We start from the raw sequence: 374,564 nt of genomic DNA, 5'->3' as shown, positions 1-374,564 counted from the left end.
CGCCGCCACCGAGCGGGCACCCGTAGAACCGCACAGCTCGTCGCGGTCCATCTCCGCCGCGATCTCCACAATGCGCCCGTCGATCGCATTGCGCTGACCGGCCAACTCCGCCAACTCCTCAAACAACACCTCAAGACGCTCGGCAGGGCTCACCGCCGCGGGAGGCAACGCGGTCAACGACATAACGCCATCATCGCAGCCGGGTCCGACAAATCTGGGCGCGCATTCCGCACCTTGGTTGGCCGCCAACCCGCTACGACCACGCAAACCCGAATCGTGAGCCAAGTCAGGGCGGTTCTGACCGAGCTCAGGCGATGACGGGCTCGAGCAGAAATACGCTGCGCTTGCCACCGCGCCGAAAGTGTTCTCGATACGACGGCCAGAGCGCGACCAGTTGCGGCCAGTAACGTTCGAGTTCGGCGCCTCGCGCCTCTCGCGCCTCACAGCGGATGACGTTGCGGCCGACCTGAATCGAAACACTGGGATCGGCAGCCATGTTCAGCACCCACGGGTTCACCCGTTCCGATCGGGGGCGCACATTGCACAGCACATACCGGTCGGCATCGCGGAGGAAGAACACCGGAGTGGTACGTGGCTTGCCTGTCCGGCGACCCGTGGTCGTCAACAGCAGAATATTTCGACTTCGTTTTCCCCACCGGAATATCCGTCCGGCGGTCGCACGATAGATCACGCGGTGAACCGGTGCGACGACATTCTTGATACTCCACACCGCAAACCGACTGGCACCCAATGTCACCAGCTGATTGAACAGCGGAATGCGGGATCGCACATGGGACTTACGGCCCACGATCGGGGACCAAAGCCTCCTCAGCGCTGGCGGAGGGGGCCATAGCGTCAATTGCGCGGGTCGGCAACCGCGACCTCGCATCCTGAGCTGGGAGCACAACGATGTCAAACACTCTGGTACCCCCACCGGTCGAGCCCCGCCCCGTCAGCGCGAAGACCGGCCTCGGACTGGCCGCGCTGACAGCGATCGTCGTCGGATCGATGATCGGCAGCGGAATTTTCGCCTTGCCGTCGCAGATGGCAGGCAGCGCCGCACCCGGTCCCCTCATCATCGGCTGGGTGATCACCGGCGTCGGCATGTTGATGCTGGCGTTCGTCTTCCAGACACTCGCAACGCGCAAACCGGACGTCGACGGCGGCGTATACGGTTACGCCCGAGCCGGTTTCGGTAACTACATCGGCTTTTCGTCGGCGTTCGGCTACTGGGTGTCGGCCTGGGTGGGCAACGTCGCATACCTCGTCCTGCTGTTCTCGACACTGGGCTATTTCTTCCCGGTCTTCGAGGGCGGCGCGACCGTACCCGCGATCATCGGCGCGTCGGTCGTGCTGTGGATCGTGCACGCGATGACGCTGCGCGGCGTCCAGACCGCGGCGTTCGTCAACGTCGTGGTGACCGTCGCCAAGGTCGTTCCGATTCTGGTCTTCATCGCCATCGCGGCGGTCGGCTTCAAGGCGGGACTGTTCACCGCCGACTTCTGGGGCAAGACCGTGCAGATCGACGGAGCGCCACTCGGTGACACCATGACGCAGGTCAAGAACATGATGCTGGTGACCGTTTGGGTGTTCATCGGCATCGAGGGCGCAGCCGTCTACTCGCAGCGCGCCGCCAAGCGCAGCGACGTCGGCCGGGCCACCGTGCTCGGCTTTGCAGGCGTCCTTGCCCTGCTTCTCTTGGTCAACCTGCTGTCCTACGGCCTGATGGCACAGGCGGAGCTGGCAGGCGTTGCCGACCCGTCGATGGCCGGCGTGCTCGAGAACGAGGTCGGCAGCTGGGGTGCCGCGTTCATCTCGGTCGGGCTGGTGATCTCCTTGCTCGGCGCGCTGATCGCCTGGGTGCTGCTGTGCGTGGAGATCCTGCGCCTGCCCGCGATGGAGAACGTGATGCCAAAGGCGCTTGCCAAGGAGAACTCGCACGGCGCACCGGCCAACGCGCTGTGGCTGACCAACCTTTGTGTGCAGGCGCTGCTGCTGTGGACGCTGGCCAACGACAGCACGTACACCAACCTGATCTACCTGGCCACCTCGTTGATCCTGCTGCCCTACCTGTGGTCGGCGGCGTATCAGGTACTGCTGGCGGTGCGCGGCGAGACCTACGAGTCGGGCCACGGCAGGACACGCGATCTGATCATCGGTGTCGTCGCACTCGGATACGCCGTGTGGTTGCTCTACGCGGGTGGTTGGCAGTACCTGTTGATCGCGGCCTTGTTCTACCTGGTCGGCACCGGGCTCTACCTTTGGGCCCGCAAAGAGAGCAAGCTGCCCGCGTTCACCAAGAGGGAGCTCGTCGTGGTCGGCGTGGTTGCGGTGACCTCTGTGGTAGCGGTCGCGCTGCTGGCCACCGGAAATCTGGCCGTGCTGTGAGCACCGAATCCCGGTTGGGAGTCTGGTCGGAGGCAGGCAAGCTCCGGCGGGTCCTGGTCTGCGCACCAGGACTTGCCCACCAGCGGCTCACGCCGGAGAACTGCAACGAGTTGCTGTTCGACGACGTGATCTGGTTGCAGCAGGCACGCCGCGACCACTTCGACTTCGTGGCCAAGATGGAAGACCACGGCGTGGAAGTCCTCGAACTGCAGGACCTCCTCGCCGAGGTGGTCGCCACACCGGAGGGCCGGGACTGGGTGCTGGACCGCAAGGTCACCGATGATCTCGTTGGCCTCGGGCTGCGCCAGGGGATCCGCGATTGGCTGGCCGACCTGCCGGCAGATCAATTGGCGGAGTTCCTGATCGGCGGCGTGTCCTACCAAGATGTCACCGACGAGGTCGGGGGGCGCTTCCTGTCGGCACTGCGCGAGCTGGACCCCGCAGGTTTCGTGCTGCGGCCGCTACCCAATACACAGTTCATGCGCGACAACAGCGCCTGGATCTTCGGCGGCGTCACGCTGAACCCGATGTACTGGCCTGCCCGGCGCCAGGAGACGCTGCTGACGACCGCGGTCTACAAGTTCCATCCCGCCTTTGCCGATGAGAAGTTCGACATCTGGCTGGGTGACCCGGAAACCGTTGTGCACGACCATGGCTCGGCGACCCTCGAGGGTGGCGACGTGATGCCGATAGGGCGGGGAACGGTCGTCATCGGCATGGGTGAGCGGTCCTCGCATCAGGCGATCACGCAGGTCGCGCACAACCTGTTCGCGGCAGGGGCCGCGGAACGGGTGATCGTCGCGAGCCTGCCGAAATCCCGCGCGGCGATGCACCTGGACACCGTGTTCACCTTCTGTGACTACGACCTGGTCACCGCGTATGCGCCCGTCGTCGACGGAATCGTGGCGTTCAGTCTGCGCCCCGATGACGGTTCACCCTCTGGCCTGGAAATCCGCCGCGAGCCAAAGGGTTTGATCGCGACCATCGGCGAAGCCGTCGGCGTGGACTTCCGCGTCGTCGCCACCGCCGGTGACATCTACGGCATCCAGCGCGAGCAGTGGGACGACGGCAACAACGTCGTCGCGCTCGAACCGGGCGTCGTCATCGGCTACGACCGCAACATCCTCACCAACACCGCGCTACGCAAGGCCGGTGTCGAGGTCGTCACGATCACGGCCAGCGAGCTCGGGCGCGGTCGCGGCGGCGGCCGATGCATGACGTGTCCCATCCAGCGCGACCCGATCTACACCTGAGAACTTCCAAGTCGAAGGGCAAACCGTCATGGCGTTTAACAACCGAAACCGCAATCTGCTCAGCCTGGTTCATCACACCGAGCGCGACCTGCACTACCTTTTGGACCTGTCTCGCGACCTCAAGCGGGCGAAGTACTCCGGGCTCGACCGACCAGTCCTGACAGGCAAGAACATCGCGCTGATCTTCGAGAAGGCGTCGACTCGGACCCGATGCGCCTTCGAGGTTGCCGCACACGACGAAGGGGCGCACGTCACCTACATCGACCCCACGTCGTCGCAGATCGGACACAAGGAGTCGATGAAGGACACCGCGCGTGTGCTCGGCAGGATGTATGACGCGATCGAATACCGTGGCGCGAGCCAGAAAACCGTCGAGGAGCTTGCCGAATACGCAGGCGTGCCCGTGTTCAACGGCCTCACCGACGAGTTCCACCCCACCCAGATGCTCGCCGACGTCCTCACCATGACCGAGCATTGCTCGAAGCCGTTGACCGACATCTCTTTTGCCTTCGTCGGCGATGGCCGAAACAACGTGGCGAACTCGCTGCTGCTCGTCGCCGCCAAACTCGGCATGGATGTCCGGATCGGGGCACCTCCCGAACTGTGGCCCAACGACGACCACGTATCGCTGTGTGAAGAGTTCGCGGCGGCCTCCGGCGCGCACATCACCGTCACCGACAACCCGTTCAAGGCGGTCAGTGGCGTCGATTTCATCTACACCGATGTCTGGGTGTCGATGGGCGAACCGGTGGAGACATGGTCCGAGCGCATCGAGCACCTCCTTCCGTTTCAGGTCAACAAGGAACTGATCGCGGCGTCCGCCAACCCGCGGGTGAAGTTCATGCACTGCCTGCCCGCGTTGCACAATTGCGAGACGGAGGTCGGCGCAAAGATCGCCGCGCAGTACCCACACCTCTCGAACGGCATCGAGGTCACCGATGACGTGTTCGAGAGCGCGGCGAACATCGCGTTCGAGCAGGCCGAGAACCGCATGCACACGATCAAGGCGGTCCTCGTGTCCGCATTGAGCTAGGAAGCACGGATGCGAATCGTCATCGCCTTGGGGGGCAACGCGATCCTCCAGCGCGGCCAGCCGTTGACTGCGGAGAATCAGCGCACCAACATCCAGGCCGCCGCGCAGCGCATCGCCGCCATCACACCCGGCAACGAGATCGTCATCGCGCACGGCAACGGACCGCAGGTCGGGTTGCTGGCCCTGCAGGCGGCGGCCTACCACGATGTGGCGCCCTACCCGCTCGATGTGCTCGGCGCCCAGACCGAGGCGATGATCGGCTACGTCATCGAACAGGAGCTGGGCAACCTGCTGCCCGCAGATCAGTCACTGGCGACGGTCCTGACGATGATCGAGGTCGACCGCGACGATCCCGCGTTCCGCCATCCCACCAAGCCGATCGGCCCGGTCTACGACGAAGCGACCGCGCAGCGGCTCGCGGTCGCCGGCGGCTGGACCATCGCCCCCGACGGTGACAAGTTCCGCAGGGTGGTGGCGAGCCCAAAACCGAAGCGGATCTTTGAAATCGGCCCGATTCGCAGCCTTGTGGAACGCGGCACGATCGTCATCTGCGCAGGCGGCGGAGGCATACCGACGGTGTACGACGAGAACGGTCGACTTCACGGCGTCGAGGCCGTCATCGACAAGGACCTGGCCTCGGCGCTGCTCGCCGAACAACTCGACGCCGACCTACTGGTGATCGCCACCGACGTCGACGGCGTCTACGTCGATTGGGGTGGGCCCGACCAAGCCAGGCTGGGCTCGGTCACAGTCGAGCAAGTTGCGGATCTGAACCTGCCCGCGGGATCGATGGGGCCGAAGGTCGAAGCGGCGTGTGGATTCGCGCGGTCGACCGGCCGGGAAGCCGTCATCGGTTCGTTGACAGACATCGCAGACATCGTCGGTGGCACCGCCGGCACCAGAGTGCATATGCTGCAGCGGGTTTGAGCCCGCTGCTAGTTGTCCGCCACGAGGTTGAGCACGTCGTCGAACCCGGCCGCCAGGCAGTCGTAGAAGTCGCCGAGGTCGGATATCGCGCCGGTATCCACATTGATCCCCAGCGAACACGTGTCGACATAGGACAGCAAGGTGATGTTCATGGCGGCTCCGATGGTCGGCGAGAACGCGAACGGCATCCGCACCGCGGCGCCCGCGAAGTACAGGCGTTCGGGGAACCCGGGAACGTTACTGGCGACGAAGTCGACATGGCGTAGCGCTGAGCCCACGTACCCGGCAGGCATGATGTTCAACACGCCAGCGATCTGCTGGGTGTAAGCCAGCGATTTCTCTTGGCGTGCCTTGGCGCTCTGTTCGTGAATCAGCCGGATGCGCAGCGCAGGGTCCATGTCGGCCGCGGGCACATCGAACCGCATCAAGGTCGCGCGATTGCCGCCGATCGGGTCTTCTGCCGTCCTGGTGCTGATCGGCATGGACACCACGAAATGGTTCACGGCCTTGCCGTGCTTTTCGTGGTATCGGCACAGTCCCCCGGCGATGGCGGCGATCAGGGCGTCGTTCAACGACCCCCCCGCCACCTTTCCGGCCCGGTGCAGCTTGTCCATCGATACCTGGCTCACGGCCAGTCGGCGAACCGTGCCGCGGTCGGTCATGATCGGTGAGCCTGGATACAGGATCGGCCGCATGGTGCGGGCGATCGAGCCGATCGTCGACACCGCATCCGCGACGGTATCGATGGGACTCCGAACGCTGTCGAGGACCAGTTTCGGCATCTCGTTGAGCGCTCGCACCACCAAGCGTCCACCGTCGAGTGCGATGTCCCGGACGAGCGCAGGCAGACCCGATGTCGCGGGCTCAGTCGGTGTCCGGGCAGCGCCGCGCCGGCTGGACCGCTGCTCCCGGTCGAACAGAATCGCCGACATCTCGACGGCTCCGACACCGTCTGTGAGCGCATGATGCAGTTTGCACAGCAGCGCGGCGCCGCCGTCTGACAAGCCGTCGATCACGGTGGCCTCCCACAGCGGCCTTGCCCGGTCGAAATCCGCCATGGCGGCGACGCGAGCGATCTCGAGCGCGGTGTCCAAGCTGCCCGGTTTCGGGGCGGTGATCCTCCGCAGATGGAACGTCAAATCGAAGTCGGGATCGTCTTCCCAGCGGGGCGGCAGAGGATACGGCGACTCCACCACCCGTTGCCGGAACTTCGGCACGGCATCGGTGAGCAACTCGAATCTGGTGACGACCTCGTCCCAGTCGGGGGCCTGCTCGAGCACGACAAGCGTGACGATGGTCGACCGTAAGCGGGGATCGCCCTCAATCGACCAAACGAAGGCGTCGCTGTTACGAAGAAAATCGGCCATGCCTACGCCGCGACGGCCACATCGATCGACAGGTGCTCGGCTATTGCGTGGGCCGCGGGCCAGTCACCGCTTCGTACCGCCTTCGCCAGCTCCTCGACCATCGGGCTGGACACACCGAGTTCAGCCAGCCACGCGCCTACCGTGGCGGCTATCCCGTCGACGGAAACGCGCGCCGCGCGGCCCTCATGCAGCCGGTCTATCACTCGGTAGGCCGACACCTGCGGCGCGGGCTGATGCACCCGGCCGACCAACGGGATCAGGCGGTTCAGTGACCTCATGGTGGCCTCCTCGTCGAGTCGTACCCCTTGATCACACCAAGATCGCCGCTTCGTCCGTAGGGCCGAACGCACGGATCCGGCTGTTCGTAGGTCCGTTTCGCAGCGGGCCTTAAGTCCCACCAGGGCCGGGCCGTTGGTCGTTGCTCACGCAGTGAACTCGACGGTGCCCCCGGCGACCAGAGTCTGCTCGGCACCACGGCACTCGACCAGCACCGGCGGAGCATCGCCCGGTTCCGCGCTCAAGGTCGCGTCTCGTCCGCTGACTCCCAACCGAAGCCGGTGACCTCGATAGCGGAACGTGAAAGCTAATTTCCCAAGGGATTTCGGCCATAACGGCCCCAGCACGATGCGGTCGCGCCGGACTTCCAGTCCGGTGAAGCATCGTTGCAACAGGTCGATGGTTCCCGCCATCGCCGCCAGGTGGATACCTTCGGCCGTTGTCCCACCTTGGATATCGACGACATCGGAGGCCAGTGCCTGTGCGAAGTACTCCATCGCCTGATGGCGGTTGCCACGGGCCAGCACCCAGGCGTGCACCACCGCGCTCAGGGTCGATCCGTGCGAAGTGCGGGATTTGTAGTAATCGATTGTTTTCGGGATCTGTTCGGGGGTGAAGCGGTATCCGAGTCGGTCGAACAGCTCGTAGAGTTCGTCGGCGGACAGCAGGTAGAACAGCATCAGCACATCAGCCTGTTTGGAGGCCTTGTAGTTGTTGGCGCTGTCGTTCTCGGCCTCCAGGATGCGATCGAGGCGTTGCAGGCTGTCATACCGGGTCCGGTAGCTCTCCCAGTCCAATTCCCTCAACTTCTCGTAGCCCTCGAATTGACTCAGGACTCCGTCGTGGAAGGGCACGAACATTCGCCGGCTCACGTCCTCCCACTTGGCGAGGTCCTCGTCGTCGATTCCAAGTGTCTCCAGCAGGGCGAGCCGGTAGTACAGCGGTATGTGTTCGAGCGCCTCGAGCGCGCGGATGATCACCCAGACCGCGATGACGTTGGTGTAGGCGTTGTTGTCGATGCCGTCGTACTCGCGGCCGGGGTATCCGGAGTGGAACTCGTCAGGTCCGATCACACCGCGAATGACGTACCTGTCTCGCACCGGGTCGAAGGTCGCCAGGCTGACCCAGAACCTCGCGATCTCCGCGAGCATTTCGGCTCCGTGGTCGATGAGAAAGCCGACGTCGCCGGTGACCTGGAAGTACTGCCACACGTTATAGGCGATGGCGAGGCCGACGTGGTGAGCGCGCGCGCTGGCGTCCGGGTTCCACCGGCCGGATCGCGGGTTCAGATGCATCCGCTGGCTTTCCTCGCGCCCGTCACTGCCGGACTGCCAGGGGAACATCGCACCGGCGTAACCTGCCTCGCGCGCTGCGCGGCGCGCTTCGGGCAATCGTCGGTAGCGGTACATCAACAACGACCGGGTCACCTCCGGCAGTCGCATGTTCGTGACCGGGAAGACGAACAACTCATCCCAGAACACATGGCCGCGATAGGCCTCGCCGTGCAGACCGCGGGCGGGCACACCCACGTCCGACTCGGCCGTGTGGGGCGAAAGTGTCTGCACGAGATGCAGTTGTTGCAGCCGAATCACGCGGCGGAGGTCGGCGTCACGTCCCATTTCGATGTAGAAGCGTTCCCACAACTGTGCCCAGGCCCTCCGGTGCCCGCGTTCGAGGTCGGCGTACCCGCCGACGCGGCTGAGCTCGCGATCCGCGGCGGCCACCGGGCCGGATATACCCCGGTCCCTACTCGTGAACACGGTGACGATCTTTTCCAGCGTGACCGATCCGCCGACTCCCACGTCAACGGCGATGCGGTGGCCTACCCGGCCGCCATCATTGACCAGGCGGCCTTTCGCATCACCGTCGCGCACCGTGGTCCGCATGGCGACAGCCACCCGGATCTTCGACTCGACGGTCTCGGCCTCCAACAGCACTGAGTCGCTTGACAGTTCACGCAACCCATCGACCGCCAGGTGTTGCGACGACAGGTCCCGGTACCGGTCGACTCCCTTGTTCTGCACACCACCGTCGATCACCGATCGGAACTCGATCCGCCCCGACCAGTTCTCTGGCTGCACCGTCGTCTCCATGGCAGCGGCGTGCGGCAGGTGCATCGCAACGAACCGACTTTGCCTGACGCGGGTGATCCGCCCGGCCTGATCGGAGAACACGAAATCACGGGAGAGCGTAGCTCGGCGAATGTCGAGAGTAACCAGGTAGGACGAGATGTCGACGTCGTCGATGGCGAACCAAGGGCCGTCGTTGATGCGAAAGGTCAACGGCAACCAGTTCGGCAGGTTCACCAGGCTCTCGTTATCGATTACCGTGCCCGAAACCTCGTCGCTGAGACGGTTGTAGATACCTGCCACATATGTTCCCGGGTAGTGGAATTCACCCGCATCACACTCGGGTGCCGCGCCCCGCACCGCCAGATAGCCGTTACCCATCGTGCACAACGCTTCGCGCAGCTTTTCGTCGGCCGCGTCGTATCCCCCGAAGGTCAGCTTCCATGGATCGTTTTCGGTGTCCTGCTCGGCTGCCAGCTGATCGGCGAGCCGCGTCAGGAAGCGACTGACGGCGTCGGGGTCATCGAGGACGAATCGCGCGGCCGAGCGCCGATCGCCGGACTCGGGATTACGGACCGCCACCCCGATGCCTCTGCGCCGGGTCGCGTCGAACGCGTCTTCGTCGGTGAGGTCATCCCCGATGTAGATCGGCAGGAGCAGGTCGGGGCCATCGATCCGGTCGACAATCCACTCGACCGCCTTTCCCTTGCCCCAGTCGACGTCGGGCCGCAGTTCGATGACCTTGCGTCCACTTGTCACGCGGAGCATGTCGCGTTGCCCGATGATCCTTACAGCAGCGATGACTTCATCGATCCGCGCGGGTGCGACATTGCGGTAGTGCACTGCCACGGTGAATCGTTTGTCCTCGATCAGGATTCCCTCGACGCCGGCCAACCGGTCGCGGAGTTCGGACACCGCTTCGCCGATGACGTGAATCGCTTGCACCCCCGCCTCGTTCTGATGGTGCGTCCCGTCCGGCGCCACCAGCTCGAACCCGTGGCTGCCCGCATACCACACGCCGGGCACCCCGATGCGGCCGCGGATGTCGGCGAGGCTTCGGCCACTGATCACCGCGACCGGGCAGCGCGCGGCGAGAGATACCAGCATCTTCTCGGCGTCAGGAGTCAGCCTGGCGGCGTCGGGGTCGCCGACGATCTCAGAAAGCGTGCCGTCGAAGTCCAACAACACCACGGGCTGCCGCGTTTCGGCCAGCGGCGCGATTTCGCTGTACGACCGAAGCGCATCCGGCATGGCAGAGATCCGTTGATAGCTGCCGCGCACACTCACTGCGACGAGATCATGAACGACGACGTCTGCCCCCCATCGCCGCAAGTCATCGGCGCGCCCGATGCGGTCAACGCCGATGACGAGCCCGAAGCCGCCGTCATGACCTGCGGCCACCCCCGCTTGCGCATCTTCGACGACAACGCACCTCTGCGGGCGCACCCCGAGTCGTTTTGCGGTCTCGTGCAACATGGCGGGGTGGGGTTTGCCTGGCAGGCCCAGTTCCTCGGCCGCCACCCCGTCGACCCGCACCGGGAACAGGTCAGAGAGTCCCGCGCCGTAGAGGATCTGGGCGCAATTGCGGCTCGACGAGAAGACCGCGGTGACGATGTCTGCTTTCTGGAGTTGACGCACGAAATCGACGGTGGACTCGAATACCGGTACACCGTCGGCCGTCAGCTCCATGAACAGCTGCTGCTTGCGGTTGGCGATGCCGCACACCGTCTGATCGCCTTCGTCGTCGGCACTGCCCCACGGAACGGAGATTCCCCGCGACTTGAGGAGATTCGCCACGCCGTCCAACCGCGACATGCCGTCGATGAAGCCGTGGTAGTCGTCGTCGGTGAGCGGGGTGTGGTCCTCACCGACGGACGGCGCCCGACGAGAAAGGAAATCGTCGAACACCGCCTTCCATGCCGCTGCATGAATGGCGGCGGTGTCGGTCACGACACCGTCGAGGTCGAAGATCACCGCGTCGTAAAAGCGCGGGTCGACGAAGACCGGCAGCCTCAAGGCCACTCTCCTTACTTCCGGTGTCCTGCCTTTATGTATGCCAGGAACCCGGTCGTCGGGGAAGGGCACGAGGTCCCACTTCGCGAACTGAGGACCTAGTGCCCTCGGCATTCGGGACCTTCGGCGGCCCGAAGATGGTCGTCGGACGGTACCGGAGCATCGGGCCCCGACAGAGGCTGGACACATGGACTCTCGAAGCGATGTGACATACGTCCGCGACATCTCCACGTTGAGGATCGACGATGCCGAGGAGGCCGGCGGCAAGGGCGCCAACATGGGCGAGCTCGTGGCCGCCGACCTTCCCGTTCCTCCAGGGTTCGTCCTGCTGCGGGACTGCTATCGGGATTCGATGCGAGCCGGCGGTGTCGACACCGAGCTGAACGCACTGCACCGCGAGGCACTTCACGACATGGCCGACGCCGGCCGACTGACCGAGCTGTGCGACTGGATGCAGGCGCTCGTTCAGAAGGCCGGGATCGACGACGCAATGCGGCAACCGATCCTCGACGCTTACCACGCACTCGGCCCGGGCGCCGTGGTCGCGGTGCGCTCCTCGGCAACCGGCGAGGACGGCGCCGACGCGTCGTTCGCCGGAATGAACGCGACCATCACCAACGTCAGCGGCGATGAAGGACTTCTCGACGCGGTGACACGGTGTTGGATGTCGCTGTTCAGCCCACGCGTCATCACCTACCGAGCCAGCCGTGGCTTCACCCAAGATCCCGCCATGGCCGTGGTTGTTCAGCAGATGGTGGATTCCGCAAAGGCAGGCGTCGCGTTCACCGCCGACCCGAGCAATGGCGCCAGGGACCGGGTGGTCATCGAGGGCGCCTTCGGGCTCGGCGAGGTCGTGGTGTCAGGCGAGGTGGAGCCCGACACCTACATCGTCTCCAAAGAGACCATGCAACCGCTCGACATTCGATTGGGCCACAAGGCTTTCAAGATCGTTCGTGGCGAGGACGGCCACGACACCACGGTCGATCTCGACGATGCGCAGGCCGATTCGCGCGTCCTGACCGAGGATGAGCTGCGCACGATTGCCGAGCTGGCGATCGCGACCGAGCGCCACAACGGCTGCCCGCAGGACACCGAGTGGGCGATCTCCAACGGCAAGGCCTACCTGGTGCAGGCCCGGCCGATCACGACGTTGGGCCACACCAAGCCGCCGGCATCCGAAGAGCACGTTGTGCTCGCCCGCGGACTGGCGGCGGCACCGGGCATCGCGTCGGGCAAGGTCCGCGTGCTGCTGACCCCCGACGAAGGAGGCCGGCTGCAGGAGGGCGAAATTCTCGTCGCGCAGATGACGAACCCGGACTGGCTGCCCACCATCCGTCGCGCCGCGGCGCTCGTCACCGACACCGGCGGGATGACTTGTCACGCCGCAATCGTGGCGCGCGAGCTGGGGGTGCCGTGCATCGTGGGTGCCCGCACCGGCACCCGCGACCTCCATGACGGCACGACGGTGACCGTCGACGGAGCCCGCGGCGAGGTGGTGTCCGGCCGCGTTGAGGCACCGGCGAGACTATCTGCGACGGAACGCAGTGCCCCGATTCAGGTGCAGAGCGAGGTCACCGGAACCAAGGTGTACGTCAACCTGGCAATGGCCGAGTCAGCCGAAACCGTTGCCGCGCAGGCGGTCGACGGAGTGGGGCTGCTGCGAGCCGAGTTCATGCTGACGGAGGCGCTCGATGGTCGCCATCCACGCGACCTCATCGCACACGGGGAACAAGGCACGCTGGTCGCGAAGATGGAGTCGTCGGTCGGCCGTATCGCTGCGGCGTTTGCGCCGCGCCCCGTGATCTACCGGGCGACCGATTTCCGCACCAACGAGTTTCGCGGGTTGAAGGGTGGCGACGCATTCGAGCCAGTCGAGCACAACCCGATGATCGGCTATCGCGGATGCTACCGGTACGTCAAGGAGCCCGACCTGTTCGCACTCGAGTTGGAGGCACTGGCCCGAGTCCGCGAAAAGTCACCCAATGTCGGGCTGATGATCCCGTTCGTGCGTACGCGTTGGGAACTCGAGGAGTGCCTGTCGCTTGTCGACGCCAGCCCGCTGGGCCGTCAACGCGGCCTGCACCGCTGGGTGATGGCCGAGGTCCCCTCGGTCATGCATTGGTTGCCCGAGTACATCGGGTTGGGAATCGACGGCGTGTCCATCGGCAGCAACGACCTGACTCAACTGATGCTCGGCGTCGACCGTGATTCCGATGTGTGTGCCGAGTTGTTCGACGAGTCCGACCCCGCGGTGCTCGATGCCATCGGCCAGATCATCAGCACGGCACGCAAGTTCGGCATCACCTCGTCGCTCTGCGGCCAGGCACCGTCGACGAAGCCCGCGTTCGCCGAACATCTGGTCCGGATGGGGATCACCTCGGTCTCGGTGAACCCGGACGCCGCGGACTCCGCGCGGCGCGTGATCGCCGCGGCGGAACGACGGGTCCTCCTCGAGGCCGCGCGGTGAGCGCGAGGTGACGTCCGTTCTTCCAGCGCTAACCCTGCGTCCTGCGCATGTCACGAGTGCACCGCTCGGCGACGTGCTGGCGCGTCTGGACACGTCGGTCGACGGCCTGTCCACCGCGGAGGCTCAGCGGCGGATCGCCGAGATCGGTCCGAATTCCGTTCGGACTCACCGGGTCAGCGCGCTGGCCGTGCTACGCCGCCAGCTCAACAACGCGGTGCTGGCCCTGCTCGCGGGCACCGCGTTGCTGGCGTTCTTCCTCGGCGATGGCACCCAGGCGATCATCATCGGAACAATCCTGGCGGTCAGCATCGGGCTCGGGTTCTTCAATGAGTATCGTGCCGAACGTGCCACGGCGGCATTGCATTCCGGTATTCGCCACAATACTGTAGTCCGCCGTGACGGACGGTTCGACCGGATCGACGTGAACTGCCTGGTGCCCGGCGACGTGATCAGGCTGGAGATGGGCGAGCTGGTTCCTGCCGACGTGCGACTGATCGACGTCAACGGATTGGCGTGCAACGAGAGCATCCTCACCGGCGAATCGGCGGCGAAAGAGAAGTCAGCCGATACCGCAGCCGAAGGCATCGACGATGCGGACGATGTGGCGTTCATGGGCACAGTGGTCTGCTCGGGCGCAGCGACCGCGGTCGTCTATGCGACCGGCGCCAATGCCGAATTCGGCCGCATCGCAGCCGGACTGGGTGAACGCGAGCCCGAGACCGACTTCCAGATCGGGTTGCGTCGCTTCTCCTATCTGCTGTTGCGGGTGGCGCTCACACTCACCATCGTCATCGTCGTCACCAACCTCCTGCTCGGGCGATCGGTGATCGACTCGGCGCTGTTCGGCTTGGCGATTGCGGTCGGAATCACGCCGCAGTTGCTGCCCGCCGTGGTCAGCACCAGCCTGGCGACCGGTTCAAGGCGGCTTGCGAAGCTCAAGGTGCTGGTGAAGCGGTTGGTGTGCATCGAGGACCTCGGCGACATCGACATCCTGATCACCGACAAGACCGGGACCCTGACCGAAGGGCGGATAGAGCTGATCGATTCCGTTGACCCGGCGGGTGTGCATGCGGCCTCCGTGCTGCGGCTGGGTCTGTTGGCAACCGACGTCGATCCGAGAATCGGCGGGGTCAGTGCGAATGACCTCGACACCGCGCTGTGGCGGGACCGGCAACCCATCAGCGACGTCACGCTGGTCGCCACGCTGCCGTTCGACCACATCCGCAGGGCGACGTCGACACTCGTCGATACCGCCGACGGCAGGGTACTGGTGGTCAAGGGAGCGCCCGAACAGGTCGTCGCGCGATGCGTCGACGTCCCCGCCGTTGCGCAGCGCACGCTGTCGGGCCTGTTCGCTGACGGCAGGCGGGTCGTCGCGGTGGCCAGCAAGCCCGCGCACGGGCTTGATCGCCTCACCGCCGCCGACGAAGCCGGGCTGCGCCTTGCTGGATTCCTCGTGTTCGCCGACAATCCCAAGTCGGCGGCCCGAGACTCCCTTGCGCGGCTCGCGGCGCTGGGTATCGAAGTCAAGATCGCCACCGGGGACAACCCACAGGTCGCCGAAAAGGTGTGCGCCGAACTGGATTTGCATTCCAAAGGCACTGTCACGGGAGCCCAACTCGACCAGCTGGACGACACCGAGGTCGATGCTGTGGCGACCGCAAACACGATCTTCGCGCGCATCTCCCCCGAACAGAAAGCCCGACTCATATCCTCTCTGCGGCGGACGGGCCGTTCGGTTGGTTTCCTCGGCGACGGGGTGAACGACGCACTGGCGCTGCATTCCGCCGATGTCGGGATTTCTGTCGACACGGCCGCCGATGTGGCCAAGGACGCCGCGGATGTCGTGCTGTTGGACAAGGATCTCGGGGTTCTCGCGGCCGGTGTTGCCGAGGGGCGGCGCATCTTCGCCAACACGATCAAGTACGTGCTGATGGGAACATCAAGCAATTTCGGCAACATGTTCAGTGCCGCAGCGGCCTCGGCGGTCCTCCCGTTTCTGCCCATGTTGCCCAGCCAGATCCTGCTCAACAATCTGCTCTACGACAGCTCACAACTGTCGATACCCGCAGACCGCGTCGATGATGAACAACTGCATGCGCCCTCGCACTGGAACATCGCGTTCATCCGCAGATTCATGCTGACGTTCGGTCCGATCAGTTCGCTGTTCGACTTCATGACCTTCGGCCTGATGCTGGGCATGCTGCACGCCGGACCGGTCGAGTTCCGCACCGGCTGGTTCGTGGAATCGCTTGCCACCCAGACGTTGATCATCTTCGCGATCCGGACAAGGAAGGTACCCTTCTTCCGCAGCCGACCCGCCTGGCTGCTATCGCTGACGACACTGTCGGTGATCGCGATCGGCATTGCGCTGACCCTGTCCCCACTCAGCGCGAGCCTTGGGTTCACGCCGCTGCCGTGGCAGTTCTTCGCCGCGCTCGTGGGTCTGGCCGTTGCATATCTGGTGCTTGTCGAGTTCACCAAGATGGCCTTCTACGCCGAGCCGATGCGCATTGCAGGTCAACCGCACCGCACCCGCGGCCGCGAGCATCGGCTCCATCGCCGGGCTGCGCGCTTCAGCCATCCCGGCCGGCTTGCAGGTCCCGCCGACGGGCGAGGGACTAGCGCCATCTCCTAAGGGACCAACGACCCTGCCGCGCCCAGCGCAACCCGAATAGCTTCGAGTGGGAAGAAGGACGGCGTCCTATCCGCAATTTCGAGCGTGGACCAAGGAGTCAAAGATGTCAGGGACATCGACCGGGTACGGCATCGTCGTGGGTGTCGATGGCTCTCCGGAATCAGAAGCTGCCGTGCGCTGGGCAGCCGACGAAGCCGTGACGCGCCATGCGCAGATCACCCTGATGCACATCATCGCCCCGGTTGTAGTGACCTGGCCGGTGCGTTATCTGCAGTCCAGCTACACCGAGTGGCAAGAGGGAAATGCGAAATACGTCATCGAACAAGCACAGAAGACACTCCGCGCGGTCATCGGAGATAACCCGCCCCTGACCGTGCAGCCCGAGGTACGTCATGACAGCGTCGTGCCGGGGCTGGTCAAGGCCTCGCGCGAGGCCGACATGGTCGTCGTCGGCTGTCGAGGTTTGGGGCCCGTCGGCGGCGCCCTGCTGGGGTCTACCAGCCGCGGGCTTGTGCACCATGGGCGGTGCCCCGTTGTGGTCACCCACGCCGACGGCCTGCGTGTCCCCGACCGCGCGTTGCCGGTGCTGCTCGGAATCGACGGCTCGCCGGCATCCGAGGGCGCAACCGCGCTTGCTTTCGACGAAGCTTCACGCCGCGGCGTTGACCTGATCGCCCTGCACGCATGGAGCGACGTCGGCGTCTTCCCGGTCCTTGGAGCGGATTGGCACGAATACGAACAGGAAGGACACGAGCTGCTGGCCGAACGCCTCGCGGGCTGGCAGGAGCAGTACCCCGATGTGCACGTTTGGCGGCGGATCGTATGTGATCGACCTGCCCGATGGCTCATCGACGAGGCGAAGAAAGCCCAGCTGGTGGTGCTCGGAAGCCGGGGCAGGGGCGGGTTCACCGACATGCTGTTGGGGTCCGTCAGCACCGCCGTCGCGGAATCGGCGAGACCTCCGGTGATCGTCGTCCGAGACTGACCGAGAAGGAATGACGAGATGAGAACTCCGGTGACCCCACACGAAACAATCGGTGCCGACGAGCTGGCCGGGATCGTTGAATTAGCCTGCCGCGCGCCGTCGCTGCACAACAGCCAGCCCTGGAAGTGGAGCGTCGAGAACGGCAACCTGCTTCTGACCGCCGATCATTCTCGAGTCGCCCACCATACCGACGTCACCGGCCAGGAGGTCCTCCTCAGCTGCGGAGCGGTGCTCGACCATTTACAGGTGGCGGCCGCGGCCGCCGGGTGGCGGACCTCTGTGACCAGGTACCCCGACACGCATGATCGGGATCGTCTGGCCTCAATCGGTTTTCAAAAGGCGGAGTCTGTCGACGAACACGATCGAGCCCTAGGCGACGCGATCACCCGCCGTCGCACCGACCGGCTGGCGTTCGCCGCGCCCGAACCGTGGGATGCGCTGGAGAAGCTGCTTCGGGAGGTCCTCGAGGGCACCGTCGCAGATTTGGACGTGATCGACGAAAACGGTCGCCCAGCATTGGCCGCCGCGTCTCGGCGATCTGAGGATCACCGCGGCGGTGACGCCTCCTATCGATACGAATTGCTCTGGTGGGCAGGCCATTCCCATGTCGATGACGGTCTGCCGCAGACCGCGCTGCCGTCGAGCACCGAGGCTAGGCGAGTCGATGTCGCCCGCGATTTTCCCGTTTATGGAACCGGAGACCGGCGCGCCAACATCGATCGCGATCACTCGAAGGTACTGGTCTTGTCCACATACGATGACAGTCGCGAGAACACCGTGCGATGTGGTGAGGCGCTCTCCCGTGTACTGCTGGAGTGCACGGCCGCCGGGTTTGCGACGTGCACCCTCACCCACATGATCGAGGTGCATGACAGCCGCGAGATGGTGCGCAGGATCACCGGACGCCATTCCGAGCCGCAGGTCTTGGTCCGCGTGGGGCGGGCGCCCGAAACAAGCGATCCGACAGACCTCACTCCGCGTCGCCCGATACGAGAGTCGCTGCAAGGCCTCTGACCACAACTGCTTTCAGGCTGGGGCCTTTCGGCTCAATTCGACGAGCTTCTCGACTCCCTGTTCGATACCCCTGGCAAGATCGTCTACGTCGGATGCGGAATCGAAATCACCGGTGATCCCGAACACCAACTCGTCGGCGTAGCTGAGAATGGCGATGCCCGTGCGGAGTTGCAATGCGATGGGCGGGACCGGCACCACCCGCACGACTTCACGTCCCATGATGTGCATTCGTGTCCGCGGCCCGGGGACATTCGTCGCCAGAGCCACCACGCCGCGCTGCGGCAGTTTCGTCAACGCGCGAATGGCCCACGCGGTGAACGGAAACGGCACCACGTTCGCGGCGGCGACGACGATGCCACCCGCCTCGCGCTGCCCGCTCGCCTTGGCCTTGGACAGTCGACGGTGCACCGCTCGAAGTTGCTCCTCGGGGTTGTCCTTGTCCACCGGCAGGAACGGCAGCATCAGCGACACCCTGTTGTCCGCGACATCGGCGGCATCGTTTGAGCGAATGGACACCGGAACGAGTGTTCTCAGTGAATTGCGCCGAGGTTGTTCGCCCCTGCGCACGAGCGCTGCGCGGTAGCTGCCGGTGATGGCGGCAAGTGCGACGTCGTTGACGGTGACGCCGAACGCCTGTCGCACCTTCGCGACATCGTCGAGACTCACTCTCGCCGAACTGAACCGCCGCATACTCGATACCGGCCCGTTGAGCGACGACGCCGGGGCCGGGCGCAGGATGCCCGCGGTGACCTCGAGAGCTCCCTCGAACGCCAGCGACGCAGCGCTTGCCGCATTTGTCGCCAGGTTCCACGCACCGCCGACCCAGCTCAGCGGGTTGAGATTCAGTTTGGGTAGCCCGACCCTTCCGTCCTGCCCGCGCCGCGCGGCGCCGATCTCTGTTGCGAAGCTGGCCTCTTTGCCGTTGTCACTGAGACCGGAGATCATGTGCATGGTCGATATTCCGTCGGCGATGCAGTGGTGCATTTTCATCAGAATTGCCCACTGCCCGTCCGCAAGACCTTCGATGAACCAGCATTCCCATAGGGGCCGGTCACGGTCGAGTCGTCGCTCCATCACGTCGGCGACGAATCGATACAACGCGTCTTCGTCACCGGGATGCGGCAGCGCCGCGCGATGAATGTGGTGCGAGACATCGAATGCCCGATGTTCCACCCACTCGGGAGGGCTCAGATCGAGCAGATGTGTTCGAAGCACCTGCGTGAACCGTGGTACCCGGGTGATCCGCTCGGCGATGCCCTCTGCGAACGTTTCGAAATCCGGCATCGGCCCTTCGATGATCGACAGGCCACCTACGGCGAGGCTGATGTGCCGGTCGGAGTCTTCGGCTTCCAGGAATCCTGCGTCGAGCGTCGTCAAATGGTCCATGACAATGACTGTGGCCGAGAGCCGATCTGCACAGTAGAGCCAGACGTCCTATTCGACTGGGACTTATTGCCGACGACGGGGGGCCTGTGGTCGCTATATCGCGAGGCAACATATGCGCTCGGCCTCGGCGAGGGAATGCGCGAGCGGCCGAGCTGTATCGATCGCATATCCCGCGTTGGGCGAATCGCCTTGCCCGTGCAAGGCTGAGGCGATGTGCGCCGTCGCATCCGATGTCGTCGGACCTCGTGTCGCGATTCGTTCCGTCGCCTCTGGCAGTGGCAACGAACAAACGAACTCGATCAAAGACGCATGGGTATCTGCGGCAAGATCGCGCGCACGCGCACGCTGATGCGCGTCGCGCCAGGTACCGTCCAGTATCACCGGGCAGCCGCCGGACAAGATCGTCCGTGCGCGCACGAGGACTTCGTCGTACACGGCCGCCACGTTCTGCGGAGCATACAAGCCGGCTTCTAGCTCGCCCGTTTGTCCCGCGATGACGCCGGTATCCACCAGATCTCTGCGGACATCATCGGTCGAAATCACGTGCGCACCAATCTGTTCTGCCAACGCATGCGCAAGTGTCGTCTTACCCGTTCCAGGGCCACCGCCGATGATGATGAGTCGGACGGTGCCGGATCTGAGGTGCTGCAAGGCGATGTCGACATGGCGTCGAGCATCGGCGGCGGCGTCTGGGTGCCCCTGAGCGACGCGTATGCAGTCGACCTTGGCCCGCACCACGGCGCGGTAGGCAATGCAGAAGTCACGCAGCGAACGCGGTGCGGGGTCGTCGGCCCGTCGACTGTATTCGTCGAGGAACAGGTCGCCGAGGTCCTTGCGGCCGAGGAACTCGAGATCCATCGCGAGGAATGCGGCATCGTCGATACCGTCGACGAAGCGCAGCCGGTCGTCGAACTCCAGGCAGTCGAGCAATACAGGCCCGTCGGGCACGCAGAAGATGTCCTGGCTCAACAGGTCGCCATGGCCGTCGACGATTCGCCCGTCGGCTATCCGGCGCGCGAACAGATCTGCCCGTCCGGCTATGAACTGAACCGCCAATCGCGCGACCTCGTCAACGGCCTCGTGCGGGACGACCTCGCCGACGTAGCGCTTCAGCTCGGCCAGGTTTTCTTGCCAGCGTGCAGAAATGGCGTGTGCCGACGCCTCCGCATCGATGGCAGGGCCGCGCACAGCGCCGACGTGGAATTGCGCCAGCATCTGTGCGATCACATCGAGGTGCCCGACTACCGGCTCGCCGGCACTGACGAGCGCGGCCAACCGGGCCGAGTTGGCGTAGCGGCGCATCACGACGACCGGTTCGCCGGGGCCGCCGTCGGGCCCGGCGAAATGTCCAACTCCGATGTAGCTCTGCGGCGCCAGTCGGCGGTTCAGTTCGACTTCGCGTCGGCAGGCTTCCTCGCGGCGTTCGGTCGTGCTGAAGTCGAGAAAGTCGGTAGCGACTGGTTTCTTGGCCTTGTACGCCCGGTCGCCGATGAGCGCCACCACCCCGGTGTGAGTCTCATGCACCTCTGCGCAGAGGTTGCCCTCGATCGACCAGTTCTCGGCGCTAGCTGTCGCGGGGCCGCGTGTCATGACCACCACCATGTCGCCGCGGTATGCAGCGAATACAGGGCCGTTAGACCCCTTCTTGGGGACCATTGACCCTGTAGTCGACACGCGCACTGCCCGAAAGTTGTGGTCGAGAGAACGGAGACCGGCCGTGCGCGACACCATAGTGGATACCAAGGTCATCAAAGACGCGGTGTGGATGGCATGCCGCGCCCCCTCGCTTCACAACAGCCAGCCGTGGCGATGGGTTGCCGAGGGCAGCGCCGTAGCGCTCTTCATCGACGCGGACAAGGCGCCGAAATACACCGACACCTCGGGCCGAGAAGCGCTCATCAGCTGTGGCGCTGTGCTCGACCATTTCCGGGTGGCGATGGCTGCGGCAGGATGGGTCGCCAACGTCGACAGGTTCCCCAACCCCAATAATCATCGTCACTTGGCGTCAATCGATTTCAGCCCGATGGATTTCGTCACCGACGGGCATCGACAGCGCGCAGAGGCGATTCTGTCGCGACGCACCGACCGGCTGCCCTTTGCCGCGCCACCGGACTGGAAATCGGTTGAGGAAAAGCTGCGGGGTTCGGTGGATTCCAGCGCGGCGCGCCTCGATGTCATCGCCGAGAATCATCGCCGGGAACTCGCAGAGGCATCGCAGCTCACCGAATCGCTTCGCCTCTACGACTCGTCTTACCATGCCGAACTCATCGGATGGACAACCGATTTCGGACTGTCCGAGGGGATACCGCGCAGTTCGTTGGTCTCCGCGGCCGAAAGCGACCGCGTCGACGTCGGCCGCAATTTCCCTGTGACCAACAACCCGGAGCGGCGTCGCGACGTTGACGAGGACCACTCCAAGATTGTCGTTCTGTCTATCTACGACGAGACACACGACAGCGTCCTGCGCTGCGGCGAGGCCCTTTCGGCGGTCCTACTCGATGCGACCATGGCGGGCCTGGCCACGTGCACCCTCACCCACATCACCGAGGTGCCCGCAAGCCGAGAGATTGTCGCGGCATTGATCGGGCGGACGACCGTCCCGCAGATTCTCGTTCGAGTGGGTCTCGCACCCCGTATCGAAGACGTCCATCCGCCGACGCCACGGCGACCGATCGACGAGGTCTTCGAAGTCCGGTCCGAGGACCGCTGAACCGCACCACGAACGCAGGAGCCAGGAACCATGGACGCCTCACGGTCATCACCATCCATAGTCGTCGGAATCGACGGATCCCGGTCGGCCCTCGAAGCCGCGACATGGGCGGTCGATGAAGCGGTGAGTCGCGACGTTCCGTTGCGGCTCGTTTACGCAATCGACCCCGACGCGACCACCGGGACGGACAACCAGTCCGCCGCGCGTGACCTCGCGAGCGCCGAAATCGCCGTCCGCCACGCGTTCATGGCGGTCGAGTCGCTGGACAAGCCCGTCAAGATCGAGGTGGAAATCCTGCAAGACAATCCGGTCCGAGTCTTGCGGGAAGCCTCCCGATGGGCCGACATGGTCTGCCTCGGGTCGATCGGACTCAAGCACAGCGCCCACGGCCGGATCGGGTCGACGGCGGCCGCGGTGGCGAGTTCGGCGCATTGCCCGGTAGCGATCGTCCACGGCCACGCGCCGCTACCCGAAGAGCAGAAATGGGTCGTGGCCGAGGTGGAAGGTTCATTGACAAGCGACGGCGCGCTGCGATGTGCGGTTGCCGAAGCTCGGCTTCGACACGCTCCGCTTCGGGTGCTCACCATCTGGCAGTCCCGATACACCGACATTCACGACAACAACGCCGTCGCCGAGGGCAACAAGCTGGCGAAGGCGAGGCTCGTCCGGCGACTCGCGGAACTGAAGAGGCGCCACCCCGATCTCGACATCCAGGCGGTGGCCGTGCACGGCAACCTCGTGAACTACCTCGCCAAACACGCCGGGTCGATCCAATTGGTCGTGCTGGCCCATGACCGGGTCAACGGAATCCACGAGCTGACCGGACCGCCGTCCTGCGGCGCACTGCGTGACAGCAACTGTTCGGTGTTGATCTGCGCACCGCAGAACGTATTGTGAGCACATATTCCATGGTGAACGGTGATTCGGAGGGCTTCACATGGTGAAGGTCTTTCTGGTGGACGATCACGAAGTGGTCCGGCGCGGGTTGGTCGACCTCCTCGGCGCGGACGACGAACTCGAAGTCGTTGGCGAAGCCGGCTCGGTGGCGCAGGCCTTGGCGCGGATTCCAGCGCTTCAGCCCGACGTCGCGGTCCTCGATGTGCGGCTTCCCGACGGCAACGGCATCGAATTGTGTAGAGACCTGTTGTCTCGGCTGCCGAATCTGCGCTGCCTGATGTTGACGTCGTTCACCTCCGATGAGGCGATGCTCGACGCGATACTCGCCGGTGCCAGCGGGTACGTCGTCAAGGACATCAAGGGCATGGAGCTTGCGCAGGCCATCAAGGATGTGGGCGCGGGCCGCTCCCTGCTCGACAACCGGGCCGCCGCGGCGCTGATGGCCAAGCTGCGTGGTGCGGCTGAAAAATCCGATCCGTTGTCGGGACTAAGCGACCAGGAACGCGTGCTGCTCGATTTGCTCGGTGAAGGACTGACCAACAAGCAGATCGCCGCGCGGATGTTCCTCGCCGAGAAGACAGTCAAGAACTACGTGTCTCGACTGTTGGCCAAACTCGGCATGGAGCGGCGTACCCAGGCGGCGGTGTTCGTCTCCAAGTTGGAAAGGCCGCGCGCAGACCCAGAGGGATAGCCGCAGCAGCCGAACCCAACTGAGGACGTGCCCGCCTATTGGCGACATTGTCGCCAACGCTTAGCCGATGGCTGGTATTGGCGACTTTGTCGCCCAGAGGCGGGCACTGGGGCGGCCACCGCTGCGAGTCAGCTGCGCAGCAAAAGGACCGAGCAGTCCGGATACCCGGCGATGGGATGGCAGTTCGGCACCCTCAGGCCGGTGATCCTATTGGCGTCGGCGCCACCCACGACGGCCAGTCCGACGCCAGCGGCGGGCCGTTTGCCATCCAAGCCCGCGTGGCCGGTGCCCGCTGCGACGGTCTCGACATCGACGTCGGGATATCGCCGCACCCAACTGTCGGTGCGCCGGTCGATCTGGCGCACGGTCGCTCGACGCAGTCGACCTTCGTGCATAGCGAGGTGAATCACGTCGTCGTTGTCGGCTTCGTCCGAGAGCACCACCGCGACCACGCCGTCAATCGACGCGGTGCCATCGCCTCGACTGCGGATGATCGCCACGGGACACCGAGCCCGTTCGGCCAGTGCGCTCGCCGTCGGCCCGAACAACGGGGATTGCGCGAATTGCCGCGCCCGAGCACCAACACACATCATCTGCGCGTGCGGCGATTCGCCGACCAGGACATCACCCGGATTGCCGACGGCCAGAACCGAATCCAGCCGAACGGATTCCATCGTCTGAATTGCGGCATCTTCTGCCCGCTCGAGCACGGCGTCACGACACGATGCCTGCTCACCGATGGGTGTGACGTGAACGATGCGCAACGGCACGTCGAGGTTGACCGCCTCGGCCGTCGCCCACCGGACCGCGTTGAGGGCGGCGCGGGAGCCGTCGACGCCGACGACAACAGGTTGGTGGCAACGATCGGCCATGACGATGCCTCCTCGATTCGGCTACACCGCTGCGGTCGGTGGGTGTGCGCCGCCGGCTTCACTGCAGACCATCACAGGGACGGTGGAGTGGTGCAGCAGGCCAAGAGCGGTCGACCCCAGCACCGCGCTTGCAAGCGCGTTACGCCCGCGGCTACACACGACGACCAACTGGGCACCGGCGACGTCGATCTGGTGCAGCAGTGCCGCGGTCGGTTTGGCAGGCTCGACGAAGCATGTGGCGTCGACGTCAGGGTGGTTCTGGTTGCAGCGGTCGACGATGTCGGTCAGCTGTGTCCACTCCGCGGCTTGCCGCGCATCCCAGTCGACCATCAGCGGATTACTTACGGCCGCGACCGGTCCTGGTATGGACCACGAGCGCACTGCGGCCAGCTTCGCCTTGAAGCGGTCGGCGAACTCGAACGCGGCGTTCAGTGCGACGGCGGCGCGTTGCGTGCGATCCACTCCGACGATGACCGGCTGGTCGGTCGGCGCTGTGTGCGTCCCGCGCCACGCCACGACCGGACAGTCGGCATGCGCCGCTACGGCCAGCGTCGTCGAGCCGAGGAGTAAGGCACCTGCGGGTGAGACCTCCGAGTTGCCCAGGACGATCATGCGGGAACCACCGGCCAACCCAATCAACGCTTCGTCAGCCTGCATGTCCGTTGATTCCGTCGTCACAACGAGATTCGGGTAGTGCGAGCGCACCGCGTCTGCCGCCTCACGCAGAAATATCAAGGCGCAGTCGCGCTGGTAGCTCATGGCCGCGGCCCGTATCGCTGCGGCCGCGTCGGTCAGGTTGTGTCCGATAATCGGCATGGCATGCACGATGTGTAGTGAGCTTTCGAACTTCAGCGCGACGGCTCCTGCCCAGAGCGCCGCGTTGACGGCTCCATCGCTGCCATCGATGCCGACAACAACGGTCTTTTCGCTCATGACACCACACCTTCGCTATGCGTTGCGGTTGGTCCGGCCGTCGTTGTCGGCCAGGTCCCGCAGTTCGCGGTCCCAACCGGCGTGACGCCATCGATTGAGCCGAATCCGCAACACGATCCACGCGGCGGCGGCAACTCCCACCGCCGAGAACCAGAGCCCGAACGCGCAGGCGATCGAATCCAAGGCCGCCGCGCTATCGGTCATCGGTGCGGATGCGCGGCGGCCGTCACTGTCGACCCATACGCTTGTTGTTTCGCCCGCCTTCACCCGGCCTGAGGTGCGCAGCTCGCCAGTGTGCATGGTGCCTCCGAACTCCCATCGAACCGTTGCGAAAAAGGGCGTCGCGAACGGCTCGGGTATCAGGGTGCTGTCCTCCGTCACCGTCGCCGCTACTTCATGCCGGCTGACCCGCTCCGTGGCGGATCGATGACTGAGGTTGTCGTGGATCACGGTGCCTGCGGCCGCCGCGACGGGGGCGGCCAGCAGAGCAATGACGACAACCAGAAGCGCCGCTACCGCCTCGATGCGATCGCTGCCGCGCACCAACGGGCTGCGCGCAGCGAGGCGTCGCGGCCAGCTACCGAGACCGAAAGTGAACGTCTGCATGGTGACTCCTATATCGCCATCGGGTCGAACCATCCCGACATTGCGATCATGGTCGGCATCACGCCCGCAAACGGAGAGGCTAAAGTCCTGGCATCAGGGGCCCATGGCCCCCATCGAGGGGTGCCGCCTGGCGCATACCGTTTTCCTCATCAGACCGAGCAAAAACTGACGGCTGGAAAGGGACCCCGATGTCGAGCACGGCGAACGTTGCACCGGTGATAGTTGGAATCGACGGATCCAAGGCGGCGATCGACGCCGCGCTGTGGGCGGTCGACGAGGCCCTCGATCGTGACGTGCCGCTGCGCCTTGTGCACGTGATCGGCGGATCACGACCAGCCTCGGCGTCAGGCGAGTCCAACGACCTGGATGTCGAATACGGCGAAACATCCTTGCGTGCTGCATCATCGGCGGTGATTGCGTCGGGCCGGCCGGTAAAGGTGGAGACTGACCTTCTGTGGGGCTCGGTCGATGACACGCTGATCTCGGAGTCTGAGTCCGCATCGATGTTGTGCGTCGGATCGGTCGGAATCGGCTGGATCGCCGAGCGCATCCTCGGATCGACGGCCGCCGCGGTATCGGAAGGCGCGCACTGTCCAGTGGTTGTCGTGAGATCCCACTCGGGGGCTCCGTCAGGAAAGTCCGACGGCTGGATCGTCGTCGGCGTTGATGACCGCCCCGCCAACGATCAGCTGGTGACACGTGCACTCGACGAGGGGCGCGTGCGACACGCACCGGTGCTCGCCGTCGCCACCTGGAGCAGTGCGCTCACCGGCGTGTCTTTCGACGAACTCGACCACCACGTCGAGACGTGGCGGCAGCGCTACCCCGACGTGCACATCCGTCCCGCCGCGACCGGCGGTGGCCTTCCCGAGTTCCTCGTCGGATGTCGCAAAGACGTCCAGCTCGCCGTGGTGAGTGCCGCGGACGCAGGCAAGGTCCCGCAGATCATCGGCCCACACGGTAAACCGTTGGTGCCGTACGGCGAGTGCTCGGTGATGGTCGTCCATTGACCTCACCTTCCGGCGAATCCACCGCCAACTTAACGCTTCTCGATGGTTCCGGCGTGAAAGTCCGTCGGCTGAATCACGATGACTACGACGCTGTCGTCCTCCTGGCAACCGAACTCGACGCCGAAGAGCGGTACATGCGCTTCTTCACACTTCACCCGGCGTACATCGGCGAGTGGGCGCTGTCATTGACCGCGCCCGCGAAAGGCGTTGTCGCGCTTGGCGCCTTCGAGGACGGCGACCTCATCGGCGTTGCCAACTACTCCGAGCTGAGCCGCTCCGGTTACGCCGAGATCGCCGTCGTGGTCGCCCATGAGCAGCACCACCGCGGCGTTGGCACCGCACTGTTGCGGACCCTCGCCGAGATCGCAAAAGATTCCGGTCAGCATCGCTTCGTCGCCGACGTACTGTTCGAAAACTACGCCATGCGGCGGGTACTCAGCGATGCGGGATGGCCGATCAGCCAGCACCGTGACGGGTCCGTGCTGAGCCTCGAGGTTGATCTCGACACCCTCACCGACAACACACCTAGCTGAACGACGAGCCATCCAACCGCGTCACGACCTCGCCAAGCGGCCTGCGCGGCGTAGCAGGCAAGGGATCGGCGTTGACCGGTGCCCAACCGATACGCAACAGCATCTGCGGGTAACCGTCCTCACCGAAAACATCCTCGGCGACTTTTGCCCTGGTTTCTGCAATCTCCAGCGGCTCGGTGATTGGGCAACTCGCCAGGCCTAACGCGGTAGCAGTTAGCAACACCACGCTGGTCGCTTCGCCGGCACGCAGCCAGGAGGGTTGATCGTCCTCAACTGTGCCAAGGGCTACCACCGCCGAGCTGTCGTCGGCCGAGGCCCCGTCCGCCGTCTGCGCCAAGACCGCTCCCGCGAACGCTCGAGCCGGTAGAGCGGCGCCCGTGTCCGGCTCCGGCGCGTTGCGGGCCGGCACGCCCGCCGTCGATGCGTAACGTCCACTCCACCTGGATAACTCAGCCAAATACTCGTAGTCGTTCGCGTGACCCCGCGCAGCCTCGTCGATGAGGTGTTTGAGGCTGGTGAGCGCGTCAACGCGGCGAAGCATCACGCCGGCCCGCGCCGCTCGCGCACCCATCATCGTGATGTCACGCTGGGGTACAGGCCATGACGAGAAATGCCTGCGGTCGGTGCGCCGCCGCGGTATCGCGGCGGCAAGGGCGATGTCGACTTCGGTGGCGGGATAGCGGTGAAGCTCGATGACCGCCAGATGATTTGGGTCGTCGACCTGGGGGAATCGGTGCACCTTTGACTGCCAGCCCAGCGCGGCAAATGCCGTTTGGCAATGATGCAACGCCGCTCCGCAGCTGAGAACGAAGTCGCGGGCGTCGGGGTCGGTGTGGGGCAGGCGTACGTCCGGGTTGGCGTACAGATGAAGGGTTCTGTCGCCTACCCGCCACTGCCACGGTTGCGAGTTATGGACCGATGGAGCCCGGACCGCCAGCATCAGGGCGGACCGGATGGTCTCCGCGTCGGGAAAGTGTGCGCTCATTGGTCCTGCTACCTCGCTCCGAAATTTCGTTGTCTCCTTCAGGATGCCGTGTCCACGTCGGCACGAAGAGGGCCTAAAGACCCGGACTCCGGTGACATGAGCAGCCGGTTGGCAGCAATCATCAGGACTGTCGCGCCACGATCACCGGCATGCGCGCCGCCTGTGCGACCGCCGAACTCACCGAACCCAAGATGGCGCCCTCGAATCCGCCATATCCATGGCTGCCGACGACGAGCAGCTGCGCTCGTTCCGATTCTTCGAGCAGCCGGTGCACTGGATTGTCCTTTCCGACCAGGTGGCGAACGACGACATCGGGATAGCGTTCGCTCCAGCCGGCGAGACGTTCGGAAAGTTCTTCTTCCGCTTTTTGTTGGAAGGCATCGCGCGGCACGTCAGCCTCGAAGTCGGCGCGGTTGATCCACGAATGAATCGCAACCAGTTCAACTCCACGGCGGGACGCTTCTTCGTAGGCAATCGCCGTCGCCAATTCCGAGGCGGGGGATCCGTCGATGCCGACCGCGACAGGTGCCGTCGCGGGGTGATCCATCAACGGGTCTTCGTCGTGGATGACGGCTACGGGGCAATGCGCGTGATGAATGAGGCCCGAACTCACCGAGCCAAGCAGCAGACGCGCCACACCGCCAAGACCGCGGCAGCCGACCACGATCATGTCGGCGTCGTTGGACATGTCGACCAGCTTCGGCGCCGCGACACCGGGAACGATATGTGACTCGACTTGAAGCCCGTCTGCTTCTGGTACGGCATCGGCGACGACCTGACGAGCATCGGCGATTATCTGCTTACCCCGTCGTTCGCAGTCCACCAGGTAGTCCGCCGAGGGTAGATCCATCCAAGGACCGATTTCTTCAGGCAGGACGTGGACGATGGTCAACGGCACACCGCGCAGCGCTGCGTCGCGCGCAGCCCAGTCGGTCGCTACTCGTGATGCGGGGGACCCATCGACCCCGAGGACGATGCCGTGAGGTTTCGATTCCGACTGGGATGACGACGTCATTTCGCTCTCCTTTGCCCACCGGCTCACCGGCTTTGTTGACTATGTGCTTGACGCTAGATCCGCTTGTCGAGTGAACCCTGGAGGCATTGGTCACCGGAGCAACTGCCGAAAGGCCCTGCGGACAACTGGACCTACCTCACCGCGCGGGGCGGTGGAGAACACCTGCGCTGCCCGGCGGTCATGACCTCGCGCCGCTCAACAAACGTCGGCTTCGATTCAAGGTCAACGGAATCAGGTGCGCGGTGATCGTCGCGCTTGATGCGAGCTCTGCATACACCTTGGCCACCACGGTTTCGATTTCGCCTCGTGGCCGCCCAGGGAATCTTGCGCACAACGCCGAGACGACACCGTTCAGTTCGTCGTGCACCATCGGTTCGGCGAATGTGGTCATGCGAAAAGCTTGGTCGTTGGGCGGACGGCGACACTACGGACTTAAGGCCCTAGACCCGCGGCGACCGTCCTTTTCTGCATTGCAGCGCAACGGCTGCAATGCGACAAGTGCGAGACCACCGAGATAGATAACTGACGTGCCGAGCGCGAAGCGACCAGAGGGCGCAAACCCGTCCAAGCTGAAGCGCCACAACGCAGCCGACACCAATCCCGCCCCGACGAGGACCATCGGAGCTGCGTACCTGCCCGGCAGGCGTGTCGGCACAGAGACCAAACTGCCTGCGAAAACCGACCGGGCGGATCCGACGAGCAGCAATACGCCGGCAGTCACCACTGCGAGTACCGCCACCCAGAGCAAGCGCGAAAGCCACCATGGGCCCGTCCCCAGCGTCGGCACAGGAAACAGACCCGCCGGGTACACCACGACGGCAACTATGACGACGGCGATCATGTGCCACAGATAGACCACCATGACCCGCTTGTTGGCCGCGGCCAACGGGCGCCGCAGAGCCGAGCGGCGCAGCCAACGCGTCACCGCGGGAGCAATGGCGATCAGCGTGCCGGCCTGCCAGAGCCCGAGTGCCAGCATCACGACGCTCGGTGGTGCGCTGTTCTGTACAACCTGGCCGGGGACGCCGATCAAACTCACCGGATAGGGGCCGAAACCGACCGCCACAGCAGCAACGGCGCCACCGGCCACGGCCAGCGCAACCGCTCGACTGCCCTGCAGGGCCCCGAAGAACCACGCAACACCGATCTGGAAGAGCGCCAGCCAGCAGAACAGGTTGTTGAGCCAACCGATGGCGGGCAGCACGCCACTGACACTGACAGCGTCCACCGCCACAACGACGATGCTCAGCGCCACCGATGCAAGCAGTCCCCACCGCCGATGTGCGGCCACCGCGACGGGCGTCATCGCGAGCACCACGACATACACCGGGATGAACCACAGGTGCATCGCCACCGCCCATCCGCTCATCGCCACGGTGGACGCATCCACATGGGCAAGAGCGGCGGCGCCGACGGCGACCAGAGCGACCAACACGTATGCCGAAGTCGGACCGAGGACCGTGCGCAACCGCTTGCCGAGCCAGTCACCGTAGGACGCCTCGGCTCGGCGCGTCCATGACGCCGCGCCCGCATAGCCGGCCACGATGAAGAACACCGGCACGACTTGGAAGATCCAGGTAAGCCAGTGCGTCCATGGCAATTCGATCAACGGGTTCTCCCTGACGAAACCGCCGTTCCGATAGACCACAGCAGCGGCGAGCCAGTGCCCGATGACGATGACGCCGACAGCGCACACACGGTACAGGTCCGCCGACAATTCACGCGGTGAACCTGTCCGGTCAGGCAGCACGAGGGAGGTCGATGCTGATGTGCAACTCATCGTCCTGCTTGCCCGGCCTCCACCCGACGTACGTCAGATACAGCCCGATCAGAGCCATCAGTATATAGGCGACCGTCCATGCGCCTGTCGCACCGACCATTCGATCAGCCACGGAAGCAAAGACATTCGGAAAGGCTATGAGCAGAATTCCACGCACCACGAGTAGCCACCCGAGCACCGAGACGATGATCGCGGGTGCTCCTCGCCAGTACTGATGGAACGCAACGATGGCGATGCCACCCATCAGGATGAAGGCACCTGTCACCCAGGGCCACACGTCGCTCGCGGTGAACTCCGTCAGCAGCTGTCGCATATCCGACGCACGCAGTATCACCACGACGGTGATGATGGTAAAGAACGGTCCGAGTACGCGGGCGAAGGCTCTGGTTCGTTGTCCGACATTGCTTTTCATGACTCCCACTTTCAATCTGCGTACATGAGACCGGTTGTAGAACCCCTTACGAACCCACCCGGTCTTGGGCGAACTCGTTGAACGCCGCCAGCGCTCGAGCGCCATAGATCGTGGCCGGGCCGCCGTGCATCAGGATGCTGACGCCGATGGCTTCTGCAGCCTCCTGCGCCGTCGCGCCATTGCGGGCGGCGCCCCTGGCATGCGATGCGATGCACCCGTCGCAGCCGTGCACAACTCCGATGGCCATCGCCATCAGCTCCTTGACCTTGCAACTCAGCGCGCCCTCTGTGAGTGCCGCGTCCGACATGGCGGCGAAGCCGCGGTAGACGTCGGGTATGAGCCGCCGCAGTGCGCGGTGCTCAGATCCGAGCTGGATGAGTACGTCGTGATGATGGCAATCTGACATACCATCAGACTGGTTGCCGGACTCGCCTTTCCGAAGGGTCAAAGGTACTCGACGACAGATTCTTTCGGCCTTCGGGGGTGATTGCCAGCCGCAGGCATGCAAGGTCGGCGGGCAATTGGTGGCTGGCCACGACCACCGTGCGCGACGCGTTGAAGAGGTCGCCCTCATTGGAGAGCAGAGCCCGCAGGAACGCATCGGAGTCTGCGGCGTCTAGGTTCTCGGTCGGCTCGTCCAACACGATGATCGGGCTGGACACGAGCAGCGCCCTGGCGAGCAGCAGTCGCCGACGCTGCCCGGCCGACAGCGCATCTGCGCCGCCGACGAGGATCGTCCTCAAACCGTCGGACAATGCGCGGACCCACTCCGACAGTCCCACGCGGCTCAGGGCGTCCATGAGTTCACCGTCGGTCGCGGCACCGCGGGCGACCCGCAGGTTGTCGCCAACGGTGGTGGCGAAGACATGCGCATCGTCGGCAAAATATGTTACCCACGAACGCAATTCATCCTCGGCCATGGCATCCAGCGACGTCCCGCCGAGTTCCACCACACCGTTGCGTGGGGCGAGTAGCCCGGCCAGCGTCATGAGCAGCGCCGTCTTCCCTGCGCCGCTCGGTCCGACCACCGCTATCCGTGCCCCTGTCGGCAGGTTGAGGTCCAGTGGTCCGATTTCCGTCGACTCCGAGAATCCACTGACCAGCGCGCGCGCTTCGAGCCGCTGGCTCGCCGGAGGGGCGCTCTTTGCCTGCTTGGCGATGGTGTGGCGCGGTGGCGCAACGAGTTCGGTCAGTCGCTGAGCCGAAAGGCGGGCCCGAACCAATGTCACGGCCGCGGCGGGCAACGCACCCGTAGCCTCGAACGCCGACAGCGGCAACAGCATCAGCACGGCGACTGTCGTGGGTGCGGCCACGGTCGACAGGCTGATTCCGGCTACCGTCGCGCCGACTACCGCGACCCCGATCGCCAACGCCTGAGCTGCTGCCGCGAGCGCGGCCGGCCGTGCTGCCGCGTCTTCGACGCGACCCCACTCCGTCTGGCGTGTAGCGACATCGGCGATGACGGCGGGCAATCGGCCGGCTACCCGCAGCTGATCGGCGTGCTCGAGCGCGGTCATCGCCGCGATGTCGCGCTCTTGGCGGTGCTGCGCGGCCAGGCGCTCACTCGACACGACGGCGCGGCCTGCCAGCCACGGCGCCGCGATCCCCGCCACGGCCAAACACGCGGCCAGCAGGGCGGCCACCGTCGGCGATATCGTGGCCACCGCCGCCACAGCGGTGACCCCGAGCACCCCGGCCACGGCGATCGGCAGCACCGCCCGCACCAGCAGGTCTGACAACTGGTCGACGTCGCCGCCGAGCCGCGTGACGAGCTGTCCGCTGCGCAGACGCATCGCGTTGTCGACGGGCCCACGAGCCAACCGGTCGTAGAGCCGTTCGCGCATGGAGCCTGCCGAACGCAATGCGCTGTCGTGGCTGGCCAGCCGTTGGCAGTATCCGAAGATCGCTCGCGAGATCCCGAGAGCACGAACCGCGACCACCGCCACGCCGAGGTCGAGGACGGGAGGCATCTGCCAGGCGCGCGTGATCAGCCACGCCGACAGGGCGGCGAGCGCGAGCGCGCTTCCCAGCGATGCGGCACCAAAAAAGACGGCCTGCAGGAACCGTCCCATCCGCGGCCGGAGCAATGTCAACGCGGCGCGCAGCGTCTCAGCGGTAGACATCAGCGCCCTCCCCCACCATCACCACTGAGTGGGCCGCATCCAGGACCGCGCGACGGTGCCCCGTCAGGACAACGGTCGTCCCCGCGTCGGCCCGCTGCGCCAGCGCCGCAAGCACGCGCTGCTCGTTCTCGGCATCGAGATGCGCGGTCGGTTCGTCCAAGAGCAACACGGGTGCCCGCGAGCCCAGCGCCCGGGCAAGGCCGAGCCGTTGGCGCTGGCCGGCGGACAGCCCGACCCCGCCCGGTCCGAGCACCGTGAGCAGGCCGTCGGGTAGCCCGGCGATCACCTCGTCGAAACCGGCTTGCGCGCAGGCGCCCAGCGGATCATTCAGTTCGCCGAACAGGTTGAGGTTCTCTGCGACAGAGCCTGCGATCAAGGCGGGACGCTGCGCCAACCACGCGACCTGGGACCACCACTGCCGGGGTTGCAGCGACGCCACATCCACACCAGCCACCCGCACACAGCCCGACGTCGGTTCGATAATTCCCAGAATTGCTTGCAGGGCCGTGCTTTTTCCCGAGCCATTGGGCCCGGCGAGCACCGTGATGCGGCCCGGCTCGATGTCTGCGCACAAGCCATGCGGGCGCACCCCGTCGCGGCCTGCCACACTGAGCCCGTCGATCTCGATTCGAGCGCCCCTCGCATCGACTGTCGACGAATCCGCCGGTGGCTCTGGCGACTCGTCGAGAAGTTCGAAAGCCCTTTCCGCAGCGGCCTTTCCAGCGGCAGCGGCGTGGAACTCGACACCGACGCGCCGCAGCGGCCAGAAGACTTCCGGTGCGAGCAGCAGTGCCGTGAGTCCTGCCACAAGGCTCATCTCGCCATACACCAGACGCAGACCTACGCTCACGGCGACCAGCGCGACACCGAGGGTGGCGATCAACTCCAGCACCAAGGCCGAAAGGAAGGCGATCCGCAGTGTCGACATCGTCGTCCTGCGATGCGCGGCACTGATTTCCGCGATTCGCGCGGCCGGTCCACTGGCACGACCCAAGGCGCGCAATGTGGGGATCCCCGCCACCAGATCGAGCAGCCGCGCTTGGAGCACACCCATCGCCGCCAATGCTGCGGCGGATCGGTCGCGCGTCGCCAATCCGATCAGGATCATGAACAGCGGAACCAACGGCAGCGCCACCGCAACGATCAGGGCAGACCGAAGGTCGTAGACGGAGATGACGACGACCGCCGCCGGGGTGAGCAGCGCGGAGAGGACCAGCGCAGGCAGATAGGCGGTGAAGTACGGTCGCAATGCGTCCAGGCCGCGAGTGATGACGGCGCCCGCTTCGTCCCGGTCGGCCGCGGCTTCGCGAGGCGACCGATTCGTGACGTCATGCAGGAGTTGGCCGCCGAGCTCGGTGATGACCGCCGTCGCCCCGCGCTGACTCAATCGGACGCCGGCCCAGCTCACCGCGGCGCGGGCGATCCAGAGCACCGCGAGCACCGCAAGGGCCGTCGTCCACACGTGTGGGCTGCGCTTCGCCGGATCGGTGATAACACCGGCGACGATGTGCGCGAGCACGATCGCCGACGCGATCGTCAGGCCGGTCGTCGCCGCGCCTGCCGCCACCGTCGCCGCCAGGAAACGACGCATCGAGACGCTCCTGCGCATCAAGCGTGGATCGACAGGACCGCCGGTGCGGCTCATGACGCGCGGGTTGCCAAGCCGACCGAAGACGGGATGCGATGCGCCGAGATCCGCTGCCGGAACACCCAATACGACCACGCCTGATATCCGACCACCACCGGTGCGGTCAGCACCGCCGCCCAGGTCATGACGGTCAACGTGTAGTGACTTGACGACGCGTTGTAGATGGTCAGGCTGTATGCCGGGTCGATGGTCGACGGCACCAGGTTGGGATAGAGGCAGCCGAACAGCATCACCACCACCGCGGCCACCACCGTGGTCGTCGCGACGAACGCCCGACCCTCGCCACGGCCCGACCGCATCAGTCCGACCGCCGTCAGGAGCGCGATCACAGCCACGGCCAGCAACAGCCACGTCCAAGTCTTTCCGTGCGCCAATTGGGTCCACACTCCGAACGCACCGACGAGGACCACCACGGGAATCGACAGCCACACCGCGAACCGAAACGCGTCATCGCGCACGGGGCCTTCGGTTTTCAGCGCCACGTACACCGCACCGTGTAGCAGGAACAATCCACACGTGGCCAACCCGCCGAGCAACGTATAGACATTCAGCACGTCGGTGACCGACAACTGCACATGATTGTCGGCGTCGATGGGAAGCCCCTGCACCAGGATGGCGAACGCGGTTCCCCACAGCACGGCGGGCAGCCATGAACCGACGGCGATCGCGAGATCCGCCCAGCGACGCCACCGCGGGTCGTCGATCTTGCCTCGCCACTCGATGGCGACGACCCGGACGATCATCCCGAAAAGGATGACAAGCAGTGGCAGATACAGCGTGGAGAAAACGGTGGCATACCAGCCCGGATAGGCCGCGAACATGGCCCCGCCCGCGGTCAGCAGCCAGACTTCGTTGCCGTCCCACACCGGCCCGATGGTGTTCAACACTGCCCTCCGGTGCTGTTCGGGATCGCCGGTGGCCACCCGTCCGAACGGCTCCATCAGCATGCCGACCCCGAAGTCGAAGCCCTCCAGGATGAAGAAGCCCAAGAACAGCACCGCGACGAGAATGAACCAGAATTCCTGTAAGCCCATGAGTGTCAGGTCCTTTCGTAGGTCAGTACGCGAACGACAGCGGAGCGACGTCGTCGTCGCCGGGAGTGGTGGCTGGCGCCAACTCGGAGTCGTGTTCCTGCGGACCCTCGACGGTGTAGCGCTTCATCAAGTAGAACCAGATCACCGCAAGCACCGCGTAGATCGCGGTGAAGGTGACCAGTGACACGATGACGGTCGCGGCGTTGTGGTCGGACACCCCCTGCTGCACCGTCAGGTGCACCATCGGATCGCCGGTCGGATTCGGCGCGACGATCCACGGTTGGCGGCCCATCTCGGTGAACACCCAGCCCGCGCTGTTGGCCAGAAACGGCATGGGGATCGCCAACAGGGCGAACCACGCGAGCCATTTCGATTCGGGTGTGCGCCCACCGCGGGTCGCCCACAGTACCGTCAGAGCGAACAGCACCGGGATCAACAACAATCCGATCATTGCCCGGAACGCCCAGTAACTGACGAAAAGGTTGGGGCGGTAATCCCCTGGGCCGAAACGAGTTTGGTATTCCCTCTGTAGGTCGTTAACACCCTTGAGGGTGACGCCGCTGGTCTTCCCTTCCGCCAGGAACGGAAGCACCGTAGGCACATCGAGAACGTGCGTCACGCTATCGCAGTTATTGTGCGTGCCGACAGTCAGAATGGAGAAGTCGGGGTCGGTTTCGGTGTGGCACAACGACTCCGCGGAGGCCATCTTCATCGGCTGCTGGACGAACATCAGCTTGCCCTGGGTGTCTCCTGTGAAGAGCAGCGCGCCGGTCGCCAACACCGCCACCACACAGCCCAGGATGCTCGCGGGCCGGTACATCGTCCTTGCATCGTCTCCGCTCTTCGCGCGGACCATCCACCAGGCGCTGATGCCTGCCACGAACGTTCCCGCGGTCAACAATGAGCCGGCAATCACATGCGCGAACGCGGCGAGGCCCGTGTTGTTGGTGAACAGCGCCCAGATGCTGGTGAGCTCGGCGCGACCGGTCGCGGGATTGAAGTGCGCGCCCACCGGATGCTGCATGAAAGAGTTGGCCGAAATGATGAAGAATGCCGAGGCATTCACCCCGAACGCCACGATCCAGATACAGGTGAGGTGGACCCTTTTCGGAAGACGATCCCATCCGAATATCCACAGGCCGATAAACGTCGACTCGAAGAAGAACGCGACAAGGCCTTCCATGGCAAGCGGGGCGCCGAAGATGTCGCCGACGAAGCGTGAGTACTCGCTCCAGTTCATCCCGAACTGGAACTCCTGCACGATGCCGGTAGCCACTCCGAGGGCGAAGTTGATCAGGAACAGCTTGCCGAAGAACCTGGTCAGCCGGTACCACGCAGGATTGTCTGTCACGACCCAGGCCGTCTGCATGATCGCCAGCAGCGGTGCCAGTCCGATGGTCAGCGGAACGAAGATGAAGTGATAGACGGTGGTGATACCGAACTGCCATCGTGACAGGTCCAAGACATTCATCAGCAGTTTCTCCCGCGCTGGTTAGTCGCCAATGCATTTGGCGCTGAACGAAACGTAGTTGCGCAGCGCAGCGGACGCTGGGGACCAAAGTCCCTCAATGCGGGGGCTTTGGCCTGCAACCGGCGGCTGGCCGGATGCACAAGAGTGAACGGTGATACCGACCCGTCGACCAAAGGCATGTGGAATGACCGAGACGATGCCGGACTCCGCGGTGATCCGGGAAGCCGTGCGCTTGGCCTGCCGCGCTCCGTCTCTGCACAACAGCCAGCCGTGGCACTGGGTTGCCGAGGGGCCGGCACTTCACCTGTTCGCGGACCTGACACGGGTTATGACAGCGGCGGACCCGGAAGGCCGCGAGATCTATCTGAGCTGCGGTGCTGCGTTGGATCACCTGACCGTGGCCATGGCCGCGTCGGGCTGGCACGCGAACGTGCACCGATTCCCCGACGCCGACAATCCCCTCCATGTGGCGACGGTGGACTTCCACAGCTCTGCGATGGCGACGACCGAGGACGTCGGGGCGCGCGCATCAGCCATTGGCAGGCGTCGTACTGACCGCAGACCCTTCATGCCTCCGGCCGACTGGCCGGAATTCGAAACTTACCTGCGGCAAACCGTCATTCCCTACCAGGTGATGTTCGACGTGGTTCTCGACCACGCTCGGCCATCGCTTGCCAACGCGTCGCGCCTCACAGAAGCGATCCGCGAGTACGACCCGTCCTACACCGCCGAGTTGGGTTGGTGGACCTCACCTTCCGACACCGGAGATGGGATCCCAAGATCCGCTTTGACGTCCGCGGTGGTGGCCGGCCACGTCGATGTCGGTCGTACATTTCCAGCGTCGAAGGCAGGCAACGGGGGCGAACACGTCGACTTCGACCGCTCGAGAATCGTTGTCCTGTCCACCCATCACGAAGATGCTCGGCTGGATGTGCTGCGCTGTGGGGAGGCGCTGTCTTCAGTGCTTCTCGAGTGCACGGCAGCCGGATTGGCGACCTGCACGCTCACCCACATGACCGAGCTCGCACAAAGCCGCGAGATCGTCAGGGAGCTGACAGGCCAGCGTGGCACCCCGCAGCTACTGATCAGGATCGGACGGGCGCCCGTGGCGGACGAGGAGCCTGCCGCCACCCCACGCAAACCGCTGTCCGAAGTCTTCGAGGTTCGCCCCTCACCAGGCAGGGGTGCATCGACATGAGCCGCTACCGCGACGTCTACCAGTCGAGCCTGAGCGACCCCGCAGGCTTCTGGCGGGAGGCGGCGCGAGAGGTCAGCTGGGGTCGGCCACCGCAACAGATCCTCGATGACAGCACACCGCCGTTCTACCGATGGTTTCCCGATGCCGAACTGAATACCTGCGCCAACGCCTTGGACCGTCATGTCGAAGCGGGCCGCGCGGAACAGGCGGCGCTGATCTACGACTCGCCGGTGACCGGAACCTTGCACACCTATAGCTATGGCGAGCTGCTCGATGTCACTTCGCGTTTCGCGGGTGCGCTGCGCAGCTTGGGGGTTGCCAAGGGTGACCGTGTGGTCATCTACATGCCGATGATCCCCGAGGCTGTCATCGCGATGCTGGCCTGCGCGCGCATCGGGGCGGTTCATTCGGTGGTCTTCGGAGGATTCGCGGCGCACGAACTGGCGGCGCGGATCGACGACGCCCAACCCGTGGTGATCGTGACCGCGTCATGCGGTATCGAGCCGAGTCGAGTGGTCGAGTACAAGCCGATGCTCGACGCCGCGATTACCGCCAGCAGCCATCCCCCGCGTCACTGCGTCGTTGTGCAGCGAGACCAGCTGCGATGCAACCTCGTTGACGGGCGGGACCTTGACTGGGACGACGTCGTGGCCGATGCGGTAGCCACCCCCCCGGTGCCGGTCGCTGCCACCGATCCCCTCTACATCCTCTACACGTCGGGAACGACGGGTAAGCCAAAGGGAATCGTGCGCGACAACGGCGGTCATGCTGTGGCATTGCTTTGGAGCATGCGGCACATCTACGGCATCGATCCGGGTGACACCTTTTGGGCCGCCTCCGACGTCGGTTGGGTGGTCGGGCACTCGTACATCGTGTACGGACCGCTGCTCGCAGGCGCTACGACGGTGCTGTACGAGGGAAAGCCCGTTGGCACACCCGATCCCGGTGCATTCTGGCGGGTGATCGCCGAACATCGCGTCAAGGCGTTGTTCACCGCCCCGACTGCGATCCGAGCGATCCGCAAAGAGGATCCCAACGGCGTCTGGCTGACCCGCTACAACCTCGATTGCCTGAAATCGCTGTTCTTTGCCGGGGAGCGACTCGACCCGGACACTTATCACTGGGCGACCGAGAAGCTGGGGATCCCGGTCATCGATCACTGGTGGCAGACAGAAACCGGATGGGCGATCGCCGCCAATCCAATGGGTATCGAGCCGATGTCGATAAAGCCGGGATCACCCGCGGTGGCCATGCCGGGCTATGAGATCGCCATTCTGCACGCCGACGGAACCGGCTGCGCGACCGGAGAGGAGGGCGCGATCTGCCTGACGCTGCCGCTGCCGCCGGGAACCTTCCCGACGCTGTGGAATGACGATGCCCGGTTCGAGTCGTCCTATCTGTGCGAACATCCCGGCTACTACCTGACCGGTGACGGCGGATACGTCGACGAGGACGGATACCTGTTCGTCATGGGCCGCATCGACGACGTCATCAACGTGGCGGGACACCGACTGTCCACAGGTCAGATGGAAGCCGTGCTGGCGTCGCACCCGGCGGTCGCGGAATGCGCGGTTATCGGGGTCGCCGACGAGATCAAGGGGCAGATCCCTCGTGGATTCGTTGTCCTGCAGGACGGTGTGTCACCGGCGGGCCTTGCCGCCGAGTTGGTAAAGCTGGTTCGTGACGAGATCGGTGCCGTTGCGTGCCTGAAACAGGTGGACGTTGTCGCCGCATTACCAAAGACTCGCTCCGGCAAGATCTTACGCAAGGCGATGCGCTCTATCGCCCACGGACATGAGGAGCCGCCACCCTCGACGATCGAGGACCCCGACATCCTGCACGCGCTGCGCCCCGTTCTGCGTGGGTAGCCTGTCAGAGGACGAAAGTCACTTCTGATGGTGCCGTTTGCCTCCCCTGCCATGCCGCAGACATTTTCTATCGTCGTGTCATGACCTATGTGATCGGCTCTGCGTGCGTTGACGTGATGGACAAGTCGTGTGTCATGGAGTGTCCGGCGGACTGCATATACGAAGGCGCACGCTCCCTGTACATCAACCCCGACGAGTGCGTGGATTGCGGCGCATGCAAGTTGGTCTGCAGGCTCGAGGCAATCGAGTACGAGACCGACCTGCCCGACGACGAGCTTTGGCACCTCGCCGACAACGCGGCGTTCTTCCAATCCGTGCTGCCGGGCCGTGCCGAGCCGCTGGGCGCACCTGGTGGCGCTGAGGGCGTCGGGCGGGTGGGCGTCGACACCCCGACGGTGGCCGCATTGCCACCAAACCCCCTAGCGGAGTAGTGACGTCAGCGTCCTGACCGACTACGCCTGCTGCTGCAGCAGCCAAGGGCACGAAGTACTCGCGGAGAAGGCAGTTGTGCGGGTTTCCACCGGCGACGGTCACCTGACACAGCGATAGACACCTTTTCGCCGATCTTCAAGCGGCTATTGGGGCATGCTGCTGTCGTGCTGTTGCTCAGCAGAATTGCCGGCCTCGACGTGCGAGGTTCGGATGGTCGTGTGCTCGGCCGTGTCGCCGACATGACGGCCGGCCTCGGCGTAGACGAAATGGCCGCGCTCGTCGAACGAATTCTGGTGCGGCGCAAACATGAGCTGGACTTGTTGGTGCCTTGGGAGACTGTCAAGGCCTTCAAGCCCAATGCCATCGAATTGACCTCGAACGGAGCTGATTTCGCCGTTGCCTCCGTCCATGACGCGCTGCACCTCGATGAAATTTGGCTGATGCGTGACGTTCTCGACACGCAGATCGTCGACATCGCCGGGCAGCGACTCGCCCGCGTCGCCGATGTGGTGCTCGCTCACCGCCCCAATCGCCGCTTGGAACTCGTCGGCGTCGAAGTGGGCTTCGGCGCGGTGCTGCGGCGTCTCGGCCTGGGAAAGGTGGCGTCGCGGGCGCGGGGCGATGTCGTCGCCTGGACTGATCTGCACCTGACCTCAGAACGCGGGCATGCCGTCCAACTGGCAACCCCACGCTCGGCCATCCACCTGTTGGATGTGCGCGGCTTGGCGGCCCTCATCGCGCGGCTCGACATTGAGGCCGCCACCGAAGTGCTTGCCGCCAAGGGCCCCGATCTGGCCGCCGAAGTGATCCGCGCCAGCCACCCAGCGGTCGGTGAGCGGATTCTTCGTGCGATGTCCGGTGCGCCATCGGCCTTGCGCGACCGCCATTTCCTGCGCTCGCGGGTCTGGCCGCGCCGCCGCCACGCGCTGCGGGAGCCAGGGCCGTGAAGCGTCGCGGGCTGACGCTCGGCGCCTTGCTGGCCGTTGTCGGGCCTGGACTTCTTGCCGGCCTGTCCGACGACGATCCAGCAGGCATCACCACGTACTCGGTGCTTGGAGCCGACTACGGCTACCAGCTTCTCTGGGTACTCTTGCTGTCCACCGTCGCGCTTGTGATGTTCCACGCCCTTGCGGCCCGTACCGGGGTTGTCACGGGCCAGGGCTTGATCGGTCTGGTGCGCCAACGCTACGGGGTCCGGCTTGGCGGTGCCGTCCTTGCCGCCCTCGTCGTTGCCAACGTCGGCACGACTTGCGCCGAATTTGCCGGCATAGCGGCGGGTTTCGAGTTGTTCGGGATCGGCCGCTACTTCAGCGTTCCAGCCGCCGCCCTGATCGTCTCAGTCCTCGTGCTGCGCGGGAGCTTCCACCGGGTCGAGCATCTTCTGCTGTTGTTGTCGACGGTGTTTCTGGCCTACATCGCCTCGGGCTTTCTTGCTCATCCCGACTGGGGTTCCGCCGCCCATGGTCTGGTTGTGCCAACGATGCCCGTCAACGCTGACGCGATCGCCATCGTCACCGCCACCGTCGGAACCACCCTCGCACCGTGGGGGTTGTCATTCATCCAGTCCTACGCCGTCGACAAGAAACTGCGGACAGAGGATTTGAAGCTGGAGCGCATCGACGTCGTCACAGGAGCTGTGCTCACCGGCATCATCGGCTTCTTCGTTGTCATCGCGTGTGCCGCCACCCTGCACCGCGAGGGCCGCTCAATCAACGACGCCACCGATGCCGCGGTGGCGCTGCAACCGCTCGCGGGCGGTGCGGCGTCCACCCTCTTCGCCGTCGGTCTGATCGGTGCGGCTCTTCTCGCCGCATCCCTGCTGCCGCTGTCGACCGCCTATTCGGTGTGCGAATACGCGGGTTTCGAAGCCGCACTGGATGATCCGTACAGCGAAGCCAAGACGTTCTATGTCACGTTTGGACTCGTCACGGTGCTGGGCGCTTCGCTCGTCATGATCCCCAACGCGCCGTTGGTCACGATCCTGGTTGCTACGCAGATCCTCAACGCCGTGCTGTTGATCCCTCTGCTTCTGGTGATGATCGGCATCGGCCGCGACGAAGACCTGATGGGCGCGTTCAAAGTGGGCAAAGCGGGCTCGGTCGCCTATGCGCTGACCACGGCGGTCGTACTGGCCTGCGTGATTGCGCTGGCAGCGTCATTGGCATTCGGCTGACCGAGAATGCTGGGCACTGCGCTTGGCCGCGAGCGTCGGCTTCTAGACCGACTGCGCGCTTGGCAGGGTGAGCCAGAACGTCGCTCCGCCGCCGGGCGTCTGCGTGACGCCGATGTCGCCGCGGTGTGCGCGCACGATTTCTCCGACGAGCGCAAGCCCGATTCCGTAACGTTCACGACCCGCCGTCGAGGTATGACTCTGACCGTGGGCGAACCTTGCGAACAGTGTTTCCGTCATGTCGGGATCGACGCCGACCCCGTCGTCGCGGACCTCGATGAGGACGTCGGGTCCCCGGCGGCCAAGGTGGATCTCCACGGTCCCGCCGACGTGTTCGTGGGCAAGGGCGTTGTCGACCAGCGAGGTCAGGGCACGCCGCAGTGCCGCAGCAGATCCCATGACGGCCAAACCTGTTCCAGCGGTGTCGGTGGTCGGCGTAACGATGAGGTTCACCCCGGCTGATTGTGCGTGCTCGACCATGCTGTGGTGAACCTCATCGACGAGGGCCGATACATCGACCCGAACCCGAGAAATATCGTTTCTGGACATCGAAGCCGAGGCCAGAAGATCCTCGATCACCTCGCCCAACGCCCTGGTGTCGGCGGCGAGAGCGTCGACCTCTGTCTTGGCGTGGTGGGCGTCGCCGTCGTCGAACCGGCGGGCGAGCAACTGAATCCTGGTGTGCAGCACCGTCAGCGGCGCTCGAAGTTCGTGCGAGGCATCGGCGACGAAGCGTCGCTGCATCGCCAATGCCTCGGTAAGCGGCCGCAGGGAACGTCTCGAAAGCAGGACGACGACCGCGATCGAGGCAAGGATTCCGGCGAGTTCGGCCGCGCCGAGCGACAGCAGCAGGCGGTGGCGGGCCGTCTGGTATGAGTCCATCGCCAGCAGCACGACCACCCTGCCTTCGGACTTGTCGGCGACGAGAACGCGGTTCGACACCCCGTCGATGCGAACGTCGGAGAAACCCGCGGGGCGCTCGAGCAGATCGGCCGTCGGCAAGCCTCGGGCACTTGCCTGCACCCCGCCTGCCTGGTCACGCAGGATGAGTTGCATGCCTGGCGGCGGATCTACCGCATCGTCGGCCGTCGACGCCACCGAGGTCAGCTGGCTGGCGATCTGCTGGTTCTGCATGCGCACGTCGACGAGGAAGACCACCGCGCCCACCACCAGCAGCACCGCTGCCAGGGCAAGCGAAGCCTGCAGGGCAGCGATCCGGCCTGCGCGGCGCACGATGGCGAGGTCGCTATCGGGCGTCATTCGATTCCGAGGCGGTATCCGGTGCCATGGACCGTCCGCACGATGCCTCGACCCAGTTTGCGACGTAGATAGTGCACGTAGGTATCGACCACCCCTGGGGTATCGACGCCGCCGAACGCCGAGCTGAGCAGTTGACCGCGGGTGTGGATCCGTCCTGGAGCCTTCATCAGGACACTGAGCAACGCCGCCTCCCGCTCGGACAACTCGACATCAGCGCCGACTCGACGGCCGCTGACGGTGCGGGTCACCCGATCCAGACAAAGACCGTCGACGCGCAGCGTGGAGTTGCCGTCCGGCCGTCGAACCAGGGCGCGGATCCGGGCCAGCAGTTCTGGTATCTCGAATGGCTTGACCAGGTAATCCTGCGCCCCTGCGTCGAGTCCGGCCACGCGATCGGCAACCGCACCGCGGGCGGTCAGCACGAGGACAGGGGTTGTGATTCCCCGCGATCTGAGCACCTCGACCAGGTCGACGCCATCCATTACCGGCAGCCCGCGATCGACGACCATCGCGTCGTATTGCGCCGTCAGGCCGCGGTGCAGCCCCTGTTGACCGTCGTAAACGGCATCGACCCGATATCCCTCGTCGGTGAACAACTCGACGAGCATCGCGCTCAGCGCGCGGTCGTCTTCGACGACGAGCAGGGTCAGCTTCGCGGTCCCATCGGCCACCAGACGAGCGTGCCACGCCAGATCTTCGAGAGCTCGAAGAATCCGCTGCAAGCATTGGCGCCATGGATTCACCCCGTGCGGGTTTCCGCCGTGCCACCGCCACCTCGTGGGCGCTCGTCGGCCTCGGCATCGTCGGCGTCGCGGGCACCTCCACCCTTGCCTATGCCGACACCATGAAAACGTCGGCGACGGAAGCGCCGATCGTCGCAACCGACCCCGCCCCGGCAGAAACCGACCCCACGCCAGTGTTCGACGTGCCTTCAACGGCTACCTCCATCGACCCGGCGCAGCCGAATCCCGAACCGACGGCGACGCCCGAACCGTTGAGCCCCGAGCCGACGGTGGAGCCGTCTCCGACGACGACCCGCGCCACCACGTTGCCGACCTACACTCCCTCGTCCGCTCCCCCGCCGACCGAAACCGTTCAGCCCACCCCGAGAACTCAGACACCCGTGGCGCCACCAACCACCAGACGGCGTGCCCTCACGCCGACGACGGTGATGGCGCCGAACTTCTCGCCGCACGTCACGGTGTCCCACGGCTCATGACCGTTGACACCACTGCGATCCCCCAAATTCGGTGGCGGCGTTGGACAACCGACATGCAGCTCGTGGTCACCGACCCCGGATCGCTGTCCGCTGCCCGACGAGAGGTCGACGCGCAGCTCGACGCCATCGACGCCGCCGCGTCCCGCTTCAGACCAGACTCTGAAATCGTCTCCCTGGCAAGGTCGCACGGTCGGCCCACGCAGGTCAGCGCGACGCTGGCGGACCTGCTCGACGCCGCCCTGACGGCGGCCCGACAGACCGACGGCGACGTCGATCCAACGGTGGGCGCCGCACTGGTCACACTCGGTTACGCAGCGGGCGCGGGCAGCCGAGACAGCGCAATGCCCGCCGCCGCATCAATCGTTCCCTCGGCGGTCTGGTCAACGGTCACGCTGCGGGGCCGCGTTGTCACCGTGCCGCCCGGCGTACTGCTCGACCTCGGGGCCACGGCCAAGGCGGTCGCCGCCGACCGGTGCGCCGAGCGAGTCCACCAAATCACCGGCAGTGGCGTACTGGTCAACCTCGGCGGCGACATCGCCACCGCCGGACCCGCGCCCGACGGGGGCTGGCAGGTGCTCGTCCACGACAGCGACGGCGATCCGGCGAGTTCTATTGCGCTGCCCGCCGGCGCCGCGCTCGCCACGTCGAGCACCGTCCGCCGCCGGTGGTGGCGCGGCCAGCAACTGGCGCACCACATCGTCGACCCTCGCACGGGCCAGCCCGCGGACCCGGTTTGGCGAACAGTCAGCGTCGCCGCACAGACCTGCTACGCCGCCAACACCGTGTCAACCGCTGCGGTGGTACGCGGATTGGCCGCGCTGGATTGGATTCGGTCGTTGGGCATGACGGCCCGCTTGGTAGACCGCGACCGCGCCGTCCACACTGTCGGGCGCTGGCCGGACACGCACGACTTCCAGGCGCAGCGGTGACCGACGAAGCGCTGTGGGCGCTGGGCCGGGGCACCGGAATCACGGCGCTGGTGTTCCTGACGATGTCGGTGGCGTTGGGTATCGCCACCCGGTCGGGCCGCCGGATCACGACCCTGCCCAGGTTCGCCGTCGCCGACGTCCACCGATTTGTCGCCCTGGCCGCAACGGTGCTCGTCGCGCTGCATATGACGCTGCTGTTTTTCGATCCCTACGCCCAATTGCGCTTGCTGGACTTGGCGGTGCCCTTCCTCGGCGCCTACCGACCGTTGTGGCTCGGGCTGGGAACCCTCGCGTTCGACCTGCTCGCCGTCGTCGTCATCACCAGCTTGCTGCGCCACCGCCTCGGGGTGCGCACCTTCCGCGCCGTGCACTGGGCTACCTACGCATTGTGGCCATTGACGATCGCACATTCGATCGGCAACGGAACCGACACCGACCACGAATGGTTCCTCACCATCGCCGGGTGTTGCGTCTTGACGGTCGCCGCCGCGCTGGTGTGGCGGGCGCGTCCAGCCTTCGCCGAGTACGCCGACGCACGAACACCGAGTCGCCGATGACTGTCCACACGCGACCGCACCCCAACCCGCCCTTGGCGAAACGACTCTTCGCCGCGGGCGGTCCAGGCCTGCGCGAGCATCACGCACGCTTTGGCCAAGCCCCCGAACCGACCGCCGAAGCGCTGATCGCAGCCCTCGATGCGGCAGGTCTGACCGGCCGGGGCGGCGCCGGGTTTCCGACGGCCCGCAAGATCGCGTCGATCACCAGACCCAACCCCGTGGTGGTCGGCAACGCCGCTGAAGGCGAACCGCTCAGCGACAAGGACGCGACGCTGCTGGCCCGCTCACCTCATCTGGTGCTCGACGGTCTGCAAATCGCGGCGCACGCCCTTGCGGCCGACAAGGTTTACCTCTACCTACCAAATCGCATGGCTGCAGCCGCGAAGCGCGCCCTCATGGAACGCGCCGACGCTGGGTTGGACCCACGCCGCGTGACAATCGTCGAGGCCCCCGACACGTTCGTCGCCGGTGAGGAGTCGGCCGTTCTCAGACGGATCGAAGGCGGCCCGCCGCTTCCGCGGGATCGAAGGGTACCGACGTCGGCCTCCGGATTTCGTGGGCGGCCCACCCTGGTCAGCAACGTCGAAACCCTAGCGCACGTCGCGCTGATCGCCCGCTATGGGCACCGCTGGTTCCGATCGGTAGGCGACGTCGCAGAACCCGGCACCATGCTGATCTCCGTGTCGGGGGCCGTTGCTCGACGATGCGTGCTGGATTTGCCTACCGGAACGTCGCTGATCCAGGTGCTTGCTCATGGTGGCGTCCACGATTTGCGCAGCGTGCGCGCCGTACTGATCGGCGGCTACCACGGCGGCTGGATCCCAACCACTGCTTTGGCCGGCGCCCGACTCTCGCGATCTGGTCTCGCCGACTTCGGCGCGAGCCCTGGAGCGGGCATCGTCCACGCCCTGTCGATCCACGAGTGTGGTCTCGCCCGCACTGCGGACATCCTGGCCTACCTCGCCGAACAGGGTGCCGGGCAGTGCGGCCCCTGTCGTCACGGCCTCCCCCGGTTGGCGCGGCAGTTCGACCACCTCGCCTATGGACGAGTGACCGATGGTCTGCTCGACGAACTGCACCGCACGCTCGGGCTCGTCGAGAACCGGGGCGCGTGCCGCCACCCCGACGGGGCCGTCCGGCTTGCCCGCAGCGCGCTCAAGGCCTTCGCAGGCAACCCATGAGGCCATCCGCGAAATCGCAACGGCTGCACATCGACTGGACGCGCTGTGACGGACGCGGGTTGTGCACCGAGTTGCTGCCCGGCGTACTCAGTCGCGACGACTGGGGATACCCGCTGGCGCGTGACGGCTCACGCGAACCCCCGATACCAGCATGCGACATGACCGAGGCCCGCGCCGCCGTTAACCGATGTCCGCGGCTTGCGCTCTCCCTGATTTCTTCACGTCAGCCATGATCGGGCAGCGCGGCCCGATCCCATCACGCAAGACCTTCGCATTGGAGTATGCACAGTGACAACGTTCAACGGGCTGCCCGCTCACGCCTTATTGGTCCATTTCATCGTCATCCTCGCACCCCTTACCGCCGTTCTGGCGATCATGTGCGCGCTCTGGCCCGCGGCTCGAAAAAGGTTGGTGTGGCTGGTCTTCGGCCTTGCCCTGATCACCGTGGTGCTCACACCACTGACCACCGAGGCTGGCGAGTGGCTCGAGCACCAGGTCGGTCGATCACCGTTGTTGCACGCGCACACGGAATTAGGTGACACGATGATCTACTTCGCAGTCGCGCTGCTAGTCGCCGCGGCACTGCTTGCAGCGCTGCACCTGCGCGACACCAGGGAACGTTCCGTCAAGCCGATCGTGATGTGGACAATTGCCGCGGTCGTCATCGTCGCCAGCGTGGCGACCGCGGTGCAGGTCTACCGCATCGGAGATTCCGGCGCCCGTGCCACCTGGAGTGGCAGTGTCGGCAAGGCGTTGCCGTGACACCGTGACCTGAGCCCATGGGATGTCCAGCTGGTGACAACCGGCCCTAGCACGCCGCTCCCGCCCAGCGGGAGGCTTGCCACATGACGACTACGACTGTGCGCGTCGCGGCAGCCGCCGCGCTTTTGTACGCGGCGAGGAGGTACTACCTCAACTGGGGTACGACCAAGGCGGAGTGCGCCATGTACCTGCCCGGCGACGAGCTGTTCGATGGGCCGGTCATCCGGACGACGGAAGCGGTGTGGATCAACGCGCCGACGAACGCGGTGTGGCCGTGGCTGGTGCAGATGGGCCAGGACCGCGGCGGCCTTTACAGCTACGAAGCGCTGGAGAACTTGGTCGGCTTGGACTACCGCAACGCCGATCGGATACACCCAGAATGGCAGCGGCTGGTGCCCGGCGATCGGGTCCGACTTGCGCCGAAAGGCTGGGCGGGTCTACGCGACGGTTTTGCCCTGAGAGTTGTCGAGGTCATCGAACGGCAGGCCGTGGTGTTGTGCGCGGGACCACCACCCCATCCTCTGGACGCGGTGTGGTCATTTCACGTCATTCCGCACGCCGAAGATCGCTGCCGGCTTCTGGTGCGATCCCGGACACGGCGGCGGCACTGGGCGGACGCCCTGGGCGTCGAGTGCGCGGCCCCGGCGAAGGCGCTGGTGACTCGCGGGATGCTTCGCGGAATCAAGCGCCGCGCGGAGGCGCCAAACGACGTCGGGTTCCCTGCCGAGCTCGGAGCCGAAGGCAAAGCGCCGACCGGTGATTCTCCTGGGACGAATGCCGACGAAATGCTGCTTCGGCGCTGAGCGAACGAGGCAACCGTGCTGCGTCTAATCAGCCGATGTAGGTCGCACGTTGAGCCGACCCTCGTCGTCCTCACGGTCGGCGCGCTGGCGGCGGGCGGAATCGCATGGCTGGCGAGGTCCCATCCCGTCGCCGACGGATTCTGGATCGCCGGCACGGTGGTCGCGGTAGTGCCCGCGTTGGCCTGGATGCTGGCCGCCCTGCGGCGCGGTAGCGCCGGTGTCGATCTGATCGCGGTGCTGTCGTTGGTCGGCACGTTGCTGGTTGGCGAATATCTGGCCGGTGCACTGATCGCCGTGATGCTCGCGGGCGGGCGGGCGCTCGAAGCAGCAGCCGAGCGGAGAGCGTCGCATGACCTGCGCGCGCTGCTCGAGCGCGCACCACGAACGGCGCGGCGCCGCGTCGGCTCCGAGGTGAGCGTCATACCGGTCGCCGAGGTGTCGGTCGACGACCTCATCGTTGTCGGCCCTGGCGAAGTGGTTCCCGTCGACGGTCGCATCGCCGACTCGGTGGCCGATCTGGACGAATCGGCATTGACCGGTGAGCCGCTGCAGGTGCAGCGTCTGGCCGGTGAACCGGTCCGCAGCGGCGTCCTCAACGCGGGCACCGCCTTCGAGCTCTGCGCGACGGCGACCGCGCAAGACAGCACCTATGCGGGCATCGTTCGGCTGGCGCAACAGGCCGGGGCGGAAAGTGCGCCGATCATTCGGCTCGCCGACCGGTACGCCGCGTGGTTTGTACCTCTGGCGCTGGCGATCGCCGCAGGTGCCTGGCTGGCCAGCGGATCGGCCGTCCGGGCAGTCGCTGTCCTTGTCGTCGCGACGCCATGCCCCTTGCTGCTCGCAGCGCCGGTGGCGATCGTCTCCGGCCTGTCGCGTGCTTCTCGTCGGGGTGTCGTGGTCCGAAGCGGCGGTGCACTCGAAAACCTCGGACACGCAACCACTCTCGTACTCGACAAGACCGGCACCCTGACAATGGGCCGCCCTGTCGTCATCGACATCCTGACCGCGCCGGGGCGTAACGGCACAGACGTGCTGCGGTTGGCGGCATCGGTGGACCAGCTGTCGCCGCATGTGCTCGCCGAAGCCATCGTCACGGAAGCTCTCACCCGGGGGTTGCGGCTGTCGCTGCCCACCGGCGTGAGCGAGGAGCCGGGCCGCGGCGTGGTTGCCACGATCGATGACCATATCGTTTCGGTCGGCAAGCTCCCTCAAGGCGCCGTTGACGCCGACTGGGCACGGGCGGCGGTGAATCGAGCGACGCTGGACTCTGCCGCCATCGCTTGGGTGTGCGTAGACGACGATGTCATCGGAGCGGTGCTGTTGCGGGATCCGTTGCGACGCCAGGCACCTCGCACAGTGCGGCGCCTGCGCACCGCCGGCTTGAGCCGGCTCGTCATGCTCACCGGTGATCGCGCCGAACCGGCGCGTGAAGTGGCGACGGTGCTCGGGCTCGATGACGTCTATGCCCAGCAGAGCCCGGCCGACAAGGTCGCCGCCGTGCGCGCCGAACGCGAGCGGGCGGCCACGGTCATGGTCGGTGACGGCATCAACGACGCCCCGGCATTGGCAGCAGCTACAGTGGGTGTCGCGATGGGAGCGCGAGGCGCAACGGCCTCATCGGAAGCCGCCGACGTCGTGCTCACCACGGACCGGCTGGATCGCCTCGCCGACGCCATGGAAATCGCACGCTGGTCGCGGCACATCGCCGTGCAAAGCGCCGCGGTCGGCATGGCATTGTCCTTGCTGGCGATGGTGATTGCCGCGCTGGGCTGGCTGCCCCCTGCCGCAGGTGCGCTGCTGCAGGAGGGCATCGACGTCGCGGTGATCCTGAACGCGTTGCGCGCCCTTAGGGGCAACCCGGCCGACGAAGTGGAATTGGCCGCCGACACCGAAGAGCTGTTGCGGCGCTTCGCGGCCGAGCACGACGAACTGCGCGACACAGTCCGCTTGTTGCGCGATGCCGCCGATCGCCTTGTCGCAGGTGCCGATACGGCTGCACTGTCGTCGGTGGCCCGCGCCAACGCGTTCCTCACCGAACAGCTTCTGCCCCACGAGCGAGCCGAGGAGACCCAGTTGTATCCGGCGTTGGCCGGTCCGCTCGGCAGCGGTGAAGCGACCGCGACGATGAGCAGAACACACGCCGAGATCCAGAGGCTCTCCGATCGAATCGGCACGCACGTCGCACTCGCCGAGTCCGCCAAGGGAATCCAGCCCGATCAAGTCGACGACCTGCTGGCCTGTCTGTACGGCCTTTATACCCTTCTGAACCTGCACTTCCTGCAGGAAGAGGAGAACTATTTCACGTTGACCGATGACGAGACGGAAAAGGCGCAGAGTCACGGCACACCAGCGCCAAACGCTACTGAGGCGAAGTTCTGACCCAGGTGAGGATCAAACACGCCAACGAGCTTGCCGGGGCGGCCTGGGACACGTATCAGGCTGGGAGGCAGGGGCACTCGGGCATCGCCCGGCGCCAACAGGACCGCTTACGCGCCCTCGTCGCCTACGCGCGGGCGCACTCTTTGCATTTCGCCGACCGCTACCGCGACGCGCCAGACGATTTGTCAGACGTAACGCAGCTCCCGATCGTGACAAAGGCGGAGCTGATGCGCGACTTCGACCAATGGGTGACCGACCCCTGTGTTCGTCGCGCCGAAGTGGAGACATTCATCGCTGATCCGACCCGGATCGGACGCGACTATCTCGGCCGCTACGTTGTGTGTACGACGTCTGGCTCGACAGGGACACCGGCGATCGTGTTGCACGACCAACAGGCGCTGACGGTGTACAACATGCTTGGCTACGTACGGTCCTTGCCTACAGCGCTCATGTCGTTGCCCGGAATCTGGGCTCTGATCCGTGGCCGAGGCAGGATGGCGGCGGTCTTCGTCACCGACGGACATTTTCTGGGCAACACCATGATGGCGCGGCGGCTACGGGCCGCGCCATGGCGCGCCGGGATGCAGCGACTGCTGTCAGCCCTGTCTCCCCTTGGCGAACTCGTCGAGAATCTCAACGATTTTCAGCCGGTTGTGTTGGGCGGCTACCCCAGCGTTCTGGAACTGCTGGCGGACGAACAGCTAGCCTGCAGGTTGCATATTTCGCCGGTGTTGATCAGCGCGGCGGGCGAAACCCTGACCGCCACGGCACGGCAGCATATTACCGAGACCTTCGGCTGCCGGGTGACCAACTATTACGGGAGTTCCGAGGCCATCGGATTGACCTTCGAATGCTCGAGCCAACGGTTACACGCAAATACCGACTGGTACATCGTCGAACCCGTCGATGATCATCATCAGCCGGTGCAGCCGGGGCAGCTTTCTCATGATGTTCTGGTTACGAACCTAGCCAACCGCATTCAGCCGATCATCCGTTATCCGCTCGGGGATCGGGTCGTCATCGGCATCGAATCCTGTTCGTGCGGAAGCCCATTCCCCACGATCGAGGTTGTCGGCCGCACCGACGACATCTTGCTCTATCGCGGCTTTCAAGGAGAATCCATCCACATTCTTCCACTGGCCATTGCGACGGTGGCAGAGGAGACGCCCGGCGTTACCACCTGCCAGCTCATTCAGCGCGGCCCATCGAATCTGACGGTGCGCTTCATCGCAGCGAGCACGCGCAACAAGCAGCAGACATGGGACGCACTACGAACGCGTCTCGCCGCCTATCTGGCCGAGCAGGGAGCGTCGGGCGTGATCATCGAGAACGATGCCCAGCCACCGAAACTGCACCCAAGCAGCGGAAAGTTCCGCCAGGTCTACGCGGATTGCCCGGGTGTGAATGCCGGCGCGCGCCATGCCCAGCGTGCGAGGCGCCGGGGTCGCAAGCAGGGTCTGACGCCTCCCGTGCAATTCGTCGGCGAGGTCGTGCTGCAACGCCGGTATCGCTAATCCACGCCGCTTCAGCTGGCGGCCGAGCGCCCTGATGAAAAGGCCCTCGCCGGGGCGGCGACAGCCCAGAACGGCCTGCTCATTCATGACATCGCGAGTCAAAGCCGCCGCGGGACAGGAGGCCACAACCTCCAGCGAGGCGCGAAGATCCAGCGTCGTGGTCACGCCGCAGGAGGGTGAGGTGCCGACCCCGACGATGCTCGCCACGGCGATGCCCGAGCGCTCGTAGTCGATCACATCACGGACGACCTGCCGCGCCAGCCGCCAGTACACGATCCGGGTCCACCAGACGAATGCACGCAACAGCACAGCCCGCAGCGGATACAGCGGACCCCCTTTGGAGTGGTACAGCCAAAGCGTATGGCGTTTGAGGGCGCCGCCCCAGGCCAGCCGCTCCGGGCATGTCAGCTGATGGATCCCGTAACCGGCGCCAACCAGTTCGTCGATGAGCTCGGCAACCGCACCCGACCGGGTAGCGCCGCCGGCGTAACGCGTGTTCTGGTTGAGCAGGCAATGCGACACCAATACAACGCGCCGTCCACGCTTGTCGCGCAGCTGGTCAAGGAGCTGGCGTCCCTGCGGTTGATCCACGATCGCTCAGCCGGTGATCGGACTCTGAACCGCTGCGGGCCTGCTCGACGAATCGGCGGGCGCGCGATGCAACAGGTCGCGCATCAACGGGAACTCGGTGTGCACATGGCGGTCCATCGCGCCGGCGAACGACCTGGAAAAGTACACCCGCCACAGCGCATCGAGGACACGACCCGGCCCAGTCCATCCCGCGGTGATGGTGTGGCGCAGGCGAACCCCACGCGCTTCATCGGTCAGTGTCAGCGTCAGCCGGACTGGCAGGCGCAGTCCGGCCGGGCGGAACCCCCATACGATCCGTTTCCCGGCTACCGCCTCCATCACCTCACCGACCATCCGTACGTGTCGAGACCCGACATACTCATCCATCAGCACCACGTCGCCGACGTGATCTTGGTCCGATCCGTGCTCGAGCACATGCAGTTCGAGGTGCGTGCCCGGCCACCACACCTGGTAGTTGTCATCACCGCAGTCCAGCAGGAAGTCGGTGACCTCACGGCCCGTCAGGCCGTCCACCGTCATCTCTGACTCCAGGGTTAGCATCGTGGTCCCCTTTCGCCCCTTGCCATATCCCCCACTGCACACCTGTGTGACCGCGCATGCTAGGGCCTCAAGTCACCTCGGCGGGGTGATCTCGCCCCAATGGCCTACGGTTCGGACTCCACTGAATCCAAGCTGGCCTATTCGGGGACCTTCGGCTCGTGACGATTCCGGGCGGGTGATGGCAGAGTCGGGACATATGGGCCCTGAAGTGGTTGCTCCCGGCTTGTTGCCGCAACTGCCGCACACTTTGACCGCCGCGAGAGTCGCATCTGAGCTAGGGGTTGACCCGACGGTCGGTTTGACCGACGCCGATGTCGAGCGGCAGCGGCGGCGGTATGGACGAAATCTCTTGGCGGCACGCAAACCGGTGTCCGACGCGACACTGCTCGTGCGGCAGTTCGTGAGCCCGGTGGTAGCTCTGCTCGCAGCGGCGATGACGGTGTCGTTCGTCTTCGGTGAGTGGCAACAGGCGATAGCGATCGTGGTCGTGCTGTTGGTCAACGCGGCGATCGGCTACGGCACCGAGCGCAGGGCGGTGCGCTCGATGGAGGCGTTGCGTGCGTTGGGCGGCCGCAACGCACGGGTGCGCAGAAACGCGCGGTCCGCCGTCGTCAACGCCCACGAGTTGGTGCCCGGTGACGTTGTGCTCTTGGAGGCGGGCGACGTCGTGCCCGCCGACCTGCGGTGCGCGCACAGCTCAGTCCTTGGCGTGGACGAGTCCGCGCTGACCGGTGAGTCGGTGCCGGTCGGCAAGCGCGTGGAGCCCGACGCCGCGGAGGCGGCATTGCACGAGCGCGCCGCGATGTTGTTCAAGGGCACGCACGTGGTCCGCGGCAGCGGCGAAGGCATCGTTGTCGGCACCGGGCTTGCCACCGAACTCGGCCGCATCACCCAGCTGGTCGACGAGGCTGACGTGGGCAACTCTCCGCTCGAGGACCAGCTCGAACGCCTGGCACGCCAACTCATTTGGCTCACACTGATGTTGGCGTCCGCCGTTGCGGTGGCCGGGCTCGTGACCGGCAGGCCGGTGTTGCTAATGGTCGAAACATCCATCGCGCTCGCGATCGCCGCCATCCCGGAAGGCCTGCCGATCGTGGCGACGCTCGCGCTCGGCCGAGGCATGCTGCGCATGGCGCGGCACAACGCGCTCGTTGAGAGGCTCTCGGCGGTTGAGACGCTCGGCTCGACCACGGTGGTGCTCACCGACAAGACGGGCACGCTGACTGAGAACACCATGGCCGTCGAACGGGTGGTTACCACGACCGGCGCATTCTTCTTCGACTATCAGAACCGCGCCGTTCTCACCGGCGGTGTGTCGGTCGATCCGTCTGCCGACTCGGAGCTGGAGCGCGCGCTGTTGACGGGCGTGTTGTGCGGCAACGCCGACTATGACAGCGAAACCGCCAGCGGCACGGGTGATCCGATGGAAGTAGCTCTGCTTCGTGCCGGTGCCCTCGCGGGATTGACTCGCGCCGAGCAACTGAATCTTTACCCCGAGGTAGCGGAGTATCCGTTCGACCCTGCCACGAAGTGGATGGCGACCGTACATCGGGATCGCGACCGCTATTTCGTCGCCATCAAGGGAGCACCGGAAGAAATCCTGACGCTGACGAATCGAATCGGCACTATGGCCGAGCCACTCGATGACGACGACAAAGCGAAATGGCTCGACACAGCGCAGGAACTGGCGGCCGACGGGTTACGTGTTCTCGCGTTGGCCACTCACCAGTGCACGGAGCCACAAGACCCCCTCGCCGGCGGCCTCGCGCTCGTCGGACTAGTGGCACTGCGAGACCCTGCGCGTGCCGACATTGCCGACGCGGTCGCCTCGCTCCGGTCTGCGGGGATAAGCGTTGCGATGGCCACCGGCGATCATCCGAGCACCGCACTGGCCATCGCCCACGATGTGGGCATCGCGGCAGCCGACGCGACCGTCACGACTGGTAGCGAACTCTCCGGCCTGAAGGATGCGTCGGAGTCCACACGCAAAGGTGTTGCACGACAACGTGTCTTTGCGCGCGTCGACCCCGAGCACAAGCTTGACCTGATAGAGCTCTTTCAGTCTCAAGGCGAAGTCGTCGCGATGATCGGCGACGGCGTCAATGACGCGCCTGCCCTGTCGAAGGCCGACATCGGTGTGGCGATGGGCAAGCGCGGCACCGAGGTTGCACGTGAAGCGGCCGACATCGTGCTGCTCGACGACCGATTCTCGACGATCGTGACCGCGGCGCGCGAGGGGCGGGTGATCTTCGACAACATCCGACGCTTCTCGATGTACTTGCTCTCGTGCAACATCGCCGAGGTGTTAGTGGTCGCGCTCGCCGTGTTCACCGGCTTGCCGCTACCGCTGCTGCCGTTGCAGATCTTGTTCCTGAACCTGGTGACCGACGTGTTTCCCGCCTTCGCACTCGCTTCCGGCGAAGGCGACGGCGACGTCCTCGACCGGCCGCCCCGACGCCGGGGCGAGCCCATCATTCGGCCCCGGCTGTGGCGCGCCATGACGTGCTATGGGCTGGCGATCTCAGCGAGCACCCTGCTGTCCATCGTCGTTGCCATGCACTGGCTTGGTTTCGACGCCGCGGCAACGACGACGGTGTCGTTCTTGACCATCGCACTAGCGCAGTTGTGGCATGTCTTCAACATGCGCGGCAGGGGCACCGGAGTGCTGCGCAACGCTGTCACCACCAACCGCCTGGTCTGGGGCGCGCTGGCGCTCTGCCTCGGGCTGATCGTGGTGGCGGCCACCGTGCCGGTGCTGGCGACGGCGCTGCAGATTGAGGCTATCGGTGCCAGAGGGTGGGGGTTGGTGCTGGTGTGTAGCCTGCTGCCGCTGGCTGCGGGACAGCTATGGCTCACCGCCGGTCGCGCTAGTGCTGGCGCGCGACGATGACGGGTACGCGGGCCTCCTGCGCTACAGCGGTACTGACCGAACCGAGCAGCATCCCGGCGAATCCGCCGCGCCCGTGGCTCCCGACGACGACAAGCTGAGCCTTCTCGGCCTGGTCGAGAAGATGACGGACGGGCCGCTCGAACTCGACCACACGCTGGACCGTGACATCGGGATAGCGTTCCTGCCAGCCGGCAAGGCTCTCGGCAAGCGTCTTGTCTGCCGCCGATTGGACAGCCGAGGAGTCAACGCCGAACACGGTGGACATGTCGGCATCGCCCCAGACATGCAACGCCACCAAATCCACACCCCGCCGTGAGGCCTCGTCAAACGCGATGGCCGTCGCCAACTCCGAGGCCCGTGAGCCGTCAACACCCAACACCACGGGCCGCTTCGACGATTGAAGCACCGAAGGTACCTCGTCGTGTATCACCGCGACGGGACAGTGGGCGTGATGGATCACCCCTGTGCTGACCGATCCGAGTAGGCGACGATGCTGTCCGGTCTGGCCACGGCATCCGACCACAACCAGTTGGGCATCCTTTGAAAAATCGACGATGGCCGGTACGGGCTTCCCAAAAAGCGTTTCGGTGTTGATCTCCGGGCGAGGACCGGCAGTGGCGCTGCCCTCAACGGCCTCAACGGCCTCGACGGCGTCGGCGACGATCCTGCGGGCGTCGTTTTCCTGGATCTCGAGAACCTCTTCGGGGACTCGGCCGCCGGGCCAGGCCAACGCCGACGCCGCGACCGATAGCGGGGATACCGCGTGAATGACGGTAAGGGGAACGTGGCGCATCGCTGCTTCCCGCGCCGCCCACTGCACCGCCACCAGTGCCGACGGAGATCCGTCGGCGCCTACGACCACTCCGTGATGTGAGACGTGTTTGGACATTTCGTTGTCCTCTCTGAAACCGGCGACCATCGATGACGCTATGGCTCGGCGCCGGCCTTGGCTGGAGGCATTGGTCCCGACGGCGGTGGTCAAACGGCCCTCAGTCCCGCGAACGAAGCCTCTACTGACTCACCGCGACAGTCCGTAACGTCGTCGGGCATGGCGGCATCTGACCGCGAAAAGGCGGGCGACCCACTGACGAGCCATTCTCGCCGTCAGCCTCCTGGTGCGCGGGCGTTGGGCGCGATGGTCGGGCCGTTCACAAGAACCGGTGGCTACTACGCCCAATCCTGGCGGGACTATCTCGGCAGCGAGCCGCACGACCTTCCGATCGCGCGGCCCACTGTCGCGCTTGCCTTACACGCCTTACGCGACGAAATCGTCCTTCTCGGGTTGCGAGCCCGCCGACCAGTCAGCGATGAGCGTGCCTTCGACCGAATCAACCGCGAAGTGGTTGCGGCGCTGGACTTCTACGGCCGAAGAGGATGGCTGGACAATGCCGAAGGGTTCTTTGCGAGACCGCCGGCATTGACCGACGTCACGGTCGCGCAAGTCAAGAGCCGCAGACATCCCCACTCGCGCATCGCCTTCGAAAGCGGCTACGCCCCCCACCCTGGCGAACCCGGCGCGCAGCGGTGGTCGGGCTACACCGCCAATACCCGCGAGTACGCGCTGATGTTGCGCCACAGCGTGCCTCGTCCATGGCTGGTGTGCATTCACGGCGCGGAAATGGGCCGCGCCGCGCTCGACCTCGCGCTGTTCCGGGCATGGCACCTGCACGAGAACCTGGGTCTCAACGTCGTGTTACCCGTCCTTCCGATGCACGGGCCGCGGGCACGGGGACTGCCAAAGGGCACGGTCTTCCTCGGCGAGGATGTGATGGACAACGTGCACGCGACCGCCCAGGCGGTGTGGGACGTCCGGCGGCTGATTGGCTGGATACGGTCGCAGGAACCCGAGTCGTCGATCGGCCTGAACAGCATCTCACTCGGTGGTTACATCGCTTCGCTTGTCGCGAGCCTCGAGGACGGCCTCACGTGCGCGATACTCGGTGTCCCGGTGGTCGACCTGATCGAACTCCTTGGACGCCATGCGGGCCTCGGCCTCGACGACCCGCGCAGGCACACGGTGGCACTCGCCGAGCCAATCGGGCGAATGATATCGCCGCTATCGCTGACGCCCCGCGTGCCGATCGCCGGCCGCTTCATCTATGCCGGCGTCGCCGATCGGCTTGTTCACCCGCGCGAGCAGGTCCTCCGCCTGTGGGACCATTGGGGCAGGCCCGAGATCGTCTGGTACCGAGGCGGCCACACCGGTTTCTTCCAGTCCCGTCCGGTACAGCGCTTCGTCGACGACGCACTTGTGCAATCGGGACTCGTCGGGGGGGCTCCGACATTGCGCGAGACCGATCGGCCCGCCTGAGTATGGAGCGCGGCATGGACTGGCTAGACCCGCTCGACGCCGCAATGATGACCGCAGAGGCGCTGTCCCGTCCGCTGAACATCGGCGCCGTGCTGATTCTGTCGCCCCCCAAAGGCGCAGGCCCGCATCACGTCGACGAACTTCATCGGGCAGCCGTCTCCGGACGAGACCCCGTAGATCCGCGGCTTCGCCGATATCCTCATCGCGGCGCGCAGACCGTCGGTGGCTGGGTCTGGCGAGAGGCCGACACAGTTGACCTGAGCCAGCACTGCCGACGCATGAGACTGACGTCGGGCGGCGGTCGCAACGACCTGTGGCGGGCCATCGGCCGGCTACACGCGGAGCCACTCGATCGGTCCCGTCCCATGTGGATGTCGTACCTGATCGATGGGCTCGCGGAAGGCCGCTTTGCCTTCTACGTGAAGATCCATCACACCGTCATGGACGGCGTGGCCGGTTTCCAGATGATCAGCGATGCGCTGAGCCCCGATCCGAAGCGCCGGTCGATGCCCCACTTCTACGCGGCCCAGCATCGCGAACAGGAGGTGCGAACCGCCCGTCACACTCTTGAACTGCCCAATCCCCTTCCAATGCTCCGATCTGTGGCGGGCACGGCGGTGTCGGCGGTCGCACTGGCCGGACGAATCGTCACCGGCGAGGTATCGGATCTGGTCGCCAGCCTGACCGGCGATACGACCGTGCCGCTGTTGGCCGCTCCCCATACCCGGTTCAACGGCAGGCTCGGACACGAGCGCACCGTCGCCGCCGACACCTGGCCAAGGACACGTATCCGGGCCCTGCAGGACAAAGCCGGGGTGACCGGTAACGATGCGGTGACCGCGGTCGTGGCGGGTGCGCTGCGCCGCTGGCTGCTCGATCACGAAGAACTGCCCACACAGTCGCTGGTGGCCATCTGCCCGATCACGGTGCGAAGCCGCGGACACGCGACCGAGGAACGGCACAACAACATGTTCGGCGCATGGCTGTGCCCGCTGGGCACCCATCTACCCGACCCTCTTGAGCGGCTGGATCTGATCCACCGCTCCATGTCGGAGGGCAAACACCGGGTGGCGAGTCGCGGTCCGGGCGCATCCCTGTTGCTGCTCGCAGCAGCGATCGGACCAACGGTGCTCTTGCCGATGCTCCCGTTCAGCCCGAAGCTACGCACGGGATACAACCTGCCGATATCGCACGTGCCGGGCCCGCAGGCCGAGATGTATTGGAACGGCGCGCATGTCGAGGAGATCTACCCGGTGTCGGCCGTCTACGACGGCCAGGCACTCAATGTCACGACGTGCTCATACGCCGACCGCATCGGCTTCGGCTACGTCGCAGGCCGCGATGTCGTACCTGACATCGACACCCTGATACCGCTTACCGAACAGTCACTGACCGAACTGGAATCCGCACTTGGCTTGCTGACCTGAAGACCTCCCGCGCTGTTGGGACCCAAGTCGGTCGACTGAGGGACCTAAGCCCTTATCGGCTCACCGTCTCATCGGTTAACACTCGGGAGATGAAATTGTTTGACGATCGTGTCGACGCGGGGCGGCAGTTGGCCCGCCGTCTAGCGCCTCTGAAGGGGCGGGACATCGTCGTCCTCGGCCTTCCACGAGGCGGTGTGCCGGTGGCCTTCGAGGTCGCGAAGGCACTGAAGGCCCCCCTCGACGTGCTGGTGGTACGCAAACTCGGCGTGCCGTTTCAGCCGGAACTCGCCTTCGGCGCCATCGGCGAGGACGGCGTGCGAGTCCTCAACGACGGCGTCGTGCGCGAGGCATACCTCGACGGCGATGACATGGATGCCGTCGAACACAAGCAGCGGATCGAACTGCGTCGCCGCGCGGAACGCTTCAGACGCGGGCGTGACCGGATCTCGTTGATCGGGCGGGTCGCCGTGATCGTCGACGACGGCATCGCCACCGGGGCCACCGCTCGGGCGGCATGCCAGGTTGCCCGCGCCCACGGAGCGAGCCACGTGGTGTTGGCGGTTCCGATCGGCCCGGACGATGTCACTGAACGGTTCGCCGGCTACGCCGACGAGGTGGTCTGTCTGAAGACGCCCGCGCTCTTCTCCGCGGTCGGGCAGGGATACCGCCATTTCCCCCAGACCCCCGACGAAGAGGTCATTGCGCTCCTCGACCGCGCTCGCGACGGCGTCTCCGCGCAAGCCGGCGTCGCGATCGACCCGCCACTGCGTGACGAAGAGGTCGCGGTGACGGCCGGACCGGTGACGGTGGCCGGGCATTTGACGATCCCCGAACACCCAAGGGGCATCGTCGTTTTCGCGCACGGCAGCGGGAGCAGCCGGCATAGCCCGCGCAACAGGTACGTTGCCCAAGTCTTGAACAGCGCCGGTCTTGCCACGCTGCTGCTCGATTTGCTCACGCCTGCCGAAGAGCGCAACCGCGCCAATGTCTTCGATATCGAGATGCTGGCGGGACGGCTGGTCGACGTAAGCCGTTGGCTGGCCGGCCAGCCCGAGACGGCCCTGCTTCCCGTCGGTTACTTCGGCGCAAGCACCGGGGCGGGCGCAGCACTGGCAGCGGCCGCCGATCCGCGTGCGAAGGTGGGTGCCGTTGTCTCCCGCGGCGGCCGACCCGATCTCGCCGGTCGGGCGCTGGCGAACGTCCTTGCACCGACTCTGCTGATCGTGGGCGGACGCGACGAGGTGGTCATCGAACTGAACCGGCGAGCACAAGCAGCGATACCTGGGGAATGCGAACTCACCGTGGTTCCCGGAGCCACGCACCTGTTCGAGGAACCGGGCACCCTCGAACAGGTAGCGAAGCTGGCCTGCGACTGGTTCGTTGACCACTTGAGCCGACTCGTCGCGCAACGGTAGACAGCCGAACATCATGGGGAGAAGGCGAAGCGGATGCGAACCGTCTACCGAAAACACCTGTCCGAGCTAGCCGAGCAGCTGAGTCAGATGTGCGGCCTCTCCGGAGCCGCAATGGAGCGCGCAACCCAGGCGCTGCTACAAGCCGACCTCGCCTCGGCAGAGCAAGTGATCGGCGACTACGCCAAGATCGCGGCGATGGGCACCCGAGCCGAGGAAGGTGCTGTCACGTTGCTGGCCTTGCAGCAGCCGGTGGCGGGTGAACTCCGCAGCATCATCAGCTGGATTCAAGTCATTGCCGATTTCGATCGGATGGGCGCTTTGGCCGTACATGTGGCCAAGATCGTCCGCCAGCGACATCCAGATCGTGTTCTGCCCCCGACGGTCGAAGGGCGTTTCGCTGAAATGGGCCGGGTTGCAGGAGAATTGGCACGGAATGCGCAGGAAGTGATGTTGACCCGCGATCCAGGAAAGGCCGCTCGAATACGCGAACAGGACGACGCGATGGATGCGCTGCACCAGGAGTTGTTCAGAGAGCTGTTGGATCGCGAGTGGACGTACGGGGTCGGCGCTGCTGTCGATGTCGCGTTGCTGGGCCGCTTCTACGAGCGCTTCGCCGACCATGCGGTCGAGGTCGGCAGGCGGGTCGTCTTTCAGGCGACCGGCACACTTCCCCCCGAGCAAGGCATCGGGACGTACTAGACGACTATGTCTGCCGGCACGTAACGGAGCAGCGCGGCGATCCCATCGACGGGAGCGATCAGATCGTCGACACAGACCAGATCGGCGCCGACGGCCACCGCCGCGAACGGCAACGCCTCGTCGGCGCGCACCACCTGGTGAGCCGCTTCCCCGAGTTCCGACAGCACGTCGGCGTCGGGCGCCACCGTGGCGCGGTTCTCTCCCGTGACCACGGTGGCGTCGTGAAGGTCCGCCACAATCAGGGTGGCTACGTCGCCTTCCCGCAGCGCCGCGCACACCGCGGCAATACCTTCGGCGGCCAGCCCCGACGCCCGTCCGTGCTCGCTACGGAATCGCTCGGCGATGTCTGCGGTCCCACACCGGCGGCGCCGGTCGAACTCCGTGTCGACGAGATCCTGGACCTCGCTTTGCCTGACCCGGTGCCCTTGCGCCCCAGCGTGGAACTGGACCGCTCGGGTGGCCACGCGCGGCGGTAGCGCCGAGACGACATCGGTGCGCGAACGCACCTCGCCGCACACGAACACGACCTCTGCGCCCGTCTCGTCCACCAACTCGGTGACGCGATCGGCGACGGCGCGGACATTCATCCGGACGGCCTCTTCGGCCGAATGGCCGACGTCGCCGTAGCCGTTCCACCCGGCGGAGGCCGGTTTGTGCACCGGATAACCGCCGCCGTCGACGGTCTCCGAAGTGACGGCACCTCCGCGGTGAAGCGTGACATCGGCGCCCTCGTGGTCCACGGCGGCGAACACGTAAACGGGTCGCCGCACGCCGTCCTTCACCAACGGCAGGATGTACGGGTATTCCGATATACGAAGCTCCGTCGCCGCGGGTGGGCTGGACAGGTGCTCGTCGATCAGCACTCCCCCGTGAGTTGCGATGATGGCGCGGCCCTCGCTCCCCACGCCGGGTTGACCATGTAGAACTGCACGTTCGAGCCTGTCGATGATGTCGCCGTCGGCGCCTTGGCTCTCCAGGTGCTTGTGGAGATCGCTCCAAATCGCCTCGCGTCGGGCCATCGTGTCCGCGCTGTTTCCTGAATCGTCGATGTATACCGACACGAAGGGTCCTTGCGCGGTGAGCAGCGGCCGAAAACGCTCTGGTTCCATGGTCTTTCCAATCTCATTGTGCGGCAACGGAGTGCGCTATTTTGCGAGTTTGACCTTCAGATAGTTGTCGATGTGGAACCGCTGGAAGGCGCGTCGGCGCCGTGCGGATAACTGCGGGGCCGCCGTTGCGGCATCGAGGATCTCCGGCTCGGCAACGTCGTATGTCTGGCCGTTCACCGTGACGGACGCTCGCCCGGCGGCAAGCACGTTGCGCAGCCAGTCGACTCCCGTGCCGTACGGGAGCGGAAGAATGAATCCGTCCGTGACCCGTTCCACCACCACCGGCGTGGCGTAGTTCTTGCCGGACTGGCGGCCGCTGTGCCGAATCACTCCCGCGTACCAGTGCTTGCGACCGGCCAAATGAAGCATCGCCGGATTGAGCACGAACTTGTTGAAGGTCCGGACCGCATTCCTGGCCGGAGTCATCGTGCCGTTGGACATGGGTCGATGCTGCTCGGCGCCCGAACGTTGAGCCAGGGCCGACCGGACCAAGCCCGAAGGGACTTTCGGCACCAGAACGACTCGTCAGTGTGTCGAGGACGACTGACCAACGTCGTAGTGACCTTCGTCTCTAGTGCGGGCCATCCGGTTCGAAAACGATGAGGAGCGATCGAACCAGCCGAAAGGGATGGCATGACGCCGACGGACCGCACCGAAGTGACGCGAGAGCAACTCGAGACCATTGCGTGGCAGTTCCTCCGGTCCGAGTTCACCAGTCAGATCTATGCCGACTGGCCGATCGATCGGCGAATCGATGCCTTCCTCCTCCACCACGGGCAGACCGAGCTGCTCAACGACGGATCCGCCTACAACGCCCTGATGGAGCGCGTGATGGCCAATATCGGCCCGGCCTTGCGCGCCGGGGTTCTTCCGCCCGTCAGCAACTAAAGAGGCAGCCATGACCGTGATCCACAAGACCCAGGCGGACCTCCGCATCTCGCCGAACCTCTTGGACTACGAACGCGCCCGCGCGGGCTTCGACTGGGCTGACATCCCCGACCTGTGCGCTGGCATGTCCGCCGGCTGCTGCAACATCGCCTATGCGGCGATCGACCGCCACGCCGACGGCCCCGCCGCAGGGCGAACGGCGTTGCGATTCATCTCGCCGTCCGACGTGGACGGCGGCTTGGCCACCCGCGATATGACCTACTCCGAGCTCGGGCGGTTGTCTCGTCGCTTCACCAACGTGTTGCGGTCGCTGGGGATCAATAAGGGCGACCGCGTCTTCACCTTCATGGGGCGCTGTCCGGAGTTGTACATCGCGATCCTGGGCGCCCTGCGCAACGGCAGCGTCGTTTCTCCATTGTTCTCGGCCTTCGGCCCCGAACCCCTTGTCACCCGCGTCAACATCGGTCAGGCCGACGTGCTCGTCACCACTCGCGCCATCTACAAGCGCAAGATCGCACGGGTCCGTGACCAGTTGCCCTCGGTTCGGCACATCATCGTCGTCGACGACACCGAAGACACCGAAGAGGACGGAACGCTGAACTTCAGGCGCCGGATGAACGCCGCCGACGAGTCCGCGCCCATCGAGGAGACGACCGCGCAGGATCCGGCGTTGCTGCACTTCACCAGCGGAACGACGGGAACCCCGAAGGGCGCGCTTCACGTGCACGGCGCCGTGGCGATGCATTACCTCACCGGTCTCTACGCTCTCGACTTGCATCAAGACGACATCTTCTGGTGCACAGCGGATCCCGGCTGGGTCACCGGAATGTCCTACGGGGTGATCACACCGCTGCTTCACGGCGTCACCTCCATCGCCGACGAAGCGGAGTTCGACGCGGAGCGCTGGTACCGCATCCTGCAGGACGAGGGCGTGACGGTCTGGTACACCGCCCCCACCGCAATCCGCATGTTGATCAAAGCGGGCCCGGAACTCGCCGCACAGTACCGCTTTCCGCAGCTGCGCTTCATCGCCAGCGTCGGCGAACCGCTCAACCCGGAAGCCGTCTGGTGGGGAAAGCGCGTATTGGGACTGCCCATCCACGACAACTGGTGGCAGACCGAAACGGGCGGGATCATGATCGCGAACACACCGGCGTTCGACATCAAGCCCGGCTCCATGGGCCGTCCGCTGCCCGGTATCGACGCACACATCGTGCATCGCAACGACGACGGCACGGTTTCACTCGTCGACGAACCCGATGTCGAGGGTGAGCTGGCCCTCGAGAGCGGCTGGCCGTCGATGTTCCGGGGCTATCTCCACGAGGACGCCCGCTACCGAAAATGCTTCTCCGACAACCTGTATCTCACCGGCGACCTCGCCAAGCGGGATCCCGACGGGTACTACTGGTTCGTCGGCCGCGCCGACGACGTGATCAAGTCGGCCGGGCACTTGATCGGGCCATTCGAAGTCGAGAGCGCGTTGACCAGTCATCCGGCCGTCGCCGAGGCGGCCGTCATCGGAAAGCCCGATCCGACCGTCGGGGAAATGGTCAAGGCCTTCGTCCTGCTCAAGGACGGGTTCACCGCCGGCGAAGACCTCCGGCTCGAATTGCTCGGCCATGCGCGTAAACGTCTCGGCGCCACCGTGGCGCCGAAGGAAATCGAGTTCGTCGACACGCTGCCGCACACCAGGAGCGGCAAGATCATGCGTCGTCTGCTCAAGGCCCGTGAGCTCGGCCTGCCGGAAGGTGACACGTCGACCATCGAGGCGAAGACACAATCCGAAACACAGGTGATGTCATGACCGACCACGATCTTGCGCTGGCACTGCTGTCCGACATGGTGCGGGTGCGCCATATGGAAGAGAAATGCGCAGAGCTATACGGCGAAACCAAGATTCGTGGCTTCCTACACCTTTACGTCGGTGAAGAGGCAGTAGCCGCGGGATCATTGCGGGCCCTGACCGCCGATGACGCTGTCGTGGCCACCTACCGCGAGCATGCACACGCTTTGCTTCGTGGCATTCCGATGACCTCGATCATGGCCGAGATGTTCGGCAAGCAGGAGGGCTGCTCGCGCGGCCGGGGAGGCTCGATGCACCTCTTCGATGCTCGCAGGGGTTTCTACGGCGGCAATGCCATCGTTGCAGGCGGGCTGCCGCTTGCTGTAGGGCTCGCACTTGCCAACAGCATGCAGGACCGAAAAGGCATCGTTGCGTGCTACTTCGGAGATGGTGCGGTGGCCGAGGGCGCCTTCCACGAGTCGCTGAACTTGGCGGCGCTCTGGCGGTTACCCGTCCTGTTCTGCTGCGAAAACAATCTGTACGCCATGGGGACAGCACTCGATCGCGCCCAGTCGCAGACCGACCTGAGCGCGAAAGCCGCCTCCTACAAGGTGCCAACCGCGGCGGTGGACGGGATGGACGTGGAGGCTTGTCACGCTGCGGCACAACAGGGTGCCGACCACATCCGCACCGCCGGGGGACCATTTTTCATCGAGTTCCGGACGTATCGCTTCCGTGCACATTCGATGTTCGACCCGGAACTGTATCGCGAGAAAGCTGAAGTCGAAGGGTGGCGCAAACGCGATCCGATCGAGCTGTTCAGCGAGAAATGCCTACACGAAGGCGTCCTCAGCTCCGACGATATCGCCGCGATCGGGACCGCCGCCGACCAGGAACTCAACGAGGCGGTCGCGTTCGCCGACGCCGGAACTTGGGAGAGCATCGAGGATCTCGAACGCGACGTGCTGACTCCGACCCCAGGGGGTACCCGATGAAAACAACATTTCGCGGCGCTGTTCACGACGCGATGCGCGATGCCTTGAACAACGACCAGCGCGTGCTGCTCATGGGCGAGGATGTCGGCCGATACGGCGGAACCTACGCGGCATCCAAGGGACTGCTGGAAGAGTTCGGCCCCGATCGGGTGCGAGATACCCCACTCTCGGAGTTGGGCTTCGTCGGCGTCGGCATCGGCGCAGCGCTGGGCGGCATGCGCCCGATCGTCGAGGTCATGACGGTGAACTTCAGCCTGCTGGCACTCGACCAGATCGTCAATACCGCTGCGGCACTGCGCCACATGTCCGGCGGACAGTTCTCCGTACCCCTTGTCGTCCGGATGGCCACCGGAGCAGGCCGCCAGCTGGCCGCCCAGCACAGCCACAGCCTGGAGTGCTGGTACGCCCACATTCCAGGCATCAAGGTGGTGGCGCCTGCGACCGTCGAGGACGCCTACGGCATGATCGGCACCGCCCTCGCCGACCCTGATCCGGTGATCGTCTTCGAGCACGTCGGGCTCTACAACACCGCCGCAGACGTGGATCGTCTGACCACAACCGACATTTCCCACGCCGCGGTCCGGCGAACAGGTTCCGACGCCACCGTCATCACATACGGCGGATCCCTGCCCAAGGCACTGGACGCAGCAAACGAGCTGTCGTTGGCGGGCATCGACTGCGAAGTCATCGACCTGCGTGTGCTGCGCCCACTGGATTCCGACACCGTCATCAAGTCGGTGTGCAAGACCCATCGCGCGGTTGTCGTCGACGAGGCCTGGCGTACCGGCAGTCTCGCGAGCGAAGTGACTGCGCGGATCGTCGACGACGCGTTCTTTGAGCTCGACGCGCCGATCGCCCGGGTCTGCAGCGCCGAAGTGCCGATGCCCTATGCCAAGCATCTGGAACAGGCCGCCCTGCCGCAGCCCGACAAGATCATCGCGGCTGTCAAGGGCCTCGTCGGTGAATCGTCATGATCGACTTCAAGATGCCGGCCCTCGGCTCGGACATGGACGAGGGCACACTCAACGAGTGGCTGGTTAAGCCCGGCGACACCATCAGCCACGGCCAGGTGGTGGCCGTGGTGGAGACCACCAAGGCTGCAGTCGAGGTTGAGTGCTGGCACGAGGGCGTGGTTCACGAGTTGCTCGTCCCAGTCGGCCAAACGGTGCAAGTCGGGACGGTACTCGCGACGCTTATCACACCCGGCGAAACTGAAGTCTCCGCGCCAAGACAGCCCGAAAGAGACACCCGCGCAACCGCGTCCGTCGACGCCACGCCCGCGATCACCCTCATATCGACTCCGGCCGCGGCTCCCCGCCCTGACACTCACCGGCGGCGCTTCGTCTCACCGGCCGCGCGCAGGGTGGCCACGCGGCTGGGCGTGAATACCGACACGGTGACCGGCACCGGGCCGCAGGGATCCGTCACCATCAAGGACGTCGAAGACGCGGCAGCCTCGGTGACGGCGCCTGCGGCCGCAATGCAGATGCCGGTCGCCTCGGCGAAGAAGCAGGCCGCAGCCGGACGCGCAGCAGAGATGCGGAAGTCGATTGCCGCCGCAATGAGCCGGTCCAAGCGAGAGATCCCGCACTATTACCTTTCTGAAGAAGTCCTGCTCGACAAGTCGCTGGCCTGGCTGTCGGAGCGCAACGCCCAGCGATCCATCACCGAGCGGGTGTTGCCGGCGGTGCTGCAACTGAAAGCCGTTGCGCTTGCCGCCCAACGGTTCACCGAATTCAACGGTTTCTGGCGGAACGACGGGTTCGAGACTGCCCCTGGTGTCCACGTCGGCGTAGCGATCTCACTTCGAGGCGGCGGCCTCGTCGCCCCGGCCATTCACGACGTCGCCGAAAAGAACCTCGATGAGTTGATGGGCGACCTGACCGACTTGGTTGCGCGCGCCAGGGCCGGTTCGTTGCGGAGTTCGGAGATGTCGGACCCCTCGATCACGGTCACCAACCTCGGCGACGAGGGCGTCGACGCCGTGTTCGGCGTGATTTACCCACCGCAGGTCGCCCTGGTGGGCTTCGGCAAGCCGACGCAGCAGGTCTGCGCCATCGACGGCGGAATTCGCATCGTCACCGCGGTGCAGGCCACCCTCGCTGCGGACCACCGCGCGAGTGACGGCCACCGCGGTGCCTTGTTCCTCAATGCGATCGGCGAGTTCCTCCAGCAACCTGAAGTCCTCGAGAAGTGAGCGAAATGATGCACTCGAACGAGATCCGTGACCAAGTCCTCTCCGTGTTGACGACTATCGCGCCCGAGGTGGAACCCGACGATATCCGCGACGATGGATTGTTGCGCGATCAAGTGGATCTCGACTCGATGGACTGGCTGAACTTCCTGATCGGAATACACAAGCGGCTGAACATCGACATTCCAGAATCGGACTATGCCGGACTGCGAACCCTGACCGACGTCGTTCGCTACGTCGATCAGCACTCGGCGCAACGCGGCTGAGCGCGGGGACTACTGCCATCACACCCAGGGACTTACGACCCTCCTTAACAAGTCCCGCCGTACGTAACGTCTGATCCATCACAACGGCGGCGAAGCGCCGAGCGGGACGCGTGGAGGGATTCAGATCATGGACTGGCCAACGGCAGCCGTGTTGATCGCAATAGTCTTCGCCGTGATGGCGGTCCTGACCACGTACATCACAGTTCGCAACCCCAAAAAGTAAACGCCCCAACATCTGGGCAAGGAGTATGCAATGTCCAAACACGGCATCATGGTCGCTGTTGACGGATCGGCTGAGTCGGACGCCGCCGTGCGGTGGGCGGCCCGCGAGGCTGTGATGCGCGAGGCGGACGTCACGCTCGTGCATGTCGTCGCTCCGGTCGTTGTCACGTGGCCGGTCGGATACCTTCGATCGAGTTTCGCTGAGTCGCAGGAGGAGAACGCTCAGCAGGCCATCGAACAGGCGCAGAAAATATTTCAGGCCGAGGTCGGTGACGCGAAGCTTCCGGGCCTCAAGGCTCGGGTGGTGCATGACTATGTCGCCCCGGGCCTCGTGAGTGCGTCCAGGCAGGCGGAAATGATTGTCGCCGGTAGCCGAGGCCTCGGCGCGATCAGTGGATCGGTGCTCGGATCGATAAGTCGGACGTTGCTCCATCACGCCCATTGCCCCGTCGCGGTCGTCCACGCCAACGAAACCGTTGCCGCAGATCCCACTTTGCCTGTGCTGGTCGGTATCGACGGCTCACCTGCCTCCGAGTCGGCCACCGCGTTGGCGTTCGAAGAAGCGTCGCGGCGTGGGGTTGATTTGGTTGCCTTGCACGCATGGAGTGACGTCGGCATCACCCCCGTGCTTGGCATGGATTGGCACGAGTACGAAGACCTGGGAAACGAGGTGCTCGCCGAGCGTCTGGCAGGTTGGCAGGAGCAATATCCGGACGTCCACATTCGGCGGCGAATCGTATGTGACCGGCCTGCGCGTTGGCTCGTCGACGAGTCGCAGCATTCTGCGCTGGTAGTCCTCGGAAGCCGCGGCCGCGGGGGATTTGCCGGCATGCTTCTCGGCTCGGTGAGCACGGCCGTCGCGGAAGCGGCGAAATGTCCAGTCTTAGTGGTTCGCAGTTAGCGCGGGGCACCATGTTGATTTGTCCCAACGGACACCACAATCCGGCAGACCAACAACTCTGTCAGGTCTGTGACGCCTTGATTGTTCCGACGTCGGCAGAAAACGAACGCATGAACCGACGGCGGTGGATCGTCGTCGGCGCCGGTGTCGCCGCGGCACTTCTTCTCGTCGTCGCGGGCACCGTCGGTTTCGTCCTGGTGAGCGGTTCCAAAGGCGACACATCGTCCGCACCGAAAGACGTCGAGGGTGCGGCGGTGCGACAGTGGTGGTCAACGGCTCAAGGGGACTTCGAGGAGCTGAAAGACACCCTGGCCACCGCGAATCGGGCGGTGGATAAACAGGTGGACCCAAACCAGATCGAGGACACGTGTCAGCAGCTGCACGACACGGCGCAGGTGAAGCTCCAGGCACATCTGCCCTCTCCCGACCCGGACCTGACAGCCGAAATCGCCGCGGCGATACAGGACATCCACAACGCCTCCCACATGTGCCTATCGGTCATCGCCGGATCCATGAATAGCTACGGGGGTGAGTTCTCATCCGATCTGCAGCAGGGCGAGAAGCATCTCGAGGCGGCGTTGGACATCATCAACAAGTCAGATCTCTAGCCCCGAAGCGGAGCGTAAAGCACCTGTGGTGCAACGGCTTTTCAGCGCACCACAAGCACCGAGGACTCGGCGTGCCGAAACAGCGGATGGCCGTGCGGGCCGACAATGCGCGCCAGTTCGCCCACGTCTGGCGGGCCGATGACGGTGAGCTGAACGCGTTCGTCGTTGTCTTCGAGGAAGTGGGCGATGTCGTCATCGGTGGCGACTGGATAGACGTGTAGATCGGGATGGCGACGCCTTAATTCATCGACTCGGCGCTCGAGCTCGTGATCGTTGCCCCGCGACTGCACGGCCACCGCGAGAACGGGGGCCTTCCGCAGGCTGGCCTCCCGCAATGCTTGCTCCACTACTTCCGCATTCTCCGGCAAGTCATTTAGGGTCACGACCACCCAATTGATATCGGATTCCGGACGATTGCGCGCCGTCCGGATGATCACCACCGGACAGAGCGCGTGTTCGGCCACTTCTGTCGCGGTCGACCCCAGCACCGCTCGCGCATAGCGCCCTATCCCCACGGAGCCGACACACAGCAAGTCGGCGTCCCTGGACTCGGTGACGAGTGTCACGCCGGGAAGTCCTGGCTCGATTACGGTTTCGACCTTGACCGGCTGTCCGAGGGCCTCAACTGCCGATTGCGCCGCGCGCAGCGCCGCCTCGGCCGTCTTCATCTCCTGCTCGTACTCCTCGAAGGAGGGGTGGGTGACCTTGGTGACGTAGACCAGGCGTAGCGGCACGTTTCGGCTGACCGCTTCATCGACGGCCCACTCCGCCGTCCGGACGGCAATCTCGGAACCGTCGATGCCGACCACTACCGACCTGTGCAGTTCGCTGCCTGTCATGACTGTTCTCCCGTCTCGGAGGGTGCGCGAACGGCCGATTCCTCACCTGCGGGAGTGATCAGTCCGTAGTGCCCGTCGTAGCGGTGGTACAGCACGCTGGCGCGACCCTCGGCGGCATCTACGTAGAACAGGAACGGTAGGTCGAGGAGACCGAGGCGTTCTTTCGCCTCTCCGACGGTGAGGCACGGCACCGGTTGCGGGCTGATGGTGGCGGGCAGGGCGAACGGGGCCAGTTCATCTGCAGAAGTGGGCGCCACTTGAGCGAGGCGATAGCCGGTTTGCCCGCCCCGGTAAAGGACCGTGGCGATGCCGGTGCGTTCCTCGGTGAAGAGGTGGAAGTCGTAGTCGAGCAGATCCATTTCCAGTGCCGCTACATCGACCGTGCATGGCTTCAGGGTGAACGATTTGCGACGGACGATCCGACGCTCGGCGGCGGGTCTCGGGAAGTAATTCTGTCGTTGGGTGGGCTCGGACTGATGTCGCCACTCAGGCGGACGGGGTCGTTGGCCGCGCCGCGCCTCCCAGTGATCGGCGGCCCGTGCGATGTTTCGCCGTAGCCTCGCCTCGAGTTGATCGATCGCTTCATGCGCGGTCGCGCCGTCGGCCTGCGCACGGACCAGACGGCCGTCCATGTCCACGTTGGCCTGCGCGACGATGGGCCTTTCGACGGCCGGATCGGAATGTCGGGTCAGTCGCACTCGGGCGTGCGCCAACGGTCGGTGGGTGAACCTGCCGAGGTCGGCGACCTTGCTTCGCGCATACTCGGCCGCGTCATTCGGCAGTCGACCGTGCGTGGCCACGTCCACGTCGATGGTTTGCGGTAAGTCAGTCCGGTTGGTCACGTCTTAGTCCTACGCCGTGGTGCATCGTTGGCGTCAGGGCCAAAAGTAATCGAGCGCAGGCCATTCGGCTCGCGATCACTGCAACACCCTTGGTCCATCAGGTGCAGTTGCAGGAAGGCAAGGTGGTCTGCCGCCACCTCGTCTCGCACAGCGCCGTGGTACATGTCGAAATGCCTCACTGGATACTCCCGAATCTGGTGATGCGGAGCCTGCGCCACTTTTTCCTTGATGAAACTGGTAGACATCACTTCGTCGTCGCGGGCGACCGTCACCATCAGCGGTGCCGCGATCCGGCCGAATGAACCGTCGCGATAGCGGGGTGCGGTGAGGAGGAATCGCGGAGTCACCCGGTTGCGCCAGGAGGGCGCATTTTGCTCCACCGCGGCGAACAGGTCAGTGAGGTCGGGATCGCTGAAGGCGGCGTGGCCGAGGCGGCCAAATACCTCGATGTAGAACGGCGCCAACCCAAGCGCGCCTCGCGCCTGATCGAGGATCGCTGCGCCAAGCAGGCGCATCGTTGCACCGACGATTTTCCGCATCGGCATGCGCATGTGCGGGGGAACATAACGGCCACGGATCCCTGAGAACATATCGACGGCCGGCACGTTGGCGACGACCGCGGCGATCGTGGGATCTTCCTGCGCCAGCGTCAAGACATGGTTGCCGCCGAGCGATGTGCCCCACAGCGCGACCCGGCTCGCGTCGATGTCCGTTCGTGAACGAACATAATCAACGGCGCGGCGCAAGTCATCGCGCTGCCTCGAACTGATGATCAGTTGCCGGGGTTCTCCCTCACTCTCACCGAGGAATCGGTAGTCGAAGATCAAGGCCGCCAAGCCACCATCGGCGAATCTCGCTGCGAACTCCGGGACGATCCAATCCATCGTTCCCGAGAATCCGTGGGCAAGAACCACACAGGGCATCGTCGGGGCCGTTGAAGTCGGTAGGTACATCACCGCGGCGATCGTTGATCCGGCCGAATCAAACGAAACTCGGTGCTTTGTATAGCGCGTCATGACTGATCCCGGGCCTTCGCAGACCGGAGGGTGTTGAGCCGACGGTTCGCGCGCGCGTCCGCCGTCTGCTGCTCAGCCGCGGTGACGACTATCGCGTCAGGCCCTGGGAAGACGGTTGTAATGCGGCCGCTGTCGAGCCAATGCACCACGTACGGCGGTGACCCATCGTCTGAGTGCACCTCGGTGATGAGACCGCGGTGTTCGGGTCGATCTATGGTCAGGCCCTTCATCACCAACCAATCGCCGGTCTTCGCCTTCATCGATAACCTCCTACTTCACGTTCAGCGCCCGTCCGGCAAAATCCTCAGGACTGTCGAGCGACGATCACGGGCACGCGCGCTGATTGCGCGACGGCTGAGCTGACCGAGCCAAGCAACATCCCCGCAAACCCACCGCGACCGTGGCTGCCAACCACCGTCAACTGCGCGGACTTCGACTGCTCCAGCAACTGATGGGCGGGTTTGTCCAATGAAACGACATGGCGCACGCAGACGTCGGGATAGCGCTGCTGCCACGCAGCCAGCCGTTCATCAAGCGTCTCCTTCGCAGCCGTCTCGAGTTGATCCCAAGCGCCGGGGGGTAACTCCTCGAAGGCCGAGAAGTCGCTCCAGGCGTGGACCGCGACGAGATCAACGGCTCGGCGCGAGGCCTCCTCGAAGGCGATCGCCGTCGCCTGCTCGGAAGCCGGTGAACTATCGATACCGACCACTACCGGAGCCTTGGCCGGCCGCGGCGCCTTCGGATCCTCATCGTGGATGACAGCGACCGGACAGTGGGCGTGGTGGATGAGCCCCGAACTGACAGAGCCGAGCAGCCGGCGCGCGATAGCTCCAAGCCCGCGGGAGCCCACCACGATCATGTCTGCATCTTTTGATCGATCGATCAGTGTGGGCAATACCGCGGCGTTGACGATCTCGGTCTCAATATGGATCGGGCCCGCCCCTTCAGTAGCATCCTCGGCGATGTTTCGCGCGCCACGCAGCACCTCATGCCCGTGCTCTTCCACCCGCTCGGCGAGACTCGCAGGGATGGGTATTTCAGCTGGCACCATGGCCGCCGGAGCGGCATAGAGGATGGTGAGCGGAAGGTTGCGCATCGAAGCTTCTCGTGCCGCCCAGTCGACAGCGACCTCCGACGGCGGGGAACCGTCGACGCCGACAATGATGCCGCGATGTGTTGTCGGAGTGGACATTCTGCACTCTCCTTCATTTGCGAAATAGATGCGTTCATTGCGGCTTGAAAACCTTGCCGGTTTGGCACAACGCGAAGTCCCGGCCAGTTATTGAGACTTCCTCTGGTCATCGCTCGTGAAGAGGCCGCTGACCTCCACATCCCATTGCGCGAGACGCCGCGTGTCGAGCCGCCGCCGGATGGCGTACCACGTTCCTGCGAGAGCATCCAACACTCCGAACCAGACCCCTATCGCGATTGCCAAGGCGTCAACCGCCGCACGACTGGGCGGCTTGGGTGGCTGCGCGAGCCGGCCGTCGTCGTCGACCCAGATACGCTGCTGATCACCGACCTTCACGCTGTCGGGCCACCTCACAACTCCCACATGTCGCCCATTGGCAGCTCCCCACTGGGCCTTCGCGGTATACCAAATATGGCTGGGCCCGATCATCAGTTGGCCTTCTTCGATCGCGGTCGCCGTCGCCATGTGTCGATGCATCGCTTCTTCTGCATAAGTTCGAGAGCGGCTGTCCTGCAACGATGTCCCGAAGGCACAGATGATCGGAGTCGCCACCGCCAAAATCAGCGCCGCCACCACGAATGACCATGCCTCGATACGATCGCTGCGGCGCACAAGTGGGTTGCGGCCCAAGGCGGCGGCCAACCATCTGCGCCGCGTCTGGGTCCCGAAAGTGTCCATAGCCGTCTCCTCTGGCATCCGGATGGCGGTGTTCCGTCCATCGTGGGCGCGGAAACGGCGGTTCATTAGGGCCCAAAGGCCCTGAGCTGAAGGGCAGACGTCAACCCTCGTCAGTCGGCGGTGCTGTCGTCCTTGCTAGACCCCGCGCTCGACGGGCAGCAGTCCGCGGTCGACGGCGCCGACCAGTGCGGCGTGGTCGGCTTCGGTCTGATCGGCGTAGCGCCGCGCGAACTTGCACAGTGCCCTGTCGACCCGGTCGGAGCTGCCCATGTACCCGGCGATCATCGATGCGCCGCTGGTTCTGGCGTGCCCCTTCGCGAGCAACTGGCCGACCACTCCGGCGTAATCGGCCAGCGCGGCGGCATCGATCGCATCTAAAGGTATGCGGCCCTTCATGTTTCGGAACTGCCGCACGTAGTATTGCAGGCCGTCCATCGTGGTCCACCCCAGTAGTGGGTCGCTCACCGTCTGCAGTGACTGTTGGTATTCCACCACCCTCTGCCCCTGGTGCGCGTGCCATGCCGATTCGCCGTGCACGTAGCGCCCGAGCACTGATCGGCGAGCTTGCTTGAGCTGCAGGAAAACAACGTCGGATTCCGATGAACCCTCCAGCAGCGCCACATAGGCGCGCAGGCCGACACTTCCCACCCCGACGACCTTGTGGGCAACATCGACCAACGTGTAGCCACCGAGAACGCGTCGCCAGTACGAGGGCAGCGTTTCAAGATATTCGTCGAGTGCCTGCGCCAGTAACTCCGCTTCACGTGCAGGAAGCCGCGTGATCAGAGGTGGCTCCTCGACAATCCTCCGCTCGCCATCCACCTCATGGGTGAAGCGCGGCAGCGCCCGGTCGCCGGTGCGGTGTCGCGCCCGCTTCGCCGACCGCACGACCTCTTCACTGAGCGGGCCCGCCGTCTCGGCTGCCAGCCTGTCGACATCAAGCCGAACGAAAGACCTTGTGAACAACGGCAGATCGGCGAGACGCCGCAGTTCGTGACGATACGAGCTCACACAGGACCGCACCGCGTTGCCGCAGTGGTCCTCCGACGTCCCGTTGTGGCGCCCGGCGACCCAGATACTGGCGGCCAACCGCCGCAGGTCCCACTCCCAGCAGCCTGGGTGCGCCTCGTCGAAGTCGTTGAGGTCGATCACCAGATCCAGCTCGGGAGATGCGTAGAACCCGAAGTTGCCGAAGTGCGAGTCACCACACACCACCGGTGTGATCCCCGTTGCGGGCAGATGCGCGACGTCCTCAGCCATCACCACCGCGGTACCGCGCAAGAAGCCGTACGGCGAGTCGACCATGCGACCGACCCGGATGGGGATCAGCCGGTCGACCCTGCCCTGGTGACTGACGTTGATCAGGTCCACAGGGTCGGGACGATCAGAAGGCGCCGTCCAGTCGGCTAGCGATTTGCGCGGCACCCGCTTTCGCAGACTCTTGCCAAGGGCATAGCGCTGCGCCCGGGTCACCGGCCGGTGTCGCAACGACCGATACGCGGTGCCGTCGGCATCGGCGAGAACTGTGTGCACGTTGCCAGCGCCGATGCCATCCATATCGGCTGGATACCCTGTTAGTCGGCAATAGTCCAGGGTGAGCTGGCAGGTAACTCCGTCACTGCACGGCGATGACCCACGCACTCTGCGTGTACGCAACCAACGGCCGGAACATCGAAGTGGCGAGGAAAATGCAGTTGACCTGCTATTGCGCGTCAATCTCTTTGGCGTAGAAGACGCGGTTGTATCCGTCCGGGGTCAGGTCGCGTCTTTGCGGAGGGCAAGGCCGAGCATGACAAGGCCGATGCCGGTGAGGTCTCGCCAGGTGGGCGCCTGTGCGAGCACGACCAGTCCGATGACGGTGGCGGCGGCGGGTAGTAACGCAAGCATCATGGCGAACCGGGCGCGGGGCAGGCGTGCCATCGCCAGCTGGTCGGTGATGTATGGGACGACCGAGGAGCAAATCCCGACGCCGATCCCCCATGCCAGCCAGACGGGATGGGCGAAGGCGGGGGCGGCGAATCCGACCGTGAACGGTGTGGCGACGAGGGCGGCGATGAGCATCGAGGCACCCAGCTGGTCGATACCGGTCATCTGCCCGCCGATCGGGTCGTCGTTGGTGGACCCGTCGGTGGTGGTGGTAGCGATCCGGTGTCCGAGCACCACATACAGCATGAAGCCCACGCAATTTCCGAAGGCGAAGACGAAGCCGAGCGGCTCGGATACCAGGCGGATGTCGGTCAGCACGAAGACGCCTGCCACCGCCACCACCAGGGCCGCCGAGTTGCGTTTGGTGCGGCTGCCAGCGGCGGCCAGTGCGATGGTGCCGAGGAACTCGATGGCTCCCACGGTGGATAGCGGCAGCCGGTCGACCGCCAGGTAGAACAGGCAGTTCATCGCGGCCAGCACCACCCCAAGCGCGAGATAAAGTCGGCGCTGAGGCATGCTCGCGCGCAGGATGATTCGCCATGGTCGGCGCCAGACGCAGAACACCACCGCGGCTGCGGCCACCCGCATCCACGCCACCCCCAACACCGCCACATGGGTGAACAGCAGCACGGCCAGCGAGGGTCCCAGGTAGTGGAATACCGCGCTGGTAAGGAAGTACGACGAGGGCGGCAGCCTGGCAACTGCGCGGGCAAATCGGCCTTGGCGGGCGGCCGCCGGTGTCGTGTCATCGAGCACCATCTGATCTTGCGTGGCGTGAACGCGGCTGAACATGGCGGACTTGAGGTAATCGGCCCCGATCGCCTTAGATTGTTTTGTGACTGAAGCTTCTGGCTTTACTAATGGCGAACTGCTGGACGACATCAATCGGCGAGTGCTGATCGCCTTGCACAACGACCCGCGAATCACCATGGCCGCGCTGGGTCGCCAGGTCGGCCTGTCGTCTCCGGCTGTGAGCGAGCGGGTACAGCGGCTGCGTTCCACGGGGGTCATCACCGGCTTCCGCATGGACGTCGATCCCGGCGCGCTGGGTTATCCCGTGATGGCGTTCGCGCGGATCCGGCCGACCGCAGGACAATTGGGACGCATCGTCGAGGTGGCCGAGGGGCTCTCTCAGGTCACTGAATGCCACCGGATCACCGGCGAGGACTGCTTCCTGGTCAAAGTGCACGCTGCGACGATCGCCGGGCTGGAAGACGTGCTCGACCGGTTTCTGATCTATGGGCAGACCGTGACGTCGATAGTCGTGTCCACGCCGGTGCCGCCCCGCCCGCTTCCAATCGACACAGCGAACGGTGCCGGTGCCCACACCGCTGGCCGGCAGCCTCGATGATCCTTTCTGCGCCACAACACTTTCGCGTCATCGACCAGGCGCCGGAAGTTACGGGCGTCGACCGGCGTCCACGATCGTCGCCAGGAGCGTGTCGATGAGTTCCTCGGCGGTGGTGTGCCATTTGTCGGTGTGCAGCAGGCCACTCGATTCCAGACCTGCGGCACCGTGCACCCCGGTCAGAAGGACGGTCGCGTAGCGTCCGGCATCCTGTTCGCCGACGACAGCGGCGACGATGGCGAGGAACTCGTCGCACATGCGCTGCGCCGCCCGGACCAACGCCGTCGAGTCCACTGCTGGTGTGGTGAACATCAGTTGGTACAGGTGGGGCTGCCGGCGGCTGATGGTGATGATGCCGGTGAGCGCCGCTCGCATCCTGTCGGCGGGAAGAAGTCGCGGGTCTGCCTGCAGCGCGTGTAGGTGATCGCCGGTGCGCTCCCAACCCTCGGCAGCGATTGTGGTGAGCAGGCTCTCCTTGTCAGCAAAGTGCCGGTAGGGCGCACCGCGGCTCACGCCGGCACGTGCGCCTACCTCACGCAGCGTCACGGCATCGGGGCCTCCGCTGTCGAGTAGCGCGGCGGCCTGGTCGAGCAGGGCGCGGCGCGTGACAGCGGCCGACTCGATTCGGCTCATCGTTCACCCATCCGCATAATCCACGCATCTGTTGACATTGTCATCTCAAACTGTAGTGTCAATAGATGACAGTGTCATCTGAATCTCACCGGTCGCCACTATAACCCCGCCACGTCGGTCGCGTGCAGGGCCCACTTGCATGTCGTACCACGGCAATCTCAGCATCGATTCCAAAGTCGAACTGCAACAGTGGTTTCGGCTCGTTAGTAAAAGCGATAGAAAAGGAACTCCTCATGACAGAGCCGAAATCGATCGACTCCACACGAATTGCGCTGCGCGCGTTGGTTGATGAATATGCGCTGGCTTCCGATACAGCCGACATCGAACGGTTCGGATCGTTATTCACGCCGGACGCCGAGTTCGTCATGTCGACCCCGGGGTCGACCGAATCGGTGACGCTACGCGGCAGAGAGCAGGTCAAATACGGGCCTAGCGGAAACCAGATGTTCGAGCGGACCTTCCACGCTGTGCACAATCACATCGTCGACGTCGACGTCGACGGCGATCGTGCGACGGGATTAACGTACTGCACGGCGCGCCACCTGCTACGCAAGGCGGACGACAGCCTTGAGGTGATTCTGGCTCCGATTCAGTACCACGATGAATACGGCCTGACCGACGAGGGATGGAAGTTCAGCCGCCGGGAACTCGAGTGGACCTGGATCGAGCGCCTGCCCGCGGAACCGCCTGCGCCTTGGTGGTGACCCGGCTGAACCGAATTACTTTGTCGGCACCCGCGGAGAGCGCTTGCGTGCAACCGCCTCCAGCTTGTCGCGGCTGAAGCCAGCCTTGGCTTGACAGCCATGACGAATGCCGCAAGGGTGCGAGGATCGGCCCTCGGCGGTTGGTCGCCATCGGCCTGCGCGATCATCCAGAAACTCGGCGGCTCCGTGGACACGCGCACTTACGCGATCCGGCCCTACAGCGAGTGGGCCGAAGAGCTGCGCGTCGCCGCTTGGGGGCGAATAGCGCCGGAACTCGAAAGGACTTGTGGTGGACTGGAATTCGTTGAAGGACCAGAGCGCGAAGCTGATGAACCTAGGGCACCGGTTGGTGCTCACAGCCAGCGGAAACAGGCTCTTGGCCAAGCCGTTCGGGATGCCGTTGGTCGAACTCCACACGACGGGGCGCAAGTCGGGTTTGCCCCGGTCGTGTTATCTGACCGCCCCTGTACGCGACACAAAGCGGGTGGTGCTCGTCGCATCGAAGGGTGGGGATGACCGCAACCCTGACTGGTATCGCAATCTCCAGGCGCACCCCGACGCTTTTGTGGTCATCGACGGGCAACGGCACGCAGTCCGCGCGCGGACTGCCAGCGCTGCGGAAAAGGCTGAACTGTGGCCGAAGATCGTGGCGTCATACAAGGGTTACGACGGCTATCAGCAACGGACGGATCGTGACATTCCGGTGGTGATTTGCGAGTTGCGAGACTGAGGCGGCGAAAGCGCGGCCAGGTTTCAACTCTGCGAATTCTGTGAATCTACTTCCTGCCATTCCCGCGCGAGAGAGGTCCTCAGTGAAGCGAATCGTCTACTCGGTCCTGGCTGCATCAGCGGTAGCAGCGGCCATGACCGGATGCTCGGCCTCAGAGATCGTCAACACCGGCGGCGATACGAAGTGCAAGGACTTCCTCACCCAGGACGACAAGAAGCAGAACGACGAAGTCAGCAAGATGCTAAAGGACAAGTCTGGCCAGGACCCGGCCAATCTGGAGATCACCGCCACGAAGGCGTCGGTCCTGATTTATTGCCAAGCGGTCGGCAAGGAAGACACGAAGATCTCAGAGGCACCGCACGGCTGAGCTGCTTACGCGATTTGGCATCCAGTCAGTTATGCCGAAGGGAGGTGACGATTGACCGCCATCATCGTCATCGCGGTAGCATTGCTGCTCGGCGTGGGCTTGGTGCTGAGCCAGCTTGTCCGCCTTCGGGATTGGCTGAGCAGACCTCCACCCGAGGAACCACCAAATAGCGCGCCCGGGTCAGGAAACGGCGATTGACCCGGTCTCCACCTCGCGCATAGCGGTACGCAGTCCGCGGCGTCTGCCGGTGGCGGGATCGATACCAAAGCTCTCCCGCATCCCGTCACGGATCCGAAACTTCAGTTCGGAGTTCGTCTCCGGGGCATTGTCGGAGGTGGCCTTGAGTAGCTTGTTGGGCAAGGCGAGTTTGGCGATGGTCAAGAATGACTGCATGTACTGGCGGCCCAGCGGTCCTGTCGTGTATGGCAGGTCGTACTTGTCGCATAGCGCCCGCACCCGCTCGCTGATTTCGGCGTAGCGGTTGCTCGGTAGGTCCGGGAACAGGTGATGTTCGATTTGGTAGCAGAGATTGCCGCTCATGAACGCCATCACAGGTCCGGCGTGAAAGTTCGCCGATCCCAGCATCTGTCGCAGATACCACTCGGCCTGGGTTTCGTTGTCAAACTCCTCCCTGGTGAACTTCTCCGCGCCGTCTGGGAAGTGCCCGCAGAAGATCACCATGTACGACCAGTAGTTACGGATCAGGTTAGCAACGGCGTTGGCGCCCATTGTGTGCTTCCAGTTGCGTCCCGCCAGAGCGGGGAACACGATGTAGTCCTTGCCGACCTGCTTGCCGACCTTCTTGCCGATGATCTTCAGATCTCTGAGTACCTCACCTTTCGACTTCTCGCCCTTCCGGAATTTCGTCGTCTCGAGACCATGGGCCGCAACTCCCCATTCGAACAGCGTCCCGAGCGTCAGATTGATGATGGGGTTGAAGATCATCCACTTCTCCCACCGCTGATCACGGGTGAGGCGCATGATGCCGTAACCGATGTCGTCATCGAGGCCGACGACGTTCGTGTACTTGTGATGGATGAAGTTGTGAGACTTCTTCCAGTGCTCACTCGGCGAGGTGGTGTCCCACTCCCACTCGGTGGAGTGGATCTCGGGGTCGTTCATCCAGTCCCATTGTCCGTGAATGATGTTGTGCCCCAACTCCATGTTCTCGATGATCTTCGCGGTGCCGAGCATCGCCGTGCCGACTCCCCACGCAACCTTGTTGCGGCTCGCGAAGAGGACGGCCCTGCCGCCGGCCGCCAAGGCGCGTTGCAGCTGAATCGCTCTGCGGATATAGCGGGCGTCACGCTCACCGCGCGACTCCTCGATGTCAGTTCTGATGGCGTCCAGCTCTCGTGCCAACGCCTCCACGTCCTCGGACGTGAGGTGTGCGTACTGCTTGATATCGGTGATGGCCATGGCGTTCCTCCTCAGATTTTCAGCGTGCAGTTGCCGGACGCGGTGGACACGCAGGTGTTGATTCGGTCCCCCGCTCCGTGTTCGTTTCCGGACCGGAAGTCCCTGACGTGGCCGTCCTCCAGCGGGAGGACGCACGTCTGGCAGATGCCCATCCTGCAGCCGAACGGCATTTGGATTCCGACCTTTTCGCCGGCCTCCAGAAGCGATGTGGCGCCGTCGATTTCGATGGTCTTGTCCGAGATCGCGAAAGTCACGGTGCCTCCCTCGCCACCCTTGTCGGTGCGGGCAATGGTGAACCGCTCCATGTGCAGATCGTCGGAAAGTCCCGCGGCGTCCCACAACGCTTCGACTGTGTCCAGCATGGGTGTGGGACCGCACGCCCACGTCGGCCGATCTCGCCAATCGGGTACGACGTCATCGAGCTCGTTGAAGTCGAGCTTGCCGTCCTGCTCGGTTAATTGAAGGTGCAGCCGGTAGCCGGATTGGCTGACCTCCAAATTACGCAGTTCGTCGTGGAAGATGACGTCCTCCGCGGTTGGCGCTGAATGCAGGTGGACGATGTCGGGGCACTGACCGCGCGCGGTCAGAGAGCGCAGCATCGCCATCAGTGGGGTGATTCCGCTGCCTGCGCTGACAAAGAGAATCTTCGGCGGTGGCGGGTCGGGCAACGCAAAGTCTCCCTTAGGCGCCGCGAGGCGAACGATTGTTCCCGGTTTGACCCCGTTGACCAGGTGCGAGGACAGGAACCCTTCGGGCGTGGCCTTGACGGTGATGGTTATCAGCTTCTTGTCCCGCACCGGCACAGAGGTCAGAGAGTACGAGCGCCAGTGCCACCGACCTTCGACGCGCAGACCGATGCCGACGTACTGGCCGGGCCGGTAGTCGGCGGAGAATCCCCAGCCCGGTTTGATCGTGACCGTGGCCGAGTCCGCCGTCTCGTTGCGGACGTCGACGATTTCGCCACGAAGCTCTCGCGCCGTCCAGAGCGGATTGAGCAGTTTGAGGTAGTCGTCGGGTAGTAACGGTGTCGTCGCCCTGGCCGCCAAACCTCGCAACACGTTGATTCTCGGCGTGTTGGCGGTGTCGACATCCTCGGCCGGCTTGACACTCCATCTCACCAAGTCACGCAGCGTCGATGCCACAGTATGATTCCCCTCCCCGTCCGGTCATTCGGTGAACAGTTGTACACCCAGTACCCGTGTCCGCGCGGATTCACACCTAACTCATTCACGCGCTACGCGATGTGTGCGCATCTTCGGCGAACGTCGTCGGGGAAAACACCTGCGATGGCGCACACCGCGGTGCTCGGAGTTCGGCGATGAGCGAATTATCCGAGTCGTGCGTCGCGCAGAGCCTCCCGCGTTAGTCTTTGCCGATGATCGCGGGCGACAAGGCGCCTGACTTCACTCTGTACGACCACACCGGTCGGCCTCGGACACTGTCCGAGCTGCTCTCCGATGGGCCGGTTGTGCTGTTCTTCTACCCAATAGCGTCCTCGCCGGTCTGTACCGCCCAGGCTTGCCATTTTCGTGACCTGAGCAGCGAATTCGCCGCGGTGGGCGCCCAGCGGGTTGGCATCAGCACCGACACCGTCGACAAGCAGGCCCACTTCGCCCAACAGCGCTCGTTCGACTATCCGCTGCTCTCCGACGCGGACGGCGTGGTGTCCGAGCTGTTCGGGGTGCGCCGAGGCAGGCTCGCCAAACTGCGTAAATCCGTCGTCGCGCGTGAGCCTGCCCGGCGTCGCCGGCACACTCGGCGCCGGGGCCTGCTGGCCCGGCTGCTGCCGGTCAAACGGACCACATTCGTCATCGACACCGACCGCACCGTGCTCAAGGTCGTCTCCAGCGATTTGCGCGCATCGGTGCACGCCGACCAGACCTTGTGGTTCCTGCAAAACCATAAGGTGCATCAGCAGTCGGAAAGCAAGGACGGACCGATCGGCGACTGGTTCACCGAACCGGAAACCGCGGACAAGCCGAGCCTGGTCCGGCCATACACGCTGACGGCAGGCCGTACCGACTCGGGTGTCGAACTCCCACTCGAGGCTCCGGTCGAAACACTCAGCACCGCAACGAAGCCGCCGCGCTGGCCGAGAAATGATGTGCGGGGACAGATCCTGACGAGTTGCGTACACAGCCGCTCGGTCGCGGAGATCGCCGCTCATCTGTCTTTGCCGCTCGGTGCGACGCGGTTCCTGGTCGGCGACCTGGTCACACAGGGTTATCTGCGGGTGCACGCCACCCCCGGCGACTCGATGACGATCGACGAACGACGCGAACTGATAAGAAGGACCCTGGTTGGCCTGCGAGCACTCTGAGGATGGGGCGCCGTTGCGCACCGAAGGCCGGTGCTCGATCTCAGCGCGACGTGGCGGCGAGGAACTGCAAGCCCACATTCGGCGGTATCCCGAAAGCGCCGACTAGTCGGGTGCATTGTCTGGCGCGACTGCACGCTACGCACAACTGGCTGTGTTTCTCATTCGAACTAGTTAGGCCGCTGGACAAATGACCGATCTCAGCAGCGGCGAAGACACAGGAGACGTGACCGCCGGCCAGCGCTCGTCGCGGCCGGCGAGGTGGCGCGTAACTAGGGCTTATGCAATCCCCGGTCCACGAAGTCGACGATCCAGTCGAAGCTTTCGTCGACGTCGGTGTCCATCTCGAAGCCACCTGTAGCCTCGACCGTCGCGAAGCCATGGAACAAACTTCGCAATAGCCGCAAGACATGAATCGTGTCGGCCGGGTCGATGTCGTATCCGGACAACACCGCGGCCAGCGAGTTGAGCACCCGCGTCCAAGCCGCGGCGAGCGGGTCATCCGGCCCCGTCACACCGAGCCGCACCGTCGCCGCATAGCGCCCGGGGTGCTTGACCACGTACGCCCTTATCGTCTGAGCAGCCGCCGCGAGCGCATCCTTACCGGCGCGCCCCTGCAGCGCCTCACGAAGCGCGTCGCCGAGCTCGTCGGCGACCAGCAGGGCAATCCGGCGGTGGAGGTCGGCCTGCGAGTCGATGTGCCTATAGAGCGACGGTGCGCGCACTCCGAGCCGCTCGGCCAGGGCTCCCATGGTCACGTTCGCGAGACCGACGTCGTCGGCGAGTCGGGCGGCGGCGTGGGTCACCGCTACCGGATCGAGTCCGGCCCTAGGCACGGGTGTACGCCTCGAGGAAGTGCCGCAGCAGCGCAACAGTCTCATCCGGGTACTGCGCGTGCATGTAGTGTCCGGCGCCCTCGATCACCTCGAGCCGCGCGGCCCCGGCCGGCATAGCAGCGACGATCGCCTCGCCCTCGGCCCGCGGGTTGACCCAGTCCGGGTCGAGCGAACCTTCGATGATCAGCACGGGGCAGCGCACGTTGCCGAGCTCGGCGGCCGCGTCGGTCGGGGCCGATTGCGCCATCTTCTGCATCGCCTTCATCCGGCCCGGCTCCTCTAGGGCAGCCTCGATTAGCCGCAAGTGTTCGGCCCAGTCGGCCGGCCGGCGGCCCGGGTACGACACCTCGAGGTACTTTTTCCACCAGTTGGCGCTGCCCAGGATTCCAGTCATCAGCAGCCGGACCGCGCCGGCACGGTAGCGCTTCACCCTCAGGAGGCCGCTCAGGCTGATCCCTAGCTTGCGCGTGAACGGCGCGAGCTCGACGATGCCGTCGATGAGTTCGGGGGCCCGCGCGGCGACAATAGTGGCCGAGCCGCCCGAGATCGAGTGCCCGACGAGCACGGCCGGGCCGCCCAGGTGCTGGATCAGCGCGATCAGGTCACCGGCAATGTCGGTGCGGCTGTACGACGGCCACTTGGCGCTCGAATCGCCGCAGCCGCGCAGGTCGGCGGTGGCCACCCGGTAGCCGGCCGCGACGAGCTGCGGCACGACGAACCGGTAGGCGTCGCGGGTGTCACCCATGCCGTGCGCGAGCACGACCAGCGGGCCGGCGCCCCTCACCTCGTATGCGATGGTGCCACCTTCGACGGCAAGGAACTCGGTCATGCAAACCTCTCAGATTGACTAATGGCGTTAGTTATAAGCTAACACTATTAGCTTTGATGTCAACCGCGGCACGGCACCGGTGACGTGCTCGCGGCCGTCTGGGGCCTTGCAGAAAGACCAGAGGTTGCGCGTGACCCTAGGCACGCAGACTGCCCCCGGACATCCTGCTCATTTCCGGCACCGCGTCGACGGCGCGCGTCCGGAGAACCTCGCCAGTGCAGCCTCTCCGCTGACCGATCAAGACATGGCCGAACTGGACGCGGCAGACCCAGAGTCGTTTAACCAGTAGGTGATCAGCGTCGCAGGCTGGCCGGGTCAAGCTGCCGCGCTCAGGTTTCGGACGATCTTGCCGATGGTATGGCGGCTTTCGAGAGCGCATGGGCGGTCTTCAATTCGTCCACGGTCAACCAGTGAGGTGGGTCGTCACGATCGGGCACACCTGCCCGGTAAGGACGTATTCACTGATGGCTTCGAGGATTCGAGCCTGGCTTCTGGGGTCACCCAGCTCGGTGCTGCGCACCGAACAGTACGCCCAAATGTTGGTCGGTTCGTCACGACGTCATTGCCCCCACGATGCAGTTCCCGTCGTTCACGGTGGACTCACCGCTTACGTTCTCACCCGGAAGATTTCGAACGCCTGGACCGGTTTCGGCCCGTGCATCTGCGCAAAGTGAGCGTTGATCGCGTAGACGGCGCCGTCGCGAATCGCGGTGTTGGTGGTGGAGTCGGTAGCGGCGACGGGCGCGTTGCCGACAACTCGGGCCGACTGCCAATCGTCCTGGCTGGATAGCGAGATGACGGCTGGTGCGAATGGTGCTGCGACGACGATGTTTCCGTCCGATCGACGGGTGATTCCGTCAATGCTGATGGGTTCGGAAAGCCGAACCTCGGTCAGGTTGGCGGGCTCATCCAGCGGGATGCGGAATAGCTTTTCGGTACCTGCGACGGCAGCGAGAAGATATCCGCGCGGGTCGTATTCGATGCCATTGAGACCGAGGCCCTTTGGGCTCCCGAACCGGGGATCGGCTGCTACCACACTGGGCTGGCCGTCCAGGGTCACCTTGTAGATCACCGGAGTGAAGCTGTCGGTGACGTAGGCGTTGCCAGCCGGATCGACGGTGACGTCGTTGGCGAGATGCCGTTCTCCTGGTCGAAGCCCACCGAGGTCCGCCAGGTGTGTGCGCCGCCCACTCGCCAGATCGTAAATCGCGAGCTTCGCCTCGCCGGGCCGGTTCGGATCGTCGACGGCGGCGAAGTCGGCGACGGTGACGAGCAACCGGTCTCGTTGCTCGTCGATGACAGTGCCCAGAGTGCTGGTGAGTCCGTCACCGGAGTCGATCGTGTTGACGGTGCCGTCGTCGTGGACGGCAGTCACCGACCCGTCGGCGGCGGAGCTGACCAAGAAACGCTGGCGCTTTACATCCCATTCGATCCCCTCGGGATACAGGCCAGGCCGCTGGATCACGATCTGCTCTGGCGCAGCGGTTGATTCGGTGCCGCCGTCGGGCGTGTCCGCTGGTGCTGAGCCGCACCCGGTAAGGGCGAACACGACGCCGATGAGCGCCGCCATGACAACTCGCTCCACACGTCGTCGATGCCCGGCAACCATCACTGACCGCCTGTGGCGAGCTTGGTGGGCGACGAGCGGGTCACGATCGTTGACGCTTATCACGATGGTTCCTTTCCTCGAAGAGTCCCGCGCTTCGGTCGCACTTTCTCGGTATGCGCGCGTTGGGAGACTGCCGTGTCACGCGGTTGGTCAGGTAGATGGGCCAATACACGCCAGTTCAGAAGCTTCTGGAGTCGGGCCTGGAGGTGGTCGGTGACGACTTCGGTGAGCCCCAGCCAGTGGCCGCGGCGGTATGGACTCCCCAACGGCGGTCGTCACCGTGGCTCACCACTTGTTCCAGTGCATGAAGTCGCCGCTGTCCGCACGCGGGGCAGCTCGGAAGTTGCTGCCGATGGTGTAGGCCAGCGGGCTGAGCGCAGCTTGGACCACGGTGTCGAAGGGCACATCGAGCACGGCAGCCATCTCGCGTTCGTAGCTGAGATGACAAGTGGTCCAAGCAGTTCCGAGCCCGCGTTCGCGGGCAGCCAGCATGAAACTCCAAAACGCCGGGATAACCGACCCCCAGTTGCCGGCCTGTCCTCGAATGGAGTCCAGCACCGTGCGGTTATCGACGCGCAGGCACGGGATGACCAGGACGGGCACTTCGTGCAGATGGGCGTCGAGGTGGCGCAGGCTGGCGGCGATGTCGGCCCATTGATCGGAATCGAACGGCATCCGGGTAGTCGATCCGTCGGCGAACTCGGTCCGCAGCCCCCGACGCCAGACGTCGCTCACCGCACGCCGGGTAACGGGGTCCTCGACGAAGATCAAATCCCATTGCTGGCGATTGCGACCACTGGGTGCCTGCCGAGCGATCTCGACGCACTCCTCGATCAACGCCCGAGGGACGGGGCGCTGCAGGTCGAGTCGCTTGCGCACCGCCCGGGTGGTGGTGAGCACCTCGTCGGCTGAGAGACCAACCCGGGGCGACGACGAGCCGGGCGCCGTCATGACGGCGACATTCCTCGCGAGCAGACGGTTCGTAGCTGAGCCATCAGATTTTCTCCGCTCAGTTGTTCTATTACTCATCAATCGTGCGTTGGCGGTCGGCAATGGTCGGAGGCATCTGTGTCCACACGGCACGCGTATGTTTGACCGTTCGTTCCAACATGCCTACCGTAGCAGGCATTGCAAAAGTGCGACAGTTCGACACCGACCTGGCGTCGCTGACCCGCACTGTGGACATCGCCCTGAGCACGCCGGACGGACGTCCACCACCAGCCGCCGGCAGCGGCGTTGCGCGACGTCGCAACGTTCCTTCCAGTTGACGCGCAACCGAAGTGGTCTTCTTCGGACAACCGCGCGCCGAGCGCTGTCGCCCGGCATTACTTGGGTATGTCGTGTGACACCGTTAATCGGCGGTTAGTAGGTGGCACGGCCACCGCTGATATCGAATGTGAAACCTGTCGAGAAAGTGCAGTCCGGACCCGCAATCCAACCGACCAGCGCGGCGACTTCCTCGACCGTAACCGGGCGGCCCATCGGAATTCGCGCCATAGCCGAGGAGATGTGCTCGGGCGTCATTTCGTTGAACAGATCGGTCTCGGCGATCACCGGGGCGACTGCGTTTACCAGGACTCCGGTGCTTGCCAGCTCACGTGCTACGGACTTGGTGAATCCGATGACACCTGCTTTCGCCGCGGCATAGGCGGCGATGCCAGGCATCCCCTCTTTTCCCGCCATGGAGGAAATATTGACGATACGTCCAGAGCCGCGGTCGATAAAGTCCTTCAATACCGTTCGCGTGCAGTAGAAGACACCCGTTAAGTCAACAGCAAGCACCTTATGCCAAGCATCAATGGGATAGTCCTGAACCGGTTCGACAGGGCCGTTGATGCCTGCGTTGTTGATCAGGATGTCGATGGAACGCATGACCGACTTGGTTTCGATATAGGCGGCCTCGACCGATGGAAGATCCGCGACGTCGACGACGTTGAGGTGACGGGGTGTGAAGTCAAGCCCTTCGGCGCTGTGTGCGTGGATGCCGATGTCCCAGATCGCAACCTCGGCACCGTCATCGTGCAGGCGATGAGCGATCGCGCGCCCAATACCGCGTGCACCCCCCGTCACGATAGCCGTCTTGCCAGCGAGCGGTTTCTGCATGTCTCTCCCAATCCTGCACATACTGATACAGCAGCCTCGGCACCAACTATCCCCCGCTGAGTTGGTGATCCCAATCGGACATTGCCACTGGTCGGCAGTGGACTACCAAGATGCCGCCATGGATACGCTGTGACGCCGTTGTAGATTCCGAGTCCCTCATGTTCGTTTCCCGTGCACTCATCGCCCGGATGTCGCGTGCATACTCATGCGCGCCGAGTCGTAGTCCGTGGACAGCAGGAATGAATATTGGATCGTCAGAGAGCGCTGTCGCTGTGTCGAGCGGACATCCTCCAAGACGGAACTTACTAGGCGAATGTCGTTGTGCATCAGCCGGATAGACCAGAGCGTGCACATCGGACGCGAGCCACCCTCCGTACCGCTAGCGTGGACGAGATTCGAGTGCAGCGGTTGTGGACGGTGTGCCGTGGCGGTCGACCTTCGGACGCGCCTGGTTTAGCTCTCTTTCAACGCGTGTTCCGGCGCTCACGTCGGCGTGGCGTCGAGAGCCGATACGGCGGCATTCTGCGAGTCCGAGGCCTTTATCCGCAGCGCGAGAGCGAGGGATACCAGGCATCCCGCCAACAGGTAAAGCGCAACGTAACGCCAGCCGCCTCCAGCCAGCATGACCAGCGAACCGGCGATCAACGGTGTAAATCCCCCACCTATCGCGCTTGCCAGCTGGTAGCCGACACCCGCCCCGCTGTATCGATATGCCGCACCGAACATCTCCGTGAAAAGCGGCTGCTGTACAGAGACCGCCAAGTCGTGCGCCAGGTTCACCAACACGACCGCCGCGGGCACGATCAACAACATCCTCCCGGATTCCAACGCCATGAAGTACGGCACCGCACCTGCCGCGCCGATCACACCTGCGGCCACGTAAACCCTGCGGCGTCCGACCCGGTCCGAGAGGTGTGCGAAAACAGGAATCGTCACGATGGCAAGAGCACCGACGACAAGGTTGACTGTAAGCAGCTCGTCACGGTCGAGCCCGAAGTGCTCCGATCCATAACTCACGGCGAACGTCGTCACTAGGAAGAACGTGAACAGCTCGACAAAGCGCAGGCCGACGATCGTGCCGAACGCGCGCGGGTTCGCCCGGATGGCCTTCAACAATGGGAAAGACGGCAAATGGTCCTGCGGCCGAGCGGCGACCTCAGCCAGGAATACCTGCGATTCTTCGGCTTTGAGGCGGACGAGCAGACCGATACCCACCACGGCTGCGCTCGCCAAGAACGGGATACGCCACCCCCAGGCAGCGAACTGCTCATCGGTGGTCAGGGCCGAAACACCCTGAATCGCCGCTGTCGCGATAAGCAGGCCGACCGACGCACCGACCTGAACCCCACTGCTGTAAAACGCCTTCGCTTTCGCCGGCGCGTTCTCGACCGCCATGAGCGTGGCACCACCCCACTCACCGCCAACAGCGAAGCCCTGCACTGCACGCAGAACCGTCAAGAGCAACGGTGCCGTGACCCCAATTTGGGTGTAGGTAGGCAAGAGTCCGATGAGAACCGTTGCGGTACCCATCGTCAGGATCGTCACCACGAGCATGTTCTTCCGACCGATTCGGTCACCGAAATGACCGAAAAACACCCCGCCCAGCGGTCGGAACAAGAAACCGACGCCGAAAGTGGCGAACGCAGCCAACGTTCCAACCGCTGGTGAAGCGTCGGTGAAGAACAGCTCATTGAACACCAGCGCCGCGAGGATGCCGTAAATGTAGAAGTCGTACCAGTCGACGACCGCGCCGACGAAGCTGCCCACCGATGCACGGCGGGCAACCGAACGCTGTTCAGATGTTGTGAGTGGGATGGACATTCGTTATCTCCAGTGGTCCGGGTCACATAGCTTGACCGACGCTAAGCGCCGACCAGCCCGTCGCCTACCCATCGTTGCCACTGGGCGGCAACGCCTTCCGCCCGACGGACGTCGCGCCTTGCGACGTTCACTCAGTGGCAGCGCCTCCTCGATCCAGCTGTATCGACACGGTAGAACTGGCGCCTTACTACTGTGTTCAGAAAGGACGAGGGCATGGCAACGAGAGATCTGTCTGGGCCGGCCCCCGCATACGAGCCAGATGTACTTGTCGTCGGCGGTGGCCCGGCCGGCGTAGCCGCCGCGATCGGCGCTGCCCGCACGGGCGCACGAGTCCAGTTGGTCGAGCAACACGGTTTTCTCGGCGGCACAGCAATTGCGTCTTCGGTGTTGACGTACTGCGGCTTTTTCGACCGCAGCCATAGTCAAGTCGTTGCTGGAGTCGGGCAGCTGTTCCTCGACGAGCTTGCACGGGCCGAGCGCTACCGCACCCATGTCACGCAGGAATCCGGCAACAAGGTCGTACTCTTGGACGCCGAGACCACCAAACGAGCCCTCGATGCTCTTGTCTGCGACCACGGTGTGCCACTCGCGCTGCATACCACCCTAACCGCAGCAGAGGTCCGGGATGGCCTGATCCGGGAGGTTGAGGTGTCTCACCTCGGCCATCGTGAACGCATCCGTGCGGCCGGATTTGTGGACGCGACAGGTGACGGAGTACTGCTGGCGGCAGTGGGCGCGGCGAGGGTGGTGCGTCCGCCGCAGGAACGCCAGGCCAGCACCTTGGTGATGCGCTTCGGCGGAGTCCACGGCGATGCCAGCCTTAGCGCCGACGCGATGCGAGAAGCCGTCATCACCTACCGGTCCCGTCAAAATGTTGACCTGCCGCGCGATCATGGCGCGATGGTGCGATTGCCTATCACCGGCGAAGTGATGGTCCTTGCCGCTGACCATCATGCCGACGTTCTCACCGTCGAGGGGCACACCCGCGCCGAGATCGACAGCCGGCGTGCCGCGGCGCATTACCTGAGTGCCTTACGTGAGGGTATGCCTGGGTGGGAGTGCAGCTTCCTCGTCGCAACGGGCCCCGCCCTGGGTGTCCGGGAGACACGGCACATGGCCGGTAAATACCAGCTCACCGGCGAAGATGTCGCTACCGGTCGCCGGCAGCCCGACCACACCGTGGCACGCGGCGGATGGCCGATGGAGGACCACTCGCAACCCGGGGTCACATCACATCGAGGGATCCGGTCGGACAGCTGGTATGACATCCCCTACGGGACGATTGAGTCGTCTCATCACGAAAACCTCTGGGCTGCTGGACGCCTCGTCGACGCCGATGCGATGGCATATAGCTCGGTCCGTGTGATGGGCACCGCCTTCGCCACGGGGCACGCGGCCGGTGTCGCCGCGGCGCTTTACGCTGGCGGCAACTCGGCGCTGTGCACCGACGTGCAGCACGAACTCCGCGCACAGGGCGCCTTGTTGTGATCAGCGGGAAAAGATGCCACCCCCGACTGACGTGTTGCGGGTACCCAATCCGAACCGTTCAGGAAGGGCGCGACTGTCGGGAAGCCGTAGCCACAACCTCAGCAGATGTCGACGACGTTCCGGCTCTGGATAATCCTCGAAGGCGGTGCGCGAGTGCAGAACACTGTAGTTGGACAGGAACTGAATATCTCCCGGGGCGAAATCCATGTCGAGGCGTACCCTGACCTCCCCGGCGATCTGCTGCATGAGTTCCAGCGCTTCTTCCGCCGCCGGGGTGAGCGGCTCGACACCGTCGAACCGCTGGGCCTTGTCGATGAGCGGCTTGGAAATGTACACGCTCAGCCGCCCACCGTGCGTGGTGTACACCGGCGATTCGTAGTACGGCACAGCCGTTCCCGGCGGTTGTTCCCCGCGGTAGTCGAACGCGTATGTCTTGTGCAGCAGCGGAACGAGGTCGGGGCGACGACGTACCAATTCGTTGTGGACTGTGACAGCGCTGGCAAGCGTGCTGAGCCCGCCGGCGCGAGCCGGTTTGAGGCACAGCAAGCCAACAGAATCGGAATGGTCAGTGTGGTAGTAGAGGCGATCGCTTGTCGCGTATCCGCGGACGGTGGGTTGGGCGAAGTCTGCGCCAGTGTCACGGACATGACCGATCAGCTCACCGGCGGCGTTCTGGCTGACCGGCCTGCCCAGCCGGCAACCAACGATCCAGAATGCCTGTGCGCAGCGTTGTTCGGACCAGTGCTCGACTGGAAGTCCGCGGATCAGAAAGAAGCCGCGCCCGCTTTCCAGTTCATGACCGAGGTCGCGCAGCACGTCCGCCAACGGGCCGAGATCAATTTTCCCAGTGGGGATCTCGGTGAACGGCAGTGTTTCGGGCCATTTATTGAGCTCGCGTTCGAGGATGGCGATGTCGGCCGATGTGAGGACGTATGCCCACTCAGTGGAGTTCTGCAGATCATGCCCATACCATGCCGCGGGCCCGGCGTCGATGTCGAGGTCCGTCGTCATACTTCCTCCTTATCGTTGAGTACCCCGAAGTGCGGCACCGGTGAAAACGGTACGGGGCGACCACTGTTCGACAACACGGCTTCTACCCACTCAGTGGAAAACGATTTCATCCAGGAGGGGCGAAATGGCTGGAAATGCTCGGGATGCAGGCAGGACGACTGCCAGCCGGCTGTTCGCGGTGATGGACGCCTTCGCCGACCGCCAAGGTCCGATGACCCTTAGCGAGATTAGTCGCGCCACGCAGATCCCTGTCAGCACGACCAGCAGGCTCGTCGCCGAGATGTCCGACTGGGGTGGTCTACGTCGCCGGTCCGACGGTGCTTTCGAAGTTGGCATCCGATTGTGGCGGGTGGGGGTTCGCGCCGCGTCGGAGCGAGAGCTGCACGAGGGCGCGCTCGCTGCGATGCAGGATGTGCACGATGCCACTGGGCAGCACGTTCAGCTCTACGTTCGCGACGAAGGTGGGATCGTGCATCTGGCGAAGGTCGCTGACCGCCGGTGTCTGCCGGGAGCCACTGCGGTGGGGAGTCGAGTTCCGTTACACGCCACCGCAAGTGGGAAGGTATTCCTGGCATTCGCGGAGTCGCGCCTGCTGGCGGACACGATTGACGCCGGCCTGCGGCGGTATACGAGATGGACGATCACCGAAGGGCGCCAGTTGGCCCGCGCGGTAGAGAATGTTGGCCGCTCCGGAGTCGCCTATTCCCGTGAGGAGCGCCGGCCCGGTGTGAGTGCCGTCGCCGCTCCGATAATGGTCGACGACGTGCTCGTCGGGACTTTGGCTGTGGTGGGGCCGGCGACGACTGACCTACGGCGCCACGAGCGGCGTCTCACCGCGGCGGCCCAGCGGGTCGCCGATGCCGTGGTGTCGCGGCGTACGCCGGACCCGACGGCGTGGTTACGGTTCGACTGAAACCTTCTGCAGTGCCTAGGTGTGTGGTGCGCTGCCCTCGAAGGCCCCTCGGATGATGGCACGCACCGCTTCAGCACTGACGGGGCGGGGGTTGGCATAGGAGTCGCTGTTGGCCGTCGCCGAGATTACCGCCTTCTCGATCCCGTCCTCGGGCATGCCCAGCTCCGCGAGACTTCGGCCTACACCGAGTTTGTCGATCAACATTACGAGCCGGTCGACTGGATCGCCGCCCAGGGCGACGGCAAGGGCGTGGGCCGCAGACGGGGCAGCGGGTAGGTTGTAGGCGAGGACATGAGGCAGCACTGTTGTGTGCGTCTGGGCGTGTGGGAGGTTGAAGGCGCCGCCCAGGATGTGGCATAGCTTGTGGTGCAAGGACATCGCTGTCGCGCCGAGACAGGTTCCGGCCAGCCAGGCCCCATACAGGGTGGTGGAGCGCGCGTCCAGATCGAGTGGGTCGGCAGTCACCTGTGGCAGCGCGCCGGCCAGGGCGGCGACCGATTCGGTCGCAATCATCGTCGTCACCGGAGAGACGTCGGGTGAGTAGAGCGCCTCGGCGGAGTGTGCGAGCGCATTGATTCCGCTCGTCGCAGACGCTTCAGGCGTCAGGGTCGTGGTCAGTTGCGGGTCATAGATCACGGTGCGGGGCAATACGCGGGGATCCCGGCCAGTCGTCTTGCGACTTGATTCTGTCAGCCCCCAGATCGGGGTCATCTCCGACCCCGCGTACGTGGTGGGCACAGCGACGACCGGTAACCCGGTGACACGGGCGACCGCTTTGGCTAAGCCGATGGCTGAACCACCGCCCACCGCCACGCACACGTCCGCGTCCACATCGCGCGCCAATTGAATCGCCTTTTCGGCTGTGTCACTGGGCACATGCATGGCCGCGTGGGGATGAACCTCGACGAACCTACGGCCAAGCTGCGCGGCAAATTCGGACGCAATGGCCGCGTGCCGGGGCCCGGTGAGGATCAGGACCCGAGACGCGCCGAGACGATCAATCTCGACGGCCAATTCGACTCGGCGGCCGACACCGAATACAACGCGGCTTGGCTGGCCTTCGTGTACAAAGTGCTTCATGTTGGCGCTGCCGACACAGGCTCGAGGATCACGTCGAACTCGATGAGCGGAAACGGGTTTACGACACTGTAGTGTTCGGCACGAAGCGCGTCATCGATCATCCGTACAGGTCTCACCAACGACTCTTTCACACCGAAGACGGCGTCGGAGTCCAGGTAGGGGCTGCCGGCGAGAAAGACATGGGTGGTGACCGGATGATGACCGTCGGCTCCCGCGATGACATGGATGTGGGCGGGCCGGTACGGGTGGCGGTTCGTGGCTCGTAGCAGTCGCCCGACCGGACCGTCATCGGGGATCGGGTAGTACCGCGGGATAACGGTACGCAACCAAAACCGTCCCTGGTCATCTGATGTGAACAGCCCCCGCAGGTTTCGCTCGGGCTGTAGTTCGGGCTGCTGGACATCGTAGAACCCTGCTCCGTTGGCCTGCCAGACATCGACGACCGCCCCTGGTAGCGCGTGTCCGTCCGCGGACCGGACCTGACCGGCGAACACGCAGCGTTCACCATTGCCGTCTAGCGAGATGTCGGCGCCCAGCGGACGGGGCGGCGAGTCGACCATGTGGAAGGGACCGAGCACGGTGGAATCCGTTACCGTGCCGCGCCGGCGGTTGTTGACCGCATCGACAAGCATAGACACGCCGAGAACATCTGAGAGCAGCACGAACTCCTGGCGGGTGTCGTCACACTTGTGTCCCACCTGTGTCAGAAAATCGATCGCGTGCTGCCACTCTTGCTGGGTCGGCTCAACGTCCTTGACGAAGGCATGCAGATGGTTCACCAGGCTGCTCAATACCACCTTTAAGCGAGGGTCCGTTGTGTTGGCCAAACTGTCGATAACCACCTGCGCCGACCTTGCTTCTGAAAAGTGAGCCGCAGCGGAAGGGGAGACTGTTTCTGTCATCGGTGAGCCTCGTTGTCGATGTTCGTGCACCAGGGGGTGCTACCTAATCCCGTGCCGGCCAGGGTCTGCGCGGCAGCCTGGAACGCCAGGTCAGCAGCGGTTTGCGTTGGCAGCGCGTCCAATTCGTCTGAAAACACCTCGACCGAGACTGGTGCTGCCACCGATTGCTCGCGCAGCGTTTTCAGCAGCGCCGAGGTGAGTCCGGCTCCGCGACCGGGAAGTTGGCGATGGTGGCGTGCTTCATCGGCCATGTCAGGAAGCGCCTGCGGCAATACGTCGCACAGCTGTAGCGAGGTGATCTTTGTGGCGGGGATACCGGCGAGGTCGGCTGGTGTTGCACCAGAGCGGAACCAGTGCCACAGATCGAGTACGAGGCCGCTGTTTGCGCGGTCCGCCTGCGCCACGATCTCCCAGGCTGTGTTGATCGTTCGGACGTGACTGTAAGGCAAGAACTCAAATCCCACGACGACGCCGTGGTTGCCGGCCCGATCGCACAGGTCGCCGAAAGCGTCTACGAGCTCTTGGGTGGAGTGTTCGAAGAACATGGGCACGTTGAGCTGCCGTATCCCTATCCGATCGGCAATCCGAAACACTTCTGTCTCAACGTCATTCACTTCGCCGGTGGCCCAGTCCCAAGTGTGTTCGAGCTCGAGGATCCGCAGGCCGTACTCGTCCAGCAGGTCGCCGATCTCAGCGTCTGGCATCCCGGAATCGACGTAGTCTAAAACCCTCAAGCCCAGACCGGTGAAGCCGGCGGCCGACGCTGCCGATGCCCGGGTGCGCATATCGGCGAATCGCAGCGTGCTGGCGCTGCAGGCCAATGACAAAGAACTCGTCACAGCTTCCTTTCAGTGGGGGTCGCCGGGGGTGGCAGAACCGGCAAGCCACTTCCCACCTTCGTCGTATAGGCGCTCGACCACCTCACCGGTGAGGCCCGGCAGACCGGTCTTGACGGTGAAGCCCGCCTTTTCCTGCAAGTAACCGAGGTGGCGGTACCCGGAGGGAAACCGACCGAGCAGGGTCGGGTCGAGATCGAGCCGAGCCGCGGGGTCGACGAGATCCAGCCGGTCCTTCTCGTAGATCGGTTGGCGCCGCACGATGGTCCACGCCCCCTCATGCCGGGCACAGAAGTCGTAGAAGCGTCCGGTGCATACCACGTCCACCTCGACGTCATCGATCGTCGCGCGTTGACTGATCGTCATCTTCGTCTGAGCTACTGCGCGGTCTCCAGCGATATCGGCGCTGTGCCCGCCGACGGTGTGCAGGATCGAGACACCCCGTTCGAAGCCCTCCCTGCTGACCTCGATGAATTTCGCTGCGGGGCCCTGAAACCACGTTGCGGTCATCCATCCGTCGGTGGGATGCCAGACGGTGGCGAACCGATTCCAGTCACCAGCGTCACGCCACACGACCCAGTTCTCGACGAGCTCGCGGATGGCGACCTTGTCCTCTGCATGTGATGGCATCCGTTATCCCTCCGGCGGTGGTAGTTGTGCTTATCGCCATCTTCCGCGCAGCCGAACGACATCGCCAACGGGCGACTTCCACTCAGCAGCAGGTGGTTTCATCCACCCGATGTCCGGCTAGGGGTGGACACAGCGTCAAGTGTCGGCTCCGGTGGGCTGGCCTCGTCCGCGCGGCGCGACATCGCGGCGGCTGCGGCCGCGATGACACATACCGCAGCGACGAACGCGGCCGCCGGCAACCACCCGTACGATCCTTGACCAGCAACGGCGAAGGCGACCGTTGGGGTAAAACCCTGCAGGATGAAACCGATCTGGGTGGCGATGGCAACGCCTGAGTACCGCACGGCGGGAGGGAACCGCTCGGCAAAGAACGATGGCCAAAGTGAGTTCGGCGCCGCGTACACAATGCCCTTCAACAGCACTGTCATCACCAACACTGCCGTGGTGCTGGTACCAGCCAACGCGCCGACGAATGGGAAGGTCACGACTGCGCACGCCAGCGAACCCGCAACGAAGACGCGCTTCTTTCCCACTCGGTCGGCTAGCGCGCCGAACAATGGGTGACAAACCAACGCTACGAATTGGCTCGCGGTGATGGCCGTCAGTATCGATGTGCGGTCAAGAGCGGGATTCGTTGAGCCGTAGGAGAGTCCGAACACCAGGACTAACGGAGATACGCACGTCACCAAGGAGGCCAACAGAACCAGGACGGTGGGTACAGAGTGGGAACGCAGCAAATCGATGAGAGGGAAGCGTCGCGAGGCGCCGCCACCTTCGGCCACCCGGGCTACGAATTCCGGGGATTCGGTGATCCCGCGCCGTACCAGGAAGGCGATGACGACGGTGACCGCGCTTACCAAGAAAGGCAGTCGCCACCCCCATGACAGCAGTGCGGATTCCGGCAACGCCGAGATGGGGATGAACACCATCGTGCCAAGGATCGAGCCGGATGACGCGCCGTTGAGCATCCAGCTGACGTAAAGTCCGCGCTTCTTCGGTGGCGCGTGCTCCATCGTCAACAAACTGGCGCCGACTTGTTCGCCGCCAGCGGATAGTCCTTGCAACAGCCGCAGGACCATGAGGAGCGCCGGTGCGGCGGTTCCGATGGTGGCATAGGTCGGAAGCAAACCGATGCCCACCGTTGCGAATCCCATGAGCAGCAATGTCGTTGTCAGCACGGCTTTGCGGCCACGGCGGTCGCCGAGATGGCCGAACAGGATGGCACCGACCGGACGTGCGATGTAGCCGACACCGAACGTCGCGAGCGCGGCAAGCATGCCTGCGGTCGGGTTCACTGCTGGGAAGAAAACCTTGTTGAAGACGAGTGCGGATGCCGTCCCGTAGATCAGGAAGTCGTAGTACTCGACGACGCTGCCCAAGAAACTACCCACCGCTGCTCGGCGGGCCATTCGTGCGCGCCAGCGGTCTTCGCCACCATGCTCGCTTTCCCTCGACTTCAACTCGTCACCCATCGGAACCTCCTCGTCACAGGTGGGGTGTTGAAGTGATCGTCGCCACAGCTGATGGCGGTTGGCTATCCGCTGCTGCCGCTGAGCGGCACAGCAAGGAAAGTCAGCCGACGAGGCGGGAAACTCCCAACGCGGCGGTACGCACCGCGGGCGCCAGATGACGCAACGTGGTGTGAGAATGCGTGACAATGCCAAGCGCGCCGCGCACTTCGCCGTCGGCAGTGCGGATCGGCGCGGCGACCGACACTGCGCCGAGCGTCATCTCTTGATACGAGTAGGCAACGTTCTGCTCCCGCACGACGGTCAAAGCGGCGGCGAGCTGACCCGGCTGGGTGATCGTGTGGCGCGTGTGAGGCTTCAGCCCGCTGGCAATGAAATCGACCTGAAACTCTGGGGCAGCGAAGGCCAGGAGGACCTTCCCGACGCCGGTTGCGTGCAATGGCAACCGACCACCCACCTGGGTTGCGGTAGGCACCGCCCGCTGTGCGGAGATCTTCTCGATGCAGAGGGCTTCGTTGCCATCGAGCACGGCAAGCTGCACGTTTTCCTGTGTTGCTTGGCAGAGGTCTTGCATGAAGGGTAGGGCCGCCTCGGTCAGCACGCGCTGCTGCGGCGCCAAAGAGCCGATGCGCCAGAGTCGAATTCCGATTCGGAAGTGCTGGTCGGGCAGACGTTCCAACGCACCCCACCCGGTCAGTTCACCGATCAAACGCCGGGCCGTCGACAGCGGCAGACCGGATGCGGTTGCGATCTCGGTAAGGGTCAGCGTCGGGCGTGCGATGTCGAAGCAGTCCAGGATTGCCAGAAGTCTGCTGGATACGCTTTGTCCCTGTCCCGGTACAGCGCCATTACCCGCCACTCACGGTCTCCCGTCCTCAGCGAGGCGCCAGCTGGCTGCCACAGCAGACGTGTAGCACCTCACCGGTGATGGCGCGGGCTCGCTCCGAGACTAGGAATGCTACGGCGTCGCCGATGTCGGCCGGCTCGGTGATCCTCCCGAGAGGAGACATCGCGCGATGATGATCGAGCAGGTCCTGCCAGGATGACTCGTCGCGCCCGGCGCGGGTGAAGTTGGTAGGCACGAAGCTCGGAGCGACAGCGTTTGCAGTGACGCCCAGCGGGCCGAGTTCGGTGGCCAGAGACCTGGTGAGCCCGACCACGCCCGCCTTTGCGGCGACGTATATCGGCGGCCCGCCACTGAGCCACACGCGGGAAGCGATGTTGACGACATTGCCCGAACGCTGCTTGTTCCAGTACGGCACGACAGCCCGACACATCAGCATGGGTCCGCGCAGATTGACGCGATGGGCGAGGTCCCAGTCATCGATCTCGAGATCCCCGATGTCGCCGCGTCGTTGTACCGCGGCGTTGTTGACGACGACGTCGATCCGCCCGAACGCCGAACCCACCCTCTCGACCAGAGCAGACACCGAATCGGGTTGGGCAACGTCGACTGGCTCGGCGAGGACCGCCGCCGCCTGCCCGGTGAACTCGGCCGCGCGGGCTGCGGCGGCATCGTGGTCACGGTCGGCGAGGACAACATGCAGGCCGTCGCGGTGCAACGCATGGGCAATGGCCACCCCGAGGGCCCCTGCCCCACCGGTCACGATCGCTACTCGTCGCTCCTGATCATCGGTTGTCACTTGGGCCTCCAGTTCGTGCTGCGTCATCCATCCGGAGTATGCCGCCAGAAAAGTCCTCGTCACAGGCTCGACTGCCACTGAATGGCAGTCGAGCATTGGTGGTGGTATGGCTTCTTCTTAGCGTTAGGGCGTCAGGCATGCCGAGGAGGACCGACGAATGCGCTATGGCTATGCAACGATTTCGCTGCCTACCACGTCCTTGGAGCAAGCCGCACAAGTCGCTGCCGCGGCGGGCTTTCAAGGCCTGGAGTGCAAGCTTGGCGAGGCCCCGCATGCGGTCGGCAGTTCGGCCGAAGCTTTCCTCGTCGGGAATCGCACCACTCTTGGATTGGACCCCGCGGAGGGTCACCGCGCCGCGCGTGTATGTGCAGCGAATGGCCTGGCACTCATCGGCCTCAGCCCCTATGTGAGCACGGGTGATCTCGAGCATCTCCAGCGCGCGTTGGACGTGGCTGCCGCCGCTGATGCGCCCCAGCTACGGCTTCAAGGACCGCGCCCATCCAATGACGGGCCCGGTTATTTTCAGCTGTTCGATGAGGCCGTGGACTTCGTCGACCGGGCCGCAGTCCTCGCTGCCGATTACGGAGTCAGGATTGTGGTCGAGATTCACCAACACACAATCTTTCCGAGCGCTTCGCTCGCATATCGTTTGGTATCCCAATTCGATTCTGAGCGTGTGGGAGTTATTTACGATGTGGGGAACATGGTGATCGAGGGATTCGAAGACCACCGGATCGGCACAGAATTGCTCGGCCCTTATCTCCACCATGTTCATCTCAAGAACGCTGTATACGTCCCGATCGACGACCATCCCGACAGTCCGGTGCGGCGGCATGTTCCGCGCTGGAGCCCGCTGGACGACGGCGTCGTCGATGTCCAAGCCGTGCTCGCACACCTCGACGCCGTCGGCTACACCGGATGGGTCTCGCTGGAAGACATGAGCTCACACCGTGATCCGGTTCAGACGCTGCAGCACAACGCCAAAGTGTTGACGGCGATAGACGCACCAGGATGGAGGGCTGGTCTCAAAGCCACCTTCTGAGTGCCGGGCTTGTCGATGAGATGACGATAGCGAAAATCCTTCGCGCCCATAAGGCTCGCGAGGCTCGGGCGACCGGTCGGGTTTCCCAACGGCGATCCTGCTGGGAACTCCAGGTGGGGCAGAAGGGTTGCCGTCCAGTGGCATTGAGCTGTTCGGGCCAATCGATCTGGCGTCTACCGTCGGCATGATGAGTTCGGCGGAAGGGGCGGGAGTGCTGCAGGGCGCGGTTCATAAAGTCGCCTTAAACGACGTGGAGCTGGCCTACCGCGTCGCCGGCTCCGCTCCGGAGATGATCGTTCTGTTGCACGGCTGGCCGCAGACTGGGCTGTGCTGGCGCAAGATCGTTAGTCCGCTGTCGCAGCGCTACACCGTGATCGTCCCCGACCTGCGTGGGTACGGAGCCTCCGGCGTGACCCGCACGGGATACGACAAACGTGCCACCGCAGGTGATCTCGGCGAACTGGTCGACTACCTCGATCGCAGTGCGGTCGTGGTGGTCGGGCACGATCGAGGCGCGCGGGTCGCACACCGATGGGCACTCGACCGTCCATCGCAGGTCAGGTCCCTGGCGTTGCTCGACGTGCTGCCGACCCGGGTGGTGATGAATTCGTTCAACAGGACGTCGGCGGCTTCGATGTGGCATTGGTTCTTCCATTTGCAATCGGAACTGCCCGAGCTTCTGGTGGCCGCCAACGTCGAAGCCTACTTGCGATACTTCATGCGGCGCGTCCTGGAATCGGGCGACATCGATGAAGCAACCTTCCGTCACTATGTCGCCGCTTTCAGCGATCCCGATCACCTGCACGCCTCCTTCGAAGATTATCGGGCCGGCTTCACGACCGACCTCGAACTCGACGAAGCCGACCACGCCGGGGGCGTTCGACTGCAATGCCCATTGCTCCTGCTCTGGGGGGCCAGCGGCGCCCTAGCGACGGCCGACGTTCTCGCCGTCTGGCGCGAACACCACGCTTCGCCGGCCGCCGTGAGCGGCCGCCCCGTGCCCGGCGGCCATTACGTGCCCGAAGAATCACCTGCCGCTCTGCTGGAAGCCCTCGATGTGTTCTTGACAAGGCATCCCGCAGAGTAAGCGAGGCGCGTGGTCCCCTCGATTCGCGTCCGCGCGAGTGCGCCCCTGAACACCGAGTCCATGCGCTCACTAGCCCCGGGCGCTGGTTATCTGCCCGCAAAGTGCATCGAGTGTGTTGGTAGCACGAGCGAGCCCGATATGGTCGATGTAGTCCCGGGACTCGACGATCAGCCCGTCGCGGATCCGGAAGACGATGATGTTCGGCGAGGCCCATCCCCCTTCCCCGCGGTAGGTGAACTCGCCGATGAACAACTCGGGGTCTGCGGTGCGGTGGACGAACACGTCCTCCACGCAGACGCCCGAGAGTCCTGCCGACGCTCCGGCGGCGAAGTGATTTCGGAGTGCTTCTCGACTACGCAGCGGCGTGTCGCCGAGCGGGTTTAGGGGGTGCCGTACGTCGGTCTCTTCGTCGTAGAACTCAGCCAGTGTGCTGACCTGACTGTGGTCACCATTTTGCAAGCGGCATGCAACATCGAGCATGGCGCGGAACGTCTGTTCGGGAGTTAGCATGCTGGTAGTTCCTTTCCGGAGTGTTCACTCCGCAATATACGGAGTGAACACTCCGGAAAGCAAGGGTGCGACACGGGAGTGAAGGGCATAGAACACGACGGTGGAAAATGGCGAAATGCGGAGTGATGCGCAGGCGAATCGTGACCGTGTCTTGGCCGCCGCCGAAGAGGTTTTCGGGGAGTCCGGCAGAGCCGGTTCGACCGAGGAGGTGGCGCGCCGGGCTGGCGTCGGCATCGGCACCGTGTTCCGGCACTTCCCAACCAAACAACTGCTGATCGAGGCCACTATCGTGCGGCACATGACGATGCTCACTGACACCGCGCTGGCGCAAAGCGAGGGCGGCGGAGCCGGGGTGGCGTTTCCAGTGATGTTCCGGGAAATGGTCTCCAGAGCTCGGGCGAAGCTCGCGCTCGTTGCGTTGCTGGACGAAGCCAGCGACCAGGCGGGCTCCACCGATGAAGTCGGTGCTGCGGCTGCCGTGTTGCGCGACGCGGTCGAGGTGTCGTTATCCCGCGGACAGGCAGCCGGACAAGTACGCCCGGATGCCACGGTGGAAGAGGTGTACGTACTGATCAGGGCGCTGGCTAGCGCCGAAGGCGAAGGAGCTGTCGTAGAGAAGGCGGTCGGGATGGTGCTCGACGGACTAAGTCCTCCTCATCGTTCGTCGCGAGTTGAGGATTGAGACTCGGACGGGCGTCGACCAAGTGGGTCGCACAGCCACAGCAACTGGACGAGGTTTTCGTCTGACTCGCGCGTCATTCCGTCGATGCTGATGGACGGGAAGCCGAACCTCTGTCAGGTTGTTTGACTCATCAACAGTGATGCGGAACAGCTTTCTCAGCGCTGGCGACGGCGGCAACGCGCACTTCGCCCAGAGGCACGGGCCGAAGCGGGTCCAGGCATTCGTATAGCGACACCGTCGCGGATAGCCGTGTTGGCGGTGGACTGGTCCGTGGCTGGGGTTCGGGTGTCTGCCCTGTGAAGCAGCGGATTGGCAATCGAAACATCTTTGATCGACCGTTCCATGATGGGTACGCTATCACCATGGCTGGAACGCGACAATTCGACACCGATGCCGCCGTGGACAAGGCGATGAACCTGTTCTGGGAGCGCGGCTATGAAGCGACGTCCCTGCAGGACATCACCAAGGCGCTCGGACTGGGGCGCGGATCGATCTATCAAGCCTTCGGAAGCAAGGAAGGCCTCTACCGGGCAGCGCTGGCGCAGTACCTGAACCTGATGGCCGCAGAGTTGGTGACCGCCCTGGAGCAGGGTCCCGACCTGCGGTCCGCACTGAAGAACGCGTTGCTCGGACGCCTCGACGCCGCAATCGGGGGCCCGCTGCCGCGGGGCTGCATGCTGGTCAACGCTGCCTGCGAACGTCTGCCCCACGACGCGACAACACGTCAGACGGTCACCGACGTTATGGCCGCTAACCGAACGGCACTCGAAACGGCGTTGACCCGAGCCGTCGACCTCGGGCAGATCAATCCGTCCTTCGACCCGTCGAGCCTGGCCGAGTTCCTGGTGTCGTGCTTGAGCGGCCTGCTAGTCACCGCGAAAGTACAACCCGATCGCGCCGCTCTGACCCGCACCGTTGATATCGCGCTCAGCGTGCTCGGACAACCACAGCACTCGTCGGCCACCCTCGGTCCCCAACTGCAAGACCCGTCATGAGAAACACCGACACCGGATCGGATCCGACCGACGGCTCGCATCCCGGCTCGACGGCAGTGCCGTAAGGCGTCACCGCATGAGAAGAACTGAGCCCATACGAATTCGGTGTCGCAGCGATTGGCCTGTCGCACGGGCTGGCCCTGCAGCGCGCCGCCAACCCCACGTTGAAGTCCACGCTGCCCGCCCGCGCGCCGGCCACCTTCGTTGGCGGCGCGCTCGCCGGCACACCACGCAGCAGCAACTGTCCCGCGCCCGAGACTGAACCCGGCTGCAGCCGCACCCATTTGCATACCTAAACCGGTCGGACAACCGAGGAGAAACGATGACCGAGATCAACAAGGACGCCCTCGCCGCCGACACCCACGCGTTGGACGCATTCAACCGGCGCATCGTCGAGGAGTTCCGGGCCAATCAGGGTCGCGTGCAAGGCGTTCCAGGTGACGCCGTCCTGTTGCTCCACACCATAGGCGCGAAATCCGGCCAGCCTCGACTGTCACCGCTGGCGTATCTGCAAGTCGAGGGCCGGCTGCTGGTGGCCGGGTCGTCGATGGGCTCGGACAAGGACCCCGCGTGGGTGCACAACCTTCGCGCCAACGCTCGGGCCAGCATCGAAATAGGGACTGAGCACTACGATGTTGTTGCCCGAGAAGTCACCGGCGATCAACGAGATGCCCTCTTCGCGACATTCGCCCAGCGCGCACCGGTGCTCGCGGACCATCAACGACACACCGACCGGGTCATCCCGCTCTTCGAGCTTGTCCGATCATGACCGTCGCGGCGGCCCAGGCCCGGACACCCTATGCGGCCCGCGCGAACCGGCAGCTGTGACGTAGGAAGAGTTCGCCTGCCGCAGTCGAATTGACGAATTGTGCGCGCGAGTAGGCGTGGCCGTGATACTTGCGCTCCGCGAGCCGCTTGCGAACGAGCACACTAACGACGCTTCTGGTCGACCACGTCGGACCGGCTGGATCAATCCGACGGCAGCCAAGCGCGGCTGTACCCGCGCACGCCAAACCTAACGGCGCCGGATCGATCGGGTCTGAGCAAATGATCGCCGAATCCACTTCTAAGCAACCACGGCAGGTTGAATACTTATGCTGCCTTGCAAAGCATTTGACACCTGTGTTGCGGCCTGAATCAGCAGCTCCTCGACTCGAGGGTGTGCGCGGCGCCGAATACGCCACACCGAGTGCGGCGAGGCCACGCATTCCGTCGATCGGCGTAGCCATGCACGACACACTGGTGTCGAATGGCGTGGTAGCCGTTCGAGCCGAATCCTTCAGATCGCCAGACACGGTCCAGCGATCGGTTGCGTTGAAACTCAGGGCGACGCGATCCGGGGGTTCGGCTAATTCACTGAAAGCCTCGAGTGCCAACGTGATTCGTGATTCGAATCGCTTGTGATAAGCGCTTTCGCACGCAGTCAGCGCACGTCAGGGATCGGCTCCCGATCCCCGTCGCGGGTGTCGCGAGTTTGTCACTTCCCCGTGATACCGCCCCGGTTGTGCCTTTGATCGTGCGCTGCCTACCTGGTGCGCTGCTGATCTGCTAGGGGCTCGCAATCGCAAACGGGCGCGAACGTCAGCTAGCGCCCTTCCTTCAATTGACGACACATCTCGAGGCGCCATTTTAGAGTTTCTTCTGTCCACTGGTGCGACGCCACTTCTGCGTCGGAGAAGTTGTACGTGCGAGAACCGAGCATGTCGATCGGACTCACCAAAGTCGCCCCGGCGTCGACGTAGGCTTTTACCACATCTGTGACCTCCTGCGGGGCCCCGGCAATGAAGGCCTTCCTAACCATTTCATCCGAGATGCGCCCCATCAGCGAAGCGAAGTCGGCGTCGGTCAGTTTCGACGCATCCCAGCGAACCGAGTAATCCCAGTCATCTGGAAACAGTGGCTCAACCCCCTCCGCCCGCCACGCCTTGTGTGGAAGGCGCCCCCACAGCGCCGCGGCCAGACGGATCATGGGATTCGATCGAGCCATTGCCACGACTTCGGGTGATTCATGGATCAAGCACATCGGTATGACACCGAAGCCGAACGCGTCGGGATCCCGACCGGCACGTTCTACCTCGTCGCGCATCGCAGATACCCGACGGGCATATGCCTCAGGGGTTGATGCAGCAAACGGCACGGTGGTTACCCAACCGTCGGCGTACTTCGCCGCTATCTTAAGGAATCGCGGCCCGGCGCCCATTGACCAAAATTGTGGCCGCGGGCCGCGCTCTTTACCAATGAACGCGTTCTTGTAGGACCAGATATTACCTTCAAAGTCGAACGGTGAATCGCGTTCCCAAAGCAGATTATAGAGTCGGAAATGGTCTTCATAATGCGCTAACCCTTCGGATCGTCGATAACCAAAAGGTTTCAGGTTGTACAACTCCCCCACTGCGACCCATAACATCGCCTTACCGTTAGTGAGATTCGACAACGTCAGTGCGGTGCGAAAAAGTTGGGCAGGACCCTGGCGAATCGCCGGAAGGCCACCGTAGACAACACCTAGTCCGGGATGCTTCGTCGCCGCCACAGCAAGCGAGATCGATGATTCGTACCAGGAAGCGTTATCGGCTGCGCTCGTCGGCGCAGCAGCACTCAGCTGCTGCGGAACAAAACTCGAAAGGCCCAGGACGTCAGCTGCCGAGACGTAATCAACGACGCCTGATTCTTCGAATCTGTGACCTACTCCCTCCTCGATCCCAGGCGGAAGCCAACGAACAGGATGGAATGGAAAAACTGTCGTTACCGACGTTGTCATTTCTATGCATGCTCCTCATTGAGCGGACGGGTCCCAGCCCTGGTGGTCGGACGGGAGAATCGCGAAACGCTATGACCTGCTATCGATGCCCCGCGGACCCATCGCGAGCGGAATCTGGAACGGAGGCAAGTGGATTCGACATGGGGTCGCCCCACCACCGAGAAAGCCTCTGACCGCGGTCAGTCGTGCACAATCACGCCCTGCGCGCGGCCTCGTGCGGGATTGCGTCGGGCCCCAGCAGGGATAGATCAACACCCTCGTAGCTTCCAACGTATTCGATGCCGCGACTTATTAATCCATCGTCGTTGATATCGATGATCACACAGTTTGTCATCTGCACCCTCTGTCCGGCGGGACCGAAGGCGGGGGAGGTTCCAGAACTTGTCCCATACCACAACATTTCGAATATCGCGTGCCGGTCATCGCCAAAAACTCGGAGAAGTTCCAAACTGCGGTCGGGAAGTGGATCGCCTTCTTTTGGCTCGAAATAGTTCGTCAATCGGCCGGAGAACCCCGCATTCATCGCAGGCGCAGAATATTCAATATCTTCAGCCATGAGATTGGCAAATCGCTCGCTATCTCTTTCGTTGTAGGCGGCACACCACTCTTCGGCGATCTTCTTCGCATCCATGGTCGACTTCCTTTCGGCTCAGCGGCGAGCGCGTGTGAAGTGTACAAGCCGCCAGCGACGACTAGCCTGGTAGAAAAGTAACCATCCTCACCGTGACCGGGGGCCGCCTACATCGCATGCTCACCGGCCATTAATTCAGTATCCGGGCACGACGTGGGGCCGACGGGCAGGTCGCGCGGCAGCGCTTCTCCGAATTCAGGGCCGATGACAAGGTTGACGATCCGGACGGGAATATCGGTGCGCTCGAGTCTGATTCGGCCGAGCTCGGTACCACTCGAAGGGGTACGGGCAGACTTGAGTACCACCGCACATCCGGCTGCTGGTCCCGCCGCCATTCGTGAACACGTTCAGCTGCAGCAGGCGTTGCACCGCTGATCAACCCGATCAAACGAAACTATGTTGAACAACGAGCCGGCGCGATGTCACAGGCCGACGCTGGCGGAAAGCCTTGCTCATCATCCGCTTCCGAGTACTGGTGCAACCGACGAGAGCCCCGGAGACCTTTGAGAGATCCAGGCACTGGTTATGCGTGTACAGCTACTACCGTCTTGTTCGTCGACACTGCTCCTCGAGCACGCCACGGCTGACGCGGCCGGTGTCAACTTCGCCAATAGCGCACTGATGCAAGGCAATAGGAATACGGGCACAACTGACACCTGGCTAAGCCAGCGCTAGTTCTTGACCGTTTACGCCCGCCGCGCCTATAAAAGCGAGACCGTCAATTTATGACCGTGTAACACCTTCGATGGCAACGAAGCCTGCGAGGAGCTGAATCTCATGTCTGCGAAGTCTGGGCCAGAGCACTGCACCGATCGGTTCTTCCGCAGCAAGAAACGGGTTCAGCCATCCCCTACTTCCACAAACAAAGTCGCGGATTCCGTTCCGGCGGCGCTGTTTCAAGCCGCGCCGACAGCCTGGGCTGCCGACGCATCGAGCGCCGTCACCCAACGCCTTCACCTCGCCGCGGGGTCCTGCGGGCAATGGCTCCGCGTCGGCGCCGTGGCAACCGGCTTGGGTTTCGCCGTGGCCACCGGCCACGGTGTCGCCGCCGCCGAGACCTCGGATGTCGAATCATCGGATGGTTCGACGTCGGGGTCGGCCAATTCCGAATCATCGACTCGACATCCAACGTCCACAGCCTCAGCCCAACCGAGCACCAACTCCAACCATGACGTCGACCTCCAAAGATCGTCGCACAGAGCACCTTTCAGGATCTCAGTTCAGCGCAACACCGCCTCCGACACCACCGCAGAGCCAGACGCATACACCAGAGCCCACCGACGAGGTGGGAACGGCCTCAACGCGTCCACCGTCGGTCCCCGCGTCTCGGCGCAGGAGCGAAAACGCCAACAACTTCCCGATGGCCACGACGCGTCGTCCGACAAGAACAGTCGCACAGAACCTGGATCCGGCGACGTCACGCAGACGCTGTCGACGGCCTCACCGGATCGATCGGTCTTGCGCGGCGCGGTGAAGACGGCGACCGCACCGCTGCCGGCTGCGGCGATGCGGACAGCGACTCGCCCCTCAACGGCTGCGGCGACGCCTCACACCCCGGCAGCCACAATGGCGCCAAAGGTTGAACCCACCAGAAGAAGCGCCAACGTACTGACGTCGATCGGGTTGACACCTCGCACGGCGGACAGCCCTGCTCCGGCGGCCCCGGTGGGGCCGCTGGTCAACTCGCTGACATTGGTGGTACGCGATCTCAACGGCAGGATGACCACCGATCGGGCCGCCGCCCCGTCGATAGTGGGTGCCGCGCCCCTGCTGCAGGCTTACTCGCTGTCTTCTCTCGGCGGGAGGTGCGGCTTGATCTGCGACGGCGCCGACGGCACAGAGGATCATCCGGACGGGGTCGGCGGCGGACTGCTGTTCGGTAACGGTGGTGCCGGCTGGTCGAGCACCGTCGCCGGTGTCGCCGGCGGCAACGGCGGCGCCGGCGGTCTGCTGGGAGGCAATGGTGGCAAGGGGGGTGCCGGCGGCTTGGGCGCTGACGGGGGCAACGGCGGCGATGCCGGTCTGCTCTGGGGTGATGGCGGTGACGGCGGTGATGGCGGCGCCGGTGCGAATGGCGGCGACGGTGTCGCCGGACTCAATGGTGGCAGCGGCGCCAATGCAACCGGTGGCGGCGATGGTGGCGCCGGCGGCAACGCTGGTCTGTTGTCCGGCCGCGGCGGTGACGGCGGGGCTGGCGGCGCCGGCGGTAAGGGCGGCGCCGGTACTCACGGCACTGACGCGGCCGCGCCCGGCCTGGACGGCGGTCCCGGCGGAGCCGGCGGCACCGGCGGTGACGGCGGGGCTGGCGGCACCGGCGGTAAGGGCTCCCTACTGTCCGGCCTCGGCGGGGCCGGCGGGGTCGGCGGCGCGGCCGGTGCCGGAGGTGCCGGTGGGTACGGGGGCACCGGGAGTGCAACGGTCGTCACCCTGCCCGACGGAACGCTCAGCGACAGCACGGGCGTCGGCGGCATCGGCGGTGCGGGTGGTGCCGCGGGTCAGGCCGGCATCGGCGGAACCGGCGGTCCTGGCGGTGTGACCGGTCACGCCGGCGTCAACGGTGCCTCCGGTGCTACCGCCCAGGCCGGCAAAGCCGGCGGGGTCGGCGGTGCCGGAGGCCTGAGTGGTCGGCTCCCCTACCTTGACGTGGGTACCGCCACTCAGGCACAAAAAGACCTAGACGCTTTAATGAAACAACTCGGTCTTCCGATACAGGCGGCCACGGGCATTCAGCTCGTGGACGCGGAAGGACGAGTCATCGGTCCGCTCAATGCCTACCTCTACAACCCGGTAACCGGAGAGGCCATCTTCAACGTCGGTAACACCTTCTCATCGTCAACTCTCTCCCCGCGAGTCAGAGAGATCGTGATCCTTTCGGTGGGCGGACAGTGGGGCTCCGAGTACGAGCTGTATGCCCACGCCAAGGCGGCGCGCCTCGTCGGTGTTCCCGAGGAAGCGATAACGGCGTTAGCCAGCGGCCAGGCACCGGTGGGACTCACCGGCGACGAACTGATTGCCGCCCAATTCGTGCAGGAACTCGTGTCGACCCATCGTGTCAGCGACGAGACCTACGCCGCGGCGGTGGCAGCGTTCGGGCAGACAGCCGTCGTCGACATGGTCAACCTGGCGGGCACATACCTCGGCGTGTCGGCGACGCTGAACGCGTTCGAGGCGCAGGGGCCAGAATCGTTCTCGGCGCCGATACCGCCGGCGGAGCCGGCACCCGTTGCTGGCACCGACGAAAACGGGCTGGGCGGTCGGCTGCCGTTGCTTGATCTCGATACCGCGACCCCCGAGCAGCTAGAACTCGACGCGCGGATTAAGGCCATCGCCATTCCGACACAGGCGGCCACAGGTATACAGCTCTTGGATTCGGAGGGACGACTCATCGGCCCGCTCAATGCCTACCTCTACAACCCGGTGATCGGCGGGGCGCTGTTCGACGTCAGCAACACCTTCTCATCGTCCACTCTTTCCCCGCGAGTCAGAGAGATCGTGATCCTGTCGGTGGGCGGACAGTGGGGCGCCGAGTACGAAATCTGGTCGCATGCAAAGGTGGCGACCCTTTACGGCATCCCCGAAGATGCGATCGACTCGTTGTCGAGCGGGCAGGCACCGGTCGGGCTCACCGGCGACGAATTGATAGCCGCCCAATTCGTGCAAGAACTTGTGTCGACCTACCATGTCAGCGATGAGACCTACCACGCCGCGGAGGCGGCCTTCGGGCAGCAAGGTGTCGTCGACATGGTCAACCTCGCGAGCACGTACATCGGGGCCTCGGCGTTGCTGAACGCCTTCGAGGTGCCGGTTCCACCGCAAGCGGCCACCACACCCGTTGTCTGACCCGCGGCCAGGATAGGCCCGGCTCAGGCAGATCGAACGGAAGCCGCCAAGCCACAGACGGGTGCCGCTTTCGCGGGTCTTCTGACAACCGTTGCCGACATCTCAGGTCGGTCGATCCGAAGCACGCCTGGATTCTGACTCGATCGTCCTTGCACGGACCGGGTCTTCCGCTCCGGCGCAGGCCCGGTCCGTGTCTCGTTCACCGGTCGGCAATCCCTTCTTGTCTCAGTCGCTGCGCGCCACAATGTACGCGGGCGCCCACCGCACTGAGTAGGGCAGGCGGACAGTGTGGTTGGGCCGTCCTGTTTGAGTCCAGTGACCCGTTAATGCCCATCGGGCGGGCGAGCGCGCGTCTTGCTTCCGCTTGTCGCGGTCACAAACCGTGAAAGCGGCCGAGGCGCGGCCTTGCTGGAAAACTATCCGACCGAGGCGAATTGTGGCCGTCTCGAGCCTGGTGCCAGGGGTGCTCGCCATGGCGGATGCTCGCTGAATCCGGGTGGCGGTGCCGCCGTCAAGCTTGAGTCTGAGCCGGCGGGCGCCAGAAGACCACAAGCTGCCCGATACCGCCCGCAAGCCCCAGGGCGGTCGAGATCACCAGACCCCACCAGCCTTGTAGGGCTTCGGAGAACGCGGCTTCGTGGAAAACAACGTAATCGAGACTCAACCTGCCCGGGCCGATTGCGGCGATGCCGACCGCGAACGTGGCGAGCACCAAATTGTATTCCCAGCCATCCTTGACGATGAAGAACCCGTTGTGCCGGTGCACTGTCCACGCGGCAACGAGCATGAGCGCAACGAAACCGGCAGCCGAGATCGGAGTGAGCAGGCCGACGGCGATACCCATGCCGGCTGACATCTCGGCGGTCGCGGCTACGCGAGCGTGAAACATACCCGGCTTCATGCCCAAGCTGTCGAACCAACCGGCGGTTCCTTTCAGTCCACCCGGGCCGATGAACTTGTTGTAACCGTGCCCGGCCATCGTCAGCCCCAGCACGACTCGAAGGAGCAATACGCCGACATCGAATGGACTCACGCGTAGAACCTAAGTCATGGCATTCAGTGCCGCAATGCTTTTCAGAGCAACCGTTCCGAGGGTGTTTACCTGAATCGCAGTTCCTATTGCAGGTCAGCATGATTCACATCGTCAATGTCGTGGTGCGACGCGCTAGGTGGTGTTATTGCCACCCGGTGAGAGTTCGCAAGTTTGGCTGCATCGACCGGTACGATTCATCGCATCATCCGACCGGATTTCCCTTTCCCCTCGAAATCCGGCCGGCCGACTCCATATCTGAGCCCTGCCGAAACCCATCACGGGACTTGGGCAGTGCTATGGGGGCGGTACGGACGCCACAATGGTTGTTGCGTAGGCGAACTCCCTGCTGCGAGTCAGGTGATCGACCACATCTCCAGAAGTGCCCTCAAAGTTGCCACGAGTGGGAGTGGTTGGTCGAGCATCGGGTGGTGACCGGCCTCGGCTAGCTCCACAAAGGGTCCTCTGAGTTGCATGATGGACCGGATAATCTGTGCCCCGCCAAGCGGGGGCTAGACCCGCTTCGCAACGCAGATAACCTACGCGACAGGGCATCTCGGCCAGCGTGCGTTCCATAGTCTCTTCATCGGCGGGAATCGCATCTTCTAACGGTGCATCGAAAATCGCCGGATCGAATTTCCAGAACCAGCCGTCGCGCGTTTTCTGTACCGATTCTGCGGCGATATGGCGTTCCACATAGGGCAGCACCGTTTCTTGTGCGGGAACCGCGACGAATCGGGAAACGATTTCATCCTTGGTCCGGCGACCGGTCGGGTGCCGATTGTAGTTGCGCAGTCGCGCTCGTTCAGGGGCGTGATCACGAAGGGGCGAATCGATGACGACAATGCTGTCGATTTGCGCGCCGTAGTGTTGCGCCGCAGTGGCCGTGACCCAGCCGCCCATGCTGTGGCCGACGATTGTCGGCCGTCCCGATGGCCCGGCAGATGTTGCAGCCGCGAGTACTTCACGTGCCCAGGTATGTAGGTGATACGTCGTGCGGGCGTCACTGTCTCCGTGACCGCTCAAGTCTGGGGCAATGACTCGGTGGGTGCGGGAAAAAAGGGGTGCGATGTGGTCCCACCATCCGGAGTGCGCGGCACCTCCGTGGACGAACACCAGTGCCGGCCTCTCACGGCTACCCCAGGTGCGCACATGTATGTTGCACCCATCGACATCGATGTCGTCGTGCTCGGGCCGGTTGTCAATCGCTCCGATGAACCATGTAGGCACGGGTGTTTCGGGTCCTGATTGGCGAAACAAGTTCGGCACCCCATTTCTTATTACTTGCGACCGGGTGACGGCCAAAACTTCGCGGCTACATCGATATTGATACCGATAGGGCCGATGTGGGTGAGCGTCTAAGTGTGAGGTCGGTGGTTGCGGGTGGCGGGCCGGTGAAGGCGTTGAAAGGACTGTATTGCGTCCGAGGGTTCGCGAGCTTACGGTTCCATGGCGCGACGACGTCCTATCGCCGAAGAGAAATATCAGATCCTGCAGGGCGAGCTTGTATTCGTACGCGGTTCAACGTGTCTCCTTCGACTATGCCGAGCCACAAGTGCTGCTTCGTCAGCGCGGCAGTGCCATTTTCGGGGTAAGTTCTAAAAGCTGTGTCTGGCCGTGCAATTGGCGCTAATCGTCGGCTGATGCTGACGCCTCTGTCGTGAGGTCACCTCGTCGCTGGTGTCAACATCGACCCCTGCAGGCATCGAGAGGTTCACAGATCGCCGGCAGCACCACGGACTTGTGGGGCGTGCGCACACTCCCGAACACCGCTCTGTTGGCATAGTTCAGTGAAGGGCGGACGCCCGTCGGGAGCAATCATCGAATTTTCAGATAGCGCCATGTCAGGACGTGGCGCGCCACCGCCGGCTTCTATGCCACTACCAGCGATCGACTATGAATTCGCTTCCCCGGGTGTCGGCGCCGGCGATGATCGCTCGCACGGTACGGCGGCATCGGCCACAGTGGCTACCGGCACCGCAAGCCGCGGCAACCTGCTTGTGGCAGCTCCTTTCGCCACCACGGCGGCGATAGCCTCTCTCGTGGTGCCAGTACAAAGCAAACGAACAACGTTTAGTAGAGCTTCTTCCCCAATTATCTGATCGTGGCAACCAGTTCGGTGGTCATCGCGGCGAGCTGAGCACTCCACGAGCCCCAGTCGTGGTTGCCGCTATCTGGTATGTCGAAGTGTCCATTGTGCCCTCCGACGCGCCGGTAATCCTGGAAGAATGCCCGGTTGCTGCCCTGCGCTTGATCGCAATAGCCGATCATCGCGGCGGGGTCAGAGCACGTCAGCGTCGCCGGGCTGTAGACCCACAATCGAGTGTTGTTGTCCGCCAACAGCTGAACGTGCACGGCGGGGTCGTGCCATTTCCACCGACCCAGCTGGGGCAAGCCCCACATATTGCGAATGTCGACACCGCCGTATTGCGCCAGCCCGGCCGTGATCGCACCGTTCATGTAGGTGTTCGACGGGGTCAGGAACCCCGAAAGCGACCCGGCGTAGCGGTACCGGTCGGGATGAAATGCCGCCATGGTCAACGCCGCCGTGCCACCCTGGGCCGCGCCGACGATGCCGTGGCCGCCCGGCGCGAGGCCCTTGTTGGCGGCCAGCCAATTGGGCAACTCGTCGGCCAGGAACGTCTCCCACTTCTTGCTGCCGTCCTGCTCCCAGTCGGTGTAGAGGCTCCACGCGCCGCCCGCGGGTGCGGCGACTGAGATCCCCTGGCCAGCCAGCGTGGTCACGGCGTTGCCCACCGTCACCCAGGTACTGACGTCGGGAGCGGCGTTGAATGCATCGAGCAGCACTACCGCGTGCGGGCCCCCACCCAGAAACGCAACCGGAATATCGCGCCCCATCGCCGTCGACGGGACCATCAGCATCTCGACGTCGGCTGCCCTTGCCTCCTTGGCGGAGCAAAAGCACAGACCTACGATGACGATAAGGATGACCCGCAGAAGCGTCCTACGTCGCTGTGAAAGATTGGGCTCCTCATCCGCCGCGTCGTTCCCATCCCTGGTGATCGGCGCTCTAACGTCGTTCACAGACGGCGACCTCTCGTCACATCCGAGCGCCTCAGGCTGGCAGCCGTCGGCGCCATGGCCAACTCAATTGGCTCGTTTCAACAGCGTTCTTGTCTATGCCATGTTTTTCAGATAGCGCGTAACGGCGGGCTGGGCGCCGAGGCGATCTCGATGCACGTGGCTGCGGGTGGCGCGAACCTGCTGTCTTTCGGTGGTGCTCTGCGCACAGGACCCTGGCCTGATCCCGATTGGTTGCTCCAGGGGCGTATGAGAGTCTCGCGGCCCGAGTGTGGGCAGAAAGGCTTGGCAAGATCATGGCGACGAGGAATCGGCACAGTCCCGAGCAGATTGTGCGCGAGCCGATGGCAGCTGATCGGCTGCCGGCACCGCCTTTGACACTCCTTGCCAAGGTCTTGTGAAGACTTCTGCATACGCCGGGACCGATATCGGGCGACTGAACCTATTCAACGGCAATGGGTTTGGCGATGATAAGCACTTGCAGGTGTATGTCGTTTGTTTACGTGTCGTCCCCGACGGCTGCCCATGAGCGAAAATTGCTGTGGGCGGTTACTAAAGGCACTGATCTAGATGTTGCCGTCGGCGCCGAGGCGGACGAGGGGTAGGAACACCGCGTCCACAATCTCCTCGATGGCTTCATCGGTCAGGGGTGCCAGCGTGAACAATACGTCGTGGCGAAGCAGGTCGGCGGGTAGCTGTGCAACTCGGCCATTGATCTGGTCGGGCCGGATCTCCCCACGGGCGACAGCGCGGGCGATGAGTTTGTCCATGGTGGCGCCGCGCTCGCCCTCAAGCGCGTCGCGCAGTTCGGCGATGTTGGTACCGGTGTCGCGGTAGAAACCACCGAGCCGGGTCATTACGGTGACAGCGAGATGGCCGCGTTGGTTGTTGGCCTGTCGCAGCAGATTGATCACGTCGCCGCGCAAACTGCCGGTGTCCGGCACAGTGAGTGGATCCTTTTTGATTGCAGCAACCAACGCGGCGTGTACCAGCTCCGGCTTTCCCGGCCAGCGCCGGTAGAGCACCGCGCGACTGGTGCGGGCCCGGGCGGCGACGCCATCGAGGGTGAAGTCGTCGTAGCCGCGCTCGTTGAGTTCGTCCCAGGCCGCGGCCAGAAGCGCGTTCTCGAGGGCGGGACCGCGGCGACGCTGCGGAGCGGCGTCAGGGATAAGAGACATTGCGTTTCCTAAGGCTGATCGCTACGGTCATTGGATACGCAATGGATCTTATCTCCGAGGGGGCTTACCGATGCGCATTCTGGTTTCCGGCGCGGGCATGGCCGGGCTGTGCGCGGGCATCAATCTGGGCAACGCCCGGCATGACGTCACCATCGTCGAACGCGCACAACATCTTCGGGTCAACGGATCACCGATCGACATCCGCGGCGAGTCGCTGGCCGTTGCCCGACAGATGGGCGTCCTCGATGAAATCTGCGCACGGCGGGTCGACATGACGGAGCGCAGTTGCTTCGTCGACGGCAACGGTGACAGGGTGGCCGATCTACCGCTCGCGGAGATCAACGACACGGCTGACGACATCGAAATCCCACGAGAAGACTTGGCGCACGTGCTGCGCAATGCCCTCGGGCCGTCCGTGGCGTTGACGTTCGGCGAGTCCATCACCGAACTCCACGATGACGGTCGCGGCGTCGACGTACTGTTTGCCTCTGGCGAACGGGCCCGCTACGACCTGGTGGTGGGCGCCGATGGTCTGCACTCTGCCACCCGCCGGCTCACTTTCGGGCCCGAGCACCAATACCTGCGTCATCTCGGCTTCTACACCGCTGTGGCCAATTTCCCGGAGTACCACCCAACCGGTGCCCCCAACCCGATCTACAACTTCCCGGGGCACTTGGCTGGGATAGTCACCTATCGCGACGTGGCGTTGGCGGTACTGACCTTCCGCTCATCATGGATCGACTACGACTACCAGGACCTCGATGCGCAAAAGCGCATCCTCACTGAGGAATTCGGTGGACATAACCGGTGGCGGGTGCCCGAACTGCTCGACGTGGCACACCGTGATCCGGAACTGTACTTCGACTCCGTGAGCCAGATCGACATGCCATCGTGGCATCGGGGACGGGTCGTCCTCGTCGGCGACGCGGCACACTGCGCATCCCCGATGTCCGGGCGGGGAACCAGCCTGGCCATCACCGGAACATGGCTGCTGACAAAGGCATTGTCCGACAACGCCGACGACCTGGATGCAGCGTTCGCCCAATATCAGCGTGACCAGCGCCCGCACGTCACGTACGCCCAGGGCACAGTGGGTGCGGGCGGGGACCTCTTGGTTCCCGCCACTCAGGAAGCTATCGACGCACGCAATCGCGAGCTAGCTCACGCCGGCTGAGTTCTTCTGGGTCGGCTCACCGCACCGACATCCGGCACAGCAGAGGGGCACGTCTGAGTTTGAAGACCGTAGTTGCGACTGCTCGATTCCGAGCCTTCGCGGCGCCGCGATGCACGCCGATGAGCGCGTCATGGCCGTCCTCAGGCCAACGCCTTGCATCCGCACTCCGCCAAAGAGATTGGATCGAGCTTGCCTCAGTTGCCAGGCGGGATGAGCATCGACTGCCACGTCTGTTCTGCGTGACCGTGAGCCAGATCGGCTTGGGTGTAGGTCTTCCCGTCCGGACCGATGTAGCTGCCGGTGGCGGGGTCGTACTGGGCCACGGCGATGGGCGGCAGCGGCGACGCTGCACCGGCCTGTGGGGTGACCTGGTCGGCAGCCGGGGCTTCACCTGGACGAAGTTGCGGGACATCTTGTCCGGACAGCGTCGCGTTGGGGTCGCCCTTCCAGTTGTATCCCTCGTTGAGCGGCACATACTGCTCGTCGCTTTCGCACATCTTTGCAGTGGGTGCCCGCTTCCCCGGCTTGCCGACGCATGGTGTGTTGCGTGCGCCGCGCACGTTGAACGGGGAATTCTGAGGGACCCGGCAATACACGTCGCCCGCCGGACGGTCGGGGTTGTCCTGGTAGGCCGGGGGCCGTTGCTGGTTGGCCGGTAGATACCCGGTCTGACAGGGCGGTGGCACGTTGATGTTGAGGCCGAAGGTTACGAACGGTCCCCGGTAAGCCGTCGGGTTGTGCAGGTCGGGTACCAGTGCACTGCCGAGGATGCCGACGGCCTGAGGCAGCAGCACGAGCAGTTGCTCGATGCTGGGGTGGTAGGTAACTGCCACGTCGGCGACGCTCACCAGATTGGCCAACAGGATCGGCAGCGTCGGTTGCAGCCGTTCGAAGAGCTGCCTGCCCTGATCGGCGGCATCGGCGCCCTTGTTGAGCACGCCCTCAAGCGCGTCATCCCGGTTCTTGACCTGCGAGGTGATGCTGGCAAGATGAGCCGCCCACGCATTGATCGAATCGGATGTCTCGCTTTGCGTGTCAAGCACTGGCTTGGCTTGGTCGATCAGGTCGGTGAGTGGTTTGAGGTTGGCTTGGGCGTCGATCGCCAACGTTGTCGACCCCTTGACCAGGCGTCGCAGATCGGGGCCGAGGCCCGTCAGGGCCGCGTCCCCTTCGTCGACAACGGTTTTGAGGTTCTCGCGCGGAATCGCCTCGAGGCCGCGGTTGGTGTCGTCGAGCAGCACGCCGATATCGGGCGGCACCGATGTCCTCGCCAACGGTATGACATCGCCGTTTTCAAGCACCGTCGCGCCCCCGTCGCCCCGCGGAACGAGTTCGACGAACTGCTCGCCGATTGCCGAGCGGCTATGTACTGCAGCATCGACGTCAGACGGGATCTTAGTGTTGGAGTTAAGTGAGAGCTCTGCCTCAACGCCGGTGTTCGTCATCCGCACATTCTCGACCCGGCCCACTTCGATGCCCCGATAGGTCACCTGTCCCGACGCGTACAGCCCGCCCGTACTGGGTAGCTGCATCGTGATCGTGTAGCGGCCGATGCCGAATAGCAGGCTGGGTAATCCGATGTAGCCAAACGCCATCACGAGTGCCGCGATCGTAGACACGATCGTGAACACCATCAACTGGATCTTGAGTCGTCGGGTCAACCGCATATTAGGGCCCCTGATCTGCCTTGTATGGCGCCGTGAGCGGATTGCCGCCCGTGTAGGGGCTTGGCATCTGTCCGAGGGTGCGGCCCCATTGCATCTCCAGTTCGGTCAGGTCGCCTTCCCAGCGGGTGCCGGTGAAGAACCCTGAGTCGAGGCGGCTGAGAGTGAGATCGAAGATGCCGGTGAGATTGACGTAGTCGCCGCGGAAGTAGTTGTCGATGTTCTCTTTGACGAAGGGGAACGTCGTGAGGAAGCTCAGCGATTTGACCGCGGCTGGGCCGGCGTTGGCCACCGACTCCAGCACCGGCCCAATGGCATCGAGTTCCTTGACAAGGTTGTCCTTTGTTTGATCGACCGTGTCGGCGGTCAGAGCGCTGAATTTGCCGAGCTGGTCGAGAGCGTCGGCCAGGTTCTGGCGTTGGTCGTTAAGTACTGACAAGGCTTGGGGAATCGACTTGAGCGCTCTGTCGACAACGGGTTTCTGATCGGCGATCTGGCCCACGAGCTTATTGAGGCTGTCGGTGGCGTCGATGATGTCTTGAGTTTGGTCCTTGACGTTGCCGATGAAGATGTTGAGCTGCTCGATCAGACTTCTGACATCGCTTTCACGCCCGGTGAAAGCGGTGCTCAGCGATTTCGTGATGTCTTCGATTTGACCGATTCCCCCGCCGTTGAGCAGCATCGACACCGTCGCCAGCGTCTGCTCGGTGGTGGGATAAGCCTTGCCGGCCGATAGCGGGATTAGCGAACCGGCGTGAAGCCGGCCTTGCGGCGCAGCGCTTTTCGGCGGTGCCAGCTCAATGTGCAGGGAACCAAGAAGGCTGGTTTGACCGATGGTCGCGGTGGCGTTGGCGGGCAGATCGACATCGCCGTTGAGTGTCATCGTCAACAGGGCATGCCATCCTTGTCGGTCGATCTTGGTTACCGTGCCGACGTTGACGTCACCGACACGCACTCGTGAGTTCTGCTGAATATTGCCGACATCTGGCAGCTGCGCCTGGATCGTGAAGGAGCCCGGTCCGTGGCCCTCCGTTCCGGGCAGCGGCATGGAGTTCGCGCCCCGCCATCCGCATCCGGAAGCGCCGACAACCACGGCGACCACGATCGCGCTGATTCGCACGGCGGAGGTGCTCATGATCCGGCTCCCGCAGGGACCATCAGATCGTGCAGATTGCTGGCATCCGGGGGCGCTTCGGCGGGCAATGGCGGCGTATCCGCCGGGGGGTGGGACACTGTTTCGCCCTGTGGCGGTTGATCATCCGGTGCGCCCTGCGCGGGTCCGTCCGCGGGCGCCGCCTGGGGTGTCGCTGGCGGGACGTAGTCCGGACGCAGCCAGTCTTCGCTGTAGGTGATCTCGTTGGGCCGCGCCGCGGCTCCAACGATGGGATTCGCGCCGAAAGGAAGGAAGTTGTACTGACGGTTCTTGATGATCGGCGCGAGATACTGTACGCACAGTTTGGCGGCCTGTTCAGCACCCAAGGTTGATGCGGCCTGAATCGCCCCGCACAGGAACTGAATCGGGTTCTGAAAGTTGTTCAGCGAGAACGCACCGCGGAAGCCGCCCTGGGCCACAGGGTAGATGTTGGTGAAGTTCGCGATCTGGGTCGGCGCGATATGCAACGTTTGCTTGATGTCGTCGAGACTCTGATTCAGCGCGACGCTGATCGAGGAGAGTTTGTCACTTGCGACGCCGACAGGTTCGCGGTTCTCTTTGACAAAGCTCTGCACATCGCTGACTACATCATTGATGTCGGCTACCGCCTCGCCGACCTCGTCGGGCTGATTGTCCAGCAGCGTCGTGGTCGCCGCCAAGTTCTGGTTGAGCGCGCGCATCAGCTCCGTGCTGTCCTGCAATGCCGACACGACGGTCGACAGATCCTTGACGGTGCTGAACACATCTCGGCTGTGATCCCCGAGTGTCGAAAAGGCTTGGGACAGTTTGATGATGGTGTCGTGAATATTGGCGCCTTCGCCGCGCAGGTTGTCTGCGGCGGTGTTGACCAGCGAACCGAGCGTGCTCACACCGCCCGGCTGCGTCGGTTGCAATGTCTCGACAAGCTTTTGCAGCTGTATGCGCAAGTCGTCCCATTCGACCGGCACGGCGGTCCGCTCCCGCGGGATGACCGCGTCGGTGGCCATGACCGGGCCGCTGGTGTAGGCCGGCACGAGCTGAATCGCACGCGCCGAGATCAGCGAGGGCGACAGGATCACCGCCTTGGCCTCGGCCGGAACTTTGTACTTGTCGTCGACCCAGAAAGTCATCTTGACCTGTTGCGGCTGAGCTTCGATCGTCTCGATGGCGCCGACTCGGACGCCGAGGATACGCACGTCGTCGCCGGGAAAGATGCCTGTGGCGTTCGTGAAGTACGCGGTGACACGCGTGCGGTGCGCGACGTCCCAGGCCCGTACCGCTGCTAGCGTTCCGCCCACGAGGACCAGCACCAGCGCAAACGCGGCCGTGATCTGCCACTGTCGCTTTGTCATTCCTGTCCTCCTGCCGGTGCGGGGCTCGCCGGCGGGGCCGGGTTGGCCGGCTGCTGAAGCGGGTCATCGACGGACACCGGCGGTGTAGCGGGCACCGGCTGTACGTCTGCCGGCGGCCCCGGCGGCGGCCCTCCTGGTGGCGGCGCGGCTACTGGCTCGCGGTACGGATAGCAGCCGGGGCCGGGCAACGGCACCCCCGGTGGACCGCATTGTTGATCGCCGGGATTGCCGGTGATGGCGTCAGGCACGGTAAGGCGAGGTTCACCGCCTTGACCGGTGCGCGGGTAAGGAACCGGAAGTGCCGGTGTCCCGGGTTGGCCGACCTGCGGGTCCACCAACTGCGACGGGGCAAGGACATTCGGATCTAACCCCAAATCGGAGAATGCGGCGTCGATAAAAGGTTGTAGGTATTGTCCGGGCAAAATATTGGCAACATAGCCTTTGAAGAAAGGCCCCGACGAAATCGATTCGCCCAGCGACATCGAGTAAGCGTTGAGCCGCTTAATCGCGTCCTGCAACGACGCCTTGCGATGCTCCAATATCGCCAGTACACCGTTGAGTTTGTCTAAAGCAGGCTTGAAGGTCTCGCGGTTCTCGGAGACGAAGGCGTGCACCTGTCGACTGACAGCGGAGATGTTGCCTGCGATGGCATCCAACGCGCTGTCTTGCGTCCGCAGTGCCGCCAGTAATGCATTGGTGTCGGCAACCAAACTGACGATTTGGTCGCTGCGCTCGGACAGCACCCCGGCGACCTTGCTGGCGTGTGACAGCAGCGATCGCACTTGGTCGTCGCGTCGCGCGATGGTGTCAGCGAATCGGGAGGCGCCCTGCACCGCGACACGTACCTCGGGCGGCGTCTCTGAAAACGTTTGGGCCAGCGTTTCTAACGACGCCGATAGCTCGTTTGTGTTGAGTCCGTTGACTGTTGTCGACAGGTCGCCCAGCGCGTCGGCGAGCTGGTAGGGCGACGTGGTCCGGTCCATCGGGATGGGACCCGACTGGCGTCCGCCGCCGCGGGGCGTGACTTCGACGAACTTGGCGCCGAGAACGGTCTTCGTCTTGATCGCCGCTTCGGAACGATCACCGACCTGGACGTCGCCGTCGATATGAAAGCTCACCAGGACTTGATCTCCGTCGAGGTCGATGCTGGAGACCTGACCCACACGAAGACCGGAGACCTCCACCGGCGAGTCGGGACGCAGGCCCGCGGCGTCGGCGAAAAACGCCGAGTAATCACGTGCTCCGTTCACGAACGGTAGCTTGTTGTAGTTGAGCACGCCTACGAGTGCAGCGACGGTGATTAGGCTTCCGATCACACCGACTTTGAGCGGGTTTCGTTCCGTTAGTTCTTTCATGGCTTTGGCGTGCACCTACCTGATTTCTGGCCGATCAGCTTGATGTATATCGGCTGACCGCCGTGACCGTTCACTTTCAGGATCGCCTCGCAGATATAGAAGGCGAACCAGTCCCCGTACAGGCCTTGGCGACCCAGCGTCTTGTAGGCGTCAGGCAGGGTGTTGATGAGGTCGTCGAAGTAGGCGGCGTCATTGAGCACCAGCGTCGACGTTCGGTCGGTTTCGTGGACGACTTTCTTTAGCGCAGGCCGCGAGCGTTCAAGCAGATCGGCCAGCGATGCGGATGCGGCGTTGGCATAGGCGACCGAGTTGGTGATGTCCTGCTTTCGACCCGCCAATGTCTGTGTCAGCGAGGCGATTTTGTCGACCGCCTCTCCGAATTGCCTGTTGTTGTCGTCGAAGGTTCCCAGCACCGTGTTGAGGTTGGTGATTACTTGACCAATCAGCTGGTCGCGGTCGGCCAACGTACTTGTCAACGTGGCGGTCTGCGACAGGAGCGATGCGATGGTGTCGCCTTCACCTTGGAAGGCCTGGATCAGTTGCGATGACAATGCGTTAACCTGATCAGGGTTCATCGCCTGGAACAGGGGGCGAAATCCGCCGATCAGCGTGTCGAGGTCCAGCGCTGGTTCGGTGTGCGACAACGGGATTGTGGCGCCGGGTCGCAGTTTCTTGCCCGCCTCGTCAGCGTTGCCTTCCTCCAGTGCCAGGTACCGGTCGCCGTAGAGGTTGTCGTAGCGGATGACGGCCCGACTGCTTTCGGTGAGCGGCACCGAGTCCTCGATCTTGAAATCGACGCGCACACTTGCATCCGGTTGGATCCTGATGTTTTTCACCTTGCCGACTTCCACGCCGGCGATGCGCACGAAGTCACCGCCCTTGAGGCCCCCGACATTGCCGAACACAGCGGTGAAACTCTGCTGCGGTTCGAAGCGAATCTGGGCGAATACCGCAAGGAGCACAAACAGCCCCATCAGACACACGGTCATGAAGATGGCCAGCCGCCACAGGGTGGCTGTGAGGCGATCTCTCATCTAAGTCTCTCCTAGCAGCATCATCGGTACATGTCGTCGACGTGATCACGGTGATGGCGTCACGGGTTGCGCCGGGTCGATGGGCGGTCCCGGCGGAAGCGGCGTCGGGGTCACCTGCGCGGGGGCCGCTGGAACGAACGGCTCCGAGCCCGGGGTGGGCCCCGGATCCCGTGGCGCACCGGGCGGCGGCGCCGGCGGCACGCCCGGATACAGCGGAGTGCCATCGGGCCCGTACTCCGGGGCACCGTAGGGCGGCGCACCGGGGTATGGAGGAACCGGCGGCGGCGCGGGGCCTCCGAACAGGTTGCGGACGCTCGGCGGCTCGGGTACCGCGCGGGTCACCGGGAAGTAGTTGGCCCAGCCGGGGAACCCGATTCCAGGATTGATGCGAATGTCGTTGCCGGTGCCCCACCCAGTATTGGTGACCAGCGCTCGCGTCGGGAATTGCTTTGTGGGGTCGGGCAGCGAACCGCAACCAGGTTTTCCACCCGGCCCCCCTTTTGCACCTACGATCGGCAGGTTGTCGGGATAGCGGTAATTGTCTTGGCCCCATGCCAATCCCGCGTCAAGGATGATGGAGAACCCGTTACCGCCTTCGGCATCTTTGCCGCCGTTGTCGATGAACCACTTTGATCCCACGAGAAGACAGGTGATGTTTGGGTTGTACTTCAATAGCAGTGAGGTCGTCGGCTCAAGAGCGTTAACAGTGTGCACGAAATTGTCCTTGCTGGGACCCAAGAGGCCGATGCCGCTGTGCGCGAATCCAACCACGTTGAGCAGCAAGGCATCTAAGGCCTTAGACTGATCGGTGACCGTTGCCGCGGTTGTCGTGGCGGAGTCGAGAGTTGTCAGGATGTTTTGCGCCGCCGCACTGTAGGCGTCATTGAAGTCCTTGAACGCCCGCCAGTTTGCGCGCAACGTGTCATTGCGGGCGTTGAGCGCCAACAGCACCTGGTTCGCGTCGCTGGTGGCTTCGCCGATTGCATTGCCCTGTCCGCGCAAGCCGTCAGCGAGCGCCGTCAGTATCCCGTTGAGTTTAGCCGGGTCCACCTTGTCGAGCAGATCGACGATGTTTTCGAAGACGGTGTTCACTTCGCTGGTGACATTCTTCGACTGCAGGACCTGCCCGGCCGATAGCCGTTGCGGCGATGGGTCGTTGGGATAGATCAGATCCACATACTTGGCGCCGAAAGCAGTGGTCGCCTTGATCTCTGCCCCGACGTTGGCCGGGATGTATTTGATCATGTCCGGTTCGATCTGCAGCTGCACCGACACCGGGCTGGCGTTGACCTGCGCGACGCGGCCAACCTCCATCCCGCGCATCCTGACTTTCCCGCCGGGTTCCATGATCAGCCCGACGCGTTCCGATCTGAGCGTCACGTCAACATAGGAGCGATACGCGCCGCTGAATAGCGCTGCGGTCATCAGTAATACGCCGACGAACGCGATGATGAGTGCACCCGTCCACCAGGCGGGGTGCATCCACCACGCGCGCTCGTCCGGTCGCCTGTTGCTCTGGCGCATACTCGCCTACGCCGACAGGTGGAAGTTGCCGGACTGTCCATAAACGGACAGCGAGATGACCAGGGTCACGAACACCACGACGATTAATGATGCGCGCACGGCGCGTCCGACCGCCTCGCCGACTCCTGCGGGTCCGCCTGAGGCGGTGAATCCGTAGTAAGTGTGAATCACCATGACAGCCACCGCCATCGCGATGGCTTGCAGGAAGGACCACAGCAGATCGACTGGGTTGAGAAAGGTTGTGAAGTAATGGTCGTAGACCCCTGTGGACTGTCCGTAGATGAAGGTCGTGCCGACGCGGGCCGCGACGAAGGACATCAGCACGGCGATGCAGTACAGCGGCACGACCACGACCATGCCGGCCAGGACGCGTGTTGACGCCAGGTAGGCGACGGAGCGGACCCCCATGACCTCCAGTGCGTCGATCTCCTCGGCGATGCGCATCGCTCCGAGTTGGGCGGTGGCGCCCGCGCCGATCGTGGCGGCCAACCCGATACCGGTCACCAGCGGGCCGATTATGCGCACGTTGAGGTAGGCGGAGGTGAAGCCGGTCAACGCCTCCACCCCGACGCCGGCCAGAGTGTTGTAACCCTGCACGGCGATGAGGGCGCCGGCGGACAGCGTGAGGAACCCGACGATCACGATCGTGCCACCGACGATGGCCAGCGCCCCGGCGCCGAGGCTCATGGTGGCGATTTGGATGGCGATCTCAGTGCGGTAATGCGTGACCGCATCCCCGATGGAGACAATGGTCTTGCCGTAGAACTGGGTCTGTTCGCCAATGCGATTCCACCCGCCGACAAGCCCCCCCACTGCCTTTTGCAGTCTCGGTGTACGTGAACTCGGGGCGCCGGCGGTCACATCGTCGCCTTCACGCCGACCGCGGTGACAATCACGTTGATGACGAATAGCGCCATGAACGAGAAGACCACCGTCTCGTTGACCGCGGTGCCGACGCCGGCGGGGCCGCCACCGACCGAAATGCCTTTGTAGCAGCCGATGAGCGCCGCCACCAGGCCGAACAGCGCCGCCTTCGTCAGCGAGATGACGACCTCGGGCAGTCCGGTGAACACGGTCATACTGGCGACGAAAGCTCCCGGGGTGACGTGCTGAACGAAGACCGAAAAGAAGAACCCGCCGACCACACCAACTACAGAAACAACGGAGTTCAGCAGTAGCGCGATAACGACTGTGGCGACCACTCGCGGTACGACAAGGGCCTGCAGCGGGTTGATGCCCATTACCCGCATCGCGTCGAGCTCCTCGCGGATCGTGCGGGCGCCGAGATCGGCGCACATCGCGGTGGCAGCGGCGCCTGCGACCACGAGAACGGTGACCAGCGGGCCAATCTGGGTGACGGCTCCGAATGCAGCGCCGGCCCCGGCATAATCGGCCGCGCCGAATTCCACAAGCAGAATATTGAAAATGAACACCGAAAGGACCGTGAATGGTATCGACAACATAACTGTCGGAAAAATGGAAACACGAGCCACGAACCACATTTGGAGAATGCATTCGCGCCATGCGTAGGGCGGCCGCGGCGCCATGATCAAAGTGTCGACAGCGGTAGCAAAGAACCCGCCGACCGCCCGCATAGGTTTAGCAAACGTGTCAATAGTGGCCAAAGAATTGCCCTCTCAGCGTTGAGCAACCGTCCCCATCACCGCACACACCCCAGCAGGGCGCGCCGAGTGAGTTCAGCACGGCCCTACCTGGCCCGCAATCACGGGGATTTCAGATAGTGAGTAGAGGCTGGTAGATCTGCAGAGGAGTCGCTCAGTGAGACTTGAGAACTCGCTGTGTGCACCATCTGAACTCGCAAGCGTTGACGAGGTGTCGGTTGGCCGACTAACAATGGGCGCCACGAGGCGGGCCAAATGCCGCTCACTAAACCGAGCCGCCGAGACCGTGACTGAAGTGAAGGGGCCTAGGCAAAGGTGACGCGACGAGCAGCCGACACGACCACAACCAAAGTTGGCAAAGAAGGCGACCGCTCAGAGGTGCCGGCCTCATGGCCACTACGTGGGCACAGGTGGCTTCGCGTCTTCGGCCGACGTCGCGCCGATGCGCCGGCCTCCGTTCTCGATCGCGTTCTCCTGAACCAGGCGTTGCCGACGAATTCGGGGGCTGGCGTTGACCGCCACGACGCCCTGACTCAAAACGGAGTCGATGGCGGCAACACCGAAGCCGACCATTTGGCAGTCGACGAATCGACTCCGGTCAGGGTTGCGGCGCCAAGTTTACGGTTCGTCTTCCTGTTGATGCTGGTCGCGCTCGCTGCGCTCGTGGCGGTCGGTGGCTGGCTGGGTTATCAGGCCTACGGCAGCTTGCAGATCGAACGCCAACATGGCCGGTTCCTCGACGCCGGCAAGGAGGCCGCGGTCAAGCTGACGACGATCAGCTACACCGATGCCGACGCCGACGTGGAGCGAATCCTGGACTCGGCGACGGGGCAATTCGCCGATGACTTCCGAACACGATCACAGCCGTTCATCAATATGGTTAAACAGGTTCAGTCCACCACGGTGGGCACCGTCGCCCAGGCGGGCCTCGAGTCTGTGGACGGCGACAAAGCCCGGATCTTGGTTGCGGTGTCGGTGAAGGCGACTCTGGGGACCGGTGGCGAACAGCCCACGCACGTGTGGCGGATGCGTATCGATGTGGAGAAGGTCGGCAACCAGACAAAGGTGTCGAATGTTGAGTTCGTAGCGTGATCGCGACGTCGCGGTGCGGGCAGAGGAAATGGTGACGATGATGCCGCCGAACACAAGCGCTGACAACGTTGATAAAGACGCGAAAGCCGCCGAGGAGCGGGGGCCTGGATTCCGGGCCAAAGCTAAGCGGACGGCGGCCTTCGGCCTCCTTCCGGCGATCGTGCTGTTGCTCGCGTGCGGGATCGCAGGGCTGAAATGGTGGGAGGGCGCAAACCGCGCGGCCGAGGCCGCGAGCACCGAGTCGGTGAAAGCAGCCACCGAAAGCACGATCGCGCTGCTGTCGTACCAGCCCGACACGGTAGACAAGGAACTTGTCGGCGCGCGGGACCGGTTGACCGGCGCCTTCCGTGATTCGTATACGTCGCTGACCAACGATGTGGTGATCCCCGGCGCGAAGCAGAAGCAGGTTTCGGCCGTCGCCACCGTTCCGGCGGCGGCCGCGGTGTCGACGACGGCAAGCCATGCCGTAGTCCTGGTGATGGTGAATCAGACGACCGTCGTCGGCACCGATTCGCCCACTCAAACCGCCAGCAGCATCAAGGTGACCCTGGACAAAATCGACGGACAGTGGCTGATCTCCGACTTCAGCCCGATCTAAGCCAGCAAGGAAGACCGCCTTGAACATATCCGTGCCCTCGATCCGACCGGCGTGCTTACTGCCGTTGCTTCTAGCGGTCATCGCTCCGACCGCCCTGGCCTCGCCTGCGCACGCTGACAACAACCGGCTCAACCTGAGCGTGGCCAAGATGGTGTACGTCGTCCAACACCAAGCTGGGTGCACCAACAACGTGCAGATCAATCCGCAGCTGCAGCTTGCCGCCCAATGGCATTCGGTGGATGTGCGCGATAACCGGGCGCTAGACGGCGATACCGGCTCGGACGGATCGTCACCGCAGGATCGCGCAAACGCTGCGGGCTACCGAGGCCAGGTCCAAGAGACGGTGGCGATCAACCCAGCTCTTTCGATCACCAGCCTTGAGGTCATCAACCAGTGGTACGGCAGCCCTGAGCAACTCACGATTATGCAGAACTGCGCTAATTCCGAGGTCGGAGTGTGGTCAGAGAACAGCCTAGATCGGACAGTGCTGGTGGCAATGTACGGCCATCCCGGGTGATAGTCCGAAACGATGACCAGCCCAACGCGTCGGGTTCGTTAGGGCCGCTGCTGGTCCGATCACCCCTACTTCATGACCGCTTTCAGCCCAACTGCTCTTGGCGGGCGGCCGATTTGCGCAGCTGCCAGATCATCGCCGGACACAGTTCGTTGACGGCTTGAGTGATCAGATAGCTCGCCTGGTAGTCGTCAGAGGTGGCGAAGTCGGACTTGATGTGGGCGATCATCGTGTCATATTCGTCGCCGGCGCCGACCTGACCGCAGATCTGCTGACCGTAGGCTAGTGCCTGGTCGGCATTGGCGAAGTTATATCCAGGACGCACAGTCACATTCACCAAGTAGGCAGTTGCGTCGCTTCGGGCGGCGGGCGATCCGGCGAGCGTAGCAGTGACTGTGCACGCCACGCTGACGACCAGCCATGCCGCACGACGAAACAGTGACGACACCTTATCCATTTTGTCTCCACGAGGTTCGACTCGGTCAAAGCTCGCGCGTCACAAGAGTCGACATGTGCCACGAAGTGGGCAATACGGTAGGCCATCACATCGTTGGACTACAAGATGCAGATTGTGATGGTGCCCTGAGCACCACCCTTGCGTCGCCGAACCGCACAACTATCGCGTACCGCCGAACGACCCCGACTGGAAAACCGAGGCGGCGCAATACGTATCGCGGACCCGACGCGCAGAATGTGACATCAGTCTGACCCTTGGGCGGCCCGGGTGAACAACACCTGGTGTCGCGAGGCGACGGTTCGTGGATATGGCTTGGCGGCCGGCCGTCGCGGTCATGACGAGTCCGCGTCCATGGGATCTTCCATCGCCAGTGACGAATGGTGTTGCCGCATCAGATTTCAGTGTCCTGATCATGCCCTGCCGGGCTGGATTGGGACTAAGCCAAGGTCTTGATCTAGTCATTGAGACGCCGCCATGGGCCGATTGCGTGGCGCTCCAAGGCATCCTCGCCGGGGGTGAACCCTGATCCGGGTGACGAACCGACCTCGATCGTGCCGTCCCCACGCAAGCTCAACTCCTCAACGGCCAAGGTGTTAAACCACGGGACATACTCGAGCCATACTTCTTCCTGCCGAAGTGTGGCCAACAACTGCGTCGATACGTGAGGATACAAATGCGGCAACATCGCGGCGCCTGCCCTGTACACGTCCTCAGCGAGATCGACCCAGGCTCGGAGTCCTCCAACACGTTCGGGCTCTCCCACGAGGTAACGCACACCATCGCGCAGGAACCGGTGGAACTCGTCGCGTGCGAAAGCGGTCTCGCCCGTGGCGATCGGAATAGGCGACCGTCGAGCCAGGTCTTTGTAGCCTGCATGGTCGTCATGTGGGAGCGGATCTTCGATCCACCGTAAATCGAAGTCGGCAAACCGTTGTGCTGCAAGCAAGGCGGTGGCGGCACTGTCCCAGCGCTGTAACGCATCGACCATCAAACTCGCGCTGGCTGGCAGGGTCCCCCGCACCGCCTGGATCCTATCGACATCTTCGTCGAGCGTGGGCTTGCCGACGAGCATCTTGACCGCACGGACACCGGTAGTAGCTATGGCGGCCGCTTCCTCGACGAGTTCGTCGATGGTGGCATGCAACATCAGCCCCGTCTGATAGGTGGGAACAAGATTGCGCCGACGCCCCAGGAGGTCCGCGAGACTCTTTCCGCGACGACGGCAGACGAGGTCTTCCACAGCCATCTTGAGGCCGGAAGCCGCGAAGGCGTTCACACCTTGGGCGCCAAGGAACGCCACCGCGCTAGCGATCGAACGGTCGATCCCATCAAGGTCGTCCAATGCATGATTCGGCATGTCGCTGCACAGGCACCGCAACGCCTCCTCGACGACGAGGGCTTGTGTGGGCTGCTGAAACCACAGCAGTGAAAACCCCTGTACTCCATCTCCGTCAGCCAAGCGGATCAACACCGCGGGTAGGTCCGTGGGCGTGAGCTTCCCGTTCGGTAGGAGGAAGGGGCGAATGCCGGTTGGTATGCGCAGGTGTCGCGTCTCGATGAGCACGACCTGCGTCGCCAGCACGTCGGGCTGGGCTATGAAGTGGGCCGTCGCCTCAGTCACCGCCAACGCTCGCAGTTCCTGGACCGAGCGATTCGACTCGGATTGGCCGACAGTGAGTCGTAGGACCACAAGATCGGATCAGCTCTTCTCCTCCCATAACGCACTTCCCACGTCCCCCCAGCTCGGACCCGCGAGTCATGTCGACCGGTCAGCCCCCGAATCGGATCTAGATGACGATCTCGACGAAACGGTAGTCACTCCGAGCACCGCGATCGTGGTTGTGTTGGCACTTGTTTCACATCTGTCGGCTGCGCGTGGGCCTGGAGGAACGCAGAGTACCGGCTCCGGTGGCTGCGAGCAGATCCGATCGACAATCGTGGTGGCCGATACACGACGCGTTCGGAAGAGCCGGTGACCATCTCAAAGCGGTTGCACGGCAATATTACTCGGTGTTACTAGGCGCGGCGATAGGACCGAAGCCCGGCGTGTGGAGTCACCTACGGTACGTGCCAATCGGGGCACTATCGCCACCCCCTAGTTGGCTTGACGGCTGGCCAGATCGCCGATGAAGCTGGTGATCACATCGCGTTGCGCGCCGATAGCCGATCGGCTCGAACCACGTCAAGGGCGTCATGACCAGCCAGGCAACCACCACAGCGAAGACCGTGTTCGGTCCTCGGACGTGGGTCGATGCGTGCGGCTTGGGTGGATCGCGATGCAACCACGGGCAGCGCACCGGCGTGCATCGACGTCGGGTCGGCCCATCGATCTGGTGAGGTAATAATTTATGTCAACTAGTCGTCCCGAGCGCGGTGAGCGTAACCGCGATTCCGTCTACATCGACGGTCGGTGGGTGGCATCGACCGGCCGCAGACGTGACATCGTTTCGCCCGCATCGTTGGAAGTCATCGGATACGCACCCGACGGAACGCCTGCCGACATGGACCAGGCCGTGGCGGCGGCTCGGCGGACCTTCGACGAAAGCTCGTGGTCCAGCCTGCCGGTCACCGAGCGCACCCGTTATCTGCAACGCGCCGGCGAGCTCTACGCTGATCGGGCCGGCGAACTCGCCGACCTCATCACCGCCGAGATGGGAAGCCCGATCACCTTCTCGCGCAACGCTCAAGGCCCTATTGCACAACATATCTTGGCGTACTTCACCGCGCTGGGAGGCCGATTCGACACCGAGGTGAACCGCACCGAATTGAGCCTACCCGCGACGGTCATTCGCGATCCCGTCGGTGTGGTTGCTGCCATCGCACCGTGGAACTACCCTCAGGCGCTGCTGCTTATGAAGATCGCACCGGCGCTGGTCGCTGGATGCACCGTGGTCGCCAAGCCGTCGCCGGAGACAGCCATCGATGGATTGGTGCTCGCCGAAATCTTCGACGCTGCGGGTCTGCCGCCGGGAGTGCTCAATGTGGTTCCCGGCGATCGCGAAGCCGGGGAGCACCTCATTAGTCACCGCGACGTCGACCGAGTGTCCTTCACGGGCTCGACCCAGGCGGGACGGCGGGTCGCCGAAATCTGCGGACGTGATCTTCGGCGCTGCACGCTGGAGCTCGGGGGAAAGTCGGCAGCCCTCATCCTCGACGACGCCGATGTCGGAGCGACCATGGAAGGCCTGCGCGACGGGGCGTTCCGCAACAGCGGCCAGACATGCACCAACCAGACCCGTATCCTCGTCCCCCGGTCTCGGATCGATGAATTCACCGACGCCATATGCGACATGGTGTCCTCGCTGGTCGTCGGCGACCCGTTCGATCCGAACACCGAGATCGGCCCGCTGGTGTCAGAACGTCAGCGCGAAAGGGTCGAGGGCTACGTCAGCGTCGGTCAGGACGAGGGTGCGAAATTGGCCGTGGGCGGCGGACGCCCAGTGGACCTGGATGTCGGCTGGTATGTCGAACCAGTTGTCTTCACCGGGGTCGACAACGCGATGAGGATCGCCCGTGAGGAGATCTTCGGACCGGTGGTCTGCGTGATCCCCTATGACGGAGACGCCGAGGGCCTTGCGATCACCAACGACTCGGAGTACGGATTGGCCGCCAGTGTCTGGAGCACTGATGACCAACGCGCATTGGGTGTTGCCAAGCGTATGCGGACCGGCATGGTGCTAATCAACGGTGTGGGAGGCAGTTTCGACGCTCCGTTCGGTGGCTTTCGACAGAGCGGCATCGGCAGGGAGTGCGGTATCGAGGGCTTGCTGGCGTACACCGAGCCGAAACAAGTGCCCTTGTTCCAGTCAAAGTGAAGAAGCACGAAAGTCGCCGCCACGGCAGCGGAAAGGGAGAAGGTCATGCCTAGCGATCTCGAAGACTCACTATCGGATTCGAGCGTCTTCACTCTCGGTCCCGACTACGAGTTGTCCTTCCTTCCCGAGCCCGAGCCCAGGGCGGTGTGGTGCCCAGTGATCTCCGTGGATGATCACGCCTTCGAGCCTCCAACGCTGTTCGACGGGGTGTCCGCCAAGTTCCGTGACGCTGCACCCCGAATGGTGGAGGTTGACGGCCGACCGGCCTGGCAGATCGGCGAGAAGCAATTCTTCTTCAGCGGCATGGACGGCGCGGCCAATCGACCGATCAACGAGTGGCGATCGATGAAAATGCGGCTACAGGACTACCGGGCGTCGGTATACGACACCGATGCCCGCGTCAAGGACATGGATCTGGCGGGAGTGTGGGCCTCGCTTTGCTTTCCGTCGATCACGTGGGGATTCGCCGGAACGACCCTGTCGCGTCTGCCTGATAAGGAACTCGGCTTTGCCTGCGTCCAGGCATACAACGACTGGGCCGTCGAGCAATGGGCCGGGTCACATCCTGACCGTTTCGTCCCGTGCCAACTGAGCTTCTTGGCCGATGCCGAATTGGCCGCGAAGGAAATCTACCGTAACGCGGAACGCGGAGTGCACGCAGTCAGTTTCACGGAGAACCCCTCACAGCTCGGATTTCCGAGTGTTCACTCCGAGCACTGGGAACCGTTCTGGCGTGCGTGCGCTGACACCGAAACCGCAATCAATCTCCACATCGGCTCATCTGGCCGGATCAGTTGTCCCTCGCCGGACACGCCGGTTCCCGCCCAGGTTGCGTTGTTTCCGCTCAACGGGATCGAGACGGTGGTCGACTGGATCTTTTCCGGTGTGCCGCAGCGCTATCCCGACCTTCATATCGTCCTGTCGGAGGCCGGCATCTCCTGGGTTCCGATGGTGGTTGAGCGCCTGCACCGCGCGTACCGGCAGAAAGACGCTGAGCCCGAAGCATGGTCGGGCGCGACCACGCATCCAGTGGAAGTGCTGCATCGCAACTTCTGGTTCACCTCGATCGAAGATCCCTCGGCGTTCCGCCGCCTCGACGTCATCAGCGAAGACCGGATGATGCTTGAAGTCGACTTTCCGCACACGGACAGTTCGTGGCCCGACAGCCAGGAACTCTTCCGGTCTGAACTGGAGATGTTGCCCGTCGACACGATCAAGAAGATCAGTTACGGCAATGCTGCGGCGCTCTACCACCACCCTGAGCCACCACAGTCCATGCTCGCGGAATCACTTCTGTTCGCTACCACGTAACACTGGCTGGGTGCCAGGGCTGCGCTCAAAGATCCTCCGCCGCATCGGTGAGAGCATCGGCAGGGCAGTTGCTGCGTCGATCACTTCGGGTTCTACTAGGTCGTGGTTCTCGCCCTCCGCCGACACGGTAGCCCGCCCAGCGGCAAGGATGTTCTGCAACCAGTCCACGCGTATCCCATAGGCCAGCGGAATGACGAAGCCATCTTGGGTACGGTCTGCGCCGACCGGCGTTGAATACTGCTTCCCAGACTTCCTGCCGGATGGCGAATTATTGCGGCATACGAATTCTTCCGCCCCGCAAGCAACTTCATGGCCGGGTTAAGCACGAACTTGTTAAAAGTACGAATACTGTGAAGGAGCGGACGGGGCCAGGCTCCTGGTGCAAGCGCCATGTTGCCGAGAAGACTCGCGCGTCAAATGTGTTCGTGCGCAATTTGTCTGCGGATCCGCTCACCTACAGATCTCCTGCATAAGCGGTGCAGACATCATGTCACCCAACCGGGTCCGCCTATCAGTTGAGCCGCAAGCAAGTCGAGTTGAGCACCGACCGTCTCGTCTATGAGCGATCCGTCGTCGTTGAACACAGCGCTGGTCGAATTTATGGCCACACCAAGCGGAGTCGGCCATGCACGCAATGCGTGACCGATGGACCGCAGCTGGCCTAGCGTGCCGACGGCAGCCTGCCACCCATAGGCGCAGCCGATGCAGCCCCACGGCGTGTTCTCCAGGTACGCACGTGGGTCACCGCGGAGGTCCTCGACATAGTCGAGTGCATTCTTGACCAGTCCCGAAATGGCACCGTGGTACCCCGGTGATGCGACGACCACGGCGTCGGCTGCCCGCAGGGCTGTGACCAGCGCCGCAGCCTTATCCGTGCGAAATTGGTCGTGCGGGTTGTACATCGGCAAGTCGATGTCGGCGCCGCAAAATAGTGCGGTGCGGCCGCCATGTCGTTCGACTGCCGAAAGACACAGCCGCAGGGCATGTTCGGTGGATGAGCCCACGCGCAGCGTGCCGCCAAGACCGACGACGAAGGGCTGCTTCTGATTCACAACCACTCGCTTCTACTCGATTGTCACCGCGCGAACACCCCGTCGCCGCGTATGGGCGGTGGCCTTCGTCTGTGACGATTTCGTGAGTACCAAAACGACAGGGACTGCTGGACCTTCACTTCCCCAGAGTGCTGGGCAGACGTTACTTAGGCGTTGTTCGTCTGGTTTTGGAGGCGCGACGTAGCATCGTGAACACGGGCAGTGACGTCTTCGGCGTACTCGTCGCCTGCGTCGTCGCTGATGGGTAGCATGCCGTGCGCAGCAGAGAAAATCTCTACCGATAGACATCCTTCGTCGCCCGCCACATGAGGGCCGTAGTACTCGTGCGGCCGCGACGTCATGATGTCGCCGGGATGGAGAACGTCGCCACCGGGCAAAGTGATCGATCCTTGGATGACCACCTCCACACGAAAGCAGTCATGCGCATGCCGTGGCAGCGTGTCGCCGGGGGCGATTTTCAGCATCGAAGCCACCGGCGCGTCGGGATTGGTCGGCTCATCGGCCATCACGATCGAACCGAGGTCCCATCCCGGCATCACTTCCCGAGTCGCCTCGCCGGCGAACCGCAACTCCGGTGGGGTGATGGAATCGAAGTAGTCAGGGTCGCTGATCTTGTAGTACTTCGGCATTGAAGACCTCCTGTCCGCGGGCTGGACTGTAACGACGGACCGCCGAGTACATGTGTTCCGATGTGTCCCGACGCTTCAACTGTGGACGCTACGGACTGCGGCCGAAGGCGCCAAGTGCCCGCTAGTGCTAGTGCCGCATGTACCACGTTGTCGCGTAGTCGGATCATCCATGCTTCAGCGGTTTCGCCAGACCGGATCTCGCTTCTCGGCGAAGGCCTTTGCCCCCTCGTGCGCATCGTGAGATTGCGCGATGGCGTCGGCCAGTTCCCCTTGTCGCCGCCAGAAGTCCTCGGTAGAGGTACGTGGAACCGCTCGCAGCAGCTCCTTTGATGCGGCCACCCCCAACGGCGCACACCGGGTAATCAGCTCCGCTAGCCTGATCGCTACCTTCAATACGTCGCCGGGCTCGGTCAATCGTGACACGAGGCCTAGGGTGTGGGCTTGTCCAGCGGTCATGCGTTCACCGGTGAAGACCAACTCCGCGATCACCGTGCGCGGAAGAATGCCCTGCAGCCGCTGCAGCGCACCGCCGCTCGGGAACAATCCCACGCGTGCTTCGGGAAGACCCAGTTTCGCATCTGAGGCGGCGACGACCAGATCGGCCAGCAGCGCTAGCTCCAGGCCACCTCCGAGTGCGACGCCCTCGACCGCGGCTACGAGCGGTTTCTTGGTTCCCTCGCGCAAGAGCGTCCGAATACCTCGGGGCTTGCCGAACCGCGCGAACGCCTTGAGGTCCATCCCCGCGCAGAAGGTGTCGCCGGCACCGGTCAGCACTCCGACTCGAAGATCATCGCGATCATCAAGGGTCTGCAGCGCCATTGCCAGGCCCTCCGACAGCGCGGAATCAATCGCGTTCTTCACCCGCGGCCGGTTGAGCGTGATGATCAGGATCCGTTCGTCGACTACGTCGATTAGCACCGCGTCAGCGGGCTCAGATGCCGCGTTCTCGTCGGACGAACCGGTCATCGTTTCGACGGCTTCAGAACGCTGTGATGACGCTGCGCACGACATCACCCGACAACATCGCTTTCATCGCGATGTTGATGTCGTCCAGAGCCACCTCCTGGGAGACGAGGTCGTCGGTCTTGAGTCGGCCGGTCTCGATGAGGTCGATGAACTTCTGGAAGTCGCGCCGCACTTGGGCTGAGCCGGCGACGCAGCCCTTCACGGTTTTCTCCTGAGACTGTAGATCGAAGGCCGGTAGCCGCAGCTCGGCGTCTATCGGTCCGTAACCGACCAGCACGACCATTCCTCCCTTGTCGATCATCGCGTAGGTGGAGGCGACCGCCTCGGGTCCTCCGACCACGTCGAAGGCGTACTGAACCCCCCGACCGCGCATGAGTTCCCGCACGAGTTCGTGCGCTGGACCGGTGGTCGGGTCGATCACGTCGGTGGCACCGACACGGAGTGCGATCTCCCGCTTGGATTCAATGGGGTCGATCGCGATGATGCGGGCGGCACCGGCGACGGCGGCCCCTTGAATCACCGACTGCCCCACTCCGCCGCAACCGAGGACCGCTACCGTCGATCCAGCTTGCACGCGCGCGGTGAACAGCGCGGCTCCCACGCCCGTCGTCATCCCGCAGCCGAGTAGCGCCAGATGTGAGGCTGGAAGGTCAGATTCGATCCGCACGACCGATGCCTCGTCACATGTCAGAAACTCGCTGAAGGTGCCGATTCCGCTCATCGCCACCGTCTGCTCGCCGTTGTGGCGCAGTGCCCTCGGGCGGTGCAGAAACGTTCCGTGCGCGTCACACAGATGCGAGCGACCGGCTACGCAGGACGGACATGTGCCGCAGGCGGGTCGAAAAGATGCGATGACACGGTCTCCCAACGCGACTCGGGATACCTGGGCTCCGACGTCGACGACAACACCGGCACCCTCGTGGCCGCCAATCATGGGGCCGGAGAACATCATCGGGAACAGCCCGTTGCGCATCGACAGGTCGGTGTGACATATTCCACTGGCCTGTACCTGCACCACCACATCGCGCGGCGCCGGCGGCAGAGGCTCGAGCGACTCGACCGACAGGTCCGATCCGAGGGTGTGCAGAACCGCCGAGCGCACCGCTACTTCACCTCCTGGAAGCGCAGTGGGAGATAGTCGACACCCATCATCTGCCCCATCATCAGATGCGGGCTGTGGCGTGGGGTTCCCGCAAGTTCCAGCGGTGGGCGCTTGACGAGCGCTTGCAGCAGGACGTGGATCTCCGCGCGCGCCAGCGTCGCACCAGCGCAATAGTGGGCTCCGATTCCGAATGCGACGTGTTGTCGTGGGTTCGCGCGCACGGGACAGAACGACTCCGGATCCTCGAACTGGGCGGGATCGCGATTGGCAACGGCGTAGAGAAGCACGAGTCGTTCACCCTCCGTCAGCTCACTGCCGTTGAGGGTCGTCGCTGCCGTGGCCGTCCGGAACATATTCTGCACCGGCGGGAAAAGCCGCAGCCCCTCCTCGACAACGCCCTCCAATGGCAACGATCCCGAGCGCAGGTCGGCCTGGATCTCGGCGTGGGTGACCAGATGGTGGACGAGACTGCCGATCGCACGCGCCGTCGTCTCGAAGCCCGCGAACACGAACGAGCGGATGATGTTCATCAGCTCGTCGTCGGTCAACGGCCGGCCGCCGAAGTCCAAGTGCACGAGCGTACTGAGGTAGTCGGTGCCGGGTCGTTCGCGCCGCTGATTACAGTGCACGGCTGACAAGGCGTCGAGCTGCTGAAGTCCCTCCACCATCTTGGGGGTGCCAGCGTTCTCTAGCACCATCGTGGCGAACGACTGCATCTCCTCGTTTGCGTCTTCACCCAAACCAAGCAGGTGTCCCACCGCGCGAACCGGGATCTGCACCGCCACGTTCTGCACGAAATCGACGTCATCGCCGTCAGCGAACCGGTCCAGCATCCGCTCGGTCAGGTCCTCCAGATAGGGCCGCAGTTTGCGAACGCGCGGCGCGCTAAGTGCCTCCATGAATAGCTTGCGGTAGGCGAGGTGCTCGGGGCCGTCGAACTCGATGGGAATGCTGCGTGACCTCCCCTCGTGCGGAGGGTGTAGGACACCATCACGTCCGGAGGAGAAGGTCTTGGTGTTCTTCTCGACCTCGACAATATCGTCATATCGCGTGACGAGGGCATAGCCGCCGTGAGCTGGTGTCTTGGGTACCGGGCACCCAGCATGCAGTCGGCTGTACACCTGTTGCAGAACGTCGTAATTCAACTCACTGTCAAGATGATCGAACGTCTCTGAGAGACGTTCGACGTCCTCGGCGTTGGGCACGTCGACACCCGGCGTCTGAGTCATGTGAACCTTGAATTCCCTTGTTCTAGTCTTCTTTTCGTGTCATTCGAACACGCGTCGGTTGGTATCGAATTCAGTCCGGGATCAGCAGTTCACCGTTCGTCGTGAAGAACTGCTCCCGGGCGGTCGCCGGTGCCGACGACAACGCCTCGGCGAGCACAGTTCGCGAATCCTTGCCACCCTCGACGTGTGGGTAATCGGTGGCATAGCAAAACATCGACCACACGTTGGGATGTTGTTCGAAATACCGTGCCAGCGGCTCGAAATAGAATGGTGTGACCCGCACATTGCGGGCGAGGTACTCCGAGGGACGCATGCTGAGGGTGTCCTTGAGTCGAGACCGGAACATCGTCGCGGCCCAGACGTCGAGCCGGTCTGCCAGCGGCCCCGCCCATCCGGCTGCGAGCTCAATGGCTCCGAAGCGCAGCGTGGGATGGCGCTCGAAGACCCCGCCAAGGACCATTGTCGAGATCATGTTCTCCGCGCAGTAGTGAATATTGGTCGCGCGGTACGGCTCAATGGGTAGCTCGATGCTCGACTTGTCCGACGGGTGGAACACCTCCACGCCCTTCGACCAAGCCGACGAGGTGATGAACCCGTTGTCGGTGCCCAGATGAATGGTTACCGGAACGTCGGCCTCGGCGGCCAACCGCCAAAACGGATCGAGCTGCGGATGAGCCGGCGATGCGCCTGCGGGTGGTACGTTGGCCGGAATCATCAGTGCCCGAATGCCGCGCTCGATCGCGGTGCGCGCCTGTTCGATCATCGAGTCCACCGAGCTGTCTGTCATTACGATCCCTACGGGGCGCACACGGTCGGACGTGGACCGCGTGATCTCTGCGGCCCAGTCGTTGTGCGCGGCGACCGCCAACTGACCGATCTCACGACCATTGAACTTCTCGGCATCAAAACCGAACCACACATGTGCATTCGGGTCGTTGACCAATATCAGCGCGAAGAGCCCGAAGGTAGGAAACACCAGCTGTCGGGCGATACCCATCTCATCGAGGACCGCCGGTCGGCGACGCAAGTCGATCGCAGATGGAGCGCTGGCGCCCTTGAGTTGCCACACCGTCTCCTGATTGATGGGCGTCGTGTCACCGGTCAAGTCCGGCACCGAAAGCGGATTGGCACGGGTCCTAGTCAGGATGTCGAATCCGACTTCGTGGATGCGGCTGGCAATCTCATCGCCGAACACCTCACCCCAAAGCTCCAATGGTGCCATCTCATGGCTGTCGACATCGAGAACCGTTGACACGTCATCCTCCTCAGTGGACCGCAGGCCTTACGGCGATGCTGCGCCGGTGGCGGAGAGCGCACAAGTCGCTACTAATGCTGTTACTAGTTCAACCCCCGTAGCGCCCAAACAGTCACTGCGCTCGACCTCTCCAGGGTGTCGGCGCGTGGTTTCATGGCCCCGATGTCGAAAGAAGTCTCCGGCCATGTAGCCCTTGCCCAAGCGCTTGCCGACCAGCAGGTCACCACCGTCTTCGGCGTTCTCGGTGAGGGCAACATCCACGTACTCGCAGAACTCGGCGAGAACCACGACGTGCGGTACGTCAAGGCAGCCCGTGAGGACGGCGCACTTCTGATGGCCGGTGGGTACGCCGCGGTCACCGGGAGGGTCGGAGTCGCGTCGGTGACGCACGGCCCCGGTCTGACCAATACCATCACCGCGCTGACCCACCTGTCCCGTGCACGCATTCCGATCGTGGTCTTCGCGGGCGACACCGACACGCGTCTTCCGTTCGGGCGTCAGCACATCGATCAAGCCGCACTGGTCGCACCGACGGGTGCGGGTATTCAGCAGTTGCGATCAGCGGACGCGATAGCCGACGACGTGGCTCGCGCCTTCGGCCGGGCGCGCGCCGAACGCCGGCCGATAGTGCTCAACGCCCCGGTTGACGTGCAACGGGGCACAACCACGTACACGCCGTCACAGGTCCAGGTCGCATCGCCACAGGCCGTCGCGCCTGATGTCGCAGCGCTGGACCTGGCCGTGGGCGCAATCGCTGCGGCTCGGAGGCCAATCATCGTCGCGGGCCACGGCGCAGTGCTCGCAGATGCTCGCAAATCCATACTGACACTGGCGGGGCGGATCGGTGCACCTGTGGCAACCACGTTGCGCGCCAAGGATTTCTTCCGGGGAGAATCATTCGATCTCGGGATCTGCGGGACGCTGTCGCATGGTGCAGCGGTGGATACCATCACCGCCGCCGACTGCCTGATCGCGTTCGGCGCGAGTCTGAATCCAGATACCACCGCCAACGGTTCACTGCTCGAAGGCAAGCGCATCGTGCACATCGATCTCGAGCCGGCACAACTGGGGCGGCACACCGACGTCTCAGTCGCGGTGCAGGCCGACGCCAACCGCGCCGCCTCCACTCTCGTCGAGTGGTTCGACGAACTTGACCTTCCTCGAAACGGTGGTCTGTGCACCGACGATCTCCGCACGCGATTGGCGGATTTTGATCCGCACAACGAATACCCGCCCTACGAAACAGAACTCGTCGACAGCCGGGAACTGACCCTGGTGCTCGACGAGGTCTTCCCGCGCGAGCGAACCTACGTCTGCGACTCGGGACTGTTCATGCTGCCGGGATATGCGTGGTTGCACGTGTCCGAACCGACGGCATTCGTGGAAACAGTCGATTTCGGTTCGATTGGGCTGGGACTGGCCACCGCGATCGGGGCGGCCATGGGGCGTCCAGACCGCCCTACCCTGCTCACGGTCGGTGACGGCGGGCTGACCATGGAGTTGCAAGAACTGCTCACTGCCGCGCGGTATGGACTCGACGTGGTGGTCGTGGTGTTCAACGACGGTGCCTACGGAGCCGAAATCGCGGTCACCGACAGAATCGGCAAGGGACACGACCTCGCCTTGCTGGGTGACGTGAACTTCGCCGCCATCGCAGAAGGCATGGGTGTCAAAGCAATTCGTATAGAGCGATCCGATCAGCTGAGTGCGATCCCGGAAGCTATCAGGTGTCATCACAGGCCTCTCCTGATCGATGTCAGAACCGACGCCCGCACCCCGGTACCGCGCTAAACGACGAACGAGAGGATCGATCGCCAATGGATGTGAACGAATACGCTGTCCTCGACGCCGTCGAACTCGCCCGACTGGTCCGCTCCCGTCAGGTGAGCGCACCGGAAGTGCACGACGCTGCACGCTCGGCGATCGCGGCCGTCAATCCCACCATCAACGCGTTCAGTAACGGACCGTGGGAGGAACCTCTCGCGTACGAGGACACCGGACCGTTGGCGGGAGTTCCCTTCGCGCTCAAGGACGATCCCGGTTGTCATGCCGCTGGTATTCGATATCGGTATGGGTCGTTGTTGACCGGCAGAGGCATCACATACGGCCACGACACCCATCTGGTGCGTAGATTCCGGGCCGCTGGCCTGGGCGCCGTCGGGATCACGGCCGCGTCCGAGTTCTCGTTGGGCCCAGATACGGTCACGCGGGTGCACGGCGTGACGCGCAACCCTTGGGATCCCGCTCGCAGCGCCGGTGGTTCCAGCGGGGGTTCGGCAGCTCTTGTCGCAGCCGGGGCGCTGCCAGTCGCGCACGGCAGCGATGCCGGTGGCTCAATCCGCTTTCCGTCCAGCTGGAACGGCGTGGTCGGACTCAAACCAAGCCGCGGACGGGTGTCACCGGGGCCCGACCGTCAAGACGGCATGGGCTTTGCACTCTCACAGGAATTTGTGCTTACCCGCACCGTCCGCGATTGCGCGGCCCTGCTCGATGTCGCTGCCGGTCCCATGCCCGGAGATGCGGTCGTGGTGCGGCCGCCGCAGCGGCCGTGGTCGCAGGAGGTGGGTGCCGCGCAGGGGCCGTTGCGGGTCGCGCTGTGCACAGACGCATTCTCCGGAACCACCGACCCCGAGGTGCGTCGAGTCGCCGAAGACGTCGCACAAACCCTGGAACGGCTAGGCCACCACGTCGATGTGGCCGCACCGGCACTGAACTGGGAACGGTTCATGGACGCGCTGATTCCGATGGCCGGCGTCGGCAGCTACACCCTGATCGAAGCGATGGCCACAGTGGCCGGCACGACGCCGAGCGCCAACACGCTGGAACATGCGACGCTGATGGCCTACGACTATGGCTCGGCGGTCGGCGTGCAGGAGGTGCTCGGCTTCGCCGGCGCAGTCAACGTCATCGCCCAGGCGTTTGGTGAGTTCTTCTGCGATTGGGACCTGTTCGTCTCGCCGACCGCCCAAGTAACCGCCGAGCCAATCGGTTTCATGGAGCGGATCGGGCCCAACGTCGGGTTCGCGGAGTGGTTGCACGCCATGCTGGAGAGGTTGGGTTCGTTCACGTCGCTGTTTAACGTGACCGGCGCACCGGCGATCAGCCTGCCGCTGGGCACCTCGGCGACCGGCATGCCGGTCGGTTGTCAGGTCGCCGCGTCGATGTGCGAGGAGGCACTGTTGTTGCGCGTCGCAGCCCAACTGGAGGAGGCGCTGCCATGGGCCCAGCGCCGACCGGTGATACACGCGGCCTCATGACGAGGTTCACGTCGCACCACCTGATGATTCGCGATTCCTTCATCCACTACGTCGACGAGGGATCCGGGCGGTCATATTGCTGCTGCACGGCGTGCCGGTCTCCAGCTTCGTGTACCGGCACCTCATAGGGGCGCTGGGCTCCGACGTTCGCTGCATCGCCCCGGACCTGCCGGGCTTTGGCCTTTCACAGGCGGCGCCCGGTTTTGGATTTCGGGCGAGCGACCACGAGGACGTCCTCTCGGACTTCGTGGAGCGGCTCGACCTACGCGACTTCGTCGTCATGGGACATGACTGGGGTGGCCCGCTCGCACTTCGTCTGGCCATCCGGCACCGCAATCGGGTGCGTGGCCTGATTATCGGTAACACGTGGGCATGGCCAGACCACGGCGCCGCCCGTCGGTCCTACTTTCTGGCCGCGACTAGCACCGCCGCCGGTTACGTGCTCCGGAGTTCGACCATGTTCACACGTCTCGCAATCCGTTGGGCCGGAAGGCGACTGAGGGTCGAAGACGGTATGGACGCTGCCTACTGCAACCAGCACCCCACCAGAGCATCTCGCCGGGCGAACTCCGTCTTAATTCGTCAGAACGGCGAGAACGTGCGCGGAACCGATTCCTACATGCACGATCTGGAGCAGTCGCTCCCCCAGTTGCGCGAGCTCCCTGTTCTGCTCACGTGGGGTGCACGTTGTCCGATCTTTAGAGAAGACGATCGCAAGCGATTCGAAAGCGCGTTTCCGCGGCACACCACCGTGGTCGTACGCGGTGGTGGCCACTTCGTCATGGAGGACTCCCCTGCAATCGTTGCGGCCGCCATCAAATGCTGGCTGTAACGGCGCGACCGTAGGCGGATCAGAACAGAGCGAGGTTCTAGCCGCACAATCCAAGCACCTCGTACGCAAGCACCACATCGGATCGTCACCCAAACGAGGTGACGACACTGCGTATCACTTCACCCGACAGCATGGCCTGCATTGCAACGTTTATGTCGTCCAATGCCACCTCCTGTGACACGAGGGCGCCAGTGTTGAGCCGGCCGCTCTCGATCAGATCGATGAACAACTGGAGATGTCGGCGTACCTGTGCGGAGCCGGCCACGCAGCCCTTGACGATCTTCTCCTGTGACTGGAGGTCGAATGCGGGTACTCGGAACTCACTGTCCATCGGCCCGTATCCGACCAGAACTAGCATGCCGCCCCTGTCGATCATGCGGTATGTCGAAGCAACTATTTTCGCGACTCCGACTACGTCGAATGCGTAGTCGACTCCGTTGCCGTGCAATAAATCTCGAACTTGCACATCGGCGGCCTCAGTTGTTGGGTCGATTGTGTCGGTGGCCCCTAGGGTCTGCGCTAGTTCGCGTTTGGAGGCAACGGGATCCACGGCGATGATCCGTGCGGCCCCGGCCACCGAGGCACCCTGTATGACGGACTGTCCGACACCACCGCATCCGACCACCGCTACGGTGGATCCCGGCTCGACTCCTGCGGTGAACAGCGCCGCGCCCACACCCGTCGTCATTCCGCATCCGAGCAACGCGAGGTGACTGTCGGGCAGGCTGGATTCCACTCGCACGACCGACGCTTCGTCACACGTCACGACATCACTGAAGGTGCCGATCCCACTCATCGCCGCGGCATGCGATCCGTCCGCACGTTTGGCGCGCGGCCTCTGCATCAGGCCCCCTATCGCGGTGCACAGGTGTGACCGGTCCCGCAGACAGCTCGGGCATGTCCCACACGCAGGCCGGAACGTTGCGACAACCCGGTCGCCAACACTCACCCGCGTCACGTTGTCTCCCACCTCGACCACCGTGCCTGCGCACTCGTGACCGCCGATCATCGCACCCGAGAACATGGCCGGGAACATGCCGTTTCGCAGGGACAAGTCGGTATGGCAGATACTGCTCGCGCCTACTTCGACTATGACGTCGCGCGGCCCGGGGGGTAGCGGCTCGAGCGTTTCGACAGTGAGGTCCTGGCCGAGGGTGTGAAGGATTGCTCCGCGCATGTCAGTCCGCCTGTCCGAATCGCATCGACAGATGTTCCACACGCATCATCTGGCCTGTCGTCCGACACGGACGCTCGACTTGGCGGTCGACGTTTTCTTTGACAGACGCATCGGCGGTTTCCGATTGCGTCATGTCATCTCCGGCTCGGCCCGAGGTTCATCGAGACGCGCTGCCGAGCGGTCAGCGAGCATTCGAGATGCCATCTCGATGATCGTGGGTGCGATTTTCTGGACCTCGTCCACGTCCACGCGGTCGGCTACTTCGGTGGCCTTCGCTTCGCGCAGCATCTCCGGAAGTCGTTCCACCATCGTCCGCATGGCCCACGGGATCATGTCGCCACAGGCTGCGAAATCGTAGTCCAACTTCCGATGTGAGCCGTCGGGCAAGATGTAGTGGTAGTGCAGGTGAGGCTTGTCGCCGAAGGCGTCGAACCGAAGGTGCTCCAGAGAATCGTCGGTCGAGTAGACGTGCAGTGTGACGCCGATGTCGTCGATGTTCATCATCGGCTCGAAGAACTTCATGGCCTCGACGTCGTGCCCGTAATTCTCCTTGATGACACGCGCGTTCAGTTCGCGGAATTCGACGCCAAATGTCACCGGGCCGCATTTCACGTAGCGAGTGTTGGCGGGGACCGGCTTGACGAGGTCCTCGATCAAACCCTTGGGGATGATCACGTCATTGCCTACCATGCGACATTCTCCTTTTGGGGGGCCGATACGGCGAACGCGGACGCGCGCGCAATCAAACTGTCGGGGGGAAGGGGATGCTGGTACAGCGCCGCGGCGTTTTTGTAGCAGACCTTCGCGATGGTGGACGCCGGAAGGTGGCTGAGGTCGCGGCGTATCAGGTCCTGCGTGTGGGGCCAGGAACTATCGGCGTGCGGATAGTCGACCTCAACCATTACGCGGTCCTCACCGATGAGCTCGAGTAGCCGAAAGGCAGACGGATCCTCGATCGAGGTGAACCAGAAGTTGCGTCGTACGAGATCGATAGGGTGGGGATCGGTCGCGGACCACACGTCGTTTTCGTCGCGTCGATCGAATGCCCGCTGGAGCCGCTCGAGGGCGGTCGGGACCCACGACACGCCGCCCTCTGACAACGCGATCTTGATGTCGGGGAAGCGGATCGGAATCTTGGAAAAAACCCAATCGATCATCGCCGACATTCCGCTCATCGGGAACAACGCCACGATGACGGGCACCGGAGAGTCCTCGGCGGGCCGCGCGACGGTTCCCGACGAACCGACATGCAGATTGACGACCGTGCCCGTCTCCGCGCAGGCAGCCAAGAACGGGTCCCAATAGTCGCTATGCATGCTGGGTAGGCCCAAGCCGGCGGGGTTTTCCGAGAAGCTGACGGCATGCACACCGCGCGCCGCGTTGCGGCGAACCTCCTCGGCCGCCACCACCGGATCTGCGAGGTACGGCATCTGGCAGGGAATCAACCTGTCGGGGTAGGCGCCACACCACTCCTCAACGACCCAGTCGTTATAGGCGCGCACGCAAGCCTGTGCCAATTCGGGATCCCCCAGCGACGCCAGTACCTTTCCAGCAAAACCCCAGATGACGGAGCCGAAGTTCAATGATGCCCACATACCGTTGACGTCCATGTCGCGGATACGCGCATCGGCGTCCCATACGCCGGGACGGAATTGATCGAAGCGCATCGCCGACTGATGAGCCTCACGCTGCGGTCTGCCTACCGCGCCGTTGGTGCCTCCGAGGAAGAACCGTCGTTCGTCGACCTCCCACGCTGGAAGACCGCCGACGTCGATGATGCGCGGACCCCTGGTGCGCAGCTTCGCCGGCAGCCGGTCGAACAGGGTCGGCGGCTCCAGGACGTGGTCGTCTACCGAAATGATGGGGCACCACAGCTCTTGCGGCTCCGGATCGGGCAGGAGGGTCAGATTGGATGGGACGGGCGGCGTCGCGTAGCGATCTTGCAGGTCATCGAGTCGTGTGGTGGTCATCGTTTCTTCTTCCATTTCATCGCCTGTGTCCGTCACCGGCTGGACGAGAACCTAGGCATGAGAAGCGCTTCCACACTCACAGTAGGAATAATTCGCGGAGCTAACCAGGTAAGTATTCAGTACCAGGTTGGCGATATCACTGGCCTTAAGTCAGGAGCGCAGCCAGCGCGCGCCGTGACTCCTCGTCGATTGGCCGATACGCGATGAGAACCTGTTCGGGTAGATCGGGTGCGCGAAATTGCGACACTTGCATGGCGATTCGACTGTGGTTGTCCATTGTGAAGGTCTGCACGTGGCTTACGAAGCGGTGCACGTCGTGGCGCTCCCACTGGGCAGCGAAGACATCGCTTGATGGCAACAAGTCGTCCACAATCTCGCGATAGCGGGGATTGTCGATGTCGAGGCTGCGTGCTGCCTGAAACCGAGCGACGGCGTCCAGTGCTTCGGTCTGCCAGTCCACGATCCGGGTCTGCAACGACGGGGTCGTCAACAGGATCCAGAGCATATTGCGCCGCTGGGGCTCCAGACGTGAGGGATCAGCGAAGAGCCGGACGAATGCCTGATTCCATGCGACGAGATCTTGTGGCCACGTCATCACGTACGCGGGCGCCGGAAGGAACACGTCAAGCCACGGCAGAATCGGGTTGGTTCCCCCGACTGCGGAACTCGACCTGCGTGGCTCCCCGGCCAGCTGATAAAGGTATCGGCGGTTCAAGTCGTCGAGCCGCAGAACCTTGGAAAGTGCGTCGAGCACTTCGGGTGTCGTACCAATATCTCGCCCTTGTTCGAGCCACGTGTACCAGGTGGTGCTGATACCAACTAACTCGGCGACTTCTTCCCTGCGCAAGCCAGCGACGCGACGGCGTCCGCTAAATTTGAGCCCGAATTGTTCGGGTGACACCAGGCTTCGCCGAGCCTTCAGGAACTCCCCGAGCGCCCGTTGGCGAGTCCGACGCGCCGAGGTGTCTCGTCGTGACAGCACATACCAAGGTAATCACGGAACTAAGGGCGACACGGCGGAATCTCGCACGAATCACCCTCCGGACCAACGGCCGTCAGGTGTGACAATACTCAGGGCTCCATGGTGTTCCACGCCGGCGTTGCTGGCTAGCAGGTCGACGGCACCGTCACTCACGTCGTAATCCGGGCTTGTGATCCATGTCGTCTGACACTTACCTTTCCGCGCCGCCTTCGGTGTGGGTCAGGACGTCATTGCGCGGTACATCGTCACGACCGCTGCCCCGCCGAGACCGATGTTGTGTTGCAGGGCGACCGACGCGCCGTTGACTTGACGCAGATCCGCGGTTCCTCTGAGCTGCCAGGTCAACTCGGCGCACTGCGCCAGCCCTGTTGCGCCGAGCGGATGGCCCTTGGAGATCAAGCCACCCGACGGATTCACCACCCACTTGCCACCGTAATCGACTGCACCGTCCTCGATGAGCTCCCCTGCGCCCCCAACACCACACAGCCCAAGTGCCTCGTAGGTGATGAGCTCGTTTGTCGAGAAGCAGTCGTGCAGTTCGATCACCTGGACGTCGTCAGGCCCGAGGCCGGACTGCTCGTACACCGCCCTCGCCGCCTGCGCGGACATCTGGAAGCCGACGAGGTCGGCGTCTCCCCCGTCGAACGCTGATTCGTCGTCGGTGGTCAGTGCTTGTCCGGCGATCTCGATCGCCTGATCCCACAACCCGTGTCGTTCGACAAAGGATTCGTTCGCGATTACCGCGGCAGCGCCGCCATCCGAGGTGGGGCAGCACTGCAGCTTGGTCAGTGGGTCGAAGACCGTCGGCGACGCAAGGATGTCTTCCAACGAATACTGTTCGCGGAACTGCGAATATGGGTTGTTGACTGAATGCCGGTGATTCTTCTCCGCGATCTTGGCGACGGTCTGCTTGGTGACGCCATGCTTCGCCATATACTCTCTGCCGGCGTTGCCGAAGATCTGCGCGGCCGGCGGAGCCTTCGCAAAGCCGTGGCGCTGGGTCATCGCCTCGATGTGCCGACCCGTCGGGGCCGCGCGGTCGCCCCAGTGCTCGCGTAGGCTGCCGCGTTCCATTTTCTCGAAGCCAAGTGCCAGGACGCAGTCTGCGAGCCCGGCCCGGATGAACTGGTTGGCTAAGTAGAGCGCCGAGGAGCCGGTGGAGCAGTTGTTGTTGACGTTCACGATCGGAACACCGGTCAACCCGACTTCGTAGAGGGCCCGCTGGCCCGATGTCGAGTCTCCGTAACAGAATCCGACGAAGGCGTGATTGATGTCGGTGTACGCAACGCCGGAGTCATCGAGCGCGGCGCGCGTCGCCTCGCTGCCGAAATCGGGGTAATCCCAATTCTCCCGGCGGCCCGGTTTCTCGAATTTGGTCATCCCGACGCCGACCACGAATGATTTCTGCATCACTGCTCTCCCTGATTGATGGTGGGCGGCAACTTATCGCCTGTCCCAGGTAACGTTCGCCTTCTCCCTATCCCATGTCGTCGGTGTGCACCCGTCGTCACGCAGTTGGTACTTGTGCACCCGGCCGACGGCGCTGACCGGCAACGCATCTCGGAACTCGATGTATCGTGGCAAGGCAAAGTAGGGCATCCGGTCTTTGAGCCACTCGAACATCTCGCCTTCCGAGAGCCGCCCGTCGGGCTTGAGCACCGCAGTGACCTTGAGGTCGTCCTCCGTGATCTCCGACTTCACGGCGTGCACCGCCACTTCGGCGATGGCGGGGTGGCCGAGGATGACCTGCTCGACTTCCTGACTGGAGATGTTCTCGCCGCGGCGTCTGAGGTAGTCCTTCTTACGGTCGGCGAAATAGAAGAATCCGTCTGCGTCGAATCGGCCCAGATCGCCGCTGTGAAACCACATGTTGTTCATCGCGGCGACGAAAGCCTCGGGGCGGCGCCAATATCCATCGAACATCACCCCGGGGCGCCGCGGCCGGCATACGACCTCGCCAACCTCTCCCACCCGCACTTCGCGATCGTTGTCGTCGAATATCCGGACATCGAAGTTCTCGATGTTCGCCTTGCCCGAGCTGCCCGGCGGGGATGGTGAACCGGCCAGCAGCGTGGTGAGTGGGAAGGCCTCGGTGAGCCCGTAGGTGTTGCCGCCGACGAGTTGCACACCAAACCGCGACCGCCAGATCTGTTGCAGTTCAGCCGGGAACGGCGCACCGTGCACTACGCGAATCTGCCCGTGACACTCCGTCAGCGCGGGTGTGTCGTCCATGCGTGCGATCAGCGATCCCATCGAACCGAGCAAGTTGACCACGGTGGCGCCGGTGCGCCGCATTTCCGGCCAGAACCCCGACACCGAGAATCGGCCCGCGATCGCGGCGGAGCTGCGCAGCATCATCGTTCCAAGGATCGTGCCGCTGACCAGATTGAAGTGGTAGATCGGCAAGGGGCTCCAGTTCAGCTCCTCTGCGGCGCGTCCGCATTGTTCGATGAATCCGCGCGCGGAACTGAACACGTATCCGTTGGAGATGACGCATCCCTTCGAGGGGCCGGTCGTCCCCCCGGTGTAGATGATGAGCGCGGTGTCGCGGCTGCTCCGCTCGACGTGTGCGGTCTCATCGGGTTCGAGCAGATAGTCGGCCAGCGGTTCCACTGTCACGGCGCCGATCCGGTCGGACTCGCGCAGGCCGCGAACCAGTATCCGTTCCAGCATCGGGAGACTGGCAACCTCGCCGCGTATCCGGTCGAGGAAATCCGCCTCACATACGACGATGCGGGTGTCGGAGTCGGAAACGACGTGGGCCAAGAAGCTGCCTTTGAGTGCGGTGTTAACGGGCACCCAGATACCGCCGAGCAGATTGGCCGCGAACCACAGCGCCGCAGCGTCGACGTTGTTGTCGAGCATCGTGACGACGGTCTGATCAGGTTGCAGACCGGCTTTGTTCAGGCCTGCCGCGTAGCCGGCGGCGCGGTCCCAGATCTGACGGTAGGTAAATTGTTCGCCGCTGAAGTCGAGAAACATCTGGTCGCCGACGTCGTCGGCGCGCTGTCGCAGCAAGCCGACCACGCTCGGTTCTTCCCTGGGTCCACACCAGACGTCAGCCATTAATTCGTGCGCCCTCACTTTCGGTGTGCCGCGGGGACCACGACGGGGGCCGGTGGTCGGCGTACGCGGCGAATCCTTCCTTCGCCTCGGCGGTGTTGATCGACGCCTCCACGAGGCGCTCATCGACCAGCGAAATATGTTGGTGTGCTGCCCGTTTCCATGCGGCGCGCGCCTCGGGCGCTGCCTCGCACAGCTCGTCGACGGTCCGCATGGCCGCCTCGTGCAGATCGTCGTGTGATACCACCCGGGCGATCAACCCCATCGCCAGCGCCTCGTGCGCGGAAAACGGGCGCGACGTCAGCGCGAGTTCCTTTGTTCGGGCAAGCCCGATGATCGGTGGCAGCAGGGTTGAACTCCACGGTGCGGCGACGCCGAGTCGGAGCTCCGGCAGGCGGAATCGGGCTCGATCACTGGCGACGGCAACGTCGGCGAGCACCGCCAGCCAGACTCCGCTGGCCTGGCAGTGTCCGTTGATCGCGGCGACGATGGGAATCCCGGTGCGGTGCAACCGTGTGAAGGGCAGGTCGTCCTCGTTCAGGCTGGTGTCATCGGCGGCGTGGGCCGCGGGATCCCCCCCGACAATGAAGACGTCGTCGACTCCGGTGACTACGAGGGCGCTGAGCTCGGGATCATCCTCGACGGTGCGGATCGCTCGGCCCAGTCCGGCGTACATTGCATCGGACAGCGCGTTGCGCTGCACCGGGTTGTCGACGGTGCACCACGCGACACGACCTCGGCGCTCCAGCCGCAGATGCGGCGTGCCCAGGTCCATCACACGCCCAGCATTCGACGCCCGATGATGTCCTTCATGATCTCGTTGGTACCGCCGTAGATCGACATCGCCCGGCCGTCGCGCCATGCGCGTCCGACGGCGCACTCTTCCATGTACCCGTAGGCGCCGTGCAGCTGGACGCAGGTTTGCAGCACGCGGTTGTTGAGTTCAGCGCACCACCACTTCGCTTGTGCGGCTTCCTCTCCCGTAAGCGCACCTGTGAGATGAGCGGTGATTTGGGCGTCGACGAACGCTTGCGCCACGTCGAGTTCGGTGCGCATCGTGGCGAGTTGAAACCGCGAATTCTGAAACGATCCGATGGGCTGGCCGAAAGCATGCCGCTCCTTGCAGTAGGCGAGGGTTTCGTCGAAGGCCGCGCGCGCATGTGCGAGCGCCATGACGGCGATCGACAGCCGTTCCTGCGGCAGCATTGCCATCAATTGGTAGAACCCGCGTTCCTGATCGCCGATCAGATTGTCCGCCGGCACACGAACATTGTCGAAGAACAGTTCGGCGGTGTCGGCTGCATGCTGTCCGATTTTGTCGAGATTTCGTCCGCGGCTGAACCCCTGCCGGTCGGCCTCCACGACGATCAGGCTGAGGCTGCGCTGGGCGGGTCCCTCAGAACCGGTGCGGCAGACCACGATGACGAGGTCGCTGTTGATGCCGTTGGAGATGAAGACCTTGCTGCCGTTTACTACGTAGCCGTCGCCGTCGGGCTTGGCTGTGGTGGCGATCGCGGCAAGGTCGGAGCCGGTGTTGGGCTCGGTCATGGCGATCGCGCCGACCAGGTCACCCGCAGCGAGCCCGGGCAGCCAGCGCTCCTGTTGGGCCTGGGTGCCGTATTTGAGGAAGTACGGCAGCACGACGTCGGCATGGGTGGAGATGCCCAGTCCGGCGCTCATCACACCGGCGCGGCAGACTTCTTCGAGGAAGATGGTGTTGAAGCGGAAGTCGGGGTGCCCACCGCCGCCGAACCGTTCGGGGACCGCAAAACTTAGGATTCCGGCATCTCCTGCCTTCTTGAAGACGGTCTTGTCCACGATCCCGCAGCGCTCCCACTGCTTGAACTCTTTGGTGAGCTCACGCTCGACAAAGGTTCGCGCCGAGTCGCGGAACATGTCGTGCTCATCGTTGAAGATCGTTCGCTGCATCTTGAATGGCTCCTATGCGCTCGTGATCATGTCGACCATGTTCGGCAGCGCGTCGGCGATCGCGCTGACGTCGAGGTCGTGGATGGATTGACGGCGCTCGCCGACCTGCCACGGGGCCAGCAGGAACGAATTGACGCCGAGGTCGCGCAGGTTTGCCACCCGGGTGGGCGTAATCGAACCGCGCAGCCCGGTGCGCACCACGAACGGACGGTTGTCGGAGTCGGCAGCGGTGCGCGCCTCGGTCAGGCGCGCCATCATCCCAGCGATTTCGTAAACGGAGTGGTTGGCCCCGACCCAACCGTCACCGGCGAGGGCGCAGCGGCGGGCGGCGGCCTTTGAAGTTCCGCCGATCAAAATCGGAATAGGTTGTGGCGGGGTCGGATTGACGGCGATGGCGTCGAACGTGAAGTGGGCTCCTTTGTGGCACACCGGGGCACCCGTCCACAGTTTTGGCAGCAGAGTCAGTATTTCGTCGAGAACCCCGCCGCGCGTAACGAACCACGGGTTACCCAGTGCTTCGAATTCCTCACGGAGCCAACCGACACCGACGCCCAGATCGATCCGGCCACCTGACATCGCGGCCGCGGTGGCGGCCTCTTTAGCCAGCATCACCGGGTGCCGCAGAGGAGCGATGATCACCGCGGTCATGAACCGGATCGTCGACGTCGCGGTGGCCAGTCCGGCGATCGCGACGATCGGATCGGGTAGCAATGTGTCCGTGGGGAGGTTCGCGGGCTTTCCGTCGCCGTAGGGGTACGGCGAAGAGAAGCCAGCCGGCACCGCGGGGTGCTCGGAGAGCGCGACCCCGCTCACCCCCGCCCTCTCGGCGGCCATAGTGAGCGCGGTCAAGCCCTCCGCGGAAAGGAACGGCAGCGACAGCCACACGTCCATCCCGCGGTTGGGGGCACCGCTCACTGCCGCGTGGCGGGCGGCTCGGGCAGCTCGAAATTGAACACCCTGGCGGCGTTGGTCTGCATGATCTTGCGCTTGACGTCGTCGGACAGGCCCGCGAGTTCCTTGTGCGCCACCTCAATGCAGTTGGGCCACGTCGAATCGGTGTGGGGGTAGTCGGTTTCGATCATGACATTGTCGACGCCGATCTTCTCGATCGAGGCCACACCGAACGGGTCCTCGATGAAGCATCCGAAAATGTGCTTGCGGAACAATTCGGACGGCATGATCGAAAGATCTAGACCGTTACCGACGTTTTCGTCGTCAGCGCCCCAGCCCTTGAGGTAGTCGTCCGCACTGAAATCATCCTTGCCGGCCCATCCGCGCTGGACTTCCACCACGTGATCACACCGCTCGATGACGTAGGGAATCCAGCCGATGCCACCCTCGGATAGGCACAGCTTCAGGTCGGGATACTTGGGCAGCCAAGGGCTGAACAGCCAGTCGATGCACGCCGCGGCGGTACTGGCGACAGGCGTCAATGCGATGACGCCCACCATCGGCATATCCGGCGATGTCGAGGGCAACTGCGAGGAGGACCCGAGGTGCATACAGACCGGCATCCGGGTGTCGTTGGCGGCTGACACCATCGGCTCCCAGTAGCCGCTGCGGTCGTGGATCGAGGGCAGTCCGAGCTGATAGGGGTTTTCGCTAAACGCGATGGCCTTGGCGCCCTTGGCCGCGGTGCGTTCGATCTCCTTCGCGCACTGCTGTGGATCCCAGAGCGGCAAGATGACCATCGGAATGAGCCGACCCGGTTCGGTCCCGCACCATTCGTCGATCATCCAGTCGTTGTAGGCCTGGACACAGAGCAGTCCGAGTTCCTTGTCGTTGGCCTCGGTGAACTCCTGACCGCAGAACCGCGGAAACGACGGGAAGCACAGCGAGGCGAGTATGCCGCCGCGGTTCATGTCCTCGATGCGTGCATTGGGCTCATAACAACCCGGCCGCATGTCGGCGTAGGTCACCGGCAGTGGGCTGAAGTCCTCGCGCTTCTTTCCCGCAGCTGCCGACAATCCGGTCGTGGGCTTGCGCTGGCCTTCGAAGACCCAGGCCTCGCCGTGCTCATCGGAGACGATGTGCGGGCCGGCCTCCTTGAACTTCGCCGGAAGCCGGTCCTGCCAGACATGTGGCGGCTCGAGCACATGGTCGTCGACGGAAACCAGCCAGTTAAGTGAGTCGTCCATGATTGTCTCTCCTTGATGTTCGGATGGTTCAAAGTGCTAGTGACCGCGCCTCAAGAGGCCGACACCGCAATGGACCGACTGCTGATATTGCGTTCGGTGGTGTAACCCTTGAGCGACGACTGGAACTGCGGCAGTGCGAAAGTCTCGCTTTCAGCCGCGAACGCGAAGTCGATCACGTTGGCAATCGCCGCGTTCATGTGCATATTGAGAGCTCGTTTGGTGTCCCAAAGCGCTTGTCGCGGTTGCCCGGCCAGTCGCTCAGCTAGCGCATAGGCCTTAGGCAACAGAGTTTCGGCCGTGACGACGTGATTGGCCAGACCAAGCCGCTGTGCTTCGCTGGCGTCGATGCGGTCGCCCGTCAGCAGGTACTCCTTGGCGCGCAGCATGCTCATCATGAGCGGCCAAGCGAGTACACCGCCGTCGGCCGCGACCACCCCTAGAGTCACGTGGGGGTCGGCCATGAACGCCCGCTCGCTGATGTAGACGACGTCGGCCAATACCGCCAGGCTGCAGCCGAGACCGACCGCCGGTCCGTTCACCGCGGCGATCACCGGTTTAGGAAACGCGAGCATCTCCGAGACGATCCGGCGAGCGTCGGCCATGGTGCGATATCGAAACTCCGGATCGGTTGAGACTCTTGACAGGTAGTCCATGTCACCGCCGGCCGAGAATGCCTTACCCGCACCGGTGAGGACGACGGCACGCACGTTGTCGTCGTCACGCAGTTCCGCCCAAACGTTGGCAAGCGCAGTGTGCAACGGCTCATTGACGGCGTTCATCCGTTCCGGACGATTCAACGTCACGGTTCTCACACTGCCGGTGCCCTCCACTAGCAACACCTCGGGATCTGGAGTCTTCGTCTCCACGCGCCCTCCTTCTCATTCGCGTCGAGTATCCGCGCTCATCGACCGTGTGGAACAGATTCAGCCCATGCCATTAGTGGCACTGCCACTCTGCGGATCGGACAAGCGCCAGGGGGTACCCATGCCACCAGGCTGGCGTTGCTCTGCAGGCGTAACATCGCCAGGCGCGGGCCCGCTATGCCGTAACGCTGTGCTGCCTGGAGCATTCGCCTGCATCGCATTTCGGGGTGGTTGGATTTTGTCCCTAGGCCTTCGAAGCTCAGCCCGCCCGTACGACTTACGCTTCACTGATTTGGAGGACCTATGCCCGACGCCGTCATCATCGATGCCCTGCGCACCCCCATCGGGAAGCGCAACGGGTCGCTGGCCGACGTCCATCCCGTCGACCTTTCCGCTCACGTGCTTCGTGCTCTGCAGCGGCGCACCGGGATTGACCCCGCGGTAATCGACGATGTCATCTGGGGATGTGTCAATCAGGTTGGAGACCAGGCCGCCCAGATCGGGCGCTACTCCGTGCTGGCTGCTGGGTGGCCGGACAGTATTCCAGCGTTAACCGTCAATCGCGCGTGCGGCTCAAGCCAGTCCGCCTTCGACTTCGCCGCAGGGCTAGTGCGTAGTGGACACTACGACGTCGTCATCGCCGGGGGTGTGGAATCGATGAGCCGAGTGCCGTTAGGGGCGGGTCGTGAACTCGGCCGCCCGTTCGGGCCGATGGTTCGCAGCCGGTATTCATCGGACCTCACGTCGGGACGGTTCCCGAATGAGGACTTCAATCAGGGCATCGGTGCCGAGATGATCGCGTGCGCATGGGGTTTGAGCCGCAGCCAACTTGACGAGTTTTCAGCGCGTTCCCATGAACTTGCCGGTGCCGCGATTGACGACGGTACCTTCGCCGGACAGCTGATTGATGTCCCGGATAAGCCCGGCTTCGTCGCCGACGAAGGGGTGCGGCGCGGCACGACGGTCGACACCCTCGCCGCGCTCAAGCCGTCGTTTCAAGAGGACGGGGTGATCCATGCCGGCAATGCTTCGCAGATTTCCGACGGCGCCTCAGCCACGCTGATCACCACTCCCGAAAAGGCTCGCGAGCTCGGCGTCGTCCCGATCGCTCGTTACGTGGCAGGCGCGGTGGCGGGCTCCGATCCGGTACAGATGTTGACCGGCCCCATTCCAGCCACTGAAAAGCTGCTTGGGAAAACGGGATTCGCTATCACCGACATCGGCGTCTTCGAAGTCAACGAGGCGTTCGCGCCGGTACCACTGGCGTGGCAGGCGACGTTTGGAGTCAGCGACAAAGCGCTCAATCCGCTAGGTGGGGCCATCGCAGTCGGCCATCCGCTGGGGGCATCGGGCACTGTACTGATGACTCGAATGTTGCATTACATGCGCGACAAAGGAATTCGGTACGGGTTACAGACAATGTGCGAGGGCGGCGGCACTGCCAATGCGACCCTCGTCGAACTGCTCTGATCGACGAGGATGGCCGTTAGCTTGGTTGGAACTGGCGTCGCCGCCAAGGTTGCATTGGTGACTGGCGCCGGGCGGGGCGTCGGACAACAGATTGCGCTGACCCTCGCCGAGCACGGCGCCCGTGTGGTGATCGTCAACGACTCCGACGCTGATCGCGCCAATCAGGTGGCCGATCAAGTACGCATGCTTGGCGCCGATACCCTTGCGATACAAGCCGATGTCGGTGACCCCGAGGCGGTTGCTGAAATGTTCGCGCACACCGCGCAACGCTTCGGCCCGCTCGGGGTGCTGGTCAACAATGCCGGCATCCGGACAAGCCCGACCAACACCGGCGGTATTCGTCCATTCCTCCAGCAGGAAACCACCGAGTGGGAATCACTGCTGCGGGTCAACTTCCTGGGCGTGGTCAACTGTACGCGGGGTGCCCTGGAACAGATGGCACCTGCGGGCTATGGGCGCATTGTCACCATTGTGTCGGACGCAGGTCGCGTCGGGGCGACCCACGGCATGGAGGTCTACTCCGGCGCGAAAGCCGGAGCAGCCGGATTTACGCGTGCTGTCGCGCGCCTCGGCGGACGGTTTGGCATCACGGCCAACTGCGTGTCGTTGGGGGCGACCAGAACTCCTGCTACCGCCGAGGAATTGGCCGACGAGGAGGTCGGCGTCAAGGTGCTGGCTCAGTACATCGTGCGCCGGTTCGGCGAACCAACCGACGCCGCGGCGGCCGTGCTATTCCTATGTTCAGAGTCGGCCGGATGGATTACGGGCCAGACGTTGGCCGTCAATGGCGGCTTTTCGCTCGCGCTGTGACGGTCCAGTAACCTCGCCTGCCATGTGCTTCACGTGGGTGGTGGCACTGGTGCTCTCATCGGTTCGGTCTCGCAGAACGTACACGCGCAAGACACGATTGCGGCATGAAGATCTCGGTGAACTTTGAACTGTGTGAGTCGAATGCCTTGTGCTGCTTCGCCGCTCCGGAGCTGTTCGAGGTGCGGGAGGACGAATTGCTGTATGTGCTGAACGACAACCCTCCCGAGAGCCAGCGCGCCAACTTGGAAGACGCCGTCAATGCCTGCCCGAAGCGGGCGATCAGCATCGACGAGTGAGCGCAGCATCCGATATTCAGGTGTAGGCGCGCATGAACGCGTCTACTCCATCGACGAGGATCGAGTCAATGGCTTCCCACGCCGAAGTGGTGGTGGTGTCGACGGTGTCCTGGGCTAGCAGGATCGTCAGTGCGATGAAGTGCTCCGCTGCCCGGCGAGGGTCGTCAGTGCGGATCGCGCCCTCGGCGGCGAACCGCTCGATCCGCTCGGTGAAGAGTTCCTTGGGTTTGTTGCGCGTCGATCCGGGGACCCTGCGCCGGGCCGTGCCGAGGTTGACCAGGTTGCGAAACTCGACGTAATCCGACGATGGGAATGCCTCTGTGGCGACACGGCGTACGAACCCGAGCAGGCCCGACCGAAGATCGCAGCCCGAGGGCAGTTCGTCGTCCAGTGCGGACGTCACCGTTCCCAGCAGCTTCTCGGCGACTCGCTCGACCACGGTCGTGTGAATGGTCTCCTTATCGCCAAAGTGGTCATAAACCGTCCTCTTCGACACGTCGGCGCGCGCGGCGATCGCGTCCACGCTGGTGAGGTCGAACCCCCCAGCGGCGAAGAGTTCCTGAGCGGCGTCCAAGATCGCGAGGCGCTTCTTCTCAGAGCGTCCTCGGCGACGCGTTGCGGTTTCGGCGGTGGCCATGCCACGCATCTTCTCCGAAATGCGGGCGATTTCAAACTACACTAGTCGGTGTAGTGTAGTCTCAGGGACGTGAACGACGACGTTCGATTGCAAACCTGCAGCGCAAGTGCACCGGCGCTGGGGTCTCGCGCCTGCAGGGGCCGCACTGCTAGTACGAACTGCACCCTTCAAGAGGGTCAATCCGGGCATCCCCGCCGGTCCGGCATCCATCTCTTCACACCGCGCGCGTGGGTCGCCACCGTCGTCCGTTTGCAACCAGCGCACCGTCGTAGCCCATTCGGCGAGCCCAACCGCGCGAGGAGATGATCACGTGCACAACGCCACATTGACCCTGCCCTGTGAGATGTCATCGGTCATCACAGATGACGACCAGGATTTGCCCGACCTCCCTGCCATAAGCGAACGCAGTCGCACAACGGCATCCGAAGATCAGGCCCGCCGCGAGGCGCTCGCGGCGTTCTTGCGCGCCCGCCGCGAGGCGCTGCAGCCGGAAGACATTGGAATTCCGCGCCGCGGCAGACGACGAGTCAAGGGGTTGCGCCGCCACGAGGTGGCCGACACCGCCGCGGTGAGCGTCACTTGGTATACGTGGCTCGAACAGGGCAGAGACATCCATACGACACCGCAGGTCATCGAAGCCCTCGCCCGCGCACTGCGACTCGATGACAACGGGCACAGCTATTTGCGGCGCCTCGCCGGGGTTACGCCGCGCACGGTGTATCTGGACCGGCGACAGGTCGGCGATAGTCTCATCGCACTCGTCGACGGCCTGCTGCCGAATCCGGCGCATCTCATGCTGCCCGCGACCGACCTGTTGACATGGAACCGCTCCTATGCGCGGCTTTTCGTCGACCCGTCGACGTTGGCGCCCGAACACCGTAACGGCCTGTGGATTCAGGTGATGTGTCCGGAGATGCGGGAGCGCCTGGTCGGTTGGGAGGTCGAGACGCGGCATGCTGCCGGCCGGTTCCGCGCTGAGGCCGCGAAGTATCCGGGTGACGCACACTTCGCCAATATCGTCGACGCGCTCACCACCGAAAGCGAGTTCTTCCGCGACATTTGGGAGCGACACGAGGTGGAGGGCTTTGCCGATCACATTGAAACCATTGACCATCCCGTCGCCGGTCGAGTGAATGCCCGGCTCGTGCAGTTGCGTCCTCTCGACCATCCGAATCTGCTGTTGATGGTTCACATGCTTGCCGATGACGAGTCGCGAAGCCGCATGGAGGCACTGCTGGCGGCCTGAGGACTGGCCTGGTCAGAGGCGACGCCATCGCAGCACCGACAACCGCCAACCGTCCGATCCGACCGCGACCTCGTCGAAACCGACATTGACCGGCAGGCCGATGCTGAGTCCGCTGCCGTCGTCCGGTCCGTCGACGAAGCCGGGCATGAAAATGTCATCTTGGTCGTCGAGGCGAACCATCACCACCACGGTCGGTGTGGCATCGGCCGGCGCCGACCGATGAGTCACCGTCCACGACGCGATGGTGCCCCGCCCAGTGGCCGGGATCCAACGCCACTCGAACGAGCCGCAATCATTACAGATCGCGCGGGCGGGCCAACGGAGTCGTTGGCACCCGGTGCAGCACTGGATCAGCAGTTGGCCTCGCTCCAGTGCGTCCCACCACGGCGCTGAGTCGGCATCGGCTAACGGATGGTTCATGGCGATCAGACTCCCCGCTTCAGGATTACGGCACCGGTCAGGCCGCTGTTGATTCCAGGCTGGGCGGTCGACAGGGCCACCTGCGCGCCGGCAACCTGACGTGCACCGCATTCATGGCGAAGCTGCCGCACAGCTTCGACGACGTGGTTGAGCCCGTGGACGTAGCCTTCGGACAGGTGGCCGCCGTGGGTGTTGACAGGTAGGCGACCGCCGATCCGCGTGGCGCCCTCGGCGATCATCGATGCCGCCCCACCCGGCGCGCAGAATCCGTATGCCTCCAATTGCAGCGGCACCAGCGGCGAGAACGCGTCATAGAATTCTGCGACGTCGATGTCGGCGGGGCCTATTCCGGCTGCCTCGTACAGCCGCGGCGCCATCCGTGCGGCACCGGAGGCCGTCAATTCACGATGATGGTTGGACGCCAACTGGTTTCCGCCGCCCGAGGCGGTCGCGCAAATCGTGACAGGCGTGCGGCGCAGGTCGCGACTGCGCTGTGTTGAGGTCACCACCAAAGCCACAGCAGCATCCGATTCCAGGCAGCAGTCGAAGAGCCGTAACGGCTCGGCGATCCAGCGTGATCCGAGGTAGTCGTCCATCGTGATCGGTTGACGCATCATCGCTCTTGGATTGAGTGCGGCGTGGTCGCGCTGAATGATTGCCACGCGTCCAAGATCTTCGGCGGTGACGCCGTAGGCGTGCATGTAGGCGCGGGTGAACATGGCGTACTGCTGAGGTGCGGACACGTGTTGATACGGCAGCCAGTACTGCACATCCGACGAAAGCCCGGTCATCGCCGCTGCACCCGACATCCGGGCACCCGAGCGCGCGTTGAGTGCCCGCCAGACGACGACGCAACGTGCCTGCCCGGTGGCCACTGCGGTGGCGGCTGCGCTCAGCGGTGCGATGCAGGAGCTGCCGCCCCCGAAGACGTCTCGAATGAACCGTAGTTCCGGAATGCCCAGTGTTTGGGCCACCAGCGCCGGATCTGCGGAGTCGGCGATGCGATGGCACGCCACCCCGTCGACGTCGCGGGGGTCCAGGCCGGCGTCGGCGAGGGCATCGTCGATGGCCTGCGTGGCCAGGGTGAGTGTCGAGACACCGGACCGCTTGGTGTATTCGGTACACCCGACGCCGACGATCGCCGCGGCGTCGCGCAAGCGGTTATCCACGTCGACAATCTATCGGCCGACGCAGCTTACAACGTGGTGCGCTGAGCACTAGTACCGGCATCAGCGCCGACGGTGTCGCGTCGAGCTTTGTGCTCCGTCAACGACTTTGGCTCACTCAGGGCGGACCCTCACTGCGGACCACAAATGCCTGCGACAGTTCACGCGGAGTCAGTCCGATGCTCCCCCGTGCAGCGCGTGCACTAGGTGTGCGCGGACACCCTCGATGGCGCTCGGCCATCCCCGCGCATCACCGCAGAACCGCGGCAACGCGCCGCTGCGGTCGCCGAGCACAATTAGTTCGTCGACTCCGTCGGGTCCCGCCACCACCGACTCCGTCTCCGCGCCAGCGCGGGTGACCCGTATATCGCCGGCGCGGCGCGACTGATCGCCGATCGTACAGCTGCCGCGCACAACTACATGGACGAGTTCGGTGTCGACCGTGAATCTGCTGGCCGACAAAGCATTCGGCGACGTCCTTGACATCACCATCAGCGGACCGCGCTGCGGGTCGCCCAGCAGTGCACCCATCGCACGAGTGTCGGTGCCGACGCCAGGCCACGCACTAGCCTGCGCGTAGGAGCCATTGAGGTGCGGCTTCCTCGATACACCGAAGTTGACCGCGAGCGCCGAGTCCCCGGCAGTGAGATGCGGATCGTTGGACGTTAAGTCGCCGCCGATACCGAGCCAGGCGGCAAGATTCGCGTCGGCCGGGCCGTGTGCCGGAGCGTCCGGGTCGACATGACGAACACGCGCGCCCCTTCTGTCGGCGAAGCACAGCATCGTCCACCCGCCGTCGGTTCCGTGGGCATAGTTGTCGCTGGCGTACGGCTTCCACCCCCGTTGGAAGCGAAACTCCCCCGCTCCGTAACGTTGCGAACCCATTGGCAGCGTTCCGCACAACGAGATGCGGAAGTTGTCGCTGGCATGCCCGTGCGCTGGAGCATCGGGCGGCTCGATCCCTGGTGCCACCGCCAACAAGAGAATCAACGGTCCCTTTACCGAGTCACCCGCCAAGATGGCCGTGACGTCGAATGGTGTGTCGGCAGTGCGTGCGGCGGAGCGAAGATACGGCGGTGTGATCCACCGATCGGTGGCGGCGAAGCTCAACTCGACATAGCGCGGATGATCGAGCACGTCGGCGAAGGTCTTCAACGGCATCGGTTCCTCCTCGATTCGCCAGTGAACGTCAGCTTGCCCACATCGAGGCCGAACTGCAGAGTTCAACCGCTGCTATTAGCCGGCGTACCACCATCTGTTGGCCCTCCGGATCGCGTGCGTCGCAGCGGGATACCACCGTGGTGGCAACACAACCATTTTGGTGACCGTCGTCCGCGGCTAGCCTGCTCGGCAGACGGTGAGCCGACGGCTGGCCGTGATGCGAGACATTCACGGCGAAAGAGGACGCGCGCATGACGATGCAGGACCACAGACCCGAGGCTCGCGGCCCGCTGGTTGGGCTCAAGGTATTGGACGTGGGTCAGCTTGTCGCTGGCCCGATGATCGGCACCTACCTCGCTGACTGGGGCGCCGACGTCGTCAAGGTCGAACAGCCACGCATCGGCGACCCCATTCGCAAGCTCGGATCGCATTCCGGTGCGCCGCTGTGGTGGAAGGTGAATGGCAGGGGCAAGCGATCAATCGCGTTGGACCTGCACCTCCCGACCGACCGAGAGGTGTTGCGCAATTTAGCGAAGTCGGCCGACGTCTTCGTGGAGAACTTCACTCCGGGCACAATGGAACGGTGGGGATTCGACTATCCGACGCTGCAGACGGACAATCCGGGCTTGATCATGTTGCGGGTCAGCGGTTTCGGTCAGACCGGGCCGAACCGCGGTCACCGCGCCTTCGGCCGCATAGCCCAGTCGTTCAGCGGGTTCTCCTCTATCAACGGATTCCCCGACCGGCCTCCGATTCATCCGGGGATCCCCGTCGGCGACTACTTCGGTGCGCTCACCGGAACCGCTGCCGTGCTCGCGGCCTACATCGAGCGGCAACGATCTGGCCGCGGCCAGGAGATCGACCTTGCCCTGTACGAGGCATGCTTTCGCCTGATGGAATTGATGTCCGCCACCTACGACCAAGAGGGCACGGTGATCGGTCGCGAAGGGACGTCCAACACCTACGTCGCACCGGTCGGCACCTGGCAGACCGCCGATGGCAAGTGGTTCTCACTAACGGCCAGCACGCAGCCCGTGGCCGCGCGGCTGCTGGAGACGGTGGGCGGGCCTGAATTGGCCACCGATGACCGGTTCGCAACCAACTCCGCACGAGTGGCCAACCGCGCAGAACTCGACGAATTGCTCGCCAAGTGGGTCAACGGTCACACGACCGAGGAGCTGAAGCTGATCTGTGAGGACAACGATGTGGCCTACTGCGTCGAGTTCGATGCCGCCGACATCTTCGCCGATGCGCATTACGCAGCCCGAGGCACCATCGAAACGGTGGACGACCCGCAGTACGGTCCAATGCGGATGCCTGCGGTTGTCCCGCGCTTCAGCCGCACACCGGGTTCCATCCGCTGGACCGGCGAGGAACTCGACGCCAGCCATGACGATGTGCTTGCCGATCCTTCGTGGGGCGCCACGTTGCCGTAGCGACTGACGGCCCAATCACCGACGAGCGAATTCCCTTTCAATACAGGGTTTTCAGAACGTATGACCCGTGGAATCCGCCTTCCGAGCGCGTCGTCGATTAGACGGCGTTAGCGGCCGAGATACTGGCCTGCCCGCTTCTCGGTCAATGCGCTCAACGCTTCGGCCACGTCGTGGGTGGTCGTCAGGATGGCGACATGGGAGGACACCAGGTCCAGTGCCGGCCGTAGCTCCAGGCTGGCCGACTGGCGGGTCACGCGTCGGATCATCCGGACGCTGGCTGGCGGGTTCGCGGCGATGGCCAGCGCCAATGCGGTTGTCTCGGACATCAATTGGCCGGGCTCGGCCACGCGATTGACCAGACCGATGCGCAGGGCTTCGTCGGCGTCGACGACGTCGCCTGTCAGCAGAAGTTCCTGCGCCTTGGCCAAACCAACGAGCCGGGGTAGGTAATACGCGCCGCCGCCGCCGGGAGCCAGTCCGAGTTTGACATAGCCCTCTGAGACGCGCGCAGTGCTAGACATGACGCGCAGATCGCACATCAGTGCCATGTCCAAGCCAGCTCCGACCGCCACGCCGTTGATCGCGGCGATGATCGGTTTGTCGAGGTCCTCGACGGCCAGTGCGATGCGTTGGATGCCGGCGTGCAGGTCGGTTTTGCGCTGCAACGGAGTACGTGCGTCAGTCAGCCACGACAGGTCGATCCCGGCGCAGAACGCCTTCTCCCCGGCACCGGTTAAGACGACCACGCGCACGTCTTCATCGGTGCGGCAGGACCGCAGCAGGTCCTCCCAATCGCGAATCATCGGGAGTGTAAACGCGTTTCGTGCTTCCGGCCGGTCGAGCATGATGGTGCCGACGCCATCGGCGATCGACCAGTTCAGGTGATCCATCAAAGGGGCCCTTTCGTTGACGTGATGCTGATGAGCTGAGAAGCTCCGTGTCTCAGATGCCACCCGTGACGCAGTCCCAGACATTGGTGGCGTGAAGCGCTAGACGACCCACCCGCCGGGCGTGATGACCGGCGCTGCCGAACTCGTCGACCCAGCTGCGGGCGCGCAGCGTGGACGACCACAGCGGATGCTCGATGCTGGTGCCGATCGCTCCGTGCAGCTGATGGGCTGCGCTGGTCACTGTGGCAGCTACCGGTCCAAGCACAGCCTTCGCCACGGCCACCGCATATTCGGTGCGTCCGTCGGCGAAACCGGAGTCGACCGCCGCCGCCACGGCCAGTGTGGTGGCGGCGCGGCCGCGTTCGATCTCTCCGGCCATGACCGCCAGGCTCTGCTGGACACTCTGAAAGCGGCTCAACGGGCGGCCGAACTGCACGCGCTCGCGGCAGTGCGCCACCGAGGATGCCGCGGCGGCATCGAGCGCGCCGACCAGCTGTATGCAGCGCGCCCACGCTCCTCTGCAGACGAGTTCGTCGGCCACCGCCTGCTCAACCTGATTCAGATGCTGCAGAGACAATTTGAAGGCGATGTCGTCGCGGGGTTCGCCGGCCAAATTCATACCGTCAGTGATCGACACTGCGTGGGGGTCGACGACACCGACGTAGTGCGCTGTGTCGGTGTCGACCAGCAGCACAACTGCGGCCGCGACCCGCCCGAACGGCACGGCGGTGCCGGTGCCGGTGATGGCGCCCCCGCCGAGGGTCCCCGCGGCGCGAGCGGCCGTCAAGGGTCCCGCGGGGGGTACGTCGACACCTGCCGCATCGGCGAGCCAAGCCCCGAGTAGGTCGGTCTCGGCCAGCGGTGCGGCGGCGCTGTGGCGGGCCAGCCCGTAGAGCACGACGGCGAGCTCGGCCGGACCGGCGCCGTTGTCCGGATTGCTGGTTAGTCGGTCGAGTCCGGTGTCCTGCAGCGCATCCCACAGTGCATGGTCGAGGGTCTGCGGGCGCGCTCGACGGCCGGTGCCGGCGTCGAAGGCGCGGCGGCCGAGTTCGTCGACGAGTTCACGTAAGGCGTCGAAGTCGTCGACGGCGGCGCCGAAGACGCCGCCGGACAGCACCGTATCGATGCTGGTCATCGCAGACCCATGCCTCGGGCCACTACACCGCGCAACACTTCGTTGGTTCCGCCGCGCAGCGTGAACAGCGGACGATGCAGCCATGCGGTGGCCAGCATCGCCTGCAGCTCAGGGTTGAGGTCGGTGCACGCGCCGGTCCGGTCGAACAGGTCGGCAATCAGATCGACCGATTCCTGTTCGAACGAGGTGCCGAGATCCTTTACCAGCGCCGCCTGGTTGGCAGCGGGTTCGCCAGCCACCAGTGCACGGGCCACGGCCACCGAGAGTTGGCGCAGGGACATCAGGCGCGCGATCAGATGACCGACATCGGTGGCGGTGGCGTCGTCGTGGATCGGTCGCGTGGCGAGCCAGTCGATGGCCGCCGAGATCAACGGCATTGTGGTCAGGATCCGCTCGGGGCCGCTGCGCTCGAAGGCCAATTCGGAGGTGACCTGGTGCCAGCCGGCGCCCACCTGGCCCAGGACGTCGGCGTCGGAAACGTGGACGTCGTCGAACAGCACCTCGTTGAAATGGTGTTCGCCCGACATCAGGGTGATGGGGTCGATCGTGATGCCTGGCGCGTCGCACGGCACCAGGAATTGAGTGAAACCTTCGTGCCGATGCTCGGGATCGAGTGCACTGGTGCGGGCAAGGACCACGATCTGGTCGGCGTGGTGAGCGCCGCTTGTCCATACCTTCGCTCCGGAGAGCGACCACCCTCGGTCTGTCTTGGTCGCGCGGGTCTGGACAGCGGCGAGGTCAGAGCCCGCGCCGTGTTCGCTCATGCCGATGGCGGAGTAGAACCTGCCCGCCGCGATTCGCGGCAAGATGCGCTGGCGCTGCTCCTCGGTGCCGTAGGCGAGCAACGCGGGAGCGACCTGTCGGTCGGCGATCCAATGCGCCGCCACCGGTGCGCCTTGGGCCAACAGCTCCTCGATGATGACGTAGCGGTGCAGGTGACCCAGTTCGGCTCCACCGTACTGGCGCGGAATCGTGATGCCAAGGAAGCCAGCCGCCCCGAGGCGGGCGCTGAATTCCTCGTCCCAGCAGGACAGCCAGGAGTCGACCTCGGGTCGCCACCCGTGAAGTTCGCGGTCACCGTGCAGGAACTCTCGTATCGAGGACCGCAGCTTCGCAAGCGTGCCGTCGTTGGCGCATAACGCCGCGAACTGGTCGTTCGCCGATGGTGTCTGGCTGAGCACCATCGGATCGTTCGCGGTGCTCACGAGCGGGCCGGCAGCGGGCCGGCCAGACCGCGCGGCGCGGCATCCCATAGCCAGCTGACGGCCTGTCCTAGTTCGGCGAATTCGAGCCGCTCGCCGTCGCGGGCCACGTAGTGACGCGGCGCCTCGGAATAGCCCTCGATGCGGATGAGTCGCTTGCCGTCGATGCGCAAAATCTGTCCGGTGAGCCAGGACGCCTGCGGCGACTGCAGCCAGGCCACGACGGCGGAGATGCACGCCGGGTCAAGTTCGGGGTCGGCGGCGCGCTGATCTCCGAAAAACTCGGCACTCATCCTTGTCACCGCCAGCGGGGAGATCGCGTTGACTGCGACACCGTGCCGTCGCATCTCCTGTGCGGTGACGAGGGTCAGCGCCGCGATTCCAGCCTTGGCCGCGCTGTAGGCGGCCTGCCCGACGTTGCCCCATAAACCTGCTCCCGAGACGGTGTTGACGACGTGGGCGTCGACGGGGTGTCCTCCCTTGGACTGGGCGCGCCAATAGTCACAGGCGTGTTTAGTCACGGCGAACGATCCCTTGAGGTGGACATCGATGACGGCGTCCCAGGCGGATTCCGTGGCGCTGGTTAGCATTTCGTCCCGCAAAATGCCTGCGTTGTTCACCACGCCGGTGAGCCTTCCGAAGTCGTTGATCGCCCGCTCGACCATGTCGCGCGCGTCGTGCCAATCGGTGACCGACCCGGTGTGCGCGACTGCGGCCCCGCCGGCAAGCGTGATCTCGGCGACGACTTCGTCGGCCGGACCACCACCGCCACCGCTTCCGTCCCGGGCGACGCCGGGATCGTTGACAACAACCGCGGCGCCATGGGCGGCGAGTTCGAGGCAGTGCGCGCGACCGATGCCGCGACCACCGCCGGTGACAAGGACGACGTGACCGTCCAGTGCGGGCATATGAAGCCTTTCTCGATCAGACGGCGAATAGTTCGGCGATGCGCTGACGCCGCTGCGGCCAATCCGCGTCGCGAAGGTCAGCGTGTCCCGATTCGGTGACGATGATGTCGACGTCGATGGCGGGCGTGGAAGTGGGGCGACTGAGCCGATCCACCAGCGCGCTGCGACCGTTGATGGTGGACGGTGTCGCGATGATCGATAGTCCCTGCCGATGTGTGCGCGCCGCGGCGCAGAAGTCGGGGTGCCCGCCGATGCCGCCGATGATCTTGTCGCCGCGCCCTTCCACGTTGACCGAGCCGACGGGATCGATCTCGACCGCGGTGTTCACGGCGATGAACGGGGCGCCGCGGGACAACCGCGTCAGGTCGTGGGTATGTTGCGCGCCGCGCAGAATCCGACGCCCGTCGGCCCAGTCATAGAGCACCTCTGTCCCAGTCAGGTAGGTAGCCGACGGGATTCCGCACAGCAGCCCCCGACGGTCGAGGTCAACGACGGCGTCGGTGATCAACCCGGTGTCGATGCTCAGCGGTACCGTCGCGCGCCGCAGCAAGGCTGTGCCCAATTGGCCTGGGCCGTACTGAACCCGGGCCCCTGCGGGGACGAAACGTAGAACCGTATCAGCGATCTGGTCATGTAGCGGTTCGGGTTCGCGGTGGTGATGAGCGGGACCGGTGCTGCTTCGACCAATGATCCGGACCTGCGCCGGATCCACCGGAGGCTCAGCGGACGCCAGTGGGGTCGCGTCGTCGATGACGGCCAGCACCGGTATCCCCGAGTCGACCAACGCTCGCTGGTAGGAGACCTCGCTACCGAAGTGGAACTCGCCGGCCCGGTGCACGAGTCGGGTGAGCAGCACGTCGGGCCGCAGCGCTCCGGCCAGCAATGCTGGCCACGCCGAGAATCGCGCGGGCACGAATCGGGACACCGCACTATTCATGAGCGTGCGCGCTCCAGCGCCGGGCATCAGTACCGTCACTTGTTGGAAGGCGTTGGCGTCAAGGCCTTCAGCCGGTTCGGGCAACCAGCCGACGACGAGCCTGATCTCACCGAGTTCGGACGCCGCGGCGCTGAGCGCCTCGCACACCATGGCCCCGTCGTGGAGTCGGCCGACCACGCCGACGCCGTCACCAAGGGCGACGGTCATGCCGGGGCGTAGTTCGGCCTTCAGCGTTTCGGTCAGTGTGGCGGCGGTCAATGCGGTTCCTTGGGCAAACCCAGCACGCGCTCGGCGAGTATGTTGCGCTGAATCTCGCTGGTACCGCCCAGAATTGTCTGCGCGCGCCCGACAAGCATGTGCCGGACGAACTCGTCGTCCTCGGGGTCGGTGCACGCCTCCACGCCGAGCACGTCGGTCGCCAGATCCGATAAGTCGCGGTCGGTTTCAGAGGTGACCAGCTTGAGCACCGAGAATTCCGGCGAGGTCAAGTCGCCGCGTTCGACGGCACGCTGCCACGTGTAGCGCAGCAGCCACATCCGCGCCCACAACCGCGTCATCGACCGGCCAAGGACCGCGTCTAGGACACCGCGCTCGTGGGCGGCCGCAACGAGCGCGTGATGGCGGCGGAACATCGCCACGGCGTGGGTACCGAGCGTGAGCCGTTCCCGGCCCAGCATCGCCAACGCCAGTTCCCACCCCTGCCCGGGTCGTCCGACGAGCGCGTCGGCGGGCAGTTCGACGGCGTCCAGGAAAACCTCGTTGAACTTGGACTCGCCGTCGATCTGGCGTAGTGGGCGCACGGTGATGCCCGGTGTACTCATTGGGACGACGAACATCGACAAGCCGTGGTGCTTGTCGGAGTCCGTGCGGGCCAGCAGAATTCCGAGGTCGGCGTCTGCGGCTCCGGAACTCCAGACCTTCTGTCCGTCGATGCGCCATCCCGTCGCGGTGGGGTTTGCGCGGGTGCGCAGCGAGGCGAGGTCAGATCCGGCTTCCGGCTCGGAAAACAATTGACACCAGATGTGCGCCCCGGTGCGGATGGGTTCGAGGTAGGTGGCCTTGTGTTCGTCGGACCCGTACTTGATCAGGACCGGTCCTACCAAATCTGGGCCGAAGATACTGAACTGTCGGGGTACGTCGGCGTAGGCGCATTCCTCGGCGAACATTGCCTGGAACGTCACCGGGGCATCGATTCCGCCGAACTCACGCGGCCAGTGCAGGCACGTGTAGCCGTGCGCGGCGAGGTAGGCGTGCCATTGCCGGGCGGGCTCCACGTCGGCGGCGGTGGGCGTAGGCCCGTAATTGCGCAGCCCCTCGGGTTTGGGGGCCGCCCGTAGGAACGCTCGCAGGTCGTCTCGCGTCGGCGGCGCCGCGGCTGGGCTGGTCGTCGCTATTTCGGGCTCGTCACCTTGACGCAGCCGACGCATGTTCCCCACTCCGTTCATCATGTTGGGTGGCGACTAGCGCTGCGGTGTCGGCCAACAGGTTCCAGTGCTCAGCGGGGCCGCCGAACAGCACCTCATCGGTGCGGGCTCGCTTGACGTAGAGACCAGCGGCGTGCTCCCAGGTAAATCCGATCCCCCCGTGGATCTGCAGGTTGGCGTGCGACGCATCGCGCAGGCCCTCAGAGCACACCGCCTTCGCCATGCTGACCCGCCACTTCGCTTCGGGGTTGGCCTCGTCGACGGCCTGTATGGCGGCCATCGACGCCGAGCGCGCGAGTTCGAGATCCACCAACATGTCCGCGAGGCGGTGCTTGACGGCCTGAAAGGAGCCGATGGCGCGATCGAATTGCCGCCGTGTACAGGCGTATTCGACGGCCATCTCAAGGACCCGTTCGGTGGCTCCCACCTGCTCGGCGGTGAGCACGGCGATGGTGCGGAGCAGACACTCGTCGACCACGTCGCCCACCGGGCGATCGGAGGTCAGGCGATGCGCGGGGGCATCGCGGAGGGTGACCGTCGCCATCGGACGCGTGGCGTCCAGGACGCGCTCGACCGCCACGGCCACCCCCGACTGATTCCGGTCCACCACGAAAATCGCCGGTTGCCCATACGTGTCGGCGACGACGAGGACGTGGTCGGCGCCGGCTGCGCCCAAGACACGGCGCACCGATCCCGACAGCCGCCACCGGTCCCCGTCGCCAGACGCCGACACAGGCGCGGTAGTGCGGTCGAGGCGTCGGCACCGATTCTGCAGGGCCACAGCTACCGTGCGTTGCCCCGCGATCACGTCGGCGAGGAGGTCGGCGCGTTCGCAAGTAGCGGCAAGTAGGTCCGTGGCCAACACCGCCGAGGACAGAAAAGGCACCGGCGCCAGAACCCGGCCAAGTTCGTGCGCGATGGCCGCCTGTGCTGACGCACCGCAGCCGTCGCCGCTCAGATCGTCGGAGACGGCGATCTCGGCCACGCCGACCTGCTGGCACAACGTACGCCACAGTTCACGGTCGAAGCCTCGGTCGTTAGGCCCGGCGTCATAAGCGACGAAACGTAGCCGTTCCTCAGGAAGCAGACGCTCGCACGCCGCGCGAACCGACAACGAGAGTGCAGCTCGTTCATCGGTGGAAAGTACTGGCATTCAGGTTCTTTCGCGATAAGATATGATCTCGTGGGCGGTCGACCGACCACCCGCCAGCGTCAGTTAAACATTTCGAGACCGTGATCCAAAAGATGTGACAGGGGTATCGACGACACCCCCACCGACCCCGCTAGGCGACGATACGTCGCCGGGGAACTCGACTATCAGACAACAAGTTCGAGATCGCTGCTGTTGCGCGCAGGAGATGCTCGTCCAGTTCGGACCGCACGCGCCGGGATCGGTTCGATGCATACGAGATGCCCACCGACGCCAGCGCGTCCGCATGGTGCAATGCGGACGCCACGCAAGTGACCCCGTAGCTGAATTCTTGTTCACTTACCGTCAATGGGACGTCGCTTAGCTGACATTGAAGACGTGATCTTGTCGTTATGGTATGAGATGTATAAACCTGCAACGGGTTACGGCTGAGATAGCTCTCACGCTCCCAGGTCGACATCCTCGATAGGATGCTCTTGCCGATCGCAGTCGCATGTCCGGGCAGCAGCATCCCCGGCCAGCACTCGATGCGCGGCGCGCACGGATACTCGACTATGCTCCATACCTCGATGTCGCCCTGTTCCAAGATTCCGATGAGGACATGGGATCGCGTGGCCGCTGACAGCTGCGCCATCGCTTCGCGGACCAGACGGTAATTGCGGGCACGGCCCTCGAGTTGGGCGACACATTCGAATTGTGGTCCTAGCGCGTAGCGGCCGTCCTCGATGCGGCACAAGTATCCCTCGTGAATCAGGGTGCGCAGCAAGTGATATGCGGTGGCAAGAACGATCCCGGTCGAATCGCTGATCGATCTGGCGGTCAGTGGTCCACGCTCGGCGATGGTGTCGATCACCTTCATGCCGCGTTGCAGGCTCTGGATGAGGGTGGGCGCCGACGCCTCCATCGACTTAATCCCCACTCGCGCCACTCGCGACGGCGGCCAGTGATCGCCCCGCGGCGTTGGCCATCGGAATCCCGGTCCAATCCAGGCGACCCCCAAGTACGTAGGAGCCGTCATCGAGACGCGCGAGGTAGCCATCGTGAACGAGAGTCCTGAGAAGGTGATATGTCGTGGGCAGCGGAAGCCCGACGCGGCGCGCGACAGGCTTGGCGTGAAGCGGCCCGCGTTCGGCCACGACATTGATGATTCGCAACCCTCGTTGCAGCGATCGAACCAGCGGTTTGTCTGCGCCCGCCACCGTACCTCCTTAAAACTCAAGGCCGAGTGAGTGCTTCTTACATTGCTCCGGCACTGTAGGCAGCCCGCGATGTGTGGTACAAGGGGCAGCAAATTGCTAGTACTAGCGCTAATAGTCAGCTCTTGCTCAGCCAGGAGCGTCTTTACGAGCTCGCAGGGCCGTGATGTCTAGCGTGCCCGGCAGCGCCTCATCCATTTGCGTAGCACACGAAAAGACCTGTAGCGCAGTACTTCATGGCCCAGCGGGGGCTGCCGTGAAGGCGAATCACATCGACTCGACGCATCCGAATCGCGAGGCTTCGTTCTCGGGGTCCGGGCGGAAACAGCATCGTTTGCCAAGTCCGTTGAATGCAATTCTTCACCTTCGATGCGACACGGTTTTCCTACTGATGCTCGCAGGTCGGGAGATGTTTCGAACGACCTCGACCGGCACGTGGGGCCGCCACGTACCAACATCGGAGTAGTGACAGCACTACATATGAACCTTCCTATCGGTCAGCTGGTCGATGAAAGTGGTCGATGGTGCGCTGGATCACGCCACCGCCTACGACGTCCGTGAGAGAAAGAGTGCGTAACATGGTTCAGCCGACTACCGATCGGCGTCCCACGGTGGACTTCGACCACCACGACCAGACGATCGCCGGCCGCATCCACGAGGTGTATAGGGACTTGCGTAGCGAGAACCCGATCCAGTGGAGCGATCATCACGGCGGATTCTGGATCGCCACCGGATACGGACCGATTCAAGCCATCGCCTCGGCCCCCGATGACTTCACGTCTGAGGGCGCGCTCATCCCGGACATGACTGGCGGCAATGCTCTAGTCCCTCAGATGCTCCAAGACCCTGAGCACCGGCTGTACCGAACCCTGTTGCGCGAATGGTTCACACCGCGGCGCATTGCGAGCTTCGAACCGGCGCTTCGCGATCTGAGTGCGGAGAAACTCGCCGCGTTGGAGTCGCCCGTCGACGTGGCTGCGGAGTACGCCCTGTCCATCCCGATGGAGATGATCCTGCGGGTTGTGGGTGTGCAGGAGCACAACATGGACCTGATCCGCGACGGCGTGCGCTACATGGTCGATCAAGGCGGACAGGACCCAACGGGTGCGACCGACGCGTGGCGAACGGCCATGAGCTTCGTGAAAGAGGTCATCATCGCACCGCTTCGCGAGTCCCCCGGTGACGACCTACTCAGCTACCTGCTCAAGCAGCAGACCGAAGTGTCAGAGCTGACCGACGATGTGATCGCTGCGATCGGTTTTAGCATGATCGGAGCGGGATTCGATACGACTTACAAGACTCTGTCGACGACACTCGCCTACTTCGCAGCCAATCCCGATGTACAAGCGCAGGCCCGCAAGTCGCCGTCGGCGCAGATCGTAGAGGAGGCGCTGCGCCTGTTTGCACCTGTAGCGACTGGACGCACGGTACATACCGACACAGAGGTGGCCGGACAAGCGTTGAAGGCAGGCGAGAGGATCCTGCTCGCACTTCCTGCCGCCAACCGCGACCCTCTCGAGTTCTCGGAACCAGATGAGCCGCATTTCGACCGAAATAACGTCCGCCACCTGACTTTCGGCAGTGGAATCCACAAGTGCCTCGGCATGCACCTGGCACGTCTGGAGCTCCGCGTGGCGATCGAGGAGGTCTTCCGGGCGTTCGATGATTTCCGCATCGCCCCCGGCCAAGAGGTCAGGTTCGTGCAGAGTCAAGTCTGGGGTGCGGTGTCGGTGCCGATCGTCTTCAGCCGCGCAAGGAACGATTAACCGTGTGAGGATCGCGTCGGCTACAGAATCAACGCGTCGCCGCACTAGTGCGAAGCTGTCAGATCATAACCGGCATAGCTCATCGACCGCCTGGTTGATCAGTAGGCACCTTGAAGTCGCCGGATGTCGCGAAGTCGAACTTAATCCGGGCGACCAAATCGCGGTAGCCACTACCGGCGTCGACCTGCTCGCAGATCCCATGGCCATAAGCGATCGTCTGGTCGGGACCAGCGAAGTTGTAACCCGGCCTCACTGTCACATTCACCAGATAGGCGACGGCGTCGTCCCCAGCGGGCGGTGCGGTCGTCGCTGCAGCGGTGACCGCCCACGCCAGCGTCGCCAGTACCGACGTGGTCCGTCCTGTGTTGGGCATCAGTCGCACCCTTCGTTTCGAGCTCGCCGTCTATCGTCGTGCTAACCCGTCACGGTACGTATTGTTCTGTGCCGCAATCCAGTTGGAACAACTGCTATTTGCGTTGCTACCCCTACGGCACATAGCGCCGTCTTGACATGACCAGGATATCTGAGTCCAATCGTTGTCAACCGCTGTCAGATCTTCTCGGATGAAGGGAATCTCGGTGTTTGTGGAATCGGTGTGGCGGTACTTGACGCGGCAGGATCGCCGACTCCGTCCGGCACGGATCGCGGCATCCAAGGCGGGCGCGCAGCCAGCCGAAACGCCACCGCACCAACCGTCGTCGGTTTCGAAACGTGCTCCCTCCCCCATCCCGACAGCTAGCCTAGAGTCCACTGAGTGCGCGTTGCTGCTGCTGGGATGCCAGCCCGGAATTCTGGACTCGGTACCCGACCGCGAAGTGTTCATCACCAGGGTCAACGCTGCCATCGACGTCCTTCGTATCCACGACGCCCACGTTATTCATGCGCGATTGGCACTTGACCCGGTGGACAACCGATTTCCCCCGCTGACCAACAAGGAGTTCTCGACGGTGGTGCGAGAGCGCCAGTTGCAGAACGGAACTCCCGACGCTGATCTCCATCCCGCGTTGGCGGCGCGCCCAGAAGATATCGAGATTCGCACCACCCGCCTGGGAGTCTTCTCCAAGACCAACCTCGACGAGCAGCTGACCAACCTGGGCGTGACCACGCTGATAGTGGCCGGAGCACATACCAGCGGCGCTATGCTGACCGTCGTCCGCGAGGCGGCTGATCGGGATTACAGGCTGATTGTCTTAGTCGACTGTGCAACCGACCCTGACCCCGAGCTCCACGACCTCTTGTGCCAGCGAGTCTTTCCCCGACAAGCCGAGGTCTTGACGGCCGCGCAGCTTTATACGGCGATGGCGGCCAATAAGTCGCACATACAACGAGCTGAAACGAAGTCTTGAGCGGCATGGATTCGGCGACCTGCTCGGCGGTCAGGTTTCTCGGGCAACGTAACCGACACCCCTCATCTCACCTCTGCGTACGCGGTGAAGCGATCCGCGCCTCCGTACAGCCTTCGAGATAAGACTTCCACGGGACGGTCGACAATTAGTTGGGGATGTTGCCGATCGGCACGCCCCGGCCGAAACCCCCGCCAGATATGCGATTTGGAGATCGGGCTATCGCGAGCTTGATCAACATGTCAAGCGCGGTGATGCGGTTCGGATCGTTGCCGGCGGCGGCGAAGTTGTGTCGAGCAAGATCGGTAGAAGAAGTCTCGCGGATATCAGGGAAGGGTTGAGCGTGAGCATGACGGCGCAGCTTGTGCGCTCAGGGCTCTGGTGACTCACAGATTCCCGCGCGTAAGATCCGGCTACTGGCGGAGCAAGGCTGAAGACGACAGCCTGCCGACGCCCTGAAGACAGCAACTTAGCTGCGACGGATTGGGGCGAGGGGATGTTTTGCACCTTTTATGGCGGGCGATGAGCCGGAATCGTCCGGTACCGACTGGCAGCCGTAGGAACCCAAAACCGCCCGCTAACAGTGCTTTTGCACTCTCATCGGAATCCTCCGGCAGCGGTCGGACCCGCTGAAGGGTAATCAGCGGGTCCGGGTTCGAAACCCTGACGGCGCACCCCCAGAAACCCCTGCTAGGCAGGGGTTTCTGTGTTTCTGGGGTGCTTCGCGAGGTACACGGGGTGTACCCGCAGGCGTACCCAGTCACGGGGAGAACGTCAGAAAGCCCTTGCTGTAGACCCAGGCCGTTCCGTTCGGCAGCCCCTCGTAGCCACCTAGTTCGATGCGGCCGACACGACACCAGTCGTCCCTGCACGGTTCCATCACAGGGTGCACTTCGCCGGCGAGCAGGGTGCCGATCTTCGTCCCTTTACCGTCGGGCTTGTCGTAGATGTCGGTATCGGCGATGACCGTGGCGTCTCCCAGTGCCTTCGGATCGGTAGCCGGCGTGTCGTCGGCAGCGCAGATGAAGGGGTAACCCACCGAGTTCCAGTGAGACGCAGCCCAGAACGTCGTGATTCCGTCTTCCGCTTTCACCTGCCAAGGCTTTCCGGTCGAGTTGCCGTCGGCAAGGTTGTCGCCGATGAAGCCGGTGAAATGCGCTGTTCCTGGGTCACCCAGCAGACCGTATTGGTTGGTGTACCAGGTCACCGAGAAGTCGATCTTGCGCCCGGTGATGCTGCCGGTGAGGGTCCCGGCCGGACCCATGTCATTTCCCTTATTCGAGTGCGCGGACGGTCCTAGTGTTGAGCCGTTGGCGGCGACCATTATGTCGAAGCCGTTGTCTTGGTGGATGGTGAAGTATTGGCCATCGACCGTGCAGTTCGCGGCAGCGTGTGCCGTCGGCGACGCCAGCAACCCCCCGGCGCTCAGGGCCACTGCAGCGGCCAGACGCGCACAACTGTCGACAATCTTCCTTAACAACATGGCGCTCTCCTATGTGTCGCGTCCAATGCTGGGTCAGACGCTACGCATACCTGTAGGTCGGAGAAATCGGGCGTTTCCCTATGTTTTGTACGCAGCGGACCTCCACGCGGCCGAACGCCTTGCCGCGCCCAGAAGGACGAACTGATCAAACGCGCGGCGCCTCGTCCGCCCCAGCTGTTTGTGCCGCGCGTTGTAGTGTGTACCCGCTTTGGTGTACCCCGCAGTGTGTACCTTGCGGCCGCCCGGACAGTGCTAGTCAGGAGTGGACAGCAATCCGCGCAGTCCCGATCACCTCGTGACTTGCCTGCTGAGCTAGAGGAACGCCGAGACTCTTAATCAGCAGCTAAGGGGACTCGAACCCCGGTGCTTCGCAGCAGAGATGCCTTCTGAACTGCGGGAACTGTATCTACGGTGTGTTGTGCAGGCAATCGCTGTGCTGGCGATATGCCTCGGCGAATACGCGACGTAACAGTGCTGGGTCTAGGCCGGGGACGTCAACCCAACCACCACCTCAGACCACGGTATGCAGCGCTAACTCCGCCTGGCCCGCTCTCTTGGCGCGCTGCGCGTTAATCTTTCGTCCGTGACGCGGTGCCGCGTCTGCTTGGAGGGATTACCCATGCGCTCTATCAGTGTGGCCGTGCTCGTCACGGTTGCCGCCATCTTCGGTTCTTCGGGCGTTGCGGCGGCGGCGCCGAAGGATTACTGCGCCGACCTCAAGGGCGGCAATGCCGGCAGCACGTGCGAGATCCAACTCTCCGACCCCGCGTACAGGGTCGACATCAGTATCCCGCTGGATTACCCCGACCAGAAGTCGGTCGCCGACTACATCTCTCAAACCCGGGACGGGTTCCTCAACGCCGCCAAGTCGGGCGCGCCACGCGATACTCCGTATGCGCTGACCATCAAGCCGACGGAATACAACTCAGCGATTCCTCCGCGCGGCACGCAGGCCGTGGTGTTCAAGGTGAACCAAAACGTGGGCGGCGCGCAACCGCAGACGACGTGGAAGGCGTTCAACTGGGACCAGACCTATCGCAAGGCGATCATCTACACGGCCGCGCCGGACGACAAAGAAAATACGCCGTTGTGGCGGGTCGAAGATCCCTTGAAGACCGTCGCGCCGATCGTGCAGGCCGAGCTGCAGAAGCAGCTGGCTCCACCGCCGCCGGCCGCGCCGCCTGCGCAACCGGGGCAGCCGGGGCAGCCGGCTGCAGCCACGCCGACTTCCACACCGCCACCGCCGCCGTTGCCCATCGCGACAACGGCGCTGTACAACCCTGCCACCTACCAGAATTTCGCGGTGGTCAACGACGGGGTGATCTTCTTCTTCGACCAGGGCGTGCTGCTGCCCGCCTCATACGGGGCGTTGCAGGTCCTGGCGCCCCGGTCGGCGATCGACCCAATGATTGCGTAACCCCACACTGCCAGGACCAGGCCAGTGCGGTGAACAGGCCGTCTAGCAGCGGGCCGCTTGTTGTCGGCGTCGTTTCGCGTGCAACTGTCGTCACGGTTGTCGTCATGTCGTCGGTTCAGGTTCACTTTGGCGGCGCCGCGCTAACCGCGCATCGCCTCAATAGGCTCGGCGGTTGGCGAGGTGAGGAGTAAGTCCGGCCTTATGTCCTTAGCCGTCGATCGTTCGGCTTCGTCGTGGACGCGTCGCCAGCTTGACTCCCGCAGTAGCGCGCGAGCCGCGAGGAGCGCTCCGGCAACGGTTGGGGTTCGTGCTGGAGCAGAAGCATGAAAGCGTCTGGCCAACAACGGTGGCGAAGGCCGAAACCACCGTGGTCTTGTTGTCGGGCATCGCTAGGAAGCGGATGTCTTCACATTCTCCGCGTGACAACCCGGCAGATGACCCATGACTGGCGCTTCGCAACGAGGTCCTAGCGCTTCGCTGGTGACGTAGAACCCGGTAAGAGAATCGGGGCCGGGAAAACGCAATCGGGAGGTGTCATCGTCAACCCGCCCTCCTTGAGAGATGTCGCCACCTCGACACAAGTCTTGGCGTCCTGCCAATCCTGCAGCCGGTTGACATCGTTCGCATTACCGAAGTACGTAATGGCCACGGAGGCCAAGACACCAATCGGCACGAAGGCGACAATCATGAGCGAGATCCAATCGGTCGTCGCATTCACCGCCCGCCGCCCCACGATGTCAGCCAACGCGCTCGTTATCACCCATCGCAACTCGGATCGGACAAGTGCGGCCTTCGCGGGCCAGATCGGGATGTTTTAGCGCATACGCGACGTAGGTGCTGATTGCCGTCTTGGTCGGCACCGCAACCTTGGCGTCGTCACCGCTTGCCTCGCTTCTCAACCGGATATCGAGCTCGGCGGTAATTGTCTTGATCCGCTCCTCCACGTCGCTTGGGTCGACATCTTCAGGACTCTTACCGTCGTCGGCGAGAACGGTGAACGTGGATTCGATGACCGTGGCAATCGCCGCGTACTGGGCGAGGCTGGGGATCCCGTTCTGGGTGGCGAACCGGCCGTACACCTGCCCGACAACCTTTAGTTCCCGCTGGCTCAGTCCATCCGGGGTTTTCCGCCATCGTTTCTGCGTCAACGTGTCCGCGCTAGGACGCAGGACGATCGGAAGACTCACTCGCGACAGGCGCAGTCCGACGATCATTAACGCGCCAAGCGCAACGACAAGTCCCAGGGTTGCGAGGATCTGATTGACCGCACCATCCTGCGGCAAGACGTCGGCAAGCTTGCCGATCCCGAGAGCCGTCAGGAGCGCTGTACCGAGTCCGAGCACACCCTTTCCCCACAGGTCAGTACGCTTGCGGCTGCGCTCAACCTGTTGGAGGTTTTGGGTCGCGCCATCCTCGGCCTGTTTCCGCTGCATGTCGAGAAATGCCAGCACCGCCGCCGCCGGTGGCGCCGACTCGGCGGGCGATCGTCCGCCGTTATCGTTGCCGTCCTGCGACTCCGACGGCTCATCGACCGCGCTGCCACCGGGATCGATGACGTCCTCTTTCGGCCATTCGCCCCCTTATATCGATGCCACATATCGATGCCACGTCGGCAGCGCCTCGAGGGCGATCTAGCGATAATGACCGATTCTGTCGCGAGCCGATCGCGCCTGCTTCGCGTGGGGTCGACGCCAGCTTGTTGCGATCCTCAGTGTGTCCTCTACGTGAACCTGGTGCCCGCGTCGGCGATGTTGAATCCAGTCCGGAGACCAGTTATGTCGAGGCCATGGTCCAGGGTTGTGGCGCTGAGGTCGCGCGCCAGACTCTCCTGACCCTGTTCAACCAGGTGTGTCTCGATCTCGGTCACCAGACGGGTGTGCGCCTTCGGGTTGGTGAAGTCGCCCCACTCGCCGTCGATCGCCACGGAGTGAGGCACCGTCAGTGTCAGGCGGCTCGCGTCGATTTCGGGGCCGAAGTCTTCGCCGAGTCCCTCGCCCCCTGAGCCACCCTTGCCGGCGGCGGCGCCACGCAGTGCCTTTACGAGTAACGCGGCAAACTCCGGTGCGCCGAGCAGGTCGAGCTCACGCATCGGATCGTCTCCGTCGGTCAGCGATTTACCGCCATCCTTCAGCAGTGACAGGGGTCCGTTGTCCTGGCCGTCCCAACTCAGACCGGGCGGCCCACCAGTGTCCTCCCCGTAGTCGCCGCTGCCGTCATCACTTTCGGTCTCGCTGCCCGAATCGTCGGTCTGTTCCCCATTGTCGGAATCGTCATTGTCGCTCGAGGAGGAGTCATCGTCGCTTGAGGAGGAGTCCTTCTCTTTCTGCTTTTCCTCTTCCTCTTGCTCGCCGGAGTACTTTTCGCGCCAGGTGCCTTGATCCTTTTTCAGTGCCGTGCGCTCTTCCTTCACGACCGCGCCACTCTTGTCGGTCTCGGTCAGAGTCTTGCTGCCCTCGTTGCCGTTCCAGGTGAGCGTCTCGATCGAGCCCGTCCCATCGCTGCGCGTCGTGCTGGTGACGCGGCCGCCGTTCGTGGCGTCGCCCGTCAAGACTGTTCGCGACTCCTCAGACGTTGTCACGCCGTCCCGGGTCTCGATTGTTTTGCTGACTGTTTCACCCTTTCCCACATCGTGATCGAAGAACTGGGACTTGGTGGTCTCATGATTCACGCTGCCGGTGGGAGTGAACTGGCTGGTCTTCGTCGTGGTCGTCTTTTCCCAGTGACTCTGGCCGCTGTATTCGACGTCGTGAATGGACGTCGTTCCCTTGGGACTCGTGATGGTGGTGTGGGTTTCGACGGAGCCGTCCTTGTTGAGTTCGATCTTTTGCAAACCGGTGGCGCCAGGACCCGCAGGGATCGGTTTCCATCCGCCGCTGCTCTCGAGCCCCCGTGGGTTGCTGATGGATGCGAACTCGCCGGTGCCCCCGCTGACATAGCTGATCGTCCCTTCCGTCTTATGCGAGCCGTCTTCCAGATAGGACACGGAGGCTTGCGCGCTCCAAGCTTGGTTTCCGTTGTGGTCCAATCCCACTCGCTCCAGCGAGATCCCCTGGGTGGTCTTACCCAACACACCCGCCGCCCTTGTCCTGACCACCGCCCGTCCTCGGATGCGTTCCTCGGTGTGAGTGACCCAGTCACCAGCCTTGGTCAAGCGCAGCTCCACCGACCTGGGGCGCCGCCCCGATGAGGTTGCTGTGGCCACGATCCCGTCACGGGGCTTATCCGCTGTGGCGGAATCAATACCGACGGCGAGAAATCGCGGCCCCGCCACGGCATCTGTCGTATCCAGAGTGGCGGCGCGCCAGCCGCGTTGACCCGCAGAGACGATGCGGTAACCGCCTGCTCCAACATCGACCGTCGCCCGGTCACCGCCGTCGTTGATCAGTAAGGCGCGAAAGTTCGGCGTCCCAGACGCTGCGCCAGGATCTTGTGCGCTTGACGACGCATCCTCAGACATATCTCCTCCAAGCCTGGTTCACCGTGCAATCAGAATCTCACCTTGGACCCAGGAAGTCTCCGACAACGAGTTAACTAGCTGACGAATCTTCCCTATTCGAAATCCGCCGAAGGGCCGGAAGGGTTGCGCTTCGCCGATTGCGCCCGTTTCATCCACGCACGCCACCCGCCGCCATCCACTGGCATCTCTGAATGGCGCCGCTGGCGAGTGGCGGCTGCCAGTGCCACGCTTGCCGAGGACGAGCTAATCAAGGCGACCTTCGGCGCGGATCACACAGCAATCGAGATGGCACTTCGATCCGCCGATGAAGCCGCCAGACGACTTCACGCCGCCGAGACCGAACTGCAGCGCGCCGCGCCGAACGCGTTCGAGCGTGACCGGTCAGTCTTCTCGATCATTGTGGCGACCAAGACCCAGCGCAGCGCCCGCGACCTGCCGCTTCCACCGCAAGAGCTAGCGATGGTCAGGGCCATGCGAACGGTCCACGCGCGCGAGCGCCTAGCTATGGGGCGGCCACCCAACGACGATGACCTGTTGCTCTCACGGATAGACGGGACACGGTTGCCGGTGCGCGACTACTCGCGAGAGTTCGCCGTGCAGCGGACGGCGGCCGGGCTCAAAGCGATCTCAATGGGCAAGCTGCGGCACTCGAACATCTCACGAATGCGCGCGGCGGGAATCGCCGCCGACGTGGTCGCCGCGTGGCACGGCCACACCCAACGAATGACTCAGGCTGTCTACGGGCGAGTCACTGACGACCGATTGACTGCCGCGTCGGCTGTCTTTTCGACCGGCCAATAGGACAGAACGAGGACAGGCAGGCACGGGTGACCTGCGAAATAAAGTGGAGCTAAGGGGACTCGAACCCCTGACCCCCACACTGCCAGTGTGGTGCGCTACCAGCTGCGCCATAGCCCCGTGAAGTTGTGCCTGTCGAAGCTACACCACCTGCGGTAAGGCTTCAAAGTCGCTGGTCACGGAACTTCGCCACCGGCCTCCGGCCCGATCGCCCGCATTGGCGTCGGCGTAACCGGCGGCAGGCCGCGCGTCTCCGGCGCGAACACCCACCCGACCGCGGCCGCCAGCAGGACGCCGCCGCTGACGAAGAACGCCATCGCGAACGAGCCGTGCTCGGCCACCTGGCCCACCGCAAGCGATCCGACGATGGATCCCAGGTCGGCCATCATCTGGAACGTCGCGACCGCCGTTCCGCCTCGTGATTTGTTGCCGACGATGTCGGCCACCGCCGCCTGCTGCGGTGAGACGAAGACTCCGGTTGCCGCGCCCGTCACGAGGGCCGCGGCCAGGAACACCGGCAGCGACGACGTGTAGCCGACGAGCACCGTCGAGACCGCCGACACCGTCAGGCCGACGATGAGCAGCTTGCGACGACCGACCTTGTCGGACAGATACCCGCTGGGAATGACGGCCAAGATGTTGCCGATCGCGAACGTCGCCAGCGCCAATCCCGCGAAGCCCGCTCCGTAACCCAGCCCCTCCACCACGAACAGCGGCACCAGCGCGATGCGCAAACCGAACGCCGCCCAGCCGGTCGCAAAGTTGGAGAACAACGCTGCGCGATATGCGCTGTGCCGCAACACTGTCCGCACCGAGACGGCGGGTTCCGTCGTTGCTTCGGGTAACGCCACAGCGGAGTTGCGCAGGCTGATGAAGACCACCGCCGCGGCCACCAGCAGTGCGGCGCCGTAGATCACGAAGGGCGCAGCCAATCCCAGGCCCACGGTCACACTGCCCAGCACCGGCCCCCCGACCGACCCGATCAGGAAGCCCGACGAGAACATGCCCGCGACTCGCCCACGCGCGTCCGGCGGCGAGATCCGGATCATCAGTCCGAGCGAGGACACCGTGAACATCGCCGAACCCAGCCCGCCCAATGAGCGGAAAAGCAGTAGCTGCCAATATGTTTCCGCGAAGGCACAGGCGCCGGTGGACAACGCCACGATCACCAGACCGCTGACGTAGACCCGTCTCTCCCCCACCCGTTGCACCAGCAGGCCGGCGGGCGGCGCGGCAACCAGTCGCATCAGCGCGAACGCCGTGATGACGAACGTCGCCGCGCTGATGCTGACCCCGAAGTGCCGCGCATACTGCGGAAGAACCGGTGCGACCACGCCGTAGCCGAGTGCCACCACGACGTTGGCCGCGATCAGCAGCCAGACTTCACGCGGCAGCGGCTGCTTGGGTTCGGTTGTCTCCGTCCGACAGTCGCTCTCCGAACTCACGCGATGACCTTGTTCACCACTTCACGCGCCGCTTCTTGTACCTCGGCGAGATGCTCGGGTCCCTTGAACGACTCGGCATAGATCTTGTAGACGTCCTCGGTGCCCGACGGCCGCGCTGCGAACCAGGCGTTCTCCGTCGTCACCTTGAGACCGCCGAGCGGGGCGCCATTGCCGGGTGCCGTCGTCAGCTTGGCGGTGATCTCCTCGCCGGCGAGTTCGGTGGCCGTCACCTCCTCCGGCGACAGCTTGGCCAGCCGTGCCTTCTGCTCGCGGTCGGCAGGCGCGTCGACACGCGCATAGGTTGGCGCACCGTAGGATTCGGCCAGCGCTTCGTAGCGCTGCGACGGTGAAGAGCCGGTGACGGCGAGGATCTCCGACGCCAGCAGCGCCAAGATGATGCCGTCCTTGTCGGTCGTCCATGTCGATCCGTCCCGACGCAGGAATGACGCCCCCGCACTCTCCTCGCCGCCGAAACCGATGGTGCCGCTGATCAATCCGTCGACGAACCACTTGAACCCGACGGGCACCTCGAGCAATTTGCGGCCAAGGCCTGCCACGACGCGGTCGATGATCGACGAGCTGACCGCGGTCTTGCCGACGGCCGTCGTCGCGGGCCACTCCGGCCGATTCGTGTAGAGGTACTCGATCGCCACCGCGAGATAGTGGTTGGGATTGAGCAGCCCGCCGTCGGGCGTGACGATGCCGTGCCGGTCGGAGTCGGCGTCGTTGCCCGTCCCGATCTGGTACGCCTCGCGGTTGGCGATCAGCGAGGCCATCGCATTGGGTGAGCTGCAGTCCATCCTGATCTTGCCGTCGGTGTCCAGCGTCATGAACCGCCACGTGGCGTCGACCAGCGGGTTGATCACCGTCAGCTCGAGGTTGTGCCGTTCGGCAATCGCGCCCCAATAGTCGACGCTGGCCCCACCCAGCGGGTCGGCCCCGATGCGGATCTTCTCGGCGCTGATGGCGTGCATGTCGACCACGTTCGGCAAATCGGCGATGTAGGCGTCCATGTAGTCGTGGCGCTGCGCGTTCTGCAGCGCACGGGCCAACGGCACCCGCTTCACCGCCGCCAGGCCGTCGCGCAGGATCTCGTTGGCCCGCTTGGCGATCACGCCCGTCGCATCGGTGTCGGCAGGCCCGCCGTTGGGCGGGTTGTACTTGAACCCGCCGTCGCGGGGCGGGTTGTGCGACGGTGTGACGACGATGCCGTCGGCCAAGTCACCGTCGCGGTCCCGGTTGAACGCCAGTATCGCGTGGCTGACAGCGGGCGTCGGCGTGAAGCGGTCGGCCGAGTCGATCATCGCCACGACGTCGTTGGCGGCCAACACCTCGAGCGCCGACACCCACGCCGGTTCCGACAGCGCATGGGTGTCGCGGCCGATGAACAGCGGGCCCGACGTACCCTGCGCCTTCCGGTACTCCGCGATCGCCTGCGTGGTCGCCAGGATGTGCGCCTCGTTGAACGCGGCGTCCAGGCTCGATCCGCGGTGCCCCGAGGTACCGAAGGCCACCTGCTGGTCGATGTTGTCCGGATCCGGTTCGACGGTGTAGTACGCCGTGACCACCTGGGCCACATCGATGAGGTCTTCGGGTTGCGCCGGCTTGCCGGCGCGGGGGTTGGCGGCCATGCCCCCGATTCTGCTCCTCGACATTTCGCGCCGTACGCGGGTCCGGAAGCTGGATGGCGATACTTTGGCTTGTGTTCAATTTCGACCGGCGTGAGTTGGCCGCGGTTTTCGTCGGCGGCGCGATCGGGACGCTGGCCCGGGCGGGCCTGGAGACGTTAGCCGCACCCGACCCCGGCCGATGGCCGTGGCCCACGTTCATCGTCAACATCGTGGGCGCATTCCTGTTGGGATATTTCGTCACCAGGCTCCTCGAGCGTTTGCCGGTGTCGAGTTATCGGCGCCCCCTCATCGGCACCGGCCTGTGCGGGGGCCTTACGACGTTTTCCACCATGCAGGTCGAGACCATCAAGATGTTCGAGCACCGCCACTACGGCCTCGCCATCGGCTACACCCTCGCCAGCATCGCCGCGGGGTTGGTCGCGGTCTATATCGCGACAGCCATGGTGCGGCGGGTCGGGGTGCGCCGATGACCGTCGCGGTGTGGGCCGGCGTCATGGCGATCGGCGGGGCCGGCGCGGTGTTGCGCTTCCTGGTCGACCGCGCAGTGTCCAAGCGGGTCGGCAGGCCGTTCCCGTTCGGCACGCTTGTCGTCAACCTCAGCGGGGCACTGCTGCTCGGCTTCTTCGCCGGGCTCGCGCTCAGCCCGCATATGGCGTTGCTGGCCGGTACCGCGTTCGTCGGCTCCTACACCACCTTTTCGACGTGGATGCTGGAGACGCAACGGCTCGGTGAGGAGCGTCAAGTGGTCGCAGCGTTCGCCAACATCGCGGTCAGTGTGTTGCTCGGCCTGGCCGCCGCGTGGCTTGGTCAGTCGATCGGCGCCGCGCTGTGACCGACTGTCTCAAGCTCACCACGTATTTCGCCGAGCGGCTTCGGCACGGCGACCGGTTCCTGTCCGACGCCCTGCTCGATCTCTACGGCGACAAGGCGGTCGCCACCAGCGTCGTGCTGCGCGGCATCTCCAGCTTCGGCCCGCACCACGAGATGCGCAGCGACCAGTCCCTCAGCCTGTCGGAGGATTCGCCGATCGCGATCGCAGCTGTGGACACATCCGACAAGATGGCCGGGATCGCCGACCAGGTCGCCGCGATGGTGTCGCGCGGCCTCGTCACGCTCGAACGCGCACACCTCGGCGGTTCGGCGCCGACGACACCCGATGCGGCCAAGCTCACCGTCTACGTCGGCCGCCAGGATCGCGCCGACGGACGGCCCGCGTACCGCGCGGTGTGTGAGGTGTTGCATCGACTCGGATTCGCGGGCGCCTCAGTGTTTCTCGGCGTCGACGGTACCGCGCACGGCGAGCGCAAACGGGCGGCTTTCTTCAGCCGCAACATCGGCGTCCCGGTGATGATCATCGCGGTCGGCACCGGCCAGCAAGTCGCCGACGCGCTGCCCGAACTCGAAACGCTCTTACGAGAACCGCTTTTCACGATCGAACGTGCACAAGTGTGTAAACGCGACGGCAACCTGTTGGCCCAGCCGCCGGCTTTACCTCCCACCGACGACCACGGACGCGCGCTCTGGCAGAAGCTGATGGTCTACTCCTGCGAGTCGGCGCTACACGGCGGCGTGCCGATCCACCGGGCCATCGTCCGCCGGCTGTTCGACTCACGGTCGGCCAACGGCGCTACGGTGCTGCGCGGCATCTGGGGATTCCACGGCGACCACCAACCGCACGGCGACAAGTGGGTGCAGCTGGCCCGCAGGGTGCCGGTGACCACCATCGTCGTCGACACCCCCGACCGCATCGCGGCCAGCTTCGAGATCATCGACGAAATGACCACCGAGCACGGCCTGGTGACCAGCGAACTCGTTCCGGCCTTGGTGTCGATCGACGACGGCACGCGGGTCGGAGGCACCGGGTTGGCCAGCTACCCGTACTGATCGATGTTTCGTGCCGCGAGGATGCGGAAAGCCTCTTCGTTATGCATGAGCTGCTCGAACGCGAAGAAAAATGGGACGTCGACGACCATTTCGTCGTGCCGGACCTGCACGACCTGATCGACGGCGGCGACGTCGACCTCAGCACGGTCCACCTGGAGAGCGTCTACTACGACACCAGCGACCACGATCTGCAGTCCCACGGAATCGTGCTCAGACGACGGGATGGCGACGACGACACCGGCTGGCAGCTCAAGGTCCCAGACCCCGAAGGCCGGATCGAGATTCGCACATCGCTAGCCGATGACCCACCGACCGAGCTGAAGGAACTGTTGACCGGCCTTCGCCTCGGCAAGCCACTGGTCAACGTGGCGACGGTGCGCACCGACCGCACCCGCTACCGCATCCGAGCCGACCCGGAGGATGGAGTGATCGCAGAGCTCGCCGACGACCTGGTGCGGGCATCCGTCGACCACCGCCTACTCGCGTGGCGAGAGGTCGAGGTGGAGCTCGGACCGGACGCGCGTCCGCTGGCTCGACGGCTGACCAAGCGACTCACCAAGGCGGGTGCCCGGCCGTCGCGGTATCCGTCGAAGCTCGCCCACGCGATCGCCGCTCCCCGACGGCCGGACGTCGACGGGGACGGGCCGTCGGCATTGGCGGCGTATGTCAGCGAGCAGATCGACGCCATCTTCGAAGGCGATATAGCCCTTCGACGTGGGCAGGACCCCATCCACGACACCCGGGTGGCAATACGCCGGCTGCGAAGCACGATTCGGGTGTTCGGCAAGCTGCTGGACCGCACGGCCGCGGGGCACGTCGACGAGGAGCTCAAGTGGTTCGCCGGCCTGCTTGGTGAAGTCCGCGACCGGCAGGTGCAACGGCGCCGCTTCCGCAAGGTCCTCGCAGACTGGCCGCCTGAGATCGTGCTCGGACCGGTCGCCAACCGAATCAACACCGACCTGCATTCCGAACAGCTGCGTGCCCGCAAACAGGTGGCAGAGGCGATGGATTCGCCTCGCTACCTGGATATCCTTGCGACACTTCAGCAATGGCGGGCCCAAGTGCCTGTCACCACGGCACCGTCGGCCGTCACGCTGCGCAAGCGCGCGGCGCGGGCCGAACAAAAGGCGGACCGCCGGCTGGAGGCCGCGGCGGACTCCGACGACGACGCCTTGCTGCATCGCGCGCGTAAGGCCGCGAAACGGGCGCGCTATGCGGCCGAGTTACGGCGCCAGGTGGACGGGTCATCCGCGGTCAAGAAGGCGGAGAAACACTACAAGCGGATCCAGCGAGTGCTTGGCGAGCATCAGGACAGCGTGGTCGCCTCCGATGCGCTGCGTCGCTTTGCGTTGACTGCCGGAACGTCGTACGGCGAGAACGGCTTCACCTACGGCCTGCTGTACGCCCGAGAACAGCAGATCGCCCAGGCCGCGCGGGATCAGGCCCGCGAGCTTCTGCGCTAGAGCAGCTTTGCCATCCACCGATCGGCGAGCGCGCTCACCCAGTCGGCGGCTTCACGCGCGTCTTCCGGTGGGCCTTCCACGATCACCAACTCGTCGATGCCCAATGCGGCCAGCGACGGCACATCACCGGGATGGACCTCGCGCAGCGCGACGGCGAGCCTCAGGTCGGCGGGATCCCGGCCACACTCTGTGCACGACTGACGCAGGAATTCGACGCGTTCGACGACCGCGTCGACGCCGTCGAGGTTGAACCCGTACCAGCCGTCGCCCCACGTCGCCACGCGGCGCAGGGCCGCGTCGCTGTTGCCGCCGAGCACGATCGGAATGCGGCGGTCGTGCACCGGCTTCGGGTTGACCCGCACCGCGTCGAAGCGAACGAACTCGCCGTCGAAGGAGGCGACGTCGTCGCGCCACAGCGTGCGGATGGCGTCGACGTACTCCTTCGTGCGCGCGCCCCGCCGCTCGAACGGGACGCCGAGCGCGTCAAACTCCTCGCGCGACCAGCCGATGCCGATGCCGAGCGTCAGCCTGCCTCCGCTCAGCGTGTCCAGCGTTGCCGCCTGCTTGGCCACCAGCACCGGGTTGTGCTCTGGCAGCAGCAGCACACCGGTGGCGATCCGGATGGTCGAAGTGGCGGCGGCGGCGAAACTCAAGCCGATCAACGGGTCGATCCAGTCGGCTTCCGCAGGCACCGCGATCCGGCCGTCGTCGGAGTACGGATAGCGCGACGACGACTGATCCACCATCACGACGTGTTCGCCCGACCACAGCGTCGCGAACCCGGCCCGGTCGGCGGCGGATGCAACCGCGTCGATGACAGCACGGTCGGCGCCGCTGCCGATGCCCAGCGCATGCAATCCGAGCCGCATCCGCCGATCGTCTCACGCCATCAGCGCCGCGATGCCCGCGATGAGCAACGCGGCGACCTTGATGACCTCCAGCCCGATGTACACCCAGTGGGCGCGTGACCGCGGCCCATCGCCGCCTGCGAGGACCGCATCCGACCGTCTGGTCAGCTGCGGCCGCACCACCAGCACCTGCGCCAACAGCGTGACCATCGCGACGCCGGCCGCCACGGCTGCCCCGACGGCAGGTGCGTCGACGACGAAAGCGACCGCCACGAGGCCGGCGAGCAGGAGTTCGCAGCCGTTGAGGGCGCGGAAAACCAAGCGGCCGATGCCGAGACCGATCTGCAGGGTGACCCCGGGAGCACGGAATTTCAGCGGCGCTTCGATGAACGAGATCGCCACCACCATGCCCAGCCACACGAAGATCGCCGCGACCGCGACGGCAGATGCCGCACCCACGGCCGAAGCCTACGACAGCGTGGAATCGTAGAGGCATGGGCAGCGATCGGGTCGCAGAACTTCAGCGATGGGAGGACTGCGGCGCCGTCTGGTCGGTCGTCTCCCGGAAACAGGGTCGGGTGACGGTCGCATTGATGCGATGCGACGGCGGTGAAGAGGTGGACCGGTTCAGCTCCGATGACCCGCGGTTGCTCGATTACATCGGTGAGCGGTTCAGCAGCACAGAAGGGTAGGACGCAGGCGTGGACAGAGTGGATGTGGGAAAGCTGACGTTCGCCGCGGTAGGCGAGGCGATGAGCCTGGTCGGTGATGCCGTCCGCCGCTACATCGATCAGGCGGGCGGTGACGGGCTGTGGGTCAGCGCGATCGACCCCGACCTCGCCGACACCGCGGCCTTCTGCGAGCACTATGACATCGGGCTGGATGTCTCGGCGAACTGTGTCGTCGTCGAGGCCAAGCGGGCCGACCGCGTGTGGTACGCGGCATGCATGGTGCTGGCGACCACCCGAGCCGACGTCAACGGTGTGGTGCGCAAACACCTTGATGCGCGCAAGATTTCGTTTGCCTCCATGGACACTGCGGTGTCGCTGACCGGGATGGAGTACGGCGGCATCACCCCGGTCGGGCTGCCGACGAACTGGCCGATTCTGGTCGATCAGAATGTCGTCGAACAGGAGCGCGTCATCATCGGCAGCGGCGTTCGCGGCTCCAAACTGCTCGCCACATCGGAGGTACTCGCCGCGCTGCCTGCCGCCGAGGTGCTCGCGATCACCAAGCCCGGCTAGATGTACCGAGACATCAGGCGCCCAGCGTCGGCGCCCCAAGGCCCGATCTTCAGCGCGCACGAAGTGCTATCCCCGAATTCTGCAGCAGGGTTGTGGATCAGCGCGCGGGAATCACGACCCAGGTGTAGAAATGGCCGCTAGCCGGAGTTAACCATCGCCTGGCGCCACCTCGCGAAAGGCGGTCACCAACTGCGACAACTGCTCGGTGGCCTGTGCGGGATCATCGGGAAGCGACCCGCCGAAACGGATATCGGTGGCTCCGGCGGCGACCTGCTTGGGCACCGCGGCGACGGATGCGTCTACATCGATGGCGCCGTCTGGACCCTTCTTCAACACGGCTGTGCCCTGCACCTCGAGGTCGGTTGGATCGCCTCCCACGTCGGCGATCATCTGCTTCATCGCCGGTACGGATTCTTCGAGGTTGACGATGTCGGCACCCCACGGGATCCACCGAGTGCCGAATCGACTCAAGCGACGCGCCACCCTCTTGTTCACTGTGCCACTGATCCAGACCGGTATTCCCCTGGCCTGCATCGGCTTTGGCATCTGGTGAATGCCGTCGAAAGACAGCTCTGGCGAGTCGTAGGCCGCACGCTGCTGCGTCCAGAGGAGTTGGCAGACCTCCAACGTGTGGTCGAGCAGGCGCCCGCGATCCTCGAACCGCAGCCCGACGGCGTCGTACTCCTCGCGCTGCCAGCCGACACCGACGCCCAGGTCGATGCGGCCACCGGACAGCACGTCCATCGTCGCCAACTGTTTGGCCAGCACGGCCGGTCGTCGTAACGCCGCGAGCAGGATTGCGTTGCCCAACCGGATGCGGGTCGTCGTGGCGGCCACCGTAGTCAAGAAGATCAACGGCTCGAGCCAATTGCCATCCGGCCCTGTCGGCTGCCTGCCACCCTTCATTCCGCCGATCGCGGGATCCCCATAGGCGTTGAGGTTCTCACCAAATACCAGATGATCGGCGACGACGACGCGATCCACGCCGGCTTCGTCCATGGCACGAGCCAAGTCGAGCGTCGCATTCCAATCGTGGTTTGGATCATCGGTATATGTGGTCAGGTAAAGCGAGACCTGAGGCTTACGCGTCATTGTTGGCTGGTCTCGTTGTCGTCGGGGCTATGCGGGACATGCCGCGAAGTATCCATGGGGTCCGTTTCGCCACGAGCGCCACCGCGCGGTCTGACCGTCGCATCGCGGCCCGTGGGCCCGGTGTCGGCGCTGACGCGAGCCTTGCCTCGGCCGAATCACTCTGCGCTCCACAATGATTCACGATCAGCAACTCCCAGCTGCCCGGTACTCCTCGCAGTTCGACGCTGCCGCGATCGGCGAACCCGATGCCGGAGCCGACCACGAGGTCACGCACCGTTCGCGACACGACGATCTCACCGCCACCCGCCTGCCCCAGGATCCGGGCGGCGATGTGGACCGCGATTCCGCCGATGTCGGCGTCCATCAGTTCGCACTCGCCGGTGTGGATGCCGACGCGGATTTCGATACCCAGCCCCTCGGCATCGTCGCGCAGGGCTTCTGCACAGCGGATCGCCTGGGTCGGTCCCTCGAACGTGATCAGGTGACCGTCGCCGGTGCTTTTCACCACCATCCCGTCGAAGCGCGCGGCGGCTTCCGCGGTGCCGTCGCCAAGACGATTCAGTGTGGCGCGCCATCGCTCGTCACCCGCCGCGGCCGCGCGTTCCGTCGACGCGACGATGTCGGTGAACAGCACGGTGCGCAGAGCACGGTGTGACCGCGCCGGTGCCGCATGGCTGCCCGTAAGCAACTCCTCGACCTCGGCGACGACCCTGTCGGGGTCGGTCATCCATGGTGCATGATCAGCGCCGTCGACCTCCACCATTCGTGCGCCGGGGATGTTGTCGGCGAGGTATCTGCCGAACTGCACGGGAGCAATAGGGTCGGCCTTCGCATGGACGACGAGGGTGGGCGCGCTGATCGCGGACAGAACCGAGCGGACGTCCAGGTGGAAGGTCGCTTCGAGCGTCGCCCTTGCCATTCCCGGGCTCGCGCTCATTCGCTCCAACATTCCGAGCTGACGGACCGACGGCGCGGACGGAATGACTGTTCTGAGGGCTTCGCCGCTGCCCCAGCCCGATCGAACGGAGCGCGCGAACTTCTGCGTGTCCGCGATCTGATCGACAGACGGGGTGTATTCCTCACCCAGTTCGACGAGTCCACGGGCCCTCAACTCGGCCGGGTCGAGGTCGACGTCGTCCCAGCTGTTGGACGGCACATACGCTGCTGTGCCGGTAAGAACCAGCGCCCGCGTCCGTTCGGGACGTGTCGCGGCGAAGACCATGGTTGCCGGGCCGCCCTCGCTGATGCCCATCAAGGCAGCCGTGCGGAAGCCGACCGCATCCATGACGGCCTCGATCTCAGCTGCCCTGTCGTCGAGCGTCCGGATCTTGGGTACGGGATCCGAGAGCCCGACCCCGGCCTTGTCGAATACGACCACCCGACAGAACGTAGCCAGCCGGTTCATGAAGGCCTCGTATTCGGGTAGCGCCCAGAAGAGCTCGACATGGCTGACGAAGGAGCCCGCATAGACCAGCTCAACAGGCCCGTCGCCGAACACCTGGTAGGCCAGGCTGAGGTCGCCGCATGGTGCGTACGACGTTTCCGGCACGTCGTTGAGCCTAATTGACACCTATGCGACAGTTCGGGAGATGACAGGAAGCGTTGCCGTAATCGGGGCAGGCCCGGGAGGCCTGGTCGCGGCGCGTTGGCTGCTGGCGCAGGGGTTCGAGCCGACGATCTTCGAGCAGACTCAGACGCTCGGCGGGCAGTGGACCGGGACCGCCGGCATCAGCGGGGTCTGGCCGACGATGCACACCAACACCAGCAGGATCCTCACCTCCTTCAGCGACCTGGAGCACGAGAAGGACCTGACGTTCCCGTCGAACCGCGACATCCTCGCGTACCTGCATCGCTACGCCGAGACGTTCGCCCTGACGTCGCGCATCCGGTTCGGCACACGGGTCGAGCTTCTCAGCCGCAGCGACGCCGGCTGGCTCGTCGAAAGTTCCGGCACAGCGGAGACGTTCGAACGGGTCATCGTGGCAAGCGGACGGTTCCAATCACCCTACGTACCAACCGTTCCCGGACTCGACACATTCACCGGCACGGCAGGGGCGATGCCGACCTACAGGTACCGGGAGTCACATCCCTACCTCGGGAAGAGTGTTCTTGTTGCGGGCGGTGCCATCAGCGCACTCGAAATAGCCTCGGAACTGGCTCAACTCGGCGTGCGCGTCGTGGTGGCCCAACGGCGTCAGCGGTACGTCCTGCCGAAGTTCGCCGCAGCGGTGCCGTCGGATTCCCGGATCTTCACGCGGTACGGAACTCTTGCGAACGAGACCCTCCCGCCTGCCGAGATCGATCGCCAGTTGAAGGAGATCGTGCTCGAGGCCGGTGGCAGCCCGGAGCAATACGGAGCGCCCGCGCCTGACCCGTCGCTGTTCGCGGCGGGCGTCACGCTGGCCCAGCAGTATCTGCCGCTGGTGGCGGAGGGCCGAATCACGGTGCGGCCGTGGCTGGAATCGGTCGACGGCAAGACGGTGACCTTCACCGACGGGTCGACCGACGCCTTCGACGGGATCTTGTTCGGCACCGGCTTCGAACTCGATCTGCCATTCCTTGACGACCAGATACGGTCGGTGGTCGGCCTCGACACGGTGCACCTGGATGCCGACCGCTACACCTTCCACCCCGATCTTCCCGGGTTGGCCTTCGTCGGCATGTGGGACCAGTCGGGCGGATACTTTGTGCCGCTGGAACTTCAGGCCCGCTGGGTTGCCTACACCTGGGGCGGCGTCATCCCCGAACCGGGCGACGGCGAGCTTCGGTCAGCGGTCGACGCCTACCGCGCGCGGCGCGGAACGTCGCAGAAGAGCCGAATGAACCTGGTGGCGTTGTCTTTCGCCAGGGCCGCAGGGGTCGAACCGAATCCGGACGACTGGCCGCACCTGCGCCGCGCCTTGCTTTTCGGTCCGCTCGCCCCGAGTTGCTTCCGGCTGCAGGGCCCAGACGCGTTACCCGACGCACCGGCCCGGTTCGCGCGCGATGCGGCCGCATTCGGTGCGATCACATCCAACGAGTTGACCGAACGGGAACAGCGATACTGGGCAGCCGTGGAGACAGCGCGAGCTATGCGTTGAGCGCCTTCTCGCCGATCACCTTTCGCGCACGCAGGTCGTCGATCTCGTGCTCCGACAAGCCAAGGCCGCGCAGCACCTCGTCATTGTGCTGCCCGAGCGTCGGCGGCGGTAACCGATGATGGTCGACCGGTCCCGGCGTGATGCGAAAAGGCCAGCCCGGATAGCGGTGAACGCCGGTGATCGGGTGGTTCAGTTCCTGGTAGAAGCCGCGGGCATCCAGCTGCGCGAGATCGTACATCCGATCAGCGGTGAGCACCTCTTCAGCCGGAATACCGTGTGCGGTAAGGATATTTACCACGTCGGAAGGCTGCAGCGTCCTCGTCCAGGCTGCGACGGCGTCGTCGAATGCATCGTGATCCAGTCCGACATCGTCGTTGACGGAAACCGCCACCCACGTGTCGTCGACGGCCGTCGGATACACGCCCTGCAGGTAACCGCGCTGACGGTTGCCCTCACGCGGCGGAACCACCCCGTTCATCGAGAACTCGATCACGGGTTCGGCCGCAAGGCACGCCGCGGTCTCGATCTGCGCGACCTCGATGAGTTGACCTTCGCCGGTCCGGCGCCGATGCTCGAGCGCCGCCAGCAGTGCCACCCCGGCGTGCACCCCGACGATCGGATCGGCGGGCCCCTGCAGCACACACGGCGGGCCGTCCGGGTGGCCGGTCACGGCCGCCATCCCCGATGTCTGCTCGAAGTTGTACGCCCAGCCGACGTAGTCGCGCCATGGCCCCTGCAATCCGAACCCTGGCATGCGCACCGCAATCACGTCGGGTTTCAGCGCCACGAGCGATTCGTAGTCGAGTCCGAACTGCTCGACGACCCTTGGCGAGAAGTTCTCTACGACGACGTCGGCGTCGCGGGCGAGCCTGCGAGCGAGGTCGCGCCCGTCGTCCGAGGTGAGATCGAGTGTGATGTCGCGCTTGTTCAGGTTGGTCGCCTGCCACATTCCGCTGCGCTCGTACCACAGGTCGCCCTCGTGGGCGTATGCCCCGGAGTAGCGAAACCCGTCTGGACGTTGGATCGATTCGACCTTGGTGATGTCGGCGCCGAACGCGCCGAGATAGCAGGTGAGGTAGGCGCCTGCCCAGAACGTCGAAAGGTCGAGGACCCTCACATCCTCGAACGGCATGTCTCGGTCGCCGCGGGCCCCGCGCTGTTGTGTCGCACCGGTTGCGGCGGGTTCGCCGAGGCGGGGTGCTGCCCGAACCGGAAGGACGGGCGTCTTCGACAGCCGGAATGGGGCGCCCGGTCGACGGAACGACCAGTCATCGCCGCCCGCTTCGGTGAAGAACCCGCGGTCGCGGTATTGCGGACAGTCCAACACGGTCGCCCCGTCGTTGACGGGGGTGGTCGGAATGCGCAGTGCCTGGCCGAGTTCGACGATCTCGTCGACTGTTCGCTCCAAGAGCCACGGCTGGGCTTTCTCGTAGAATTCGGCGCGCTCGGGGCCGCCAAGCATGACCGCGATCTGATGCTCGCCGTACTCCGGGAGCCCGAGCATCGCGCAGACGTCCAGCCAGTGCTGTCCCGTCAGACAGTTGACGCCGACCCAGCCGTCCGCGGCACGCACAACCCCCAGCACCGGACCCGCTTTCGTGTTGGGAGGCATGCCGAGACTGCGCATCTTTTCGGCCAACAACATCGGGTAAGGAAGTGTCGACAACAATGACTCCATCACCGATACGTCGACTTCGACGACATGACGTGTGTCGGCGGACAGCGTCCTCAGTGCGGTGAGTGCGCTCAACGCGGCGTAGCCACCCGCGACGTACTCGGCAATCCTCGCCCCAGCCTGAACGGGCGGCCGGTCGGGATCGCGCAGGTTGACCCATCCCGAGGCGGCCTGCACGGTCAGCGGTGTCACCTGCCGGTCGCGCAGCGGTCCGTGCTGACCGAACGGCGAGATTCGTACGACGACAAGGCCGGGGCGCAGCGCTTCCAGTGCGGGCACATCGAGCCCGTAGCAGGCAAGCGCTCCCGGCGACATTCCGTCGACCAGGAGGTCGGCCGAAGTGATGAGAGAATGTGATGCTGACGCGTCAGCGCCGAGATCGATTGTCGCCCCATGCTTCCCGGCGTTGAGGTACTCGAACAACCCGGACTTGTCGGGATCCTTTACGGCGCCGGGAAACGGCCCCCAGTCACGCAGCGGGTCTCCGGCCGGCGGCTCGATCTTGGTGACCTCGGCGCCGAGGTCGGCGAGCAGTTTGGTGCAGTACGACCCCGAGATGTCGTCGGCGATCTCGACCACGCGGAGCCCTGCCAGCGCACCCGTCACCGGTTGAAGCGGATCGGCCATGCGGCTCCTCACCGAGCTCAGCGTGTCAACACATGGTGTACACCTGTCGGGCCGAGATCGTCAATTGCCGCCGGCCAACTGGGTTGTGAACCAACAGATCACCGGCTATTGACAGTGAAACTGGCGACGAGTAGACACAGAGGGAATCGAACAGATGCCACTACTCTGTCCGACAACGATGTCGAGGAGGCCGGGGGTTGCCTACAACGTTCCCGCTGCATTCCCCCGACTTCTTCATCGGCGATCCCTATCCCGCGTACCAGGAACTGCGGGCCACCGCACCGGTGTGCTGGAACGACGTCACCGAGTTCTGGGCGCTGCTCAAGTACGAGGACATCCGGTACGTGTCGACCAACCCGAACACGTTCTCCTCGACGAAGGGCATCACCATCCCCGACCCGGTGATGCCGAACCCGGTGCAGGAGGGCAACCTGATCTTCACCGACCCGCCGCGGCACCGTCAGATGCGCAAGCTGATCAACACCGGTTTCACCCGACGGCAGGTGGCGATCCTCGAGCCGAAGGTGCGCGAGATCGTCTATGGGATCCTCGACGAGGTCACGTCGGGCTCCACCCACGAGTTCGCCGAAGAGCTCGCCGCACCGCTGCCGACAAGGATGATCGCCGAACTGCTTGGTGCGCCGCCCGACGACTGGGAACAGTTCCGACGTTGGTCGGATGCGTGCACGGGGAACGCCGACCCGGAGATCGAAATGGATGCGCTCGTCGCCGTCGGCGAGCTGTTCGGATACTTTCAGCAGCTCATCGCCGCCAGGCGTGCCGAGCCGAGAAACGACATGCTGTCGGTGCTGACCACCGCTGAGGTCGACGGCGCCACGCTGACCGATGACGATCTGCTGAACTTCGCCTTCCTGCTGCTCGTGGCGGGCAACGAGACCACCCGTAACCTGATCGCGCTCGGCACGCTGGCCCTCATCGACCATCCAGACCAATGCAGGCAGCTCGTCAAGGACCCGTCGCTGATCCCCGCGGCGGTTGAGGAAATGCTGCGCTGGACCACCCCCGTGACGCACATGGCGCGGACCGCAACCGCCGACGTCGAGATTCGCGGGCAACTCATTCGCGAGGGCGACGTGGTCGTCATGCTCTACGGCTCCGCGAACCGCGACGAAGAGATATTCGGCTCCGACGCCGAGGACTTCAAGATCACCCGACATCCCAACCCGCACATAGCATTCGGCTGCGGCGAGCACTCTTGCGTCGGAGCCCAGCTGGCCAGGCTCGAGGCCCGCGTCTTCTTCGAGGTCCTGCTGGGTCGGTATCCCGATCTCGAGCTTGTCGGCGATGTCGACCGGATGAGGGCCACCATGGTGCCCGGCGTCAAGCGGATGCCGGTGCGACTCGGGTCGGGGGGCTGACCGGTGCATCTGGACTTCACGCCCGAGCAGAAGCAGTTGCGCAGCGAGATCCGGTCATCCCTGGAGACGGTGATGACGCCCGAACGCATCGCCGCCGTCGCAAACCGCATGGAGGGTGGCGACGCGGTCAAGGAGTGCGTGCGAGCGCTCGGCGCCGCTGATCTGCTCGGCGTCGGCTGGCCCAAAGAGTATGGCGGACGAGGGTTTACCGCCCTCGAACAGTTCATCTTCTTCGAAGAGGCGCAACGCCTCAACACCCCGATACCGCTGGTCACCCTGAACACCGTCGGGCCGACGCTGGCGAGCTGCGGTACCGAGGAGCAGAAGCAGAAGTTTCTGCCGTCGATTCTGGACGGTACCGTCGAGTTCGCGATCGGCTACTCCGAACCGTCGGCGGGAAGCGATTTGGCGTCGCTGCGCACCGCAGCGGTGCGCGACGGCGACGACTACGTCATCAACGGTCAGAAGATGTTCACCAGCGGCGCGGCGTACGCCGACTACATCTGGCTCGCGGCGCGCACCGATCCAGGAGTCAAGAAGCACAAGGGCATTTCGATCTTCATCGTGCCGACGTCATCGCCGGGGTTCTCGTGGAAGCCGCTGCACACCATGCCGGGCGTGTCCACGTTCTACACGTTCTACGACGACGTCCGGGTTCCCGCGTCATCGATCGTCGGCGGTGTGAACGAAGGCTGGCGGCTGATCACCACACAGCTGAACTTCGAACGCGCCGCGCTGGGCAACATGGGTGCGCTGGAGCCGCTGTTCGAGAAGACGTTGACGTGGGCGCAGACCACCGAACTCGACGACGGCCACGTGATCGACCAGCCGTGGGTGCGGCACGCACTGGCCCGGGTGGAGGCGCAGGTCGCCGCCTACAAAATCATGAACCTGCGGGTGAACGCGGCGATGACGAAGGGCGTGCTCGGGATGGGTGAGGCGTCGGCGGTGAAGGTTTTCGGCACCGAGCTGACGCAGCAGGTCGCGCGGGAACTGCTCGAGGTGCTGGATCGGGCTGGTACGCGCAAGGGCGAAGACGCACCATTGCGCGGTGCGCTCGAGTCGGCCTACCGGACCGCGGTCATCAACACCTTCGGCGGTGGCGCAAACGAGCTTCAGCGCGACATCATCGCGATGGCCGGGCTTTTCATGCCACGCGCACCACGTGATCTGCGGGCTTCCCAGAACGGAGATGCGAAGTGACTGACGCCGAGTTCCGAAAAAAGCTCGATGCGCTCGTCGGGCAGCCGACCGGCGGGTCGGGTAAGCCGACGGTAGCGCCGGACCCGGTGAACCAGCCGATGATCCGGCACTGGGCCCACGCGCTCGCCGACATGAACCCGGTGTACCTCGATCCGGACTTCGCGGAGAAGTCGCGGTTCGGCGGCATCGTCTCTCCACCGGTGATGTTGCAGGCGTGGACGATGCCCGCACCCAAGATCGAGGGGATCGCCGAGCGTGGCGGTGTTCCGATCGAAATGGACAAGAGCAAGAATCCGGCCGCGTTCATCGAAGAGGCCGGCTTCACCGGCATCGTCGCGACCAACTCCGAGTTCGAGATCGAGCGCTATCCGCGTCTTGGCGACGTGATCTCGGTGACGCAGGAGTACGAGGACGTCTCCGACGAGAAGAAGACCTCGCTTGGCACGGGCCATTTCGTCACCTGGTTGTCCACCTACACCGACCAGCACGGTGAGGTCTTGGGGCGGCAGCGGTTTCGGGTCTTCCGCTTCAAGGCCAACACGGCCCCCGCCGCCGGAACGGCTCGGGACTGATGGCGACGAGGCTGGCTCCGACGACAAGCCCGGACAACGAGTTCTTCTGGAACGGGTTGCGCGAGAACAAGCTGCTGATCCAGCGATGCACAGCGTGTCAGGCGTTGCGCCAGCCGGCGCGGCCGATGTGCCCGTCGTGCAACTCGCTCGACTGGGACACCATCGAGGCCACGGGTCACGGCACCGTGTACAGCTACGTGATGCCGCAGCACCCGCCAATGCCGTTGATGGAATACCCGTACATCGTCGCGCTCGTCGAGCTCGACGAAGGAGTGCGGCTGGTGTCCAATCTGTGCGAAATCGCCCCTGCCGACGTCGAAGTCGGCATGCCCGTCGAGGTCTTCTACGAGACGTTCGACACCATCGACGGGAATGACATCGTCCTGCACCAGTTCCGCCCGGCCAGGTAGGCGGCGCCCGCGCACCCGAGGAGCGGATGGATATGGATTTCGACTTAACCGAGGACCAGGAGACGATCGCCAAGGTTGCGCGTCAGCTCTTCGAGCACCGCGTCACCCCCGAACATCTCACCGAGCTCGAAGGCGGCGACGTGCGCCACGATGCCGAGCTGTGGCGTGAGCTGGCGACAGCCGACCTGCTCGGAATCTCGCTGCCCGAGAATGTGGGCGGCAGCGGCCGAGGCTTTGTCGAGTTGGCTTTGCTTCTCGCGGAGGTGGGTTGGAGCGTGGCGCCGGTGCCGGTCTACGCGACCCTGCTACTCGGCGCCGACACCATCGCCCGCTACGGCGACGACGCGCAGCGGCAGCGGTACCTTCCCTCTGTCATCGACGGCTCATGGCTACTCACAGCGGGTTTGGCAGAACCGGGCCGCTCGGACCCGACCCGGCCGGCGACCACAGCGCGTCGCGACGGCGACGGCTGGCGTCTCCACGGCACCAAGGAGCTGGTACCCGCGGCGCAGCTCGCCCGCACCATCCTCATCCCGGCCGCGCTCGACGACGGTGACGTCGGGGTCTTCCTCGTCGGCGCTGACTCCGACGGCATCGAGATCCGGCCTGTTGTGACGACAAACGGCGAACCGCATGCCGACGTCATCCTCGACGGTGCTCTCGCAACCGATCGAATTGCCGACGACGGCCGCGGGCTCCTCGAATCACTTTATGCGCGTGCGCTTGTCGGGCTGTGCGCGATCCAACTCGGCGTGACGGAGCGCGCGCTCCGGATGGCCGCGTCCTACACCACCGAACGCGAGCAGTTCGGCAGGCCGATCGGCAGCTTCCAGGCCGTGCAACAGCGGATGGCCGACGCCTTCATCGACGTCGAGGCCATCCGGTGGACCATGTGGCAGGCCGCCTGGCGCCTCGATCAGGGTGGGCTGCCTGGCCGCGAGGCAGGCATCGCGAAATTCTGGGCGGCCGATGCGGGCTCGCGCGTCGCGGCCACCGCTCAGCAGGTGCACGGCGGCATCGGCATCGACACCACCTATCCCCTGTTCCGCTACTTCCTGTGGGCCAAGCACAACGAGCTGACGCTCGGCTCGGCCTCGGCGCAGCTTGCGCGCCTCGCCGCCGCATATGTAGGAGGAGACCTATGACCACCACGAAGTTCCGCACCGCCACGCTGGACTGGCGCGACATCGACGTCGGCGACCAGGTGGCTCCCCTCGAGATCCCCGTCACCGCAACGGTCATCGTCGCGGCGGCCATCGCGTCGCGCGACTTCATGCCGGTGCACCACGATCCGGAGTTCGCCAAAAAGCAAGGCTCGCCCAACATGTTCATGAACATCCTCACCACCAACGGGCTGTGCGTGCGGTTTCTGACCGACTGGGCCGGTCCCGAAGCGATGGTGAAGCGCTTGGCGATCCGGTTGGGTGTGCCCGCGTTTCCCGACGATCCGCTGCGATTCACCGGCACCGTCACCGGCAAGTCCGAGGGCTCCGCCGATGGCGAGGGTCTCATCGAGGTCGAGTTCCGAGGCAGCAACAGCCTCGGCGACCACGTGTCGGGCACGGCGACCGTCAGCCTGCTCGAGGACAGGGTGGCGTGAGCGGCCTGAGCGGCCAGACCGCTATCGCGGGCATCGGCCAGACCGAATTCTCAAAGGAGTCCGGCCGAAGCGAGCTCCAACTCGCCTGCGAGGCGGTGAAAGCCGCCATCGACGACGCCGGGCTGGCGCCGAGCGACATCGACGGCATGGTCACGTTCACCATGGACTCGAGCGACGAGATCGAGATCGCCCGAAACGTCGGCATCGGCGACCTGACGTTCTTCAGCCGCGTGCACCACGGCGGCGGGGCCGCGGCGGGCACGGTGGTGCAGGCCGCCATGGCGGTGGCGACGGGTACGGCCGACGCCGTCGTGTGCTACCGCGCATTCAACGAGCGGTCCGGGTTCCGGTTCGGCGGTTCGGGTGCGCGGCCGACGGGCGAAACACCGTTGTTCATGGCGAACTACGCGCCTTTCGGGTTGTTGACGCCCGCGGCGTGGGTGGCGCTGCACGCCCAGCGGTACATGTCGACCTACGGCGTCACGAATGAGGACTTCGGCAGGATCTCCGTCGTCGACCGCGCGCACGCGGCCCGCAATCCCGACGCATGGTTCTACCAACGGCCGATCACGCTGGAGGACCATCAGAAGTCGCGGTGGGTCATCGAACCCGTTCTGCGCCTGCTCGACTGCTGCCAAGAGAGCGACGGCGGCGTCGCGATCGTCGTCACCAGCGCCGAGCGTGCGCGCGACCTTCCCCAACCGCCCGCGGTGATCACCGCAGCGGTCCAGGGCGCGGCCGCAGATGGCGAGATGATGACGAGCTACTACCGCGACGACATCACGGGTCTACCGGAAATGGGCGTCGTCGCCGAAAAGCTCTGGCGCGATTCGGAACTCAAGCCGACCGACATCCAGACCGCGTTCCTCTACGACCACTTCACCCCGTTCGTGTTCGCCCAATTGGAGGAGCTCGGTTTCTGTGGTCGCGGTGAGGCCAAGGACTTCGCGACGATCGAACGGCTCTCCCTCGGCGGGGAACTGCCGATCAATACGAACGGCGGTCTGCTCGGCGAGGCGTACATCCACGGCATGAACGGCATCACCGAGGGCGTCCGGCAGGTGCGTGGCACCTCCTACAACCAGGTCGACGGCGTCGAGCATGTCCTTGTCACATCCGGAACCGGTGTGCCGACGAGCGCACTGATCCTCGCGACGGACTGACACGGCCGCCATGACTTCAGCATCGACGGCAACCGATACCCGCGAGCTCATCATCGAGTCCGCGTTCGACTGCTTCCGTCGGCATGGCCTGGACAAGACGACCGTCGTCGACATCGCCAGGGCCGCAGATGTTTCGCGCAGCACAGTGTATGAGTATTTCCGCGACAAGGCACAGATCGTCGAGGCATGCGCGGAGGGCGCTTCGCAGAAGTTCTACCGCGAGATGGCCGCGGCGATGCGCAAAGGCGAGACGCTGGAGGACCAATTGGTTCGGGCGGGGGTCTTCGTGACAAGAGCCCGACGCGTCATCGAGCCGGAGGCATACTTCGACGAAGACGAGGTGAGCTTGCTGCTCACCAAGAACGCCGCATTGCTGTTGCGTGAGTGCGCCGAGTTCCTGGCGCCGTACCTCGCCGCGGCGAAGCTCACCGGCGAGGTACGCAAGGACCTCGATGTGGTGGCGGCGGGCGAGTGGTATGCGCGCATGCTCTTCTCGTTGTTCAGCACGCCGTCGGCGACATTGGATCTGGACGACGCGAGGGTGGTCGCCGATTTCGTGCGATCGCATGTGGTTCGAGGCTTCGCCCCGGACCGGCCGCCCCGCGCACGCTGACACTCCCCCTCGCGAGCAGTCGCAAAAGTACCCCAAAAGCCGTGGCTGAGGGTACTTTTGCGCCTGCTCGCCAGAGAAGGGCTAGGTGGGGTTCAGCTCGGCGAGCGCGTGGACCTGCTCGAGGTAGTGCTCCAGCGAGTGGTGGACGAACCGCGCGGACACCGTCGTCGTCCCCGCGGCGGCCATGGCGGCCAGTGTCTCTTTCGTCGCCTCGGGTTCTTTGACGGGGTCAAGCAGGTGGTCGGCGGGCAGCACCACCTCGAACCCCGGCGGAAGTTCGCGCGCCGCAAGCCATTCGGCGGCGGTGTCGAGCGAGATACCGAACGGGCACCAGCCCTCGGCGAGGGTGACCGCACGCCGCAGCGACCGCCTTGTCCGGCCGCCGATCCAGATCGGCATGCGCTCCTGAAGCGCGCACGGGTCGACGATCAAGCCGCCGAACGAGTAGTACTTGCCCGCATACACCGGCTCGTTGCTCGCCAATGCCGCACGCAGTGCCCGCAGCGCATCGTCGGCTCGGTCACCTCGATCGTCGAACGGTGCGCCGAGAAGGTCGAACTCCTCCTTGAGGGTGCCCACCCCGACGCCGAGGATGACCCGGCCGCCGCTGACGTGATCCAGTGTGCCGTAGCGCTTTACGATCGCCAGCGGGTGGTGGTATCCAAGCACCAGCGTCATGGTCGCCAACCGGATCTGTTTGGTGCGCGCCGATACATAGCCCAGCGTGGCGAGCGGATCCCAGTAGCGCGAGCCGCGCCTGCCCGCCTCGGTTGCGGGGATCCCGATGTGCTCGCTACACGTGAGATGGTGATAGCCAAGCCGATCCGCAGTCTCGGCGACTCGGCCGATCTCCTCGATCGACGCGTCTCTCTCCCACGTCAGCGGCGCTCCGGCGACGTTGGTGACGACGGGCGTGGCGATGGCAAGCTTCAATGCAGTGGCTCTTCGCCGGCCAGGATGGTGCGATGCATCAGGCGGCCACTGTCGACGGAATACTCCAGCACCCGGTGCATGGTGCCGGTGTTGTCCCACATCAGCAGGTCACCGGGCTGCCACTCGTGCCGGTAGACGTACTGCGGCTGGGTGGCCCAGTCGCGGAGGCGGGCCAGCAGCGCGCGGCTTTCCTCGACCGGCAGTCCGATCACGTAGTCCGCGGTGGCGCCGAGCAACAGCGACTTACGCCCTGACTGGTGCGTCCACACCATCGGACACGCCTTCGTCGGCGATTTCTGCCAGAAGGCGATCTCTTCGTGGCTCATCTCGGGCCGGACGTAGTACTGCGATCGCTCCGCGCTGTGCACGACGCGTAGTTCGGTGATGTAGTCCTTGTCGGCCTGCGGCAGATCGTCGTAGGCGGCGTAGGTGTTGCAGAACTCGGTTTCGCCGCCGGTGTCCGAGAGCTTGATCGCCCGCAGCAGCGTGGCCAGGTTCGGGTAGGGCTGCAGCGACCCGTCGAAGTGCCAGAACATCGAGCCCTTCAAGTATTCGGCTCGCTGGTTCACGTTCTTGTCGAGCGAGATCTTGTAAATGCCGCCCTGGCCTTCGTTTTCGGGTATCGCGCCCAGCGTCTTGGCGATCGCGACCTGCTGCTCGTCATCGATGTCCAGACCGCGGAAGAACACCACGCCACGCTGTTCCAGGGTGTCGCGGATGCTGCGGGCCGCCCGGCCGCTGAGCAGCGTGTCGAGATCGGTTCGGATCTCGCTGCCGATTCTCGGGGTGAGGTCGACGATGTCGAGCTGTGCAGATGTCAGTCCCATGGCGGATCAGCTCACCCTCGTGAGAATCGTGTTGGCCGAGTGCTTCACCCGCGGCTGCTTCCACAGTTCCACCGCCAGTGAGACGGTGATCAGCGAGTACAGCAGGTTGCGCAGGTTGGCGACGTCGTCGGGCAGCGGTTCGGAGTAGTCGAACTTGTCGATGTACGCGACCGCCTCATCGGCGACCGGGAACACCTCGTCGTAGAACGCTTTGATCTCTTCCATGGAGCTGTTGACGCGCTTGACGTATCGCTCGTGCCCGTCCTCGATCGCCCATTCGGGTACCAGGTGCTCGAGATGTGAAAACTCCTGCGGCAGAGTGGCATTCATGGTGTTTTCGCCTTCTCGCCGCCCTCGACGTAATCGCCGACGACCTTGTGCAGATGGCGCAGCAGGATCTCCTCGTCGTTCATCGTGAAGTGGGTCAGCGCACCGCTGTTGAGCATCGCCTGCAAACCCTCGGACGGGCTGGCGTCTTCGAGGATGATGTCGTTGAGGAATGTCATCGTCAGCTCCTGGCCCAGTCGCTCCTTGTGCGATGTGGGCGGCTGGTAATACGCCTCCGTCTCGAAGATGTGGGAGTGCGGTCCGGTGGGCCAGTGGGTGTGCACGGTGAAACCGGAGGCGCCGAAGATCAGCACGAAGTTCGGGAAGAACTGATAGGAGTCGAAGCCGTATTTTTCCGACCGGGTGGGATTGATTCCCGGCGGCATCGGCCCCCTGTCGATCCGCTTGTTCCACGGGCCGGCCGCGCTGGCCTCGAAAACGCACTCGATCGGCTTGGAGTACGGCGTTTTTCGGGACGGCTCGCCGGAGAAGGAGAACATCCGATGCGGGCCCTTGAGCTGGTAGGCCAGCGCATCGGTGAACGGGTTCGGTTGATCGAACGCGTCTCTGGCCTCTGCGGTCAGAGCGCCGAATGATGAGGCGTGCAGGTATGGCCCGTGGTAGCTCTCCGCGAATCCGTCCAGGAAGATCTTCCAGTTGCACTGCAGTTCGGCCTTGAACCTGTAGACCTGGTGCGGCCCTGCGAAGGGATAGCCCTCGATGCCGTGTGCGAGCTCGCCGAGAAACGACCGCACGGGCTCGGTGTTGTGCGGGTCGAGGTTGATGAAGATGAACCCCTCCCACACCTCGCACTGGATGGCAGGCACCCGACAGGCGTCGGCGTCGAAGTCGAGCAGCAGATCCGTGCGGGTGGCCGCGTGCAGCGTGCCGTCCAGTTTGTAGCGCCAGCCGTGAAAGCGGCAGTACAGTAGCGGCGCGCGGCCGGACACCTCCTGGAACGGGTCGTCCTCCCACAACATCTTGTTGCCCCGGTGCGGACAGATGTTGTGAAAAGCACGGATGACGTCGTCGCGGCCGCGCACGATGATGATCGAGGTGTTGAGGAACCTCAGCTCGCGGGTGAAATAGCTGCCTGACTTGGGCACCTGCTCGACGCGGCCCATGTAGAGCCACGTCTTGCGGAACACATGCTCGCGTTCCTTCTCGTAGAACTCGGGCGAAACGCAGTCCTCCAGCGACACCGGACCGCGGCCGAGTTCTGGATAGTCGTCGGTCCAATGTCCGCTTGCGGGTTTGGTCACCAGGCTGTTGTGACTCATGAGGCCCACCTCCTGGCCGAACGTAACAGCTGGTCGATTAGTCGAAACAGACGCAAAAGCTCAACACCCTGTTGCATATTTGGAACAGCAGCACGCCGAGGGAAGGGGTACATGGAACAGAACCTGCCCTTCGACGTGCATGCCCTGCTGGTATTCGGCAAGGTGGTGGAGAGCCGCAGCCTGTCGAAGGCGGCAGCGTTGCTCGGGATGCCCAAGTCGACCGTCAGCCGAAAGCTCACGAAGCTCGAGTCCGACCTCGGCATCAAGCTGCTGCGCAAGAACACCCACCAGCTGACCGTCACCGACCTCGGCGAGCAGGTCTATGCCTACGCCGTGAACATCATGACCGAGGCCAACGGCGTCCGGGCACTTGTCGAGGGCAGCAGGCAGGAGCCGCGCGGTGAGCTGAAGGTCGCGATTCCGGTCTTCGTCGGTATCGACTACGCGTCGCGGGTCGGCGCTACCTTCCTGCAGCGCTATCCCCGCTCCCGCCTCGACATCCGGCTGGTCGACACCATGGTCGATCCCGTCAAGGACGGCTTCGACGTGGTTTTCGGAACAGGGCCGCTGCAGGACTCGACGCTGATCGCCCGCAAGGTCTTCGATCTGGAGCTCTTTCTGTGCGCGTCAGCGGACTTCGTGCGAAACCTGGAGGAACCGCTCACCGCGCCGACGCAGCTGAACGCGCTGCCGTTCATCGACTTCGGCTTCGCGGGGCCACGCAAGCTGACGGTGTCGAAGAACAAGCGGCGACACGAGCTGGCGCCGACGGTCCGCGCCCGTGCCAACAACTTTCAGGTCTGCAAGGAGTACATCCTTGCGGGGCTCGGGATCGGCGCGATGCCCACGCAGATCATCTGCACCGCAGAGCTGCGCGACGGCAGCCTGGTACCTGTGCTGCCCGACTGGAGTCTGGAACCGCTCGAGGTGCACATGATCTACCCGTTCGAGCTGTCGTTCTCCACGCTCATCAGTGCCTTCTACGAGGCGGCGTGCGAGATCATCGTCGAGAACACGGCACGAGAATGAACAGAGCCGTGTTGGATGACGGAGTGTCAGGCATCATCCGGAGCCGAACCATTGCGGCGTCACCGCAAGCGATCTGGGACGTGCTCGCCGACTTCGGCTCCCTGAGTTCCTGGGCCGACGACGTCGACCACTCGTGCATCCTGCGCCACGGCCCCGACGGGCCGCTGGGTACCACCCGCCGCGTGCAGGTCGGGCGCAACACCTTTGTGGAGCGCATCATCGACTTCGACCCGCCGGTCACGCTGGCCTACCGCATCGAGGGCCTACCGACCCGGGTGCGCACGGCGGTGAACCGCTGGACGCTTGCGGCGAAGGCGTCCGCGACGCTGGTCACGTTGACCAGCACAGTGGAGGTCGACGCGGGACCGCTTTCAGGTGCCGTGGAGTGGATGGCGTGCCGCGGACTGGCAGGCACGTCCGACCGATTGCTGGCCGGGCTTGCTCATCGATTGGAGGACACCCATGTCTGACCGCAGACCCGACGTCGTCATCGTCATGACCGACGAGGAACGCGCAATCCCGCCCTACGAGTCGGCCGACGTACTGGACTGGCGGCAACGCACCCTCGGCGGTCGCCGCTGGTTCGACGACAACGGGGTCAGCTTCACGCGGCACTACACCGGTTCGCTCGCCTGCGTGCCGAGCCGGCCGACGATCTTCACCGGCCAGTACCCGGACCTGCACGGCGTCACCCAGACCGATGGCCTTGGCAAGCGCTACGACGACTCTCGCCTGCGCTGGCTGCGCGCAGGTGAGGTGCCAACGCTCGGAAACTGGTTTCGCGCCGCAGGATATGACACCCACTATGACGGCAAGTGGCACATCTCGCACGCCGACCTGGAGGATCCGGCGACGGGCAAACCGCTGGCCACCAATGACGACGACGGGGTCGTCGACTCCGCCGCCGTGCAGCGCTATCTCGACGCCGATCCGCTGGCGCGCTACGGTTTCTCCGGCTGGGTCGGCCCCGAGCCGCACGGAGCGGCCATGTCCAACAGTGGATTTCGGCGTGACCCGCTCGTCGCCGAGCGGGTCGTCGGGTGGCTGACCGACCGTTATGCGCGGCGCCGCGCCGGTGATCGCGCAGCGCTGCGTCCGTTCCTGCTCGTCGCGAGCTTCGTTAACCCACACGACATCGTGCTGTTTCCGGCGTGGGTGCGTCGCAGCCCGCTGAAGCCCTCGCCGAACGACCCGCCGAATGTGCCGCCGCCACCCACCGCCGACGAGGACCTGTCGACCAAACCTGCCGCACAGATCGCGTTCAGGGAGGCGTACTACTCCGGATACGGCCCCGCCCCGGCCATCGGCCGCACCTACAAACGGAATGCGCAACGCTACCGCGATCTCTACTACCGCCTGCACGCCGAAGTCGACAGCCCGATCGACCGAGTGCGTCGCGCCGTCACCGACGGCGGATCCGACAACGCCGTGCTGGTCCGCACCTCTGACCACGGCGATCTGCTCGGCGCGCACGGCGGCCTGCACCAGAAGTGGTTCAACCTCTACGACGAGGCCACCAGGGTGCCGTTCGTCGTCGCCCGCATCGGTGAGCGCGCGACGGCAGCGCGCACCGTCTCGGCGCCGACGTCGCACGTCGACCTGGTCCCGACCCTGCTCGGCGCGGCGGGCGTGGATGTGGAAGCCACGGCCCGGACACTGGCCGAGTCTTTCTCGGAGGTGCATCCGCTGCCCGGCCGTGACCTGATGCCGGTCGTCGACGGGGCCCGCGCCGACGAGGGCAGGCCGATCTATCTGATGACCCGCGACAACGTGCTCGAAGGCGACACCGGCGCCTCAGGCCTGGCCCGTCAACTCGGCCGCACCGCGAATCCGCCTGCACCGCTGCGCATCAAGGTGCCCGCTCACGTCTCGGCCAACTTCGAAGGTCTGGTGGTCTCGGTCTCCGACGCCGACGCACCCGGCGGGGCGGGACACCTATGGAAGTTGGTGCGCACCTTCGACGATCCGGCGACGTGGACCGAGCCGGGCGTGCGTCACCTCGCCGCGAACGGACTCGGCGGTGAGGCCTACCGAACGGAACCGCTCGACGACCAATGGGAGCTCTACGACCTGACCGGCGATCCTGTCGAGGCCGACAATCGGTGGTCCGACCCGAAGCTGCTCGAGCTGCGGCAACACCTGCGGACGCAACTCAAGCAGGCGCGGGCGTCGTCGGTGCCCGAGCGAAACAATCCGTGGCCCTATGTCGGCAGGCGCCCGCCCGCCAAACCGGAGGGCGTAGTGCGCCGCATGCTGACCCGACTCGGCAGATAGCCGCGATTTCGGCGCGTTCGCGTGCGCTCAGCGTATGTCAGCGCGCCGAAATCCCTCAGGAAGGCGAGCACCACTCGCCGCGGCGCAGCACGCCGGTGACCGCCAGCTCTGCGTCGAGCACCACCAGGTCGGCCGAGGCGCCCGGCACCAGGCCATCGGACGGAAAGCCAAGCGCCCGTGCGGGATTGATCGAGGCCTGCAGCACCACCGCCAGCAACGCGTCGTCACGGGCCGATCCGGAGTGCTCAACGGCGAATCGGAACTGATGGTCCATCGTCGCGGTGCTGCCGGCGATGGTCTCCGTGCCCGCGACGCGCGCGACCCCACCGACGACGTCAACGGCCAGCGGCCCCAGCCGGTAGCGGCCGTCACTCATGCCCGCCGCCGCCATCGAGTCGGTCACCAACGACACGCGATCGGGTCCGGCGCATCGGCAGACATGTCGATACAACGCCGGATCGACGTGAACCCCGTCGGTGATCAATTCCACTGTCACCCTTGCGTCTTCGAGCAGCGCAATGACCGGCCCCGGTTCACGGGTGTTGATCGGTCGCATCGCGTTGAACAGATGCGTGCCCACCGTCGCACCCGCGTCGATGGCCGCCCGAGTCTGGTCATACGTCGCCTCGGTGTGGCCGACCGCGGCCACCACACCCGCATCCACGATCTGCCGGATCGCCGCAAGGGCGCCGTCGCGTTCCGGCGCGATGGTGATCATCGCGACGGACCCGCCGCCAGCCTCCAGCACGCGGTCGATCTCGGCGGGGTCGGCATCGCGCATCAGCGCAGGCTGGTGAGCGCCGCACCGCTGCGTGGACAGCCATGGACCCTCCAGATGGATTCCGTCGAGGAGGCCGGCGCTGACGTCGGCGGCCAACCCTTCGACCTGACGCAGCAGGTCGTCCGGACCGGCCGTGACCAGGGAGGCGATCAGCGTGGTGGTGCCATGCCTGCGGTGATACGTCACGGCGGTGCGGGTGTCGGCGTGTTCGGCCGCAGAGAAGTTCGCTCCTCCCCCGCCGTGGCTGTGTGTGTCGACGAAGCCCGGCACCACCGTCACCGCGCCCAGATCGCGCTCGGCGGGCCGCGGCGCGGGGCCGGCTCCCACCGCAGCGACCAGGCCGTCGGAAACCTCAATCCAGCCGGGCCGCAACAACTCCCGGCCCGTCAGCAGCGTATCGGCGGTCATCAGCATGGCGATGCCTCAGATGCCCTGCCACTTCGGCTTCGAGAGATAGGTCTCGCGGTAGTAGTCGACGAGCTGAAGACGGCGGGCGGCGGCATCGTCGAGCAGCACCGTGACGTGCGGGTGGTGCTGCAGGATGGTGGCCGGCCACAGCGCGCTGACCGCGCCCTCGACCAGGTGGTGCACGGCTTCGGCCTTGCCGCGGCCGGTGGCCACCAGGATCACATGCCTGGCCGCCATGATCGTCGCCAGGCCCTGGGTCAGGCAGTGGGTGGGCACCGCGTCCAGGTCGTCATCGAAGAAGCGGGCGTTGTCGATGCGCGTCTGCCTGGTCAGCGTCTTGATCCGGGTGCGCGACGCCAGCGAGGAGCCCGGCTCGTTGAATGCGATGTGCCCGTCGGTGCCGATCCCGAGGATCTGCAGATCGACGCCGCCCGCCGCCTGTATCGCGCTCTCGAATGCCGCGCAGGCAGCGGGGATGTCGGACGCAAGGCCGTCAGGACCCTCGACGGCTCCGGGTGCGAAATCCACCCGCGACACGAACACGTCCTCGATGACGGTGCGATACCGCTGCGGATGGTCGGCGGGCAGGCCGACGTACTCGTCAAGGGTGAAACCACGCGCCTGCCGGAACGAAATCGCGCCGGCCTCGCAGCGCGCCGCCAGCTCGTCATAGATCGCCAGCGGGGACGATCCGGTGGCAAGACCGAGCACCGCGGCCGGCTTGCGGTGCAACAGGTCGGCGATCGCGTCGGCGGCAACGGCGCCGATCTCCTCGGCGCCGGACAGGATGACGACTTCCATCTACTTGTTCGCGGTGAAAAGCGCTGCGCCGGAGTCGATCTCCGCACCTGAGGCAACCGCTTCCGATGGCACGACGTTGTCGGATTCACGTTCGTCCATGACCACGACGGGAACGATCGGGTTGAGCCCCTTGGTTTCGATGGCGGGGACGTCGTAGGTGATGATGAGCTGCCCCGCGGCGACGTCGTCGCCCTGTGCCGCGTGGGTGGTGAAGCCTTCACCCTTCAGCGCGACGGTGTCCAGACCGAGGTGGACCAGAACGCCGACGTTGTCGGATGTCATGACGATGTAGGCGTGCGGCATGAGCTTGAGCAGTTTGCCGCTGACCGGTGCGACCGCCTCCACCACCCCGCGCGGAGGATCGACCGCGGCTCCGTAGCCAACCATCCCCTGAGAGAACACCGGGTCGGGAACGTCCTCGAGCCGAACTGCGCGCCCCGCGACCGGGGCCTGGACCAGTGTCTTGCTCACCCACCAAACAATACGAGTGTGCTCGCAACCGGGTCTCAACTTCGCGGGTTCTCGTCTAAGCTACCGCTGGCGCTTGCGCGGCAGTGTCATGCGCGGCAGAGAAGGGTGACCGGCAATGAGCGACGCGGCGAAACCTCAAGCGATCAAGCAAAAGTCAGGCATGCGCATCCCCGGATTCGCGCAGCTGCAGCGACTGGGCAAGAGCCTCATGCTGCCGATCGCGGTGTTGCCCGCGGCCGGAATCCTGCTGCGACTCGGCCAGCCCGACCTGCTGGGCAGGATCGAGGCGCCGGTCATCGGATCGTTCTTCAAGGCGATGAGCGCCGCGGGCGACGCGCTGTTCTCCAACCTCCCGCTGCTGTTCGCCGTCGGCGTCGCGATCGGCTTCGCCAGGAAAGCCGACGGCTCCACCGCGCTGGCAGCCGTCGTCGGCTATCTGGTGGTGGAGGCCGTCTTCAAGACCATGTCACCGATCGTCCTGGCAGGCGAGGTGGACAAGGCGGGCGACCAGGCGCAGATCAACTACAGCGTATTCGCGGGCATCGTGGTCGGCCTGCTCACCGCCTGGCTATTCGACCGCTACCACACCATCAAGCTGCCGTCGTACCTCGGATTCTTCGGCGGCAGGCGATTCGTCCCGATCGTCGTATCGGTGGCGTGCCTGTTCCTCGCATTCGCGATGAGCTACTTCTATCCGATCTTCGATGCGGGGCTGACCGCGCTCGGCGAGTTCATCGGTGGCGCGGGTGCCCTCGGTGCGTTCGTATACGGCTTTGCCAACCGCATGCTGATCCCGCTCGGGCTGCATCACATCCCGAACTCCTACATCTGGTTCCTCTACGGCGACTATCAGCCGCCCGGCGGGGGCGACGCCGTCACCGGTGAGCTGACCCGGTTCGCCGCGGGCGACCCCACCGCGGGCATCCTGACGTCCGGCTTCTACCCGATTCTGATGTTCGGGTTGCCTGCGGCGGCGCTGGCGATGATCCACGTGGCGAACAAGAAACAGCGAAAGGTCGCGGTCGGCATTCTGGCCGCGGCGGGTCTGACCGCGTTTCTGACCGGCGTCACCGAGCCGCTGGAATTCGCCTTCATGTTCGTCGCGTTCCCGCTCTACCTGATCCACGCCGTCTTGACGGGACTGTCCCTGGCGATTGCCTACCTGCTCGACATCCACCTCGGCTTCTCGTTCTCGGCGGGCCTCATCGATCTGCTGCTCTACGGCACCGCCCCGGCAGCGAAGAACATCCCGCTGCTCATCGGGATGGGGGTCGTCTTCTTCGTCGTCTACTACCTGCTGTTCCGGTTCGCGATCACCCGATGGAACCTGCGGACGCCGGGCTGGGAACCGGAGGACGAGTTCGAGGCCGAGGAGCAAGCCAACCTCGGCGAGGGCACCGACTCCGCAACCGCCGTCACGGCCACCGGATCGGGCACGGCGACGGCGGTCGCAACTGCGCCGGTTACGACCGACAGCAAGGCCGAACAGGTCATCGCGGCGTTCGGCGGGCGCGCCAACTTGGTGAACGTGGACGCCTGCATCACCCGGCTTCGGGTCGAGGTCAACGACAAGGACAAGGTCGATCAGGCCAGCCTGAAGAGCCTCGGAGCCGCAGGCGTCATCGAGGTCGGCAACAGCGTCCAAGCGGTGTTCGGTACCGACGCCGAGGCGCTGAAGAACGACATCAACGACGTTCTCTAGCGGGACACCGCGGCCAACCCGTACCTGGCCGAAACGCGATCACAGCACCGCGAAGAGCTCCAACTGGATGTTGTCCGGGTCGCGGAAAACCACTGTCGCATAAGGAAACGGCACGTCTCCGGTTCTGATGCCGGAGTGCTCGATGCCCAGCTCGTCAAGCCACGCCGTCCACGCCTCCAGCTCCGCGCGCCCGGCGACGTTGAAGCCCACGTGGTCCAGCCCGGTCTTGGCCTCGTCGAATTGCTCACCGTCGTTGCCGGTGTTGGTGTGCAGCCCGATCGCGAGGCCCGAGCCCGGTTCGAGGAGCAACACGCCGTAGCCGGTGTGTTCGCATTCGTAGTGGGGAAACGTCATGGGCACGCGCTCGGCACGAAAGACGCGCTGATACCAGGCCACACTGGGCTCGATATCGCGGACGGTCACGGAGAAATGATGGATCCCAGTAATCGCTGGGGCGGTTCCCTCGGTCACGTGCAAGATGGTGCCATGAGCAATGACTCGGCCGCCGCAATCCGGCAAGAGCGCCGCGACTGGATGGCCAAACACCGCGAGATCTACCTGCAGTCGGGTGGCACGAAGGGCCACATCGTCGACATCTCCGATACCGGTGGACATGCCTTCACCACGCACTGCCTGATCCGGCTGCATGGCCGCAGGTCCGGCAAGACGCGCATCGTTCCGCTCATCTATGGCGATATCGGCGGCGAGGTGGTGATCGTCGCGTCCAAGGGTGGCGCCGATTCGCACCCGGACTGGTACCTCAACCTTCGCGACAGCGAGCACGTCGATGTCCAGATCGCAACGCAAGCCTTCCGCGCGGCCTGGCGTGAGCCCAGAGATGAAGAGCGGCATCGGATCTGGGACTTTATGGTCTCCATCTATCCGCCGTATCTGACATATCAGCGATCAACGGCACGGCACATCCCGGTCGTCATGCTCGAGCCGGGCTCGCCTATCGAGGTGTTCCGCGAGTCCGACCTTCAGTCCTCCTAGACCGCAGCGGTCGTCACGCCCTCGGGGCGGGTTCCGGAGACCAGGAAGCCGGTGTAGGAGGTGAAGAACCGACCCGCCGCGTCGGCCGCTTGCAGTTCGTCCCGCCAGCGGTCGGCGTCCTCGCGGTCGACGGCGCCTTCGGTGACCAGACCGTCGGCTGTGGCGAAGAAGCTGAAGATCCGGTCGGCGACATCGAGGTCGTCGGATATCAGCGTCTTCGGATGCGCTTCGACGTCGCCGAGACCGGCTTCTGAAAACAGCCCGACCATCTGACGGCCGATCCAGCCCGACGGAAATCGGTCGCACCAAGCATTGAGGATCCTTCGCGTGATGGCCCGGTTCGCCGAGTCGATCGTCAGCGTCTCCCAGTCATTGTCGAATGCCACCAGCACCCCGCCGGGACGGAGGACCCGGACCATTTCGCGGATCGCCGACGCGGGTTCGGGAATGTGCTGCAACACCCGATCGATACGGCAGCCGTCGAACGAGCCTTCCTCGTAGGGCAACCGGGTCGCGTCGGCGACGTCGAACGACAAGCCGGCGATGCCGGCGTGCCGCTTGCGGGCGGCCTCCACCATCGCTTGACTGCCGTCGATCGCGACCACCGAACCGCCAGGTGCGACGCGGCCCGCCAGCGCGGCGGCGTCGTCCCCCAGTCCGCAACCGACCTCGAGGACCGTGCTGCCCGGCGTCGCGGCGAGCAGGTCGTAGCTTTCACGCTTGCACTCGGCGAAGAACGGGAGTGAGTCGATCAGCGTCAGGCAGCTGGCGAATACCTCGAAATCCGACGCACGGTCCACACTTTGGAACCCGGAGGCGAGGTCATCGTGGGACTCCATGACGCCAACGATAGGACTTAGGGCGCCGGGTCGGTGAGATAGTGCGTGAGAACGGGTTTGAGCCAGGCGGCCAGCGCCTTGTCGTCCATGTCGACGAGCGGCGGAATGCCGATGATGTAGCGCGCGACCGCGATTCCGAGCAGTTGGGCGCCGATGAGCGCGGCCCGTTCGGCTGGCCGGTCGATCGCCACGTCGGCCAACGCCGGAGCGACCTGCCGCGCGAAGACGTCGAGCAGCGCATCGGCTGCCGCCCGGCTCGACGACGCGGCGCGCAGCAGCGGCAGAAACGGCCCGTCGGGTCCCCACACCTCGACGAAGAGCGGCAACATCACCTCGGCGACGTTCTCCGGTGCCACCCCGGACAGGTCCGGCGGCGAGATGTCGAGGCGCGACACGGCGCCGAAGAGTCCGTCCTTGTTGCCGAAGTAATGCATCACCAGGGCCGGATCGACACCCGCGGCCGAGGCGACCGACCGGATCGTCGTCTTCTCGAACCCGCTTGCTCCGAACTGCATCCTCGCCGCGGCAAGGATGGCGGCCTTGGTGGCGGCCGGGTCACGTGTCCTCGATGCCATCCGACCAGTGTATTCAACAGTTGTTGACAAGTGTCGGATGTCGACCTACTGTCAGTTCAACAAGCGTTGAACTCCAGGGAGGGCGACATGTCCGTCACCGCTATCCAGATCGGGCTGCACCCCGGTGCCGTCGACTACCAATCCGCCGACTTCGCCCAGTTCAAGGGGCTCACCAGGGAAGGTCTGGCCAAGGCCAACAGCGACAATGTCGCCGGCCTGCGCGCCGCCGGCTACGAGGTCGACAACTGTCTGATCCAGACCGGCCAAGCCGGTGCCGAGAAGGCCCGCGCGTGGCTGGCCGGGAAGCGCTATGACGCCGTGTTGATCGGCGCGGGCGTGCGTCTGGTGGCGAGCAACACCCTGCTGTTCGAGGCGATCGTTAATGCGGCGCACGCCGCCAATCCCGACTGCCGGTTCGTGTTCAACTACTCGGCGACGTCGACGCCCGACGATATCCGCCGGTGGTACCCCAACCCTGCCGACGCGACCCCGGCGGCGTGACCATGACCGACTCCCACAGCGTTGACGTCCTCGTCGTCGGCGCCGGGCCCGCCGGCTTGACCGCGGCAGGCGACCTGGCCAGGTGCGGCCGTTCGGTGGTGGTGCTTGAACGCTGGCCGGAGATGAACCCCTCCAGCCGTGCGTTCGCCACGATGGCGCGGACCCTCGAAGTGCTCGACGCCCGCGGGTTGGCCGAGGACGTTCTTGCGCACGCACACCGCGCTGCGGGTGTCTCCATCTTCGCCGGCGCGCGAATCGATCTGACGCATCTGCGTTCGGCGTATCAGTTCGTCGCGGTCACGCCGCAAACCAACGTCGAAAGGGCGCTGGCGGGCTATGCCGCGGCGCAGGGTGCCGACATCCGGCGTGGCTTCGAAGTCGTTGCACTCGACCAGGATTCGCAGGGCGTGACGGTCGCGGCGCGCCAGAAGGGCGACGACGATTCGCAGCACCAGACATGGCACGCGAAATACGTGATCGGCGCCGACGGCGCACACAGCACCGTGCGGGATCTCGTCGGCGCCGACTTTCCCGGCAAGACCATCCTGTCCTCGATGGTGCTGGCCGACGTGTTGCTGTCCGACGGGCCGACCAGCGGCGAGCTCACCCTTGGCAGCACCCGCGACGCGATCGGGTTCCTCGCGCCGTATGACCGCGGCGATCACGACGGCGCGTGGTACCGGGCAATGGTCTGGGATCGCCACCATCAGGTACCCGACACCGAGGCCGCTACCGCCGCCGAGGTGATCGATGTCCTCACCCGGGCGATGGGCCACGATCTCGGGGTGCGCGAGGTCGGTTGGTTGTCGCGGTTCCACTGCGACGAACGCCAGGTCGCCCACTACCGGCACGGTCGCGTGTTCCTCGCCGGCGACGCCGCCCACGTGCACTCCCCGATGGGCGGGCAGGGTATGAACACCGGGATACAGGACGCCGTGAACCTGGCGTGGAAGCTCGACGCGGCACTCGGCGGTGCTCCAGACGACGTGCTCGACACCTACCAGAGCGAACGCCACCCCATCGGCAGGCGGGTTCTCCGGCAAAGCGGCTTGATGGCGCGCGGCGCGACGCTGCATCCGCGCATCGCCCGCGGGGTGCGAAACCTGCTCGCGCCGAGGCTGCTTCGCCTGCCGCGGATTCGCGATGCGGTGGCGGGCAGCTTCGCAGGCACCGAGTTGCGGTATGCACACCGGCGAGGTGAGAACCCGCTCGTCGGCACAAGGGCGACAATGATCCCGCTCCTCGAAGGTCCGCTGACACAGCTACAGCGCGACGCGGGCTTCGTCCTTGTTCGCGAACGTGGAGCGCCGGTGACCGAGATTCATGGGCTTGTCGAGGCGCAACGCGCCGACGGGGGTCCCGCGGTGCTCGTTCGCCCCGACGGCTATATCGCCTGGGTCGGAGAGTCGTCTGACACCGACGCCGTGACGTCGGCGCTGCGCCGATGGATTGGGTCTATTTCTCGGGAAGGAACACCGCGGCTGCGGTCGCGGCGATGACAGCCAGCGCGACGATGGTGCCCGCGACCGCGGCCCAGCCGTAACCGTCGTAGGCAACCCCGCCGAACCAGCCGAAGAGGCTTGAACCGCCGTAGTAGAACAGGTTGTACAACGACGAGGCCTGCGCCTTGCCCTTCGGCGCCGACTGTCCGGTCCAGCCCGCGGCGATCGAATGCGCGCCGAAAAAGCCCGCGGTGGCGATCAGCAGACCTGCCAGGACGACGAACACGTTGGCGCTCAACGTGATCGCGACACCCGCGGCCATGATCGCGATGGATGCCAACAGCACCGGTTTGCGCCCGAACCGGGTGGCTTCCGCGCCTGCGCGCGACGAGGCCCAGGTCCCGGCGAGATAAGCCACGAAGACCAGGCTGACGAGGTAGGGCGCCAGGTGGAAAGGCGCCGCAGTCAACCGGAACCCGAGGAAGTTGTACAGCGCGACGAAGCCACCCATGAGCAGAAACCCCTGCGCGAAGAGGGCCAGTTGGCGTGGTGTGCGCAGGTTGGCGAGCAGCCGGTCGGCAAGGCTGCCTTCGGGATTGGCGCCGGACCGCTTCGAAGGGATGAAACCTTGGGGTTGAGGGGCGAGCTTGACGAAGCACAGCGCCGCGACGCCACACAGCACCGCAACGGTGAAGACGCCGACCCGCCACCCGGCGACCTCCGCGACCGGGCTAGACACCAAACGACCCAACAGGCCACCGATGGTGGTGCCAGCCACGAATGTGCCCGCTGCCCTCGCGGCGTGCGCGGGGTCGATCTCCTCGGTGAGGTAGGCGATCGCGATTGCCGGCACGCCGCCGATGACCAGCCCCTCGACGAACCGACCCGCAAGCAGCAGTTCAAAGGTGGGTGCGAACGGGACGAGCAGCCCAACGGCCGTCGCAACGGTGACCGACAGCGAAATCGCCCTTACCCTGCCGATGCGGTCGGCCAGGGTGGACCACGGGATCACACCGACGGCTAGGCCGACGGTCGACGCGGAGATCGTCAGCGCTGCGTTCGCCGCGCCGATACCCAGGTCGGCCGAGATGAGCGGAAGGACCGCCTGCGGCGAATACAGCTGAGCGAACGTCGCCACACCCGCACAGAACAACGCGGCGAGCAGTCGCCCGTAGGCGGCCGACCCGCGGCTATGCCCTGCCCATGTCGGTGGGGCAGCGTGTTCGATGGTCACCGATTTGACGGTAGAAGGCCTGATCTGATGTGTCTAATGCATGGTGTGGTGTGACTTCATGCGCTAGACGCATCACTGCTGAGAAAGTCCGCGAACCGCTGCGCAGGCGGCGGCAATGTCTTGTCCCGGCCCCAGGCCAGCCCCACCTCCCGCTTGGCCCCCGGATTGGACAGTGGCACATGCACGGTCCTCGATGTGCCGCCGTCGCGAGGGATGGGAACGACGGCGACCCCGAAGCCCGCCACGACCAGACCTTCGACCGTGGGAATCTCGGTGGCCTCGAACACGATCTCGGGGCTGACGTTGTCCTCGGCCAGTAACTGGTCGGTGAGCTGCCGCAGTCCCGCCTGCTCGGCAAGCGCGATGAACGGCTCACCGGCCGCGGCCGACAACCGAACCCTGGCGCGGGCGGCGAGGCGGTGGCCGCGCGGAACCACAAGGCACAGCTGGTCGACGTACAGCCGGCGCCAGCCGAAGCCGGGCGCCTCGGGACGGGGGGCGGTGATCGCGATATCGGCCTGGCCGTCGAGCACCCGCTTCGTGATCTCGTGCGCAGGCCCCTGAAAGAGTTCGAACCCGACCGCGGGAGCGGATTCGCGAAAGCGTCGCAGTTGTTCGGGCACAAACCAATTCGCCAACGAGTGAAGGAAGGCGAGCCTGACGCGACCGCTGTTCGGGTCGCGTAGGGCGGCGATGCGTTCGGTGGCGGTCCGGATCTCGGCGATGCTGCGCGTTGCATGCTCGAGCATGATCTGGCCGTAGGCGTTCAACCGCAGCCTGCGGTTGACCCTGTCGAACAGCGGGGTGCCCGCCTCCCGCTCGAACCGGGCCAGGGCCCGCGACAAGGTCGGCTGGCTGACCGACAGCTCCGCTGCGGCATCGGTGACATGCTCGGTTTCGGCCAGCACGACGAACCACTGCAGCTCCTCGAGGTTCACTGTTCGACCATAACTACACTGCGTGCATTCAAGAGAGGCGCAGATGGAGCGATATCGGTGAGCACGTCCGACGACCAGCAGCTGCACCGCGCGACCCTGCGAGCGCTCGACGGGTTGTTGGCTTCCCTGCAGCCGGAATCGCTTGGCCACGATCGCTTCCGCGTGCAAAGCGAGGCCAACCGGTTCGGCCGGGTCTTCGGCGGCCAGATGATCGCCCAGGCCATGCAGGCAGCTGCCACCACGGTCGTCGGCAAGCCGCCTCATTCCCTGCACGCGTATTTCGTGCAGTCGGGCGATCCCGACCGCCCACTGGACATCGCGGTCGAGCGGATACGCGACGGCCGCTCGATGGCTGCCCGCCGCGTCACCGTCGACCAGGCTGGGCAACCGCTGCTGATCGCGATGGTGTCGTTCCACGACAACCCGACCGATCCGGTGTTCGGCGAGCCCGCACCGCAGGGACCTGACCCCGAAGCGCTACCGCGCCTGCAGGACTGGGTGGATGCCACGCCGGAGGAACTTCGGGACAGGGCGCAGACCTGGATCAGCCGACCGCCGCCCCTGGAAATGCGCATCGCCGAACCGACACATTTCTTCGGCGGATCCCGCGCCGTCGGATCGCGATCGCATTGGATGCGGCTGCCGCGCGACGTCGGCGACGATCCCGTGCTGCACAGCGTCCTGCTCGCGTACTCCAGCGACTACCTGCTCCTGGACGTGGCGGCGCGTTCGCACCCCGAACCGGTGAGCATCGCGTCGGCGACGGCATTCACCCTCGATCACTCGCTGTGGCTGCACCGGCCGGTGCGATTCGACCGTTGGCACAGCCACACCGCGGAACTGGTCGCGATCTCCGGCCACCGCGGCCTTGTGCGCGGCGCGCTACACGACATCGATGGCCATCTGGTAGCAAGCACCAGCCAGGAAGTCCTCATTCGGGAGAACTCCTGACCTCACCCGCCATGTGCAGCGCCGCGCGGTGGCTGAACAGCAGCGAGGCGCCGATCGGGTTGCCACCGCCCGGGTACGTCGTGCCTGACACCGCGGCCATGGTGTTGCCTGCCGCGTAGAGGCCGCTAAGCGGCCGGTCGTCGACCGCAAGGACGCGAGCGTCCACGTCGGTGCGCAGGCCGCCCTTGGTGCCGAGATCGGAAAGGCCGAACGCCGCCGCGCGGTACGGCGGCGTGTCGATCGGCACCAACGGCGACGCTCCCCCGGTGAAGGCCCGGTCGAACGATTCGCGGCCGCGGCCGAAGTCCTCGTCGTCATCTCGCCGCGCGAGTTCGTTGAAGCGGTGCACCGTCGCAGCGAGATTGTCTGCCGGAACGCCGATCTGGTTGGCGAGCTCGGTCAACGAGTCGGCCTGTAGCCACAGCCCTGCCGACACATACTCACTGGTCGGCGCGAACGAGACGTTGGTCGCCATGACGGGCGGCTGGTCACCCGCCCGGCTGTCGTAGACCATCCAGTAGCGCGACCCGACGGCGCCCTCGCCCATCGCGCGGATGATCTCGCGGCCCGCCCGGTCATAGGCGGCCGACTCGTTGACGAACCGGCGCCCAGCCCGGTCGACGAAGATGCCCCCGGTGAAACACAGCGCGAACGCCGCCCTGCCGTCGGGGTGCACCAGCCCCGGCGACCACCACGCCTGGTCCATCAGGTCCGTGGAAGCCCCCACCGCGATGGCGGCCCGGTGCGCAAGCCCGACATTGCCGGGCGCGCCCATGGTGTCCGATGCCGCTCCTGCAACGCCGTATTCGGCTCTCATCGCGTCGTTCTGTTCGAACCCGCCCGCGGCCAGCAACACCCCGCGGCGCGCCAGAATGACCCTCCTCGCGCCCTCGCTCTGCACGACGGCGCCGACGACGCGACCGTCCTCGACGATCAACTCGACAAGGCTGGTGTTCAAATGCGCGGTGACCGCGGGGTTTTCGGCCATCGCGGAAAGGAAGCGGCCGATCAGCGCCCGGCCGCCGGTGAGCAGATCGGGCTGCGGCGCACCGAGGCGTTCATGGTCCAGCGGTCCACGAACCAGCCCCTGGAACCGGCCAAGACGGTTGTCGGGCACCGCCTTCGAGACGATGTGACGCATCCCGTCGTTGCGCGCGCCCACGGCCGAGCTGTAATAGTCCGGCCACGGCAGCACCTTGAAGGCGAAGTGCTCGTCGCCTTCCAGGTATTCGATCAGCGCGGCGCCGCCCCTGACATAGGTCTCCTGCAGTTCTGCGGGCGTGCGATCACCGACGACGGCGCGGTAATAGCGCAGCGCGTCGGCGATGGTGTCGTCGCTGCCCGCCCGGACGAGCACGGGGTTGCATGGGAACCACATTCCGCCTCCACCGGAGTACGCGAACGTGCCGCCGAACCGGTCCGACGCCTCGACGAGGGCGACCGAAAGCCCTTCGCGCGCGGCGGTATAGGCGCCCGCTATGCCTCCGCCGGAGCCGGCGACGAGGACGTCGACCGTCTCGTCGGCCGCGCTCACAGGTTCCTCGACCGGTTGACGAAGCGGCCTTCCCGCGGCGAGAAGAGCCACCCGCCACCGGCTTTCGTGCCGCCGTCGACGGGAATGTTGTGCCCGGTGACGAACGCGGACTGGTCGGAGGCGAGAAACAGCGCGACGCGCGCCTGGTCTTCCGGCCAGCCCACCCGGCCGACGGGCGCCCACGCCGCCCACAGCTCGTCGACGTCCTGATAACCGGTCAGGTAGTCGACCTGCGGTGTCTGAGCCAGGTCGGTGCCGATGCCGTTGACGCGGATGCCATGTCGCCCGAGGTCGACGGCCAGACAGGTGGTGAAGTGCGCGGCTGCCGCTTTCATCGCGCCGTACACGGGGTCCTTGGGGTATCCGCGCATGCCCTCGACCGAATGAACAGTGACGATGCTGCCGCGGCCGGCCTCCATCATCGCCGGCACGAACGCCCTCGTGACGGCGAAGACGTGCCGCAGGTTGATGTCGTACATCTGCCGCCACGAATCCGGGGTGGACTCGTGAAAGGACACCAGCGGGCGGTAGTCGCCGACGTTGTTCACCAGCACGTCGACCCGGCCGTGCTCGGTCAACACGGCCTCGGCCAGCCGGGCGACATCGTCGTCGAGCGTGACATCGACGACGTGGCTCCTGATGCGTCCACCCGCGCCGGTCACGTCGTCGCGGATTCGGTCTGCGCGCTCCCGGTCGACCTCGGCGACTTCGACGAGTGCGCCATGCTGCGCGAACAGCGCGGCGACGCCTGCGCCGATCCTTCGCCTCCGCCGGTGACCACCGCCACCCGCCCGTCGAGTAACCGATTCCAGTCGTCGATGCGTGGGACATCGCCTGGCGAGCCGGTCATAGCGACGGACCCTACGCGGCGTGCGGAAGAATCGTTGCCAGCATGACCGACAACGACGACGTGTCCACGACCTCCCGACGGGGCCATATCGTACGACTGGTCGTCTTCGCAGCGTTCCTGCTCGGGCTCTTCTATCTGGTTGCGGTCACGCACGTGGTCGACGTGGAGGATGTCCGGCGCACGGTCGCCGCAACCGGTCCCGCCGCGCCGCTGACCTATGTGGTGGTGTCGGCGGCGCTCGGCGCGATCTTCGTTCCCGGCCCGATCTTGGCGGCGGGCAGCGGTGTGTTGTTCGGGCCCGTGCTCGGCTTGTTCGTCACTCTCGGCGCGACAGTCGGAACGGCGATCATCACCAGCCTGATCGGCAGGCGCGCAGGCAGGCAGAGCGCACGAGAACTCATTGGACCGCAGCGCGCCGACCGGCTGGATCAGCTGATCCAGCGGCGCGGACTGTGGGCACTGGTCGGTCAGCGGTTCATCCCCGGCGTTTCCGACGCGCTCGCCTCGTATGCGTTCGGTGCGTTCGGCGTCCCGCTGTGGCAGATGGCCGTCGGAGCGTTCATCGGATCGGTGCCGCGGGCGTTCGTCTACACCGCGCTGGGCGCGTCGATCGGGGATCTGTCGTCGCCGCTGGCGTACGCGGCGGTCGCCATCTGGTGCGTGACGGCGGTCATCGGGGCGTTCGCCACCTACCGCGGCTACCGGCATTGGCGCGAACGGAATGTCGACGATGCGTCTTGATTAACAAAAGTTGACGCGGCGAAATCGAGTAGTGCACTACTCACCCCGCCAATTGACGCTGCGGATATTGTCCGCGATAGCCGCCCGAATGACGGCAAGTAGCAGTACCTTTACTGACTGCGTCGGTGGGAGACCAGAATGCCAAAGCTCTTCGATTTGCAGGCGCGCAGCCGCGCAATCTTCGAGTCCCTCCTCGCCGAGGAGTATCCGACCAGGCGGCCGACACTTATCGCACGGACGAGCAGCCGCACCGGTACCACCGGCACGTTTTCCTGGTTCAATCCGGAAGACGCGCGGAAGGCCACCATTCTTGCCGGCGAATTGGCCGCAGTCGCAGCCATGCCTGACGAAGTTCTCGACGGACTAGAAACGGCGCTCGATCGCGTCGAATCGGCGCGCGCCGAGGAACCGACCGCTCTTGTTCGGACCGCATTATCGCTATTCACCACTCATTATCGGCCGGCCCGCCGACTCGCGGTGCCACGCCCTGTTGCGAGCAGGCCCGCGGCATTCGGACGATCCCGGGCGGGAACCGTCACCCGCCGGGCGCGAACCAGGCGGCGCACGCCGCATACCGTCACGGTCGGCTCACCCACCGAGGCACAGTTGGACTACTGGCGCGAAGACGCACTTGCCAACGAGCACCACAGACATTGGCACGAGGTGTACCCCTACGCGGGCATTCCGCCTCAGGACTGGGACGTGTGGGCCCGCGACACAGATCGCGCCGGGCTGGCCCAGCTTTTCCAGGAACTCGATCCGCAGCCGCAGAATCATTGGGCCGAGTTCATCGCTTTACGCCCGGCTGAGATACGGCAGGCGTTTCTCAGCCGGCTGCAACAGCTGCCTGATATCGGCGTGTTCTTGAACCAACTGTCAGCGGTGGCCTATCGCGCGTTGTTTCGGCTCAACGACCGGCAAGGCGAGATCTTCCTTTACATGCATGCGCAGATGTTGGCACGGTACGACGCCGAGCGACTTTCGGTTGGCCTGACACCCGTAGCGGCGTTCAATCCGCCATACACGGCAAGATCCGGCGACGGCTACGATCCCGCCCCACTGCCGGGCTATCTTCCCCGCCCTTTTGGAGTTCCGCTGTCGGACAATGCAGCTCAAGATCTGACCACAATGCACGCCGAGGTGGTGGACGCCATCGACAACGGGGCGCTGCTCGGCGCGACCGCTGCAGATGTGGCGATCGACCGAACGACGCTCGGAGAAGCCATCGAAGCAACGGAGGCCCGCCTGAGGGTGCCGCTTCGCACTGGCCGCTATCCAGGCCTGCACAACATCGGCCACGGCCGGATCGCCGGTATCTCCGTACCGCCGCCGGGATCTTCGGACGCTGCGGTCATGAATGATCCGACCGCAGCCATCCGCGACCCAATCTTCTGGCGGTGGCACAAGGGAATCGACGACCTCTCTGCGCAGTGGCAAGACGGTCAGCCGCCATACACCTATGACGACGCACCAAGCGTCGCCGTACGCGACGGCCTCGCCGGCGTCGCCGATGCCTGGCAGAGTCCCGACATCTACCTGATCCAACGACCGCGCTTCACCGAATCCGCCACGGCAGCGCAGAAGATCGAGGCCGCACTCGGCGGGGCGAATGCCGATGTCGAGGTTACCGACGGGCCCGTCACCGGGCTACGAGGCTATCGCCTGACGGGAACTCTCACCACCCGCTTCCGGCAGGGCCAACTGGGTCGGCAGACGGTCGACTACCTTACCCACGACCCGTTCGGGTACGCGGTACGGATCAGGAATCAGTCGGGCCGCGACACGTCGGTAACTGTGCGGGTCTTTCTGGTGCCGTTGGCATTCGCCGAACAGCGTCGCAAATGGATAGAGTTCGACAAGACCGTTCAACGAATACCGAAGCGCTCGACGACGGTGCTCTATCGCCCGGACATTGACTTTTCCGTCATCAAGACGCCCGCCGAGCAGACGCCTGCCGAGGCGATAGAAGCCGACCCGAACCCCGACGACGACGGATATTGCATCTGCGGCTGGCCGTGGACACTGGTTCTCCCCCGCGGCACGCGCGAGGGGCTGCCGTGCGCAATCGCGGTCGCGTGCACAGACGCCGGTATCGACACAGTGCCCGCGACGCAACCATGCGGGTCGATGAGCTACTGCGGCGCGGTGGACCGGTATCCCGACATCCGCGACATGGGCCACCCGTTCAGCCGCCCGATGCCCGACGGCGTCGCGAAAACCGTGCTCGCCCAACCAACGATGGCTGGGCGATCTCTGACCATTCGGCACGTTGCATAAGCGACAAGATCCCTGAGAAGGAGGCGGCCCAAAATGACGAACAACGGACTGAACAGCTTTTCGATACACAGCGAAGACGAAGGTCAGGCTCCGGCAATCCGCGCTCTCAACGCGGGCCTCGTCGACGCCAATGACGGGCCTCCGGTTGACAACAAAGCCCTGGATCCAGAGACGGCGGCGCGGCGCTACCTCAGCCAGATGATCGAGAGCCCTCGAGTTCCGGCGATACGGGCGGCCGAACCTGACGGCGCCAAGACGGAGTTCCGCACCCTCCGAACAGAGACCGTACCGCTCACCGACACCACGGTCGTCAAGTTCACCCAGTACCGCAAGCGGATTCCCGTGTACGGGTCGATGGTGACCATCGAACTCGACGAGAACAACGAGATCGTCGGAGCAAACGGCGGGATCGTCGACGAGATGGACGTCGAGCCTGTCGCAAAGATTTCACCCGAACGCGCGCTGAAGGTCGTCTGCCGGGACGCGGGCATCAACCCGTCCGACGTGGCCGAACCGCCAAAGCTGTACTACTTCTTCGACAACTCCACCGACGAAGGCGAGTGGAGATTGTGCTACATCACCACCAGCGTCCCGACCAAGCCCAAGGGCAAGCGGTCTGCTGGGCGGCCAACCATGCCACAGGTCTACGACTACGTTATCGACGCGCACACGGGCAAGCTCGTGGCCAAGTTACCGCGAGCGAAGACCGCCACCTGGACACCCGAGGACGTCGATCTGACCGACGGACTCGGCCGCACCCGCCGAGTTCGAATCGAGCGAAACAGCAACGGAAAGAAGCGGTTGCGCGATTCCACCCGCAACATCGAGACATATGACTTCAAGTTCAAGCGCATCGAGATTCATCAGGCCTCGCTGCCCGGACAGGAGGTTGGCAATCCCCCGGATTGGAACCCCTCGGCGGTCAGCGCACACGCCAATGCGCAAGAGGTCGTCGACTTCCTACTCAACACGTTGAAGCGCAATGGCCTCGACGGCTCCGGCGGCCAGGTCAGGTCGAGCATCAACTGCACCTCGACCGAGGATGACGAGGCACCCGTATGGCGGAACGCCGCGTGGTTCGACGACCAAATGGTTTACGGGCAACGTGATGTCGACGGCGAGCTTCTGTCATACGCTGTTGCGAAAGACGTCGTGGCACATGAGCTCGTTCATGGACTCACCGATAACACGACCGCGCAACTCGTGTACGAAAACGAGTCGGGCGCACTCAACGAGTCCTACTCGGACATCCTTGGCACCATCATCGCCAACCACGGCGAACCCAACATCGCCAAGTGGAATTGGGAGTTCGGCGAGGATCTGGACGGGAGCGGTGTTCCGCTACGGGACTTGAGCGACCCCACTCTCCACGGCGACCCGGATCACATGGACGACTACGTCGACACCGACGAGGACTACGGCGGCGTGCACACAAACAGCGGAATTCACAACAAGGCCGCTTTCAACGTCATCACCGCCCGCAAGAACCGTCGATTCGTCTTCACGCCAGACGAAGTCGCGGCGTTGTTCTATCTCGCGCTAAGCCAGTATCTGCGTCCTACATCGGGTTTCAGTGACAGCCGACGCGCTGTCGAATCCGCCGCGAAGACACTGTTTCGCCGCAATACAGCGGCAACCAAGGCCAAGAAGCTGACGGCCATTGCGGCCGCATTCGACGCCGTGGGCATTACCGGCTGAACCGCGGCCAACCAAAGGAGTACACAATGCCCGCAGCGCGCTATGACGATCCCGCTCGATACATCATCGAGTTCGAGTCGACACGAGAAGACATGGGCGTGAGGCCGACCGCCGCGGCCCCGAGGGCGGGCGCGGCGGCGGGCCTGAGCCTGCCCTTCCCCAACGGCACGGCGCCGAAGGCTCGTCCGCTGGCGGTCCAGCCAAGTGCCTCGGCCAAGCTTCCGCGCGCCGATGTCCTCGTCGTGACCTGGACGGCGGAAGAGGCCAAAGCGCTTGCTGACGTCTTTACCCCCGGCTTCCCGCGAGACACGAAGTGGTACAAGTACAAACGTCTCTACAACTCGTACGTGCCGGAGATCAGCGCGAATGCTCCGGCACGCAGCCTCCAGCGTCTCGGCACATACTTCCCGAGCCGGGTTGCCGGTCGCGACATCCTCTGTGTGAAATCAGATCTCCATCTCAACCAGGATGGGGTTCGAACCGGCAACGGTACGGCAACTCTCCCAGTGAAGCGCTTCCTGCGCCAGATCATCGACGAGGTCAAGCCGTCGCTGGTGATCACCGTTGGCACCGCAGGCGCAACGTTCCCGCCCGCGGGCACCATCACCGTCGGCGGCATGAACTGCCCGGCGCACGAACTCGGCGACGTCATCATTACTCGGGGCGCGAAGTTCCATCTGACGCAGGAGTTCAAGAACGAGCCGTTCGCCTCCACCGGCTACCGCTGCCAAACATTCCAGATCCCGCAGGACCGCCTCGACGACAGCTCAGATCTGCTGGCCGTGCACGCCGAAAAGATGACGGAGCCGCCGTTCGGTGTCCCGACGAGCAAGTACGGCGACACCTCGCCCATTCCGATTCCCAAGAACAAACCGGACTTCCGCATTGACGGGGTCGACTTTCCCGAGTTCCATCCGGTGCTCAGCGCCGACTCATTCGTTTTCGGCACCTCCACCAATGGACTGGAACAGAACGGGAGCGCCGTCGAAATGGGCGACGCGGTATTGGGGATGGTGGTCGACGAGATGGCCGCGCAGGGGCTGGATGCGCCCGACTGGCTGGTGATACGAAACGTGTCGGATCCTCAGATCAACGGCGAGCTGCCAGGGGCGAACATCCCAGGGGTACCACCGGCCATTCGCCGCGCTCTGAATATGCAAGTGCACTGGGCGGTTTGGTACTACGAGACCTACGGCTACTGGACAAGTGTCAACAGCGCCATCGCCGTATGGGCAATGACGGCGTAGGGGGAAGCAATGGCCGACAAACCTGTCTCGAAACTGCCGACCGAGGTCGAACTCGTCTTCGAGGTGATGCCGTGTCTTTCGATGCGGGAGACCTACGACTCAGCGGCCGAGCGGCATCCATGTGCATATTTCTCGGAGTGGGGCTACTACCACAGCTATGACTACGCGAAGGCCGGTCCGCCCGATCGGCCGATGATCAATCTGGACGTCGTCTACGCGGGCAAGCGGCAGGTCGTGCCCGAGCTGCTTTCCGGTTGCCGCAAGGCGCCGATCCTCTGTGTCGGTATCAACCCCAACCTGCCCGGCTGGCCCGAGAGCACCCGCGACGCCATTCACCCGTACTTCGAGGACGTCCTGCAGTACGCGCACTACTTCCGCTACCGAACCCGCGAGAAGCTACGTATCCCGCGCAGTGACTACAAGCGCCTGCTCGGCGATGCCACAGACGACCCCTCATCACCGAGGCCGCTGACCGAGCCCGGTGACGACATCCCGGTTCAGCCGTCAAGAGTGCTGATGTACGTGCAGTACCAGCGACTGCTCGACGGGCTCGCCGAGCGGATGGGCTGGAGCGACCACAAACTCGCAGTGGGAGAGGATATTTCATACGCCAACATGGTCGCCTGCCCGTCCGCGCACTGGGTCGTCAAACCCGATAGCGACAATCCGGAGATGCCGGTCATGGGCAAGGAGCGCGCGGCGGGAATCGTCAGCGAATGCTTCGTCGAACGCAGGTACTTTCTGCGTCAACTCACCCAGAGCGTGCCTCCGGTGATTCTCGTGTTCAGCCAAACCACCGCGCGTGAGTTCATCTCGGCTCTCAGTCATCGGTTCAGCAAGGGAGAACCGAAACCAGACGAGCGACTCGCCGATCTGTTCAAACGCGAGATCCGACTCAGCTACGGTCAACTCAGCAACGGTACGGAACTCGATGCACGAGTGATCTTCATGCCTCATGCGTCGTCGAACCCCGCGCAGTTCGCCAAGATGCTGGGGCCCTCCATCGATATCCTCGAAGAGGAATTAAGCCGCGGAAACCTGGTGTACAAGAAGACAACCGGGCACCTGCGGCGCGGTCGTGGGGCGTGTGTGTTCTGCACGAACTCGTTGTACACGATCGGGCCCTGCGACTACGAAAAGGAGCTGCGGCCGATCGCCCCCGCGCCGGTCGCACCACTGGCCGGACCACCCGCAACGACGGGACAGCGTGCCGTGCCCGACCCTCTTGTCGACAAGGTGGAGCAGCTGAGCCTGCTGAACCAGTTGATGGGTCGCCCCGCTTCCGGCGTTCCCAAGGGCGCCGACCGACCCCGCCGTGCCGCGGCACCACCGCCACTGATACTGCGAGGCAAGGTGGTTCCGATGGTCGGCGCGCCAATCGCCGATGGCGCCGTCTACATCAGGGCGAGCCGGATCGTCGCTGTTGGTCGTGCGGACCACGATGTCCCCCAGGGGTTTTCACAAGCCACCACAGTGGTCACCGACGGAGTGATCTACCCGGGACTGCTCGACCTGCACAACCATCTTCCGTACAACATCCTGCCGCTGTGGCACACGCCGAGAGCCTTCGGGAACCGCAACGACTGGCTGGACCTGCCGGAGTACTCCCAGAACGTAGGCGAACCCATGAAGGCCGTCACGGAGGCCGGCCAAAGCTACCGCAAAGCCATCATTCGGTACATCGAGACAAAGGCGCTTCTCAGCGGCGTCACGTCAATCCAGGGCCTGAGGTCCACGTTTGGCGCACTCAACGGCCTCTATCGGGGGATCGTCAGAAACTTCGAGGCGCCCGATGATCCGGCTCTGGGCCCGGCCGCACGTACTCAGCTCGGGGACATCAGCGAAAGCACCGTCAACGCGTTGAAAGAGAAGCTGGACTCCGGTCGTGCCACGTTCTGGCATCTCGCCGAGGGGATCGACGCCGACGCGCGGGAGCAATTCACCCTCGCCGACAGCAACTTGTTACTGCGGCCGAATCTGATCGGCATCCATTCGTTGGGTCTTCGGGCCGCCGACCATCGGCGGATGAAGACGAAGAAGTCGTGGGTTGCGTGGTCACCGCTGTCGAATCTGTTGCTCTACGGCAAGACCATCAACCCGCAGATTCTCGCTGAGAAGAAGCTGTTCTTCACGCTGGGATGCGACTGGACGCCCAGTGGCAGCCGAAACATGCTCATGGAACTGAAGGTGGCGTGGCTGTGCTCGCAACAGGTTTCACCTGCGTCCAGTCGACTGAGTTTCGAGGACCTGGCGAAGGCGGTGACCGTGCGCGCGGCCACCGCGACCGGCTGGATCACTCAGGTAGGCACCGTGGAGCCGGACAAGCTCGCCGACCTGCTGGTCCTCGACAACGTGCACCCCGATCCGTACGAAAATCTGGTGAGGGCCACCGAGCGTGACGTGCGCCTGGTGCTCGTCGGCGGTGTGGCGCGGTATGGAAACAGTCAATTGATGAGACAAGCGACCAGGCGCTCCGACGACGGCCTGGAGGAACTCCTTGTCGGCGGCATCCAGAAGCGTCTTCACCTCGAACAGCAAGAATCACCCTTGACCGGGGTCACCTTCGCCGACGCGCGGGATCAACTGCGGGCCGGGCTCGCGGACCTGGTCGCATTGCGCCGCAGGCACAACACCTTCGAACCGCTCAATGGCGAGCCGAGGCTGGAAATCGAGCTCGAGATGCAGCCCCTGCCCCCCAGCGCGGGAGGGCCGATGCTCGCTGGACCCCGATTCGAACCGCTCAGGACGATGGCGCTCGACGGTCCAACGGCGATCGACGATCACGGTTTCTTCGACAGCCTTTCGAAGGTCGAACATCTGCCCGACTACATCAAGGGTGAGAAAGGTCTGCGTCGTTTCTACCCGCCGCACTGACCGTCGCGGCCGACGGCCCAGGTACTGTCCCACCAACGAAGGGTGACCTAACACCCGAGAGCGAAGGGCAGTGACAATGGGCGGTCAACCGACGGATGCCTCCGGCCTGCGCCTGCTGGTGGTCGGCGCCTCCTCCGGTATCGGCCACGCCGTGGCGGAAAGCGCCGCCGCGCTCGGCGCGAACGTCGCGGTGGCGGCGCGCCGGATGGACCTGCTGACCAAGCTGGCCGACACCGTCGGCGGCATCGCGTTCGAGCTGAACGTCGAAAGCGCCCCCGCGATCAACAAGGTCGTCGGCGAGGCCGCCGAGGCGCTCGGCGGCCTCGATGCCGTGGTGTTCACCAGCACGGTCGTGCCGTTCGCGCAGATCGAGGACACCGACGTGACCACCTGGGTCCATGCGTTCTCGGTCAATGCCGTCGGCGCCAACAACGTGCTGCGGGCCGCGCTCCCCCATCTGTCGGAGAACGGCGTGGTGCTCATCGCGTCGAGTCACGATGTCGGTCGACCCCGCGCAGGCGTCGCCGCCTACAGCGCGAGCAAGGCCGCGCTGGACGAGATCCTGCACTCGTGGCGCAGTGAACACCCCGAGCTCTCCATCGTGCGCGTCGGGATCGGTCCGACCGCCGATACCCAGATTCTCCGCGGCGCAGACCGCGACCTGCTCTCGCTGCTCTTCCGATCATGGGTGGAGCATGGCCAACTGCCGGCGCAGATGTCGACCTTGACGGACGTCGCCAACACGCTGGTGTCGCTGGTCATCACGGCGCGGGCGAATCCGAGTGTGGTGCCCGAGATCGTGCAACTGGCGCCACGCATCAGACCAAGCACCTGAGTCTGGTTCACAAAACTCAGGAATACCCCCCGCCGAACGCTCGTTACCAGTCGAAGATTCGCAGAATTCTCGACTGGTAAGGAACGTTCGCGCGAGAGGGTGAGGTCGATGGTCGGCTCCGGCATAGAAATTCCGTTCGAGGGCGTGCGCGTGCGATTCGACAGCGCGAGAACGTTCGACGATGTCGTTGCCGCATTGCTCGACGACGTCGGCGACAAGCCGGTGCCGATCGGCGACTTCGCGGCGCAGTTCGCCACCTGGGAAGCCTATGAGCGAGAACTGCAATCGCACGTCGGGCCCAGCGGATTCATGTTGTTCGCCACGTTCGACCACGGCGCGTGGATCAAGAAAGCCGGCATCGACCGCAAGGTACTGCGGGTGGTGATCGGCAACCCGCTGATCGCGATCACAATGCTGCGCCACGATGTGACCGCGGGTTTGTTTGCACCCGTTGAACTCCTCATCGTCGAGGAGGAAGACGATCGAACCTCACTGACGTATGTGGTGCCGTCGTCACTGATGGTGGTCGAAGAGAACGAGCCGCTGCGCGCTGCCGCCGTGCAGCTGGACGCGAAGCTGGCCGCGCTCGCCGCGAAGGTCACCGCGGCCTAGTCTCCCCGCGGGCCCGCAGATTCCACCGAGGCCACGTCGGTGAGGCCACTGATCTTCAACACCGGCATCAGGACCGGATTGGCGATCACGTGAATGTCGTCGGCGTGGGCGAACAGCACGTTGATGCCCCCACTGTCGAGATACTCGACGCCGCTGAGGTCGACGGTCACGGTTGCGCCATCACGCTCGGTGCTCGCGTCGTCGAGGGCCGCGGCGAACGCGTCGATGTTGCTCAGGTCGATCTCGCCCGATGCGGTCACCATCGACGCACCGTCTGCACGCCGGCCGGTGCTGATGGTCAGCCCCGTGGCCATCACGCGATCCTGGCGTGCATGTGCACCGTCGTACCCGTGGCAAGCGGCTGGATCGTGACGTCGTGCATCAAAGCTCGCATCAGCGAGATGCCGCGGCCCCGGTGCGCCGCCTTGACCGGCGGCTTCCACGACCCGGCATCGATCACCGTCACGTCCAGCCGGTCGGCCAGCGCCGTCGCTCGCAGACTGATTGTGCCGTCGGTGAGATGCCGATGGCCGTGCTCGATCGCGTTGGCGAGCGCTTCACCCGCGGCGATCAGCACCTTCAAGCTCTGATCGTCGTCCACGCCCGCCCGGCGGAGCCAGTCCTTGAGGGCGGTGCGGGTTTCGGCGAGATAGCTTGCCTCGGCTGGAAACTCGACCTCGAGCGGGGCGGGTTGGCGATAGAGAAGAAGCGCGACATCGTCTTGATAACCGCCACTGGGCACCAGCCGTGACATCACCTCCCTGGCCAGATCGTCGAGATCGGTATCAAGGTTTTCTTGCACCAGGTCCGCCGCGCGGGCAATACCGGCGTCGAGGGCTTCCCGGCGGCGCTCCACCAGGCCGTCGGTGTAGAGCAGCAAGGTCGACCGAGGCGGCATGGTCTCGCGATGTTCCGGGCGGTGCGGGTCGAAGGACAGCCCGAGCGGCGTGGCGCGGGCGCCGTCGAGCAGGCGTGTGGTGCCGTCGGGGTGGACCATGATCGGTGGTGGATGTCCAGCGCTGGAATACACCAGCTCGCCGGTGTCGGGGTCGAGGACCGCGCAAAACGCGGTGGTGCAGCGTGCACCGGGAAGTCGGGCGGCGAAGTGGTCCAGCGCGGTCAGCGCGGCGCTCGGACTCAGACGCTCCAAAAGCAGTGCGCGACAAGCGCTACGCAGCTGACCCATGACGGTCGCCGCGGCCAGGCCGTGGCCGACACAGTCGCCGACGATCAACGCGATCCGACCGTCGTCCAGGTCGACGACGTCGTACCAGTCGCCGCCGACCTGAAGCGGACGGGTGGCGGGCTGGTAGCACACCGCGAACCCGCTCGGCAGCTGGGCGGGCCCGAGTATCGCGTTCTGCAACGCCAACGCTGTTTCCCGCTGCTGGTCGAGCTGGTGCACTCGCTGTAGGCCCTGCGCCAGCCGCCCGCCAAGCACCGTGAGCAGCGTCTTGTCCTCGGCGGTGAACGCCCGCCGCTCGGCGAGCTCGATGTGCACCACCAGCACGCCATGCGGGTGTTGCAATGCGATGGCCGCGCTGCCTGGTCGCGTGGTGTCCGGGCTCAGCAGATCGCCGTCGCCCATCGTTCTGATCGTCTGCTTGGTGTCCGACGGCAGGCTGGCCCAGAGCGCCGGCTCGCCGACCCATATGAGTTGGGGCGCAACCAGTTCAGAGATTTCGCTCGCCCAGGTGGCGGCCAGGACGCGGCGCGCCTGCCATAGCCCGCGAAACTCCGCGGCGGCCGCGCGTACAGCGTCATCGAGCGTGTCGGCCTGAGAAAGCTGTTGGTTGAGTGCGGCAAGCGCGCTCTCGCGTTGCACGGTGTAGTGCTCGGCGGTGATATCGCGGAAGGTGCCGACCATGACGCGGTGACCGGTGTCGGGATTTTCTGCGTGGTTGAACATCACCGCCACCCACAGCCGATGCCCGTCTCGATGGTTCACCGGGATCATGTGGCTGCCGTGTGTTTCGTCGAGCAGTTTGGCGAAGGATTCCTCGACCTGTGCGCGAGCGTCGGGGTCGGTTTCGGCGGACGGCCACCACGGGAAGGGGGATTCGTAGGGCAGGCCCTCTTGGCCGTACCCCGTGATGTCGGTGAACGCTGAGTTGATCTCGATGATCGCACCCTGCTCGTTGCAGATGAAGAACGCTTCCTGCAGCGAGTCGACCAAGGCCGTACGCCACCGGGCGTGGTGATTGCGCAGCCTCGCCAACTCGATGTTGGCGCGGACCCGGGCGAGAAGTTCGGCGGCTGCGAACGGTTTGATGAGATAGTCGTCGGCTCCGGCGTGCAGCCCTTCTATCGAGGCCTCTTGCCCGGCACGCGCCGACAAGAGCACCACGGGTACGGCCGCGGTGCGTGGATCGGCCCGCAGCGCGGCCACCAGTTCGAGTCCGTCCAGCCGGGGCATGATGACGTCGCTGACGACCAGGTCGGGCACGACAGCGCGGATCGACTCAAGGGCGTGCTGGCCGTCGGTGACCGCGTCGACGCGGTAGCCGGCACCCCTCAGCAGACGGGCCAGGTATTCACGCATGTCGGTGTTGTCGTCTGCGATGAGAACGCTTGCAGGCGCGTCGCGGCCGGACGCCTGGAACTTCGCATTGTCGGGCGTCGGAGACTCCGCGACCTCGGCGGGAGCGGATTCGTCGCCGGGGATCCAGCGCAAGGCCTCCTGCACGTACGGTTCCGCCATCCCGGAAGCGGCGCGTGGGCCGCCCGTGGCAGCGACCGCATCGACGGCCAGGTGAGCCGAGCCGAAGGGGAGGCGGACCGTGAACGCGGTGCCCACCCCTTCCGCGCTCTCGGCGCTGATGCTTCCGCCGTGCAGACTCACCAGTTCCTGCACCAGGGCCAGTCCGATTCCGCTGCCTTCGTTCGAGCGCGCGTGGGCCGACTCGATGCGGTGAAACCGTTCGAACAGGCGCGGCATCTCGTCGGCGCCGACACCGATCCCAGTGTCGGAGATGGTGACGACCGCAACGCTGCCCTCGCGATACGTTCGGACCGAGATGGACCCGTCGAAGGTGAACTTCAGCGCGTTCGAAAGCAGATTGAGGACCACCTTCTCCCACATGTCGCGATCGACGTAGACGGGTTCGTCCAGCGCAGGGCAATCGACGACGAACTCCAGCCCGGCGCGGTCGACAGCGGACCGGAAGACGCTGGCCAGTTCGGCGGTGACAGCCGACAGGTCCACCGGCTCGTATCGAGCCTGCGTGCGGCCGGCCTCGATGCGGGAGAAATCCAGCAGCGTGTTGACCAGCTTGCTGAGGCGTAATCCGTTGCGCCAGACGATATCCAGATCCTCGCGGGTCTCGTCGTCGAATCCGTCGGCCCGGCCGCGCAGTTCGGCGACGGGATCGAGAATCAACGTCAGCGGGGTGCGGAACTCGTGGCTGATGTTGGAGAAGAACGTGGTTTTGGCGCGGTCGAGCTCGGAGAGCTCCTCGGCCCGCCGCTGCTGAGCCTGGTAGCTCCGCGCGCTGCCGAGTCCAGCGGCGATATGTGCGGCCACCAGCGTCACGAAGCCGGTGTTCTTCTCGTTGACCGGGCGATACCGGTTCAACGCGGCGACCAGGAACCCGCTGGTCGTGCCGCCCTGCTCCATCAACGGGACCACCAATGCCTTCACGGGTGGCTCCGGCCAGTCGCCGGTCGGCAGCCCCGAGTACTGGGCGCCGCCGAGTTCGAGCAACACAGATTCGCCACGCGCGGCCGCCTGCACCGGCCAGATGGCACTGCCGTCGGCAGGCAACACCGCGGGGGCAACGGGGTGCCCGGCGGCGATTCCGCTCATGCCGGCCAGTCGCGCATCTCCGGTGTGGTCGAACAGATAGGTCAGCGTGAACGGAAGGTCGCGCAGGTTCTGGCCGAGTTGGCGGTGGGCGAACGCCAAACTCTCTTTCTCGGTGCGGATCAAGCTGGGGTCCGATCCCAGGTCTCGCAGCGTCGCCATCCGCCGCTCACCGAGCACCCGCTCGGTTTCCTCGCTGACCACGCACAGCATGCCGACGACGTGTCCGCCGTCATCGCGCAAAGGACTGTAGGAGAACGTGTGATACGTCTCCTCGGGGTAGCCCGACCGCTCCAGGAATAGCAGCAACCCGACATCCCAGGTCGCCTGCTCCGTCGACAGCACCCGCTCGATCCGCGGCCCGATGTCATCCCAGATCTCCGACCACACCTCGTTGGCCGGCCTGCCGAGCGCCCACGGATATTTGCGGCCCAAAGTGTCGCGGCGGTAGGCCGCATTGCAGAAGAACGTCAGCTCAGGTCCCCACGCCATCCACATCGGAAATCGCGACGACAGCAGGATGCTCACCGCGGTCTGAAGGCTCTGCGGCCAGCCCGATGGCGAGCCAAGCGGTGTGCCCGCCCAGTCCACCTGGGCGAGGTCGCGACCGACATCGGGGTCAGCGCCGAAAACCGCGGCAGGCAAACCGCGTTCAGCGTCTTCGGTCATTGCGGCTCGTCGGTTCCGTCGAGTGCATCCGTCACGGTCTGGTAGGGGCGAAGCACATTGTCGAGTTTGGTGACCTCGATCGGCATGATCACTTCGGCGTTGCTGGCCACCACCCGCACCGACACACCGTCGGAGAGCCCCTTCTCGTAGCACCCGAGGACCGCGTTGAGCCCTGCGCTGCCGAAGTAGGTCACATTGCCGAGTTCGAGTACTAGCACACGCGTCGGATGATCCGACGCGGCCGCCAGGGCGGCGTCGAGGTGGGTGACGAGGGTCTCGACTGTGCCCGAGTCGATCTCACCGCCGGCCGAGACGATGACCGCCGCGTCGCGCACGTCCTGCTTGACGTCCAACAGTGGCACGTGGCAATCACCTCCTGAATTCACATTAAGCCAAACAGCGCGCTTGAGTGGGGACGAAATCTGCAGGTTGGCGTGGCCTCGGCTACGAAATCCGGTGACGTTATCCGTCGCGAGTAGCGCCGACGCGGTCGTGCACCGTCAGCAGCAAATGATCGAACTCCCGCCGTAAACTCTCCGGCTGATACCGAAGAGTGTCGAGTTCGGCGACGACTTGCGAAGCCAGCGCCCGCAGTTTCGTGTTGGTCTGCTGCGAACGCCACAGCAAGATCTCGAACGCCGCATCGGCATCGATGCGGTAGACGAGCATCAACGCGCCTTTCGCCTGTTCGATCGCCGCGCGCGCCTCGAACAGCTCGGGCAGCGAGTCGTCCAGCGCCTGCCTGCGAGCCTGATGGAAGGTGTCGGTCAAGTCGACGTAGTAGCCCTCGCTGCCCACCACCGCGCCGTTGCTGTCAAGCATCCGGTCGGCCAGCACGATGACGGCGTGTTCGCGGCCCGCGGTGTCGATGAAGCGGTGACGGCTGGAGAACGACCCGCCGAAATGCAGCAGGTGGTCGAGCTGGTCCTGAACGTGCTGACGGTCGTCGGGATGCTTATGCGACAGGAGCAATTCGGTGGTGGGCACGACGGAGCCGGGTTCGTAACCGTGCATCCTTGCCACCTCGTCGGACCACTCCCATCGTTGCCCGACGAACCAGAAGCGGAAGCCGCCCACATTCAGGTGCGGGACCTCGGTGGCCGACAGCTCGCCTTCGGCACGGCGGGCGGGATACGGCGTCGTCATGCCACAATTGTTCCATCAGGACGGTTGCCGCGAGCGTCCTTTGACGCGCTGGGCCAGATGCATGATCGCGACGACGACGGCTCCGACGGCCAGGCCGATCACCGCCGAGGCCGCGGTGTTGATCAGCCAGGCCAGCACCCCCCCGACGCCGCCGACGTGATGAACGGCTTCCTCCCAGTGGTGAACGACACCGTAGGGGGCATGCCAGCCGAGTTCGTCGGTCCCGACGAGCAGGATGTGGCCACCGACCCAGAGCATCGCCGCCGTCCCGATCGTCGAGAGTGCCGACAACAGATGGGGCATCCCGCGCACAAGGCCGAGGCCCAGCCGCTGCGCGAACGCCGACGAGCGCTGGGTCAGACTCAGCCCGACGTCGTCCATCTTCACGATGCCTGCGACGACGCCGTACACCGCCGCGGTGATCACCAACGCGACGACGACCAGGATGATCAACCGCGGCAGGAACGGCTGGTCGGCCACCTCGTTGAGGGCGATCACCATGATCTCGGCCGACAGGATGAAATCCGTCCGGATGGCCCCGGTCACCATGTATTTCTCGGCGTCCTCGCCCTTCTCGGCGACCGGCGCGGCGTGGGCGTCATGCCCGGTGATGCGGCTCCATACCTTCTCGGCGCCCTCGTAGCAGAGGTAGGTCGCACCGAGCATCAGGATCGGGGTCAGCAGCCACGGCACGAACTGGCTGAGCAGCAATGCCGCAGGAAGGATGAACAACAGCTTGTTGCGCAAAGACCCGATGGCGATCCGCTTGATGATCGGCAGCTCGCGCTCGGCGGCGATGCCGTGGACGTACTGCGGGGTCACGGCGGTGTCGTCGATCACCACCCCGGCGGCTTTGGCCGTCGCGCGTCCCGCCGCGGCGCCGATGTCATCGACCGAGGCGGCCGCCATCCGCGCAATCGCGGCTACGTCGTCAAGGAGCCCGAACAGGCCGGCACTCATCGCGTCTCCGTCATTGCGTTGCAGGTTACCGCGACGAGCTCACCTGGCGTGGGTGGCGAAGAACTGCGCGCTCGCCTGCGATGCACCGCCGAACCACTCGTGGCCGCCGCCGTTGACCCGGACGAAGACGACTTCGGTGCCATCGGCGCAGCCCGTCGCCGTGAACCGGTGCACCTCGGCGCTGACTGCGTCTTCGACGGGCAGGGCGGGGCAGTCATCGAGGTCACGCCAACGATCAGCCATCGCGGGCAGCGCCACGATATCGCTGGGACCGCCGCGACCGACCATCCCGCCGCCGTAATAGGGCACGACGGGATCGGAAGCACCGTTGGTCGCGAAGACCGACACCGGTCGCGACGGGGCGCACGGAACCGCCGAACCCAGGGACCCGGCGACCGGCGCAATTGCGGCGACCACGTCGGCGCGCTGGCACGCCAGCCGCATCGCCATGAACGCCCCCGCCGACAGGCCCGTCGCGAAGACCTTGCCTGGCTCGATGTTGAGGTCCTTGGTGAGCCGATCGGCAAGCGACACCAGGAAGCCCACGTCGTCGACGCCCTCACGGTCGGGCACCGACGCGCCGCGACCGTCGGCCCAGCTGAAGTCGATCCCGTCCGGGTATACCACCGCGAACCCGTGCTGGTCGGCGACGGCGTTGTAGTTCGTCAACGACGCCTGCGAGCCGCCCGTCTCCCCCGCACCGTGCAGGTTGATCACCAGTCCGTTCGGATGATCGAGGCCGGCAGGCACATGCAGCAGATAAGTGCGGTCCAGCCCCCCGAACGGAAGCACACTCGCCGATGCGCGCGCCCCGCCGTACACGCCGCAACACATCAGCACGGTGACGACTGCCATCAAGCGCAGAAATCCGGTTGGCACGCGCGTCAGTCTCGGCAGTGAAGCTGGCGCGCAAATGAACTGCAGATGCCCAACACCGCACCCGGACGCTACCAATCGCATACAACTCCCCCTGACGCTTACTCGCTGTTTCCTGTGTACGCCAAGGGAACCCAGATGTCGAAGTGCCCCTATGCCGATCGCGGTGTGAACACCGGGACGAAGACGGCGTCATCGTCGACGTCGTGGCGTTCGAAGCGAACCTCGACGGGTAGGCCGATCGAAACCGAGTCCGGTTCGCAGCCAACGATATTCGCGGCGATGCGCAAGTCTGACTGCTCATCCAGTTGCACAATCGCGATCACGTAGGGAACGGGCACGGTCGGCACGAATGGCTGGTGGTTGACCGTGTAGGTGAACACGGTGCCGCGTCCCGAGACAGGCCGCGCGTCCAGCACACCCCCGCAGTCGGGGCACCCCGCGCCAGGTGGCAGCACCCACAGGCGGCACTGCGGACACCACGGGATCAACAAATGCCCGTCGCCGCCTCCGGTCCAGAACGCCCGATTGTGCTCGGTCAGCGTGGGCAGCATCCGGGCCGGTATCGCGGCCGGGGCGTCGTCTGCCATGACTAGGAAAGTACAGTCCGAGGCACTGTCATTACAAAAATAGACATTCGGGGAGCGCGATGAGCCACTTCGAGAAGGACGCGATCATCAGCGGCGTCGGTATTTCGCGGATCGGCCGCCGCACCGGCATCCCCGGCGCCGAGCTGACGGCCGAGGCTGTGCGCGCAGCGATCGACGACGCCGGGCTGACGCAGGCGGACATCGACGGGATCTCGACGTTCGGCGATACCCCGGTGGCCGAAGTCGTTGAGGCGCTTGGCATTCAGGCCACCGAGATCGGCTTCGGGTTCAGCACCGGCGGCGTGCTGATTCCTGTTATGTCGGCGTGCCTTGCGGTGTCGGAGAAGCGAGCGCGGCACGTGCTGGTTTATCGGACCGTCGCGATGCTCGGCGGCTCGATGAACCAGGAGGCATCGCCGATGCTCAATCCGCTGGCATCGCCGCCAGTCGAGCCGCGCGCCCCCGGCACACGAAGGAAGCTCAAGCCATTCGAAGACATCGACGAGCTGGTGGCCGCCCACTCCTACTCGGCGGCGAACTGGCTGGCCATGCACTGCAGGCGGCACATGGAGCTGTACGGGACGACGAAGGAGCAGCTGGGCTGGCTGGCGATCAACAGCAGACGCAACGCCGGGCTCAACCCGCGCGCGGCGTTCCAAGAGCCGATGACGATGGACGACTATCTGTCGTCGCGTCCGGTGTCGACGCCGTTTGGGCTCTTCGACTGCGACATTCCGATAGACGGGTCCATCGCGATGGTGGTCTCGCACGCCGACTATGCGGCCGACTGCCCGAACAGGGCGGTAGCGGTGGAGGCGGTCGGAGGAACATACGGTTCGGGCGGTTGGTTTCACCGGGACGACTTCCCGAAGATGGCTTCGGTGGAGGCCGCCGCCGAGATGTGGTCACGGACGGATCTGACACCGGCGGACGTGAACGTCGCCGAACTCTACGACGGGTTCACGTTTCTGACGTTCGCGTGGTTGGAGGCGTTGGGTTTCTGCGCAGACGGTGAGGCGGGCCCGTTCGTGGACGGGGCCACGCGCATAGCGCTGGACGGCGCGCTGCCGCTGAACACCTACGGCGGCCAACTGTCCGCGGGCCGGATGCACGGCTACTGGCTGTTGCACGAAGCGTGCCTGCAATTACGCGGCCAGGCCGGCGAACGGCAGCTGACGAAGCGGCCCGAAGTCGCGATCGCGGCAGCGGGCGGCGGCCCGATCGCGGGGTGCATGCTGCTGTCGTCCTGACGCCGATTCACCCTTGACGGTGACGTGGCTCACAGTACTATGACCAGTGGTCATAGTACCCTGGGAGGTCACGATGCCGACGGTGACATGGGCTCGCGTGGATCCGAGCCGTCGGGCCGCCGTGACCGAAGCCGCGGAGGCCGAGTTCGGGGCGCACGGCTTCTCCCGGGGCAGCCTCAACGTCATCGCGAAACGGGCCGGAGTCGCCAAGGGCAGCCTTTTCCAGTACTTCGCCGACAAGCGTGACCTCTTCGCCTACATCGCCGACGTCGGCAGCCAGCGTGTGCGCTCCTACATGGAGGACCGCATCCGCGAGCTCGACCCGAGCAGGCCGTTCTTCGAGTTCCTCACCGACCTCCTCGACACCTGGGTGGTGTACTTCGCCGATCATCCGCGCGACCGCGCACTACACGGTGCGGCGACCTTGGAAGTCGACACCGATGCCCGCGTCAGCGTGCGGACCGTCATCCATCGCCACTACCTGGAGGTCCTGCGACCGCTGGTTCACGATGCACACGTTCGCGGCGACCTACGCGCGGATTGTGATACCGACGCGTTGTTGTCACTGCTGCTGATGATTTTTCCGCATATGGCGTTGGCCCCATACGTGCGCGGGATCGATCCCATCCTCGGGCTCGACGACCCCACCCCCGAGCAGCCCGCACTCGCAGTGCGCAGGCTCGTCGCGGTCCTTTCGGACGCATTCGCGTCCAACCGCCCAGCTCAGTTGACGACCAAGGAGGTCAAAGGATGACACGGAAGAACTCGGCCACGCTCGACGCAGGCGGCCTCAACTGGGCCAGCCTGCCGATGAAGCTGTTCGCAGGCGGCAACGCGAAGTTCTGGAATCCCGCAGACATCGACTTCTCGCGCGACCGCGAGGACTGGGAGTCACTCACCGAACTCGAGCGCGACTATGCCGCGCGGCTTTGCGCGCAATTCATCGCCGGCGAGGAAGCCGTCACCCAGGACATCCAGCCGTTCATGGCGGCCATGCGCGCCGAGGGACGCCTCGCCGACGAGATGTACCTGACGCAGTTCGCTTTCGAAGAGGCCAAGCACACGCAGGTGTTCCGGCTGTGGCTCGACGCCGTCGGGCTGACCGAAGACCTGCATCATTACCTCGACGATCTGCCTGCATACCGGCAGATGTTCTACGAGGAGCTCCCGAGTTCGCTCGATGCGTTGTCGTCGGATGCCTCGCCTGCCGCGCAGGTGCGTGCATCGGTGACCTACAACCACATCATCGAGGGCATGATGGCGCTGACGGGATACTATGCGTGGCACCGGATTTGCTTGGACCGCGGGATTCTCCCCGGGATGCAGGAGATCGTTCGCCGCATCGGTGACGACGAACGGCGTCACATGGCGTGGGGCACATTCACCTGCCGGCGCCACGTCGCTGCCGACGACGCCAACTGGTCGGTGTTCGAGGCACGGATGAACGAGCTCATTCCCCTGGCGCTGCGCAACAGCGACGACGGCTTCGGGCTGTACCCCGATGTTCCGTTCGGCCTGACGATGGAAGAGATGTCGCAGTACGCCACCGAAAAGGGGATGCGGCGATTCGGCACGATCGGCAGCGCCAGAGGCCGTCCCCTGGAAGAGATCGACATCGACTACTCGCCGCTGCACCTCGAGGACACCTTCGCAGACGAGGATGCCAAGGCACTGGCGTCCGTCTAGCGCATCGGTTGATATACCCTCAGCGATCCTGCCCCGCCTCTACAGTGGCGGCGGGAGGGGGCGATGAAGGGAGACGGGTGCTCGTGGCCAACGACAGTGACGTGGTGGCACCGAAATTGACCGGCGGCGACACGTTACCGTTCGCACCCACGCCGTCTGCGAGTATCGCAGGGCGCACACTTCAGGAATCCACTTATGCGCAACGGGTCGTTCCGCGCAGACTGCCCGACGACGCACCCAACATTGTCATTGTGCTGATCGACGACGCCGGACCGGGGCTGCCAACCACGTTCGGCGGTGAGGTGCGCACCGACACTATGGACCGCGTTTGCACAGACGGCGTGTCCTACAACAGATTCCACACCACCGCGATGTGCTCCCCCACCCGCGCTTCATTGCTGACCGGACGCAACCACCACGAGATCGGAAACGGCCAGATTGCCGAGTTGGCCAACGACTGGGACGGATACGCGGGGAAGATTCCGCGCAGCAGCGCGACTGTCGCGGAGGTGCTCAAGCAGTACGGTTACGCGACATCCGCGTTCGGCAAGTGGCACAACACCCCGGCCGAGGAGACCACTGCGGCCGGCCCCTTCGAAAACTGGCCCACTGGACTCGGTTTCGAATATTTTTACGGCTTTCTCGCCGGTGAGGCCTCGCAGTACGAACCGCATCTGGTGCGTAACACGACGGTCGTCGCGCCGCCCAAGACGCCAGAAGAGGGGTATCACCTCTCCGAGGATCTCGCCGACGACGCGATCGGCTGGCTACGTCGACACAAGGCGTTCAATGCCGACAAGCCCTTCTTCATGTACTGGGCCAGCGGGTGCCTGCACGGCCCGCACCACATCATGAAGGAGTGGGCAGACAAGTACGCAGGCAAATTCGACGACGGCTGGGACGCCTACCGCGAACGGGTCTTCGCGCGGGCGAAGGACAAGGGCTGGATCCCGCAGGACTGCGAGCTGACAGATCGCGACGAGACACTGGCGTCGTGGGACAGCATCCCCGACGACGAAAAGCCATTTCAGCGGCGCCTCATGGAAGTGGCCGCCGGCTACGCCGAGCACGTCGACGTCCAGGTCGGGCGCGTCGCCGACGAACTGGACGCGTTGGGCTACACCGAGAACACGCTGTTCTTCTACGTGTGGGGCGACAACGGCTCATCCGGCGAAGGCCAGAACGGCACTATCGCAGAACTGCTTGCGCAGAACGGGATTCCCACCACCGTCCGTCAGCACATCGACGCGCTCGATCAACTGGGTGGGCTCGACGTGCTCGGCTCGCCGCTGGTGGACAACCAATACCACGCCGCATGGGCGTGGGCAGGCAGTACGCCCTACAAGGGTATGAAGCTGCTCGCGTCGCATCTCGGCGGCACGCGCAATCCGATGGCCGTCAGATGGCCCGCGAAGATCGTCGCCGACGCCGCTCCCCGCGATGTGTTCCTGCACTGCAATGACATCGTGCCGACGATCTACGAGATCATCGGGATTCAGCCGCCGCTTGTCGTCAACGGCACACCGCAGATACCCCTCGCCGGTGCCAGTTTCGCCCGCACGCTCGTCGACCGGTCGGCGGGCGGCGGAAAGAAGACCCAGTACTTCGAGATCATGGGCAGCAGGGCGATCTACCACGACGGCTGGCTGGCCAGTGCACGCGGTCCCCGACTTCCGTGGGTGCCAGGTCAGCCCGAGGGGATCGCGACCTGGACGCCGGACAATGACCGGTGGGAGCTCTACCACCTCGACGAAGACTGGTCGCAGGCAACAGATCTCGCCGCCGAACACCCCGACAAGCTCGGCCAGATGAGGGAGATGTTCGCGATCGAAGCGGCCCGCAACTCCGTGCTGCCGGTCGGCGGTGGGCTATGGGTGCCGGTCTATCACCCCGAGCTGCGGATCGCCCCGCCCTACACGGAGTGGTACTTCTCAGGGGACACCGTCCGCATGCCGCAGTTCTGCGCGCCTGCGTTGGGCAACAAGAACAACACCGTGACCATCGATGCGGACCTGCCCGAGAACGCCAGCGGAGTGCTGTATGCGCTTGGCGCTGCCGCGGGTGGGCTGACGTGTTATCTCGACGACGGATACCTCTGCTATGAGTACAACCTGTTCATCCTGATGCGCACGAAGATCCGTTCCGACGTGAAACTGCCCTCCGGCAAGGCGACGATCACGGTCGACACCCGCTACGCCGAACAGCGCCCCGCCGGGCCGCTCGACATCACGCTGCGCGTCGGTGACCAGACCGTTGCCACCGGACAGGTACCCGTCAGCGCGCCGCTGTTGTTCACTGCGAACGATTGCCTGGACATCGGCACGTGTCTCGGCTCACCGGTCTCGCTGGATTACCGCGAGCGCGCACCGTTCCCATTTGAGGGGCAGATCGACCGGGTCCACGTCGCCTATACGTAAAGATCCTTGTCCCTGGCACCGCGGCAGGAAGTCACGCATGCTGATCGATCCGCCGCCTGGCTCTGCGCGCCAGCAGGTACAGGAGCGCCCCCACGGCCACCATGATCGCTGCGAAGAGCCACACCTTGGCGGTCTGTTGGGTCAACAGCAGCACGCAGGATGCAACCCCGAGCACCGGCACCGCGGTCCACACCCGGAAGTGTTGATGCTCGACCGTGTGGCGGCGGAGCACGAGGACGGCCACATTCGTCGAGATGAAAACGAACAACAGTAGAAGCACCACGGTCTCTGCGAGCGTGGACAGGTCGCCGGCCATGGTGAGCAACGCCGCCACCGCTGTTGTCACCACGATGGCAACCCACGGCGTCCGTCGCTGCGACAACACCTTCCCCAGCACCGAGGGCAGCAGGCCGTGCTCTGCCATGCCGTACGTCAGCCTGCTCGCCATGATCATGGTGAGCAGTGCACCGTTGGCCACGGCGACAAGCGCGATGGCACTGAACAACCAGTCCGGAATCCCGACGCCGGACGCCGCGACGACCGACAGCAGAGGGCCCGACGACTCGGCGAGCTCTCTCGAGGAAAGCGCCGTCGCACTGGCGACGCCGACCATCGCGTAGACCACACCGGCGGTGATCAAGGCCCCGAAAAGCGCTCTGGGATAGACCTTGCTCGGGTTGCGGATCTCTTCGGCGACGTTCGCCGAAGTCTCGAAGCCGACGAACGAGTAGTAGGCGACGATGGCGCCGCCTAGAATCGCCAGGGCCGGTGTCGCACCGTCGGGGAACTGGGTGATGCGGCCGACGTCGCCGCCACCGCGGCCGACCATGACCGACACCGCGACAACCACAATCAGCAAGCCACTGAGTTCGATCACGGTCATCACGACGTTGCTCTTCACCGATTCGCTGATACCGCGGGCGTTGAGACCCGCAACCAGCGCCAGGAATCCGATTGCCGCCGGAATGGTCGGGATGTCGACAAAGGTGGCGAGGTAGTCGCCTGCGAAGGCCAGCGCCAAACCGGCCGCGCTGGTGACTCCGGCGGCCAGCATGCAAAACCCGACGAGGAAGGACACCATGGGCTGCCGGTACGCGCGTTCGGCGAAGACGGCCGCGCCGCCTGCCTTCGGATATTTGGTCACCAGTTCCGCGTAGGAGCCAGCGGTCAGCAACGCGAGAAAAAGGGCCGTGAGCAATGGTGCCCAAAGCGCGCCACCGACATCCTCGGACAGCACCCCCATCAGTGCATAGATGCCCGCGCCCAGCACGTCGCCAAGGATGAAAAGGAAGAGCAACGGGCCGGTGATCTTGCGCTTCAGCTTGCCGTCGGCGCCCGCGATGTCTTCGCTGGTGGTTGTCTCCGCTGGAGATGTCATGCCCGTTCTGATACCCAGTAGCCGACCGAGAACACAGAGGCATACCAAGAAATATTCAGGGCACTGGCTACGGCTGTTGTTGGACCTGTTCCAGCGCGAGACCGGTGCTGCGAGGACCGAGCAAGCCGACGTCGAGGCACAGCAGCACGATCAGGGCCGCCGAGCCGGAGAACACCGCCACCGGCCCGAGTGCGGCGAGTGCGGGTACCGCGATGAATGGCATGACGGTCGAAGTCGCGCGGGACAGCGAATAGCAGACACCGCTGGCCGTGCTGCGGATCGCGGTCGGAAAGATCTCGGCCTGGTAGATGTGGAAGCCGTTGGAGAAGATGTTGGACACGGCGGTGAGCAGGAAGCCGGCGACGACGATCACCACGACGTTCGTCGATGCGGCAAACACGATGCCGCACACGGCGATTCCCAGCGCTGACGCGATGATCAGGTGCTTTCGCTCGAACCGTTCCACCAGAGGGACGGAAATGAGTGAACCAAGAGGGTAGCCCGCGAACGCCAGCGCCGCGTACCCAAGGGATTCGGTCACCTCGAAGCCCTTGCTCACCAATACGAGAGGCGCCAGGGTGCCGAACCCGTAGTAGGCCACCGTCTGCAGTACCTGGAAGATCACCAGCATCACGGTGCGCTTGCGGTAGTCGCGGAACGCGATCCCGAGCGCCTCGGCGACACTGCGCGCCTCGTCGCCGGAGGCTGACGCAGTCTCGGGCACGGTCAGGTCGGAAACAGCGACCTTCGCCGTCACCGACTCGACGACCGCACGGGCCTCGGCGTGGCGACCGCGACTCTCCAGCCAACGCGGCGACTCGGGCAGCATCGTGCGAACGGCCATGATGAAGACAGCGCCCAGCCCGCCGAACAGCAGCAGCCACCGCCACCCGTCGATACCGAGGAACTCCTGGCGCGCCACCAACTTGCCGCCGAGAAGGGCCGCGAGCGGCACGCCGAGGAAGCCGATCGTGTAGGCCCACGCCGTCATCCGCCCGCGGTTTTTGGCAGGCATGAACTCGGCCAGGTAGGTGTCCACCAGCACCAGCTCGGCGCCCAGCCCGATGCCGGCGATGACGCGAAGCACGAGGAATGTCTCGATGTTCGGCGAGAAGGCGGCGGCGAATGAGAACACCGAGTACACAAGCAGATTGAGGATGAACACCCGACGGCGCCCGAGCCGGTCCGCGGCAATCGAGAGCACGTTGGCCCCGATGAACATGCCGGCGAAACCAGCAGCGATCACCATGGACTTGCCCAGCGTGCCCAGCCCGAACTCCTTGGCGAGTACCGGTGCGAGTACGCCACCGAGGAACACCTCGTAGAGGTCGAAGAAGGTGCCAATGCCCACCAGCACCACCAGCCGCCAGTGCCAGCCACTGAGCGGGAGCCGCTCCAAAACCGACGATGCCACCGTGACCGGTGCCGGACTATTCATTTCGCCTCCTGCCGCCGGTGTCATTCTCGTGTCCGTCGATCCGAACGGCTATCGCCACAGCGAAGAATTGTGGTGACCACAATTGTTGGGATCGGTAGCCGCAGGCACTGGATGTACTTGCGCCATGACGACGCCAACCCGGGCGACGCATGACGACAAGGAAACCAGCAATGAGCACCATCATCACCCGCGTACAAGAATCGGTCAGCCGCGTCGACCGCACGCGCGCCCTGGTAATGGGAATCCTCACCGGCATCGCCGCCTTCTTCGCGTTGTGGAAGATCTTCTGGCTGATCTTCGCCGCGGCAACGTTCTCCAGCCTCGGATACTGGAGCCCCTGGCTGGTCTTGTCACTGCTGTGGTGGGGCGCAATCGCGGCCCTCGGAGTGTTCTGGTCCATCGTCTTTTTACTTCGCTACTCCAAGCAGCCCTGACCCGAGACCTAAGCTCAGGTGGTGGACGTCTACGCCAGGCACAACATCAAGATCGTCGGTGATGGCCCGACGATCTTGTTGGTGCACGGTTTCGGCTGTGACCAGAACCTCTGGCGTCCCGTCGCCGACCGCCTGGAATCGGACTTCCGGCTGGTCCTCATCGACCTGGTCGGATCCGGGTCGTCTGACCCGAGAGCATGGGACCCGACTAAGTACGCGTCGCTGTCCGGTTACGCAGCCGACATACTGGAGATCGTCGACGAGTTGGATCTGCGTGACGTCGTATTCGTCGGGCATTCGGTATCGGCGATGATCGGGGCACTGGCCACGATCGAAGATCCGCGCCGGTTCGCCAAGCTTGTCCTGCTGACGCCGTCGCCCTGCTACATCGATGACGACGACTACCGGGGCGGCTTCTCCAGGGCCGATATCGATGACCTACTGGAGTCCCTCGAGCAGAACTTCCTTGGCTGGTCGCGCGCGATGGCGCCGGTCATCATGGGCACGCCGGACCGGCCAGACCTGCAGGACGAATTGGCCGACACGTTCTGCCGCAACGATCCCGAGCACGCTCGGGTGTTCGCCCGCGCCACCTTTCTTTCCGACAATCGCAGCGATCTGTCCCGGATATCGCTGCCGACGCTGGTCATCGAGTGCCGCCAGGACGCGATCGCGCCTCGCGAGGTCGGTGCATACGTTCACACACACATCGCAGGCAGCGAGCTGATCACGTTGGACGCGATCGGTCATTGTCCGCATGTCAGCGCTGCGGCCGATACCGCAGAGGCAATCTCGACCTTCGCCCTGGCACCGTGACCGATCGCGGCATCGAAGACTTCTGGGACAGCGCGCCGAGCGGTCACGTCATCGCTCATCCGGACGGACGCATCATCCGCGTGAACGCCACGCTGGCCAGATGGCTGGGCTATCAACCGGATGCGCTGTGCGGCAAAGTGTTCAGCGATCTGTTGACCGTTGGCGGACGCATTCTCTACGACACGCATTTCGGGCCGTTGTTGAATTTGGGACGCGATCTCAACGGCGTCACCGTCGATGTCGTCACTGCCGACGGGACTAGGCTGCCGGTGTTCCTCACCGCGAACATCAACCTCGACTCCGATGACAGGCCGGAACGTCTGCAGATCACGGTGGTGGACGCCGCAAACCGCCGCGCGTACGAAGTGGAGTTACTGCAGGCGCGCAAGCAGGCCGAGGTGGAGCAAGGCCGGGTCCGCCTGTTCGCCGAAACCTTGCGCCGGGCACTGCTCCCTCCCCTGCTCTCCCCACCGGATGGTCTGGACGCGGCGGACTACTTCTTTACGGCGTCGGACGACGACGTCGGTGGTGACTTCTACGATCTTTTCCCGCTGTCGCGCACCACATGGGGCTTCTTCCTCGGCGATGTCGCGGGCAAGGGCGTCGATGCTGCGGTGGTGACCGCCTTGATCCGGTACACCCTGCGCGCCGCAGCCGTTTTCGACGACGATCCGGTGCAGGTGCTGCACAACCTCAACACCGTCATCAATCAAGAGGTGCTCGACGTGCGCAATCGCTTCAGCACTGTGATCTACGGCAAGATGACGAAGTGCGACAACGGTTTTGACGTCGAGCTTGCCAGTGGGGGCCACCCGCCGCCCCTACTGTTCTACGCCGATGGCGGCGCCTACTACGTCGATACGGTCGGCGGTCAGGCAGTCGGTATCACCGCCGACCCCCAATTCATCGCAAGCCGGTTTCATCTCGGTCCAGGCGACACGATGATGCTCTATACAGACGGGCTGACAGAAGCCTCTACGGGCATCGGCCATGAGCGCTACGACGATGAGGGTGCGCTGTTGCGCTTTGCGAAGACACACTCTCCGACCACATCGTCGGCCATCGTCGATGCGGTCCATCATTTGCTCGGCGGCCTCGGCTCCGGCGTGCAGGATGACGCGGCAGTCCTGGCCATCGGCGTTTCGCGGGCGGCGGGAACCATATCGCCGCAAGGTATGGAATCGGCCGATAACGGGTAGTCTTGAGTCGAGTACGCGAGGTTTGCCGAAAGCTCGCAGCACTTTCTCAAGGTTCAGCTCCGAGCCGTCCACCTTTGGTCGGCCCTAAATGGGAGTTGTCCTGTGATCTCTAAGCCAAATTCCGAGTATGCCGACGTCACGGACATGTTCCGTGGTCTGGCCACCCTCGACGCGGGTTCGATCCATTACCTGCGGCAGCGGGATGAGATCGTCGAACGTTGCCTGCCGCTGGCCGACCACATCGCGCGCCGCTTCAGGAACCGCGGCGAACCCCTCGACGACCTGGTCCAGGTGGCTCGGGTGGGGTTGATGAATGCGGTGAACCGGTTCGATGTCGACAACGGTGCGGAGTTCGTAGCGTTTGCCGTGCCGACCATCATGGGCGAAGTGCGCCGACACTTCCGCGACCACGGATGGTCGGTCAAGGTCCCGCGCCGGCTCAAGGAACTCAACGCGCAGCTCAAGAGGTGTCGTGAGGAGCTGTCCCACGAGTTGGGGCGGGCGCCGACAGCCAGCGAAATCGCCGCCAAGTTGGGAATCGACCGGGAAGAGGTTGTGCAGGCGCAAATCGCCTCCAGCGCCTACTCCACTCTGTCCTCCGACGCCCCCGCAGGGGCAAGCGACGATGACGATGGACGGTCGGTCACCAATACCTTCGGTGATCTTGATGCCAACCTCGACAAGGTGCTCGACGTCGCGACGGTTCGACCTCTGTTGGCTGCACTGCCCGAACGCGAGCGGACGGTACTCACGCTTCGATTCTTCGAGAACATGACGCAAACGCAGATCGCTGAACGAGTCGGAATCTCGCAGATGCACGTGTCACGTCTGCTGGCCCGGTCCCTTGGCGCATTGCGGCGACAAGTACGTACGCCGGAACTGGTCTGAGACAGGACACACTCGCGATCACGGGCGGGCACGAGGTTTGGCCCGTCCTGCGTGGGGTAATTGGTGCCTGCGAGTTGAAGCCACCCAGTTACCCATGGCGGGCCGTGCTTCACGACTAGAGCTAGCTGGTCCGCAGACCGTTCTGATCGCCATGGACCAATCCATTCAAGCCATCGCACGCTCGAAGTCGGAGCCGTCGATTGACGTCATTTTTAGGAGGCTCAGATGTCTGAGCAAGACAAGGCCGGTCAAGCACGGAAAGGCTTGATCGACTCGGTGAAGGGCAAGGCGAAAGAAGTTGTCGGCGCTATCACCGGCAACGACTCGTTGACTGCCGAAGGCCAGCTCGAGCAGACCCAGGCCAGGGATCGCAAGGATGCCAACAGCGTCGAAGCCCTCGCCGACGCCGAGGCGGAGCAGGCCCGTGCCGAGGTCTCGAAAGCCAGGGAGGAAGGCGCGCAAGAGCGGGCCGCGGTGAACGACGAGACACGGGCCGCCGAGTACAACGTGCGCAACGACCAGGCCGCGCAGAAGCGGGCAGCGGAGCAAGCTGCGCAACAGGCCGCTGAGCAGGCGAAGATGCGGGCTGAACTCGACGCGCAACTCGAAGTGCAGCAGGCGAAGGAAGCCGAGCGCCAAGAGATCGACGCCGCGACCGAAGAGGCTGTTGATGCCGCCGCAGAACATCAGAGTGCGGTTCAGGTGTCCGAAAGTGCCAAAGAAGAGGCCGACCGCATCAGACGCCAGGCCGCGACCTTGACCAAACAAGCCGACCTGCCCTGAGCACCGGCGAGAAATAGGAGAATTGATGAAACTCGCAGAAATCCCGTTCGCGGTGTTCCGCTTTCAGTACCAGATCGCTCGAATTCCCTTCCAGCTGATCGAGGACCAGATGGCCGCCCGGTTGTATGCGGAGGCACCGGTGCGGTTGTTCTACGAACGCTCGCTGGGGACCGTCGACGCGACAATCGGCAACCTGCTGGACGACCCGAAGTTGAAGCAACGAGGAACGGCGCTCGTTGAGCGCAGCGATGCCCTCAGCCGAGCCGCAAAGCTTGATGCGAAAGCGACCGCGAAGCGTGAGCAGGCGGACGCCAAGCTGAACGCCACACACGACGACGTTGTGTCCGACATCAAAGATGCACGCGACGCAACGGAGCAGGAAGCCATCGACGCGCGGATCACCGCCGCGGAGCGCAAACGCGCGGCAGATGACGCCGCCGAGAAGCGGGCCGCCGCGGCCAAGAAGCGGGCCGACGACTTCGCAACACAGCGCAAGAATGCCGCCCAGACGGCAAAGCGTCAGGAAGAAGCCAAGATTCGGGCGGCGGAGAAGAACGCCACCGAGGCAGCCAAGGCCAAACTCGACGATGCTCAAACAAAGCGCGGCGAAGCGGCACGCAAGCGCGCGCAGGCCGATCGGGTCGAAGAGCTTGCCGATGCCGAAAAGCAGAAGCGCAAGTCCGAGCGGGCGAAGACGAACTGATCGCGGTAGTTACCCGATCACTGCCGTGAGTCGGTCATCCTCATGGGTTGACCGGCTCACGCATCTGCCCAGCTGGCAGACGGCATATCAAGTGACCGCCGGTGAGCATCTGCCACGCGATGATCGAATAGACGCCGCCTCTCTCCCACACGCCGAGAAGCGGGGGGCCTCCGGCCGCAGTCTTGACGTCGATAGCGAGCATCGTGAAGCTCAACAGGCCGACAGCAGCGAGCCCGATGGATACTGCGCAATACCACTGTGCCGCACCGGTTTTTCGAACGGCCGCCGATCCGGCCAGGATCGCCAGGTTGCCTCCGGCTATTGCCGCCACCGCGCCCGCACCGTGCAGCCACGCGATGCCGGCCACTTCCGCTGCCGGTCCGCTGTGAATGGTGCCGACCGCAATGTTGCCGACAGCGTTCATGGCGGCAAAGCCGACAAGCGGTCCCGCCCTTGTTGGTCGAACAGCGCAAGCGACCAGCAGGGCTCCGAGCAGAAAGAAAGACCCCTGCACGTAGAAGGCGGTGTTCATCAGGTACGCCAGCGGTGAGTCGACCGTGCGGCCGTGAAGCATTCCGGGAGTGGTCACCCCGAGATCGCTGATGTAGTCATGGGCGTAGCTGTAATACGGGCGAAAGCGTGCTGCCGCAATGGCTTCGAGTACGAAGTAGGCGCCGCCGGCGGAAATCCACAGAGCACCTGCAGCTATCGCACACGCGCGTCCTCGGCTGGGCTTCGGTGGCGCGGCCGGCGTGCCGACGTCGTCGATCGGAACTCCCTTCTGTCCCGTGATGGTCTCAAAGGCCCACGGCTGGGTATCCGGGTGCACACCAAATTACTTCGGAACCGAGAACGCCACCCAGCGCAAGCTCAACGCGATCGCCGATACCCTCGCCGACCTGATGGACGAACTTGGCGCCGACACCCGGAACTGCGCCGTGCTCGCGACGAATTGACCTCAGCGGTCGGAATCGAGCAACGGCAAAGGCACGAAGTGAGAAACGGCCCCTTGAGGACTGGTTTATATGCCGCCGCTGGGGAACAACTCACCGATGCACACTATGGGAAGGCCACGATGACGGACGTCGAGTATGTCGAAATGCACGGTGAGCGCTTGGCCTACCGACAGGCGGGCAGCGGCGAGGTATTGGTGCTGATTCACGGTATGGCCGGCAGCTCGGATACCTGGCAGGCGGTGATGCCCCGGTTGGCTCGGCGATATCGGGTCGTTGCCCCTGATCTGCTCGGACACGGGCAGTCCGCCAAGCCGCGTACCGACTATTCGTTGGGCGCCTTTGCCGCCGGCTTGCGTGACCTGCTCGACGAGCTGGGGATCAGCCGGGCCACGATCGTCGGCCACTCGCTTGGCGGCGGGGTGGCGATGCAGTTCATGTACCAACATCCCGAGTATTGCCAACGATTGATTCTGGTGAGCAGCGGCGGGCTTGGACCAGACGTGGGCTGGATCCTGCGGCTGCTGGCGGCACCGGGAGCTGAGTTCGTGCTGCCGGTCATCGCACCGGGGGTGGTGCTCGGAATCGGGAATCGGGTGCGCTCATGGCTGACTACGGCGGGGCTGGGCTCACAGACGGCGCAGCAGTTCTGGGCGGCGTACAGCTCACTCTCCGATTCACCTACCCGGGCGGCGTTTCTGCGCACGCTGAGGTCAGTGGTCGATTACCGCGGGCAATCGGTCAGCGCGCTGAACCGGTTGCGCCTGCGGGCCGAGGTTCCCACCTTGGTTGTCTGGGGTGAAAGCGATCGCATTATCCCCGTCGAGCACGCCTACGGAGTCCGAGCGGCGCGGCCGGGTAGTCGGCTTGAAGTGCTCGCCGGTGTTGGCCACTTCCCGCACGTTGAGGCCCCCGCCGAGTTCGCATCGGCTATCGAGGAGTTCATCGCAGGTAGCGACCACATGGCCGCTGCAACGCCAGTGTCCGCACTGTTCGATGACATCCAATTTCACAAGCAAGTCGATGTGGCGGTCGGAGTCCTCACCGAGTTGCGGGGATGTTTGCGCGACGAGGCGCTCGAAGATTTCGTCGATGGGGTTCGCGAAACCGGGCTCAGTGCACATGATCTCGGCCGCGCGCTGGTAGGGCTGGCGGCGGGGCGACGACCCCCCTACATGGACGAGACCTTGGAGCGTTGGGGGCACCTGCTTGCGTTGCGCGGCCGCACGGATGGTCACGATAAGGGCGCTGTGAACACCACAGTCCGGGTACGGTACGGCCCTGGAAACGAGTCAACGATGTGTTAGTGGGCGTTCAGCGCTTACAACACCGGGTCGGCCGCCGGTGACTGCCAGTCGACCCCTTCTCCCGGTAGATCATCGCGTCAGCCTTTCCCTGGCGCTACGGCTTCAAGATGATCTTGACGGCGCCGTCCCGCTTCTTCTGGAAGATGTCGTAGGCGTGCGGCGCGTCGTCGAGCGGCAGCGTGTGCGTCGCGAAGGAGTCCACACCCAGCGGGTCGTCGTCAGTCAGCAGCGGCATGATGTCGTCGACCCACTTCTTCACGTTGGCCTGGCCCATCCGCAGCTGAATCTGCTTGTCGAACAACGTCAGCATCGGCATTGGGTCGGCCATGCCGCCGTACACGCCGATCAGCGAAATGGTGCCGCCGCGGCGAACGATGTCGATCGCTGAGTACAAGGCGCCGAGGCGGTCGACGCCTGCTTTCTGCATCATGGGTTTGGCGACCGCGTCCGGCAGAAGCCCAGTTATCTGTTGAACCATCTTGGTAACAGGCGAACCGTGTGCCTCCATCCCGACCGCGTCAATTACCGAATCGGTGCCACGTCCGTCGGTCATGTCGCGAACAACTTCTCCGAGATCGTCGCCGTGCTGGTCGAGATCGATCGTTTCCACGCCGCGGGCCTGGGCCCGGGCTAGCCGCTCAGGCACTCTGTCCACGGCAATTACGCGATAGCCCTTGTGCTTTGCTATGCGCGCCGCCATGTCGCCGATTGGCCCGAGCCCCAACACCGTCACCGAACCCCCGTCGGGAATCTCGGCATACGCGACCGCCTGCCAAGCCGTCGGCAGGACGTCGGATAGGTAGACGAAGCGGGAGTCCGGTGGCCCCTCCGGGACTTTGATGTGGGTGAAATGAGCCTGTGGGACGCGAAGCAGTTCGGCCTGGCCGCCTGGAACCTGGCCGTAAAGCTCGGAGAAGCCGAACAGCGCGGCACCCATGCCCTGCTCACGGACCTGCGTCGTCTCACATTGGGTGAAGAGCTGCTCGTTACACATATAGCAACTGCCGCAGGAGATTTGAAATGGGATCACCACGCGGTCGCCCACCGCCAGATTGGAGACCGAGGGACCGACCTCGCGCACAATCCCCATCGGCTCGTGGCCGAGGATGTCGCCCTCGCTCATGAAGGCTCCAAGCGTCTCGTAGAGATGCAGGTCGGACCCGCAGATGTTGGTCGACGTCACCTCGACGATGGCGTCGGTCGGGTCTTCCACCTTCGGATCCGGGACCGTATCCACGCGGACGTCCCGTTTGCCGTGCCAGGTGACTGCCTTCATCGCAACGTCCTCTTCCATATCGGTGAACGGCTCGAGTACCCCGAAGGTTTGACCGGAAACAGCCTTCGGCTTGTCATCCGTCGCCACAAAGCGATATCCCCGCGGTCTGCATCGACCGCGGGGATATTCACGTTGTGACTGGGCTGCGCGCCCTACGCTCAGCCGATGCCGACGACCTCTTGTGCGATTGCCGCGACGCGTGTCTGGGCAGCGGAGACGACGCCATGCCGGTTCTTGTGCGCCTCCTCATAGGCCAGGATCGCGCGGACGTCGGCGGGAGTGGCCAGGTCCTGGATTTCGGCCACCGCTTCGGACACGTTCAACGCGTCGTAGTCGGTGATCGGCAGCTCGGCGGCGTCGAGCACGCCGGCAGCGCTTCGCATCGAGTGCAGCGCGTCGGCTGCCTGGCCTGCGCCCTCGCGGCGGGTGATCCGCTCCGCGGTCGCCAGCGCGGCGTCCCGTGACGCGCTCAGCGCCTTCGTCGCGACATCACCTGCGTGGGCGCCGCGGCTCAGCAGCTCACCGAGAGCCGGCGGGGCGGCGCGCACGGTTTCCACTGCGCGATCCAGCCCGCGCGCTGACCACGACATGGGCACGTTCACCAGTTTCACCGCTACGCCGGTCGCTGCCTGAATCGGGGTGCGTCGCAGCGCGGCAGGGCCACCGAGTGCGTCCTCGGCCAGCACGGTGGTGATCCACTCGACAGTCGCGGTATGCGCCACGATGAGACGATCGGCCAGTTTCTCGATATCTGAACTGCCATTCGCCACTGCCAGGGCCTTGATGTAACGGGCCCGGTCGAGGAGCTGGTGCTCCAGCGCGAGGTCTCCGAGAAGCGCCTCACCAAACGGTTGCGCCTGCTCGGTCATCGCTTTCACCGCCGCGGCGGCACGGCCCAGCAGCGGGCCGATGACATCGGGAAGCCCGCCGAGATTGCGGATCGCGCTTTCGATGGACTCTGCACGGGCACGGCCATTCGCGGCATTCTGAGTCAGCTCGCGGCGGACGGCTTCGGTGCGGGCCTGAGCCACCCGTGTCTCGGCGACCTGGATCTCGGTGTTGGTCAGGTCGAGCACGGTACGGAGTTGCGCCAGCAGAGTGCCGGTGCCATTCATAGTCATTAAGGTTCGCCCCTTCGGCGTTGACGTCATTGAGTCGGCGCAAAAGCGCCGTGGTCATCGGGTACCCAAGCAACCGACGGGCAATCGATCTGTGACGAGATCGTCGATCGAAAATCAGTTCCCCACAACGACGTTTACGTGGCCATAGCAGGGGTATCAAAGCGGGACCGTTAGCTTCCAGACCCGGAGCAATCCTCGGTAAAACTCATATTGAAAGCGATTCAATGACCGCGTCTTCACCTGTTCACACCCCCGATGCGACGTCGAAGTTCGCGACGCCGGTGCAAAAAGCCGCTCTGGCAGTCGGTGCGATCTTTCTACTCGTGGGGGTGCTCGGATTCGTTCCCGGCATCACCTCGAACTTCGACCAGCTCACGTTCGCCGGCCATCACTCCGATGCCGCCCTCCTGGGAATTTTCAACGTGTCGGTGTTGCACAACCTTGTGCACCTGGCATTCGGTGTCGCGGGAGTTGTCGTTGCCCGCACCTTCAACAGTGCCCGCTCGTACCTCATCGGTGGCGGCGCCGTATACCTGGCGCTGTTCGTCTACGGCCTGGTCATAGACCACGACAGTTCGGCCAACTTCGTTCCAGTCAACGATGCCGACAACTGGCTGCACCTCGGACTCGCGGTCGCCATGATCGCTCTCGGCGCCACGCTGGGGCGTACTCGCAATGACACCGGCAGGCCTGTGGGCACCGATCACAAGACACCAGGCGGCGTCGTCCGCTGACAGCGGACAGAGCAAAGTGCGCCGTCGCAGGTGCACACGATCACTTAGGAGAATCATGTACCTACATACTCAACAGCTCATCAATGACATCGTCGTCGACGAGCCAGATCCAGCCGCTGCCAACGCACTTCAAGAAGGTCTTGGTGGCCAGTTCGGCGAAATGCGGACGATGATGCAGTATCTGTTCCAGAGCATCAACTTCCGGGGTGACGCGGCATCGAAGCCGTACAAGGACCTCTTGCAGGGCGTCGGCACCGAAGAAATCAGCCACGTGGAATTGATCGGGACGACCATCTCGCGACTGCTCGACGGCTCTCCCGAATACATGGGCAAGAAGAACGACGCGGTCGACAAGCCGGGCGCCAACGGCGCGACGCCCCTGAAGATCGCGTTGGATACCAGCAACATTCACCACTACCTGGTCGGCGCGCAGGGCGCTCTCCCAGTCGACGCAGCCGGAAACCCGTGGAGCGGGTCGTACGTCTACAACAGCGGCAACCTCGTGCTCGACCTCCTCTACAACCTCATGTTGGAGTCGACAGGCCGGCTGCAGAAGTGCCGTATCTACGAGATGACCGACAACAAGACCGCGCGGTCCACAATCGCGTATCTGATCGTTCGCGACCAGGCTCACGAGAACGCGTTCGCCAAGGCCTTGGAGAGCCTCGGAGTCAACTGGGGCGCCGCATTGCCGATCCCCAAGACCAACGCCGAGCAGTTCCCCGAGGTCAAGAAACTTCTCGACCAGGGCCTGCAGAGTATTCAGTTCACCTTCAGCGCCGATGACGAGAGTCAGGCGGCGAAACTGTATCGAGGTGCATCTCCGTCGAACGACGGAACCGAGCTCAGCACCGCCGTCATGCCCGAGGGGTTTCCGATGACGATCGCGCCGGAGCGGCGCGAAGAGTTCGCGCCCGGTCTGGACAAGGAGCTGTTGGCGCTCATCCAGGCGACAGCCGAGGTCGAGATCGCGGCCAACAACGGGTCGAAGACCAAGTAAACACGTGCACGGGTGGGCTGGCGTCGATGACGTCGCCCGCCCGTCGCCCGCAGCGGCGGTCGAAGTGCGCGACGGCGGCCGCGCCCAGATAGGGTCAACACAATGAAACGGCAAGTCAGCGCGGCACTCGACGTGAGCATAGACGCGGACACGACCTTGGATTTCCAGATCGCCGTTGCGCCACATCCCGAGGCGGAAGTCTTTGAGATGTTGTCATTCGTGCTGAACGGGCGACCGATCGAGGCTCGGGAGATCAGCGGCCTGCACGGCAACCGCATTCACAAGTTCGACGCGCATGTCGGCCACCTCGAAGTCCGGTACGAAGCGACTATCGTCGGCCAAACGACGCCGGCGCCGGTATCCGACTATGACTTGTCGATGTACCTGTGGCCCAGCCGCTATGCCGAGGCTGACAAGTTCTACGGTTTCGCCACAACGGAATTCGGCGCCCATGCCGACTCGGCAACTTTGTTGGCGGAGGTGTCGTCGTGGGTGGGCACCCGGCTCAACTACGTTCCTGGCTCGAGCGATCCAATTGACGGCGCGGTGGATACCCTTCTTGCGGGCAACGGCGTGTGCCGTGACTACGCGCACCTGGTGGTCGCGCTGCTGCGCGCGGTCAACGTGCCCGCGCGCCTCGTCTCCGTCTACGCGCCCGGCCTATCACCGATGGACTTCCACGCGGTGGCCGAGGCCTTCGTCGACGGGCATTGGCGGGTGGTCGACGCGACGTGCCTCGCACCGCGCCAGACCCTAGTCCGCATCGCCACCGGGCGTGACGCCGCTGATACCGCCTTCCTGGACAACCACAAGGGTTCGATCAACCTGACGAACATGACAGTCACGGCGACGTCTGATGGCGACTTGCCAAGAGACGCCCTCGATCAGCTGGTGTCGATCCAGTAGGCGCCCACTCGGGTGAGCAAGCCCTTTATGGCGGGACGACGTTCGCGTCAAGTACCTCCCTAGGGGTGTAACAGCGCCCTCCTTAGGGGTGTTGACTGGGTGAACTCGAGCGACTGCTCGACGACCGAACATCCTCGAAAGTTCAGGGAGGGTTCAAATGGTCGAACACTTCTGCGAGCCGGCTCAATCCACCACACACCGTCACGGCTTCGAGATTGCCGAAAGTTGGCGGCACTGGGAGGTGGTGTTGTCTGTCATCGGCGAGGTTGACATAGTCACCGCACCGCATCTCAGCCGCGCGATCTGCGAGGCGCTTGGGAAATCCGCGACCACACTCGTCATTGACCTCACCGAGGTGACTTTTCTTGCGTCGGTCGGGATGAGCGTGCTGGTCACGGCCCAGCAGGCAGCGGATGCGATGGCCGTACGATTCGCAGTGGTTGCAGAAGGGGTCACTACGCGCAGGCCGATCACGCTGCTCGGAATCGACGCCGTCCTGGCGCTATATCCGACCCTCGATGATGCTTTGCGTGCGGTTCGCCGGGACGACCGTCCCTAGGGCGCAGAACTTCCCCTTCTAGCTATGCTCGAGAATTAGTCGAAAAGTTGGTCCAGAGCCTGACCTTCGAGCTCGACCCACCGTTTCACCTTGGCGCTGACATCCTCGACCTCGTCAGGGTTGAAGTGTCGAGCGCCGTCCGGGGTGATACGACAGATATCCATCGGAGCACCCACACTTGGCGAAGTCGCATCCAGCGCGTCGAGCACGCGCAACGCCGCCACCACCCCGTATTCCACATCCCGCTCGGTCATTCGGAAGTGGCTCAACAACGCGTGCGCCTGCTGGGCCATCGCCGAACCGCTGCCGACGGCTTGGAAGCCGACCTCCTCGTAATGCCCGACCAACCCGTTCGGGTCGAGATCGACGATGAACGGTACGTCCCCGGCGTAGCCGGCGGCCAGAACGTAGGTGGCGGGTGTTCCAGCCGACTTCTGCCCTGGCACGTCCTCGATGAAATTCGCGTAGTGACGCTTGAACACCGGCAGCAACCGTTCCTGCAGTGCGTGCCCGATGTCTCTGGCCTCGACGACCGCGTCCGCCTCGGCGTTGAAGATCTGTTCGACGTCGTAGAGCACCGCACGCGATCCGCTTCCGCCCCACGCTGCGTGGGACCCGAGGGAATGGAGCTTCTGCGCCGGGTAGCTCAGTCCCCTGCCCCCGTCGGTGATTTGCGAGTCTGACGCCATCACAACTCCATTGGCACAACGGAGGGCGAGCACGACGGTCATCTCGGCGATGTTCTCACGGCCGGGTGCCTCCCGACCCGGAAAGCGGCAGACCGCTAACGCTTCCCGCTCGCTTTGGTCACGAACAACGATCGACAACGCGGGCCGGGTGACGACGGTGGTTGGATCGGGCAGGCCGCCCATTGCAGATGGTGGCCGCCGGAGGTGCGATATGGGGTCGCTTGGGCCGATACATCTGGTTGCGTTGATCCTTGTCGTCGCAGCTGTTGCCGCAACCGGCGGATTCGTCGCGGCATCCGCGGTGCACAGGAATACGCGACGCGCGCGCGGATACTTCGTTCTCGGGTTCTTTTGTGGATTGACGGCGGGCGCGGTCCGCCGCCACAAGCGACGCGTCGTTCGCACGCTCAATTCAGCGGCTTTGCCGCTTGGATGGGGGCCGACCCCGCGGCGCCGCCGAGTTCGGACCTAGCAGAGGAGGGGTTCACCCCGCTCAGGGGCCGCCTCGCCAATGTTCGATGCGGTGGTAGTCGGGGGTGAAGCCGTGATCCACTCCCCACAGGACCGCCTGGGTCCGGCTGCCGACTCCGATCTTGCGGTAAATCGAGCGGATGTATGACTTCACCGTGTTGGGGCTGAGATAGGTCAGCTTCGCGACCTCGGCGTTGCTCTTGCCCTGGGTGATCAGCGCCAGGATCTCGGACTCCCGGTCGCTGAGCCCTTCGCCCCGGCCGGGCCAATCGAGCCCGACGGCGCTGCGTGCCCGCGGCGGGGCGTCGCTGATCACGGTCTCGCCGGCGTGCACCGCCTCCAGTGCGGCAACCAACTCTCGCGCGGGCAACGTCTTCGAGATGTACCCGTGGGCACCCTGTTGTCGAGCATTTTCGATGAGGTCAGGGTGAAAGTTCCAGGTGTACACCACGACTCGGTGTGCACGCGGATTGTCGACCAGCACGGCGATCTCTTCGTGGTCCGATTCCGGTTGCGCGAAGGAGTCGTACAAAACGATGTCGACGGTGTCCTCGACGTCCATGTTCGAGTCGAGTTCGGCGACGACGATTCGGTCACGGTACTTGTCGAACATGTTGGCCACGCCCATCACCACCACGTCGTAGTCGTCGACGAGGGCGACGGTGATCGGCTTGTTCGGGCGCGAAACCATGTCCTCAAACTACCTCCCTAGGGGTGTAGTTACACCCTCCCTAGGGGTGTTCACTGGTGTTTGTCGAGCGATCGCTCGGCATGTGCGCCTTCGGGCACACAGGGCGGCCCTGACCAGAAAGGCTCTGCCATGATCATTTTGGGAATCATCCTGCTGATCGCGGGATTCGTGCTCAAGATTTCGATTCTGTGGACCATCGGAATCATCCTGCTCGTCGTGGGTGTCATCTTGGCGCTCCTCGGTTCGACGGGGCGCGCTGTAGGTGGTCGGCGCCACTACTTCTAAGTTCTGAGTCGCACTCGGTCATGTGATCCCTTGACCGAGTGCGAACACTTGTATCGCGGCCGACTTGCCCTTCAACTCATGGCTTCCCCGGTCGGTGAGTGGCGTCGGCCGCGATACCAGCGCGTCGATGGTTTGTTGCGTGAGAAGGATTGTGTCACCGGTGGTTTTGGTCAACTGCTCGACACGGGCGGCAACGTTGACGGTGTCACCGATCAACGTGAACTCCAGCTTGCTGCCACCACCGATGGTGCCCGCGATCACCACACCGGTGTTGATCCCGATACCGATCCGAAGCTCACCACCGAAGCGCTCAGCGACCAGGCGATCAATCAGCAGCGCCGCACCCACCCCAGCATCGGCGTGTTCGGCGACGTCGTTGGGGGCACCGAACACTGCCAGGGCACCATCGCCGAGGAACTTGTTGACATGCCCACCGGCGTCGACAACGGCAGGCACCACGATCTCGAACAGCGCGTTGAGGCGGCCAACGGTGTCCTCGGCCGAATGAGCCTCGGCGAACGGGGTGAAGTCACGGATGTCGACGAACATCACCGTCACCTCCCGGCGCTCGCCGGTGAACACATCATCGCCCTGCTCCAACAACCGCGCCGCTAACCCGGGGTCGACGTAGGTCCCGAACGCCGCCTGAAGCCGTTGCCGCTCAGCCAAACCCGCCTGCATCCGGTTGAATGACGCGGCCAGCACCCCGAGGTCGTCGTCCTGAACGACTGGCAGCCGCCCGATGTAATCGCCTGCCCCGACACGTTCGGCTCCTCGGGCGAGGTCGCGAATCGGTTGCAGCGACGGGGAAAACCCAAGGCCGACGGAGATCGGCACCGCCAAGCCGATCGCCAACGCACCTCCGATCACGACAGCGAGGATGGGAACGGCGTCGACACGATCGATCACCGCCCCCAACGACACGCCAAAGACGGCGAACACAAACGCGACCGCGACCACCGACACGTTCGACCGCACAGCGAAGGTCGGGCGCGGCCGCGGCAGGGAATCACCGATTCCCGTGTCGCCTGCGAGGGCCGCCCTGACCGGTCGCAGGATGGATTCCATGATGTTGTGAAAGGCGATCAGTTGCGCACCCGTTCCCACGACCGCGCCGAGGATCCCGTACTGGATGAGCCGCGGTCCCGCTGCCCCTGCGATCGTGCCGACGACAACCGACAACACGGCCGCCCAAACACCGGTCGCCCACACCGTCCGGGGTACCGCGGACCTGGCATAGGAGTATGTCCCCGCCAAGGCCGCCGCTCGATCGACCGGGCGGCCTGCCGCCCACTTCTCCGCAGGGCTCAGCCATCGGCGATCGGGCAGGATGATCACGCCTTCGAGCACGATCACGGCAACACCGACCACGACCGCCGCCTCGAAGAATCGACCGGACTTTTCGAAGGCGACGACAAGGAACGACAAGGGTAGATAGACCATGAGCGCGATGGGAAATACGATCACGCAGACCGCCCTGATATACCTCGTCGCGTACCGATCCCACGTCCACTGCCAGATGCGGTCCATGCCGCGACACTAAAGTGCCGCGTAACACATCACCGGCCAAACCGTCGCCCTGGAGCGCGGACCGATTGTTGGGGGCATCTGCGATTCCTGATCCCGATCAGCTTTCCCCCGACGACGTCCGAATACTTGACGTCGAGTCGGCGGTGATCACCGGTCAGACCCTCAAGCTCGTGATCCTGGAACCGGCATCCGAGGCACTGGACATCGAATCGCTTCGGGCGACTGTTCTGAAGCGACTCGCAACCCAGCCACGCGCGACACAGCGCGTGGACACCTCCGCATCGCCGCCACGGTGGGTGCCGTCGGCTGACTTCGCCATAAACGATCACATCCGCGCGTGCGCCGACACCGACTGCGCCACGCAACCCGACCTGTGGCGGATCGTCAGCCGGTTGATGTCGGAGCACCTCGACCGGTCCCGTCCGCTGTGGACGTTCGACGTGATCGGCCCGCTGGAGGACGGTCGCGTTGCCATCGCCGCGCGACTGCACCACGCAATGGCCGACGGCATCGCCGCGGTGCGGTTCCTGGAAGCGCTGCTCTTCGACGAGCATGCGCCAGCCCCGACGAACCCCCGAAGTCTTGCCGCCGAGCCGGCCGCCTCCGGTGGCGGTGCGTGGCGGATGCCCGCCGCGGTGCTACGAGAACTCGGCCGCCCCGGCTCGCCGTCACCGTTCGACCGGCCGATCACGATCGCGCGAGAGCTCGCCTTCACCGGAGCCACGATCGCCGACATGAAGGCCATCGGCGCGTCACGCCCACAACCGGCGACGGTCAACGACGTGCTTCTCGGCATCGTCGCGGGCGGGCTGCGGACGTGGCTGGCGGCTCACGACACGATAAGGCGCCACCTCCGCGCCCAGATACCTGTCAGCCTGCATCACCGCGCTGAGGAGGCATCGGCCCTCGGCAACCGCGACTCGTTCATCAACGTCGACCTGCCGATCGGGGAGGTCGACCCACTGGTGCGGTTGGACCGCATCAGCGCAGAGACCAGGCAACGCAAGCGCCTCGACGATGCCGACGAGCTATACGAGTTCTTTCACGCGCTCGGCAGGGTCAAGCGCGTCGAGACGGTCGCCCGCCGACTCGCGGGCAGCGCACGCGAGTTCAGCCTGTCGATTTCGAATGTGCCGGGGCCTGCCACGCCCGTCGCCGTTGCGGGCCGCCGCGTCCAACACCTGTTCTCGTCGTCCGAGCCGGGCGCCCATCACGCACTTCGCATCTCGGCGATCTCATGTGCCGGGGACTTCGGGATCGGGGTGTGCGGTGACCCGCAGGCGCTGCCACATATCACCCGGCTCGCCGAGGCGATGGAGAACTCCTACATCGAATTGCATGCGGCAGCAACGAAACAGTGAATACATAAGCCGCGCATAGCCCAATCTCAGTGCTCGCGACTTACCTGGAGTCATGTCCATGAAGGAATTGCCCGTAGTGCTGATCACCCATGCGGATTCTGACACCGGATATCGATGCGCCCGCAAGCTGCTCGCCGGCGGTCACCGCGTGGCGATCACCGCAGAGCACGCATCTCGGCTTACACGAATCCTGTTGGGGCAGCCGGCCGATCAGGTCTTTGCGATCGCGGCAGACCTTTCCGATCCACAACAGTACGCACGCGTGATTCAGCGTACCGAGGACCGGCTCGGCCGAATCGCGTTGACCGTCGACGGCCGTACTGGATCTTCGGGCGGATTGGCTTTCTCGCCGGGACTTCACGGCGCGTCAGCGGCCTAGGCCGAAGACGTCAACCGAGCAGCCTCGGCCACGAACGCATCGACATCCTCTGATCGGGTATCGAAGCTGCACACCCACCGCACCTCACCTGTGGACGCGTCCCAGTCGTAGAACCGGAAGCTCTCGCGCAGCCGGTCGGCGACTCCGGCCGGTAAGCGGGCGAACACGGCATTCGCCTCCGTGCGCTGGGTGAACTCGACGCCGCGGATGCTGCCGTCGGCGATACCCGCCTCCATCTTCGAACGCAGCAGCGCGGCCATCGCGTTCGCGTGTCGAGCGTTGCGAAGGTAGAGGTCGCCGTCGAGCAGTGCGAGCAGCTGTGCAGAGACGAATCGCATCTTCGATGCGAGCTGCATTTGATGCTTGCGCAGATAGATCAGCCCGTCCGAAGCCCTGGCGTCGAGCACCAAGATCGCTTCGGCACCGAGCGCGCCGTTCTTCGTGCCGCCGAAGGTGACGACGTCGACGCCCGCGTCGGTGGTGAAGGCGCCCAGCGGCAGGTCCAGCCTCGCGGCGGCGTTCGACAAGCGGGCGCCGTCCATGAAGACGCCCATCTCCCGTTCGTGTGCGTAGTCGGTGATCGCCCGTATCTCGTCGGGCGTGTAGACGGTGCCGAGCTCACTCGACTGGGTGATGTAGACGACGAGTGGCTGCGCCCGGTGCTCGTCGCCCCACCCCCAGGCTTCCTCGGCGATGAGGTCCGGCGTGAGCTTGCCGTCGGGCGTCGCGATCGGCAGCAGCTTGATGCCTGCGGCCTTCTCCGGCGCTCCACCCTCGTCGGCGTGGATGTGCGCCGTCTTCGCGCAGACCACCGCACCCCAGCGGGGCAGCATCGACAACAGGCCGACGACGTTGGCGCCGGTGCCGTTGAACACCGGGAAGATCTGGGCCGCGTCACCGAAGTGCTGCGCGCACACCTCTTGCAGGTGCGCCGTGTACGCGTCCTCGCCATAGGAGACCTGGTGTCCGTCATTGGCGTCGGCGATCGCGGTGAGCACGTCTGGGTGCACACCCGAGTAGTTGTCGGACGCGAAACCGCGGACGCTGGTGTCGTGCAATGGGCTCACGACGCTCCAATCTAGTTATGCGCCGCAGCTGCCATTTCGCTGACACTCGTCATTGACAGTCGTCAGCGAGTGTCGTACGGTGCCGTCATGCCCCCCACAGGCGTCCGCGAGGCGCAGCGACTCGAGACGCGAGCGCGATTGTTCGATGCTGCCGTGGCCGCGATCGGTCGCTCCGGCCTGGCGGGGGCCGACGTCAGTGCGATCGCCGCGCAGACCGGCGTGGCGAGGGGGACGTTCTACTTCCACTTCCCCACCAAGGAGCATGTCCTCATCGAGCTGGAACGCTCAGAGGAAGCAATGATCGTGGCCGAACTCGAGCACTCCGCCACGACGCCCAAGGACTTGCCTGCGCAGCTGGCCGCATTGGTCAGACATGTACTCGATGCCGAGAAGCGGTTGGGTCCGTTGATATTTCGGGATATGTTGGGCCTGCACTTCTCACCGACCCGTCCTGTCGGCGATGAGCTGCACCATCATCCGCTCGCCGAGTACGTCATCGGTGCCATCGCGGCCGCACAGGCCGACGGGCAGGTGGCCGACGACGCAGACCCAGGCGAACTCGGCGTGATCTTCCTGACCGGCCTGTTCGCCTTGCTCACGACCGCAGCGGCTGAGGCACGCACTGGATTACTGGACCGCTATGTGAAGACGATCAGTCAAGGACTGGAGGCACGATGAACGCAACGGGAATCGACGGCTACCGCGACTACTTGGCGCGCCGCGACGGCGACGCCGACCTGCTGAATCGGCGGCTTGCCAGCCGAGAGGATTTCTTCGGCTGGCTGGAAGCCGATCCCGTCCGCTCGAAACATCGCATCGACCCGCACGCCTTCGCTCAGAACTTGCGCCGCCGCCGCCCCGAGCCCGGTGTCGACCGGCGGATGCTGTTCCTTTTGGCCACCGCGAAACTCAATCAAGCTGAGCGGTTCGGCGTGGGACTCGGAGAAACCTATGGCAACAACAGCGGCGACGACGTGCCACCCGAACGGGTGTACATGGAACTCGAGGAGCACTACCACACCCGGCTACTCGCCTACGTGCTGGACATCTTCGGCCTGCCGTTCCAGGTGGTACCACCGCCTTTCGTGATGCGTCAGTTCGTCAAGACTGCGGTCTTTCTGCCCGAGCGGACGAGTTTCATGTTCGTGGGGGCGTCGGAAATGGCGGGCTGCATCATGTTTCACGAGCTCCGCCGCATCGGCGTCGAGTTGTTCGCCGACGAGCCGGAAGTCGCCGCACGAATCGACCGACTTTACAGCGAGATCCTCACAGACGAAGTTGGCCACGTGGGCTACTGCGCCGCGCGCTGCACGTCCGCGGAGCGGGCGGTCATGCGCCGTCTCTATCCGCGAATCGGACGGCTGTTTGCCCGGCAGACTTTCGAGATCAGCCTCCTCACGGACCGCGATGAGCTTCGCGGCATGCTGGATCGGCCTTTCGACGTCGAGGAGCTGACGGCCGGTCTACCGACCGAAACGTTCCTTGCCGCCCACCCCTGAACACAGGCTCGGCCGCGCGGACGGGTGAAAATGTAGGGAAACACCCGATTTCTCTTCCCCCCGTCTCTCCTTAATGTGCTTTGCGGAGTCCAAATGGTCCGTGACTCTTGCAGTTCAGCAGCGAGCTGTAGTCGGCCCGCCACCTCCACAGTGGCGGGCCGACCTGTAGCTGCTGCTCGGCGACCGTGGCGATTAGGTTGGCCGGATTGCGATTGTGGCCCCAAAATAGCTCGATTCCGCGGCAAGGCGGCAGACTTCGCGCGTGCGAAACCACGCCAAAATGAAGCGACACGGCGCACCCTTTTGGCATGACGAAGCTATTTCGTGGCAACCCCCGGCTGCTTCTTCAGGTGCTCCCGGTGGCCGCCGCCATGGTCATGCTCAAGTGGTTGTACGACCTGAGTCCGCTCAAACACCTCGAGCTCAGCCCGCTGCTCGCCGGCGTCATCGCCGCCGAAGTCTTCATCGTCGGATTCATCCTGAGCGGGACCGCCGCCGACTTCAAGGAGGCCGAACGGCTTCCCGGCGAGGCGGTGGGCAGCCTGGACTCGATCGCCGACGAATGTCTGATAATGGGCGAGGAACTCAAGCTTCCCGAGGCCTGTCAGTGCGTGTCGCTATTGGCAGATATCGGGGCCTCGATCCGCCAATGGCTTTTGGGCGATGATGGTTTCGATGATGTACTCGGACTCCTTCGTCGGCTCAATCCGCTGTTCAGTGTTTTCGCTCCCAAGATTCAGGCCGGCTTCACGACTCGGCTGAAGGGCGAACAGGCCAACATTCGCAGGGTAGTGATCAGGATGGACACCATTCGCCGCACGTCGTACGTCTCGGCCGGGTACCTGATCGCCGAAGTCACCGGATTGATGATCCTGGTGCTCCTGCTGATCACTGCGGTCGGACAGCTCGCACCCACGCTGTTGGTAGTCGGGCTGATCACTTACCTGCTGGTCTACGCAATTGCGATGATCCGCGACATCGACAACCCGTTCGAGTACCACAACGGCAAGCCGGGAGCCGCGGATGTGGATCTCGGTGTACTCGAAGCGTGCGAACACCGACTCCGCGGACTTGCGGCGACGATGGGCAACGATCGAGGTGCCCAGGAACGATCTGCGACTACCCTGACCCCGTGAGCAGCCAGCGAGTGCCCGGCGGCGTCGTACACACGTTGCCGGCAGACCTGCGAGAAGCACTGATCGGCAACTCCCCTGCACTTGCCGCGTGGAAGGACATCACGCCGTTGGCGCGCAACGAGTTCATCTGTTGGGTCGAAGACGCCAAGCAGGAGAAGACGCGGGAGCGTCGCATCCGCCGGACCCAGGAGGAACTGGAGGAGGGCATGCGCAGGCCGTGCTGTTGGCCGGGCTGTAAGCACCGCGAGCGCAACGGCAAGTAACGGCCGAATTCCTTCCGTAGTCGATCAGCCGGCGTTACCGTCTCATAAGTCGTCGTGACCGAGGAGGAGTCGACGTGGACGGATATCGGACCGTGGTAGTCGGGACCGATGGCTCGGATTCGTCCATGCGCGCGGTGGTACGCGCGGCGGAGGTTGCCGTCGGGGAGAACGCCAAGCTGATCATCGCGAGCGCGCACGTGGAGACCGTCGAGAAGGGCGGGTGGTCGCGAGTACCGTCTCGCGATCACGTGGCTGATCCCCGCGCCGCGGACTCCCTTGGCAGCGAGGGCTACATGTTGCACGGCAATGCGCCCGTGTACGGGATCCTTCGAGAGGCCAAGGACAAAGCCAGAGCCGCGGGCGCTGACATCGTCGAGGAGCACGCGATCGGCGGTGCGCCGGTCCCTGCACTGGTGAAGTTCGTCCAAGAGGTGAACGCGGACCTGCTCGTCGTCGGCGACGTTGGCCTTGACTCCGTCGCCGGAAGACTGCTGGGCTCGGTGCCCGCCGAGGTCGCCCGCAGAGCGCGAATCGACATCTTGATCGTCCACACCGCCGACTAGGGCCGCACCGGCCGATGATCACCGTCAGCTGCGGTGAAGTCCGGCGCACGTTCCCGCCGGGGCGCGACGTGATCGTCGGACGCGACGTCCGCGCGGACCTTCGTGTCCTGCACCCGGCGATCTCCCGGGCACACGTGATCCTGAGGTGCATCGACGGGCAGTGGACCGCGATCGACAACGAGAGCCTCAACGGCATGTTCGTCGGGGCCAAGCGGGTCACGACGGCGCCCGTGCGCGATGGCGTGGACGTCAACCTCGGAAACCCGGAGGGGCCTCGGCTGACGTTCGAACTCGGTCCGCCCCCCGATGAACGTCCGACGGTGGAGACGAAGCGGCCGACACGGCCGATCACCATCGGACGTGCCGCCGACAACGACATCGGTATCTCCGACGCGCTGGCGTCACGGCACCACGCCCGGTTGGTGGCGACGCCGTCGGGCATGCAGATCCAGGACGCCAACAGCGTCAACGGCACGTTCGTCAACGGCGAGCGGATCAAGGCCAAGACGCTTCAGGAGAACGACGTCGTCACGATCGGCAACCTCGACTTCGTCTTCACCGACGGTGATCTCGTCCGCCGGGCCGAGCCTGCCACGACGGCAGGCGGTCTGGAGGCGCGCGACGTCGCCCTGACCCTCGATGACGGCGAGGTGCGGTTGCTGGATCGGGTGTCCCTCACTTGCCGGCCTGGCGCGCTGACCGCGGTGATCGGCCCCTCCGGCTCGGGCAAGTCCACGCTGCTGAAGGTCATCGTCGGGGTGTGGAAGCCGACGGGCGGTGCGGTGACCTTCGACGGGCGCGACCTGCACGCCGAGTACGCGTCGATCCGCGGCCGAATCGGCATGGTGCCACAGGACGATGTGGTGCACCGTGGGCTCACCGTCGCCCAGGCGCTGGACATCGCGGCGAAACTGAGAATGCCACCCGACACCACCAAACACGAACGGCAACAGGTGATCTCGCGGGTTCTCGAAGAGCTGGAAATGACCGAGCACGCCGGCGCACGCGTCGACAACCTTTCGGGTGGGCAGCGAAAGCGGGTATCGGTCGCGATGGAGTTGCTGACCGAGCCGTCGCTGCTGGCGCTGGACGAACCCACCACCGGCCTGGATCCCGCGCTGGACCGGCAGGTGATGACGATGCTGCGCAGGCTCGCCGATGCCGGTCGGGTGATCGTGGTGGTGACGCACTCGTTGCGATTCGTCGACATGTGCGATCAGGTTCTGCTGCTGGCGCCCGGCGGCAAGACCGCGTACTGCGGGCCACCGGGCGACATCGCCGAGGCGATGGGCTCGAAGGATTGGGCCGACATCTACAACGACATCGTCACCGATCCGGATGGGGCGCAACGCCGTTACTACGAACGCCACGGACCGGCGCCGGACGCTGCCCCTGCTCCTGCGCCGGTGCAGCCCTTGCCGGTGGGAAGGAAATCCCGCACAAGCTTCTGGCGCCAGGTGTCGGCGGTCGCACAGCGCCAGATTCACCTGGTCCTCGCCGACCGCCGCTATCTCGTCTTTCTCGTGTTGGCGCCGCTCATCGTCGGCCTGCTACCGCTGGCGGTGGGCGGTCACGCCGGCTTCACCAAACCGCCGGCAGACGCATCCGCGCCGTTCGAGCCGCGGCAGCTCATCGTGCTGCTCAGCTTCGCGGCGATATTGATGGGGTTGACGGTGTCGGTTCGCGACCTGATCGGCGAGCGGGCGATCTTCCGTCACGAGCAGGCGGCGGGCCTCTCACCGTCGGCGTACCTATTGGCCAAGATCATGGTGTTCGGCGCCATCGCGGTGATCCAGTCGGCGCTTCTGGTGATCGTGGTGACGGCACCCGGGATCGGAAAACGCGCGCCGTCGACGGCCGCGGTGCTCGGCAGTCCCTTGCTCGAGTTGTTCGTCGACGTGGCGGCGACGGCCGCGGTGGCGGCGGTTCTCGGGCTCGCGATATCGGCGGTGTCCCGCAGCAGCAATCAATACATCCCGCTACTGGCGGTCGCGTGCGTGGCTCAGCTTGTGTTCGCAGGCAGCTTCGTCCCGATAACGGGTCGTCCGGTACTCGAGGCGATAGCCGCTTTCACCCCCGCGAGGTGGGGTGTCTCGGCCATGGCCTCGACGGTGGACTTGACGAATCTTGTTGCCGTTATTCAGGATTCGCATTGGCAGCACAGCGCATCGGCGTGGTTGTTCGACATTGCGATGCTTGCGGTGTTGGCCCTGCTTTTCGCCGGTTTCGTGCGGTGGAGACTTCGACGGAAGCCCGACGCGTAGGGGTTTACTCTTCGGAACCAACCACCCGCAGCGAGGGCCGCACGTTCTCCTGGGGAGGCTCGTCCCGGCCTGCCTGCGTCCGTTCCTCGCTGGGCCGACGTAAGTCGGCCGCCACATCCTGGTAGTTCCAGGCCAAGTCTCGAGTTTCTTTCGTGACGCGGGTGAGCGCCACGGATACCGCGCCGACGATTCTGCGCAGGTGGAGAACAGTGGCATGGGCGGCCTCATGTGCGGCGTCGGTGCCTCGCGTCAACGCGGCATCTGCCCTACGCCCCAGTTCGGCAAGCATCAATTCCCCTCCTCGATCACCGGCGATACCGAGAACTCACCAATAGCGGACAGCACCCTCGAACAATTGTGCCAGCGATGCCTTGTCGCTCTCGATCGGCGCATTCTGCAGCAGCCGCTGCTGAGGCCAGGCGCCGTCGGCCAGCCTGGCCCAATCAGCTTCCCCGTACCCCACGGCAGACAACCCGTTGGGCATGCCGACCGCGCGCATGATTCCAACGAGATGCTCGGCGAGAACAGCGCCTGCCTCGTGCTGGCCGGCGTCGCTGACGTCGGCGCCGAGATGGTGAGCCGCCTCGATGTGACGCTGCGGGTTGGTGGACGCGGTGAGACGGAACACCGAGGGAGCGTTGAGGATCACCGACATGCCGTGGGGAACCAAGGGTGCCGATCCGGGGTAACCGTCGGGATGAAACCCGCGCACCTGCCCGGCCACCGCGTAGGCCATGGCGTGCGGGATGTGTACGCCCGCATTGCCGAATGCGATGCCGGCGAGGGTGGCGGCCCACATGGTCTCCTCGCGCGCTTCGCGGTCCGAGGCGTCGCTGACGGCTCGCTCCAAATAGCTGCCCAGCAACCGCATGGCTTCGCGACTTCCCAGGTCACTCCAGGGGTTTGCGCCCTGACTCATCGGTCGAAGGCTGGGCCGATCGGGGGCGCCCCTGCGGACAAACGGCCGCGCGGTGAACGATTCCAACGCGTGAGACAGCACGTCAAGCCCTGAGCAGGCGACAACCTGAGCGGGCAGAGTGTCTGTGCAGTCAGGGTCGACGAGTGCTTCGGTCGGGCGTAGCGCGGGGGAAGCGATGCCGGTCTTGGCCGTCATGGACAGCAGGTCGAAGATGGCGATACCGGTCACCTCACTACCGGTTCCCGACGTCGTCGGGCAGGCGATGTGCGGTTTCAGCGGGCCCGGCACCGGCGCTCCACCACCGATCGGAGCATTGACGTAGGACAGGAAGTCAGCGGGGTGGGTGGCGTACAGATTGGCTGCCTTTGCGGTGTCGATCACCGAGCCGCCGCCGACGGACACATACCCATCGGGCTCGGCCTCCGACGCGAACGCCGCAGCGCGCGTGAACGATTCGTCGGTGGGTTCAACGTGGACGTCGGTGTATTCAATGATGTCGATGCCCGCCGCGCGCAGGGAACGGTGTGCCGTGTCGAACACCTCGAGCGCGGCCACCCCGGCATCGGAGAACAACGCCACCCTGGTCATGCCGAGGGCCGACGCGCGGTCGCCGAGCTCTTCGAGGCAGCCTCGACCGAAGGTGATCCTCGATGCATCAACCGTGAACGCCGTTTCCAGTCCATCACCGGTGGGCTGATAGTGACAGCAGCTCATTGAGCCTCCCATTGCCTGCCGATCAGCCTATAACTGGCCATGGTTACCGCAGACGCCGAAGCGGGCATCCCCCAGTCCCTGGGTATTCGATCGGTCGCAGGCACGCCGCTCCTAGACTGGGAGGGCTCTGCGTAGGGCACGCCGCAGACACAGCACTTATCGGTGATCCCGAATGCACAGGCAGGCAGCCGAATGACAGATGACCAAATCAGCACTCACGCGCAGCTTTTCGATCTCACCGGCAAGGATGCGCTCGTCACCGGTGGCACCAGGGGAATCGGTTTGATGATGGCGCGGGGGTTGCTGCAGGCGGGCGCCCGGGTGGTGATCAGCTCGCGCAAGGCTGACGCCTGCGCAGATGCCCAGCAGCACCTTGCGCAGTTCGGCGATGTCAGGGCGATCCCTGCGGACCTCTCTCGACACGAGGAGTGCATCAGGCTCGCCGACCTGGTCACCGCCGACACAGACGGCCTGCAGATTCTCGTGAACAATGCCGGCGCGACCTGGGGCGAGCCATTGGAGAGCTTCCCCGACTCGGCGTGGGACAAGGTGCTCGACCTCAACCTGAAGTCGCCGTTTTGGCTCGTCCAGGCGCTGTTGCCGGCTCTGCGTCAAGCAGGGACGGCCGATGACCCAGCCCGGGTCATCAACGTCGGAAGCATCGACGGCATCCATGTCAGTCGATTGCCGATCTATTCGTATGCCGCCAGCAAGGCGGCTCTGCACCAGCTGACGCGGGTGCTCGCCCGCGAGCTGGGGCCACAACACATCACGGTCAACGCCGTTGCGCCGGGACCGTTTCGATCGAAGATGATGGCCGCGACACTCGATGCCTTCGGCGACTCGATCGCGGCGTCAGCGCCGCTTCGCCGTATCGGCCGCGACGACGATATGGCAGGCATCGCGGTATTCCTGGCGAGCCGGGCGGGTTCCTATCTCACAGGCGCGATCATCCCCGTCGACGGCGGCATCGCCACTACGGCGTCCGGGACCTCGGGTTAGTCAGTCCGGAACTCACGGCAGTTTGATGGCCGACACGTACATCTCAACGATCGGCCGATACAGGTCGACGTCGTCGAGTTGACTGCCCAACACCACCGAGTCGCTGGTGGCGACGAGCACCTGGGCGAACGTCAACGGCGGAATGAGCAGCGACCCGCCCATCCGGTCGATGCCTCGGACGATGAACTTCGCCAATTCGTCGACGACCTCTGATCTCTTCGCGGCCACCCGTTCCCTGGCGTCGGGGTTGCGGAGCAGGTAGAGGGTGAACTCGTGGCCCAGGGCGGCGTGCTCGGCTCCGCGGTCGATGCTCAGCTGGCGCCACCGCTGGGCAATGGCGTCGAGTTCGGGTGCCCCCACTTCGTTTGCGGCCGACAACACTTCGGCGAAATTGTCGAAGTAGCGCCGCCAGTACCGGTCGCTCACCGCCAGGAAGAAATCCTCCTTGGTAGCGAAATGCTTGTAGATGGCGCCCTTCGTGTAACCCGCCGCACGCGCGATGTCATCGAGACTTGCTGCCGTGAAGCCTTTTTCGGCGAACACCTCCTCGGCGGCATCCAGCAGCAGTGAACGCGTGCGCTCGAGGCGCCGCTCTCGCGTCCATTGCTCGACCATGCGGTGATTCTGCCACAGAATCCTAGAACCCTATTGGATGCCCAGATACCGAATGGTATCTTGACGTCGTCAGGTGTCCGGAGTCGTCGAATGAGAGTGCCGTGAGCGATCTGTCGAACAAGAAGAAGGCGCCCGTACAGACGGAGTCCCTCGGTGGCGCGTTGACGCTCGACGCCGACGTTCAAGCGAAGGTCAGACCGGTAACGATCTGGGCCGCCGTCGGTGGCGCACTGCTGGTGCTCCAGTTGTACGTATGGATCCGGTGGATCAGCGGGCCCTACTTCGAGCGTGTGCCGGGCGGGCCAACCGACCCGCCGATGTACATGAAGGCGTTCCTCACGTTCAACGGCATCCTCATGTGCGTCCTGTTGCCGATCGCGATCTGGTGGTTCATCGTCAGGCCCTGGCGTCGCGAGCGGAGAATCACGCTCGACGGCATGCTGCTGGTGTCGATGGGCCTGATGTTCTTTCAGGACCCGCTGCTCAACTACTTCAACACGTGGTGCACGTACAACACCTGGCTCTGGAACCGCGGTTCGTGGTCGTCGGACATCCCGGGGTGGGTGTCACCCGAGGAACCGGGCCGCCAGGTCGCCGAACCGCTCTTGATCAATGCGCCCGGCTACGCGGCGGGCGTGCTGGTCATCACGATCTTCGGATGCTGGGTAATGCGCAAGATCAAGGCGCGCTGGCCCAACATCAGCAACCTTCGGCTGATCCTGGTCACCTACGCGTTCACGTTCGTGCTCGACTTCGTGATGGAAGCCGGCTTCATGCTGCCGTTCGGGCTCTACACGTATCCCGGAGCGATTCGCTCCGTTTCCGTCTTCGCGGGCACTTACCACCAGTGGCCGATCTACGAGGGGTTGATGTGGGGCGGCGTGCAGGCCGCAATGTGCTGTCTGCGCTACTTCACCGACGACCGTGGCCGCACGATCGTCGAACGAGGACTGGACAACGTCCGGGGTGGTTTCGTGAGGCAGCAGTTCACCCGCTTCCTGGCGATCTTCGCCGCGGTCAGCGGATGCTTCTTTTTCTTCTACAACGTTCCCGCGCAATGGATCGCCATGCATGCCGACCCCTGGCCCGAGGATCACCTGAAGCGCTCATACTTCAATGGCGGAATCTGCGGCGACGGAACCGACGTACCATGCCCCGATCCCGCGCTGCCGATACCCACCAAGCGGTCCGGCTACATAAACGTCGACGGCCAACTCGTTCTCCCCGATGGCGCGCAACCTCCGCAGACCGTGCCCTTCCAACGAGGAAACTGAGTTTCTGACCGGATCAACCGAGCGTCACGTGAGCCTTGTTCCACGGCCAGTGACGATGCGGAAGGCCCGATTGAGCCTGCCGCGCATGTACTCTGGCGACTCCACATCGACGAGGGGATCGAAGCGGCCGTGCCTGTCCAGCACGTCCAGGTAGGTTGCCGCCAGCACGGCGGACCACAGCCTCAGCCCCGACTGCACCCGCTTATCCGTCGCCGGTGCTCCGAAGCGGTCCGCGAGCACGCCGGTGAGCATTTCGACACGTTGAGCCGCCACCTTTTTCTGCAGATCAGTCGACGACGTGATCGCCTTGCCCATGCGACGCATGCGGTCCAGCTTGACCGGACCGGTGTCGGCGATGATGTCGGCGAGCACCGTGGAGTGAGCCGACATCAACGCTTCCACCAACGGCGTTTGCGGATCGATATCGGCAAGGGCTTTGACCACGGAGCCGAGCATGTCCTCGGCGACCTTCAAAATGATCGCCTCTTTGGTACCCAGGGTGCGCACGACGTCGTCGGCCGGGATCCCGGTCGCCTCAGCGATCTGCGCCATCGATGTGGCGTCGAACCCCTGGTCTGCCAGCAAGGCCAATGCGACGTCGACGGCGTGTTGACGGGCCTGGTCGTCCACGATCGGAAGGTATCACTTCCCTATGCCGCCATCGGAGCTTCTGACATGCGCGAATATGAAGCTATCGCAGCGCGGTCGTCGCGCGGATCGGCCGAGCAGGTATATAAGCTGGTATGTCTTCGCTACGCGACAAAGTCGCGTTGATCACCGGTGCCTCTTCTGGACTGGGCGCTGAAACTGTACGGCTGTTTTCCCGGAAGGGTGCAACGGTTTTCGGCATAGCCAGAGACTCCGACCGGCTGGCCGAGGTGTTCGCCGATGTGGAAACCGGTGCGTACAGATCGCTGGACGTGGGTTCGGCGTCAGCCTGTCGTGACGCGGTCGAGCGCTGCGTTGCACAGTTCGGTCAACTCGACGCGCTGATAAACATCGCAGGACGGCACCAGATGCGCCGAACCGAAGCCGTGACAGACGAGGACTGGGCAGAAGACCTCGCGGTCAATCTGAACGGACCGTTTTACCTCTGCAGGGCAGCACTACCCCATCTGCTCGCACGGGGTGGCGCCATCGTGAATGTCGGTTCGGTCGCCGGCGTCGAGGGGCAGGCTTACTCAGCCGGGTATTGCGCGGCGAAGCACGGGCTGATCGGGCTCACGCGTGCGCTCGCCGTCGAGTACACCGCCGATCGCCTACGCGTCAACGCCGTGTGCCCCGGAGGAATGCTGACACCCCAACTCGAGCAGTTCACCGCACCGGCGGGCGCCGACTTCGACCTGATCATGCGCACGGCCTCGCCCCGCGGCATGATGCAACCGCTCGATGTCGCCAAGGTGATCGCCTTCCTAGCAAGCGACGACGCCGTCGCCGTTCACGGAGCGGTCTACCGGGTCGACAACGGCAAAGGCGCCGGCTAGCGGGCCGGCCATCCACGCAAGCGCGGCAGCGCAGTCTCCGGTCAGCTGGTCTCGGCTTTTCGCCGCGCCCGCTCCCATGGCCACGTCATCAGGGCCCACACAACGAGAACGATTGCGATCTCGGCCAGCAAATACACAGGCCACGGACCCAAAACGTCAAGCACCGACGCGGTGGGGGGCTTCCTGTTCAGGTAGCCGTAGTTGGTTCCGGTGATCGCGTTGAAGGTGAAGGTGAAGGCCGCCCAAACGAGGGTGACCACGATCGCGAAACGGTAGTCGCGCCATCGCGGGCGCTTGCCACGCCCCCACGTCAGATAGATGGCCGCCCACACGACGAGCACGTGAAGCGTGAAGAACGTGATGAAGAGATGATGGGGGAAATCAGGTGCGCCTTCTTCTGGCGTGCCGATGTCCGGCGTGATCAACGCCTGCGAGCTCAGCACCAGGCCCCAGTAATAGGCCAGCACAAAGGCCCAGTGCCGTTGCGACCACAACGCATACGCCGCGATGAGCTCCGCGACATCGCACAGCTGCAGCGGGACCGACGTGTCGAGGTGGGGCCGAATCAACTTGTAAACGAGCGCCACGATGAACGCTGCGACGATGAGAAGTGCGAAGCCCCGGCCGACGATTCGGGCCTGCGCCTCAGACTGGCGGCGTCCGATCCAGATCAGGACCGCCGCGCCGATCGCGAACACCGCGAGCACAACCATGTGCGATGGGCCGTAGGCCGTGAATTCCCGCTCTGCAGAGATCAGCTCGATCAACTCCCTGGTTCATCGACAATGATGGCAGGCGGCACCCACCGTCACTGAGATTACGAACGGGAATGTCGGGGGGGCAACGCGGGCCATCGGCACGTGACCTCGACCTCGACCCGCTTGTACTCGGGCTTTTTTCAGGCATGTCGCCGACCGCCGCTTGACCGATGATCCTGTAGCTCTTGCCTTCTGCAGTCCCCGTTGGTTGTTCGACTTCCCGGTGGCGCCCTGTCGAAAGTTTGATGTCGGCAAGGCTGATCGCCAGCAGTGAAACATATGCCGGGCCGTCGGACAGCGTCAGGTCTGCGACGAGTTGCGGCGCTGGTGCATCAGGACGCAATGCCGACGGCGTGCTCCAGGTCGGTCAACGAGTCCTCGAGGTGGGTGAGCAGCCGCTGCAGGTGCGGAATGCTGCGGCGGCAACCGACGAGGCCGAAGTCGAGGTTGTCGGCGTTGTTGGTCAGCGTGATGTTCAGGGCTTGCCCGTCCAATGCGATCGACAGCGGGTAGTTGCCGTCCAGACGCGCGCCGTTCCAGTACATCGGTTCACGCGCGCCGGGAACGTTGGAGATGACGATGTTGAAAGCCGGCGGCGCCGACGACGCGAAACCCGGCACCAGCGCGAGTGCGATGCCGGACATCAGGAACGCCGACAAGGCCAGTGCCTGACTTCGTGGAAGCTCGGCGAAGACCTTCTTGTTGTCGCGCATCGAGGTGTTGATCGCGTCGAGCCGCTTGGCGGGGTCGGCGGTGTCAGTGGCCAGGTTGCACAGAATCGTGCCGACCATGTTGCCGCCGGCATCCTGTTCGTCGGCCGCGCGCAGGCTGACCGGAACCATTGCCACCAAAGGTGCGTCCGGCAGTGCGTCGCGTTCGATGAGGTAGGCGCGCAGCGCTCCCGCGCACATGGCCAACACGACGTCGTTGACGGTGACACCGGCTGCGGACTTGATGGCGCGGATCCGCGCCAGCGGCCACGACTGTGCGGCCACCCGCCGCGCTCCGCCGATCGGCACGTTGAACATCGTCTTCGGCGCGCGAAACGGCAGGGTCAGTTGCTGTTCCACAAGCGCGGCCCTGGCCACCGACAACCCCGCGGGAGCCAGCGAGGCGATCGATCCGACCGCTCCGGTGATCGACTGCAGCGCCGACCGCGGATCGCCCGAGCCCTTGCTCTTGCGCTTCGGGCCGAGCGTCCACGGCACCCGGGTCTCGCGGTCGTCGGGATCCGGCGACATCGACCGGACCATCAGGCGCTGGGCGGAGACGCCGTCGAGTAGCGAGTGGTGGATCTTGGTGTAGATCGCAAACCGTCCGTCGTCGAGGCCCTCCACGAGGCTGGCCTCCCACAAGGGCCGGTGGCGGTCTAGCAGCGTGCCGTGTAACCGCGACGTCAGTTCGAGCAGTTCGCGAATTCGGCCGGGACGCGGCAACCCCGACATGCGGAGGTGGTAGTCGATGTCGACGTCGTTGTCGAACGCCCACGTGAGGTTGGAGATGCCGCCGAGCATCCGCCCGGGATGCTTTCTGAACGTCGGCTGGAAGTCGTCGTTCTTGACAATCGTTTCGTGCAGATCGCGAATGAATTCGGGGCCGCTGTCCTCGGGCGGTCTGAAGAGTTGCAGACTTGCCACGTGCATCGGGTGTTCACGGGATTCGCCGATGAGGAACATCGAGTCAGTCGGCGAGATGAGCTTCATCGACGTGACGGTACCCACACCGCCGGTGATTCATGCAAGGTATAGGTGCTTATCCTCTGCTCGAGAGGTGACGATGACGAACGCAGTTGGCAGGGTGGCCGGCAAGGTCGCGTTCATCACCGGCGCGGCGCGCGGCCAGGGCCGCGAACACGCGATCCGGCTCGCCGAGGAAGGCGCCGACATCATCGCGGTCGACGTGTGTGCCGACATCGACAGCGTCGGCTACCCGGGAGCGACGGAAGCCGATCTCGACGAGACCGCGGCGCTGGTCGAGAAGCTGGATCGACGCATCGTTACCGCCAAGGCGGACGTGAGGGATCTCGACGGGCTTCGCGCCGCGCTGCAGCGCGGAGTCGACGAGTTGGGTCGCCCCGATATCGTCGTCGCCAACGCAGGTATCAGTGGCACACCCTCCCCTGTGGCCCTGATCGACGAGTCGGCCTGGCAGACGATGCTCGACATCAACCTGACCGGTGTGATGCATACGACCAAGGTGGCACTGCCCCATATGTCCGACGGCCGTGGCGGATCCATCATTCTGGTCAGTTCCATGCTCGGGCTGCGCGGCGGGGGCTACATGGCCGGCTACGCCTCGGCCAAGCACGCCGTCGTCGGGCTGATGAATTCGCTCGCCAATGAGCTTGCACCGCAATGGATCAGGGTGAATTCGATCCACCCCGGCAACATCCTGACGCCGATGCTCGACAACGAATGGTTCCACCGCACCCTACGACCCGACCTCGCCGAGCCGACGATGGACGACGCGGCCGCGGTGATCGGGCACTTTCACATGCTGCCCGCGCCGCTGATCGAGGCACGAGCGGTCAGCAACGCGGTGCTGTTCCTGGCGTCCGAGGAGGCGAAGTACATCACCGGAGCGGCGCTGCCGATCGACGCGGGAGCCGTCGCAAAGTTCTGAGGCTTCACCGCTTCTCGTGCAACCTCGCACAACGATGCCACCCTCGGAGCTGTCCGGATAAATGTTCTGGCGGTTACGCCCGGGCGAGGCGGGCCAGCCTTTCGGCCGTGTCGGTGCCAGGAGCTGCGTGATAGATCTGCAGGTGCTGACCGTCGGAGTCGGGGATCAGGAGTCGATTTCGAAGCAGATGCAGTTCACCGACCAACGGGTGCCGCATGTGGCCGGTTCCGGACCGGCGATAACCCACATCGGCTCGCGTCCACAACATTTCGAACCGCGGACTGACAGCGCGAAGCTCTTCCACCATCATTTCCAGCCGGGGGTCGTTGGCTTCACCTCCGGCGACTTGGCGCAACCCACTGACCACGCTCGCGGTCGCTTCGTCCCAATCGACGTGCAGTTCACGTTCAGCTGGGTCAAGGAACAAGGCACGCAACAGGTTTCGTCCAGGCGCGAAGTTCGGTGACAACGCGTGGGCGGCCGCGTTCGACGCGAGGCAGTCAAGACATCTGCCGACGACATAGGCCGGTAGCGGAAGCTGGTCGATCAAGCTGACAATGCCGTCGTCGACGTGCTCGGCTCCGGTGTGCATCGGGCGGTCAGCGCGGGCGAGTTGGTGAAGATGCCCGGTGGCCGAGTCATCCATACGAAGCGCCCGCGCGAGCGCATCGAGGATCTGCGACGAGGGATGGGCAACGCGGCCCTGTTCGATGCGCAGGTAGTAGTCGGCGCTGATGCCTGCGAGGGCGGCCAATTCTTCCCGGCGTAACCCATCGACGCGCCTGCGTGGGCCTGGTTCGAGCCCGACATCCTGCGGCCGGACCCGGCCGCGGCGCAGCTTCAGGTACTCACCGAGCGCGTTCCCGCTGGTCACCCACTAAGCCTAACCAAGGGTGGGACTGCCAGTACCCAGGATGAGTTGGACCTACCCAGGCCGTCGCGTGCCCGCCAAGACTCGATGGTGAACGCACCGAGGTGGTGCCGACGACAACGGAGGTCTGAAGCCATGACTGATGTGGCCGAACTCGTGGGAGTGATCGCGCATGAACGTGAGGGACGCGATCGCGGCTGGTGGGACCAGATGGCCGGGTGCTACCACCGGGAGTCGCGGGTGCAATCGATGTGGTTCACCGGCACCGGACGGGACTTCGCCGACGCCTCCCGCGGAATGGCAGCACGAGGCGACCGCTCTCGGCATCGCCTCTCGGTTCCCAGCGTGCACGTGACAGGCCGGCGCGCCGTGGTGTCGATGCCGATGGCGATCGAGCTCCGCGTCGAACTGCACGGCATCGAGGCCGATCTCATCAGCTACGCCCGCGCCGTCTACCGGCTGGAGCGACGATGCGGACAGTACAAGATCTGTGACCTCTCGACGATCTACGAACGCGACACCCTCACGCCCGTGATGCCCGGTGACGCGATTCCCCTCGACAGGAAGCTGCTGAGCACCATGCCGGCTGGCTATCGAATGTTGGCCTACTACTTCGTCATCCGCGGATACGACATCGACGTGAACATGCCAAGCGATGACCGACCCGACCTGGCCGACGCGTTGCTCGCCGAGGCCTTTGCATGGCTCAACAACAACAACGAAATGGAGATGAAGAAATGACCACCACACTGATCACCGGAGCCAACAAGGGCCTCGGATACGAGACCGCTCGCCAATTGATCGCCATCGGTCACACCGTCTACATCGGCTGCCGCGATCCCAAGCGAGGCCAAGATGCGGCCCAGCAATTGGGTGCGCGGTTGGTGGCACTCGACGTGACCGACGATGATTCCGTCTCCGCCGCAGCTCATCTCATCGAGGAAATGGGCGGCATCGACGTCCTGATCAACAATGCAGGCGTCGAAGGTCGCGGCGAGAACAACTCGATCATCGGCGCTGAGGCAACAACCGCGGCCATGATGCGAGAAGTCTTCGACACCAATGTCTTCGGGCTCATCCGCGTCACCCACGCTTTCCTGCCGCTGCTGCAGCGCTCACCCGCGCCCGTCGTGGTCAACGTCAGCAGCAGCCTGGGCTCGTTGAGCCTCGCAGCGTCGCCGGACAGCTTTACCCACTTTTACCCCGGCGTGGCCTACCCCGCCTCCAAGTCGGCGGTCAACATGATCACGGTGCAGTTCGCGAAACAGTTTCCCGGCATGCGGATCAATGCCGTCGAGCCCGGCTACACCAACACCGACCTCAACGGCCGCACCGGAACGCAGACGGTCGAAGAAGGCGCGCGCATCATCGTCGAGATGGCGCAGACCCTGCCGGACGGACCCACCGGGGGTTTCGTCTCCGCCCACGGACCAGTTCCGTGGTGACACTCCGCGACACCGAAAGACGGGCTACGAGGGTGGGATGAGCAACGGCTGGACATCCCTGCCGATGACACCGACGAAGTCTTCGGCGTCGACATCGGCGGGAGGTTGAAACACGATGGTGTCCGCACCGGCGTCGATCCACCGTTCTGCAGCCGCGGCGATGTCTTCGGCTTTCCCGTAGGCGGCGACGTCCTGCGAACCGTCCAGATTCCAGTAGGCCAACTCGTCACGTACCTGCCGCGCCGCATCGGGACCGCTGGCGCAGATTACATAGATCACAGTCGAATGTCGTTTGACGCCACCGTGATCGGCGGCGCCAGCGGCGACGTGCCGTAATGCGTCTCGCAGACCGTCAGGAGAGGTACCACCGGTGATCACCGTTCCTGAACCTAGTTCCCCGCTGAGAGCCAAGGTTCGCGGCTTTTCGGCTCCCAGCAAGACTTCGATCGCCGAGTCGGGTGGCCAGTCGAGACTCACGTCGGTGAGCTGCACGTATCGGCCGTCGAAAGTGACGCGGTCACCGCGAAGCAGCGCGGAAAGGACGGTCACGTACTCGCGGAGCAAGGTCATCGGTGAGGCGACCTTCTCACCGATCTGCGCCATCCAGTCTTGAACACCGTGGCCGACACCGACCCGGATGCGTCCCGGGTATGCGCGGTCGAGGGTGGCGATCTCCATCGCGGTCAGGGCGACGTTGCGCATCGGTACCGGCAGCACACCGATACCAACCTTGAGCCGTTGGCTGTTGGCCAGCGCTATCGCAGCAGCGGAGATTCCCCCAGCCAGAAAGCAGTCTTCCCACAGCCACAACTCGTGCAGACCCGAGGCGTCGGCGGCCCGTGCAACGCTGGCGATGCGTTCGGGAGCCGTCTGCGGACGAAACACCGCGCCCACGCTGATGCTCCGGGCGACGGACGGGGATTGGAGGGTCATCCCTCACATCCTCCCGGGTGGCGGTGGTCCGACGCTAGGACATCCAGCGGTCGACGAGGTCGGCCCACCTGCGAGAGATGGTCTTCTCCAGTTCGTCGCGTCGACGACGGACGTTGACGTCCTCGGGTTCGATCGCGCCGATCGTCAGCCGCGCGATCTCGTCGACCTGATCGCGGTCCAAGCCGAACGACACCAAGGTGTCCAGGTCGCGGTCGGTGTCGACCTCGTCGGGCAACTGCGAGCGCGCGACCAGCACCGCCGCGTTCTCCTCGCCGACCTCCAGCAGCATGGCGACCAGGCTGGACCTCTCGACCTTCATCGCGCGGCGGTCACACCGGTTGACGAACCGACAACTCGAGACCGTTGTCGCGCATGACAGTCCGGCACTCATCGGGCGTGTAGTCGAAGTTCTCCAGGTCCTTGATGTAGGACGCGGGATCGGCAAGGCCTTCGACGTGGGGGAAGTCCGAACCCATGATGATGCGCTTCACGCCGAGCAACTTGAGCAGGCTTGCCAATTCGTCCTCGTAGAACGGCGATACCCAGACGTGGCGCTTGAAGGTCTCGCGCGGATCCTCCTTGTAGATCTGCGGGATCTGTCCCCAGGACTTGGAGAGCTTCTCGAAGAGATGGAACACCCACGTCGAACCGCTTTCGATGGACGCCATCCGCAGGTTGGGGAACCGGAGAAACAGACCGTTGTGCAGATGGTTGGCGAACGTGTCCTGCAGCGCGTCCCCGGAGAACAAGGACCGGAAGCCAAGCAAGGCCTGGAAGGACATCATGTAGTCCGGTTCACCCCAGGCAGGCATGAACTTCGAGTAGTACGTCTCGCCGGAGTGGTAGCAGATTGTGATGCCCGAATCGTTCGCGAGTCGCCAGAAGTCGTCGAACATCGGGTCGCCGGGCGCACGCATGCCGACGTCGGTCATGATCGGCCCCGGGACCATCACGATAAAGCGCGCGTCGCGCTCCAGCGCCCACTCCAGTTCGCGGATCGCGTTGTCCGGCTTGCACAACGTGATGTAGGGTGCGCCGAAAATGCGCTCCTGGTAGGCGAATCCCCAGTCTTCGTCCATCCAGCGGTTGAAGGCGCGGAACGTGGCTGCCGCGGCGTCCAGGTCGGGCAGTAGCGCCTGCTCCATACCAACACCGAGGGTGGGCAACAGGATGCAACCATGCATGCCCTGCTCGTCCATGAGAGCAAGCCGGGCGTCACGGTCGCGGTATGCGGGACGGATCGGCTCCAGTTCACCGAACAACGCGTTCAAGTCCGCGCCTCTGGGGTTGCGGCCGCGGAAGTACTCGTCGAGCGCGCCGGGCTTACCGACCGGGTCGAACGTCGGGTTGGGGATGAACCGGTTGACCCTGCCGCCGACCAGCAGACGTTGCCTGCCGTCGAGCTCGGCCCACTGGATGGCGCGCTTCCTGTACTGCGGCTCGATGTGGCGGGTGAACGCGTCGACGGCCTCGTAATAGTGGTTGTCGCAGTCGAAGTACTTGAAGGGGAGCTGTGTCATCGTGGCGGCATCCTTTCTTGAGCTGGCTGCCTGTCGTCTACTTGCGTGGCAGGCCGAGGATCATCGATGCGATGACCGTGAGTTGGATCTCCGGGGTGCCGCCGCCGATGAGCTCAGCCGGGGCATCGAAGTAGGGCTGGAAAACGGCCGGGTCGGATTCCTCCAGCATCGCGATACGACCCGTCAGGGACAGGGTTGCCGTGTGTGCCCGACGCAACAGCGTGACCATCGCGTACTTGGCGATGCTGGAGGTCGGGCCTGCGGCCTGCCCGTCGACCAGCCGCAGCGTTTCCCGCAGCACCATGGCCTTGATGGCAATGGTGTAGGCCTCGACGTCGCCGAGCGCGCGCAGCGCCGCATCCTGTTCCTGGCCGTCGATCGCCGCCATTCTCCTGAGGGCGTCGGCACGATCGATGGTGACGTAGTTGCCGATCGCCGTTCGTTCGACGGCCATCGTCGAGACGGCCAGGCCCCATCCGCCGTCGGCCTCACCGACGAGCATGTCGTCGGGCACGAACACGTCGGTGAAGAAAACCTCGTTGAATTCGGCGCGGCCGCTGGCCTGTTTGATCGGCGAGACCTCGATGCCGGGCGTTGTCATATCGACGAGGAAGTAGCCGATCCCACCGTGTTTCGGCGCGTCCGGATCGGTACGCGCCAGCATCGCCCCGAAGTCGGCCCGGTTCGCCAGCGAGGTCCAGATCTTGTGCCCGTTGACGATCCATCCGCCGTCGACCTTGCTGGCGCGGGTGGCCAGCGACGCCAGATCCGAACCGGCTCCGGGTTCGCTGAACAGTTGGCACCATCGTTGAACGCCACGCAGGATGGGCATCGCGAACCGCTCACGTTGCGCGTCGGTGCCGCTGCCGAGAATCGTCGGCAGAATCCACTCGGCGATGCCGAGCGAGGGCCTGATCAAATCGGGTCGCTTGTCGAACTCCTCGGCGATGATCACCTGCTGCACCGCGGACGCGTCAAGACCCCACGGCGAAGGCAGGTTCGGCGCGACCAGACCTTCGCGGGCCAGCAGATCCCTCTGCGGTCCCGTGGCAAGACCGGGGTTTCTCGCGTCCTCGGAGGGATGGTCGATGTCGAGCGTCATCGCCCGATCGAGCGTTGCCGAGACCCGGGCACGGAACTCGGACTCGACGTCGCCGAGATTCACTGCGGTGGAGCGCTTCTGCGTGCGGGCCAACTCCCCCACTTCGCGGCTCCACTGCGTCATCGGCCCCAGCGACGCGGCGAGGCTGGTGGCGCGGCGCCAGTAGAGGTGGGTGTCGTGTTCCCATGTGTAGCCGATCGCGCCGAACATCAGCAGCGCGTCGAGCACCAGGTCGGGCGCGGTACCAATCGCCATCAAGGCGGCGGTGGCCGCAGCGATCCGGTGCTGTTCGACGGATTCATCGGCCGCCCGTACCGCATCCCAGGCGGCCGCGGCCGCCAGTTCGGAGTTGACCAGGAGCACGGCCGCCTTGTGTTGCAATGCCTGGAACGCACCGACGGGCCTGCCGAACTGCTCGCGGGTGCGGATGTACTCGGTGGCCGCATCGGCGCAGTGGCGCACGGTGCCCCCGGCAGCGCAGGCCGCGAACGCCACCACGATGCAGCGGGCGCGCTGGGTGGAGATGCCAGATAACGCCGCACTTGCACCGACGGCGTGGTCGGAGAGGTGGAGCACCCCCACGTCGGTGCACAGGTCGGTGCCCTGTTGCCCTTCGACGGTGAACCCCGGTCCCGGGGAGCGCGCGTCGAGCGTGAACCACATTTCGGTGCCGTCATCTGTGCGCGCCGTCAACAGAATGTAATGTGCCGCAAGGATTCCCAACTGCGAGCTCAACGAGCCGTTGAGCCGCCAGCCAGTCTCGTCGCGAACAACCCGCACATCGGAGTGCTCGGGCAGGACGGCAACCGCGGTTGCACCTGCCGCCAGATCGGCGATCAGCGGTTCGGCCGACTCATCGGCCAGATTGGCGACGGCGCTTGCGGTCGCCGTGCTCAGCAGCGGGCCAGGCAACAGCGCTGCGGCGGCGGCCTCGACCACACATGCCATGTCGGCGAGGTGTCCGCCCTGACCGCCGGCCCGCTCGGGCAGGTGCACCGCGTGAAAGCCGCGCGCAACGAATTCCTCCCACCAGGGCGGCAATTCACCCGCCGCGATCGAATCGAACGAGGCGCGGGTCTTGTCGATCGGCGCGTGCCTGTCGGCGAACCGGCTGACGGCGTCGACAAGTTGTTCCTGCTCAGCGCTGATCGCGAGTGCCACAGGCGCTCAGCCGTCCAGCCCGAGAATGCGGGCAGCGTTGCCGTACAGGAACTTCGGCCACACCTCATCCTTCAACGGCACGTTGGGCAGCTCACTGAAGATGCGTTCCAGCGACAGGCCCATCGGAAAGTACCCGGCGTAGAGGACCTTGTCCGCGCCGCGGGAGTTCGCGTAGTCGATGATGGCCTTCGGGTAGTACTTGGGCGCGAAGGCCGAAGTCGAGTAATACAGGTTGGGCCACTTCAACATCAACTTGACCGCGAGGTCCTCCCACGGCTCGCAGCCGTGGCGGGTCACGAACACCAGATCCGGGAAGTCGAACATCACGATGTCGATCCGTGAAACTTCCTGCGGTGTAAAGGGAACCCGTGGTCCCGGAACGCCGGCACAGACGAAGATCGGGATGTCCAGTTCCACGCAGGTGGCATAGATCGGGTACATCTTCGGGTCGTCGATGGGAACCTGGGGAAAGGTTCCCGCGGGGAACACGGACGTCGCGCGAATACCGAACTGCTCGTACTCTCGGCGGATCGCGTTCACCGAGCCCATCACGTCGTTGGGGTCGACGAGCGCGCCGGAGGGCACGAAGCGGTCGGGGAACATCTTGAGTGCGAGTTGGGCGGAGTCCTCGCCGACTCCGATCATCGCCTTCTCGATGCCGAACCGATCCATCTGCGCAAGCACCAGAGACACCGGGTCGTCGGTCGGCAGCCCATTGGGCACGTCTTTGAACATGTACTCGACGGGGAACTCGAAGTCCTCCTTGGACTGTCGGTCCTTCGTCTGCTTGCGGATGAAGTCATATTGAGCGGACCCCTCATGGGGAAATCCGATCATCGTGTCGATCACCGGCAGACCGACGGGTCCGGCCATGGAAACCTCCGATCGCGCTGGCACTCGGGGCGTAGTGCTCGACCATTATTGAAACGTGGTTCTACTTGTGTCAAGCTAGCACGACACGACTAGCTGCAATAACAAGGTCTTGTCGAGCTATTTGCAGTGAGTCATGCCGGAATATCGAGAAGCGTGTTCTCGGATATCCAGGATGGAGGTCGCATCGTAAACACCCCAGTCGAGCCGTCCGAATCCTCCGTTGTCCCGCTGGCGGATATGACCAGCCGTCAGCTGATCCGGCGGGCCAAGGTCATCGAAGCGGTGACCGACCTGATCGCCGAGGTGGGCGCCGAGGCGCTGCAGATGCGCGACGTCGCCCACCGTTCAGGAGTGGCGTTGGCGACCGTATACCGCTACTTCGGCTCCAAGGACCACCTGCTCGCGGCAGCCTTGGAGGACTGGCAGAAGCGGCTCACCCGCCGCATCCTCGCTTCACGCGACCGCACTGATCGAGATCACGATCCACTGCGCGGTGTCCTGGACTATCTGCAACGCGCCCAGCGCGCGTTTCACCGCAACCCGGCGATGACTGCGCTGATGTTTCAGACGGCGACATCGGTAGATCCCGAAGCGAAGGCCACCATCGATCAGATGAATCGCACGAACACCGAATTGTTCAATCGGCTCCTCGAAGGTGTTGAACCGACCGATATTCCGAACATCACGTTCTGCCTGAACGCCGCATTGAACACGGCACTCAGTGGCGTGCTCACCGGAATGATGACGTTGGAGGAGTCCCTGAGCAGAGTCGACTGGGTCGCCCGAGTCCTACTCGACGACGCCAGGACCTTCGTTGGCAGGTCTTCCAGCTAGCGGGTATAGCACTTGGGCGTCAGCATCGATGACCCGCACGCTCGCTTCCTGCGAACGTCATCCCCATGATCTCTCGAAGCGTCGGACGCGTCTCCTACCTACTCGCGCTGGTGTGTGCCGCGGCGGTCGTGTGGTCGCTGATCACACCGACCACATCGGCCGCCGAGCCAAGCGCCGCGAAGCCCACCATCGTGCTGGTGCACGGCGCATGGGCCGATGCGTCCAGCTGGGACGGTGAGGTCGAGGAGCTGCAACAGCAAGGCTACGTCGTGCGGGCCGTCGCAAATCCACTGGAGAACCTCACCACCGATTCCGACGACGTCGCGGACTTCCTGCGATCGATCGGCGGACCTATCGTGCTGGTCGGGCACTCCTACGGCGGTTCGGTGATCACCAATGCCGCCGAAGGCAACCCCAACGTCAAGGCGCTGGTGTACGTCGACGCCGCCGCACCCGACGTCGGCGAGACCAACGGCTCACTCAGCGGCGCCGACTCGGTGCTCAAACACATGCCGGAGGACGAACTGTTCGACAAACTTCCCTACCCCGGTGCGCCCCCAGGCGCGGTGGACCTCTACCTCAAGAAGGACGTATTCCTTGCGCACTTCGGCAACGACCTTCCCGCCGACGTGGCGACACGGCTGTGGGCCTCGCAGCGCGCCGCCTCGACCGCAGCGTTCGACACACCGTCGCGCTATGCGGCGTGGAAGACGATCCCGTCGTGGTACTTCATCAGCAGCGGCGACCAGATCATTACGCCGACGTCGGAACGCGCGATGGCCAAGCGTGCCAACTCCACGGTCACCGAGTTCGACGGCGGCTCGCACCTCACCCTGATATCCCATCCCGAAGCGGTGACTGCCGTGATCCTCGACGCAGTCCATAAAGTGACGTCATGAAATCGTCGACTTCGCCGGGGAGGTGGGACACGCGGCGCACTGCGAAAGCGAAGCGCCTGGCGGCGGCCGCCGACCTCACCGACGACAAGGTGGTCAAGACGGGCCGGCTACAGGATCTGCTGCATGCCGTGATCTGGTCTGGTGACCGGGTCGCGCTTGAGGGCGACAACCAGAAGCAGGCGGACTTCCTGTCGCGCACCTTGGCCCAATGCGACCCCAAGCGCGTCAACGGGCTGCACATGCTGATCTCGTCGGTATCGCTGCCCGAACACCTCGACCTGTTCGAACGCGGCATCGCCACGAAGCTCGACCTCGCGTACGCCGGTCCCCAGAGCGTGCGCATCGCGCAGATGGTCGAAGACGGCACGATCCACATCGGCGCGATCCACACCTACGTCGAGTTGTACGCGCGAATGTTCGTCGACCTGGCGCCCGATGTCGTCCTGCTGTGCGCGTCGGCGGCCGACCGGGACGGCAACCTGTACACCGGGCCCAATACCGAGGACACCCCGACGATCGCCGAGGCCGCGGCGTTTCACGACGGTGTGGTGATCGTCCAGGCCGATCAGATCGTCGAATCCGAATCGCTTCCGCGCATTGATATTCCGGGTAGCTGGGTCGATCTCGTGGTGCAAGCCGACAAGCCCTTCTTCCTGGAGCCGCTGTTCACCCGCGATCCGCGCCACATCGGCGGAGTCGAGATCCTGAAGGCGATGATCGCGATCCGGGGCGTCTACGAACGCCACCAAGTGGTGTCGCTGAACCACGGTGTCGGGTACGACACCGCCGCCATCGAGTTGCTGCTACCCACCTACGGTGAGCAACTCGGTTTGAAAGGGCGAATCGCACGGCACTGGGTGCTCAACCCACATCCCACCCTGATCCCGGCGATCGAATCGGGTTGGGTCGAGACGATCCACAGCTTCGGCGGCGAGGCAGGCATGAACCGTTATGCCGCCGCCAGGCCCGACGTGTTCTTCACCGGCCGCGACGGATCACTGCGTTCCAACCGGGTGCTCGCCCAACTCGCCGGTCAGTACGCGATCGACATGTTCATCGGGTCATCGCTGCAGATCGACCGCGACGCCAACTCGTCGACCGTCACCGACGGACGGCTGTCGGGATTCGGCGGGGCCCCCAACATGGGCCACGACCCGCACGGGCGGCGCCACTCATCGGCTGCGTGGCTCGACCTCGCCCACGGCACGGGTGCGGGCAGGCGGGGACGGAAACTCGTGGTGCAGATGGCGCAGACATTCCGCGCAGGCGGAGTGCCCACATTCGTCGAGACGTTGGACGCCGTCGAAGTCGGCAAGCAGGCAGGAATGCCGCTGCCGCCGGTGATGATCTACGGCGACGACGTCTCGCACGTCGTCACCGAAGAAGGGGTCGCCTATCTGTACAAGGCATCCTCGCTCGAGGACCGGCGCGCGGCACTGGCCGCGATCGCCGGCGTGACTCCGGTGGGGCGCAGGGTCGAGGCGCGTCGGGTCGAGGCGCTGCGCCGCGACGGGCTCGTCGCGTTTCCCGAGGACCTCAAGGTCGAAACACGCCTCGCCGACCGGTCCCTGTTGGCCGCTCGCAGCATCGAAGACCTCGTCGCCTGGTCCGGCGGCCTCTACGATCCACCTGCGAAATTCAGGAACTGGTGAGCACCATGGTCAAGCCGACCACCGCCCCCGCACGAGTTCTTTCCGATGACGAGATCGCCGATATCGCAGTGGCGGCGATGTACGCCGAGGCCGACCTGACGCCGAAGCCCGGTCTGGTCGACCAGCGCGGCGGCGGGGCGCATTCCGACATGGACGTGGCAATGTTGCACCGCTCCGCTGAGGCGCTGCGCGATGCGCTCACCGAATGCGCGTCAACGGCGAGGGCTTCGGCGATCACAATGGGCTTACGTGCCCGCATCGGCGCAATCGGACGAGCCGGCGAGGCGGCTATGCTCGCCGCGACCGGCGGGGTCAACACCCACCGCGGTGCGCTGTGGGCGCTGGGACTTCTGAGCGCAGGCGCTGCCGCCGACCCTCAAGACCCTGTTGGCGTGGCGGCACAACTCGCCGCACTGTCCGATCCGCACCAAGCCGCGCCGACATCACACGGCGCGCGAGCGCGGCGCCGTTACGGCGCCACGGGCGCCAAAGGTGAAGCGCAGAGCGGCTTTCCGCACGTCCGCCTCTACGCGCTGCCCGCGTTGAGCGCTGCGCGCAATTCAGGCGCCGACGAATCGACGGCGCGCCTGGCGGCCCTGCTGGCGCTCATCGCCCATCTCGACGACACCTGCATACTTCATCGCGGCGGTGTCACCGGCTTGAGCGCGGTGCAATCCGGCGCGGGCGGGGTGCTCGGCGCGGGAGGATTGCAGACCCCAGAGGGACGGCAACGATTCGTCGAACTCGACCGGATCTGCCGGTCGCGACGCCTGTCGCCCGGTGGCAGCGGAGACCTGTTGGCGGCCACACTGTTTCTCGACGCGGTCCATATGAGGGTGGGTGTGTGATGCAAACCTTGACCTACGAATTCCCGGCGTCGCGCCCCGCATCTCACGCCGTGCATGTCGGCGTCGTCGCGTCTGGCGATCTGGAGATCCTGCTGCAGCCGCCAGGCGGATCTGAGCCCGGCGATACCGTCGCGGTACGGGTTCGCACAAGCGTCGACGGGTTCAACGCCGTATGGCATGACGTATTGGAACGCTTCTTCAGCCGCCTGCCGCTTGGCGGCCGATGGGAGCTCAACGACTTCGGCGCAACCCCCGGCGTCGTCAACCTGAGACTGCGACAAGCCGCAGAAGCTGCTACCGCGATCGCAGCGGGCTCATGACCGCCGCGCAGTCGCCGCTGGCCGGATTGACTTGGCCGCAATTACTCTCACGGCACAGCTTCATCGAACTCGACGCGCTCGGTCGGGCCACCGCGCTGCTGGATCCAGGTACCGCTCGGGTGCTGGCCGGTCCTTTCGACCGACTCGAGTCGCCGTGGCTGGAACCGCAGGGCATCACGCCGCAATCCGACGACGGCACGGTCATCGTCCGCGGCAGTGTCGACGGCCGCGCTGTCGTCGTCGCCGCTATCGAGCAGGGGTTCCAGGGCGGCGGGACGGGTGAGGTCTCCGGCGCCAAGATCTCTCAGGCGTTGTTGTTGGCGGCCGCCGACTCGCGCGCGGGCACACCGACGGCGGGGATCATCCTTTTCGAGACCGGCGGGGTGCGCCTGCAGGAAGCCAATCTCGGGCTCAACGCCGTCGCCGAGATCTGCTCAGCTGTACTCGATCTGCGCCCGCTGGCACCGGTGATCGGGGTCGTCGCGGGCACGGTCGGATCCTTCGGTGGGATGAGCATCGCCGCGGGCCTGTGTACCCGGCTCATCGTCACTCCGCAGGCCCGCATCGGGCTCAACGGCCCCGCGGTCATCGAGCAGGAAGGCGGCGTCGACGAATTCGATTCCAGCGACCACGAATTGATCTGGGCGGTTGACGGCGGGGAGCAGCGGTACGGCACGGGGCTGGCCGACGACCTCGTTCCCGACGACACGCAGATGCTGCGCGACGCCCTGACCGGTGCCATCCGATCGGGTGTCACCGAGGCAGGAGGGCACCGCAGCCAACGCCTCGACACGTTGGCATCGCGACTGGCCACGATCGATCCTTCGCATCCGTTGGATCCACTGTCTCTGCGCCAACTCTGGGGACGCGTGTACACCCCTGTCGCGGCATCGGATCATCCGCGCCGCAAGGGTATTGCGCCCGACACCCGAGGTCGCACCTGGCTGCGCGTGCTCAGTGGCATCGAACCGCCCGACGAGGTCATCCCTTCGGTGCTGAGCGCCACCACCGACACAGCGCGCTACCTTGCAGTGGTCCCCGACCCGGAGAACCCCTTCTACCGGGCCCGTGAAGGGCAGGTCGGGCTCACCGAATCGCTGGCGCTGGCAGAGGCTGTCCACGAGATCGTCGACGCCGACAGCGACGCCCCCACCAAACGCGCGATCATCGCGGTCGTCGACCTGCCAAGCCAGGCGTACGGCCGCATCGAGGAGACCGCGGGCCTGCATCAGGCCATGGCGACCACGGTCGACGCGTACCACACCGCGCGGAACGCAGGACATCCCGTCGTCGCCGTGGTGGTGGGCACCGCCCTGTCGGGGGGATTTCTCACCCACGGCCTGCAGGCCAATCAGATTCTGGCGCTCGATGACCCGGGGGTGGAGATCCACGCCATGCACAAGGCGGCGGCGGCGCGGATAACGCTGCGGACGGTTGAGCAACTCGATGAGCTCGCCACCTCGATTACGCCGATGAGCTACAACGTCGAAGACTGGGCCACGCTCGGGTTCTGCGACGGGCTGCTGAAGGTCGACGACGCAGACGCCCCGACCGCCCGCGACGTCGAGACCGTCGCGGCGGCCGTCGCCGACGCCGTCGAGCGCGCCCGCTGCGGTCCGGTCGACCTGTCCAACCGCCTCGACTCGGCCGCGGCAAAGGTGACGCGCCACGCGTCTCGTGCCGTGCGTGAAGTCCTCGGCCGAGAGTGGAACCCGTGACGCGGCCCCACGACCTGCTGAGGCTGTCCGCCGCGGCGACGGCGCTCCTGCCGACCGACGCACCTGCGTGGCCAGGGACAGCACTGAGTGCCGCCCCGTGGGTGGTGGTTCGGCGCGCCGCGGTGCCCGACGGGCTGATCCCGGTGGGAGTCCGCGGCAGCGATCGATCCCAGCGGTATCCGTGGACGATCGGCTGGGAGTCGGTGCGGGAACTGGTGACGCCAGAGGATCTCGCCGTTACCCTCCCGGCCCGGAACTTGCCGGTGCTGGAAATGCTGCCCGCTGTGCGAGAAATCTTCCGCGGTCTGCGATGGGGCCCGACCGGCAGTGTCGGATTCGAATTGGCGACCGGGCTTCCCACCGCGTCGGCCACCAGCGATCTGGACGTGGTGGTGCGCACCTCGCTGTGTGACGGCGAGGTCCTGCAACGCCTCGGTGAAGTGCACACGCAATTGGCTCGGCTGGATGTCCGGGTGGACTGCCAGGTGGAGACACCCAAGGGTGCTATTGCGCTGGCCGAACTCGTCTCGGCCAGCGACGACGTGCTGGTTCGAACGCCGTTTGGACCGCGGTTGGTCGAGCGTCTCGTCGCGGCGCCGTGAGCCTGGCGTTCCTGTTTCCCGGCCAGGGATCGCAGCAGCCCAACATGCTGAAGGCGCTGCCGAGAACCCCCGTGACGGAAGCCGTCCTCGACGAATTCGACTCCTGGGCGGACGCTTCCGGTCGCCCAACCGACGTCGATGGCTCCGACACCCTTCGCGACACCGCGCATGCCCAGATCGCGTTGCTGGTCGCAGGCGTGGCTTGCGCACGCGCACTGCGGGAAGACCATGGCCTGACTCCGGAGTTCGTCGCCGGGCACTCGGTGGGTGCGTTCGCAGCGGCCGTCAGCGCGGGCGTCGTGACGTTCTCCGAGGCACTGGCCGCAGTTGAGCTGCGCGGAAACCTCATGAAAGAGGCGTGCGCACAAGGCGATTGGGGTATGGCTGCCGTCATCGGCCTGCCGACAAGGGCGGCCCGCGAATTCGCCGCAAAGCATGCCGATCTCTGGGTGGCGAACATCAACAGTGCGACGCAGACAGTATTGAGCGGCTCGCGTAACGCCCTTCTCAGCGCAGCCACGGCAGCCGAAGCTCATGGCGCCGGAGCTCTCGACTTCCTCGACGTCGACGTTGCGTCCCACTGCCCGCTGCAGGGTCAAACCGCTGACCGGATGGCCGTCCACTTATCGGCATTGACCCGGCGCACGCCGTCTGGCCGCTACCTGACCAACACCGGAGGGCGCGCCGTCGGCACTGCAGACGCCGTACTCGATGACCTCGCGGCCGCAGTCGCGCAACCGGTGCGGTGGTATGACGCCACTCGGTTGATGCCCGAGCTGGGCGTTACGTGTGCCATTGAGATGCGACCCGGCCATGTGCTCACCCGGCTCAACACCGCGAACGCTCCCACGGTGGTGTCGTTGTCCCTGCAGGACGACAGTTTTGAGAGCGTTGCCGGAAAAGCGCGTCGGTCAATTCAATGAACCGACACCTGGATCGAGTGCGACCGATCAATGGGAATTCCCCGCTACGCTGCGGGAATGCCGACGACTGAGGCCCTGCTGCACGAGATGCTCGACGAGTTTGCGCTGCGGAAGCTGGTCCATGCCTACTGCCGCGCTGTGGATCGCGGCGACTTCACGACGCTGCGGGCGCTCTACCACGATGACGCCGTCGACGCCCACGGCGAGTTCTCGACGGGCAGCGTCGACGAGTTCCTCAGCACGCTCGCCGCCTCGCGCCCGCACATCCGGGCGATGCAGCACAACATCACCACCGTGAACTTCGCGATCAACGGTGATAGAGCCGAGGGCGAGATCTACACCATCGCGACGCACACGTTCGGCGCGGGCGATCGCGATGTCGACGTCATCGTCGGCGGGCGCTATCTCGACAAGTACGAGAAGCGCCAGGACGTGTGGAAAATCATCGAGCGGACGATCGTTACCGACTGGGCCCGGGTGAACGATCCGTCCTCAGTTGACCTCAGCCACCCGATAACGCGCGGCACCCTGAAGGGAAGCCTCGATGCCGATGATCCGTCACAGCAATTCTTTTCGCTGTTGAGCTGACCTCAGTGGGCCGGTCGGTTGACTGACGACGTCGACGCGGCGGCGTCTCCCAGTTCCCGGGTAGCAGCCCAACTGGCGAGCAGCTTGAGTCCGTCATCGGACGGTGTGCCGGGTTGCGCGGTGTAGGCGAACAACATCAAGCCGGGGTCGGAGGGCAACTCCATCCCCGCGTAGGTCAGTTCGAGATCACCAACCACGGGATGGTGGAGGTGCTTCACGCCTCTGCGGTGCAGACGCACGTTGTGCGCGGCCCACCGGGTACGGAAATATTCACAGCGGGTTGATAATTCGCCGACCAGGTTGGTGAGCTCGTCGTCGAAGGGATCGCGGCGGGTCTCGCGGCTCGAAGAGAACGCAGTCGCGGACGACGTCGTCCTCACCGCCGAGCAGATGAAGCGACTGGACGAACTCACCCCGGCATGGGGCGGCCACCACACCGATGCGCAGATGGAGATGATCGAGCGCTGACGATTCACCGATCATCCCGCGGCGCTGAGCATCTCCTCGAAAGAGCACTGCATGCAGTCGGCATAGTGACCCGGATCGGGTAGCGCACTACGATCCGCTGTCACGCCGATCGAGACTGTTCCGTTGTGGCTCGCCACGATGTGGAAGAGGTTCATCCCGCCGATCAGCGGGCCAAGACCGGTGACCTTCAGCAGGCGAGCGCCGGCGAAGAAGATCGGATCGGTCGGGCCCGGCACGTTGCTCACAGTGGTGTTGGCGATCGCAGGGGCCGAAAACGGCACTGCGCTTGCGGCTTTCACCGTCAAGCCCAACAACGTGGTTGGCACCGTGCCCACCAGGTCCATCAACCGGGTGCTGCTCGAGGAATCAGCGGTGTCGCGGAACGCGGAGGTCTCGTCGACGATCGCCGCCAGCCGTTCGAGCGGGTCGGCGATCGTGGTTTCGAGTGCGTGCAACCGGCCGAACAGTCGGTTGCCGCCGCTACCGGTTTCACTGCTGGACCGAATCGAAGCCGGGCAGGCAGCGACCAAAGTCTCCTCAGGTAGCTCCCCGTGACCGTCCAGATAGTGGCGCAGCGCACCCCCGACATAGGCAAGTGCTACGTCGTTGATGGTCGCGTCCGGCACGCATGCCTTGATCCGCTTGAAATCTGTCAGGTCGTGAAAGCGGGCTTCGAACGCCCTTTGCGGTGTTGGCGCGCCGTTGAAACGCGTGCTCGGCGCGAACAGGGAACTCGAGCCGGGGGCCAGCGCGGCCGCGAGACCGCCGGCGATCTTGCCCGGCAGCTCCGCGATGTTACGCAGCGCACCGAGAACGCCAAGGGCACCGGGCACCAAGACCTTGCCCGCCCGCAGCGGGTGGAGCACACCGTTGATCGCCGTCCGCGCGACCAGGTCTGCTGTCGAGGGCAGAGCGCCGGGATTCCAGGGCTTCTCCGGTGGGGCGGGACGCGCGCTGTCGTGCGCAAGGTCATGCATGGCCGCCATCAGCTCGACGCTTTCCATCCCGTCGACGACGCAGTGGTGCAGCTTGATCGAGATCGCGAACGATCCCTCTGGCACGCCGGGGATGGAGTTCAGACCCTCGATCACCGTCATCTCCCACGGTGGCCGGCGCAGATCGAGCTGGCGGCCATGGATGCGGGCGATCTGTATGCACAGCTGACGCCAGTCCCCGGGCTGGGGCAAAGCGATATGGCGTACGTGGTACTCGAGATCGAAGTTCGGATCATCGACCCAGTACGGCATATGCAGGCTGCCGGGTAAGTCGGTCAACCGCCGACGGAACGTCGGCGCCAGATGCAGCCGGGCATCGATCTCGCCAAGAATGCGCTTGAAGGTGACCTTGCCGGCGGGCGCGGTCGACTGGTCATAGATCAACAGCATCTGGATCTGCATCGGAGTCTCCGGCTTTTCGGCGCGCAACATCATGTCGTCGGTCCAGCTCAACTGCTCCATGTCAAGTTGGTTCCCCTCGGTTCTCGAAGCCACACGCAAGGCCCTGCTCGCAGATGATCGGACTACACGTCACATCCTGGAGAAAGACCCCTGACCGGCACCGGAGCAGCAAACCGCCCCTCGGCGAGGCCTATTCCCCCGCGTATGAGCAACTTACGCGCGTAAGCTGCAGGTATGTCGCAAATGGAAGCTGGACAGGCGGTTCGCACCGTCCAATCCTGCCTCCGATGGATGGCACGAGCAAAGCCAGGTGACTACTTGATCGCGCTGAGCGGCGTATCGGCGTCGACTCCGATGATCGGGCGACATATCCAGCCGATCAGCGGCATGGCCGCTCTGAGCGTCTGTGGCAGGGCGTACCTTCCCGGCATCGTTTCAGCGATGGCCAGTGCGCGGTTCGACCCAGGCAGGGACGAACTCCGAGCCCAACAGCTCGCGCTGACACCGTCGGTGCTCACCGAAGCGTTGCAGGGCATCGTGAGCGCCGACGAACTCGCACATCCGTGGCCGTCACATCCGCAGCGCGCTCCCGTGTGGAAGGCGGCCGGCCAGCGCCGCTACGTACATCGGTCATCGGTGCACTACGGCAGCCACCCCAGTCAAGTACTCGACGTATGGCGAAGCCGGGAACACCCCGGCGCGCCCGCTCCGGTACTTGTCTACATTCCGGGCGGAGCGTGGGTGTTCGGAAGCCGGACGCTGCAAGGCCACGCACTGATGGCCCACTTGGTCAGACGAGGCTGGGTCTGCTTGTCCGTCGAATACCGGACCAGCCCGCAACATCGCTGGCCGCGCCAGATGACCGATGTGAAGGCAGCGATCGCTTGGGCGCGCGCCAACGTCGCCGAGTTTGGCGGAGACCCCACATTCGTTGTCGCCGCGGGGTGTTCGGCCGGCGGACATTTGGCAACGCTGGCCGGGCTCACCGCCAACGATCCGCAGTGGCAAACCGAACTTCCTGCTGACGCCGACACATCGGTCGATGCCGTCGTCAGCCTGTATGGCCTCTACGACTGGCAGGACCGTTCCACGGTGCAGCGCGCACGATTCATGGAATTCCTCGAGCGCGTGGTCGTCAAGCGGTCGCAGGTTCGTCACCCCGAAGTGTTCGGCGCGGCGTCGCCGGTGGATCGGATCCACGAAGCTGCGCCACCGTTTCTCGTTGTGCACGGAAGCCGCGACAGCCTCATTCCTGTCGGCGAGGCGCGCACATTCGTCGAGAAGCTGCGATCCGTGTCGGCCACAACCGTGGGTTACGTCGAGTTGCCGGGCGTCGGTCACGGTTTCGACCTGATCGACGGAGCGCGTGCCGGAGCAGTTGTCGCCGCCATCGGTCGATTCCTGCGTCAGATCCACCAGGATCGACCCGCAGTCAAAGCCGGCGCGGCGGTCTGAAATCACAGGTCCTTGACGCGGTACCAACCAGTACCTTAACTTGTTAGTCAACAAGTTAGTAAGGGAGCGACAATGAGCGCAGCACAACGCGGGAGCACCACCGGACCGCGTACGCAGGAGGTTCGCCGGGCCGAAGCCGAGCAGCGCCTGGTGACCGCCGCAGCCGAGATGGTCGGTGAAGTCGGACCGGCCCGCGTCACGCTTGCCAACGTCGGAGAGCGCGCGGGCTACAGCCGCGGCTTGGCCACCCACCACTTCGGCTCCAAGGGTGCTCTGATGCAGCGGCTCGTGGAAGCCGTCACCCATCAGTTCCGCGAGGCGATGTTCGATCAAGGCGAATCAGGTGACGCCACAACCGAATTGCGCACCCTCATCGCAATCTACTTCGATGTCGTCACCGATCTGCAACCGGTCAACCGGGCACGCCTTGCGCTGTGGGCAGACGCCGTCGCCAACCCCGACGACGAAACCAGAAGCCGGATGGTGGCCGCCGACCGCGAGTTTCGCGAAGAGATCGAAAAGCGCATCAACCGCGCCGCCTCCGCCGGCGAGATCCCAGGCTCGATCGACGCGCACGGACTCGCCACGGTGACCATCGCAATGCTGCGCGGCGTCGCTCTGCAATCCCTGATCGACGACCAGATCGACCTCACTGCTGCCCGCGGCGAAGTCGAAGCCCTCCTCGTCCACCGCCTCCGCCAGGACCAAAAAGAGAGTCGACCATGAGCATCAAGTTCGGGAAGATCGCCCAGATCGGTTATGTCGTGCGCGACATCGACGCCTCGATGGACAACTGGGTCCGCCACGGCGTCGGCCCGTGGTTCTACGTCGACCGGGTCCAAACCGACTTCTTTCGCTATCGCGGCGTGGACTCCGACATGCAGATGAGCGTGGCGCTGGCCAATTCCGGTGACGTGCAACTCGAACTGATCCAGCCACGCAACGACGCCCCGTCGATGTACAAGGACTTCCTCGACGCCGGACGCGAAGGGATGCAACACATCGCCTACTGGTCCGACAATTACCAGAAGCTCCTCGACACGGCTCTCGCCGATGGGTACGTGATCGGACAGGAAGGCAGCATCGGCGGCGAACGAGGCCGGTTCGCCTACCTCGACACAGAAGCCGAACAGGGCACAGTGATCGAACTCTCCGACATCAGCGGACCCAAAGGCCAGTTCTTCCAATACATCCGCGACGTCGCCGCAGGCTGGGACGGCAGCGATCCGATCCGCGGGCGGGAATGATCACCATGGACTATCCCGACGTCGACGCCTTGCCGCAACACCTCAAGGACACCCTCGCCCAGCACGCTCCGGTGAACATCTACCGGATGGTCATGCACTCCCCCGGCCTGGCGCCAGGGTTCTTCGTCATGGCCGACGCCATGTTCCAGGCCAATTCGCTTCCCGCGCACCTTCGCGAACTGGCGATCCTGCGGGTCGGTTATCGCTACGCCGCACCGTATGAAACGCACCAGCACACGATGATCGCCGGCTACGCCGGGCTGTCGGCCGAGGCCATCGCCGCCGCGGCAACGGGGTCCACCGATGGCCTGCCCGACGACGAGGCGGGCGTCCTCGCCTGGACCGACAAACTGCTCGACGACCACACTCTGATGGGCAGGGACCGCGACGACGCCCTTGAAGTACTCACGGTGACCCAACTCGCCGATCTCGTTATGACTGTCGGGTTCTACCAACTCGTGTGCAACTTCCTCAACACCTTCGAGGTGACCACCGAGGGCGAACCCACTCACAGCTGAGACTATTCGTTATGGAGCCACACGTAATAAAACTCGGGATCTGCGGTACCGTTTTTCAGTGACCACGGCACCTCAACCCCTGCCGGGGCGACCGCGAGATCCGCAGAAGGATGTCGACGTGCTTGCGGCGACCAGGGAACTATTGGTTGAGGAGGGCTATCAGGCGACGACGATCGTTGCGATCGCGCGCCGTGCGGGCGTAGGCGCACCGGCCATCTACCGCCGCTGGCCGCGCCGTGAGGCGATCATCGAGGATGCGGTGTTCGGAGAGATCGGACCGACTGCCATCCCCGAGTCGACAGGGGAGCTTCGAAAAGACTTGCACGCCTGGACCCTGACGTTCATCCAGCAGTTCGCGGACCCCGTCACAAGGGCGGCGATACCGGGACTGCTGATGGCTTACGAGCACGACGTAGACCTGTACGAGCGACTGGTCAATCGCACGGAACACGATGTCCGCGTGCTGTTCACCGACCTGGTGCACCGCTATTTGACCGACCTGCCCGCGACGGAGCTGACACTGCGCACCGATGCCATCTTCGACTTCCTCGTCGCCACCACCGCCATCCGGGCGCTGACCTTCGGCCTTGTCGACCACGAGAACTTCTGCACACGAACCGCCGACGCCTTGACCGCATTGGCCTATTCGACGTGGCGGGCGCCGCGGCGCCGCCGTTCGGTCAGCTCACCGCGGTCGGCGCGTCGGACAACTTGACGAGTTGCGCCTCGGGCAGTGCGGGCACCTCGTCCGCCAGGAACCAGCGAAATGCCAGGTTGCCGCGCGGATAGCCAAGCGTGGTAAGGGAATTCGGGTGTGTCGTCGTGACGCGCGACACCACGACGGTCACCGACCCATCCGCGTTGGGTACCGCTGTCGAACCGTTGACCGAGCTTCGGGCGTCGTACACGCCGGGCACGGCCATGAACTGGTTCCACACCACCAGGTTCCAGAACCGGCAGGTCGGTGGCCGGTGCGTGACCACCAGCGCCTCATCCTCGGCAAGGTCGAAGCTGCCGTATGAGTAACAGGCGTCGCGCGCCGACCAGCCGAAGTTGGCGTCGGGCACCTGGTAGGGCTCGGCGAAGTCGTTGGCGACCATCGCCGTTGAGTGGCCGAGACCGTGTTCCTCGGCGGCCTTCACCCCGACCGCGAGCGGCAGGATCGCGAACATGGTCTTCAACCAGGTCGCACTGGCCCGTAGCGCCGCGGCGGTCTCGGCCTCGCCGTGCCGGAATGGCTCCGGCTCATCGAGGGCTTCGATGTTCCAGGTGACGGGCTTGCCAACGCGCGGATCGGCCTGGTAGTCGCGGGTCATCAGGACCGCAGCATCAGGGGTTGGGCCCAGCTCGAAGGAGAAGTTTCCGTCCGCGTCGAAGTCGAGGTCATCATCACGCAGGATCGCCAGTATGCGATCCGACCACGCACCCGGCGATGGCTCGTTGTACGCGGTCACCGAGAAGTACACGCTGTCACCGCGATTGCCGCTGATTCGATACCGCCGCTTCGGATCGACCGGGCACATGTAGTAGATGGCGTCGGTGTTGTCGCCACCCCACCTGCGGTCCGGGCGCCACGGCGAGTTGACCTCCAGCCACAACGGCCGGCTCGGATCGGCGAACAGATAGACGTCAAGGGCGACGCCCAGCGTGGTGGCCAACATTCGATACCCGTCGGCGACATGCCGGTCATCGGTGACGGCCTTGTCCCCCTCCATGAACGACCGGTCGAGGTCGCGCAGCGTGTCGAGCAATTCGCGCCACGCCTGCGTCGCCTCGTGCGTCGTCGCCGGTGCTGCGACGTCGGAATCCGTCGTCATGCGATGTTTCCTTTCGTACCGAGGTCGTGGTGCACGTCGCGATCAAAGCTCGAGCCAAAGGCCTATTGCCATTACGTGATGCACTGTAACATAATTCGATGTGACCGATGCCACAGCCAGTATCGTCGAGCTCGACGATCTCGCCGAACCCCGCTATAGCCCAGAGGCACAACAGATCCGGGAAATGATGGCGGCCTTCGCCGCCGACTGTCCGCTCGATTCTGACGCGATGCACGCACGCGCTCGCGCTGACACCGGGCTCGCCGACTTCGGCGCCGACGACTACCGCGAGCGGCTGGATCTGTACCTGTCGGAACTGCGCGCCATCGACATGCACGGCCCGGGCATCGTGAACTTTCACTCACAACTCACCCAGTGGCTCAAGAACCGCCTACTGCTGACCGACCTGCTGACGCGCCATCCCGAGATTCACGACCTCGAGGTGCTCCCGCCCGTCGTCATCGCAGGTCTTCCCCGCACCGGAACCACCCACCTGCACAACATGCTTGCCGCCGCGCCGACCTTCCGCAGCCTGCCCTACTGGGAGAGCGTCGAGCCGTTCCCGCTGGCCGCCGAGGCCGGTCAGCAGCCCGACCCTCGAGTGACACGGATGGACATGGCCGTCAGCGTGATGGACACGCTGATGCCGCATTTCGCGCTCATGCACGAGATGACCACCGACCACGCCCACGAAGAGATCCACTTGCTGGCCAACGACTTCTCCACGATGCTGATGGACACCCTCGCTCACGCTCCGCGGTGGACCGAGTACTACTGGTCGACCGACCAGACCTCGTCATACGAATACATGGTCACCCAACTGAAGGCCCTGCAATTCCTGCGGGGCGGCAGGCGCTGGGTGCTCAAATCGCCGCAGCACCTGGGCCAGCTTCCGGTGCTCGACAGTGTGCTACCCGGCGTGATCGTCGCGTTCACCCACCGCGACCCGGTGCCGGTCGCACTGTCGATGATCACGATGATCACCTACTCCGCGCGCATGTATCGCGACCGAGTCGACGTCGCGATGATCGCGGACGCGTGGGTGGATAATCTGGACCGCTTACTCGAATCGTGCGTGCGCGACCGCGACGTCATCCCCGCCGATCGGTCGGTCGACATCCGCTTCGACGACTTCATGAACGACGAACTGGGCACCACCGAGCGGTTGTACGCACTTGCGGGCGAACAGTTCGACGACCCGGCGCGCACAGCGATCACCGACTACCTGACCGCCCACCCGCGCGGCAGGCTCGGCCGGGTTGCCACGTCATGGGACGTGTTCGGAATCGACGAATCTGACCTGCGCGCCCGATTCGCCTCATATATCGACCGCTTCTTGAGTTGATCGGCGGACCGACAGAAAAGCCGAAACCGCCCGGACCGTGGGGGGGTTACGGTCCGGGCGGATCGGGTCAGGGCAAGACAGCGGCTCAGAAGTACGTCGTCGCCGTCGTGCTGGTGCCGTTGTCACACTTGATCGTGACGGTCCAGTTCTTGAATCGCGGAACGGCCGGGACGATCCTCAGGTCGTACGTGGAGTTGGCAGGCAGCGCGAAGCTGCGGTTGTAGTCGTCGGTCGTGTAGGTGCACTGCGACGACACTCCACTGCGGTCGGTGATGTGAGCCTCCAGGCCACCCAGGACCGTGTTGAATGAGACCAGCGGCCCCGGCTTGGGCGCGGGCGGTGGCGGCGGCTGGTCCGGCGGCGGCGGCTGGTTCGGCGGCGGCGGCTGGTTCGGCGGCGGCGGCGCGGTGTTCCCGTTCGTGCAGCCCGACACGATGACCTTCGCGCCCGTCTGGTTCTGCAGCTTGGCCTTGGCCGCGGCCTCGGCTGCGGCGATCGTCGAAGCCGAGGCACCGACCTCTTCGCCGTAGTTGTTCGACGCGGCCGCCGCGCACTCGTTCGTGGCGATGGCCACGGTCACGCAGTGGCTGGCGCCATTGTTCGAACAGTTCGTCAGCGCCTGAAGGCCGGCCTGGTCTTGGCTGGCGGCGATCGCCGCGCCGCCTGCCATCGTCACGGGCGGATTCTCGTTGACGTAGCCAAGCGCCACCGCGTAGTACTGATCCGCAGCGTTCGCAGGTGCGGCAGTACCGACAAGGCCGGCGACGGTCGCGGCCGACGCCAGCAGGGTGGCGGCCATGGTCCGGCCCCGCAGTTTGGCGCGGCCCTGGTGTGCGGTGGTCATGATCTCTCCTGTGAGGTTGTCGCGGCCCCTGGTGGAGCGCGGTCTGGTTCTTTGGACTTTCGTCGCGGGGATGTAGGTGTCTGTGCCGACTGATCGGCCGTTCGCTTGTTCTTTCCCGCTGCACCAATAGTCGTGCGCGGAAAGCCGCTGGGTAATCGCCGGGAAGCCAGAATCCACCTGGCACAAGGAGAGGGTTTTCTATCCGCCAGGCAAGGGCTTTGCGGATCGGTCGCAGCTACCAGTTGCTTGGCGAGTAGTCCTTCAGGAAGCAGCCGTGCAGATCTTCGCCCAACTCGCCGCGGACGATCGGGTCATACACGCGGGCGGCACCGTCGACGAGGTCGAGTGGCGCATGGAATCCCTCTTCGGCCAGCCGCAGCTTCGTCGGGTGTGGACGCTCGTCGGTGATCCAGCCCGTGTCGACGGCGGTCATGAGAATGCCGTCCTGCTCGAGCATCTCCGCTGCGCTGGTTCGGGTGAGCATGTTCAGCGCGGCCTTGGCCATGTTGGTGTGCGGATGCCCAGGGCCCTTGTACGCCCGACTGAACTGGCCCTCCATTGCAGACACGTTCACGACATATTTGCGGCGGGCACGAGAAGCTGCCATCGCCGGGCGCAGCCGGCTCACCAGAATGAACGGCGCGGTCTGGTTGCAGAGCTGAACCTCGAGCAACTCCATCGCATCGACCTCGTGCACGCGTTGCGTCCAACTGTTGATCGACGCGGTATCGGGCAGAAGGCCACCCGCGTCGATGGCCGTTCCGGCAGCGATCCGGTCCGGCGACGCGCTGCGGGCGGTGAGAGCCAGGTCGGTCACCGGAGGGCTGGAGCGATGGGCCCACGCCCGCACGGCAGGGGATGACCCGGGAAAAGACACCGCATGGGGAGCCTGGCGCTCGGCGAGGCTGCCTGCCAGCGCCGCGGGATGGGCGTCGCTGACGCGGTCGAACGTGACCACGTCGACGAGTTCCTGCTGCGGCGTGCGCTCGGCCTCGACGAGCGCCGCGTAGGAGCCGGGGGCTCGGCGCACCGTCTGGGCGGCGTTGTTGATCAGGATGTCCAGCGGTCCCTGCGCGGCGACGGTGTCCGCGAGCGCGACGACCTGAGCGGGGTCGCGCAGGTCGATCCCGACGATGCGCAGCCGGTGCAGCCAGTCGGCACTGTCGGGCATCGCCGTGAAGCGGCGCACGGCGTCGTTCGGAAAGCGGGTGGTGACCGTCGTGTGGGCGCCGTCACGGAGCAGCCGAAGCGCGATATACATGCCGATCTTGGCGCGGCCACCTGTGAGCAGGGCGGTCTTGCCGGTGAGGTCGGTGCGGGCGTCGCGCTTGGCCCTGTTGACCGCGGCGCACTCGGGACAGAGTTGGTGGTAGAACGCGTCGACCACCGTGTAGCGGTTCTTGCACATGTAGCAGGCGCGCGACCGGAGCAACGTTCCTGCCGAGGCTCCGACCGCAGTCGACACGAGGGGCAGGCCGGCAGTTTCGTCGTCGATGCGGCCGGGCGCTCCGGTGGCGGTGGCCGCGGTGACGGCGTGATCTGCGGCCGCCACCGCGTCGCGCTTCGCGTGGCGGCGGGCCTTCTTCACCGACTTGAATATGGCCGCGGTGGCCCGCCGGACGGTGACGGCATCGGGATGCTCGGGCGGCAACGACTCGATCTCGGCCAGCACCGTAAGGCACGTGTTGAGCTTGTCCGGGTCGATTCCGTTCACGCTGGAAGAGTACGGCTCATTTCGGCTCCGACCCCGCGAGGCCCTCAAGTGCGTAGAGCTGCGGCAGATTGACGACGATCGCCTCCTGCGTGCTGCGGGCAAGAACGATCACGGCGGGATTGTCGGGGTCCGGATTCTCTTCTCGGTGCGGAACATAGGGCGGGACGAAGACGTAGTCGCCTGGCGCCGTGGCAATGCGGACCTCTCGAACACCGTCGTGGAATACGAACTCGGGGTTTCCGCTTCGGACGAAGATCGCCGTTTCGGATTCGCCGTGATGGTGGTTGTCGGACACCGTCCTCGGCGAGACATGGGTCTCACCCATCCAGATCTTCTCCGAGCCGACCGAACCACCGCTGATCGCGGCGAGCCTTCGCATTCCCTCTGTCTGCGCTGTAGCAGTACTGACCTGCGATGCCTTGACATGGTGCACCCGCGTGCGCAGCGACATCTCGACATGGTTGGCGTTGGCTGCAGGCAGATCTGGATGAAATCCGTCCCGGTCGTTCATGGCGCCTCATCTCCTCGCATCAGGCCGTGCCTGCTGGCAGTAACACCTCGGTTACCGCTGCCGGGAAACATCGTTTGGCGCCAGCAGTGACGACACCATCTCCACGGCGAGCAATTCTGGGATGGAGCGATGAACGCTCAACCATCGAAGGAGCACCACCGTGAGAATCAAATCTATGTCGCCGACAATCCTGTTGGCCACGGGCGCCATCACCGTCGCGATGTTCGCAGCACCGGCTGCTGCTGCGGCGTCGACGAGCACGGGGAACCCAAGCCCGGTTCAGACCACCTGCGGTTCGATCGGCCCTGGTTCTGAGTGCGTGACACCCGGGAATGCGCAGATCGACGACGCCCCACCAGGGGTTGGCTACGATCCCTATGGCGAGTTCGGCCTTGCGTTCGGCGGCTTTGGCGGCGGGTTTGGCGGCGGCGGCTTTCACGGCGGCGGCTTTCACGGCGGCGGGCACCGGTAGCAGTGACTGACAAACGTACGCGGAGCCGATCGCAGGACACCCGGCGCGCTCGGCGGTTCGATCGGAATCGCCACCGCGATTGTCGTGCCGCCGCCGGCGGGACTCGCCACTTGTATGTGGCCGCCGAGAGCCTCGACACGATCCGCGAGGCCCACCAGTCCGGAGCCCGCGCTTGAGTTGGCCCCGCCGACTCCGTCGTCGCGAATCGCAAGGCAAAGTTGTGGTCCGTCGGTTTCCACACTCACACTGACCTCCGACGCCTTTGCGTGTTTGGCCGCGTTTGTGAGTGCTTCTGCGACAACGTAATACGCTGCAACTTCAACCGAATCGGGCAACCGCTGATCAACCCCGATGCGCACCACGGCCGGTACCGCGGAGCGGCGGGCAAGTGTCTTGATCGCGGGACCCAGTCCGCCCCTTGACAAGATGGCCGGATGAATCCCGCGGGATATCTCCTGTAGATCCTCGAACACACCCGTCAGTCCGCTGACCACGACGGATAATTGCTCGCTGAGCTGTTCCAATTCGGCTGGCACCGCCGCCTCGGCGGCGCGCAGCGCCAGCGCGAGTGAGACCAGCCGCTGTTGAGCACCGTCGTGTAGGTCGCGTTCAAAGCGCCGCCTGGCACCGTCGGCCGCCGCGACGATGCGCGCTCTCGAGGCGGTGAGCTCCGTGCGGGTCTCCGCGTTGGCGATCGCCGTTGCGACGAGGTCGGCAAAGTCGCCGACCCGCGCCTCGGTGTCATGGGGAAGCGGCTCGGACCTCAATGAGCCAACGACAGCCGCGCCCCACAGCCGCCCGCCCACCACGATCGGCGTACCCACCCCTGAGTGCACGCCCAGTTCACTGACGTATTCGGCGTCGAGGCCCGTGATTTCGTCATGCCGATCAATCCGGGCGGGGTGTCCCGTGCTGAGAACCGAAGCAACGATGCTTTCACGCTGGAACGAAAACCGCTTTCCCGCAAACATTTTCTTCGCGCCAGGCTCGTTGTGCGCGGCCACCACGATCGCCGCACCGTCGGGTTCATACCGAACCAGGGCGGCGTGGTCCACGCCCAGGCAACGGGCCAGTTCATCAGCGACCGACGAGAACACTTCAGACGGCGGGACCGCACGCGCGACCAGAGTTGCCACGCGTCGAAGCGCCGCTTGTTGCCCGGCGAGCACCTCGGCCTCGTGACGGCGTCGATTCGCTTCTGCGGCGCGTAGTCGGACCTGGCCGGCAAGGATGTTGGCCAACAGCGCGATGGGCAGAAAAACCACGATCGCCACCGCGTCCTCCCCCGTGATCGGGAAGACGTGCCCGTCCGACGACAGGTGGAAGAAGGCATATACGGCGGCGCTGACGAAGGTCGTCGTCACCGCCAACCCGAAGTCCCACCCGGCGGAGATCACCAGGACACCGAACAAGAAAATCACACCGAAGGCCATCTGTGGGAAGACCTTCTCGAGCAGATAGGCCAACGCAGTTTCGGTCACGATGAAGCACGCCACGACCGCGATCCCCAGCCACAGCGGCGGGGCTGTCGGACGGACCAACAGCGACATCAGGCGGGCGCGACCATCCGGCCTACCCAATCCAACGTCACATGTGCGGCTTACGGAAGTCGCACTTGACCGTTTCCGCGTCATTACGCCAGCCCACATCGATTCCTGCGGACTCGAACAAGGCCGCAACCAAAAGCGTAGGCGGCGTTCCTGTATGCCAGCTGTACGGCGCGAGCCCCATGGGACCGGGGAATTTACCGCTAGCAGGTAGCTCGGGAGTAGTGCTGGCGGTCAACGAGGTTGGACGCCAGCGCCGACGACAGAGGCGATGGCGGTCGCAATGCTGAGAGCCATGACCATCCCCCCGTACCGTGTCGAACCGGTGTCGAGCGACCTCATCGACGACTCGATGCATCCCGACATCGCGGCTTCATTCGCTATCCACGACACCGCAGCTGCGCGCTCGGAGGTCGGTCTGGCCGAAATGCCGACCATCGTGGCAACGGGTCCGTTCGACGACCTGTCGGACGGCGAACAACTCGCCGACGCATTCACCTTGGTTCGGCAGCGCTATAGCGCGCAGTTGGTTCTGCTCGGTACAGGCCGTCAGCGCACCGCGGTCGTGCGGCGCACATTTTCGCGGGGCGTCGGGTCCGACGTGCACCTCATCAGAGCAATGTCGACCGGCCTGTGGTCAGAAATCGTCGCCGCCGCGGATATCGTCGTGCCGGGGACTACGTCACAGCCGGCACATCTGCTTGATGTTCTGGCAGCCGGCCGCCCCGTGGTCGCGCCCGTCAATCCAGCGACCGTCAAGCTGGTGCTACCAACCAGCGCGGGTTTGGTCTACCGGCCCGGTGACGTCGATGCCCTGGCAGCGGCACTACTGCGACTCTTGGCGTCACCCACACTGCGCTACGGAATGGGTTGTCGCGCAGCCGAAGTTGGACGCCGCGATCCTCTCATCATGAGGCTGCAGCACCCCGAGATGGCCGGCGGTTACGCGCGACGTCATCCGGCAGCCGTTAATGTGGGCCGACCAGACGTGGTCTGAGGCGTTCCGGCGTGATCACGGCGCTCGCAGCGATGGCGTCGATCAACGCATCGGCGTAGTCGGCCAAACCCGAGGCGTCGATGCCGTAGGGCGCCGTGCCGTGCAGGGCAAGGCCGGCCGACGCGCGGCGAAGTACGGTGACCGCGCCCTTGCCGTTGCCGCGCTGGACATGGGTGATGCCGACCGCGAGCTGGGCAAGTGATTGCCACAACGTCTTTTCGTCTTCCGGGCCGTTCTTCCATGCGGCCTCGAGCACCTCGTGCGCGTTGAAGGCCAAGCCGCGGTCCAGCAGATCCTGGGCATAGGCAAGGGTTTCGGCCGCAGGCAACTCGAGGTCATCCGGAATTCGTGGAATGCCTTGGCTGCCCTGCGGAAGCGGTCGACCGAGGGCGTCGCGGGGGCGATCGCTTCGTGGCCGGCCGGATTCGTCGCGATCACGCTCATGCCGACTCAATGTGGAATGTCCAGAGAGTAGATGCGTGCGTCCCAGCCGGCCAGCTCAACCGACGACGACGTCGACGTGGCCGGGGTCTCGGACAGGTTGGCAAGCAGCAGATCGGCGCCGATCCATTCTCGGCCGATTTCGACGGTCCTCGGATCACGTCCGCAGTTGGCGATGACAAGAAGGCGCCCGTTCGCGGTGGCTCTGGTGTACGCCCAGATCTGCGGGTCCTCGGCCATCAGCGGAGTGAAGTCGCCGTCCACCAGGATGGGTGATTCGTGGCGGAGCCGAATCAGGGCCTGGTAGTGCGCGAACACCGACTCGGTTGCGTCGATCTGGACTGCGGCGTTCAACCAGGTGTAGTTGGGGTTGACTGCCAGCCACGGATCACCGGTGGTGAAGCCGGCGCTCGGTCCCGCGTCCCATTGCATTGGTGTGCGGGCGTTGTCGCGGCTGATCTTGGCCAGGCCGGCCAGCGCCGCGGACTCATCTCCGCCGGTTTCAAGCACATTCGTGTAGTGGTTGACGGCCTCGAGGTCCTTGTGGTCCTGCGGAAGTCGGAACGGGTAGTTCGTCATTCCGAGTTCTTCACCTTGGTACACGAACGGCGTTCCGCGCATGCCGTGCAGAACGGTCGCGAGCGCCTTCGCCGAGGCGGCCCAGTAAGCCGGGTCGTCGTCCCCGAACCGGGACACGACGCGGGGCTGGTCGTGGTTGTTCCAATACAGGCTGTTCCAACCGGTTTCGGCCAACGCCGCCTGCCACCGATGCAGTGACCTCTTTAGAACGACCAAGTCCAGACCCCGGTAGTCGAACTTGCCCCCAGGGCCCTGGTCGACGGACACGTGCTCGAACTGAAAAACCATGTTGAGCTCGCCCCGGGCGGGATCGGTGTACAGACGTGCCTGTTCGGTTGTGACGCCCGGCATTTCGCCGATCGTGATGAACTCGCCGTCGCGGCCGGCGAAGACCTCGCTTGTCATCTCGGCGAGATAGTCATGCACGCGGGGCCCGTCGACGAACTTTTCCATGGCGTGAGCGAACCGCTGCCCCGGGATCGCCGCTGCGTCGGGAAGCCCCTCGGCCTTGGAGATGAAGTTGATGACATCCATCCGGAACCCGTCCACACCACGGTCGAGCCACCAGACCATGAGGTCGTGGACGGCCTTGCGAACCTGTGGGTTCTCCCAGTTGAGATCCGGTTGCTTGCGGTCGAACAGGTGCAGGTAGTACTGGCCGGTGGTCTGCTCCCATTCCCACGCCGATCCCCCGAACAAAGAGCCCCAGTTGTTCGGCTCGGCACCGTCACGGGCGTCACGCCAGATGTACCAGTCCCGCTTGGCGGTGCCGCGCGACGAACGAGACTCGACGAACCACGGGTGCTCATCCGAGGTGTGGTTGACGACAAGGTCCATCACCACCTTCATCCCGAGGTCGTGCACCTTGGCGAGCAGCGCGTCGAACTCGGCGAGCGTGCCGAACAGCGGATCGATGTCACGGTAGTCACTGATGTCGTAGCCGTTGTCGGCCTGCGGTGAGCGATAGATCGGTGACAACCAGATCACATCGACCCCGAGCGCCCTCAGATAGTCGAGGCGGCCGACAATGCCACCCAGGTCGCCGAAGCCGTCGCCGTTCGAGTCGGCGAAGCTGCGCGGATAGATCTGGTAGACGACGGCAGATTTCCACCACTCCTGTTGGGACAGTGTCATTTCCGACTGCCAATCACGTCGCGGTACACCTTGACGTACTTGTCGATCATGGCGGAAACCGTGAAACGCTCGGCGGCGAGTTCGGCGATCGCGGGGCGATCGAGTCGGCCCGCGGCGGCAACCGCGGTCACCGCAGAATCGATGTCGTCGACGAGAAAACCGGTGACGCCATGCGAAATCAACTCGCCCATCGAGCCTCTCGAGTTGGCAATGACCGGCGTGCCACAGGCCATCGCCTCGACCACGCTGTATCCGAACGGTTCGTCGAAGTCGATGAGGTGCAGCAGCGCGTGCGCTGCCCCCAGTATCTCGGCGCGATCAGACGCGTCGACGGGCCCGATGTAGCGCACCAGGTCCCCGTCGACGTGCGGTGCGACCTCGTCGTCAAAGTACTTCTGGTCCTGGATGATTCCGGCGATGTCGAGCCGACGGCCGCATCTTCGGGCGACTTCGATCGCGTGTGCGGTGCCCTTGTCGGGGTGGATCCGGCCGAAGAACAGCAGATGCTCGCCGGGACTCGAATGGATTGCGAATCGGTCGATATCGATGCCGTGGTGAATGGTGGCGGCGTAGTGCAGATCCGGGTGTCGATCGGCGTCGCTTATCGAGACGTACGCGCCCACACCGTCGTAGCGCTTGTAGACGGGAATGATGCGATCGGATGAGAAGCCGTGGATCGTGGTGACCACCGGTGTGGACACGAGATTGCTGTACGTGAGCGGCAGGAAGTCGAACCCGTTGTGGATGACGTCGAACTCGCGGGCGCTTTCGAACACGGACGCGATGTGCAGGCACTCTGCGACCTTGGCGTCGATCGTCGCATCCTCAGACCAGCCGCACGGCGCCGTCGCCCGCAGGCGCGCCGAGGTGATCGAATCCGCAGTGGCGAACAGCGTGACGTCGTGGCCGGCGGCCACCAGGCCCTCGGTGAGCAACGAAGCGAACTGCTCCCACGGCCCGTAGTGCCGAGGTGGTGTCCGCCACGCGATCGGCGAGAGCACGGCGACTCGGATCGGACCGTCAGCCTTGCCTTGGAACCAGATGGGCTCAGGCTACCCGGAACTACGATGCTCGCGTGAGGGCAGAGATGGCGGCGGCGCACGCCGCGGTGGATGAAGCGGTCGCGATTGTGCGGGACGGGCGCGCCAAGCCACACAAACGGATCGACAAGGCGGCCAAGGACTTCGTCACCGACGTCGACCTGGCCAGCGAGTCGGCTCTGCAGCGCTCGCTCGCAGCATCAACTCCCGACATCGGCTTCTACGGCGAGGAAGGCGGCGGGGCACCCCTCGAGACGGGCAAGGTCTGGGTCGCCGATCCGCTCGACGGAACCATCAACTATGCGACCGGCTCGCCGCTGTGCGGGGTGATGCTCGGCCTACTCGAGGACGGCGTGCCGACACTGGGCGTGATCGACCTGCCGTTTCTCGGCATTCGGGTCGACTCGGGTGCGGTGGCGGACGTCGCCGCGTTCTCCGACGCGATCATCGGGATGGGTGACGCCTTCCACCGGGGCGGCGCGCGGATGGACGCGTATCTGGAGATGACCATGAGCGTGCACCGGCGAGCGATGCGCTTTCGCTGCGTCGGCGCGGCGTCGGTGCTGTGGACCTGGCTTGTCAGCGGCCAGATCCAGGGCATGGTGCTGGCCCATAACAACCCGTATGACGTCGTCGCCGGGCACGCAATCGCCCACGCGGCCGGAGCGATATGCACCGACTACGCCGGCGCCCCGCTCGATCTGGACTCTGCCGGAGCCATGGCGGCCGTGCCAGGCATCCAGACCGAGCTCGTCAGCCTCGCGAGCGATCTCGCGGCAGCAGCGCGCAACGAATGAGACACCCGCGGAAGCACCTCAGTGCAGAAGGTGAGCGGCGCTGAGGGAGGCCGCATACGAGCGGCTCAGCCAGGCCGGCCAAAGATGCGTCGAGGTGATGCGGTCGTAAGGAAAGTCGTTGCCGTACAACTTCGTTCGCCTGAAATAGTCGACGCGGGCGTCGTGGTCGGCATCCGTCTGCCCGGTATCGGCAAGGATTGCCCGTGCCGCCCGGCGAATCGCACCGGGCAGCATGTTGGCCAGCTCCTCGGCCGTCTGAGTCGTGACGACCAGGCGGCTCAGCCTCGGCCGAATTATGGTGGTGGCACATCGGTGATGCGCCAACGTCGCGTACTTCGCGACCACGTCGGGGAGACCGCCCCTCGCGTAGGGATCGGCGATCGGCACGGCGTACCACTCCAGGAGAGCGTCCTGCCGCGTGATGTTCCTCGTCAGCATCGCGGTGCGGTACGCGCCGGGCATGACCACCTTGAGCCGGTCCCCGACGAGCGCCTGAAGGTCGGCGACCGCACGCTTCTTGCACGCGGCATGGCGGCGGAGCACCGGGTCCCGGATGCTGGGATGGGTCAGGACGCCGCTGAAGTAGAAAATCGGCGCATCGTCCTCGCAGTGCGTCGCCAGGCCCTTCACCAGATCGAGGGGTCCCGTCACATTGAGCACTTCCATACGATCGTTCAGCGCGGGGTCGGCTTGCAGATCGCTGTCAAAGTAGCCACTGCCATTGACCAAGACGAGCGATACGAGCCCGCCCCCGCTTTCGCGAACGAGGGCGAGGATCTCTTGGATCGCCTGCGCGCGCTGTCCTTCGTCGCTCAAATCGATGCGCAGATGGATGTGGCGCGCTCGCTCAGCCCCTCCCAGGGCCTCGTACCCTTTGATGTCCCCCAGAGCTCGCCGCGACAGGCCGATCACCCGGGTCTCCGGATCCCTTCGCAGCAGGTGATGGAGAACGGCATTGCCAAGGCCCTCGCCGTCGCCGGAGAGAAGCACATAGCGAGGGTTCGACTCAGACACGAAGCAATTCGGGGCGCATGATCCCTGCCGACCTTACTGCTGAAGTCAGGTCCAAATCGGGAGAACTGCGATCGAGCAGCGCGCAACGACTGAGACCAGCCTTCGGCCGCTTTGCCTCCGCCCTGCCCACACCGGTTTGTAGGCTCTCGTGCATGCCGTTGAACAACGGTGAGGTCTTCGCCGGCTACACAATTCTTGGATTGCTCGGTACCGGTGGCATGGGTGTTCTCGATCGTGGTGAGTTCAACGGCCGACTCTGGATCTCGATGGACTACGTGGACGGCGCTGACGCAGGTCGATTGATCCGACAGTCCTACCCGGGCGGCATGCCAGAACGAGACGTCGCGGAAATCGTGACAGCGGTCGCCGATGCACTCGACTTCGGACATGAGCACCGTCTGCTCGATCGCGACGTCAAACCTGAGAACACCCTCGTGACCGCATCTGATAGCGTCGGCGCAGGGTGCTCTAAACCGACTGCGTTGGCTGCCACCACATTTCACCTATTGACCGGTGCGCCACCGTTTCACTCGAATCGCGCCGTCGTAATCAGCCAACATCTTTCTACGCCACCACGATGAATATCGGACCGCCGACCCGATCTCGGGCACCTCGACGCCGTGCTGGGGAGGGCGCTGGCCAAAACCCCAACGAGCGCTACCCGAGTTTTCTCACCCAGTGGCGCCCCGGACAATCCGCAGAAAGCCGACTTGGCGATCGACGGCAACCCAGAAACATCGTGGCCCACCGTCACCTATAAGGACCCGGTCCCGTTTCCGAATTTCATCGAGGGAGAGGGACTGCTGCTGCATCTGTCCGAGCCGACCGCGCTAAGCGCCGTCACGATCGATTTGTCCAGCACGGGAACCGAGGTGCAGATCCGGTCGTCGCCCACCGAAACCCCGACCACGTTGGCCGACACGACGGAGCTGACCCCCGCCACGCCACTGCAGCCGGGACATAACGCCATTGAGGTACACGACCGAACCAAGACGGAAATCTCGGAGATCACGCTGCAGGCGGCTGCCTAGCGCGAGCCCGCGATGTTGGGATCGGTAGCAACGCCAGCACTGTCCACTTGCACGCAGGCGGTCACCGGGGCCGCGCCGACCGAAGGAACGACATGAACACCAGCCACATCCTGAAACGAGGAATCGTCGGGCTGACAACGGCCGTGTTGGTGTCCGGCGGTATGGGTCTGGCCGCATTGGGGCTAGCGGGAACCGCACAGGCCCGGCCCACCTGGTGCCCAGGCGATCCGATGCCCAGAGAGGCGCCGTGGCCAGACTTTCAGTGGACCTCCTGCTACGAGTACAGCGGAGCAGGAGGACAGTACGGTTGGGTCGACTTGGGCACCGGGATCTTTCACCCCATGCCCCTCGATATTCCGGCGACGCCTCCGCCTCCCAATCCGCCGGAATGCATCGGTTTCTTCCCGCTCCCCGGGGTGGACCCGTCGCACTGCGTGATCTAACGGAGTGACAGAAAGGCCCAGGCCGGGAAGTTATGTCCCTGGCCTGGGCCTCATATCGGAGCTGCTGGGAATCGAACCCGCTACAGAAATATTCTTGACCTGCGTAAACGCGGAATTTGACCACGCTCGGAGTTTCGTGTGCGTGTCGCGGCCTCCGCTCCCACGGCCAGGTCATCAGGGCCCACACGATGAGGACGATCGCGACTCGGTCAGCAAATACACCGGCCACGGGCCCAAAACGTCCAGCAGTGACGCGGTGGGGGTTCCTGTTGAGGTAGCCGCAGTTGGTTCCCGTGATCGCGTTTGAAGGTGAATGCTGCCCTCACGAGCGTCGCGATCGAAGGAATGGCAGTCAGCAGCCTGTCAGAAGCTGCTCACATCCTGCTCGGCTTGACCGAACTGGACCTGCTTGCCGTCGTATTCACCGGTGCACTTGAGCGTCACATGGTATGTGCTGCCCAGCGGAGGAGCCGGGACGTCGATCGACGTCGAGGCATTCGGACCGACGTTGATTTGACGGTTGAGGCCGGGCGCGAATACGCCACTTGTGGCCTTCGCGTCGTAGGCACACGTACCGCCCAAAGGCCCGTTGTTCGTGACGGTCACTGTCCTCTGCAGCGCTCCACCGCCGATCGTCATCCGAACAGCGTCCGTCGGCGGCGCGCATTTCTCCGGTTCAATAACTTCCGGCTTCACCGAACCTGGAGGGCATGGCTTGGGCGGTGGCGGCGGTGGCGGCGGTGGCGGCGCGGCTTTTTCGATGCAACTGAACTGTTGCGTGCTGCTCCAGCCGGCGGCGCCGTCAGGTGTAGCAACATTGCCACGTGCCAAACCCTGGGCGTCGATGTCACCGGTGAAGTGCCACGACTTTCCGTTACCGGGGCCGCTAGTCCAATTTATTGTGAAGTCGAGCTTGGTTCCGTTCCTGATGCCGCCAGAACCAGTACCGTAAGAGACTTGTGACGTGCCCGGCGCATTAGCCGGCGTGTAAAAGGGCGTGCCAACGACGTAGTCGTTGGACGTACCGATGACTGCGTGGGTCCCATTGGCTACATCCATGCTCAAAGTTCCGCCGCCAGGCCACAGATATTTGATACACGCAGGCTCCGCCCCAGCCGGGGCTGCGGTGGAGACCGCGACGAACCCTGCAGTGAGCGCGGTCGCCGCGACGAACAACGCCGATCTGTTCAATACCTTGGCTTGGGACATCGGGCAACCCTCTCTTGGTTTGTGCGGGCGCGACCCCTCTGGGGGAGGACGCTACTTGTTGCTGTCCCAAAACGAATCAGGTGTTTCCCTACGTTTTCCCCGCGGCACACCTGACGTGGGTCGTCGCCAAATTGACATACGTGCATTCACGATCATGCTGACCTGCGGAAATGCGGGGCCTGAGTAAGCGACACTACCTGAAACGACCAGCGGATACGCGAGAGGTGTTGACGGCGTCAACACGGCCTTCGGCCTCTGGAACTCCACCATGTCCATACCGGATTTGTAGGCTCATGGACATGCCGTTGAACAACGGTGAGGAATTCGCCGGCTACGTGATCCAGCAATTGCTCGGCACTGGTGGAATGGGCGAGGTCTACCTCGCCCAACATCCTCGTCTACCCCGTCAAGACGCGCTCAAGATCTTGTCCACGGCCTCAACCGCCGACGAAGAGTTTCGGGCGAGATTCATACGCGAAGCCGAATTGGCCTCTGCGCTTCGGCACCCACATATCGTCGGCGTTCTCGATCGTGGTGAGTTCAACGGCCAACTCTGGATCTCGATGGACTACGTGGACGGCGCTGACGCAGGTCGATTGATCCGACAGTCCTACCCGGGCGGCATGCCAGAACGAGACGTCGCGGAAATCGTGACAGCGGTCGCCGATGCGCTCGACTTCGGACATGAGCGCGGTCTGCTCCATCGTGACGTCAAGCCTGAGAACATCCTCGTGACCGCATCTGATGGCCGTCGGCGCAGGGTGCTGTTGACCGACTTCGGTATCGCTCGCCGGATCGACGACGTCAGCAACCTCACCGACGACAACGTCGCGTTGGGAACCGTCAGCTACATCGCCCCCGAGCAGCTCCTGGGCAGGCCGCTCGATGGCCGGGCGGACCAATATGCGTTGGCAGCCACTGCATTTCACCTGTTGACCGGTGCGCCACCTTTTCAAGACTCGAATCGCGCCGTCGTGATCAGCCACCATCTGCATACGCCACCACCACGCATATCGGACCGCCGACCCGATCTCGCACACCTCGACGCAGTGCTGGGCAGGGCGCTGGCCAAAGACCCCAGCGAGCGCTACCCGAGTTGCCTCGACTTTGCCCGAGCCCTGACGCGGCAGGGTCCACGCCGGGACACCGCTTCAGCACATCCGCGGACGCAGCGTCTCGAGCGTTTGGCCGTTCACGGGACAGCACACGCCGTCACGCAGAGCGCTGTTGATCCTCAAGGTCAGCACGGGACCTTGTCGTTCCAATTAGTGCCATATGACCCGATCGACAACATGCCCGCCACGCTCCCGGTCCAGATACAAACTCAACTCACGACCGTCCAGCTCGCCGACGGCGACGAGGTCGAGGTCACTGGCGTCTGGGACGGCACCACCCTCGACGCCGACACAATCGCCACCTTCGCAGCCGGCGCTCCTCCGAAACCACGCTCGTCCCCGCCACGTGTCGAATCGTCGCGTGACAAAGCCCCGAAGCGCAGAAGCGGACGGACTGCGACGCGCGTCGCACTTGTCGGTGTCATCGTGTTGGCGGCGGCTGCGGTCGTGTGGTTCACCGACGGGTTCGGCCTCTGGACTCGCGAAGGACCGGTCATCAAGCCAGTGAGTGCAACCGTTTTCGCACCCAGTGGTTCCCCGGACAATCCGCAGAAGGCCGACTTGGCGATCGACGGCAACCCGGAAACATCGTGGCCCACCGTCACCTATAAGGACCCGGTCCCGTTTCCGAATTTCATCGAGGGAGAGGGACTGCTGCTGCATCTGTCCGAGCCGACCGCGCTGAGCGCCGTCACGATCGATTTGTCCAGCACGGGAACCGAGGTGCAGATCCGGTCGTCGCCCACCGAAACCCCGACCACGTTGGTCGACACGACGGAGCTGACCCCCGCCACGCCACTGCAGCCGGGACATAACGTCATTGAGGTACACGATCAGACAAGAACGTCGAATGTGCTGGTGTGGATCTCCAAGTTAGGCACGACCGATGGCCAAAGCCGGACGGAAATCTCGGAGATCACGCTCAAGGCGGCTGCCTAGCGCGAGCCCGCGATGTTGGGATCGGTAGCAACGCCAGCACTGTCCACTTCACGCGGGCGGTCACCGGGGCCGCGATGAAACCGGCGGAGTACGGCTTAGACCATCGGCGGCGGGCTCCCAGCCGGGCCCAACAGATCGGCGCTGGTGTTCGACGAGGTGCGCCGCCACCGCCCGTATAGCGGCAACTCACGCGTCGACTCGCCGGCCGGCACCCACCATCGTCGGGCAACGAACCGAATCGCGGTCCGCACGTAACGAGTCGTCTCGGAGTACCACCGCCATTCGTACAGGCGACCGGTCAGCAACCGTTGCGCAAGCGCCTCGGATTCGACGCCCTGCAGATACGGCCGGACCCACGTCACCATCACCCACGCCCGCTCTGCCGCCTCGCCGGGAAGCCGGAAGGTCCACTCGATCGGACCGTCACCGGCGGCCATGGTGTGCCGCAACGCGGGCCGTTCCAGCTCGGAACCCTCGCCCGATTCCGGCACACCAAACAGTTGCACCGCAACGTTGTGAAAGACCCCGGGCCCACCCACCTCGAACCGCACGCGGTAGACGTCGGTGGAGTCGTCGCGGTCCGTGGAAAACGCCACCAACCCGCCGACGGCGACATAGCGGGAGAACACCAATTGGCTTCCCACCATGACGAGCCGGCGCACCGCCAGCACCACCGTCAACGTCGCGACCGTCAGAGCGACGACACCCCAGATCAGATCCACCCGCACAGAGTGTCAGAGACTGAACAAGAAACCGGGTGACAACGCTCCGACACAAGAAAGGCCCCACTCAGCCGCGCTCATATGCGAGCAGACTTGATGCCATGCGCGCGGTTGTCTTTGAGGATTTCGGTGGTTCTGTGGATGTCCGATCGGTCGCCGATCCGGCACCATCACTCGGGGGCGTTGTCGTGGAGGTGCACAGTACCGGTCTTTGTCGCAGTGACTGGCATGCATGGGCCGGGCACGACCACGGGGTAGATCTCCCACACGTTCCAGGTCACGAGTTGGTCGGCGTCGTAGCTGAGGTGGGCGCCGACGTACGACGATGGACAGTCGGCGACCGAGTCACGACACCTTTCGTGTGCGGCTGCGGCGCATGCCAGTGGTGCCTGAACGGACAGGCACAGGTGTGTCCGGACCAGACCCAGCCGGGTTTCACACACTGGGGTTCCTTCGCCGAGTATGTGGCCCTGCACTCTGCTGACACCAACTTGGTCGCAGTCTCCGATGTCGTTGAGGATGCCGCGGCGGCTGCACTGGGCTGCCGGTTCGCTACCGCCTACCGCGCGCTGAATGCCCGAGCAGGCATACGACGCGACGAGTGGATCACGGTGGTCGGGGTCGGCGGTGTGGGTCTGAGCGCCGTGCAGATCGCCGTCGCCGCAGGCGCCAAGGTGGTGGCAGTCGACCGCACCCCCACAGCTCTGGCCTTGGCGCGGAGCTTGGGGGCGGAGCACACCGTCCTCGCCGATGGTCGCGATGTGGTCGCCCAGGTGCACGAGCTCACTGGAGGTGGCAGCCACGTCGCGGTCGATGCGGTCGGCACGGCGGCCACCTGCGCGGACGCCATCTACAGCCTGCGGCGCCGCGGACGTCATGTTCAGGTCGGGCTGCTACCCAGCGTTCACGGTCACCCTGCGGTGCCGATGGAGCGTGTGATCGCCTGGGAACTGGACATTCTCGGCAGTCACGGCATGGCCAGCGCGGACTATCCGAGCATGTTGCGGCTGGTCGAAGCGGGCACGTTGCGCCCGCAGGCGCTCGTCGAACGCGAAGTAGGACTGGCCGAAGGCGCGCGTCTATTACCGTTGCGCGACTCCGCCGCGCCTGTCGGCGTCACCTTGATCGACCCGCGGACCTGAAACGAACTCCATCGACCCGAAGGCCTGGCGGTACAACGGACACCATCAGTGAATCGCCGAGACCAATCCGAGGTCGGGGACGTCAAGGCAGGCCCGTCACAATCGACGGGTCGTACCCCGAAGTTGACGGGTCGTACCCCGGCAGCTGTCCATACCCCGGCGGCATGTGCTCAGACCCCGGCGGCGGCGACGCATACACCGGCAGCTGTCCATACCCCGGCGCCTGCGGGCCATACCCCTGCGGCGGCCCAAACCCGGGCACCGTCTGACCGGTCCCGGCCAACAACTTCGACGCAACGAAAGTCGCCGCCTGCGCGGTGTATGCGGGGACGTAGCCCTTGGTGTGTCCGCTCCATGAGTTTCCCGGACCCGCGTGACAGATCGGGTCGGCGGGGTTACACAGGTCGATGGCCTTTCCGGCGAACAATGCGCTCTGGCTCGGCAGCGGTCCGCCCGCGCGGTTCGCCACATTTCCGAAGGTGGCGACCGCCGCTACGTTGTCAGCCAACGTGGGCGGTAGAGGATCGCCCCACTTGATACCGCCCACCGGAGTTCCCGCCACGATGTCGACAACGCTCGCGCCTTGCGAGTAGCCGCCCAAGACGATCTGGGTGCTGGGGCAGGCGGACACAACGGATTTGATGTGGGAAATCGCGTCCTTCGCGCCGTCGTCCCCGCCCAGCTGCAACTTGCCTGCGTCATAGTTCACCGCGTAGGTCCCGATGTTCATGCCGACGGCCTGCTTACGCAGCGAGTCGGCGAAGGCATCGCCGACTTGTCCCATTCCTTTGGGCTCGTCCGTGCCCCGGGCGAAGACCACCTCGGCGTCGGCGCAGTCGTCGGCAGACGCAACAGGCGCCCCACTCGGGGCGACATTCAGGACGGCGGCGATGAGCAGTGCCGCAGCGCCCAGCCCGACCCAGCGGCGGCCAGATCGAGTGCTGGCCGCGCGCTGGCTACGCCTGCAATGAGGAGGCATCCCCCAAATTTACTCGTACCCAGGACATATGAGTCGCCTGTGCCGCTTTACGCGGACGTCAGCGAATCCGATGCCACAGTCGGGCCGGTTGCGGGCGCAGAGACAGGGGCCTGCCAAGGCGCGAGTAGGTTGCCGAGTTGCGTTCGCGTGGTGTGCAGCACTACGGACTGCAGCCTGCCGCGCCGATTCACGACTGTCAGCTGTGACGCCGACGACGCTTCGCATCGGTTTATGGGTGGGCGCACGGCCGTGGGCCATCTAGTTGGCTGAAGCGTCCCAGTTAGCCACCTCATACCCGTGTTCAGGTATCAGAGTGTGGATGGACTGTGGATGTGAAAAACGCCCCGATCAGATTTTCTAGGTCTGACCAGGGCGTTCCCGGTGGAGCCGCCGGGAATCGAACCCGGGTCCAACGGCACTTCCTCGAGGCTTCTCCGTGCGCAGTTCGCTACGTCTCTACTCGGATCTCCTGATCACGCAAACAAGTCAGGATGACGATCCCAGTCGCTGTTTGGTGTCCCCGTACATCCCGCGACCGGACGTATGGGTTTGTCCCTCTAGCTGATGCCAGGGTCCGGGCCGAGGGCGCTCCCGGTCTGACAGACACGCAGTCGCTTAGGCAGCGAGTGCGTAGTCGCGCTGATTGGAATCGGCGCTTAATTGGTTGCAACGACGCTTACGGTGGTCTCTTGCCTGCACCGGCACGCTTCCCTTGATTCGATGCGCGATGTCGAAACCGTTCGGCCCCTCGCATCCCTACCGAAACTTTCGGCAGGACATTTCATTCTACCGTTGAGACCAACAATGACCAGGGATTAAAAAGTCCCAGCTAGATCACGTAATTGAGATGCTCGACGATCCGCCTGCCCACGGCCTCGTCGCCGCCGTAGCTGATGGCGTCGTGGTCGACGCTCGTCCGACCACCGGCGAGCCGGGTGAACAGCAGGCCGTCGAGTGCGATCGTGGCCGTCGGTTCTTCGTCGAATTCGTCGACGACCTTGGCCCGCTCATCGACGGCCACGTTGATCGTCCGTGACAGCGGTCCGGTCAACTCGAGCCGCACCCGCGACCCGGTGGGCGCCCCGCCCAACTTGCCGACGACAAACCCCATGCTCGCCGCCATCTCGTCGAGCGCCAGCCGGGCATCAGCACGCGTGAAGTCGCCGTCCGCATCGCCTACCGCGTCACGGACGTCGTGCTCATGCATGAAGCAGTCAAAGGTCCGCACCCGCATGAAGCGGCCGTAGCTGTCGGGCCCCGCTGGGGTCGCAGTCAGCTCGTGCCACTGGTCCTCCCCCATCGCGGTCAGCGCCTCGCGTCGCCGGGCGGTCGTCGTGCGGAAGCGCTCACGCAGTCCCGCATGCGAAACGTCGCGCAGCTTGCGCACCCACCGCTCGTTCAGCACGCCGATGTCGTTGCGCACGTGCTTGAGCGTCGACACGTCGATATCGGCTTCCGGCGTGCCGGCACCCTGCAGCATCGACTCGGTGCCGATCACGTGCGCGACGACGTCGTGCACGGTCCAACCGGGCAGCGAGGTCGACCGGTTCCACTCGGCGTCAGGCAGGGCATCGACGACCCCGTCGATCGCGTCCCAGCTGGCGAAGAGGCCGCTCAACACATCGGATTTGTCCAGCCGTGTCACTGGACGCGAGGGGCTGCTCACGGGCCGACGGTACCGCTCGCGGCGTCGCGAGCGACCGCGATTTGCCCCTAATCCCCGCTGTGTTGGCGTGCAGCGGTGATCGGCCTGCCGAATCGGGGGTCGCCGATGGGGACAGCACGGCCGAACAGGTGGCCCTGTGCCAACCGGCACCCTGCGGCGAAAACCGTGTCGACCTGCGCCGTCGACTCGATGCCCTCGGCGATGACGTCGAGGCCCAGCGAATCGCACAGCCGGATGACCGAGCGGTACAGGGTTTCGATCCGATCCGATTCGGGACCGACAGCCAGACCGCGGTCGAGTTTGATGATCTGCACGGGCAGCGCGTGCAGGTAGGTCAGCGAGCTGTAGCCCGCGCCGAAGTCGTCCAACGCAACCTTGATACCCATCGCGTTCAACCGTGAGATCTGTGCTGCGGCGTCGGCGAGATCGACCACCGGCACCGTCTCGGTGATCTCCAAAACCAGTTGGCTCGGCGTCCAGCCACGGCGTTCCAGCGTCCGACGGACCGCCCGCTCGAAATCCGGGCTACCCAGCCGCGCCGCACCGATGTTGACGTGCAAGACGAGGTCGACCCCGGCGGACAGGAGCTCGCTGCAGGCCAGATCCAGCACCATCACGTCGAGCGCGGCGCCAAGGCCGGCTGCCTCCGCCGCCGCGACGAACGCGTCGGGTTGAATGTCGGTCCCGTTGGGTGCGGTCCACCGCGCCAGCGCCTCGACTGCGACGGGCGTGGTGTCGGGAAGCCCCACCACCGGCTGGTACACGAGGCTGAAGCCGGCCGGTATGCCACCGTTGGCCTGTCGAAGGGCAGTCGGGAAGTCCGTCGAAACCCCCAGCGACGGCCGGTAGATCACCGCGGTGTCCTTGCCGCCCCGCTTGCCCGCATACATCGAGACGTCGGCCTGCCTGAGCAGATCGTCGGACGTGGGCGGCGGTTCGCCGGGTTCAGGACGAACCAGGCCCATGCTGGCGCGGACGCGGATCGAGGAGCCGTGTATCGCGAACGGGTCACGCAGCGCGACGCGGATGCCGTCCGCGACGACCTCGGGCGCCTCCAGTTCACCGTCGATCAGGATCGCGAACTCGTCGCCGCCGATGCGGGCCAGCGTGTCGGACTCGCCGATGCAACGCTGCAGTCGCTCGCCAACCGCGCACAGCAGCTCGTCTCCGCCTGCGTGGCCGAACCGATCGTTGACCTCCTTGAAGTCGTCGAGGTCGACGAAGATCAACACAAAAGGTCCGGAGCGGATCGCATGGTCGAGACGCTGCCCGAAAAGCAGCCGATTGGGCAGTCCGGTCAACGAGTCATGGTGAACCTGATGGGCGAGGCTGCCCTGCGCCTCGTACAGCCGTTCGGTCAGCTGACGTTGTGACCGCATGGCGATCATCTGTCGGACGGCAACCAACAACACCAGCACGACCGCGGCGCTCAACTCGAACGCGCTCAGCGACTCTCCGATATAGATGTGGAAGGAGTACAGCACCGCCATTCCGAGAAACCCGACGTAGGGCAACGCAAGCTGCACCCAGTCGACGGCGTCTCGCCCACGCTTGGTGGCGGGGAACGGCGACAGGTCCAGCACCGCGTACGCGATCAGCACCAGGCCGAGAACGAATCCGATGCTCCCCCAGAGTTGGGCGCCCTCTAAACCGACGGTTCGCAGATAGGTCACCATCCGGTCCGACGAGGCGATGGTGACCACCCCACCGGCCAGCAGAAGGTAGCTCGTCCGATAAGCGCGGTCCTTGCGATAGGTGATCGCGGTGAGCACGGCGGTCACCACGACGACAAGCTCGAGCAACGCATAGAGGTCCAGCACGGCGGTGTTGGCCGACCGGGGCAGGACCGCGCCGGTCCGGTCGCCCAAACCGGATATCAGCACCAAAAGCGAAAACGTGATGGCCGAGACAAGTCCGTCCAAGATCACGATGACACGGGAACCCTTGATCGGACCGTCGCGCTCTTCGGGCACGCAACCACCGGAGCGCACCAGGAGTACAGCGATGACCAGGGTGAGCACCGGGGGCATGAAGTATGCCGCGACGGCAAGGGGCGGTGCCGTGCCGTCGGCGCTGTCTCGGCCCGCATACCGAAGAAGGTCGCCGACCATCGAACTCACGCACGCCGCGACCACCGCCAGCCGCCAGAACCTTGCCAGACCACTCTTGCGGCGCATGACCACCAGTGCGCACACGATGGCCCCGAGGCCGGCGATGGCCTGCAGCACCGTGAACACGCGTTGCGCCGTTTGCTCGCCCCACGGGGCGACCGCATTGACACAGAGCAGCACGAACACCACGGCAAACAAGCCAAGCCGCAGCCGGCCGCCCCTGACCCTCACCCGACCTCTTTCTCCGACGCTGTCCCGCAACTGTTATCTGCCATGATGCCCTATCAGGAGGGGGTGCCGGTCCACCTGTCGCCAAATCGGGCGACCACGGAGCAAACTCGAATGATGCCTGGTAGGCGCCACCGGGCACCACCAACCGCGGCCGGGTAGCGTGCCCGTGGTGTGGGGCGCGGTGTTGGTGATGGCCTTGGCGGCGATGGCCGACCCGCTGCGAATCGGGATCACCGTCCTCGTCATCTCGCGTCCACGGCCCGTGCTCCAACTGCTCGCGTTCTGGATCGGCGGCGTGGCCATGGGATTCGGCGTCGGACTTGGCGTGCTTTTTCTCCTGCGCGACCTCGCGCTGGACTTCATGAACGACCTGGAGTCGACGACCGCGACCTCCACTGTCGGCGTTATTCAGATCACCATCGGCGTGCTTGCCCTCCTGTTGGCCGCGATGATCGCCATGCGATTCCCGACGCGGCGGCGCGCAAGGGTGACGATTCCCGACGTCGAAGCGCAAGCCCCGGCAATGGAGCCCTCGACACCGAGCGCATTGTCGCGGCTCTCGACGCGCGCGGGCGATGCGATGCAGGGCGGATCTCTTTGGGTGGCGTTCGTCGCAGGCGCCTGGCTCGCGACACCACTTCAGTTCATCGCCGCGCTGGCGGCCATACTCGCCTCAGGTGCCTCCGCGGGCACGCAGGTCGTCGCATTGGTCGCCTACCACGTGGTGGCGCTGGCGTCCGCAGAGATCCCGCTCCTTAGTCAGCTGGTCGCGCCGGACAAGACCCAAGCCGTAATCCTGCGCGTGCACGACTGGGTGCTGCCTCGGCGCAGGCACCTCATCGCCGTCATCATCGCCGTCGTGGCCATCTTCCTTGTCGTCAACGGCTTCGGCGGCATGTGAGGCCCAGTCACGCGCCCAGGGGCTGGCCCGCGGCGATCATCGCGACGGCCGCCAGCGCCAGCACCATGCCGACGGCCTGCCACCGAGCGACCCGTTCTCGCAGCACCACGATCGCGAGCAGCACCGTCGCCGCCGGATAAAGCGACATCAGCACGCCAGCAAGCGACAGCAGAGACGCGTGCAGTGCCAACAGCATGGCGATGTTGGCCCCGGCGTCGAGTGCCGCGGCGAGCAAGGCCAGCCGCAGCGGTGTTCCCGTCGGTATCCGCACGTTCCCCGTCACCGCGGCGATGACGAGGACCAGCAGGCTGGCCGCCAGCCGCGCGAACACCAACGGCCACAGCTCGGCTTCGGGCGGTGCTTGCGCGATCATCACGAAGTTCAGCCCGAAAGCCATCCCGGAGCCCACCGTCAACCACGCGACCTTCTTCGTGAACCGGTGCGGGGTGACATCCCCGTCGGTCGCCTCCCGGCTCACCAGAACGACAGCGATCAGCGCCAGCACGACGCCGACGCCGGCGACCGCCCCCGGCCGCTCTCCCAGTGCCAGACCCACGCCGACCGGGATACCGGCGACCAGGATCGCCGTCAGCGGTGAGACCACCGCGATCGGGCCGGTCCCCAACGCGGCGTAGAACCACCAGATCCCGAATGCCTGCGATACGCCACAGAGCCCACCCCACAGAATCGCCTGCTGCGATATGTCCCCACCGACGATCAGCGCGAGCAGCAAAAGCAGCATCAGCGCGATCGGGTAGGACACCAGCACCACGCGAAGTGCCGCGACGCGCCGCGACGCGATCCCGCCGACGAAATCGCTGATTCCGTATCCGAACGCCGACGCCAGCGCGAAGGCGATCCCGATCAGGTCATGCCCTTGGCGCGCCTACCCAGTTCACGGGTCACTTCGCGTTGCGCATCGCGGCGTGCCATGTCCTGGCGCTTGTCATGGGCCTGCTTGCCGCGGGCCAGCGCGAGCTCGACCTTTACCTTGCCCTCGGAGAAGTACAGAGACAGCGGCACCAGCGTCAGGTTGCCGTCTCGGATCTTGCCGACCAACGCGTCAATCTGCTTGCGGTGCAACAACAATTTTCGGTTGCGGCGCGGTGTGTGATTGGTCCAGCTGCCGTGGTGATATTCCGGGATGTGCAGGTTACGCAACCAGATCTCGCCGTCGTCGACGGTGGCGAACGCATCAGCCAACGAAGCCTGGCCGTCCCGCAGGCTCTTGACCTCGGTACCCATCAGCGCAACACCGGCCTCGAATGTCTCGAGGATCGAATAGTTGTGCCGCGCCTTGCGGTTGGTCGCGACCACCCGGTTATTGCTGGACCTCGTCGGGTCGGCTTTCTTGGCCACGGTTATCTTCGGACGTAGAGGCGCAAGGTCGCGTAGGCCGTCGCGCCCGCCATCACGACACCGACGAATATCAGGATCGGCGCAATATAGAGGATGTCGGCATAGTCCACCCTCGCAATGAGATTGGCTTCATAGAACTGATTGAGGGCATTCTCCAGGAACAGCGCTCGCACGATGATCAGGCCGATGATCGAGATGACCACCCCGACGAAGGCGGCCAGACAGGCTTCCACCAAAAATGGCAGCTGCGTGTACCAGCGGCTTGCGCCCACCAACCGCATGATGCCCACCTCGGTCCTGCGGGTGTAGGCCGCGACTTGAACCATGTTGGCTATCAACAGGACCGCACCGACCGCTTGCACCAGCGCCACCGCGAAGGCCGCGTTCGACAGCCCGTCGAGCACCGCGAACAGTCGGTCGATCAGATCCTTCTGGTTCAGCACGTTCAGCACGCCCGGCTGGCCCGCCAGCGAATCGTCGAAGTCCTTGTGCTGTTCGGGATTGTCCAGCTTGACGACGAACGATGCCGGGAACGCATCCTTGCCCGCGACATCCTTGTACTGCGGGAACTTCTTGATCGCGTCGTTGTAGGCGTCGTCGCGGTTGAGAAACCGTACGGAGCGAACATCGTCGCGATCCTCGATCTTCTGCCGCAGCCCCTTGCACGGATCGGCGTCGCAGGTCGGGTCGTTGGCCGAGACGTCGTTGGTCAAGAACACCTGGCTCTCAACCCGGTCCAGGTAGATGGCGCGGGAGTTGTCGGCGAGCCGCACCACCAACAGACCGCCGCCGAACAGGCCGATGGAGATCGCGGTGGTCAGGATCATCGCGATCGTCATGGTGACGTTGCGACGAAGACCGGTCCAGACCTCGTTGAGCAGGAAGCCGAAGCGCACTAGCGATCCATTCCGTAGATGCCGCGCTGCTCGTCGCGGACGAGCCTGCCCAGGCTGAGCTCGACGACGCGCTGGCGCATCGAGTCGACGATGTGGTGGTCGTGGGTGGCCATCAACACCGTCGTCCCGGTGCGGTTGATGCGCTCGAGCAGATCCATGATGTCTTTACTGGTTTCGGGATCCAGGTTTCCCGTCGGTTCGTCGGCCAGAAGCACCAGCGGGCGGTTGACGAACGCGCGGGCGATCGCGACGCGCTGCTGCTCCCCGCCGGAAAGCTCGCCAGGTAGCCGGTTCGCCTTGCCCGAAAGGCCGACCATCTCCAACACATCGGGCACCACGCGGTTGATCACATCGCGCCGCTTGCCGATCACCTCTAGGGCGAATGCCACGTTCTCGAAAACCGACTTCTGCTGGAGCAGCCGGAAGTCCTGGAAAACGCAGCCGATGACCTGCCGCAGGCTGGGCACGTGACGGCCCGGCAGTTTGTTGACGTGAAACTTCGACACCCGCACGTCACCGTGGGTCGGCGAATCCTCTGCGAGCAGCAATCGCATGAACGTCGACTTGCCAGAACCCGACGGACCGATGAGAAATACGAACTCACCCTTGTCGATCGATAACGAGACATTGTCCAGCGCAGGACGCGCAGAGGACTTGTACAGCTTGCTGACGTTGTCGAGCGTGATCATCACGGCACGCCAGTGTAGCGGTGAGACAAGGTAGGTTCCGTCGAGCTATCTCGGCGCCTCGGGCGTGGCGGGCACCACGCCGGGTGCAGGCGCCGTCGTCGTCGGCGTCGTCACGGTCGGTGTCTGTGTCAGCGTCTGCGGCCCAAGCGGTCCACCGGGACCGTCCGGATCAACCACCGTCGTCGTCGGGGTCGGCGTCGTGGAGCTGGTGTCTGTGTCGCCGGGTGCCGGTGTCGTCGTCTCGGTCGTCGTCGGCGTCGTCGTCGTGGGCGTCGTGGTCGTGGTCGTGTAGACCGGTTCCTTCGGCCGCCGAACCTGCGTGCGTGGCACCCACGTGTAGTTCGGGTCGGGCACGAAGCCGGGCGGCACGACCGCGGGCGCAGGCGCTTCAGGAGTCGGCTCGGGCTCAAACGTCTGCTGCACCCAGAACAGCGCGATGAACGCGACGATCATCACCGCGGTCGACACCCGTATCCGGCCGCCGAGCTTCGTCTTGAACCAGGAGGTCATTGCTTGTCCTCCGGTGGTTGCTCAATCCCCTCTTCGGCCCCGGCGGCCCTGGCCGGATGCGGTATCGCGGCGATGCTCGGCGACTGCCCATCGGCGGCGGACACGATGCCTGCGCGGCGCAGGGCCCGGACCACGAGCACCCGGATCCGGCGGCCCACCTCGTACTGCTTGCCCGGCAGCGTGCGCGCCACCATCCGCAGGTTCACGGTGTCGAGCTCGATACTCTCCACACCCATCATCTGCGGGGCGTCGAGCAGCAGATCCTTCAGAGCGGGATCGTCGACCGCCCTTTCCGCGACATCGTGGAGGACGTCGTTGACGGCGTTGAGGTCCGCCGACGTCGGCACGGGAATGTCGACCACCGCGCGTGCCCAGTCCTTGGACAGGTTCAGCGTCTTGACGATCTGCCCGTTGGGGATGGTGAACATCTCACCTTCGGCGGATCGGAGCTTGGTGACCCGCAGCGTGACGTCCTCGACGGTGCCCTCCGCGGGGGCGGCGATACCCGCGACCGTCAGTGACACCAGATCGCCGAAGCCGTACTGCTTCTCGGTGATGATGAAGAAGCCGGCCAGCAGGTCCTGCACGATGCGCTGCGCGCCGAAGCCGAGCGCGGCGCCCAACACCGCGGCCGGAGCCACTAGCGAGCCCACAGGTATCGCGACGATGTCGGTGATCTCGACCGCGACGATCACGAAAAGTATCGCCACCGACACCCACGAGATCACCGACGCGACGGCCTGGCGGTGCTTGGTGCTCTCGGAACGCACCAACTGGTCGCTTTCCCTGTACTCGGCATCGATGCGCCGCACGACCCTGTTGGCGAACCAGTTGATGAAACGCGCCGCCAGCAGGCCGCCGATCAGCAGCAGGGCGATCCGAACGCCCCGCTCGAGAACCCAGACGCCGATATCGCCGCGCCAGAAACCGCTCCAGCTATCGGCCAAATTCAGTGCAAGTACGGTGCTATTTCTCATCGTGTGTGTTGCGCCAACGGATTCCGGCCTCTAGGAATCCGTCGATGTCTCCGTCCAGTACCGCAGCCGGATTTCCGACTTCGTATTCGGTGCGCAGGTCCTTGACCATCTGGTACGGATGCAGAACGTAGGAGCGCATCTGGTTGCCCCACGAGCTGCCGCCGTCACCCTTCAACGCATCCAGCTCAGCACGTTCTTCTAAACGCTTGCGTTCCAACAGCTTTGCCTGAAGAACTCGCATTGCCGAGACCTTGTTCTGCAATTGCGACTTTTCGTTCTGACAGGTGACCACGATACCGGTCGGGATGTGCGTGAGTCGAACCGCCGAGTCGGTGGTGTTCACCGACTGCCCGCCGGGACCACTGGACCGGTAGACGTCGACTCGCACGTCGGCGTCGGGGATCTCGATGTGGTCGGTGGTGTCCACCACGGGCAGCACCTCGACTTCGGCAAACGACGTCTGGCGTCGGCTCTGGTTGTCGAAGGGGCTGATGCGCACCAGGCGGTGTGTGCCCTGCTCCACCGACAACGTGCCGTAGGCAAACGGGGCGTGCACGGCGAACGTCGCGCTCTTGATGCCCGCCTCCTCGGCGTAGGAGGTGTCGAACACCTCGACTGGGTAGGAGTGTTGCTCCGCCCAGCGGATGTACATCCGCATCAGCATCTCGGCCCAGTCCGCCGCGTCCACCCCGCCCGCACCGGAGCGGATGTTGACGAGCGCCTCGCGCTCGTCGTACTCGCCTGCGAGAAGTGTGCGCACCTCCATGGCCGCGATGTCCTCGTGCAGCGCCTTGTACTCGGCGTCGGCCTCGGCCAGCGCGTCGTCGCCGCTCGAGCCACCCTCCTCGTCGGCCATCTCGTAGAGCACCGGCAGGTCGTCGAGGCGCTGGCGCAACTCTTCGACGCGCCGCAGCTCACCCTGCGTGTGGGAGAGCTCGCTGGTGACTTTCTGGGCGCGCGTTTGGTCGTCCCACAGGTTGGGGTCGGACGCCTCGTGTTCCAGCTTCTCTATGCGGCTGCGGAGCCCGTCGACATCGAGAACCCGCTCCACCGTCGTGAGGGTGGAGTCGAGGGCGGCGATATCGGCTTGACGGTCGGGATCCACGGGAGTTCAGGTTACCGGCCAGCCAGTTCTCCCTGACCAGCGGCAGCGGCGCCGGTGCACCCTCTGGCTTGGTGCGCCCTCTAGCATCAAGTGGGAAAATCAGCCTCGGCGACCGCGCGACAGCCCCTTGCGGGTCGCCGAGCAGCGACAGTGAGGGTCACCGAATGCGCCCGTACCACGTAGCTATCGTCGGCTCCGGCCCGTCGGGATACTTCGCCGCCGCGTCATTGCTCAAATTCGCGGACTCCGGCGACGACGCCGATGTGCGGGTCGACATGCTCGAGATGCTGCCGACGCCGTGGGGCCTGGTGCGCTCCGGGGTGGCGCCCGACCACCCGAAGATCAAGTCGATCAGCGCCCAGTTCGAGAAGACGGCATTGGACCCGCGGTTCCGGTTCTTCGGAAACATCGTCGTCGGCGAGCACGTGCATGCTGGCGAGCTTGCCGAGCGCTACGACGCGGTGATCTATGCCGTCGGCGCGCAGTCCGACCGTCCGTTGAACATCCCCGGCGAGGATCTGCCTGGCAGCGTGGCCGCGGTCGACTTCGTCGGCTGGTACAACGCCCACCCGCATTTCGAGGAGATGGCACCCGACCTGTCCACCGGCCGGGCCGTGGTGGTCGGCAACGGCAACGTCGCGCTCGATGTGGCCCGCATCCTCGTCACCGACCCGGACATACTGGCCACCACCGACATCGCCGATCACGCGTTGAAGGTGCTGCATGACCGTGGTGTCGAGGAGGTGCTCGTCATCGGCAGGCGCGGGCCGCTGCAGGCGCCGTTCACCACACTGGAGCTTCGTGAGCTCGGCCATCTCGAGGGACTTGGCGACGTCGACGTGATCGTCGACCCAGCTGATTTCGAAGACATCACCGACGAAGACCTTGAGGCCGCGGGCAAGACCGTCCGCAACAACATCAAGGTGTTGCGCGGCTACGCCGACGTGGCGCCGAAGGGGGCCAAGCGCCGGATCGTGTTCCGGTTCCGGACATCGCCGATCGAGATCAAGGGCGACGGCAAGGTCGAGTCGATCGTGTTGGGCCGCAACGAACTTGTCGCCGACGACACGGGCCGGGTCTCGGCCAAGGACACCGGCGAGCGCGAAGAGGTGCCTGCCCAGCTGGTGGTCCGCGCCGTCGGCTACCGCGGGGTGGCAACGCCGGGGTTGCCGTTCGACGACAGTAAGGGCACCATCCCGCACGCAAGCGGCCGAGTCGAGGGCAGCCGCAATGAATACGTGGTCGGCTGGATCAAGCGCGGGCCGACGGGCGTGATCGGCAGCAACAAGAGCGACTCACAGGAGACCGTCGACACGCTGGTCGGCGACTTGTCTGGCGCGGACCTGGCCGACTTCGCCGAGAACCATTCCGAGGTACTGGCGGAATGGTTTGTGCAGCGGCAGCCCAAGGTGGTCACCGACGACCACTGGAAACTCATCGACGACCACGAGCGTGGCGCAGGCGGCACGGGCGGCAGGCCGCGGGTCAAGTTGACCAGTGTGGCCGAGCTGTTGCGGATCGCCCACGGCTGACGAGGGTCAGGCATGTTCGAACGCTTCACCGTGTCGGCTCGGCGCGTAGTCGTTGTCTCGCAGGGTGAGGCGCGGACGCTCAAACAGGACCACGTCGGGCCCCACCACCTTCTGCTCGGTGCGTTGACGGCTGAGGGCGGAACGGCAGGCGTCGTACTCGCCTCGCTCGGGGTCGAGCCAGGACACGTGCGGCAGTGGGCGATTGAGAAATCCGGGTCCGCCGAGGAGGAGCCATCGGGCCACATTCGGTTCTCCGATGACGCCAAGAGGGTGCTCGAGCACTCCCTCCGCGAGTCACTGGCCTTGGAGCACACCTACATCGGCACTGAGCACATCGTTCTCGGGTTGGTCGAAGAACCCGCCACCGAGGAGTTGTTCGCCGCGATCGCCGTGCGAGCCGATGCCGTCCGCGACGCAATCATGAAGCGGCTCGGGACCGCCGCCGGGGCGCAGCCGGCCGAACCCTGAGTCAGTCCCGTGCGGGCGGCGTAACGGAGTCGGCGGCGATGGTGATCAGCACGCGCGTTTCCGGTTGACCGGTGAAGTTCGGGTACGGGACGCCGAGGTACTTGTGCGAGATCTCGTCGATGCTCTCTTGGCCGCCCTCGGTGGTCATGTCGACGACGCGACCGCGGACGGCGTAGTAGCGGAACACGTTGTCCGGATCGACGATGTTGACGGCAACTCGCGCGTCGCGGGCGAGATTTCGGGCCTTCTGCATGCCGTCGACGATATTGATCACGACGCTTTCGCCGTCGGTGGTGACCCAGGTCTGCGTCAGCTGCGGCGAGCCGTCCGGCATCAGCGTGGCCACGAAGCATGGGCTGGGCTTGCGAAGCAGATCGAGCAGACCTTCGGGCAGGGATTGGGGCACGCGTTCCTCTCCGAACAATGACTTTGCGGCGATGACTTTGCGGCGATGACTTTGCGGCGATGGCGACAAAACGCGAGTGGCCGACGCCACCAACGCAGAGTCAATCAGGTAATGGGCGGTGGTTGATCGCCCGAAGGCGCGAAGGCCCACTTGTCCGGGTTGTTCGGCGCGTAAACGACGGGGAACAGCTGCCCCATCGTCGGCCATTCGTCGACGTCGACCTCGAGACGTTGGTACACCACGTGCTCGTTGACGGTCGGGCCGTTGATGACGCCGGTGATCGTCACGAACTGCCGACCGGTCTCGTCGGGCCGTGGGCTGACGCCGGTGACCAGCAGGTTGCCCTGCGCCATCTCACCGCGCATGCCGCGCCGACGCATGATCCACGGACCCGCGATCAGGGCCACCGCACCGATGAGCAGCACCAGCATGCCGAATTCCCACACACGGCCATGGTAGGGCTGCCATGACCTCGGTCGCGAATGGCCGCGCTCGTGTGTGTCAGTGCTCGAGCGGTGACGGCGCGGATGCCGATACGAGTCTCATCCATTGACAGCCCTGTTGTTGTCTGACATCTTACAACTGTGGCTCAGGGGCCGGACATACGACGCGAGCAGCGGCAGTTGCTCTCCGAAGAGGTGCGCCAGCAGCTCGCGACCGAAATAACCAATGGCACATACGCGCCGAACGAGAAACTGCCGTCCGAACCGGACTTCGCGAAGCGCTACGGCATCAGCAGACCGACCCTGCGCGAGATTCTCAGTGGGCTCGAGCGCGACGGATTGATCCGTCGTGTGCATGGCGTCGGCACCTTCGTGACGCCCAAGCGGACACGTGTCCACAGCGTGCTCGACCTCGACATCGGAGTCACAGAAGCGGTCACGGCCGCGAAGGCCAACCTCAATGTCGAAGTCATGGAGGCGAAGGTCGGGCCGATCAGGGCATGGATCACCGCCGCGCTCGAGCTGCCCGAAGATGCCGAAGCCTTCAGAGTCGAGCGCCTCATCCGCGTCGACGGAGTGCCCGCAACCCACGGCTTCGACGTGATCCCACTCAGCATCCTCGAGGCAGCGGGGTCCCCTTCCTATGACGGCGGATCGATCTATCAGTTCCTGGAAAGCCGATGCGGCGTCCATCTTGTCGGCGGCGTTGCCGAGATCTCACCGGTTGTCGCCAGCGTTCGCCTGGCCAAGATGCTGGACTGCCCGCGCAACAGCCCCCTGCTGCGCCTCGAGCAGACAGAACGGTCCGCGGGCGGTGTTCCAGTCCTGATGTCGCAAGAGCACTACGTCCCCGGCGTCTTCAGCCTCACAGTGCAGCGCCTCCGCCGCGACCGAACCGATGTCACCGGTAGGCGCAATCCGCAGGACAAAGGCTGACGCACGTAAAGGCAACCCAACCGATCAAGCACCGCTAACCCCGCCGAAGAAAGTGAATCCCGCATGACCGATGACCAGTTGTCCAGGACAGCGGAGGCGGCAACGCCAGCTTCCGACGAAGACGAGTTACGGGCCTTCGGCTACGAACCACAGCTCGAACGCTCCATGGGGGCGTGGAGCTCGTTCTCGATCTCCATCTCCTGTATGTGTGTCACCGCAGGCGTTTTCACCACCTTCGCCTACTCGCTGGGGATGGTTGGACCTGTCTTCGTGTGGACATGGCTCATCGTCTCTATCGGCCAACTCCTTGTCGCGTTGGTACTGGCCGAGTTAGCGGGCCGCATGCCGATCAGCGGCTACGCCTATCAATGGACCAGCCGACTGATCAACTCGCACTACGGATGGTTCGTCGGATGGGCCGGATTGATGGCCTTCATCCCCGGCTTCACCGGGCTCAACTTCGGGTTGGCGCCAATACTGTTGAACAGGTTGGGAATCGAGATAACCCCGACGTCGACGCTCACCGTCGTGCTCATCGTGCTTGCGTCCCAGTTGGCCATCAACCTGGCCGGCGTCCGGATCGCCTCACGCATCAACAACGCCGTCGCCTTCACCGTCGAGATCGGCCTCTCCATCATCCTGACCGCGATCCTGCTGATCGTCGGATTCATCACCAACCCGGTTCAGAGCTTCAGCTTCCTAACCACGAGCTCCGTCGCGGAGGGCAACGGCTTCACAACGGCGTTCCTGCTGTCGGGCCTGCTGGCGATGTGGGTTCTGACGGGCTTCGAGGGCGCCGCCGACCTCGCCGAGGAGACGAAGTTGGCCACCCGCCACGTCCCGAAGGCTGTGATCCGCTCACTGCTCTTCGCCGTCGTCGTCGGCTTCTTCATGATCGTCGGCCTGACCATCAACATCGACAACCTCGCGGATACCGTCGGCGCCGACGTTCCGGTGGCACACATCTTGGAGACCGCGCTTGGGACCACTGGCGCAACCATTTTCGAGGCCGTCGCGATGATCGCGCTCTACGCCGGCGGGTTGGCCAACATGGCGGCCGCCAGCCGGTTGATGTTCTCGCTGTCGCGCGACAACATGCTGCCGGGTTCGTCGGTTTTGAAGGCGGTGTCGCCGAAGACGAAGTCGCCGAGTGTAGCGCTGCTGGTGGTGGCCGCGTTCAGCTTGATCCTCGGACTGGTCGGCACGTACGGCTCAACACAGGCCATGGCGCTCATCGTCGGCATGGCGGCGCTCGGCTACTACGCGGTGTATGGGCTGACCGTCATTGCCGTCCTCGTCGCCTCCAAGCGCGGGACACTGCCCACCAAAACGAGTTTCGACCTCGGCGGCCTAGCCGGTCCGGTGCGGATCGCCGCGCTCGTGTGGTGCGCTCTGGTCGTGCTGTGCCTCACCGTTCCTGAGCTGAACCATCAGACCGCACTGACAGCGGGAGTGTTCTTCGTTCTGGCAGGCATCTGGTACGCGGTGATTCTTCGTGGTCGTATCAATCGTGTGCAGGCCGGCGTACCCCAGGGAGGTATCGTCCGGTGAGCCAGACAGTAGACCGCTTCGTCAAGCGGGGATTCCGCAGCGCTGCACCCTACAACGCCGAACATCACGACTTCGCTTGGCAGCACCGTCAACTCGCGAGAATGATGTCCAACGAATGCCCGATCCCGCCGTCCGAGGGAGTCCGGGCGGCGGTGCGGGATGCCTTCGACATCGGACATCTCTACCCTTATTCGGGCAAAGATCTCGTGGCGGCTCTGGCGCGGTACAACTCCGTGCCGCCGGAGTCGATCGTCCTGGGCAACGGTTCGACGGAAGTGCTCGACGTGTTGGTGCGGTTGCTGGTCGGCCCCGGCGACGAGACGATCATCGCGTCGCCCACCTATGCGTTCTTCGAGAGCCAGACGCGTATCAACGGCGGCGTTCCGAAAGCCGTGCCGTTGACGTCCTCGTGGGATCTGGACGTCGAGGCCATGCTCGGCGCCATCACCGACAAAACGACGATCATCTTCCTATGCAGCCCCAACAACCCGACCGGAAAGGGTTGGCGCAGAGACCAGCTCGTGCGCCTGCTTGACACCGGCATCCCCACGGTGGTCGACCAGGCGTACCTTGAGTGCGGCTACGCCGAATCATTCGCACCGCTCGTCGCCGACCATCCGAACCTCGTCATCGCGCGGACCATGTCGAAGGGGTTCGGGCTGGCCGCGTTGCGCGTCGGCTACTTGATCGGCGACCCCGAACTCATCGACATCGTCCAAAGAGTTCGGATTCCATTCAGCATCAGCTTGATGGGGATCTGGGGCTGTCTGCAGGCACTTGCCGAACCGGAAGAGCTGAAGCGGCGACGCGAGTTCATCAGCTCGGAAGCCGATCGGTTGCACGCGGCGATGCAGAAGATGGACGGGGTCGAATCGTATCCCTCCGACGGCAACTTCGTCCTGGCTGACATCTCCGCGAGCGGTCGCTCAGTCTCGGCTGTCGTCGACACACTCCTTGCGGAGGACATCCTGATCAGGGCCATGGGTGCACACGGGCTGAAGGGGTCCCACGTCCGGGTGACGGTCGGGACCATCGAGCAGAACGACCGGTTTCTCAAGCTGTTCGAAGAGCTTCTACTGCCCGTCGGCCAGGTGTAGCTTCTTGAACCGGGGTGAGCGGAGACTTCGATGAGCCCGCACTTCCTGGCGTTCGACATCGGCACCAGCGGCGTGAAGGTCGTGGTGGTCGACGCCGACGGCGCGCTGCTGGACAGCTCCTACCGCGGCTATGGAATTCAGATGGTCGGCGACGCCGGCGTCGAGCAGGATCTCGACCTGATCATCAGGTTGTTGCTGGATGCCGCTGACGAGTTGCTAACACGAGTAACAGGCGCTGGTGACACTTCCGTCTCCATCGATGGGATCAGCGTCACCGCCCAGATGTTCAATCTCGTGGCGGTCGACGAATCAGGCAAGCCGCTGATTCCGATGATCAGCTGGCTCGATCAACGCGCTGAGGGCGCCGCTCGGGCGCTAGCCGAGATCATGCCGCCCAGTGTGCAGTTCAAACGTTTCACCGCGGTCGTATCCGCCAAAGACATCGTGCCGAAGATTCTCTGGCTCCGTGACACTGCGCCCGAGGTGTATGCCCGCACGGCCAAGCTGTTGGACTGCAAGGAAGCTGTCGTCCTGCATCTAACGGGCGTGGCGGTCACCGATCACGCCGGGGCATCGGCCTATCGGCTTTTCGCCCATGACACCCGCGACTGGGACAGCGACGCGTGTGAGGCGGCGGGGATAGATCCCGACAAGCTTCCCGCCGTCCGCGCCGCTACTGACGTGGCCGGTCGGCTCTTGCCCGATATCGCGCATCGACTCGGCTTGCCCGCCGACACCCCGGTGTACGTCGGCGTCGGCGACGTGCCTGCAAGCCAATTGGGCTCTGGCGCAGTCGATCCGGGCGACCTTCACGTCAGCCTCGGCACGGCGGTGTATTTCGGCTTGATGATGTCCGAGCGGCGCGTCGATCCGTGTCACCAACTTGGGGCACTCGCGCACGCCGAGGCCCACCAGTGGATCCTCTGGCTCGAAATCGCCACCGGCGGTGCGGCGCTTGCCTGGGCGGTGCGCATGCTGGGGCTCGGCGATCCCGGCTCGGTGGACTACACACAGGTGGAACAGATGGCGCGGGACAGTGCACACGATATGGATGGCCTGTTGTTCGCGCCCTGGCTCAGCGGAGAGCGCGTACCGGTATTCGACGACGCTGCCCGCGCCTCGTTCGTGGGCCTGAGCTTGCACCACGGACCAGGACACTTCCTGCGCGCCGTCATGGAGGGCGTGGCCTTTCAGATGCGGTGGGCACTGCAGTACGGGCTCGACTACGGAGAGAGGATCAAGAGGATCCGCGCGGTGGGCGGCGGATCGATGGGATCGGTGTGGACTCAGATCATCGCCGACGTCCTGGAGCGTCCGCTGGAAACCATCGCCGCACCGCAGGATGCCGGGGCGATCGGAGCCGCCGCCTGCGCACTGGTAGGGAGCGGGGTCAAGCCCGACTACTCGTTCCTCGCCGACCGGGTGGCGGTTACCCATACCTATCTGCCCGATGCGGGCCGTTCGCGCGAATACTGCGCCCGGTATGCCCAGTACAAACGGCTCTACGACGCCCTCTATCCGATCTATCACAACTCGCGAGATGAGGCTCGACGGTGACACACCGGTGCGTGGTGTTCGACCTCGATGGGGTGCTGGTGATGTCCGAGCACTTGTGGGAGCAGGGCTGGGAATCGGTGTCGGCCGAGCACGGCTACCTATGGCTGTCCGAGGACACCACGACGTGCCAGGGCAAAAGCGTCCCCGAATGGGCCCGCTACGTCAGTCAACGCACCGGCATGGACGAGCAAGCCGCAGCGCAACGCGTCATCGGTGTGGTCGCGGCGGCGTACGACCGCGGCCAGGTTCCGCTCATCGATGGAGCCCTCGAATTGGTGCAGGCTGCCGCGGCGAGAGTCCCGGTAGCGTTGGCCTCGTCGGCGCCCCGCACGATCATCGACCGGGTGATGACGACTACACCCGTCGGCGAGTACTTCCGCGCGACGGTTTCCAGCGCCGAGGTGGCCGCGGGAAAGCCCGCCCCCGACGTCTACCAGGAAGCCGTCGCCAGGTTGGGTGCACGCAGCGCAGGCAGTTATGCGGTGGAGGACTCGAGCAACGGCATCCGGGCCGCCGCAGCCGCCGGGCTCACAGTTCTGGGCATGGAGCACCCTGCGTACCCGGTGGATCGCGACGCTTCAGGCCGCGCGGCCGGCGTCTACCACAGCCTCGAAGACGTCACCGCCGTGCTGGTGGGTTTCCTCGACGAACGCTAGCTCGTCACCCCACCACACGGGGCCATGGTAGGACTGCTGCCATGACCTCGGTCGCAAATGATCTCGCCCTCGCGTTGGAGATGGCCGACGCCGCCGACGCACTGACCCTGGACCGGTTCGGTGCACTCGATCTACGTGTCGACACCAAACCCGACCTGACGCCGGTCACCGACGCCGACCAATCAGCCGAAGAGCTGTTGCGCTCGGCGCTCGCCGCGCATCGACCCGACGATTCGGTTTTCGGCGAAGAGCTCGGTGGCACACCCGCTTTCAGCGGTAGGCAGTGGGTGCTCGATCCGATCGACGGCACGAAGAACTACGTCCGCGGGGTTCCGGTGTGGTGCACGCTGATCGCTCTGCTCGTCGACGGCGCCCCCGTCGTCGGCGTCGTCAGCGCCCCCGCGCTCGGACGCCGGTGGTGGGCAGGCGCTGGCGAAGGCGCGTTCACCTCCTTCGGCGATGCGAAGCGGCGCATCTCGGTCTCCGGAGTCGATGACCTCGCCTCGGCCAGCCTGTCCTTCTCCGACCTCACCGGGTGGGGTGACCGCCGATCGCGTTTCCTCGACCTCACCGACGAGGTCTGGCGGGTACGCGCCTACGGCGATTTCTGGTCCCACTGCCTGGTGGCCGAGGGTGCCGTCGACATCGCGATCGAACCCGACCTCCATCCGTGGGACCTCGCCCCTCTTGACATCCTTGTGAGGGAGGCGGGCGGCACGTTCACGAATTTCCACGGCGATCCGGGCCCACACGGCGTCAGCGCGGTTTCGACCAACGGATTGCTGCACGATACGGTGCTGGCCAGGCTCAACGGGATGTGAACCAGTTAACATTTCACTTCTATCTTACTCCGGAGTAAGATAGGCTCAAGGCACTGCCTGTCATCGGCACTGGCCCTACTGAGCGAGGCTGCACACAAATGACCAACACAATCGACCGCAACTCCGCGCGCGCACCGAAGAAGAACGGGCGGGAGAGCGCCGTCGGAGCCCATAAGCACAAGCGAACCCCCACCGATATCGGCTTGGCGTTGATCACGCCCATCGTCGGTCAGGAGTTCCTGGACAAGCACAACCTGCGCGATCCGCTCAACCGCGGACTGAAATACGGCGTGAAACAGGTCTTCTCGGTCGTCGGCGCCACCAACCGCCAGTTCAAGAAGGTGTCCGGCGGCAAGGGCGGCCCGACGCGCCTCAAGGCGAGCGGAGCCGACTACTTCGACCTGACGCCGGACGACGACCAGAGGATGATCGTCGAAACCGTCAGCGAGTTCGCCGAAGAGGTTCTCCGGCCCGCCTCCCGCGACGCCGACGAAAACGCAAGCTACCCGGCGGATCTCATCGCGAAGGCAAACGAACTGGGCATCACCGCGATCAATATCCCCGAGGATTTCGACGGGATCGCCGAACACCGTGGCGCCGTGACGAACTCGTTGGTCGCCGAGGCGCTCGCCTACGGGGACATGGGATTGGCGCTGCCGATCCTGGCGCCCGCAGGTGTCGCGTCGGCCCTCACCCATTGGGGCAGCGCCGACCAGCAGTCCACCTATCTCACCGAGTTCGCCGGCGAGAACGTGCCCCAGGCCTGCCTGGCGATCGCCGAACCGCGCCCGCTGTTCGACCCGACCGCGTTGAAGACGACCGCTGTCCGCACGCCAAGCGGATACCGCCTCGACGGCGTCAAGTCGTTGGTGGTGGCCGCCAAGGAAGCTGAATTGCTGATTGTGGCAGCCCAATTGAACGGCAAGCCCGCGCTGTTCATCGTCGAATCTTCGGCGAAGGGCCTTACCGTCCAAGCCGACCCGAGCATGGGAATCCGCGCCGCGGCGCTCGGCCGGGTCAAGCTCGACAACGTGACCGTGCCGCTGTCCGCCCGTCTCGGTGAGGAGGCCGCGACCGACGAGGACTACTCGGAGGCCATTGCGCTGTCACGGCTCGGCTGGGCTTCGCTGGCCGTCGGCACCGCCCATGCGGTGCTCGACCACGTCATCCCTTACGTCAAGGAACGGCAGGCGTTCGGTGAACCGATCGCCCACCGCCAGTCGGTCGCGTTCATGTGCGCCAACATCGCGATCGAGCTCGACGGTCTACGGCTGATCACATGGCGCGGTGCGTCGCGGGCCGATCAAGGTTTGTCGTTCACACGCGAGGCGGCACTGGCCAAAAGGCTCGGCACCGACAAGGGCATGCAGATCGGGCTTGACGGCGTGCAGCTGCTCGGCGGCCACGGCTACACCAAGGAACATCCCGTCGAACGCTGGTATCGCGACCTGCGCGCAATAGGCGTCGCCGAGGGCGTCGTAGTCATCTAGGTAAGTCATCGAGACAACGGAAAGACTTTCATGGCAATCAATCTGGAAATGCCGCGCAAGCTGAACGCGGTGATCGAGAAGGCGCATCAGGGCGCGGCCGAGATGCTGCGGCCGATCTCCCGCAAATGGGATCTCCGCGAGCACGAGTACCCCGTCGAGCTGGATACCCTGGCCACCCTCTTCGAGGGCATCTCGGAAGCGAATTTCGTCCCGTTCGCGGGGGCCGAGGCATTCCGCGACGGGGAAGCCGCCAAGGAGACCAACCACAACGGCGGCAACATGTCGGCCGTCGTCAACGTGATCGAGATCAGCTGGGGCGACGTCGCTTTGATGCTCTCGGTGCCCCGCCAGGGCCTCGGCAACGCGGCGATCAGCGGGGTGGCCACCAACGAACAGCTGGACCGGCTCGGCAAGGATGTGTGGGCCGCGATGGCCATCACCGAACCCGGCTTCGGCTCCGACTCGGCCGCGGTCTCGACGACTGCGAAGGTCGACGGCGACGAATACGTGATCAACGGCGAGAAGATCTTCGTCACCGCCGGATCGCGCGCCACGCACATCGTGGTGTGGGCGACGCTGGACAAGTCGTTGGGCCGCGCGGCGATCAAGTCGTTCATCGTGCCGCGAGAGCATCCCGGGGTGACGGTCGAGCGTCTCGAGGACAAGCTCGGCATCAAGGCATCCGACACCGCCGTCATCCGCTTCGACAACGTGCGTATCCCGAAGGACAACCTTCTCGGCAGCCCCGACATCCAGGTGGAGAAGGGCTTCGCCGGCGTCATGGAGACCTTCGACAACACCCGTCCCGTCGTCGCGGGGATGGCGGTCGGCATCGCGCGCGCCGCCCTCGAGGAACTGCGAAAGATCCTCGAAGCCGCCGGCGTGGAGATCTCCTACGACAAGCCCGCACACGTCCAGAGCGCCGCAGCCGCGGAGTTCCTTCGCATGGAGGCCGACTGGGAGGCCGGATATCTGCTGACGGTGCGTTCCGCGTGGCAGGCCGACAACGACATTCCGAACTCTAAGGAAGCGTCGATGGGCAAGGCCAAGGCGGCCCGGGTGGCTACCGATATCACCCTGAAGGCCGTCGAAATGGCAGGCACGACAGGCTATTCCGAGGAGACGCTGCTGGAGAAGTGGGCGCGCGACTCCAAGATCCTGGACATCTTCGAGGGAACGCAACAGATTCAGCAGTTGGTGGTGGCGCGCAGGCTGCTCGGCCTGTCGTCGGCCGAACTGAAGTAGCCAAGGTGGCCGCGACGTAATGTCGTGGCATGAACAACTTCGCCGCCCTGGTCGCCCGCAAGAACGACGATCGCATCGACTGCGCTGTCGAAACCATGGCGGAGTCCGACCTGCCCGCCGGTGATGTGACGATCCGGGTGGCCTACTCCAGCGTCAACTACAAGGACGCGCTGGCTGTGACGCCCAACGGCGGGGTGGTGCGCGACTATCCGATCGTGCCGGGCATCGACCTGACCGGCGAGGTGGTCGAGTCCCAGTCGCCCGATTTCGCCGTCGGCGACGCCGTGCTGGCCCACGGCTACGAGATCGGCACCGCCCGCAACGGCGGCTACGCCGAATACGCACGACTCCCGGCGGACTGGGTGGTCCCACTCGGCTCGCTGAGCCCCCGCGACGGGGCCGCTATCGGGACGGCGGGCTTCACGGCCGCGATGAGCGTGCAGGCGCTGATCGACTGGGGTATCACGCCAGACGACGGTCCGATCGTGGTGACGGGTGCGACGGGCGGCGTCGGGACGGTCAGCATCGACCTGCTGGCCGCGGCGGGCTACGAGGTGGTGGCGTCGACGGGTAAAGCGGACGCCGCCGACCGGCTCAAGGCGCTTGGCGCCGCCGACGTCATCGGCCGTCTGCCAGAGGATCCGGACGCCAAGCCCCGCCCGCTGGCCAAGACCCGCTGGGCAGGCGCCGTCGACTGCGTCGGCGGCAAGACCCTTGCAGATGTTCTCAGCACACTGAAGTACGGCGGAGCGGTCGCGGCCAGCGGACTGACCGGAGGAGCCGGGCTGAGCACCACCGTGATGCCGTTCATCCTGCGAGGAGTCTCGCTGTTGGGCATGGACTCGGTGCTGATGCCGATCGGGCCGCGCCGCGACCTGTGGGAGAAGCTGGGCGATTCGCTTTATCCGCAACATCTTTCGGACATCACCAACGAGGTCGACATCTCAGACGTCGTCGGCGTCCTCGACGAGATACGCGAGGGCCGCTACTCGGGTCGGGCCGTGGTCCGGGTCGCCGGAGGTTTCTAGATGCGCTCGTCGATTCTCATCGGCGTGTACACCATCGCGATCGTCACCGCACCGGCCGCGGTGGCAGATCCAGCCGGCGGCAACTCGGGTTACGAACCCTACGGTGACGGCGTGCCCACTATCGTCTCCGGTGGGCCCGCACCGACGATGAACGGCGTGCCCTGTGTCGCAGGCCATCTCGGCACGTGCATCGCCATGGCGCAAAACCAATCCCCGCCGAGGAGACCCTCGACGGGGATTGGTCACAGTCCAACGATCAGGCGCTGAAGCAGTTTTGCTGCTCGCGTCCGCAGCTACCCGAGGTACTTCTCCATATCGGGCTTCATCTGCTGCAGCTGCGCGCCCCAGTACTCCCAGCTGTGTGTGCCGTAGTTCGGGAAGTTGAACACGGCGTTCTTTCCGCCCGCGGCGATGTAGTTGTCGCGGAAGGTTTCGTTGGTCCGGATGGTCAGACCCTCGAGGAACGTCGCGGGCAGGTTGGCGCCACCCAGTTCATTGGGCGTGCCGTTGCCGCAGTACACCCAGAGGCGAGTGTTATTGGCCACCAGCGCCGGTATTTGCACCATCGGGTCGTTTCGCTGCCACGCCGGATCGGACTGAGGCCCCCACATCGGATCGGTCGAGTAGCCGCCCGCGTCGCCCATCGCCAGGTTGATCAGGCCGGGCCACTGACCCTCGGACGGGTTGAGGAACGCCGACAACGAACCGGCGTAGATGAACATCTCCGGGTGGTAGACGGACAGGATCATCGCGGAGTTGCCCGACATCGAAAGGCCCACCGACGCATTGCCGTTCGTGGAGACACCCTTGTTGGACGACAGCCACTGAGGCAGCTCGGCAGTCAGGAAGGTCTCCCACTTATAGGTCTGGCAGCCGTCCTTGCCACACGCAGGCTGATACCAGTCGGTGTAGAAGCTCGACTGACCCCCGACGGGCATGATGACCGATAGCGGGCTCTGGTAGAACCACTCGAACGCCTGGGTCTCGAGATCCCAGCCGTTGTAGTCGTCGCGGGCGCGCAGTCCGTCGAGGAGGAGCACTGAATGCGACCCGGTGCCCTTCTGGAACTGGATCTTGATGTCCTTGCCCATCGACGCGGACGGAACCATCAGGTATTCGACGGGCAGCCCGGGACGGGAGAAGGCGCCCGCCGTAGCCGATTGCCCTACGAACCCGACGATTCCGGGTAGCAGGAGCGCCGCAAAAGCGGCGACAGTGATCCTGCGCGCCCAACGGCCTCGGATTTTGTCAACGAACGTCATGTCTGCAGTCCATCCATCTTTCGGTTGTCGCGTAACGCCTACACCCCGCGAGCGAACTTCGCTCCGGCATCGCAGCACGGTCTTCACTGCTCTGCCTCGCCCGCTCGGCTCAGTCGGTGTCGACCAAAGAGCGGACCGAGTGCTATCAGTTGTGCGCTGTTGAGTAAAACATGCGACCAATGCAGGAGAAACCCCAGCGGTCACCCTGTGCCCTATTCGTAAGCGAAATTTATCGTGACGCCAGAGTCAATTTAGGCTCGTCCGGCGGGTGCGGACGGGGCCATCCGCCGTATCGTGATCTCGATGACCATCGAGCGCGCGGGGCCTGCCACCAGTCGGTTGACTGTCGATGACTGGGTCCAGGCCGGCTTCGCGATCCTGGCCGAAGAAGGCACAACAGCGCTGAAAATAGACCGCCTCTGCAGTCGCCTATCGGTCACAAAGGGCAGCTTCTACTGGCATTTCACCGACATCGCCGGTTATCGCGCGACGCTTATCGACGCGTGGGGCGAATTGCGCGACGGCGACCGCCGCCATTTCGCCGACATGGCCGCCGTCCCGCCCCGGGAACGGCTCACGCAAATGATGTCGTCGTTGTTGAACACCAGGCACTGGACGCTCGAGCGGGCCATGCGCGAGTGGGCCAGAACCGACGATGCGGTTGCCGCAAGCGTGCGGGCGGCCGATCAACGCGTCCTCGACGCCGTCAGGCAGGCATTCATGGACGACGGTTTCGATCACGACGACGCCGACCTGCGCGCCAACGCCACGTTTGCCGCCGGCATCGGGTTCCTGCACCTATCCGGGCAAACCCCACACCCCAGCGGGGCGCGCAGGCGGGAGCGCTTCATCGACCTCATGTTGACGCGCTGAGCGCGTCTTCCATACCAAAAAGTATGGTACGTTCGCGGCCATGACCGCGGCGAAGGCCACAGCACCGGACGTCAGCCCAGAATTCGTCGCAAGCCTCGCCGACCGTGCACAGGAAGCCGAGCGGCTGCGCAGGCTGCCCAGTGCCACCGTCGACGACTTCATCGCCTCTGGACTGCCCGAACTACTCGTGCCCGCGCGCTACGGCGGCCTACAGGCACCGTGGTCGGCAATTCTCGACCCGGTGCGCCGGATGGCCCACGGATGCGCATCAAGCGCATGGACGCTGGGCTTCTACACCCTGCACAACTGGATGATGGCGCTGTTCGGCGAGGAAGCCCAGCAAGAGGCGTTCGCGACGCGCCCCTTTCTCGCACCCGCTCCCCTTGCGCCGACCGGACGCGGGATACCCGTCGACGGCGGCATCCGGCTGTCGGGGCGGTGGTCATGGGCCACCGGCGTCATGCACGGCAACTGGATCATCGTCGGGGCGCTCTGCGGGCCGGACGACAGCATCTACCCGGCGCTGGCGCTGCTGCCGATCAGCGACGCAGCCGTCGAGGACGTGTGGCACACCGACGGCATGTGCGCCACCGGTTCCAACGACGTCGTCATCACCGACGCGTTCGTGCCCGCCCACCGGCTGGTCCGGGTCACCGACATCTACAAGGGCACCGCGCCCGGCGCCGCGGTGCACGACGCCGACACCTACCGCTGGCCCATGGTGCCTGCGCTGGCGCTGTTGGCCGCGATGCCCGCCCTCGGCAGCGCCGAGCGCGCCGCCGACATCTACGCCGAGCGCCTGTCACAACGCGTACTCGCATATGAGGGCATCACGCAGAGGGACAAACCGATGGCGCAGAGTCACCTCAGCGAGGCTCGGGTGCGGCTGCGGGCGCTGCGCGGGCTGCTCGCCGACACCGTCGGCCAGGTCGAAATCCTGGTCGCCGCGGGCGATCCCGTACCTCGGCCGGTGCGCGCTGAGGCGCGGCTCGCTGCCGCCCACATCGTGGTTGAGTCGCGGGTCGTCATATCTCGTCTGCTCGGTGCGTCCGGCGCCGGCGCTCACTTCCTTGACAACCCGCTGCAGCGGATCAAGCGCGACGTCGACGTGCTCGCCGGTCACGTGGTGTTCGACTACGACACCAGCCGCGAGCTCTCCGGAGCGTTGATACTGGGACTCGAAATTCCGCGAACCGCAATGGTGTGAGAAAGGGGCCACCATGGCCGACGATCTTCGTGACCGCATCACCAACCTGATCCAGAGGCGAGTGGCCAACCCGCTGATGCGGCGACTGCCCATCCAGACGCTGCTCGAGACGACCGGACGGAAGTCGGGTGAGCCGCGCCGCACCCCGCTCGGCGGCAGCAAGGTCGGCAACGAGTTCTGGTTCGTGTCCGAGTTCGGCGAGAACTCGCAATACGTGAAGAACATCAAGGCCAACCCGAACGTGCGGGTCAGGCTGCGCGGCCGCTGGCACAACGGCACCGCCCATTTGGTGCCCGACGACGACCCGCACGAACGGCTGCGCTCGTTACCGCAGTTCAACAGCTTCGGCGTGCGCACCTTCGGCACGAACCTGCTCAGCATCCGGGTCGACTTGACCGACTGAGACGTTGACGCGGGCGCTCCCGAAAAACTAACGTCAGATTTACTTTTTCGCCGCACCCTTCCGTAGGAGCATCATGGAATCGTTCGTTCACCTGCGAAAAGGCACCACGCCTCGGCGGCTGCACGCCGACCTCAACGGTTTGAAGGACGACGAACTCGGCCGCGGTGGGTTCACTGGCCGCACGGCCAACATGTACCGCCGCAACGATCCGACCGCCTACCGCAGCGCCGGCCCGCTGCGACCCGTCGACGTGCTGTCAAGCGAGCTGAAGCCCGGCGACGCCACCGACGCCGCCGGCGGACCCATGCTGCTGTTCTCCAATCCCGACTGCCAGGTCCTGTTGTCGCGACGCAGCGAGCCGATGCCGTTCTTCGTCCGCTACGTCGACGGGGACCTGCTGTGCTTCGTGCACAAGGGCGCCGGGCTGCTCGAGACCGAGTTCGGCCCGTTGCGCTACCGCGAAGGCGACTGGGTGTACATCCCGAAGGCGTGCACCTTCCGCCAAGTGCCCGACAGCGAGTCGACGCTGCTGATGATCCAGGCCACCGACGAATTGCGGGTGCCCCCGCCTGGCACGCTCGGAAGGCACTTCCCGTTCGACCCGTCCCAGATCGTCATCCCCGATCCCGTGCCGATGGACACCCCTCCCCCATCCGGTGCAGAGACCTACCAGGTGCGGCTCATCCACTCCCCGATCGGTGGAGTCGGGACGACCTCTCTTTATTACGAACATCATCCGCTCGACGTGGAGGGCTGGCGCGGCGACAACTTCGCCTTCACCTTCAACATCGCCGACTACAACGTGGTGACCTCCGACAGCGTGCACCTGCCGCCGACCGTGCACCTGTTCATGGAGGCCACCGGTGTCTACGTGATGAACTTCCTGCCCAAACCCGCCGAAAGTGTGCCGGGCACCGAGCGCATACCCTGGTATCACCGCAACGTCGACTACGACGAGATCGCGTTCTTCCACGCCGGCTCGCTCTACGGTATCCCGATGCCGCCCGGCCTGATTTCGCATGCGCCGCAAGGCGTTCACCACGGCGCACCCGAGAAGGCACGCGAGCGGGCGCGCCGCAAGTTCGACGACTACGACAGGGTGGACTGGTCGGTGATCGCCATCGACACCCGACGAAGGCTGGTGCCGTCCGACGACGTTCTGGCCAACGATTTGGGGCAACACTGATGACGACGGCTGAGGCACCCGTCAAGTACGAGTACGAACGCATTCCGTATCTCGTTGCCTACCAGAACACTTCGGCGGTGCGCGACGTCTACGGCGGTGTCGCCGAACTGGTCGTGCTCGAGAGCTATCTGCTCAAGCCCAAGACGGCGACGTCCGACACCGTGCTGATGTTCATGCACCCCATCGGCGGCGGTGCCTACCTGCCGATGATCAACGCGCTGGCGCGCGCAGGCCACCACGTCATCTACTGCAACAGCCGGTTTCGCGGCACCGACTCGGCGTTGCTGATGGAGAAGGTCGTCGAGGATCTCGGCGAAGCGATCAAGGACGCCAAGAACCGGCTGGGGTATTCGAAGGTCGTTCTGGCGGGCTGGAGCGGAGGCGGTTCGCTTTCGGTGTTCTACCAGCAGCAGGCGCAGAATCCGACGGTCACCGCGAGCCCGTCGGGTGACGGCCCTGATCTGACGAAGCTCGGACTCATCCCCGCCGACGCGATCATGCTGCTCGCCGCGCACGTCAGCCGCCACGGCACCATGACCGAATGGCTGGACGCGTCGATCCTCGATGAGTCCGACCCGTCCAGGCGCGACCCCGAATTGGACCTCTACAACCCCGACAACCCCAACCAGCCGCCATACACGGCCGAATTCCTCGACCGCTACCGCGCAGCGCAGATCGCGCGAAACCGGCGAATCACCAAGTGGGTCAAGGAGAAACTCGCCGAGCTGAGGTCAAGCGGGCGCCCCGACGACGAGTTCGGTTTCGTCGTGCACGGCACCATGGCCGACCCGCGCTGGCTGGACCCGACCGTCGATCCGAACGAACGCGCCCCCCGCACCTGCTACCTCGGTGATCCTGCGGTGGTGAACAACAGCCCCGTCGGGCTGGCCCGGTTCTGCACGCTGCGCAGCTGGCTGTCGCAGTGGAGCTACGACGACGCCAACGGCGACGCGGTCGAGTGCGGCCCCGACATCGCCGTGCCGACGCTGGTGATCGGCAACCTGGCCGACGACGCCTGCACACCAAGCCACACCCGCCGGCTGTTCGAGGCGATCGGGCATCCTGACAAGGAGATGCACGAAATCCCAGGCGCCAACCACTACTACTCCGGCCCCGAACAACGCGGGACGCTGCGCCAAGCCGTCGGCATCTGCACGGGCTGGCTGCACCGGCACGGGTTCTCGCAATGACGACGGGTCCGCTGGACGGCATTCGCGTCATCGAGGTCGGCACCCTGATCTCGGGGCCGTTCGCGGGCCGGCTGCTCGGCGATATGGGTGCCGAAGTCATCAAGATCGAGCCGCCGGGGGCGCCGGACCCGCTGCGCACCTGGGGGCAAGCCGAGCTCGACGGCCACCACTTCTTCTGGACGGTGCACGCGCGCAACAAGAAGGCCGTCACGCTGAACCTGCGCGAGCCCGCGGGCCGTGACATCTTCCTCGACCTCGTGGAGCGCTCCGACATCATCGTCGAGAACTTCCGGCCCGGCACGCTGGAGAAGTGGGGACTGGGCTACGACACGCTGAGGGCCCGCAACAAGGGCATCATCCTGGTTCGGGTCTCCGGCTACGGCCAGACCGGGCCGGAGGCACACAAGGCCGGATACGCCTCGGTCGCCGAGGCCGCCAGTGGACTGCGGCACATGAACGGATTTCCCGGCGGGCCGCCGCCGCGGCTCGCGCTCTCGCTCGGCGACAGCCTGGCGGGCATGTTCGCCGCCCAGGGCGCGATGGCCGCGTTGTACCGGCGCACCGTCACCGGTGAGGGCCAGATCGTCGACGCCGCATTGACCGAATCCTGCCTGGCCGTGCAGGAGTCGACGATTCCCGACTACGACGTCGGCGGTGTGGTCCGCGGCCCGTCCGGCACGCGCCTCGAGGGCATAGCGCCCTCGAACATCTACCGCAGCGCCGACGGCAGCTGGGTGGTCATCGCCGCCAACCAGGACACCGTGTTCCGGCGGCTGTGCGCGGCGATGGGCCGGCCCGAGTTGGCCACCGACGACCGGTTCGCCAATCACGTTGCGCGCGGCCGTAATCAGGACGAGCTGGACAAGATCATCGGCGACTGGGCGTGCGAGCGTAGCCCCGACGACATCATCTCCACCCTGTCGGAAGCGGGGGTGATCAGCGGCCCGATCAACACCGTTGCCGAGGTCGTGAAGGATCCGCAGCTGCGCGCGCGCGGCATGATCGCCGAGCACTTCGACGAACGGATCGGCCGAAACGTGCTGGGACCCGGTGTGGTGCCGGTACTCACGGAGAGCCCGGGAACCATCCGCAACGCGGGTTCGGCCCGGCCCGGCCAGCACAACGACGAGGTATACCAGGGGCTGCTCGGCAGGACCGAAGCCGAGCTGGCGGCGCTCGAGGAAAGGGGCGTGATATGAGCGAGCTACCGGCACATGTCGACATTCGCGACGTCTCGCTGCGCGACGGCTTGCAGATCGAAGATCCAATCCCGTTGGCCGCCAAGCTCGAACTGCTTGCCGCGATCGCGGCCACCGGGGTGCGGGAGATGGAGGCGACGGCGTTCGTCTCGCCGTCGAAGGTGCCCGCGCTCGCCGATGCGGCCGAGCTTGCCGCAGAACTCGCGAACTTCGACGGCATCGAGTTCTCCGCCCTCGTCGCCAGCCCGAACGGAGCCAAGCGGGCGATCGCGGCGGGCCTGGGGTCCATCGAGTACGTGGTGTCGGCCGCCGACGGCCACAGCAGGTCGAATGTCGGACGCTCCACTGCGGCGTCAACCGCGCTGATAGGTGAGATCATCGCCATCGCCCACGACAGCGGCGCTTCGGTGGAGGTCATCATCGCCACCGCATGGGACTGCCCGTTCGACGGGCCGACGCCCCCGCAGCGGGTGCTCGACATCGTGAAGGTGGCCACGAACAGCGATGTCGACCGGCTGGCGATCGCCGACACCATCGGCACCACGACACCGCGCCGCGTGACCGACCTGGTCGGCCAGGTTCGGCCGCTGATCGCCGACATTCCGCTCGGCGCACACTTCCACAACACCCGCGGCGCGGGCCTCGCCAGCGCCTACGCCGCGGTGACGGCCGGTGTCACGCGGCTCGACGCGTCGGCGGGCGGACTGGGCGGGTGCCCGTTCGCGCCAGGAGCGAGCGGTAACATCGCCACCGAGGACCTGGTGTACCTGCTGCGGGACAGCGGAATTCACGTCGATGTCGACCTGAAGGCCGCGATCGCCGCTGCGGGCGTGGCGCAGCGTGTCGTCGGCCATGAGCTCCCCAGCGCGCTGCTGCGGGCCGGCGATCGTCTCCTCGGCGAGTAGCCCGTGCCGGTCGAGACGCTGACTCCGAAGGGGCGCCAAACTCGGCACGCCATCGAGCAGGCGGCGAGAAAGTTGTTCGCCGAGCACGGCTTTCACGGCACCACGCTGGCCGACATCACGTCGGCGGCCGGCAAGTCACCCGCGTCGTTCTACCGCTACTACGCCGACAAGGAAGACCTGCTGGCCGCACTGGCCGAGTCCTTCCTGCGCGACATCGTGACACCGTCCGGGCTGAGCCTGCACCTGCCGGACGCGCCAGAGGACAGCGAGTTCTTCACGTCGGTGGTCACCGGCTACTGGAACATGTTCAAGCAGAACATCGGGATCATGATCGCGGTCGCCCAGCTGGCCGCGACACAGCAGCGATTCGCGCGCGTCCAGAACGAGTTCCGGCGCTTCGGCATGGACATCGTCGCCGCATCCGTGCGGCGCGCACAGGAGCAGGGCCACGGCACCGAACTCGATCCCGACCACACGGCGGCCGCCATCGCGCTGTTGTTCGAGAACTTCACCACCGTGGTTGTCGGGCCGTCGAGCCTTGGCCTCGAGATCAGCGACAAGGACGCGATCGCGACGCTCTCGACGATCTGGAAGAAGACGTTGTACGGGTTCTGACGACGACGAAGGAGATCACCGTGGATTTCGCTCTCCCCGAACACCTTCCCGGCCTGCTGGCCGAGATGGATGAGTTCATCGAGGCGGAGATCAAACCGCTGGAACGCGAAAACATGCAGTACTTCGACCAGCGTCGCGAGTACGCCCGCACGGACTGGGACAACGGGGGCATCCCGCGGCGGGAGTGGGAGGACCTGCTCGGCGAGATGCGAAAGCGCGCCGACGCGGCGGGCTGGCTGCGCTACGGTCTGCCGTCGCAGTTCGGAGGCCGCGACGGCACCAATATCGACATGGCGGTGATCCGGGAGTACCTGGCGCACAAGGGCCTCGGGCTGCACAACGACCTGCAGGACGAGTCGTCGATCGTCGGCAACTTCCCTCAGGTCATCATGATGGACCGGTTCGGCACCGAGACGCAAAGGCGGGAGTGGACGCAGGCCCTGATCACCGGTGAACGCTCGATGGCGTTCGGGCTCACCGAACCGAACCACGGCTCCGACGCCACCTGGCTGGAGACGCGGGCGGTTCTGGACGGCGACGAGTGGGTGATCAACGGCGCCAAGCGCTGGAACACCGGCGTGCACAGGGCCACCCACGACCTGGTGTTCGCACGCACGTCGGGTGAGCCGGGACAGGCCCGCGGCATCACCGCCTTTCTGGTGCCGACGGACGCGCCAGGGTTCACCGTTCCGTTCTACTGGTGGACGTTCAACATGCCGACCGACCATGGCGAGGTCGAGCTCAAGGATGTCCGGGTGCCCGCCGACGCCGTGCTCGGCGAGGTGGACCGCGGCCTGGAGGTCGGTCAGACATTCCTGCACGAGAACAGGATTCGGCAGGCGGCGAGCAGCCTCGGCGCCGGGCAGTACTGCATCGACCGCGCGGTCGCGTATGCAGGAGACCGCAAGGTGTTCGGCAAGCCGCTCTCGGTCAATCAGGCGGTGCAGTGGCCACTGGTGGAGCTGCAGACCGAGGCCCAGATGGTGCGGCTGCTGGTCTATTACGCGGCAACCCAGCTGGACGGCAACCACCACATGGAGGTGTCGGACAAGGTGTCGATGGCGAACTACCGAGCCAACCGGCTGGTGTGCGAGGCCGCCGATCGGGCGATGCAGGTGTTCGGCGGCGTCGGCTACAGCAGACACGAGCCCTTCGAGCACATTTACCGTCACCACCGCCGCTACCGGATCACCGAGGGCGCAGAGGAGATCCAGATCCGACGGGTGGCCCAGCGACTCTTCGGTTTCGGTCGCAAGTGAAACAGCAGCTGGCAGAAGTTCTTCGGCCGGTCATCGGCGAGGTGAGCATCGAAAACCTCACCACCCTGACCGGCGGCGCGAGCCGCACCACGTGGGCGTTCGACGCGGTCGGCAACGACGGCAGGCAGGCCCTGATCCTGCGCACCGGACCACCCGACGAGTTGCATGCGGGCATGGAGCTGGAGGCAAGCGTCCAGCGGCGCGCGGCGGCCGCAGGGGCACCGGTCCCCCACATCCTGGCGGCCGATAATTCGCCTGCGGCGCTGGGCAATCCATACCTCATCTGCAACGCGATCGCGGGTGAGACGATCGTGCGGCGGATACATCGCAGCCTGGATGACGCCGGACGCGACCGGCTGCTGCGGCAGTGCGCGCAGGCGCTGGCCGCTATCCACCGCGCCGACCCGGACGGGATCGGCCTGACGCAGACCGAACAGCTGACCGAGTGGCGCGACCGGCTCGACGAGATGGGCGACACCACGGCGACCTTCGAGTGGGCGTTTCGCTGGCTGGCCGCCAACCGGCCTGCGCCGACGCCGCCGCGGCTGGTGCACGGCGATTTCCGGATGGGCAACCTGATCGTCGACGAGTCCGGCCTTGCCGCCGTGCTGGACTGGGAACTCGTGCACATCGGCGAGATCTATGAGGACCTGGCCTGGTTCTGCATCAGGGCATGGCGCTTCAACGCACCGGAGGCGCTCGGCGCGGGGGGCCTCGGCAGCGTGGAGAGCTTCCTGTGTGCCTACGAGGAGGCCGCGGGTGTGGACCTCGACCGCGATGCGTTCCGTTGGTGGCTGACGGTGGCCACACTGCGCTGGGGCGTCATCTGCCGGTTCCAGGCCGAGCGCCATCTGTCGGGCCAGACCCCTTCGGTCGAGCTGGCCGCCATCGGCCGCCGGATCAGCGAAACCGAATGGGATGTGCTGGACCTGCTCGAGGGAGGCGCGGACGCGAGGAGCATGAAGGGAGGCGGCCCGAAATGAGCTCGCTCTACGGGCGGCCGACGGCCGCCGAACTCGTCGCGGCCGTCGCCGACTTCCTGGACAACGACGTGCGCAACGCGACCGACGGGCAGGTGTCGTTCCATGCGCGCGTCGCCGCCAACGTCCTGCGGACCGTCGAGCGCGAACTGCTCGACCAGACCGCCGCACCCGACCTTCTGGGATATCCGGACGAAACCCGGTTGGCGGCCGCCATCCGGGCAGGCGAGCTCGATGGTCGAGCAGGCGAGGTGCTGCCGTGCCTACGCGCCCTCGTACGTCACCGCGTCACCATCGACCACCCTGGGTATGACCAAACGACATGACTATGCCGGCGTCGAATTCTGCGTCAGGGTTGTTGATTCTCCTCCGCAATCACGACCCTGGTGCAGAAATCGGGGACCGTCGATGCTTCACCGACATCGCAGCGTCAGAATCGGCGAGCCCTAGCCAGCCAAGCGGGCTCATCGACGCGGGTGCCGATCGGCAGCCCGATGGCGTCGGTGTGCACCTCGGTGACGACACCGCGATACGTCGCCGGCTCAAGCGCCTCCAGCTCCCATCCGTCGGCGAACGCGTCCCGGATCGTCTCGCCGCTGACTTCGGGCCCGAAGCCGCGGCCCTGATCGGACAGCGCCAGCACATGCACCGTGCCGCCCGGCCGGCACGCGTTGTGCAGGCTGGCGACGTATTTCGGGCGGTCGGCGTCGTCGAAGATGTGGAACAGCGCGCTGTCGACGATGGTGTCGTAGCGCGGCTCGCCGGGAAGGTTCATCGCGTCGGCGACCTCGAATCGCGCGACAACACCCTTGGCCTCGGCATTGCGGCGGGCCTGCTCGACGGCCGCAGGCGCGAAGTCGATGCCGAGCACGTCGTAGCCGAGCCCGGTGAGCAGGATCGTGTGTTCACCGGTTCCGCAGCCGACGTCGAGCACCTTTCCGCGGATCAGCCCACCTTTTTCGAGCTCGACGACCGCGGGTTGCGGTTCACCGATCACCCACGGCGGGGTCGTGGTCTTGTAGAACTCATCGAAACGAGAGATGGCGGGTGTCGTATCCATGACTGACAGTGTTCTACCTCAACCGAACTTGAGGTCAACCGTCGCCGACCTCGCAGAGCGGCTTTTCGCCGCCATCGAGAGGGGCGATGCCGGCGCCGTCGAGGCGCTCTGGGACGACGAAGTCCTGGTGTGGAAATCCGCCGAACCCGAAGACCAGACCAAGAAACGGGCCCTGCGGGTGATCTTCTGGTTCATGGACACCACCACCGAACGCCGTTACGAGATCCTGGACCGCCAGTATTTCGACGGCGGATTCGTCCAGCAGCACGTGCTGCACGCGACCGGACGCAACGGCGGATCGATCTCGATGCGGGTCTGCATCGTCATTAAGGTGGGGGGCAACGGGTTGATCAGCCGCATCGACGAATATTTCGACCCGGCCGCGATCGCCCCGCTGCTCGATTCGACGAACTGACGAAGGAGAGTGACATGGCGAGCCTCAGCGAGTTTCTCAGTGATCCCGCATCGACGGGGACATGGACAGTCGTCGCCGATCAATCCACCATTGCGGTGAAGTCCAAGTCGATGTGGGGTGTCGTGCCCGTAAAGGGCCGCTTCACCGAGTTCAGCGGCAACGGCGAAATCACCGCTCCCCAAACGGTTTCCGGCCGCATCGACATCAAGGCAGCGTCGTTGCGCACCGGGATACGAAAGCGCGACGAACACCTGCACTCCGCCGATTTCTTCGAGGCCGAGAAGTTTCCCGACATCAGCGTGCTCGTCACGGGCGCGGACCCCATCGACGCCGACACCATAGGTCTGCGTGCGGAACTGACGATCAAGGGCACGACGAAACCCCTCGAGCTGAAGACCAAGGTGACTCCGGTCGGCGACGGCGGAATGCGGCTCACCACGCAGGCAACCGTCAACCGCCAGGACTTCGAGGTCGACGGCAACATGATGGGGATGATCGGCGACAACGCGACGATCTCGGGCGACGTGGTATTCCGCCGCACCTCGACTTAGCGGGTGCGTGGTCTAGCATCTGGCGCATGCCCGAATCATCTCGGCCGCTGCGCATCCTCGTCTACAGCGACAATCCGAGGACTCGCGAGCAGGTCCGGTTGGCACTTGGTAAGCGCGTGCATCCGGACCTGCCCGAGCTGACCTACCTCGACGTGGCGACCGGCCCGATGGTGATCGAGCAGATGGACGAGGGCGGATTCGACCTCGCCATCCTCGACGGTGAGGCCAGCCCCTTTGGGGGGATGGGAATAGCCAAGCAGCTCAAGGACGAGATCGACGACTGCCCGCCGATCCTGGTGCTCACGGGGCGCCCGGACGACGCCTGGCTGGCCAACTGGTCACGTGCCGAGGCCGCCGTTCCCCACCCGATCGACCCCATCCGATTGGGCGAGGCCGTCGCGTCTCTGCTACGCGCGCCCGCGCAGTAGCCGTCACGCCAAATCTGGTGCCGCCGTTGGTTCTTCGCGGCACGGCAAAGCCAGCGGTTGGCAACCTGAACTGATACTAACCCCGGGTTGCAGCCTGCATTCAAAACACCGCTAGGCTGTGGGTCAGCTCACATCGGAAAGCCCACGAGGGAGCGGTCACACCTGCATGAATCTGTACCTGCCCATCCTGGTACTCGGCGCGATTGCCGCTGGGTTTGCCGTGTTCTCGGTCGTGGCCGCGCTGCTTGGCGGGCCGCGGCGCTACAACCGCGCCAAGCTGGAGGCCTATGAGTGCGGTATCGAGCCGTTGC

The 374,564-nt window shown here is 64.7% G+C and carries 359 protein-coding genes, 1 tRNA gene, 1 other RNA gene and 8 pseudogenes; 186 read left to right on the top strand and 183 right to left on the bottom strand.

Annotation, left to right across the window (positions count from 1 at the left end):
- Both D6M19_RS07175 and D6M19_RS07170 read right to left on the bottom strand, forming a co-directional pair.
- A pseudogene (locus D6M19_RS07175) lies at positions 1–183 on the bottom strand (hypothetical protein); the annotation flags it as partial.
- Between the two features lie 124 nt (positions 184–307).
- A complete protein-coding gene (locus D6M19_RS07170) occupies positions 308–889 on the bottom strand; it encodes a nitroreductase/quinone reductase family protein (RefSeq protein ID WP_123024473.1) in 582 nt (193 codons plus the stop codon).
- Positions 890–909: 20 nt separating this feature from the next.
- Between D6M19_RS07170 and arcD the strand changes: the two genes are divergently transcribed.
- From arcD to arcC, 4 genes are read left to right on the top strand one after another with little or no spacing between them, the layout of a single operon-like run.
- Positions 910–2,388: an arginine-ornithine antiporter gene (gene arcD / locus D6M19_RS07165; protein ID WP_123024472.1), complete on the top strand. Its 1,479-nt coding sequence runs from the start codon at positions 910–912 to the stop codon at positions 2,386–2,388.
- Complete coding sequence (locus tag D6M19_RS07160) at positions 2,385–3,641, top strand: arginine deiminase (RefSeq protein ID WP_123024471.1); 1,257 nt, start codon at positions 2,385–2,387, stop codon at positions 3,639–3,641. Before arcD ends, D6M19_RS07160 begins: the two co-directional genes overlap by 4 nt.
- Before the next feature lie 28 nt (positions 3,642–3,669).
- On the top strand, positions 3,670–4,674 hold the full coding sequence (locus tag D6M19_RS07155) for an ornithine carbamoyltransferase (protein ID WP_123024470.1): 1,005 nt from the start codon (positions 3,670–3,672) through the stop codon (positions 4,672–4,674).
- A gap of 9 nt (positions 4,675–4,683) precedes the next feature.
- Positions 4,684–5,601 (top strand): carbamate kinase, encoded by a 918-nt coding sequence (gene arcC, locus D6M19_RS07150; RefSeq protein ID WP_123024469.1) that lies wholly within the window; start codon positions 4,684–4,686, stop codon positions 5,599–5,601.
- An 8-nt stretch (positions 5,602–5,609) separates the two neighbouring features.
- On the opposite strand, the gene D6M19_RS07145 is transcribed toward arcC, so the two are convergent.
- The 3 genes from D6M19_RS07145 to otsB form a co-directional block, all read right to left on the bottom strand.
- The gene (locus D6M19_RS07145) at positions 5,610–6,968 is read right to left on the bottom strand and encodes a wax ester/triacylglycerol synthase domain-containing protein (protein ID WP_123024468.1); all 1,359 of its coding nucleotides are present in this window, start codon (positions 6,966–6,968) and stop codon (positions 5,610–5,612) included.
- Positions 6,969–6,970: 2 nt separating this feature from the next.
- Positions 6,971–7,246 carry an Rv2628 protein family gene (locus D6M19_RS07140; RefSeq protein WP_327389781.1) on the bottom strand — a complete coding sequence of 92 codons (276 nt, stop codon included), beginning with the start codon at positions 7,244–7,246 and terminating at the stop codon, positions 6,971–6,973.
- Positions 7,247–7,390: 144 nt separating this feature from the next.
- The gene (gene otsB / locus D6M19_RS07135) at positions 7,391–11,329 is read right to left on the bottom strand and encodes a trehalose-phosphatase (RefSeq protein WP_234834733.1); all 3,939 of its coding nucleotides are present in this window, start codon (positions 11,327–11,329) and stop codon (positions 7,391–7,393) included.
- A 184-nt stretch (positions 11,330–11,513) separates the two neighbouring features.
- On the opposite strand from otsB, the gene ppsA reads away from it, so the two are divergent.
- From ppsA to D6M19_RS07115, 4 genes are all read left to right on the top strand, one after another.
- Entirely contained in the window at positions 11,514–13,793 is a 2,280-nt protein-coding gene (ppsA, locus tag D6M19_RS07130) for a phosphoenolpyruvate synthase (protein ID WP_123024466.1), read from the top strand.
- Positions 13,794–13,800: 7 nt separating this feature from the next.
- Entirely contained in the window at positions 13,801–16,431 is a 2,631-nt protein-coding gene (gene mgtA, locus D6M19_RS07125; RefSeq protein ID WP_123024465.1) for a magnesium-translocating P-type ATPase, read from the top strand.
- 103 nt (positions 16,432–16,534) lie between these two features.
- On the top strand, positions 16,535–17,416 hold the full coding sequence (locus D6M19_RS07120; protein ID WP_123024464.1) for a universal stress protein: 882 nt from the start codon (positions 16,535–16,537) through the stop codon (positions 17,414–17,416).
- Positions 17,417–17,434: 18 nt separating this feature from the next.
- Entirely contained in the window at positions 17,435–18,430 is a 996-nt protein-coding gene (locus tag D6M19_RS07115) for an Acg family FMN-binding oxidoreductase (protein ID WP_123024463.1), read from the top strand.
- 12 nt (positions 18,431–18,442) lie between these two features.
- On the opposite strand, the gene D6M19_RS07110 is transcribed toward D6M19_RS07115, so the two are convergent.
- Positions 18,443–19,816, bottom strand: coding sequence for a WS/DGAT/MGAT family O-acyltransferase (locus tag D6M19_RS07110; RefSeq protein ID WP_123024462.1), 1,374 nt, complete (start codon positions 19,814–19,816; stop codon positions 18,443–18,445).
- A 93-nt stretch (positions 19,817–19,909) separates the two neighbouring features.
- Positions 19,910–21,406, bottom strand: coding sequence for a bifunctional aminoglycoside phosphotransferase/ATP-binding protein (locus tag D6M19_RS07105; protein ID WP_123024515.1), 1,497 nt, complete (start codon positions 21,404–21,406; stop codon positions 19,910–19,912).
- A 127-nt stretch (positions 21,407–21,533) separates the two neighbouring features.
- On the opposite strand from D6M19_RS07105, the gene D6M19_RS07100 reads away from it, so the two are divergent.
- From D6M19_RS07100 to dosR, 3 genes are read left to right on the top strand one after another with little or no spacing between them, the layout of a single operon-like run.
- Positions 21,534–22,526 (top strand): Acg family FMN-binding oxidoreductase, encoded by a 993-nt coding sequence (locus tag D6M19_RS07100; protein WP_123024461.1) that lies wholly within the window; start codon positions 21,534–21,536, stop codon positions 22,524–22,526.
- Between the two features lie 30 nt (positions 22,527–22,556).
- Positions 22,557–23,423, top strand: a complete 867-nt coding sequence (locus D6M19_RS07095) for a universal stress protein (protein WP_123024460.1) — start codon at positions 22,557–22,559, stop codon at positions 23,421–23,423.
- Between the two features lie 40 nt (positions 23,424–23,463).
- Positions 23,464–24,114 (top strand): hypoxia response regulator transcription factor DosR/DevR, encoded by a 651-nt coding sequence (gene dosR / locus D6M19_RS07090; RefSeq protein ID WP_123024459.1) that lies wholly within the window; start codon positions 23,464–23,466, stop codon positions 24,112–24,114.
- Between the two features lie 128 nt (positions 24,115–24,242).
- On the opposite strand, the gene D6M19_RS07085 is transcribed toward dosR, so the two are convergent.
- Genes D6M19_RS07085 through D6M19_RS07075 form a run of 3 tightly spaced genes read right to left on the bottom strand, consistent with a single transcriptional unit; the run spans position 24,243 to position 26,525 of the window.
- Positions 24,243–24,986, bottom strand: a complete 744-nt coding sequence (locus tag D6M19_RS07085) for a universal stress protein (RefSeq protein WP_123024458.1) — start codon at positions 24,984–24,986, stop codon at positions 24,243–24,245.
- 21 nt (positions 24,987–25,007) lie between these two features.
- Positions 25,008–25,919: a universal stress protein gene (locus D6M19_RS07080; RefSeq protein ID WP_123024457.1), complete on the bottom strand. Its 912-nt coding sequence runs from the start codon at positions 25,917–25,919 to the stop codon at positions 25,008–25,010.
- A 15-nt stretch (positions 25,920–25,934) separates the two neighbouring features.
- Positions 25,935–26,525 carry an Rv1733c family protein gene (locus D6M19_RS07075; protein WP_123024456.1) on the bottom strand — a complete coding sequence of 197 codons (591 nt, stop codon included), beginning with the start codon at positions 26,523–26,525 and terminating at the stop codon, positions 25,935–25,937.
- Positions 26,526–26,713: 188 nt separating this feature from the next.
- Here D6M19_RS07075 and D6M19_RS07070 point away from each other — a divergent pair, with 188 nt between their 5' ends.
- Positions 26,714–27,535, top strand: coding sequence for a universal stress protein (locus D6M19_RS07070; RefSeq protein WP_123024455.1), 822 nt, complete (start codon positions 26,714–26,716; stop codon positions 27,533–27,535).
- Between the two features lie 53 nt (positions 27,536–27,588).
- Positions 27,589–28,068 carry a GNAT family N-acetyltransferase gene (locus D6M19_RS07065; protein ID WP_234834732.1) on the top strand — a complete coding sequence of 160 codons (480 nt, stop codon included), beginning with the start codon at positions 27,589–27,591 and terminating at the stop codon, positions 28,066–28,068.
- Here D6M19_RS07065 and D6M19_RS07060 read toward each other — a convergent pair.
- From D6M19_RS07060 to D6M19_RS07015, 10 genes are all read right to left on the bottom strand, one after another.
- Entirely contained in the window at positions 28,061–29,053 is a 993-nt protein-coding gene (locus D6M19_RS07060) for an Acg family FMN-binding oxidoreductase (RefSeq protein WP_123024454.1), read from the bottom strand. The two genes, D6M19_RS07065 and D6M19_RS07060, sit on opposite strands and share 8 nt — an antisense overlap.
- 121 nt (positions 29,054–29,174) lie before the next feature.
- Positions 29,175–30,068: a universal stress protein gene (locus D6M19_RS07055; protein WP_123024453.1), complete on the bottom strand. Its 894-nt coding sequence runs from the start codon at positions 30,066–30,068 to the stop codon at positions 29,175–29,177.
- Positions 30,069–30,246: 178 nt separating this feature from the next.
- On the bottom strand, positions 30,247–30,459 hold the full coding sequence (locus D6M19_RS07050) for a three-helix bundle dimerization domain-containing protein (RefSeq protein WP_123024452.1): 213 nt from the start codon (positions 30,457–30,459) through the stop codon (positions 30,247–30,249).
- A gap of 33 nt (positions 30,460–30,492) precedes the next feature.
- A complete protein-coding gene (locus D6M19_RS07045) occupies positions 30,493–31,848 on the bottom strand; it encodes an acyltransferase family protein (RefSeq protein WP_123024451.1) in 1,356 nt (451 codons plus the stop codon).
- The gene (locus D6M19_RS07040) at positions 31,808–32,260 is read right to left on the bottom strand and encodes a hypothetical protein (protein WP_123024450.1); all 453 of its coding nucleotides are present in this window, start codon (positions 32,258–32,260) and stop codon (positions 31,808–31,810) included. The genes D6M19_RS07045 and D6M19_RS07040 overlap by 41 nt, the downstream gene beginning before the upstream one ends.
- A gap of 46 nt (positions 32,261–32,306) precedes the next feature.
- Entirely contained in the window at positions 32,307–32,666 is a 360-nt protein-coding gene (locus D6M19_RS07035) for a carboxymuconolactone decarboxylase family protein (protein ID WP_123024449.1), read from the bottom strand.
- Positions 32,667–32,670: 4 nt separating this feature from the next.
- Positions 32,671–34,383 (bottom strand): thiol reductant ABC exporter subunit CydC, encoded by a 1,713-nt coding sequence (gene cydC, locus D6M19_RS07030; RefSeq protein WP_123024448.1) that lies wholly within the window; start codon positions 34,381–34,383, stop codon positions 32,671–32,673.
- A complete protein-coding gene (gene cydD, locus D6M19_RS07025; protein ID WP_123024513.1) occupies positions 34,370–35,974 on the bottom strand; it encodes a thiol reductant ABC exporter subunit CydD in 1,605 nt (534 codons plus the stop codon). Before cydD ends, cydC begins: the two co-directional genes overlap by 14 nt.
- Positions 35,975–36,024: 50 nt before the next feature.
- The gene (gene cydB, locus D6M19_RS07020) at positions 36,025–37,065 is read right to left on the bottom strand and encodes a cytochrome d ubiquinol oxidase subunit II (RefSeq protein WP_123024447.1); all 1,041 of its coding nucleotides are present in this window, start codon (positions 37,063–37,065) and stop codon (positions 36,025–36,027) included.
- A gap of 22 nt (positions 37,066–37,087) precedes the next feature.
- Complete coding sequence (locus tag D6M19_RS07015; protein WP_123024446.1) at positions 37,088–38,536, bottom strand: cytochrome ubiquinol oxidase subunit I; 1,449 nt, start codon at positions 38,534–38,536, stop codon at positions 37,088–37,090.
- A 184-nt stretch (positions 38,537–38,720) separates the two neighbouring features.
- Between D6M19_RS07015 and D6M19_RS07010 the strand changes: the two genes are divergently transcribed.
- The 5 genes from D6M19_RS07010 (at position 38,721) to D6M19_RS06990 (ending at position 44,207) form a co-directional block, all read left to right on the top strand.
- The gene (locus tag D6M19_RS07010) at positions 38,721–39,734 is read left to right on the top strand and encodes an Acg family FMN-binding oxidoreductase (RefSeq protein WP_123024445.1); all 1,014 of its coding nucleotides are present in this window, start codon (positions 38,721–38,723) and stop codon (positions 39,732–39,734) included.
- The gene (locus D6M19_RS07005) at positions 39,731–41,602 is read left to right on the top strand and encodes a propionyl-CoA synthetase (protein ID WP_123024444.1); all 1,872 of its coding nucleotides are present in this window, start codon (positions 39,731–39,733) and stop codon (positions 41,600–41,602) included. Before D6M19_RS07010 ends, D6M19_RS07005 begins: the two co-directional genes overlap by 4 nt.
- A gap of 80 nt (positions 41,603–41,682) precedes the next feature.
- A complete protein-coding gene (gene fdxA, locus D6M19_RS07000) occupies positions 41,683–42,033 on the top strand; it encodes a ferredoxin (protein WP_123024443.1) in 351 nt (116 codons plus the stop codon).
- A gap of 165 nt (positions 42,034–42,198) precedes the next feature.
- On the top strand, positions 42,199–42,981 hold the full coding sequence (locus D6M19_RS06995) for a PRC-barrel domain-containing protein (protein ID WP_123024442.1): 783 nt from the start codon (positions 42,199–42,201) through the stop codon (positions 42,979–42,981).
- Positions 42,978–44,207, top strand: coding sequence for an NRAMP family divalent metal transporter (locus tag D6M19_RS06990; protein ID WP_123024441.1), 1,230 nt, complete (start codon positions 42,978–42,980; stop codon positions 44,205–44,207). Before D6M19_RS06995 ends, D6M19_RS06990 begins: the two co-directional genes overlap by 4 nt.
- Before the next feature lie 42 nt (positions 44,208–44,249).
- Here the strand turns inward: D6M19_RS06990 and D6M19_RS06985 are convergent, their stop codons facing one another.
- Both D6M19_RS06985 and D6M19_RS06980 read right to left on the bottom strand, forming a co-directional pair.
- Positions 44,250–45,464, bottom strand: a complete 1,215-nt coding sequence (locus D6M19_RS06985; protein WP_123024440.1) for a sensor histidine kinase — start codon at positions 45,462–45,464, stop codon at positions 44,250–44,252.
- Positions 45,461–46,135 carry a response regulator transcription factor gene (locus tag D6M19_RS06980; RefSeq protein WP_123024439.1) on the bottom strand — a complete coding sequence of 225 codons (675 nt, stop codon included), beginning with the start codon at positions 46,133–46,135 and terminating at the stop codon, positions 45,461–45,463. Before D6M19_RS06980 ends, D6M19_RS06985 begins: the two co-directional genes overlap by 4 nt.
- Before the next feature lie 62 nt (positions 46,136–46,197).
- Here D6M19_RS06980 and D6M19_RS06975 point away from each other — a divergent pair, with 62 nt between their 5' ends.
- From D6M19_RS06975 to D6M19_RS34165, 10 genes are all read left to right on the top strand, one after another.
- On the top strand, positions 46,198–46,683 hold the full coding sequence (locus D6M19_RS06975; protein ID WP_123024438.1) for a hypothetical protein: 486 nt from the start codon (positions 46,198–46,200) through the stop codon (positions 46,681–46,683).
- Complete coding sequence (locus D6M19_RS06970; RefSeq protein WP_123024437.1) at positions 46,680–47,612, top strand: FAD:protein FMN transferase; 933 nt, start codon at positions 46,680–46,682, stop codon at positions 47,610–47,612. The genes D6M19_RS06975 and D6M19_RS06970 overlap by 4 nt, the downstream gene beginning before the upstream one ends.
- Positions 47,609–48,169: a ferric reductase-like transmembrane domain-containing protein gene (locus D6M19_RS06965; protein ID WP_123024436.1), complete on the top strand. Its 561-nt coding sequence runs from the start codon at positions 47,609–47,611 to the stop codon at positions 48,167–48,169. Before D6M19_RS06970 ends, D6M19_RS06965 begins: the two co-directional genes overlap by 4 nt.
- Positions 48,166–49,350 (top strand): NADH-ubiquinone oxidoreductase-F iron-sulfur binding region domain-containing protein, encoded by a 1,185-nt coding sequence (locus tag D6M19_RS06960; protein ID WP_123024435.1) that lies wholly within the window; start codon positions 48,166–48,168, stop codon positions 49,348–49,350. The genes D6M19_RS06965 and D6M19_RS06960 overlap by 4 nt, the downstream gene beginning before the upstream one ends.
- A complete protein-coding gene (locus D6M19_RS06955; protein ID WP_123024434.1) occupies positions 49,347–49,583 on the top strand; it encodes a ferredoxin in 237 nt (78 codons plus the stop codon). Before D6M19_RS06960 ends, D6M19_RS06955 begins: the two co-directional genes overlap by 4 nt.
- A 55-nt stretch (positions 49,584–49,638) precedes the next feature.
- The gene (locus D6M19_RS06950) at positions 49,639–50,112 is read left to right on the top strand and encodes a DUF2231 domain-containing protein (RefSeq protein WP_123024433.1); all 474 of its coding nucleotides are present in this window, start codon (positions 49,639–49,641) and stop codon (positions 50,110–50,112) included.
- A gap of 83 nt (positions 50,113–50,195) precedes the next feature.
- On the top strand, positions 50,196–50,915 hold the full coding sequence (locus D6M19_RS06945; protein WP_234834731.1) for an SRPBCC family protein: 720 nt from the start codon (positions 50,196–50,198) through the stop codon (positions 50,913–50,915).
- Positions 50,916–50,930: 15 nt separating this feature from the next.
- Positions 50,931–53,294 carry a heavy metal translocating P-type ATPase gene (locus D6M19_RS06940; RefSeq protein ID WP_123024432.1) on the top strand — a complete coding sequence of 788 codons (2,364 nt, stop codon included), beginning with the start codon at positions 50,931–50,933 and terminating at the stop codon, positions 53,292–53,294.
- 5 nt (positions 53,295–53,299) lie between these two features.
- Positions 53,300–54,808 carry a phenylacetate--CoA ligase family protein gene (locus D6M19_RS06935; protein WP_234834730.1) on the top strand — a complete coding sequence of 503 codons (1,509 nt, stop codon included), beginning with the start codon at positions 53,300–53,302 and terminating at the stop codon, positions 54,806–54,808.
- An 85-nt stretch (positions 54,809–54,893) separates the two neighbouring features.
- Entirely contained in the window at positions 54,894–55,037 is a 144-nt protein-coding gene (locus tag D6M19_RS34165; RefSeq protein ID WP_164478370.1) for a hypothetical protein, read from the top strand.
- A 368-nt stretch (positions 55,038–55,405) separates the two neighbouring features.
- Here the strand turns inward: D6M19_RS34165 and D6M19_RS06925 are convergent, their stop codons facing one another.
- Positions 55,406–55,939 (bottom strand): hypothetical protein, encoded by a 534-nt coding sequence (locus D6M19_RS06925; protein WP_206428468.1) that lies wholly within the window; start codon positions 55,937–55,939, stop codon positions 55,406–55,408.
- Positions 55,940–56,135: 196 nt separating this feature from the next.
- Here D6M19_RS06925 and D6M19_RS06920 point away from each other — a divergent pair, with 196 nt between their 5' ends.
- Positions 56,136–58,829, top strand: a complete 2,694-nt coding sequence (locus D6M19_RS06920; protein ID WP_123024430.1) for a cation-translocating P-type ATPase — start codon at positions 56,136–56,138, stop codon at positions 58,827–58,829.
- On the opposite strand, the gene D6M19_RS06915 is transcribed toward D6M19_RS06920, so the two are convergent.
- Positions 58,807–59,718 carry a universal stress protein gene (locus tag D6M19_RS06915; protein ID WP_123024429.1) on the bottom strand — a complete coding sequence of 304 codons (912 nt, stop codon included), beginning with the start codon at positions 59,716–59,718 and terminating at the stop codon, positions 58,807–58,809. The two genes, D6M19_RS06920 and D6M19_RS06915, sit on opposite strands and share 23 nt — an antisense overlap.
- Before the next feature lie 159 nt (positions 59,719–59,877).
- Here D6M19_RS06915 and D6M19_RS06910 point away from each other — a divergent pair, with 159 nt between their 5' ends.
- From D6M19_RS06910 to phoU, 4 genes are all read left to right on the top strand, one after another.
- Positions 59,878–61,140: an alpha/beta hydrolase family protein gene (locus tag D6M19_RS06910; protein ID WP_164478369.1), complete on the top strand. Its 1,263-nt coding sequence runs from the start codon at positions 59,878–59,880 to the stop codon at positions 61,138–61,140.
- A 14-nt stretch (positions 61,141–61,154) separates the two neighbouring features.
- On the top strand, positions 61,155–62,567 hold the full coding sequence (locus tag D6M19_RS06905) for a wax ester/triacylglycerol synthase family O-acyltransferase (RefSeq protein ID WP_123024511.1): 1,413 nt from the start codon (positions 61,155–61,157) through the stop codon (positions 62,565–62,567).
- Between the two features lie 89 nt (positions 62,568–62,656).
- A complete protein-coding gene (locus tag D6M19_RS06900; RefSeq protein ID WP_123024427.1) occupies positions 62,657–63,982 on the top strand; it encodes a phosphoribosyltransferase family protein in 1,326 nt (441 codons plus the stop codon).
- Positions 63,983–64,015: 33 nt separating this feature from the next.
- On the top strand, positions 64,016–64,681 hold the full coding sequence (gene phoU, locus D6M19_RS06895; protein WP_123024426.1) for a phosphate signaling complex protein PhoU: 666 nt from the start codon (positions 64,016–64,018) through the stop codon (positions 64,679–64,681).
- On the opposite strand, the gene D6M19_RS06890 is transcribed toward phoU, so the two are convergent.
- Positions 64,678–65,790, bottom strand: coding sequence for an Rv2629 family ribosome hibernation factor (locus D6M19_RS06890; protein WP_123024425.1), 1,113 nt, complete (start codon positions 65,788–65,790; stop codon positions 64,678–64,680). The genes phoU and D6M19_RS06890 overlap by 4 nt on opposite strands.
- Positions 65,791–65,826: 36 nt before the next feature.
- A complete protein-coding gene (locus D6M19_RS06885; protein WP_123024424.1) occupies positions 65,827–66,231 on the bottom strand; it encodes a PNPOx family protein in 405 nt (134 codons plus the stop codon).
- Positions 66,232–66,423: 192 nt separating this feature from the next.
- On the opposite strand from D6M19_RS06885, the gene D6M19_RS06880 reads away from it, so the two are divergent.
- The 8 genes from D6M19_RS06880 to D6M19_RS06845 all read left to right on the top strand — a co-directional run bounded on the left by D6M19_RS06880 (position 66,424) and on the right by D6M19_RS06845 (position 73,647).
- Positions 66,424–66,678 carry a hypothetical protein gene (locus D6M19_RS06880; RefSeq protein WP_123024423.1) on the top strand — a complete coding sequence of 85 codons (255 nt, stop codon included), beginning with the start codon at positions 66,424–66,426 and terminating at the stop codon, positions 66,676–66,678.
- A gap of 10 nt (positions 66,679–66,688) precedes the next feature.
- On the top strand, positions 66,689–68,482 hold the full coding sequence (gene acsA, locus D6M19_RS06875; protein ID WP_123024422.1) for an acetate--CoA ligase: 1,794 nt from the start codon (positions 66,689–66,691) through the stop codon (positions 68,480–68,482).
- On the top strand, positions 68,479–69,456 hold the full coding sequence (gene pdhA / locus D6M19_RS06870) for a pyruvate dehydrogenase (acetyl-transferring) E1 component subunit alpha (protein ID WP_123024421.1): 978 nt from the start codon (positions 68,479–68,481) through the stop codon (positions 69,454–69,456). The genes acsA and pdhA overlap by 4 nt, the downstream gene beginning before the upstream one ends.
- A complete protein-coding gene (locus D6M19_RS06865) occupies positions 69,453–70,430 on the top strand; it encodes an alpha-ketoacid dehydrogenase subunit beta (protein ID WP_123024420.1) in 978 nt (325 codons plus the stop codon). Before pdhA ends, D6M19_RS06865 begins: the two co-directional genes overlap by 4 nt.
- Positions 70,427–71,653, top strand: coding sequence for a dihydrolipoamide acetyltransferase family protein (locus D6M19_RS06860; protein ID WP_123024419.1), 1,227 nt, complete (start codon positions 70,427–70,429; stop codon positions 71,651–71,653). Before D6M19_RS06865 ends, D6M19_RS06860 begins: the two co-directional genes overlap by 4 nt.
- Before the next feature lie 8 nt (positions 71,654–71,661).
- Positions 71,662–71,916, top strand: coding sequence for an acyl carrier protein (locus D6M19_RS06855; protein ID WP_206428472.1), 255 nt, complete (start codon positions 71,662–71,664; stop codon positions 71,914–71,916).
- 253 nt (positions 71,917–72,169) lie between these two features.
- A complete protein-coding gene (locus D6M19_RS06850; protein WP_123024418.1) occupies positions 72,170–73,039 on the top strand; it encodes a universal stress protein in 870 nt (289 codons plus the stop codon).
- 110 nt (positions 73,040–73,149) lie between these two features.
- A complete protein-coding gene (locus D6M19_RS06845; protein WP_123024417.1) occupies positions 73,150–73,647 on the top strand; it encodes a hypothetical protein in 498 nt (165 codons plus the stop codon).
- Between the two features lie 41 nt (positions 73,648–73,688).
- Here the strand turns inward: D6M19_RS06845 and D6M19_RS06840 are convergent, their stop codons facing one another.
- The 8 genes from D6M19_RS06840 to D6M19_RS06805 form a co-directional block, all read right to left on the bottom strand.
- A complete protein-coding gene (locus tag D6M19_RS06840) occupies positions 73,689–74,486 on the bottom strand; it encodes a universal stress protein (RefSeq protein ID WP_123024416.1) in 798 nt (265 codons plus the stop codon).
- Complete coding sequence (locus D6M19_RS06835) at positions 74,483–75,328, bottom strand: ribosome hibernation promotion factor (protein WP_123024415.1); 846 nt, start codon at positions 75,326–75,328, stop codon at positions 74,483–74,485. Before D6M19_RS06835 ends, D6M19_RS06840 begins: the two co-directional genes overlap by 4 nt.
- Positions 75,325–76,344: an alpha/beta fold hydrolase gene (locus tag D6M19_RS06830; RefSeq protein ID WP_123024414.1), complete on the bottom strand. Its 1,020-nt coding sequence runs from the start codon at positions 76,342–76,344 to the stop codon at positions 75,325–75,327. The genes D6M19_RS06835 and D6M19_RS06830 overlap by 4 nt, the downstream gene beginning before the upstream one ends.
- Positions 76,341–76,604, bottom strand: a complete 264-nt coding sequence (locus D6M19_RS06825; protein ID WP_123024413.1) for a DUF1918 domain-containing protein — start codon at positions 76,602–76,604, stop codon at positions 76,341–76,343. Before D6M19_RS06825 ends, D6M19_RS06830 begins: the two co-directional genes overlap by 4 nt.
- A gap of 44 nt (positions 76,605–76,648) precedes the next feature.
- Entirely contained in the window at positions 76,649–77,536 is an 888-nt protein-coding gene (locus D6M19_RS06820) for a universal stress protein (RefSeq protein WP_123024412.1), read from the bottom strand.
- Positions 77,537–77,623: 87 nt separating this feature from the next.
- Positions 77,624–78,166 (bottom strand): Rv1733c family protein, encoded by a 543-nt coding sequence (locus D6M19_RS06815; protein ID WP_206428467.1) that lies wholly within the window; start codon positions 78,164–78,166, stop codon positions 77,624–77,626.
- A gap of 183 nt (positions 78,167–78,349) precedes the next feature.
- The gene (locus D6M19_RS06810; RefSeq protein ID WP_123024410.1) at positions 78,350–79,771 is read right to left on the bottom strand and encodes a DUF2252 domain-containing protein; all 1,422 of its coding nucleotides are present in this window, start codon (positions 79,769–79,771) and stop codon (positions 78,350–78,352) included.
- Between the two features lie 198 nt (positions 79,772–79,969).
- Positions 79,970–80,896, bottom strand: a complete 927-nt coding sequence (locus D6M19_RS06805) for an EamA family transporter (RefSeq protein WP_234834729.1) — start codon at positions 80,894–80,896, stop codon at positions 79,970–79,972.
- Positions 80,897–80,975: 79 nt separating this feature from the next.
- Between D6M19_RS06805 and D6M19_RS06800 the strand changes: the two genes are divergently transcribed.
- On the top strand, positions 80,976–81,491 hold the full coding sequence (locus D6M19_RS06800) for an Lrp/AsnC family transcriptional regulator (RefSeq protein WP_234834728.1): 516 nt from the start codon (positions 80,976–80,978) through the stop codon (positions 81,489–81,491).
- A gap of 48 nt (positions 81,492–81,539) precedes the next feature.
- Here D6M19_RS06800 and D6M19_RS06790 read toward each other — a convergent pair whose 3' ends face one another.
- A complete protein-coding gene (locus tag D6M19_RS06790) occupies positions 81,540–82,121 on the bottom strand; it encodes a TetR/AcrR family transcriptional regulator (RefSeq protein ID WP_123024408.1) in 582 nt (193 codons plus the stop codon).
- Positions 82,122–82,354: 233 nt separating this feature from the next.
- Here D6M19_RS06790 and D6M19_RS06785 point away from each other — a divergent pair, with 233 nt between their 5' ends.
- The 3 genes from D6M19_RS06785 to D6M19_RS06775 all read left to right on the top strand — a co-directional run bounded on the left by D6M19_RS06785 (position 82,355) and on the right by D6M19_RS06775 (position 83,922).
- Positions 82,355–82,825, top strand: a complete 471-nt coding sequence (locus D6M19_RS06785) for a nuclear transport factor 2 family protein (protein WP_123024407.1) — start codon at positions 82,355–82,357, stop codon at positions 82,823–82,825.
- Positions 82,826–83,153: 328 nt separating this feature from the next.
- A complete protein-coding gene (locus D6M19_RS06780) occupies positions 83,154–83,555 on the top strand; it encodes a nitroreductase family deazaflavin-dependent oxidoreductase (RefSeq protein WP_164478377.1) in 402 nt (133 codons plus the stop codon).
- Positions 83,556–83,688: 133 nt separating this feature from the next.
- Positions 83,689–83,922: a hypothetical protein gene (locus D6M19_RS06775; RefSeq protein ID WP_123024405.1), complete on the top strand. Its 234-nt coding sequence runs from the start codon at positions 83,689–83,691 to the stop codon at positions 83,920–83,922.
- A gap of 180 nt (positions 83,923–84,102) precedes the next feature.
- Here D6M19_RS06775 and D6M19_RS06770 read toward each other — a convergent pair whose 3' ends face one another.
- Positions 84,103–85,341, bottom strand: a complete 1,239-nt coding sequence (locus D6M19_RS06770; RefSeq protein WP_123024404.1) for a fatty acid desaturase family protein — start codon at positions 85,339–85,341, stop codon at positions 84,103–84,105.
- 11 nt (positions 85,342–85,352) lie between these two features.
- Positions 85,353–86,459, bottom strand: coding sequence for a ferredoxin reductase (locus tag D6M19_RS06765; protein ID WP_234834742.1), 1,107 nt, complete (start codon positions 86,457–86,459; stop codon positions 85,353–85,355).
- A gap of 257 nt (positions 86,460–86,716) precedes the next feature.
- Between D6M19_RS06765 and D6M19_RS34765 the strand changes: the two are divergent.
- Positions 86,717–87,247, top strand: a pseudogene (locus D6M19_RS34765) (peroxiredoxin); the annotation flags it as partial.
- Positions 87,248–87,661 (top strand): DUF742 domain-containing protein, encoded by a 414-nt coding sequence (locus D6M19_RS34760; protein WP_327389782.1) that lies wholly within the window; start codon positions 87,248–87,250, stop codon positions 87,659–87,661. It begins immediately after the preceding pseudogene.
- 269 nt (positions 87,662–87,930) lie between these two features.
- Here D6M19_RS34760 and D6M19_RS06755 read toward each other — a convergent pair whose 3' ends face one another.
- The 6 genes from D6M19_RS06755 to shiA form a co-directional block, all read right to left on the bottom strand.
- Entirely contained in the window at positions 87,931–88,494 is a 564-nt protein-coding gene (locus D6M19_RS06755) for a TetR/AcrR family transcriptional regulator (RefSeq protein WP_123024401.1), read from the bottom strand.
- Positions 88,487–89,323, bottom strand: a complete 837-nt coding sequence (locus D6M19_RS06750; protein ID WP_123024400.1) for an alpha/beta fold hydrolase — start codon at positions 89,321–89,323, stop codon at positions 88,487–88,489. The genes D6M19_RS06755 and D6M19_RS06750 overlap by 8 nt, the downstream gene beginning before the upstream one ends.
- Before the next feature lie 607 nt (positions 89,324–89,930).
- Complete coding sequence (locus D6M19_RS06745) at positions 89,931–90,893, bottom strand: SMP-30/gluconolactonase/LRE family protein (RefSeq protein WP_164478367.1); 963 nt, start codon at positions 90,891–90,893, stop codon at positions 89,931–89,933.
- A 324-nt stretch (positions 90,894–91,217) separates the two neighbouring features.
- The gene (locus tag D6M19_RS06740; RefSeq protein ID WP_123024398.1) at positions 91,218–91,883 is read right to left on the bottom strand and encodes a nitroreductase family protein; all 666 of its coding nucleotides are present in this window, start codon (positions 91,881–91,883) and stop codon (positions 91,218–91,220) included.
- A 411-nt stretch (positions 91,884–92,294) separates the two neighbouring features.
- On the bottom strand, positions 92,295–93,035 hold the full coding sequence (locus D6M19_RS06735) for an SDR family NAD(P)-dependent oxidoreductase (RefSeq protein WP_123024397.1): 741 nt from the start codon (positions 93,033–93,035) through the stop codon (positions 92,295–92,297).
- A gap of 483 nt (positions 93,036–93,518) precedes the next feature.
- Positions 93,519–94,856, bottom strand: coding sequence for a shikimate transporter (gene shiA / locus D6M19_RS06730; RefSeq protein ID WP_123024396.1), 1,338 nt, complete (start codon positions 94,854–94,856; stop codon positions 93,519–93,521).
- 213 nt (positions 94,857–95,069) lie between these two features.
- On the opposite strand from shiA, the gene D6M19_RS06725 reads away from it, so the two are divergent.
- Entirely contained in the window at positions 95,070–96,344 is a 1,275-nt protein-coding gene (locus D6M19_RS06725) for an FAD-dependent oxidoreductase (RefSeq protein ID WP_123024507.1), read from the top strand.
- Here D6M19_RS06725 and D6M19_RS06720 read toward each other — a convergent pair whose 3' ends face one another.
- Entirely contained in the window at positions 96,345–97,355 is a 1,011-nt protein-coding gene (locus D6M19_RS06720; RefSeq protein ID WP_123024395.1) for a TauD/TfdA family dioxygenase, read from the bottom strand.
- Between the two features lie 124 nt (positions 97,356–97,479).
- Between D6M19_RS06720 and D6M19_RS06715 the strand changes: the two genes are divergently transcribed.
- The gene (locus D6M19_RS06715; protein WP_123024394.1) at positions 97,480–98,268 is read left to right on the top strand and encodes an IclR family transcriptional regulator; all 789 of its coding nucleotides are present in this window, start codon (positions 97,480–97,482) and stop codon (positions 98,266–98,268) included.
- Between the two features lie 15 nt (positions 98,269–98,283).
- Here the strand turns inward: D6M19_RS06715 and D6M19_RS06710 are convergent, their stop codons facing one another.
- From D6M19_RS06710 to D6M19_RS06680, 7 genes are all read right to left on the bottom strand, one after another.
- A complete protein-coding gene (locus D6M19_RS06710) occupies positions 98,284–99,348 on the bottom strand; it encodes a maleylacetate reductase (RefSeq protein WP_123024393.1) in 1,065 nt (354 codons plus the stop codon).
- Positions 99,345–100,250, bottom strand: a complete 906-nt coding sequence (locus D6M19_RS06705; RefSeq protein WP_123024392.1) for a dioxygenase family protein — start codon at positions 100,248–100,250, stop codon at positions 99,345–99,347. Before D6M19_RS06705 ends, D6M19_RS06710 begins: the two co-directional genes overlap by 4 nt.
- Positions 100,247–101,089: a sugar phosphate isomerase/epimerase family protein gene (locus D6M19_RS06700; protein ID WP_164478366.1), complete on the bottom strand. Its 843-nt coding sequence runs from the start codon at positions 101,087–101,089 to the stop codon at positions 100,247–100,249. Before D6M19_RS06700 ends, D6M19_RS06705 begins: the two co-directional genes overlap by 4 nt.
- A gap of 9 nt (positions 101,090–101,098) precedes the next feature.
- A complete protein-coding gene (locus D6M19_RS06695) occupies positions 101,099–101,716 on the bottom strand; it encodes a nuclear transport factor 2 family protein (RefSeq protein WP_123024390.1) in 618 nt (205 codons plus the stop codon).
- A gap of 98 nt (positions 101,717–101,814) precedes the next feature.
- Positions 101,815–103,188: an MFS transporter gene (locus D6M19_RS06690; protein WP_206428466.1), complete on the bottom strand. Its 1,374-nt coding sequence runs from the start codon at positions 103,186–103,188 to the stop codon at positions 101,815–101,817.
- 100 nt (positions 103,189–103,288) lie between these two features.
- Positions 103,289–104,044 (bottom strand): IclR family transcriptional regulator, encoded by a 756-nt coding sequence (locus tag D6M19_RS06685; RefSeq protein ID WP_123024389.1) that lies wholly within the window; start codon positions 104,042–104,044, stop codon positions 103,289–103,291.
- 16 nt (positions 104,045–104,060) lie between these two features.
- Positions 104,061–104,855: an SDR family NAD(P)-dependent oxidoreductase gene (locus tag D6M19_RS06680; protein WP_123024388.1), complete on the bottom strand. Its 795-nt coding sequence runs from the start codon at positions 104,853–104,855 to the stop codon at positions 104,061–104,063.
- Positions 104,856–104,985: 130 nt separating this feature from the next.
- Between D6M19_RS06680 and D6M19_RS06675 the strand changes: the two genes are divergently transcribed.
- Together D6M19_RS06675 and D6M19_RS06670 are read left to right on the top strand one after the other, a co-directional pair.
- Positions 104,986–105,870 carry a sugar phosphate isomerase/epimerase family protein gene (locus D6M19_RS06675; protein WP_123024387.1) on the top strand — a complete coding sequence of 295 codons (885 nt, stop codon included), beginning with the start codon at positions 104,986–104,988 and terminating at the stop codon, positions 105,868–105,870.
- A 187-nt stretch (positions 105,871–106,057) separates the two neighbouring features.
- A complete protein-coding gene (locus D6M19_RS06670; RefSeq protein WP_123024505.1) occupies positions 106,058–106,957 on the top strand; it encodes an alpha/beta fold hydrolase in 900 nt (299 codons plus the stop codon).
- 69 nt (positions 106,958–107,026) lie between these two features.
- Here the strand turns inward: D6M19_RS06670 and D6M19_RS06665 are convergent, their stop codons facing one another.
- The gene (locus tag D6M19_RS06665) at positions 107,027–107,467 is read right to left on the bottom strand and encodes a nuclear transport factor 2 family protein (RefSeq protein ID WP_123024386.1); all 441 of its coding nucleotides are present in this window, start codon (positions 107,465–107,467) and stop codon (positions 107,027–107,029) included.
- A gap of 151 nt (positions 107,468–107,618) precedes the next feature.
- Here D6M19_RS06665 and D6M19_RS06660 point away from each other — a divergent pair, with 151 nt between their 5' ends.
- The 3 genes from D6M19_RS06660 (at position 107,619) to D6M19_RS06650 (ending at position 109,913) form a co-directional block, all read left to right on the top strand.
- A complete protein-coding gene (locus tag D6M19_RS06660; protein WP_164478365.1) occupies positions 107,619–108,149 on the top strand; it encodes a TetR/AcrR family transcriptional regulator in 531 nt (176 codons plus the stop codon).
- A gap of 362 nt (positions 108,150–108,511) precedes the next feature.
- Positions 108,512–109,144: a TetR/AcrR family transcriptional regulator gene (locus D6M19_RS06655; RefSeq protein ID WP_123024384.1), complete on the top strand. Its 633-nt coding sequence runs from the start codon at positions 108,512–108,514 to the stop codon at positions 109,142–109,144.
- 322 nt (positions 109,145–109,466) lie between these two features.
- Positions 109,467–109,913 carry a nitroreductase/quinone reductase family protein gene (locus tag D6M19_RS06650; RefSeq protein ID WP_123024383.1) on the top strand — a complete coding sequence of 149 codons (447 nt, stop codon included), beginning with the start codon at positions 109,467–109,469 and terminating at the stop codon, positions 109,911–109,913.
- Positions 109,914–110,729: 816 nt separating this feature from the next.
- Here D6M19_RS06650 and D6M19_RS06645 read toward each other — a convergent pair.
- Together D6M19_RS06645 and D6M19_RS06640 are read right to left on the bottom strand one after the other, a co-directional pair.
- Positions 110,730–111,902 (bottom strand): LLM class flavin-dependent oxidoreductase, encoded by a 1,173-nt coding sequence (locus tag D6M19_RS06645; RefSeq protein WP_123024382.1) that lies wholly within the window; start codon positions 111,900–111,902, stop codon positions 110,730–110,732.
- 193 nt (positions 111,903–112,095) lie between these two features.
- Complete coding sequence (locus tag D6M19_RS06640; RefSeq protein WP_123024381.1) at positions 112,096–112,533, bottom strand: nuclear transport factor 2 family protein; 438 nt, start codon at positions 112,531–112,533, stop codon at positions 112,096–112,098.
- 1,566 nt (positions 112,534–114,099) lie between these two features.
- On the opposite strand from D6M19_RS06640, the gene D6M19_RS35090 reads away from it, so the two are divergent.
- The gene (locus D6M19_RS35090; RefSeq protein WP_164478364.1) at positions 114,100–116,373 is read left to right on the top strand and encodes a carboxymuconolactone decarboxylase family protein; all 2,274 of its coding nucleotides are present in this window, start codon (positions 114,100–114,102) and stop codon (positions 116,371–116,373) included.
- Positions 116,374–116,884: 511 nt separating this feature from the next.
- On the opposite strand, the gene D6M19_RS06620 is transcribed toward D6M19_RS35090, so the two are convergent.
- From D6M19_RS06620 to D6M19_RS06600, 5 genes and pseudogenes are all read right to left on the bottom strand, one after another.
- Positions 116,885–117,406 carry a DoxX family protein gene (locus tag D6M19_RS06620; protein ID WP_123024378.1) on the bottom strand — a complete coding sequence of 174 codons (522 nt, stop codon included), beginning with the start codon at positions 117,404–117,406 and terminating at the stop codon, positions 116,885–116,887.
- A 353-nt stretch (positions 117,407–117,759) separates the two neighbouring features.
- Positions 117,760–118,663 (bottom strand): annotated as a pseudogene (locus tag D6M19_RS06615) (alpha/beta fold hydrolase).
- Positions 118,664–119,283: 620 nt separating this feature from the next.
- Positions 119,284–119,465: pseudogene (locus D6M19_RS34745) on the bottom strand ((2Fe-2S)-binding protein).
- 32 nt (positions 119,466–119,497) lie between these two features.
- Positions 119,498–120,352, bottom strand: a complete 855-nt coding sequence (locus tag D6M19_RS06605; protein WP_234834739.1) for an alpha/beta hydrolase-fold protein — start codon at positions 120,350–120,352, stop codon at positions 119,498–119,500.
- Positions 120,353–121,011: 659 nt separating this feature from the next.
- Positions 121,012–121,623 (bottom strand): TetR/AcrR family transcriptional regulator, encoded by a 612-nt coding sequence (locus tag D6M19_RS06600; RefSeq protein ID WP_123024377.1) that lies wholly within the window; start codon positions 121,621–121,623, stop codon positions 121,012–121,014.
- A gap of 70 nt (positions 121,624–121,693) precedes the next feature.
- On the opposite strand from D6M19_RS06600, the gene D6M19_RS06595 reads away from it, so the two are divergent.
- Entirely contained in the window at positions 121,694–122,797 is a 1,104-nt protein-coding gene (locus D6M19_RS06595; protein WP_123024376.1) for an FAD-dependent monooxygenase, read from the top strand.
- A gap of 194 nt (positions 122,798–122,991) precedes the next feature.
- Here D6M19_RS06595 and D6M19_RS06590 read toward each other — a convergent pair whose 3' ends face one another.
- The 8 genes from D6M19_RS06590 to D6M19_RS06555 are packed head-to-tail and all read right to left on the bottom strand — an operon-like array spanning position 122,992 to position 132,453.
- Complete coding sequence (locus D6M19_RS06590) at positions 122,992–124,464, bottom strand: MCE family protein (RefSeq protein ID WP_123024375.1); 1,473 nt, start codon at positions 124,462–124,464, stop codon at positions 122,992–122,994.
- Position 124,465: 1 nt separating this feature from the next.
- Complete coding sequence (locus D6M19_RS06585; RefSeq protein ID WP_123024374.1) at positions 124,466–125,596, bottom strand: virulence factor Mce family protein; 1,131 nt, start codon at positions 125,594–125,596, stop codon at positions 124,466–124,468.
- Positions 125,593–126,945 (bottom strand): MCE family protein, encoded by a 1,353-nt coding sequence (locus tag D6M19_RS06580; protein WP_123024373.1) that lies wholly within the window; start codon positions 126,943–126,945, stop codon positions 125,593–125,595. Before D6M19_RS06580 ends, D6M19_RS06585 begins: the two co-directional genes overlap by 4 nt.
- Complete coding sequence (locus D6M19_RS06575) at positions 126,942–128,300, bottom strand: MCE family protein (RefSeq protein ID WP_123024372.1); 1,359 nt, start codon at positions 128,298–128,300, stop codon at positions 126,942–126,944. The genes D6M19_RS06580 and D6M19_RS06575 overlap by 4 nt, the downstream gene beginning before the upstream one ends.
- A complete protein-coding gene (locus D6M19_RS06570; protein WP_123024371.1) occupies positions 128,297–129,334 on the bottom strand; it encodes a virulence factor Mce family protein in 1,038 nt (345 codons plus the stop codon). Before D6M19_RS06570 ends, D6M19_RS06575 begins: the two co-directional genes overlap by 4 nt.
- A 45-nt stretch (positions 129,335–129,379) precedes the next feature.
- A complete protein-coding gene (locus D6M19_RS06565) occupies positions 129,380–130,858 on the bottom strand; it encodes an MCE family protein (RefSeq protein ID WP_123024370.1) in 1,479 nt (492 codons plus the stop codon).
- Positions 130,859–130,864: 6 nt separating this feature from the next.
- Positions 130,865–131,719: an ABC transporter permease gene (locus D6M19_RS06560; RefSeq protein ID WP_123024369.1), complete on the bottom strand. Its 855-nt coding sequence runs from the start codon at positions 131,717–131,719 to the stop codon at positions 130,865–130,867.
- Positions 131,716–132,453 (bottom strand): MlaE family ABC transporter permease, encoded by a 738-nt coding sequence (locus tag D6M19_RS06555; RefSeq protein ID WP_164478363.1) that lies wholly within the window; start codon positions 132,451–132,453, stop codon positions 131,716–131,718. The genes D6M19_RS06560 and D6M19_RS06555 overlap by 4 nt, the downstream gene beginning before the upstream one ends.
- 600 nt (positions 132,454–133,053) lie before the next feature.
- Between D6M19_RS06555 and D6M19_RS06550 the strand changes: the two genes are divergently transcribed.
- The 3 genes from D6M19_RS06550 to D6M19_RS06540 are packed head-to-tail and all read left to right on the top strand — an operon-like array spanning position 133,054 to position 134,687.
- Positions 133,054–133,572 carry an Rv1363c family protein gene (locus tag D6M19_RS06550; RefSeq protein ID WP_123024367.1) on the top strand — a complete coding sequence of 173 codons (519 nt, stop codon included), beginning with the start codon at positions 133,054–133,056 and terminating at the stop codon, positions 133,570–133,572.
- Positions 133,573–133,612: 40 nt separating this feature from the next.
- Positions 133,613–134,170 (top strand): Rv1363c family protein, encoded by a 558-nt coding sequence (locus D6M19_RS06545; RefSeq protein ID WP_234834727.1) that lies wholly within the window; start codon positions 133,613–133,615, stop codon positions 134,168–134,170.
- Between the two features lie 25 nt (positions 134,171–134,195).
- A complete protein-coding gene (locus D6M19_RS06540; RefSeq protein WP_164478373.1) occupies positions 134,196–134,687 on the top strand; it encodes a CAP domain-containing protein in 492 nt (163 codons plus the stop codon).
- A gap of 82 nt (positions 134,688–134,769) precedes the next feature.
- Here the strand turns inward: D6M19_RS06540 and D6M19_RS06535 are convergent, their stop codons facing one another.
- Both D6M19_RS06535 and D6M19_RS06530 read right to left on the bottom strand, forming a co-directional pair.
- Complete coding sequence (locus D6M19_RS06535) at positions 134,770–135,141, bottom strand: DUF732 domain-containing protein (protein ID WP_123024366.1); 372 nt, start codon at positions 135,139–135,141, stop codon at positions 134,770–134,772.
- A 454-nt stretch (positions 135,142–135,595) separates the two neighbouring features.
- Complete coding sequence (locus tag D6M19_RS06530) at positions 135,596–136,762, bottom strand: mandelate racemase/muconate lactonizing enzyme family protein (RefSeq protein WP_164478362.1); 1,167 nt, start codon at positions 136,760–136,762, stop codon at positions 135,596–135,598.
- A gap of 727 nt (positions 136,763–137,489) precedes the next feature.
- On the opposite strand from D6M19_RS06530, the gene D6M19_RS06525 reads away from it, so the two are divergent.
- Both D6M19_RS06525 and D6M19_RS06520 read left to right on the top strand, forming a co-directional pair.
- Positions 137,490–138,956: an aldehyde dehydrogenase gene (locus D6M19_RS06525; RefSeq protein WP_123024364.1), complete on the top strand. Its 1,467-nt coding sequence runs from the start codon at positions 137,490–137,492 to the stop codon at positions 138,954–138,956.
- 303 nt (positions 138,957–139,259) lie between these two features.
- A complete protein-coding gene (locus D6M19_RS06520) occupies positions 139,260–140,267 on the top strand; it encodes an amidohydrolase family protein (protein ID WP_164478361.1) in 1,008 nt (335 codons plus the stop codon).
- Positions 140,268–140,752: 485 nt separating this feature from the next.
- Here the strand turns inward: D6M19_RS06520 and D6M19_RS06510 are convergent, their stop codons facing one another.
- The 6 genes from D6M19_RS06510 to D6M19_RS06485 form a co-directional block, all read right to left on the bottom strand.
- The gene (locus D6M19_RS06510) at positions 140,753–141,319 is read right to left on the bottom strand and encodes an NADPH-dependent FMN reductase (RefSeq protein WP_123024362.1); all 567 of its coding nucleotides are present in this window, start codon (positions 141,317–141,319) and stop codon (positions 140,753–140,755) included.
- A gap of 146 nt (positions 141,320–141,465) precedes the next feature.
- A complete protein-coding gene (locus tag D6M19_RS06505) occupies positions 141,466–141,948 on the bottom strand; it encodes a cupin domain-containing protein (RefSeq protein WP_123024361.1) in 483 nt (160 codons plus the stop codon).
- A 174-nt stretch (positions 141,949–142,122) separates the two neighbouring features.
- Positions 142,123–142,914, bottom strand: coding sequence for a crotonase/enoyl-CoA hydratase family protein (locus tag D6M19_RS06500; protein WP_123024360.1), 792 nt, complete (start codon positions 142,912–142,914; stop codon positions 142,123–142,125).
- Between the two features lie 13 nt (positions 142,915–142,927).
- Positions 142,928–144,016 (bottom strand): Zn-dependent alcohol dehydrogenase, encoded by a 1,089-nt coding sequence (locus tag D6M19_RS06495; RefSeq protein WP_123024359.1) that lies wholly within the window; start codon positions 144,014–144,016, stop codon positions 142,928–142,930.
- Positions 144,017–144,018: 2 nt separating this feature from the next.
- Complete coding sequence (locus D6M19_RS06490) at positions 144,019–145,245, bottom strand: cytochrome P450 (RefSeq protein ID WP_123024358.1); 1,227 nt, start codon at positions 145,243–145,245, stop codon at positions 144,019–144,021.
- A 70-nt stretch (positions 145,246–145,315) separates the two neighbouring features.
- Positions 145,316–146,500 (bottom strand): amidohydrolase family protein, encoded by a 1,185-nt coding sequence (locus tag D6M19_RS06485; RefSeq protein WP_123024357.1) that lies wholly within the window; start codon positions 146,498–146,500, stop codon positions 145,316–145,318.
- A gap of 162 nt (positions 146,501–146,662) precedes the next feature.
- Here D6M19_RS06485 and D6M19_RS06480 point away from each other — a divergent pair, with 162 nt between their 5' ends.
- The 3 genes from D6M19_RS06480 to D6M19_RS06470 all read left to right on the top strand — a co-directional run bounded on the left by D6M19_RS06480 (position 146,663) and on the right by D6M19_RS06470 (position 150,589).
- Positions 146,663–148,291 carry a thiamine pyrophosphate-binding protein gene (locus D6M19_RS06480; protein ID WP_164478360.1) on the top strand — a complete coding sequence of 543 codons (1,629 nt, stop codon included), beginning with the start codon at positions 146,663–146,665 and terminating at the stop codon, positions 148,289–148,291.
- A gap of 26 nt (positions 148,292–148,317) precedes the next feature.
- Positions 148,318–149,757, top strand: coding sequence for an amidase (locus D6M19_RS06475; RefSeq protein ID WP_123024355.1), 1,440 nt, complete (start codon positions 148,318–148,320; stop codon positions 149,755–149,757).
- Between the two features lie 76 nt (positions 149,758–149,833).
- The gene (locus tag D6M19_RS06470) at positions 149,834–150,589 is read left to right on the top strand and encodes an alpha/beta fold hydrolase (RefSeq protein ID WP_164478359.1); all 756 of its coding nucleotides are present in this window, start codon (positions 149,834–149,836) and stop codon (positions 150,587–150,589) included.
- An 85-nt stretch (positions 150,590–150,674) separates the two neighbouring features.
- On the opposite strand, the gene D6M19_RS06465 is transcribed toward D6M19_RS06470, so the two are convergent.
- The 11 genes from D6M19_RS06465 to D6M19_RS06415 form a co-directional block, all read right to left on the bottom strand.
- The gene (locus D6M19_RS06465) at positions 150,675–151,766 is read right to left on the bottom strand and encodes a zinc-binding dehydrogenase (protein ID WP_123024353.1); all 1,092 of its coding nucleotides are present in this window, start codon (positions 151,764–151,766) and stop codon (positions 150,675–150,677) included.
- Between the two features lie 129 nt (positions 151,767–151,895).
- Positions 151,896–152,456 (bottom strand): DUF7700 domain-containing protein, encoded by a 561-nt coding sequence (locus D6M19_RS06460; protein ID WP_123024352.1) that lies wholly within the window; start codon positions 152,454–152,456, stop codon positions 151,896–151,898.
- Complete coding sequence (locus D6M19_RS06455) at positions 152,450–153,736, bottom strand: amidohydrolase family protein (RefSeq protein WP_234834726.1); 1,287 nt, start codon at positions 153,734–153,736, stop codon at positions 152,450–152,452. Before D6M19_RS06455 ends, D6M19_RS06460 begins: the two co-directional genes overlap by 7 nt.
- 145 nt (positions 153,737–153,881) lie before the next feature.
- Complete coding sequence (locus D6M19_RS06450) at positions 153,882–154,637, bottom strand: helix-turn-helix transcriptional regulator (RefSeq protein WP_407665312.1); 756 nt, start codon at positions 154,635–154,637, stop codon at positions 153,882–153,884.
- Positions 154,638–154,937: 300 nt separating this feature from the next.
- Positions 154,938–156,128, bottom strand: coding sequence for a lipid-transfer protein (locus tag D6M19_RS06445; protein ID WP_123024350.1), 1,191 nt, complete (start codon positions 156,126–156,128; stop codon positions 154,938–154,940).
- Positions 156,129–156,161: 33 nt separating this feature from the next.
- Entirely contained in the window at positions 156,162–157,745 is a 1,584-nt protein-coding gene (locus D6M19_RS06440) for an AMP-binding protein (protein ID WP_206428465.1), read from the bottom strand.
- Positions 157,746–157,776: 31 nt separating this feature from the next.
- Positions 157,777–158,556 carry an enoyl-CoA hydratase/isomerase family protein gene (locus D6M19_RS06435; protein ID WP_164478358.1) on the bottom strand — a complete coding sequence of 260 codons (780 nt, stop codon included), beginning with the start codon at positions 158,554–158,556 and terminating at the stop codon, positions 157,777–157,779.
- Positions 158,556–159,710: an acyl-CoA dehydrogenase family protein gene (locus D6M19_RS06430; RefSeq protein WP_123024348.1), complete on the bottom strand. Its 1,155-nt coding sequence runs from the start codon at positions 159,708–159,710 to the stop codon at positions 158,556–158,558. Before D6M19_RS06430 ends, D6M19_RS06435 begins: the two co-directional genes overlap by 1 nt.
- Before the next feature lie 12 nt (positions 159,711–159,722).
- Positions 159,723–160,625 (bottom strand): TIGR03619 family F420-dependent LLM class oxidoreductase, encoded by a 903-nt coding sequence (locus tag D6M19_RS06425; protein WP_123024347.1) that lies wholly within the window; start codon positions 160,623–160,625, stop codon positions 159,723–159,725.
- Positions 160,622–161,848, bottom strand: a complete 1,227-nt coding sequence (locus tag D6M19_RS06420) for an amidohydrolase family protein (protein WP_123024346.1) — start codon at positions 161,846–161,848, stop codon at positions 160,622–160,624. The genes D6M19_RS06425 and D6M19_RS06420 overlap by 4 nt, the downstream gene beginning before the upstream one ends.
- 50 nt (positions 161,849–161,898) lie before the next feature.
- The gene (locus D6M19_RS06415) at positions 161,899–162,714 is read right to left on the bottom strand and encodes an enoyl-CoA hydratase/isomerase family protein (protein ID WP_234834724.1); all 816 of its coding nucleotides are present in this window, start codon (positions 162,712–162,714) and stop codon (positions 161,899–161,901) included.
- 300 nt (positions 162,715–163,014) lie between these two features.
- Between D6M19_RS06415 and D6M19_RS06410 the strand changes: the two genes are divergently transcribed.
- The 3 genes from D6M19_RS06410 to D6M19_RS06400 all read left to right on the top strand — a co-directional run bounded on the left by D6M19_RS06410 (position 163,015) and on the right by D6M19_RS06400 (position 165,287).
- Entirely contained in the window at positions 163,015–164,181 is a 1,167-nt protein-coding gene (locus D6M19_RS06410; RefSeq protein ID WP_123024345.1) for a thiolase family protein, read from the top strand.
- A gap of 9 nt (positions 164,182–164,190) precedes the next feature.
- Positions 164,191–164,991: an SDR family NAD(P)-dependent oxidoreductase gene (locus D6M19_RS06405; protein ID WP_123024344.1), complete on the top strand. Its 801-nt coding sequence runs from the start codon at positions 164,191–164,193 to the stop codon at positions 164,989–164,991.
- 104 nt (positions 164,992–165,095) lie between these two features.
- The gene (locus D6M19_RS06400) at positions 165,096–165,287 is read left to right on the top strand and encodes a ferredoxin (RefSeq protein WP_123024343.1); all 192 of its coding nucleotides are present in this window, start codon (positions 165,096–165,098) and stop codon (positions 165,285–165,287) included.
- A 16-nt stretch (positions 165,288–165,303) separates the two neighbouring features.
- Here the strand turns inward: D6M19_RS06400 and D6M19_RS06395 are convergent, their stop codons facing one another.
- The gene (locus tag D6M19_RS06395; RefSeq protein ID WP_206428464.1) at positions 165,304–165,924 is read right to left on the bottom strand and encodes a TetR/AcrR family transcriptional regulator; all 621 of its coding nucleotides are present in this window, start codon (positions 165,922–165,924) and stop codon (positions 165,304–165,306) included.
- Positions 165,925–166,234: 310 nt separating this feature from the next.
- Between D6M19_RS06395 and D6M19_RS06390 the strand changes: the two genes are divergently transcribed.
- Positions 166,235–167,170, top strand: coding sequence for a helix-turn-helix transcriptional regulator (locus tag D6M19_RS06390; protein WP_164478357.1), 936 nt, complete (start codon positions 166,235–166,237; stop codon positions 167,168–167,170).
- Between the two features lie 12 nt (positions 167,171–167,182).
- On the opposite strand, the gene D6M19_RS06385 is transcribed toward D6M19_RS06390, so the two are convergent.
- The 3 genes from D6M19_RS06385 to D6M19_RS06375 form a co-directional block, all read right to left on the bottom strand.
- A complete protein-coding gene (locus D6M19_RS06385) occupies positions 167,183–167,590 on the bottom strand; it encodes a Zn-ribbon domain-containing OB-fold protein (protein ID WP_164478356.1) in 408 nt (135 codons plus the stop codon).
- Between the two features lie 5 nt (positions 167,591–167,595).
- A complete protein-coding gene (locus tag D6M19_RS06380; protein WP_123024339.1) occupies positions 167,596–168,759 on the bottom strand; it encodes a thiolase C-terminal domain-containing protein in 1,164 nt (387 codons plus the stop codon).
- Between the two features lie 168 nt (positions 168,760–168,927).
- Positions 168,928–169,917 carry a hypothetical protein gene (locus tag D6M19_RS06375; RefSeq protein WP_123024338.1) on the bottom strand — a complete coding sequence of 330 codons (990 nt, stop codon included), beginning with the start codon at positions 169,915–169,917 and terminating at the stop codon, positions 168,928–168,930.
- 251 nt (positions 169,918–170,168) lie between these two features.
- On the opposite strand from D6M19_RS06375, the gene D6M19_RS06370 reads away from it, so the two are divergent.
- On the top strand, positions 170,169–171,353 hold the full coding sequence (locus tag D6M19_RS06370) for a CaiB/BaiF CoA transferase family protein (RefSeq protein WP_123024337.1): 1,185 nt from the start codon (positions 170,169–170,171) through the stop codon (positions 171,351–171,353).
- Positions 171,354–171,460: 107 nt separating this feature from the next.
- On the opposite strand, the gene D6M19_RS06365 is transcribed toward D6M19_RS06370, so the two are convergent.
- The 9 genes from D6M19_RS06365 to D6M19_RS06325 all read right to left on the bottom strand — a co-directional run bounded on the left by D6M19_RS06365 (position 171,461) and on the right by D6M19_RS06325 (position 180,198).
- On the bottom strand, positions 171,461–172,243 hold the full coding sequence (locus tag D6M19_RS06365) for an enoyl-CoA hydratase/isomerase family protein (protein WP_123024336.1): 783 nt from the start codon (positions 172,241–172,243) through the stop codon (positions 171,461–171,463).
- A gap of 52 nt (positions 172,244–172,295) precedes the next feature.
- Positions 172,296–173,378: an acyl-CoA dehydrogenase family protein gene (locus D6M19_RS06360; RefSeq protein WP_123024335.1), complete on the bottom strand. Its 1,083-nt coding sequence runs from the start codon at positions 173,376–173,378 to the stop codon at positions 172,296–172,298.
- Positions 173,375–174,562, bottom strand: a complete 1,188-nt coding sequence (locus D6M19_RS06355) for an acyl-CoA dehydrogenase family protein (protein ID WP_123024498.1) — start codon at positions 174,560–174,562, stop codon at positions 173,375–173,377. Before D6M19_RS06355 ends, D6M19_RS06360 begins: the two co-directional genes overlap by 4 nt.
- Positions 174,563–174,579: 17 nt before the next feature.
- Entirely contained in the window at positions 174,580–175,488 is a 909-nt protein-coding gene (locus D6M19_RS06350; protein ID WP_123024334.1) for an SDR family NAD(P)-dependent oxidoreductase, read from the bottom strand.
- A gap of 16 nt (positions 175,489–175,504) precedes the next feature.
- A complete protein-coding gene (locus tag D6M19_RS06345) occupies positions 175,505–176,632 on the bottom strand; it encodes an acetyl-CoA hydrolase/transferase C-terminal domain-containing protein (protein WP_123024497.1) in 1,128 nt (375 codons plus the stop codon).
- A gap of 47 nt (positions 176,633–176,679) precedes the next feature.
- The gene (locus D6M19_RS06340; protein ID WP_123024333.1) at positions 176,680–177,852 is read right to left on the bottom strand and encodes an acyl-CoA dehydrogenase family protein; all 1,173 of its coding nucleotides are present in this window, start codon (positions 177,850–177,852) and stop codon (positions 176,680–176,682) included.
- Positions 177,830–179,002, bottom strand: coding sequence for an acyl-CoA dehydrogenase family protein (locus D6M19_RS06335; protein ID WP_123024332.1), 1,173 nt, complete (start codon positions 179,000–179,002; stop codon positions 177,830–177,832). The genes D6M19_RS06340 and D6M19_RS06335 overlap by 23 nt, the downstream gene beginning before the upstream one ends.
- A gap of 130 nt (positions 179,003–179,132) precedes the next feature.
- Positions 179,133–179,903: an IclR family transcriptional regulator gene (locus D6M19_RS06330; protein WP_164478355.1), complete on the bottom strand. Its 771-nt coding sequence runs from the start codon at positions 179,901–179,903 to the stop codon at positions 179,133–179,135.
- Between the two features lie 4 nt (positions 179,904–179,907).
- A complete protein-coding gene (locus D6M19_RS06325; protein WP_123024330.1) occupies positions 179,908–180,198 on the bottom strand; it encodes a helix-turn-helix domain-containing protein in 291 nt (96 codons plus the stop codon).
- 575 nt (positions 180,199–180,773) lie between these two features.
- Between D6M19_RS06325 and D6M19_RS06320 the strand changes: the two genes are divergently transcribed.
- Positions 180,774–181,961, top strand: coding sequence for a cytochrome P450 (locus tag D6M19_RS06320; protein WP_164478354.1), 1,188 nt, complete (start codon positions 180,774–180,776; stop codon positions 181,959–181,961).
- Between the two features lie 79 nt (positions 181,962–182,040).
- Here D6M19_RS06320 and D6M19_RS06315 read toward each other — a convergent pair whose 3' ends face one another.
- Positions 182,041–182,334, bottom strand: a complete 294-nt coding sequence (locus D6M19_RS06315) for a DUF732 domain-containing protein (protein ID WP_123024328.1) — start codon at positions 182,332–182,334, stop codon at positions 182,041–182,043.
- A gap of 388 nt (positions 182,335–182,722) precedes the next feature.
- On the opposite strand from D6M19_RS06315, the gene D6M19_RS06310 reads away from it, so the two are divergent.
- On the top strand, positions 182,723–183,307 hold the full coding sequence (locus D6M19_RS06310; protein ID WP_164478353.1) for a cysteine hydrolase family protein: 585 nt from the start codon (positions 182,723–182,725) through the stop codon (positions 183,305–183,307).
- Positions 183,308–184,064: 757 nt separating this feature from the next.
- Here the strand turns inward: D6M19_RS06310 and D6M19_RS06305 are convergent.
- The gene (locus D6M19_RS06305) at positions 184,065–184,568 is read right to left on the bottom strand and encodes an SH3 domain-containing protein (protein WP_164478352.1); all 504 of its coding nucleotides are present in this window, start codon (positions 184,566–184,568) and stop codon (positions 184,065–184,067) included.
- Positions 184,569–185,406: 838 nt separating this feature from the next.
- On the opposite strand from D6M19_RS06305, the gene D6M19_RS06300 reads away from it, so the two are divergent.
- Positions 185,407–186,204: an RsiV family protein gene (locus D6M19_RS06300; RefSeq protein ID WP_123024325.1), complete on the top strand. Its 798-nt coding sequence runs from the start codon at positions 185,407–185,409 to the stop codon at positions 186,202–186,204.
- A gap of 466 nt (positions 186,205–186,670) precedes the next feature.
- On the opposite strand, the gene D6M19_RS06295 is transcribed toward D6M19_RS06300, so the two are convergent.
- From D6M19_RS06295 to D6M19_RS06285, 3 genes are all read right to left on the bottom strand, one after another.
- Complete coding sequence (locus D6M19_RS06295) at positions 186,671–186,949, bottom strand: hypothetical protein (protein ID WP_164478351.1); 279 nt, start codon at positions 186,947–186,949, stop codon at positions 186,671–186,673.
- Complete coding sequence (locus D6M19_RS06290) at positions 186,942–187,655, bottom strand: hypothetical protein (RefSeq protein ID WP_123024323.1); 714 nt, start codon at positions 187,653–187,655, stop codon at positions 186,942–186,944. Before D6M19_RS06290 ends, D6M19_RS06295 begins: the two co-directional genes overlap by 8 nt.
- Positions 187,656–187,924: 269 nt before the next feature.
- Positions 187,925–189,661, bottom strand: coding sequence for a hypothetical protein (locus D6M19_RS06285; RefSeq protein ID WP_164478350.1), 1,737 nt, complete (start codon positions 189,659–189,661; stop codon positions 187,925–187,927).
- Between the two features lie 285 nt (positions 189,662–189,946).
- Between D6M19_RS06285 and D6M19_RS06280 the strand changes: the two genes are divergently transcribed.
- Positions 189,947–190,462, top strand: coding sequence for a tyrosine-type recombinase/integrase (locus tag D6M19_RS06280; RefSeq protein WP_234834722.1), 516 nt, complete (start codon positions 189,947–189,949; stop codon positions 190,460–190,462).
- 44 nt (positions 190,463–190,506) lie between these two features.
- Here D6M19_RS06280 and D6M19_RS06275 read toward each other — a convergent pair.
- The 3 genes from D6M19_RS06275 to pgm all read right to left on the bottom strand — a co-directional run bounded on the left by D6M19_RS06275 (position 190,507) and on the right by pgm (position 193,535).
- Positions 190,507–190,579 (bottom strand) — tRNA-Ala (locus D6M19_RS06275).
- A gap of 56 nt (positions 190,580–190,635) precedes the next feature.
- On the bottom strand, positions 190,636–191,904 hold the full coding sequence (locus D6M19_RS06270; RefSeq protein ID WP_123024321.1) for an MFS transporter: 1,269 nt from the start codon (positions 191,902–191,904) through the stop codon (positions 190,636–190,638).
- Positions 191,901–193,535, bottom strand: coding sequence for a phosphoglucomutase (alpha-D-glucose-1,6-bisphosphate-dependent) (gene pgm / locus D6M19_RS06265; protein WP_123024320.1), 1,635 nt, complete (start codon positions 193,533–193,535; stop codon positions 191,901–191,903). The genes D6M19_RS06270 and pgm overlap by 4 nt, the downstream gene beginning before the upstream one ends.
- 71 nt (positions 193,536–193,606) lie before the next feature.
- On the opposite strand from pgm, the gene crcB (D6M19_RS06260) reads away from it, so the two are divergent.
- From crcB (D6M19_RS06260) to D6M19_RS06245, 4 genes are read left to right on the top strand one after another with little or no spacing between them, the layout of a single operon-like run.
- Positions 193,607–194,005 (top strand): fluoride efflux transporter CrcB, encoded by a 399-nt coding sequence (crcB, locus tag D6M19_RS06260; RefSeq protein WP_234834721.1) that lies wholly within the window; start codon positions 193,607–193,609, stop codon positions 194,003–194,005.
- Positions 194,002–194,367, top strand: coding sequence for a fluoride efflux transporter CrcB (gene crcB / locus D6M19_RS06255; RefSeq protein ID WP_123024318.1), 366 nt, complete (start codon positions 194,002–194,004; stop codon positions 194,365–194,367). The genes crcB (D6M19_RS06260) and crcB (D6M19_RS06255) overlap by 4 nt, the downstream gene beginning before the upstream one ends.
- Positions 194,364–195,419 (top strand): putative PII-like signaling protein, encoded by a 1,056-nt coding sequence (locus tag D6M19_RS06250; protein ID WP_123024317.1) that lies wholly within the window; start codon positions 194,364–194,366, stop codon positions 195,417–195,419. Before crcB (D6M19_RS06255) ends, D6M19_RS06250 begins: the two co-directional genes overlap by 4 nt.
- Before the next feature lie 41 nt (positions 195,420–195,460).
- The gene (locus D6M19_RS06245) at positions 195,461–196,882 is read left to right on the top strand and encodes a CYTH and CHAD domain-containing protein (protein ID WP_123024316.1); all 1,422 of its coding nucleotides are present in this window, start codon (positions 195,461–195,463) and stop codon (positions 196,880–196,882) included.
- Here D6M19_RS06245 and D6M19_RS06240 read toward each other — a convergent pair.
- Together D6M19_RS06240 and D6M19_RS06235 are read right to left on the bottom strand one after the other, a co-directional pair.
- Positions 196,879–197,751 carry an LLM class F420-dependent oxidoreductase gene (locus D6M19_RS06240; RefSeq protein ID WP_123024315.1) on the bottom strand — a complete coding sequence of 291 codons (873 nt, stop codon included), beginning with the start codon at positions 197,749–197,751 and terminating at the stop codon, positions 196,879–196,881. The genes D6M19_RS06245 and D6M19_RS06240 overlap by 4 nt on opposite strands.
- 12 nt (positions 197,752–197,763) lie before the next feature.
- Complete coding sequence (locus D6M19_RS06235) at positions 197,764–198,189, bottom strand: hypothetical protein (protein WP_123024314.1); 426 nt, start codon at positions 198,187–198,189, stop codon at positions 197,764–197,766.
- 35 nt (positions 198,190–198,224) lie between these two features.
- Between D6M19_RS06235 and D6M19_RS06230 the strand changes: the two genes are divergently transcribed.
- Complete coding sequence (locus D6M19_RS06230; protein ID WP_123024313.1) at positions 198,225–198,422, top strand: hypothetical protein; 198 nt, start codon at positions 198,225–198,227, stop codon at positions 198,420–198,422.
- A 9-nt stretch (positions 198,423–198,431) separates the two neighbouring features.
- Entirely contained in the window at positions 198,432–198,974 is a 543-nt protein-coding gene (locus tag D6M19_RS06225) for a YbaK/EbsC family protein (RefSeq protein ID WP_234834720.1), read from the top strand.
- A 147-nt stretch (positions 198,975–199,121) separates the two neighbouring features.
- Here D6M19_RS06225 and D6M19_RS06220 read toward each other — a convergent pair whose 3' ends face one another.
- Together D6M19_RS06220 and D6M19_RS06215 are read right to left on the bottom strand one after the other, a co-directional pair.
- On the bottom strand, positions 199,122–200,066 hold the full coding sequence (locus D6M19_RS06220; protein WP_123024312.1) for a TIGR03619 family F420-dependent LLM class oxidoreductase: 945 nt from the start codon (positions 200,064–200,066) through the stop codon (positions 199,122–199,124).
- Positions 200,056–201,615, bottom strand: coding sequence for an adenylate/guanylate cyclase domain-containing protein (locus D6M19_RS06215; protein ID WP_123024311.1), 1,560 nt, complete (start codon positions 201,613–201,615; stop codon positions 200,056–200,058). Before D6M19_RS06215 ends, D6M19_RS06220 begins: the two co-directional genes overlap by 11 nt.
- Before the next feature lie 40 nt (positions 201,616–201,655).
- On the opposite strand from D6M19_RS06215, the gene D6M19_RS06210 reads away from it, so the two are divergent.
- Positions 201,656–203,146 carry a flavin-containing monooxygenase gene (locus D6M19_RS06210; RefSeq protein WP_123024310.1) on the top strand — a complete coding sequence of 497 codons (1,491 nt, stop codon included), beginning with the start codon at positions 201,656–201,658 and terminating at the stop codon, positions 203,144–203,146.
- On the opposite strand, the gene D6M19_RS06205 is transcribed toward D6M19_RS06210, so the two are convergent.
- The gene (locus tag D6M19_RS06205; protein WP_123024495.1) at positions 203,136–205,427 is read right to left on the bottom strand and encodes a CaiB/BaiF CoA transferase family protein; all 2,292 of its coding nucleotides are present in this window, start codon (positions 205,425–205,427) and stop codon (positions 203,136–203,138) included. The two genes, D6M19_RS06210 and D6M19_RS06205, sit on opposite strands and share 11 nt — an antisense overlap.
- Before the next feature lie 236 nt (positions 205,428–205,663).
- Between D6M19_RS06205 and D6M19_RS06200 the strand changes: the two genes are divergently transcribed.
- Genes D6M19_RS06200 through D6M19_RS06165 form a run of 8 tightly spaced genes read left to right on the top strand, consistent with a single transcriptional unit; the run spans position 205,664 to position 212,388 of the window.
- On the top strand, positions 205,664–206,827 hold the full coding sequence (locus tag D6M19_RS06200; protein ID WP_206428470.1) for a cytochrome P450: 1,164 nt from the start codon (positions 205,664–205,666) through the stop codon (positions 206,825–206,827).
- A 3-nt stretch (positions 206,828–206,830) separates the two neighbouring features.
- Positions 206,831–208,030: an acyl-CoA dehydrogenase family protein gene (locus tag D6M19_RS06195; RefSeq protein WP_123024308.1), complete on the top strand. Its 1,200-nt coding sequence runs from the start codon at positions 206,831–206,833 to the stop codon at positions 208,028–208,030.
- Positions 208,027–208,602 carry an FAS1-like dehydratase domain-containing protein gene (locus D6M19_RS06190; RefSeq protein ID WP_123024307.1) on the top strand — a complete coding sequence of 192 codons (576 nt, stop codon included), beginning with the start codon at positions 208,027–208,029 and terminating at the stop codon, positions 208,600–208,602. Before D6M19_RS06195 ends, D6M19_RS06190 begins: the two co-directional genes overlap by 4 nt.
- On the top strand, positions 208,602–209,012 hold the full coding sequence (locus D6M19_RS06185; protein WP_123024306.1) for a Zn-ribbon domain-containing OB-fold protein: 411 nt from the start codon (positions 208,602–208,604) through the stop codon (positions 209,010–209,012). Before D6M19_RS06190 ends, D6M19_RS06185 begins: the two co-directional genes overlap by 1 nt.
- A gap of 32 nt (positions 209,013–209,044) precedes the next feature.
- Entirely contained in the window at positions 209,045–210,157 is a 1,113-nt protein-coding gene (locus tag D6M19_RS06180; RefSeq protein ID WP_123024305.1) for an acyl-CoA dehydrogenase family protein, read from the top strand.
- The gene (locus tag D6M19_RS06175; RefSeq protein ID WP_123024304.1) at positions 210,154–210,612 is read left to right on the top strand and encodes a MaoC family dehydratase; all 459 of its coding nucleotides are present in this window, start codon (positions 210,154–210,156) and stop codon (positions 210,610–210,612) included. Before D6M19_RS06180 ends, D6M19_RS06175 begins: the two co-directional genes overlap by 4 nt.
- Entirely contained in the window at positions 210,609–211,775 is a 1,167-nt protein-coding gene (locus D6M19_RS06170) for a lipid-transfer protein (protein WP_123024303.1), read from the top strand. The genes D6M19_RS06175 and D6M19_RS06170 overlap by 4 nt, the downstream gene beginning before the upstream one ends.
- Positions 211,776–211,785: 10 nt before the next feature.
- Positions 211,786–212,388 carry a TetR/AcrR family transcriptional regulator gene (locus D6M19_RS06165; RefSeq protein WP_123024302.1) on the top strand — a complete coding sequence of 201 codons (603 nt, stop codon included), beginning with the start codon at positions 211,786–211,788 and terminating at the stop codon, positions 212,386–212,388.
- Positions 212,389–212,469: 81 nt separating this feature from the next.
- Here the strand turns inward: D6M19_RS06165 and D6M19_RS06160 are convergent, their stop codons facing one another.
- Genes D6M19_RS06160 through D6M19_RS06145 form a run of 4 tightly spaced genes read right to left on the bottom strand, consistent with a single transcriptional unit; the run spans position 212,470 to position 215,755 of the window.
- The gene (locus D6M19_RS06160) at positions 212,470–213,321 is read right to left on the bottom strand and encodes a TIGR03619 family F420-dependent LLM class oxidoreductase (RefSeq protein ID WP_123024301.1); all 852 of its coding nucleotides are present in this window, start codon (positions 213,319–213,321) and stop codon (positions 212,470–212,472) included.
- A complete protein-coding gene (locus D6M19_RS06155; protein WP_123024300.1) occupies positions 213,318–214,148 on the bottom strand; it encodes a TauD/TfdA dioxygenase family protein in 831 nt (276 codons plus the stop codon). The genes D6M19_RS06160 and D6M19_RS06155 overlap by 4 nt, the downstream gene beginning before the upstream one ends.
- 6 nt (positions 214,149–214,154) lie before the next feature.
- Entirely contained in the window at positions 214,155–214,478 is a 324-nt protein-coding gene (locus tag D6M19_RS06150; protein WP_123024299.1) for a hypothetical protein, read from the bottom strand.
- Complete coding sequence (locus D6M19_RS06145; protein WP_123024298.1) at positions 214,475–215,755, bottom strand: aromatic ring-hydroxylating oxygenase subunit alpha; 1,281 nt, start codon at positions 215,753–215,755, stop codon at positions 214,475–214,477. The genes D6M19_RS06150 and D6M19_RS06145 overlap by 4 nt, the downstream gene beginning before the upstream one ends.
- A 111-nt stretch (positions 215,756–215,866) precedes the next feature.
- On the opposite strand from D6M19_RS06145, the gene D6M19_RS06140 reads away from it, so the two are divergent.
- Genes D6M19_RS06140 through D6M19_RS06130 form a run of 3 tightly spaced genes read left to right on the top strand, consistent with a single transcriptional unit; the run spans position 215,867 to position 219,058 of the window.
- Positions 215,867–216,784 (top strand): LysR family transcriptional regulator, encoded by a 918-nt coding sequence (locus D6M19_RS06140; protein ID WP_123024297.1) that lies wholly within the window; start codon positions 215,867–215,869, stop codon positions 216,782–216,784.
- A complete protein-coding gene (locus D6M19_RS06135) occupies positions 216,781–217,254 on the top strand; it encodes an SRPBCC family protein (protein ID WP_164478349.1) in 474 nt (157 codons plus the stop codon). Before D6M19_RS06140 ends, D6M19_RS06135 begins: the two co-directional genes overlap by 4 nt.
- Entirely contained in the window at positions 217,247–219,058 is a 1,812-nt protein-coding gene (locus tag D6M19_RS06130; RefSeq protein ID WP_123024296.1) for a sulfatase-like hydrolase/transferase, read from the top strand. The genes D6M19_RS06135 and D6M19_RS06130 overlap by 8 nt, the downstream gene beginning before the upstream one ends.
- A 55-nt stretch (positions 219,059–219,113) precedes the next feature.
- Here the strand turns inward: D6M19_RS06130 and nagA are convergent, their stop codons facing one another.
- The 3 genes from nagA to D6M19_RS06115 are packed head-to-tail and all read right to left on the bottom strand — an operon-like array spanning position 219,114 to position 221,519.
- Positions 219,114–220,253 carry an N-acetylglucosamine-6-phosphate deacetylase gene (gene nagA, locus D6M19_RS06125; RefSeq protein ID WP_123024295.1) on the bottom strand — a complete coding sequence of 380 codons (1,140 nt, stop codon included), beginning with the start codon at positions 220,251–220,253 and terminating at the stop codon, positions 219,114–219,116.
- Positions 220,254–220,262: 9 nt separating this feature from the next.
- A complete protein-coding gene (gene nagB / locus D6M19_RS06120) occupies positions 220,263–221,048 on the bottom strand; it encodes a glucosamine-6-phosphate deaminase (protein ID WP_123024294.1) in 786 nt (261 codons plus the stop codon).
- Positions 221,049–221,519 carry a PTS sugar transporter subunit IIA gene (locus tag D6M19_RS06115; protein WP_123024293.1) on the bottom strand — a complete coding sequence of 157 codons (471 nt, stop codon included), beginning with the start codon at positions 221,517–221,519 and terminating at the stop codon, positions 221,049–221,051. It abuts the gene before it with no gap.
- Between the two features lie 115 nt (positions 221,520–221,634).
- Here D6M19_RS06115 and D6M19_RS06110 point away from each other — a divergent pair, with 115 nt between their 5' ends.
- The gene (locus D6M19_RS06110) at positions 221,635–223,221 is read left to right on the top strand and encodes a PTS transporter subunit EIIC (protein WP_123024292.1); all 1,587 of its coding nucleotides are present in this window, start codon (positions 221,635–221,637) and stop codon (positions 223,219–223,221) included.
- 39 nt (positions 223,222–223,260) lie between these two features.
- Here D6M19_RS06110 and D6M19_RS06105 read toward each other — a convergent pair whose 3' ends face one another.
- Complete coding sequence (locus D6M19_RS06105) at positions 223,261–223,692, bottom strand: VOC family protein (protein WP_123024291.1); 432 nt, start codon at positions 223,690–223,692, stop codon at positions 223,261–223,263.
- Between the two features lie 15 nt (positions 223,693–223,707).
- Between D6M19_RS06105 and D6M19_RS06100 the strand changes: the two genes are divergently transcribed.
- Positions 223,708–224,214, top strand: coding sequence for a nitroreductase/quinone reductase family protein (locus D6M19_RS06100; protein ID WP_123024493.1), 507 nt, complete (start codon positions 223,708–223,710; stop codon positions 224,212–224,214).
- Here D6M19_RS06100 and D6M19_RS06095 read toward each other — a convergent pair.
- Together D6M19_RS06095 and D6M19_RS06090 are read right to left on the bottom strand one after the other, a co-directional pair.
- Positions 224,211–225,053: a class I SAM-dependent methyltransferase gene (locus D6M19_RS06095; protein ID WP_123024290.1), complete on the bottom strand. Its 843-nt coding sequence runs from the start codon at positions 225,051–225,053 to the stop codon at positions 224,211–224,213. The two genes, D6M19_RS06100 and D6M19_RS06095, sit on opposite strands and share 4 nt — an antisense overlap.
- A 17-nt stretch (positions 225,054–225,070) precedes the next feature.
- Entirely contained in the window at positions 225,071–225,628 is a 558-nt protein-coding gene (locus D6M19_RS06090) for a TetR/AcrR family transcriptional regulator (RefSeq protein ID WP_123024289.1), read from the bottom strand.
- A gap of 87 nt (positions 225,629–225,715) precedes the next feature.
- Between D6M19_RS06090 and D6M19_RS06085 the strand changes: the two genes are divergently transcribed.
- Both D6M19_RS06085 and D6M19_RS06080 read left to right on the top strand, forming a co-directional pair.
- On the top strand, positions 225,716–226,129 hold the full coding sequence (locus D6M19_RS06085) for a hypothetical protein (RefSeq protein WP_123024492.1): 414 nt from the start codon (positions 225,716–225,718) through the stop codon (positions 226,127–226,129).
- Between the two features lie 2 nt (positions 226,130–226,131).
- Positions 226,132–227,628: an FAD-dependent monooxygenase gene (locus tag D6M19_RS06080; protein WP_123024288.1), complete on the top strand. Its 1,497-nt coding sequence runs from the start codon at positions 226,132–226,134 to the stop codon at positions 227,626–227,628.
- On the opposite strand, the gene D6M19_RS06075 is transcribed toward D6M19_RS06080, so the two are convergent.
- Both D6M19_RS06075 and D6M19_RS06070 read right to left on the bottom strand, forming a co-directional pair.
- Positions 227,585–228,805, bottom strand: coding sequence for an MFS transporter (locus D6M19_RS06075; protein ID WP_123024287.1), 1,221 nt, complete (start codon positions 228,803–228,805; stop codon positions 227,585–227,587). The genes D6M19_RS06080 and D6M19_RS06075 overlap by 44 nt on opposite strands.
- Positions 228,806–228,861: 56 nt before the next feature.
- Positions 228,862–229,743 (bottom strand): LysR family transcriptional regulator, encoded by an 882-nt coding sequence (locus D6M19_RS06070; RefSeq protein WP_123024286.1) that lies wholly within the window; start codon positions 229,741–229,743, stop codon positions 228,862–228,864.
- Between the two features lie 57 nt (positions 229,744–229,800).
- On the opposite strand from D6M19_RS06070, the gene D6M19_RS06065 reads away from it, so the two are divergent.
- Positions 229,801–230,694, top strand: a complete 894-nt coding sequence (locus tag D6M19_RS06065; RefSeq protein ID WP_234834718.1) for an acyl-CoA thioesterase — start codon at positions 229,801–229,803, stop codon at positions 230,692–230,694.
- Here D6M19_RS06065 and D6M19_RS06060 read toward each other — a convergent pair.
- Positions 230,675–232,228 carry an FAD-binding protein gene (locus tag D6M19_RS06060; protein WP_123024284.1) on the bottom strand — a complete coding sequence of 518 codons (1,554 nt, stop codon included), beginning with the start codon at positions 232,226–232,228 and terminating at the stop codon, positions 230,675–230,677. The two genes, D6M19_RS06065 and D6M19_RS06060, sit on opposite strands and share 20 nt — an antisense overlap.
- The gene (locus D6M19_RS06055; protein ID WP_407665311.1) at positions 232,225–232,986 is read right to left on the bottom strand and encodes an SDR family NAD(P)-dependent oxidoreductase; all 762 of its coding nucleotides are present in this window, start codon (positions 232,984–232,986) and stop codon (positions 232,225–232,227) included. Before D6M19_RS06055 ends, D6M19_RS06060 begins: the two co-directional genes overlap by 4 nt.
- A gap of 134 nt (positions 232,987–233,120) precedes the next feature.
- Here D6M19_RS06055 and D6M19_RS06050 point away from each other — a divergent pair, with 134 nt between their 5' ends.
- The 7 genes from D6M19_RS06050 to D6M19_RS06020 all read left to right on the top strand — a co-directional run bounded on the left by D6M19_RS06050 (position 233,121) and on the right by D6M19_RS06020 (position 243,362).
- Positions 233,121–233,819 (top strand): TVP38/TMEM64 family protein, encoded by a 699-nt coding sequence (locus tag D6M19_RS06050; protein ID WP_123024283.1) that lies wholly within the window; start codon positions 233,121–233,123, stop codon positions 233,817–233,819.
- A 138-nt stretch (positions 233,820–233,957) separates the two neighbouring features.
- Positions 233,958–236,096: a tyrosinase family protein gene (locus D6M19_RS06045; RefSeq protein WP_123024282.1), complete on the top strand. Its 2,139-nt coding sequence runs from the start codon at positions 233,958–233,960 to the stop codon at positions 236,094–236,096.
- Positions 236,097–236,129: 33 nt separating this feature from the next.
- Positions 236,130–237,794 (top strand): M4 family metallopeptidase, encoded by a 1,665-nt coding sequence (locus tag D6M19_RS06040; RefSeq protein ID WP_123024281.1) that lies wholly within the window; start codon positions 236,130–236,132, stop codon positions 237,792–237,794.
- A gap of 26 nt (positions 237,795–237,820) precedes the next feature.
- On the top strand, positions 237,821–239,041 hold the full coding sequence (locus D6M19_RS06035) for a hypothetical protein (protein ID WP_123024280.1): 1,221 nt from the start codon (positions 237,821–237,823) through the stop codon (positions 239,039–239,041).
- Between the two features lie 9 nt (positions 239,042–239,050).
- Entirely contained in the window at positions 239,051–241,915 is a 2,865-nt protein-coding gene (locus D6M19_RS06030) for an amidohydrolase family protein (RefSeq protein WP_123024279.1), read from the top strand.
- 76 nt (positions 241,916–241,991) lie between these two features.
- Positions 241,992–242,750: an SDR family oxidoreductase gene (locus D6M19_RS06025; protein ID WP_123024278.1), complete on the top strand. Its 759-nt coding sequence runs from the start codon at positions 241,992–241,994 to the stop codon at positions 242,748–242,750.
- 108 nt (positions 242,751–242,858) lie between these two features.
- A complete protein-coding gene (locus D6M19_RS06020) occupies positions 242,859–243,362 on the top strand; it encodes a DUF302 domain-containing protein (protein ID WP_123024277.1) in 504 nt (167 codons plus the stop codon).
- On the opposite strand, the gene D6M19_RS06015 is transcribed toward D6M19_RS06020, so the two are convergent.
- The 7 genes from D6M19_RS06015 to D6M19_RS05985 all read right to left on the bottom strand — a co-directional run bounded on the left by D6M19_RS06015 (position 243,359) and on the right by D6M19_RS05985 (position 251,369).
- Positions 243,359–243,676, bottom strand: a complete 318-nt coding sequence (locus D6M19_RS06015) for an STAS domain-containing protein (RefSeq protein ID WP_123024276.1) — start codon at positions 243,674–243,676, stop codon at positions 243,359–243,361. The genes D6M19_RS06020 and D6M19_RS06015 overlap by 4 nt on opposite strands.
- Positions 243,676–247,833, bottom strand: coding sequence for a SpoIIE family protein phosphatase (locus tag D6M19_RS06010; protein ID WP_123024275.1), 4,158 nt, complete (start codon positions 247,831–247,833; stop codon positions 243,676–243,678). The genes D6M19_RS06015 and D6M19_RS06010 overlap by 1 nt, the downstream gene beginning before the upstream one ends.
- Complete coding sequence (locus D6M19_RS06005) at positions 247,830–248,195, bottom strand: STAS domain-containing protein (RefSeq protein WP_123024274.1); 366 nt, start codon at positions 248,193–248,195, stop codon at positions 247,830–247,832. Before D6M19_RS06005 ends, D6M19_RS06010 begins: the two co-directional genes overlap by 4 nt.
- 100 nt (positions 248,196–248,295) lie before the next feature.
- Positions 248,296–248,979 carry a PAS and ANTAR domain-containing protein gene (locus D6M19_RS06000; protein WP_123024273.1) on the bottom strand — a complete coding sequence of 228 codons (684 nt, stop codon included), beginning with the start codon at positions 248,977–248,979 and terminating at the stop codon, positions 248,296–248,298.
- Positions 248,980–248,994: 15 nt separating this feature from the next.
- Positions 248,995–249,939, bottom strand: a complete 945-nt coding sequence (locus D6M19_RS05995; protein WP_123024272.1) for a DUF808 domain-containing protein — start codon at positions 249,937–249,939, stop codon at positions 248,995–248,997.
- 39 nt (positions 249,940–249,978) lie between these two features.
- Positions 249,979–250,773, bottom strand: a complete 795-nt coding sequence (locus tag D6M19_RS05990; RefSeq protein ID WP_234834738.1) for an extracellular catalytic domain type 1 short-chain-length polyhydroxyalkanoate depolymerase — start codon at positions 250,771–250,773, stop codon at positions 249,979–249,981.
- A 194-nt stretch (positions 250,774–250,967) separates the two neighbouring features.
- The gene (locus tag D6M19_RS05985) at positions 250,968–251,369 is read right to left on the bottom strand and encodes a Zn-ribbon domain-containing OB-fold protein (RefSeq protein ID WP_407665310.1); all 402 of its coding nucleotides are present in this window, start codon (positions 251,367–251,369) and stop codon (positions 250,968–250,970) included.
- A gap of 95 nt (positions 251,370–251,464) precedes the next feature.
- Here D6M19_RS05985 and D6M19_RS05980 point away from each other — a divergent pair, with 95 nt between their 5' ends.
- The 4 genes from D6M19_RS05980 to D6M19_RS05965 all read left to right on the top strand — a co-directional run bounded on the left by D6M19_RS05980 (position 251,465) and on the right by D6M19_RS05965 (position 256,758).
- Complete coding sequence (locus D6M19_RS05980) at positions 251,465–252,655, top strand: thiolase family protein (RefSeq protein ID WP_123024269.1); 1,191 nt, start codon at positions 251,465–251,467, stop codon at positions 252,653–252,655.
- Positions 252,656–252,728: 73 nt separating this feature from the next.
- Entirely contained in the window at positions 252,729–253,409 is a 681-nt protein-coding gene (locus D6M19_RS05975) for a TetR/AcrR family transcriptional regulator (RefSeq protein WP_123024268.1), read from the top strand.
- Positions 253,406–254,341 (top strand): R2-like ligand-binding oxidase, encoded by a 936-nt coding sequence (locus tag D6M19_RS05970; protein ID WP_123024267.1) that lies wholly within the window; start codon positions 253,406–253,408, stop codon positions 254,339–254,341. The genes D6M19_RS05975 and D6M19_RS05970 overlap by 4 nt, the downstream gene beginning before the upstream one ends.
- 83 nt (positions 254,342–254,424) lie before the next feature.
- Positions 254,425–256,758 carry an arylsulfatase gene (locus D6M19_RS05965; RefSeq protein WP_123024491.1) on the top strand — a complete coding sequence of 778 codons (2,334 nt, stop codon included), beginning with the start codon at positions 254,425–254,427 and terminating at the stop codon, positions 256,756–256,758.
- Positions 256,759–256,789: 31 nt separating this feature from the next.
- Here the strand turns inward: D6M19_RS05965 and D6M19_RS05960 are convergent, their stop codons facing one another.
- On the bottom strand, positions 256,790–258,136 hold the full coding sequence (locus D6M19_RS05960) for an APC family permease (RefSeq protein ID WP_123024266.1): 1,347 nt from the start codon (positions 258,134–258,136) through the stop codon (positions 256,790–256,792).
- A gap of 67 nt (positions 258,137–258,203) precedes the next feature.
- A complete protein-coding gene (locus D6M19_RS05955; protein ID WP_206428463.1) occupies positions 258,204–259,574 on the bottom strand; it encodes an MFS transporter in 1,371 nt (456 codons plus the stop codon).
- Between the two features lie 170 nt (positions 259,575–259,744).
- On the opposite strand from D6M19_RS05955, the gene D6M19_RS05950 reads away from it, so the two are divergent.
- The 6 genes from D6M19_RS05950 to D6M19_RS05925 all read left to right on the top strand — a co-directional run bounded on the left by D6M19_RS05950 (position 259,745) and on the right by D6M19_RS05925 (position 264,397).
- Positions 259,745–260,008, top strand: coding sequence for a hypothetical protein (locus tag D6M19_RS05950; RefSeq protein ID WP_123024264.1), 264 nt, complete (start codon positions 259,745–259,747; stop codon positions 260,006–260,008).
- A gap of 21 nt (positions 260,009–260,029) precedes the next feature.
- Positions 260,030–260,824 carry an alpha/beta fold hydrolase gene (locus D6M19_RS05945; protein ID WP_123024490.1) on the top strand — a complete coding sequence of 265 codons (795 nt, stop codon included), beginning with the start codon at positions 260,030–260,032 and terminating at the stop codon, positions 260,822–260,824.
- A complete protein-coding gene (locus D6M19_RS05940) occupies positions 260,821–262,023 on the top strand; it encodes a SpoIIE family protein phosphatase (RefSeq protein WP_123024263.1) in 1,203 nt (400 codons plus the stop codon). Before D6M19_RS05945 ends, D6M19_RS05940 begins: the two co-directional genes overlap by 4 nt.
- Positions 262,024–262,128: 105 nt before the next feature.
- Positions 262,129–262,911 (top strand): SigB/SigF/SigG family RNA polymerase sigma factor, encoded by a 783-nt coding sequence (locus tag D6M19_RS05935; RefSeq protein ID WP_123024489.1) that lies wholly within the window; start codon positions 262,129–262,131, stop codon positions 262,909–262,911.
- 225 nt (positions 262,912–263,136) lie between these two features.
- Positions 263,137–263,694: a CsbD family protein gene (locus D6M19_RS05930; RefSeq protein WP_123024262.1), complete on the top strand. Its 558-nt coding sequence runs from the start codon at positions 263,137–263,139 to the stop codon at positions 263,692–263,694.
- 25 nt (positions 263,695–263,719) lie between these two features.
- On the top strand, positions 263,720–264,397 hold the full coding sequence (locus tag D6M19_RS05925; protein WP_123024261.1) for an IF2 family translation initiation factor: 678 nt from the start codon (positions 263,720–263,722) through the stop codon (positions 264,395–264,397).
- Between the two features lie 40 nt (positions 264,398–264,437).
- Here D6M19_RS05925 and D6M19_RS05920 read toward each other — a convergent pair whose 3' ends face one another.
- Complete coding sequence (locus D6M19_RS05920) at positions 264,438–265,226, bottom strand: DUF998 domain-containing protein (protein WP_123024260.1); 789 nt, start codon at positions 265,224–265,226, stop codon at positions 264,438–264,440.
- On the opposite strand from D6M19_RS05920, the gene D6M19_RS34160 reads away from it, so the two are divergent.
- Entirely contained in the window at positions 265,189–265,353 is a 165-nt protein-coding gene (locus D6M19_RS34160) for a hypothetical protein (protein ID WP_164478336.1), read from the top strand. The genes D6M19_RS05920 and D6M19_RS34160 overlap by 38 nt on opposite strands.
- Positions 265,354–265,472: 119 nt before the next feature.
- Positions 265,473–266,330, top strand: a pseudogene (locus D6M19_RS05915) (alpha/beta fold hydrolase); the annotation flags it as partial.
- A gap of 421 nt (positions 266,331–266,751) precedes the next feature.
- Here the strand turns inward: D6M19_RS05915 and D6M19_RS05910 are convergent.
- Positions 266,752–267,933, bottom strand: coding sequence for a zinc-dependent alcohol dehydrogenase (locus D6M19_RS05910; RefSeq protein ID WP_123024488.1), 1,182 nt, complete (start codon positions 267,931–267,933; stop codon positions 266,752–266,754).
- 158 nt (positions 267,934–268,091) lie between these two features.
- Positions 268,092–269,054 (bottom strand): ferritin-like domain-containing protein, encoded by a 963-nt coding sequence (locus D6M19_RS05905; RefSeq protein ID WP_123024258.1) that lies wholly within the window; start codon positions 269,052–269,054, stop codon positions 268,092–268,094.
- Positions 269,055–269,278: 224 nt separating this feature from the next.
- Between D6M19_RS05905 and D6M19_RS05900 the strand changes: the two genes are divergently transcribed.
- The 4 genes from D6M19_RS05900 (at position 269,279) to D6M19_RS05885 (ending at position 272,253) form a co-directional block, all read left to right on the top strand.
- On the top strand, positions 269,279–269,788 hold the full coding sequence (locus tag D6M19_RS05900) for a DUF4383 domain-containing protein (RefSeq protein ID WP_123024257.1): 510 nt from the start codon (positions 269,279–269,281) through the stop codon (positions 269,786–269,788).
- Between the two features lie 55 nt (positions 269,789–269,843).
- Entirely contained in the window at positions 269,844–270,788 is a 945-nt protein-coding gene (locus tag D6M19_RS05895) for a manganese catalase family protein (protein ID WP_123024256.1), read from the top strand.
- Positions 270,789–270,890: 102 nt separating this feature from the next.
- On the top strand, positions 270,891–271,694 hold the full coding sequence (locus D6M19_RS05890; RefSeq protein ID WP_123024255.1) for a transglutaminase-like domain-containing protein: 804 nt from the start codon (positions 270,891–270,893) through the stop codon (positions 271,692–271,694).
- Between the two features lie 157 nt (positions 271,695–271,851).
- The gene (locus tag D6M19_RS05885; protein ID WP_123024254.1) at positions 271,852–272,253 is read left to right on the top strand and encodes an STAS domain-containing protein; all 402 of its coding nucleotides are present in this window, start codon (positions 271,852–271,854) and stop codon (positions 272,251–272,253) included.
- Positions 272,254–272,288: 35 nt separating this feature from the next.
- Here the strand turns inward: D6M19_RS05885 and D6M19_RS05880 are convergent, their stop codons facing one another.
- Positions 272,289–272,984, bottom strand: coding sequence for an Ntn hydrolase family protein (locus D6M19_RS05880; RefSeq protein ID WP_123024487.1), 696 nt, complete (start codon positions 272,982–272,984; stop codon positions 272,289–272,291).
- A gap of 451 nt (positions 272,985–273,435) precedes the next feature.
- Complete coding sequence (locus tag D6M19_RS05875; RefSeq protein WP_123024253.1) at positions 273,436–274,104, bottom strand: response regulator transcription factor; 669 nt, start codon at positions 274,102–274,104, stop codon at positions 273,436–273,438.
- 129 nt (positions 274,105–274,233) lie between these two features.
- Here D6M19_RS05875 and D6M19_RS34155 point away from each other — a divergent pair, with 129 nt between their 5' ends.
- Entirely contained in the window at positions 274,234–274,389 is a 156-nt protein-coding gene (locus D6M19_RS34155; protein ID WP_164478348.1) for a DUF6131 family protein, read from the top strand.
- An 18-nt stretch (positions 274,390–274,407) separates the two neighbouring features.
- Here the strand turns inward: D6M19_RS34155 and D6M19_RS05870 are convergent, their stop codons facing one another.
- The gene (locus D6M19_RS05870; protein ID WP_123024252.1) at positions 274,408–275,919 is read right to left on the bottom strand and encodes an adenylate/guanylate cyclase domain-containing protein; all 1,512 of its coding nucleotides are present in this window, start codon (positions 275,917–275,919) and stop codon (positions 274,408–274,410) included.
- A 68-nt stretch (positions 275,920–275,987) separates the two neighbouring features.
- On the opposite strand from D6M19_RS05870, the gene D6M19_RS05865 reads away from it, so the two are divergent.
- Both D6M19_RS05865 and D6M19_RS05860 read left to right on the top strand, forming a co-directional pair.
- Positions 275,988–277,280, top strand: coding sequence for a wax ester/triacylglycerol synthase domain-containing protein (locus D6M19_RS05865; protein WP_234834717.1), 1,293 nt, complete (start codon positions 275,988–275,990; stop codon positions 277,278–277,280).
- A 52-nt stretch (positions 277,281–277,332) separates the two neighbouring features.
- A complete protein-coding gene (locus tag D6M19_RS05860; RefSeq protein WP_123024251.1) occupies positions 277,333–277,659 on the top strand; it encodes an SDR family NAD(P)-dependent oxidoreductase in 327 nt (108 codons plus the stop codon).
- Here the strand turns inward: D6M19_RS05860 and D6M19_RS05855 are convergent.
- Positions 277,656–278,726 (bottom strand): threonine aldolase family protein, encoded by a 1,071-nt coding sequence (locus D6M19_RS05855; protein ID WP_123024250.1) that lies wholly within the window; start codon positions 278,724–278,726, stop codon positions 277,656–277,658. The two genes, D6M19_RS05860 and D6M19_RS05855, sit on opposite strands and share 4 nt — an antisense overlap.
- A gap of 87 nt (positions 278,727–278,813) precedes the next feature.
- Between D6M19_RS05855 and D6M19_RS05850 the strand changes: the two genes are divergently transcribed.
- The 6 genes from D6M19_RS05850 to D6M19_RS05825 all read left to right on the top strand — a co-directional run bounded on the left by D6M19_RS05850 (position 278,814) and on the right by D6M19_RS05825 (position 284,451).
- Positions 278,814–279,404: a TetR/AcrR family transcriptional regulator gene (locus D6M19_RS05850; RefSeq protein WP_123024485.1), complete on the top strand. Its 591-nt coding sequence runs from the start codon at positions 278,814–278,816 to the stop codon at positions 279,402–279,404.
- Positions 279,401–280,225, top strand: coding sequence for a hypothetical protein (locus D6M19_RS05845; RefSeq protein WP_123024249.1), 825 nt, complete (start codon positions 279,401–279,403; stop codon positions 280,223–280,225). The genes D6M19_RS05850 and D6M19_RS05845 overlap by 4 nt, the downstream gene beginning before the upstream one ends.
- 308 nt (positions 280,226–280,533) lie before the next feature.
- Positions 280,534–281,361: a hypothetical protein gene (locus tag D6M19_RS05840; RefSeq protein ID WP_123024248.1), complete on the top strand. Its 828-nt coding sequence runs from the start codon at positions 280,534–280,536 to the stop codon at positions 281,359–281,361.
- A complete protein-coding gene (locus tag D6M19_RS05835; protein WP_123024247.1) occupies positions 281,358–281,624 on the top strand; it encodes a YdeI/OmpD-associated family protein in 267 nt (88 codons plus the stop codon). Before D6M19_RS05840 ends, D6M19_RS05835 begins: the two co-directional genes overlap by 4 nt.
- A gap of 74 nt (positions 281,625–281,698) precedes the next feature.
- Positions 281,699–282,187 (top strand): universal stress protein, encoded by a 489-nt coding sequence (locus D6M19_RS05830; RefSeq protein ID WP_123024246.1) that lies wholly within the window; start codon positions 281,699–281,701, stop codon positions 282,185–282,187.
- 14 nt (positions 282,188–282,201) lie between these two features.
- A complete protein-coding gene (locus D6M19_RS05825; RefSeq protein WP_123024245.1) occupies positions 282,202–284,451 on the top strand; it encodes an ATP-binding cassette domain-containing protein in 2,250 nt (749 codons plus the stop codon).
- Between the two features lie 4 nt (positions 284,452–284,455).
- Here D6M19_RS05825 and D6M19_RS05820 read toward each other — a convergent pair whose 3' ends face one another.
- On the bottom strand, positions 284,456–284,740 hold the full coding sequence (locus tag D6M19_RS05820) for a hypothetical protein (RefSeq protein ID WP_123024244.1): 285 nt from the start codon (positions 284,738–284,740) through the stop codon (positions 284,456–284,458).
- Positions 284,741–284,776: 36 nt separating this feature from the next.
- On the bottom strand, positions 284,777–286,084 hold the full coding sequence (locus D6M19_RS05815) for a hydroxyacid-oxoacid transhydrogenase (RefSeq protein ID WP_123024243.1): 1,308 nt from the start codon (positions 286,082–286,084) through the stop codon (positions 284,777–284,779).
- A 192-nt stretch (positions 286,085–286,276) separates the two neighbouring features.
- Between D6M19_RS05815 and D6M19_RS05810 the strand changes: the two genes are divergently transcribed.
- The gene (locus D6M19_RS05810; RefSeq protein ID WP_123024242.1) at positions 286,277–287,086 is read left to right on the top strand and encodes an SDR family oxidoreductase; all 810 of its coding nucleotides are present in this window, start codon (positions 286,277–286,279) and stop codon (positions 287,084–287,086) included.
- Positions 287,087–287,098: 12 nt separating this feature from the next.
- Here the strand turns inward: D6M19_RS05810 and D6M19_RS05805 are convergent, their stop codons facing one another.
- A complete protein-coding gene (locus D6M19_RS05805; RefSeq protein WP_123024241.1) occupies positions 287,099–287,701 on the bottom strand; it encodes a TetR/AcrR family transcriptional regulator in 603 nt (200 codons plus the stop codon).
- A gap of 101 nt (positions 287,702–287,802) precedes the next feature.
- On the opposite strand from D6M19_RS05805, the gene D6M19_RS05800 reads away from it, so the two are divergent.
- Entirely contained in the window at positions 287,803–288,975 is a 1,173-nt protein-coding gene (locus D6M19_RS05800; RefSeq protein WP_123024240.1) for a spirocyclase AveC family protein, read from the top strand.
- A gap of 24 nt (positions 288,976–288,999) precedes the next feature.
- Here the strand turns inward: D6M19_RS05800 and D6M19_RS05795 are convergent, their stop codons facing one another.
- Positions 289,000–289,605, bottom strand: a complete 606-nt coding sequence (locus tag D6M19_RS05795; RefSeq protein ID WP_164478347.1) for a TetR/AcrR family transcriptional regulator — start codon at positions 289,603–289,605, stop codon at positions 289,000–289,002.
- 113 nt (positions 289,606–289,718) lie between these two features.
- Here D6M19_RS05795 and D6M19_RS05790 point away from each other — a divergent pair, with 113 nt between their 5' ends.
- On the top strand, positions 289,719–290,459 hold the full coding sequence (locus D6M19_RS05790; RefSeq protein ID WP_123024238.1) for an SDR family NAD(P)-dependent oxidoreductase: 741 nt from the start codon (positions 289,719–289,721) through the stop codon (positions 290,457–290,459).
- Positions 290,460–290,500: 41 nt separating this feature from the next.
- On the opposite strand, the gene D6M19_RS05785 is transcribed toward D6M19_RS05790, so the two are convergent.
- Positions 290,501–291,217 (bottom strand): YwaF family protein, encoded by a 717-nt coding sequence (locus tag D6M19_RS05785; protein WP_123024484.1) that lies wholly within the window; start codon positions 291,215–291,217, stop codon positions 290,501–290,503.
- A gap of 332 nt (positions 291,218–291,549) precedes the next feature.
- Positions 291,550–292,920 carry a WS/DGAT/MGAT family O-acyltransferase gene (locus D6M19_RS05780; protein WP_123024483.1) on the bottom strand — a complete coding sequence of 457 codons (1,371 nt, stop codon included), beginning with the start codon at positions 292,918–292,920 and terminating at the stop codon, positions 291,550–291,552.
- A 73-nt stretch (positions 292,921–292,993) separates the two neighbouring features.
- Between D6M19_RS05780 and D6M19_RS05775 the strand changes: the two genes are divergently transcribed.
- Entirely contained in the window at positions 292,994–293,839 is an 846-nt protein-coding gene (locus tag D6M19_RS05775; RefSeq protein ID WP_123024482.1) for a mycofactocin-coupled SDR family oxidoreductase, read from the top strand.
- A 73-nt stretch (positions 293,840–293,912) separates the two neighbouring features.
- On the opposite strand, the gene D6M19_RS05770 is transcribed toward D6M19_RS05775, so the two are convergent.
- Complete coding sequence (locus D6M19_RS05770) at positions 293,913–294,713, bottom strand: helix-turn-helix transcriptional regulator (protein WP_123024237.1); 801 nt, start codon at positions 294,711–294,713, stop codon at positions 293,913–293,915.
- Positions 294,714–294,845: 132 nt separating this feature from the next.
- Between D6M19_RS05770 and D6M19_RS05765 the strand changes: the two genes are divergently transcribed.
- Positions 294,846–295,451, top strand: a complete 606-nt coding sequence (locus D6M19_RS05765; protein WP_164478346.1) for a nuclear transport factor 2 family protein — start codon at positions 294,846–294,848, stop codon at positions 295,449–295,451.
- Entirely contained in the window at positions 295,448–296,155 is a 708-nt protein-coding gene (locus tag D6M19_RS05760) for an SDR family NAD(P)-dependent oxidoreductase (protein ID WP_123024235.1), read from the top strand. Before D6M19_RS05765 ends, D6M19_RS05760 begins: the two co-directional genes overlap by 4 nt.
- 24 nt (positions 296,156–296,179) lie before the next feature.
- Here the strand turns inward: D6M19_RS05760 and D6M19_RS05755 are convergent, their stop codons facing one another.
- Genes D6M19_RS05755 through D6M19_RS05735 form a run of 5 tightly spaced genes read right to left on the bottom strand, consistent with a single transcriptional unit; the run spans position 296,180 to position 301,744 of the window.
- Positions 296,180–297,088 carry an LLM class flavin-dependent oxidoreductase gene (locus D6M19_RS05755; protein ID WP_123024234.1) on the bottom strand — a complete coding sequence of 303 codons (909 nt, stop codon included), beginning with the start codon at positions 297,086–297,088 and terminating at the stop codon, positions 296,180–296,182.
- A 34-nt stretch (positions 297,089–297,122) separates the two neighbouring features.
- Positions 297,123–297,407 (bottom strand): hypothetical protein, encoded by a 285-nt coding sequence (locus D6M19_RS05750; RefSeq protein WP_123024233.1) that lies wholly within the window; start codon positions 297,405–297,407, stop codon positions 297,123–297,125.
- Between the two features lie 10 nt (positions 297,408–297,417).
- The gene (locus D6M19_RS05745; protein WP_123024232.1) at positions 297,418–298,608 is read right to left on the bottom strand and encodes an amidohydrolase family protein; all 1,191 of its coding nucleotides are present in this window, start codon (positions 298,606–298,608) and stop codon (positions 297,418–297,420) included.
- 37 nt (positions 298,609–298,645) lie between these two features.
- Complete coding sequence (locus tag D6M19_RS05740) at positions 298,646–300,871, bottom strand: acyl-CoA dehydrogenase family protein (RefSeq protein WP_123024231.1); 2,226 nt, start codon at positions 300,869–300,871, stop codon at positions 298,646–298,648.
- Positions 300,872–300,877: 6 nt separating this feature from the next.
- Positions 300,878–301,744, bottom strand: coding sequence for an amidohydrolase family protein (locus D6M19_RS05735; RefSeq protein ID WP_123024230.1), 867 nt, complete (start codon positions 301,742–301,744; stop codon positions 300,878–300,880).
- A gap of 237 nt (positions 301,745–301,981) precedes the next feature.
- On the opposite strand from D6M19_RS05735, the gene D6M19_RS05730 reads away from it, so the two are divergent.
- The 9 genes from D6M19_RS05730 (at position 301,982) to D6M19_RS05690 (ending at position 310,128) form a co-directional block, all read left to right on the top strand.
- Positions 301,982–302,578, top strand: a complete 597-nt coding sequence (locus tag D6M19_RS05730; protein ID WP_123024229.1) for a TetR family transcriptional regulator — start codon at positions 301,982–301,984, stop codon at positions 302,576–302,578.
- Between the two features lie 65 nt (positions 302,579–302,643).
- Complete coding sequence (locus tag D6M19_RS05725) at positions 302,644–303,477, top strand: alpha/beta fold hydrolase (protein WP_123024228.1); 834 nt, start codon at positions 302,644–302,646, stop codon at positions 303,475–303,477.
- Positions 303,474–305,129, top strand: a complete 1,656-nt coding sequence (gene mdcA / locus D6M19_RS05720) for a malonate decarboxylase subunit alpha (RefSeq protein ID WP_123024227.1) — start codon at positions 303,474–303,476, stop codon at positions 305,127–305,129. The genes D6M19_RS05725 and mdcA overlap by 4 nt, the downstream gene beginning before the upstream one ends.
- Before the next feature lie 5 nt (positions 305,130–305,134).
- Positions 305,135–305,977: a triphosphoribosyl-dephospho-CoA synthase gene (locus tag D6M19_RS05715; RefSeq protein ID WP_123024481.1), complete on the top strand. Its 843-nt coding sequence runs from the start codon at positions 305,135–305,137 to the stop codon at positions 305,975–305,977.
- Positions 305,977–306,297 carry a malonate decarboxylase acyl carrier protein gene (mdcC, locus tag D6M19_RS05710; RefSeq protein ID WP_123024226.1) on the top strand — a complete coding sequence of 107 codons (321 nt, stop codon included), beginning with the start codon at positions 305,977–305,979 and terminating at the stop codon, positions 306,295–306,297. The genes D6M19_RS05715 and mdcC overlap by 1 nt, the downstream gene beginning before the upstream one ends.
- Positions 306,294–308,015, top strand: a complete 1,722-nt coding sequence (mdcD, locus tag D6M19_RS05705) for a biotin-independent malonate decarboxylase subunit beta (RefSeq protein WP_123024225.1) — start codon at positions 306,294–306,296, stop codon at positions 308,013–308,015. The genes mdcC and mdcD overlap by 4 nt, the downstream gene beginning before the upstream one ends.
- Positions 308,012–308,617, top strand: coding sequence for a malonate decarboxylase holo-ACP synthase (locus D6M19_RS05700; RefSeq protein WP_164478345.1), 606 nt, complete (start codon positions 308,012–308,014; stop codon positions 308,615–308,617). The genes mdcD and D6M19_RS05700 overlap by 4 nt, the downstream gene beginning before the upstream one ends.
- Positions 308,614–309,540 (top strand): ACP S-malonyltransferase, encoded by a 927-nt coding sequence (locus D6M19_RS05695; RefSeq protein WP_123024223.1) that lies wholly within the window; start codon positions 308,614–308,616, stop codon positions 309,538–309,540. Before D6M19_RS05700 ends, D6M19_RS05695 begins: the two co-directional genes overlap by 4 nt.
- 57 nt (positions 309,541–309,597) lie before the next feature.
- Positions 309,598–310,128: a nuclear transport factor 2 family protein gene (locus tag D6M19_RS05690; protein WP_123024222.1), complete on the top strand. Its 531-nt coding sequence runs from the start codon at positions 309,598–309,600 to the stop codon at positions 310,126–310,128.
- Between the two features lie 2 nt (positions 310,129–310,130).
- Here D6M19_RS05690 and D6M19_RS05685 read toward each other — a convergent pair whose 3' ends face one another.
- Positions 310,131–310,508, bottom strand: coding sequence for an MmyB family transcriptional regulator (locus D6M19_RS05685; RefSeq protein WP_234834736.1), 378 nt, complete (start codon positions 310,506–310,508; stop codon positions 310,131–310,133).
- Between D6M19_RS05685 and D6M19_RS34730 the strand changes: the two genes are divergently transcribed.
- On the top strand, positions 310,432–310,596 hold the full coding sequence (locus tag D6M19_RS34730) for a hypothetical protein (RefSeq protein WP_234834744.1): 165 nt from the start codon (positions 310,432–310,434) through the stop codon (positions 310,594–310,596). The genes D6M19_RS05685 and D6M19_RS34730 overlap by 77 nt on opposite strands.
- Positions 310,597–310,607: 11 nt before the next feature.
- Here the strand turns inward: D6M19_RS34730 and D6M19_RS05675 are convergent, their stop codons facing one another.
- Positions 310,608–312,053, bottom strand: a complete 1,446-nt coding sequence (locus tag D6M19_RS05675) for a WS/DGAT/MGAT family O-acyltransferase (RefSeq protein ID WP_123024221.1) — start codon at positions 312,051–312,053, stop codon at positions 310,608–310,610.
- Positions 312,054–312,227: 174 nt separating this feature from the next.
- On the opposite strand from D6M19_RS05675, the gene D6M19_RS05670 reads away from it, so the two are divergent.
- The 5 genes from D6M19_RS05670 to D6M19_RS05650 all read left to right on the top strand — a co-directional run bounded on the left by D6M19_RS05670 (position 312,228) and on the right by D6M19_RS05650 (position 315,928).
- A complete protein-coding gene (locus tag D6M19_RS05670) occupies positions 312,228–313,448 on the top strand; it encodes an alpha/beta hydrolase (protein ID WP_123024220.1) in 1,221 nt (406 codons plus the stop codon).
- Between the two features lie 72 nt (positions 313,449–313,520).
- Entirely contained in the window at positions 313,521–314,174 is a 654-nt protein-coding gene (locus D6M19_RS05665; protein ID WP_123024219.1) for a TetR/AcrR family transcriptional regulator, read from the top strand.
- The gene (locus D6M19_RS05660) at positions 314,171–314,695 is read left to right on the top strand and encodes a VOC family protein (protein ID WP_123024218.1); all 525 of its coding nucleotides are present in this window, start codon (positions 314,171–314,173) and stop codon (positions 314,693–314,695) included. The genes D6M19_RS05665 and D6M19_RS05660 overlap by 4 nt, the downstream gene beginning before the upstream one ends.
- 5 nt (positions 314,696–314,700) lie before the next feature.
- Complete coding sequence (locus D6M19_RS05655) at positions 314,701–315,213, top strand: carboxymuconolactone decarboxylase family protein (RefSeq protein ID WP_123024480.1); 513 nt, start codon at positions 314,701–314,703, stop codon at positions 315,211–315,213.
- 58 nt (positions 315,214–315,271) lie between these two features.
- Entirely contained in the window at positions 315,272–315,928 is a 657-nt protein-coding gene (locus D6M19_RS05650; RefSeq protein WP_234834716.1) for a helix-turn-helix domain-containing protein, read from the top strand.
- Here D6M19_RS05650 and D6M19_RS05645 read toward each other — a convergent pair.
- Positions 315,894–317,030: a DUF1214 domain-containing protein gene (locus D6M19_RS05645; protein ID WP_123024216.1), complete on the bottom strand. Its 1,137-nt coding sequence runs from the start codon at positions 317,028–317,030 to the stop codon at positions 315,894–315,896. The genes D6M19_RS05650 and D6M19_RS05645 overlap by 35 nt on opposite strands.
- Before the next feature lie 100 nt (positions 317,031–317,130).
- Between D6M19_RS05645 and D6M19_RS05640 the strand changes: the two genes are divergently transcribed.
- A complete protein-coding gene (locus D6M19_RS05640; RefSeq protein WP_123024215.1) occupies positions 317,131–318,375 on the top strand; it encodes a sulfotransferase family protein in 1,245 nt (414 codons plus the stop codon).
- A gap of 85 nt (positions 318,376–318,460) precedes the next feature.
- Here D6M19_RS05640 and D6M19_RS05635 read toward each other — a convergent pair whose 3' ends face one another.
- From D6M19_RS05635 to D6M19_RS05625, 3 genes are all read right to left on the bottom strand, one after another.
- Complete coding sequence (locus D6M19_RS05635) at positions 318,461–319,219, bottom strand: DUF4189 domain-containing protein (RefSeq protein WP_123024214.1); 759 nt, start codon at positions 319,217–319,219, stop codon at positions 318,461–318,463.
- A 235-nt stretch (positions 319,220–319,454) separates the two neighbouring features.
- On the bottom strand, positions 319,455–320,933 hold the full coding sequence (locus D6M19_RS05630; RefSeq protein ID WP_123024213.1) for an SDR family NAD(P)-dependent oxidoreductase: 1,479 nt from the start codon (positions 320,931–320,933) through the stop codon (positions 319,455–319,457).
- Between the two features lie 16 nt (positions 320,934–320,949).
- Positions 320,950–321,444, bottom strand: a complete 495-nt coding sequence (locus D6M19_RS05625; protein ID WP_123024212.1) for a cupin domain-containing protein — start codon at positions 321,442–321,444, stop codon at positions 320,950–320,952.
- Positions 321,445–321,604: 160 nt separating this feature from the next.
- Here D6M19_RS05625 and D6M19_RS05620 point away from each other — a divergent pair, with 160 nt between their 5' ends.
- Positions 321,605–321,916: a hypothetical protein gene (locus D6M19_RS05620; protein ID WP_234834715.1), complete on the top strand. Its 312-nt coding sequence runs from the start codon at positions 321,605–321,607 to the stop codon at positions 321,914–321,916.
- Here the strand turns inward: D6M19_RS05620 and D6M19_RS05615 are convergent.
- Positions 321,895–323,466 (bottom strand): GAF domain-containing sensor histidine kinase, encoded by a 1,572-nt coding sequence (locus D6M19_RS05615; RefSeq protein WP_234834714.1) that lies wholly within the window; start codon positions 323,464–323,466, stop codon positions 321,895–321,897. The two genes, D6M19_RS05620 and D6M19_RS05615, sit on opposite strands and share 22 nt — an antisense overlap.
- Before the next feature lie 292 nt (positions 323,467–323,758).
- Here D6M19_RS05615 and D6M19_RS05610 point away from each other — a divergent pair, with 292 nt between their 5' ends.
- Entirely contained in the window at positions 323,759–324,460 is a 702-nt protein-coding gene (locus tag D6M19_RS05610; protein ID WP_234834713.1) for a glycosyltransferase, read from the top strand.
- Here the strand turns inward: D6M19_RS05610 and D6M19_RS05605 are convergent.
- From D6M19_RS05605 to D6M19_RS05595, 3 genes are read right to left on the bottom strand one after another with little or no spacing between them, the layout of a single operon-like run.
- On the bottom strand, positions 324,432–324,914 hold the full coding sequence (locus D6M19_RS05605; protein WP_123024209.1) for a DUF309 domain-containing protein: 483 nt from the start codon (positions 324,912–324,914) through the stop codon (positions 324,432–324,434). The two genes, D6M19_RS05610 and D6M19_RS05605, sit on opposite strands and share 29 nt — an antisense overlap.
- A complete protein-coding gene (locus D6M19_RS05600) occupies positions 324,911–326,614 on the bottom strand; it encodes an alpha-glucosidase (protein ID WP_123024208.1) in 1,704 nt (567 codons plus the stop codon). The genes D6M19_RS05605 and D6M19_RS05600 overlap by 4 nt, the downstream gene beginning before the upstream one ends.
- Positions 326,611–327,615: a glycosyltransferase family 4 protein gene (locus tag D6M19_RS05595; protein ID WP_206428461.1), complete on the bottom strand. Its 1,005-nt coding sequence runs from the start codon at positions 327,613–327,615 to the stop codon at positions 326,611–326,613. The genes D6M19_RS05600 and D6M19_RS05595 overlap by 4 nt, the downstream gene beginning before the upstream one ends.
- Before the next feature lie 74 nt (positions 327,616–327,689).
- On the opposite strand from D6M19_RS05595, the gene D6M19_RS05590 reads away from it, so the two are divergent.
- The gene (locus D6M19_RS05590; protein WP_164478343.1) at positions 327,690–328,451 is read left to right on the top strand and encodes an inositol monophosphatase family protein; all 762 of its coding nucleotides are present in this window, start codon (positions 327,690–327,692) and stop codon (positions 328,449–328,451) included.
- Positions 328,452–328,469: 18 nt separating this feature from the next.
- Here the strand turns inward: D6M19_RS05590 and D6M19_RS34150 are convergent, their stop codons facing one another.
- Positions 328,470–329,465, bottom strand: coding sequence for a Rossmann-fold NAD(P)-binding domain-containing protein (locus D6M19_RS34150; protein ID WP_164478342.1), 996 nt, complete (start codon positions 329,463–329,465; stop codon positions 328,470–328,472).
- A gap of 152 nt (positions 329,466–329,617) precedes the next feature.
- On the opposite strand from D6M19_RS34150, the pseudogene D6M19_RS35230 reads away from it, so the two are divergent.
- The 3 genes and pseudogenes from D6M19_RS35230 to D6M19_RS34145 form a co-directional block, all read left to right on the top strand.
- A pseudogene (locus tag D6M19_RS35230) lies at positions 329,618–330,115 on the top strand (protein kinase domain-containing protein); the annotation flags it as partial.
- Between the two features lie 60 nt (positions 330,116–330,175).
- Positions 330,176–330,496 (top strand): hypothetical protein, encoded by a 321-nt coding sequence (locus D6M19_RS35225; RefSeq protein ID WP_234834743.1) that lies wholly within the window; start codon positions 330,176–330,178, stop codon positions 330,494–330,496.
- Positions 330,497–330,588: 92 nt separating this feature from the next.
- A complete protein-coding gene (locus tag D6M19_RS34145; protein WP_164478341.1) occupies positions 330,589–330,939 on the top strand; it encodes a hypothetical protein in 351 nt (116 codons plus the stop codon).
- 154 nt (positions 330,940–331,093) lie between these two features.
- On the opposite strand, the pseudogene D6M19_RS34715 reads toward D6M19_RS34145, so the two are convergent.
- Together D6M19_RS34715 and D6M19_RS34140 are read right to left on the bottom strand one after the other, a co-directional pair.
- A pseudogene (locus tag D6M19_RS34715) lies at positions 331,094–331,243 on the bottom strand (TMEM164 family acyltransferase); the annotation flags it as partial.
- A gap of 59 nt (positions 331,244–331,302) precedes the next feature.
- Positions 331,303–332,115, bottom strand: a complete 813-nt coding sequence (locus tag D6M19_RS34140; protein WP_206428460.1) for a hypothetical protein — start codon at positions 332,113–332,115, stop codon at positions 331,303–331,305.
- Positions 332,116–332,447: 332 nt separating this feature from the next.
- Between D6M19_RS34140 and D6M19_RS05560 the strand changes: the two genes are divergently transcribed.
- Complete coding sequence (locus D6M19_RS05560) at positions 332,448–334,202, top strand: serine/threonine-protein kinase (RefSeq protein ID WP_123024478.1); 1,755 nt, start codon at positions 332,448–332,450, stop codon at positions 334,200–334,202.
- Positions 334,203–334,297: 95 nt separating this feature from the next.
- Here the strand turns inward: D6M19_RS05560 and D6M19_RS05555 are convergent, their stop codons facing one another.
- The gene (locus D6M19_RS05555) at positions 334,298–334,924 is read right to left on the bottom strand and encodes a hypothetical protein (RefSeq protein WP_123024202.1); all 627 of its coding nucleotides are present in this window, start codon (positions 334,922–334,924) and stop codon (positions 334,298–334,300) included.
- Positions 334,925–335,025: 101 nt separating this feature from the next.
- On the opposite strand from D6M19_RS05555, the gene D6M19_RS05550 reads away from it, so the two are divergent.
- The gene (locus D6M19_RS05550; RefSeq protein ID WP_164478339.1) at positions 335,026–336,066 is read left to right on the top strand and encodes a zinc-binding dehydrogenase; all 1,041 of its coding nucleotides are present in this window, start codon (positions 335,026–335,028) and stop codon (positions 336,064–336,066) included.
- Between the two features lie 82 nt (positions 336,067–336,148).
- On the opposite strand, the gene D6M19_RS05545 is transcribed toward D6M19_RS05550, so the two are convergent.
- The 4 genes from D6M19_RS05545 to D6M19_RS05530 form a co-directional block, all read right to left on the bottom strand.
- Positions 336,149–337,045, bottom strand: a complete 897-nt coding sequence (locus tag D6M19_RS05545) for a cutinase family protein (RefSeq protein WP_123024201.1) — start codon at positions 337,043–337,045, stop codon at positions 336,149–336,151.
- Between the two features lie 379 nt (positions 337,046–337,424).
- Positions 337,425–337,793, bottom strand: a transfer-messenger RNA (tmRNA) gene (ssrA, locus tag D6M19_RS05540).
- 81 nt (positions 337,794–337,874) lie between these two features.
- Positions 337,875–338,711: a maleylpyruvate isomerase family mycothiol-dependent enzyme gene (locus D6M19_RS05535; RefSeq protein WP_234834712.1), complete on the bottom strand. Its 837-nt coding sequence runs from the start codon at positions 338,709–338,711 to the stop codon at positions 337,875–337,877.
- A 47-nt stretch (positions 338,712–338,758) separates the two neighbouring features.
- The gene (locus D6M19_RS05530) at positions 338,759–341,053 is read right to left on the bottom strand and encodes a putative bifunctional diguanylate cyclase/phosphodiesterase (RefSeq protein WP_123024199.1); all 2,295 of its coding nucleotides are present in this window, start codon (positions 341,051–341,053) and stop codon (positions 338,759–338,761) included.
- A 169-nt stretch (positions 341,054–341,222) separates the two neighbouring features.
- Here D6M19_RS05530 and D6M19_RS05525 point away from each other — a divergent pair, with 169 nt between their 5' ends.
- Positions 341,223–341,954 carry a GAP family protein gene (locus D6M19_RS05525; RefSeq protein WP_123024476.1) on the top strand — a complete coding sequence of 244 codons (732 nt, stop codon included), beginning with the start codon at positions 341,223–341,225 and terminating at the stop codon, positions 341,952–341,954.
- Positions 341,955–341,961: 7 nt separating this feature from the next.
- Here the strand turns inward: D6M19_RS05525 and D6M19_RS05520 are convergent, their stop codons facing one another.
- The 7 genes from D6M19_RS05520 to prfB are packed head-to-tail and all read right to left on the bottom strand — an operon-like array spanning position 341,962 to position 347,490.
- Positions 341,962–342,822 (bottom strand): EamA family transporter, encoded by an 861-nt coding sequence (locus D6M19_RS05520; protein WP_123024198.1) that lies wholly within the window; start codon positions 342,820–342,822, stop codon positions 341,962–341,964.
- Positions 342,819–343,313 (bottom strand): SsrA-binding protein SmpB, encoded by a 495-nt coding sequence (smpB, locus tag D6M19_RS05515; protein WP_123024197.1) that lies wholly within the window; start codon positions 343,311–343,313, stop codon positions 342,819–342,821. The genes D6M19_RS05520 and smpB overlap by 4 nt, the downstream gene beginning before the upstream one ends.
- Positions 343,314–343,315: 2 nt before the next feature.
- Positions 343,316–344,209, bottom strand: coding sequence for a permease-like cell division protein FtsX (gene ftsX, locus D6M19_RS05510; RefSeq protein WP_123024196.1), 894 nt, complete (start codon positions 344,207–344,209; stop codon positions 343,316–343,318).
- Complete coding sequence (gene ftsE, locus D6M19_RS05505) at positions 344,209–344,898, bottom strand: cell division ATP-binding protein FtsE (RefSeq protein WP_123024195.1); 690 nt, start codon at positions 344,896–344,898, stop codon at positions 344,209–344,211. Before ftsE ends, ftsX begins: the two co-directional genes overlap by 1 nt.
- 45 nt (positions 344,899–344,943) lie before the next feature.
- The gene (locus D6M19_RS05500; protein WP_123024194.1) at positions 344,944–345,408 is read right to left on the bottom strand and encodes an Rv3103c family proline-rich protein; all 465 of its coding nucleotides are present in this window, start codon (positions 345,406–345,408) and stop codon (positions 344,944–344,946) included.
- The gene (locus D6M19_RS05495; RefSeq protein ID WP_123024193.1) at positions 345,405–346,385 is read right to left on the bottom strand and encodes a mechanosensitive ion channel family protein; all 981 of its coding nucleotides are present in this window, start codon (positions 346,383–346,385) and stop codon (positions 345,405–345,407) included. Before D6M19_RS05495 ends, D6M19_RS05500 begins: the two co-directional genes overlap by 4 nt.
- Positions 346,375–347,490, bottom strand: coding sequence for a peptide chain release factor 2 (gene prfB / locus D6M19_RS05490; RefSeq protein WP_123024192.1), 1,116 nt, complete (start codon positions 347,488–347,490; stop codon positions 346,375–346,377). The genes D6M19_RS05495 and prfB overlap by 11 nt, the downstream gene beginning before the upstream one ends.
- A 164-nt stretch (positions 347,491–347,654) precedes the next feature.
- On the opposite strand from prfB, the gene D6M19_RS05485 reads away from it, so the two are divergent.
- Together D6M19_RS05485 and D6M19_RS05480 are read left to right on the top strand one after the other, a co-directional pair.
- Positions 347,655–349,022, top strand: a complete 1,368-nt coding sequence (locus D6M19_RS05485; RefSeq protein WP_123024191.1) for an FAD-dependent oxidoreductase — start codon at positions 347,655–347,657, stop codon at positions 349,020–349,022.
- Positions 349,023–349,034: 12 nt separating this feature from the next.
- The gene (locus D6M19_RS05480) at positions 349,035–349,490 is read left to right on the top strand and encodes a Clp protease N-terminal domain-containing protein (RefSeq protein ID WP_123024190.1); all 456 of its coding nucleotides are present in this window, start codon (positions 349,035–349,037) and stop codon (positions 349,488–349,490) included.
- 1 nt (position 349,491) lies between these two features.
- Here the strand turns inward: D6M19_RS05480 and D6M19_RS05475 are convergent, their stop codons facing one another.
- Both D6M19_RS05475 and D6M19_RS05470 read right to left on the bottom strand, forming a co-directional pair.
- A complete protein-coding gene (locus D6M19_RS05475) occupies positions 349,492–349,896 on the bottom strand; it encodes a PPOX class F420-dependent oxidoreductase (protein WP_234834711.1) in 405 nt (134 codons plus the stop codon).
- Between the two features lie 104 nt (positions 349,897–350,000).
- On the bottom strand, positions 350,001–350,342 hold the full coding sequence (locus D6M19_RS05470) for a hypothetical protein (protein ID WP_123024188.1): 342 nt from the start codon (positions 350,340–350,342) through the stop codon (positions 350,001–350,003).
- Positions 350,343–350,480: 138 nt separating this feature from the next.
- On the opposite strand from D6M19_RS05470, the gene D6M19_RS05465 reads away from it, so the two are divergent.
- The 10 genes from D6M19_RS05465 to D6M19_RS05420 all read left to right on the top strand — a co-directional run bounded on the left by D6M19_RS05465 (position 350,481) and on the right by D6M19_RS05420 (position 360,987).
- Positions 350,481–351,275 carry a GntR family transcriptional regulator gene (locus tag D6M19_RS05465; protein WP_123024187.1) on the top strand — a complete coding sequence of 265 codons (795 nt, stop codon included), beginning with the start codon at positions 350,481–350,483 and terminating at the stop codon, positions 351,273–351,275.
- Positions 351,276–351,338: 63 nt separating this feature from the next.
- On the top strand, positions 351,339–352,826 hold the full coding sequence (locus D6M19_RS05460; protein ID WP_123024186.1) for an amino acid permease: 1,488 nt from the start codon (positions 351,339–351,341) through the stop codon (positions 352,824–352,826).
- Positions 352,823–353,923: a histidinol-phosphate transaminase gene (gene hisC / locus D6M19_RS05455; protein WP_164478338.1), complete on the top strand. Its 1,101-nt coding sequence runs from the start codon at positions 352,823–352,825 to the stop codon at positions 353,921–353,923. The genes D6M19_RS05460 and hisC overlap by 4 nt, the downstream gene beginning before the upstream one ends.
- Positions 353,924–353,953: 30 nt before the next feature.
- Positions 353,954–355,480, top strand: coding sequence for a xylulokinase (locus tag D6M19_RS05450; protein WP_123024184.1), 1,527 nt, complete (start codon positions 353,954–353,956; stop codon positions 355,478–355,480).
- A complete protein-coding gene (locus D6M19_RS05445) occupies positions 355,477–356,136 on the top strand; it encodes an HAD family hydrolase (RefSeq protein WP_123024183.1) in 660 nt (219 codons plus the stop codon). The genes D6M19_RS05450 and D6M19_RS05445 overlap by 4 nt, the downstream gene beginning before the upstream one ends.
- 41 nt (positions 356,137–356,177) lie before the next feature.
- On the top strand, positions 356,178–356,957 hold the full coding sequence (hisN, locus tag D6M19_RS05440; protein WP_123024182.1) for a histidinol-phosphatase: 780 nt from the start codon (positions 356,178–356,180) through the stop codon (positions 356,955–356,957).
- Positions 356,958–357,055: 98 nt separating this feature from the next.
- Positions 357,056–358,447, top strand: coding sequence for an acyl-CoA dehydrogenase family protein (locus tag D6M19_RS05435; protein WP_123024181.1), 1,392 nt, complete (start codon positions 357,056–357,058; stop codon positions 358,445–358,447).
- Positions 358,448–358,477: 30 nt separating this feature from the next.
- Positions 358,478–359,692 carry an acyl-CoA dehydrogenase family protein gene (locus D6M19_RS05430; protein ID WP_123024180.1) on the top strand — a complete coding sequence of 405 codons (1,215 nt, stop codon included), beginning with the start codon at positions 358,478–358,480 and terminating at the stop codon, positions 359,690–359,692.
- Between the two features lie 29 nt (positions 359,693–359,721).
- The gene (locus D6M19_RS05425) at positions 359,722–360,720 is read left to right on the top strand and encodes an oxidoreductase (RefSeq protein ID WP_123024179.1); all 999 of its coding nucleotides are present in this window, start codon (positions 359,722–359,724) and stop codon (positions 360,718–360,720) included.
- Entirely contained in the window at positions 360,721–360,987 is a 267-nt protein-coding gene (locus D6M19_RS05420; protein ID WP_123024178.1) for a hypothetical protein, read from the top strand. It abuts the gene before it with no gap.
- Positions 360,988–361,013: 26 nt separating this feature from the next.
- On the opposite strand, the gene D6M19_RS05415 is transcribed toward D6M19_RS05420, so the two are convergent.
- On the bottom strand, positions 361,014–361,982 hold the full coding sequence (locus tag D6M19_RS05415; RefSeq protein ID WP_123024177.1) for an esterase family protein: 969 nt from the start codon (positions 361,980–361,982) through the stop codon (positions 361,014–361,016).
- A 303-nt stretch (positions 361,983–362,285) separates the two neighbouring features.
- On the opposite strand from D6M19_RS05415, the gene D6M19_RS05410 reads away from it, so the two are divergent.
- The 11 genes from D6M19_RS05410 to D6M19_RS05360 all read left to right on the top strand — a co-directional run bounded on the left by D6M19_RS05410 (position 362,286) and on the right by D6M19_RS05360 (position 372,125).
- Positions 362,286–362,855: a TetR/AcrR family transcriptional regulator gene (locus D6M19_RS05410; RefSeq protein WP_206428459.1), complete on the top strand. Its 570-nt coding sequence runs from the start codon at positions 362,286–362,288 to the stop codon at positions 362,853–362,855.
- A 40-nt stretch (positions 362,856–362,895) separates the two neighbouring features.
- A complete protein-coding gene (locus D6M19_RS05405; protein ID WP_123024176.1) occupies positions 362,896–364,062 on the top strand; it encodes an acyl-CoA dehydrogenase family protein in 1,167 nt (388 codons plus the stop codon).
- 13 nt (positions 364,063–364,075) lie between these two features.
- The gene (locus tag D6M19_RS05400; protein WP_123024175.1) at positions 364,076–364,465 is read left to right on the top strand and encodes a nitroreductase/quinone reductase family protein; all 390 of its coding nucleotides are present in this window, start codon (positions 364,076–364,078) and stop codon (positions 364,463–364,465) included.
- 73 nt (positions 364,466–364,538) lie between these two features.
- A complete protein-coding gene (locus tag D6M19_RS05395) occupies positions 364,539–365,651 on the top strand; it encodes a homogentisate 1,2-dioxygenase (RefSeq protein ID WP_123024174.1) in 1,113 nt (370 codons plus the stop codon).
- Positions 365,651–366,841: an alpha/beta hydrolase family protein gene (locus tag D6M19_RS05390; RefSeq protein ID WP_164478337.1), complete on the top strand. Its 1,191-nt coding sequence runs from the start codon at positions 365,651–365,653 to the stop codon at positions 366,839–366,841. The genes D6M19_RS05395 and D6M19_RS05390 overlap by 1 nt, the downstream gene beginning before the upstream one ends.
- A complete protein-coding gene (locus D6M19_RS05385; RefSeq protein WP_123024173.1) occupies positions 366,838–368,040 on the top strand; it encodes a CaiB/BaiF CoA transferase family protein in 1,203 nt (400 codons plus the stop codon). The genes D6M19_RS05390 and D6M19_RS05385 overlap by 4 nt, the downstream gene beginning before the upstream one ends.
- Complete coding sequence (locus tag D6M19_RS05380; RefSeq protein WP_123024172.1) at positions 368,037–368,945, top strand: hydroxymethylglutaryl-CoA lyase; 909 nt, start codon at positions 368,037–368,039, stop codon at positions 368,943–368,945. The genes D6M19_RS05385 and D6M19_RS05380 overlap by 4 nt, the downstream gene beginning before the upstream one ends.
- A gap of 3 nt (positions 368,946–368,948) precedes the next feature.
- Positions 368,949–369,560: a TetR/AcrR family transcriptional regulator gene (locus D6M19_RS05375; protein WP_123024171.1), complete on the top strand. Its 612-nt coding sequence runs from the start codon at positions 368,949–368,951 to the stop codon at positions 369,558–369,560.
- 20 nt (positions 369,561–369,580) lie between these two features.
- Positions 369,581–370,819 (top strand): acyl-CoA dehydrogenase family protein, encoded by a 1,239-nt coding sequence (locus tag D6M19_RS05370; protein ID WP_123024170.1) that lies wholly within the window; start codon positions 369,581–369,583, stop codon positions 370,817–370,819.
- Entirely contained in the window at positions 370,816–371,802 is a 987-nt protein-coding gene (locus D6M19_RS05365; protein WP_123024169.1) for a phosphotransferase family protein, read from the top strand. The genes D6M19_RS05370 and D6M19_RS05365 overlap by 4 nt, the downstream gene beginning before the upstream one ends.
- A complete protein-coding gene (locus D6M19_RS05360) occupies positions 371,799–372,125 on the top strand; it encodes a DUF6285 domain-containing protein (RefSeq protein WP_123024168.1) in 327 nt (108 codons plus the stop codon). Before D6M19_RS05365 ends, D6M19_RS05360 begins: the two co-directional genes overlap by 4 nt.
- A 104-nt stretch (positions 372,126–372,229) precedes the next feature.
- Here D6M19_RS05360 and D6M19_RS05355 read toward each other — a convergent pair whose 3' ends face one another.
- On the bottom strand, positions 372,230–372,859 hold the full coding sequence (locus D6M19_RS05355) for a class I SAM-dependent methyltransferase (RefSeq protein ID WP_123024167.1): 630 nt from the start codon (positions 372,857–372,859) through the stop codon (positions 372,230–372,232).
- Between D6M19_RS05355 and D6M19_RS05350 the strand changes: the two genes are divergently transcribed.
- The 4 genes and pseudogenes from D6M19_RS05350 to D6M19_RS05335 all read left to right on the top strand — a co-directional run.
- Positions 372,858–373,274, top strand: coding sequence for a nuclear transport factor 2 family protein (locus tag D6M19_RS05350; protein ID WP_123024166.1), 417 nt, complete (start codon positions 372,858–372,860; stop codon positions 373,272–373,274). The two genes, D6M19_RS05355 and D6M19_RS05350, sit on opposite strands and share 2 nt — an antisense overlap.
- A 14-nt stretch (positions 373,275–373,288) precedes the next feature.
- On the top strand, positions 373,289–373,825 hold the full coding sequence (locus D6M19_RS05345) for a YceI family protein (protein WP_123024165.1): 537 nt from the start codon (positions 373,289–373,291) through the stop codon (positions 373,823–373,825).
- Positions 373,826–373,851: 26 nt separating this feature from the next.
- Entirely contained in the window at positions 373,852–374,253 is a 402-nt protein-coding gene (locus D6M19_RS05340) for an Rv3143 family two-component system response regulator (RefSeq protein ID WP_123024164.1), read from the top strand.
- Positions 374,254–374,419: 166 nt separating this feature from the next.
- Positions 374,420–374,564, top strand: a pseudogene (locus tag D6M19_RS05335) (NADH-quinone oxidoreductase subunit A); the annotation flags it as partial.

The organism is Mycolicibacterium stellerae (genome assembly GCF_003719305.1).
Lineage (GTDB): Bacteria > Actinomycetota > Actinomycetes > Mycobacteriales > Mycobacteriaceae > Mycobacterium > Mycobacterium stellerae.
This window is presented reverse-complemented; position numbering and strand designations above follow the sequence as displayed.

Bases quoted from the DNA above. Each gene is read 5' to 3' on its own strand.
- D6M19_RS06100 (WP_123024493.1), top strand. From the start codon at position 223,708: ATGAGCAATGACTCGGCCGCCGCAATCCGGCAAGAGCGCCGCGACTGG.
- D6M19_RS06645 (WP_123024382.1), bottom strand. From the start codon at position 111,902: ATGACAACGTCGGTAACGACAGTTTTTCCATTCCATCCTGTTCGTTGG.
- D6M19_RS06210 (WP_123024310.1), top strand. From the start codon at position 201,656: ATGACAGGAAGCGTTGCCGTAATCGGGGCAGGCCCGGGAGGCCTGGTC.
- D6M19_RS06365 (WP_123024336.1), bottom strand. From the start codon at position 172,243: ATGGATCACCTGAACTGGTCGATCGCCGATGGCGTCGGCACCATCATG.
- D6M19_RS05950 (WP_123024264.1), top strand. From the start codon at position 259,745: ATGAGCACCATCATCACCCGCGTACAAGAATCGGTCAGCCGCGTCGAC.
- D6M19_RS05730 (WP_123024229.1), top strand. From the start codon at position 301,982: ATGACCAGCCGTCAGCTGATCCGGCGGGCCAAGGTCATCGAAGCGGTG.
- D6M19_RS06220 (WP_123024312.1), bottom strand. From the start codon at position 200,066: ATGACGCGTAAGCCTCAGGTCTCGCTTTACCTGACCACATATACCGAT.
- D6M19_RS05810 (WP_123024242.1), top strand. From the start codon at position 286,277: ATGACAGATGACCAAATCAGCACTCACGCGCAGCTTTTCGATCTCACC.
- D6M19_RS06735 (WP_123024397.1), bottom strand. From the start codon at position 93,035: ATGCAGAAACCGCTCGCTGGCAAGACGGCTATCGTGACGGGGGGTGCA.
- D6M19_RS05790 (WP_123024238.1), top strand. From the start codon at position 289,719: ATGTCTTCGCTACGCGACAAAGTCGCGTTGATCACCGGTGCCTCTTCT.
- D6M19_RS06285 (WP_164478350.1), bottom strand. From the start codon at position 189,661: ATGTCTGAGGATGCGTCGTCAAGCGCACAAGATCCTGGCGCAGCGTCT.
- D6M19_RS06375 (WP_123024338.1), bottom strand. From the start codon at position 169,917: ATGCCGTTGAAGACCTTCGCCGACGTGCTCGATCATCCGCGCTATGTC.
- D6M19_RS07060 (WP_123024454.1), bottom strand. From the start codon at position 29,053: ATGAGCGCACACTTTCCCGACGCGGAGACCATCCGGTCCGCCCTGATG.
- D6M19_RS05550 (WP_164478339.1), top strand. From the start codon at position 335,026: ATGCGCGCGGTTGTCTTTGAGGATTTCGGTGGTTCTGTGGATGTCCGA.
- D6M19_RS06025 (WP_123024278.1), top strand. From the start codon at position 241,992: ATGGGCGGTCAACCGACGGATGCCTCCGGCCTGCGCCTGCTGGTGGTC.
- D6M19_RS06480 (WP_164478360.1), top strand. From the start codon at position 146,663: ATGTCGAAAGAAGTCTCCGGCCATGTAGCCCTTGCCCAAGCGCTTGCC.
- nagB (WP_123024294.1), bottom strand. From the start codon at position 221,048: ATGGAAGTCGTCATCCTGTCCGGCGCCGAGGAGATCGGCGCCGTTGCC.
- D6M19_RS07070 (WP_123024455.1), top strand. From the start codon at position 26,714: ATGTCGAGCACGGCGAACGTTGCACCGGTGATAGTTGGAATCGACGGA.
- D6M19_RS05675 (WP_123024221.1), bottom strand. From the start codon at position 312,053: ATGGAGCAGTTGAGCTGGACCGACGACATGATGTTGCGCGCCGAAAAG.
- D6M19_RS05780 (WP_123024483.1), bottom strand. From the start codon at position 292,920: ATGAAGCTCATCTCGCCGACTGACTCGATGTTCCTCATCGGCGAATCC.
- D6M19_RS06910 (WP_164478369.1), top strand. From the start codon at position 59,878: ATGGCGGCATCTGACCGCGAAAAGGCGGGCGACCCACTGACGAGCCAT.
- D6M19_RS05390 (WP_164478337.1), top strand. From the start codon at position 365,651: ATGACGACGGCTGAGGCACCCGTCAAGTACGAGTACGAACGCATTCCG.
- D6M19_RS05405 (WP_123024176.1), top strand. From the start codon at position 362,896: ATGACCGCGGCGAAGGCCACAGCACCGGACGTCAGCCCAGAATTCGTC.
- D6M19_RS06820 (WP_123024412.1), bottom strand. From the start codon at position 77,536: ATGTCCACTCCGACAACACATCGCGGCATCATTGTCGGCGTCGACGGT.
- D6M19_RS05985 (WP_407665310.1), bottom strand. From the start codon at position 251,369: ATGCTGCCCACGCTGACCGAGCACAATCGGGCGTTCTGGACCGGAGGC.
- D6M19_RS05735 (WP_123024230.1), bottom strand. From the start codon at position 301,744: ATGGCCGGACCCGTCGGTCTGCCGGTGATCGACACGATGATCGGATTT.
- D6M19_RS05645 (WP_123024216.1), bottom strand. From the start codon at position 317,030: ATGACGACGGATTCCGACGTCGCAGCACCGGCGACGACGCACGAGGCG.
- D6M19_RS06955 (WP_123024434.1), top strand. From the start codon at position 49,347: ATGAGGCCATCCGCGAAATCGCAACGGCTGCACATCGACTGGACGCGC.
- D6M19_RS06085 (WP_123024492.1), top strand. From the start codon at position 225,716: ATGTCCGTCACCGCTATCCAGATCGGGCTGCACCCCGGTGCCGTCGAC.
- D6M19_RS06545 (WP_234834727.1), top strand. From the start codon at position 133,613: ATGCCGCCGAACACAAGCGCTGACAACGTTGATAAAGACGCGAAAGCC.
- D6M19_RS06110 (WP_123024292.1), top strand. From the start codon at position 221,635: ATGAGCGACGCGGCGAAACCTCAAGCGATCAAGCAAAAGTCAGGCATG.
- D6M19_RS06975 (WP_123024438.1), top strand. From the start codon at position 46,198: ATGGATTCACCCCGTGCGGGTTTCCGCCGTGCCACCGCCACCTCGTGG.
- D6M19_RS05990 (WP_234834738.1), bottom strand. From the start codon at position 250,773: ATGTGTTGCGGCGTGTACGGCGGGGCGCGCGCATCGGCGAGTGTGCTT.
- D6M19_RS05635 (WP_123024214.1), bottom strand. From the start codon at position 319,219: ATGACCACCGCACACCAGGGCCGCGCCAAACTGCGGGGCCGGACCATG.
- D6M19_RS05775 (WP_123024482.1), top strand. From the start codon at position 292,994: ATGACGAACGCAGTTGGCAGGGTGGCCGGCAAGGTCGCGTTCATCACC.
- D6M19_RS06030 (WP_123024279.1), top strand. From the start codon at position 239,051: ATGGCCGACAAACCTGTCTCGAAACTGCCGACCGAGGTCGAACTCGTC.
- D6M19_RS06845 (WP_123024417.1), top strand. From the start codon at position 73,150: ATGAACCGACGGCGGTGGATCGTCGTCGGCGCCGGTGTCGCCGCGGCA.
- crcB (WP_123024318.1), top strand. From the start codon at position 194,002: ATGACCGTCGCGGTGTGGGCCGGCGTCATGGCGATCGGCGGGGCCGGC.
- D6M19_RS05845 (WP_123024249.1), top strand. From the start codon at position 279,401: ATGAACGCAACGGGAATCGACGGCTACCGCGACTACTTGGCGCGCCGC.
- D6M19_RS06155 (WP_123024300.1), bottom strand. From the start codon at position 214,148: ATGGGACTGACATCTGCACAGCTCGACATCGTCGACCTCACCCCGAGA.
- D6M19_RS07140 (WP_327389781.1), bottom strand. From the start codon at position 7,246: ATGAGGTCACTGAACCGCCTGATCCCGTTGGTCGGCCGGGTGCATCAG.
- D6M19_RS06015 (WP_123024276.1), bottom strand. From the start codon at position 243,676: ATGGCCACGGGGCTGACCATCAGCACCGGCCGGCGTGCAGACGGTGCG.
- D6M19_RS05895 (WP_123024256.1), top strand. From the start codon at position 269,844: ATGTACCTACATACTCAACAGCTCATCAATGACATCGTCGTCGACGAG.
- D6M19_RS06945 (WP_234834731.1), top strand. From the start codon at position 50,196: ATGACGACTACGACTGTGCGCGTCGCGGCAGCCGCCGCGCTTTTGTAC.
- ppsA (WP_123024466.1), top strand. From the start codon at position 11,514: ATGGACTCTCGAAGCGATGTGACATACGTCCGCGACATCTCCACGTTG.
- D6M19_RS06035 (WP_123024280.1), top strand. From the start codon at position 237,821: ATGCCCGCAGCGCGCTATGACGATCCCGCTCGATACATCATCGAGTTC.
- D6M19_RS05745 (WP_123024232.1), bottom strand. From the start codon at position 298,608: ATGACACAGCTCCCCTTCAAGTACTTCGACTGCGACAACCACTATTAC.
- D6M19_RS05360 (WP_123024168.1), top strand. From the start codon at position 371,799: ATGAGCTCGCTCTACGGGCGGCCGACGGCCGCCGAACTCGTCGCGGCC.
- D6M19_RS07010 (WP_123024445.1), top strand. From the start codon at position 38,721: ATGACCGAGACGATGCCGGACTCCGCGGTGATCCGGGAAGCCGTGCGC.
- D6M19_RS05975 (WP_123024268.1), top strand. From the start codon at position 252,729: ATGCCGACGGTGACATGGGCTCGCGTGGATCCGAGCCGTCGGGCCGCC.
- D6M19_RS06785 (WP_123024407.1), top strand. From the start codon at position 82,355: ATGACAGAGCCGAAATCGATCGACTCCACACGAATTGCGCTGCGCGCG.
- D6M19_RS05995 (WP_123024272.1), bottom strand. From the start codon at position 249,939: ATGAGTGCCGGCCTGTTCGGGCTCCTTGACGACGTAGCCGCGATTGCG.
- D6M19_RS06465 (WP_123024353.1), bottom strand. From the start codon at position 151,766: ATGCGCGGAGCAATCCTTCACACCCTCGGCCAGGACCTCACTGTCGAA.
- D6M19_RS06445 (WP_123024350.1), bottom strand. From the start codon at position 156,128: ATGCAGAAATCATTCGTGGTCGGCGTCGGGATGACCAAATTCGAGAAA.
- D6M19_RS05435 (WP_123024181.1), top strand. From the start codon at position 357,056: ATGACCAACACAATCGACCGCAACTCCGCGCGCGCACCGAAGAAGAAC.
- D6M19_RS34165 (WP_164478370.1), top strand. From the start codon at position 54,894: ATGACATCGCGAGTCAAAGCCGCCGCGGGACAGGAGGCCACAACCTCC.
- phoU (WP_123024426.1), top strand. From the start codon at position 64,016: ATGCGAACCGTCTACCGAAAACACCTGTCCGAGCTAGCCGAGCAGCTG.
- D6M19_RS05480 (WP_123024190.1), top strand. From the start codon at position 349,035: ATGTTCGAACGCTTCACCGTGTCGGCTCGGCGCGTAGTCGTTGTCTCG.
- D6M19_RS05665 (WP_123024219.1), top strand. From the start codon at position 313,521: ATGAGCGCAGCACAACGCGGGAGCACCACCGGACCGCGTACGCAGGAG.
- D6M19_RS06410 (WP_123024345.1), top strand. From the start codon at position 163,015: ATGCCCGACGCCGTCATCATCGATGCCCTGCGCACCCCCATCGGGAAG.
- D6M19_RS06790 (WP_123024408.1), bottom strand. From the start codon at position 82,121: ATGAGCCGAATCGAGTCGGCCGCTGTCACGCGCCGCGCCCTGCTCGAC.
- D6M19_RS06695 (WP_123024390.1), bottom strand. From the start codon at position 101,716: ATGCCATCACATGCAGAGGACAAGGTCGCCATCCGCGAGCTCGTCGAG.
- D6M19_RS06720 (WP_123024395.1), bottom strand. From the start codon at position 97,355: ATGACGACGGACCTCGACATCGACGCCGGGCCCGCGGCATGGTATGGG.
- D6M19_RS07120 (WP_123024464.1), top strand. From the start codon at position 16,535: ATGTCAGGGACATCGACCGGGTACGGCATCGTCGTGGGTGTCGATGGC.
- D6M19_RS05755 (WP_123024234.1), bottom strand. From the start codon at position 297,088: ATGACCCTCCAATCCCCGTCCGTCGCCCGGAGCATCAGCGTGGGCGCG.
- D6M19_RS34145 (WP_164478341.1), top strand. From the start codon at position 330,589: ATGAACACCAGCCACATCCTGAAACGAGGAATCGTCGGGCTGACAACG.
- D6M19_RS06775 (WP_123024405.1), top strand. From the start codon at position 83,689: ATGACCGGATGCTCGGCCTCAGAGATCGTCAACACCGGCGGCGATACG.
- D6M19_RS06865 (WP_123024420.1), top strand. From the start codon at position 69,453: ATGAAAACAACATTTCGCGGCGCTGTTCACGACGCGATGCGCGATGCC.
- D6M19_RS07080 (WP_123024457.1), bottom strand. From the start codon at position 25,919: ATGAGCGAAAAGACCGTTGTTGTCGGCATCGATGGCAGCGATGGAGCC.
- D6M19_RS06900 (WP_123024427.1), top strand. From the start codon at position 62,657: ATGAAATTGTTTGACGATCGTGTCGACGCGGGGCGGCAGTTGGCCCGC.
- D6M19_RS05670 (WP_123024220.1), top strand. From the start codon at position 312,228: ATGTCGCAAATGGAAGCTGGACAGGCGGTTCGCACCGTCCAATCCTGC.
- acsA (WP_123024422.1), top strand. From the start codon at position 66,689: ATGACCGTGATCCACAAGACCCAGGCGGACCTCCGCATCTCGCCGAAC.
- D6M19_RS06010 (WP_123024275.1), bottom strand. From the start codon at position 247,833: ATGACCGAAGACGCTGAACGCGGTTTGCCTGCCGCGGTTTTCGGCGCT.
- dosR (WP_123024459.1), top strand. From the start codon at position 23,464: ATGGTGAAGGTCTTTCTGGTGGACGATCACGAAGTGGTCCGGCGCGGG.
- D6M19_RS07075 (WP_123024456.1), bottom strand. From the start codon at position 26,525: ATGCAGACGTTCACTTTCGGTCTCGGTAGCTGGCCGCGACGCCTCGCT.
- D6M19_RS05870 (WP_123024252.1), bottom strand. From the start codon at position 275,919: ATGGACCGCATCTGGCAGTGGACGTGGGATCGGTACGCGACGAGGTAT.
- D6M19_RS05410 (WP_206428459.1), top strand. From the start codon at position 362,286: ATGACCATCGAGCGCGCGGGGCCTGCCACCAGTCGGTTGACTGTCGAT.
- D6M19_RS06565 (WP_123024370.1), bottom strand. From the start codon at position 130,858: ATGCGCCAGAGCAACAGGCGACCGGACGAGCGCGCGTGGTGGATGCAC.
- D6M19_RS05485 (WP_123024191.1), top strand. From the start codon at position 347,655: ATGCGCCCGTACCACGTAGCTATCGTCGGCTCCGGCCCGTCGGGATAC.
- cydD (WP_123024513.1), bottom strand. From the start codon at position 35,974: ATGCGTCGTTTCCTGGCGGCGACGGTGGCGGCAGGCGCGGCGACGACC.
- D6M19_RS05805 (WP_123024241.1), bottom strand. From the start codon at position 287,701: ATGGTCGAGCAATGGACGCGAGAGCGGCGCCTCGAGCGCACGCGTTCA.
- fdxA (WP_123024443.1), top strand. From the start codon at position 41,683: ATGACCTATGTGATCGGCTCTGCGTGCGTTGACGTGATGGACAAGTCG.
- D6M19_RS06825 (WP_123024413.1), bottom strand. From the start codon at position 76,604: ATGAAGGCGAAGACCGGCGATTGGTTGGTGATGAAGGGCCTGACCATA.
- D6M19_RS06970 (WP_123024437.1), top strand. From the start codon at position 46,680: ATGACCGTTGACACCACTGCGATCCCCCAAATTCGGTGGCGGCGTTGG.
- D6M19_RS05960 (WP_123024266.1), bottom strand. From the start codon at position 258,136: ATGACATCTCCAGCGGAGACAACCACCAGCGAAGACATCGCGGGCGCC.
- D6M19_RS06960 (WP_123024435.1), top strand. From the start codon at position 48,166: ATGACTGTCCACACGCGACCGCACCCCAACCCGCCCTTGGCGAAACGA.
- D6M19_RS05880 (WP_123024487.1), bottom strand. From the start codon at position 272,984: ATGACCGTCGTGCTCGCCCTCCGTTGTGCCAATGGAGTTGTGATGGCG.
- D6M19_RS07170 (WP_123024473.1), bottom strand. From the start codon at position 889: ATGCGAGGTCGCGGTTGCCGACCCGCGCAATTGACGCTATGGCCCCCT.
- D6M19_RS06655 (WP_123024384.1), top strand. From the start codon at position 108,512: ATGGCTGGAACGCGACAATTCGACACCGATGCCGCCGTGGACAAGGCG.
- D6M19_RS06915 (WP_123024429.1), bottom strand. From the start codon at position 59,718: ATGTCCAAACACGTCTCACATCACGGAGTGGTCGTAGGCGCCGACGGA.
- D6M19_RS05625 (WP_123024212.1), bottom strand. From the start codon at position 321,444: ATGAACGACCGGGACGGATTTCATCCAGATCTGCCTGCAGCCAACGCC.
- D6M19_RS05350 (WP_123024166.1), top strand. From the start codon at position 372,858: ATGACTGACAGTGTTCTACCTCAACCGAACTTGAGGTCAACCGTCGCC.
- D6M19_RS07050 (WP_123024452.1), bottom strand. From the start codon at position 30,459: ATGACCACATTCGCCGAACCGATGGTGCACGACGAACTGAACGGTGTC.
- D6M19_RS05495 (WP_123024193.1), bottom strand. From the start codon at position 346,385: ATGAGAAATAGCACCGTACTTGCACTGAATTTGGCCGATAGCTGGAGC.
- D6M19_RS06555 (WP_164478363.1), bottom strand. From the start codon at position 132,453: ATGCGGGCGGTCGGCGGGTTCTTTGCTACCGCTGTCGACACTTTGATC.
- D6M19_RS06315 (WP_123024328.1), bottom strand. From the start codon at position 182,334: ATGCCCAACACAGGACGGACCACGTCGGTACTGGCGACGCTGGCGTGG.
- D6M19_RS06145 (WP_123024298.1), bottom strand. From the start codon at position 215,755: ATGAGTCACAACAGCCTGGTGACCAAACCCGCAAGCGGACATTGGACC.
- D6M19_RS05425 (WP_123024179.1), top strand. From the start codon at position 359,722: ATGAACAACTTCGCCGCCCTGGTCGCCCGCAAGAACGACGATCGCATC.
- arcC (WP_123024469.1), top strand. From the start codon at position 4,684: ATGCGAATCGTCATCGCCTTGGGGGGCAACGCGATCCTCCAGCGCGGC.
- D6M19_RS05980 (WP_123024269.1), top strand. From the start codon at position 251,465: ATGAGCCACTTCGAGAAGGACGCGATCATCAGCGGCGTCGGTATTTCG.
- D6M19_RS06880 (WP_123024423.1), top strand. From the start codon at position 66,424: ATGACGCCGACGGACCGCACCGAAGTGACGCGAGAGCAACTCGAGACC.
- D6M19_RS06600 (WP_123024377.1), bottom strand. From the start codon at position 121,623: ATGTCTCTTATCCCTGACGCCGCTCCGCAGCGTCGCCGCGGTCCCGCC.
- D6M19_RS06535 (WP_123024366.1), bottom strand. From the start codon at position 135,141: ATGGATAAGGTGTCGTCACTGTTTCGTCGTGCGGCATGGCTGGTCGTC.
- D6M19_RS05760 (WP_123024235.1), top strand. From the start codon at position 295,448: ATGACCACCACACTGATCACCGGAGCCAACAAGGGCCTCGGATACGAG.
- D6M19_RS06525 (WP_123024364.1), top strand. From the start codon at position 137,490: ATGTCAACTAGTCGTCCCGAGCGCGGTGAGCGTAACCGCGATTCCGTC.
- D6M19_RS05400 (WP_123024175.1), top strand. From the start codon at position 364,076: ATGGCCGACGATCTTCGTGACCGCATCACCAACCTGATCCAGAGGCGA.
- D6M19_RS06340 (WP_123024333.1), bottom strand. From the start codon at position 177,852: ATGCGTCGGCTGCGTCAAGGTGACGAGCCCGAAATAGCGACGACCAGC.
- D6M19_RS05890 (WP_123024255.1), top strand. From the start codon at position 270,891: ATGAAACGGCAAGTCAGCGCGGCACTCGACGTGAGCATAGACGCGGAC.
- D6M19_RS06905 (WP_123024511.1), top strand. From the start codon at position 61,155: ATGGACTGGCTAGACCCGCTCGACGCCGCAATGATGACCGCAGAGGCG.
- D6M19_RS06890 (WP_123024425.1), bottom strand. From the start codon at position 65,790: ATGGAACCAGAGCGTTTTCGGCCGCTGCTCACCGCGCAAGGACCCTTC.
- D6M19_RS06575 (WP_123024372.1), bottom strand. From the start codon at position 128,300: ATGAAAGAACTAACGGAACGAAACCCGCTCAAAGTCGGTGTGATCGGA.
- D6M19_RS06300 (WP_123024325.1), top strand. From the start codon at position 185,407: ATGCGCTCTATCAGTGTGGCCGTGCTCGTCACGGTTGCCGCCATCTTC.
- D6M19_RS07015 (WP_123024446.1), bottom strand. From the start codon at position 38,536: ATGAATGTCTTGGACCTGTCACGATGGCAGTTCGGTATCACCACCGTC.
- D6M19_RS06490 (WP_123024358.1), bottom strand. From the start codon at position 145,245: ATGACTCAGACGCCGGGTGTCGACGTGCCCAACGCCGAGGACGTCGAA.
- D6M19_RS07145 (WP_123024468.1), bottom strand. From the start codon at position 6,968: ATGGCCGATTTTCTTCGTAACAGCGACGCCTTCGTTTGGTCGATTGAG.
- D6M19_RS05815 (WP_123024243.1), bottom strand. From the start codon at position 286,084: ATGAGCTGCTGTCACTATCAGCCCACCGGTGATGGACTGGAAACGGCG.
- D6M19_RS05825 (WP_123024245.1), top strand. From the start codon at position 282,202: ATGATCACCGTCAGCTGCGGTGAAGTCCGGCGCACGTTCCCGCCGGGG.
- D6M19_RS34155 (WP_164478348.1), top strand. From the start codon at position 274,234: ATGATCATTTTGGGAATCATCCTGCTGATCGCGGGATTCGTGCTCAAG.
- D6M19_RS06590 (WP_123024375.1), bottom strand. From the start codon at position 124,464: ATGCGGTTGACCCGACGACTCAAGATCCAGTTGATGGTGTTCACGATC.
- D6M19_RS05395 (WP_123024174.1), top strand. From the start codon at position 364,539: ATGGAATCGTTCGTTCACCTGCGAAAAGGCACCACGCCTCGGCGGCTG.
- D6M19_RS05930 (WP_123024262.1), top strand. From the start codon at position 263,137: ATGTCTGAGCAAGACAAGGCCGGTCAAGCACGGAAAGGCTTGATCGAC.
- D6M19_RS05925 (WP_123024261.1), top strand. From the start codon at position 263,720: ATGAAACTCGCAGAAATCCCGTTCGCGGTGTTCCGCTTTCAGTACCAG.
- D6M19_RS05900 (WP_123024257.1), top strand. From the start codon at position 269,279: ATGACCGCGTCTTCACCTGTTCACACCCCCGATGCGACGTCGAAGTTC.
- D6M19_RS05600 (WP_123024208.1), bottom strand. From the start codon at position 326,614: ATGACACTGTCCCAACAGGAGTGGTGGAAATCTGCCGTCGTCTACCAG.
- D6M19_RS05345 (WP_123024165.1), top strand. From the start codon at position 373,289: ATGGCGAGCCTCAGCGAGTTTCTCAGTGATCCCGCATCGACGGGGACA.
- D6M19_RS35090 (WP_164478364.1), top strand. From the start codon at position 114,100: ATGGCGCCAAAGGTTGAACCCACCAGAAGAAGCGCCAACGTACTGACG.
- D6M19_RS07110 (WP_123024462.1), bottom strand. From the start codon at position 19,816: ATGGACCATTTGACGACGCTCGACGCAGGATTCCTGGAAGCCGAAGAC.
- D6M19_RS07005 (WP_123024444.1), top strand. From the start codon at position 39,731: ATGAGCCGCTACCGCGACGTCTACCAGTCGAGCCTGAGCGACCCCGCA.
- D6M19_RS06180 (WP_123024305.1), top strand. From the start codon at position 209,045: ATGGATTTCGACTTAACCGAGGACCAGGAGACGATCGCCAAGGTTGCG.
- D6M19_RS05725 (WP_123024228.1), top strand. From the start codon at position 302,644: ATGATCTCTCGAAGCGTCGGACGCGTCTCCTACCTACTCGCGCTGGTG.
- D6M19_RS05380 (WP_123024172.1), top strand. From the start codon at position 368,037: ATGAGCGAGCTACCGGCACATGTCGACATTCGCGACGTCTCGCTGCGC.
- D6M19_RS07115 (WP_123024463.1), top strand. From the start codon at position 17,435: ATGAGAACTCCGGTGACCCCACACGAAACAATCGGTGCCGACGAGCTG.
- D6M19_RS06680 (WP_123024388.1), bottom strand. From the start codon at position 104,855: ATGACGCAGCACGAACTGGAGGCCCAAGTGACAACCGATGATCAGGAG.
- D6M19_RS06045 (WP_123024282.1), top strand. From the start codon at position 233,958: ATGCCAAAGCTCTTCGATTTGCAGGCGCGCAGCCGCGCAATCTTCGAG.
- D6M19_RS05655 (WP_123024480.1), top strand. From the start codon at position 314,701: ATGGACTATCCCGACGTCGACGCCTTGCCGCAACACCTCAAGGACACC.
- D6M19_RS05690 (WP_123024222.1), top strand. From the start codon at position 309,598: ATGCCGACGACTGAGGCCCTGCTGCACGAGATGCTCGACGAGTTTGCG.
- D6M19_RS05615 (WP_234834714.1), bottom strand. From the start codon at position 323,466: ATGTCGCTGTTGGTCCGTCCGACAGCCCCGCCGCTGTGGCTGGGGATC.
- D6M19_RS07085 (WP_123024458.1), bottom strand. From the start codon at position 24,986: ATGGCCGATCGTTGCCACCAACCTGTTGTCGTCGGCGTCGACGGCTCC.
- D6M19_RS05970 (WP_123024267.1), top strand. From the start codon at position 253,406: ATGACACGGAAGAACTCGGCCACGCTCGACGCAGGCGGCCTCAACTGG.
- D6M19_RS05820 (WP_123024244.1), bottom strand. From the start codon at position 284,740: ATGCTTGCCGAACTGGGGCGTAGGGCAGATGCCGCGTTGACGCGAGGC.
- D6M19_RS06150 (WP_123024299.1), bottom strand. From the start codon at position 214,478: ATGAATGCCACTCTGCCGCAGGAGTTTTCACATCTCGAGCACCTGGTA.
- D6M19_RS06580 (WP_123024373.1), bottom strand. From the start codon at position 126,945: ATGACAAAGCGACAGTGGCAGATCACGGCCGCGTTTGCGCTGGTGCTG.
- D6M19_RS06830 (WP_123024414.1), bottom strand. From the start codon at position 76,344: ATGACGCGCTATACAAAGCACCGAGTTTCGTTTGATTCGGCCGGATCA.
- D6M19_RS34160 (WP_164478336.1), top strand. From the start codon at position 265,189: ATGGTCTCAAAGGCCCACGGCTGGGTATCCGGGTGCACACCAAATTAC.
- D6M19_RS05910 (WP_123024488.1), bottom strand. From the start codon at position 267,933: ATGAAGGCAGTCACCTGGCACGGCAAACGGGACGTCCGCGTGGATACG.
- D6M19_RS06165 (WP_123024302.1), top strand. From the start codon at position 211,786: ATGACTTCAGCATCGACGGCAACCGATACCCGCGAGCTCATCATCGAG.
- shiA (WP_123024396.1), bottom strand. From the start codon at position 94,856: ATGTCCATCCCACTCACAACATCTGAACAGCGTTCGGTTGCCCGCCGT.
- D6M19_RS06135 (WP_164478349.1), top strand. From the start codon at position 216,781: ATGAACAGAGCCGTGTTGGATGACGGAGTGTCAGGCATCATCCGGAGC.
- D6M19_RS05660 (WP_123024218.1), top strand. From the start codon at position 314,171: ATGAGCATCAAGTTCGGGAAGATCGCCCAGATCGGTTATGTCGTGCGC.
- pdhA (WP_123024421.1), top strand. From the start codon at position 68,479: ATGACCGACCACGATCTTGCGCTGGCACTGCTGTCCGACATGGTGCGG.
- D6M19_RS06405 (WP_123024344.1), top strand. From the start codon at position 164,191: ATGGCCGTTAGCTTGGTTGGAACTGGCGTCGCCGCCAAGGTTGCATTG.
- D6M19_RS06855 (WP_206428472.1), top strand. From the start codon at position 71,662: ATGCACTCGAACGAGATCCGTGACCAAGTCCTCTCCGTGTTGACGACT.
- D6M19_RS06665 (WP_123024386.1), bottom strand. From the start codon at position 107,467: ATGCTAACTCCCGAACAGACGTTCCGCGCCATGCTCGATGTTGCATGC.
- D6M19_RS06475 (WP_123024355.1), top strand. From the start codon at position 148,318: ATGGATGTGAACGAATACGCTGTCCTCGACGCCGTCGAACTCGCCCGA.
- D6M19_RS06280 (WP_234834722.1), top strand. From the start codon at position 189,947: ATGGCACTTCGATCCGCCGATGAAGCCGCCAGACGACTTCACGCCGCC.
- D6M19_RS06420 (WP_123024346.1), bottom strand. From the start codon at position 161,848: ATGGACGACTCACTTAACTGGCTGGTTTCCGTCGACGACCATGTGCTC.
- D6M19_RS06585 (WP_123024374.1), bottom strand. From the start codon at position 125,596: ATGAGCACCTCCGCCGTGCGAATCAGCGCGATCGTGGTCGCCGTGGTT.
- D6M19_RS06320 (WP_164478354.1), top strand. From the start codon at position 180,774: ATGGTTCAGCCGACTACCGATCGGCGTCCCACGGTGGACTTCGACCAC.
- D6M19_RS06670 (WP_123024505.1), top strand. From the start codon at position 106,058: ATGAGTTCGGCGGAAGGGGCGGGAGTGCTGCAGGGCGCGGTTCATAAA.
- D6M19_RS05355 (WP_123024167.1), bottom strand. From the start codon at position 372,859: ATGGATACGACACCCGCCATCTCTCGTTTCGATGAGTTCTACAAGACC.
- D6M19_RS05415 (WP_123024177.1), bottom strand. From the start codon at position 361,982: ATGACGTTCGTTGACAAAATCCGAGGCCGTTGGGCGCGCAGGATCACT.
- D6M19_RS06095 (WP_123024290.1), bottom strand. From the start codon at position 225,053: ATGGAGTCCCACGATGACCTCGCCTCCGGGTTCCAAAGTGTGGACCGT.
- D6M19_RS05955 (WP_206428463.1), bottom strand. From the start codon at position 259,574: ATGAATAGTCCGGCACCGGTCACGGTGGCATCGTCGGTTTTGGAGCGG.
- D6M19_RS05765 (WP_164478346.1), top strand. From the start codon at position 294,846: ATGACTGATGTGGCCGAACTCGTGGGAGTGATCGCGCATGAACGTGAG.
- D6M19_RS05500 (WP_123024194.1), bottom strand. From the start codon at position 345,408: ATGACCTCCTGGTTCAAGACGAAGCTCGGCGGCCGGATACGGGTGTCG.
- D6M19_RS05750 (WP_123024233.1), bottom strand. From the start codon at position 297,407: ATGAAGGTCGAGAGGTCCAGCCTGGTCGCCATGCTGCTGGAGGTCGGC.
- D6M19_RS05885 (WP_123024254.1), top strand. From the start codon at position 271,852: ATGGTCGAACACTTCTGCGAGCCGGCTCAATCCACCACACACCGTCAC.
- D6M19_RS06710 (WP_123024393.1), bottom strand. From the start codon at position 99,348: ATGAAGCACTTTGTACACGAAGGCCAGCCAAGCCGCGTTGTATTCGGT.
- D6M19_RS06780 (WP_164478377.1), top strand. From the start codon at position 83,154: ATGAACCTAGGGCACCGGTTGGTGCTCACAGCCAGCGGAAACAGGCTC.
- D6M19_RS06000 (WP_123024273.1), bottom strand. From the start codon at position 248,979: ATGACGACGCCGTATCCCGCCCGCCGTGCCGAAGGCGAGCTGTCGGCC.
- hisN (WP_123024182.1), top strand. From the start codon at position 356,178: ATGACCTCGGTCGCAAATGATCTCGCCCTCGCGTTGGAGATGGCCGAC.
- D6M19_RS06305 (WP_164478352.1), bottom strand. From the start codon at position 184,568: ATGGGTCCGGCCGGGACCCTCACCGGCAGCATCACCGGGCGCAAGATC.
- D6M19_RS06040 (WP_123024281.1), top strand. From the start codon at position 236,130: ATGACGAACAACGGACTGAACAGCTTTTCGATACACAGCGAAGACGAA.
- D6M19_RS07035 (WP_123024449.1), bottom strand. From the start codon at position 32,666: ATGTCAGATTGCCATCATCACGACGTACTCATCCAGCTCGGATCTGAG.
- D6M19_RS06240 (WP_123024315.1), bottom strand. From the start codon at position 197,751: ATGCGGCTCGGATTGCATGCGCTGGGCATCGGCAGCGGCGCCGACCGT.
- D6M19_RS06350 (WP_123024334.1), bottom strand. From the start codon at position 175,488: ATGCCCGCACTGGACGGTCACGTCGTCCTTGTCACCGGCGGTGGTCGC.
- D6M19_RS06020 (WP_123024277.1), top strand. From the start codon at position 242,859: ATGGTCGGCTCCGGCATAGAAATTCCGTTCGAGGGCGTGCGCGTGCGA.
- D6M19_RS05875 (WP_123024253.1), bottom strand. From the start codon at position 274,104: ATGGTTTCGCGCCCGAACAAGCCGATCACCGTCGCCCTCGTCGACGAC.
- D6M19_RS06705 (WP_123024392.1), bottom strand. From the start codon at position 100,250: ATGACAGAAACAGTCTCCCCTTCCGCTGCGGCTCACTTTTCAGAAGCA.
- D6M19_RS06370 (WP_123024337.1), top strand. From the start codon at position 170,169: ATGACGATGCAGGACCACAGACCCGAGGCTCGCGGCCCGCTGGTTGGG.
- D6M19_RS06570 (WP_123024371.1), bottom strand. From the start codon at position 129,334: ATGAGAGATCGCCTCACAGCCACCCTGTGGCGGCTGGCCATCTTCATG.
- D6M19_RS06750 (WP_123024400.1), bottom strand. From the start codon at position 89,323: ATGACCGAGTTCCTTGCCGTCGAAGGTGGCACCATCGCATACGAGGTG.
- D6M19_RS06715 (WP_123024394.1), top strand. From the start codon at position 97,480: ATGGCTGGAAATGCTCGGGATGCAGGCAGGACGACTGCCAGCCGGCTG.
- D6M19_RS06500 (WP_123024360.1), bottom strand. From the start codon at position 142,914: ATGACCGGTTCGTCCGACGAGAACGCGGCATCTGAGCCCGCTGACGCG.
- D6M19_RS06435 (WP_164478358.1), bottom strand. From the start codon at position 158,556: ATGGACCTGGGCACGCCGCATCTGCGGCTGGAGCGCCGAGGTCGTGTC.
- D6M19_RS06725 (WP_123024507.1), top strand. From the start codon at position 95,070: ATGGCAACGAGAGATCTGTCTGGGCCGGCCCCCGCATACGAGCCAGAT.
- D6M19_RS07045 (WP_123024451.1), bottom strand. From the start codon at position 31,848: ATGAGTTGCACATCAGCATCGACCTCCCTCGTGCTGCCTGACCGGACA.
- D6M19_RS06185 (WP_123024306.1), top strand. From the start codon at position 208,602: ATGGCGACGAGGCTGGCTCCGACGACAAGCCCGGACAACGAGTTCTTC.
- D6M19_RS05385 (WP_123024173.1), top strand. From the start codon at position 366,838: ATGACGACGGGTCCGCTGGACGGCATTCGCGTCATCGAGGTCGGCACC.
- D6M19_RS05850 (WP_123024485.1), top strand. From the start codon at position 278,814: ATGCCCCCCACAGGCGTCCGCGAGGCGCAGCGACTCGAGACGCGAGCG.
- D6M19_RS05905 (WP_123024258.1), bottom strand. From the start codon at position 269,054: ATGACTATGAATGGCACCGGCACTCTGCTGGCGCAACTCCGTACCGTG.
- cydC (WP_123024448.1), bottom strand. From the start codon at position 34,383: ATGTCTACCGCTGAGACGCTGCGCGCCGCGTTGACATTGCTCCGGCCG.
- D6M19_RS06920 (WP_123024430.1), top strand. From the start codon at position 56,136: ATGGGCCCTGAAGTGGTTGCTCCCGGCTTGTTGCCGCAACTGCCGCAC.
- mdcC (WP_123024226.1), top strand. From the start codon at position 305,977: ATGCAAACCTTGACCTACGAATTCCCGGCGTCGCGCCCCGCATCTCAC.
- D6M19_RS06925 (WP_206428468.1), bottom strand. From the start codon at position 55,939: ATGCTAACCCTGGAGTCAGAGATGACGGTGGACGGCCTGACGGGCCGT.
- D6M19_RS06520 (WP_164478361.1), top strand. From the start codon at position 139,260: ATGGACGGCGCGGCCAATCGACCGATCAACGAGTGGCGATCGATGAAA.
- D6M19_RS06885 (WP_123024424.1), bottom strand. From the start codon at position 66,231: ATGTCCAACGGCACGATGACTCCGGCCAGGAATGCGGTCCGGACCTTC.
- D6M19_RS06385 (WP_164478356.1), bottom strand. From the start codon at position 167,590: ATGAACCATCCGTTAGCCGATGCCGACTCAGCGCCGTGGTGGGACGCA.
- D6M19_RS05715 (WP_123024481.1), top strand. From the start codon at position 305,135: ATGGTCAAGCCGACCACCGCCCCCGCACGAGTTCTTTCCGATGACGAG.
- D6M19_RS06740 (WP_123024398.1), bottom strand. From the start codon at position 91,883: ATGACGGCGCCCGGCTCGTCGTCGCCCCGGGTTGGTCTCTCAGCCGAC.
- D6M19_RS06050 (WP_123024283.1), top strand. From the start codon at position 233,121: ATGACCGACAACGACGACGTGTCCACGACCTCCCGACGGGGCCATATC.
- D6M19_RS06360 (WP_123024335.1), bottom strand. From the start codon at position 173,378: ATGACCAGCATCGATACGGTGCTGTCCGGCGGCGTCTTCGGCGCCGCC.
- D6M19_RS06080 (WP_123024288.1), top strand. From the start codon at position 226,132: ATGACCGACTCCCACAGCGTTGACGTCCTCGTCGTCGGCGCCGGGCCC.
- D6M19_RS06245 (WP_123024316.1), top strand. From the start codon at position 195,461: ATGCATGAGCTGCTCGAACGCGAAGAAAAATGGGACGTCGACGACCAT.
- cydB (WP_123024447.1), bottom strand. From the start codon at position 37,065: ATGGGCTTACAGGAATTCTGGTTCATTCTCGTCGCGGTGCTGTTCTTG.
- D6M19_RS06595 (WP_123024376.1), top strand. From the start codon at position 121,694: ATGCGCATTCTGGTTTCCGGCGCGGGCATGGCCGGGCTGTGCGCGGGC.
- D6M19_RS05420 (WP_123024178.1), top strand. From the start codon at position 360,721: ATGCGCTCGTCGATTCTCATCGGCGTGTACACCATCGCGATCGTCACC.
- D6M19_RS06400 (WP_123024343.1), top strand. From the start codon at position 165,096: ATGAAGATCTCGGTGAACTTTGAACTGTGTGAGTCGAATGCCTTGTGC.
- mdcD (WP_123024225.1), top strand. From the start codon at position 306,294: ATGACCGCCGCGCAGTCGCCGCTGGCCGGATTGACTTGGCCGCAATTA.
- D6M19_RS06430 (WP_123024348.1), bottom strand. From the start codon at position 159,710: ATGCAGCGAACGATCTTCAACGATGAGCACGACATGTTCCGCGACTCG.
- D6M19_RS06355 (WP_123024498.1), bottom strand. From the start codon at position 174,562: ATGGTGCTCAGCCAGACACCATCGGCGAACGACCAGTTCGCGGCGTTA.
- D6M19_RS06130 (WP_123024296.1), top strand. From the start codon at position 217,247: ATGTCTGACCGCAGACCCGACGTCGTCATCGTCATGACCGACGAGGAA.
- D6M19_RS07105 (WP_123024515.1), bottom strand. From the start codon at position 21,406: ATGACACGCGGCCCCGCGACAGCTAGCGCCGAGAACTGGTCGATCGAG.
- D6M19_RS06140 (WP_123024297.1), top strand. From the start codon at position 215,867: ATGGAACAGAACCTGCCCTTCGACGTGCATGCCCTGCTGGTATTCGGC.
- D6M19_RS07095 (WP_123024460.1), top strand. From the start codon at position 22,557: ATGGACGCCTCACGGTCATCACCATCCATAGTCGTCGGAATCGACGGA.
- D6M19_RS05430 (WP_123024180.1), top strand. From the start codon at position 358,478: ATGGCAATCAATCTGGAAATGCCGCGCAAGCTGAACGCGGTGATCGAG.
- D6M19_RS07040 (WP_123024450.1), bottom strand. From the start codon at position 32,260: ATGAAAAGCAATGTCGGACAACGAACCAGAGCCTTCGCCCGCGTACTC.
- D6M19_RS05860 (WP_123024251.1), top strand. From the start codon at position 277,333: ATGTCCATGAAGGAATTGCCCGTAGTGCTGATCACCCATGCGGATTCT.
- D6M19_RS06640 (WP_123024381.1), bottom strand. From the start codon at position 112,533: ATGGATGCGAAGAAGATCGCCGAAGAGTGGTGTGCCGCCTACAACGAA.
- D6M19_RS06770 (WP_123024404.1), bottom strand. From the start codon at position 85,341: ATGGCCATCACCGATATCAAGCAGTACGCACACCTCACGTCCGAGGAC.
- D6M19_RS06745 (WP_164478367.1), bottom strand. From the start codon at position 90,893: ATGGCGGCGCTCATCGGCGTCGTGTTCGCCCTTACCGGGTGCGGCTCA.
- D6M19_RS06230 (WP_123024313.1), top strand. From the start codon at position 198,225: ATGGGCAGCGATCGGGTCGCAGAACTTCAGCGATGGGAGGACTGCGGC.
- D6M19_RS06505 (WP_123024361.1), bottom strand. From the start codon at position 141,948: ATGCCGAAGTACTACAAGATCAGCGACCCTGACTACTTCGATTCCATC.
- D6M19_RS05560 (WP_123024478.1), top strand. From the start codon at position 332,448: ATGCCGTTGAACAACGGTGAGGAATTCGCCGGCTACGTGATCCAGCAA.
- D6M19_RS06690 (WP_206428466.1), bottom strand. From the start codon at position 103,188: ATGGGTGACGAGTTGAAGTCGAGGGAAAGCGAGCATGGTGGCGAAGAC.
- D6M19_RS07055 (WP_123024453.1), bottom strand. From the start codon at position 30,068: ATGACGTCGTCATCCCAGTCGGAATCGAAACCTCACGGCATCGTCCTC.
- ftsE (WP_123024195.1), bottom strand. From the start codon at position 344,898: ATGATCACGCTCGACAACGTCAGCAAGCTGTACAAGTCCTCTGCGCGT.
- D6M19_RS07155 (WP_123024470.1), top strand. From the start codon at position 3,670: ATGGCGTTTAACAACCGAAACCGCAATCTGCTCAGCCTGGTTCATCAC.
- D6M19_RS06860 (WP_123024419.1), top strand. From the start codon at position 70,427: ATGATCGACTTCAAGATGCCGGCCCTCGGCTCGGACATGGACGAGGGC.
- pgm (WP_123024320.1), bottom strand. From the start codon at position 193,535: ATGGCCGCCAACCCCCGCGCCGGCAAGCCGGCGCAACCCGAAGACCTC.
- D6M19_RS06345 (WP_123024497.1), bottom strand. From the start codon at position 176,632: ATGACCGTCGCCCTTGGTGACGGCGTCGGCGTGGTCGGCCGACTCCAC.
- D6M19_RS05840 (WP_123024248.1), top strand. From the start codon at position 280,534: ATGACGAAGCTATTTCGTGGCAACCCCCGGCTGCTTCTTCAGGTGCTC.
- D6M19_RS06330 (WP_164478355.1), bottom strand. From the start codon at position 179,903: ATGGAGGCGTCGGCGCCCACCCTCATCCAGAGCCTGCAACGCGGCATG.
- D6M19_RS06840 (WP_123024416.1), bottom strand. From the start codon at position 74,486: ATGACAGGCAGCGAACTGCACAGGTCGGTAGTGGTCGGCATCGACGGT.
- mdcA (WP_123024227.1), top strand. From the start codon at position 303,474: ATGAAATCGTCGACTTCGCCGGGGAGGTGGGACACGCGGCGCACTGCG.
- D6M19_RS05610 (WP_234834713.1), top strand. From the start codon at position 323,759: ATGACCATCCCCCCGTACCGTGTCGAACCGGTGTCGAGCGACCTCATC.
- D6M19_RS06395 (WP_206428464.1), bottom strand. From the start codon at position 165,924: ATGGCCACCGCCGAAACCGCAACGCGTCGCCGAGGACGCTCTGAGAAG.
- D6M19_RS06175 (WP_123024304.1), top strand. From the start codon at position 210,154: ATGACCACCACGAAGTTCCGCACCGCCACGCTGGACTGGCGCGACATC.
- D6M19_RS05450 (WP_123024184.1), top strand. From the start codon at position 353,954: ATGAGCCCGCACTTCCTGGCGTTCGACATCGGCACCAGCGGCGTGAAG.
- D6M19_RS06650 (WP_123024383.1), top strand. From the start codon at position 109,467: ATGACCGAGATCAACAAGGACGCCCTCGCCGCCGACACCCACGCGTTG.
- D6M19_RS06810 (WP_123024410.1), bottom strand. From the start codon at position 79,771: ATGGATGGCATCGGCGCTGGCAACGTGCACACAGTTCTCGCCGATGCC.
- D6M19_RS05460 (WP_123024186.1), top strand. From the start codon at position 351,339: ATGACCGATGACCAGTTGTCCAGGACAGCGGAGGCGGCAACGCCAGCT.
- D6M19_RS06090 (WP_123024289.1), bottom strand. From the start codon at position 225,628: ATGGCATCGAGGACACGTGACCCGGCCGCCACCAAGGCCGCCATCCTT.
- D6M19_RS06455 (WP_234834726.1), bottom strand. From the start codon at position 153,736: ATGACCACCACACGACTCGATGACCTGCAAGATCGCTACGCGACGCCG.
- D6M19_RS06850 (WP_123024418.1), top strand. From the start codon at position 72,170: ATGTCCAAACACGGCATCATGGTCGCTGTTGACGGATCGGCTGAGTCG.
- D6M19_RS06460 (WP_123024352.1), bottom strand. From the start codon at position 152,456: ATGGTAGGCAATGACGTGATCATCCCCAAGGGTTTGATCGAGGACCTC.
- D6M19_RS05340 (WP_123024164.1), top strand. From the start codon at position 373,852: ATGCCCGAATCATCTCGGCCGCTGCGCATCCTCGTCTACAGCGACAAT.
- arcD (WP_123024472.1), top strand. From the start codon at position 910: ATGTCAAACACTCTGGTACCCCCACCGGTCGAGCCCCGCCCCGTCAGC.
- D6M19_RS05545 (WP_123024201.1), bottom strand. From the start codon at position 337,045: ATGCCTCCTCATTGCAGGCGTAGCCAGCGCGCGGCCAGCACTCGATCT.
- D6M19_RS06675 (WP_123024387.1), top strand. From the start codon at position 104,986: ATGCGCTATGGCTATGCAACGATTTCGCTGCCTACCACGTCCTTGGAG.
- D6M19_RS06335 (WP_123024332.1), bottom strand. From the start codon at position 179,002: ATGCCAGTACTTTCCACCGATGAACGAGCTGCACTCTCGTTGTCGGTT.
- D6M19_RS06985 (WP_123024440.1), bottom strand. From the start codon at position 45,464: ATGACGCCCGATAGCGACCTCGCCATCGTGCGCCGCGCAGGCCGGATC.
- nagA (WP_123024295.1), bottom strand. From the start codon at position 220,253: ATGCTGATGACCGCCGATACGCTGCTGACGGGCCGGGAGTTGTTGCGG.